The organism is Streptomyces sp. NPDC057002, assembly GCF_042673825.1.
Lineage (GTDB): Bacteria > Actinomycetota > Actinomycetes > Streptomycetales > Streptomycetaceae > Streptomyces.
Genome location: NZ_JBHURZ010000003.1, coordinates 782,101 through 1,105,192 on the forward strand (window position 1 = coordinate 782,101; position 323,092 = coordinate 1,105,192).

Annotated in this window: 297 protein-coding genes, 2 tRNA genes, 3 pseudogenes and 1 riboswitch (1 of these 303 cut by a window edge); of the genes and pseudogenes, 188 read left to right on the forward strand and 114 right to left on the reverse strand. The window is 70.7% G+C overall.

The window, feature by feature from the left end; genetic code table 11:
- Both ACFT32_RS18370 and ACFT32_RS18375 read right to left on the reverse strand, forming a co-directional pair.
- Positions 1–178, reverse strand: the 5' portion of a protein-coding gene (locus tag ACFT32_RS18370) for a hypothetical protein (protein ID WP_382490147.1). Its footprint begins 239 nt before the window's first position; 178 of the gene's 417 nt are visible here — the first part of the coding sequence; it begins with the start codon at positions 176–178; its stop codon lies off the left edge, out of view.
- A 111-nt stretch (positions 179–289) separates the two neighbouring features.
- A complete protein-coding gene (locus ACFT32_RS18375; protein ID WP_382490149.1) occupies positions 290–1,501 on the reverse strand; it encodes a pyridoxal phosphate-dependent aminotransferase in 1,212 nt (403 codons plus the stop codon).
- Between the two features lie 126 nt (positions 1,502–1,627).
- Between ACFT32_RS18375 and ACFT32_RS18380 the strand changes: the two genes are divergently transcribed.
- Together ACFT32_RS18380 and ACFT32_RS18385 are read left to right on the forward strand one after the other, a co-directional pair.
- Positions 1,628–2,302 carry a hypothetical protein gene (locus ACFT32_RS18380; protein WP_382490151.1) on the forward strand — a complete coding sequence of 225 codons (675 nt, stop codon included), beginning with the start codon at positions 1,628–1,630 and terminating at the stop codon, positions 2,300–2,302.
- A gap of 162 nt (positions 2,303–2,464) precedes the next feature.
- Positions 2,465–3,391, forward strand: a complete 927-nt coding sequence (locus tag ACFT32_RS18385) for a serine protease (RefSeq protein ID WP_382490153.1) — start codon at positions 2,465–2,467, stop codon at positions 3,389–3,391.
- Positions 3,392–3,413: 22 nt separating this feature from the next.
- On the opposite strand, the gene ACFT32_RS18390 is transcribed toward ACFT32_RS18385, so the two are convergent.
- Both ACFT32_RS18390 and ACFT32_RS18395 read right to left on the reverse strand, forming a co-directional pair.
- On the reverse strand, positions 3,414–5,027 hold the full coding sequence (locus tag ACFT32_RS18390) for an amidohydrolase family protein (protein ID WP_382490155.1): 1,614 nt from the start codon (positions 5,025–5,027) through the stop codon (positions 3,414–3,416).
- A gap of 12 nt (positions 5,028–5,039) precedes the next feature.
- Positions 5,040–6,317, reverse strand: a complete 1,278-nt coding sequence (locus tag ACFT32_RS18395; RefSeq protein WP_382490157.1) for an amino acid deaminase — start codon at positions 6,315–6,317, stop codon at positions 5,040–5,042.
- Between the two features lie 133 nt (positions 6,318–6,450).
- On the opposite strand from ACFT32_RS18395, the gene ACFT32_RS18400 reads away from it, so the two are divergent.
- The 5 genes from ACFT32_RS18400 (at position 6,451) to ACFT32_RS18420 (ending at position 10,857) form a co-directional block, all read left to right on the forward strand.
- A complete protein-coding gene (locus ACFT32_RS18400) occupies positions 6,451–7,485 on the forward strand; it encodes a sugar kinase (protein ID WP_382490159.1) in 1,035 nt (344 codons plus the stop codon).
- A complete protein-coding gene (locus tag ACFT32_RS18405; RefSeq protein WP_382490161.1) occupies positions 7,482–8,243 on the forward strand; it encodes an IclR family transcriptional regulator in 762 nt (253 codons plus the stop codon). The genes ACFT32_RS18400 and ACFT32_RS18405 overlap by 4 nt, the downstream gene beginning before the upstream one ends.
- On the forward strand, positions 8,240–8,650 hold the full coding sequence (locus ACFT32_RS18410) for a RidA family protein (protein WP_382490163.1): 411 nt from the start codon (positions 8,240–8,242) through the stop codon (positions 8,648–8,650). The genes ACFT32_RS18405 and ACFT32_RS18410 overlap by 4 nt, the downstream gene beginning before the upstream one ends.
- A 102-nt stretch (positions 8,651–8,752) precedes the next feature.
- Positions 8,753–10,231 (forward strand): GntP family permease, encoded by a 1,479-nt coding sequence (locus ACFT32_RS18415; protein ID WP_382490164.1) that lies wholly within the window; start codon positions 8,753–8,755, stop codon positions 10,229–10,231.
- Between the two features lie 86 nt (positions 10,232–10,317).
- Positions 10,318–10,857: a hypothetical protein gene (locus ACFT32_RS18420; RefSeq protein WP_382490166.1), complete on the forward strand. Its 540-nt coding sequence runs from the start codon at positions 10,318–10,320 to the stop codon at positions 10,855–10,857.
- Here ACFT32_RS18420 and ACFT32_RS18425 read toward each other — a convergent pair.
- A complete protein-coding gene (locus ACFT32_RS18425) occupies positions 10,854–12,206 on the reverse strand; it encodes a M14 family metallopeptidase (RefSeq protein ID WP_382490168.1) in 1,353 nt (450 codons plus the stop codon). The genes ACFT32_RS18420 and ACFT32_RS18425 overlap by 4 nt on opposite strands.
- 274 nt (positions 12,207–12,480) lie before the next feature.
- On the opposite strand from ACFT32_RS18425, the gene ACFT32_RS18430 reads away from it, so the two are divergent.
- The 5 genes from ACFT32_RS18430 to ACFT32_RS18450 all read left to right on the forward strand — a co-directional run bounded on the left by ACFT32_RS18430 (position 12,481) and on the right by ACFT32_RS18450 (position 18,914).
- Positions 12,481–15,432 carry a LuxR C-terminal-related transcriptional regulator gene (locus ACFT32_RS18430; RefSeq protein WP_382490170.1) on the forward strand — a complete coding sequence of 984 codons (2,952 nt, stop codon included), beginning with the start codon at positions 12,481–12,483 and terminating at the stop codon, positions 15,430–15,432.
- 43 nt (positions 15,433–15,475) lie between these two features.
- Positions 15,476–16,387, forward strand: a complete 912-nt coding sequence (locus tag ACFT32_RS18435; RefSeq protein ID WP_382490172.1) for an anti-sigma factor RsbA family regulatory protein — start codon at positions 15,476–15,478, stop codon at positions 16,385–16,387.
- Between the two features lie 97 nt (positions 16,388–16,484).
- On the forward strand, positions 16,485–16,967 hold the full coding sequence (locus ACFT32_RS18440) for an ATP-binding protein (RefSeq protein WP_382490174.1): 483 nt from the start codon (positions 16,485–16,487) through the stop codon (positions 16,965–16,967).
- A gap of 157 nt (positions 16,968–17,124) precedes the next feature.
- Positions 17,125–18,441 carry an Nramp family divalent metal transporter gene (locus tag ACFT32_RS18445; protein ID WP_382490176.1) on the forward strand — a complete coding sequence of 439 codons (1,317 nt, stop codon included), beginning with the start codon at positions 17,125–17,127 and terminating at the stop codon, positions 18,439–18,441.
- A gap of 17 nt (positions 18,442–18,458) precedes the next feature.
- On the forward strand, positions 18,459–18,914 hold the full coding sequence (locus ACFT32_RS18450; RefSeq protein ID WP_382490178.1) for a hypothetical protein: 456 nt from the start codon (positions 18,459–18,461) through the stop codon (positions 18,912–18,914).
- A gap of 15 nt (positions 18,915–18,929) precedes the next feature.
- Here ACFT32_RS18450 and ACFT32_RS18455 read toward each other — a convergent pair whose 3' ends face one another.
- Genes ACFT32_RS18455 through ACFT32_RS18475 form a run of 5 tightly spaced genes read right to left on the reverse strand, consistent with a single transcriptional unit; the run spans position 18,930 to position 23,614 of the window.
- Entirely contained in the window at positions 18,930–20,618 is a 1,689-nt protein-coding gene (locus ACFT32_RS18455) for a chitinase (protein ID WP_382490180.1), read from the reverse strand.
- Positions 20,619–20,650: 32 nt separating this feature from the next.
- Positions 20,651–21,040, reverse strand: a complete 390-nt coding sequence (locus tag ACFT32_RS18460) for a hypothetical protein (protein WP_382490182.1) — start codon at positions 21,038–21,040, stop codon at positions 20,651–20,653.
- Positions 21,040–21,471 (reverse strand): DUF3592 domain-containing protein, encoded by a 432-nt coding sequence (locus ACFT32_RS18465; protein WP_382490183.1) that lies wholly within the window; start codon positions 21,469–21,471, stop codon positions 21,040–21,042. The genes ACFT32_RS18460 and ACFT32_RS18465 overlap by 1 nt, the downstream gene beginning before the upstream one ends.
- A gap of 2 nt (positions 21,472–21,473) precedes the next feature.
- On the reverse strand, positions 21,474–22,034 hold the full coding sequence (locus ACFT32_RS18470) for a hypothetical protein (RefSeq protein ID WP_382490185.1): 561 nt from the start codon (positions 22,032–22,034) through the stop codon (positions 21,474–21,476).
- Positions 22,035–22,054: 20 nt separating this feature from the next.
- Positions 22,055–23,614, reverse strand: coding sequence for a Flp family type IVb pilin (locus ACFT32_RS18475; RefSeq protein ID WP_382490187.1), 1,560 nt, complete (start codon positions 23,612–23,614; stop codon positions 22,055–22,057).
- Positions 23,615–23,996: 382 nt separating this feature from the next.
- Here ACFT32_RS18475 and ACFT32_RS18480 point away from each other — a divergent pair, with 382 nt between their 5' ends.
- The 19 genes from ACFT32_RS18480 (at position 23,997) to ACFT32_RS18570 (ending at position 42,659) form a co-directional block, all read left to right on the forward strand.
- Positions 23,997–24,830 carry a hypothetical protein gene (locus ACFT32_RS18480; protein ID WP_382490751.1) on the forward strand — a complete coding sequence of 278 codons (834 nt, stop codon included), beginning with the start codon at positions 23,997–23,999 and terminating at the stop codon, positions 24,828–24,830.
- 70 nt (positions 24,831–24,900) lie between these two features.
- Positions 24,901–25,608 carry a Flp pilus assembly protein CpaB gene (gene cpaB, locus ACFT32_RS18485; RefSeq protein ID WP_193481760.1) on the forward strand — a complete coding sequence of 236 codons (708 nt, stop codon included), beginning with the start codon at positions 24,901–24,903 and terminating at the stop codon, positions 25,606–25,608.
- A gap of 9 nt (positions 25,609–25,617) precedes the next feature.
- The gene (locus tag ACFT32_RS18490; RefSeq protein ID WP_382490189.1) at positions 25,618–26,871 is read left to right on the forward strand and encodes a CpaE family protein; all 1,254 of its coding nucleotides are present in this window, start codon (positions 25,618–25,620) and stop codon (positions 26,869–26,871) included.
- Positions 26,868–27,248 (forward strand): pilus assembly protein, encoded by a 381-nt coding sequence (locus tag ACFT32_RS18495; protein ID WP_382490191.1) that lies wholly within the window; start codon positions 26,868–26,870, stop codon positions 27,246–27,248. The genes ACFT32_RS18490 and ACFT32_RS18495 overlap by 4 nt, the downstream gene beginning before the upstream one ends.
- A gap of 1 nt (position 27,249) precedes the next feature.
- Complete coding sequence (locus tag ACFT32_RS18500; RefSeq protein WP_382490193.1) at positions 27,250–27,606, forward strand: TadE/TadG family type IV pilus assembly protein; 357 nt, start codon at positions 27,250–27,252, stop codon at positions 27,604–27,606.
- A 16-nt stretch (positions 27,607–27,622) separates the two neighbouring features.
- Positions 27,623–28,960 carry a CpaF family protein gene (locus ACFT32_RS18505; RefSeq protein WP_189722970.1) on the forward strand — a complete coding sequence of 446 codons (1,338 nt, stop codon included), beginning with the start codon at positions 27,623–27,625 and terminating at the stop codon, positions 28,958–28,960.
- 9 nt (positions 28,961–28,969) lie between these two features.
- Entirely contained in the window at positions 28,970–29,914 is a 945-nt protein-coding gene (locus tag ACFT32_RS18510) for a type II secretion system F family protein (RefSeq protein ID WP_382490194.1), read from the forward strand.
- A gap of 22 nt (positions 29,915–29,936) precedes the next feature.
- Positions 29,937–30,824: a DUF5936 domain-containing protein gene (locus tag ACFT32_RS18515; protein ID WP_382490196.1), complete on the forward strand. Its 888-nt coding sequence runs from the start codon at positions 29,937–29,939 to the stop codon at positions 30,822–30,824.
- Between the two features lie 11 nt (positions 30,825–30,835).
- Positions 30,836–32,446, forward strand: a complete 1,611-nt coding sequence (locus ACFT32_RS18520) for a histidine kinase (RefSeq protein ID WP_382490197.1) — start codon at positions 30,836–30,838, stop codon at positions 32,444–32,446.
- A gap of 25 nt (positions 32,447–32,471) precedes the next feature.
- A complete protein-coding gene (locus tag ACFT32_RS18525) occupies positions 32,472–33,440 on the forward strand; it encodes a response regulator (protein WP_382490198.1) in 969 nt (322 codons plus the stop codon).
- Between the two features lie 145 nt (positions 33,441–33,585).
- Positions 33,586–33,819, forward strand: a complete 234-nt coding sequence (locus ACFT32_RS18530; protein WP_382490200.1) for a hypothetical protein — start codon at positions 33,586–33,588, stop codon at positions 33,817–33,819.
- Positions 33,816–34,436, forward strand: coding sequence for a pilus assembly protein TadG-related protein (locus ACFT32_RS18535; RefSeq protein WP_382490202.1), 621 nt, complete (start codon positions 33,816–33,818; stop codon positions 34,434–34,436). Before ACFT32_RS18530 ends, ACFT32_RS18535 begins: the two co-directional genes overlap by 4 nt.
- 16 nt (positions 34,437–34,452) lie before the next feature.
- The gene (locus ACFT32_RS18540) at positions 34,453–35,034 is read left to right on the forward strand and encodes a hypothetical protein (RefSeq protein WP_382490204.1); all 582 of its coding nucleotides are present in this window, start codon (positions 34,453–34,455) and stop codon (positions 35,032–35,034) included.
- A 7-nt stretch (positions 35,035–35,041) separates the two neighbouring features.
- Positions 35,042–35,695 (forward strand): OmpA family protein, encoded by a 654-nt coding sequence (locus ACFT32_RS18545; protein ID WP_382490206.1) that lies wholly within the window; start codon positions 35,042–35,044, stop codon positions 35,693–35,695.
- A gap of 254 nt (positions 35,696–35,949) precedes the next feature.
- Positions 35,950–38,478, forward strand: a complete 2,529-nt coding sequence (locus tag ACFT32_RS18550) for a hypothetical protein (RefSeq protein WP_382490208.1) — start codon at positions 35,950–35,952, stop codon at positions 38,476–38,478.
- On the forward strand, positions 38,475–39,542 hold the full coding sequence (locus tag ACFT32_RS18555; protein WP_382490210.1) for a hypothetical protein: 1,068 nt from the start codon (positions 38,475–38,477) through the stop codon (positions 39,540–39,542). Before ACFT32_RS18550 ends, ACFT32_RS18555 begins: the two co-directional genes overlap by 4 nt.
- A 509-nt stretch (positions 39,543–40,051) precedes the next feature.
- Positions 40,052–40,936: a hypothetical protein gene (locus tag ACFT32_RS18560; RefSeq protein WP_382490211.1), complete on the forward strand. Its 885-nt coding sequence runs from the start codon at positions 40,052–40,054 to the stop codon at positions 40,934–40,936.
- Between the two features lie 203 nt (positions 40,937–41,139).
- Entirely contained in the window at positions 41,140–41,982 is an 843-nt protein-coding gene (locus tag ACFT32_RS18565) for a hypothetical protein (RefSeq protein WP_382490213.1), read from the forward strand.
- A complete protein-coding gene (locus ACFT32_RS18570; RefSeq protein ID WP_382490215.1) occupies positions 41,979–42,659 on the forward strand; it encodes a hypothetical protein in 681 nt (226 codons plus the stop codon). The genes ACFT32_RS18565 and ACFT32_RS18570 overlap by 4 nt, the downstream gene beginning before the upstream one ends.
- A 30-nt stretch (positions 42,660–42,689) precedes the next feature.
- Here the strand turns inward: ACFT32_RS18570 and ACFT32_RS18575 are convergent, their stop codons facing one another.
- Positions 42,690–43,067, reverse strand: coding sequence for a DUF192 domain-containing protein (locus ACFT32_RS18575; protein WP_382490216.1), 378 nt, complete (start codon positions 43,065–43,067; stop codon positions 42,690–42,692).
- A gap of 319 nt (positions 43,068–43,386) precedes the next feature.
- Here ACFT32_RS18575 and ACFT32_RS18580 point away from each other — a divergent pair, with 319 nt between their 5' ends.
- From ACFT32_RS18580 to ACFT32_RS18620, 9 genes are all read left to right on the forward strand, one after another.
- Positions 43,387–44,046 carry a hypothetical protein gene (locus tag ACFT32_RS18580; protein WP_382490218.1) on the forward strand — a complete coding sequence of 220 codons (660 nt, stop codon included), beginning with the start codon at positions 43,387–43,389 and terminating at the stop codon, positions 44,044–44,046.
- On the forward strand, positions 44,043–45,071 hold the full coding sequence (locus ACFT32_RS18585) for a hypothetical protein (RefSeq protein WP_382490219.1): 1,029 nt from the start codon (positions 44,043–44,045) through the stop codon (positions 45,069–45,071). Before ACFT32_RS18580 ends, ACFT32_RS18585 begins: the two co-directional genes overlap by 4 nt.
- Positions 45,072–45,200: 129 nt before the next feature.
- Positions 45,201–45,518 carry a hypothetical protein gene (locus tag ACFT32_RS18590; RefSeq protein WP_382490221.1) on the forward strand — a complete coding sequence of 106 codons (318 nt, stop codon included), beginning with the start codon at positions 45,201–45,203 and terminating at the stop codon, positions 45,516–45,518.
- Positions 45,515–46,858 (forward strand): putative T7SS-secreted protein, encoded by a 1,344-nt coding sequence (locus ACFT32_RS18595; RefSeq protein WP_382490223.1) that lies wholly within the window; start codon positions 45,515–45,517, stop codon positions 46,856–46,858. Before ACFT32_RS18590 ends, ACFT32_RS18595 begins: the two co-directional genes overlap by 4 nt.
- A gap of 22 nt (positions 46,859–46,880) precedes the next feature.
- Complete coding sequence (locus ACFT32_RS18600; protein ID WP_382490225.1) at positions 46,881–47,546, forward strand: hypothetical protein; 666 nt, start codon at positions 46,881–46,883, stop codon at positions 47,544–47,546.
- Positions 47,547–47,578: 32 nt separating this feature from the next.
- Positions 47,579–48,238, forward strand: a complete 660-nt coding sequence (locus ACFT32_RS18605; RefSeq protein ID WP_382490227.1) for a hypothetical protein — start codon at positions 47,579–47,581, stop codon at positions 48,236–48,238.
- A gap of 56 nt (positions 48,239–48,294) precedes the next feature.
- A complete protein-coding gene (locus ACFT32_RS18610) occupies positions 48,295–49,173 on the forward strand; it encodes an LLM class flavin-dependent oxidoreductase (RefSeq protein ID WP_382490229.1) in 879 nt (292 codons plus the stop codon).
- A gap of 55 nt (positions 49,174–49,228) precedes the next feature.
- Positions 49,229–49,729: a GNAT family N-acetyltransferase gene (locus ACFT32_RS18615; RefSeq protein WP_382490231.1), complete on the forward strand. Its 501-nt coding sequence runs from the start codon at positions 49,229–49,231 to the stop codon at positions 49,727–49,729.
- Positions 49,726–50,577, forward strand: coding sequence for a methyltransferase domain-containing protein (locus tag ACFT32_RS18620; RefSeq protein WP_382490233.1), 852 nt, complete (start codon positions 49,726–49,728; stop codon positions 50,575–50,577). The genes ACFT32_RS18615 and ACFT32_RS18620 overlap by 4 nt, the downstream gene beginning before the upstream one ends.
- 108 nt (positions 50,578–50,685) lie before the next feature.
- Here the strand turns inward: ACFT32_RS18620 and ACFT32_RS18625 are convergent, their stop codons facing one another.
- Complete coding sequence (locus ACFT32_RS18625) at positions 50,686–51,849, reverse strand: winged helix DNA-binding domain-containing protein (protein ID WP_382490235.1); 1,164 nt, start codon at positions 51,847–51,849, stop codon at positions 50,686–50,688.
- 757 nt (positions 51,850–52,606) lie between these two features.
- Here ACFT32_RS18625 and ACFT32_RS18630 point away from each other — a divergent pair.
- The 4 genes from ACFT32_RS18630 (at position 52,607) to ACFT32_RS18645 (ending at position 57,618) form a co-directional block, all read left to right on the forward strand.
- Positions 52,607–53,380 (forward strand): isoprenyl transferase, encoded by a 774-nt coding sequence (locus ACFT32_RS18630; RefSeq protein WP_189722993.1) that lies wholly within the window; start codon positions 52,607–52,609, stop codon positions 53,378–53,380.
- Between the two features lie 388 nt (positions 53,381–53,768).
- Entirely contained in the window at positions 53,769–55,094 is a 1,326-nt protein-coding gene (locus ACFT32_RS18635; protein WP_382490237.1) for a PhoH family protein, read from the forward strand.
- A 419-nt stretch (positions 55,095–55,513) separates the two neighbouring features.
- Positions 55,514–56,212 carry a transglycosylase SLT domain-containing protein gene (locus tag ACFT32_RS18640; protein WP_382490239.1) on the forward strand — a complete coding sequence of 233 codons (699 nt, stop codon included), beginning with the start codon at positions 55,514–55,516 and terminating at the stop codon, positions 56,210–56,212.
- An 86-nt stretch (positions 56,213–56,298) separates the two neighbouring features.
- A complete protein-coding gene (locus ACFT32_RS18645) occupies positions 56,299–57,618 on the forward strand; it encodes an AI-2E family transporter (RefSeq protein ID WP_382490241.1) in 1,320 nt (439 codons plus the stop codon).
- A gap of 107 nt (positions 57,619–57,725) precedes the next feature.
- Here ACFT32_RS18645 and ACFT32_RS18650 read toward each other — a convergent pair whose 3' ends face one another.
- Positions 57,726–58,259 carry an alkyl hydroperoxide reductase gene (locus tag ACFT32_RS18650; protein WP_193481179.1) on the reverse strand — a complete coding sequence of 178 codons (534 nt, stop codon included), beginning with the start codon at positions 58,257–58,259 and terminating at the stop codon, positions 57,726–57,728.
- 6 nt (positions 58,260–58,265) lie between these two features.
- Positions 58,266–58,820 carry a peroxiredoxin gene (locus ACFT32_RS18655; protein WP_189722998.1) on the reverse strand — a complete coding sequence of 185 codons (555 nt, stop codon included), beginning with the start codon at positions 58,818–58,820 and terminating at the stop codon, positions 58,266–58,268.
- Positions 58,821–58,953: 133 nt separating this feature from the next.
- Between ACFT32_RS18655 and ACFT32_RS18660 the strand changes: the two genes are divergently transcribed.
- Positions 58,954–59,904 (forward strand): LysR substrate-binding domain-containing protein, encoded by a 951-nt coding sequence (locus tag ACFT32_RS18660; RefSeq protein WP_382490243.1) that lies wholly within the window; start codon positions 58,954–58,956, stop codon positions 59,902–59,904.
- Positions 59,905–59,957: 53 nt separating this feature from the next.
- On the opposite strand, the gene ACFT32_RS18665 is transcribed toward ACFT32_RS18660, so the two are convergent.
- From ACFT32_RS18665 to ACFT32_RS18685, 5 genes are all read right to left on the reverse strand, one after another.
- Entirely contained in the window at positions 59,958–62,297 is a 2,340-nt protein-coding gene (locus ACFT32_RS18665) for an ABC transporter permease (RefSeq protein WP_382490245.1), read from the reverse strand.
- Positions 62,294–62,983: an ABC transporter ATP-binding protein gene (locus tag ACFT32_RS18670; RefSeq protein WP_382490247.1), complete on the reverse strand. Its 690-nt coding sequence runs from the start codon at positions 62,981–62,983 to the stop codon at positions 62,294–62,296. The genes ACFT32_RS18665 and ACFT32_RS18670 overlap by 4 nt, the downstream gene beginning before the upstream one ends.
- Positions 62,980–63,504 (reverse strand): PadR family transcriptional regulator, encoded by a 525-nt coding sequence (locus ACFT32_RS18675; protein WP_010045868.1) that lies wholly within the window; start codon positions 63,502–63,504, stop codon positions 62,980–62,982. The genes ACFT32_RS18670 and ACFT32_RS18675 overlap by 4 nt, the downstream gene beginning before the upstream one ends.
- A 113-nt stretch (positions 63,505–63,617) precedes the next feature.
- The gene (locus ACFT32_RS18680) at positions 63,618–63,878 is read right to left on the reverse strand and encodes a hypothetical protein (protein WP_382490249.1); all 261 of its coding nucleotides are present in this window, start codon (positions 63,876–63,878) and stop codon (positions 63,618–63,620) included.
- Positions 63,875–64,810: an SPFH domain-containing protein gene (locus tag ACFT32_RS18685; RefSeq protein ID WP_382490251.1), complete on the reverse strand. Its 936-nt coding sequence runs from the start codon at positions 64,808–64,810 to the stop codon at positions 63,875–63,877. The genes ACFT32_RS18680 and ACFT32_RS18685 overlap by 4 nt, the downstream gene beginning before the upstream one ends.
- 261 nt (positions 64,811–65,071) lie before the next feature.
- Between ACFT32_RS18685 and ACFT32_RS18690 the strand changes: the two genes are divergently transcribed.
- From ACFT32_RS18690 to ACFT32_RS18705, 4 genes are all read left to right on the forward strand, one after another.
- Positions 65,072–67,360 carry a transglycosylase domain-containing protein gene (locus ACFT32_RS18690; RefSeq protein WP_382490253.1) on the forward strand — a complete coding sequence of 763 codons (2,289 nt, stop codon included), beginning with the start codon at positions 65,072–65,074 and terminating at the stop codon, positions 67,358–67,360.
- Positions 67,361–67,980: 620 nt separating this feature from the next.
- Complete coding sequence (locus ACFT32_RS18695) at positions 67,981–70,209, forward strand: glycoside hydrolase domain-containing protein (RefSeq protein WP_382490255.1); 2,229 nt, start codon at positions 67,981–67,983, stop codon at positions 70,207–70,209.
- A gap of 13 nt (positions 70,210–70,222) precedes the next feature.
- Positions 70,223–70,672, forward strand: a complete 450-nt coding sequence (locus ACFT32_RS18700) for a hypothetical protein (RefSeq protein WP_382490257.1) — start codon at positions 70,223–70,225, stop codon at positions 70,670–70,672.
- Positions 70,669–71,412, forward strand: coding sequence for a hypothetical protein (locus tag ACFT32_RS18705; RefSeq protein ID WP_382490259.1), 744 nt, complete (start codon positions 70,669–70,671; stop codon positions 71,410–71,412). Before ACFT32_RS18700 ends, ACFT32_RS18705 begins: the two co-directional genes overlap by 4 nt.
- A gap of 86 nt (positions 71,413–71,498) precedes the next feature.
- Here the strand turns inward: ACFT32_RS18705 and ACFT32_RS18710 are convergent, their stop codons facing one another.
- The 4 genes from ACFT32_RS18710 to ACFT32_RS18725 form a co-directional block, all read right to left on the reverse strand.
- Positions 71,499–73,628: a SpoIIE family protein phosphatase gene (locus tag ACFT32_RS18710; protein ID WP_382490261.1), complete on the reverse strand. Its 2,130-nt coding sequence runs from the start codon at positions 73,626–73,628 to the stop codon at positions 71,499–71,501.
- Positions 73,629–73,965: 337 nt separating this feature from the next.
- Positions 73,966–74,658: a DUF402 domain-containing protein gene (locus tag ACFT32_RS18715; protein WP_382490263.1), complete on the reverse strand. Its 693-nt coding sequence runs from the start codon at positions 74,656–74,658 to the stop codon at positions 73,966–73,968.
- 83 nt (positions 74,659–74,741) lie between these two features.
- On the reverse strand, positions 74,742–76,145 hold the full coding sequence (locus ACFT32_RS18720) for a class II fumarate hydratase (RefSeq protein ID WP_382490265.1): 1,404 nt from the start codon (positions 76,143–76,145) through the stop codon (positions 74,742–74,744).
- Positions 76,146–76,317: 172 nt separating this feature from the next.
- Entirely contained in the window at positions 76,318–77,988 is a 1,671-nt protein-coding gene (locus tag ACFT32_RS18725) for a fumarate hydratase (protein WP_382490267.1), read from the reverse strand.
- Positions 77,989–78,176: 188 nt separating this feature from the next.
- Between ACFT32_RS18725 and ACFT32_RS18730 the strand changes: the two genes are divergently transcribed.
- Positions 78,177–78,878 carry a DUF1707 domain-containing protein gene (locus ACFT32_RS18730; RefSeq protein WP_382490269.1) on the forward strand — a complete coding sequence of 234 codons (702 nt, stop codon included), beginning with the start codon at positions 78,177–78,179 and terminating at the stop codon, positions 78,876–78,878.
- 174 nt (positions 78,879–79,052) lie between these two features.
- Entirely contained in the window at positions 79,053–79,430 is a 378-nt protein-coding gene (locus ACFT32_RS18735) for a WhiB family transcriptional regulator (RefSeq protein WP_184590908.1), read from the forward strand.
- A 91-nt stretch (positions 79,431–79,521) separates the two neighbouring features.
- Here the strand turns inward: ACFT32_RS18735 and glpX are convergent, their stop codons facing one another.
- Entirely contained in the window at positions 79,522–80,556 is a 1,035-nt protein-coding gene (gene glpX, locus ACFT32_RS18740; RefSeq protein WP_382490272.1) for a class II fructose-bisphosphatase, read from the reverse strand.
- 127 nt (positions 80,557–80,683) lie between these two features.
- Here glpX and ACFT32_RS18745 point away from each other — a divergent pair, with 127 nt between their 5' ends.
- Positions 80,684–81,208, forward strand: coding sequence for a DUF4245 domain-containing protein (locus tag ACFT32_RS18745; RefSeq protein WP_382490273.1), 525 nt, complete (start codon positions 80,684–80,686; stop codon positions 81,206–81,208).
- Positions 81,209–81,280: 72 nt separating this feature from the next.
- On the opposite strand, the gene ACFT32_RS18750 is transcribed toward ACFT32_RS18745, so the two are convergent.
- The 4 genes and pseudogenes from ACFT32_RS18750 to ACFT32_RS18765 all read right to left on the reverse strand — a co-directional run.
- Entirely contained in the window at positions 81,281–81,871 is a 591-nt protein-coding gene (locus tag ACFT32_RS18750) for a malonic semialdehyde reductase (protein WP_184590902.1), read from the reverse strand.
- Positions 81,872–82,015: 144 nt separating this feature from the next.
- Positions 82,016–82,261 (reverse strand): exodeoxyribonuclease VII small subunit, encoded by a 246-nt coding sequence (locus tag ACFT32_RS18755; protein WP_382490275.1) that lies wholly within the window; start codon positions 82,259–82,261, stop codon positions 82,016–82,018.
- A gap of 9 nt (positions 82,262–82,270) precedes the next feature.
- On the reverse strand, positions 82,271–83,479 hold the full coding sequence (xseA, locus tag ACFT32_RS18760) for an exodeoxyribonuclease VII large subunit (RefSeq protein WP_382490277.1): 1,209 nt from the start codon (positions 83,477–83,479) through the stop codon (positions 82,271–82,273).
- A 59-nt stretch (positions 83,480–83,538) separates the two neighbouring features.
- Positions 83,539–84,171, reverse strand: a pseudogene (locus ACFT32_RS18765) (amino acid permease); the annotation flags it as partial.
- Positions 84,172–84,321: 150 nt separating this feature from the next.
- Here ACFT32_RS18765 and ACFT32_RS18770 point away from each other — a divergent pair.
- Positions 84,322–85,380 carry a 4-hydroxy-3-methylbut-2-enyl diphosphate reductase gene (locus ACFT32_RS18770; protein WP_382490279.1) on the forward strand — a complete coding sequence of 353 codons (1,059 nt, stop codon included), beginning with the start codon at positions 84,322–84,324 and terminating at the stop codon, positions 85,378–85,380.
- Positions 85,381–85,449: 69 nt separating this feature from the next.
- A complete protein-coding gene (gene ppgK, locus ACFT32_RS18775; protein WP_382490281.1) occupies positions 85,450–86,196 on the forward strand; it encodes a polyphosphate--glucose phosphotransferase in 747 nt (248 codons plus the stop codon).
- Positions 86,197–86,208: 12 nt separating this feature from the next.
- On the opposite strand, the gene ACFT32_RS18780 is transcribed toward ppgK, so the two are convergent.
- The gene (locus ACFT32_RS18780; RefSeq protein WP_382490283.1) at positions 86,209–86,760 is read right to left on the reverse strand and encodes a DUF6542 domain-containing protein; all 552 of its coding nucleotides are present in this window, start codon (positions 86,758–86,760) and stop codon (positions 86,209–86,211) included.
- A 170-nt stretch (positions 86,761–86,930) separates the two neighbouring features.
- Here ACFT32_RS18780 and ychF point away from each other — a divergent pair, with 170 nt between their 5' ends.
- Positions 86,931–88,019, forward strand: a complete 1,089-nt coding sequence (ychF, locus tag ACFT32_RS18785; protein ID WP_382490285.1) for a redox-regulated ATPase YchF — start codon at positions 86,931–86,933, stop codon at positions 88,017–88,019.
- Here ychF and ACFT32_RS18790 read toward each other — a convergent pair.
- Positions 88,009–88,425, reverse strand: a complete 417-nt coding sequence (locus tag ACFT32_RS18790; protein WP_382490286.1) for a cupin domain-containing protein — start codon at positions 88,423–88,425, stop codon at positions 88,009–88,011. The genes ychF and ACFT32_RS18790 overlap by 11 nt on opposite strands.
- A gap of 51 nt (positions 88,426–88,476) precedes the next feature.
- The gene (locus ACFT32_RS18795; protein ID WP_382490287.1) at positions 88,477–88,797 is read right to left on the reverse strand and encodes a carboxymuconolactone decarboxylase family protein; all 321 of its coding nucleotides are present in this window, start codon (positions 88,795–88,797) and stop codon (positions 88,477–88,479) included.
- A 152-nt stretch (positions 88,798–88,949) separates the two neighbouring features.
- Here ACFT32_RS18795 and ACFT32_RS18800 point away from each other — a divergent pair, with 152 nt between their 5' ends.
- A complete protein-coding gene (locus ACFT32_RS18800; RefSeq protein ID WP_382490288.1) occupies positions 88,950–89,849 on the forward strand; it encodes a helix-turn-helix transcriptional regulator in 900 nt (299 codons plus the stop codon).
- Between the two features lie 49 nt (positions 89,850–89,898).
- Here the strand turns inward: ACFT32_RS18800 and arsM are convergent, their stop codons facing one another.
- The gene (gene arsM / locus ACFT32_RS18805; protein ID WP_382490290.1) at positions 89,899–90,672 is read right to left on the reverse strand and encodes an arsenite methyltransferase; all 774 of its coding nucleotides are present in this window, start codon (positions 90,670–90,672) and stop codon (positions 89,899–89,901) included.
- An 81-nt stretch (positions 90,673–90,753) separates the two neighbouring features.
- On the opposite strand from arsM, the gene ACFT32_RS18810 reads away from it, so the two are divergent.
- The 3 genes from ACFT32_RS18810 to ACFT32_RS18820 are packed head-to-tail and all read left to right on the forward strand — an operon-like array spanning position 90,754 to position 92,429.
- Entirely contained in the window at positions 90,754–91,155 is a 402-nt protein-coding gene (locus ACFT32_RS18810) for an ArsR/SmtB family transcription factor (protein ID WP_382490292.1), read from the forward strand.
- Positions 91,152–91,943, forward strand: a complete 792-nt coding sequence (locus ACFT32_RS18815; RefSeq protein ID WP_382490293.1) for an aquaporin — start codon at positions 91,152–91,154, stop codon at positions 91,941–91,943. The genes ACFT32_RS18810 and ACFT32_RS18815 overlap by 4 nt, the downstream gene beginning before the upstream one ends.
- A gap of 57 nt (positions 91,944–92,000) precedes the next feature.
- Positions 92,001–92,429: an arsenate reductase ArsC gene (locus ACFT32_RS18820; RefSeq protein ID WP_382490295.1), complete on the forward strand. Its 429-nt coding sequence runs from the start codon at positions 92,001–92,003 to the stop codon at positions 92,427–92,429.
- A 20-nt stretch (positions 92,430–92,449) separates the two neighbouring features.
- Here ACFT32_RS18820 and ACFT32_RS18825 read toward each other — a convergent pair whose 3' ends face one another.
- The 4 genes from ACFT32_RS18825 to ACFT32_RS18840 form a co-directional block, all read right to left on the reverse strand.
- Positions 92,450–94,030 carry a S8 family peptidase gene (locus ACFT32_RS18825; RefSeq protein ID WP_382490296.1) on the reverse strand — a complete coding sequence of 527 codons (1,581 nt, stop codon included), beginning with the start codon at positions 94,028–94,030 and terminating at the stop codon, positions 92,450–92,452.
- A gap of 182 nt (positions 94,031–94,212) precedes the next feature.
- Positions 94,213–94,359 carry a hypothetical protein gene (locus tag ACFT32_RS18830; protein WP_382490298.1) on the reverse strand — a complete coding sequence of 49 codons (147 nt, stop codon included), beginning with the start codon at positions 94,357–94,359 and terminating at the stop codon, positions 94,213–94,215.
- 7 nt (positions 94,360–94,366) lie between these two features.
- The gene (locus tag ACFT32_RS18835; RefSeq protein ID WP_382490300.1) at positions 94,367–94,591 is read right to left on the reverse strand and encodes a DUF2283 domain-containing protein; all 225 of its coding nucleotides are present in this window, start codon (positions 94,589–94,591) and stop codon (positions 94,367–94,369) included.
- Between the two features lie 22 nt (positions 94,592–94,613).
- Complete coding sequence (locus ACFT32_RS18840) at positions 94,614–95,570, reverse strand: DUF4258 domain-containing protein (protein ID WP_382490302.1); 957 nt, start codon at positions 95,568–95,570, stop codon at positions 94,614–94,616.
- A 254-nt stretch (positions 95,571–95,824) separates the two neighbouring features.
- Between ACFT32_RS18840 and ACFT32_RS18845 the strand changes: the two genes are divergently transcribed.
- The 8 genes from ACFT32_RS18845 to ACFT32_RS18880 all read left to right on the forward strand — a co-directional run bounded on the left by ACFT32_RS18845 (position 95,825) and on the right by ACFT32_RS18880 (position 104,336).
- Positions 95,825–96,478, forward strand: coding sequence for a response regulator (locus tag ACFT32_RS18845; protein ID WP_382490304.1), 654 nt, complete (start codon positions 95,825–95,827; stop codon positions 96,476–96,478).
- 7 nt (positions 96,479–96,485) lie between these two features.
- Positions 96,486–97,685 carry a sensor histidine kinase gene (locus ACFT32_RS18850; protein WP_382490306.1) on the forward strand — a complete coding sequence of 400 codons (1,200 nt, stop codon included), beginning with the start codon at positions 96,486–96,488 and terminating at the stop codon, positions 97,683–97,685.
- 122 nt (positions 97,686–97,807) lie between these two features.
- Positions 97,808–98,926, forward strand: a complete 1,119-nt coding sequence (locus ACFT32_RS18855) for a septum formation family protein (protein WP_382490308.1) — start codon at positions 97,808–97,810, stop codon at positions 98,924–98,926.
- 147 nt (positions 98,927–99,073) lie between these two features.
- On the forward strand, positions 99,074–99,826 hold the full coding sequence (locus ACFT32_RS18860; RefSeq protein WP_382490310.1) for a GntR family transcriptional regulator: 753 nt from the start codon (positions 99,074–99,076) through the stop codon (positions 99,824–99,826).
- 341 nt (positions 99,827–100,167) lie between these two features.
- Positions 100,168–100,362 (forward strand): SPOR domain-containing protein, encoded by a 195-nt coding sequence (locus tag ACFT32_RS18865; RefSeq protein ID WP_382490312.1) that lies wholly within the window; start codon positions 100,168–100,170, stop codon positions 100,360–100,362.
- A gap of 64 nt (positions 100,363–100,426) precedes the next feature.
- Complete coding sequence (locus ACFT32_RS18870; protein WP_382490314.1) at positions 100,427–100,879, forward strand: (deoxy)nucleoside triphosphate pyrophosphohydrolase; 453 nt, start codon at positions 100,427–100,429, stop codon at positions 100,877–100,879.
- A 124-nt stretch (positions 100,880–101,003) separates the two neighbouring features.
- The gene (locus ACFT32_RS18875) at positions 101,004–101,447 is read left to right on the forward strand and encodes an ATP-binding protein (protein ID WP_382490316.1); all 444 of its coding nucleotides are present in this window, start codon (positions 101,004–101,006) and stop codon (positions 101,445–101,447) included.
- 252 nt (positions 101,448–101,699) lie between these two features.
- The gene (locus tag ACFT32_RS18880) at positions 101,700–104,336 is read left to right on the forward strand and encodes a SpoIIE family protein phosphatase (protein WP_382490318.1); all 2,637 of its coding nucleotides are present in this window, start codon (positions 101,700–101,702) and stop codon (positions 104,334–104,336) included.
- Positions 104,337–104,785: 449 nt separating this feature from the next.
- Here ACFT32_RS18880 and ACFT32_RS18885 read toward each other — a convergent pair whose 3' ends face one another.
- The 4 genes from ACFT32_RS18885 to ACFT32_RS18900 are packed head-to-tail and all read right to left on the reverse strand — an operon-like array spanning position 104,786 to position 108,688.
- Positions 104,786–105,562: a succinate dehydrogenase/fumarate reductase iron-sulfur subunit gene (locus ACFT32_RS18885; RefSeq protein ID WP_382490319.1), complete on the reverse strand. Its 777-nt coding sequence runs from the start codon at positions 105,560–105,562 to the stop codon at positions 104,786–104,788.
- A complete protein-coding gene (locus ACFT32_RS18890; protein ID WP_382490321.1) occupies positions 105,559–107,490 on the reverse strand; it encodes a fumarate reductase/succinate dehydrogenase flavoprotein subunit in 1,932 nt (643 codons plus the stop codon). Before ACFT32_RS18890 ends, ACFT32_RS18885 begins: the two co-directional genes overlap by 4 nt.
- 16 nt (positions 107,491–107,506) lie before the next feature.
- On the reverse strand, positions 107,507–108,343 hold the full coding sequence (locus ACFT32_RS18895) for a hypothetical protein (protein WP_382490322.1): 837 nt from the start codon (positions 108,341–108,343) through the stop codon (positions 107,507–107,509).
- A 54-nt stretch (positions 108,344–108,397) separates the two neighbouring features.
- A complete protein-coding gene (locus ACFT32_RS18900; protein ID WP_189723040.1) occupies positions 108,398–108,688 on the reverse strand; it encodes a hypothetical protein in 291 nt (96 codons plus the stop codon).
- 289 nt (positions 108,689–108,977) lie between these two features.
- Between ACFT32_RS18900 and ACFT32_RS18905 the strand changes: the two genes are divergently transcribed.
- The 8 genes from ACFT32_RS18905 to ACFT32_RS18940 all read left to right on the forward strand — a co-directional run bounded on the left by ACFT32_RS18905 (position 108,978) and on the right by ACFT32_RS18940 (position 120,599).
- On the forward strand, positions 108,978–111,110 hold the full coding sequence (locus ACFT32_RS18905) for an ABC transporter family substrate-binding protein (protein WP_382490324.1): 2,133 nt from the start codon (positions 108,978–108,980) through the stop codon (positions 111,108–111,110).
- 590 nt (positions 111,111–111,700) lie between these two features.
- Complete coding sequence (typA, locus tag ACFT32_RS18910) at positions 111,701–113,608, forward strand: translational GTPase TypA (protein WP_382490327.1); 1,908 nt, start codon at positions 111,701–111,703, stop codon at positions 113,606–113,608.
- A gap of 609 nt (positions 113,609–114,217) precedes the next feature.
- A complete protein-coding gene (locus ACFT32_RS18915) occupies positions 114,218–115,858 on the forward strand; it encodes an ABC transporter substrate-binding protein (protein WP_382490328.1) in 1,641 nt (546 codons plus the stop codon).
- A gap of 148 nt (positions 115,859–116,006) precedes the next feature.
- Entirely contained in the window at positions 116,007–116,933 is a 927-nt protein-coding gene (locus ACFT32_RS18920; RefSeq protein WP_382490330.1) for an ABC transporter permease, read from the forward strand.
- Positions 116,926–117,894, forward strand: a complete 969-nt coding sequence (locus ACFT32_RS18925) for an ABC transporter permease (RefSeq protein ID WP_382490331.1) — start codon at positions 116,926–116,928, stop codon at positions 117,892–117,894. The genes ACFT32_RS18920 and ACFT32_RS18925 overlap by 8 nt, the downstream gene beginning before the upstream one ends.
- 11 nt (positions 117,895–117,905) lie before the next feature.
- Positions 117,906–118,964 carry an ABC transporter ATP-binding protein gene (locus tag ACFT32_RS18930; protein ID WP_382490333.1) on the forward strand — a complete coding sequence of 353 codons (1,059 nt, stop codon included), beginning with the start codon at positions 117,906–117,908 and terminating at the stop codon, positions 118,962–118,964.
- Positions 118,957–120,105 (forward strand): ABC transporter ATP-binding protein, encoded by a 1,149-nt coding sequence (locus ACFT32_RS18935; RefSeq protein ID WP_382490334.1) that lies wholly within the window; start codon positions 118,957–118,959, stop codon positions 120,103–120,105. Before ACFT32_RS18930 ends, ACFT32_RS18935 begins: the two co-directional genes overlap by 8 nt.
- 83 nt (positions 120,106–120,188) lie before the next feature.
- Positions 120,189–120,599 carry a VOC family protein gene (locus tag ACFT32_RS18940; protein WP_382490336.1) on the forward strand — a complete coding sequence of 137 codons (411 nt, stop codon included), beginning with the start codon at positions 120,189–120,191 and terminating at the stop codon, positions 120,597–120,599.
- A 124-nt stretch (positions 120,600–120,723) separates the two neighbouring features.
- Here the strand turns inward: ACFT32_RS18940 and ACFT32_RS18945 are convergent, their stop codons facing one another.
- On the reverse strand, positions 120,724–122,847 hold the full coding sequence (locus ACFT32_RS18945; protein ID WP_382490337.1) for a prolyl oligopeptidase family serine peptidase: 2,124 nt from the start codon (positions 122,845–122,847) through the stop codon (positions 120,724–120,726).
- Between the two features lie 177 nt (positions 122,848–123,024).
- On the opposite strand from ACFT32_RS18945, the gene ACFT32_RS18950 reads away from it, so the two are divergent.
- The 8 genes from ACFT32_RS18950 to ACFT32_RS18985 all read left to right on the forward strand — a co-directional run bounded on the left by ACFT32_RS18950 (position 123,025) and on the right by ACFT32_RS18985 (position 130,744).
- Positions 123,025–123,219 carry a hypothetical protein gene (locus tag ACFT32_RS18950; RefSeq protein ID WP_010047829.1) on the forward strand — a complete coding sequence of 65 codons (195 nt, stop codon included), beginning with the start codon at positions 123,025–123,027 and terminating at the stop codon, positions 123,217–123,219.
- Between the two features lie 62 nt (positions 123,220–123,281).
- Complete coding sequence (mshB, locus tag ACFT32_RS18955) at positions 123,282–124,142, forward strand: N-acetyl-1-D-myo-inositol-2-amino-2-deoxy-alpha-D-glucopyranoside deacetylase (protein WP_382490339.1); 861 nt, start codon at positions 123,282–123,284, stop codon at positions 124,140–124,142.
- Positions 124,139–124,549, forward strand: coding sequence for a DUF6113 family protein (locus tag ACFT32_RS18960; protein ID WP_382490340.1), 411 nt, complete (start codon positions 124,139–124,141; stop codon positions 124,547–124,549). The genes mshB and ACFT32_RS18960 overlap by 4 nt, the downstream gene beginning before the upstream one ends.
- A 155-nt stretch (positions 124,550–124,704) precedes the next feature.
- On the forward strand, positions 124,705–127,170 hold the full coding sequence (locus ACFT32_RS18965) for a hypothetical protein (RefSeq protein WP_382490342.1): 2,466 nt from the start codon (positions 124,705–124,707) through the stop codon (positions 127,168–127,170).
- Positions 127,171–127,318: 148 nt separating this feature from the next.
- Positions 127,319–128,230: an ABC transporter ATP-binding protein gene (locus tag ACFT32_RS18970; RefSeq protein WP_382490344.1), complete on the forward strand. Its 912-nt coding sequence runs from the start codon at positions 127,319–127,321 to the stop codon at positions 128,228–128,230.
- Complete coding sequence (locus ACFT32_RS18975; RefSeq protein WP_382490346.1) at positions 128,227–128,967, forward strand: ABC transporter permease; 741 nt, start codon at positions 128,227–128,229, stop codon at positions 128,965–128,967. The genes ACFT32_RS18970 and ACFT32_RS18975 overlap by 4 nt, the downstream gene beginning before the upstream one ends.
- Positions 128,964–130,133 (forward strand): sensor histidine kinase, encoded by a 1,170-nt coding sequence (locus ACFT32_RS18980; RefSeq protein ID WP_382490348.1) that lies wholly within the window; start codon positions 128,964–128,966, stop codon positions 130,131–130,133. Before ACFT32_RS18975 ends, ACFT32_RS18980 begins: the two co-directional genes overlap by 4 nt.
- Positions 130,130–130,744, forward strand: coding sequence for a response regulator (locus tag ACFT32_RS18985; protein WP_382490350.1), 615 nt, complete (start codon positions 130,130–130,132; stop codon positions 130,742–130,744). Before ACFT32_RS18980 ends, ACFT32_RS18985 begins: the two co-directional genes overlap by 4 nt.
- An 86-nt stretch (positions 130,745–130,830) precedes the next feature.
- On the opposite strand, the gene ACFT32_RS18990 is transcribed toward ACFT32_RS18985, so the two are convergent.
- Together ACFT32_RS18990 and ACFT32_RS18995 are read right to left on the reverse strand one after the other, a co-directional pair.
- The gene (locus ACFT32_RS18990) at positions 130,831–131,685 is read right to left on the reverse strand and encodes a tetratricopeptide repeat protein (RefSeq protein ID WP_382490352.1); all 855 of its coding nucleotides are present in this window, start codon (positions 131,683–131,685) and stop codon (positions 130,831–130,833) included.
- A 30-nt stretch (positions 131,686–131,715) separates the two neighbouring features.
- Positions 131,716–132,732 carry a GNAT family N-acetyltransferase gene (locus ACFT32_RS18995; RefSeq protein WP_382490354.1) on the reverse strand — a complete coding sequence of 339 codons (1,017 nt, stop codon included), beginning with the start codon at positions 132,730–132,732 and terminating at the stop codon, positions 131,716–131,718.
- 140 nt (positions 132,733–132,872) lie between these two features.
- Here ACFT32_RS18995 and fdxA point away from each other — a divergent pair, with 140 nt between their 5' ends.
- Both fdxA and ACFT32_RS19005 read left to right on the forward strand, forming a co-directional pair.
- The gene (gene fdxA / locus ACFT32_RS19000; protein ID WP_010047804.1) at positions 132,873–133,190 is read left to right on the forward strand and encodes a ferredoxin; all 318 of its coding nucleotides are present in this window, start codon (positions 132,873–132,875) and stop codon (positions 133,188–133,190) included.
- A gap of 125 nt (positions 133,191–133,315) precedes the next feature.
- On the forward strand, positions 133,316–134,407 hold the full coding sequence (locus tag ACFT32_RS19005) for a bifunctional succinyldiaminopimelate transaminase/glutamate-prephenate aminotransferase (RefSeq protein ID WP_382490356.1): 1,092 nt from the start codon (positions 133,316–133,318) through the stop codon (positions 134,405–134,407).
- Positions 134,408–134,529: 122 nt separating this feature from the next.
- On the opposite strand, the gene ACFT32_RS19010 is transcribed toward ACFT32_RS19005, so the two are convergent.
- Together ACFT32_RS19010 and ACFT32_RS19015 are read right to left on the reverse strand one after the other, a co-directional pair.
- Positions 134,530–134,976: an ATP-binding protein gene (locus ACFT32_RS19010; protein WP_382490358.1), complete on the reverse strand. Its 447-nt coding sequence runs from the start codon at positions 134,974–134,976 to the stop codon at positions 134,530–134,532.
- A 355-nt stretch (positions 134,977–135,331) separates the two neighbouring features.
- Entirely contained in the window at positions 135,332–136,315 is a 984-nt protein-coding gene (locus tag ACFT32_RS19015) for a heavy metal transporter (protein ID WP_382490360.1), read from the reverse strand.
- Between the two features lie 85 nt (positions 136,316–136,400).
- Here ACFT32_RS19015 and dapE point away from each other — a divergent pair, with 85 nt between their 5' ends.
- On the forward strand, positions 136,401–137,480 hold the full coding sequence (gene dapE / locus ACFT32_RS19020; protein WP_382490362.1) for a succinyl-diaminopimelate desuccinylase: 1,080 nt from the start codon (positions 136,401–136,403) through the stop codon (positions 137,478–137,480).
- A 120-nt stretch (positions 137,481–137,600) separates the two neighbouring features.
- Positions 137,601–138,359: a TIGR00730 family Rossman fold protein gene (locus ACFT32_RS19025; protein ID WP_382490364.1), complete on the forward strand. Its 759-nt coding sequence runs from the start codon at positions 137,601–137,603 to the stop codon at positions 138,357–138,359.
- A gap of 137 nt (positions 138,360–138,496) precedes the next feature.
- On the opposite strand, the gene folP is transcribed toward ACFT32_RS19025, so the two are convergent.
- Positions 138,497–139,357 (reverse strand): dihydropteroate synthase, encoded by an 861-nt coding sequence (gene folP / locus ACFT32_RS19030; RefSeq protein WP_382490366.1) that lies wholly within the window; start codon positions 139,355–139,357, stop codon positions 138,497–138,499.
- A gap of 134 nt (positions 139,358–139,491) precedes the next feature.
- On the opposite strand from folP, the gene ACFT32_RS19035 reads away from it, so the two are divergent.
- On the forward strand, positions 139,492–139,893 hold the full coding sequence (locus ACFT32_RS19035) for a DivIVA domain-containing protein (protein WP_382490368.1): 402 nt from the start codon (positions 139,492–139,494) through the stop codon (positions 139,891–139,893).
- Positions 139,890–140,474, forward strand: coding sequence for a DNA-3-methyladenine glycosylase I (locus tag ACFT32_RS19040; protein WP_382490369.1), 585 nt, complete (start codon positions 139,890–139,892; stop codon positions 140,472–140,474). The genes ACFT32_RS19035 and ACFT32_RS19040 overlap by 4 nt, the downstream gene beginning before the upstream one ends.
- A gap of 16 nt (positions 140,475–140,490) precedes the next feature.
- Here the strand turns inward: ACFT32_RS19040 and ACFT32_RS19045 are convergent, their stop codons facing one another.
- Positions 140,491–141,294, reverse strand: coding sequence for an enoyl-CoA hydratase/isomerase family protein (locus ACFT32_RS19045; protein WP_382490371.1), 804 nt, complete (start codon positions 141,292–141,294; stop codon positions 140,491–140,493).
- Between the two features lie 381 nt (positions 141,295–141,675).
- On the opposite strand from ACFT32_RS19045, the gene ACFT32_RS19050 reads away from it, so the two are divergent.
- Positions 141,676–141,843, forward strand: a complete 168-nt coding sequence (locus tag ACFT32_RS19050) for a DUF3117 domain-containing protein (RefSeq protein ID WP_003966491.1) — start codon at positions 141,676–141,678, stop codon at positions 141,841–141,843.
- Between the two features lie 118 nt (positions 141,844–141,961).
- On the opposite strand, the gene ACFT32_RS19055 is transcribed toward ACFT32_RS19050, so the two are convergent.
- Positions 141,962–142,660: an O-methyltransferase gene (locus tag ACFT32_RS19055; RefSeq protein WP_382490754.1), complete on the reverse strand. Its 699-nt coding sequence runs from the start codon at positions 142,658–142,660 to the stop codon at positions 141,962–141,964.
- A gap of 163 nt (positions 142,661–142,823) precedes the next feature.
- Between ACFT32_RS19055 and sigE the strand changes: the two genes are divergently transcribed.
- The 5 genes from sigE to ACFT32_RS19080 all read left to right on the forward strand — a co-directional run bounded on the left by sigE (position 142,824) and on the right by ACFT32_RS19080 (position 148,032).
- Entirely contained in the window at positions 142,824–143,594 is a 771-nt protein-coding gene (gene sigE, locus ACFT32_RS19060; RefSeq protein WP_229872871.1) for an RNA polymerase sigma factor SigE, read from the forward strand.
- Positions 143,595–143,665: 71 nt separating this feature from the next.
- Positions 143,666–144,589: an anti-sigma factor family protein gene (locus ACFT32_RS19065; protein ID WP_382490756.1), complete on the forward strand. Its 924-nt coding sequence runs from the start codon at positions 143,666–143,668 to the stop codon at positions 144,587–144,589.
- A gap of 132 nt (positions 144,590–144,721) precedes the next feature.
- Positions 144,722–146,509 (forward strand): trypsin-like peptidase domain-containing protein, encoded by a 1,788-nt coding sequence (locus tag ACFT32_RS19070; protein ID WP_382490373.1) that lies wholly within the window; start codon positions 144,722–144,724, stop codon positions 146,507–146,509.
- Between the two features lie 208 nt (positions 146,510–146,717).
- Complete coding sequence (locus tag ACFT32_RS19075) at positions 146,718–147,158, forward strand: sec-independent translocase (protein ID WP_382490375.1); 441 nt, start codon at positions 146,718–146,720, stop codon at positions 147,156–147,158.
- Between the two features lie 202 nt (positions 147,159–147,360).
- Entirely contained in the window at positions 147,361–148,032 is a 672-nt protein-coding gene (locus tag ACFT32_RS19080; protein ID WP_382490377.1) for a hypothetical protein, read from the forward strand.
- Between the two features lie 134 nt (positions 148,033–148,166).
- On the opposite strand, the gene ACFT32_RS19085 is transcribed toward ACFT32_RS19080, so the two are convergent.
- Genes ACFT32_RS19085 through ACFT32_RS19095 form a run of 3 tightly spaced genes read right to left on the reverse strand, consistent with a single transcriptional unit; the run spans position 148,167 to position 151,215 of the window.
- Entirely contained in the window at positions 148,167–149,300 is a 1,134-nt protein-coding gene (locus tag ACFT32_RS19085; protein ID WP_184590765.1) for an Mrp/NBP35 family ATP-binding protein, read from the reverse strand.
- 42 nt (positions 149,301–149,342) lie between these two features.
- The gene (locus ACFT32_RS19090; RefSeq protein ID WP_382490379.1) at positions 149,343–149,942 is read right to left on the reverse strand and encodes a DUF1003 domain-containing protein; all 600 of its coding nucleotides are present in this window, start codon (positions 149,940–149,942) and stop codon (positions 149,343–149,345) included.
- Complete coding sequence (locus tag ACFT32_RS19095; RefSeq protein WP_382490381.1) at positions 149,932–151,215, reverse strand: magnesium transporter MgtE N-terminal domain-containing protein; 1,284 nt, start codon at positions 151,213–151,215, stop codon at positions 149,932–149,934. The genes ACFT32_RS19090 and ACFT32_RS19095 overlap by 11 nt, the downstream gene beginning before the upstream one ends.
- A 225-nt stretch (positions 151,216–151,440) precedes the next feature.
- Between ACFT32_RS19095 and ACFT32_RS19100 the strand changes: the two genes are divergently transcribed.
- Complete coding sequence (locus ACFT32_RS19100) at positions 151,441–152,196, forward strand: hypothetical protein (RefSeq protein WP_382490383.1); 756 nt, start codon at positions 151,441–151,443, stop codon at positions 152,194–152,196.
- 23 nt (positions 152,197–152,219) lie between these two features.
- Here the strand turns inward: ACFT32_RS19100 and ACFT32_RS19105 are convergent, their stop codons facing one another.
- Both ACFT32_RS19105 and ACFT32_RS19110 read right to left on the reverse strand, forming a co-directional pair.
- Positions 152,220–152,732 (reverse strand): hypothetical protein, encoded by a 513-nt coding sequence (locus ACFT32_RS19105; RefSeq protein ID WP_382490384.1) that lies wholly within the window; start codon positions 152,730–152,732, stop codon positions 152,220–152,222.
- A gap of 23 nt (positions 152,733–152,755) precedes the next feature.
- Positions 152,756–153,871 carry a magnesium and cobalt transport protein CorA gene (locus tag ACFT32_RS19110; RefSeq protein ID WP_382490386.1) on the reverse strand — a complete coding sequence of 372 codons (1,116 nt, stop codon included), beginning with the start codon at positions 153,869–153,871 and terminating at the stop codon, positions 152,756–152,758.
- Positions 153,872–154,332: 461 nt separating this feature from the next.
- Between ACFT32_RS19110 and ACFT32_RS19115 the strand changes: the two genes are divergently transcribed.
- Positions 154,333–154,917 carry a suppressor of fused domain protein gene (locus ACFT32_RS19115; protein WP_382490388.1) on the forward strand — a complete coding sequence of 195 codons (585 nt, stop codon included), beginning with the start codon at positions 154,333–154,335 and terminating at the stop codon, positions 154,915–154,917.
- Positions 154,918–154,976: 59 nt separating this feature from the next.
- Here ACFT32_RS19115 and ACFT32_RS19120 read toward each other — a convergent pair whose 3' ends face one another.
- Entirely contained in the window at positions 154,977–156,200 is a 1,224-nt protein-coding gene (locus ACFT32_RS19120; RefSeq protein WP_382490390.1) for an MFS transporter, read from the reverse strand.
- A gap of 159 nt (positions 156,201–156,359) precedes the next feature.
- Here ACFT32_RS19120 and ACFT32_RS19125 point away from each other — a divergent pair, with 159 nt between their 5' ends.
- From ACFT32_RS19125 to ACFT32_RS19135, 3 genes are all read left to right on the forward strand, one after another.
- Complete coding sequence (locus tag ACFT32_RS19125; protein ID WP_382490391.1) at positions 156,360–157,001, forward strand: DUF6758 family protein; 642 nt, start codon at positions 156,360–156,362, stop codon at positions 156,999–157,001.
- A gap of 191 nt (positions 157,002–157,192) precedes the next feature.
- Positions 157,193–158,050, forward strand: coding sequence for a PHP domain-containing protein (locus tag ACFT32_RS19130; RefSeq protein WP_382490392.1), 858 nt, complete (start codon positions 157,193–157,195; stop codon positions 158,048–158,050).
- A gap of 86 nt (positions 158,051–158,136) precedes the next feature.
- Complete coding sequence (locus tag ACFT32_RS19135) at positions 158,137–158,742, forward strand: MarC family protein (protein WP_382490393.1); 606 nt, start codon at positions 158,137–158,139, stop codon at positions 158,740–158,742.
- 9 nt (positions 158,743–158,751) lie between these two features.
- On the opposite strand, the gene ACFT32_RS19140 is transcribed toward ACFT32_RS19135, so the two are convergent.
- Both ACFT32_RS19140 and ACFT32_RS19145 read right to left on the reverse strand, forming a co-directional pair.
- Positions 158,752–160,809 (reverse strand): trypsin-like serine peptidase, encoded by a 2,058-nt coding sequence (locus tag ACFT32_RS19140; protein ID WP_382490394.1) that lies wholly within the window; start codon positions 160,807–160,809, stop codon positions 158,752–158,754.
- 133 nt (positions 160,810–160,942) lie between these two features.
- Entirely contained in the window at positions 160,943–161,095 is a 153-nt protein-coding gene (locus ACFT32_RS19145; RefSeq protein ID WP_010047718.1) for a hypothetical protein, read from the reverse strand.
- A gap of 229 nt (positions 161,096–161,324) precedes the next feature.
- Between ACFT32_RS19145 and ACFT32_RS19150 the strand changes: the two genes are divergently transcribed.
- The gene (locus ACFT32_RS19150; RefSeq protein ID WP_382490396.1) at positions 161,325–162,218 is read left to right on the forward strand and encodes an NYN domain-containing protein; all 894 of its coding nucleotides are present in this window, start codon (positions 161,325–161,327) and stop codon (positions 162,216–162,218) included.
- Positions 162,219–162,260: 42 nt separating this feature from the next.
- Here the strand turns inward: ACFT32_RS19150 and ACFT32_RS19155 are convergent, their stop codons facing one another.
- Together ACFT32_RS19155 and ACFT32_RS19160 are read right to left on the reverse strand one after the other, a co-directional pair.
- Complete coding sequence (locus tag ACFT32_RS19155) at positions 162,261–163,133, reverse strand: alpha/beta fold hydrolase (RefSeq protein WP_382490398.1); 873 nt, start codon at positions 163,131–163,133, stop codon at positions 162,261–162,263.
- Between the two features lie 107 nt (positions 163,134–163,240).
- Entirely contained in the window at positions 163,241–166,006 is a 2,766-nt protein-coding gene (locus tag ACFT32_RS19160; RefSeq protein WP_382490399.1) for a DEAD/DEAH box helicase, read from the reverse strand.
- A gap of 481 nt (positions 166,007–166,487) precedes the next feature.
- On the opposite strand from ACFT32_RS19160, the gene ACFT32_RS19165 reads away from it, so the two are divergent.
- On the forward strand, positions 166,488–167,243 hold the full coding sequence (locus ACFT32_RS19165; protein WP_189723085.1) for a ferritin-like fold-containing protein: 756 nt from the start codon (positions 166,488–166,490) through the stop codon (positions 167,241–167,243).
- A gap of 180 nt (positions 167,244–167,423) precedes the next feature.
- On the opposite strand, the gene ACFT32_RS19170 is transcribed toward ACFT32_RS19165, so the two are convergent.
- The 4 genes from ACFT32_RS19170 to ACFT32_RS19185 all read right to left on the reverse strand — a co-directional run bounded on the left by ACFT32_RS19170 (position 167,424) and on the right by ACFT32_RS19185 (position 169,328).
- Positions 167,424–167,696: a hypothetical protein gene (locus ACFT32_RS19170; RefSeq protein WP_382490401.1), complete on the reverse strand. Its 273-nt coding sequence runs from the start codon at positions 167,694–167,696 to the stop codon at positions 167,424–167,426.
- A 196-nt stretch (positions 167,697–167,892) separates the two neighbouring features.
- Positions 167,893–168,120, reverse strand: a complete 228-nt coding sequence (locus tag ACFT32_RS19175) for a DUF3107 domain-containing protein (RefSeq protein WP_189723087.1) — start codon at positions 168,118–168,120, stop codon at positions 167,893–167,895.
- 135 nt (positions 168,121–168,255) lie between these two features.
- Positions 168,256–168,897: a TetR/AcrR family transcriptional regulator gene (locus ACFT32_RS19180; protein WP_382490403.1), complete on the reverse strand. Its 642-nt coding sequence runs from the start codon at positions 168,895–168,897 to the stop codon at positions 168,256–168,258.
- Between the two features lie 206 nt (positions 168,898–169,103).
- A complete protein-coding gene (locus tag ACFT32_RS19185) occupies positions 169,104–169,328 on the reverse strand; it encodes a hypothetical protein (protein ID WP_382490405.1) in 225 nt (74 codons plus the stop codon).
- A 216-nt stretch (positions 169,329–169,544) separates the two neighbouring features.
- Between ACFT32_RS19185 and ACFT32_RS19190 the strand changes: the two genes are divergently transcribed.
- The 12 genes from ACFT32_RS19190 to moeZ all read left to right on the forward strand — a co-directional run bounded on the left by ACFT32_RS19190 (position 169,545) and on the right by moeZ (position 184,102).
- A complete protein-coding gene (locus ACFT32_RS19190) occupies positions 169,545–170,576 on the forward strand; it encodes an alpha/beta fold hydrolase (protein WP_382490406.1) in 1,032 nt (343 codons plus the stop codon).
- 8 nt (positions 170,577–170,584) lie between these two features.
- Complete coding sequence (locus tag ACFT32_RS19195) at positions 170,585–172,081, forward strand: DUF3152 domain-containing protein (protein WP_382490408.1); 1,497 nt, start codon at positions 170,585–170,587, stop codon at positions 172,079–172,081.
- Between the two features lie 68 nt (positions 172,082–172,149).
- Positions 172,150–172,242: an Ms4533A family Cys-rich leader peptide gene (locus ACFT32_RS19200; protein ID WP_310851085.1), complete on the forward strand. Its 93-nt coding sequence runs from the start codon at positions 172,150–172,152 to the stop codon at positions 172,240–172,242.
- 203 nt (positions 172,243–172,445) lie between these two features.
- Positions 172,446–174,164, forward strand: a complete 1,719-nt coding sequence (locus ACFT32_RS19205; RefSeq protein ID WP_382490410.1) for an ABC transporter substrate-binding protein — start codon at positions 172,446–172,448, stop codon at positions 174,162–174,164.
- Positions 174,165–174,168: 4 nt separating this feature from the next.
- Positions 174,169–175,200 carry an ABC transporter permease gene (locus ACFT32_RS19210; RefSeq protein ID WP_382490412.1) on the forward strand — a complete coding sequence of 344 codons (1,032 nt, stop codon included), beginning with the start codon at positions 174,169–174,171 and terminating at the stop codon, positions 175,198–175,200.
- Positions 175,197–176,195, forward strand: a complete 999-nt coding sequence (locus ACFT32_RS19215) for an ABC transporter permease (RefSeq protein WP_382490414.1) — start codon at positions 175,197–175,199, stop codon at positions 176,193–176,195. Before ACFT32_RS19210 ends, ACFT32_RS19215 begins: the two co-directional genes overlap by 4 nt.
- Complete coding sequence (locus ACFT32_RS19220; protein WP_382490416.1) at positions 176,192–177,784, forward strand: dipeptide ABC transporter ATP-binding protein; 1,593 nt, start codon at positions 176,192–176,194, stop codon at positions 177,782–177,784. Before ACFT32_RS19215 ends, ACFT32_RS19220 begins: the two co-directional genes overlap by 4 nt.
- 189 nt (positions 177,785–177,973) lie before the next feature.
- Positions 177,974–179,668, forward strand: coding sequence for a DUF3492 domain-containing protein (locus ACFT32_RS19225; protein WP_382490418.1), 1,695 nt, complete (start codon positions 177,974–177,976; stop codon positions 179,666–179,668).
- Positions 179,665–180,861: a hypothetical protein gene (locus ACFT32_RS19230; RefSeq protein WP_382490420.1), complete on the forward strand. Its 1,197-nt coding sequence runs from the start codon at positions 179,665–179,667 to the stop codon at positions 180,859–180,861. The genes ACFT32_RS19225 and ACFT32_RS19230 overlap by 4 nt, the downstream gene beginning before the upstream one ends.
- Positions 180,862–181,154: 293 nt before the next feature.
- Complete coding sequence (locus tag ACFT32_RS19235; RefSeq protein WP_382490422.1) at positions 181,155–182,114, forward strand: NAD-dependent epimerase/dehydratase family protein; 960 nt, start codon at positions 181,155–181,157, stop codon at positions 182,112–182,114.
- On the forward strand, positions 182,102–182,860 hold the full coding sequence (locus tag ACFT32_RS19240; RefSeq protein ID WP_382490424.1) for a spherulation-specific family 4 protein: 759 nt from the start codon (positions 182,102–182,104) through the stop codon (positions 182,858–182,860). Before ACFT32_RS19235 ends, ACFT32_RS19240 begins: the two co-directional genes overlap by 13 nt.
- Before the next feature lie 63 nt (positions 182,861–182,923).
- Positions 182,924–184,102, forward strand: coding sequence for an adenylyltransferase/sulfurtransferase MoeZ (gene moeZ, locus ACFT32_RS19245; protein WP_184590710.1), 1,179 nt, complete (start codon positions 182,924–182,926; stop codon positions 184,100–184,102).
- Positions 184,103–184,173: 71 nt separating this feature from the next.
- On the opposite strand, the gene ACFT32_RS19250 is transcribed toward moeZ, so the two are convergent.
- From ACFT32_RS19250 to ACFT32_RS19260, 3 genes are all read right to left on the reverse strand, one after another.
- Positions 184,174–185,646 carry an alpha/beta hydrolase gene (locus tag ACFT32_RS19250; protein ID WP_382490426.1) on the reverse strand — a complete coding sequence of 491 codons (1,473 nt, stop codon included), beginning with the start codon at positions 185,644–185,646 and terminating at the stop codon, positions 184,174–184,176.
- A 183-nt stretch (positions 185,647–185,829) separates the two neighbouring features.
- Positions 185,830–187,377, reverse strand: a complete 1,548-nt coding sequence (locus tag ACFT32_RS19255) for an alpha/beta hydrolase (protein WP_382490428.1) — start codon at positions 187,375–187,377, stop codon at positions 185,830–185,832.
- Between the two features lie 115 nt (positions 187,378–187,492).
- On the reverse strand, positions 187,493–190,222 hold the full coding sequence (locus ACFT32_RS19260; protein WP_382490430.1) for a lysylphosphatidylglycerol synthase domain-containing protein: 2,730 nt from the start codon (positions 190,220–190,222) through the stop codon (positions 187,493–187,495).
- Between the two features lie 186 nt (positions 190,223–190,408).
- Here ACFT32_RS19260 and ACFT32_RS19265 point away from each other — a divergent pair, with 186 nt between their 5' ends.
- From ACFT32_RS19265 to nudC, 5 genes are all read left to right on the forward strand, one after another.
- Positions 190,409–190,798 (forward strand): MGMT family protein, encoded by a 390-nt coding sequence (locus tag ACFT32_RS19265; RefSeq protein WP_382490432.1) that lies wholly within the window; start codon positions 190,409–190,411, stop codon positions 190,796–190,798.
- A gap of 266 nt (positions 190,799–191,064) precedes the next feature.
- On the forward strand, positions 191,065–194,433 hold the full coding sequence (locus ACFT32_RS19270; protein ID WP_382490434.1) for an ATP-dependent helicase: 3,369 nt from the start codon (positions 191,065–191,067) through the stop codon (positions 194,431–194,433).
- Between the two features lie 92 nt (positions 194,434–194,525).
- On the forward strand, positions 194,526–198,026 hold the full coding sequence (locus ACFT32_RS19275; RefSeq protein ID WP_382490436.1) for a UvrD-helicase domain-containing protein: 3,501 nt from the start codon (positions 194,526–194,528) through the stop codon (positions 198,024–198,026).
- A gap of 10 nt (positions 198,027–198,036) precedes the next feature.
- Positions 198,037–199,440 (forward strand): dipeptidase, encoded by a 1,404-nt coding sequence (locus tag ACFT32_RS19280; protein WP_382490438.1) that lies wholly within the window; start codon positions 198,037–198,039, stop codon positions 199,438–199,440.
- Positions 199,441–199,595: 155 nt separating this feature from the next.
- Positions 199,596–200,540, forward strand: coding sequence for an NAD(+) diphosphatase (gene nudC, locus ACFT32_RS19285; protein WP_382490439.1), 945 nt, complete (start codon positions 199,596–199,598; stop codon positions 200,538–200,540).
- A 98-nt stretch (positions 200,541–200,638) separates the two neighbouring features.
- Here the strand turns inward: nudC and ACFT32_RS19290 are convergent, their stop codons facing one another.
- Positions 200,639–200,881, reverse strand: a complete 243-nt coding sequence (locus ACFT32_RS19290) for a mycoredoxin (RefSeq protein ID WP_031132359.1) — start codon at positions 200,879–200,881, stop codon at positions 200,639–200,641.
- 184 nt (positions 200,882–201,065) lie between these two features.
- On the opposite strand from ACFT32_RS19290, the gene ACFT32_RS19295 reads away from it, so the two are divergent.
- From ACFT32_RS19295 to ACFT32_RS19315, 5 genes are all read left to right on the forward strand, one after another.
- Positions 201,066–203,261 carry an ATP-dependent DNA helicase UvrD2 gene (locus tag ACFT32_RS19295; protein WP_382490442.1) on the forward strand — a complete coding sequence of 732 codons (2,196 nt, stop codon included), beginning with the start codon at positions 201,066–201,068 and terminating at the stop codon, positions 203,259–203,261.
- Between the two features lie 163 nt (positions 203,262–203,424).
- Positions 203,425–203,751 carry a hypothetical protein gene (locus tag ACFT32_RS19300; RefSeq protein WP_382490444.1) on the forward strand — a complete coding sequence of 109 codons (327 nt, stop codon included), beginning with the start codon at positions 203,425–203,427 and terminating at the stop codon, positions 203,749–203,751.
- A gap of 172 nt (positions 203,752–203,923) precedes the next feature.
- Entirely contained in the window at positions 203,924–204,292 is a 369-nt protein-coding gene (locus tag ACFT32_RS19305; protein ID WP_190049450.1) for a WhiB family transcriptional regulator, read from the forward strand.
- Positions 204,289–204,609, forward strand: coding sequence for a hypothetical protein (locus tag ACFT32_RS19310; protein ID WP_382490446.1), 321 nt, complete (start codon positions 204,289–204,291; stop codon positions 204,607–204,609). Before ACFT32_RS19305 ends, ACFT32_RS19310 begins: the two co-directional genes overlap by 4 nt.
- Before the next feature lie 137 nt (positions 204,610–204,746).
- Positions 204,747–204,956, forward strand: a complete 210-nt coding sequence (locus tag ACFT32_RS19315) for a hypothetical protein (protein WP_382490448.1) — start codon at positions 204,747–204,749, stop codon at positions 204,954–204,956.
- A gap of 39 nt (positions 204,957–204,995) precedes the next feature.
- Here ACFT32_RS19315 and ACFT32_RS19320 read toward each other — a convergent pair whose 3' ends face one another.
- Together ACFT32_RS19320 and ACFT32_RS19325 are read right to left on the reverse strand one after the other, a co-directional pair.
- Positions 204,996–206,366, reverse strand: a complete 1,371-nt coding sequence (locus ACFT32_RS19320) for an ABC1 kinase family protein (RefSeq protein ID WP_382490449.1) — start codon at positions 206,364–206,366, stop codon at positions 204,996–204,998.
- Positions 206,359–207,573 (reverse strand): ThiF family adenylyltransferase, encoded by a 1,215-nt coding sequence (locus ACFT32_RS19325; RefSeq protein ID WP_382490451.1) that lies wholly within the window; start codon positions 207,571–207,573, stop codon positions 206,359–206,361. Before ACFT32_RS19325 ends, ACFT32_RS19320 begins: the two co-directional genes overlap by 8 nt.
- A 269-nt stretch (positions 207,574–207,842) precedes the next feature.
- Between ACFT32_RS19325 and ACFT32_RS19330 the strand changes: the two genes are divergently transcribed.
- The 4 genes from ACFT32_RS19330 to ACFT32_RS19345 all read left to right on the forward strand — a co-directional run bounded on the left by ACFT32_RS19330 (position 207,843) and on the right by ACFT32_RS19345 (position 211,764).
- The gene (locus ACFT32_RS19330; protein ID WP_193481071.1) at positions 207,843–208,451 is read left to right on the forward strand and encodes a M48 family metallopeptidase; all 609 of its coding nucleotides are present in this window, start codon (positions 207,843–207,845) and stop codon (positions 208,449–208,451) included.
- Between the two features lie 142 nt (positions 208,452–208,593).
- The gene (locus ACFT32_RS19335) at positions 208,594–210,306 is read left to right on the forward strand and encodes a TerD family protein (protein WP_382490452.1); all 1,713 of its coding nucleotides are present in this window, start codon (positions 208,594–208,596) and stop codon (positions 210,304–210,306) included.
- 5 nt (positions 210,307–210,311) lie between these two features.
- Positions 210,312–210,992 (forward strand): AIM24 family protein, encoded by a 681-nt coding sequence (locus tag ACFT32_RS19340; protein WP_382490453.1) that lies wholly within the window; start codon positions 210,312–210,314, stop codon positions 210,990–210,992.
- A 16-nt stretch (positions 210,993–211,008) separates the two neighbouring features.
- Positions 211,009–211,764 carry an AIM24 family protein gene (locus ACFT32_RS19345; RefSeq protein WP_382490455.1) on the forward strand — a complete coding sequence of 252 codons (756 nt, stop codon included), beginning with the start codon at positions 211,009–211,011 and terminating at the stop codon, positions 211,762–211,764.
- Between the two features lie 83 nt (positions 211,765–211,847).
- Here ACFT32_RS19345 and ACFT32_RS19350 read toward each other — a convergent pair whose 3' ends face one another.
- Both ACFT32_RS19350 and ACFT32_RS19355 read right to left on the reverse strand, forming a co-directional pair.
- Positions 211,848–212,375, reverse strand: a complete 528-nt coding sequence (locus ACFT32_RS19350; protein ID WP_382490457.1) for an NUDIX hydrolase — start codon at positions 212,373–212,375, stop codon at positions 211,848–211,850.
- Positions 212,372–213,841, reverse strand: a complete 1,470-nt coding sequence (locus ACFT32_RS19355) for a zinc-dependent metalloprotease (RefSeq protein WP_382490458.1) — start codon at positions 213,839–213,841, stop codon at positions 212,372–212,374. The genes ACFT32_RS19350 and ACFT32_RS19355 overlap by 4 nt, the downstream gene beginning before the upstream one ends.
- 193 nt (positions 213,842–214,034) lie before the next feature.
- Between ACFT32_RS19355 and ACFT32_RS19360 the strand changes: the two genes are divergently transcribed.
- The 3 genes from ACFT32_RS19360 to ACFT32_RS19370 all read left to right on the forward strand — a co-directional run bounded on the left by ACFT32_RS19360 (position 214,035) and on the right by ACFT32_RS19370 (position 217,254).
- Complete coding sequence (locus ACFT32_RS19360) at positions 214,035–215,156, forward strand: SDR family oxidoreductase (protein WP_382490460.1); 1,122 nt, start codon at positions 214,035–214,037, stop codon at positions 215,154–215,156.
- Positions 215,157–215,320: 164 nt separating this feature from the next.
- Positions 215,321–215,782, forward strand: a complete 462-nt coding sequence (locus tag ACFT32_RS19365; RefSeq protein ID WP_382490462.1) for a molybdenum cofactor biosynthesis protein MoaE — start codon at positions 215,321–215,323, stop codon at positions 215,780–215,782.
- 380 nt (positions 215,783–216,162) lie between these two features.
- Positions 216,163–217,254: a PDZ domain-containing protein gene (locus ACFT32_RS19370; RefSeq protein WP_382490464.1), complete on the forward strand. Its 1,092-nt coding sequence runs from the start codon at positions 216,163–216,165 to the stop codon at positions 217,252–217,254.
- Between the two features lie 186 nt (positions 217,255–217,440).
- Here the strand turns inward: ACFT32_RS19370 and ACFT32_RS19375 are convergent, their stop codons facing one another.
- Entirely contained in the window at positions 217,441–217,983 is a 543-nt protein-coding gene (locus tag ACFT32_RS19375) for a PPA1309 family protein (protein WP_382490466.1), read from the reverse strand.
- 164 nt (positions 217,984–218,147) lie between these two features.
- Here ACFT32_RS19375 and ACFT32_RS19380 point away from each other — a divergent pair, with 164 nt between their 5' ends.
- From ACFT32_RS19380 to ACFT32_RS19395, 4 genes are all read left to right on the forward strand, one after another.
- On the forward strand, positions 218,148–221,096 hold the full coding sequence (locus tag ACFT32_RS19380) for a UPF0182 family protein (protein ID WP_382490759.1): 2,949 nt from the start codon (positions 218,148–218,150) through the stop codon (positions 221,094–221,096).
- A 56-nt stretch (positions 221,097–221,152) separates the two neighbouring features.
- A tRNA-Met gene (locus tag ACFT32_RS19385) sits at positions 221,153–221,226 on the forward strand.
- Between the two features lie 233 nt (positions 221,227–221,459).
- Entirely contained in the window at positions 221,460–223,280 is a 1,821-nt protein-coding gene (locus ACFT32_RS19390; RefSeq protein ID WP_382490468.1) for a tetratricopeptide repeat protein, read from the forward strand.
- A gap of 103 nt (positions 223,281–223,383) precedes the next feature.
- Positions 223,384–223,457, forward strand: a tRNA-Met gene (locus ACFT32_RS19395).
- An 82-nt stretch (positions 223,458–223,539) separates the two neighbouring features.
- Here ACFT32_RS19395 and ACFT32_RS19400 read toward each other — a convergent pair.
- The 6 genes from ACFT32_RS19400 to hisN all read right to left on the reverse strand — a co-directional run bounded on the left by ACFT32_RS19400 (position 223,540) and on the right by hisN (position 228,351).
- The gene (locus ACFT32_RS19400; RefSeq protein ID WP_382490470.1) at positions 223,540–224,679 is read right to left on the reverse strand and encodes an ABC transporter substrate-binding protein; all 1,140 of its coding nucleotides are present in this window, start codon (positions 224,677–224,679) and stop codon (positions 223,540–223,542) included.
- Entirely contained in the window at positions 224,676–225,539 is an 864-nt protein-coding gene (locus ACFT32_RS19405; protein ID WP_382490472.1) for an ABC transporter permease, read from the reverse strand. Before ACFT32_RS19405 ends, ACFT32_RS19400 begins: the two co-directional genes overlap by 4 nt.
- On the reverse strand, positions 225,536–226,303 hold the full coding sequence (locus ACFT32_RS19410; protein ID WP_382490474.1) for an ABC transporter ATP-binding protein: 768 nt from the start codon (positions 226,301–226,303) through the stop codon (positions 225,536–225,538). The genes ACFT32_RS19405 and ACFT32_RS19410 overlap by 4 nt, the downstream gene beginning before the upstream one ends.
- A 136-nt stretch (positions 226,304–226,439) precedes the next feature.
- Positions 226,440–226,856, reverse strand: a complete 417-nt coding sequence (locus ACFT32_RS19415) for a Fur family transcriptional regulator (RefSeq protein ID WP_382490476.1) — start codon at positions 226,854–226,856, stop codon at positions 226,440–226,442.
- 169 nt (positions 226,857–227,025) lie between these two features.
- Positions 227,026–227,418, reverse strand: coding sequence for a cyclic nucleotide-binding/CBS domain-containing protein (locus tag ACFT32_RS19420; RefSeq protein WP_382490477.1), 393 nt, complete (start codon positions 227,416–227,418; stop codon positions 227,026–227,028).
- 132 nt (positions 227,419–227,550) lie between these two features.
- Positions 227,551–228,351, reverse strand: coding sequence for a histidinol-phosphatase (hisN, locus tag ACFT32_RS19425; protein WP_382490478.1), 801 nt, complete (start codon positions 228,349–228,351; stop codon positions 227,551–227,553).
- Positions 228,352–228,576: 225 nt separating this feature from the next.
- On the opposite strand from hisN, the gene ACFT32_RS19430 reads away from it, so the two are divergent.
- Positions 228,577–229,185: a TetR/AcrR family transcriptional regulator gene (locus ACFT32_RS19430; protein ID WP_382490479.1), complete on the forward strand. Its 609-nt coding sequence runs from the start codon at positions 228,577–228,579 to the stop codon at positions 229,183–229,185.
- 7 nt (positions 229,186–229,192) lie between these two features.
- Here the strand turns inward: ACFT32_RS19430 and ACFT32_RS19435 are convergent, their stop codons facing one another.
- The 4 genes from ACFT32_RS19435 to ACFT32_RS19450 form a co-directional block, all read right to left on the reverse strand.
- The gene (locus tag ACFT32_RS19435; RefSeq protein ID WP_193481056.1) at positions 229,193–229,516 is read right to left on the reverse strand and encodes a multidrug efflux SMR transporter; all 324 of its coding nucleotides are present in this window, start codon (positions 229,514–229,516) and stop codon (positions 229,193–229,195) included.
- 99 nt (positions 229,517–229,615) lie between these two features.
- Complete coding sequence (gene rsgA, locus ACFT32_RS19440) at positions 229,616–230,626, reverse strand: ribosome small subunit-dependent GTPase A (RefSeq protein ID WP_382490482.1); 1,011 nt, start codon at positions 230,624–230,626, stop codon at positions 229,616–229,618.
- A 17-nt stretch (positions 230,627–230,643) separates the two neighbouring features.
- Positions 230,644–231,960 (reverse strand): 3-phosphoshikimate 1-carboxyvinyltransferase, encoded by a 1,317-nt coding sequence (aroA, locus tag ACFT32_RS19445; RefSeq protein ID WP_382490484.1) that lies wholly within the window; start codon positions 231,958–231,960, stop codon positions 230,644–230,646.
- A 110-nt stretch (positions 231,961–232,070) separates the two neighbouring features.
- Entirely contained in the window at positions 232,071–232,793 is a 723-nt protein-coding gene (locus ACFT32_RS19450) for a M50 family metallopeptidase (RefSeq protein WP_382490486.1), read from the reverse strand.
- 50 nt (positions 232,794–232,843) lie between these two features.
- Between ACFT32_RS19450 and ACFT32_RS19455 the strand changes: the two genes are divergently transcribed.
- The 10 genes from ACFT32_RS19455 (at position 232,844) to ACFT32_RS19500 (ending at position 242,922) form a co-directional block, all read left to right on the forward strand.
- Positions 232,844–233,659 carry an SOS response-associated peptidase gene (locus ACFT32_RS19455; protein WP_382490488.1) on the forward strand — a complete coding sequence of 272 codons (816 nt, stop codon included), beginning with the start codon at positions 232,844–232,846 and terminating at the stop codon, positions 233,657–233,659.
- A gap of 1 nt (position 233,660) precedes the next feature.
- The gene (locus ACFT32_RS19460) at positions 233,661–234,299 is read left to right on the forward strand and encodes an alpha/beta family hydrolase (protein ID WP_382490489.1); all 639 of its coding nucleotides are present in this window, start codon (positions 233,661–233,663) and stop codon (positions 234,297–234,299) included.
- 256 nt (positions 234,300–234,555) lie between these two features.
- Positions 234,556–235,242: an RNA polymerase sigma factor SigR gene (gene sigR / locus ACFT32_RS19465; RefSeq protein WP_189723136.1), complete on the forward strand. Its 687-nt coding sequence runs from the start codon at positions 234,556–234,558 to the stop codon at positions 235,240–235,242.
- Positions 235,239–235,550, forward strand: a complete 312-nt coding sequence (gene rsrA / locus ACFT32_RS19470; RefSeq protein WP_031103063.1) for a mycothiol system anti-sigma-R factor — start codon at positions 235,239–235,241, stop codon at positions 235,548–235,550. The genes sigR and rsrA overlap by 4 nt, the downstream gene beginning before the upstream one ends.
- 163 nt (positions 235,551–235,713) lie before the next feature.
- Positions 235,714–237,045, forward strand: a complete 1,332-nt coding sequence (locus ACFT32_RS19475; RefSeq protein WP_382490491.1) for an HD-GYP domain-containing protein — start codon at positions 235,714–235,716, stop codon at positions 237,043–237,045.
- Complete coding sequence (locus tag ACFT32_RS19480) at positions 237,042–238,289, forward strand: HD-GYP domain-containing protein (RefSeq protein WP_382490493.1); 1,248 nt, start codon at positions 237,042–237,044, stop codon at positions 238,287–238,289. Before ACFT32_RS19475 ends, ACFT32_RS19480 begins: the two co-directional genes overlap by 4 nt.
- A gap of 117 nt (positions 238,290–238,406) precedes the next feature.
- A complete protein-coding gene (locus ACFT32_RS19485; RefSeq protein ID WP_382490761.1) occupies positions 238,407–239,387 on the forward strand; it encodes a tetratricopeptide repeat protein in 981 nt (326 codons plus the stop codon).
- 139 nt (positions 239,388–239,526) lie between these two features.
- Positions 239,527–240,177, forward strand: a complete 651-nt coding sequence (def, locus tag ACFT32_RS19490; protein WP_382490495.1) for a peptide deformylase — start codon at positions 239,527–239,529, stop codon at positions 240,175–240,177.
- A gap of 295 nt (positions 240,178–240,472) precedes the next feature.
- The gene (gene cyc1, locus ACFT32_RS19495; RefSeq protein ID WP_382490497.1) at positions 240,473–241,558 is read left to right on the forward strand and encodes an epi-isozizaene synthase; all 1,086 of its coding nucleotides are present in this window, start codon (positions 240,473–240,475) and stop codon (positions 241,556–241,558) included.
- Complete coding sequence (locus ACFT32_RS19500; protein WP_382490499.1) at positions 241,555–242,922, forward strand: cytochrome P450; 1,368 nt, start codon at positions 241,555–241,557, stop codon at positions 242,920–242,922. The genes cyc1 and ACFT32_RS19500 overlap by 4 nt, the downstream gene beginning before the upstream one ends.
- Positions 242,923–242,935: 13 nt before the next feature.
- Here ACFT32_RS19500 and ACFT32_RS19505 read toward each other — a convergent pair whose 3' ends face one another.
- From ACFT32_RS19505 to ACFT32_RS19535, 7 genes are all read right to left on the reverse strand, one after another.
- Complete coding sequence (locus tag ACFT32_RS19505; RefSeq protein WP_382490501.1) at positions 242,936–243,898, reverse strand: GlxA family transcriptional regulator; 963 nt, start codon at positions 243,896–243,898, stop codon at positions 242,936–242,938.
- A gap of 248 nt (positions 243,899–244,146) precedes the next feature.
- A complete protein-coding gene (locus ACFT32_RS19510; RefSeq protein WP_382490503.1) occupies positions 244,147–245,154 on the reverse strand; it encodes a ribonucleotide-diphosphate reductase subunit beta in 1,008 nt (335 codons plus the stop codon).
- Positions 245,154–247,526, reverse strand: coding sequence for a ribonucleoside-diphosphate reductase subunit alpha (locus tag ACFT32_RS19515; protein ID WP_382490505.1), 2,373 nt, complete (start codon positions 247,524–247,526; stop codon positions 245,154–245,156). Before ACFT32_RS19515 ends, ACFT32_RS19510 begins: the two co-directional genes overlap by 1 nt.
- Positions 247,527–247,648: 122 nt before the next feature.
- Positions 247,649–247,805, reverse strand: a riboswitch (cobalamin riboswitch).
- Between the two features lie 35 nt (positions 247,806–247,840).
- Entirely contained in the window at positions 247,841–248,347 is a 507-nt protein-coding gene (locus ACFT32_RS19520; protein ID WP_382490507.1) for a GNAT family N-acetyltransferase, read from the reverse strand.
- 80 nt (positions 248,348–248,427) lie between these two features.
- A complete protein-coding gene (mctP, locus tag ACFT32_RS19525) occupies positions 248,428–250,056 on the reverse strand; it encodes a monocarboxylate uptake permease MctP (protein ID WP_382490509.1) in 1,629 nt (542 codons plus the stop codon).
- Positions 250,053–250,307, reverse strand: a complete 255-nt coding sequence (locus ACFT32_RS19530; protein WP_382490511.1) for a DUF3311 domain-containing protein — start codon at positions 250,305–250,307, stop codon at positions 250,053–250,055. Before ACFT32_RS19530 ends, mctP begins: the two co-directional genes overlap by 4 nt.
- A gap of 137 nt (positions 250,308–250,444) precedes the next feature.
- The gene (locus tag ACFT32_RS19535) at positions 250,445–251,209 is read right to left on the reverse strand and encodes a GntR family transcriptional regulator (RefSeq protein ID WP_215118602.1); all 765 of its coding nucleotides are present in this window, start codon (positions 251,207–251,209) and stop codon (positions 250,445–250,447) included.
- 266 nt (positions 251,210–251,475) lie between these two features.
- Here ACFT32_RS19535 and ACFT32_RS19540 point away from each other — a divergent pair, with 266 nt between their 5' ends.
- The 6 genes from ACFT32_RS19540 to ACFT32_RS19565 all read left to right on the forward strand — a co-directional run bounded on the left by ACFT32_RS19540 (position 251,476) and on the right by ACFT32_RS19565 (position 257,066).
- On the forward strand, positions 251,476–252,756 hold the full coding sequence (locus tag ACFT32_RS19540) for an extracellular solute-binding protein (protein ID WP_382490513.1): 1,281 nt from the start codon (positions 251,476–251,478) through the stop codon (positions 252,754–252,756).
- A 73-nt stretch (positions 252,757–252,829) separates the two neighbouring features.
- Positions 252,830–253,816: a carbohydrate ABC transporter permease gene (locus ACFT32_RS19545; protein ID WP_382490516.1), complete on the forward strand. Its 987-nt coding sequence runs from the start codon at positions 252,830–252,832 to the stop codon at positions 253,814–253,816.
- Positions 253,813–254,655, forward strand: a complete 843-nt coding sequence (locus tag ACFT32_RS19550; RefSeq protein WP_382490519.1) for a carbohydrate ABC transporter permease — start codon at positions 253,813–253,815, stop codon at positions 254,653–254,655. The genes ACFT32_RS19545 and ACFT32_RS19550 overlap by 4 nt, the downstream gene beginning before the upstream one ends.
- Positions 254,656–254,664: 9 nt before the next feature.
- Positions 254,665–256,239 (forward strand): glycoside hydrolase family 3 protein, encoded by a 1,575-nt coding sequence (locus ACFT32_RS19555; RefSeq protein ID WP_382490522.1) that lies wholly within the window; start codon positions 254,665–254,667, stop codon positions 256,237–256,239.
- A 30-nt stretch (positions 256,240–256,269) separates the two neighbouring features.
- Positions 256,270–256,518 carry a helix-turn-helix transcriptional regulator gene (locus ACFT32_RS19560; RefSeq protein WP_184590604.1) on the forward strand — a complete coding sequence of 83 codons (249 nt, stop codon included), beginning with the start codon at positions 256,270–256,272 and terminating at the stop codon, positions 256,516–256,518.
- Positions 256,515–257,066, forward strand: coding sequence for a hypothetical protein (locus ACFT32_RS19565; RefSeq protein ID WP_382490524.1), 552 nt, complete (start codon positions 256,515–256,517; stop codon positions 257,064–257,066). The genes ACFT32_RS19560 and ACFT32_RS19565 overlap by 4 nt, the downstream gene beginning before the upstream one ends.
- 33 nt (positions 257,067–257,099) lie before the next feature.
- Here the strand turns inward: ACFT32_RS19565 and nagB are convergent, their stop codons facing one another.
- A complete protein-coding gene (gene nagB / locus ACFT32_RS19570; RefSeq protein WP_382490527.1) occupies positions 257,100–257,885 on the reverse strand; it encodes a glucosamine-6-phosphate deaminase in 786 nt (261 codons plus the stop codon).
- A 247-nt stretch (positions 257,886–258,132) separates the two neighbouring features.
- On the opposite strand from nagB, the gene ACFT32_RS19575 reads away from it, so the two are divergent.
- Positions 258,133–259,203 (forward strand): SIS domain-containing protein, encoded by a 1,071-nt coding sequence (locus ACFT32_RS19575; protein ID WP_382490530.1) that lies wholly within the window; start codon positions 258,133–258,135, stop codon positions 259,201–259,203.
- Between the two features lie 106 nt (positions 259,204–259,309).
- Here ACFT32_RS19575 and ACFT32_RS19580 read toward each other — a convergent pair whose 3' ends face one another.
- Positions 259,310–260,062 carry an SDR family oxidoreductase gene (locus ACFT32_RS19580; RefSeq protein WP_382490532.1) on the reverse strand — a complete coding sequence of 251 codons (753 nt, stop codon included), beginning with the start codon at positions 260,060–260,062 and terminating at the stop codon, positions 259,310–259,312.
- A 96-nt stretch (positions 260,063–260,158) separates the two neighbouring features.
- Between ACFT32_RS19580 and ACFT32_RS19585 the strand changes: the two genes are divergently transcribed.
- Together ACFT32_RS19585 and ACFT32_RS19590 are read left to right on the forward strand one after the other, a co-directional pair.
- Positions 260,159–260,857, forward strand: coding sequence for a TetR/AcrR family transcriptional regulator (locus tag ACFT32_RS19585; RefSeq protein WP_382490535.1), 699 nt, complete (start codon positions 260,159–260,161; stop codon positions 260,855–260,857).
- A 378-nt stretch (positions 260,858–261,235) separates the two neighbouring features.
- Positions 261,236–262,702 (forward strand): sensor histidine kinase, encoded by a 1,467-nt coding sequence (locus tag ACFT32_RS19590; RefSeq protein WP_382490764.1) that lies wholly within the window; start codon positions 261,236–261,238, stop codon positions 262,700–262,702.
- Between the two features lie 186 nt (positions 262,703–262,888).
- On the opposite strand, the gene ACFT32_RS19595 is transcribed toward ACFT32_RS19590, so the two are convergent.
- Complete coding sequence (locus ACFT32_RS19595; RefSeq protein WP_016639615.1) at positions 262,889–263,146, reverse strand: WhiB family transcriptional regulator; 258 nt, start codon at positions 263,144–263,146, stop codon at positions 262,889–262,891.
- Between the two features lie 322 nt (positions 263,147–263,468).
- On the reverse strand, positions 263,469–264,437 hold the full coding sequence (locus ACFT32_RS19600) for a diacylglycerol kinase family protein (protein WP_215118593.1): 969 nt from the start codon (positions 264,435–264,437) through the stop codon (positions 263,469–263,471).
- A gap of 115 nt (positions 264,438–264,552) precedes the next feature.
- On the opposite strand from ACFT32_RS19600, the gene ACFT32_RS19605 reads away from it, so the two are divergent.
- Positions 264,553–265,002, forward strand: a complete 450-nt coding sequence (locus ACFT32_RS19605; RefSeq protein WP_382490538.1) for a hypothetical protein — start codon at positions 264,553–264,555, stop codon at positions 265,000–265,002.
- A gap of 3 nt (positions 265,003–265,005) precedes the next feature.
- Here the strand turns inward: ACFT32_RS19605 and ACFT32_RS19610 are convergent, their stop codons facing one another.
- The 3 genes from ACFT32_RS19610 to ACFT32_RS19620 all read right to left on the reverse strand — a co-directional run bounded on the left by ACFT32_RS19610 (position 265,006) and on the right by ACFT32_RS19620 (position 267,094).
- Positions 265,006–266,142, reverse strand: a complete 1,137-nt coding sequence (locus tag ACFT32_RS19610; protein WP_382490542.1) for an RNA polymerase sigma factor SigF — start codon at positions 266,140–266,142, stop codon at positions 265,006–265,008.
- 17 nt (positions 266,143–266,159) lie between these two features.
- Positions 266,160–266,573: a hypothetical protein gene (locus tag ACFT32_RS19615; RefSeq protein ID WP_003992877.1), complete on the reverse strand. Its 414-nt coding sequence runs from the start codon at positions 266,571–266,573 to the stop codon at positions 266,160–266,162.
- Positions 266,574–266,833: 260 nt separating this feature from the next.
- Positions 266,834–267,094, reverse strand: coding sequence for a UBP-type zinc finger domain-containing protein (locus ACFT32_RS19620; protein ID WP_107455506.1), 261 nt, complete (start codon positions 267,092–267,094; stop codon positions 266,834–266,836).
- 62 nt (positions 267,095–267,156) lie between these two features.
- Here ACFT32_RS19620 and ACFT32_RS19625 point away from each other — a divergent pair, with 62 nt between their 5' ends.
- A complete protein-coding gene (locus ACFT32_RS19625; protein ID WP_382490545.1) occupies positions 267,157–268,755 on the forward strand; it encodes a Na+/H+ antiporter in 1,599 nt (532 codons plus the stop codon).
- Positions 268,756–268,810: 55 nt separating this feature from the next.
- On the opposite strand, the gene ACFT32_RS19630 is transcribed toward ACFT32_RS19625, so the two are convergent.
- Entirely contained in the window at positions 268,811–269,728 is a 918-nt protein-coding gene (locus ACFT32_RS19630) for a 1-aminocyclopropane-1-carboxylate deaminase/D-cysteine desulfhydrase (RefSeq protein ID WP_382490547.1), read from the reverse strand.
- The gene (locus tag ACFT32_RS19635; protein ID WP_382490550.1) at positions 269,725–270,192 is read right to left on the reverse strand and encodes a DUF6010 family protein; all 468 of its coding nucleotides are present in this window, start codon (positions 270,190–270,192) and stop codon (positions 269,725–269,727) included. Before ACFT32_RS19635 ends, ACFT32_RS19630 begins: the two co-directional genes overlap by 4 nt.
- A gap of 286 nt (positions 270,193–270,478) precedes the next feature.
- Here ACFT32_RS19635 and ACFT32_RS19640 point away from each other — a divergent pair, with 286 nt between their 5' ends.
- From ACFT32_RS19640 to ACFT32_RS19650, 3 genes are all read left to right on the forward strand, one after another.
- Positions 270,479–271,885, forward strand: a complete 1,407-nt coding sequence (locus tag ACFT32_RS19640) for a family 2B encapsulin nanocompartment shell protein (protein WP_382490553.1) — start codon at positions 270,479–270,481, stop codon at positions 271,883–271,885.
- A gap of 111 nt (positions 271,886–271,996) precedes the next feature.
- Positions 271,997–273,187 carry a family 2 encapsulin nanocompartment cargo protein polyprenyl transferase gene (locus tag ACFT32_RS19645; RefSeq protein ID WP_382490555.1) on the forward strand — a complete coding sequence of 397 codons (1,191 nt, stop codon included), beginning with the start codon at positions 271,997–271,999 and terminating at the stop codon, positions 273,185–273,187.
- 486 nt (positions 273,188–273,673) lie between these two features.
- Positions 273,674–274,288, forward strand: a complete 615-nt coding sequence (locus ACFT32_RS19650; RefSeq protein ID WP_382490557.1) for a GNAT family N-acetyltransferase — start codon at positions 273,674–273,676, stop codon at positions 274,286–274,288.
- A gap of 54 nt (positions 274,289–274,342) precedes the next feature.
- Here ACFT32_RS19650 and ACFT32_RS19655 read toward each other — a convergent pair.
- A pseudogene (locus ACFT32_RS19655) lies at positions 274,343–274,738 on the reverse strand (TetR/AcrR family transcriptional regulator); the annotation flags it as partial.
- 121 nt (positions 274,739–274,859) lie between these two features.
- Here ACFT32_RS19655 and ACFT32_RS19660 point away from each other — a divergent pair.
- From ACFT32_RS19660 to ACFT32_RS19685, 6 genes and pseudogenes are all read left to right on the forward strand, one after another.
- Positions 274,860–275,165: pseudogene (locus tag ACFT32_RS19660) on the forward strand (hypothetical protein).
- A gap of 26 nt (positions 275,166–275,191) precedes the next feature.
- Positions 275,192–275,485, forward strand: coding sequence for a hypothetical protein (locus tag ACFT32_RS19665; protein WP_382490560.1), 294 nt, complete (start codon positions 275,192–275,194; stop codon positions 275,483–275,485).
- 84 nt (positions 275,486–275,569) lie between these two features.
- On the forward strand, positions 275,570–275,983 hold the full coding sequence (locus ACFT32_RS19670) for a YciI family protein (protein WP_382490563.1): 414 nt from the start codon (positions 275,570–275,572) through the stop codon (positions 275,981–275,983).
- Between the two features lie 34 nt (positions 275,984–276,017).
- Positions 276,018–277,238, forward strand: a complete 1,221-nt coding sequence (locus ACFT32_RS19675) for an RNA polymerase sigma factor (protein ID WP_382490565.1) — start codon at positions 276,018–276,020, stop codon at positions 277,236–277,238.
- 123 nt (positions 277,239–277,361) lie between these two features.
- Entirely contained in the window at positions 277,362–278,516 is a 1,155-nt protein-coding gene (locus ACFT32_RS19680) for an anion permease (RefSeq protein ID WP_382490568.1), read from the forward strand.
- Positions 278,517–278,532: 16 nt separating this feature from the next.
- Complete coding sequence (locus ACFT32_RS19685) at positions 278,533–278,766, forward strand: hypothetical protein (protein ID WP_382490570.1); 234 nt, start codon at positions 278,533–278,535, stop codon at positions 278,764–278,766.
- Positions 278,767–278,850: 84 nt separating this feature from the next.
- Here ACFT32_RS19685 and sodN read toward each other — a convergent pair whose 3' ends face one another.
- Complete coding sequence (gene sodN / locus ACFT32_RS19690; protein ID WP_030928916.1) at positions 278,851–279,246, reverse strand: superoxide dismutase, Ni; 396 nt, start codon at positions 279,244–279,246, stop codon at positions 278,851–278,853.
- Positions 279,247–279,391: 145 nt separating this feature from the next.
- On the opposite strand from sodN, the gene sodX reads away from it, so the two are divergent.
- Positions 279,392–279,823 (forward strand): nickel-type superoxide dismutase maturation protease, encoded by a 432-nt coding sequence (sodX, locus tag ACFT32_RS19695; protein WP_382490573.1) that lies wholly within the window; start codon positions 279,392–279,394, stop codon positions 279,821–279,823.
- Here sodX and ACFT32_RS19700 read toward each other — a convergent pair.
- Positions 279,709–280,356 carry a CGNR zinc finger domain-containing protein gene (locus ACFT32_RS19700; RefSeq protein WP_382490575.1) on the reverse strand — a complete coding sequence of 216 codons (648 nt, stop codon included), beginning with the start codon at positions 280,354–280,356 and terminating at the stop codon, positions 279,709–279,711. The genes sodX and ACFT32_RS19700 overlap by 115 nt on opposite strands.
- 89 nt (positions 280,357–280,445) lie before the next feature.
- Here ACFT32_RS19700 and ACFT32_RS19705 point away from each other — a divergent pair, with 89 nt between their 5' ends.
- On the forward strand, positions 280,446–281,216 hold the full coding sequence (locus ACFT32_RS19705) for a class I SAM-dependent methyltransferase (RefSeq protein WP_382490578.1): 771 nt from the start codon (positions 280,446–280,448) through the stop codon (positions 281,214–281,216).
- 63 nt (positions 281,217–281,279) lie between these two features.
- Here ACFT32_RS19705 and ACFT32_RS19710 read toward each other — a convergent pair whose 3' ends face one another.
- Genes ACFT32_RS19710 through ACFT32_RS19720 form a run of 3 tightly spaced genes read right to left on the reverse strand, consistent with a single transcriptional unit; the run spans position 281,280 to position 283,962 of the window.
- Positions 281,280–282,041 (reverse strand): amino acid ABC transporter ATP-binding protein, encoded by a 762-nt coding sequence (locus tag ACFT32_RS19710; RefSeq protein ID WP_033313541.1) that lies wholly within the window; start codon positions 282,039–282,041, stop codon positions 281,280–281,282.
- The gene (locus ACFT32_RS19715) at positions 282,038–282,979 is read right to left on the reverse strand and encodes an amino acid ABC transporter permease (protein WP_382490582.1); all 942 of its coding nucleotides are present in this window, start codon (positions 282,977–282,979) and stop codon (positions 282,038–282,040) included. Before ACFT32_RS19715 ends, ACFT32_RS19710 begins: the two co-directional genes overlap by 4 nt.
- A 32-nt stretch (positions 282,980–283,011) precedes the next feature.
- Positions 283,012–283,962, reverse strand: coding sequence for an ABC transporter substrate-binding protein (locus ACFT32_RS19720; protein ID WP_382490584.1), 951 nt, complete (start codon positions 283,960–283,962; stop codon positions 283,012–283,014).
- A 594-nt stretch (positions 283,963–284,556) separates the two neighbouring features.
- Here ACFT32_RS19720 and ACFT32_RS19725 point away from each other — a divergent pair.
- The 4 genes from ACFT32_RS19725 (at position 284,557) to ACFT32_RS19740 (ending at position 288,081) form a co-directional block, all read left to right on the forward strand.
- Positions 284,557–285,789 carry an NADP-dependent malic enzyme gene (locus ACFT32_RS19725; protein WP_382490587.1) on the forward strand — a complete coding sequence of 411 codons (1,233 nt, stop codon included), beginning with the start codon at positions 284,557–284,559 and terminating at the stop codon, positions 285,787–285,789.
- A gap of 430 nt (positions 285,790–286,219) precedes the next feature.
- Positions 286,220–287,185 (forward strand): zinc-binding dehydrogenase, encoded by a 966-nt coding sequence (locus tag ACFT32_RS19730; protein WP_382490590.1) that lies wholly within the window; start codon positions 286,220–286,222, stop codon positions 287,183–287,185.
- Between the two features lie 123 nt (positions 287,186–287,308).
- Positions 287,309–287,518 carry an HTH domain-containing protein gene (locus tag ACFT32_RS19735; RefSeq protein ID WP_004925761.1) on the forward strand — a complete coding sequence of 70 codons (210 nt, stop codon included), beginning with the start codon at positions 287,309–287,311 and terminating at the stop codon, positions 287,516–287,518.
- Positions 287,518–288,081 (forward strand): Clp protease N-terminal domain-containing protein, encoded by a 564-nt coding sequence (locus ACFT32_RS19740; protein ID WP_382490593.1) that lies wholly within the window; start codon positions 287,518–287,520, stop codon positions 288,079–288,081. Before ACFT32_RS19735 ends, ACFT32_RS19740 begins: the two co-directional genes overlap by 1 nt.
- Positions 288,082–288,102: 21 nt before the next feature.
- Here ACFT32_RS19740 and ACFT32_RS19745 read toward each other — a convergent pair whose 3' ends face one another.
- On the reverse strand, positions 288,103–289,212 hold the full coding sequence (locus ACFT32_RS19745; protein WP_382490595.1) for a helix-turn-helix transcriptional regulator: 1,110 nt from the start codon (positions 289,210–289,212) through the stop codon (positions 288,103–288,105).
- Position 289,213: 1 nt separating this feature from the next.
- Positions 289,214–290,182, reverse strand: a complete 969-nt coding sequence (locus ACFT32_RS19750) for a DUF4097 domain-containing protein (protein WP_382490598.1) — start codon at positions 290,180–290,182, stop codon at positions 289,214–289,216.
- Between the two features lie 148 nt (positions 290,183–290,330).
- Between ACFT32_RS19750 and ACFT32_RS19755 the strand changes: the two genes are divergently transcribed.
- Positions 290,331–291,167: a hypothetical protein gene (locus tag ACFT32_RS19755; RefSeq protein WP_382490600.1), complete on the forward strand. Its 837-nt coding sequence runs from the start codon at positions 290,331–290,333 to the stop codon at positions 291,165–291,167.
- A gap of 69 nt (positions 291,168–291,236) precedes the next feature.
- Here ACFT32_RS19755 and ACFT32_RS19760 read toward each other — a convergent pair whose 3' ends face one another.
- Positions 291,237–291,416: a DUF6104 family protein gene (locus ACFT32_RS19760; protein ID WP_003992906.1), complete on the reverse strand. Its 180-nt coding sequence runs from the start codon at positions 291,414–291,416 to the stop codon at positions 291,237–291,239.
- A 191-nt stretch (positions 291,417–291,607) separates the two neighbouring features.
- On the opposite strand from ACFT32_RS19760, the gene ACFT32_RS19765 reads away from it, so the two are divergent.
- The 7 genes from ACFT32_RS19765 (at position 291,608) to fxsT (ending at position 302,824) form a co-directional block, all read left to right on the forward strand.
- Entirely contained in the window at positions 291,608–291,964 is a 357-nt protein-coding gene (locus ACFT32_RS19765; protein WP_382490604.1) for a CU044_2847 family protein, read from the forward strand.
- Positions 291,961–293,919, forward strand: a complete 1,959-nt coding sequence (locus ACFT32_RS19770; protein WP_382490607.1) for a trypsin-like peptidase domain-containing protein — start codon at positions 291,961–291,963, stop codon at positions 293,917–293,919. The genes ACFT32_RS19765 and ACFT32_RS19770 overlap by 4 nt, the downstream gene beginning before the upstream one ends.
- A 157-nt stretch (positions 293,920–294,076) precedes the next feature.
- Entirely contained in the window at positions 294,077–295,075 is a 999-nt protein-coding gene (locus tag ACFT32_RS19775; RefSeq protein WP_382490609.1) for an AAA family ATPase, read from the forward strand.
- Positions 295,076–295,078: 3 nt separating this feature from the next.
- Positions 295,079–298,399: an SAV_2336 N-terminal domain-related protein gene (locus ACFT32_RS19780; protein ID WP_382490611.1), complete on the forward strand. Its 3,321-nt coding sequence runs from the start codon at positions 295,079–295,081 to the stop codon at positions 298,397–298,399.
- Positions 298,396–298,548, forward strand: coding sequence for a hypothetical protein (locus ACFT32_RS19785; RefSeq protein ID WP_382490614.1), 153 nt, complete (start codon positions 298,396–298,398; stop codon positions 298,546–298,548). Before ACFT32_RS19780 ends, ACFT32_RS19785 begins: the two co-directional genes overlap by 4 nt.
- Positions 298,545–299,771, forward strand: a complete 1,227-nt coding sequence (locus tag ACFT32_RS19790; protein ID WP_382490615.1) for an FxsB family cyclophane-forming radical SAM/SPASM peptide maturase — start codon at positions 298,545–298,547, stop codon at positions 299,769–299,771. The genes ACFT32_RS19785 and ACFT32_RS19790 overlap by 4 nt, the downstream gene beginning before the upstream one ends.
- 65 nt (positions 299,772–299,836) lie before the next feature.
- Positions 299,837–302,824, forward strand: a complete 2,988-nt coding sequence (gene fxsT, locus ACFT32_RS19795) for an FxSxx-COOH system tetratricopeptide repeat protein (protein WP_382490617.1) — start codon at positions 299,837–299,839, stop codon at positions 302,822–302,824.
- 96 nt (positions 302,825–302,920) lie between these two features.
- Here fxsT and ACFT32_RS19800 read toward each other — a convergent pair whose 3' ends face one another.
- The 4 genes from ACFT32_RS19800 to ACFT32_RS19815 form a co-directional block, all read right to left on the reverse strand.
- Positions 302,921–306,739, reverse strand: coding sequence for a multifunctional oxoglutarate decarboxylase/oxoglutarate dehydrogenase thiamine pyrophosphate-binding subunit/dihydrolipoyllysine-residue succinyltransferase subunit (locus ACFT32_RS19800; RefSeq protein ID WP_382490619.1), 3,819 nt, complete (start codon positions 306,737–306,739; stop codon positions 302,921–302,923).
- A 281-nt stretch (positions 306,740–307,020) separates the two neighbouring features.
- Positions 307,021–308,133, reverse strand: coding sequence for a cell wall metabolism sensor histidine kinase WalK (locus tag ACFT32_RS19805; protein ID WP_193481006.1), 1,113 nt, complete (start codon positions 308,131–308,133; stop codon positions 307,021–307,023).
- On the reverse strand, positions 308,130–308,870 hold the full coding sequence (locus tag ACFT32_RS19810) for a response regulator transcription factor (RefSeq protein ID WP_184590528.1): 741 nt from the start codon (positions 308,868–308,870) through the stop codon (positions 308,130–308,132). The genes ACFT32_RS19805 and ACFT32_RS19810 overlap by 4 nt, the downstream gene beginning before the upstream one ends.
- 133 nt (positions 308,871–309,003) lie before the next feature.
- Entirely contained in the window at positions 309,004–309,681 is a 678-nt protein-coding gene (locus ACFT32_RS19815; RefSeq protein ID WP_382490623.1) for a spermidine synthase, read from the reverse strand.
- A 172-nt stretch (positions 309,682–309,853) separates the two neighbouring features.
- Between ACFT32_RS19815 and ACFT32_RS19820 the strand changes: the two genes are divergently transcribed.
- The 3 genes from ACFT32_RS19820 (at position 309,854) to ACFT32_RS19830 (ending at position 313,856) form a co-directional block, all read left to right on the forward strand.
- On the forward strand, positions 309,854–310,651 hold the full coding sequence (locus tag ACFT32_RS19820; protein WP_382490626.1) for a rhomboid-like protein: 798 nt from the start codon (positions 309,854–309,856) through the stop codon (positions 310,649–310,651).
- A gap of 93 nt (positions 310,652–310,744) precedes the next feature.
- Positions 310,745–313,168 (forward strand): endopeptidase La, encoded by a 2,424-nt coding sequence (gene lon / locus ACFT32_RS19825; RefSeq protein WP_382490628.1) that lies wholly within the window; start codon positions 310,745–310,747, stop codon positions 313,166–313,168.
- A 193-nt stretch (positions 313,169–313,361) separates the two neighbouring features.
- Positions 313,362–313,856, forward strand: coding sequence for a MarR family winged helix-turn-helix transcriptional regulator (locus ACFT32_RS19830; protein ID WP_382490629.1), 495 nt, complete (start codon positions 313,362–313,364; stop codon positions 313,854–313,856).
- 29 nt (positions 313,857–313,885) lie between these two features.
- Here ACFT32_RS19830 and ACFT32_RS19835 read toward each other — a convergent pair whose 3' ends face one another.
- On the reverse strand, positions 313,886–314,671 hold the full coding sequence (locus ACFT32_RS19835) for a protein phosphatase 2C domain-containing protein (RefSeq protein ID WP_382490630.1): 786 nt from the start codon (positions 314,669–314,671) through the stop codon (positions 313,886–313,888).
- A gap of 368 nt (positions 314,672–315,039) precedes the next feature.
- Between ACFT32_RS19835 and ACFT32_RS19840 the strand changes: the two genes are divergently transcribed.
- From ACFT32_RS19840 to ACFT32_RS19860, 5 genes are read left to right on the forward strand one after another with little or no spacing between them, the layout of a single operon-like run.
- On the forward strand, positions 315,040–317,841 hold the full coding sequence (locus ACFT32_RS19840) for a nitrate- and nitrite sensing domain-containing protein (RefSeq protein WP_382490632.1): 2,802 nt from the start codon (positions 315,040–315,042) through the stop codon (positions 317,839–317,841).
- A complete protein-coding gene (locus ACFT32_RS19845) occupies positions 317,838–318,362 on the forward strand; it encodes a roadblock/LC7 domain-containing protein (RefSeq protein ID WP_382490633.1) in 525 nt (174 codons plus the stop codon). The genes ACFT32_RS19840 and ACFT32_RS19845 overlap by 4 nt, the downstream gene beginning before the upstream one ends.
- The gene (locus tag ACFT32_RS19850) at positions 318,359–318,781 is read left to right on the forward strand and encodes a DUF742 domain-containing protein (RefSeq protein WP_184590510.1); all 423 of its coding nucleotides are present in this window, start codon (positions 318,359–318,361) and stop codon (positions 318,779–318,781) included. Before ACFT32_RS19845 ends, ACFT32_RS19850 begins: the two co-directional genes overlap by 4 nt.
- Positions 318,762–319,409, forward strand: a complete 648-nt coding sequence (locus ACFT32_RS19855) for an ATP/GTP-binding protein (protein ID WP_382490635.1) — start codon at positions 318,762–318,764, stop codon at positions 319,407–319,409. The genes ACFT32_RS19850 and ACFT32_RS19855 overlap by 20 nt, the downstream gene beginning before the upstream one ends.
- A gap of 13 nt (positions 319,410–319,422) precedes the next feature.
- Complete coding sequence (locus ACFT32_RS19860) at positions 319,423–320,685, forward strand: styrene monooxygenase/indole monooxygenase family protein (RefSeq protein ID WP_382490636.1); 1,263 nt, start codon at positions 319,423–319,425, stop codon at positions 320,683–320,685.
- Between the two features lie 12 nt (positions 320,686–320,697).
- Here ACFT32_RS19860 and ACFT32_RS19865 read toward each other — a convergent pair whose 3' ends face one another.
- The 3 genes from ACFT32_RS19865 to ACFT32_RS19875 form a co-directional block, all read right to left on the reverse strand.
- Positions 320,698–321,828, reverse strand: coding sequence for an NlpC/P60 family protein (locus ACFT32_RS19865; RefSeq protein WP_382490638.1), 1,131 nt, complete (start codon positions 321,826–321,828; stop codon positions 320,698–320,700).
- Between the two features lie 106 nt (positions 321,829–321,934).
- Positions 321,935–322,234: a hypothetical protein gene (locus ACFT32_RS19870; RefSeq protein ID WP_382490641.1), complete on the reverse strand. Its 300-nt coding sequence runs from the start codon at positions 322,232–322,234 to the stop codon at positions 321,935–321,937.
- A 10-nt stretch (positions 322,235–322,244) separates the two neighbouring features.
- Positions 322,245–322,898 carry a TetR/AcrR family transcriptional regulator gene (locus ACFT32_RS19875; RefSeq protein WP_382490643.1) on the reverse strand — a complete coding sequence of 218 codons (654 nt, stop codon included), beginning with the start codon at positions 322,896–322,898 and terminating at the stop codon, positions 322,245–322,247.
- Positions 322,899–323,092: the final 194 nt, after the last annotated feature.

Consider the following 323,092-nt stretch of genomic DNA (forward strand, 5'->3'; position numbering starts at 1 on the left):
AGGCGTCCAGGCCGGCCGACGGCGCCGCGGTGCGCAGTTCGTCCGTGACGGCGAGCAGCGCGGCGAGATGGCCCGCGAGCTGGATGTCCAGCTCTTCCTCACGCGATCGGTGGGGGAAATCGGCGGGGGTGCCGGCCATCGTGCTGTGGACCGACTTGGCGCGGATCGGTTCGTACATGGGACGGCCTCCTGAGTGCTTCAGGAAGCCATCCTAGCTTAGATTTCGTCTAAAGTTGAGTTGTTCACAAAACCGGACCGGCTGCACACGCAGTGTGAGCGCGGTCTCCCGTCAGGGCTGGCTGTAGCCGTCCAGGAAGTGCCCGATCCGGCCCATCGCGTCCCGCAGGTCGCCGACCGACGGCAGGGTCACCACCCGGAAGTGATCCGGCTCCGGCCAGTTGAAGCCGGTGCCCTGGACCACCATGATCTTCTCGCGCCGGAGCAGGTCCAGGACCATACGCCGGTCGTCCTTGATCTTGAAGACCTTGGGGTCGAGCCGCGGGAAGAGGTACAGCGCCCCCTTCGGCTTCACGCAGGTCACGCCCGGGATCTGGGTCAGCAGCTCGTACGCCACGTCACGCTGCTCGCGCAGTCGGCCGCCCGGCAGCACCAGGTCGTTGATCGTCTGGCGTCCGCTGAGCGCCGCGACCACGCCGTGCTGGCCCGGCATGTTCGCGCACAGCCGCATGTTCGCGAGGATCGTCAGGCCCTCGATGTAGGAGTCCGCGTGGGCGCGCGGCCCGGAGATCGACATCCAGCCGACGCGGTATCCGGCGACCCGGTACGCCTTCGACATGCCGTTGAAGGTGAGGGTGAGCAGATCGGGGGCGACGGCGGCGGTCGGGGTGTGCGTGGCCTCGTCGTAGAGGATCTTGTCGTAGATCTCGTCCGAGCAGACCAGCAGGTTGTGACGGCGGGCGATGTCGGTGAGCCCCTTGATCATCGCCTCGTCGTAGACGGCCCCGGTCGGGTTGTTCGGGTTGATGATCACGATCGCCTTGGTGCGGTCGGTGACCTTGCGCTCGATGTCGGCCAGGTCCGGCATCCAGTCGGCCTGCTCGTCGCACCGGTAGTGCACGGCGGTGCCGCCGGACAGGGAGACGGCGGCGGTCCACAGCGGGTAGTCGGGCGCGGGGACGAGCACCTCGTCGCCGTCGTCGAGCAGCCCCTGCATCGCCATCACGATCAGCTCGGAGACGCCGTTGCCGATGAAGACGTGCTCGACGTCCGTCTCGATACCGAGGGTCTGGTTGTGCATGACGACCGCGCGGCGTGCGGCCAGCAGTCCCTTGGCGTCCCCGTACCCGTGTGCCGAGGACACGTTCCGGAGGACGTCCTCCAGGATCTCGGGCGGACATTCGAAGCCGAACGCCGCCGGGTTGCCGGTGTTGAGCTTGAGGATGCGGTGACCGGCGGCTTCCAGTCGCATCGCCTCCTCGAGCACCGGGCCCCGGATCTCGTAACAGACGTTGGCGAGCTTGGTCGACTGGATCACCTGCATGTCAGGGAGCTTACGGCCCGGTAATGCCCTGCGGCTCGTGTTTTCCGCCACGTGAGACGTGCCGATGTGGGCAGATATCGCCGCTCGCTGTCCCACCAGCACCTTCGATGCCTAGAATTCGCCGCCATGTCCAGGCCATCCGAATACTCCGAAGGGGCTACGAGCGGCGAGCCCCAGGCGCGGTCGAACGTGTATCTGCCGCGGGCCGCTCCGCCCCCGGCCTACGACGCGTACGCCGATCCGGCGGCGGCGCACGGATGGCAGGACGTCCACGACCCCCGTGACCCGCGGGGCGGCACGGACGACACGCGCGAGCTGCCGCCGGTGCCGGCGCGTGGCCGGTCCGGTGCGGGCCACCGCTCCCGGCGCCGGCCGGGGCCGTGGCGTGCGCGCCGTGTGGCGGTCGCGGCCGGAGCCGTGGGCGCCGTTTCGGTGGCCGCGCTGATCGCCGGTCTCTCCTTCTCGAACGCGCCCTCCGGCGGGGAGCGCGGTGGCGAGGGCGGCCGTACGGGTCCGGCGGCGGGGGAGCCGACGGTGCCACCCGCCGGCACGGGTGCTGCCTCGACTCCCGGGGCTCCGCTCGCCGACCGGCCGGCGGATGGTGACGAGCCGTCCGGTGCCGCGTCCGCGAGCCCCTCCACGGCGGCGAGCCGCACCCCGTCCGAGTCGGGGACGGACGCCGCGAGTCCTTCGGCCGGCAGCACGGCCGGCACCTCCACGCCCTCCGTCTCCACGTCGGCCCCGGGCAGGTCCGGGGAGAATCCCGGACGCGGCCCCGACGGCACCAAGGGCCCCAAGTAACCCGTCTGTCAGAACCGTTGAGTAGGGTCAGGCCGAACGGGCCGGGGCCGTGCGGAGAACAACTCCTTGCCCTGCCCGCCTTGCGACGATCACAATGTGCATGACAACACTGCGGGCGGCCGGAAGTTTTCCGGCCGCCTCCGTCGCAAGAGGGGACCCCCCATGAGAAAACCTCTCGCCGCCGCGTTCTTCGCCCTGGCGATAGCCGGGGCCGGCGCGGCTCCCGCGACCGCTGCCGATGCCGCCCCCCAGGGCGTCGGCAAGGCCGCGGACACGGGCAAGGTCACGTCCGCCGTCACGGACGTGGTCACGTCCGCAACGGAGACCCTGTCCGGGCTCAGGAGCCCGTCGGCCAAGGCTGTGAACTTCGCCGGCACCGTCGCGCTCAGCAACTGCTCCGGCTCCGTCGTCCGCATGCCGGACGCCGAGGACAACGACCCGGCGCTGGTGATGACCAACGGTCACTGTCTGGACGGCGGCATGCCCGAGCCGGGCGAGGTCCGCGTCGACCAGGCCTCCAGCCGTACCTTCGGCCTGCTCAACTCCTCCGGCTCGCGCGTGGCCACCCTGCGCGCCGCCAAGCTCGCGTACGGCACGATGACCGACACGGACGTCGCGTTCTACCAGCTCACCACCACGTACGGGCAGATCAAGAGCTCGTACGGCATCAACGCGCTGACGCTGAACGACTCGCACCCGGTCGCCGGCACCGCCATCAGCATCCCCTCGGGCTACTGGAAGCGGATCTACAGCTGCGACATCGACGGGTTCGCCCACAACCTCAAGGAAGGCGACTGGACCTTCAAGGACTCGGTCCGCTACACCTCCGCCTGCAACACCATCGGCGGCACGTCCGGCTCGCCCGTCGTCGACCAGGCCACCGGCAAGGTCGTCGCGATCAACAACACCGGCAACGAGGACGGCGAGCGCTGCACGGTGAACAACCCCTGTGAGGTCGACGCGAACGGTGAGGTGACCGTCCGCAAGGGCATCAACTACGCCCAGCAGACCTACCAGGTCCCGGCCTGCTTCGGCACCGACAGCAAGCTCGACCTGCACGCGAGCGGCTGCACCCTGCCCAAGCCGTAAGGCAGGGTGCCGGGCCGGGCGGTCACGCCCGAGCGGTTCCGCGCACCGCCCGGCCCGCCAGCACGTCCGTACGCCGGCCGTCCTCGATCACGAGGCGGCCGTCGACCAGGACGTACGGGATGCCCGTCGGGAGCGTGCGGGGTTCGGAGAAGGAGGACCCCGCCGCTACCGTCGCCGGATCGAAGAGGACCAGGTCCGCGACGTACCCCTCGCGCACCAGGCCCCGGTCCGGAAGCCTCAGCCGGGCCGCCGGGCGCGAGGTGAGGTGCGCGACGCACTCCTCGAGCGACAGCACCCCCAACTCCCGCACGTAGTGCCCGAGGTAGTGCGGGAACGTGCCGTAGGCGCGCGGGTGCGGCTTGGCGCCCTGGAGGATGCCGTCCGAGCCGCCGGTGTGCACCCGGTGGCGCATGATCGCCCGGACGTTCTCCTCGTGGCCGACGTGCTGGAGGATCGTCGGGGCCAGCCGGTCGGCCAGCAGCAGTCCGCGCGCGGTCGTCCAGGGGTCCTCGTCCCGCTCGTCCGCCGACTCCCGGACCGTCCGGCCGACGAACCCGGCCAGGGCCGGATCGCCCACGCCCGAGATCTCGATGGTGTCCCACTCGATGGGCACGCCGTGACAGCCGTCCGAGCCCGTGACCTCCAGGTCGTGCCGGATCCGCGCCGCCGTCTCCTCGTCCGCCAGCCGCTTCAGGGCCGCCTCCGGGCCGCCCTCGTTCGCCCAGCTCGGCAGCATGGCCGCCAGCGTCGTACAGCCAGGGGTGTAGGGGTAGGTGTCGAGGCTGATGTCGGCCCCGGCCGCCAGCGCCTCGTCCAGGAGGGACAGCAGTTCCGGCGCCCGGCCCTTGTTCACGCCGAAGTTCATGGTGGCGTGGGCGAGATGCAGGGAGCAGCCCGCCTCCCGGGTCAGGGCGACCATCTCCCGGTACGCCTCCAGGGCGCCCGCGCCGTAGGAGCGGTGGTGCGGGCAGTAGTAGCCGCCGTGCGACGCCACCACCCGGCACAACTCGGTCAGTTCGGCGTCCTGCGCGTACATGCCGGGCGTGTACGTCAGCCCGGACGACATGCCCACGGCGCCTTGCTCCATGCCCTCGGCCACCAACCGCCGCATCCGGTCGAGCTCTTCGGGGGTCGCCTCACGGTCCTCCCAGCCGACGGCGAGCGCGCGGACCGTGCCCTGGGGGATCAGATAGGCCGCGTTGACCGCGATCCCGCGGTCCAGCCGGTCCAGATACTCGCCGACGGAACGCCAGTCGAAGTCGATGTCGTCGCCGGAGCCGTTCCACCCGGCGATCGCCCGGCGCACCTCGCCGAGCGTGCGGTCGTCGACCGGCGCGTACGACAGTCCGTCCTGGCCGATGACCTCCAGGGTGACGCCCTGCGCGGCCTTGGCGCTGTGGTCGGGGTCGCGCAGCAGGGCCAGGTCGCTGTGGGCGTGCATGTCGACGAAGCCGGGGGAGAGGACCAGCCCCTCCGCGTCCAGCTCCCGGCGCGCCTGCGGCCGCTGGCAGCCGGCGGCCGCGGCCTCCTTGACGATCTGGACGATCCGGCCGCCGTCGACCACGACATCGGCCCGGTACGAGGGTCCGCCGGAGCCGTCCACGACCTCCGCGTCCCGGATGACGAGCTCTTCCATCGCGCGGGCCTCCTAGAAGAACGTACGGACGTAGTCGACGACCGTGCCGTCCGCCGCCACGACCGGGATCAGCTGCCACTTGTCGAACGACGTGCACGGATGGGACAGACCCAGACCGACCCAGTCCCCGACCTCCAGATCCGCCTCCGGCGTGGTGCTCAGCCAGGCGTGCTGGTCGGACAGGCCGGTCACCGACACCCCGGTGGCCGGGCGCTCGGCGCCGTCCCGGCGGATCGCCTGGGCGAAGGGCAGATCGAGGTCGTAGGCCGCGTCCCGCTTGCCCGCGTTGACGAAGGCCTGCTCGGCGGAGGGTCGCGACACCACCTGCGTCCACAGCCGGAACGCCGGCTCCAGGGCGCCCTCCTCGGGGACCCGGTTGAACGGGGTCAGCTTGCGGTAGTGGCCGTCGTCGTGCGAGACGTAGGCGCCCGAGCGCAGCAACTTCAGCACGGGACGGGAGAGTTCGGGGATCTCCGCGAAGACCTCGGCGACGGCGTCGAACCAGGCGCTGCCGCCCGCGCTGACGACGATCTCGTCCAGGCCCTCGAAGCGCCCGGCCTCGTCGAAGCCGGCGGCGAGCGCGACCAGCCGCCGCAGCCACGCCGTCACCCGCTCCGAATCGGCCTTCGGCACCTCGCCCTCGTAGCCCGCGACACCGACGAGCCGCAGGGTCCGGCTGCCCGCCACCGCGTCCGCGACCGCCGCGCACTCCGCCTCCGTACGGACCCCGGTCCGGGCGCCCTCCCCGGCGGCGAGTTCGACGACGACGTCCACCGGCCGCACGGAACCGCTCAGGGCCGCGTCCATCAGTTCCACCCCGCGCACGGAGTCGACGTAGCAGACGAAGCGGAAGTCCGGGTCGGCGTCGAGCTCTGCGGAGACCCAGCGCAGGGCCGCCGGGTCGACCAGCTCGTTCGCCAGGAACACCCGCCGGGTCCCGAAGGCACGCGCCACCCGCACCTGGTGGGGCACCGCCAGCGTGATGCCCCACGCCCCGTGCTCGATCTGCCGCTGGAACAGCTGCGGTGCCATGGAGGTCTTGCCGTGCGGCGCGAAGGCCAGGCCGTGCCGGACCGCGTACGTCTCCATGAGCTTCAGGTTGTGCTCCAGGCGCTCGGCGGACAGCGCGAGCACAGGCGTGGCGAAGCCGCCGGTGAAGAGGTTGCGGCGCTGGGCGGCCAGCTCGCCCACGGTCAGGCCGTCGGCGTCCGGCGGAAGGCCCTTGAAGCGGTGGTCGACGCGCTCGGCGGCGAGCCGGGCGAGGGACTCGGCGGCGGTGTCGGCTGTCATGGAGCCTCCTGATCAGCTGTGTTGCATTCTCTGCAATCTGCATTGCGTATGTCGCTGAACGCTGTCTAACATCTCGGCCACCCCCGGTCAATGAAACGACCACGCACCGACCCGACGAGGAGCTACGAGCATCGTGACCCCCACCGGACCCTGCAACGCCCCCGACGTCGTGGACGTCGTCGCGCTCGGCGAGTCCATGGTCACGTTCCTGCCCTCCCGGCCGGGGCGGCTCGCCGACGTGCCCTCCTTCGACCGGGGCATCGGCGGGGCGGAGTCGAACGTGGCGTGCGTGCTGGCCGCCGCCGGGCATTCCGTGCGGTGGGTGAGCCGGGTCGGGGACGACGCCTTCGGTGATCACCTGGTCGAGGCGATCGGCGGGTACGGGGTCGACGTGGCCCACGTCCGGCGCGATCCCGGCCGCCCCACCGGCATCTACTTCCGCACCGCCGGGGACCGGGCCACCGACGCGCACGAGGTGGCGTACTACCGGGCCGGTTCCGCGGCGTCCGCGATGAGCGTGACGGACCCCGATCCGGCGGCGGTACGCGCCGGGCGCGTGCTGCACCTCTCCGGGATCACGCCCGCGCTGTCCGCGAGCTGCCTGGAGCTGATGCGCGAGCTGACCGCACGCCGGCCCGGCCGCCCCCTGGTCTCCTTCGACGTCAACCACCGGCCCGGGCTGTGGGGCGACACGGACGCCCCGAAGGTGCTGCGGGACCTCGCGCGGGGCGCCGACCTCGTCTTCGTCGGACAGGACGAGGCCTGGGGGCTGCACAGCCCCGAGGCCGTCCGCGCCGCCCTCCCCGAACCCGAGGTGCTGGTCGTCAAGCAGGGCGCCGCGGGAGCCACCGTCTTCGAGCAGCGGGACGTCACCTTCGTCCCCGCCCCGCGGGTCGACGTCGTCGCCGAGGTCGGCGCCGGAGACGCCTTCGCCGCCGGGTTCCTCTCCGCCACCCTGCGCGGCCTGCCCGTCCGGGACCGGCTGCGGCACGGGCATCTGATGGCCGCCGCCGCGCTCACCGTCCCCGGCGACCACGCCACACCCCCTTCCCGGGAGCACGCCGACCGGCTCGCCGCCTTGGACGACGCGGCATGGGGGAGACTGCGACTCGGCCCGGGCTGGACCGCGGAGGCACAGCGGGCCGACGAGGAGGTACGTACGCCATGAGCCAGACCGTCGACCGCGCGCTGAGCATCCTGCCGCTGCTCGCCGAGGGCCCCGCCGACCTGGGGCAGGTCGCCGACCGCCTCGGCGTGCACAAGTCCACGGCCCTGCGCCTGCTGCGCACCCTGCACGAGCACGGCCTGGTGTACCGCCAGTCCGACCAGCGCTACCGCCTCGGCGCCCGCCTCTTCGCGCTCGCCCAGGAGGCGATGGAGAACCTCGACGTCCGCGAGATCGCCCATCCCCATCTGGTCCGCCTCAACGAGAGCTGCGGCCACACCGTGCACCTCGCCGTGTACGAGGAGAACGAGGTCCTCTACATCGACAAGGTCGAGAGCCGCTACCCCGTGCGGATGTACTCCCGCATCGGCAAGCCCGTCGCCATCACCGTCGCCGCGGTCGCGAAGCTGCTCCTCGCCGACCTGCCCGAGCACGAGCGGCGGGCCGTCACGGAGAAGCTCGACTACCCCACGTACACGTCCCGTTCGACACCCAACGCCGGCGCGTTCCTGCGCGAGCTGGAGAAGGTGCGCGAACAGGGCTGGGCCACCGATCTCGGCGGCCACGAGGAGTCCATCAACTGCGTCGCGGCGCCCATCCGCGGCGCCGACGGCCGGGTCGTCGCCGCGATGTCGGTCTCCGCGCCGAACGTCGTCGTCACCGCCGACGAACTCCTCACCCTCCTGCCGCTGGTGCGCCGTACGGCGGACGCCATCAGCGGGGAGTACTCCGGCAGAACACCAGTGAAGGGCTCCGTATGACGGACAAGATCGCACTCACCCCCAAGACCCACACCACCCCGCCGGCGAAGTTCTCGCACGGTGTGAAGAAGGGCAACATCCTCCAGGTCGCCGGCCAGGTCGGCTTCCTGCCCGCCGAGGAGGACAAGGCGCCCACGCCCGCCGGGCCGACCCTGCGCGAGCAGACCCTCCAGACCCTGGCCAACGTCAAGGCGATCCTCGAGGAGGGCGGCTCCGGCTGGGACGACGTGATGATGATCCGCGTCTACCTCACCGACGTCGACCACTTCGCCGAGATGAACGCGATCTACAACGGGTACTTCGAGGAGCAGGGCCTGACCCAGCCGCCCGCCGCGCGCACCACGGTCTACGTGGGCCTGCCCGCGGGTCTCCTCATCGAGATCGACGCGCTGGCCGTCCTCGGCTGACCCTCCACACCACCACGCTCTTCCGGGCGCGGCGCCACCCGTGCGCCGCGCCGCGCTCCCCCCTACCCCGAAACCGCATGCATTTACGTAGAGGACCCCCGAATGTCCCTTCCGCTCGCCGCGTCCGCTCCTGCCGAGACCCCACCCCACACCGGAGGCCTGCTCCTCCTCGTGGACGGCACGGCCGGACTGCTGCTCACCGCCGCCCTCGGTATCGGGCTGCTGCTGTTCCTCATCATCAAGATGAGACTCCAGCCGTTCGTCGCGCTGCTCGCGGTCTCCATAGCCGTCGGTCTGGCGGCCGGCCTGTCGGTCACCGAACTCTTCGGCACGGTCCAGAAGTCGGATGCCGTCTCCACGATCGAGTCCGGCATGGGCGGCATCCTCGGCCATGTCGCGATCATCATCGGCCTGGGCACCATGCTCGGCGCGATCCTTGAGGTCAGCGGCGGGGCCGAGGTACTGGCGAGTCGCCTCCTCGGTCTGTTCGGCGAGAAGCGCGCCCCGCTCGCCATGGGCCTCACGGGCCTGATCTTCGGTATCCCGGTCTTCTTCGACGTGGGCATCTTCGTCCTGGCACCGATCGTCTACGCCGCCGCCAAGCGCTCGGGCAAGTCGATCCTGCTCTACTGTCTGCCGCTGCTCGCGGGCCTCTCCGTCACCCACGCGTTCCTGCCCCCGCACCCCGGCCCGGTGGCCGCTGCCGGTCTCCTCCATGTGGACCTCGGCTGGGTCATCCTCATGGGCATCGTCTGCGGTCTGCCCGCCGTGCTGGCCGCCTGGGCGTACTCGGCGTGGATCGGCCGCCGCATCTTCGTCGCCGTGCCGCAGGACATGGTCGAGGCGTCGGAGGAGGCCAAGCAGGCGGTCCTCGACGAGCAGCGGGCGACCGGCACCGAGCCGCGCGAGCAGCCGGTCTCCCTCGGCACGGTCCTCGGCATCATCGGCACGCCCCTGGTCCTCATCCTCGCCGCCACGTTCTCCTCGATCGCCCTGGACCCCTCCACGCTCCGCTCGGTGATCGAATTCTTCGGCAACCCCTTCGTGGCGCTCACGCTCGCCCTGTTCCTCGCGTACTACCTGCTCGGCATCCGGCGCGGCTGGTCCCGCAAGTCCCTGGAGACGGTGTCCACGGCGTCCCTCAAGCCGGTCGGCAACATCCTGCTGGTCGTCGGCGCGGGCGGCATCTTCGGCGCGGTCCTCAAGGCCAGCGGCGTCGCCCAGGCCCTCTCCGACACGTTCAACGACGTGGGCCTGCCGGTGATCGTCCTCTCCTACCTGATCTCCGTGGTCCTGCGCGTCGCCCAGGGCTCGGCGACGGTCGCCATCGTCACGACGGCGGGCATCGTGGCCCCGCTCCTCTCCGAGGGCGACCACTCCCAGGCCTTCGTCGCCCTGGTCATCATGTCCATCTCCGCCGGCTCCATCTTCGCCTCGCACGTCAACGACGGGGGCTTCTGGATGGTGGCCAAGTACTTCGGCATCAGCGAGCGCGACACGCTGAAGTCGTGGACAATGCTGGAGAGTGTGCTGTCGGTGGCGGGGTTCGTGGTGGCCGCGGTGTTGAGCTTGTTCGTCTAAGGAGCCCGTCGGTGCATGTAGGCGTCTGATAACGATGCTGGGGCTGGTTGTGTGCCGCACAGGTTTGTCGACCATACTGCTGCGCTGTGGAGCAGCGCATAGGTTCGAGCAGCCAGCCCCTGGAAGGCGCCGGATTCGACCCGGCCTTCATCCCCGGGCTCACGTCACCCGCGTCCGGACGGACGAAGGACGAGGAGCCGGAGAAGGAGCCCGAGGTCGCGGAAGCCGAAGACGCCGAAGCCGCCGACGACGCGGAGGAGACCGAGGAAGCCGAGGGGGCCGAAGAGGCCGCCCCGGAGCCGGAGGAGGACGCCGCGGAGGACGACGCCGCACCGGAAGGCGGTCCCGTCTTCGAGGCCTCCGACCGCCGCGCGAAACTGGTCGCCGACCACAGAGGCGTACGACTCTTCCTGGACGACCAGGAATGCGAGTTCCGCTGGGACGAGATCGGCGCGGTCGAGACGGAGACCGCCCGCTTCGGCAAGCGCTACACCGTCACCGTCCACACCCCTGACCGGCGCTGGTACCCGATCGAGATCGAAGCACCGGCCAGGAGCCGTTTCACGGAGTGGGACGCCCAGTTGGACGCGGTACTGGACGCCTACTTCGAGGAGGACGCGGGTTAACCGCAGTACTGGCCTTCCTTGCCGATCGACCGGTACATGCAGTCCGCGTTCTCCAGCAGTTGCAGCACCGCATCGCGGTTACGCGAAGTCTCCCGCTCGATGACCTCGTCGGGCGGGTAGAACCCTCCTCCACCGGACCTCGGATACATCTCGAACGTGTACCCGAAGATCTTGTGCGTGCCCCAGAGATAGTCGTCGATCGACCCGTCGGTGATGTACAGATCGCTGGACTGCTCCGCCGTGTACCCGTTGCTCGCGGCCATCTTCTGCCCGACCGCCTTGAACGCCGCGTTGTCGTCCGCGGTCATCCCGGTCGTCGTGTCCGAGTACGTGTAGCCGAACGGCCACAGCACAAGCTCGCTGTACGTGTGGAAGTCGACACCGGCCTTGATCTGCTGCTTCCCGCCGACGACCCGGCTGCGTACGAAGTCGGCGACGACCTTCACCTCGGGCGCCGACTCCGCCGCCGTGCCCCGGTAGGTGTCGGAGGACGCCGAGCCGGAGGAGCCGCCGCAGCAGCCCCAGCGGTAGTTCCAGTTGCGGTTCAGGTCTGTGCCGACGTAAGACGAACCCGAGTTGGGCTGGCGGTTCTTGCGCCACGAGCGGTACGACCCGGTGGCGATGTCGTACTCGCCGCCGTCGGGGTTGATGTCCGGGACGATCCAGATCTCACGGTTGTTCACCATGCTGGTGACGCGTGAGTCGGAACCGTAGTCGGAGGTCAGCTCGCGCAGCAGGTAGAGCGCCATCTCGACGGTCAGGTGCTCGCGGGCGTGCTGGTGGTGCGTGAACAGCACCTCGGGCTCGGCCTCGTCGCTGCCCACGTTGTCGCTGATCTTGACGGCGACGATGTCCCGGCCCTGGTACGACTTGCCGATCACGCGCCGGCTCGCGATCGACGGGTTGGCCGAGACGATCGAGTTGATCTCGGTCGTCATCTCCGCGTAGTTGTGGTAGCGCGAGTCGGCGGACGGGAAGTCGAAGATCCGGACGTCGTCCTCGCCCGCGGACCGGTCGGGCACCGCGCCCAGCGGGGTGACCTCATAGCCCAGTGCGCGCAGCTTCTTGATCTGGTCCGCGCGTCCGGAGACGACGACACCGTGACCGTGGGACTCGTCCACGGTCACGCCCGTGCGCTGAAGTGCCGTGCGGTCCTTGGCCGTCGAGTGCAGATGGACCTCGTACTGCCTGACGTCGTCGGCCGAAGGGGCCGCCTTGGGCACGCTGTCGGCGGTGGCGTCCGGCGCCGTCGCGGACAGGGGCGCCGCGAGGGCGAGTGCGAGAAGGGCGGCGAGGGCGGCGCTGCGTCTGCCGGTGCCGGCCCCGGAGCCTCGTATGCGAAGTCGCATGAAATCTCCTTGTGGGAGGTGGGGTTGTTCCGTGCGACGTACTTGGTGCGGGTGGCGCACATCGTTCTGCTAATGGCATGAGCAGGTCAAGACTGAAAGCGGTCGCGCAGTGTACGCGTGCGGCGCGGTGGTCGAGGTGTCCCGGCTGAAGTGCACCCGCGGGTGTGACTCGCGCGTGCATATATGTAGGCCAGGGGAGAGAGTGAGGATCCGCGCAAGGGGAGCCGGACTGTCCGGATCCTCGGACCACACCCCCCCAGAGGACTGGCTGATCATGGGCGGATCAGCGCCACGACGGGACAACCACCTGCCGGCCGAGACGACCAGCTTCGTCGACCGGCGTGGCGAACTGACCGAGGGCCGCGAACTGCTGGCCCGCGCACGGCTGGTGACACTGACCGGACCGGGCGGCGTCGGCAAGACCCGGCTCGCCGCGCGTATCGCGGCCCGTGTGCAGCGCGCGTTCCCGGACGGCGTGTGCTTCGTGCACCTCTCCGGGCTGCACGATCCGGCGCTCGTCCCGCTCGCCGCCGCCGACGCGCTGGGGCTGCACGACCACTCCGCCCAGCCGCCGCTGGACGCCCTCGTCGAGCAGGTACGGGACCGGCGGCTGCTCCTCGTCGTCGACAACTGCGAGCATCTGGCGGGCGCGTGCGCGCAGCTGGCCGCGGCCCTGCTGCACGGCAGCGAGGGTGTCCGGATCCTCGCCACCAGCCGGCACCGGCTCGGCCTCACCGAGGAGCATCTGCTGGAGGTACGGCCGCTGCCGGTGCCCGACCCGGACGGCGACCTGTCCGCCGCCGAGGGCTATCCGGCCCTCACGCTCTTCGCCGACAGAGCCGCCGCCGTCGTCCCCGGCTTCCGGCTCACGCCCGGCAACCTCGCGTCCGTGGCCCGCCTCTGCCGCCGGCTGGACGGCCTGCCCCTCGCCATCGAACTCGCCGCCGTCCGGATGCGCGTCCTCGACGTCGACCAGCTCCTCGACCGTCTCGACGACCGCTACCGCTTCCTCACCACCGGCAGCCCCGCGGCCCTGCCCCGCCACCAGACCCTGCGGGCGGCGGTCGCCTGGAGCCACGACCTGTGCACCGGCCCCGAGCAGACGGTATGGGCCCGGCTGTCGGTCCTGGCGGGCAGCTTCGACCTGGAGACGGCCGAGGCGGTCTGCGCGGACGACACGGGCGAGGCCAACGCCGGGTGGGGAACGGGCCTGACACCGGCCGGGGTTCTCCTGCCGGAGGGGGCGACGGGGTTCGGCGGCGGGGCCGGGTGGGGAGGTGCGGCGGGTTTCGGCGGTGGGGTCGGGCCGGGATGCGCGGTGGGTTTCGGCGGTGGGGCCGGGTGGGGAGGCGCGGCCGTGGAGGGTCATCACCTCGCGCAGGCGCTCACCCCGACCACCACGCTGCCCCTGCTCGACGCCGGCCACGTCACCCCGGCACCCCCCGCCCCCGGCCCGGCCGACGGCATCGCGCCGCGACCCGTGCTGCCCCATCACCCCCTGACCGCACCCCGCGCCGGTGACGGCCCTGGTGGCGTGATGGCGCCCGCCCTTGCCGGTGAACCTCCGTCCCCGGCCGTTCCCGCCCCCGGCGGGGTGACACCGTCCCCGGCCGTTCCCGGCCTCGACGGTGTGCCGCTGCCCCCGGTCGCGGTCGGGTTGTGTCCGGGCGGTGCGATGCCGTCCCCGGCCGTTCCCGCCCCCGGCGACGTGACGCTTCCCCCGGTCTTGCCCGGCCCCGGCTGCGGCGCCGTGCCCCTGGTCGGGCAGGCCGTAGGCGACTGGCATGCAGGGTCCGGGCCGGTCGGGCTCCGTACCGAGGACGTTCTCGATGCCGTCGCCGGGCTCGTGGACAAGTCCGTGCTGTGCCGGGAGCCGGGGCCCGGCGGGGTGCGGTACCGGATGCTCGACACGCTGCGGCAGTACGGGCTCGAGCGGTTGCGGCGGACGGCGGGGGAGGAGGGGGCCGTGCGTGGGCGGCAGCGGGACCGGATGCTGCGGCGGGTCGAGGACTGCGAGCGCGGCTGGTTCGGGCCGGGGCAGCCGGAGACCGTCGCCCTGCTGCGCGCCGACCGGGACAATCTGCGCGCCGCCCTCGACTTCAGCCTGTCCACCCCGGGCGAGGAACGCGCCGGACTCGGGCTCGCCGGCGCCCTCTGGTTCTACTGGCACGCCTGCGGAGCCCCCCGCGAGGGCCTGTACTGGCTCGACCGGGCCCTGGCCGCAAGCCCCGAACCCACCCGGGAACGGGCCCGCGGCCTCTGGGTCGCCGGGCTGCTGGCCGCCGCCACCCAGGACTTCCCCCGGGGCCGCCGCCAGGCCACGGACGCCCTCGCCCTCGCCCGTGCCCTGGGCGACACCGCCGAGGCCGCCCACGCCGAGTACGTCATCGGCGTCATCCGGCTGTTCGGCGACGACCTGCCCGGCGCGCTCCGGCACTTCGAGACCACCGTCGCCCGCGGCCCCGTACCCGGCCAGCATCTGAGCCTCGTAGGCCTCGACCAGGTCGAACTCGCCTGCGCGCTGGGTTTCCTGGGCGAGGCCGACCGGGCCGTCGAGGTCTGCGAGCAGGCTCTGCGGCTGTGCGAGCGGCACGGCGAGCAGTGGGTACGGTCCTATGTGCTGCGCATCCTCGCCCTCGCGCACTCCGTGCGCCGCGACTGGCCCCGGGCCGAGCGGCACGCCCGCGAGGCACTTCGGCTCAAACACGCCGTCCACGACATCATCGGCATCGCCCTGACCCTCGACCTGCTCGCGTCGATCGCCGCCGAACGCGGCGCCCACCGGCACGCGGCCCTGCTGATGGGCGGCGCCGACCGCGTCTGGGCCGACATCGACACCGGCCGCTGGGGGGCGCACACCCTCAACTCCGTACGCAGGGACAGCGAGGAGCGGGCCAGCCGGGCCCTCGGCCGGGACGCCTTCGAGCGGGCCCACCGGCGCGGCGGCGGCCTCGGCCTCGCGGAACTCGTCGGCCAGGCGCTCCAGGAGCCGGCCCGCCAGCGCCCCGGAGACTCCCCGGCCCCGCACGACGACACCGCGGTCCGCCTGACCCGCCGTGAGTCCGAGGTCGCCCGGCTCGTCGCCGAGGGGCTCGCCAACCAGCAGATCGCCGACCGCCTGGTCATCGCCCGCCGCACCGCCGAAGGCCATGTGGAACGCATCCTCAGCAAGCTCGGCTTCAGCAACCGCAGCCAGATCGCCGCCTGGGTGACGGCCCGGCGCTGACCCTCCCGTACCGGACAACCCACCCATCTTCCGAGGGGAACACATGACCGTCCGACAGCCCTCCACACCCTCCCCGTTCGACCACCGCATGGCCGTCTTCGACTCCGACGAGGACTTCGTGGCCGCCGCCCTGCCCTTCCTCGGCGAAGGCCTCGCCGCCCCCGGCGAACCACCGCCCGTGGCCATCGCCGACCCCCGCAACCTGGACCTGCTCCGGGACGCCCTAGGCGGTGACGCGAAGGACATCACCTGCATCCCGCACACCGACTGGTACACCGGCTCCGCCGCCAACGCCGTCGCCCGGGCCGCCTCCTACCTCGCCGCCCACGCCGGTCCGGGCGGCCGGATCCACCTCCTCATGGAGCCCGTGTGGAGCGGCCGCGCCGGCCGTTCGACCCGCGAGACCACCGAGTGGATCCGCTACGAGGCCCTCGCCAACCCCCTGTTCGGCCCCATGGCCACCACCGCCCTGTGCGCCTACGACACCCGCACCGCCGGGCCCGCCGTCGTCGCCGCGGCCCGCCGCACCCACCCCGACACCGAGGTGTACCAGGACCCGGTACGGCTCGCGGCCGAACTCGACGCCGTACCGCTGCCGCTGCCCCCGATCGGCGCCGAGCGCCTCGCACAGCCGCACGCCGCGGCCGTGCAGTCCTGGGCGGAGAACCGCGGACTGCCCGCCGCGGACGCCGAGCTGTTCGCCACGGCCGTCGCGGAGACCGCGGCGGCCCTGGCCCCCCTCGACGGCACCGCCCTGCTGTGGGGAGAGGCGCCCGCCTGCGTCTGCGAACTGCGCTCGGCCCGCCGGATCGACGACCCGCTCGCCGGCTTCGTCCCGCCGCCGGCCACCGGCCCGGAACCCGGACCGGGCCTGTGGTACGCCCGCCAGGTGTGCGCCTACGTCGACATCCGCGACGACTCCGAGGGAGCAACGGTCCGCCTCCAGTACGCCTGACGCCGCCACCGCACACCGCCCCCACCTGCACAAGCAGGTAGGGGATCGGGTAGTCCTCCCCCTGCGCCGGACCGCCCCCGGGGATCACCCTGGACCCATGCTGCAACTCTCCGGGCGCCACCTCCCGGACCCCGACGCACGGTACGGTCCGTTCCCCCAGCCACCTCTGGGAGCGGGCCACCTGAGCGTCGAGTACGCGCCCCGGCTCTCCGCCGTCCGCGAGGCACGCGCGGAGGTCCGCAGGCAGTTGGAAGGCTGGGGGCTCGCGGAGCACGGTGAGGTGGCGGACGTGGCCGAACTGCTCGTCGGCGAACTCGCCACCAACGCCCTGGTGCACGCCGAGAGCGGCTTCCGGCTGACCCTCTTCGCCGCGCACGGCGTACTGCGCTGCGAGGTCGCCGACGCGGAGCGCCGGGTGCCGCGGGTGCTGGAGGCGGGCACCGGGGAGAACGGCCGTGGGATGTTCCTGGTGGACGCGCTCGCCCAGCGCTGGGGCTGCCACCGGGACGGGCCGGGCAAGACCGTGTGGTTCGAGCTCGGCACGTGTGGGGCGGACGGCTGTGGTCGGCGACAGCCGTAGCGCTCCGCTGGGTGGGCCATGGCGGTTCGTTGTTGCCGCCTTGGCCTGTTCCCGGGCCGCGGGCTGGTTGTGGCTTGTCGCGCAGTTCCCCGCGCCCCTGAGGCGATCGCCTCACGCCCTCTTGTCGGTCCGGCCTCTTTGATGTTTCTTGACCTGCATGGCGGATACCACGGGCAACACCACGGAGAACGAAGCCCAGCAGTCACCTCAGCCCCGTAAGGGCAGTTGGAAGCACATCGGGCCGGGGATCGTCGTCGCGGCGACCGGTGTCGGTGCCGGTGACCTGGTCGCCACGCTCATCGCGGGCAGCAACTTCGGCTACACCCTCCTGTGGGCCGCGATCATCGGCTGCCTGGTGAAAATCTCGCTGGCCGAGGCGGCGGGCCGCTTCCATCTGGCCACGGGGCGCACCCTGTTCGACGGCTGGGCGAGCCTCGGCCGCTGGACCACGTGGTTCTTCGCCGTGTACGTCGTGGTCTGGGGCTTCGTCTACGGCGCGGCGGCGATGTCGTCGAGCGCGCTGCCGCTGCAGGCGCTGTTCCCCGACGTGATGGACCTGAAGTGGTGGGGCATCGCCTGCGGTCTGGTCGGTCTGGTCTTCGTCTGGTTCAACAAGTACGCCGTGTTCGAGAAGGTCATGACGGTCCTGGTGGGCGTCATGTTCGTGGTGACGGTGTATCTGGCGATCCGGGTCACCCCGAACCTCCTCGACGCCTTCGCCGGTCTCCTCCCGGTGCTGCCCGACGAGAAGGACTCGATCCTCAACACCCTGGGCCTGATCGGCGGCGTCGGCGGCACGATCACGCTCGCGGCGTACGGCTACTGGGTCAACGCCAAGGGCTGGACCGACGCCGGCTGGATGAAGGTCATGCGCCTGGACAACCGCGTCGCCTACGCCACGACCGGCATCTTCGTGATCGCCATGCTCTTCGTCGGCGCGGAGCTCCTCCACTCGGCGAACGTCGCCATCGCGAGCGGCGACAAGGGCCTGATCCAGCTGACCGACATCCTGGAGGAGGAGTACGGCGGTGCCACCGCCAAGTTCTTCCTGATCGGCTTCTTCGCCACGTCGTTCACCTCGCTGATCGGCGTCTGGCACGGCGTCAGCCTGATGTTCGCCGACTTCGTGGCACGGCTGTCGGGCAAGGAGGCCGCCAAGGGCGAGGAGGTCGCCTCCGGCAAGCGCGAGCGCTCCTGGCCCTTCCGCGCCTACCTGCTCTGGCTCACCTTCCCGCCCATGGTCCTGCTCTTCCAGGGCCAGCCCTTCCGCCTGATCATCATCTACGGTGTCCTGGGCGCGGCCTTCATGCCCTTCCTGGCCCTGACCCTGATCTGGCTCCTCAACTCGGCCCGCACTCCCCGCGAATGGCGCAACGGCCATCTGAGCAACGCCATGCTCGTCATCGCGGGCCTGCTGTTCCTGGTCCTGTGCTTGAAGCAGATCTGGGACCAGCCGTGGGGGGAGTTCTTCTAGGCAGGGAGAATCGAGGGATGACCGAGCAGCCACCTCCACCCCCCGGCCCCGGCTTCGGCCCGCCCCCGCCGCAGTACGCCCCGGGGCCACCCCCGTACGCGCCCGCGCAGCCCTCCTACGCGCCCCCGCCCGCCCCGTACCCGCCCGCACCACCCCCGTACGCCCAGACCCCGCCCCAGCAACCGGCACCGGCCGGCCCGGACTTCCTCGCCGTCGACAAACGCAACGCGGTCGTCGTCGACGCGACGGGCGTCGCCTTCGAGTCGTCCGGCCAGTCGATCGAGTTCCGCTGGCCCGAGATCCGCGGTGTCCACTACCGGGCGAGCCCCGACGGCAAGGCCCTGATGGTCTCGGTGGTCCATATGGACGGCAGGTTCTACGAGTGCGTGGTGGAGGCCAAGCCCAGGACGCGGCTCCAGGAGTGGTTCCCGCAGCTGGCCTGGGTCCTTGGCCATTACCGGCCGATGGGCTGACGGCGTCCGGCGCTGCTACGGCAGCCCGTGGACGTGCGGCCCGACCGCGTTCGACCAGGCGTTGCCCGCCGTCGCGTCCCAGTTGGTCGACCAGGTCATCGCGCCCCGCAGGTCGGGATACGTCCGCGAGGGTTTGAAGGATCCGCACCCGGTGCCCTTGGTCAGGCAGTCCAGGGCGTTGTTCACGACCGACGGCGACACATAGCCGCTTCCCGCGCCCCGGGTCGAGGCGGGCAGGCCGAGCCCGACCTGGGACGGGGCGAGGCCGCCCTCCAGCTGGATGCAGGCCAGGGCGGTCAGGAAGTCCACCGAGCCCTGGCTGTACACCTTGCCGTCGCAGCCCAGCATGGAACCGCTGTTGTAGTACTGCATGTTGACGACCGTGAGGATGTCCTTGATGTTCAGGGCCGTCTGGAAGTAGGAGTTCGACGTCGACTGCATGTCGATGGTCTGCGGTGCCATCGTGATGATCAGCGACGAGCCCGCCTTCGCCGACAGCGACCGCAGCGCCTGTGTCATATAGGTCGCGTTGAGGCCGTTCTCCAGGTCGATGTCGACGCCGTCGAAGCCGTAGGTCTGCATCAGTGAGTGCACCGAGTTCGCGAAGTTCGCCGCCGAGGCCGCGTCGTTCACCGCCACCGTGCCGCGCTCACCGCCGACCGAGACGATGACCTTCTTGCCGGCGGCCTGCTTGGCCCTGATGTCGGCCTTGAACTGGTCGACGGTGTAGCCGCCGAGACCGGCCGAGTCCAGGTTGAAGGTCACCGCGCCCGGCGTCGAGGTGGCGTCCGCGAAGGCGACGGCGATGATGTCGTACTGGGACTGGACGTCGGCGAGCTTCTGGACCGTGGCCCCGTTGTCGAAGTTCTGCCAGTAGCCGGTCACCGCGTGCTTGGGCAGGGCGGGGCCGGGACCGGTCGGCGCGTTCGTCCGGCCCGTCACCGCCGCCGACTTCGGCGATTCGCCCGCCGCGTTGGTCGCCGCGACCTGGAAGGAGTACGACGTGGAGGCCGCGAGGCCGGTCACCGTCGCCGAGGTGCCGGAGACGGCCGTCACTTTCGTGCCGTCGCGGTAGACGGTGTAACCCGTCGCCCCGGAGACCGTGTTCCACGCCAGGGACACCGACGAGGACGAGGTTCCGGAGATGTTCAGACCGCCCGGCGTGGCCGGGACCGTGGGGCCGGGGTCGGTGCCGCCGCCCCCGTCGGGCCCGAACACGGACACGTCGTCCGCGTAGTACGCGGCCTGCCCGTACCAGCCGTGTGTGTACACCGTCACCGAGGTCGTCGACGAGCCCGTCCGGAAGGTCGTCGAGAGCTGCTTCCAGGAGGAGGAGTCCGGGGTCCAGGTCGACACGTCGGTCGTGCCCGTGCCCGAGACACCGAGGTAGGCGTATCCGCCCCGGACCCAGGCGCCCAGGGTGTAGGTCGAGCCGGGTTTCACCCGCACCGTCTGGGCGCACCGGGCGTTGTCCTGCCCCGCCGGGGTCCCCTTCAGCGCGGCCGTGCCGGCGTGCACCGGTGAGGAGACTGCCGCACCGCTGCCCGCGGAGCAGGTCCAGTCGCTCAGGCCCGACTCGAAGCCGGCGTTCCTGGCGTTGTTGACGTCGGCGGCGGACGCCTGGCCGACGGTCGTGACAGTGAGGGCCAGGGCAGCCGTGACGGCACCCGACCACAGCCGCATGGATCGTCTGTGTCTGGACATGACAAGAAAAATGGTCCAGACCAGATCCACTGTCAAGAGGTCCAGACCAACCTGTCGAGCAGCAGTCCCACCGCACAACCCGCCAGCAGCACCCCGGTGGACATCCAGAACGCCGGGCCCGCCAGATCCAGCACATCGGGCCGCAGCGTCAGCAGCAGCACCTGCGCCGCCGCCGGAACCGCGCACGCCGCCACCAGATGCCGCGCCGGCATCTCCCGCCACGGCTCCGGATGCACCCGAGCCGCCGCCCACGTCGCGAGCACGACACACACCAGGTTCGGCAGATGCACCAGCCCCAGCGCGGCCCCGAACGAACCGACGCCCCGCGGACCGACCAAGGGGCCGTACACCAGCGTCATCTGGACGTACTCGCTGACGACGAGGACGACGATGCCGACGGCCCAGCAGCGGACGAGAGTCATCAACCACTCCCGAAGATCTCGAAGTAGAGAAGAATCGCGAAGCCCAGCGCGGCCATGCCGCAGCCCGCGACCAGGGCCAGCGACTGGAGCACGGGGGACCAGCTGCCCCGGCCCGCCACCGTCGCCGTGCCCCGCGGATCGCGCGGGTCGTAGGTGACGGTCACCGCGGTGCCCTCCGTCGTCGACCAGCCCGCCAGGTCCTCGAACTCGACCCGTGTGCCGTCGGCCGTACGGAAGGCGAAGAAGTGCCGCCTGGCGTCGGAGCGGTTGTACGGCTCCGTCTCCACCCGGACACACTCGCCCTCCGCCCGGACACCGGCGCGCAGCACCCGCGTCACCGTCACCAGCCGGCGCGCGTACTTCCACACCAGCGCGCCGAACAGCGCGACCAGCAGCGCGAGTACGACGTATCCGGCGCCCGGCACCTCCACGGTCAGCGCACCTCGACCGAGTCGATGATCCGGTCCAGGTCCCCGTCCGGCAGGGTGCCCCGCTGGGCGTCGATCCGGATCGCGAAGGTGGTGTCCTTCGAGTCGAGCCCGGCGAGGATCACGCCCTCGACCGGGGTGCCCTTGGACGGGCCGCCGTCCTCGCCGGTCGCCTTGAAGGTGAAGTCGATCCGCCTGGCCTCGTCCGTGCCGGCCAGCTCCACGTCCTTCTGGCCCTTGACGTCCGCGCCCAGCTGGATGCCCGCCTCGGCGGCGATCGCCGCCTGCTCGGCGGAGTTCGCCTCGGTGAAGCCGAGCTGCACGGTGACGACCGAGACCTTCTTCCCGTCCTGTGTGCGCACCGCGGCGGCCGCGTTGTGCTTGCCCCGCTCGGCGGCGCTCTGCTCCTCGTACCCCTTCGGATACGACACGTCGACACCCTTCGTCTTCAGCGTCCCCCAGCCGTCGGGCACGGAGGCCCCGCCGGAACCGGAGCTCCCGCAGCCGGTGAGGGCCACGGCGGTCAGCAGGGCGGCGGCGGCCAGGCAGGCACGGCGGGTCTTCATCGGATCGGGCTCCCGTCTCGTCAGTTCGCACAGTAGCTGTAGGGAAGGTAGGAGCGACCGTCCCCGCGGGGCGCCCCCAGGAACTGGGCATCGGTCAGTGTCTCCGACTTCTTCTCCGTGCTGATCGTCATGCCCAGACTGAGCCCGAGATTCAACTCGAAGCCGTACTCGGCCGCGTTCACCTCGCCCGTGTACGTCATCCGGCTCGACTTTCCCTGGTCGAACATCAGCTGCCCGAAGGGGTCGTCGGCGCCCGGCCGGGCCGTCGGCGCGTGATCGTCGAACATGTACTTGAAAGGCGTGGCGACCTGCTCGTTGTTGCTGTCCAGCCAGCGCTCGCCGACCGCCCGGTCCTTGTCGCCGGCCGGGCCGGGGTCGAAGGTGACGGTGTTGGTGACGATCTCGATACCCGTCCCCGAGTCGGTGCCCTTCACCCCGGCGTTCCCGCCCCGCTTGTCGCCGTCCTTCTTGCCGTTGTCGCCACCGGCCTTGGCCCCGTCCTTCTGACCGCCCTTCTCGACGGTCCGGGTCATGTCGATCCGCACCAGCTTGTTGGTCTTCTTGTCGTAGGTGACCGTGATGGTGCCGGTCTGCGTCGTGTTCGCCGCGTACTCGCCGCTGAGCGGCCCCGCCTCGTAGCCCACCTTGGAGCCGTACTCGATGGACGAGGAGTAGGTGTACGACTTGGTGTTCTTGTAGGCGTTGTCCGTCCAGGTCACGTCGGGGGAGTACTTGAAGGAGCCGCCGAGCGCGGCGCTCAGCTTCTTCTCGTCGCCGGCCGAGATCTTCAGGCCGGCCGACGCCGAGGCCTCCAGGCCCACCTTGCCGTAGGTGATCTTCCGGTTGTCGCCGAGGTTCTCCTTGATGCGGTTCTGGGTGTCCTCCTCGTCCTTGAGGGGTCCCGTCCCGAAGAGATAGGCGATCGAGTCACCGAGGCTCGCCTCCGCGCCGCCGGGCATGGTGCGCCGCATCTCGTACATCTGGAGCTTCTCCACGTCGTCCCGGAACCGCTGGGCCTCCTCCGGGCTCTGGAAGACCCAGGTGTCGCCGTTGGTCACCTTGATGCCGAGCCCCAGCTCCACCTTGTCGGCGCCGAACCGGCCCACCTTCATGCCCGGCTTGAAGTCCTTCTTCGCGGCGACGGACGCGGCGTCGGTGAAGGTCAGATAGACCAACTGGTCCTTGTCGTCGACCTTGCCGTCACCGTTGACGTCCGTCTTGGCCTTCAGATGCTGCTCCTGGAAGCCGTACTCCTTGCCGATCTCCCAGAAGAAGATCTTCGCCTTGGAGCCCGCCTTGTCGGTGACGGAGGAGACCTGGCACAGCGCCGGCTCGAAGTCGGCGTCGGTGAGCGGCTTGCCCGGCCCGGTCGTGCCCGCCCCGCAGTCGCCGCCGCCCGCGACCTTGCAGACCTGCGCGGCGATCCTGTCGTAGATCAGCTGCCCCACGCCGGTGGCCGAGACCGCGAGCACGATCGCGGCACTGACGACGACCATCCCGAGATACTCGGTGCCCGTCGCGCCGCGGTCGTCGAAGACCAGTCTGTCCCTGTACGTCCGTATGCCGCCCCCGCCAGCCATACGGCACCCCTCCTCGCCCGAACCACGTATCCGTGGACGGCGAGCGTAGGGACGCGCCCCCGCACCGGGCGTGGGCCTCAGGGCCCAAACGGAGACCCACCGTCAACGCTGGGCCCTCTGGGCCCACCGCCCGGGACCCCCCGAGCCCGCGCCGGCGACCGGCGAGATGCTCAACCTGCCCCGTTTTGACGCATCTTGTGCAACGACAGTTGCTCTCCAGCTACACAAACGCTGTTCTCCGGTCACAGAGCCGTGGATACAGTGCTGAGGTAGTCACGCAGTGAAGTCACCGAAGTGTGCCGGAGTCACACCGGCGCGCCGACGGGCATGGGGAAACGGGGAGCTGCGCGTGCCAACTGCCATTGCCGTGACGAGTGCCGACATGGCGCTGCCGCCACAGGACGAACGCACCCTGCCCGCCGTCGTGCTGCGGGACATCGACCGGCGCCCCCTGGAACAGGCGCTCGCCGAGATGCAGACCCTGGTCGAGCAGCACGGACACGTGATCGTGGTGTGCTCCCAGGCCGCGCCCACCGCCGTACAGCGCCGGCTGCACACCCTGCGTTCCCTCATGGAGAGCGACCGCATCGCCCTCTTCCGCCCGGACCTGCCCCCGCTCGGACTGGCGGTCCTGGCCCGCCAGTTAAGACAGCTGGCGTCCTGCGACATCAGCCCCGGCGTGCTCGCCTCGGCAGGCCGGCTGCTCGTCCACTACATCCATGCCGGGGCGCTGCTCAACTCCGTCACCCGGCTCGACCGCGTCCCCGTCGGCCTGAAATCGCACGCCAAGTCCTGGGTCCCGGGCAGCCAGTTCGGCGTCCTCGCCCACCCCGAGCCGCAGCTCGTCAGAATCACCCCCGAAGCCGCCCTCCCCGGCCCCGAGTTCGGCACCTGGATGCTGGTCGCCAAGGGACAGCTCCAGTCCGACTGGGTCACCGCCACCCTCGCCCCCTCCTGGAAGGTGCAGGGGCTGCGCGAGATCCCGCTGCCGGCCGAGTCGCCCGGCTGGTGGGGCACCGGCAAGCTGATCGAGTTCTGCAGCTATCTGCCCGACCTGTCGGTCCTCTACCAGCTGGTCACCTCCGTACGGCGCAGCAGTTGCCACTGGTGCGGCATCGACGTCATCGGCGACCGCTGTGTGTTCTGTTCGGCCACACCACCCGACTACGACAGCCCGCCCCTCAAACAGCTCGAGAACCGAACGGCCGTCGGGTGAGCCCTGACACCGCTCGCCGAAACCGCTCCGATCCCGATCGACCGCTATCCCCAACGAGGTTGTACGGTTCATGAATTCCCGTCAGCGCCGCGGCGTGATCCTCCTGCTCCTGTCGGTCGTCTGCGCCCTGGGCGCCTTCACCGGCGTGCTCTCCGTCATAGGCGACGTGAAGTCCAAGGTCGGCCCCGAGGTCACCGCCTACCGGCTGAAATCGGACGTGCCGCCCTACACCACGCTCACCACGGGCCAGTTCGAGAAGATCAAGATGCCCGAACGGTGGCTGTCCAGCAACGCCGTCACCGATCTGCGGGAGATCCAGGGCAAGATCGCCGTCACGACGCTGCGTTCGGGCTCCCTGCTCCAGTCCGACATGATCGTCCGCCAGCCCGCCCTCCAGCCGGGCCAGCAGGAGGTCGCCATCATGATCGACGCGGCGACCGGCGTGGCCGGCAAGATCACGCCCGGCTCCTCGGTCAACGTGTACGCCACGTTCGAGGGCAAGCGCGAGGGCGACCCCGACCAGTCGAAGATCATCGTGACGAACGCCAAGGTCATCGACGTGGGCGACCTGACCGCGCTGAAGCCCGACGAGAACAACCGCACCCAGCAGCCCACCGACGCCGTCCCGATCACCTTCGCGCTGTCCGCCCTCGACGCCCAGCGCATCACCTACGCCGAGTCGTTCGCCCAGCGGGTCCGGCTCGCCCTCGTCGCGCCCGGCAGCGACACCACGGTCCCGGAGCAGGACCGGACGTACGAACTCGCGAAGGACAAGTGAGAGGCCCGCATGCCCACGAGGATCCTCCCGGCAGTCGGTGAAGCGGACGCCGTCCGGTCCATCACGACGCTGCTCAGCCAGCTCCCGGACGCCGAGCCGGTGGCCCCGGTGGGCGACTCCACCCAGCTCATCGACACCCTCGCGCGGCTCGCCGCCGAGTCCGTCGACGAGCTGCCCGAGGTCGTGGTCGTGCATGAGCGGATCGGCCCGGTGCCCGCGCTGGAGCTGATCCGCGAAGTGGCCCTGCGCTTCCCGGCCGTCGGCGTCATCCTCGTCACCTCGGACGCCAGTCCCGGCCTCTTCCAGGCCGCCATGGACTACGGCGCCCGAGGCCTCGTCGCCCTGCCCCTGAGCTACGAGGAACTGGCCAGCCGCGTCCAGGCGGTCGCCCAGTGGTCCGTCGGCGTACGGCGGCACCTGGGCGCCGGCGGCGACGTCTTCACCGGCGTCGGAGGAACCGTCGTCACCGTCAGCGGCGCCAAGGGCGGTGCCGGGGCCACCCTGACCGCCATTCAGCTGGCCCTGGCCGCCCAGGCCTCCGGCCGCAGCACCGCCCTGGTCGACATGGACCTCCAGACCGGCGACATCGCCTCCTACCTGGACGTCCAGTTCCGCCGCTCCGTCGTCGACCTGGCCGCCATCACGGACATCTCCCCGCGCGTCCTGGCCGACGCGGTCTTCCGCCACGACACCGGCCTGGCCCTGCTCCTCGCCCCGGCCGAGGGGGAACGCGGCGAGGACGTCACCGACCGCGCCGCCCGCCAGATCGTCAGCGCGCTGCGCTCCCGCTACGAGATCGTCGTCATCGACTGCGGCGCCCAGCTGAGCGGCGCGGGTGCGGCGGCCGTGGAGATGGCGGACCGGGCCCTGCTGATCACCACGCCCGACGTGATCGCCGTACGGGGCGCCAAACGGGCGGTACGGATGTGGGACCGACTGCAGATCCGCAAGGCCGAGGAGACGACCGTCGTCGTCAACCGGCACAGCCGCGGTACGGAGATCCAGCCGCCCCTGATCCAGAAGATCACCGGCACGGCGGTCGCCGCCACCGTGGTCCCGGCCAACTTCAAGGAACTGCAGAGCGTCGTGGACGCGGGCCGCATCCACGAGCTGGAGAACAAGAGCGCGGTGAAGCAGGCCCTGTGGGGCCTCGCGGGAGAACTGGGCCTGGTCAAGGTCCCCGACGGTGCTCAGAAGGCGGGCCGGGGGTTCCGGGGCGGCGACCGGGGGTCGGTGAACTTTCGACGGCGGAGGGAGGGATGAACATGCCCTTGAGAGAGCGGGACCGGGGCCAGGTCACCATCGAGTTCCTCGGGATGACACCGACGATCATCGTGACGCTGATCGCGCTGTGGCAGATCGTCCTCGTGGGCTACACCTTCACGCTCGCGGGCAACGCCGCGGACGAGGCGGTACGGCAGGCGACGGCGGCGGAGCCGGGCGCGCGGCAGGGCGCGTGCGAGGCGGCCGGGCTCAAGCACCTGTCGGACGCATGGCGCTCCGGCGCCGAGGTGACCTGCGGCGGCTCCGGCTATGTGACGGCCGACGTGAAGCTGGAGGTCCCCATCCTCTTCCCGGGCACGCTCTCCGTGCCGTTCCCGGTCAGGGGCCACGCCGGTGCGGTCGAGGAGGCGGACTGAGATGGCGCGTTCCGGCAAGGACCGTGAGCGGGGCCAGGTCGCGATCGAGTACATCGGCTTCCTGCCGATCCTGCTGCTCGTCGGCCTGGCGGCCGTACAGCTCGGACTGATCGCGTACACGGCCCAGCAGGCGGGGACGGCGGCCCGGACGGGGGCGCGCAGTGCGTCGCTGGACGGTCCGTACCTGGCGGACTGCCAGGCGGCGGTGAGCAGTTGGCTGGCCGATGGGACCGACTGCGGCGCGTCGCCCGGCGCCGACGAGGTCACGGTCACCGTCACCGTGCAGATCCCGTCGCTCGTGCCCGGCTGGGACTTCGACCCGGCGGTCAAGACCGCCACGATGCCGCTCGACCACTGAACGGAGCACCGCACCCATGAGTCTGCGAGCACGCATCAACTCCCCCGAGGAGAACGGCAACCGGGGCGAGGACGGCCATATGGTCGCCTCCTACCGGGCCAAGCTCCTGGAGGAGATCGACCTCGCGGAGATGAGTTCGCTGGCCGCCGCCGAGCGCAGGGCGCGGCTGGAGCGGGTGCTCGGGCACATCATCAGCCGCGAGGGCCCGGTCCTCTCGACCGTGGAACGCTCGCAGCTGATCCGCAGGGTGGTCGACGAGGCGCTGGGCCTGGGCATCCTGGAGCCGCTCCTGGAGGACGCCTCCATCACGGAGATCATGGTGAACGGCCCGGACGCCATCTTCGTGGAGCGCGGCGGCCGGGTGGAGCAACTGCCCCTGCGCTTCGCCTCGAACGACCAGCTCATGCAGACGATCGAGCGGATCGTCTCGACGGTCAACCGCCGTGTCGACGAGTCGAACCCGATGGTCGACGCCCGCCTCCCGTCCGGCGAGCGCGTCAACGTCATCATCCCGCCCCTGTCCCTGACGGGCGCCACGCTCACGATCCGCCGCTTCCCGCGTTCCTTCACGCTCCAGGAGCTGATCGGCCTCGGCTCGCTCGACGAGCACATGCTGTACCTGCTGGCGGGCCTGGTGCAGGCGAAGTTCAACGTCATCGTCTCGGGCGCGACCGGCACCGGAAAGACGACCCTGCTGAACGCGCTGTCCGGGCTGATCCCCGGGGGCGAGCGCATTATCACCATCGAGGACTCGGCCGAACTCCAGCTCCAGCAGGCCCATGTGATCCGACTGGAGTCACGCCCGCCGAACGTCGAGGGCAAGGGCCAGGTGTCGATCCGCGACCTGGTCCGCAACTCCCTGCGCATGCGCCCCGACCGGATCGTCGTGGGTGAGGTCCGAGGCGGCGAGTCCCTGGACATGCTCCAGGCGATGTCGACGGGCCACGACGGCTCCCTGGCCACCGTCCACGCCAACAGCGCCGAGGACGCGCTGATGCGGCTGCAGACCCTGGCGTCCATGTCGGACGTGGAGATCCCCTTCGTGGCGCTGCACGACCAGATCAACAGCGCGGTGGACGTCATCGTGCAGCTGACCCGATTCGCGGACGGTGCCCGCCGCATCACCGAGATCGCCCTGATGGACAGCCACGGCAGCGACCCGTACCGGCTGGTCACGGTCGCCCGCTTCAACGCGCGGCCCATGAGCTCCGACGGCCGTATCCACGGCGCCTTCGAGTACTTCCCCGTCCCACGCCGCACCGCCGACCGCCTCTACATGGCGAGCCAGCCCCTCCCGCAGGCCTTCGGCATCGCCCGGTCCGCGGACCAGCTAGCCACCCGAGAAGCCAGGTAGGACCGACCGATGGATCTGCAAACGCTCATCACGCTCACCACGGGCGTCACCCTGCTGACGTGCGTCCTCGCGGTCGTCGGCCTGCACTCCTACGCCACGGGCAAGGCCCAGCGCCAGGCGCTCGTCGACCGCCTCTCCGCCACCGGCCAGATCCCGGTCGGCGGCCGGCGCCGGCACTTCCGCAACCTGGACCGCCGGCTGCGGCGCACCGGGCTCGGCAAGAAGCTGGAACTCCGTCTGGCGGCGACGGGCCTGGACATCACCCCGGGTGAGTTCTTCGTCTACATGCTCGCCACGGTCGCCGGCCTGTGGCTCATCGGCCAGGCGGCCCTCGCCCCGTTCTTCGGGCCGCTGGCGGGCCTGCTCGGCATCGGGGTCGCGGTGCAGTTCCTGAACTGGCAACGCCAGAAACGCATCGAGAAGTTCATCAACCAGCTCCCCGAGATGGCCCGGATCCTCGCCAACGCGACCCAGGCGGGACTGGCCCTGCGCACGGCGATCGGCATGGCGGCGGAGGAGATGGAGGCCCCGGCGGGCGAGGAACTGGGCAAGGTCTCCGCGCAGCTGGCGGTGGGCGCGTCGCTGGACGACGCACTCGACGAAATGGCGGACCGGCTCCCGTCCCGGGAACTTGTCGTCCTCGTCACCACCCTCGTCCTGTCCAACCGGGCGGGCGGCCAGGTCGTGAGCGCCCTGCGGAACCTCACGGAGACCCTGGAGGAGCGCAAGGAGACCCGACGCGAGGTCCGCACCCAGCTCTCCCAGGTCAGCATGACGTCGTACGCCGTGCCGGTCCTGGGCGTGGGCTCGCTCTTCCTGATGAACGGGGTGAAGGACGGCGCCCTGGACCGCATGACCGGCTCCCCCTTCGGCCAGGGAGCGGTCATCATCGCCTTCGCGCTCTACGCCGTCGGCTTCGTCTTCATCCGCCGCCTGTCCCGCATCGACGTCTGAGAAGCCAGGAGGGAACGGAATCATGGGACTTCTCCTCGCCCTGCTGATGGGCCTCAGCGTCTGGGGCGTCTTCGCCGGCATCCGCATGTACCGTGCCGAGGCCAAACTGCCCGGCGACCTCGCCCTCGCCCTGGAGGTCGGCTCCACGCGTACGGGAGCCGTGGACTCGCTGATCGACCGCATGGGCATGCGCTACGCGCCCGCGGTGCTGCGCCTGATGGGCCCCAAGCAGGTGGCCAAGTACCGCCGCAAGATCGACCTGGCGGGCAACCCGGGCGGCCTGACGATCGACCGCTACGCGGCCCGCCGGGCGGTCTACGGCGTCCTGGGCGGGGTCGGCTTCCTGGTCTTCCTGATGCGGGGCCAGCTCCTGGTCGCCCTCCTCCTGCTCGCCTTCGGCGCGTTCTGGACGGAGGTCGGCATCTGGTCGGCGATCCGCATCCGCAAGGACGTCATCGAACGCACCCTGCCGGACTTCCTGGACGTCCTGGCGGTCGTGGTGAGCGCCGGCCTCGGCTTCCGCCAGGCCCTGGACCGGGTCGCGTCCAAGTACGAGGGCCCCTGGGCGGACGAACTGCGCATCACCCTGCGCCAGATGGACCTCGGCATGAGCCGCCGCCAGGCCTTCGCGGAACTGCGGCGCAGGAACGACTCCGAGCAGGTCGCCATGTTCGTCACGGCGCTGCAGCAGGGCGAGGAACTGGGCGCGCCGATCGTCGACACGCTGGTGGCCCTCGCCAAGGACATGCGGCGCACGGACGCGCAGAACGCCCGCCGCAAGGCGGCCCGGGCCGTTCCCAAGGCCACGATGATGATCACGACCTTCATGGTCCCGGCCACGATGCTCCTCCTCGGCGCCGGCCTGATCCTCGGCTCGGGCACGGACTTCGGCTCGGTCACGGGCAAGTAGGAGGCGACGGCATGTCGATGACAGGGGAACGCACCGGGCTGCTGCGCCGCCGTCCCAAGACACCGGAGATCACCACGCCACCGGCGGGCACGGTCCTCCCGTCCCACGTCCGCACGGGCGCGCCGGACATCCCGGTGACGTCGGCGACGCCGGCGTTGCCGCCGGGGTGGGAGCCGGTGGAGGGGGGTCACGGGGTTCACGGGATTCAAGGCGTCCGGGACGGTCAGGGGCAGGCGGAGGGCGGTCCGGTCCCGCACGCGAACGGCCGGTCAGCCGCCGACGGCGCCGAGCCCCGGCCGGGGCCACCCGCACCCGACAACGAAAGCCGCACGGGCGGTGCGGGTGGTAACCCCATCCCGGCCGAAGGCCGGGACACGGACACCCTCACCAGCCCCGCGATCGACATCCAGGTCAACGCCCTACAGGCATTGTCCCGACAGGTCTTCGGCTTCCGCCTGGCCATGATCGCCCTGGCCACCCCCACCGCACTCCTCAACGCCAACGAGGGCTTCCCCACCCGCCTCGTAGGCGCAGCCGTAGTCGTCACCTTCATGACCTCCTACGCCCTCTTCAGGGACTGGGAACGCTTCGGCCCCCTCCTCCTCCGCCACCCCACCCTCCTCGCCGCGGACACCCTCTTCGGCGCCCTCCTCCTCATCTCCGCAGGCCCCGACAGCACCCTCGCCTACGTCAGCGTCTGCACCCCCCTCCTGGCCGGCCTCGTCTACGGCTGGCGAGGCGCGGCCGTCTTCGCCAGCCTCCAGGCCCTGCTCCTGCTCCTCATCCACGCGGCACAGGAGAACCCACCCCCCGGCCTCGCGGAGGCGACCCTCCTGCCCGGCCTCTGCGTCGTCGCCGGCGCCGTCGGCTCCAGCCTCCGCAACCTCATGCTCCGCTTCGGCGCGGCCACCCAGGCCCTCACCACCGTCCAGGCCCGGCTCGCCGTAACGGAAGCGGTCAGCGCCGAACGCGCCCGGCTGGCCCGCGAGATGCACGACTCGGTGGCCAAGACCCTGCACGGTGTGGCGCTGGCCGCCGACGGCCTCGAAGGCTCCACGGGCGCCGACCGGATGAACCCGATCCTGATCAGACAGCAGGCGGCACTCGTCGCCCGCTCGGCCCGCCGGGCAGCGGCCGAATCCCGCGAACTCCTGGCGGACCTACGCCGCGAATCGGACCCGGCCCAGGCCACGGACGTCCTGGTCGAACTCGCCGCCCGCACTCGCGACTTCAGCACCCGCACCGGCTTTCCCGCCGTCTACCGCCCCACCGGCGAGCACTCAGTACCGCCCGTCCCACCCGCGGTGGCCCGCCAGCTCCTCACCATCGCCTCGGAAGCAATGGAGAACGCCCACCGCCACGCACACCCCAGCCGCGTCGACGTCAGCGCGGGCGTCCACGGCGACCTGCTCCGCATCAGCGTGTACGACGACGGACGCGGCCTCCCGCCCGGCACCACGCTCGAACAACTCCGCCGGGCGGGCCACTTCGGCCTGGTCGGCATGGTCGAACGCGCCGCCTCGGTGGGTGCCCGCATCCGCATCGGCCGCGGCGGCCACCCCCAGGGCACGGAAGTCCGCCTGGAACTCCCTCTGGCCGCCCTGACCACCCCCACCGCATAACCCACGACACGAGAGGAGGCCCCCGATGCCGGACCAGCCGCTCCCACTCCCACCCCCCGGTGCACCACAGCCGCCGCAGAACCCGTTCGCCGACCTCCCGGGGCCCGCACAGCCGAGCCGCACCCTCAGGGTCGTCGTGGCGGACGACAACCCCGTGGTCCGGGCCGGCCTCACCGCGCTCCTCTCCGGCCGCGCGGACATCACGGTCGTAGCGGAAGCGGCCGACGGCCGCCAGGCCTACGAGGCCGCCCACCAGCACCGCCCGGACGTAGTCCTCCTGGACGTCCGTATGCCCGGCGTGGACGGCATCTCGGCACTCCCGTACCTGGTGGGGATCGCCCCGGTCGTGATGCTGACGTACAGCAGGGAGTCGGAGATCGTCCAGGAGGCACTGCGCCGAGGAGCGGGCGGCTACCTGGTCCACGGCGAGTTCACGGCCGACCAGCTGGTCGAGGCCGTACGGGACATCAAGGAGGGCAGGGCCCACTTCACCCCCACGGCGGCGGGCGCCCTGCTGGCCCAACTCCGCCAGGACCAGCCGCCGACGCCACCTCTCCCCGAGGGCCTGGGCCAGTCATCAAATGCGACTGCATACGGAATTTCCCCCTCCGCAAACCCGCATACACAATCTCAACCACCCACTCCACCAGCGGCTTTCAGCCCGCCCCCCGTCCCACCCTCACCCATTTCTCCAGAAAACCTTTCGCAAGTGCAACCGCATGTGGGACAGTCATCGTCTGGATGGACGACGAGTGGCCGTCCGGCCGCTCCGGACAGGTCGCGGTTCCAACTGAGCACGAGGGAGGCGGAGATCATGGACCTCATCGCGTCCGGCATGAACAACCAGCAGATCGCCGCCACGTGCTTCATCAGCGAGAAGACCGTCAAGAACCACATCAACCGCATCTTCGCCAAACTCCACAGCACCAGCCGCTCCGAGGCCGCCGCGAAATGGATCGGCACGGCACCGGACTCACACCGAGGACTGGGGTGACCTCCGGTGACGGTCTGGGCAAAGAGCCGGTCGGGCCCGCGCGATTGGGCCCGGAATTGGGCCCTGGGGCCCTCTCACGGACGGGATGTCCCGCCGTACGTTCCTCCTGTCGAAAGCGACACAGCCGAAACCGGAGGGGAACACCATGAGCGACCTGATGCTGAAGACCGCCGTCGCGACCAAGGTCCGCGTGAACGGCTGGAAGAACACCACGGCCGCGGCGATGCAGCGCCGCGCCGGCGACAAGGGGCAGACGGCGGTCGAGTACCTGGGCATCATCGCGGTGGTGGTGGCGATCGTGCTGGCTATCACGGGTACGGACATCGGGCAGACGATCCTCGACAAGATCAAGGCGCAGGTTGCCAAGGTCGCCCCTTGACGCGACTTCGCAGGTACGGCGATGCAGGGCAGGCATTCCCCATCTACATCACTGTGGTGGGGGGCCTGCTCTTTCTCGCATTCGCCTACTTCGCTGTCGGCCAGGCGGCGGCAAATCGGAACGGCGCCCAGACGGCGGCCGACGCGGCAGTTCTCGCAGCGGCTCAGGACAGGCGGGACCAACTCGCGGGCGCATGGGTGAAGGATCTACTCGACCCGACCAAGTGGCAGGCCATCTTCGACGGCAACGCAGATGGACTCGTCCCCTCGTGCTGGCGTGCACATGAGCTGGCCGCACAAAACGATGCCAGTGTGGACGGCTGTGAGCCGGAAGGCTTCTTGGGTTTCACGGTCGAGATCGAAACGAACAAGTCCGTAGGGGACTCCATTGTTCCCGGTACGGCGGAATACCAGGCCAACGCCACCGCCACCGCCGTGATCGAGCCTCTGTGCACGTTCGAGCCCCCGGGCGAGGGCGGCAATGAGAAACCACTGCCCGCGCTCACCTGTGAGGACGGCAGGGAATGGGACCTCGACGAGGATGAGCCCGAGACCGTCCCGAAACCCGAGGACCTCTTCGATGTCCACTTGGCCGACCGACAAGCGAACGACGAGTGATGAAGGAAGCAGACTGATGAGCATTCGGTTCACTGCGAAGGCCCGCAGGGGGATGGTCGCGCTGACCGTTGCGACTGGCTTGGCCCTCGGTGTGGCCGGCTGCGGCGGCGGTGGAAGTGACGACAAGAAGCCCGACAAGTCGGCGTCCGCCTCCAAAGACGGTGGAACCAGGCCGAGTGCTCAGGAAGGGACGTCTGAGGAGCCGCTGGCCGAGATGAAGGGGCCACAAGGCCTGTTCCTCCAAGTCACCTCCGCCACGCGCGACTCCGGTGGATTCGTCACGGTGAACGGCAACCTCAAGAACGATGGCTCGGAGACGGTGGTTGTCCCTTCCAACCTGAGCGGGAACGAGACGGAGATCATCAAAAACGGCAGCTCGCTGGGTGGCGCCACGTTGGTGGACTCCAAGGGGAAGAAGCGCTACTACGTCCTTCGCGACACGGACGGCCGACCCCTCACCACCACGGGCTTGCCCACTCTCAAGGCAGGCGAATCCGTCCCGGTGTTTATGCAGTTCCCCTCTCCGCCAACCAATGCGACCGACGTCGGCCTGCAGCTTCCGGGCTTCCCCACCGCCACTATCGCGATCTCCGGATGAGGGCCCCATGACTGTCATCCGCACCCCAGCTCAGGCGGGAACACCCCGTCTCGCCCTGACCCTCACGGCAGCCACCGTCCTGGTCGCCACGAACCTCTTCGGCGCCGTGTCGGCCCGGGCTGATGAAGGCCCCAGCGTGCCCCCCGGCACAGAGGCGACGGCCACAGCGCCCGTCGAACTCGATCCGAACGACCCGGACCTGAAGATTCCGGACGGCGCAACCCTCGCCGAACCCAAGGTCCTCGACATCAAACAGGTCGTAGAAGACCAAAGCGGCGACGAACGCCGAGAAGACACCAACGCCGACGTCAAGTTCGCCCTTCAGGCCGAAGTCCTCTTCGGCAAGGACAGCGCGAAGCTCAGCGCCGAGGCGAAGTCCCGTATCTCCGCGATCGCCGAGGAGATCAAGACACAGAACGCGACGAAGATCCGCGTCTTCGGCTTCACGGACAACCTCGGTTCCTCCGCGCACGGCGACGTCCTGTCCAGAGAACGCGCAGACGCCGTACAGAACGTCCTGGACCAGGAACTGACCGACTCCGACGTCACCTACGAGGTACGCGGCTACGGCGAGCAGTACCCGATCGCGGACAACTCCACGGAGGCCGGCCGCAAGAAGAACCGCCGGGTCGAGGTCTCCTTCCCGCGCACGGAGACCTGAGTCATCAGCACCCACTCAACCGGGGCCCGTCTCGCGCCACCACAGGCAGGGACGGGCCCTGCGGTTCAAGTTGGGCCAAGGGTGGGCCCGGGGGCCCATGTGTCAGTGTTCGATCCTCATTAGCCTCAGCCGGGCGCCCGCTTTGAATGCCGCCCGCTGAACCGAGGTCACACATGTCCGGTGCCGGTAACTCGATACCCCCGCACGGGATTTGGGGTGCGCAGAACACCCCCTCCTGGGACCGGCGTTCGCCGTTGCCACGGGAACTGGGCTGGGCGCAGGTACTGCTGTGGGTGCAGTTCGCGCTGACGGTGATGTACGTGATCACCGTGCTGTCGGTGGTGTCGTACTACTCCGGGGAGATCTTCGGGATCCTGGTGTACGACTCGCTGCCCAGTGTGGCGGGGGTCTACCTGGCCCGGCGCCTGTGGCGGGGCGGGGTGTGGACGAGCCGCGCACTGATCGCCGTACAGGCGTGGATCGTGTGGCTGTCGTTCGGCACGCTGATGCACGGTGATCTGCGAGGCATCACGCAGGCGGCGATGCCGGTGGCGGTCATCGTGCTGTTGCGTCGGGCCCGGTCGCGGGAGTGGTTCGAAGCCGCTCCTCAGGACAGGGAGGAGCGACGGGCGTTCAGTCTGGCGAGGATGATCCGCTGGCGCCGGGACGACGGCCAGACCGCAGTGGAGTACGCGGGGCTCGTAGCGGTCGTCGCCGCGATCATCCTTGCGCTGTCGGTGGGCGGCCTCGGCGGGCGCATCGCCGACGGCATCCAGTCGGCGGTCTGCTCGGTGACGGGCACGGCCTGCGCCGCTCCGCAGGGCGATGGTACGGAGACGGGTGCGGCCGGGGACGACGACGATGCCCGCGACGGTGGTCCGGACGCCGGCGCCGACGGCGGCAACGGCGCCGACCCGGACAGCGGCGTGGATGCGGACGGCGGTGCGGGGGCAGACCGTGGTACGGGCGCGAACGGCGAGACGGGTGCCGAAGGCGGCTCGGGCACCCAGGGCGGTTCTGGTGAACAGGGAGGCACGGGCGCCGGTGGTGGCACGGGCGGCAACAACAGCAGCGGCCGTCCGGCGTCGTCGACCCAGATCATCACCAATGAGGGCGCGGAGCCGGGCGACACGGTTCCGCTCGCTCCGGGTCCCTTCGACAACAAGTCGCTCTGGGACGACGTACATGACCAGGAACGCCACGACAGGACGTTCATGGACCACGTCCGGGGCTTCTTCGTGGCCCCGACCAAGAGCTTCCTGGCCAGCACCATGGACTTGGTCAGCGACCCCGTCGGCTCGGTCAAGGACACCTGGAACGGCCTGAAGGGCTACACCACGAATTGGTGGGGCGACAAGACCGACGAGTTGGGCAAGGAGTGGGACAAGGGGAACTACCTCTCCTCCGTATGGGGCTGGGTCAACTCGCCCGAGGACTTCGTGTCCGACCTGGCGATCGACACGTTCGTCGACAAGGAGAACTGGGAGAAGGGCAACTACGGCGCCTCCATCGGCAACACCGTGGTCAACGTCGTCGGCATCTTCAGCCCGAAGACCATCACGAAGTTCACCAAGTTCAAGAAGCTGGCCGAGGTCGGAGAATCCCTCGACAAGGCGGCCGACGCGGCCGAGAAGGCCCGCAAGGCGGCCAAGGCGGGCGACTTCGACGGTGCGACGAAGGCCGCGGACGAGGCCAGGAAGCACGCCGACGAGGCGAAGAAGAAGGCCGAAAAGAACGGTAGCTGCACGATCGCGATCGGGCGCGTCCCGTACGGCGGCGGCCTGCGCGGAGTTTCGGGCTCTGGCACCGGCGTCCTGGCGGCCCCGCAGGGCGGCCGGATCGTCGTCGCCGAAGGAGGCGGAAAGGAGTGCACGGGCGACGACGCCGACGATGCGCGCCAGGCCCAGCAGGAGGCGCTGGACGCGCGGGCCGATGTGCTGCGGGAGCAGATCAGGGCGTACAAGCGGCTCCCGCAGGGCGAGAAAGTCAACCTGCAGGAGGCCCAGCTCGAGAACCTGCTCAAGCGGGCAAAGGACGATGTCGACCCGAACTCCAAGGACATCAGCAAGAAGGAGGCGGCGGACGCCATCGCCGACGTCTCGGAGCTGGTGAACCAGAAGAACATCCACAACACCAGCAGGGAGAAGCTCGCCGCCAAGGTGCTGAACTCCAAGACCAAGGACCAGCTCGCCGAGAACCTCGCCGAGGCGAACGTTACGAAGCGTATGGCGCGGGGCGAGGCGGCGGATGGCAGCACGGTGTACTCGGACATCGGCGACAGTGACGAGCGCAGGAAGAAGCGCGAGTCGCCGCTACGACCAGACGGCTTGGGCGGCGAGATCGACGTCACGGGAATCCCGGACGCCGACGTGGCCTACCGTGGCAAGGACGGCAAGGTGCACGTCGTGGAGGTCAAGAACACGGGGAACGCGACGACCAAGGGCTCCATAGCCACACAGGTGGACAGGCTGGGCGCGTGGCAGAGAGCGGAGCCGGGCCGCGTCGCCCGCTACGAGATCGCCTCCACCAGGGGGTGGCAGAAGATCTTCGACGGGTTCAAGCCGCCGAAGCGAGGCGAGGGTGCTCCTCCAGGAACCCCGGCCTCCAGGATGGCCCAAAATGAAGTCGGCGCCCGCATCGCCGGCCAGGAGGTGACTCCTGCGCAGCTCAAGGCCATGAACGACGCCTGGAATGCCAAGAGCGAGGCGGAGAAGTACGAGGCTCTAAGCTCCGGCAAGATGAAGGATCCGAAGACCGCGATGGGGTACCTGGGGGTCTCATGACGTACGACGAGGAGCACGCGGAGGTTCCCGAGGACCGCGCAACTGCGCTCCTCGGAGAGTTGGAGACTGCGCTCGCCGCTGCCCCGCCGAGAGACAGCGGCTGGCCGGACGAGTTGGAGGACCTCTGGGATCGGGCCCAGGAGGAGCCCGGTCTCCCGCTCACCGACGAGCAGCGTCAACACTTCGCGGCCCGGCGGGAACGCTGGGAGGCTTCGTCCAAGGTCCAGCGGTTGCTGTGGTCGCTGCGGGAGGCCGTGCATCGATGTGAGCTCCGGGCCGCTTCCCGGGCCGCCGCGCTTGCCGAGCTGGGCGTACACGCCGGTCTGGGTGGCTACGACAACATCTGGCTGCTCCGCGATCTCGGCCGCCCGCACGGTGAGGAGGTGCTGGCGCGCCTCGTGATGGACGAGTCGGTGGCCGAAGGCGACCGTCGGGAGGCCCGCGAGTGGCTCGCGAGGCTGAGGAGACCGGACTACGAGGCACGGGCGGCTCGTCCTGCCGACGGCGAGGACTTGCTCCTGCCCAAGGTGGTACGCGATCTGACATGCAGCTGGGCCGGCGGCTGGGAGCTGGAGGACGAACCGACACCGGAGCGCCTCGCCCAAGCGAGGGCCGTTCTCGAAGCGCTGCTGCCCGACGAACGGCTGGCCTCGGAGGAACCTCCCGAATGGGAGGGAAAGTGGCTGGACGATGCGGAGGACCGGCCCGCGTGGCTGGAAGTCGAGATGGTCCTCGTCCCCCTGATGCTCGACGCGCGGTTGGTCACGCGGGAGCGTCTGATCTGGGCCTGGTACGAGTGTGAGCGACTGGGCATCGACTTGGAGGACACGAACCCCGAGGCGTTCGCCGAGCGGTGGGCTGCGCGCATTGCCGCACATCTGGCACGGGGAATGCTCGAATGGCTGTGGCGGGAGGGCTGCTTCGCTCAGTGGGCCCTGGACCTCGCCATGCGCTACATCGACCGGAACGTCGCAGTGGCCGAGGCGACGCGACTGCTCTCCGAGGCGGCGGAGGCAGGCTCCCAGTGGGGGCCTCCAGCAGGTGGTCGGCCTTGCCCGCCTTGATGTGCCCGATGAGCCGTACGCTCGGGATGCTGCCGGGGCGCGGACGGAGAGCGACTTGTGGACACTTACCTGCTGCCCGCTGCCATGCGCGAGCTGCCACCGCCTTGGCACGATCTGACATACCGCAGGTCTCAGACTCTGGAGGCACTTGTCCCCACGGAGGAGAGACGTGAGCAGGCCCGGCACGTGCTGCGCGCGTGCCTGCCCGACCGACGGCAGAGTGTGCACGACTGGGACGAGGAACTACGGGATTTCTACGACGACCGCGATGACCACACCTTGGACGAGGCAGACGCCTGGCTGACCCGAGTCATGCCGACCACGTCTCAGGTCACTCGGGAGCGAGTGGTGCAGGTGGTCGGAGCCTGGGCTGACATGGGGATCCCCACGGTGCCTGAGCCACCGACTGAACAGTGGGTCGACGGAGTGGCGGCGGAGTGGGCCGCCTCGGTGCGGCAGGCCCTGGTGTACGACGCCTTCTCTCTCATCGGTCTGCAATCACCGCCGGATTGCAGACCGATGGGGAGGCTGAAGACGCCGCGCTGCTCGCAGCCGCGTTCGTGCGGGTCGGCGTGGCGGTCGAGGCGGCGGTGCGCGTGCTTGTCTCGCTCGGTCGTCCGCGCGGCGAACAGGTCCTGAGGGAGCTCGTAAACGACGACGAGGTCCGGGACTTCCGCCCGTATGTGTGTTCCCAACTTCTCGGGCTGCGCCGTTCGGTGTACGAGGTCCGGGCCCGAGAAGGCACCCGCGACGAGGAGCCGCTGCTGCCCGAAGGGCTGCAGGGCCTTCCGTATTCCTGGCAGAACGACTTCGGCTGGGGAGCGACCGCGCCGGATTCCCACGGCCTCGCCCAGGCGCGTTCAGCACTGGAGGCGTGTCTGACTGTCGAGCGGGTGCCGGATGACACGCAGATGTGCAGTGACGCTCCGGCGGACTGCAGCGCCATCGCCGAGGTGGTGCGTGCCCTGATGCCCTACCCACGGCTGGTCACTCGCGAGCGAATGAACGAGGCGTGGCGCGAGTGCCAGTCGTTGGGGTTCGAATTTCGCGGCATGGACGCCGCGTGCTTCGCCAAGATCTGGTGCAAAAGGATCGCTGACCGGGTCACCGCAGCCGTCTTCCGCTGGCTCGCCGACCTCCCGCAAGGCGGAGGAGCGGCAGGCGACAAGGAACCGGCTGTTCTGTCGGCAACGGCCCTCTGGGCTGCGGAACTCGCCGAGCGGTGCGCCCGGTGCGGCAGCGCGGTGCAGGAGGCCATCTGGTGCCTCTACCGCATGGATGACGTGCCAGGCAGCCGTGAAGCCCTGGCGCGACTGGCCTTCGACCCGAGCCTGCCGGTCACGACGAGGAATACCGCGCAGGAGTGGGCGCCATGGCCAGATCAACGGCCGTAGCTATGGGGCGGAGGACTCCTGGCGTGTCCACCCGGGCTCAGGGCCAGGGATCGTAGAGATGGCCGCAATGAGTACGCCGCTCTCAAGGAGACCGCCAGGGCCAACGGCGACGTGAACGCCCCCGCCCTGACGAAGAATCCGCGCTTCGCCAACAACCCTCAGGCCGTGGCCAAAGTCAAGAAGGTGTATGACGGGACCTACCGATGATCTATGACCTGCTGCTGGTCGGGCCGCCGGTGTCTCCCACGTCACTCGCCGAGGCTCTGGCGGCGGCCGTGAGAACAGAAGGCGCAGACGTGGACGTGGCCGACCGGGACGGCGACCAGAGCCAACGCGACTGGGCCGCACCTGTCCTGTGCGGCTACATCAGACTGCGCGGCGACCTGTCGCTGTCCCTGGACATCTACGTAGAGGACGCCTTGGTCAACGAGGCGCCACCCGAGCCCGAACTCGCACGACGCCTGGCGGCAGCGCTGGGTGTTTTGGTCCTGTACCCAGCCGAGGAGGGCCTTCCGCCGTCGGCATACTGGCTGGCGACCTCTTCGGGACAGTCGGTCCGCGCCCGTCTGCTGTCGTCGGACGACGAACCACCCGTGCACGTGATCGACGCGGTCGAGGAGGAGGTCCCCGACCTGCCCCGGGCCACCATCGAGATCCTCCCGGAGATCCTCGACAGAGAGCCCATCCCCACCCCCGTCTCCGACACCCTTCTCGCCACACTCCCCCCAGGCACGGCAGCGACCGTCGAAGGCCGGCTGCATCACCACCTCCGCGTGTGGGAAAGACTGACCCGCCGACTCCAGTCCGACTGGGCCCCTTCGGGCCATTACCGAGTGAACCTGTTCCACCGCGACCTGGAAGCCAGGGACGCCCTGGGACGCCTCCTCCCGGAGCTGGGCGAAACACACGCGGACGCCCTACGGGACGCGGTCAACCAACTCGACCGGACATTCAGCGAGCACACTGACACCCGGCCCACACCAGACGACAACGGGGAAACGACACCCTGGTGGCGCAACCGCGTCCCTCGGCAGGTGCCGTGGTGAGTCAATCCACGCCGCTGTCAGGGAATGCCGAGGAGATGGAGGAGACGTGGGATCCGCAGGTCGCGCGGTGGCGCGATCCAGAGGGTGACTACGTCCTGCCCCATGCTCTGCGGTCCTTGCCGCAGCCCTGGGACGAGTGTGACTGGCATCGGGTCGCCGAACTGCCCCGTACCGACGAGCGACTGGCGGAAGCCCGGCGAGTGGCGACCGTACTCCTGGAAGACCCGGAACTGACTCCGCATGTGCCTCAGCCGCCGTCGCCCGGCCTGCTGTGGCACGTGTGGGAGGAGTTCCATCAGGCCGTCGGGAAGCGCATGCCCCACACGAGCCAGGTGACCTGGACCGGCGTTGACGAGCTTGTCAGCGAGTGGCGAGATCGACCGCAGCTGTATCCGCTGCAGCGGCACGTCGTCCGGCATGTCGAAGTGGCGATGCTGGCCATGATTCCGTCGCTGCGGGACGACATCGCCGACTCGGTGTTCCGCTGGCTGCTTCTCGACCTTGATCCGGGCCGCTTCGCCGACTGGGCGGTGGGACTGGCCGAGCGCTGCGTAGCCGAGGACATCGGTGCCGCCCCGGCCATCGAACTGCTGGGCGCGGTGCGCAGCCCAGGGGCCAGGGCAAGACCACCTCGCAGAGTGGGAGCCCCAAGTGCCGGTCAAAGCAGCAGTGGTTGAGCGGCGCCGCGCCCTAGACGGACAGAACGCCTAACCCTCACTCACGAGGACCTCCACCCGGGCACCCTCCCGCACCCCCCACTCACCCATCACTCCCGCCCCCGCCTCCACCACATGCCGCGCCCGCAGCCGAGGCATCCCCAACCGCCCCGGCCGCATGGTGCGCACGGCGATGACGCGAAGGTGCCGATCGAGATAGGCGACATCGATCGCCATGCGCATACGAAAGGTGTGCACGCTGTTGGCGGGGGAGAGCAGAATCGCCCCGTCGATGAAGTCCCGCCCCAACAGCCCTTTCGTGCGGGCCCGGTACGAGGCGGCGATCTCCAACGGAACACGGACAGAAGGCTCTCCACCGCCGCCGCTCACGAGCAACTCCCCACGCCCATCCCGCCAGCGCCGCCCCATACGGGCCCACCTCCGACCGCGTCACCTGCTCCATGCCACCGGCTGTCCGAACCCGAACGTATCCGTAGGGGAGTAGGCCCCACATAGGCCCACGGACCCAAGCCCTTTGCTGGTTCATGACTGAAACGCCCCGTACAGCACCCCAATGGGCCGACAAATCAGTGCGTTATGCAACCGTTACGGCTCATACTGGTCGGCGAATCGCCGATTCCTCCCCATACACCCCGCCAGTTGACAACCTTCACCCTGGTGCGGCTCCACCCCGCTGTATAGCTTTGGTTCGCTCAAGAGAAGCCTCGCCTCTGACCGGGAGCCGACCGTGAACCGCCGCCCCACCTTCCTCGCAGCGCTCACGCTGACCGCCGCTGCGGCCCTGACGCTGTCCGCGTGCGGGAGCGATGACAGCTCCAAGAGCAAGGACAACGACAAGATCGCAGGCGCCGATTCGGGAAGCGAGACGTCGGCCTCCCCGACCGCCTCCGACGCGTCCTCCGCCGAACGCCCGAAGATCGACCTGCCGTCCGACCTGTCCTACACCTTCGACTGGCCCAAGACAGGGGACAAGGACAAGGACGCGATCCTGGCGGACGGCGAGCAGTCCATCAAGGCTGTGGACTTGGCGATCGTCAATCAGGACGCGCTCGACAAGCCGTACCTCCATTACTACGAGGGCGAGGCGGCAGCCTCCACGCAAAAGTTCATCCAGAACTACGTCGACCACAAGGCATCCATCACCGGCGTCTACCGCTTCTACGCCCCCGAAGTGGCAGTCGACAAAGACGGTACGGCCTCCCTCAGCTACTGCGAGGACCAGGGCAAGGCCTATGTGAAGTACCTCAAGACGGACAAGGTCAAGAGGACCGACGTAACCGCCAAGAGCTACGTCATCTACCACACCTCGCTCAAGAAGAACGACAAGGGTGTCTGGGCGGTCCAGAAGATGGTTTCGCAGAGTGGGAGCCCCAAGTGTCAGCCATGACATGTCCGTTGAAGAAGCTCTCTGCGGTGGTCATAGCCGGCGCCTGCTGGTTCCTCCTCGCACTTCCCGGCGTGGCGCGTGCCGACGACACCCTGGGCGGCGACACACAAGGCGCCAACCAAGAGGCCAATGCCGGCAAGGACGGCACCGTCTCCGTAACCGTAGGCGGCGTCGTCTTCGACCGCTCCGAGAACGGCACCGGCAACTCCACCGGCGCCCTGACCTCGACCACGTCCTGGACGCCACCGCCCTGCTGGTACGCCCCCAAGTACACGCCGGAGCAGCTGCAGAAGACCCTGGAGCCGACCTGGGAGGCCGGTTCGACGGGGTACCAGTGGGACGCCGAGCAACGCGACCGCTACGTCAACGGGCACCCGTACAAGGACTTCAACAAGGAAAAGACCGGCAAGGGATACTTCTGGGACTCGTACGTAGACGAGAGCTTCCCTCCCGGATGGGACTCCTGCGAGGAGCCCCCCTTCTGGGTGGACCAGGGCGACCCCCCGCCCGCCGACGTCGAGAACGCCGTCACTCCCAAGATCCTCGCCGACCTCGCGTACGCGGAGATCCGCGTCCCCGGCACCAAGGTCACCCTGGCACCGGCCGCCGCGACCAAGGTCAACCTGCCGACCTGGTCCTGGCTGGACGCCGCCGACTTCAAGCCGGTCTCCGTCACCGCGTCCGTGCCGGTCATCGGCATCACGGCGACCGCGACCGCCGTACCGCAGTCGCTCAGGATCGAACCGGGCACCAAGGACGCCGTGACCTACCCGGCCTCCGGCGTCTGCGAGATCAACAACGGCCGCATCGGCGAGCCCTACGCCAAGGGCAAGGCCGACCAGACCCCACCCTGCGGAGTGAGGTACCTGCGCTCCTCGGGCAACGGCACATACCCGCTCCAGGCCACCGTCACCTGGAAAATCAACTGGACCGGCAGCGGCGGCGCGGGCGGCAACCTCCCCGACGGGACGTTCGGCGCGACGCAGGACGTCGTCGTGCAGGAGATCCAGTCCGTCAACCGCTGACGATCTTGAGGTCCTACGTACGGGCGATCGCTTTCCTCGGGGAGCGATCGCCCGCCTTGCTTCAAGGGTGACGAAGGTAGAGTCGCTGCCTCATGCACGCGGTTCAGAGTGGGGAGAGGGCAGCGGCACATGGCTGACCGACTCGCGGTAGACGGAGGCGAACTCGCACATTTCATGAAGCTTTTGAATAGATCGAGTGATTCGTTGAAGGGTCTGCGCAAGGCCCTGAGTGATGCCACCGTCACCGGTCTGGGTACAGATGATCTGGACTCGGCGTGCGAGGACTTCCAGGAGGACTGGAAGTACGGCACTGAAGAGATTGGCAAGCAGACTGAGGATCTTGCCAAGATTATCGAACAGAGCAAGGACAGCTACGAGGAAGTCGACAAGGCGCTGGAAGAAGCCTTGAAGAAGGCCAGGGGCGGCAAGGCGGTGGACAAGAAGTGACGGTCACGCCTGGTATCGAACGGCCGCCCTACGTCAACTCGCCGGCAGCCCGAAACGGTGATTTGCCTCAGGGGCTCAAGTCCTCCCCGCCTATTCCCAATCCCGATTATCCTCACTTGGGTTTCAACCCGACACCGGGTGACACCGACACGGTCCGCGTCCTGTCCAAGAAATTTACCAACTGCGCCAAGACCCTGCAGGAGACGCATGAGCTTGTCACCAAGCTCATGGACGGCAGCTACTGGAAGGGCGATGCAGCTGTCGCCTTTCGTGAGCAGCTTGACGACGGGCCCCTCCCGCTCAATTTGAAGAACGCCGCGCACTCCGTACGCAAGGCCGCCCGGCAGCTTGACCGCTGGAAGGGTGAACTCGACGACTTTCAGCGCCGGGCAAAGAAGTTGGAGCAGGATGCCAAGGACGCACAGGCTGCTGTAGGCGCGGCCAAGGGGAACGCCGAAAAGGCAAAGAACTCCTCCGATCTCGACGAAAAGGGCGACAAGGGTAACGAAGCTCAAAAGAGCCTGAGTAGTGCGAACACTGCAGTAGAAGAAGCCCAGGCCGAGCTCGACAAGATCATTGGCAGGGCGAAGAAGCTCGCGGAGGAACACGAGACCAAGGCCCGGTACCGCGCCGGAAAGGTCCGCGACGCCACGAAGAAGCTGGCGCCGCATGAGCCGGGGTGGCTCGAGGAATTCGGAGAGTGGTTCGTCGAGAACTTGCCCGACATCCTGAGCTTCACCGCGGGCGTCATCGGCTTGGTGGCGCTGTTCGTGGCCACGGGCGGCATGGCCGCAGCCGTTCTGTTGCTGGCGGCAGCGGCATTGAGCGCCACTGCTCTCACTGTGCGACTGTCCGATCCTAAAGTGCGCGCCTCCCTCGCAGATGGCATTACCAAAGGCGAGTTGGACTCCGACTTCTGGGGAAACGTCGTCAGTATCGGCGGCGACGTCCTGGGAGCCGTTCCGGGCGTGAGTGCCGTCGGCGTGGGCGTCCGTGGGACGATGAGGGCCCTCCAGGCCGGTGAGGAAGCGGTCACCCTCGGGAAGGTTCTGACGACGCTGGGCAGCAAGACCGTCGGTGAAGCCAAGGCCATCTCCAACCTCGGCAATCCGGCCCTGAACCTGGTGGTGCGTGGGGCTCGCGACTCCGCCCGTGCCGGAGAGGTCGTCGAGATCACCTCCGCTTCACTCGGCGTCGTGACCGCCGGGTACGGTCTGGTGTCCAGTGCGGTGGACGAATTGGACAACGACGGAGCGAAGGACACCGGTACCGGTATTGACGGTGCACGGACCATCCTGGATGGCGGAGCCCTGATCGATCTCGCCCAGCACGTGTTCTGACCCGGAGGACAAGAAGGCTCACATGAACCCCACGGATTATTCCCTTGCTTGGGAGCACCCGCCGACCCGGCGCGCCTGGCTGAAACAATTGGCCGTCAACGCGCTCGCTCTACTCGGCTGGATCGCCCTGTGGGTGGCCCTGCTGGCGATTCTGGTGGTGTTCCTCTCTCCCGGGTACACCATCCTCTTCGTACCGTTCTTGCTGTACAGCTTCTACCGCGCGTTCCTCCAGCTCTTCGTTCTTCCTGTCGTCTTTCAGATGAGACGCGTCCTGCAGGAATACCCATGGCGCCTGTACAGCGACGCCCCGCACGGGCTCGCCGATCGGCCCGACGTCGTCGGCAGGCAGCACGGATGGTTCGAGTTTCCGAACCCGGCCCGCCCGGACGATCGACTGACCATGGTGTTTCCCCGGCACTGGGGAGTGGGTTGGTGGCACCGGCGGATGGCTCCTCGTGCGACGCCTGAGTTGAAGGCCCAGATCGCCGTGGTGTGGTTCGCGGGTGACCCTCGCTTCATCGGCGTGATCGCTGCGCCCGCCCCCGACGAGCCGACGCCCCGCCGCTTCCGCTTCCTGAGCCAGCAGACGGGGTCGGACGGAGGCCGCCGTTCTGTCGCGGACTGGGGAGCCACTGCCGAGGATATTGAACGCGGTCGCCGAGCAGGCGTACGCCCGGCCCGCTCCTGATCCCTCCCTCAGCCAAGTCCGGAAATCCCGCTATGACATCTCGCGTCCTCATCGCTGATTCCGTCAAGGACCCCAGCTCCGGCATCTGGTTCGCCGTACCCGGCGGCTTCACCGAGCTGCCGCTCGACATTCTCCTCGCCCCGCCCGCTTCTGCCCAGGCGAACCGGCTCCGGGAAGCACTCGCTCCGCTTGTCGAAGCCGTTCCGGACGGCGTCACCCGTCAGCAGTTCGTTGCCCAGTTGGCATCGAGTCAGCAACTCCTTCGTGCACTGCGTGAGGTGGGTACGGTCCACTGCTCCCTGGGCGTGCACCGCGACGACGTGGAGGGACGGAGTGGGAGAATCCTCCACTCCCTGTTCACGGTGTCCTGGCGAGACATCGCGTGGTCCCCACGGGGCGTCAGCGCGGCGCGTGCAGTGGCCACAGCGGAGCAGCACTCCCACATCCAGTACTTGGACCTGCCCAGTGGTCCCGCGTCAATGGGCGAGACGGTTCGCACGCCGGCTCCCGAATCCGGTCTTCCGCCGACCCCATTGCTCCAAATCTATGCCTACCTTCCGCACCCCGACTGCAAGCGCATGGCGGTCCTGATGATGAGCACGCCGGAGGTGGAGCGACGTGAGCAGTACCGCGAGATCCTGCAACGGATTGCGGAACTCACAAGCTTCGAATCGCCCCTGGCCGATGCGTAGGACTCCTGGACCAGATGGGCAGTTCGTCCCCTCCCGGCCGGGGTAGGAAGAGCAGCATGACCGAACTCGGCGCTGTCTTTCGTCCGCAAATCGCCCCAGAACGACTTCGCTCCGTTGCCCAGCTCGCCGATGAGACAGGCCTCGACCAACTCTGGCTCTGGGAAGACTGCTTTCGTGAAGGTGGTATCTCCACCGCAGCCGCGGCCCTCGCATGGACCGAGCGGGTGCGGGTCGGGGTCGGGCTGTTGCCTGTGCCGTTGCGGAATGTTGCTGTCACGGCCATGGAGGTGGCCTCGCTGCACCGGATGTTCCCGGGGCGGGTGATCGTCGGTGTGGGGCATGGGGTGCAGGACTGGATGGGGCAGGTGGGGGCGCGGGTCGAGTCGCCGGTGACGTTGTTGCGGGAGCATCTTGTTGCGCTCCGGGCCCTGTTGGGAGGGGAGCGGGTGAGTACCGAGGGGCGGTACGTGAAGCTGGACGATGTCGCGCTCGACTGGCCGCCGGAGGGTGGGGGAGGCGGCGTGCTGGCCGGGGCCACCGGGCCGCGGTCGCTGCGGCTCACCGGGGAGGCCGCCGACGGGACGATCCTCACCGCCACCACCAATGCCGAGGGCGTGCGCAAGGCGCGGCAGCTCATCGATGGGGGGCGGGAGGCTGCCGGGCGAGGGGGCGGGCCGCACCAGGTCGTCGTGTATCTGCTGACCGCGACCGGGGCCGGCGCCGCCGAAAGGCTCCGTGCCGAGCTGGCCGACGAGGGGCTCGAGTCCGTTCCGGATCTCGGGGTCGCCGGGGACGCCGGTGCCGTGGCCAAGGCCGTCGAGCGGCTGGCCGAGGCCGGGGCCGACACCGTGGTGCTGCAACCGACCGGGGACGAGCCCGACCCGGAGGGGTTCGTGCGGTTCGTCGCCGAGGAAGTGCGTCCGCTCGTTCCCTGAGGGCCGGACCGCCTCCTTCGGGGCCGTTGTCAGTGGCGGCTGCGAGACTCCGGGCATGAGTACTCCCGGCATGAGCGGTGACGACGTGGACGTGCGGCTGCGAGCTGTGGTGGAAGCCGATCTGGAGTTCTTCCTGGCGTACGAGCATGAACCGGAAGCCGCCCAGCGGTCGAGGTTCACGCCCCGGCCGCGCGACGCGTTCATGCGGCACTGGAAGGCCAACGTCCTCGGGGACGACACCGTCTTCGTGCGGACCGTGACCGTGGACGGAGACGTCGCCGGCAATATCGTCGCCTGGTGGGACGGGGACCGCCGCTTCCTCGGGTACTGGCTCGGACGCCCGTACTGGGGACGCGGCATCGGCAGCCGGGCCCTGGCCCTCTTCCTGGAGCGGGAACAGAACCGGCCTCTGTACGCCGACCCCTTCAGCGGGAACACCGGCTCCGTTCGGCTCCTGGAGAAGCAGGGCTTCCGCCGCGACGGCGTCGTCCGGCACGGAGACGACGAGCATGTCGTGCTCGTCCTCCCCCGAGAGGGAGAAGGGGAGGGCGAGTGAGGCCTGAGCATCCGCGACCGGACCGTACCTTCGAGGACCTCGTCGCCGAAGGGGCCTCCGTCCCCACGGAAGGCTGGGACTTCTCCTGGTTCGAGGGGCGGGCCACCGAGGCACGGCCGTCCTGGGGGTATGCGACGGCGATGGCCGGGAGGCTGGGGCGGGCGCGTGCCGTGCTCGACATCCAGACCGGCGGAGGGGAAGTCCTCGACTTCGCCCTTGCTCGTACGGCCCTGAAGAATCATTCGGCCCCGGATGCTCATACGGCCCCGACCCAGCCCCTGCTCGCCGTCGCCACCGAAGGCTGGCCGCCCAACGTCGCCAAGGCGACCGCGCTGCTCCGGCCGCGTGGAGTCGTGGTCGTCGCCGCCCCCGAGGACGCCCCGCTGTCCTTTGCCGACGGTGCCTTCGACCTGGTCGTGAGCCGGCATCCCGTCCGCCCGCACTGGGAGGAGATCGCCCGGGTCCTCCAGCCCGGAGGGACCTATTTCGCCCAGCACGTCGGGCCGGCCAGCGTCTTCGAACTCGTCGAGCACTTCCTCGGGCCCCAGCCGGACGATGTGCGCGGCGGGCGCCGTCCCGACCGTGAGCGCGCCGATGCCGAGGCCGCCGGGCTGGACGTCGTCGAGCTGCGGGCGGAGCGGCTGCGGATGGAGTTCCACGACATCGCCGCGGTCGTGCACTTCCTGCGCAAGGTCGTCTGGATGGTTCCCGGCTTCACCGTCGAGGCGTACGAGCCGCAGCTCCGCACGCTGCACGAGCGGATCCGGACCGAGGGGCCCTTCGTCGCCCACAGCACCCGCCACCTCTTCGACGCCCGCAAGCGGAATCCAGCGTCACCTCGCCCTTGAGTGTGCAAGCCGGAACGAGCGTCACCTCACCTCTGATCGCCCAAGCCGGCCCCACCGTCACCTCACCCCGGGTCACCCAAGCCACCCCCACCCCCACCCCACCCCGGCTCACGCATGCGGCCCCACCCCCACCTCCCCCACCACCAACTCCGCCGTAGCCTCCAGCACCTCACCCACCCGCTCAGCCTGCTCGCCCAGCTCCCGTTCCTGCCGTGCCGTCAGACGGCCGAGCGGCTCGACCGTGACGGTCGTACGACGGCCCCGCCGCCGCTGGTGCCACACCCCCGCCGCCACACCGTCGACGAGCAGCACCGGATAGTTGCCCGCCTGGCCGCCCGCGAGAGCGCGCCGGTACGCCTCCCCGGGGAACAGCCGCTCGCGGGGCTGCCCGGCGATGACGTACGCGTCGAAGTAGGGGAGCAGCCGCACACCCCGGGCGGGCCCGTCCGGGAAATCGGTGTCGCCCGCCGCCACCCACGCCGGTGTCCCCTCGAAGTCGACCTCCTCGATACGGCCCGCGGCGGCCAGTTCTGAGAACAGGGTCGTGGCCCAGCCGGGCGGTGCCGCGAGCCACTTCGCGAAGTGCTGCGGCGTGGCCGGTCCGTAGGCGTGCAGATAGCGGCGTACGAAGGTGCCCAGCGCGTCGGCCAGCGCATCGGCCACGGACTCCGCGCGCGGCGGGCGCGTGTACGTCGCCTTGCGGCCGCGGTTCGGGCCGAAGCACAGCGTGCCCGCCCAGCCCGCCCGGTGCATCACCTGCCGCCAGCGCGGCCACAGGTCCTGGAACGCCGGCATCACCCGGTCACCGGCCCACGGGCCCGTACGGGCGACGATCTCCTCGGTCAGCTCGTCGAGGGTCAGACATCTGCCGTCGAGCGCGTCGCCGATCGCCGTCACGACCTGGCCGGCCTGCTCCTCGGTGAGCCGCACTTCGGGCGGGAACGGGCTCGGCCCGGTCGGAACCGCCGTCAGGGCGGCCGACCAGAGGGGGAGTTCATCCGCCGGGAGCAGATGCACCGTGCCGCGCGGACCGTACGTCTTGATCAGGGACCGGTCGTCCCAGAGCGCCGTCCGTACGTCCGCCCGCGTCAGTCCGGCCGTCCGCACTCCCACCGAGACCTCGGCCGCGGACAGCACCTGCGCGTGCGCGCCGGCCATCGTGCCGACCACCTCGGCGACCGGTGTGCCGCTCCCGGCCGGTCTGGCCAGGAACTGCCGCTCCGCCCGCCGTGCGCTCGCGGCGTCCCATGTGATCCTCACGGTCGTCGTCATGGGGCGACGTTAGGCGTGAATGAGGACAGAAGCTGTCCTCTTGGGCCCTCGAAGGTGGGTCACTCCTTTCACTCACTCCACTTGCGCAACTTCCGCCGGTGTTTTTCACATCGTTATCGCCCGCGGCTCGCCTTCGATGCCACGGCTCACGTAAGTTCAGACCAAGGTAATTCGCGTCAGCAAAGCTGCGCGGGCGGTACCGCGCCGTGGAGGGGGCTGCGCGGTGCCAGGGCCTCCCTGTTGAGCCGGCGACGAGGCCGCTCCGGGGTCAAGCCGGCGTTCGCAGCCGGGTCACCCGTCGGAGGGACGCCGGGGACAACTCGCCGAGCGGGTCTCAAGGTGCGTCAAATCCCCCGGACCCTGCCCGGGGGTGCCCGATTTCGCTGCGTATCGGCCGTATTTCGGTCAAGAACAAGCCATGAGCGAGGGCTTCCGCAGGCGTCGCCCCGTCGCCGGGTGGCTCCGGAGAGTAGTTGTGGCACGCCGATGCACGCAGCATCACTTACGAAGGGTTATGGTGGAAACCCCCCCTCGGGCCGGTCCGTCTCCCCCCCACGGACCGGCCCGATTTTTTTCTGGGCGGGAGCAGGCCGGGGCACCGGCCGGAATCCCTCGCTCCGCACCCGTTGGCGGCCCGGGGGCACAGCGGGGGTAGGCTTCGCCTCCGGGGACTGCCGCACGGGCAGGGACCGCCCGCGGCCACGACCGGGCCGCACATCGCGGCCTGTCCGATCCTTACGGAGGGGCTGACAATCACGTGAACCTGCGCGACAAGCTGCGTGGCCTGCTGGTCAGGCTGTACGCACGCCGGGTGGAAGGCCACCTGGACCACGCTCAGGTGCCCAAGCACATCGGCGTCATCATGGACGGCAACCGACGCTGGGCGAAGGCCGCCGGTTCCAGCACAGTCGACGGTCACCGGGCCGGTGCCGGAAAGATCGAGGAGTTCCTCGGCTGGTGCAGTGAGACCGACGTCGAGGTCGTGACCCTCTGGCTGCTGTCCACGGACAACTTCGACCGGCCGCAGGACGAGCTCGGCCCGCTGCTCGGCATCATCGAGGACGTCGTGCGCACCCTGGCCGCCGACGGCCGCTGGCGCGTGCACCACGTGGGCACTCCCGACCTGCTGCCCTCCGGGATGCAGACGGTCCTCAAGGAGGCCGAGGAGACCACCGCGCACGTCGACGGGATACTGGTCAACGTCGCCATCGGCTACGGCGGCCGCCAGGAGATCGCCTACGCCGTGCGCTCGATGCTGCTCGACGCCCAGGAGAAGGGCACCTCGATGGAGGAGCTCGCCGAGGCCGTCGACACCGACATGATCGGGCGTCACCTCTACACGAGCGACCAGCCCGACCCCGACCTGGTGATCCGCACCAGCGGCGAGCAGCGGCTGTCCGGATTCATGCTCTGGCAGACCGCGCACTCCGAGTACTACTTCTGCGACGTGTTCTGGCCGGCCTTCCGCAAGGTCGACTTCCTGCGCGCCATGCGCGACTACGCCGCCCGCCACCGGCGCTTCGGCGGCTGAGCCGTACAACGCTGAACTTTTCCGGGAGGCCGTACGCCGCCCGGCGGCTGCCCGGGCACCCTGGTCACCGCACGTCGCAACGCTTCCCGGTACCCCTCCGAAGACGCACGTAACACGGAGTTCACCGGCTCGCCGTCATATGCCGTGGCATGGCGCGGCTCGTTCGAGGGCATAAGCCAGTCAGGTCGACGCCCGAACCACGGGTGTCGGATCTCAGCGGACGGCACGGGGCCGTCCGCCCGGGAGGCCCTTTGCACCAGCCCGATCGTGCGGTCACAGCACGGACGAAGAGGCGGAGGGCCGGTTCTCGGCCCGCGCAGGGCGGCCGACGACCGGTCCAGCTCCACTCCGTCGCTCCCCGACCTCTTCCGAGGGGGTACGTCCTTCCGTGGTGACCAGCGCAAAGCGCCACAAGCCAGACCGGCGCACCTATGTCCTCGACACCAGCGTTCTGCTGGCCGACCCCAACGCCCTGAGCCGCTTCGACGAGCACGAGGTCGTGCTCCCCATCGTCGTGGTGACGGAACTGGAGGCCAAGAGGCACCATCCCGAACTCGGCTACTTCGCCCGGCAGGCCCTCCGTCTGCTCGACGACTACCGGATTCGCCATGGCCGCCTGGATTCCCCGATTCCTACCGGGGACCTCGGCGGGACCGTCCGTGTCGAGCTCAACCACTCGGACCCCAGCGTGCTGCCCAGCGGCTATCGCCTGGGGGACAACGACTCCCGCATCCTCGCGGTCGCCCGCAATCTGCAGGCCGAGGGTTTCGACGTCACCGTCGTGTCCAAGGACCTCCCGCTCAGGATCAAGGCGTCGTCCGTGGGTCTCCTCGCCGAGGAGTACCGCGCGGAACTCGCCATCACGGACTCCTCCGGCTGGACCGGAATGTCCGAACTGACCCTGCCCGGCGAACAGGTGGACATCCTCTTCGAGGAGGGGCACGTCTACGTCCCCGAGGCCGCCGACCTCCCGGTGCACACGGGCCTCACCATCCAGTCGGAGCGCGGCAAGGCGCTCGGCCGGGTCACGCCCGAGGGCAACATCCGTGTCGTACGCGGGGATCGTGAGGCGTTCGGCATCAAGGGCCGCAGCGCCGAGCAGCGCATCGCGCTCGACCTGCTGCTCGACCCGGACGTCGGGATCGTCTCCATGGGCGGCCGGGCCGGCACCGGAAAGTCGGCGCTGGCGCTGTGCGCGGGCCTGGAGGCGGTGCTGGAGCGCCGTCAGCACCAGAAGGTGATGGTCTTCCGTCCGCTGTACGCGGTGGGCGGGCAGGAGCTCGGCTATCTGCCAGGCTCCGAGGCGGAGAAGATGAGCCCCTGGGCGCAGGCCGTGTTCGACACGCTGTCGGCGGTCACCAGCCGGGAGGTCATCGAGGAGGTCACCGCGCGCGGGATGCTGGAGGTCCTGCCCCTCACCCACATCCGGGGCCGCTCGCTGCACGACGCGTTCGTGATCGTGGACGAGGCACAGTCACTGGAAAGGAATGTGCTTCTGACCGTTCTGTCCCGGATCGGGGCCAATTCACGGGTGGTTCTCACTCATGACGTGGCCCAGCGGGACAACCTCAGGGTCGGCCGGTACGACGGTGTCGTCGCCGTCGTCGAGAAGCTGAAGGGGCATCCGCTCTTCGCGCACGTGACCCTGAACCGGTCCGAGAGGTCCCAGATCGCTGCCCTTGTGACCGAAATGCTCGAAGACGGGCAGATCTGACCGCCCTGCCCCAAGCAGTGGTGGTTACGCAGTAGTTGGCGCCGTCCGGAAAGGCGAAGAGCCTAGCCGGGCGGCGCCTTCGCGCGTGACAGTTTCCGTGAAACTCCTGGGTCAAACGGGATGTGAGCTTTCACACCCAACACAGAATTGCCTTGCCCCGTCGTGTTACGGCAGAGTCTCACTCCTGTCAGGCCCCGCATACGACACACCTGTACCCCCAGCGGTACGGCACCACAAAAGCATCAGCATCAACTGCATAGCGATGTCGTATGCCGCCCGCGCACCACGCGGCACTCCCTCCCGAGGGAGTTGCCCACCGGGCCCGTGCCTCCCGTGACCCGTAGTTGGGGAGGCCAGTGCCAGGGGCACGATTGCGTCCGCGAGGGTCACCGAAGCGGGCGATGCTGGAAGGAAACCGTGTGAGCCGGATCTCGGTCCGGGGATTCGCAGTGGCTTCGGCTACGGCGGTCACCGCTGTCGGAAGCGTCGTCGGTGTTGCCTCGGGCAGCACCGCGCAGAACAACGACGCCGAAGCGACGGCAAACGGCACGACGTTGCTCGCGGACATCCCCTCGGGTCAGCAGGCCCAGGTGCAGACCGCGTCGCTGACGCAGCAGGCCGACGTACAGGCCATCGCCGCCGATGTGAGCGCGAAGAAGGACGCCGAGGAGGCCGCCCGCAAGGCCGCCGCCGAGACGGCGATCGCGAAGAAGGAGGCCGCCGAGAAGGCGGCGAAGGCGGCGAAGGAAGCCAAGGAGCGCGAGGAGGCCAACGAGGCCGCCAGCCGTTCCAAGGACATCTCCGACATCCCCGTCTCGAGCTCCTACACGATCGCGCAGATCCAGGCGATGGCCCGGCAGATCGTGCCCTCGGGTCAGTTCCAGTGCTTCAGCAACATCGTGGACCACGAGTCCGACTGGAACTACAAGGCCGTCAACCCCTCCTCCGGGGCCTACGGCATGTTCCAGGCTCTGCCCGGCACCAAGATGTCGTCCGCCGGCGCCGACTGGCGGACCAACCCGGCCACCCAGATCAAGTGGGGCCTCGGCTACATGAACGACCGCTACGGCAGCCCCTGTGATGCCTGGTCGTTCTGGCAGGCCAACAACTGGTACTGAGCGACCCGGCCTTCGGCCGCTGTCATGCTTCGCGCGAGCCCCGCACCGTCGTACGGTGCGGGGCTCGCGCCATGTACGGTCGGATCATGTCGCGAGTGCCAGGGTGGCTCGGCCGGCTCGGCGCCGGACTGACCGAGATGAGCGAGCAGTGGAACGAGCGCCGCGCCGAGGCCGAACGCGAGCGCGGCGACGCCGAGTCCCGGACGGGGTCCGACGAGTACGTGCCGCCGCCCCCGGACTACGCGCCCGACGTTCCCACCCGGCCCGATCCCGCGCTGGCCGTGCCGTGGGGGGTGCGGGTCGCGGCGGAGGCCGCCTGGCGGCTGCTCATCCTCGCGGCCTCGCTGTGGGTGCTGATGCGGGTCATCAGCGCCGTCCAGTTGGTGGTGCTGGCGTTCGTGAGCGCGTTGCTGATCACCGCGCTGCTCCATCCGACCGTGGGCAGGCTGCGGCGGCTCGGCGTGCCGCGCGGGCCTGCCACCGCGCTGACCGCGATCCTCGGCTTCGTCATCATGGGACTGATCGGCTGGTTCGTGACCTGGCAGGTCATGGAGAACATCGACGACCTCTCGGGCCAGATCCAGGACGGCATCGACGAGTTGCGGAACTGGCTGCTGAACAGCCCCTTCCACGTCACGGACAAGCAGATCAACGAGATCGCCAAGAACCTGCGTGAGGCGGTCGGCGCGAACACCGACCAGATCACCTCGGCGGGCCTTGAGGGCGTGACGGTCGTCGTCGAGGCGCTGACCGGGATCCTGCTGGCGGTCTTCTCCACCCTGTTCCTGCTCTACGACGGCAAGCGGATCTGGGAGTGGACGCTGAAGCTGGTTCCGGCGGCCGCGCGGCCGGGAGTGGCCGGGGCCGGGCCGGCGGCGTGGCGGACGCTGACGGCGTATGTGCGGGGCACGGTGATCGTCGCGCTGATCGACGCGATCTTCATCGGGCTGGGGATCTACTTCCTCGATGTGCCGATGGCCGTGCCGCTGGCGGTGTTCATCTTCCTGTTCGCGTTCATCCCGCTGGTGGGCGCGGTGGTGTCCGGGGCGCTCGCGGTGGTGGTCGCGCTGGTCACCCAGGGGGTGTTCACGGCGGTCATGACGCTGGTGGTGGTGCTCGCGGTGCAGCAGATCGAGGGCCACATCCTGCAGCCGTTCATCCTCGGGCGGGCGGTGCGGGTGCATCCGCTGGCGGTGGTGCTGTCCGTCGCGTGCGGGGGGATGGTGGCCGGGATCGGCGGTGCGGTGGTCGCGGTGCCGCTGGTCGCGGTGACGAACACGGTGGCCGGGTATCTGCGGTCGTATTCACGGGAGTCGGCGCTTCGGCATTCGGTACGGCCGCGGGGCGCCACGGCGATGAGTGCCGAGCCGGCTGCCCCGGACCCGCCGTCGGAGAAGCCCAGCTGATCCGGCCAGGACATCAACGAGGACATGAAACAGGGCCCCGTCCACCATGCCCAGGTGACGGGGCCCTGTTGGTTCAATGCCCGCGGTTCATCGCCCGCGGCCGGGAGTTACTCCGCGAGGACCGCCTCGGCGTCCAGCGTCACGCCGACCGCCTGGATCACGGACGCGATCTTGAAGGACTCCTGGATGACGTCGCGGTCGACACCGGCCTTGCGCAGGACCTGCTCGTGGGAGTCGAGGCACATGCCGCAGCCGTTGATGGCGGAGACCGCGAAGGACCAGAGCTCGAAGTCGGCCTTGTCGACGCCCGGGTTGCCGATGACGTTCATCCGCAGGCCCGCGCGCAGGGTGCCGTACTCGTGGTCCGAGAGGAGGTGGCGCGTGCGGTAGAAGACGTTGTTCATCGCCATCACCGCGGCCGCGGCCTTCGCCGCCGTGTAGGCCTCCGGCGACAGGTTCGCCTTCGCCTCCGGCTCCAGCTCGCGCAGCACGATCGGGGAGCGCGAGGCGATGGCCGTGGCCAGCACCGTGCCCCACAGCTGCTGGGCCGGCAGGTCGGAGTTGCCGATGACCGAGCCCAGGTTGAGCTTCAGGTCTTTGGCGTAGTCCGGTATCGCGGACTTCAGATTGTCGAGGGACATCTCAGATCACTCCCCGGACAGCAGCGCGACGGGGTCCAGCGTCTCGTCGCCCTTGCTCCAGTTGCAGGGGCAGAGCTCGTCGGTCTGCAGGGCGTCGAGGACCCGCAGGACCTCCTTCGGGTTACGGCCGACCGAACCCGCGGTCACCATCGAGAACTGGATCTCGTTGTTCTGGTCCACGATGAACACCGCGCGCTTGGCGAAGCCGTCCTCGCCCTCGATGCCGAGGTCGCGCATGAGCTCGTGCTTGGAGTCCGCCATCATCGGGAACGGCAGGTCACGCAGGTCGTCGTGGTCCTTGCGCCAGGCGTGGTGGACGAACTCGGAGTCACCGGAGAAGCCGAGGACCTGCGCGTCGCGGTCGGCGAACTCCTCGTTCAGCTTGCCGAAGGCGGCGATCTCGGTCGGGCACACGAAGGTGAAGTCCTTGGGCCAGGCGAAGACGACCTTCCACTGACCCTCGTAGGTCTTGTGGTTGATCTGCTCGAACTCCGCGCCCTTCTCCAGCGAGACGCAGGCGGTCAGGTCGAACTCGGGGAACTTGTCACCGACGGTGAGCACACACTCTCCTTGCAGCGAAGAAAGACCCGGATTGCGGGTTTTTCTCAGGGGTTGGACTGTGTTGATGTTGGCACAACGTCGATTGATTACAGAAATAGCTACACTCGGTCGGGTTGATCGGAGGTAGTTATTAGTGACTGTGGGTAATAAGCGCAGGCAGCCCAGCCTCGCGCAGCTTCGTGCCTTCGCGGCCGTGGCCGAGCATCTGCACTTCCGGGACGCCGCCGGGGCGATCGGCATGAGCCAGCCCGCCCTCTCGGGTGCCGTCTCGGCGCTGGAGGAGACACTCGGAGTGACGCTCCTGGAGCGTACGACGCGCAAGGTGCTGCTCTCACCCGAGGGCGAGCGGATCGCCGTACGGGCCAAGGCGGTGCTGGGTGAGGTGGGCGCTCTGCTGGAGGAGGCCGAGGCGGTGCGGGCCCCGTTCACCGGGGTGCTGCGGCTCGGGGTGATTCCGACGGTGGCGCCCTATCTGCTGCCCACGGTCCTGCGGCTCGTCCATGACCGGTATCCGCACCTCGACCTCCAGGTGCACGAGGAGCAGACCGCCAGCCTGCTCGACGGTCTCACCAGCGGGCGGCTCGATCTGCTGCTGCTCGCGGTGCCGCTCGGCGTCCCGGGCGTGACCGAACTGCCGCTTTTCGACGAGGACTTCGTGCTCGTCACCCCGCTCGACCACCGGCTCGGCGGGCGCGAGGGCATCCCCCGGGAGGCGCTGCGCGAGCTGAACCTGCTGCTGCTGGACGAGGGGCACTGCCTGCGCGACCAGGCCCTCGACATCTGCCGGGAGGCCGGCCGCGACGACGTGCCGGTCACCACGACCGCCGCCGGGCTGTCCACACTGGTGCAGCTCGTCGCCGGCGGCCTCGGTGTCACCCTGCTGCCGCGCACCGCCCTCACGGTCGAGACCTCGCGCAGCAACCAGCTGCTCACCGGGTACTTCGCCGACCCGGCCCCCACCCGCCGGATCGCGCTGGCGATGCGGACGGGGGCGGCGCGCGGCGGCGAGTACGAGGAACTGGCGGCGGCCCTGCGGCAAGCACTGCGGCCGCTGTCCGTACGGGTCGTCGGCCAGGACGCCTGACGATCCGTACGGGCAGCGGGCAGCGGGCAGTGGGCAGCAGGCAGCAGGGAGTCCTACTCGGTCCGCAGACCGTCCGGCCGCATCAGCTTCCACAGCGGTGGCAGGCTCAGCAGGGTCACCACCAGCACGACCCCCGCGCCGATGCCGGTCATCGACAGCACGCTCGGCCAGTCCACCCGGACGGACGTGTCCGTCATCCGCAGCAGGACCGCGCCCAGGGCCATGCCCACCGTCGCGGCGAGCAGCAGGCCCAGACCGATCGGGATCGCCGTCTGCCACAGCACCGACAGGCTGAGCGTGCGGCGCCGGGTGCCGACGGCGACCAGCGACGACAGCAGCTTGCGGCGTTCGCGCAACTGCTCCAGCTGCGAGACCAGCAGACTCGCCCCGATCAGCGCCAGCACACACGCGGCGCCGACGGACAGGCCGGTGCGGATGGTGGCGTAGCGCTCGTTGCTCTCGACGCTCTGCCAGGTCATGGGCTGGGCGACCGGGTCGAGACGCGCGGCCGTGTTGAGCACGTACTCCTGAGCGTCCGGCACGGAGCGGTCGAGACTCAGATAGAGCTGCCCCGAGGCGATCGACGTGAGGTTCCCGGGCAGTGCGCTGGGCGTGATGAGGATGCCGCCGCGCCTGTTTCCGGTGGGGTCCTCGCGGGACTGGGCTTGCCGGATGTCCTGCGGCACGGTCCAGGCGGTCCAGCGATCGTCGGACGTGGTGGTGTCCCCGGGGTCTGCCCACAGGGTCCTGCCGGGCTTGGCCAGCTTGGCCGTGTCGGCGTCGTACTCCCCGCCCTCGACGGCGAAGACGTCACCGTCGCGGCAGGACGGCAGCGTGGCCACCTCGCGCAGCGAGGCGCAGTCGGCGACGGTGATCTGGGCGTAGGAGTCCCCGTCGTCGCCACGCTGACCGCTGAGATAGCCCTCGTTCAGCGCGGTGACCTTCCGTACCCCCTCGGTGTCGCGGAACTTGCCGGCCGCCGAGGCGAGTTCGACTCCCGGCGGCGCCTGCACCTGCATCTGGGCCCGGGAGACGTCGTACCGGGATGCCTTGGTGTACTGGCCCTCCACCCCGGCGAACAGCATCTGAAGGGCGATCGCCCCGGCCACCGCCACCGCGATGCCATTGACCATGCGGGCCGCCGTGCCGCTGCTCAACTGGAGCCTGCGGACCGCCAGTTGCCAGGCGACCCCGCCGGAGCCGAGCCGGGCGACGACCGTCTCCACGATCCAGGGCAGCAGGGCCGTGACGCCGACGAGCAGCAGCATGACGCCGCCGACGACCAGGTACTGGTTGAAGGACCCGTCGTCGCGGCCCTGCCCCACCATGGGGAAGAGCATCGCGAGCCCGCCCACCGGCAGCAGCAGCCGCCACCACAGCCGGCGGCGCGACGGCTTGGCCGTACGCACCACGCCCAGCGGCTCGATGACCACCCCGCGCAGGGCGAAGAGGGTCACCAGCACGGCGGCCGTCGGCACCGCGACCGCGACCAGTGCGGCCAGCAGGGGAGAGGGGTTCAGATAGCTCGGGAACACGCTGACGCGGAACACCTCCAGCGTGGCCGCCAGTTCACGCCCGAGCAGGAAGAACCCGGTGCCGAGGACGAGTCCCAGCACCGATCCGGCCAGCGCCTCGCCGGCCGCGATCCGCCGTGTCATCCGGCTGTCGGAGCCGACCAGCCGCAGTGCCGCGAGCCTGCGGTCGCGCCGCTCGCCGCCGAACCGCACGGCCGCGGCGATGAACACGGCGACCGGCATGAGCAGCACCACGAAGACGACCAGGACCAGCAGGAGCAGCACCGGGTCCCAGGGGTCGGACGACGCCAGGTCCGGGTTGCCGAAGTGGTCGATCCGGGCCCCGGTGACGCCCTCGAGCCGGTCCGCCAGTCCCTTGCCGCCCGCGAAATAGGCGAGTTCCCGGGAGCCGACGAGACCCTGCTCGCCGATGGTGCCCGTGACCTTGTAGTCCAGCCGCTCGCGCAGCAGCTTCCCCTCACCGGAGGCGAGCAGTTCCTTCAGCGCGGGGGAGACGACCATCTCGCCCGCCGCGGGAAACTTCGAGACGCCCGGCGGCAGCGGGGCCTTCGGACCGTCCGGCTCCAGCAGACGCCCGCGGACGTCCAGGTCGCGGAAGGTGGTGTCCGCGTCCAGGACGACCAGGGTGTTGTCGGCCTTCGGTATGTTCCCCTGGCTGAAGGTGTGGTCGCTGCGCGCCTCCTCGCGCCGGTCCCGCTCCGCCAGCGCGTTCGGGATGGCGGTGGTGAGCAGCAGCAGCGCCACGCCGAGCCCGACGCCGACGGCCGTGAGCAGCGCCCGGGTCCAGCCCTCGCGTCCTCCGGCGAAGGCGTACCGGGTTCCCATCGCCAGGTCCCGGCTCCACTGCCGTGCGCTCATACGACGCGCTCCATGTCCCGGGACTTCCCGTCGCGTACGACGATCTCGCGGTCGGAGTAGGCCGCCACCCGCGCCTCGTGCGTCACCAGCACCACGGCCGCGTTGGTGGACCGGGCGGCCTCGGTGAGCAGTTCCATCACGCGCTCGCCGTTGAGCGAGTCCAGCGCGCCGGTCGGCTCGTCGGCGAAGATCATGCGCGGGTTCGTCACCAGCGAGCGGGCGACGGCGACGCGCTGCCCCTGACCGCCGGACACCTCGCCGGGCCGCTTCTTGCGCAGCTCGTCGACCTCCAGACGCTCCATCCACGCCAGCGCGGTCCGCTCGGCCTCCTTGCGGGACGACCCGTTCAGCCGCAGCGGGAGCGCGACGTTCTCCACACAGGTGAGCTCCGGCACGAGCTGGCCGAACTGGAAGACGAACCCGAACTCGGAGCGCCGGAGCGCACTGCGCTCGGCGTCGCTCATCGAGGTCACCTCGCGCCCGTTGTACGTGATCGAGCCCGAGTCGGGCATGACGATCCCGGCGAGGCAGTGCAGCAGCGTCGACTTGCCCGAGCCGGACGGGCCCATCACGGCGACGACCTCGCCCGGGTGGATGGAGAACTCGGCGCCGTCGAGGGCGGTGGTCGGGCCGTACGTCTTGCGCAGGTCCCGGGCGGCGAGCAGCGAACCAGGAGGAATGGTCATCGGGTCACCGCCTCACGGAGCTTGTCCAGACGGGCCGCGGTCAGTTCCAGCCAGCGCAGGTCGGCCTCCAGATGGAAGAGGGCGTGGTCGCAGATGAGCTGGTCGGCCAGGTCGCCCTTGCGCTTGCGGTCGGTGAGGATCCGCATGCTGCGCAGGTGCTCGGAGCGCTGGGTGTCGAGGATGTCGGCGGCGTCGCGGTGGGTGAGCAGCGCGAGGACGACCTTGGTGTAGAGGGTCGACTGGAGGTACGGCTCCGGCTTCTCCGGCGTCGCGAGCCAGCGCTCGACGTCGGTGATACCGGCCTCGGTGATCGCGTACCGCTTGCGCTCGGGCCCGCCGCCCGCCTCGATGCCGTCGACCTCGACGAGCCCGTTCTTCAGCAGGCGGGACATCGTCGAGTAGACCTGGCCGTAGTGGAGCGGCCGGTCGTGACCGAACTTCTCGTCGAAGGCACGCTTCAGGTCGTAACCGTGCCGCGGGCCGGACTCCAGGAGCCCCAGAAGAGTGTGACCGATGGACATGCGGAGCACTCTACACACCGTGTATACGCCGCATGTATACGCCGGGTGTGCAGTCCATGGCGGGCGGTGCGGGTGTGCAGGTCGGGAGCTGTTGTCACGGTTCCGCAACAGCCTCAGGACGACGGGGATTCGGGGGCGGAGCCCCCGGGCGGACGACCGCGCCGGGGGATGGGCCCGGTCTCCCGCGGCAGGCGCCCCGCGTCGGCCAGCGCCTTCCGCAGCAGGAACTCGATCTGCGCGTTGGCCGACCGCAGTTCGTCACCGGCCCACCGCGCGAGCGCCTCGTACACCGCCGGGTCCAGCCGCAGCAGCACCTGCTTGCGCTGCTGCTGCGGCCGGCGCTGAGGGCCCGGACCCTCGGAAGGTGCGGTCACTGGTAGAGGGACCCGGTGTTGAGGACCGGCTGCGCGGCCCGGTCTCCGCACAGCACCACCATCAGGTTGGAGACCATGGCCGCCTTCCGTTCGGAGTCCAGCTCCACGATGTCCCGCTCGGTGATCCGGGCGATCGCGGCCTCGACCATGCCCACCGCTCCGTCCACGATCTGCCGCCGGGCCGCGACGACCGCGCCGGCCTGCTGCCGCTGGAGCATCGCCGAGGCGATCTCGGGGGCGTACGCGAGGTGCGTGAAGCGCGACTCGATGATCTGCACCCCGGCCGCCTCCACGCGCGCGTGCAGTTCGACGGCGAGCTTCTCGGTGATCTCCTCGGCGTTGCCGCGCAGCGAGAGGCCGTCCTCCTCGTGTGCGTCGTAGGGGTACTCGATGGCGATGTGCCGCACGGCCGCCTCGGTCTGGGTGGAGACGAACTCGATGTAGTCGTCCACCTCGAAGGTGGCCTGGGCGGTGTCCTCGACCCGCCACACCACGACCGCGGCGAGCTCGATCGGGTTGCCGTAGGCGTCGTTGACCTTCAGGACGGCGGTCTCGTGGTTGCGGACCCGTGTCGAGATCTTCGTGCGCGAGGTGAGCGGGTTCACCCAGCGCAGGCCGTCCTGCCGGATGGTCCCCCGGTAGCGGCCGAAGAGCTGCACGACGCGGGCCTCGCCGGGCGCCACCATGTTCAGCCCGCACATGGCCAGGAACGCCGCGATCGCGACCAGGATGCCGCCGATGATCAGGCCGGCCTTGGCGCCGGTCCCGTCCACCGCCGTGGCGGCGGCGATCAGCCCGGCGCCGGCCAGCAGTCCGAGCAGGCCGAGGAGCAGGGCGAGCCCGCCGCCGATGCTCTGCGCGGTGAACTCCCGTACGCGTGGGGCCGGCATCTCGGGCACGTCTGCGGTGACCTGTGTGTCGTGTGTGGACATGGGTGAATCCCCCGTTCTTCGCGCGGAGCCATCCTGCATAGCGTCCGTCTATCTAAGTGATATCACTTTATCGCGTCCTGGCAACCCTTCGGGTGTCTCGAACGTCGGTTCCGTTGGGATGGGTGCTGATTGTCACGTCCGCAAAGGGCCGGATCGGCAGCCCTATCTCTTATCTCCCGGTGTTAGCTTTCTGAGCTGACCTGAGCGGCGAACCTGTGTGACGCGAGTGCACACATGAACGAAGCGGAGCGGATCGGACCCATGGGACGAGCGGAAGAGAGACGCGCCCGACAGCGCGGTGGGCGCCGGGCGGCACCCAAGAGCCACCGTTCGTCGGCCGCGGCCGGGAAGAGCGGCATACGCAGGCTCTTCACCTGGAAGAAGCTCCTCGGCACCTTCCTCGGCCTGTGCCTGCTCGGCATGGGGGCCTTCATCGTGCTGTACATGGTGATCGACATCCCCGAGGGGAACGCCGACGCCAAGCGGCAGAGCAACATCTACAAGTACAGCGACGGCTCGATCATGGCCCGCGACGGCAAGGTCAACCGCGAGGTCGTCGACCTGTCCAGGGTCCCCAAGCAGGTCCGGCAGACCTTCGTCGCGGCCGAGAACAAGACCTTCTACAAGGACGCCGGCGTCGACCTCAAGGGCACCGCCCGCGGCGTCGTCAACACGCTCTCCGGCCGCGGCGCGCAGGGCGGTTCGACGATCACCCAGCAGTACGTCAAGAACTACTACCTGTCGCAGGAACAGACCGTCACGCGCAAGCTGAAGGAACTGGTCATCTCGCTGAAGCTGGACCGGGAGAAGTCCAAGGACTACATCCTCGCCGGCTACATCAACACCAGTTACTACGGCCGCAACGCCTACGGCATCCAGGCCGCCGCACAGGCCTACTACCGCACCGACGCCGAGAACCTCACCGTCGCGCAGGGCGCCTACCTCGCCGCGCTGCTCCAGGCCCCGAGCGAGTACGACTGGGCGGTCGCCTCCGAGGGCGGCAAGAAGCTGGTCAAGGCGCGCTGGAACTACGTCCTGAACAACATGGTCGGGGAGGGCTGGCTGAGCCGGTCCGAGCGTGACGCCATGAAGTTCCCGGTGCCGAAGGAGCCCAAGCCCGCCCCCGGCATGGAGGGCCAGAAGGGTTACCTGGTCAACGCGGCCAACGCGACCCTGAAGAAGCAACTCGTCGCCGACGGCACCGCGAGCAACCGCAAGGAAGCCGAAGGGATGATCAACGCCGGCGGCTGGACCATCACGCTCAACATCGACAAGAAGAAGCAGGCGGCGCTGGAGAAGTCCGTCCAGCAGCAGTTGACCAGCAAGCTCGACCCGAAGAAGCGCAAGGTCGACGCGGACGTCCAGGCCGGTGCCGCGTCCGTGAACCCGAAGACGGGCGCCGTGGTCGCGATGTACGGCGGCCAGGACTACTTCAAGCACTGGACCAACAACGCCACTCGCACCGACTACCAGCCCGCCTCCACCTTCAAGCCGGTCATCCTGGCCGCCGCCCTGGAGGAGCAGGCGAAGACGCAGGACGGCGAGCCGATCAACGCGCGCACGGTCTACGACGGCACGAGCAAGCGCCCGGTCATGGAGGACGGCAGCAAGGTCGGCTTCGCCCCCGAGAACGAGGACGACCAGGACTACGGGCCGATCTCCGTCCAGACGGCGATGAACAAGTCCGTCAACTCCGTCTTCGCGCAGATGGGCGTCGACGTCGGCATGTCCGAGGTGGTGAAGGTCGCCGGCAAACTCGGCATGGACACCGAGAACATGGAGGCCGTGCCCGCCCAGACCCTGGGCAGCATGGGCGCGAGCCCCCTGCAGATGGCCGGGGTCTACGCCACCCTCGACAACCACGGCAAGAAGGTCACCCCGGCCGTCGTGAAGTCGGTGGAGCACCGGAACCAGACGGTCGCCATGCCGGACCCGGTCGGCGACCAGGTCATCAGCAGGGAAGCCGCCGACTCGGTGACCTCGGTGCTGACCGGCGTGGTCGACGACGGCACCGCGCAGGCCTCCGTGCGCAACAACCCGGGGCGCGACGGCCAGCAGGTCGCGGGCAAGACGGGTACGTCCGACAACAACAAGTCGGCCTGGTTCACCGGCTACACGCCCGACGTGGTCACCTCCGTCGGGCTGTTCGGAGAGGACGACAAGCCCCCGTACAAGCACGTCCCGATGTACAAGGCGGTCGGCGAGCCCCGCATCGACGGCGGTGGCTTCCCGGCACGGATCTGGGCGGCGTACACCTTCGGCGTCATGGGTGACGTCACCAAGTTCGACCTGGACACCCAGCAGGGCGCGGCCGTCCAGCCGACGTGGACGCCCACGCCCACGCGGTCGGAGACCGAGGAGCCCACGCCGGAGCCGACGACCGAGGAGCCGTCGTCGTCCCCGCCGCCGACGACGGAGGAGCCGAGCAGCTCGCCGCCGCCGACTCCGTCGACGTCACCGCCGACCTTCACGCCACCGACGGCCCCGGGGACGTCACCGCCGACCGACGGCGACCCGTTCGACCCGGTCAAGCCGGGCGACGAGGAGTAGACGAGGAGCAGAAGACGCGAAGGGGCGCCCGGCATCATGCCGGGCGCCCCTCCTGCCGACTACGAGCTGGGCGTCTCTCTCGATGATGCCGATTGCCGAATGCCCGTCCTTTCGCAGGTCGGTGATGTAAAGGTGATCACCGTTTGCCACGAACTCTTGATTGAACGCCGGGCTGCCCGATCCTCCGGTTTCGGACAGTTTTCCGGCCTGAAGTAGCCTCCTCCCCGCCCTTCCGCTTCACGGTTCCTTCACCGCTGTGGAGTGGGCGAGCCGACTCGGCCACCTGTTCCGGAACCGTGTGCGGGGGCAGGTCGGATTCACGCCACGGCACCAACTGGCCCGGAAGTAAAGCCCTTGCTCCCCCCGCTCACGCTGTGGCTATGGTGATCACCAAATCCGGTGCACTGACCACGCCGCCGGAACGGGGGAGGTTCCTGATGTCGCCGTGCCGTCTGTCATGCGCACATCTTCTTCACAGTCGTGCCGCCGTGCCGCGCCTCTGAGTCGTCTCGCCTCCTGGTGAGGCCGTCCCTCGTCAACTCCTCCCGGTCCCACGCCGGATGGGGGTGCCGTCACGCTCCGGTACTCGGACACGACCCTTGTGAAGGAGACCCACGCCCATGGCCGATGAGATGGTGCGCAGAGCCCAGACGTTCCTCAACGCCACCTATGACGACGGTGCGAAGCTGGGCATATCGCGGCTCGTCGAGAACGGCGAGACCGGCTGGACCGTCATGTTCGCCCTCACCCGGGCGCTCCAGTACGAGCTGGGCATCTCCGGACTGTCGGACAACTTCGGTCCCGGCACGCTCTCCACGCTCCAGTCGAAGTACCCGCGCATCGGCGCTTCCGGGGTCCCGGCGAACATCATCCGGATCGTCCAGGCCGGCCTGTACTGCAAGGGGTACGACGGCGGCGAGATCGACGGCAAGTACAACGACCGTGTCCGCGACTCGGTGATCAAGCTCAAGAAGGACATGGGCGTCGACTTCGCCTTCCCCGGCGGTGAAGTGGTCCCGAAGGTGCTCAAGGGCCTTTTGAACATGGACCCGTACGTCACCGTCAACAACGGCTCCGCCCAGATCCGCGCCGTGCAGCAGTGGATGAACGGCGCATTCATCAACCGCCGGGACTTCTTCATCATCGCGTGCGACGGTCATCACTCCCGTACCGTCGCCCAGGCGATGCTCTACGCGGTCCAGTACACCATCGGGATGGCCGACGGAGTCGCCAACGGCGTGTTCGGCCCCGGCACCCAGGCGGGTCTGAAGGAGCACACCCTGTCGGTGGGCTCGTCCGGCACCTGGGTGCAGTTGTTCACCGGCGGCATGCTGCTCAACCAGCGGTCCGTCTCCTTCGGCGGCACCTTCACCGCCGCCCACGCCGACGCGGTCCGCTCGTTCCAGTCGTTCGTCAAGCTGCCCGTGACGGGGAAGGGCGACTTCTCCACCTGGGCCTCCCTCCTCGTGTCCTACGGAGACCAGACCCGCAAGGGCACGGCGTCCGACGGCGTCACCCGCATCACCCCCGACCGGGCCAAGGCGCTCAAGGCGGAAGGCATCACCGTCGTCGGGCGTTACCTGACCAACCCGATCCCCGGCGGCGGCAAGGTCCCCGAGAAGGAGATCCAGACCGGCGAGCTGCAGACCATCGCCGACCAGGGGATGCGCTGTTTCCCGATCTACCAGACCTTCGGGCGGGGCGCGGAGGACTTCAGCTATCCCCTGGGCCGAGCGGCCGGACAGGCCGCGATCAACGCGGCACTCGACCACGGCTTCAAGCCGGGAGCGAGGATATTCTTCGCGGTCGACTTCGACGCCTACGACTACGAGGTCACCGACAACGTCCTGCCCCACTTCAAGGGCATCGAGGACGCGATGCGCGACGACGGCAACCGCTACGGCGTCGGTGTCTACGGGCCTCGCAACGTGTGCACCCGTGTGTCGGAGGCGGGCCACGCCTCCGCGTCCTTCGTGTCCGACATGTCCTCCGGATTCTCGGGGAACTTCGGCTATCCGCTCCCCGAGAACTGGGCCTACGACCAGATCGTCACCAAGACGGTCGGCTCCGGAAGCGGTTCGATCAACATCGATGTGAACATCGCCTCCGGGCGTGACACCGGTCAGGGGTCGTTCAACCCGCCGAGAGGTGTCAAGCAGGACACCCTGCTGCACCCCGACGTCACCACGGCCATGCAGACGGACGTCGGCAAGTACATGGAATCGCTCGGTTTCCCCCTCGACGGCGGCACGCGCAGCTGGCAGCACTGGAAGTGCTTCGAACGGACCGTCACCGCGCACGACGAGCTGATCACCAACCTCTCCCGCAGATACAACATGCGCAAGGCGCTCATCCAGACGACCGCCTACTGGGAGATGCGGCACATCACCCCTCAGGACGAGGCGGCCTGGCTCGCGGTCATCACCGCCTTCAACACGACGCGCCAGTACATCCGTGAGACGTCCACGGGCATCGCCAAGCAGCGGGCCGGCACTCTGATCGGCGCCTGGAACCACGCCCTCGACAAGGGATACTCCTCGGACCAGCCGCGCCGGGACGCCTCGAAGGACGAGGACAAGTACAACGCCTGGAAGCAGGCCTACGACAGCGAGACGTTCGCCCTCACCAGCGTCGCCATCATCCACATGTGGGACATCGACGGTAAGCCCGGCGGCGACGACGACTCCCCGGCCCTGCGCAAGCCGACCCTCGGCTACACGGACACCGAGATCTACGAGGTCCTCCGCCGGTACCAGGGCCCCGGCGAGCCCGCGATGACGGAGGCCAAGAAGCGGATGGGGCTGTACTACGTGATGGAGAAGTACAACTCCATCTCCCGCAACTACTAGCAGGGGAGCACACATGTCGGGAGACGAGCCCTACGCCGCCCACGACGGCGCGCTGTTGCTGGTGCTGCTCCTGGCCTGCCTCATCACGGTGCTGCCCCTCACCGTCCACGGGATCAAACGCCTGATACGAGCCGCGCGGAGGAAGGAGACGTTCACGGCCCGGTCCGCCGCCGTGCTGGCCTGGGACGCGACGATCGCCATGTACACATGGGGACTCCTCCATCTGTTCCTCCTCGACGACTACGCCCGGTCCCAGGCCTGCCGCGACTCGGTCGGGGACAAGCTCAGTGGCTACGCGCCGAGTTTCGTCCCGTTGCACTTCGGTTGCCGAACCAGCGACGGGCGTGTCGTCGAGGCCCTCATCCCCTCGTACATCAACCCGGCAGTCGCCGTACTCGGGGTCTGCTCCCTTGTCTTCACCGGACTCGCCATCGCCCACCACAAGAAGGACACCGACACGTGACAACCGACCTGTCCCGCCGAAGTGCGCTGCGCCGTGCCGCCTTCATCGCCGCGGGCGCGGCCCTCGGCTCCTCACTGCTCTCCTCTCCCGCCCGGGCCGCGTCCCCGGGCCCGGATCCGGACAAGGTCCGGGAGGCGGTACGCAAGGCGCAGGAACGCAACAAGCGACTCCTGACCGGTGTCCCGTCGACGAACGGCTGGGAGATGGAGAGGACCGCGGACGACCGCGGGCACATCTACACCAGACCCGTCCCCGGCACTCCCGTCGACGGCGTCCAGACCCGCATGGGCGATGTCGAGACCGTCCTCGTCCATGTGATCCGCCGCTTCCACTACGAGATCGACGAACTCCGCCGGGGCGACGTCACCGGCTGGCGCCGGCCCTCGGCGGTACGCAAGGGCCTGGCCGAGTCGAACCAGGCCTCCGGCACGGCCGTGCAGATCCGGCCGGGTTACTACCCCTCCGGGGTGCGGGGCGGCTTCTTCCCGCAGCAGACGGTGGTGATCCGGGACATCCTCGCCGAGTGCGACGGCGTGGTCCGGTGGGGCGGGGACGACAAGCACCCGGACGAGGCGCTGTTCTACCTCGACGTCGAGCCCGGTGACGCCCGGCTGGCGGCGACCGCGGCGAAGATCCAAGGCTGGGAATGGGCTCCCGGCAAGGGCGCCGGTTCCGGCGCCGACCCGCTCCAGCCCTCGCGGAAGCGTTCCGCCGAACGCCTCGCCCGGCAGCAGTCCTGAACCGAACGGTGGCCCGCACGGTGTGACGGGCTACGACGACGGGCCGGTCCCCGCGGTGCGGGGACCGGCCCGTGCCGTGTGCGCGCTCAGCCCCGGTTCAGCTCGAACCAGACCACCTTGCCCGTGCTCAGCCGCGTGGCACCCCAGCGCCGGGCCAGCCGGTTCACCAGATACAGCCCGCGTCCGCCCTCGTCGGTGGCGCGGGCCTGCCGCAGGCGCGGCAGCTGCGGGACGTCGTCCCCCACCTCACAGCGCAGGACATCCGTCCGCAGCAGCCGCACCGTGACCGGCCGGGAGGCGTACCGCACGGCGTTGGTGACGACCTCGCTGACCAGCAGCTCGACGGAGTCGCTGAGTTCCTCGAGGCCCCAGCGCTGCAGCGCGCGCCGGGCCAGCCGGCGGGCCCGGCCGGGGGCGGCGTCCTCCGGCTCCAGGAACCAGTACGCCACGTCGCTGGGCGCGATCCCGTCGAAGCGGGCGGCGAGCAGCGCGATGTCGTCGTCCCGGTCGCCCGGGCCGAGCATGTCGAGCACCTCGTCGCAGAGCGCCTCCAGGGGCGGCGGATGGTCGGGACCGGTGAGCTGCGCGGTCGCGGCGAGCTTCTCGCGCAGCTGCTCGATGCCGGTCCACACGTCCCTGAGGCGCGACTCCACCAGGCCGTCGGTGTACAGCACCAGGGTCGCGCCGGCGGGCGCGTCCAGTTCCACCGCCTCGAAGTCGACGCCGCCGACCCCGATGGGGGCGCCGGCCGGCACCCGCAGCACCTCCGCGCGGCCGCCCAGATGGAGCAGGACGGGCGGCGGGTGGCCGGCGTTGGCGATGGTGATGCGGTGCGATACCGGGTCGTAGACCGCGTAGAGGCAGGTCGCCATGCGGTCCACGCCGAGGCGCTGGGCCTGTTCGTCGAGGTGGTGCAGGACCTCCTGCGGCGGCAGGTCGAGGCCCGCGAGGGTCTGGGCGGTGGTGCGCAGCTGGCCCATGATGGCGGCCGAGGTCATGGAGTGGCCCATGACGTCACCGACGACCAGGGCGACCCGGCTGCCGGGCAGCGGGATCGCGTCGTACCAGTCACCGCCGACGCGTGCCGTCTCCGCCGCCGGCAGATAGCGGGAGGCGAGCCGCACACCGGTGGGGCGGGGCAGCGTCTCGGGCAGCATGGTGCGCTGCAGCTCGTCCGCGATGTACGCCTCGCGGCCGTACAGCACGGCCTTGTCGATGCCCAGGGCGCTGTGCGTGGCCAGCTGGGCGGCCACCAGCAGGTCGTCCGGTTCGAAGGCGATGCGTTCGGGGCGGCGCAGGAACAGGGCGGCGCCGATGACCCGGCGCCGGCCGCGCAGCGGGGCGAGGATCGCCCGCTGTCCGTCCGGCACGGCGAATTCGCCGCCCTCCCCGAGCAGTTCGGGCAGCGCGGCGCGGGCCGCGGGAGCGTCGGTGAAAACCGGGCGCACGCCCCGCAGGACCTCGGCGAGCGCGCTGCCGGGCCGCACTTCGCACAGCTCCGCGCCGACCGTGTCCAGCTCGTCCGGTTCGGGCTGGGTGGCCGGCTGGAAGCCGTTCTCGGTGTCGCGCTCCGCCGGTATCCGGTCGGTGCGGCGCAGCCGCAGCACCAGCGGGCCGGTGGGCCGCTCGTCGCCGACGGGCAGCGGGTCGCGCAGATAGACCAGGATCGCGTCGGAGAAGGTGGGCACGGTGGCCCGGCACAGCCCCATCACGATCTCGTCGAGATCGATGCCGCGGGCGATCCGCCGGGTGGCGGCGCCGACGAACCGGAGCCGGTCGCCGTCCCGCCGCATCGGCGTGGGCCGGCCCGGCGGCAGGCTCTGGCCGCTGCGGCGCTCCTGCCCCTCGGCATTCGGCGCCGGCCGGTCCTGCTCGTCGGCCGGCTGGACCGGAATGCCCTCGGGGGAGGGGCGCGGCCGCGGGGTCTCGCGCTCGGCGGTCTGCTCGGCACCCGGCTGGGAGTGCTCGGAGGCGGGGTCGCTCACGGTGTCCTTGCCCTTGCCGAACGGCGTGGAGGTGCCCGGCTCCGAGGTGCCCGGCGTGGTGTGCGCCGTCGTGACCGGAACGGTGACGTCGCCGCCTGAGCGGCCCTGTACCGGTAAGGCGCCCGAGCCGGGCGTGCGCGCCGGTGTCGAGGTATGCGCGAGCGCCCCGCGGGGATCCGCGGGGTCGATGCCCGTCTGCGGGCGTTCGAAGGAGGTCGGCTGCTCCGTCACGCGTGTCGAATCCGTCCGTCCGGGGCTGCACGCCAGAGGTGCAGGTGGTCCCGCCGAAACTCCGATACCCGGAATACGTGCCCCAGGAACGGAATTCCCGCGTGGTCAGAGGTTGTTTCTGTGCCACCGGCGGACCGTCTGCGGCCCTCAGGGGCCCGCTGATGGCCCCCAGGGCCCGTGGAGCAGGCCCTGCCGGTGTTGCCCTCGTACCCCTCGCTCACGTCCTGCCGCCCCTCGGTGACGATCGGTCAAGCCCAGCGCGTGCTCCGGTAGTTGCCGCCGCGCGCCCTTGCGGAGGACGATCCTACGTTTCTTGCCCGGGGGCGCATCAAGGGTCTCATGAGGACACATGCGCGGGCGTACGATCCCAGTCCTCCGGCAGTGACGGTACCGCCCAGGACGGATCCGGGCGCCAGTGCTGCCAGCCTTCCGAGAACGGAGGCCCCCACGCGCGGATCACCTCCACCGCGGCCTGCCCCGCCGTTCGTACCTTTTCCGCCTGTTGGTCGTCCATCAACCCGTCCCGCCGGGCCTGGGCGAACTCGTCCTCGTCCCGCCAGTGCCAACTTCGGTCCGGATGCACGGAAATATCCAGGAAATGGTCCACGGAGTCCACGCCGCCCTCCCAACGGGCCAGCGGCTCCTCCAGGTTCACGTACCAGTTCTTGAACTGCCAGCCCGGATCCCAGAACAGCCACACCGACCAGGGCTCGCCGGGCCGGGCCAGCTTCAGGACACCCGTACCGAACCACCGGTCGCGCTGCACGGTGCGCGGCTTGGTGTAGCGCGACTCCAGCGGCTCCAGGTGCACGGGGGTGCCGTCGGCGAGCACGGGCTTCACGCATTCGGTGCCGGGCGCCAGCCACACGGCGAGCAGATCCGCGTCGTCCCGTACGACGGTGACGGGACGCACGATGTGCAGATGCGCGCCGCCGTTCTCCCGGTACCGCCACAGGATCCGGCTCCCTGGAGCCCAGAAGCCTGCCGCACCACCCGTTTCCACGCGTCTCACCGCTCCACCCTCTGCCATGCACAGATATTAGGTGCCATAGGCATACGACGCTGCGGCGCGTGTCATGGTTCACGCGCCGGGCGTACTCGCTCCTCGAATCGTCACGGGTGTGTCATCCGCAGGACATCCAGTGCCTCGTCGAGCTGCTCCCCGGTCAGATCGCCGCGCTCCACGTACCCGCCGTCCAGGACGACCTGACGGATGGTCTTGCGCTCGGCCAGTGCCTTCTTGGCGACCTTCGCGGCCTCCTCGTACCCGATGTACTTGTTGAGCGGTGTGACGACGGAGGGGGAGGACTCGGCGTACTCCCGCGCCCGCTCACGGTTCGCCGTGACGCCGTCCACGGTCCGGTCGGCGAGCAGCCGCGAGACGTTGGTGAGCAGCCGGATCGACTCCAGGACGTTCTTCGCGATGACCGGCAGCATGACATTGAGCTCGAAGTTGCCGGCGGCGCCCGCCGTGGCCACGGTCGCGTCGTTCCCGACGACCTGGGCGGCGACCATCAGCACGGCCTCCGGAATGACCGGATTCACCTTGCCGGGCATGATCGAGGAGCCGGGCTGGAGGTCGGGCAGGGCGATCTCGGCGAGGCCGGTGCGCGGTCCCGAGGACATCCACCGCAGATCGTTGGCGATCTTCGTCAGCCCGACCGCGATGGTCCGCAGCTGCCCGCTGGTCTCGACGATGCCGTCCCGGGCGCCCTGCGCCTCGAAGTGGTCACGGGCCTCGGTGACCGGCAGCCCGGTCGTCCGGCCGATCTCCTCGATCACGGCGGCGGAGAAACCGGGCGGGGTGTTGATGCCGGTGCCGACGGCCGTGCCGCCGAGGGGCAGTTCGGCGAGCCGGGGGAGGGACGCCTCGAGCCGCTCGATGCCGTACCGCACCTGGGCGGCGTATCCGCCGAACTCCTGGCCCAGCGTCACGGGGGTGGCGTCCATCAGATGGGTCCGCCCCGACTTCACGACATCGGCGAACTCCTCGGCCTTGCGCGCGAGAGAGGCCGAAAGGTGCTCCAGGGCGGGGACGAGATCGCGGATGACGGCGGCGGTGGCGGCGATATGGATCGACGAGGGGAAGACGTCGTTCGACGACTGGGAGGCGTTGACGTGGTCGTTGGGATGCACGCTCCTGCCCAGCCGCTCGGTGGCCAGGGTGGCGATGACCTCGTTGGTGTTCATGTTGGACGAGGTCCCGGACCCGGTCTGGAACACATCGACCGGGAAGTGCTCGTCCCACTTCCCCTCGGCCACCTCGGCGGCGGCCGCCTGGATCGCCTCGGCGATCTCCTTGTCCAGGACCCCGAGCTCGGCGTTGACCTTGGCCGCGGCCCCCTTGATCCGGGCCAGCGCCTCGATGTGCGCCCGCTCGATGCGCTGCCCGGAGACGGGGAAGTTCTCCACGGCCCGCTGGGTCTGGGCCCGCCACTTGGCGTGGGCGGGCACCCGCACCTCGCCCATGGAGTCGTGCTCGATGCGGTACTCGGTCCTGTCCTGCTCGTCGGTCATCGACGATCACCTCCACGTGGCACAGCGTCCGCGACGCGACCACTGTTCCCCGTGGGGGCGAACCGTCACCCTTGTTCTCAGGCGAGTCCGGGGTCCCGTACCGGAATGGCGGTGACCGCCGGCGCCGGAGCCCCGGGCGGGGGCGAGACGGATCCGCGCCGCCCCCGATGCACTACGCCAGCCCTGGGCCCCGCACCGGAATGCTGGTGAAGGTCGGCGCCGGGGCCGGGTCCTGGAAGAAGTCGTTGCCCTTGTCGTCGACGACGATGAACGCCGGGAAGTCCTCGACCTCGATCTTCCAGACCGCCTCCATGCCGAGCTCCTCGTACTCGACGACCTCGACCTTCTTGATGCAGTCCTGGGCGAGGCGGGCGGCCGGGCCGCCGATGGAGCCGAGGTAGAAGCCGCCGTGGCTGCCGCAGGCGTCCGTGACCTGCTTGCTGCGGTTGCCCTTCGCCAGCATCACCTTGGAGCCGCCCGCCGCCTGGAACTGCTCCACGTAGGAGTCCATACGGCCGGCCGTCGTCGGGCCGAAGGAGCCCGACGCGTACCCCTCCGGCGTCTTCGCGGGACCCGCGTAGTACACCGGGTGGTCCTTCAGGTACTGCGGCATCTCCTCGCCCGCGTCAAGGCGCTCCTTGATCTTGGCGTGCGCGATGTCACGGGCCACGACCAGCGGGCCGGTCAGCGAGAGCCGGGTCTTGACCGGGTACTTCGTGAGCTCGGCCAGGATCTCGTCCATCGGCTGGTTCAGGTCGATCTTGACGACGTCGGAGGACTCGTCGAGCTGCTCGTCCGTCGTCTCCGGCAGGAACCGCGCCGGGTCCTTCTCCAGCTGCTCCAGGAAGACGCCCTCGGCCGTGATCTGCGCGACGGCCTGGCGGTCGGCGGAGCAGGACACCGCGATGGCGACCGGGCAGGACGCCCCGTGCCGCGGCAGCCGCACCACGCGCACGTCGTGGCAGAAGTACTTGCCGCCGAACTGCGCCCCGATCCCGATCTTCTGCGTCAGCTCGAAGACCTTCTGCTCCAGGTCCTCGTCCCGGAAGCCGTGCCCGAGCTCCGAGCCCTCCGAGGGGATCTCGTCCAGGTAGTGCGCGGAGGCGTACTTCGCCGTCTTCAGCGCGTACTCGGCGGACGTACCGCCGACCACGATCGCCAGGTGGTACGGCGGGCAGGCGGCCGTCCCCAGCGAGCGGATCTTCTCCTCCAGGAACTTCATCATGGAGGCCTCGTTCAGAACGGCCTTCGTCTCCTGGTACAGGAACGACTTGTTGGCCGAGCCGCCGCCCTTGGCCATGAAGAGGAACTTGTAGGCGCCCCCGTCGGTCGCGTACAGCTCGATCTGCGCCGGGAGGTTGGAGCCCGTGTTCTTCTCGTCCCACATGGTCAGCGGGGCCATCTGCGAGTACCGCAGGTTGAGGTTCTGGTACGCGTCGTAGATGCCGCGCGACAGGGCCGCCTCGTCGCCGCCCTCCGTGAGCACGTTCTGCCCGCGCTTGCCCATGACGATCGCCGTGCCGGTGTCCTGGCACATGGGGAGGACGCCCGCGGCCGCGATGTTCGCGTTCTTCAGCAGGTCCAGCGCCACGAACTTGTCGTTGCCGGACGCCTCCGGGTCGTCGATGATGCGGCGCAGCTGCGTGAGGTGGGCCGGGCGCAGGTAGTGCTGGATGTCGTGGATCGCCTCCTCGGCGAGCTTGCGCAGCGCCTGAGGCTCCACCTTGAGGAAGGTCCGCCCGTCCGGCCCCTCGACCGTGGAGACACCCTCGGAGGTCACCAGCCGGTACGGCGTGGTGTCCTCCCCTTGGGGGAGCAGATCGGTGTACGCGAACTCAGGCATCTCGCCCATTCCTCACTCGACAGACGCGACCCGCCTCCTTTGGCGAGCGCCCACCAGCGTAGAACCTGCCTCCGACAGCGAGCTTGTGAGGTAAGGCTCAGTTCGTCACGGTCGGGTCGTGGTCAGGGGCTCGCAAAGGACAGGGGCGAGGGGTGTCGCGATCTATCGCGTTTCGGTATGCTGCTGCCGTGGACCTTCAGAAGCAGGACCTTCAGAAGCAGGCCGCGCCCGCCGGCTCCGAGTTCCGTGCCTCCGACGCGGAGCGCGACCGCATCGCCGACATCCTGCACGACGCCCTCGCCGAGGGCCGTCTCACCGCGGACGAGCACGCCGAGCGTGTCGACGGGGTGCTGCGCGCCAAGACGGTCGGCGAGCTGGAGGTGTTCATACGGGACCTGCCCGCCGCCCACCGCCGGGGCCCGGCAGCGTCCCCCGCCCCCGCCCCGTACCGCCCCACCGCCGGCGCCATCCCGATGGACCCCGACGACAACGTGGTCGCGGTCTTCAGCGGCGCCGTCCGCAAGGGCCGCTGGCGCGCGGGCCGCCGTATCCACGCGTACGCGATCTTCGGCAGTGTCGAGATAGACCTCAGCGAGGCCCTCTTCGACCACCAGCAGGTCGTGATCAAGTCGTTCGCGGTCTTCGGCAGCGTCGACATCCGTGTCCCGGAGAATGTGTCGCTGCGCGGCATGGGCGGCGGCGTGCTCGGCAGCTTCGAGGTGGACACCCTCGACTCGGACGACCCGGAGGCCCCCGTCGTCTACGTGGACGGCTGGGCCGTCCTGGGCAGCGTCGAGGCGCGACCCAAGCGCGGCAAGTTCGTCGCGGACATCCTGGACCGGGTGCAGCGCAAGGTCGACAAGAGTTTGCGCAAGCACCTGGATCATTGACAGTCGCGAATCCGCCCCGGGTTCGGAGCAAATCGGGGCACCCCTGGCACGGCCCCACGGACCCTGCGAACGGGGCGAAACCAGCGGTTCGGAACTCAGTGCATAGGCGCGCGTACAGCGGGTAGGCCTTGCTGCATCGTCTCTCGCTCGCGAAGCCGTCGTCAGGAGTAGACCGTGCTGCAACCGCCGCATTCGTCCCTGCAGGTAGCTGCCGTTCCGGCCCCGCGGGTGCCAGCGCGAGACAGGGATCAAGACGCCCCGTGGCACACCGAGGCAGTGTGCCGGCGGGATGAAGCGGGCCTGTTCTTCGCTCCCTCCAAGGAGCCCACCGCGGCCCGGCTCTCCCGCGAGGAGGCGGCGAAGCGGGTCTGCGCCCGCTGTCCGGTGATGGTCGAATGCCGCGAACACGCCCTGCTCCAGCCCGAGCCGTACGGCGTCTGGGGCGGCCTCACCGCCGCGGAACGCCGCGTGGTCCTGGCCCGGCGGCGCCGTCGCGACCTTGAGCTGAAGAAGGCGGCCCGCTCGTCGGACCGCATAGCCGCGGCAGGCTGAGCGACAGCGGAAGAGGGCGCCCCCACCGCACCGGGGGCGCCCTCTTTTTCAGCGGATCCCTCGAGGTAGGCGGATCCTTCGGGGCGTGGGGCTACTTCCCCTTGTCGAAGTCGATCGCGCTGTACGCCCGCAGCTTGCTCAGCCGGTGCTCGGAATCGATTCTGCGGACCGTGCCGGACCGCGACCGCATCACGATCGAGTCGGTCGTGGCGGTCTCCGCCCGGTAGCGAACCCCCCGCAGCAGCTCCCCGTCCGTGATCCCGGTCGCCACGAAGAACACGTTCTCGCCGGTGACCAGATCCTCGGTGGTCAGCACCCGGTCCAGATCGTGCCCGGCGTCGAGCGCCCGCTGCCGCTCCTCGTCGTCCTTGGGCCACAGCTTGCCCTGGATCGTGCCGCCCAGGCACTTCACCGCGCAGGCCGAGATGATGCCCTCCGGCGTACCGCCGATGCCGAGCAGCAGGTCGACGCCCGTGCCCTCGCGCAGGGCCAGGATCGAGCCGGCCACGTCGCCGTCGGAGATCAGCCTGATCCGCGCACCGGCCTCACGGATCTCCTTGATGATGCCCTCGTGCCGCGGCCGGTCCAGGATCACCACCGTCACGTCCTCGGGCGCGGACCGCTTGGCCTTGGCGACGCGGCGGATGTTCACCGATACCGGCGCGTTGATGTCGACGAAGTCGGCCGCCTCGGGGCCGGTGACGAGCTTGTCCATGTAGAAGACCGCCGACGGGTCGAACATGGAGCCGCGCTCGGCAGCGGCCAGCACCGCGATCGCGTTCGTCATGCCCTTCGCGGTAAGCGTGGTGCCGTCGATCGGGTCCACGGCGATGTCGCACTCGGGCCCGGTCCCGTCCCCGACGCGCTCCCCGTTGAACAGCATGGGGGCTTCGTCCTTCTCGCCCTCGCCGATGACGACGACGCCGTTCATCGAGACGGTGGAGACGAGGGTCCGCATGGCGCGCACCGCGGCACCGTCGGCGCCGTTCTTGTCACCGCGCCCCACCCAACGGCCCGCGGCCATCGCCGCCGCCTCGGTCACCCGGACCAGTTCCAGGGCGAGGTTGCGGTCGGGGGCCTCGGAGGGCACATCAAGTTCGGACGGCAAGTGATGATGCTCGGTCATCGGAGCGCACCTTTCTGTACGACGACGGCCGGATGAGGGCTTTGTCGCCCGACTCTATCTCCGAGTGCGCAAAATGAGCAGGGGCCCCCACGGATGAGCGCTCCGGAGACCTGCGACGATAGGGGGCGTGGCAGGCACGAACGGCAAGCAGAAAACGGCGCGGGACATGATCCTCTCGATGGGCGTCATCGTCCTCGTGGCGGGCTTCGTGTACCTCTTCATCCCGCACGACGACACCCCGCCCGACACCAAGGTGGTCGACTACCGGGTCGAACTGCTGACGGCACGCCGCGCCGCTCCGTACCCCGTGGCCGCGCCCGAGGGCCTGGCCGATGCATGGAAGGCCACCTCCGTCCGCTACCGGGGTGACGACTTCGACACCTGGCACCTCGGTTTCCATGATCCCGAGGGGGAGTACGTGGCGGTCGAGCAGTCCACTCAGCGGCGCCCGGTCTTCCTCGACGAGGCGACCCAGGGCGCACGGGAGACCGAGCAGACCGAGAAGATCGCCGGCCGGACGTGGACCCGCTACGAGGGCGGCCGGTACGACGCGCTGGTCCTCGAGGGCGCCAAGGGCTCCACGACCGTCGTGACGGGCACCGCGTCGTTCGCGCAGCTGTCGAAGATGGCGGAGTCGCTGCGGACCAAGTGAGCCGCGTACCCGCGTAGGCACGGCGAAGGCCCCCGGCGGAGTGCCGGGGGCCTTGTCCGTGGTCGGGAGGGCTCAGACCGTGGTGACGACCTGGTCGAACTCCAGGCGCGGGGAGCGCGGGTACCAGGCGTCCGGGCCCGGACGGCCGATGTTGACGATCATCAGCGGGGTGTGGTCGTCGTCCAGGAACTCCTTGCGCACGCCCTCGAAGTCGAAGCCGGTCATCGGGCCGGCGGCGAGACCGGCGGCGCGGACGCCGACGATGAAGTACGCGGCCTGGAGGGCGGCGTTCAGCCCGGCGGCGTTCTCGCGGACCGGGCGCTCGGTGAAGAAGACGTCCTTGATCTGCGGCGCGGCGGGGAAGAGGTGCGGCAGCTCCTCGTGGAACTCGTTGTCCGCGGAGAGGATCGCGACCAGCGGGGCGCCCGCCGTCTTGGCGCGGTTGCCCTCGGCCAGGTGCGGCACGAGGCGCTCACGGGCCTCGGGGGAGCGGACCAGCGTGATGCGCAGCGGGGTCTGGTTGAAGGCCGTCGGACCGTACTTGACCAGGTCGTAGATCGCCTGCACCTGCTCATCGGTCACCGGCTCGTCGGTGAAGGCGTTGGCGGTGCGGGCCTCACGGAACAGCAGGTCCTGGGCGGCGGGGTCAAGAACGAGGGACATGGATGCACTTTCTCGCGACGGTCGGTCCGGAAGATCGGCTGACGTCTTCGACCGTACGCCAGTGAAGTTCAACGTTCAACTAACCTGAGGGTGTCGTGTGTCACCCCGCACCCCGCACCCCGCATCCAGCGGCCGAGGCCCGGTCTACTCGGTGTCCTCGTCCTCCGTGGCCTCCTCGGCCAGCGCCGCGTCCAGCCGCGCCCGCGCCCCGTCCAGCCAGCGCCGGCAGACCTTGGCCAGCTCCTCGCCGCGCTCCCAGAGCGCGAGGGACTCCTCCAGCGTCGTACCGCCCGCCTCCAGGCGCCGGACGACCTCGATCAGTTCGTCCCGTGCCTGCTCGTACCCGAGCGCCTCGGTCATGTCCGGCGCCTCATCAACCTCGCTGGTCATCCACCCACCCTATGTGTCCACTCGTACGGAGAACTCGCCCTCGGAGACCCGGGCGCGCAGCGTCTCGCCGGCCTCCACCTCGCCGGGGTCGCGGACGGCGTGCCCGTCCGCCTTCTGCAGCACGGCGTACCCGCGCTTCAGGGTCGCGGCGGGGGAGAGGGCCACCACGCGCGCGTGCGTGTGCGTCAGCTCCGAGTCGGCCCGGTCGAGCTGGTGCCGCAGACAGCGCCGGCCCCGGTCGAGCAGGTCCGCGACATGGTCGGCGCGCTCGTCGATCATCCGGTGCGGGTCCTCTATCGACGGCCGCGCGAGGGCGTGGGCCAGGCCACGCTCCTCCCGTTCGACCAGCGCCGCCACGCACCGCCGCGCCCGGTCCCGCAGCAGCCGCACCCGCTCGTACTCCTCGCCGACGTCCGGTACGACCTTCTTGGCCGCGTCGGTCGGGGTGGAGGCGCGCAGGTCGGCGACATGGTCGAGAAGCGGGTTGTCGGGCTCGTGCCCGATCGCGGACACCACGGGCGTACGGCACTGGGAGACCGTCCGGATCAGCTGCTCGTCGGAGAACGGCAGCAGGTCCTCCACACTGCCGCCGCCCCGCGCGACGATGATCACGTCCACGTCCTCGATCGCGTCGAGCTCCTTCACGGCCTGCACGACCTGCGGAACGGCGTGCACGCCCTGCACGGCGACGTTGCGCACCTCGAAGCGGACGGCGGGCCAGCGGTGCCGGGCGTTCTCCAGGACGTCACGCTCGGCGGCCGAGGCCCGTCCGCAGACCAGCCCCACGAGCTGCGGCAGGAACGGCAGCGGCTTCTTCCGCTCCGGCGCGAACAGCCCCTCGCGCGCGAGGGCCTTCTTCAGCTGCTCCAGACGCGCGAGCAGCTCACCGACGCCGACGGGCCTTATCTCGGCGGCCCGCAGCGACAGCTGCCCCCGCGGGGCGTACCACTCCGGCTTGGCGAGGACGACGACCCGGGCGCCCTCACTCACCACATCCGCGACGGCGTCGAACACCTGCCGGTAGCAGGTGACGCCGACGGAGATGTCGTACGACGGGTCACGCAGCGTCAGGAACACCACACCGGCGCCCGGCCGCCGCGACAACTGAGTGATCTGCCCCTCGACCCACACGGCCCCGAGCCGGTCGATCCATCCCCCGATGAGCCGCGACACCTCACCGACGGGGAGCGGGGATTCCGCGGACGTGTTCACAGCCATGCCCGCGAGAGTAGTGGGCGCCGCTGACAACGCCGCTCAACCGCTCGGTGAGGTGTTCTTCACGCACCCGGCGAGGACGGCGCGTCCCGCCGGCCGCCCTGCACCGCCGGCACCACCAGCCCGAGCGCCAGCCACACCGCCCCGACGACCTGCGCGGTCTCCGACGCCTCCACGATCACGGCGACGGTGATCGCCGCTCCCGCCACCGGCACCAGGACGTGCCGCCACCAGCTCACGGGCCCTCCCCGGCGCCGTACCGCGAACCAGCCCACCACGCTCGCGTGCAGCAGCGTGAAAGCGGTCAGCGCGCCGACATCGACCACCCACACCAGGTGGTCCATGCCGTCGTCCCGCCGTGCCGCCCACACCGCCGCCACCAGCGTGACCACGGCCGCGCACAGCAAGGCCACCCGGGGCACCCCGGCGTCCGTCCGCGACAGGACCCGCGGCAGCCGCCGGTCGCGCCCCATCGCGAACAGCAGCCGCCCCGCCGCGGCCTGCCCGGCCAGCGCGGCGAACGCGGCACCGATCGCCTTGCTCACCGCGACCAGGTCGTGCAGCCAGGTGCCGACCGAGGCGTCCACGGCGTCGTAGAACGCCGACCCCTGCCGTCCCGGCTCCGCAGCCAGCCGCGCCGACGACACCGGCTCCAGCAGCGCCACCAGGTACGTCTGCGCCGCAGCGTGTGTTCCCCGCCGGCCGCGGGGGCCGCCGCCGTCCCGGTCTCCGGCATCGTGTCCCCTCCGCTGCCCCTCCGCCCGCGTCACTCAGCTCGCGCCCTGTCAGTCTTCCCGGGGACTCCGCGCGGACGCGATCTTTGACCCGCCGAACGCGGCCTTACGATGGGAGGCATGTCTGCTTCGCCTGGCCGCCGTGTCCTGCTCGCCGCCCCCCGTGGCTACTGCGCGGGTGTGGACCGCGCCGTCATCGCCGTCGAGAAAGCGCTGGAGCAGTACGGGGCTCCGGTCTACGTCCGGCATGAGATCGTCCACAACAAGTACGTCGTGCAGACCCTGGAGAAGAAGGGCGCGATCTTCGTCGAGCAGACGGAGGAAGTGCCCCCGGGGAACATCGTCATGTTCTCCGCCCACGGCGTTGCCCCTGTCGTCCACGAGGAGGCCGAGCGCGGCCGCCTCGCCACCATCGACGCCACCTGCCCCCTGGTCACCAAGGTCCACAAGGAAGCCGTCCGCTTCGCCAACGACGACTACGACATCCTCCTGATCGGCCACGAGGGCCACGAGGAGGTCATCGGCACCTCCGGCGAGGCCCCCGACCACATCCAGCTCGTCGACGGGCCGAGCGATGTCGCGAAGGTCGAGGTCCGCGACCCGTCCAAGGTCGTCTGGCTCTCCCAGACCACGCTGTCCGTCGACGAGACCATGGAGACCGTCGACGCGCTGCAGGAGAAGTTCCCGCAGCTCATCTCCCCGCCCAGCGACGACATCTGCTACGCCACGCAGAACCGTCAGCTGGCCGTGAAGCAGATGGGCGCCGAGTCGGAGCTGGTGATCGTCGTCGGCTCCCGCAACTCCTCCAACTCCGTGCGGCTCGTGGAGGTCGCCAAGAACGCCGGTGCGCGCGAGGCGTACCTCGTGGACTTCGCCGACGAGATCGACGAGTCCTGGCTGGAGGGCGTCTCCACGGTCGGTGTCACCTCGGGTGCCTCCGTCCCGGAGGTCCTGGTCGAGCAGGTCCTGGAGTGGCTCTCGCAGCGCGGCTTCGAGGACGTCGAGCTCGTCAAGGCGGCCGAGGAGTCCATCACGTTCTCCCTGCCGAAGGAGCTGCGCCGCGACCTGCGCGAGGAGGCGGCGACGCTGGCCGCCGAGCGCGGCGGGGCGGGTGCGGGCGAGGCCGGAAGCGAGACCGGGGCCGGGACCGGTGAAAATTCCGGGGAGTGATCGCGAACGGGCCGGGCAGCGACCGCCGTCCGGCCTGTGACTGTCAGTCGTTCGTCGTAACGTAGGGCCATGCAGATCTTCGGTGTGGACATCGGCGGTTCCGGGATCAAGGGCGCCCCGGTGGACCTGGACAAGGGTGACCTGGCGCAGGAGCGCCACAAGGTCCTCACCCCGCACCCGGCCACGCCCGACGGGGTGGCCGACGGCGTCAAGGAGGTCGTCGACCACTTCGGCTGGACGGGGCCGATCGGGGTCACCTTCCCCGGCGTGGTCACCGACGGGGCCGTGATCCGTACGGCGGCCAACGTCGACGACAGCTGGATCGACACCGACGCCCGCGCGCTGCTCGGCCAGCGGCTGGGCGGCCTGCCGGTGACGGTGGTGAACGACGCGGACGCGGCGGGCATCGCCGAGATGCACTTCGGCGCCGGCCGCGGCCGCCACGGCACGGTGATCGTGCTCACTCTCGGCACGGGCATCGGCAGCGCGCTCTTCGTCGACGGCGTCCTCGTCCCCAACACCGAGCTCGGCCATCTGGAGCTGGACGGGCACGACGCGGAGAAGCGGGCCTCCAGCAAGGCCCGGGAGGACCACGACATGACGTGGGAGCACTGGGCGTCGCACCGCGTGCGCAAGTACCTCGCCCACGTCGAGATGCTGTTCTCGCCGGAGCTGTTCATCATCGGCGGCGGCGTCAGCCGCAAGTCCCACAAGTTCCTGCCCCACATCGAGGGCATCAAGGCGGAGATCGTCCCGGCACAGCTGCAGAACAACGCGGGGATCGTGGGGGCTGCGATGAGGGCGGCCGGGCACTAGGCCCGGCAGGTGTCACACCGGCGGACGGGGCCCTGTAGCCGCCGTCCGTCGCCGGTGCACCAGCCGGATCCGCCGGACGATGACGATGAGCCCGGCGACGAGCGTCCCCCCGTACAGCCACCCGGCCTGCGTGGCGAGCGCTGTCACCAGTCCCATCAGCCTGCCGCCGGTCCCTCCGTCGCCGCCGGCCATCGGCAGCAGCCCGACGGCGAACGCGATCGGCACCACGACGGGCGCGATCATCAGATCCCCCCGCCGCACCCAGACGGCGGTCAGCACGCACACCGGCACGAACAGCACGCCGTACGCCGTCAGCGACGCCCCGAACAGCAGTGAGCACAGCCCGCCGAGCAGGAACATCACCACTCCGCAGAACAATCCGCTGCCCAGCCCGGTCAGCCGGGGATTCGGCAGCCGTCCCGCACTGGGCGCCGCCGAAGCGGGCGCGGTCCGCCGTACCGCCGCCTCACTCTCCGCCCCCCGTTTCGCCTGGGGCGGCAGGGACGACCTCGGCCGGTCGCGTCGCGGTCCGTACCGGGCAGGTCGCGTCCTGTATTGCTCCACTGCACCAACGTAGGTCGTTTAATGTGCCGAATCGCCCCTCAGACACGCCGTGGGCCGGGGCTTGGCCAAGCGTTCGACAGGTCGCCGGGCCGGTTGCGGGTACGCCGTAGACTGGTGGATCGGCCGGTCCCCTGGCCCCCTGGCCCTCTCCACTCACGGGAAGTCGCAACGTGTCGCTCACGATCGGAATCGTCGGTCTGCCGAATGTCGGCAAGTCGACCCTGTTCAACGCCCTGACCAAGAACGACGTGCTGGCGGCCAACTACCCGTTCGCCACCATCGAGCCGAACGTGGGCGTCGTCGGCGTCCCCGACCCGCGGCTCGGCAAGCTGGCCGAGATCTTCAAGTCGGAGAAGGTCCTCCCGGCCACGGTCGACTTCGTCGACATCGCGGGCATCGTGCGCGGCGCGTCCGAGGGTGAGGGCCTGGGCAACAAGTTCCTGGCGAACATCCGCGAGTCGGACGCGATCTGCCAGGTCATCCGTGCCTTCGCGGACGAGAACGTCGTGCACGTGGACGGCAAGGTCTCGCCCAAGGACGACATCGAGACGATCAACACCGAGCTGATCCTCGCGGACCTCCAGACCATCGAGAAGGTCCTCCCGCGCCTCCAGAAGGAGTCGCGCATCAAGAAGGACATCGCCCCGAAGGTCAAGGCCGTCGAGGAGGCCAAGGAGATCCTGGAGAAGGGCGACACGCTCTTCGCGCACGGGATCGTCCAGGGCAGCGAGCGCAACGAGCTGCTCCACGACCTGCACCTGCTGACCACCAAGCCGTTCCTCTACGTCTTCAACGTCGACGAGGACGAACTGGTCGACGAGGAGTTCAAGAACGAGCAGCGGGCCCTGGTCGCCCCCGCCGAGGCGATCTTCCTCAACGCCAAGCTGGAGGCGGACCTCGCCGAGCTCGACGAGGACGAGGCCCTCGAACTCCTCCAGTCCGTCGGCCAGGACGAGCCCGGCCTCGCCACCCTCGCCCACGTCGGCTTCAACACCCTCGGCCTCCAGACCTACCTCACGGCCGGCCCCAAGGAATCCCGCGCCTGGACCATCAAGAAGGGCGCCACGGCCCCCGAGGCGGCCGGCGTCATCCACACCGACTTCCAGAAGGGCTTCATCAAGGCGGAGGTCATCTCCTTCGACGACCTGGTGGAGACGGGCTCGGTGGCGGAGGCCCGCGCGAAGGGCAAGGCGCGCATGGAGGGCAAGGAGTATGTGATGCAGGACGGGGATGTGGTGGAGTTCCGCTTCAACGTGTGAGCCCGGCGGCGAGGGCCGCCGCGTACTGCTCGTTCGTCACCGGCTCCAGCCAGGTCGTGCCGTCGCCCGAGGGGGTGCCGACGACCAGGGCGATGTGAGCCAGGAGGTTGGTGTCGGTGGCGCCGTGCCAGTGCTCTTCGTTCGGAGGGCACTTGACGGTTTCGCCGGCGGTGACGCGGATGACGTTGCCGTCTCGGGTGCCGACCAGGCCGACGCCGTCGGTGATGTGCAGGACCTGACCCAGGGCATGGGAGTGCCAGTTGGTGCGGGCGCCCGGGGTGAAGCGGACCAGGGCGGCGGCCAGGCGGGCCGGTTCGGCGGGGGTCTCGATCATGTTGAGGTAGACGTCGCCGGTGAAGCGCTCGGCCGGGGCCTTGAGGGTGGGGGTGTCGGTGATGTGTTCCATGGTTCGCTCCTGTCGTCAGGCGTCTCGTCAGGCGTCTCGTCAGGCGTCTCGTCAGACGTCTCGCTCGTCGGTGATCTGCTTGAGCCGGGTGATCGCGGTCATGGCGTTGGGCCAGCCCGCGTAGAAGGCCAGGTGCGTGATCGCCTCGGACAACTCCTCCGTACTCAGGCCGTTGTCCAGGGCCACACCGAGGTGGTAGCCGAGCTGCTCGCCGCGGTACAGGGCGGCCAGCACGCTCACGGTCACCAGGCTGCGGTCGCGCGGGGAGAGCCCGGGCCGCTCCCAGACGTCACCGAACAACACCTCGTCGGTGACCTCGACGAGCTTGGGCGCGATCCCGGCCAGCTCCTGGGGTGCGGACTGCTTCGGCATCAGAACTGCTCCTTGATCAAGACGGACTGTGCGGGTTTCGATCCGCCGCCGATATCGAGGAAAACGCAGTCCGGGGTGGTGGAGAAGGGGCTGCCGTTACAGGTACTGGCAGGGCCCCCCAGCCGTGGGACGTCCGGCCTAGCCTGGAATGTGTGAGTACCGAGAGCGACGTCCGCGAGTTTCTGAGATCCCGCCGGGCCAAGATCACACCGCGACAGGCGGGGCTGCCCGCCTACGGGGGCAATCGGCGGGTGCCGGGACTGCGCCGGGAAGAGGTCGCGCTGCTCGCCGGCGTCAGCATCGACTACTACGTCCGCCTCGAACGCGGTCACCTCGGCGGTGCCTCCGAAGAGGTCCTGGACGCCGTGGCGAAGGCTCTCCAGCTCGACGACGCCGAGCGCGCCCATCTGTTCGACCTGGCCCGCGCCGCCGCCAAGCGCCCTGCCCGCCGCCAGGGACGTGCCCGCGGCCCTCTGCCGGACAGTGTCCTGCGCGTCCTGGCGTCGATGACCGACTCCCCGGCCTTCATCCGCAACGGCCGCCTGGACATCCTCGCGACCAACCACCTCGGCCGGGCCCTGTACTCCCCGCTGTTCCCCGACCGCACCGCCCGGACGGTCAACATCGCCCGGTTCCAGTTCCTCGACGCCCGTGGCCGCGACTTCTTTCCCGACTGGGAGGAGTCCTTGCACACCACCGTCTCCCTGCTGCGGACCGAGGCCGGACGCGCCCCTCACGACACCGAGCTGACCGGCCTGATCGGCGAGCTCGTCACCCGCAGCGAGGAGTTCCGCACCGCCTGGGCCAGGCACAACGTGCGCCTGCACCACACCGGCCGCAAGTCCTTCCGGCACCCCGAGGTCGGTGTCCTCACCCTCGACTTCGACGCCATGGAACTGCCCGCCCAGCCCGGCCTCACCCTCACCGCCTACAGCGCGGCACCCGGCTCCGCCGACCACGACGCCCTCCAGCTGCTCGCCGCGTGGGCCGCCACCGAGGAGGCGCCGGTCACAGGCGACCCCGCTGCCGCCCCCGATCGGCGACAGGACTGAGCACGCCGGACCGCGTGCGGCACCGGCCGGTCAGCGCCGCACCGGCCCGTCAGCGCGGCTTGGTCGCGCGGACGATCGCCGAGTGCATGCCGTCGGCCACCGCGTGGGTCGGGGTGATCTCCACGTCGGTGAATCCGGCGGCCTCCAGGCCCCGCCGGTACTCGGCGAAGGACAGCGCGCCGGCGATGCAGCCGGCGTAGTCACCGCGCTCGGCACGCTGGGCGGGGGCGAGGGCGTCGTCGGCGATGACGTCGGAGACGCCGATCCGGCCGCCGGGCCTCAGTACGCGGAACGTCTCGGCGAACACGGCCGGCTTGTCGGTGGACAGGTTGATCACGCAGTTGGAGATGACCACGTCGATCGTGTTCGCGGGCAGCGGGACGGCCTCGATGGTGCCCTTGAGGAACTCGACGTTCGTCGCGCCCGCCTTCTCGGCGTTGGCCAGGGCGAGTTCGAGCATCTCGTCGGTCATGTCCAGTCCGTACGCCTTGCCGGCCGGGCCGACGCGACGTGCGGAGAGCAGGACGTCGATGCCGCCGCCGGAGCCGAGGTCGAGCACGCGCTCACCGGTGCGGAGGTCGGCGACGGCGGTGGGGTTGCCGCAGCCGAGGGAGGCGGCGACCGCTTCGGCGGGCAGGGCGTCGCGCTCGTCGGCGGCGTAGAGGGTGGAACCGAAGTTCTCGTCGACCTCGACCGGCTCGGGGCCGCAGCAGCCGGTGCCGCCCATGGTGACCGACACGGCTGCCTCCGCGTATCGGCGGCGGACGGTTTCGCGCAGGTCGGTGGAGTACTCGCTGGAGTACTCGATGGAGTGTTCGCTCATGACAGGCGCCTCCGGACAGGCTGTATTGATGTCTATTGATTCAACCTTGCGCCTTGAATCGAAAAACGTCAACATAGAGGCATGTCGAAACAAGAGCTCGAGGTGATCGGCCAGGACGCCGCCTGCTGCGAGGGCCTGGCCGCCGCGCCCCTGGACGAGGAACGGGCCCGGGAGCTGGCGAAGGTGTTCAAGGCGCTGGGTGACCCGGTGCGGCTGCGGCTGCTGTCGATGATCGCCTCGCGCGGGGAGGGCGGCGAGGTCTGCGTCTGCGAGCTGACCCCGGCCTTCGATCTGTCGCAGCCGACGATCTCCCACCACCTCAAGCTGCTCCGCCAGGCCGGTCTCATCGACTGCGAGCGCCGCGGAACGTGGGTGTACTACTGGGTGCTGCCCGGCGTCCTGGACCGGATCGCCGCGTTCCTGAGCGCGCCGGAGTCCGCCGCCGGGACAGCCGCCATGACGGCCACCGGAGCCACCCCATGACCCCGCCCCTCGGCCGCCGCGTCGCCGCCGAAGCGCTCGGGACCGGGCTCCTGGTCGCCGTGGTCGTCGGGTCGGGGATCCAGGCCGCCCAGCTGTCGCACGACGCCGGCGTGCAACTGCTCGCCAACTCCCTCGCCACCGTCTTCGGCCTGGCCGTGCTGATCACGCTGCTCGGGCCGGTCTCCGGCGCGCACTTCAACCCCGCCGTCACCCTCGCCGTCTGGTTCACCGGCCGCCGCGACGGCACCGGCCCGACCTGGCGGGAGGCCGCCGCGTACATGCCCGCGCAGGTCGCCGGGGCGATCGGGGGCGCGGTCCTGGCCGACGCCATGTTCGGGAAGCCGCTGGTGCGGTTCTCCACCCATGACCGCTTCGCCGGGCACCTGTGGCTGGGCGAGGTCGTCGCCACCGCCGGGCTGATCCTGCTCGTTCTCGGCCTGGGCCGCATCGGCCGCGCCGCCCTTGCCCCCGCCGCCGTGGCCTCGTACATCGGGGCCGCCTACTGGTTCACGTCCTCGACCAGCTTCGCCAACCCCGCGGTGACCGTCGGCCGGGCCTTCACCGACACCTTCGCCGGTATCGCCCCCGCCTCCGTCACACCGTTCATCGGGGCCCAGTTGCTCGGTGCCGCGCTCGGCCTGGGCGTCGTCGCGGTCGTCTACGGACGTCCCGCTCGTGCGGCGCACGGCGTCGAATCGCACAGTGTGGTCTCGCCCGGCGTCGTCCCGCCCGGCGTCGTCCCGCCCGGCGTCGTCCCGCAGGGCGAGCCCGAAGTCGCCCCCTCCTGACCATCCCCGTCCGTCCCCGCCCGTCCCCGTCCGTCCCTGCTCTCCAAGGACACCACCATGAGCGCTGCCGCCCCGCGTCCCTCCGTCCTGTTCGTCTGCGTCCACAACGCCGGCCGCTCCCAGATGGCCGCCGCCTTCCTCACCCGCCTCGCCGAGGGCCGGGTCGAGGTGCGCTCGGCGGGATCCGCGCCTGCCGAGACGGTGAACCCGGCCGTCGTGGAGGCCATGAACGAGACCGGGATCGACATCTCCGCCGAGACCCCGAAGATCCTCACCCCCGAGGCCGTCCAGGCGTCCGACGTGGTCATCACCATGGGCTGCGGGGACACCTGCCCCGTCTTCCCCGGCAAGCGGTACCTGGACTGGCGGCTCGACGACCCGGCGGGACAGGGCGTCGACGCCGTCCGCCCGATCCGGGACGCCATCGAGCAGCGCGTACGCGGCCTGCTCGCCGAGCTCGGCGTCCCGGACGGGTCAACGAACTGACGGACCTTCACGCATGGGGCTCAGAACTGGAGCGCCCACGCGTCGATCCGCCCGGTGTCCAGGCGGGCGTTGTCGCTCACCCGGAGGGTCCACGTGCCGTTCGCGGTCTCGGCCGAGGCGTTCACGGAGTACGTGGTGTCGATGTTGTCCGCACTGCCGCCGGTGCCGTACCCCTTCAGCGTGTACGCCGTGCCGTCGGGGGCGATCAGCTGGACCTGGAGATCGCCGATGTACGTGTGGACGATGTGGACCTCGACGGCCAGGGCCGAGGGCGCGTTGCCGGAGACGCCGGAGACCGTCACCGGGGACTCGGCGGTGGCGTTGTCGGCGATGGCCTGGTCGGCGGTGTTCTCGAAGCGCGGGCCGGGCGGAGTGGTCGTACCGCCGCCGACGTTCAGGAGCCGGTTGGGGGAGCCGCTGCCGGGGCTGGTGACGACACCGGTGGTGGCGGCGGCCGTCAGCGCGGCGGAGACCTGCGCGGGGGTGGCCGTGGGGTTGTCGGCCAGGTGCAGGGCGGCGGCTCCGGCGACGTGCGGGCTCGCCATCGACGTACCGGAGATGGTGTTGGTCGCCGAGTCGCTCGAGTTCCAGGCCGAGGTGATGGACGAGCCGGGCGCGAACAGGTCCAGCACCGTGCCGTAGTTGGAGTAGCTCGCCTTCGCGTCGCTCGACGTGGTGGCGCCGACCGTGACGGCCTCGGTGACGCGGGCAGGGGACCGGGTGGAGGCGTTGGTGGACTCGTTGCCGGCCGCGACCACGAAGGTGACGCCGGAGGTGACGGCGTTGCGTACGGCGGTGTCGATGGCCGTGTCGGCGGGGCCGCCGAGGGACATGTTGGCGACGGCCGGCTTGACCGCGTTGCGCGCGACCCAGTCGATGCCTGCGACGACCTGGGCGGTGGTGCCCTGGCCGGAGTTGTTCAGCACCCGGACACCGACGACCTTGGCCTGCTTGGCGACGCCGTAGGCGCTCCCGGCGACGGTGCCGGCGACGTGCGTACCGTGACCGTGGCCGTCCTGGGCGGTGTTGTCGTTGTCGACGGCGTCGTAGCCGTAGGACGCGCGCCCGCCGAAGTCGCTGTGGGTGATGCGGACGCCGGTGTCGATGACGTACGCCGTGACGCCCTGGCCCGCCGAGTCCGGGTAGGTGTACGAGCTGTTCAGCGGCAGGTTCTTCTGGTCGATGCGGTCCAGGCCCCAGGAGGGCGGGCTGGGCTGCGTCCCGGTGATGCGGTAGGTCCTGTCCTGGACGACGGAGGCGATGGCCGGGTCGGCGGCGAGACGTTTCGCCTCGGACTCGGACGCCTCGACGGCATAGCCGTTCAGGGCCTTGGTGTACGTCCGCTCGATCTCGGCGCCGTACTTGTACGCCAGGGCGCGGCCCTCGGCGGAACCGGCCTTCTCGGTCTTCAGGGTGACGATGTAGCTGTCGGCGACGGCGTTCGCGGCGCCCTCGTACTGGACGTGTCCCTCGGCGGCGACCGGGGCCGCGCCTGCGGGGAGAGCGGAGACGAGGCTCGCGACGAGCGCCGCGGTGGCCGTCGCGCCGAGCGCGGCCAGTCTTCGCCGGGTGGATCCGTGGGGAGTACGCATCACTGCCATCTGAGGGGTCCTCCTCGATCGGTGGTGCGCTGTGGGGTGTGGTGCACGCCCGTCGAAGCCACCCTGGAGTCATGGTCATGTCAACCCGAGGACGACTCCTGTGCGTCAGCCGAAAGATTGAGGCCTCCACAGGAATTGCACAAGGGCCCTGCACGCATGTACAGGGCCCTCGTGATGCGCCGTCAGTCGTCGAACGCCGTGTTCCGGCTGCGCTTCTCCCACGCCACGACCTCGTCCCGCACCTGGTCGAGATGGCCGAGGACCGCGCTGGCGCCGGCCCGCCCGGTCTCGAACAGGCTGGAGCGGAAGGCGCCCGGCTCGACATGCACCGGCCGGTCAGTCCGACGAGGAGGACTGCTCCAGTACTTCGGCCGGCAAGGCATCGCCCGCCCCGATGACCTCGATGCCGAGGAGCCGGCCCGACGCGTCCACGTCGAGGAAGACCTCGGCGTCCGCTCCGACCCCGGTGACGGGGATCTGCCGGACGGCGGCGCCGTCGGCGATGTGCGCGACCAGCGACACATAGGCGGTGTCGTTCTCGCGGTCGTACTCGATGTGCATGGTTCGCCTCTCGGGAACGGGCTCAGTTGCGGCCGACGGACACGACGTTCCCGGCCTTGTTGACGACGACCCAGACCTTGCCGGTGGTGTACTTCCACGTGCCGGGCGACTTGCCCTTGGTCTTCTTGCCGGTCTTCACCGTACGCGCGACCATCTCCTGGCTGATGCCGCGCTGCGCCATGCGCTGGGCGGCGTGCCGGGAGATGCTCTTGACGCCCTGGGTGAGCAGCAGCCGCCCGGCGACGATGGCGATCGGGATGAACCACGCCGGGTCCGCCACCACCGGGAAGGCCGTGCCAGGGCCGGGCCGCACGGTCTGGATCAGGGCGCCGTCCTCGACGCGGTACTCGGTGGGCACGGCCTCGCCGCGCGCGTCCTTCGCCCAGGGCGCGTCGAACGTACCGAGGTACTCCTCGCCGCGGCTGACCAGGATGGAGCCGTCCTCGAGGACCTCGGTGGTCGCGTCCGCGGGCAGGCCCAGCGGGAAGCGGTACTCGGTCGGGGCGTCCGCGTCCTTGAGCGTGACGAGCGTGCGCACGCCGTCGCGGTTGGGCTGCACGGCCAGGTCGATGTCCTCGCCCGCGCCGGGGTAGACGACGGTGCCGTTGGCGCCGGCGGCGGCCCGGGAGTCGGCGCTGCCGGGCAGCGTGAGGCGCAGCACGTCGGTGCCGTAGGCGAACTCCACGGCTCCGTCGGCGGTGCCGGGCGCGGTGATGCGGGCCGGGGAGGTCTCGGTGGTCACCTCCGCGCGGGTGGCGCCGCCGTCGAGCGGCGTTCCGGGAACGAGGTCGGAGGTCCCCGTGACCCGCTCGACCGTCTCGGCCGCCTGTACGGCCAGGGACGACCGGGCCTCGGCGCCGCCGGTCTCCGCGTGCGCGCCCGCGGCGGTCAGCAGCACCGCTCCGGCGGTGGCGCCCGCCACCAGGATGCGGGCGTGCAGGCGTCGGCGTCGGGCGGGGCGGTCCTGGGTGTGGTGCATGTGCGTCCTTGCTGAAGGCCCGTTCGACGGGCGGGTGGTGATCGGCGACCTGACGGATCGTGACAGCGGGAGACCCACCGGGGACATCCGCCCGAGGGCGGGAACCGACCCCGCCGACCGGCGGGGGCCGGGCCGTCCGCCGTGTGTCGGGTGGCACACGGGGCCCGTGCAACGTCTCGCGGGGGAGGACCGTCGTAACGAGCGGTGACGCGTCGGTCGGGGGGCCGGCGGAGCGACGGGCGGGGGAAGCGCAAGTGATACGGGTCGCGGTGGTGGACGACGAGCCTCTGGTGCGTGCCGGGCTGCGGGTGATCCTCGGTTCGGCGGAGGACATCACCGTGGTCGCCGACTGCGGGGGAGCGAGCGCCGTGGAGGCCGTGCGGAGCGGGCGGGTGGACGTCCTGCTGCTCGACATCCGGATGCCGGTCCTGGACGGACCGGCCGTGCTCCGCCAGGTCGTCGGCCTGCCGAAGGCTCCGGCGGTGGCGATGCTGACCACCTTCGACGCCCGTGAGCACGTGGACGAGGCGTTGCGGCTGGGAGCGGCGGGGTTTCTGATGAAGAACACCGCTCCGGACCAACTGATCGAAGCGGTACGGGCGCTGGCCGCTGGCCGCAGGGTGCTGGCGCCCGAGGCGGTGGGGCAGGTGATCGACGGCTACCTGCTGGCCGGCCGTGACGAGGAGGCCGTACGGCAGGTGCGGGCGCTCACCGGCCGGGAGCGCGAGGTGCTCGCCCTGGTGGGAGCGGGGCTCAGCAACCGTGCCATCGCGGGCCGGCTGCACCTGGCGCACTCCACCGTCAAGGACCATGTGAGCGCGGTGCTGGCGAAACTGGGCGGCCTCAACCGGGTGCAGGCGGCGGTGGTCGCCGACCGGGCGGACCTGGTCGAGGCGGGGTGGGGGTGAGGCGCCGATGCCTTCTCAGATGCTGTCGGGCAACGCTCCCCTGGCCGGTGGCGTACGACGGATCGCTTCCCGCGCCCTTCCGGTCCTGGTCGCTCTCGTCGACGGGCTGGTGGTCAACGGCCTGACCGCCGGTCACGGGACGTGGCTGGCCCTCGTCGCCGCCGGCGCGCTGCTGCTGCGGCGACGGGCCCCGGAGGTGGCCGTGCTCGCCGGACTGCCGGGGCTGTACCTCGGGCACATCGCCTTCGCCCCGCTGATCGCGCTGTACTGCGTGGCCGTACGGCGCGGTCGTCTCCTGGTCGCCGTGACGGGCGCGGCGGCGGTCGCGGTGGCGTGGTTCCTGCCCCACCCGGCGCTTGGCGTCTCCTCCCTCGTGCCCGACCGGGAGACCGCGCTGCTGGCACTGGACTGCTGCGGACTGGCGGCGGGCGTCGTCGTACTCGGCCGGTCGGTACGGTCACGGCAGGAGCGCCTGCGTGCGGCGACGGCCCGGCGCGCCTGGGAGAACCAGGTCCTCACCGAGCGGGTGCTGGCCACCGAACGCAACCGGCTGGCCCGGGAGATGCACGACGTGGTCGCGCACAAGGTGAGCCTGATCAGTCTGCAGGCCGGCGCGCTCCAGGTGGGCCGGCCCGGGGACGCCGACGTGCGGACGACGGCCCGGTCCATCCACGAACTCTCCGCGCAGACCCTCACCGAACTGCGGCATCTGGTCGGGGTGTTGCGCACGGCCGGAGGCACGGACACGCACGCCGTCCCCCGGGCCGGACTGGCCGGCATCACCGGCATGGTCCGCGACAGCGGCCTCCCGGCGGACCTCGACGTACCGACTCCCCCCGGCGCGGTGCCCGAAGCGGTCGAACGCGCCGCGTACCGCACGGTCCAGGAGGCACTGACCAACATCCGCAAGCACGCTCCGGGCGCCCGTGCGCGCATACGCGTCCACTTCGCGGCCGGCCTGCACATCGAGGTGCACAACACGCCCCCCGCCCGGACCACCCCCCATCCGGCTCTCCCCGGAGGCGGCCACGGCCTGGTGGGCCTGCGAGAGCGCGCGCACCTCCTGTCCGGCGCGTTCCACGCGGGCCCGACCCCGGACGGCGGCTTCACCGTACGGGCGGTGTTCCCCGTGGGATGGGCGACGTCCGACGACCCGGAGAAGCCCGGGCCACTGACAGGCGCAGCACAGGCCGGCCCGACGACCTGAACACCACCGCCTTGAAGCCTCAGCGCTGAACACGGCGGTCATACCCCGCCGCGCCCGCTTACGATGCGCGCAGCCGTACGACAGACCCCCGACCCACCGCCTCAGCCAGGAGCGCCGTACCCGTGTCGATACCCCCGCCCCCTGGGAACCCGCAGCCCCAGGACCCGTACGGCCGGCCTCCTGCCAACTGGCCTCCGGCGCACCGTCCGTACGGCACCCCGGTCTCCGTCAACGCGCTCGCCGTGGCCGCTCTCGTGCTCGGTGTGCTCTGCTTCCTGCCCGCGGCGGGGCTCGTCCTGGGACTGGTCGCGCTGTGGCAGATCCGGCGGTCCGGGCAGAGCGGGCGGGGCATGGCGATCGCCGGGGTGGTGCTGTCGTCCGTCGGAGCCGTGCTGTGGGGGGTGGTGCTGGCCACGGGCACCGCGTCCGAGGTCTGGGCGAAGTTCGAGGACGGCGCACAGGGCAACGAGAGCCTGTCGCTGCGCACCGGCGACTGCTTCGACGCGCCCGACGGCCTGGAGGGCGACACCTACGACGTCGACCCGGTCTCCTGCGAAGCCGGGCACGACGGTGAGGTGTTCGGGGTCGTCACGCTGCCGGGCGGCGCCTTCCCGGGCGACGGCAAGGTCACCGGCATCGCCGACGAGAGGTGCTACGCGCTCCAGAGCCAGTACGCCATGGACTCCTGGGCGATGCCGGCCGACGTCGACGTGTACTACCTCATGCCGTCCCGGGAGACATGGCGCTACGGCGACCGCGCGATCATCTGCGTCTTCGGCAGCACCGACGCGAAGGCCCGGCTGACCGGCTCCCTGCGCGGCGACCCCACCACGCTCGACACCGACCAGGTCGTCTTCCTGTCCACGGCCAACGCCGTCGACACGGCGCTGTACGAGGAGCCGGAGAAGTCCCCCGAGGACGATCTCGCCGGAACCCGGGCCTGGGCCGCGCAGGTGCACGACGTGCTCGGCGAACAGATCGAGGCCCTGCGCGGCCACTCCTGGCCGGCGGCCGCCCACAAGCCCGTCGCCGACCTGGTCAAGGAGATGGAGGACGCCCGCGAGGAGTGGTCGAAGGCGAGCGAGGCAGGTGACGTGGACACCTACTTCGCGCACTACGAGAAGGCGTACGCGTACGTCGACGGCCCGGAGACCGTCACCGCGCGCAAGGCCCTCGGGCTGGCCACCACCCCGCCGTCGTTCGACGACAGTGAGAGCGGGAACTCCGAAGCCGAGGTGTGACGGCGGCTATAGCGGGGAGAAAGTGCCTGCGTAAAGCCCCCAGGGCCACCTTGTCATCACATCGAGTGATTCTCTGGCCTTTGCTTGCACCGCACAACCTACGGTTGCCACGCTGTTGCTGTCTGTACAACCTGATGGGAGCGGCCAGTGACATTCGGTGAGCAGCCGGCGTATCTGCGCGTCGCGGGTGATCTCCGCCAGAAGATCGTCGAGGGTCAGCTGCCGCCGCACACCCGCCTCCCCTCCCAGGCCAGAATCCGCCAGGAGTACGGCGTCTCGGACACCGTCGCCCTGGAGGCCCGCAAGGTGCTCATGGCGGAGGGGCTGGTCGAGGGCCGCTCAGGCTCGGGGACGTATGTGCGCGAGCGGCCCGTGCCCCGGCGCGTCTCCCGCTCCGGATACCGCCCGCCCGGCGGGGCCACACCGTTCCGCCAGGAGCAGGCCGACGGGGAGGGGCGCGGCACCTGGGAGTCGAGCAGCGAGCAGTCCGAGGCGAGTGTCGCGGTCGCCGAGCGACTGGACATCGAGCCGGGCGACCGGGTGATGTGCACGAAGTACCTCTTCCGCGAGGGCGGCGAGGCGATGATGCTCTCCACGTCCTGGGAGCCGCTCGCCGTGACGGGCCGTACGCCCGTGATGCTGCCGGAGGAGGGGCCGCTCGGCGGCATGGGCGTCGTCGAGCGCATGCGCGCGATCGAGGTGATCGTGGACAACGTCACCGAGGAGGTCGGCGCCCGTCCGGGGCTCGCCGAGGAACTGCTCGTCCTGGGCGGCGTCCCCGGTCATGTGGTCGTGGTCGTCCAGCGCACGTTCTACGCCTCCGGCCGCCCGGTCGAGACGGCCGATGTGGTGATTCCGGCCGATCGGTACCGGGTCGCCTACCACCTTCCGGTCAAGTAGCGAACGCTCACATCCGTCCCGGGGCGCGCTCCTTGCGCGCCCCGCTCACACGATCACCGAGGCGGCCGTCGTCGAACGGGGCGGTCCGCATTCCCTGACCGGTCGTCGTCTTCGCAGGTCGACAGCGGTGTATGCGGTATGCCCGCGCTCGGGTGCCACGAGGCACTCAGACGGCGCGTTCATTGGCGCGCGCCCCCTGCGTTCTGGCTGGTTGCGTACCTCTTTGTGAAAACCCGTATTCGCTCCGTGAAGGTTAGGCGTAGGCTCGGGCATATGCGCATTGCGGTTTCCTTAGCGGGTGGGGCGCGGCACAGGCCGCGGGTGGGAAGTGGAGGGGCGCGATGAACGACAGCACGGTCACTCTTCCCTGGCTCGTGATACGAGAGGACGACAACGGCAACCGCTACCGGGTGGGCCGGTACGCGACCCGTTCCGAGGCTCAGAAGATCGCGGACAGCCTCGACGGCCGCGGTCACAAACAGCTGTACTGGGTCGAGCGGCTGGGGCAGAACGGGGCGGGCGTGACGCACGACTGACCCGCCCGATGCCTGCGCCCGGAGCCGGAGCCGTTGTCCGGCCGCGCTCCCGTAGGCTCCCGGCATGAGTGAGCGGATCGTCGTCGTAGGTGCCGCGCTGGTCGACGACGGGCGGTTGTTGGCGGCCCGGCGCAGCGCGCCCGTCGAGCTGGCCGGACGCTGGGAGTTGCCCGGCGGCAAGGTCGAGCCCGGGGAGACGGCCGACGCGGCGCTGGTGCGGGAACTGCGCGAGGAACTCGGCGTCGACGCCGAGGCCGGCGCCCGCGTCCCGGGGGAGTGGCCCCTGAAGTCGCCCTACGTCCTGCATGTGTGGACCGCGCGGCTGCGACCCGGATCCGCCGCGCCCGAGCCCCTCGAGGACCACGACGCACTGCGCTGGCTCGGCCCGGGCGAGATCTGGGACGTGCACTGGCTCGACCAGGACGTCCCGGCCGTACGGCAGACCCTCGCGCATCTCGGAGCCGCCGAAGGCCTCAGCCCTTCAGGCCCCGGCACGGAGGAAGTGCCCGGCGCCTGAGGCCATCCGGGGGCGTGTGGTGTCGGGCGATTGTCGTACGGGCTCCCCCTGAGCCTTTCGTGCCACTGTGCGCTGCCCCGCACGGTACTCCGCCCCCGTAATCGGGTATGTGCCCATTAACCCCATGAAACCGGACATGGGCGGGCCTCCTGTCTGGGAAGTGATCGGCGTGATCGACACCGAAGGTGACTGCGCCGAATGGACCTTTCCCGCCGAACCCGGCGCCGTGCGCACCGCCCGCCAGGTCGTCCGCCGCCAACTCCGCGGCTGGAACCTCGACAGCCTGGCCGACCTCGCGGCGTTGCTGGTCAGCGAGTTGGTCACCAACGCCCTGCGACACGCCACAGGGCCCATCGGGGTCCGCCTGGTCCGCCCGTCCGACCTGGACGGCGTCCTGCGGGTCGAGGTCTCCGACCCGCTCCCGGACCCGCCCCGCGAACGAGCCGCCCGGCCCGAGGACGAGAGCGGCCGCGGACTGCAACTGGTGGCCTCCTCCTGCCGTCGCTGGGGCACCCGGCCCGGCGCGGCGGGCAAGACGGTGTGGTTCGAACTCACCGTGCCGGGGTGAAAAATCGGTGTACGTACACCCTGTCACTGTCGAGCGATTGGTTCAGGCCAGTGGCGGTTGTAGGCAGACGTGATTCGACGACGTGTCCGCTGGTTAGAAGACTGGAAGTGTTCTCACGGTCCGGACCGAAAACCATCGGGACCGTGCTGTGATCGTGAACACCGTGTTGTGCGGCACCGTAGTGCTGGATACTGCGGGCAGCCGCCCCCGGTGACCGGTGCCGGACGCGGTGAGCTGGAGGGGACGGTTCGCGTGAGCGAGATACCAGCGAAGGCCACGGAGTCCGAGGACCCGTCGGAGGGCGCGAGGGCCAGGGCCGCGGACGGCCTGGCTTCCGCGGTGGGAGGTGCGCTCGCGGCCGACGGGGTACAGCCCGGGGACGCCATGTGGCAGAGCAGTCCCCCGGGATCCATCTACGACTACATCAAGGTCGCGTCCTTCTCGATCGGCCCCGACGGGCTGGTCGACCAGTGGAGCCTGCGCGCCGAGCACCTCTTCGGCATCTCCGCCGGGCGCGCCGTCGGCATGGACCCCATCGAGGCGTTCATCGATCCGCGCCATCGCGAGCGGGGCATGCGCAAGATGGCCGAGATCCTCGACGGCCGCGAGTGGACCGGCGTGGTGCCCTTCCGGATGCCCAAGGACACCGAGGGCGAATGCGGTCATGAGGGGCTCGCCGAGGTGTACGTCATGCCGACGCGCACCGAGGAGGGCGAGAAGGCCGCCGTCTGCATCGTCGTCGACGTCCGCACCCTGCGCAGCATCGAGACCGACCTCGCCGCCTCGCAGGCCATTTTCAGTCAATCCCCGTTCGGGTTCCTGCTGATCGATTCCGACCTGCGGGTCCGCCGCGTCAACCAGCGGTTCGCCTCCATCTTCGGCGGCGAGCCCGACGAGCACCGCGGCAAGGGCGTCCACGACTACCTCCAGCGCGGGGAGGCCGAACGGGTCGCCGCCACGCTGAGCCGGGTGCTGGAGACCGGCAGTTCCATCACCGACATGCACGTCACGGGTTTCGTGCCGGGCTCCGACGAGCGCCGCCACTGGTCCGTCAACCTCTATCGCGTGCACAGCGGTTCGGGCCGGCCCATCGGGGTCGCCTGGCTCGGGATCGACATCACCGCCCGCCGCGAGGCCGCCCGCGAGGCCGCCGCCGCCCGGCGCAACCTGGCTCTGCTGAACGAGGCCGGCGCCCGCATCGGCAACTCCCTCGACCTGGAGACCACGGCCAGGCAGCTCCTCGACGTCGTCGTGCCCGGCTTCTGCGACCTGGCCACCGTCGACCTCTACCAGGGGCTGCTGGCCGGCGACGAGACCCCGCCCGGGCTCGCCGACGGCAGCGCCGAGCTGCGCCGGGTGGCCTTCGCCAGTGCCGTCTCCGACGAGCCCTTCGCCGGCACCGGCGTGCCCGTCTCGGTCGGCGCGGTCCACCACTACCCGTTCAACTCGCCCTGCGCGGACGCCCTGCGCACGGCCCGCCCCCAGTTCGTCCCCGGCGAGGACGGGGGGCTCGTGCAGTCCACGCTCGCCGTGCCGATGGTCGCCCACGACACCGTCGTCGGGCTCGTGCAGTTCGCCCGTACGAAGGGCAGCGAGCCGTTCGGCGACCGGGACCGCGATCTCGCGGTGGAGCTGGCGGCGCGCGCGGCCGTCTGCATCGACAACGCCCGCCTCTACCGGCGCGAGCACGAGCGCGCGTTGATACTGCAACGGTCCCTGCTCCCGCCCGGCGACCCGGAGGCCTCCGGCCTCGACATCGCCTGCCGCTATCTGCCCGGCAACGCCAACACCGGCCGGCCCAGCGAGGTCGGCGGCGACTGGTTCGACGTCATCGAACTCCCCGGGCACCGCACGGCGCTCGTCGTCGGCGACGTGATGGGCCGCGGCCTGCGCGCCGCCGTCGCCATGGGCGAACTCCGTACGGCCGTCCGGACCCTGGCGCAGCTCGACCTCGAACCGGCCGAGGTGCTCTCCCAGCTGGACGAGATCGCCCGCGGCCTCGGCGCCCCCGGGGGTGTCCAGCAGGCGACGAGGGCGGCCCGCCGTCCCCGCGAGGCGGACCTCTCGGAGGTGTACCTCGCCACCTGCGTCTACGCCGTCTACGACTCCGTCACCCGGCGCTGCACCTTCGCCAACGCGGGCCATCTGCCGCCCGTCCTGGTCGAACCGGGCGAGTCCGCGCTGATGCTCGACGTGCCGCCGGGCATGCCGCTCGGGGTCGGCGGCGAGCCCTTCGAGGAGGTCGAGGTCGACCTGCCCGAGGGCGCCCTGCTCGCGCTCTACACGGATGGACTGGTCGAAAGCCGCGACCATCCCCTGGACGAGGGCCTCCAGGCCTTCGTCAGCGCCCTGTCCGACCCCGCCCAGCCGCTGGAGGACGTCTGCGACCACGTCCTCAACACCCTCGACACCCACCACGGCGAGGACGACATCGCGTTGCTGATGGCACGTGTACAGGGCCTGCCGAACGAGTCCGTGGGCGACTGGACCCTGCCGCGCGAGCCGCGCAGCGTGGGCCGGGCCCGTGAGTACGCGCGTGCCCAGCTGATCAGCTGGGACATGGAAGCCCTCGTCGACACCACGGAGCTCCTGGTCAGCGAGCTGGTCACCAACGCCCTGCGCTACGGCGAGGGCGAGATCCGCCTCCGGCTGCTGCTCGACCGGACCCTGGTCTGCGAGGTCTGGGACTCCGGCCTGGTCCAGCCCCGGCGCCGCCGGGCCCGCGACACCGACGAGGGCGGCCGCGGCCTGCAGCTCGTCGGCCTGCTCAGCGCCGCTTGGGGCTCCCGGCGCACGCCCCGAGGCAAGACGGTCTGGTTCGAACTCCCTCTGCCAGGCGGCGAAACGCGCCTGACGGACCCGGCGGAGGCGCTGCTGAGCCTGTTCTGAGAACGGCCCGCCGCCACCGTACGCTCACCCCATGCCGATACCCACCGCACGGCTCCGAGCGACGGCCACCCCGACGGCCCCCGCCCTGATCCTGCGCCCCTGGACCCCCGGGGACGCAGCGGGCCTGACCGCGCTGGGCCGGGACGACGTCCTGCGGCGCTGGACGTCCTTCGCCGTCGAGGAAGTTCACCCCTCCGGCGAGGACGGGCCGCCGGCGGGCCACGTCGTCCTCAAGGACGTGGAGTTCCAGGCGGGTCAGGCCGGTGGGGGCGAAGGTGGTGAAGGCCCAGTCGGTCCCCGGTGCCGCGTCCGCCGAGGTCGGCTACTGGACAGCGGCACACGCGCGAGGCCGGGGCATCGCCCCCGCGCCCCGGCCGGCACAGCCCCCCGACCATCCGTCGGAGGGCCATGTGCACGTCCGGCACCTGGCGGAGGACGCCGGCCGGTCCTCAGCCCGCTGAAGAGCGTCTCCTGATCTTCGAGCCCAGCCATACCAGTGGGTCGTACTTGCGGTCGGCCGCTCGTTCCTTCAGGGGGATCAGGGCGTTGTCCGTGATCTTGATGCCCTCGGGGCAGACCTCCGTGCAGCACTTGGTGATGTTGCAGTAGCCCAGGCCGTGTTCGTCCTGGGCGGTGGTCTTGCGGTCCAGGCCCGATTCCGCTGCCGCGTCCAGCGGGTGCATGTCCAGTTCCGCCACGCGCATCAGGAAGCGGGGACCCGCGAACGCCTGCTTGTTCTCCTCGTGGTCGCGGACCACATGGCAGGTGTCCTGGCACAGGAAGCACTCGATGCACTTGCGGAACTCCTGCGAGCGGTCGACGTCCTCCTGCATCATGCGGTACTCGCCGGGCGCGACCCCGGCCGGCGGTACGAAGGACGGGACCTCCCTGGCCTTCGTGTAGTTGAAGCCGACGTCGGTGACCAGGTCGCGGACGACCGGGAACGCCCGCAGCGGCGTCACCGTGATCGTCTCCTCCTGGTCGAAGACCGACATGCGGGTCATGCACATCAGCCGTGGCCGGCCGTTGATCTCCGCCGAGCAGGAACCGCACTTGCCCGCCTTGCAGTTCCAGCGCACGGCGAGATCGGGGGCCTGTGTGGCCTGGAGACGGTGGATGATGTCGAGGACCACCTCGCCCTCGTTCACCTCGACCTTGAAGTCCTCCAGGCCGCCGCCCCCGGTATCGCCCCGCCACACCTTGAAGCGGGCCTCGTAGCCGCTCACTCGTACAGCTCCTCTTCGGCCAGGTACTTCACCAGCTCCTCCTTGTCGAACAGGGCGAGCAGGTCCGCACGGACGGGTTCGGTGGTCTCGCTGGTGAGGGTGATCTGGCTGCGGACCGGGTCCGCCGCCAGCCCGCCCGTCGGGTCGGTGAGCGCGCACATCAGGTTGATCCGGCGCCATTTGCGGTCCATCCCCGGATGGTCCTCACGCGTGTGCCCGCCGCGCGACTCGGTGCGCTCCAGCGCGGCCCGCGCCACGCACTCGCTGACCAGCAGCATGTTCCTGAGGTCCAGGGCGAGGTGCCAGCCCGGGTTGAACTGCCGGTGTCCCTCGACCCCGGCCCGGCGCGCCCGCACCCGCAGCTCGGCCAGCTTCTCCAGGGCCTGCCTCATCTCCGGCTCGCGGCGGATGATGCCGACCAGGTCGTTCATCGTCTGCTGGAGTTCCTGGTGCAGGGTGTACGGGTTCTCCGGCGGACCCCCGGCGGGCTCCTCGGTCTCGGCCGAGAAGGGCCGCAGGGCCTCGGCGGCGGCGGCATCGATCTGGACGTCGTCCACCACGGGCCGCGCTCCGGCCGGCCCGGCCGCGTACTCGGCCGCGTGCCAGCCCGCCCGTCGCCCGAACACCAGCAGGTCGGAGAGGGAGTTGCCGCCGAGCCGGTTGGAGCCGTGCATGCCGCCGGCCACCTCACCGGCCGCGAACAGACCCGGCACCCCGCGGGCCGCCGCCGTGTCGGACTCGACCGCGACCCCGCCCATCACGTAGTGACAGGTGGGCCCGACCTCCATCGCCTCCGCCGTGATGTCGACGTCCGCCAGCTCCTTGAACTGGTGGTACATCGACGGCAGCCGGCGCTTGATGACCTCGGCGGGCATACGCGTCGACACATCGAGGAACACGCCCCCGTGCGGCGAGCCGCGCCCCTCCTTCACCTCGGCGTTGATCGCCCGCGCGACCTCGTCGCGGGGGAGCAGCTCGGGGGGACGCCGGTTGTTGTCCGGGTCCTCGTACCAGCGGTCGCCCTCGTCCTCCGACTCGGCGTACTTGTCCTTGAAGACGTCGGGGATGTAGTCGAACATGAACCGCTTGCCGTCGGAGTTGCGCAGCACACCGCCGTCGCCGCGCACCGACTCGGTGACCAGGATGCCCTTCACCGACGGCGGCCAGACCATGCCGGTCGGATGGAACTGCACGAACTCCATGTTCAGCAGGGGAGCACCCGCGAGCAGGGCCAGCGCGTGACCGTCGCCCGTGTACTCCCACGAGTTCGACGTCACCTTGAAGGACTTGCCGATACCGCCCGTCGCGATCACGACGGCGGGCGCCTCGAGGACGAAGAAACGGCCCGACTCGCGCTCGTAGGCGAAGACCCCCGAGACGCGAGCGTCCTCCTTCAGCACGCGTGTGACCGTGCACTCCTGGAAGACCTTCAGCCGCGACTCGTAGTCACCGGTCTCCGCGAAGTCCTCCTGCTGGAGCGCGACGATCTTCTGCTGGAGCGTGCGGATCAGCTCCAGGCCCGTACGGTCGCCGACGTGGGCGAGGCGCGGGTACTCGTGGCCGCCGAAGTTGCGCTGGGAGATCCGGCCGTCCTTGGTGCGGTCGAACAGCGCGCCCCAGGTCTCCAGCTCCCACACCCGCTGCGGCGCCTCCTGCGCGTGCAGCTCGGCCATCCGCCACTGGTTGAGGAACTTGCCGCCGCGCATGGTGTCGCGGAAGTGGACCTGCCAGTTGTCGCCGGTGTTGACGTTGGCCATCGCCGCGGCGATGCCGCCCTCGGCCATCACGGTGTGCGCCTTGCCGAACAGCGACTTGCAGATCACGGCCGTACGGGCGCCCCGCTCGCGGGCCTCGATGGCGGCGCGCAGCCCGGCACCGCCCGCGCCCACCACGACGACGTCCCATTCCTGCCGGTCGACCACGGACATCAGTACGCACCCCTCATCAGAAGAACCGCGGATCGTCGAAGGCGCCGGACGCGACCAGATAGACGTAGAAGTCGGCGAGCGCCACGCTCACCAGCGACGCCCAGGCGAGCTGCATGTGCCGGGCGTTGAGTTTCCCGGCCCACTGCCACATCCGGTAGCGCACGGGATGCCTGGAGAAGTGCTTGAGCTTGCCGCCGACGATGTGCCGGCACGAGTGACAGGAGATCGTGTACGCCCAGATCAGCACGATGTTGACCAGGAACACCAGGGTGCCGAGGCCCATGTGGCCCCACGCGTAGTTCTCGTCGCGGAAGGCGAGCACGGTGTCGTACGTGAGGATCCCGGCGACGCCGAGCGCGGCGTAGAAGAAGTACCGGTGGATGTTCTGCAGGACCAGCGGGAAGCGGGTCTCACCGGTGTACTTCTTGTGCGGCTCGGCCACCGCGCAGGCCGGCGGGGACGCCCAGAAGCCCCGGTAGTAGGCCTTGCGGTAGTAGTAGCAGGTCAGCCGGAAGCCGAGCGGGAAGATCAGGATGATGATGGCGGGCGAGATGCCCCACCAGCTGCCGAAGATCTCCCAGTTCGGGCCGGCCTTCATCGGCTCGCACCGCTCCGCCAGGCACGGGGAGTAGAAGGGCGAGACGTACGGCGCCGCGTAGTAGTGCGCGTCGGCGAAGGCCCGCCAGGTCGAGTAGACGATGAAGGCCAGCAGGCCGGCGGCCGTGCCGGCCGGCGCCAGCCACCAGCGGTCGGTGCGCAGGTGCGGGGCGGTGATCGCGGCGCGTGTACCCGCCCGTACACCGCCGCTTCTGGGTTGGGGTTCGGTGGCGGGGGGTTCCGTACCAGTGGCCACGTGACGACTCCGGTCGGGTTCGGGGGAGGTGCCGGTCGTACCACTCCTGACCGGTCAGGGAGCGCGCCGGTCCCGGGCGCCGAGCCCCTCGTCGTCCGAGTCGCGCCACAGGGCGGAGTCGTACGGCGCGTCCGAGATGGTGACGAGCTCGGGGCGCTTCGGTGCGGCCGGCGAGGCGGCGGCGTCGCGCAGCAGGGCGACGCTCTCGCGCAGATGGTTGGCGTCGGCACGGACGCGGCGCATCTCCAGGCCGCCGGTGCCGAGCTGCTTCTCCAGGCGCCCCACCGACCGGAGCAGGTCGTCGAGGCTGCGCTGGACTGACGTCAGTTCGTCGTGAACGGACATGACTTGCCCTCACTTCCACGGGTCCTTCGAGGCCCAAGGCGGCAACGTTCATGCGCCTGCGAGTGTTGCGCGTCACACCTTGTGCTGTGAAGGGATGTGCATCGATTGGCCGAGGCGCATGGGTGCGCCGTGCCGTTTATTGCTCCGCACGGGTGACTCTCCGCCGGTGACCGCCGTGTCGCCCTGTGTTGCCGAACCCTTTCCTCTTCAGTGGGCCGCATACATCAGATGAAATCCAAATACCGCCAAAAGTGATCATAACGCCCGCGGCTTTCCGGAGGTAGCACAGATGTCCCAGCACGGCGTCGGCCCGCGTGCGGTCTCGCGCTCGGTCGCCTTCCTCCTCACCGCGGGAGTGCTCGCGGTGCCCGCGCTCGCCGGATGCGGCTCCGAGGACCCGGCGGGCAAGCCGCTCGCCGGGCAGGACATCCAGCCCGCCGCCCGCGACCGGATCACCGACGGCGGCACCCTGCGCTGGGCCGTCGACTCCGTGCCCGACACCCTGAACACCTTCCAGTCGGACGCCGACGCCACCACCACCCGTGTGGCCCAGGCCGTCCTGCCGTCGATGTTCCGGATGAACGCCGAGGGCCGCCCGGAGCGCAATCCCGCCTACCTGGAGTCCGCCAAGGTCGTCGAGACGGAGCCCAAGCAGGTCGTCCTGTACAAGCTCGACCAGCAGGCCGTCTGGAGCGACGGCCGGGAGATCGGCGCCGCCGACTTCGCCGCCCAGTGGCGCGCCCTGTCCGGCAAGGACACCGCCTACTGGACCGCCCGCAACGCCGGCTACGACCGCATCCAGAAGATCGAGCGCGGGGACAACGCCCTGGAGGTCCGGGTCACCTTCAGCCGCCCCTACGCCGACTGGCGCTCACTGTTCTCGCCGCTGTACCCGAAGGACGTCATGGGCACGCCGGACTCCTTCAACGACGGGGCACGCAAGAAGCTCAAGGTCACGGCGGGCCCCTTCCTGGTGAAGAAGCTCAGCCGCAAGGACGAGGAGATCACCCTCACCCGCAATCCGCGCTGGTGGGGCCGGCCGGCCAAGCTCTCCGAGATCGTGCTGCGCACGGTGCCGCGCGACAAGCGGGCCAAAGAGCTGGCCGCCGGCACCGTCGACCTGGCCGAGATCGCCCCCTCCGAGGCCCGCCGCATCACCGTCGCCGCCCGCCCCCGGGGCTCCAGCAGCCCGGTCATGGGCTCCGAGGCCGACCAGAAGCCGCGCACGCCCAAGGCGGCCGCCAAGTACGCCCGGCAGCAGCAGGCCCTGCGCGGCTTCGAGGTGCGCAAGTCCCTGGAGCCGGCCTTCACACAGCTCGCTCTGAACGGGGCCGAGGGGCCGCTTGCCGACGAGCGCGTCCGCAGGGCCGTCGCCCGCGCCCTGGACCGCAAGGAACTGGCCAAGGCGGTGCTGAAGCCCCTCGGACTGCCCGCCGTACCGGTCGGCAGCCACCTCGCGCTGTCCGGCCAGGCCGCCTACGCCGACAACAGCGGCGCCCTCGGCGGCCAGGACACCAAGGAGGCCCAGGCACTGCTCGCGGACGCCGGGTGGGTACGGGGCGGCCCGATCAAGGAACAGAAGAAGAAGGGGGAGAAGGCGGCCGGAGCCGAGGGCAAGAAGGCCGGCAAGTCCTCCGAGGCCGAGTCCCGCGACGACGACGGCGAATACATCGTCGGCTCGGACGACAAGGACAAGCAGGACGGCAAGGCGCACCGCGAGAAGGACCCGAACCACCTCGCCCAGGACGGCAAGCAGTACAAGCAGCCGCACCAGGGCGGCGCACCCGGCGCGTACGCGCCCATGGGCACCGCCGCCCCGGCCGGCCGCGAGGCCGCCCCGCTCGCCAAGAACGGCAAGCCGCTCACCCTCCGCTTCGTGCTCCCCTCCGGGCCCGGCTCACAGACGCTGCGCACGGTGGCCGACCGCATCGCCCGCATGCTGGAGCGCGTCGGCATCGGCACGGAGATCTCCAAGGTCTCCGACGAGTCCTACTTCAAGGACCACATCGCGTCCGGCCAGTACGACCTCGCCCTGTACTCCTGGCCCGCCTCCGCCTTCCCCGCCACCGACGCCCGGCCCGTCTACGCCAAGCCGGTCCCGGCCGCCGACGGTTCGCTGAACGTCGAGCAGAACTACACCCGCGTCGGCACCGACCAGGTCGACCAGCTCTTCGACCAGGCCGTGGCCACCCTCGACGAGGGCGAGTCCCGCTCCCTGATCCGCAAGGCGGACTCCCGCATCTGGGCGGCGGCCGGCTCGATCCCCCTCTTCCAGCGCCCCCAGCTCGTCGCCGCCCGCAAGAACCTGGTCAACATCGGCGCCTTCGGCCTCGGCACGCCGGTCTACGAGGACATGGGCTTCCTGAAGAAGGGCGCGAAGCCGGCCTCCGGCCCGTCGGCGAAGGGCTCCGCCACTCCGTAGCTCCCTTGCCGCTCGCGCCGGGCGCCCGCATCATGAACCGTCAGTGATCATGATGCGGGCGCCCGGGCGTCCGCACACGGGGGACGGGGGCCGGCGTATGCGCGGCACAGTTGGGAGCAGCGGCTGACCGCGCTGGCCGACCCGATCAGGTTCAAGAAACCGCTCGCGGGTCCGTCCGACACGGAGCGGCCGGCGCAGGGCCACTTCTTCGAGTCGGCGACCGGTGCCCACGAGGGCGACTACTACGCGTGGGCGGCGATCGACCTGGTCGAGGCCGACTTCACCCGCACCTGCGGGGACGGCGAGCCGGCCAGGGGGCATGTCCGAACCTGGGAAGGGACCGGCGCCGGCTTCCTGCCCTGTTCCATGGCCTCGGACGAAACGGCCGGCCAGATCGCCGCACAGCGGACCTGCCCCTCCGGATCCGAGGCCGCAGAGGAGGTCTGACCAGCACTGACGTATCCCGGCTAAGCCCAGCGGCCGCGCACCCGTACCATGGGGTGAGGCCGTGGCATGTTGAGCCCGGCAGGGTCCGCGCACCGCAGACGTCCGCGCAGGGCCTTCCTCACACTCCGGGAGTACGCCTTCTTATGGCCACGCGCCACGACATCCGCAACGTCGCCATCGTCGCCCACGTCGACCACGGCAAGACCACCATCGTCGACGGCATGCTGAAGCAGGCCGGCGCCTTCGCCGCGCACCAGCTCGAAGGCGTCGACGACCGCATGATGGACTCGAACGACCTGGAGCGTGAGAAGGGCATCACGATCCTGGCCAAGAACACGGCGGTGAAGTACCACCCGAAGGCCGGGGGGGACGTCATCACCATCAACATCATCGACACCCCCGGTCACGCCGACTTCGGCGGTGAGGTCGAGCGCGGTCTGTCGATGGTCGACGGTGTCGTCCTGCTCGTGGACGCCTCCGAGGGCCCGCTCCCGCAGACCCGCTTCGTGCTGCGCAAGGCGCTGCAGCAGCGCCTGCCCGTCATCCTGTGCATCAACAAGACGGACCGCCCGGACTCCCGGATCGACGAGGTCGTCAACGAGACCTACGACCTCTTCCTCGACCTGGACGCCGACGAGGAGCAGATCGAGTTCCCGATCGTCTACGCCTGCGGCCGCGACGGCATCGCTTCGCTGACCAAGCCGGACAACGGCACGGTCCCGGCCGACTCCACCAGCCTGGAGCCGTTCTTCTCCACGATCCTGGAGCACATCCCGGCGCCGACCTACGACGAGGCCGCCCCGCTCCAGGCTCACGTCACCAACCTGGACGCCGACAACTTCCTCGGCCGTATCGCGCTGCTCCGTGTCGAGCAGGGCGAGCTGCGCAAGGGCCAGACGGTCGCGTGGATGAAGCGCGACGGGTCCGTCAGCAACGTCCGCATCACCGAGCTGATGATGACCGAGGCGCTCACCCGCAAGCCGGCCGAGATGGCCGGCCCCGGTGACATCTGCGCGGTCGCCGGTATCCCGGACATCATGATCGGCGAGACCCTGGCCGACCCGGAGAACCCGGTCGCACTGCCGCTGATCACGGTCGACCAGCCCGCGATCTCCATGGTCATCGGCACCAACACCTCCCCGCTGGTCGGCCGTGGTGCCACCGGCAAGGGCGCCGACAACAAGGGCGCCGTCAAGGACCGCAAGGTCACCGCCCGCCAGGTGAAGGACCGCCTCGACCGCGAGCTGATCGGTAACGTCAGCCTCCGCGTGCTGGACACCGAGCGCCCCGACGCCTGGGAGGTCCAGGGCCGTGGTGAGCTGGCCCTCGCGATCCTCGTCGAGACCATGCGCCGGGAAGGCTTCGAGCTGACCATCGGCAAGCCGCAGGTCGTCACCAAGGAGGTCGACGGCAAGACGCACGAGCCCGTCGAGCGCATGACGATCGACGTGCCCGAGGAGCACATGGGCGCGGTCACGCAGCTCATGGGCGTGCGCAAGGGCCGCATGGACAACATGTCCAACCACGGCTCCGGCTGGGTCCGCATGGAGTTCGTCGTCCCCTCCCGCGGTCTGATCGGTTTCCGTACGGAGTTCCTGACCCAGACCCGCGGCACGGGCATCGGCCACTCCATCCACGAGGGCTTCGAGCCCTGGTTCGGCGCGCTCCAGACCCGTAACAACGGCTCCCTGGTCGCCGACCGCTCCGGTGCGGTCACCGCGTTCGCGATGACCAACCTCCAGGAGCGCGGCGTGCTGTTCACCGACCCGGGCACCGAGGTGTACGAGGGCATGATCGTCGGCGAGAACTCCCGCGCCGACGACATGGACGTCAACATCACCAAGGAGAAGAAGCTCACCAACATGCGGTCCTCCTCGGCCGACTCGTTCGAGGCGATCGTCCCGCCGCGCAAGCTGTCGCTGGAGCAGTCCCTCGAGTTCTGCCGCGACGACGAGTGCGTCGAGGTCACCCCGGAGGCCGTGCGCATCCGCAAGGTGAACCTGGACGCCCGCGAGCGCGCCCGCGCCGCGAGCCGCGCCAAGCACGGCTGACGCCTCCCGCCGCACGACGACGCCGGGCACCCCGCAATGCGGGGTGCCCGGCGTCGTCGTAAAGAAGGGGGAACGCAGAGGAAAGGGTTAGGGAAAACCCTCGATTTGGCTGGGACAGCCGTTCGGAACGTCCCGCTCCCACTACCCTGTCGCGGAAGCGCTGCGCCCTGCCCTGATCCGGGGGCCGTCCAACGGCCTTGCGGCGGAGGCCTTCTGAGAGGGCGACAGCCACCGCTGGCACCCTGCACGGCAGCCACGGGACTCGCAACCCGTTTATCTCATTCGCGCGTCCGGAATACGGACACCTGCCACCGATAGATGTGTAACAAGTCCGTTTCGCAGGGATCTTTCACCAAACCCTTTGTCCGGATTTTGGAAGATGTAGGCCTGAGCTGTGATCGAACCGAGACCTCGAGAGTGTGGTTCGGTCTGGGCGCATGGCAGATAGTTAGGCGCGTAGAGCTCGGATGAACGGGTCACTCGCCGGCAGCGGCGCCGACTCACGAGCGCGGGGGCACTCGACAAATTTCCGGCACCGGCGACGGGCGGGCGCCGTGATCTGTCCTGTGCTCCCTTTGCGGTGAACCAATGACTTCCTAGGAGGAACCCATGCGCGGTGCCAAGAGCGCCAAGTGGGTCGCGGGGGCGATAGTCGTCGCCCTGGCCGCCACCGCCTGTGGCGGCGGCGACGACAGTGCCGGCGACGACATGAACAAGGGCAAGGCCGACCCGAACGGCATCGTCACTGCGCAGCTGAGCGAGCCTCAGAACCCGCTGCAGCCGGCCAACGCCAAGGAGAGCCAGGGCAGCCGTGTCCTGCGCACGATCTTCGCGGGTCTGGTCGACTACGAGCCCGGCACCGGCAAGCTCGAGTACGTCAACGCCGAGTCGGTCACGCCGAACGACGACTCGTCGGAGTGGACCGTCAAGCTCAAGCCGGGCTGGAAGTTCCACGACGGCACCCCGGTCACCGCCAAGTCCTACGTGGACTCCTGGAACTGGTCGGCCAACATCAAGAACAACCAGACCAACTCCAGCTGGTTCGCCGACATCGTGGGCTTCGACCAGGTGCACCCGGAGAAGGGTGAGCCCAAGGCCGACGCCATGTCCGGCCTGAAGGTCGTCGACGACAACACCTTCACGGTCAAGCTGACGCAGCCGGTGTCGTACTTCGCGTACAAGCTGGGCTACGACGTGTGGGCGCCCCTTCCGGAGGCCTTCTTCAAGGACCCGAAGGGCTTCGGCGAGAAGCCGGTCGGCAACGGCCCGTACAAGTTCGTCTCCTGGGAGCACAACAAGCTCATCAAGGTCCGCAAGTTCGCGGACTACCAGGGCCCGAACAAGGCCAAGAACGGCGGCATCGACTTCAAGAACTACACGACCGCCGACGCCGCCTACTCGGACCTGCGCTCCAACAACGTGGACTGGATCGAGCAGGTCCCGACCACCGCGCTGACGAACTACAAGACGGACCTCGGCGACCGCGCCATCGACGAGCCGTACTCGGCCGTCCAGTCGATCGTCCCGGCGTTCTACACCAAGCAGTTCAAGGACATCGACCCCAAGGTCATCCAGGGTCTGTCCATGGCGATCGACCGCCAGACGATCACCAAGACCGTGCTGCAGAGCACCCGTACCCCGGCCGACTCCTACGTCGCCCCCGGCGTCCTCGGCTACAAGAAGGGCGCGCTCGGCGACATCGTCAAGTTCGACCCGGCCCAGGCGAAGAAGCTCGTCCAGGAGGGCGGCGGCGTCCCGGGCAACAAGATCCAGATCCAGTACAACGCCGACCAGGACCACAAGCCGTGGGTCGACGCGGTCTGCAACTCGATCCGCAAGTCCACCGGCGTGGAGTGCACCGGCGACCCGAAGCCGACCTTCCAGGCCGACCTCGACGCCCGTGACAAGGACCAGGTCAAGTCCATGTACCGCGGTGGCTGGGTGCTCGACTACCCGGTCAACTCGAACTTCATGCGCGACCTCTACGGCTCCACGGCCGCCGGTAACACCAGCGGTTACTCCAACAAGGAGTTCGACAAGCTGAGCTCCGAGGCGGACAAGGCGGGCTCGATCGACGAGACCGTGAAGCTGTACCAGGACGCGGAGCAGCTCCTCGCCAAGGACATGCCGGCGATTCCGCTCTGGTTCTACAAGGTCAACAGCGGTCAGTCCACCAACATCCTGGGCAAGATCCAGTACGGCCAGGACGGTGACCCGATCTTCGACACGATCCAGGTCAAGCAGAAGTAAACAGACGACCGCAGACCGGTGCCGCCTCTCCCGTCAGGGGAGCGGCGGCGCCGGTCCGTAGGCAAAGGCCTCCACCTCACCCCCCTCAACCTGCGGTAGAGATGAGTGCGCAGGCCCTCGCCGACCCCTCACGGCATGGAGGCGCAAGATGGGGCGCTACGCCGCCAGGCGACTGCTCCAGATGATCCCGATCTTCATCGGGACAACTCTGTTGATCTTTCTGATGGTCCACATCCTGCCGGGCGACCCGGTCCGGGCCATCTACGGGGACAAGGCTCCCGATCCCGCACAGATCGCGCAGATCAAGCGCGAGTACGGCTTCGACAAGCCCGTCCTCGAACAGTACGTCCACTACATGTGGAACCTCATCCAGGGAGACTTCGGAAAGAACCTCGCAGGCCGTCCGGTCGTCGAGCTCATGTCCGAGGCCTTCCCGGTGACACTGCGGCTGACGCTGCTGGCCATCACCATCGAGATCATCATCGGTGTGGGCCTCGGCGCGTGGGCCGGTCTGAGGGCCGGAAAGGCCGCCGACACCGGTGTCCTGGTCTTCACACTGACCGTGATCTCGATCCCGGTCTTCGTCCTCGGCTTCATCGCCCGGTTCGTCTTCGCGGACGAACTCGGCTGGCTACCGCCCAACGTCCAGGACTCCACGGACTTCTCCCAGTTGTTCCTGCCGGCCTTCGTCCTCGCCATGCTGTCCATGGCGTACGTGGCGCGGCTGACCCGGACGACCTTCGCGGAGAACCTGCGGGCCGACTACATGCGCACCGCGCTCGCCAAGGGCCTGCCCCGGCGCCGCATCATCGGTGTCCATCTGCTGCGCAACTCGCTGATCCCGGTGGTCACCTTCATCGGCACCGACGTCGGCGGCTTCATCGGCGGCGCGGTCATCACCGAGGGCATCTTCAACATCCAGGGTGTCGGCAACCTCCTCTACAGGGCGATCCAGACGAGCGAGGGCTCGACGGTCACGGGTGTGGTGACGGTGCTCGTCCTCGTCATCCTCCTGATCAACCTGCTCATCGACCTGCTGTACGCGGTCCTGGACCCGAGGATCCGGTATGCCTGACGTGACCAAGGCCGAGACCACCGACTCCGCCCGGGTGGACGCGGTGGCCCCGCCGGCCGTCGACGCGCCTGCCAAGGAGAGCGGCAAGAAGAGCGAGAAGACCCGTTCCCTGTGGGGCGACGCCTGGTACGACCTCAGGCACCGCCCCATGTTCTGGGTCTCCTCGGTGCTGCTGGTCCTGCTCGTGGTGATCGCCGTCTTCCCCGGCTGGTTCACCAGCGCCGACCCGCGTGACGGCGACCTCGTCAACCACTACCTGGGCAAGCCCGAGCTGGGGCACTTCTTCCAGCCCGACTGGTTCGGCTACGACCAGCAGGGCCGCTCCATCTACTCGCGCGTCATCCACGGCACCCGCGCCTCGATCCTCGTAGGCGTCTTCGTGACCGCCGCGGTCACGCTGCTCGGCGGTCTGCTGGGCATGCTGGCGGGCTACTTCGGCGGCTGGGTCGACTCGGTGATCTCCCGGATCGTCGACATCTTCTTCGGTCTGCCGTTCCTGCTCGGCACGATGGTCGTCCTGAACGCCTTCGCCGAGCGCAAGGTGTACGTGGTCATCCTGGCCCTGGCCTGCCTGGGCTGGACCTCGATCGCCCGTGTCACGCGCAGCTCCGTCATCACCGCCAAGCAGGCCGACTATGTGACGGCGGCCCGGGCGCTCGGCGCCGGCACCACGCGGATCCTGTTCCGCCACGTGATGCCGAACGCCATCGCCCCGACCATCGTCGTGGCCACGATCGCCCTCGGCGGTTACATCTCGGCGGAGGCGACCCTGTCGTTCCTCGGCCTCGGCCTCAGCGACCCGACGATCTCGTGGGGCATCGACATCTCCGAGGGCAGCAAGGTGATCCGGGACAACCCGCACGCGCTGCTGTTCCCGGCGGGCATGCTCAGCCTCACGGTCTTCGCGTTCATCATGCTCGGCGACGCGGTCCGCGACGCCCTTGACCCGAAGCTGCGCTGAGGAGGGCGTACGTGACCACCATCGACAAGACCAGGAACGTGCCCGAGCCGCGAGGCGCGGCCGAGGGTGACACCCCCCTGCTCGAAGTGCGCGATCTGCACGTCGAGTTCCACACCCGTGACGGCGTGGCCAAGGCCGTCAACGGCGTCAACTACACCGTGTCGTCCGGCGAGACGCTCGCCGTGCTCGGCGAGTCCGGCTCCGGCAAGTCCGTGACCGCGCAGGCGATCATGGGCATCCTCGACATGCCGCCCGGGCGGATCCCCCAGGGCCAGATCCTGTACCGGGGCGAGGACATGCTCACCATGTCCGGCGACGCCCGGCGCAAGATCCGGGGCAGGAAGATCGCGATGATCTTCCAGGACGCGCTCTCCGCGCTGAACCCGGTGCTGTCCGTCGGCTACCAGCTCGGCGAGATGTTCCGCGTCCACCAGGGTCTGAGCAAGAAGGACGCCAAGGCCAAGGCCATCGAGCTGATGGACCGCGTGAAGATCCCGGCCGCGAAGGAGCGCGTCGGCGACTACCCGCACCAGTTCTCCGGCGGTATGCGCCAGCGCATCATGATCGCGATGGCGCTCGCCCTGGAGCCGGACCTGATCATCGCCGACGAGCCGACCACGGCCCTCGACGTGACGGTCCAGGCCCAGGTCATGGACCTGCTCGCGGAGCTCCAGCGCGAGTACAACATGGGCCTCATCCTGATCACCCACGACCTCGGCGTCGTCGCCGACGTCGCGGACAAGATCGCGGTGATGTACGCGGGCCGGATCGTGGAGACCGCCCCGGTGCACGAGCTGTACAAGCGGCCCGCGCACCCCTACACCAAGGGTCTGCTCGAGTCGATCCCGCGCCTGGACCAGAAGGGCCAGGACCTGTACGCGATCAAGGGCCTGCCGCCCAACCTGACGCGTATCCCGTCCGGTTGTGCCTTCAACCCGCGGTGCCCGCAGGCGCAGGACATCTGCCGTACGGACGTCCCGCTGCTGCACCCGGTCACCGAGCGGGACGGCGGCGAGCTGGCCGGCCGCGGCAGCGCGTGCCACTTCTGGAAGGAGACGATCCATGGCTGACCTGGAGAAGACGGACGAGTCCATGGACGCCACCCCCAACGTCACCGAGGTCGAGACGGTCGAGGCCGCCACCGACGCGGAGGCCGTGGCCGCCATCGAGGCACCGGTCGAGCGCGGTGAGCCGATCCTGCAGGTGCGCAACCTGGTCAAACACTTCCCGTTGACCCAGGGCATCCTGTTCAAACGCCAGATCGGCGCGGTCAAAGCCGTGGACGGGGTCTCCTTCGACCTCTACCAGGGCGAGACGCTCGGCATCGTGGGCGAGTCCGGCTGTGGCAAGTCCACGGTCGCCAAGCTGCTGATGATGCTGGAGAAGGCGACCGCGGGCGAGATCTTCTACAAGGGCCAGGACATCACCAAGCTGTCCGGGCGTGCGCTGAAGGCGGTGCGCCGGAACATCCAGATGGTGTTCCAGGACCCGTACACCTCGCTCAACCCCCGTATGACGGTGGGCGACATCATCGGCGAGACCTTCGAGATCCACCCCGAGGTGGCCCCGAAGGGCGACCGTCGCCGCAAGGTCCAGGACCTGCTGGACGTCGTGGGTCTCAACCCCGAGTACATCAACCGCTATCCGCACCAGTTCTCGGGCGGTCAGCGCCAGCGCATCGGCATCGCCCGCGGCCTCGCGCTCAACCCCGAGATCATCATCTGCGACGAGCCGGTCTCCGCGCTGGACGTGTCCGTCCAGGCGCAGGTCATCAACCTGATGGAGAAGCTCCAGGACGAGTTCAACCTCTCCTACCTCTTCATCGCGCACGACCTGTCGATCGTCCGGCACATCTCGGACCGGGTGGGTGTGATGTACCTCGGCAAGATGGCCGAGATCGGCTCGGACACGGAGATCTACGACCACCCGACCCACCCGTACACCCAGGCACTGCTCTCGGCCGTCCCGGTACCCGACCCGGAGTCCCGCGAGGGCCGCGAGCGGATCATCCTCACCGGCGACGTCCCGTCCCCGGCCAACCCGCCCTCGGGCTGCCGCTTCCGCACCCGCTGCTGGAAGGCCCAGGACAAGTGCGCCCAGGAGACCCCGCTCCTCGCGGTCCCCGAGCGCTTCAAGGGCGAGGACACCCCGGCGGCCCACGAGTCGGCCTGCCACTTCGCAGAGGAGAAGGACGTGGTCCACGCGGCCTGACGGCCGATCGGTCATGTCCCTCACGGTTCCCGGTGCCTTCTGAAGAGGGCGCCGGGAACCGGCCTTTCCGGCTAGGTCAGGAAATGCTGCATCACATCGAGCTGTGGGTCCCCGATCTGCCCCGCGCGGCCCGCGAATGGGGCTGGCTCCTGGCCCGTCTCGACTACGCCCCGTACCAGGAGTGGGAGCACGGCCGCAGCTGGCGCCTGGGCGCGACATACCTCGTCGTCGAGCAGTCCCCGGATCTGCGCGGGGCCGAGCACGACCGCATGAGGCCCGGCCTCAATCACCTGGCGTTCCACGCCGGGACAGCCGCGGAGGTCGACGAGCTGGCCCGCGAGGCGCCCGCACACGGTTGGGCGCTCCTCTTCGCCGACCGCTACCCCCATGCCGGGGGCCCGGAGCACCACGCCGCCTACCTCGTCAATACGGACGGGTTCGAGGTCGAGCTCGTGGCCGCCGAAGCACCCGCAAACCCCCGCCAACTGCGTTAACACGCAAGCAACTTCGCCGACCCGGTTCCGATATACGGACGCGTCAGGCTGAACGCTGTACGGCCGTGCGGGTGCCGTAAGCGGGCCGGGGCGCGCCATGTCGTCCCGGCCCGTTGCCGTGCGGTCAGGCGGTGGTGATGCCCAGGGAGCGCTTCAGGAAGTCGACCTGGAGGAGGAGCAGGTTCTCCGCGACCTGTTCCTGCGGGGTGATGTGAGTGACCCCGGACAGCGGCAGGACCTCGTGCGGGCGGCCGGCGGCCAGGAGGGCCGAGGAGAGGCGCAGGGCGTGGGCGACGACCACGTTGTCGTCGGCGAGGCCGTGCACGACCATCAGGGGGCGGTGCGGCTCGGCGGGGGAGGACAGCCCGTCGGCGGTGACCAGAGAGCTCCCCGCGTACGACTCCGGGTGCTCGGCGGGGGCGCCCAGGTACCGCTCCGTGTAGTGCGTGTCGTAGAGGTGCCAGTCCGTCACCGGCGCCCCCGCGATGCCCGCGTGGAAGACGTCGGGGCGGCGCAGCACCGCGAGGCCGGCCAGCCAGCCGCCGAAGGACCAGCCGCGGATCGCCACCCGGGACAGATCCAGGGGGTGCCGCTGGGCGAGATCCTGGAGCGCCTCCACCTGGTCGTCGAGCGACAGCGTGAAGTCGTGGTGGATCCCCTTCTCCCACGCGGGGGACCGGCCCGGGGTGCCGCGGCCGTCCGCGACGATCACCGCGAAACCCTGGTCCGCGAACCACTGCGAGGTGAGGTGCGGGTTGTGCGCGGCGACCACCCGCTGCCCGTGCGGCCCGCCGTACGGGTCCATGAGCACCGGCAGGGGGGTGTCACCGGCGTAGTCCCGAGGCATAAGCACGGCGCACGGGATGCGGCGTGCGCCCCCCTCGGTGAGCGTCACGCGGGGGGACATACCGGGGTCTTCGGCGTAGGAGGGGACAGTCGCCGTCGGTTTTCCGTCGCGCAGCACCTGCACCCGCACACCTGGCCGATTCAGCGTCGCCGAGACCAGAACCGTGACGTCCCCGGCTCGCGCCGCCGAGTGCACGCCCGGCTCCTGGGACACCCGCTCCACGCCCAGCTCGTTCACCCGGTACACATGCGTCTGGCCCGTCTCCGCCTCGCCGGCCTCCTCACCCGCCGACGCCGAGACCAGCACGTCGTCGTCGGAGACATCCAGTACGGCCCGGAGATGCAACTGCGCTCCCGTGAGCGGCCGTTCCCCGACCGCCAGCACCCGCGCACCGCCCTCGTCCGCGATCCGGACCAGCTGCCCGGACGGGCTCCAGCACGGCACCCCGGGGAAAAGATCAAGCCATGTTCGATCTTCGTCGGCGTGCACCATCCGCGTCGCGCCCGACTCCGGATCCACGGCCAGGATCAACTGGCTGCGTTGATCGCGCGCCTGTACGAGCAACAGCGGCGCACCCGCAGCTGACCAGTGGACATGCGCCAGATACGGATACCGCGCCCGGTCCCAGGCGACCTCCGTGCGCAGCCCGTCCAGACCGATCACGAACAGCCGCACCTCCGCGTTGCCGGTGCCCGCCGCCGGATACGCCACCCGCTGCGGCTCCCGCCCGGGATGCGCCGGATCGGAGATCCACCACCGCTGCACCGGCGTGTCGTCCACCCGCGCCACGAGCAGCCGGTCCGACTCCGGAGCCCACCAGAAGCCGCGCGAACGCCCCATCTCCTCGGCCGCGATGAACTCGGCGAGCCCGAATGAGACATTCTCCGAATCCGGCTCGGCGAGCGCCCGGTCGCCGTCCCCCTCGGCGCCCACCACCCGCAGGGCGCCCTGCGCGACGTAGGCGATGTGCCGCCCGTCGGGCGACGGACGCGGGTCGATCACCGGCCCCGGCGTGGCCAGTCCACGCGCTGTCCCGGCCCGCAGCTCGGCCGCGAAAAGCCGCCCTGACAAGGCGAAAGAGGCCAATTCGACGGCCGAGTCGGTGGCGTACCCGACGATGCCCGCCCCGCCCTCGCGGCTGCGCTCACGCCGTGCCCGCTCCTCGGGCGAAAGGTCCTCCGAGGCACCGCCCAGCAGGGCGCGCGGGTCGGCGGCCACGCGCTCTTGGCCCTCCTCCATGTCGAGGACCCACAGTGAACTCGCCCGGTCCGTACCGGAACCGGAGCGCAGGAACACAACACGTGAACCGTCGGGCGCCACGCTGAACGCACGCGGCGCGCCGAGCGTGAAGCGCTGGGTGCGGGCGTGCCGTCGGGGGAAGGAGTCAGGCTCGGTCGTCATGCCCTGACCATATTGGCCATGCGCCCCCTTGTGCGGCAGTGCGCCGATCGATGCGCACGGACGGATAGTTATGATCAATGTCGCATAGTGGGTATGAACCTGCTGGCTGACGTACGGATTTAATGCCCCCATAGTCCGACCCCCCGCGCCCTTGTGGATCTTTGGAGGTGAGCCGCCGTGGCACTCTCGATTTCGGCGGTGGTGCTGCTGGCGATCATCGTCTTCTTGCTGATCAAGAAGTCAGGACTGAAGGCGGGGCATGCGGTCGTCTGCATGCTGCTCGGCTTCTACCTCGCCTCCTCGACCGTCGCTCCCACGATCAACGAGCTGACGACGAACATCGCGGGCATGATCGGCAGCATCAAGTTCTGACCGCCCGGGTCCCGCCCGCGGCCTCGTGAGCCGGGGTCGTGGGACCTCGTAGGGTGGGTTCCATGACGGAACTGCCCGACCGGCGTCTGCTGCTGGTGCACGCGCACCCGGACGACGAGTCGATCAACAACGGCGCCACCATGGCCAGGTACGCGGCCGAGGGTGTCCACGTCACCCTGGTCACCTGCACCCTCGGCGAACGCGGCGAGGTCATCCCGCCCGAGCTCGCGCACCTGACCGGCGCCGCCCTGGGCGAGCACCGCCGCCGCGAGCTCGCCGCCGCCATGGCCGAGCTCGGCGTCAAGGACGTCCGCCTGCTCGGCGGCGCCGGACGCTACAGCGACTCCGGGATGATGGGCCTGCCCGACAACGACGACCCCGGCTGCTTCTGGCAGGCCGACGTCGACGAGGCCGCCGCACACCTCGTCGAGGTGATCCGCGAGGTACGGCCCCAGGTCCTCGTCACCTACGACGAAGACGGCGGCTACGGCCATCCCGACCACATCCAGGCCCACCGCGTCGCCATGCGCGCGGCCGAACTCTCCGCCGAGGCCGGCTGTCCCGTCCAGAAGGTCTACTGGAACCGGGTCCCCCGGCCCGTTGTGGAGGAGTCCTTCGCCCGGCTCCGGGACGACCTGCCCGGCCTGCCCTTCACCAAGGCGGCCGAGGTCGACGACGTACCCGGTGTGGTGGCCGAGGAGCGCGTCACCACGGTGATCGACGGCACCGCCCACGCCGCCGCCAAGGCCGCCGCGATGCGCGCCCACGCCACCCAGATCACCGTGGCCGAGCCGTATTTCGTGCTGTCCAACGAACTCGCCCAGCCGATCCTCACCACCGAGTACTACGAGCTGGTGCGGGGCGAGCAGGGTCCCGGTGAGCGGGAGAAGGACCTGTTCGCCGGTGTCGAGGAGGCCTCATGAGCGACCGGAGTCCGATGCTCGCCCAGCCGATGCGGCCGCCGTCCGCCGCACGGATCACCGCCTGTCTGGGGTTCTTCCTGCTCGGGGCCGTGGTCGGCGTGGCCGGGGCGCTGGTGCAGCCCGCGTGGTTCCCGGGCGGACTGCTGCTCGCCCTCGCCGGGGAGGCCGGAGCCGTCCTGGGCGCGGCACGCGTCACCCGCGGCCGGATCGGCGGCGTCGCGGCCGCCGCCGGCTGGATGCTCGCCGTCATCCTGCTCACGGCCAGCCGTCCCGAGGGCGACTTCCTCTTCGCCGCGGGAAGCGGCTCCTACCTCTATCTGCTCGGGGGCATCGGTGTGGCTGTGATGTGCGCCACCCTTGCCCCGGGGCGGCAACCGGACAGCGGTCCCGTCCGACTTGCCAAGTGACGTACCACTTCGCCAGGACGTGGCCGTGGGGGTCCGGTGTGGGATTCCCGGCGGTCATGGGATACGGGCGAGAAGTGGCCAGTATGGTGGTGCGCGCCGCCGAGCTGCCCGCGTGAGGTTGTGTCGGGCGGCGGAGCCAACCGGGAGAACCTGCCTTGAGTCGTGAAACTGACACTCCGTCCTCCGGGCCCAACGGGCGCGGTGGAGCCGCCTACCCGTCGGGTACACCGCCGTACGGGACCCCCGCGGTCTCCGACGCCGGTACGGACGCGGGCCGTTCGGCCGCCCGGCCGGAGGACCGCAAGACCGAGACCACGCTGACGACCCGGATCCGGATCAACATCCCCGGGTCACGGCCCATTCCGCCCGTCGTGGTGCGCAAGCCCGTCGGGGACACGGAGGGCTCGGGCGACACCGGGACCGCTGCGGGCCCCGGCAACGAGGCGACCGCTCCGGGGGCCGCCACCTCCAGGGGCACCGGCACGGTCGAGCCTCCCGCCGAGTCCGCGCAGCCCGCCGACGACAAGCCGACCAGCGACTGGTTCGCGCCCCGCAAGTCCGGCACGGGCCCGGGCGGTCAGGGCGGCGGCTCCACCAACGGGGCCGGTATGCCGGGCGGTTCGAACCCGGCGGCGGGCGGTTCCGGCGCGGGCGCCCCTGGTGCGGGCGCTCCCGGTGCGCCCGGTGCCGGTGCGTCCGGTGGGCCCCGGCCGGGTGCCGGGCGGCCCGGAGGCGTGGTCGGCTCCATGGGCGCGCCGGGCGGCTCCCGGTCCGGCGGTACGAACGGTGCCGGGCTCCCCGGCGGCGCGACCGGCGGACCCGTCGCGCCCGGGCACGGCGGCGGCACCGGCTCCTTCGACGTCACCGAGGCGCTGGCGGCGGGCCCGCTGGGCAACGGCTCGCGTCCCGCCCCGGGCGGTGGCAGCGGTGGTGGCGAACCGCGCCGCGACGATCTGCCGTACTTCTCGGAGAACGACCGTGTAGGCCAGGGCGGCTCCGGCTCCCAGGGCCCGGCCGGCCCGACGGGCGGCCCGGTCACCGGGGACGGCCCGATGGTGCCGCCGGCCGGCGGGCCCGGTGCCCCGGGCGGCTTCACCGAGCAGAGCGGTCCCGACGCCTTCGCCGGACCGGGTGGACGGGGTGCCCCGGGCCGACCGGGTGGCCCCGGTGGTCCCGGCGGTCCTGGTGGTCCCGGCGGCTTCGGCGAGCCGGGCAGGCCCGGCGGCCCCGGCGCCCCCAGCGCCTTCAACGACCCGGGCCGGCCGGGAGGCCCCGGCGGCCCCGGAGCCATAGGCGGGCCCGGTGGACCCGGTCGCCCGGGCGCACCCGGCGGTCCCGCGGGCAAGGGCGGCCCCGGAGGCCCCGGCGGCCCGGGTACGGCCAATCCTGCCGGCGGCCCCGGCCCCTTGGGCGGTGCCCCCGGCGGCGGTATGAGCGACGACACCGCGATCCTCACCCCGCAGAAGCCGGCCCCCGAACCGGACGGCCAGGGCTACGGCCCCCGCCACGACAACGTCTCCGGGCACACCGTCACCAGCGGCATCCCGGTCGTACCGTCCGGCGCGGCCTCCCCGTTCGGTCCGGGCGCGCCCGGCGAGGGCCCGGTGCCGCACGGGGCCCCGAAGCTGCCCGAGCCGGTCTCCCCGCCCCCGGCGAGCTCCTCGAAGGCGCCGAAGAAGAAGGGGCGCAACAAGCTCGTGCTGCTCGCGGCCGGCGTGGTCGTCGCCGCCGGTGGCCTCTACGGCGCCGGTCTGCTGATGAACCGCACCGACGTCCCCAAGGGCACATCCGTCCTCGGCGTCGACATCGGCGGCACCACCCGCGACGGTGCGGTCAAGAAGCTCGACGAGGCCTTCGACGGCAATGCGGGCAAGCCGCTGAAGCTGTCGGTGGGCGGCAAGGCCGTGTCCCTCGACCCGGACAACTCGGGCCTCCAGTTCGACATGGACGCCACGGCCGACGCGGCGGCGAAGAGCGACTACAACCCCATCTCCGTGATCGGCTCGCTCTTCGGCAACCACCGCGTCGTCACGCCCGTCATGCCGATCGACGAGGAGAAGCTGCACGCGTCCCTGGAGACCGCCGCGGGCGGCTCCGGCTCGTCGTCCGACGGCACCATCAAGTTCCAGGGCGGCAAGGCCGTCGCCGTGTACGGCAAGGCGGGCCAGGGCATCGACGTCGACAAGTCGACCGCCGCGATCGAGGAGGCCTACCGCACCCAGGTGGAGAGCGGCACGGCCGGCGCGGTGACGCTCCCGACCACCAGCCGGAAGCCGACGGTGTCGAACGCCGAGGTCGACCGGATGATGAAGGAGTTCGCGGAGCCCGCGATGTCCGACCTCGTCACCGTTCGCACCGACGCGGCGCACAGCATCGACTTCGGCCCCGTGTCCCTGCCGAAGATCCTCGGCTTCAAGGCCGTCGACGGCAAGCTGGTGGACACGTACAACCTCAAGGCGCTCCAGGAGGCGTACGGCACGACCTTCAAGGGCGTGCAGATCGAGGGCGCGAGCGGCAAGCGCGAGGTGCTGCCGCAGGACGTCGTCTCAGCGCTGCGCAAGGCCCTGCGCGGCAAGACACCGGCGGAGCGCGTCGGAGTCATCGAGACCAAGCCGAACTGACCTCGTAGCGTCCGGACGGACGAGCAGCCCCTGCCTCACCGGGCAGGGGCTGTTCGGCGTCGTCACCCGCGCGGCATGACATCTGTCATCCGGCACTCCGGACGCCCGGCACTGCCCCCGCCCACAGCCCCGAAGCCACCATGGCCGTATGACAACGACAGCCTCGGTGGTCGCGTTCGACCAGGTGAGCAAGGCATACGACACCGTCCGGGCCGTGGACGGACTGACTCTGGACCTGCGCCCGGGGGAGACCGTGGCGCTGCTCGGCCCCAACGGCGCCGGCAAGTCCACCACCCTCGATCTGCTCCTCGGACTCAAGAAGCCCGACAGCGGCACAGTCCGCCTCTTCGGCGCCGGCCCCCGGGAGGCCATCGTCGCCGGGCGCGTGGGCGCCATGCTGCAGAGCGGCGGGCTGATGGACGAGGTCACGGTCGCCGAACTGGTGCGGCTCGCCTGCGCTCTGCACCCGAAGCCGTACCAGCCCTCCGAGGTGCTGTCCCGCGCGGGCATCGCGCAGATCGCCGGCCGCAAGGTCAACAAGCTCTCCGGCGGCCAGGCCCAGCGCGTCCGCTTCGCCCTCGCCACCGCCGGCGACAGCGACCTCATCGTCCTGGACGAGCCCACCACCGGCATGGACGTCACCACCCGTCAGGCCTTCTGGGCCACCATGCGCGAACAGGCCGACCAGGGCCGGACCGTCCTCTTCGCCACCCACTACCTCGAAGAGGCCGACGCCATCGCCGACCGGGTCCTCGTGCTGCACCGCGGCCGGCTCCTCGCCGACGGCACGGCCGCCGAGATCAAGGCCAGGGCGGGCGCCCGCCGCGTCTCCTTCGACCTGGCGGACACCGTCGACGAGGCGGCCCTGCGTGGCCTGCCCTTCCTGACCTCCCTGGCCGTCTCCGGCCGGACCGTCCGCATCCAGTCCACCGATGCCGACGCGACCGTCCACGCTCTGTACGGCCTCGGCGTCTACCCCCGCAATCTCGAAGTCGCCGGGCTCGGTCTGGAGCAGGCCTTCGTCGCGATCACCGCCGCCGAGGAGGCGAAGTCGAAGTGAACAGCCTGATCAAGCTGGAACTCACCCGCGCCCTGCGCAACCGCAAGTTCCTGTTCTTCTCCGTGATCTACCCGTCGGTCCTGTTCCTGATCATCGCGGGCAACGCCGACAGCACCACCAAGGTCCCCGGCACCGGCCTGACCCTGCCGACCTACATGATGGTCTCCATGGCCTCCTTCGGCGCTCTCACGGCCGTCCTCATGGGCAACAGCGAGCGCATCGCCAAGGAGCGCGAGGGCGGCTGGGTGCGGCAACTGCGCCTGACCACCCTGCCGGGCCGCGGCTATGTCCTCGCCAAGACCGCGAGCGCCGCCGTCGTCAGCCTGCCGTCCATCGTCATCGTCTTCGCCGTCGCGGCCACCGTGAAGGACGTACGCCTGGACGCCTGGCAGTGGCTCGCCCTCACCGGCGCGATCTGGGCCGGCAGCCTCGTCTTCGCCGCGCTGGGCGTCGCCCTCGGCTACCTCGCCAGCGGCGACGCGGTCCGCCCGATCACGATGATCACCTACTTCGGCCTGTCGATGCTCGGCGGTCTGTGGATGCCCACGACGACGTTCCCGGACTGGCTCCAGGACATCGCGAAGTGGCTTCCCACCCACGCGTACGCTGCCCTGGGGCAGGCCATCGAGCAGAGCCGCGCCCCGCACGTCCAGGACCTCGTCGTCCTCGTGGTGTCGTTCGCCCTGTTCGCGGGCGGCGCTGCCTGGCTGTACCGGAAGGACACCCTGAAGGCGTGAGCGGCGTCGGGTTCGGCATCGGGCAGCGCCCGGTGAACCGCCGGCAGCGGGCGGTGAAGTCGCTGTGGACCGGCATCTGGCTGGTCTACCTGAGCGCACCCGTCACCGACCTGCTGCACGGCGGCCACAGCACGGGCGTGAGGATCCTCGGCTGGATCGGCCTGGCCGCGTTCGTCGCCTGGTACATGGAGCTGGTCTTCCGCACCGGCCGCGGCGAGCGCAACGCCCTGGTGCTCGGCTCGCTCGGGGTCCTCGCGGCCCAGTCCACGCTTCTCGCCCTCACCCTGGGCCGCGAGTGGCTGGTGCTGTTCGTGTACGTCTCGATCGCGTCCGGGGCCGCACTGCCCATGCGCCTGGCCCGCTGGACGATCCCGGCCGCGTGCGCGCTGCTGACCGCCGTGGCGCTCGCGACGCACGACGGCCTGGCCTACCTGTCCGGGCTCCTCATCCCGGCCCTGCTCGGCGGCTTCGCCATGACCGGCGTACGCGAACTCGTCCGGACGACCATCGCCCTGCGCGAGGCCCGCGCCACCGTCGCCCAGCTCGCCGCCAACGAGGAACGCCTGCGCCTGGCCAGGGACCTGCACGACCTGCTCGGCCACTCCCTGTCCCTGATCACCCTCAAGAGCGAGCTGGCCGGCCGGATGCTCCCCGCCGAGCCCGGCAAGGCGGCCCAGCAGGTCTCCGACATCGAGCAGGTCAGCCGCCAGGCCCTCGTGGACGTACGCGAGGCCGTCACCGGCTACCGGCGCCCCCGCCTGAGCGCCGAACTCGCCGGTGCCCGGGTCGCCCTGACCGCGGCCGGGGTCACCACCGACCTGCCCGCCGAGCCGCCCGGCCTCGCCGGCGTCTCCGAGGAGAGCGAGTCCGCCCTGGCCTGGGCCCTGCGCGAGGCGGTCACCAACGTCGTACGGCACAGCGGCGCGCGCCGCTGCACGGTCGAGCTGCTGCGCCACCAGACCCTCGACGGCCCGGTGCTCGAACTCACCGTCGAGGACAACGGCTCCGGCGGTCCGGGCGACGGCCACGGCAACGGCCTCACGGGCCTCACCGAACGCCTGGCCAAGGCGGGCGGCACCCTGGAGGCGGCCCCGCTCAGGCACGGCTTCCGCCTGGTCGCCCGCGTGCCGACCGCCGACCCGGCGGACGTAGGATCCCCCGCATGAGCCGCACGATCAAGGTCCTCCTGGCCGAGGACCAGTCGATGGTCCGCGAGGCCCTGGCCGCCCTGCTCGGACTGGAAGCGGACATCGAGGTCGTCGCCCAGGTGGCCTGCGGCGACGAGGTCCTGGAAGCGGCCCGCGAACACGCCGTCGACGTGGCCCTCCTGGACATCGAGATGCCCGGCGCGACGGGCATAGAGGCGGCGGCCCGCCTCCACGAGGAGCTCCCGGCCGTGAAGCTGGTCATCCTCACCACCTTCGGCCGCCCCGGCTACCTCCGCAGCGCCATGGAGTCCGGCGCCGACGCCTTCCTGGTCAAGGACGCCCCCGCGGCCCAGCTCGCCGAGGCGATCCGCAAGGTCCTCACCGGCGAACGCGTCATCGACCCCACCCTCGCGGCAGCGGCCCTGGCGGACGGCGCCAACCCCCTCACGGACCGGGAACGAGAGGTCCTCAGAGCAGCGGCGGACGGCTCCACCAACGCCGAACTGGCAACCACCCTGCACCTCTCCCAGGGCACGGTCCGCAACTACCTCAGCACAGCCATCCAGAAGCTAGCGGTGAGAAACCGAGCGGAGGCGGTCCGAACAGCACGAGAAAAAGGCTGGTTGTAGAGGTGTTGGGGGCGCGGGGGACTGTGCGAAGAACCCCCACGCACCGGCACACGCAACACAACACGGGCCCCTACGGCGAGACGGCATCAGTTGAGCATCGCCCGAGCCGCAAAAGCCTCCCCCCGCACCCGCTCGGCCGCGGCCTCATCCACGGCCTCCACCACCTCCGCGTAGACCTCCAGCTCCGAGGCCCCGCCCAGGAACTCCCCCCGCTGCACCAGCAACCGCGCCCGCTCGTACCGCAACCGAGCCGAATGCGAAGGCAACAGCAGCGACAACTCCACCGCCCACAGCGCGACATCCGACCGCTCCGGCCGCGCCGCCGCCCACGCCCGCACGTTGTTCAGGATCCGCAGCACCACCTCCAGCGGATCCGCCGGCCGCAGCATCTCCGGATCGAGCCGCCCCGTCCCCGTCGCCCCGGCGACCAGCACCTCCGCGTCCGCCCCGGTCAGCACCCGCCCTCCGTCGAACGGGTCGGCGAGCACTTGCCCCTCGTCAGGCCCGAACCCGACCACGAAATGCCCCGGCAGAGCCACCCCGTACACCGGCGCCCCGGCCCGCCGGGCCACCTCCATCCACACCACGGACAGCAGGATCGGCAACCCCCTGCGCCGCATCAGCACCTCGTGCAGCAGTGAGGACTCCAGCCGCTGGTAGTCGGCCGGGCTGCCGCCGAAACCCATCCGCTCACCGAGCAGCTCCCGCAGGGCGACCGCCCAGTCCCGCGGCCCGCCGGGCCGGTACGGCAGCAGCCCGGCCAGCCGGTCCAGCTCGACCTGCGCGGTGTCCAGACCCGCCTCGTCCAGCTCCCGGTCCGCCTCCGCGCCCACCAGCAGGCACAGCGTCGACAGATCGGGCCGCTCGGACCGGGCCTCTTCGGCGAACCGCCGCCGCAGCTCGGCGGAGCGCTCCGGGGACGGGGGATAGGGGGGACGCATACCTGGCTCGTGCCCTCTCACGACGATCGGTTACCGGCCGGTGCCGCCGGATTCCGGCGCCCGGTAGTGGTGGTAGGCATGGTGCGCGGCGAAGCCCATCCGGGCGTACAGCTCCCGCGCTCCCGTGTTCTCGGCCTCGACCTGGAGCCACGCGGCTGACGCGCCCTCGTCGAGGGCCCGCCGGGCCAGCGCCGCCATCACGACCGTGCCCAGCCCCTGCCGCCGCAGCTCCGGATCGACCTCGACGGCGGCGAACCCGGCCCACCGCCCGTCGACGACACACCGCCCGATGGCGTCCGGAGCAGCGTCCTCTGTGGCACCGGGCACGGTCGCGAACCACACCGAAGGCCCGCTCCCCAGCACCCGCAGCGCCACCTCGCTCACGCCCTTGCGCTGGTACCGGGCCAGCCACGCCTCGTCCGCCTCCCGGGACAGCACGGCGCCCTCCGGATCGGCACGGTCGGCGACCGGCGCCAGCGGCCCGATCCACAGCTCGGCGGTCACCTCCCGCACCCAGCCCCGCGCCTCCAGCTCGGCACACAACAGCTCCTGCGTGCCCTCGGCGCCGGTCGCGGTCTGGACGTAGGCGGGCAGCCCGCGGTCGCCGTACCAGCGCCGGACGGCGTCGAGTGCCTCGTCGAGCGGCATGCCCGGCTCGCCGAGCGGCAGCACCGAATTGGCCCGCCGCGTGAACCCGGACGCGGCCCGCAGCTCCCAGTCGCCGAGCCGCTCGCTCTCCACGGGCCGCCAGGCCCGCGCGGCGGCCCGGGCCAGTTCCTCGTACGAGGCGGCCGGACCACGGCGACGCGCCCGGGCGGCGGGCACCACCTTGCCCGCGACCAGCGCGGATTCCGCGATGCGGACGCTCTCGCCGCCCCGGCGTGTGATCAGCAGCACACCCTCGTCCCATGATGTGAGAACGCCGACCGTGTCGGTGAACTTCTCACCCGGAGCAGCATGTTCGATCAAGCTCCGTACGGAGACCCGTTTGCCCACGTCAGCAGCGGTGATGGCCACCTCGAGACGTCCGGCGGCAGAGATTTCCACAGGTCGGTACACCCCTCCTGTTCGGATCATGCCCAAGAACGGAGATACTAGGGGCGGGCATCGACGACGCCGCGCTCCCGCGCGCCAGGCGGCGGAGCCTGAGGAGGCCCGCCAGCGCCCTATCGAGGAGGAACGACAGCGTGACCTACGTCATCGCGCAGCCTTGTGTCGACGTCAAGGACAAGGCGTGCATCGAGGAGTGCCCGGTCGACTGCATCTACGAGGGCTCCCGGTCCTTGTACATCCACCCGGACGAATGCGTCGACTGTGGTGCCTGTGAGCCGGTCTGCCCGGTCGAGGCGATCTTCTACGAGGACGACACCCCGGAGGAGTGGAAGGACTACTACAAGGCGAACGTCGAGTTCTTCGACGAGCTCGGCTCGCCCGGCGGAGCCAGCAAGCTGGGGCTGATCGAGCGCGACCACCCCTTCATCGCCGCGCTGCCGCCGCAGGCCTAGCCACCGCAAGCGGCCGCACACCGTGCCGCCTCGGTCCCGTACGGCCTGATCACGACTGATCGCCGTACGGGGCCGAGGCGTTTGCCTACGACGGCTCGTACGTGCCAGAAAGTGAGCCAGAAACCGTGTCCGCAGTCTCCGACCGTCTCCCCGCCTTCCCCTGGGACAAGCTGACGCCGTTCAAGGCCACGGCCGCCGCCCACCCGGACGGCATCGTGGACCTGTCCGTCGGCACCCCGGTCGACCCGGTCCCCGAGCTGATCCAGAAAGCGCTGGTCGACGCGGCGGACTCGCCGGGCTACCCGACCGTCTGGGGCACGCCCGAGCTGCGCGACGCGATCACGGGCTGGGTCGAGCGCCGCCTCGGCGCCCGCGACGTCACCCACCGCCACGTTCTGCCGATCGTCGGTTCCAAGGAACTCGTCGCCTGGCTCCCGACCCAGCTGGGCCTCGGCCCCGGCGACCGGGTGGCCTACCCGCGCCTGGCCTACCCGACGTACGAGGTGGGCGCCCGCTTGGCCCGCGCCGAGTACGAGGTCTACGACGACCCGACGGAGCTGGACCCCGAGGGCCTGAAGCTCCTCTGGCTGAACTCCCCGTCGAACCCCACGGGCAAGGTCCTGTCGAAGGCGGACCTCACCCGGATCGTGGCCTGGGCCCGCGAGCACGGCATCCTGCTCTTCTCCGACGAGTGTTACCTGGAGCTGGGCTGGGAGGCCGACCCGGTCTCGGTGCTGCACCCCGACGTCAACGGCGGCTCGTACGGCGGCATCGTGTCCGTCCACTCCCTCTCCAAGCGCTCGAACCTCGCGGGCTACCGCGCGGCCTTCCTGGCCGGCGACCCGGCCGTCCTGAGCACTCTCCTGGAGATCCGCAAGCACGGCGGCATGATGACGTCCGCGCCGACGCAGGCGGCCGTCGTTGCGGCCCTGGGCGACGACGACCACGTCCGCGTCCAGCGCGAGCGCTACGCGGCCCGCCGTGCCCTTCTGCGCGAGGCCCTGCTGTCCCACGGCTTCCGCATCGAGCACAGCGAGGCCAGCCTCTACCTGTGGGCCACCAGGGGCGAATCCTGCTGGGACACGGTCGCCCACCTCGCGGAGCGGGGCATCCTCGTGGCCCCCGGCGACTTCTATGGCTCGGCGGGCGCGGAGTTCGTCCGCGTGGCCCTGACGGCGACGGACGAGCGGATCGCGGCGGCCGTACGACGTCTGTAGCGGCCGGGGGCGTCGGCGTCCGGCGGGCACGGAACACGGCGAACACGGAGCACAGCGAAACGGAACACAGCGAAGGGGTCCAGGGACATTCCCTGGACCCCTTCAGCGGTCTGCGCCCGGCATCAGCCGACCGGCAGGCCCTTCGCAGGCAGCGTGTTCGCGGACGGCACGCCGCCCTTCGTCAGAGAGTCCGTCGGCAGGCCCCCCTGCGCCGAACCCGCGGCTTCGCCGACGAGCTGTCCGGCGGAGCCGGCCGCTTCACCGGCCGCCTTCTGAGCGACGGGCGTGGCCTTCTTGACCGTCTTGCCGCCGAGCTTGCCCGCGGCCGGCACCGCCTTCTTGACGGTCTTGCTGCCGGTGTCACCGGCGGACTTGCTGACGTCCGTCGCCGCGCCGTCGACGGTGTTGCCGACGTTCGCCCCGTCCAGGGCGGTCAGTCCGCCGAGGTTCGGGTTGGCCGGCAGCTCGGGGGCCGCACTGGCGGAGCCGGCCGCACCGACCCCGGCAGCCGCTCCCGCAGCGACAATGAGCGCGGCACGGGCGATCCGGCGGGTCAGGGGGAGGGACATGGTGCTCCTTCGACGGAGAGAACAGTGAGGTTCGTGAAGTGTCCGACCGGCTCCGGGAGTTGATCGACTGGCTGTTGACCGCCCCGGCTCGGACGCAGTGACTACCGCTCGAAGCCCGGGAAGGTTGCGGCGTCGCAACGTAAAGAGTTGGTAATGCGTCGCATAATCGGCTGCGGACAAACGGGCAAAAAGGTCCACGCCGGAAAGTTCGCCGAATCCTTCCAGCCCTGTACGCCCAAGGGATTTCACGGATTCCCGGGTGAGGGTGCGAAAACCTGCGCACACCGTCGCGGCGGAGCCGCGCGGGTAACCCCCAGGGGTGAGTTCCCGTACCCCTGCGCGATCGGGGCGCGATCTAGCGCATCGTGACAATACGGACGTCGTCCGCGTCCCGCTGCGCGCCCGCCGTGCCCTTCGCCGTCGGAGCACGCCACTCGCTGGCGGTGTTCCCGGCGACCCACTCACGCCCGGCGTACGTCACCCGCGCGATGTGCAGCTCGGAGGCGTTGGCCACGGCCCAGTGCGCCAGCTGCCAGCCGCGCTGCTCCAGGTTCCGCCCGGTCGTGGAACCCGCCTCGGCGGTCACCGGCAGCGTCACGGTCCGCCCGCCGGAACCGTCCGTACCGTCGCTCGGCGACGGCGTCGGAGTGGCCGCCGAAGAGCCGCCCACCTGGGCGCCGGCAGGCTCCAGCACATCGCGCCCGAAGTCCCGCACGAGCGCGGTACGCACCCCGTCCGGGCCCGTCGCCCGGGTCGCGCCCGGACGGCCCTCGCAGGTCAGGGTGGCCGCGGACTGGCCGGTGAGCGCGGCGGCGAGCAGCGCGGCGTCCGGCTCGTGCTTGGCGTAGGCCTGCGGGAAGCCGCTGCGCTGCACGCGCTGCGCGGCGACGGTGAGGGGCAGCCGTGTGTAGCCGGGCACCTTGACCAGGTGGTCGTAGAACTCGCCGGCCGAGTACGTCGGGTCCAGGATCTCCTCGCGCGTGCCCCAGCCCTGCGAGGGCCGCTGCTGGAACAGGCCGAGCGAGTCCCGGTCGCCGTGGTTGATGTTGCGCAGGCTCGACTCCTGCAGCGCGGTCGCCAGCGCGATGGTCACCGCGCGCTCCGGCAGACCGCGCCCGGTGCCCACGGCGGTGATCGTCGCCGCGTTCACGGCCTGCTCGGGCGAGAACGCGTAAGACGCTCCGTCGCCCTTGCCGGAGACGACTTTGCAGCCCGGTTCGCCCGTGCCTCCGGTGACGTACTGCACGACGAGGTAACCGGCGACCGCGAGCAGGATCACGAAGGCGGATCCGCATCGGAAGAGGCGGCCACGGCGTTTGGGGGAGGACGGCTCTGGCACGCCGTACAAGGTACTGGAGAGTATGGATTCCCATGTGCCAGGTGGGGAGAGTGGGCACAGGGACTGGCGCGTTAGGGTCGACGGCATGGCCGACACCTCGCTTGACCTCACGCTGGACGCCGCGGAGCTCACCGCCCGGCTCGTCGACTTCCGCTCCGAGAGCGGCACCGAGAAGCCGCTCGCGGACGCGATCGAGACCGCGCTGCGCGCGCTGCCCCACCTGACGGTCGACCGGTACGGCAACAACGTCGTGGCCCGTACGAACCTGGGCCGCTCCGAGCGGGTGATCCTGGCCGGCCACATCGACACCGTCCCGATCGCGGACAACGTCCCCTCCCGGCTCGACGAGGACGGCGTCCTGTGGGGCTGTGGCACCTGCGACATGAAGTCGGGTGTCGCGGTGCAGCTGCGCATCGCGGCCACGGTCCCGGCCCCCAATCGCGACCTGACCTTCGTCTTCTACGACAACGAGGAGGTCGCCGCGGAGCTCAACGGCCTCAAGCACGTCTCCGAGACGCACCCCGAGTGGCTCGAGGGCGACTTCGCGGTGCTCCTGGAGCCGTCGGACGGCCAGGTCGAGGGCGGCTGCCAGGGCACCCTGCGGGTGCTGCTGAAGACCACGGGCGAGCGGGCCCACTCGGCACGCGGCTGGATGGGCTCCAACGCGATCCACGGCGCCGCCCGGATCCTCGCCCGCCTGGCCTCCTACGAACCCCGCTGGCCGGTCATCGACGGCCTGGAGTACCGCGAGGGCCTGAACGCGGTGGGCATCGGCGGGGGAGTGGCCGGCAACGTGATCCCCGACGAGTGCGTCGTCACCGTCAATTTCCGCTACGCGCCCGACCGCACGCCCGAGGAGGCCGTCGCCCACGTCCGGGAGGTCTTCGCGGACTGCGGCGTGGCGGAGTTCGAGGTCGTCGACCACAGCGGCGCGGCGATGCCGGGTCTGTCCCACCCGGCGGCGAAGGCGTTCATCGAGGCGGTGGGCGGCACTCCGATGCCGAAGTACGGATGGACGGACGTCTCCCGTTTCTCGGCGCTCGGCGTCCCCGCGGTCAACTACGGCCCGGGCAACCCCCACCTGGCCCACAAGCGGGACGAGCGCGTGGAGACCGCGAAGATCCTCGCGGGCGAGGAGCGACTGAGGAGCTGGCTGACGGCCTGAGTCCGGCCGGGGTGCCCTCGTGTTTACGGCGCTTCATCGCGGACATGCTCACGTCCCTCGTTCGTAACCCGCGTAGATCTACGCTGAGGTGGAACGACAGGCACGACGGAGGGAGCGCACATGGCGACCGGCAACCCCGAGGGGAAGAAGCAGCCGCCGGAGGAGAAGCGCCTGGGCCCGGTCCTCCGGAGGCGGGACCAGGTGCAGGCCAGCACGACCGACCAGCGGCTGCTGGACGCGGGCGGCCCCTCCGACTGGGTGCACACCGACCCGTGGCGTGTCCTGCGCATCCAGTCGGAGTTCATCGAGGGCTTCGGGACGCTCGCCGAACTCCCGCCCGCGATCAGCGTGTTCGGCTCGGCCCGGACAGCGGCGGAGTCGCCCGAGTACGACGCGGGTGTCCGGCTGGGCCAGGGCCTGGTCGAAGCGGGCTTCGCGGTCATCACGGGCGGCGGCCCGGGCGCGATGGAGGCGGCCAACAAGGGCGCCCTGGAGGCCAAGGGCATCTCGGTCGGCCTGGGCATCGAACTGCCCTTCGAGCAGGGGCTGAACCCGTACGTCGACATCGGCCTCAACTTCCGCTACTTCTTCGTGCGGAAGATGATGTTCGTCAAGTACGCCCAGGGCTTCGTGGTCCTGCCCGGCGGCCTCGGCACCCTCGACGAACTCTTCGAAGCCCTCACCCTCGTCCAGACCCAGAAGGTCACCCGCTTCCCGATCGTCCTCTTCGGCAGCGAGTACTGGGGCGGTCTGGTCGACTGGCTCCGCGGCACGGTCATCGCCCAGGGCAAGGCAGCGGAGAAGGACCTCCTCCTGTTCCACGTCACGGACGACGTGGACGAGGCGGTGGCCCTGGTGTCGAAGGAAGCGGGCCGCTAGCGCGGGGCCGGGGCCGGGCTTTGTCCGACGGAGTCGGCGGGCGAGCCGGGGTTCTTGTCCGACCGAGTCGGGCGGCGGGTGGGCACAGGTTCGGGGGTCCAGGGGGCGGAGCCCCCTGGTGCCTCGGGCCAGACGGCTCAGGCCAGCCCGCGCCGGGCAACGGCAGGCTCCCGGTGCCCGGCGATGGACGCCACCATGTCCAGCACCTGCCGCGTCTCGGCGACCTCATGCACCCGGTACACCTGCGCCCCCAGCCACGCGGACACCGCGGTCGTCGCCAACGTCCCCACGACCCGCTCCTTGACCGGCCGGTCCAACGTCTCGCCCACGAAGTCCTTGTTGGACAGCGACACCAGCACCGGCCACCCCGTCGCGACCATCTCGCCCAGCCGCCGGGTCGCCTCCAGACTGTGTCGCGTGTTCTTCCCGAAGTCGTGCCCGGGATCGATCAGCACCGACTCCCTCGGCACCCCCAGCGCCACCGCCCGCTCCGCCAGCCCGACCGTCACATCCAGAATGTCGGCCACGACATCGTCGTACTCGATCCGATGCGGCCGCGTCCGCGGCTCCGCACCGCCGGCGTGCGTGCACACCAACCCCACCCCGTACCGCGCGGCGACCTCGGCGAGCCCCGGATCGACCCCACCCCACGCGTCGTTCAGCAGATCGGCCCCGGCCTCGCACACGGCCTCCCCGACCTCGGCCCGCCAGGTGTCCACGCTGATGATCACGTCCGGGAACCGCCGCCGCACCTCGGCCACGAACCCGACCGTCCGCCGGGCCTCCTCCTCGGCCGTGACCTCCTCGCCCGGCCCGGCCTTGACCCCGCCGATGTCGATGATCGCGGCTCCCTCGGCCACCGCCTGCTCCACGCGCGCGAGGGCCGGCTCGTCGCGGAAGGTCGCGCCCCGGTCGTAGAAGGAGTCCGGGGTCCGGTTCACGATCGCCATGATCACCGGCTCACGCGGCTCGAATTCCCGCCTGCCCAGCCTGAGCATCCCCTGTGACCTTTCCTGGTACGTCCCGTCTTCCGCCGCCTGCGACCCTAACTGTCAGACTCGCATGGCACGATCGGAGCCTGACAACATCCGTCTCCGAAGACTCCGAGACACCTGACCGTGGGGGCCCCGCGATGGTTATGTTCTTGTTCCTGGTCGTCGCGCTGGTCCTCGTGGTCGGCGCGGTCACCCTGGCCGTGCTGGGCGGCGGCGAGAACGGCCCGCTGCCCGAGGCCGCCCCCGAGCAGCTGCGGGACCCGCTGCCCCCGGACCGCCCGGTCGACCGCGCGGATGTGGAGAGCCTCCGCTTCCCGCTCGCCGCCCGCGGCTACCGCATGGGGGACGTGGACGATGCCCTCAGCCGTCTCGGCGCCGAGCTCGCCGAGCGCGACGCCCGCATCGCGGACCTGGAATCGGCCCTGGCGGGCGCCCGGGCGGCTGCCCCCCACGGCCCGGTGTCCCCGGAGCACCACGCGTCCGCGGAGAACCATGTGTCCGTGGACAAGCCCGCTCCGCGACAGGAGGACCGGCCGTGAGCGACGGTGCCGCCCTCGCCGGCCCGGACGGCGCGCTGCGCTGCCCCTGGGCCCTGTCCGCGCCGGAGTACGTGACGTACCACGACGAGGAGTGGGGCCGCCCGGTCCACGGCGACGACGCCCTCTACGAACGTCTCAGCCTGGAGGCCTTCCAGTCCGGCCTGTCCTGGATCACGATCCTGCGCCGCCGCCCCGGCTTCCGTGCCGCCTTCGCCGACTTCAAGATCGCCTCGGTGGCCGGCTTCACCGACGAGGACCGCGAGCGCCTGCTGGCCGACGCCGGCATCATCCGCAACCGGGCCAAGATCGACGCGACGCTCGCCAACGCGCGCGTGCTGACCGAGTGGGCCCCGGGCGACCTGGACGAGCTGATCTGGTCCCACGCCCCTGAGCCGGGCACCCGCTCCGTCCCGAAGGCGCTCTCCGACGTCCCGGCCGTCACTCCTGAGTCGACGGCCCTGTCCAAGGCGCTGAAGAAGCGGGGCCTGCGCTTCGTCGGCCCGACGACGGCGTATGCGCTGATGCAGGCCTGCGGACTGGTCGACGACCATCTGCAGGCCTGCGTCGCGCGTCAGTCCTGAGGCTTTGGGCCGCAGGTCAGCGGCCCAGGTACTTCGGCTTCTCCTTGTTGACGAAGGCCTGCACCGCGATCGCGTGGTCCTCGGAGGACCCCGCCCGCGTCTGCAGCTCGTCCTCCTTCTCCAGGGTCTCCTCCAGGGAGTGCGTCAGCCCGTAGGCCACCGCCTCCTTGAGCGCCGCGTAGGCCACCGTCGGACCCTCGGCCAGCGCCCGTGCCACCTTCTCGGCCTCCGCGCGCAGCTCACCGGCCGGCACCAGCCGGTTGGCGATGCCGAGCTCGTACGCCTCCTGCGCGCTGATGCTCCTCGGGAAGAGCAGCAGGTCGGCCGCCCGGCCGGGGCCGATCACCCGCGGCAGCGTCCAGGAGATCCCCGAGTCGGCGGTCAGCGCCACCCCGGCGAACGAGGTGTTGAACGCGGCCGTGTCCGCGACGATCCGGTAGTCCGCGGCCAGCGCGAAGCCGAAGCCCGCCCCGGCCGCCACCCCGTTCACGGCGGCGACGACGGGCTTCGCCGCCTCGGCCAGTGTCCGCACGATCGGGTTGTAGTGCTCCCGCACGGTGTTCATGGTCTGCCTCGAGCCGGTCTCCCGGTCCTCGACCAGCAGCCCGATGTGCTCCTTGAGGTCCTGCCCGACGCAGAACGCCCGGTCACCGGCGGCGGTCAGCAGCACCGCCCGCACGGCGGCGTCGTCCGCCGCGGACCGGACCGCCTCCCGCAGGGCGACCTTGGCCTCCACGTTCAGCGCGTTCATCGCCTCGGGGCGGTTCAGCGTGATGGTCGCGAGCCCGTCGCTCACCTCGTAGAGCACGGTGTCGGCCATGGCGTATCCCCTCCGTGTCGCTGCTCGGTACCTACCGGCCGGTAGGTACCGGTTCTGCAGGACAGCATGACGGAGATCGCCGACAGGTGATCGCACCGGACGTGTGACCTGCGTCAAAGAATTCTCGCCTGTTTCCGTTCGGCGGATGTGTGTGCGGTGGCGGAGTATCGCAGTCACATCGCCGAATTGAGTGGTTTTGCTCGCGTGCGTTGCCCAAGCGATGCCTACTGATGTTGGTCATCGGGTCCTGCGATGCGGGATAATGGCTTGGAAGCAATGTGTTCGATGCCGGTGTCGCGAGTCCTGCTCAGGGCCGCACGTGTGCCCTTCTCGGGGCCGACGGCTTTGACGATGAGCTGGGTTTCAGGAAGGGGAACGAGCATGGCGGCCATGAAGCCGCGGACGGGCGATGGCCCGCTCGAGGTGACCAAGGAGGGGCGGGGCATCGTCATGCGCGTTCCGCTCGAAGGCGGCGGTCGGCTCGTCGTCGAGCTGACCCCGGACGAGGCCGACGCGCTGGGCGATGCCCTCAAGAAGGTCGTCGGCTGAGGCGCAAGCGACCATACCCTTTCAGCTGCCCCGGCATCATGTGTGATGCCGGGGCGGTTGTTTTCTCATCAATGACTTTCGCCTGCCCCGGCATCCGCTCCGCTAACGTGCGATCCGGCTAGCGTTTCACCGCGCACAGCAGGCCGTCGCCCACCGGCAGCAGTGACGGCACCAGCTCCTGGCTCTCGCGCACCGTGCGCAGCAGCTCCCGCAGTCGCAGGACCTCCGTGGGCTGCGGTCCGGAGTCCACCGTCCGGCCGTTCGCGAAGGCGCCCTCGAAGACGACGAGCCCACCGGGGCGCAGCAGCCGCAACGATTCAGCGAGGTAGTCCATGACCTCGAGGCGGTCACCGTCGCAGAAGACGAGGTCGTAGCCGGAGTCCGCGAGGCGGGGCAGCACGTCCAGGGCGCGGCCCGGGATGAAGCGGGCCCGGTTGCTGGCGAAGCCGGCGGCGCGGAAGGCCTGGCGGGCGAACTGCTGGTGCTCCGGTTCGGGATCCACGGTCGTCAGCACACCGTCGGGCCGCATACCGTGCAGGAGGTGGATCCCGGAGACACCGCAGCCGGTCCCGATCTCCGCGACGGCCTTCGCGTCGGCGGAGGCGGCCAGCAAACGCAGCGCGGAGCCCGTACCGGGCGTCACCGAGCGCAGCCCCGCGTCACGGGCCCGGTCACGAGCCCAGCGCAGCGCGTCGTCCTCGGCGACATAGGCGTCGGCGAACGCCCAGCTCGTCTGCCGGTTGCCGGTAATGACCCTCTCCTGTCCCCGTGAATGCCTCGGCGTGACTGTATCCGTTGGGTGCGGGAACCCGCAGATGGGACCGGTCGTTTAAAGGGATGAGCGAGCGGCGCGGGCCGGGACGGGGGGACAGACGGTGGACGAGGACGCCGAGCAAGTGCCGCCGCAGCAGTACGAGGCGTATCAGCCCAGATCAAATTCTCGTAAAACCGCTTATCCGGTCCTAACGGGCGAGGTGGCTATGGTAGGGGCTCCACTGGACACCACCAGAGCTGACAGGGGAGGTGCGGCTGCGCCTGTGGATCGCGGAGGAGTGTTCCGGCGCTTCCTCGGATCAGCGGGCAGGCCGACATCCGTGAACGACACTGCTGACCACAGCCACGCCGCTGACTTCGCCCAGACCGCGACCTTCTCCACCGACGCGGACGGGCAGGCGTGGACTCCGCCCACCTGGGAGGAGATCGTCAGCACGCACAGCGGCCGGGTCTACCGGCTCGCCTACCGCCTCACCGGCAACCAGCACGACGCCGAGGACCTCACGCAGGAGGTCTTCGTCCGTGTCTTCCGCTCCCTGTCCACCTACACGCCGGGCACCTTCGAGGGCTGGCTGCACCGCATCACCACGAACCTGTTCCTGGACATGGTCCGCCGCAAGCAGCGCATCCGCTTCGACGCCCTCGGCGAGGACGCGGCCGAGCGGCTGCCCAGCAAGGAGCCCACGCCGCAGCAGGTCTTCAACGACGCGCACTTCGACGCGGACGTCCAGCAGGCCCTCGACACCCTGGCCCCCGAGTTCCGTGCCGCGGTCGTCCTGTGCGACATCGAAGGACTGTCGTACGAGGAGATCGCCGCGACGCTCGGCGTCAAGCTCGGCACGGTCCGCTCGCGGATCCACCGTGGCCGCTCCCAGCTGCGCAAGGCCCTCGCGCACCGCTCCCCGGAGGCGCGTGCCGAGCGCCGCTCCTTCGTGCCCCGTGTTCCCGCACTGGGAGGAGGGGGCGCGAGCGCGTGAGCGGATCACGTCCTGAGTCCTCCGAGGGACACCTCGCAGAGCAGCACCTGGGAGACCGACTCTCCGCCCTGGTGGACGGAGAGCTCGGTCATGACGCGCGGGAGCGCGTACTGGCGCATGTGGCCACCTGCCCGAAATGCAAGGCGGAGGTGGACGCCCAGCGCCGGCTGAAGAATGTGTTCGCCGAGGCGGCTCCACCGCCTCCCTCGGAGAGTTTCCTGGCCCGCCTGCAGGGACTACCCGCAGGGGGCGACCCGGACGGTGACGGTATGCCCCCGGGTGGCGGAGGGCTGCCCGGCGGACTGTCCGGACGGTTCGGATCGTCCGGTGCCTTCGGCGCGAAGCGCGGCGAGCGGTTCGAGTTCGGGTACGCGCCGTCCCGGCCGCACATCCCCGTGCTGCCTTCCGACGGCCGAGGCCTTCCTTCGGGGGGCCGGGGCTTCCGTATCCATGACGTCGGCCGGCCCGAGACCGACAGGTCCTCCTCGCGGCTGCGGTTCGCGTTCGCGGCCGCCGGGGCCGTGTCCCTGGCCGCGATCGCCCTGGGCGGCGTCACCACCGGCACCCCTGGCGACACTGAGGCCCGCAGCGGCTCCGGCACGGGAAGCAATGTGACGCCGACGCGCACGCAGGGAGCGGGCGCGACGACGACACCGGAATCCCAGCGGCGCCGGGGTGCTGCGCCCCTGCTCGGGCAGGTGCACAACCAGAGCATGCTCGGCCAGACCCCGGTCGCCCCGACCGAGGTGTCCGCACCGTTGCTGCCCGGAATGCCGCCAGCCGCCCGGCACCACGCCGTGCACGCGCTGACCGCCCCGGTGGTGGCCGGTGCCGTGGCCATGTCCCCGCTGATACATCCGCTCCAGGTGGCCGCGCCGGCCGCCCTGACTTCGTGGTCCGCGGTCCCCGAGATCGCGGCGCCCCTGCTCGCCGTGCCCCTCCCGGATCCGGCCTCGTCCCCCTCTCCTTCCGCCTCCTCGCGGACGGCCCGCTGACCGGCCTCTGCGCACCGGGCGGCGAACCTGATTGAATCCGGGGGTTGTCGCCCGCTGCCGAGGTGTGGCCGGGCGCCGATTCGACGAACCGCGGTCACCGCATTCGAGCCGTGCCGCGGCTGTGGGGAGAGCATGAACGAGGGGAAGCCCACGAAAGCGAAGTGGTGGAGCCGTCCACGGCCGCAGGACGCTCCGGGGGAGCCAGGGGAGCCAGGGGAGCCGGAGGGGCAGGGGGCGGCCCCGGCGGAATCCGTCGACAACGACAACGACACCGACACCGACGTCGCCACAGACGTCGGCAGCGATGGCGACTTCGAGCTGGCGCGGCCCGCCGTGCGGCAGGACGAGGACGCGGGTGACTACGAGTTGAGGCGCCCCGAGGAGCCCGCCGGCACCGCCGTGGAGCCTGCCGTGCCGGTCGGCGGTGCGCCCAGGCCGCTGCACGATCCCGACCCGTACAGCACCCCGCCCTACGGTGAACCGGGCCCCTGGGCGCCCGCGCCGCCCGTCCAGCATCCGGCGGCGGCGACGCCGACGCACGGCACGGCGATACCGAGCCAGCCGTCCATACCGGCCCTACCCGTCCCGCCGGCGGCCGTCGTACCGGAGGCGCCGGCAACGGCTCCCGGTATCCCGGCACCGGCATCTCCAGCTGCGGCACCCGCACCCGCACCCGCACCTGCGGCACCGGTCCCGGCACCTGCCCCCGCCCCCGACCCCTGGCAGCGCTATGACCCCTGGGCGGCTCCCGCGGCCCCCGGGCCTCTCCAGCAGACCGGGGCCGGTGTCCCCAGTACGGAACAACGGCGTAAGCGCGGCAGGAAGGCCCTGGCGGGCGGTGCCGTGCTGCTGGCGCTCCTGTCCGGAGGGATCGGCGGCGTGGCAGGGACGTATCTGGAGCGGAACGGGGGCATCGGGACCGTCGAGCTGCCTCAGGCCGGGAAGGAGTCCACGGGCCGGGACTCCGACAGCGTGGCCGGGATCGCCCAACGGGCCCTGCCCAGCGTGGTCACCCTGCATGTGAGCGGCTCCGGCGAACAGGGCACCGGCACCGGCTTCGTGCTCGACGCCCGCGGTCACATCCTCACCAACAACCACGTCGTGCGGCCCGCCGGATCCGCCGGCGAGATCACCGTGACCTTCAACAGCGGGGAGACCGCCCAGGCCGAGCTCGTCGGCCGGGACAGCGGCTACGACCTAGCCGTCGTGAAGGTGAAGGGCGTACGCGGCCTCACCCCGCTGCCCCTCGGCAACTCGGACAACATGCAGGTCGGCGATCCGGTCGTGGCCATCGGCGCGCCCTTCGACCTGGCCGGCACCGTCACCTCCGGCATCATCAGCGCCAAGCAGCGGCCCATCACGGCGGGCGGCGAGAAGGGCGACGGCAGCGACGTGTCGTACGTCGACGCGCTCCAGACCGACGCGCCCATCAACCCCGGCAACTCCGGCGGGCCCCTGCTCGACTCCCGGGGCCGGGTCATCGGCATCAACTCGGCCATCCGCTCGGCGGGCAGCGGCTCCGAGCCGGAGAGCGGCCAGTCCGGCTCCATAGGCCTCGGCTTCGCCATACCCGTCAACCAGGGCAAACGCGTGGCCGAGGAGCTGATCAACACCGGCAGGGCGACCCATCCGGTGATCGGCGTCACCCTGGACATGGACTACACGGGCGACGGCGCCCGGGTCGCCGCGGAGGGCAGCGAGGGCGGACCGCCGGTCACCGTGGGCGGGCCGGGCGCCAAGGCCGGGATCAAGGCGGGCGACGTCATCACCACGGTCGACGGGCAGCGGGTCCACTCGGGCGAGGAACTGATCGTCAAGACCCGGGCCCACCGTCCCGGCGACCGGCTGGAACTGACGCTGGAGCGCGGTGGCAAGGAACGGACGGTCTCACTCGTCCTCGGCTCCTCCGGCGGCAGCTGAGCCGTGATGTCCGGGACGCACAGGGACCAACAAGGCAAACAATTCGGAAAGCGCTCCCACTCCTCGCACTCGGAGGTCTCGGGACAGTACCGGTCGGACAGGATCGCCGGGTACCGTGGATCCGGCCCGGACCACGGCAAGACCCGCACCGACCACCGAGGGCCGACCACCGAGGGCCGAGGACCGAGGACATCGCAAGGAGCTTCAGGTGTTCAATGACATAGGACCACTCGAGCTGGTGACGCTCATCGTCCTTGCCGTGCTCGTCTTCGGTCCGGACAAGCTCCCCAAGGTCATCCAGGACGTGACACGGACGATCCGGAAGATCCGTGAGTTCTCGGAGAGCGCCAAGCATGACATCCGGGAGGAACTCGGCCCGGAGTTCAAGGACTTCGAGTTCGAGGATCTCAACCCCAAGGCGTTCATCCGCAAGCAGCTGGACAACGAGGACCTGGGGCTCAAGGAGATCCGCAACGGCTTCGACCTGAAGAAGGAGATGGCCGAGGTCACCGACGCCGTCCACAGCCGTGACTCCGGCACGTCGTCCTCCGGCTCCGCCGGTTCGTCCGGTGGCCGTATCGACATGACGAAGAAGCCCGAGACGCCCGACCGGGACGACCGTCCGCCCTTCGACGCGGACGCCACCTGAGCGACTCGCGTGACGCGTTTCATACTCCGGTCGGGCTGTGTACGGCCTGAACCAGGCCCCCGTGCGGCGCACGCGCCGGGCGCTTTCCCTGCTGCTCGCAGCGGTGTGGCTATGCTGCCGAGTTGTTGTGCGGACCGGAAGAGTACGCCCGAAGGGGGGCGGGCCGTTCCGGTCCGACTAGAGCGAGGAGGCGTCCGGGCACATGGAGACGACGAGTCCAGGAGTCGCGCAGGCGCCGGCCACGGAGGACGGACAACAGGTCCCCTCCGCCCGGCGTAACGTCGACGGCTACCTGCGCGCGCCCTTCCCGTGGTACGGCCTCGACGAGGCCTTCACAGGGCCGCGCTGGCTGATGCAGGTCGGTACGACGGCCGACGGGGCCGTGGAACACGGGTCGATCGGGCACGGAGACGAACCCAGGGTGCGCAACGAGTTCGTCGCCGGGGGTGATCAGGAGGCCAAGGAGAAGTTCACGGTCGTGGTCACCGTCGCGGCGCATCCCTCACGGCGCAGTGCGGACGGGACGGGGCTGCTGGAGGCCACGTCGGTGTCCTCCGCGGCGTGGCTCGCGGGTGTGGGGCTGCTGTCCGCCACGTGGCCCGGGCAGATGGACCACTCCCTGCGGGACGACTGGCTGGAGCAGCAGACGGAGACGGCGTGGGTGCTGGCGGACGACCTCGACGGGGCCGACTGGTCGACGTTGTCGTTGCCGGTTGACGGTGTGCCGACGGCGTTCCACTACCGGGAGTCCGAGTTCGGGTGGGTGCTGGCCGGGTCGACGTCGGCCGGGGTTCATGTCGGGGCGTACGGCAGGGGTATGAGTGCGTACGGCTTGGGGTTCGCCGTGGTGAAGGACATCGCCGCCTACGCGTGATCAAAGGGGCGCCGATTGTTTTCGGCGCCCCCTCGCCGTAGGGCCTCAGGTCTTGTGGAGGCCGCGGGTGCGATGTGGTTGCTCGGGCGGTTCCCCGCGCCCCTTCGGGGCGCTGCCCTCAGCGGCGCCTCGATCTAGAACTTGTTCCTCGGAGTGATCCCCAGGGACAGGCCCGACAGGCCCCGCTGCCGGCCTCCCAGCTTCCCGGCGATGGCGCGCAGCGCGGAGCCCGCCGGGGAGTCCGGGTCGGTCAGGACGACCGGCCTGCCGTCGTCGCCGCCCTCGCGGAGGCGGACGTCGATGGGGATGTTGCCGAGGACCGGGACGTTGGCGCCGGTCGTGCGGGTCAGGCCGTCGGCCACGACCTGGCCGCCGCCCGTGCCGAAGACGTCGACCATCTCGTCGCAGTGCGGGCAGGGCAGGCCGGACATGTTCTCGACCACGCCGACGATCTTCTGGTGGGTCTGTACGGCGATGGAGCCCGCGCGCTCGGCGACCTCGGCCGCCGCCTGCTGCGGGGTCGTGACGACCAGGATCTCGGCGTTCGGGACCAGCTGGGCGACGGAGATCGCGATGTCGCCGGTGCCGGGCGGCAGGTCCAGGAGGAGGACGTCCAGGTCGCCCCAGTAGACGTCCGCGAGGAACTGCTGCAGGGCGCGGTGGAGCATCGGGCCGCGCCAGACGACCGGGGCGTTGCCCGGGGTGAACATGCCGATGGAGATGACCTTCACGCCGTTCGCCGACGGCGGCATGATCATGTTCTCGACCTGGGTGGGACGGCCGTCTGCGCCGAGCATGCGCGGCACGGAGTGGCCGTAGATGTCGGCGTCCACGACACCGACCTTGAGGCCGTCGGCCGCCATGGCCGCCGCCAGGTTCACCGTCACCGAGGACTTGCCCACGCCGCCCTTGCCGGAGGCGACCGCGTAGACGCGGGTGAGGCTGCCGGGCTTGGCGAAGGGGACCTCGCGCTCGGTCTGGCCGCCGCGCAGGGCGTTCGCCAGCTCCTTGCGCTGCTCGTCGCTCATCACGTCGAGTGTGACGTCGACGCGGGTGACTCCCTCGACGCCGGAGACCGCATCGGTCACGCGCTGCGTGATCGTCTCCCGCATCGGGCAGCCCGAGACCGTGAGGTACACGGTGACCGCGACCGCCCCGTCCGCGCCGATCTCCACCGACTTGACCATCCCGAGTTCGGTGATGGGCTTGTGGATCTCGGGGTCGTTCACCGTCGCCAGTGCCTCGCGCACCGCGTCTTCCGTAGCCATAGGACGATGGTACGGCGCTGTACCGGTGCGTAGGAAAGCCTGTCAGCGGTCGTCTGCGTCACGTCCGCGTGGCCGTTCCGCCGGGAATACGACGGGGTCGTGACGGTGGCCGTTCTGCCGCTCCTCCATCTCCTTGATCGTGTCCTGGAGCTCCGAGCGGATCCAGTCGCGGGTGGCGACCTCGCCCAGGCCGATCCGCAGGGCGGCGATCTCGCGGGTCAGGTACTCGGTGTCCGCGATCGACCGCTCGTTCTGCTTGCGGTCCTGCTCCAGATTGACCCGGTCACGGTCGTCCTGCCGGTTCTGCGCGAGCAGGATCAGCGGAGCGGCGTAGGAGGCCTGGAGCGACAGCATCAGGGTCAGGAAGATGAACGGGTACTCGTCGAAGCGCAGGTCACGTGGGGCGAGGCTGTTCCAGGCCACCCACAGGATGATGGCGGCCGTCATCCAGACCAGGAACCGGCCCGTGCCGAGGAAGCGCGCGATGCGTTCCGAAAAGCGCCCGAAGGCCTCCGGGTCGTACTCGGGCAGGAACCGGCGCCTGGGCACGCCGGGCTGGTCGAGCCGGGTCGCGCGCGGCCGGCTCGCGGCCGTGGCGCCGGCCGGTGTGCGCTCGCGCGGGGTCTCGCGCTCAGGAACCATCGGTCGGCACCTCCTCGTCCAGATGGAACTCCGTCTCCCGCCAGTCCTCGGGCAGCATGTGGTCGAGGACGTCGTCCACGGTCACCGCGCCCAGCAGCGCCCCCGCCTCGTCGACCACGGGCGCCGCGACCATGTCGTACGTGGCGAAGAACCCGGCGATGGCCGGCAGATCCGCCTCGGGGTCCAGCGGTTGCAGGTCGCTGTCCAGGATCGAGCTGACCAGCGAGGGCGGTGGCTCGCGCAGCAGCCGCTGGAAGTGGACCGTGCCCAGGTACTTGCCGGTCGGTGTCTCGTCCGGTGGTCGGCAGACGTAGACCTGGGCCGCGAGGGCGGGGGAGAGGTCGGGCTCGCGGATGCGGGCGAGGGCGTCGGCGACGGAGGCGTCCGGGCGCAGCACGATCGGCTCGGTGGTCATCAGACCGCCCGCCGTGCGTTCCTCGTACGACATCAGGCGCCGCATGTCGGCCGCGTCGCCGGGCTGCATCAGGTTCAGCAGCCGCTCCTGCTCGTCCGTCGGCAGCTCGCCCAGCAGGTCGGCCGCGTCGTCCGGGTCCATGGCCTCCAGGACGTCGGCGGCGCGCTCCTCCTTCAGCTTGCCGAGGATCTCGATCTGGTCGTCCTCCGGGAGTTCCTCCAGCACGTCGGCCAGCCGGTCGTCGTCGAGGGCGGCGGCGACCTCGGCCCGGCGCTTGGGGGAGAGGTGGTGCAGGACGTTGGCCAGGTCGGCGGCGCGCAGCTGCTCGAACGTGGCGAGCAGGTTCTCGGCGCCCTGCCCCTGCTCCTCCAGGGAGAAGCCGGTGACGGCGGTCCACTCGACGGTCAGCGCCTCGCCCTTGGCCCGCCGGAAGGCGCTGCCCTTTCTGCCCTTGCGGACGAAGACCCGGTCGATCTCCCACTCCCGGCGGGCCGGCAGCTGATGCACCGACAGGTCGAGGACGGTGACGTCCTCGCCGGTCTCGGTGAGCGTCACGCGCCGGTCCAGCAGCTCCCCGAAGACCAGCCGCTCGGTGGGCCGCTGCTCGAAGCGCCGGACGTTGAGCACGCCGGTGGTGATGATCTGGCCCGACTGGATGGCGGTGACCCGGGTCATGGGCAGGAAGATGCGGCGGCGGGTGGCGAGTTCGACGACGAGGCCGAGCAGCCTCGGCGGCCGCTGCCCCATCCGCAGCATGACGACCAGATCGCGCACCCGCCCCACCTGGTCGCCCGCGGGGTCGAAGACGGCGACACCGGAGAGGTGCGATACGAAGATCCGGGGGGCGCCCGCTGCCATGGCCGCGGCTCCTTTTCGTGCGGGGTGGTTCCTGGTGCCTGTCGCTGTGCCTGCCTGTGTATCCGTCTGTTCCGAATTGCCCGCTCGGGTGGGCTTCAGGCTAGCCCGTCCCGATCGGCGGTGCGTCGGCGGGCGGTCCGGACGGACTGGCTCCGACCTGCCCGCACGTGCCCGGTACCCTGCGGTACGCCGTTCAGGTCTCCCCGCAGAGAGGCAGCTCCACCTGTGACTCCGATTCGCCACGGCCGAAGCCGTAGTGCCGTACTCACGAGCGCGATGTGCGCACTGCTCGTGACGGGGACGGTGCTCACCGGCTGCGCGGAGGATCCCAATGAGGGCACCAACGGGGTCGGCAGACTGCCCGCCGGGAAGATCCAGGGCAAGACCCGCACGGCCGCCGAGTCCGCCGGGGCGGTCCGGGTGCACGGCAGCGTCGTCAGCGGCGAGAAGACGTACGCGCTCGACATGCGGCTGAAGGACGACGGCGGCGAGGGTTCGGTCACCACCGAGGGGACGACCTTCCAGGTGCTGCGCATCGGCGAGCAGCTCTTCGTCAAGGCCGACGCCGAGTTCTGGAGTCACGGTGACGGCCAGGGCGGAAAGGGCGAGGGGGACGCGGCAGCGGCCTCCAAGCTCGGCGGCAAGTTCGTGAAGGTGCCGCAGGGCGACCCCGCGTACAAGAAGTTCAGCGGTTTCACGGACAAGGGAGTCCTCCTCGACGGTCTGCTGACCCTGCACGGCACACTCGCGACGGACGGCCACGAGGAGCAGGCGGGCGTCCGCACCATCCGCATCACCGGCGACAAGGGCTCCGGCGGCGCCCTGGAGGTCTCCCTCGAGGGCAAGCCGTATCCGCTGCGCCTGGAGCGGGCCGGCGGCGCGGGCACCCTCACGTTCTCCGCCTGGGGAGAGGACTTCTCCCTCAGGGAGCCGGAGAGGAACGAGACGGTGGACTACGGCCGGCAGCTGCCGACGTCGTAGCGACCGCTACGCGCGTCCGGCCGCTACGGGCGTTTGCGTTTCTTCAGCAGCAGGCGGGGCAGCCCCGCCGGAACCGGCCGGCGGGTGATCGCCGGGGACGGCAGGGGCGGCTCGGACAGGGAGCCGTCGGGCAGCGGCGCCGTCGTCCCGGTCGGTTCCAGGCGCAGCACCCGGCACTCGCGGGCCCAGCGGCCGGTCATGGCCTCGCCGTCGGGCGCGTTCAGCCGCTTGCCCCTGAGCTCGGCGACCGTCGCGTCCCAGGCCTCGGAGCCCGGCGCGAGCTCGGTGACCCGGGCCGTCCAGGAGACCAGCCGGCCGCCCTTGTCCTTGCTGCGGACCGTCACCCGGGCCTCGCCCCCGTCGGCGAGCCCCGGCAGCGGCTGCTCCCCGGGCCCGTCGCCGATCAGGCACGCGGCACCCTCGTGCCACACGTGCCAGAGGGCACGCGCCGGGCCGTCGGGGCCCTGGACCCAGACGAGGCCGGACTTCTTGGTGGCCTCCTCGACGAGGGCCTGGCCGAGCAGCTCGCTTGTCATGGGTCCCAGCCTATCCAGGCTGCTCACAGCCACCCGTTCCGCTTCAGCGTGCGGTGGATGCCCAGGCAGATGGTCACGGTGATGCTCATGATCACCGGGTAGCCGTACTTCCAGTGCGTCTCCGGCATGTAGTCGAAGTTCATGCCGTACACCCCGCACACCATCGTCGGTACGGCGACGATCGCGGCCCATGAGGTGATCTTCCGCATGTCCTCGTTCTGCGCCACGGACGCCTGTGCGAGGTTGGCCTGGAGGATGGAGTTGAGCAGCTCGTCGAAGCCGAGGACCTGCTCCTGGACCCGGGCCAGGTGGTCGGCGACGTCCCGGAAGTACTTCTGGATGTCCGGGTCGATCAGCCGCATCGGCCGCTCGCTCAGCAGCTGCATGGGCCGCAGCAGCGGCGACACGGCCCGCTTGAACTCCAGCACCTCGCGCTTGAGTTGGTAGATCCGGCCGGCGTCCGAGCCGCGCGGCGAGCCCTTGCGCCCCGGGGAGAACACCTCGGTCTCCACCTCGTCGATGTCGTCCTGCACCGCGTCGGCGACCGCGATGTAACCGTCGACGACGTGGTCGGCGATGGCGTGCAGCACGGCCGAGGGGCCCTTGGCCAGCAGCTCGGGGTCGTCCTGGAGGCGGTGCCTGAGGGCCCGCAGGGAACCCTGCCCGCCGTGCCGGACGGTGATGAAGAAGTCCCGTCCGGTGAAGCACATGACCTCGCCGGACTCGACGACCTCGCTGTTGGCGTCGAGCTGGTCGTGCTCGACGTAGTGGATGGTCTTGAAGACCGTGAAGAGCGAGTCGTCGTACCGCTCCAGCTTGGGCCGCTGGTGGGCCTGTACGGCGTCCTCCACGGCCAGCGGGTGCAGCCCGAACTCACCGGCGATGCCGGAGAATTCGGCCTCGGTCGGCTCGTGCAGGCCGATCCACACGAAGCCCCCGTCGCGGCGCACCAGGCGCACCGCCTCGTGCGGGGTCAGCGGGGTCTCGGTCTCGACGCGGCGGCCGTCGCGGTAGATGGCGCAGTCGACGACGGCGGTGGCCGTCGCCGGGCTGCGGGTGGTGTCGTACGTGCCACTGTCCTTGCGCAGCGAGACGCGGGACGGACGGACCACGGCGCGCAGGTCGCGAATCATCGACATGGCGGGCTCCTTCGCGGGAGGGCAACGAAAGCGCCGGTGACGACGGGTGGAACTACCCGGAATGAGGACGTAGTGACTGCGGATGTTTGGCACGTCCACAAAGCGGGGAGCACCGCACCGTCGCGGTGGCGGGCTTCGCTACTGATTCAGCTACTGAGGCAGATCAGGAAAAACGAAACGAAGCGCTCTTCCGCGGTGAAGCGAGTGCGAGAGGTGGCGGCCGGCCAGAGAGACAGAGCAGCTACATCAGCGGCGGGAGAGCGTGGTGCTACTGCACGGTCGACTTCGGTCCATTGCAGCCCCACCTCCTCCGGCCGGTCCCTCGTAAGGGAGTTCCATCGGCGTCGGGGCTTGATCGCGACGCTTCTGCGTGCTGCCCCGAACCACCGGGCAAGAGTAGCAGCCGACAAAACTGTCAAGGTGCTCCTTTGCCCGCTACTGACGAGTTCTATGCTCACCGCATGGCTGAAGTTCTTCCTCTGGTCGAGGCCCGGTTGCGTACGGCGCTGGGCGAACCGGACGCGCGCGCGGCAGTGACGTTCCTCGGTACGGACCGCATCGAGGTGCTGCGCTTCCAGGAGGGCGACATCGCCCGCTACGCCACGCTCGGCATGTCCGCGCAGCCCATGACGGAGCCCACGGCGGCGGTCGCCGACCCGGTCAAGGGGCCGCGCGCGGAGCTGGTCCTGTCGGTGCGGGCCGGGCTCGCCGAGACGGACAAGGTGCTCCGCCCGCTAGCCGTTCTCGCCGCGTCTCCGCAGGTGGAGGGCCTGATCGTGGCCCCCGGTGCCTCCCTGGACGTCGGCGAGCCGCTGTGGCCCGGCGCCCCCTTCACCTCGGTCCTGGTCGCAGAACCGGGCGGTCTGGTCGAGGACCTGGAGCTCGACGAACCCCTCGACCCCGTACGGTTCCTGCCGCTGCTGCCGATGACCCCGAACGAGGCCGCGTGGAAGCGCGTGCACGGCGCCCAGGCGCTCCAGGAGCGGTGGCTGAACCAGGGAACGGACCTCCGGGATCCGTCCCGGAAGTCCGTCCCGCTGGAGTGAGGTATGAGTGAGGAACCTCACCAACCCATGGCCGAAAAGCATCAGTTGGCTCAGTCGGCTCAGTTGGCGAAGACGGCGACGCCGTCCTCGGTCGCGTGCCTCGGCTCCAGCTCCTCGGCTTCGCGGGTGAGGGCCTTCCGGCGCACGACCACGACGACCGCGCCCAGCACGGCCGTGACGGCCGCCACCACGAACGGGATGTGGAGATCGGTCCACTCCTCGATCTTCGGTGCGAAGAACGGGGCGGCCGCCGCCGCGAACCAGCGCACGAAGTTGTAGCCCGCGCTCGCCACCGGCCGGGGCGCGTCCGAGACGCCGAGGGCCAGCTCGGTGTAGACGGTGTTGTTCACGCCGATGAAGGCACCGGACAGGATCGTGCAGACGACGGCCGTGGTGTGGCCGCCGTAGCCGAGCACGAGCACGTCGGCCGCGAGCAGCACCAGGGAGCCGCCGAGCACCTTCAGCGAGCCGAACCGCTTCTGCAGGCGCGGCGCCACGATCACCGAGAACACGGCGAGCAGCACACCCCAGGCGAAGAACACCGCGCCCGACCGGTACGGACTCATGTTCAGCACGAACGGGGTGAAGGCCAGCACGGTGAAGAACGTGTAGTTGTAGAAGAACGCCGAGACCGCCGCCGAGGCGAGGCCACCGTGCCCGAGTGCCTTGACCGGGTCCAGGAGCGAGGTCTTGCGGGCCGGCTTCGGCTGCTCCCTCAGGAACACCGCGATGCACAGGAAGCCGACGGCCATCAGGAAGGCCGTACCGAAGAACGGGTAGCGCCAGCTGGCGTCACCGAGCAGAGCGCCCAGCAGCGGACCGCAGGCCATGCCGAGGCCGAGGGCCGACTCGTACAGCAGGATCGCCGCCGCGCTGCCGCCCGCCGCCGCTCCGACGATGACCGCGAGGGCCGTCGAGACGAACAGCGCGTTGCCGAGCCCCCAGCCGGCCCGGAATCCGACCAGTTCGCCGACGGATCCGGAGGTGCCCGACAGTCCCGCGAAGACCACGACCAGGGCGAGGCCGAGCAGCAGGGTCTTCCTGCCGCCGATGCGGCTGGAGACGAAGCCGGTGACCAGCATCGCGATCGCGGTGATGAGGAAGTACGAGGTGAACAGCAGGGAGACCTGGCTGGCCGAGGCGTTCAGGCCCGAGGCGATGGACGGCAGGATCGGGTCGACGAGTCCGATGCCCATGAAGGCGACGACCGACGCTCCGGCGGTCGCCCACACGGACTTGGGCTGCTTGAGGAGGCCGCCCGCTCCGGCGTCGAAGGGGTCCATTGCGTGCTCCCTTTCCCGAGACGAGATAGTTGGTATATGCACATACTAAGTTAGCCATGCTAACTAATGCAAGCTACATCTAGTGTGGGGGTGAAGGGTTCCGTCCGGTTGGGTGATCGTCCTTGACGCGGCGGGGCGGGGGTAGGACCGTGGGGCCCTATGAGGGGCGAACCCAGTTGCCCGAAGTGTGGTGGCCGGGTCAGGGCTCCCGGCCTCTTCTCCGACTCCTGGCAGTGCGATGTGCACGGCACCGTCCATCCGGTGCAGCCCGTGATACCGCCGAGCGTCGACGCCCTCAACGTCGTGGTGCACCGGACCCAGGTGCCGGTGTGGATGCCCTGGCCGCTGCCGGTCGGCTGGCTGTTCACGGGTGTGGCCTGCGCGGGGGACGACCGCACGGGCGGCCGCGCCACGGCCGTGGCCTGTACGGGACCCGGGCCGCTCGGCGGGATGGGCGAGCTGATCCTGGTGGCCGAGGAGCTGGGTGTCGGTCTCGGCGCGCGGTACGCGGGCCTGGACGGTCCGGACCCGGGGCCGTACATGAACGTCGGGAAACCGGCCCAGGCGAAGGTGCTCGCCGCGGGGCGGCCGACTCCGCTGTGGCACGTGACCGGTGCGCCGGACGATCGTGCGGTGTTCGCCGGCGAGGCGCTCGGGATGTGGCTGTGGGCGGTCGTGTGGCCGGAGCAGTCGGGGTTGCTGATGTACGACGAGCTGGTGCTGGCGGATGTGCGGGACGCGGGGGCGGAGGTGGAGTTGGTGCCGTGCGGGGCCCTCTCGCCGCGCTTGCTTCAGCCGTAGCGCCTGTGGGGGTGGGGGCTTGGTTGGCGGGCGGCTGCGGGTCGGTCGGGGCTGGTCGCGCAGTTCCCCGCGCCCCTTGGGGAGCCTTGGTGTAGGGGGTGCTTACCGGATTCGGGTGTGACAGCGGTCGTTGAAAATCCGGTTATCCTTGAGCAGCCCTGTTCGTCCCGTCAGAGTCTGGAGTCCGTGTCGTGCGTATCGATCTGCACACCCACTCCACCGCTTCCGACGGCACGGACACCCCGGCCGAGCTGGTGCGCAAGGCTGCCGCGGCCGGGCTGGACGCCGTCGCGCTCACCGATCACGACACCACCCGCGGGCACGCCGAGGCGATCGCCGCGCTGCCCGAGGGACTGACGCTGGTCACCGGGGCCGAGCTCTCCTGCCGGCTCGACGGCATCAGCATGCACATGCTGGCCTACCTCTTCGACGCCGAGGAACCGGCGCTGCTCGCCGAGCGCGAGCTGGTCCGGGACGACCGGGTGCCCCGGGCGCAGGGCATGATCGCCAAGCTTCAAGGGCTGGGCGTGCCCGTGACCTGGGAGCAGGTGCGGCGGATCGCCGGTGACGGATCCGTCGGGCGTCCGCATGTGGCGAGCGCGCTCGTCGAGCTGGGTGTCGTGCCGACCGTGAACGACGCCTTCAGCGAGGACTGGCTGGCCGACGGCGGCCGGGCCTACGTCGAGAAGCACGAGACGGACCCCTTCGAGGCGATCCGGCTGGTCAAGGGCGCGGGCGGGGTCGCGGTGTTCGCGCATCCCGGGGCGAGCAAGCGGGGGCGTACGGTGCCGGAGGCCGCGATCGCCGAGATGGCCGCGGCCGGGCTGGACGGCATCGAGGTCGACCACATGGACCACGACGCGGATACCCGGGCGCGGTTGCGGGGGCTGGCGAAGGAGCTGGGGCTCCTGGTGACCGGGTCCAGTGACTATCACGGCAGCCGGAAGACGTGTGTGCTCGGGGAGTACACGACGGATCCCGAGGTGTACGGGGAGATCACTCGGCGGGCCTTCGGGGCGTTTCCCGTGCCGGGGGCCGGCGGGGTCTGAGGTTTCTCTTCTGTAGTTCCGTTTCAAGGCACCCGGCGTTGTCGGCTGTGCCGAGTTTCCCTCAACCTCGCAAGGCCATCACACCCATGTTCGAACTCGCCGTCTTCGGCTCCCTCTTCCTCACCCTCTTCGTCATCATGGATCCCCCCGGGATCACCCCGATCTTCCTCGCGCTCACCGCCGGCCGGCCCGGCAAGGTGCAGAAGCGGATGGCCTTTCAGGCCGTCTGTGTCGCCGGTGGTGTGATCACCGTGTTCGGGCTGCTGGGGCATCAGATCCTCGACTACCTGCATGTCTCCGTGCCCGCGTTGATGATCGCGGGTGGGCTGCTGCTTCTGCTGATCGCGCTCGATCTGCTCACCGGGAAGACCGACGAGCCGAAGCAGACCAAGGACGTCAACGTCGCCCTCGTGCCGCTGGGCATGCCGCTGCTGGCCGGGCCGGGGGCGATCGTGTCGGTCATCCTCGCCGTACAGAAGGCGCACAGCGTTGCCGCGCAGGTTTCCGTGTGGGCGGCGATCCTCGCCATCCATGTCGTGCTGTGGCTGGTGATGCGCTACTCGCTGGTGATCATCCGGATCATCAAGGACGGCGGTGTGGTCCTGGTGACACGGCTCGCGGGCATGATGCTCTCCGCGATCGCCGTGCAGCAGATCATCAACGGCGTCACACAGGTGATCCAGGGGAGCTGACGGGGCGCGTCAGGTCCGGCCGAGCACCGAGCCGATCGCACCGGCCGCGCCAGGGTGGGCGAGATACTCGTCGATGTTGTGCGCACGGTCGCGGCCGTTGGAGACGGCGAGCTGGGTGAGCTTGCCCCAGCGCTCGTCCTCCAGGGGGCAGCCGATGGCCACCCCGTCGGTGGGGCACCAGACGTTGACCCAGTCACGTACCCGGGGCGGCCGGTGCGGGCCGTGGGCGAGGAGCCGTTCGTTGACGCCGTCCAGGCCGAGCGGGCTGCCCGCGGTGACGAGCAGGACCGGGTCGAGGCCGTCCGGGAGGCGGGTCAGCAGGTCCAGGCCGACGACCGTGCCCAGGCTGTGCGTGACCAGCACCAGTTCGCCGGTGGCGGGCATGGTCTCCAGGACGCTGTCCAGCACGGACTGCCGGACGGCGCTGTCGCCCAGGTACAGGTCGACGTCCCGCAGGAACGTGGCGATGGTCCACTCGTCCAGGTCGGACCGTGCGGCCAGCCAGCTGAGCGGCCGGTGCAGGGCCCCGACCAAGCCCGCCCCGAAGCCCTCGGTGGTCGCCGGGCCGTTCTGGGGCATGCCGGCCCGGGCGGCCGCCTCGTAGATCAGCCGCTCGTAGGAGCCGGTGGGCGACTCCGCCGCGAAGACCTCGGCGGCAGCGGCGGCGCTCATCTCGTCCAGGCCGATGGCCTCGGCCGTGCTCTCCCTGCCGCTCACGAGGTTGTGCAGTCTCGTGCCGTAGAAGGGGAACCACACGTCCTGCGGGTCGATCGGGGGCAGGGACGCGAGGGTGAGGCCCCGGTTCAGGCCGGATGTCCAGGTCCGGCGGAGTTCGTCCGGCTGCTTCTTGTGCTGGTCCCTGCCGTGCAGGAAGACCAGGTGCCTGCGGCCGCCGAAGGCGGTGTTCCGGGCCGGGCGTCCGGCCTTGGGTTTGCCGGCGTCCGTCCCGCTCTCCGTGACCGGAGCGACCGAGAGCGGCGGGGGCGTGAAGCCGGGCACCGCCGGCGAAGGGAGCGGGGCCGTGCTCTGGTCCAGGCCCGAGTCCGGGCCCATCTCGGTCAGCAGGGCGCGGGGCCCGGGGCCGAGGTCCAGCCGGGACAGGTGCTTCAGGATCGAGCTGATGCGGACGCCCTCGTTGGCGACCCACTCGATCGCGTCGTCGCCGTCCCCCTGGCGCCAGGGCTGTCCGTCCTTCCGCAGGACGCGGCCCTGGTCGTCCTTCTTCGGCACGCCGCTGTGGTGCAGGGCCACGACCTCCCACTGGTCGTTGAAGACGGGGGAGCCGGAGTTGCCGGGGCGGGTGTCGGTTCGGTAGTGGACGAAGTCGTCGAGCCGTACGAGCACCGCATTGTCGCGCAGAACGATTTCCTTGAGGCGGCCGTCCGGGTGACCGATGATGTTCACCTTCTCGCCGAGCACCAGCTTGCCGAGCTGCACGCTGAGCCGGTTCCAGCCGAAGATCTCGCCCGGCGGGCGGCCGTCCGGGGCGGGCGTGACCGCGACCAGGGCGAAGTCCAGCCGGCTGTCCGCGGCGAAGAAGGCCCCCGGGTCGAGCTCCATGCGGACGGTGGCGTCGGGCACGTTGTCGACCGTGACCTGGGCGTTGAACTCGGCGAAGCACCGGCGGGCGAAGCTCTCGTCGGGCAGCACGTGGTGGTTGGTCATCATCAGCCGCGGCGACACCAGGAAACCGGTGCCGTGCGGAAGCTCACGTCCGTCGCGGCGCAGGGTGATCCGGGCGACCGAGGCCCCGGCCCTGACCCCCCGGGGCAGAAAGCTCCAGGCCTGGAGCTCGTTGGACAGGTCGATGATGCGTTCGTTGGCGTCGGGCAGGTCCATGGCCTCGCCGTGGATGTCCGCCACGACCGCCGAGGGCGAAAGGCCGCCCCGCTCCATGATCCGGTCGGCGCGCACAGCGAGGGCGTCCGGCGCGTCCGGGAACCGCACGCCCGCCGCCAGCCGTCCCTCGACCCGCTCACGCTCCGCGGTGGAGTCCTCGTACCGCCGCGCGGCCTCGGCCGCCGCCTGTTCCCGCAGCTCCCCGTTCGACCGGCCCGTCACGGACATACGTCCCACCGTCCTGTTCGCTCTCGCTGGGCCCCCCAGCCAGTACGCCCCCGGCTGCAGCGGTCCGCAACAGCGGAGCCCCCGCACGGCCGATGCCGGGCGGGGGCTCCGAAGTGTGGGAGAGCTGCGCGCGTTATGAGGCCGTGGTCCCGGCCGGGCGGATCCAGAGGCGCTGCCCGGTGGCGGCGGCCTGCTGAACGATCCGGTTGACGGAGGCGGCGTCCACGACGGTCGTGTCCACGGGCGTGCCGTCGACATCGTCGAGGTGCATGATTTCGAAGCGCAAGGGCTTCTCCCTTCGTCTGGTCATCCTCCTGAGGAGAACTACTCGGTGTGGCGGCCCACGAGGCTTCGGTGCCCGGTGTTCCGTATGAGTCAACAGGACTGCATGGTTGAAACATTCCCTACGCTAAGGAAATTTTTCGAACGGCTAATTACTGAGCCGTAAGAGTGTCGTTACGGGACCGACCGGGACCAGTTGTGTTCGCAGCGTGACCGCCGGGACAATGGAAGTGATGAACGACGACCTCGCGGCCCTGAGCGCCCGCATCGACCGCACCAACGAGCTGCTCCAGCGCATGCTCGCCGAGGTGGCGAAGACACCCTCGACCCATGCGATCTTCGTCGATGCCGGGTATCTCTACGCGGCCGCGGGACGCCTCGTCGCCGGTACGGAGGACCGCCGCGCCTTCGATCTGGACGCCGAGGGCCTGATCGACGCGCTCATCGACAAGGCCCGCACGATCTTCGCGGACAGCAGGCTGCTGCGGGTCTACTGGTACGACGGCGCCCGCCGCCGCATCCACACGGCGGAGCAGCAGACCATCGCGGAGCTGCCGGACGTGAAGGTGCGACTGGGCAATCTGAACGCCAACAACCAGCAGAAGGGCGTCGACTCGCTCATCCGCTCCGACCTGGAGTCACTGGCCCGGCACCGTGCCATCAGCGACGCGGCCCTGCTCGGCGGTGACGAGGACCTGGTGTCGGCGGTGGAGGCGGCGCAGGGCTACGGCGCCCGGGTCCACCTGTGGGGCATCGAGGCGCCGGAGGGCCGCAACCAGGCGGAGCCCTTGCTGTGGGAGGTCGACAGCCAGCGCACCCTCGACCTCGACTTCTTCAAGCCGTACGTCTCCCGCCGCACGGCCGCAGCCTACGAGGCGACCACGGGCCGGCCGACCCGCGAGGACGTGCGGTTCGTGGGGGCCCAGATCGCGGCGAAATGGCTGGCGGCACGCGGCCGGGAGACGCTGGGGGAGCTGCTGCACGGGCACCCCTATCTGCCCGGTTCGGTCGACCAGGACCTGCTCGTGGAGGCGGAGGGCCTGTTGCAGTACTCGCTGCGCGGGCAGGCCGACCTGCGGCGTGCCCTGCGGGACGGCTTCTGGGAGCATCTGCGGGCGCAGTTCTAGACCGTCCGGGGTGCCGATTCCGGGCCGTCCGGGTGCGTCGTACTACACCGTCCGGACGCCGTCCCAGAAGTCGGCGAGGGCGCGGGCCATCGGCAGGGGCCGGTCGGCGTTGGGGGAGTGCTCGGCTCCCGTGATGACCGTGCGGTGCGCGTTCAGCCGCAGGGCCATGTCGTCGAGGATCGCCACCGGCCAGGTGTCGTCGTGTGCCCCCGACAGGACGTGGAACGGCAGCGGTACGGCGGCGAGTTCGGTGACGCGGTCCGGTTCGGTGCACAACTGGCGTCCGGTCGCCCGCAGTTGGGCGGGCTTGTGGCCCAGCCAGCGCCGGCGCAACTGGTCCTGGTCGCCGATGCCGCGCGCGGGCCCGCCGACCTCCTCCGGCGGCCCCATGGCCTGGATCGCCTCCCAGACCTCCTCCATCGACATGACGGCGAGCGCGTCCCGCAGCAGTTTCACGCGCTGCTGCTGGGAGACGGAGATCTCCGCCGGGCCGGACGAGACCAGGGTGACGGAGAGGAAGGGTGCGTGGTCGAGCAGTACGGCCGCACGGGCGATCTGCCCGCCGAACGAGTGCCCGACGAGGTGCAGGGGAACGCCGACCGCCTTGGCCTGTGCGAGCACGTCCCGGGCCAGTTCCCGCTGGGCGTAGGCGGATTCGTCGGACACCGGCCCGTCCGACTCGTGCTGCCCCCGTCCGTCCACGGCGACGACCCGGTACCCGCGCTCTCCGAGCGGCTCGTGGAGCAGGCTGAAGTCCTCCTTGCTCCCCGTGAATCCGGGCAGCATCAGGACGACTCCCCTGACCCGCGCACCCGCCTTCGGCGACGAGTCGACGACGGCGAACTCACCGCGGGCCGTGCGCAGGGGATATGCGCGGGCGCCCGGGGGCGGGGTGAAGGTCGCTTGCCTGCTCACGGGGTGAGGGTAGCGGGTGAGGTGCGCTCTCCGGCGGGTGGCTTGCGCCCGCGGGAACGCCGACGGCCCGGCCCCACCTGAGTGGGACCGGGCCGTCGGGCGGAGTGTCAGCCCTCCGTGGGCTCCGCGGTGGCCGTGGCCTTGCGGGTGCGGCGGGCCTTGGGCTTCGCCTCGGCCGTGCCATCGGCGGAAGCCGTGCCCCCGGCGGAGGCCGTGGCGGCAGCAGCGGCCGTCTTCCGCGTGCGGCGCGGCTTGGCCTCGGCGGCTTCGGGCTCCTGGGCCGTCTGTGCCGGGATCCCGGCGGCGACGGTCTCCACTGCCCCGGCGGCCTCGGTGGCCTTGCGGGTGCGGCGGCGCGGCTTGGCCTCCGCGCCCTCGGCCGTGTCGACGGCTGCCTCGGCCGCCGCGGCGGTCTTCCGCGTGCGGCGCGGCTTTGCCTCGGCGGCTTCGCCATCCGCAGCCGCGGCAGCGGTCTTCCGCGTCCGGCGCGGCTTCGCCTCCGTCGCCTCGGCCGTGTCGACGCTCGCCTCGGCCTTGGGCGCGGCCTTGCGGGCACGGCGCGGCTTGGCCTCGACCGCCTCGGGCTCCTGAGCCGTCTGGGCCGGGATCCCGGCGGCGACGGTCTCCACTGCCCCGGCGTCCCCGGCGGCCTCGGTGGCCTTGCGGGTGCGGCGGCGCGGCTTGGCCTCCGCGCCCTCCGCGGTGTCGACGGCTGCCTCGGCCGCTGCCGCGGTCTTGCGGGTACGGCGCGGCTTGGTCTCCGCGGCTTCGGCCGTGTCGACGGGGGCTTCGGCCGCGGCTGCGGCCTTGCGGGTACGGCGCGGCTTTGCCTCCACGGCCTCGGCCGTGTCGACGGCGGCTTCCGCCGCAGCCGTCGCCTTGCGCGTCCGCTTCGGCTTCGCCTCGGCGGCCTCGGCCGTGTCCACGGCGGCTTCGGCCGCGGCTGCGGTCTTGCGCGTGCGGCGCGGCTTGGGCTCCGTGGCCTCGGCCTGCTCGGCGGGGGCCTCGGCCTTCGCGGCCGTCTTACGGGTGCGCCGGGGCTTTGTCTCCGCCGGCTCCGCGATGGACTCGGTGGTCCCCTCGGCCGTGTCGACCGCCGACTCGGCCGCTGCCGCCGCCGTGCTCTTGCGGGTGCGGCGGCGCGGCTTGGTGGCGGCAGCCTCGGGCTGTGCGGTCACCGGGGCATCGTCCGCGACGGCCGCGGACTCCGTGGCCGACGGCGTCACCGCGACCTCGGTCTCCGCCACCGGCGTCTCCACCGGCGTCTCCACCGGCGTCTCCGACCGGCGTGTACGGCGCCGGCGCGGCTTCGCCGCCTCGGGCGTCTCCGCGCTCGTGCCCTCCGCCGTCGCCACGGCGTTCTCCGCCTGCTCGGACGGTACGGACTCGACGGCCGTGACCGGCGCCGCCTCGGCCGGGGCGCCACCGCGGGTGCGGCGGCGACGACGCGGGGTGCGCGGAGCCGTGACGGCGTCCGCCTCGGCGGTGCCGCCGGCGGCAGTGGTCTCCGGTGCGGTGGTGCCGGCGGACTCCGGCGCCCCGGCCGGCGCCGCTCCGCCGCGCGTACGGCGGCGGCGTCGCGGAGTGCGCTCGGAACGCTCGCGCTCGCGCTCGGCCGGCCGGGACTCGTCCCGCCCGCCGCGGCCGTTCCGGCCGCCGCGCCCGCGCGGCGCCCGGCCGCCCGGCTCGCCCAGGTCCTCCAGCTCCTCCGCGTCCAGCCCGGCGCGCGTGCGCTCCGAGCGCGGCAGGACGCCCTTCGTGCCCTCGGGGATGCCGAGGTCGGAGAAGAGGTGCGGGGACGTGGAGTACGTCTCCGGCGGGTCGTTGAAGCCCAGCTCCAGCGCCTTGTTGATCAGCTGCCAGCGCGGGATGTCGTCCCAGTCGACGAGGGTGATCGCCGTACCCTTCGCGCCCGCGCGGCCCGTACGGCCGATGCGGTGCAGATACGTCTTTTCCTCTTCCGGCGACTGGTAGTTGATGACGTGGGTCACACCCTCGACGTCGATACCGCGGGCGGCGACGTCGGTGCAGACGAGCACGTCCACCTTGCCGTTGCGGAAGGCGCGCAGGGCCTGCTCGCGGGCGCCCTGGCCGAGGTCGCCGTGGACCGCGCCGGAGGCGAAGCCGCGCTGCTTCAGCTGGTCGGCGAGATCCGCCGCCGTCCGCTTCGTCCGGCAGAAGACCATCGCCAGCCCGCGGCCGTCGGCCTGCAGGATGCGCGAGACCATCTCGGGCTTGTCCATGTTGTGCGCGCGATAGATGAACTGCTTGGTGTTCGCGACCGTCGCGCCCGCGTCGTCCGGCGTCGTGGCGCGGATGTGCGTGGGCTGCGACATATAGCGGCGGGCCAGGCCGATGACCGCGCCCGGCATGGTGGCCGAGAACAGCATCGTCTGGCGCCGGACCGGAAGCATGTTGATGATCTTCTCGACGTCGGGCAGGAAGCCCAGGTCGAGCATCTCGTCGGCCTCGTCGAGGACCAGGCACTTGACGTGCTTCAGGTTCAGCTTCTTCTGCCCGGCGAGGTCGAGCAGCCGGCCCGGGGTGCCGATGACCACATCGACGCCCTTCTTCAGGGCCTCGACCTGGGGCTCGTAGGCCCGGCCGCCGTAGATCGCCGTCACGCGGACGTTACGGGCCTTGCCGGCCGTCAGGAGGTCGTTGGTCACCTGCTGGCACAGCTCGCGCGTGGGGACGACGACGAGCGCCTGCGGGGTGTCGGTGAGGTCCTCGGGCTTGGCGCGTCCGGCCTCGACATCGGCGGGGACGGTGACGCGCTCGAGGAGCGGGAGGCCGAAGCCCAGCGTCTTGCCGGTGCCGGTCTTGGCCTGGCCGATGACGTCCGTGCCCGAAAGGGCCACGGGCAGCGTCATCTCCTGGATGGGGAAGGGGGTGGTGATGCCGACGGCCTCAAGGGCCTCGGCGGTCTCGGGGAGGATTCCGAGCTCTCGGAACGTCGTAGTCAGGGTGCTGCCTCTTCTGTGTGGGGCGGTGCGAGGCGAGCGCGGGGGTCGTGTACGGACCGTGCCGGGGACGTCGGCGGCCTTGCGGCGGTGCCGTTGGGCACGGGACCACTGTCGACGCTCTAGCGCTCGTACCGCTGAGGGTGTCCCTCCGGGCTCCGTACGCACAGTGCCGTACGGACGCGGAGGTCTGTCGGGTCGGAGCCGATCGGGCCACCGACCGGGCATCCTCATACGTGCGGCCTGTCGAGGTACGTCGAAGTACCAGCAGGCGCATTACCACCATACCCCGGAATCCCGCACATGCGATGGCCGATTTGGTCACGTAGTCGTTGTCACAGTGATTGACCAGGCCCTTACGCCTCCCGGCGGGCGGGCTATTGTGCGCTTCATGACGAGCTCTGACAAGCCTGAGAACGCCTCGGACACCACCGCCACCCCGGCCGAACACACCGGAGTCGCCGCCCGGGACTGGGCGACGGCCTCCGCCGATCCGCAGTACCGCGCCGCTGTCGTGGATCTGCTCGGCGCGCTCGCGTACGGGGAGCTGGCGGCGTTCGAGCGACTCGCGGAGGACGCCAAACTGGCACCGACGCTGGCGGACAAGGCGGAGCTGGCGAAGATGGCGTCGGCCGAGTTCCACCACTTCGAGAGGCTGCGCGACCGGCTCGCCGAGATCGGGGAGGAGCCGACGCGGGCGATGGAGCCGTTCGTCGGCGCCTATGACGGGTTCCACAAGCAGACGGCCCCTTCGGACTGGCTGGAGGGACTCGTCAAGGCGTACGTCGGCGACTCCATCGCCAGCGACTTCTACCGGGAGGTCGCCGCCCGCCTGGACTCCGACTCCCGCGACCTGGTGCTGGCCGTGCTCGACGACACCGGCCACGGCGGCTTCGCCGTGGAGAAGGTGCGTGCCGCCATCGACGCCGATCCGCGCGTGGGCGGACGGCTCGCGCTGTGGGCGCGGCGGCTGATGGGCGAGGCCCTGTCGCAGTCCCAGCGGGTGGTCGCCGACCGGGACGCGCTGTCGACCATGCTGGTGGGCGGCGTCGCGGACGGCTTCGACCTGGCCGAGGTCGGCAAGATGTTCTCCCGGATCACCGAGGCCCACACCAAGCGGATGGCCGCGCTGGGGCTGGCCGCGTAGCGCGTTCCGCCAGGGGTGGTTTCGGCTGCGTCGCGGCTGTCCGCGTGAGCGCGGTGCGCGCTTCATGAGCGCGGTGTGCGCTTCCGCGGGCTGTGGGGAGGCGGTGGGCCGCCGGTGGCCGGCCGCGCGGTTCCCCGCGGCCCCTTCAGGGGCGTTGTCCGCCGCCCCTGACGGCTCCGGCTACGCCGTGGCTGATCGTCGGCGCAGGTGGCGTCCCGTCGGGCGCAGCAGCAGCGACAGCGAGGCGACCGAGACGATCACCGCGCCGAGCAGGACCAGCAGCAGATGCCCGGCCTCCAGCGCGCTGTGCATGACGAACGCCCCGAAGAGGGCTCCGGCGACACCGGTCGACAGGACCAGGGGGCGGGCCGGGAGCCGGTGCGACAGGCGTTGGGTGGCCGCCCAGGCCAGAGCCAGGCCGAGGATCGCGGAGCTCAACGCTTCCAGGAGCATGTCGGGGTCCCTCCCACATGGCCGGCCTGCCCAAATCGTTCGTAGCCCGTCTTACCCCTGACCTGCGGAATCCAATCCCATTCTGTGGGCGCTCTGTGCTCCATCCGTGGAGGAACCCAGATGCCGCACCGGGACCCGGAGAACGCGAGCGGGGCGGGACGGCCGATGGCCCTCCCGCCCCGCTCCACGCACGTGCCTACAGCGCGCCGAAGCCCACCTTGCGCGGGGCCGGCTCGCCGATCTCGACGTACGCGAGACGGTCGGCCGGGACCAGGATCTTGCGGCCGTGTTCGTCCACGAGGCTCAGCAGCTGCGACTTTCCGGCCAGTGCCTCGGCCACAACGCGCTCGACCTCCTCGGGACTCTGACCGCTCTCCAGAACGATCTCGCGGGGCGCGTGCTGCACGCCGATCTTGACCTCCACGGCTATGTCCCTCCGACGGTCAGTGATGTGCGCGACCTTCCGCGCCGTACGCAGCACACATTAGCCCGGCGAGGGGACCTTCAGTCCCCGCCCGAGAACGCCACGAGCGAACATCGGGCGGGAACAAAGCGCCCGTCAGTGGTGATCGGTTCCGTGCAGCGGGAAGCCCGCGATGCCGCGCCACGCCAGCGAGGTGAGCAGCTGCACCGCCTGGTCGCGGGGCACGCTGCGGTCGCTGTGCAGCCAGGACCGCGCGACGACCTGGGCCAGGCCGCCCAGGCCCGAGGCGAGCAGCATCGACTCCGCGCGCGACAGGCCGGTGTCCTCGGCGATGACGTCGCAGATCGCTTCCGCGCACTCGTTGGTGACCTTGTCGACGCGCTCGCGCACGGCGGGCTCGTTCGTCAGGTCCGACTCGAAGACCAGGCGGAACGCGCCGCCGTCGTCCTCGACGTACGCGAAGTACGCGTCCATCGTCGCCCGGACGCGCTGCTTGTTGTCCGTCGTCGAGGCGAGCGCGTGGCGCACGGCCTGGATGAGCGACTCGCAGTGCTGGTCGAGCAGTGCGAGATAGAGGTCGAGCTTGCCCGGGAAATGCTGGTAGAGCACCGGCTTGCTGACGCCCGCGCGCTCGGCGATGTCGTCCATCGCCGCCGAGTGATAGCCCTGGGCCACGAAGACCTCCTGGGCGGCTCCCAGGAGCTGGTTCCGTCGGGCACGGCGTGGCAGGCGTGTACCCCGCGGGCGAACCGCCTCTGTCTGCTCGATGGCTGTCACGCCGCCTCCCATAGTCGTCCACGTGCGGATCTGGCCGCGTCGCCATCGTACTTTTCGGTAACCGTGGTGTGCGCGGTGAGAGCGCAGAATTTCACGGACCGGACGGTCGCGAAAGCGGTTGCGAAGGTTTCAAACAGGGGCAGAGCGGGCAAAATGCAGCCTCTTTCCCGTTCAACAGCGCTACTTGCCGCTCCCGGTGGGGAGCGTCACCGGTAGTCGTCCTCGTCGAGTGAGACGACCCGTGCCTGCTCCGCCAGGTCGGCCTCGTTGGCGCGGTCCGGCTCGACGCCGGTCAGCGGGTCGTCGCGGTCCGGTGCGAGGTCCGCGTGCTGCTCGGCCGCGTCGACCTCGGGGGCCTCGACGTCGTACTCCTGCGCCTGTGGCGCGTCCTCGGCCTCGAATGTCTCGGGGTCGGTCGGGTCTACGGCCATGCTGGGCTCCCTTCCTACGAACGTCCCTGAGGATGCAGGGGCCACACGCGGGTGCCCTCTGTACGAGCCTAGGAGACACCCGATCCGGACGCTATGCGATCCGCGTCCGGAGCGTGACGCAGTGCGCACCCCCTGAACTGCTCCTGTCCGATTCTTGTGATGGCGAACACAGGCGAACGTATGAGCCACTACGTGATCGTCTCGTAACATTGCCGCATGTCTTCGACCGAGCTGCCGTTCGTGCCGCCCGCCAATGTGCTGCCGAAGGTGGGGGGCGTCAGGGTCGCGGAGGGCGAGCGGCTGAGGTCGGTCGAGCTGCCCGGGGTCACGCTGACGGTGCGCTCCCGACCACCCGCGCGCGAGGGGCTGCCTCCCGCGCTCTATGTGCACGGGCTCGGCGGTTCCTCGCAGAACTGGTCGGCGCTGATGCCGCTGCTGGAGGGGGTCGTCGACAGCGAGGCCGTCGACCTGCCGGGCTTCGGCGACTCCCCGCCGCCGGACGACGGCGACTACTCCGTCACGGGGCACGCGCGCGCGGTCATCCGTTACCTCGACGCCTCCGGTCGTGGTCCCGTGCACCTGTTCGGGAACTCGCTCGGTGGCGCCATCACCACCCGTGTCGCCGCGGTACGGCCCGATCTCGTCCGTACGCTCACGCTCGTGTCGCCTGCCCTGCCGGAAATCCGCGTGCAGCGCGCCGCCGTGCCCACGGGGCTGCTGGCGGTGCCCGGTGTCGCCCTGCTCTTCACCCGTCTCACCCGCGCCTGGACGGCGGAGCAGCGGGTACGCGGCGTGATGGCGCTGTGTTACGGGGATCCGGGGCGGGTGACGCCGGAAGGTTTCCGCAACGCCGTGCAGGAGATGGAGCGGCGGCTGCGGCTGCCGTACTTCTGGGACGCGATGGCGCGGTCCGCGCGCGGGATCGTCAACGCGTACACGCTGGGCGGCCAGCAGGGGCTGTGGCGCCAGGCCGAGCGGGTTCTCGCGCCGACCCTCCTCGTCTACGGTGGCCGTGACCAACTGGTCGGCTTCCGCATGGCCCAGAAGGCGGCCCGGGCCTTTCGCGACTCGCGGCTGGTGACGTTGCCGGACGCGGGGCACGTGGCCATGATGGAGTACCCGGAGACGGTGGCCCTGGCGTTTCGTGAACTCCTCGCCGATGCAGGAGAGTTGGGCACGCGGCGTGCGGAGCGGGCCCGGGGCGACGCCGTCGACAGAGAAAGCACCGACGAGAGCATGGGGGGCTGAGGCGCGACGTGGGACGCCACAGCCGCCGCGGGGCGGTCGCCAAGGGCGACACCGCGGACGCGACCGCAGTACGGGACGACCGGGCCGGATCGGCGCAGGGAGAGAGACCAGGGCAGGGCCAGGTGCCCGACCCGGGCCGGGGAGGCCGGACGGCACCGCCCGGCGCCGGACAGGGCGGCTGGCCGCCGCAGGGCGCCGGCCCGCGCCGTACGCCGGGGCCGCGGCCCGCACCGGGTTCCGGGCCTGTGCCGGGTTCCGGCACGCCGCCTTACGGGATGCCGCGCCTGCCGGACGGATGGCGTCCGGACGGTGTCCCGGGGCGCGGTGTTCCGCGGCTGCCCGACGGCACCCCCGCACACGGCTTCCCCCATGCCCGGGGCGGCCACCCCGAGCAGCGGGAACCCGGCGGCGGCTGGGGTGAGTTGAGGGAGAACGGCAGGGGCACCGCTCCCATACCGCGGCAGCGGCGGGCGTCCGTGCCCGGGCCTCGGCAGGAGTACCTCGAGGCCTTCGGCGAAGGGGACGACGTCTTCGCGCCCCGTACGGCCGCCTCCGCGCACGCGGCGGACGCCTACGCCTCCGTCACGGACTGGACCGCGGGCACTCCGGCAGACACCCCCTTCGGCGACCAAGGCCGCGACTACGACCGCGACTACGACCACGACGACGCGGAGCCCACCGGCGCGCCCGCGCCGGTCAAGGGCGGCAAGGGCCGTACCTTCACCGGCATCGCGGCCGCCGCCGTCACCACCGTGCTGGCCGTCGTCGTCGCCGGCCAGGTCGCCGACGACCAGGGCGGTGCCGGCGTGCAGTCGCAGTCCGCCACCGACCAGGCCCGCGACGCCCGGGACCCCGCGCCCCACGGGGGCGGGCAGACCCCCGCCCCGGAATCCGACGGGAAGCCGCTCACGTACGACGAGAAGATGGCCAGGACGTACCCGCTCGGCGCCAAGCTCAAGGGCTCGGGCAGGTTCGACGCCGTCCCCGGAATCGCGAAGGCGCCCGGTGCGGGGCAGAAGCACACCTACCGCGTGGACGTGGAGCAGGGGCTCGGGCTGGACGGCGAGCTCTTCGCCGAGGCCGTGCAGAAGACGCTCAACGACCAGCGCAGCTGGGCCCACAACGGAGCGCACACCTTCGAGCGCGTCTACTCCGGCAATCCCGACTTCGTGATCACTCTCGCCAGCCCCGGCACTACCGCCGACTGGTGTGCCAAGTCCGGCCTCGACACCACCGTGGACAACGTCTCCTGCGACTCGGCCGCGACCGAACGCGTGATGATCAACGCCTACCGGTGGGCGCAGGGTTCGCCGACGTACGGTGACAAGATCCACGCCTACCGGCAGATGCTGATCAACCACGAGGTCGGACACCGCCTCGGCTACAACCACGTCACCTGCGACAAGGACGGCGACCTCGCCCCGGTCATGCAGCAGCAGACCAAGTTCCTCGACCATGACGGCATTCACTGCCGTCCCAACCCCTGGGCCTACCCCGGGAATTGACGGGCATCACAGGGACCGGCTCGCATCGCGCGTTGACATGCGCAGAAAAGTCGTACATATTTCTGCGCATGTCGCCCCGTCCCGCCTCCGTTCGCGCCGCCATCGAGCTGGCGCTCATCGGCGTGACCCCGCTCTGCGTGGCCGACATTCACTGTTGCTGACGCCCGCCCGAGGCGCGCGTCGCGAAAACCCATGCTCTCCGTGAGCCGGTCACGGCTCCTTCGGTCATGGCTGTTTCGACCACGGTTTCTTGGACCGCGGCTTCTTCGACGACCCGGCGCCGGGCAGACGTCTGTTCCCTTTCGTCTCACCCTTCGTCATCTCGTCTCGCGATCCGAGACATCATCGAGAGGTCGTCATTCCGATGCGCCAACCGTCCGTCACAGCGCGCCGCGTGGCCGCGGCATCCGTCAGCCTGGTCCTGGCAGCGGGCGCCGCCGCCTGCGGCCCTAAGGACAACGATGCCAAGGGCGCCGGCGGCGACTCCACGCCCCACAAGGGCGGCACCCTCACGGTCCTGAACGCCACCCCGCAGGAGGACTTCGACCCGGCCCGCCTGTACACCTCCGGCGGCGGCAACGTCCCGTCCCTGGTCTTCCGCACGCTCACCACCCGCAACCGCGAGGACGGCGCCGCCGGCACCGAGGTCGTCCCCGACCTCGCCACCGACACCGGGCGCCCCAGCAAGGACGCGACGGTGTGGACGTACACGCTGAAGAAGGGCCTCAAGTACGAGGACGGCACCCCGATCACCTCGGCCGACATCAAGTACGGCATCGAGCGCTCCTTCGCCCCCGAGCTGTCGGGCGGCGCCCCCTACCTGCGGGACTGGCTGGTCGGGGCCGCCGACTACCAGGGTCCGTACAAGGACAAGAAGGGCCTCGACGCGATCGAGACGCCCGACGAGCGGACCATCGTCTTCCGTCTGAACAAGCCCGAGGGCGAGTTCCCGTACCTGGCCACGCAGACGCAGTTCACGCCCGTCCCGAAGAGCAAGGACAAGGGCACCAAGTACGAGGAGCACCCGGTCTCGTCCGGGCCGTACAAGGTCGTGAAGAACGAGAACGACGGTGAGCGGCTGACGCTGGAGCGCAATACGCACTGGTCCGCCGCGACCGACGCCGAGCGCAAGGCCTACCCGGACAAGATCGACGTGCGGTCCGGGCTCGACTCGTCCGTGATCAACCAGCGGCTGTCCGCGTCCCAGGGAGCGGACGCCGCCGCGGTCACCACGGACACCAACCTCGGCCCGGCCGAGCTGGCCAAGGTCACCGGCGACAAGGAGCTCGCAGCCCGCGTCGGCACCGGGCACTTCGGCTACACCAACTACATCGCGTTCAACCCGACCATCAAGCCGTTCGACGACGTCAGGGTGCGGCAGGCGATCTCGTACGCCCTCGACCGGTCGTCCGTGGTCAACGCCGCCGGCGGTTCGGCGCTCGCCGAGCCCGCGACCACCTTCCTGCCCGACCAGAAGTCCTTCGGGTACACGCCGTACGACCTGTTCCCGGCGGGGAAGAGCGGTGACCCGCAGAAGGCCGAGGAGCTGCTGAAGGAGGCCGGTCATCCGAACGGGCTCACCGTCACGCTGACGCACTCCAACGCCAAGGACTTCGAGACCAGCCCGGAGATCGCGACGGCGATCCAGGACGCGCTCAAGAAGGCCGGTATCACGGTCAAGCTGCAGGGGCTGGAGGACAACGACTACAAGGACAAGATCCACAGTGTGAAGACCGAGCCGGGCTTCTTCCTCGCCCACTGGGGTGCCGACTGGCCCTCCGGCGGTCCGTTCCTCGCCCCGATCTTCGACGGCCGGCAGATCGTCAAGGACGGCGCGAACTTCAACACGGGCCTGCTGAACGACAAGTCGGTCAATGCCGAGATTGACGCGATCAACAAGTTGACGGACCTTGACCAGGCCGCCAAGAGGTGGGGCGCGCTGGACAAGAAGATCGGGGAGAAGGCCCTGACCGTCCCGCTGTTCCACCCCGTCTACAAGCGCCTGTACGGCGAGGACGTCAAGAACATCGTGATCAGTGACTGGACCGGTGTGCTGGACATCTCCCAGGTCGCGGTGAAGTAGCGCCGTGAGTGAGGCAGTTCTCGCCGTCGGGGCTCCCGGAGCGTCCGCTCCGGGGGCCTCGGGGGCCCGTCAGTTCTGGCGGCGGCTGCGCACGCAGCGCGCCGCCCTCGTCGCGGCGGTCGTCGTCGCGCTGCTCGTCCTGATCGCGCTGGCCGCGCCCCTGCTCACGGCGATCGAGGGGCAGGATCCGACCACCTACCACCCGTCGCTCGTCGACTCCGCGCGCGGAGGCGTGCCCATCGGGTCGTTCGGGGGAGTGAGCGCCGACCACTGGCTCGGCGTCGAACCGCAGACCGGACGCGACCTGTTCGCCCGCCTGACGTACGGCGCGCGTGTGTCGCTGGGCGTGGCGCTGGCCGCGACGGTGGTGCAGGTGCTGCTGGGTGTCGTGCTGGGCGTGATCGCGGGGCTCGGCAACCGCTGGGTGGACCTCGCCGTCACCCGGATCGCCGACATCTTCGTGTCCATGCCGCTGATGGTCATCGCGCTGGCCCTGCTCGCCATCGTGCCCACGAGCTTCCCGCGTCCCGTCCTGGTCGCCCTCGTCGTGGGGCTGGTCTCCGGCTGGGGCACGCTGGCCAAGATGGTGCGCGCGCAGACACTCACCCTCAAACAGCTCGACTACGTCTCCGCGGCACGGCTCAGCGGCTGGGGCACCGCGCGGATCGCACGCCGCGAACTGCTGCCCGGCCTCGCGGCGCCCGTCATCACGTACTCGGCGCTGCTCATCCCACAGAACATCACCGTCGAGGCGGCGCTGTCCTTCCTCGGCGTGGGCGTGAAGCCGCCGACGCCGTCCTGGGGGCAGATGCTCACCGCGGCCGACGTCTGGTACCAGGCGGCCCCGCAGTACCTGCTGCTGCCCGCGGGCGCGCTGTTCGTGACCGTGCTGGCCCTGACCGTCCTCGGCGACGGTGTGCGCACCGCCCTCGACCCGCGCGCGGCCTCACGGCTGCGCATCGGGACGGGACGGAAGCGGGAAGCGAAGGCTGCCGAGGGAGAGGCCGAGGCGGCCAAGGGAGGGGGTGCGGCATGAGCGGCTTCGGCGGTTTCGTGCTGCGCCGCCTGCTCGGCGCCCTGGTCACCCTCTTCGCCATCTCCGTGATCATCTACGTCGTCTTCTACGCCACGCCCGGCAACGTCGCCCAGATCACCTGCGGCCCGCGCTGCTCACCGGAACAGGTCCACCAGGTCGCCCAGCAACTGAGGCTCGACGACCCGCTGTACGTGCGGTACTGGCACTTCCTGTCGGGCCTGGTCGCCGGCCAGGACTTCTCGACCGGTACGTCCGTGCAGCACTGCCCGGCGCCCTGCCTCGGACTGTCGTACCAGAGCGACCAGCCGGTCACGGACCTGATCCTGGCGAAGCTGCCGGTCACCGGCTCGCTCGCGCTCGGTGCCATGGTGCTGTGGCTGATCATCGGCATCGGCACCGGCGTGCTGTCGGTGTGGCGGCGCGGCCGGCTCACGGAGCGGCTGCTGACCGGCCTCACGCTGGTCGGCACGGCCACGCCCGTCTTCGTCATCGGACTGGTCCTGATGATCGTCGTCTGCGGACAGCTGCAACTGCTGCCGTTCCCGCAGTACGTCGCCTTCACCGACGACCCCGAGCAGTGGGCCTGGAACCTGCTGCTGCCCTGGCTGTCGCTCGCGCTGATCGAGTCGGCCACCTACGCCCGGCTGACCCGGGCCGCGATGCTGGAGACCCTCGCCGAGGACCATGTGCGGACCTTCCGGGCGTACGGCATCGGGGAGCGGGCCATCATCGGGCGGCACGCGCTGCGCGGCGCGGTGGCACCGCTCATCGCCGTGAACGCCAACAACCTCGGGGTCCTCTTCGGCGGTGCCGTCCTCACCGAGACGCTCTTCGGGCTGCCCGGCATCGGACAGGCGCTGGTGGGGGCGGTGAAGGTCGTCGACCTGCCGGTGGTCGTCGGCATGGTCCTGGTGACCGGTTTCTTCGTGGTCCTCGCCAACGCCGTCGCCGACGTGCTGTACGCGGTGGCCGACCGACGGGTGGTGCTGACATGAGCCTGGTCGACGTGACCGACCTCAGCGTGGACTTCGGCGAACTTCGTGCCGTCGACGGACTCTCCTTCCGCCTGGAACAGGGCGCCGCGCTGGCCCTGGTCGGCGAGTCCGGCTCCGGCAAGTCGACCGTGGCGTCCGCCCTGCTCGGCCTGCACCGCGGCACGGGAGCGCGGGTCGGGGGCTCGGTCGAGGTGGCCGGCACCGACGTACAGCGGGCCTCCGACGAGGAACTGCGGCGGCTGCGCGGCGGTCAGGCCGCGATGGTGTTCCAGGATCCGCTGTCCTCCCTCGACCCGTACTACGCGATCGGTGACCAGATCGCCGAGGTGTACCGCGCCCACGCACGCGCTTCCCGGCGGGCGGCACGCGCGCGTGCCGTCGACGTCCTGGACCGGGTGGGGATCCCGGACGCGGCACGGCGGTCGCGGTCCCGGCCGCACGAGTTCAGCGGCGGGATGCGCCAGCGCGCCCTGATCGCCATGGCGCTCGCGTGCGAGCCCCGACTGCTGATCGCCGACGAGCCGACGACCGCCCTCGACGTCACCGTCCAGGCCCAGGTCCTCGACCTGCTGCACACGCTGCGCGAGGAGACCGGCATGGGCCTGCTGCTCGTCACCCACGACGTGGGCGTCGCCGCCGAGAGCGTCGACGAGGTGCTGGTGATGCGGCACGGGCGGGCGGTCGAGCACGGCCCGGTGTCGGGGGTACTGGGCGCTCCGGCCCAGCCGTACACCCGGGAACTGCTGGCCGCGGTGCCACGGCTGGACGCGCCCTGGAAGGCCTCCTCGGCGCCCGAGGAGATCGTCCTGGAGGCGACCGGCCTCAGGCGCGTGTTCGGGCGCGGGAAGCGGGCGTTCACGGCCGTGGACGATGTGTCGCTGACCCTGCGGCGCGGTGAGACGCTCGGCATCGTGGGCGAGAGCGGCAGTGGGAAGACGACCCTGGGGCGCATGCTCGTCGGGCTGCTGGAGCCGACGGCCGGAGCGCTGAGGTTCGGGGGCCGCGCGCACACCGGGGTGAACCCGGCCGTGCAGATGGTCTTCCAGGACCCGGTCTCCTCCCTCAACCCCCGCCGCAGCGTGGGCGAGTCCATCGCCGATCCGCTCCGCGCGCGCGGCGAGTCCGAGGAGGGGCGCATCCGTCAGCGCGTGGCGGAACTGCTGGAGCGCGTGGGGCTCGAAGCGGCGCACCACGACCGCTACCCGCACGAGTTCAGCGGCGGCCAGCGCCAGCGCATCGGAATCGCGCGGGCGCTCGCGGCCGACCCGCGCGTCATCGTCTGCGACGAGCCGGTCTCGGCCCTCGACGTCACCACCCAGGCGCATGTGGTCGACCTGCTGGGGGAGTTGCAGCACGAACTCGGGCTCGCGCTGGTCTTCATCGCGCACGACCTGGCCGTCGTACGCCAGGTCAGCGACCGGGTCGCGGTGATGCGGGAGGGCCGGATCGTCGAGGAAGGGCCCGTCGCCGAGGTGTACGGGTCGCCGCGAGAGCCCTACACCAGGCAGCTGCTGGCCGCGGTCCCGGCGCTCGACCCGGAGGCCGCCGCGCGACGCCGGGCGGAGCGACGGGAGTTGGCCGCGGCATGACGATCCGTGTCCGCTTGATCTCCTAGCGCGACAGAACGCGACCCGCACGCGAAAGTTACGACCGTTCACCCCTTTTGGTGGTGCGACGGACAACCGTCCGTCGTACCACCGCCTTGACCGCATACGTTCGTCCCGCTGCGAGCCGCCGGGCAACGGCGGCTCCCCATACGGGAGATCGGGGGTGCACACGTGCGCATCGGACTGCTTACCGAGGGTGGCTATCCGTATGTGAGCGGTGACGCCAGGCTCTGGTGCGACCGGCTGGTGCGCGGGCTCGCACAGCACGAGTTCGACGTCTACGCGCTCAGCCGCAGTGAACACCAGGAGGACGAGGGCTGGACCCCGCTGTCGCCGAACGTCCGCAGGGTGCGCACCGCATCGCTGTGGATGGCCGAGGACGACGGGGTGATCCTGGGCCGCCGCGCACGCCGGCGGTTCACCGAATACTTCGGCGAACTGGCTGCCGTGCTGTGCGGCGCGGCGTCCGAGGGCGGGACGTCGACCCCCGAGGCGGACCGTTTCGCCAACGCTCTGTACGGCCTCGCCGGACTCGCCCGCGAGGAGGGCGGCCTCGCCGGAGCTCTCCGCTCCGAGGCCGCCGTACGCGCGCTGGAACGCGCCTGTCGTGCGCCGGGCGCCCACCGCGCCGCGCGTGAGGCCCGGGTCCCGGATCTGCTCGCCGTGGCCGCGCACCTCGAACGGGCGCTGCGCCCCCTCTCCCTCGACTGGTACGAGGACGACGGACTGGGTGCGGTCGACCTCTGCCACGCCGCATCCGGCGGCCCGGCCGCCCTGCCGGGCCTGCTGGCCCGCCACTTCACCGGCGTCCCCCTGCTGGTGACCGAGTACGGCGTGCGCCTGCGGACGCACTACCTCACCGCCCCCGACGCCCCGCCCGCCGTACGGTCCCTGCTGGCCGCCTTCCACGGCAGACTCGCCGCCGAGGCCTACGGCCAGGCCGAGGTCGTCACCGCCGGCAACACGCACGCCCGCCGCTGGCAGGAGCGCTGCGGTGCCGACCGCGAGAAGCTCCGCACGGTCTACCCCGGCATGGACGCCCGGCCCTACGCGGAGGTGGGCGAGTCCGCAGAGTGCGCCGACCCGGACGCGCTCGTCTGGGTCGGCCGCGTCGAGCCCGCCAAGGACCTGGTCTCGCTGCTGCACGCCTTCGCCGAGATCCGCAAGCAGGAGCCGAAGACGCGACTGCGGATCGTCGGCGCCCCCGCCGGCACCGAGGGCGCGGCCTATCTCGCCCACTGCAGGGCGCTGGCCGCCCATCTCTTCCCCGACGAGGCCGAGGGTCCGCACGCCGCCGGTCACAACCCGGTGTCGTTCGAGGAGGTAGGCGGGCCGGAACTCCCGGCCCTCGCCGACGCCTACGCCTCGGGAGCCGTGACCGTGCTGTCCAGCGTCGTCGAGGGCTTCCCGGTCGGCCTTGCCGAGGCCATGCTCTGCGGGCGCGCGACGGTGTCGACGGATGTCGGCGCGGTCGTGGAGGTCATCGGCGGCACGGGGCTGGTCGTACCCCCGCGCAATCCGCGGGCGCTCGCCGAGGCGTGCGTCGCGCTGCTGCGCGACCCGGAGCGCCGTGAGCGCCTGGGCGCCGCCGCCCGGGCCCGTGCCCTCGAACTGTTCACGGTCGAGCAGAACATCGAGGCATTTCACAGCATTTACCTGGAGATCGTCTCGCGCGCTCCCGTCCGCCGTGACGTCTTCGACGCGGCGGGGGAACCGCTGCCCTTCGCGGTGCCCGCCGAGGCCCGTGTCCCGGTCCGCTGGGCCGCCCCGACACCCGGCCTCGCCGCCCGCGGCGTCCCCGGCTGGGCCGGAGACAGTCCCGTACGAGCCACCACTCCCGTCCCCGCCCCGGAGAGAGCGCGATGAACGACTTGGGCGAACTGGACCGTCCTGGAACACCGGCCCCGGAACCGGCCGCCGACCGCGAACACCCCGGGAAACAGGAGTCGGCCGCAGACCGCAAGCCGCCCTCCCCGCGCCGTGGCGCCGACCCCGTGAAGGCGCTGATGCACCGTCACCGGGAACTCTGCGAACGCGCGGTGGACCCCCTCGAGATCGCGGCGGGACTGGAAGCGCACGGCATCACCGAGCGGACCGCGGCCCGCTTCCGCCACCGGGACGTCTTCTCCCTCGCCGAGGAGATGTACGCCCGAGTCACCCGGGACGGGGACGTACCCGCGCCCCCGGCGCCCGCCGCCCCCCGGGCGCGTGCGGACTGGGTCCTCCTGACACTCCTGCCGGGCACGCTGTGCGCCGCCACCGTGGCCGCCGCGCACCTCACCCATGGCCGCTCGCGCCTGTTCGCCACGGCAGCGGGCATCCTCGCCGTGGGCCTGGCCCTCCGCGCCGCCCTCCGCCGAGGCCCCCTGAGCAGGACCGACCGCACCGCCCCCGGCAGAGGCACCCTCGGGTTCTCCTGGCTCATCGGCTACTCCCTCCTGGGCAACGGCCTGCTCCAGAGCGCCGTCACCGGCGGCCCCGACGGTCTGCCCACGGGCACGGCCGACAGTCCCTGGCCCCTCACCGCCGCCCCGGTCCTGGCCCTCGCCCTGGCGTGCGCGCCCGCTGCCTGGACCGCCCACCTCTTCACCGCGCGCGGCCGCCGCAGGCTCGCGGCAAGCCGCGGCCTCGAGGACTTCGCCGCCGCCGTACGACCGCTCCTGCTCGGCACAGTCGTCCTCTTCCTGGGCGCGCTGGCGGCCCTGCTCGCCCTCTGCGCGGCAGTCCTCGACGAGCCCGCGGGCTACGCGGAGGCCCTCGCCCTGGGCGCCCTCCTCTTCATCGCCCGCCTCCTCGCCACCCACGGGTTCGCCTACGCCCCGGCCGTGGTCCTCACCGCGACGGCCACGGTCCAGGCAGCCGCCCTCGCCACGGTCTTCATCGCCCGCCTCCCCGGTCTCGGCTTCCTGGGCACCCCCGTGGAGACCCTCGTCACCCTCTGGGGCGCCGGCAGCGTCCCCACCCTCGCCTGCGGAGCGGCGGCCCTCGCCCTCCTCGTCCACGCGACGCGCAAGCTGACCAGGGCCTCGGCCCACGCACCGCCGGCCCCCTCGCCCTGACCACCGCGGGAGCCCGGACCGCCCGAACCGGCCTCGAGCCACCGGCGGTCCCGGCCCTCGAAGCCGTCGGCGCGTGATTCCCGGGCGAGCGACTCCCCAAAGAGCCGCTACCGCCCGAAGAGAGCCATCGCCCGAAGAGAGCCATCGCCCGAAGAGCCGTCACCGCGTCGCCGCAGACACCGGCCCACCGCCGGAGGCACCCGCCCCGTCCCGTCCGCCCCGCACCAACCCGCACCAAGGAGAACCCCGATGACCACCCACCCAGGAGTCCCAGCCGCCCCGGGAGTCGCGCGATGAGAGTCCTGCTGATCGGAGCCAACGGCTACATCGGGCGCTTCGTCGCCGACCGCCTGCTCGCCGACCCGGCCGTGCAGCTCACCGCCCTCGGCCGCGGCGACGACGCCGACGTCCGCTTCGATCTCGCTTCCGGCAGCCCCGGCGCGCTCACCCGCTTCCTCGACGCGGTCCACCCGGGCGTCGTCGTCAACTGCGCCGGCGCCACCAGGGGCGGTGCCCGCGAACTCACCCGCCACAACACCGTCGCCGTGGCCACCGTCTGCGAGGCCCTGCGCCGCAGCGGCTGCGGGGCCCGTCTGGTGCAGATCGGGTGCAGCGCGGAGTACGGCCCCAGCCAGCCCGGCTCCTCCACGGCCGAGGACGCCGTCCCACGGCCCGGAGGCCCGTACGGCGTCAGCAAACTCGCCGCCACCGAACTGGTCCTCGGCTCCGGCCTGGACGCCGTCGTCCTGCGCGTCTTCTCCCCGGCCGGACCCGGCACCCCCGCCGGTTCCCCGCTCGGGCGTCTCGCCGAGGCCATGCGCCGCGCCATGCAGTCCGGCGACGGCGAGCTGAAACTCGGCGGCCTGGGCGCGCAGCGCGATTTCGTCGACGTCCGCGACGTGGCCCGCGCCGTCCACGCGGCCTCGCTCTCCGCCGCGCAGGGCGTCATCAACATCGGCTCCGGCCGCGCCGTGCGCCTGCGCGACGCCGCCGCGGTCCTCGCCCGCGTGGCCGGATACGGCGGCGCCCTCCATGAACTCGACGGGCCTCCCGGCGCGCTTCGCCCGGCCATCGGCCACCCCCGTCCGGACTCGGACCACGGCCCCCAGGTCGCGTACCCGTACCCCGACGGCTGCGGCAGCTGGCAGCAGGCCGACGTGCGCACCGCCCGTGACCGGCTCGGCTGGCGCCCCCGGATCGGCCTCGAGGAGTCCCTCGCGGACATCTGGATGGAGGCGGCATGCCGCATCTGACCAGCACACGACCACGCAACTCCGGCACGGAACTCCGCCCCGGCGTCGCCGTCCCCGGCTACGCCCACCCCCTCCTCGCCCCCACCGAGTGGGGCGAACTCACCCGCCCCGGCACCCCGCTGCACTGGGTCGTCCTCAACGTCGCCGACGGCCCCGGCGCCCGCCCCGACCCGCACTGTCTGGAGGCGGCCGGCCGCCTGCGCAACGCGGGCATCCGGGTCCTGGGCCATCTCGACACCCGGTACGGCACCCGGAACTTCGGCGAGCTGATCTCGGACGCCCACCGGTTCGTCGACTGGTACCAGGTCGACGGCTTCCTCCTGGAGCGCTGCCCGGCGGACCACGTCGCGCTGCCCGAGGTGCGCCGTACGGTCGCCACGCTCCGTGTGATCCGTGCCGAGGCCCACATCGTCCTCGGCCACGGCATCCATCCGCACCCGGGGTACGTCGAACTCGCCGACCAGCTGGTCACCTTCTCCGGCCCGTGGAGCGACTACCGCTGGTCGCAGGTGGCCGAGTGGACCGCCGACCACTCGCCCGAGCGCTTCTGCCACTTCGTCCACGGAGTGCCCCGCCCCCAGCTGGGGGAGGCGCTGGGCATCGCCCGCTGGCAGGGTGCCGCGACGATCTACTTCACCGATCGCACGGACCGCACGGACCGCGGCGGACCTACCGATCCCTGGGAGGCCATGCCCGGCTACTGGGACGAAATCGTCTCGCGTGTCGGAACGGGTGTCTCGGAATGAAAAAGCACATGGCACTGTTACGGGGAGAACAACCGTAGTGATTGACCGACCAACGGAGTCCCCGTGTCGCTGCCACCCCTGGTCGAGCCGGCTTCCGAGCTCACCGTAGACGAGGTCCGCAGGTACTCCCGCCACCTGATCATCCCCGACGTCGGGATGGACGGGCAGAAGCGGCTGAAGAACGCCAAGGTGCTGTGTGTGGGCGCCGGCGGCCTGGGCTCGCCGGCGCTGATGTACCTGGCCGCCGCGGGCGTCGGCACCCTCGGCATCGTGGAGTTCGACGAGGTCGACGAGTCGAATCTGCAGCGCCAGATCATCCACAGCCAGGCCGACATCGGCCGCCCCAAGGCCGAGTCCGCCCGTGACTCCGTCCTCGGCATCAACCCGTACGTGAACGTGATCCTTCACGAGGAGCGGCTCGAGGCCGACAACGTGATGGACATCTTCAGCCAGTACGACCTGATCGTCGACGGCACGGACAACTTCGCGACCCGCTACCTGGTCAACGACGCCTGCGTGCTGCTGAACAAGCCGTACGTCTGGGGCTCGATCTACCGCTTCGACGGCCAGGCCTCCGTCTTCTGGTCCGAGCACGGCCCCTGCTACCGCTGCCTCTACCCGGAGCCCCCGCCCCCCGGCATGGTCCCCTCCTGCGCCGAAGGCGGCGTCCTGGGCGTGCTGTGCGCGTCCATCGGCTCCATCCAGGTCAACGAGGCCATCAAGCTGCTCGCCGGCATCGGCGACCCGCTGGTCGGCCGACTGATGATCTACGACGCCCTGGAGATGCAGTACCGCCAGGTCAAGGTCCGCAAGGACCCGGACTGCGCGGTCTGCGGCGAGAACCCGACCGTCACCGAGCTCATCGACTACGAGGCCTTCTGCGGCGTCGTCTCCGAGGAGGCCCAGGCGGCGGCCGCCGACTCCACGATCACTCCCAAGCAGCTCAAGGAGTGGATCGACGACGGCGAGGGCATCGACATCATCGACGTCCGCGAGCCGAACGAGTACGAGATCGTCTCCATCCCGGGCGCCCGGCTGATCCCGAAGAACGAGTTCCTCATGGGCACCGCCCTGGAGAGCCTCCCGCAGGACAAGAAGATCGTCCTGCACTGCAAGACGGGTGTCCGCAGTGCGGAAGTCCTCGCGGTCCTGAAGTCCGCGGGCTTCTCGGACGCGGTCCACGTCGGCGGCGGCGTGATCGGCTGGGTCAACCAGATCGAGCCGGACAAGCCGGTGTACTGAGCCGTATCCGGCCTCCCTTTCCGAGCGGCGGGGGCCTCGGGCACCACGGGTGCGCGAAGCCCCCGCCGTCGTCATGAGCAGACCTTGCCGTCCTTCGGGACCGACCCGTCCAGCAGATACGCGTTCACCGTGGAGTCCACGCAGTCGCTCCCGCTGCCGTACGCGCCATGGCCCTGGCCCCGCCAGGTGAGCATCACACCGACGCCCTTGCCGAGCTCGTCGGCCATCTTCCGGGCGCCCTCGTAGGGGGTTGCCGGGTCGCCGGTGTTGCCGATCACCAGGACCGGCGCCGAGCCGGGGGCGCTCACCTCCGGGGTGTCGTGCTGTCCGGGCACCGGCCAGTCGTGGCACCAGCCGGCCGTGTCCCAGCCCAGGAAGGTGCCGAAGACCGGGGAGATCTTCTCGAAGTCCGGCAGCAGCTCCTTCGTCCGCTCCGCGGTCGGCCGCTGCCGGTCGTCCAGGCACGATATGACCCGTTGCGAGTGGGTCGTCGTGCCGTAGTGTCCCGACGGGGCGCGGTCGTTGTAGCCGTCGGCGAGGGTCAGCAGCTCCGAGCCGTCACCCCGCTCGGCCGCGTCGAGGGCGCTGGTCAGCGTCGGCCAGCTCTCCTTGTTGTACAGCGGCAGGGTGAGGCCGGTGACCGCGAGCGTCTGGGTCAGCTTCCGCCCGGGCGTGGCCGTCGGCAGGGGCCGGGTGTCGATCCGTCGCAGCAGGGCCGCGATCTTCCGCGTGCCCTTCTGAGGGTCCTGGCCCGTGGACTCGAGATAGCCGTTCAGTGCGCGCTGGAAGCCCCTGGCCTGGTTCCGGGCATGGCCCACGGTGTCGGCGCCGGGGTCGACGACCGCGTCCAGTGTCATCCGCCCGACGTTCTTCGGGAACAAGTGGGCATAGGTGCCGCCCAGTTCGGTGCCGTAGGAGATGCCGAAGTAATGCATCTTGTCGTCGCCGAGGACCTCCCGGATGCGGTCCATGTCGCGGGCCGAGTCGGCGGTCGAGACATGCGCCATGAGCTTCCCGGCGTCCTTGCGGCAGCCCTCGCCGAAGTCGGCGGCGTCCTGGAAGTACGCCTTCTCCTCGGCCGGTGTGTCGGGGGTGACGTCCACCGACTCGGCGGCCTGGATCTCCTTGTCGCCGCGGCAGCGAACGCCCTCGCTGGCGCCCACCCCGCGCGGGTCCCAGCTGACCAGGTCGTACCGCTCGCGGAGCCCGGAGACCGCCGGGGCGTACGACGGCATCGTGGACAGGCCCGAGGCGCCGGGGCCGCCGAAGTTGAACAGGAGCGAGCCGACGCGGTCCTCGCCGCGGGCCTTGGCGCGGATCAGTCCCAGTCCGATCGTCTCGCCCTCCGGCTTCGACCAGTCCAGCGGCACCTTCAGCGTCGCGCACTGCCAGTCGCTGCTCGGCGCGGGGGCGTCGGCGGTGGCCTTGCAGCGGCCCCAGGAGAGCCCGCCGCCCTTGTCGTCGTCGGACGAGCCGCCGCTGCAGCCCGCCGCAAGCAGTGCCGAGGCGACCGCCACAGCGGTCCACCGTACGAAGCGCGACATGCGCCCAGTCCCCCCTCGCAGGCCGTCCGCACCGTGCTGCGGATGGCGGTCAGGCCATGGTAGGCAGATCCCGCGTCGGCCGCTCCGGCCTGTGGATAACCTTCTGACCTGCGCCTTTGCTGAGGCTGAGGCTGTGGCTGTTCTCAGGTTCCCTGGTTCCCTGGTTCTCAGGGGCTCAGGGGCTCAGGTGCAGACCGTCCCCGCCGGCGGCACCTTTCCGTCCAGCAGATAGCCGTTCACCGCGCTCTGCACACACTTGTTCTTGCTGTTGTAGGCGCCGTGCCCCTGTCCCCGGTACGTCAGCTCGACACCGACACCCTTGCCCAGCGCTTCCGCCATCTGCCGGGCGCCCTCGTAGGGGGTGGCCGGGTCGCCGGTGTTTCCGACGACCAGGATCGGCGCCGAGCCCGGCGCGCTCACGTCCGGGTGGTCGGCGGCGCCCGCCACGGCCCAGTCGGTGCAGCCGATCATGCCCCACGCCATGGAGTCGCCGAACAGGGCGGACGCGGAGCGGAACTCGGGCAGCTTCCGCTCCACATAGGCGGTGTCGTAGCGCGCCTTGGAGTCGGAGCAGCTGATGGCGGTGTGGGCGGCGGTCGAGTTGTCGTACTCGCCGTTCTCGCTGCGCCCGTTGCTCGAGTCGGACAGCAGCAACAGGATGCTGCCGTCGCCGTCGTACGCCTGCTCGAGGCCCTGCGTGAGGTACTCCCAGAAGTCCTGCGAGTACAGCGCCTGCAGGATGCCGTTGGTCGCCGCGGTCTGGGTCAGCTCACGGGGGAAGACGCCCGGAATCGGCTTGCGGTCGAGGTCCTTCAGCAGTGTGGCGATACGGTCCTTCACATTCTGCGCGCTGTCGCCGATGGGGCATTCCTCGGTCTTGGACACGCAGTCCTCGGCGAAGTTGTCGAGCGCGAGCTGGAAGCCCTTTGCCTGTCCGAGCGAGCCCTGCTCGGAGTTCTGCGTGGGATCGACGACGGCGTCGAACACGGCACGACCGACCCGCTTGGGGAACAGGTGCGCGTAGACGCCGCCGAGTTCGGTGCCGTAGGAGATGCCGAAGTAGTGCAGCTTGTCGTCGCCGAGGACCTGGCGCATCAGGTCCAGGTCGCGGGCCGCGTCGGTAGTGCGCACATGTGGCAGGACCGTCTCGGAGTTCTGCTCGCAGGCGTCGTTGAACTCCTTGGTGCTGTCCAGGAGCTCGGTGCGTTCGGCCGTGTCGTCGGGCGTGCCGTCCTGCTGGAAGTACGCGTCGAGCTGCTGGTCGTTCTCGCAGATCACGGGGTCGCTGCGGCCCACTCCGCGCGGGTCGAAGCTGACCAGGTCGTAGCGGGTGCGCAGGGTCTCGTAGTCCTCGGCGAAGCCGGGCAGTGCGGTGACGCCCGAGCCGCCGGGTCCGCCGAAGTTGAAGATGAGCGAGCCGATGCGTTCGCTCGCGTCGCCGGTGGTCCTGACCCGGATCAGCTCGATGCCGATCGTGTCGCCCTTAGGGTCGCCCCAGTCGAGAGGGGCCTTCATGGTGGCGCACTGCCACTCGCCGTTGTCCGGCAGGGGAGAGGGGGCGGGGCCTTCGCCCTGGGCCTCGTCGGGAGCCGGGCAGGCCTTCCAGCTCAGTTCCTGCCGAGTGAGGTCCTCGTCCTTGGCGTCGTCGTCACCGCAGCCCGCCAGCACGGTGGACAGCAGCACGGCGATGGCGGTCAGGACGACGGCGCGCAGCCGGAGGAGCGATGGCATGGTTCCATCCTGCGGCGGCACGCAGGCGTACGCGCGGGACGCGTGTCGTACGAGGTAGGAGGGGCCGGTGTTGCCAAGAGGTGTGCCGAAATCCCCGCCCGCAAGGCCACCGGCGTCAGAGGGCCTGCTTGCGGGTGAGGTGGTTGAAGGCCAGCCAGCCCGGCAGCACGGGCAGCCACAGCGTCAGCAGGCGGAACAGCAGCACGGCCGGTGCAGCGACCTCCTTCGGGAGGCCGACGGCGATGAGACCGACCGTCAGGGTCGCCTCGACCGCGCCCACACCGCCCGGTGTCGGAGCCGCGGACCCCAGGGCGTTGCCCGCGAGGAAGACGACGGCGACGCTGGCGAGGCTGATCGAGGTGGACTCGTCGCCGAACGCGCGGATCGACGCGTCCAGGCACATCACGAAGCAGGCGGTCAGCAGCAGCATGCCGCCGATGCCGGTGACCAGCTTCTGCGGCCGCTGCAGCACGTCCAGCATGCGCGGCACGACACCCGCGAACAGCGACCGCACGCGCGTGACGACGAACTTCCGCAGGAACGGCACCGAGGTCACCACGAGCACGAGCACCGCCACCGTCAGCAGACCGGCGATGACCGTCCGGGACGGCGACAGCGACGGCGTCTTCTCCGTACCGGTCAGATAGCCGAAGGCCAGCAGCATCAGGATGTGGCAGCCGAGCCCGAACAACTGCGACGCGCCCACGCTCGCCACCGCGAGCCCCGGCCGCACTCCCGCGCGCTGCAGGAAGCGCGTGTTCAGGGCGACACCGCCCACCGCCGCCGGGGCGACGATCTTCACGAACGATCCGGCGACCTGTGCCGCCACCGTCCGCAAGAACGGCACCCGCTCGGGCACGAACCCCAGCAGAGCCATCGCCGCCGCGAGGTAGCTGCACATGGAGAACAGCACCGCCGCGGCGACCCAGCCCCACTCGGCGTTCGCGATGAGCGGTCCGAACTCGATGTGCGTGAGCTGCGTCAGCAGGAAGTACGCGCCGATCGCTCCGGCCATGAAACTGATCAGTGTGCGCGGCCGTACCCGCTCCAGCCGGGCCGGCTCGACCGGTGCCTGCGGCCTGATCAGCAGCACTTCGTGGCGGATCTGCGTGAGCAGGTCCTCCTCGCGCGCCTCCTCGACGGCCTCGTCGATGGCCCGCTTCTCGGCCCGCTGCTCCGCCCGTACGGCCTTCTTGTCGGCCTTCTCAGAGACCGGAACGGCCTCGTCCGAGGACTCCTCCAGGCGCGCCTGCTTGGCCAGCCGGGACGCCTCCAGCACCGCCTCGCGCTCGCGCTGTGCCCGCTCCCGGGCCAGCTTGCGCAGCGTCGCGCGCGTGGAGCGGCTGAGCGCGATGGGCTGGAGCATCGGCAGACAGTCCGCCACCGCGTCCGGGCCGAGCACGCCCACCGCCGAGGCCACCGCCCGCTCGGCGCCCACCCGGAGGCCGAGGGTCACCAGCAGCTGGGAGATGTCCATGCGCAGCAGCAGGTCGCCGGCCGCGATCTCGCCGACGCGCAGGTCGGTGAGGATCACCGTGCCGGAACGATCCACCAGGATCGCGTCGCCCACCAGCCTGCGGTGCGCGATACGCCGGGACTGCAGGGCCTTCACCTGGTGCCAGGTGTCGCGCAGCAGATTGTCGGTGATCTCCTCGTCCGGCAGCGAGTCGAGGGTGTGTGCGCCGCTGTGCTCGTAGACGAGCATGACCGCGTCGGGGCCGAGCTCGGAGGTGGCGATCAGCTTGGGCGCGTTGGCACCGGCCGCGATGGCCGCGTACGCCAGCAGCGCCTCCTGCTCCAGGGCCTGGCGCAGCGACTGGAGGCTGCTGCGGGTGGCGAAGCCGCGCAGGGTCAGATTGCGCCACGCACGGTAGAAGAAGCCCTGGGCCTGCTGCTCCCGGTCGACCACCGTGACGTCCAGCGGCGGGCCGTCCTCGAGCGTGACGAAGTAGCGCCGGCCCCGGTCGCCGGTGTCCGGGTTGTCCGAGGTGTCCTCGCGTGACGCGCTGACCGGGCTGAAGCCGACGGTCCGCAGGCCGGCCATCAGGGTCTGTCCAGTGGGCCGGACATTGGGCGAGCCGACCGCGTAGAGCGTGCCGTAGGCCACGGTCCAGCCGATCAGCACGGTCAGGATGATCGAGAACGGGGTCGTGTACCCGGTGACGAGCATCGAGAAGGCGTCGAGCAGCAGCACGACCCACAGCACCGTGCGCCACCTGGGTCTGCGTGACATGCCGACGGCCGTCATATAGGCGATGACCGGCGCCAGATAGCCGTGCACGGGATCGGTCAGTGCGTGGATGTCCCCGGGGGAGGGCTGGGTGAGCGCCTCCTGGATCGAGCCGGGGGCGGCCCGGGCGACCCAGAGGTCGGTGGCGAGTGTCACACCGTGCGCGAGGACCGCCGCGAGCACGCCGTCGGCGATGCGCAGCCCGTCCCGTTTGATCAGCCGCTCGATGGCGAAGGCGACCGGCACCAGCAGGATCGCGATGCTGGAGGCCAGCCCCGCGATCTTGATGAGCAGATCGGGTGCCTGCCCGGTGCCCTTGTTGATGTCCTGTTCGAGCCCGGAGGTGGTGCCGTGCGCGAACGCGGCGATGCCGATCAGCACCGCGACGGCGAGCACGCCCACCAGGAGCCGCATCAGATCGGACGGACGGTGCACGCGTGCGGGGAGCAGCGGTTCGTCGCCCTCCACCTCGTCGATGTGCGTGATGTCCGGTTCCTCGGCGACCGGCCGGGCCTGCTTCCTGCCCGCCTTCGGGCCGTCGTCCGGCGTGTCCGGGCGCGACGCAGCGTCAGAGGTGCCCTCCGTGTCGTCCGGGTGCGCACCCTGTTGCTTCATCGTCTCTTCTTGGTCTCGTATCACCGGTCACCGCCCGCACGATGGTGGCATGCCGCACCGATACGCGGGGGCATCAGGGTGCACATGCGGGGGCGGACAGTCTGCCCGACGAGGTCCTGCCGGGCGAAGGAATCGCTCGGGAGTACGCGCGTCCCGTTGTCGGTGGGGTGGGGCAGGATGGGGCGGATGAGTGAGCAGAGCCTTGAGGGGGGCCGGCACGGGGACGAGCCTGCGGAAGCCCTGCCCGCGTATGCCGAGCGGGTCCTCGACGTCGCCGAACTGATCCCGCCGGGCCGTGTCATGACATACGGCGACGTCGCCGAGTGGCTCGAGGAGGGCGGTCCGCGGCAGGTCGGCCGTGTGATGGCTCTCTACGGGGGAGCCGTTCCGTGGTGGCGGGTCGTCCGCGCGGACGGTGTCCTGCTCCCGGGGCACGAGCAGCGGGCGCTCGGCCACTACCACGCGGAGGGCACGCCCCTGAAGGAGGCGAGCCGGGCCGCCGAGGGCCACCTGCCGCGGATCGACATGCGACGGGCGCGGTGGGACGGCGGCGAACGCGCGGAAGGTCACACCTGACAGCTTCCGCCATCGGGCGGCCTCCCGTGTGGCCCGTGATCCGGACGGGGGAATCGGGGCACGTCGGTGCCATGACGTACGTTCGTGAGGCGAGGGGCATGAGTGGCACGCGTGCCGCGAGTGGCCGGCGGGAAGAAGGGGAAGCCCTGCTTCCGCCTCACCCGTCGGCGTAGCGTCGGCTGCGCGTGCCCCCGTCACCCCGCGGTCACCGCCCGCCACGCGCGGTGGCCCGCCAACCAGTACTTCCACCAGGACCGGCGAACCACGTGAGCTCCTCTTCCTCCACCAGCGGCCTGTCGCACCCCTGGGTGCGGCGGGGGAGCCGTGGCGCTTACCGACTGGTACGTACCCCTCCCGCCCGGGTGGACCCCCCTCTTCTGGACGCCTCGCAGCGCTCCGTGGTTGACCACGAGGCCGGCCCGCTGCTCGTCCTCGCAGGTCCGGGCACCGGCAAGACCACCACGCTCGTCGAGTCCGTGGCCGAGCGCATCGCCCGGGGCGGGGACCCCGAGCGGGTCCTGGTCCTCACGTTCAGCCGCAAGGCGGCCGTCGAACTGCGTGACCGCATGGCCACCCGGGCCGGGGCGGCCCGTGCTCCCCGGGCGACCACCTTCCACTCGTTCTGCTACGCCCTGGTCCGTGCCCACCAGGACAGCGACCTGTTCGTGGAGCCGATGCGGCTGCTGTCCGGCCCCGAGCAGGACGTCTCCGTACGGGAGCTGCTCGCGGGCCAGGTGGACCTGGAGCGCCTCGGCCTCGCGCACGTGCGCTGGCCGGACGAACTGCGCGCCTGCCTGACCACGCGCGGTTTCGCCGACGAGGTCCGCGCGGTCCTCGCCCGCAGCCGTGAACTGGGCCTGGGGCCCGACGCCCTGGACGCGTTCGCCCGCCGTACGGGACGCCCCGACTGGCGCGCGGCTGCCGCTTTCCTGGCCGAGTACCTCGACGTGCTCGACCTCCAGGGCGTGATCGACTACGCGGAGCTCGTCCACCGCGCGGTGCTCCTCGCCTATAGGCCCGAGGTCGCGGCGTGGCTCGGCGCCCGCTACGACGCCGTCTACGTCGACGAGTACCAGGACACGGATCCCGCTCAGGTACGACTTCTGCACGCCCTGGCGGGCGGTGGCCGCACCCTTGTCGCCTTCGGTGACCCCGACCAGTCGATCTACACGTTCCGCGGGGCGGACGTGAACGGCATCCTGGACTTCCCGCACGCCTTCCCGCGCGCGGACGGCCGCCCGGCCCCCGTCGCGGTGCTGCGCACGTCCCGCCGCTCCGGCGCCGGCCTGCTGGCAGCCACCCGGCTGCTGACCCAGCGCATGCCGCTGACCCGTCTGCCCGCCGAGAAAGTGCGCGCCCACCGCGAACTCGCTCCCGTGAGGGACGGCGGCCGCGTCGAGGCGTACACGTACCCGACCTCGGGGACGGAACTGGACAACATCGCCGACATCCTCCGCAGGGCCCACCTGGAGGACGGCGTCCCCTGGAGCGAGATGGCCGTACTGGTGCGCGCCGGCTCCCGCACCGTCCCCACGGTCCGCCGCGCCCTCACGGCGGCCGGCGTCCCGGTGGACGTCGACGGCGACGACGTACCCCTGCGCCACGAACCGGCGGTGGCGCCGCTGCTGACGGCGCTTCGGGCGGTGGCCGCGGCGGAGGCGTCGAGGGCTCCCGAGGGGGAGGCGTCGAGGGCTCCCGAGGGAGAGGCCAATTCCAAGGACGTCCCTTCCGCCGAGCCGGACACCTCCTGGCCGGACATCTCCTGGCTGAACACGGAAACCGCTCTCACCCTGCTCACCTCCCCGCTCGCCAGCATGGACGCCGCCGACCTGCGCCGCCTGGGGAGGGCCCTGCGGGACGAGGAGCGGGCCGCGGGCAACGCGCTGCCGCCGCCCTCCGACGTGCTCCTGGCGCGGGCGCTCGCCGAGCCGGAGCGGCTGGCCGTGCACGACCCCGCGTACGCGCGCGGTGCCCAGCGCCTCGGTGCGCTGCTCCGCAAGGCCCGCGAGCGCCTGGCCGGCGGCGGTACGGCCGAGGAGGCGCTGTGGGACCTGTGGAACGGCACACCGTGGCCCGCGCGTCTGGAGCGGGCCGCCCGCCGGGGCGGCGCGGCCGGGCGCAACGCGGACCGCGACCTGGACGCGGTCTGCGCGCTGTTCGCGACGGCGGCCCGCGCCGAGGAGCGCACCGGAGGCCGGGGCACGCTGAACTTCCTGGAGGAGATCGAGGCCGAGGACATCGCCGCCGACACCCTCACGCGGCGTGCCGTACGCCCCGACGCCGTCCGCCTGATGACCGCACACCGCTCCAAGGGCCTTCAGTGGCGCCTCGTGGTCGTCGCCGGCGTCCAGGAGGGGCTCTGGCCCGACCTGCGCCGCCGCGGCTCCCTCCTGGAGGCCGACCGCATCGGGCGCGACGGACTCGCCGAACCCCTCACCCCCGGCGCACTGCTCGCCGAGGAACGCCGCCTGTTCTACGTGGCCGCCACACGCGCGCGTGAACGCCTGGTCGTCACCGCCGTCAAGGCCCCGGCGGACGACGGTGACCAGCCCTCCCGCTTCCTCACCGAACTCGGCGTCGAACCCAAGGACGTCACCGGACGCCCGCGCCGCCCGCTGTCCGTCGCGGCACTCGTCGCCGAGCTGCGCGCCACCACGGTCGACCCGCGCGTCTCCGACGCCCTCCGGGAAGCGGCCGCACGCCGCCTGGCCCGGCTCGCCGCCCTCGCCGACGAGGACGGCCGCCCCCTGGTGCCGTCCGCACACCCCTACCGCTGGTGGGGCATGTTCGAGCCGACTCACTCCAAGGTGCCGCTGCGCAACCGCGACCAGCCCGTCGTGCTCTCCGGCAGCGCCCTCGACCAACTGGCCAACACCTGCGCCCTGCAGTGGTTCCTGGGCCGCGAGGTGAAGGCAGACGCGCCCGCGACCGCCGCGCAGGGCTTCGGCAACGTGGTGCACGTCCTCGCCGACGAGGTCGCCTCCGGACACACCCCGGCAGACCTGTCCGTCCTCATGGAACGCCTCGACTCCGTGTGGAACGCCCTCGCCTTCGACGCGCCCTGGAAGTCGGACCAGGAGAAGGACAACGCGCGCGTGGCGCTCGAACGATTCCTTCAGTGGCACGTCATGGACCGCACCGGGCGGACCCCGGTAGCCAGCGAGCACGACTTCGACGTCACCCTCGAAGCGGGCGACTACCAGGTGCGCATCCGGGGCCAGATGGACCGCGTGGAGGCGGACGGTGACGGCCGCGCCTACGTGGTCGACTTCAAGACCGGCAAGCAGGCGCCCACCGGCAAAGAGGTCGAGCGCCATCCGCAGCTCGCCGTCTACCAGCTGGCCGTCGGTGAGGGCGCCGTCGACGACGCCTTCGACGGCGTGCGTCCCGAGCCGGGCGGCGCCGAACTCGTCCATCTCCGCCAGGGCGCCGCCCAGCGCGACGGTGGCGAGACCCTGCCCAAGGTGCAGGCCCAGGAGCCGCTGGAGGGGGAGTGGGTCGGTGATCTGCTGGCCACCGCCGCCGGCAAGGTCCTCGACGAGCGGTTCACACCGACCGCCGGGCAGCACTGCACGCACTGCGCGTTCCGGGCCTCGTGCAGCGCCCGGCAGGAGGGCCGTCATGTTGTCGAGTGATCTATCGCACCACATGCGCTGACCTGGGCTTCCTCCGCCCCGGAGGCCGATCCGGCCGCCACTGTCAGTGGCCGCCACTAGCCTCTCTCGATGTGCCCGCCCGTATCACCGATCCCGAACAGCTCAAGGAGCTCCTCGGCATCCCGTTCACCCCGGAGCAGACGGCCTGCATCACCGCGCCGCCCGCCCCGCAGGTGATCGTGGCCGGTGCCGGCTCGGGCAAGACGACCGTCATGGCCGCCCGAGTGGTGTGGCTGGTCGGCACCGGCCAGGTCGCCCCCGAGCAGGTGCTCGGCCTCACCTTCACCAACAAGGCCGCCGCCGAACTCGCCGAGCGCGTCCGCAAGGCACTGGTCAAGGCCGGCGTCACCGACCCGGACGCCATCGACCCGGACAACCCGCCGGGCGAGCCGGTGATCTCCACGTACCACTCCTTCGCGGGCCGCCTGCTGACCGACCACGGTCTGCGCCTCGGCCTTGAGCCCACGTCCCGGCTGCTCGCCGACGCGACCCGCTTCCAGCTCGCCGCGCGCGTCCTGCGTGAGGCCCCCGGGTCCTATCCGGCCCTGACCCGTTCCTTCCCGGACCTGGTCGGCGACCTCCTCGCCCTCGACGCCGAGCTCGCCGAGCACCTCGTACGCCCCGAGGCGCTGCGCGCGTACGACGCCGAACTGCTGCTGACCCTGCGCGGCGTCAAGCTCGGCAACGCCGACCTGCGCAAGGTTCCCGAAGCCGCTGCCGCGCGCCGTGAACTGGCCGAGCTGGTGAACCGCTACCGGGCCGCCAAGCGCGATCGGGACCTGCTCGACTTCGGCGACCAGATCGCCCTGTCGGCCCGGCTCGCCGGGATCCCCGAAGTGGGGAGCCTCCTGCGCGACGAGTTCCGGGTGGTCCTGCTCGACGAGTACCAGGACACATCGGTCGCCCAACGGGTCCTCCTGGCGGGCCTGTTCGGCGAGGGCACCGGCCACCCGGTCACCGCCGTGGGCGACCCCTGCCAGGCGATCTACGGCTGGCGCGGCGCCTCCGTCGCCAACCTCGACGACTTCCCCGAGCACTTCGCCCGCGCCGACGGCCGCCCCGCGACCCGCCAGGCCCTCAGCGAGAACCGCCGCAGCGGCGGCCGCCTCCTCGACCTCGCCAACGGCCTCGCGGAGCCCCTGCGCGCCCTGCACGCGGGTGTGGAGGCACTTCGCCCCGCCCCCGGGGCCGAACGCGACGGCATCGTGCGCTGCGCCCTGCTGCGCACCCATGCCGAGGAGATCGACTGGGCCGCCGACTCCGTCGCCCACCTCGTCCGCACCGGGACGGCACCCGGCGAGATCGCGGTCCTGTGCCGCACGGCGACCGACTTCTCCGAGATCCAGGGCGCACTGGTGGCCCGGGACATCCCGGTCGAGGTCGTCGGCCTGTCCGGTCTGCTGCACCTGCCCGAGATCGCCGACCTCGTCGCCGTGTGTGAGGTCCTCCAGGACCCCGGCGCCAACGCCTCCCTGGTCCGCCTGCTGACCGGCCCGCGCTGGCGCATCGGCCCGCGTGACCTCGCCCTGCTGGGGCGGCGGGCCCGGCTTCTCGTCACCCACGCGCGCGTGGAGGGCGACGACGACCCGGACCGCCGCCTCGCCGAGGCCGTCGAGGGCGTCGACCCGGCCGAGGTGATCTCCCTCGCGGACGCCCTCGACACCTTCCTGGAGACGCCGCTGGACGGCCACGGGGACGACGACGGGCTGCCCTTCTCGCCCGACGCGCGCGTGCGCTTCGCCCGCCTCGCCACCGAACTGCGTGACCTGCGCCGCTCCCTGTCCGACCCGCTGATGGACGTCCTGCACCGCGTCCTCGCCGTCACCGGCCTGGAGGTGGAGCTGTCGGCCTCCCCGCACGCCCTGGCGGCACGGCGCCGCGAGACCCTCTCCAACTTTCTGGACGTCGCCGCCTCCTTCGCCGCCGGCGACAACGAGGCCAGCCTGCTCGCCTTCCTCGGCTTCCTGCGTACCGCCGCCCAGTACGAGAAGGGCCTCGACAACGCCCTCCCCGGCGGCGAGAACACCGTCAAGGTGCTCACCGCCCACAAGTCCAAGGGTCTGGAGTGGGACGTCGTGGTCGTCCCGGGCCTGGTCACCGGCACCTTCCCCAGCAGCCAGGGCCGCGAGAAGTGGACCTCCCAGGGCAAGGTCCTGCCGCACGAGCTGCGCGGCGACGCCGACACCCTCCCCGACATCGCCTCCTGGGACGCCAAGGGCCTCAAGGCCTTCCACGAGGCCATGAAGGACCACCAGCACACCGAGGAACTCCGCCTCGGCTATGTCACCTTCACCCGCCCCCGCTCCCTGCTCCTGGGCTCCGGCCACTGGTGGGGACCCACCCAGAAGAAGCGCCGCGGACCCTCCGCGTTCCTCCAGGACCTCTACGAGCACTGCGCGGCCGGGTACGGCGAGATCGAGGCCTGGGCGGACGAACCCGCCGAGGACGAGGAGAACCCTGCCCTGCACCGGGCCACCGCCGACCAGGTGTGGCCCCTGCCCCTGGACGAGGCGGCCCTGGCCCGCCGCCGCGCCGCCGCCGAGACCGTCCTGGCCCACCTGGAGGACCTCGCGTCCCACGAGGACGGGCGCCCGGCGGCCGTGCACGACCCGGACGCGTTCGACGACCCGGAGTGGCCCCCGCCTCCCGAGGACGACGAGCCTCCGTACGACGAGCCGGACCCGTTCGACTTCGACGCAGGCCCCTTGGATGAAGCCCCCTTCGACGAAGACGCCTTCGCAGAGGCAGAGGAGGCGGCGGACGGGGACGGACGGCCGGCGGACCGCCCCACGGTCCCCCACCAAGCGGGGCCGCCGGAACCTCAGGCCCCACACCCACGCCTCACCCCGGAGGAAGCCCGCACCATCGCCTCCTGGGACCGTGACCTCGACGCCCTCACCGGCGAGCTCCTGCGCGCCCGCGACAGTGTCACCGAGGTCCCCCTGCCCGCTTCCCTGACGGCCTCCCAGCTGCTGCTCCTGGCCGCCGACCCGGACGGCCTCGCCCAGGAGCTGGCCCGGCCCATGCCGCGCCCGCCCCAGCCCGCAGCCCGGCGCGGCACCCGCTTCCACGCCTGGGTCGAGGCCCGCTTCGAAGAGCTGACGCTGCCCCTGCTGGAGCCGGAGGAGCTGCCAGGCGGCGAAGCGGAGATCGCCGACGAACGGGACCTGGAGGCACTCAAGGACGCCTTCGAGCAGACCGAGTACGCGCACCGCACGCCCTACCGGGTGGAGGCCCCCTTCCAGCTCGCGCTCGCCGGCCGCGTCGTGCGAGGCCGTATCGACGCCGTCTACAAGAAGGGTGACGGTGAGGGCACGACGTACGAGATCGTCGACTGGAAGACCAACCGCTCACGCACCGCGGACCCCCTCCAGCTCGCCGTCTACCGCCTGGCCTGGGCCGAGCAGCTGGGGGTTACCCCGGAATCCGTCACGGCCGCGTTCCTGTATGTGCGCAGCGGCGAGATCGTCCGCCCCGACGACCTGCCGGACCGCGAGGCGCTGGAGCGGCTGCTGAGCGAGGATCCGCCCGGTGAGGAACCGCACTCCGAGGACGTCAGTGCGGGCCGATAGGCTCGTGACCATGAGCCAGACCCCGGACAGCGTCGTCCGTACGTACATCCAGCAGCATCGCGACGCCTTCCTCGACGACCTCGCCCAGTGGCTGCGCATCCCGTCGGTGTCCGCCCAGCCGGACCACGCGCCCGACGTGCGACGCAGCGCCGACTGGCTCGCCGCCGAGCTGAAGGAGACCGGGTTCCCGACGGCCGAGGTCTGGCAGACCCCCGGCGCGCCCGCCGTCTTCGCCGAGTGGCCCTCCGACGACCCGAAGGCGCCCACGGTGCTGGTCTACGGCCACCACGACGTGCAGCCCGCCGCCCGGGAGGACGGCTGGGACAGCGACCCGTTCGAGCCCGTCGTCCGCGAGAACCGTCTCTACGCGCGCGGGGCGGCCGACGACAAGGGCCAGGTGTTCTTCCACACCCTGGGCGTCCGCGCCCACCTCGCCGCCACCGGCCGCACCACCCCGGCGGTGCATCTGAAGCTGCTGATCGAGGGCGAGGAGGAGTCCGGCTCGCCCCACTTCCGTGCCCTCGTCGAGCAGCACGCCGAGCGGCTCACCGCCGACGCCGTGATCGTCTCCGACACCGGTATGTGGTCCGAGGACACCCCCACGGTGTGCACCGGCATGCGCGGCCTCGCCGAATGCGAGATACGGCTGCACGGCCCCGACCAGGACATCCACTCCGGCTCCTTCGGCGGCGCGGTGCCCAACCCGGCGACCGCCGCCGCCCGCCTGGTCGCCGCCCTGCACGACGAGCACGCGCGCGTGGCGGTCCCGGGCTTCTACGACGGCGTGGTCGAGCTCACCGACCGTGAGCGCGAACTCCTCGCCGAACTGCCCTTCGACGAGTCGCAGTGGCTGCGCGCGGCCAAGTCGTACGCCACCCAGGGGGAGGCCGGGTACACCACCCTGGAGCGCGTCTGGGCCCGCCCCACCGCGGAGGTCAACGGCATCGGGGGCGGCTACCAGGGCCCCGGCAGCAAGACGATCGTCCCGTCCTCCGCCCTGGTGAAGCTGTCCTTCCGGCTGGTCGCGGGCCAGGACCCCGACCACGTGGAGAAGGCCGTCCGCACCTGGGCCGAACAGCAGGTGCCCGCAGGTATCCGCTGCGAGATCACGTTCAGCGGGGCCACGCGCCCGTGCCTGACCCCGCTGGACCACCCGGCCCTCCAGTCGGTGGCCCGCGCGATGGGCCGGGCCTTCGAGAAACCCGTCCGCTTCACCCGCGAGGGCGGCTCCGGACCGGCGGCGGACCTTCAGGACGTCCTCGGTGCTCCGGTGCTGTTCCTCGGCATCTCCGTGCCCTCCGACGGCTGGCACGCGCCGAACGAGAAGGTCGAACTCGACCTGCTGCTCAAGGGCGTCGAGACCACCGCGTACCTGTGGGGCGACCTCGCCGAGAACTGGCGCGATGCGCCCTGAGCGTCCCGGGCCGCCCGGACCGGCCGCGCGCGAGGGGCACACTGGAGGAGCCGCCCCGCACCGCCCGAGCCCCGCCCGACCCGGTCGCCCCCCGCCGTACGTCCCCTGATCAGCCCGCCGAACCCGACCGTTCCACCGGGGAGTTGGAAGCACCAGTGACCACCTGGACCGACCAGAACGCCGACCGACCCATCTCGCTCACCGCCCCGAACGGCATCGACAGGGCCGCGCACCACCGGCTCGACGAGGCCTGGCTCGCGGCGGCGTGGAGCCACCCCTCGACGCGCTGTTTCGTGGTCTCCGGCGGCCAGGTCCTCATCGACGAGACGGCGGACGGGCACACCGAACTCGTCATGACCCCCTCCTTCGAGGCCCCCCTCACCGAGGCGCACCGGTACTTCCTCGGCACCGACGAGGACGGCGTCAGCTACTTCGCCCTCCAGAAGGACTCCCTGCCCGGGCGTATGGACCAGTCCGCGCGCGCGGCGGGCCTGCGCGAGGCGGGCCTGCTTCTGTCGGCCCGTGACGTGGGCCTGATGGTGCACGCGGTGGGGCTGGAGAACTGGCAGCGCACGCACCGTTTCTGCTCGCGCTGCGGCGAGCGCACCGTCATCGCCGCAGCCGGCCACATCCGCCGCTGCCAGGCCTGCGGCGCCGAGCACTACCCGCGCACGGATCCCGCCGTGATCATGGCCGTGACCGACGAGGACGACCGGCTCCTGCTCGGCCGCCAGGTCCACTGGCCCGAGGGCCGCTTCTCGACGCTCGCCGGCTTCGTCGAGCCCGGTGAGTCCATCGAGCAGTCGGTGCGCCGCGAGGTCCACGAGGAGGTCGGCATCACCGTCGGCCCGGTCGAGTACGTCGCCAGCCAGCCCTGGCCCTTCCCGTCCAGCCTCATGCTGGGCTTCATGGCCCGCGCCACCTCGACCGAGATCGAGGTCGACGGCGACGAGATCCAGGAGGCCCGCTGGTTCTCCCGCGACGAACTGCGGGCCGCCTTCGAGTCCGGCGAGGTGCTCCCGCCCTACGGCATCTCCATCGCGGCCCGCCTGATCGAGCTCTGGTACGGCAAGCCGCTCCCGATGAGGAGCGTGGCCTGACGCCCGTGCGAGCCGCCTACTCGCTCTGACCGCACAAACGGAGAAGGCGGTTCCTGAGCCGCCTCAGGAACCGCCTTCCCCGCACAACCGCGCGGCGCCTACGCGCCGACCTTCTGCTTCACCTGAGCCAGCGACGGGTTGGTGAGGGTGGAGCCGTCCGGGAACAGAACGGTGGGCACCGTCTGGTTTCCGCCATTCGCCTTCTCCACGAACGCGGCGGATTCCGGGTCCTGCTCGATGTTGATCTCGGTGTACGCGATGCCCTCGCGGTCCATCTGGCTCTTCAGCCGGCGGCAGTAGCCGCACCACGTGGTGCTGTACATCGTCACAGTGCCCAGCATGTCTCTCGTGCTCCTTCGGTGGCTCGGGGGTGGATGGTCGCAGAGATGGAACGTACGTGAAGGGGCCGCCATTCCCGGGGCCCGGGCCCCGGGGGACGTGACGCCTGCCGCATTAGTACGACTATCAGGGCCCGCCTGTGGACAACCGGCACTGCCGTCTCCCACGACCTGGCAGCATGGCCGTGTGACAGCAGCAACGCACTCCACCCTGTTCCCGCAGGTACCGGACACGGCCGACGCGGTGCTCGACGGGCTCGACCCCGAGCAGCGCGAGGTGGCCACCGCCCTGCACGGTCCGGTGTGCGTCCTGGCGGGCGCGGGCACGGGCAAGACCCGGGCGATCACCCACCGCATCGCCTACGGGGTGCGCGCAGGCGTCCTCCACCCCTCCAGCGTGCTCGCCGTCACCTTCACCAACCGCGCTGCCGGAGAGATGCGCGGCCGCCTGCGCCAGCTCGGAGCCGCGGGCGTCCAGGCGCGCACCTTCCATTCGGCGGCCCTGCGTCAGCTCCAGTACTTCTGGCCGAAAGCGATCGGTGGCTCCATGCCCCGGCTCGTCGACCGCAAGATCCAGCTCGTCGCCGACGCGGCCGCGGCCTGCCGCATCCGGCTCGACCGGGGCGAGCTGCGGGACGTCACCGCCGAGATCGAATGGTCCAAGGTCACCCAGACCGTCCCCGCGGACTACGCGCCCGCCGTCGCCAAGTCCGGCCGGGAGGCCCCGCGCGACCCCGCGGAGATCGCCCAGCTCTACGCCGCCTACGAGGACGTCAAGCGCGAGCGCTCCTTCATCGACTTCGAGGACGTGCTGCTGCTGACCGTGGCCGTTCTCCAGGACCGGCACGACATCGCCGAACAGGTCCGCGCCCAGTACCAGCACTTCGTGGTCGACGAGTACCAGGACGTCAGCCCCCTCCAGCAGCGCCTGCTGGAGCTGTGGCTCGGCGAGCGGGACAGCCTGTGCGTGGTCGGAGACGCCAGCCAGACGATCTATTCGTTCACGGGTGCAACGCCGGACCATCTGCTCGATTTTCGCACCCGTCACCCCGGCGCCACCGTCGTCAAGCTGGTCCGCGACTACCGTTCCACGCCCCAGGTCGTCCACCTCGCCAACGGCCTGCTCGCCCAGGCCAGCGGCCGCGCGGCCGACCACCGCCTGGAGCTCGTCTCGCAACGTGCGCCGGGGCCCGAGCCGGCCTACACGGAATACACCGACGAGCCCGCCGAGGCGGAGGGCGCGGCCCGCCGCATCCGTGAACTCATCGACTCGGGGGTCCCGGCCGCCGAGATCGCCATCCTGTTCCGGACGAACGCGCAGTCCGAGACCTACGAACAGGCCCTCGCCGACGCCGGGGTGCCCTACCAGCTGCGCGGCGCCGAGCGGTTCTTCGACCGCCCGGAGGTGCGCAAGGCGGGCGTCGCCCTGCGCGGCGCGGCCCGCTTCGGCGGCAACGACTCCCTCCTGGACGACGTCGTCGACCTGCCCTCGCAGGTGCGCGCCGTCCTGTCGGGCGAGGGCTGGACACCGCGGCCACCGGCCGGCTCCGGCGCCGTGAGAGAGCGCTGGGAGTCCCTGGCCGCCCTGGTGAACCTCGCCCAGGACTTCGCCGCCGCCAAACCCGGCGCCACCCTGGCGGACCTCGTCGCCGAGCTCGACGAACGGGCGAACGCCCAGCACGCCCCGACCGTGCAGGGCGTCACCCTCGCCTCCCTGCACTCGGCCAAGGGCCTGGAGTGGGACGTCGTCTTCCTGGTCGGCGTCGCCGAGGGCATGATGCCGATCACCTACGCAAAGACCGACGAGCAGATCGAGGAGGAGCGCCGTCTGCTGTATGTCGGCGTCACTCGCGCGCGGGAACACCTCCATGTCTCCTGGTCTCTCTCCCGCTCACCCGGCGGCCGCCCCAACCGCCGCCCCAGCCGTTTCCTCGACGGACTGCGCCCCGGCTCGACCGCCACCAAGGGCCGTACGGCCGGCGGTGCCGCGGGCGGTATCGAGCGCGGAATCCCCGGAACCAGGGGCTCCGCCCCGCGACGAGCGCAGCGAACGCCCGCCCGTTGCCGTGTCTGCGGCCGCACGCTGACCGACGCGGGCGAGATGAAGCTGATGCGCTGCGACGACTGCCCCTCCGACATGAACGAGGGCCTCTACGAGCAGCTCCGCGAATGGCGCGCCGACCAGGCACGGAGCAGTGGCCAGCCCGCCTTCTGCGTCTTCACCGACAGGACACTGGTGGCGATCGCCGAGACCGCGCCCGACGACGAGCACGAGCTGGCGCGCATCCCGGGCGTCGGGATGCGCAAGCTCACCCGCTACGGAGCCGATGTCCTGGCCATCTGCGCAGGCCAGTACGACGGGGGCGACACAGATCAGGACTGACACCAACTCGTCGAAAAAATAGTTTGCGCATGCCCCAGCAATCCCCATAGGTTCTTAGGCACGAGAGCAGCGGCCTTCTCGAGGGCCCTGATTCGTGTTGTACTTGCATATCCGTCGGACTGGTTCATCCAGTCCCCCGAGACGCCGAGAGGAGGCGAGTCCAGTGATCAGCATCAACACCAGCTCCATCAGCACCGTGAAAATGACCGATCGCTCGGCCGTCTCCACGTGCATGCTCGGCGTTTCGAACCTGGGCACCGGTCTGTCCGGCATTCGTGCCGTCCGTCCGGCGTCCTCCTCCCTTGCTCCCGCGGGCCTTCCCGTCCGTGAGCGCAATGAGCGACCGACCAAGGCACTGGAAGCAGCAGTAAAGGCGCAGGCGCGGGCCTATGCCTTTGCGGCGACCGGTGCCGGATTCCGGAAGCAGACGACGCAGCACCACCAGATGTGGGCCTTCCGTGGGCCAGAACCCTGGAGTGATCCAGCCTGATCAGATCAGGCCGGCGCCTTCAGGGCCGCGGAACCCCATCCGGGATCCGCGGCCCTTCTGTTTGTCCCTGACCAGGGACGACGGACCGAAGGAGCCTCGGGACAACAAGAGAACCGGGTACCAGCCGCCCCCCGGCCAACAGGCCGGAACGACCAGACGAGGAAGACGAATCGTGCAACTCGAAGCGCACGCCCCGTCCGTACCGCCTTCCGACACGATCCCCAAGCCCGGCCCCACGGAGGACTCCGCCTTGACCCCGCTCACCGCGCTCACCGCGCTCGACGACGCCATCGAGAACCTCGGCGTACCCGTCCCGTGCCGCTCCTACGACCCGGAGGTCTTCTTCGCCGAGTCGCCGGCGGACGTGGAGTACGCCAAGTCCCTCTGCCGCACCTGCCCGCTGGTCGAGGCCTGCCTCGCCGGCGCCAAGGAGCGGCGTGAGCCCTGGGGCGTCTGGGGTGGCGAACTGTTCGTGCAGGGTGTCGTCGTCGCCCGGAAGCGGCCGCGTGGCCGCCCGCGCAAGAACCCGGTCACGGCATGAACACCGCAGGAACGATCGACCGTCCTCTCACGCACGACCCCCAGAAGCAGGCCCCGATGAAGCCGTCCACCGAGCCCGTCGGCTCCGCGACTCAAGACTGCACCCCGCACGGCGCGAAGGACTCGCGCCAGAACAGGACCCGAGAGATGCAACTCATCCCAGAAGCCATGGCTCGTGCACATATGCACGAGCGACTGCAGGAGGCGGAGCGAGACCGCCGGGCCGCGCGCCTGGTGGCAGCCCGCCGGATGCAGCGCAAGGCGGAGCGCGCCTCACGGCGTGCCCGCCGGGCGCTCGCCATGGCGGTCATGCAGTAACCGACCCCACCTGAAGCGGTGGCCTCCCGCACCGGGAGGCCGAGCTCACCCCGCGGGGGCCGGTCCGTGCCGAACGGACCGGCCCCCGCGGTGCGTTGTGCCAGCGAAGCCGCAGGGCACGGCGATATCGTCGGCGCGTGACGAGTCCTCGCGGAGGAAACGACGACGGCGGCTCCGCCGCGCAGCCCGAACGCCTCGTGTGCGCCCGCTGCGGCACCTCGGCCGAAGCCCCGCAGCTCACCTGGACCTGCTCCGTGGAGCACGGCGCCCGCCGGGACTTCTGCGAGACCTGCTCCCGGGAGAACCTCAGGGCGATCGAGGGACGGCTGGACTCGGACTGGTGGTAGAGCGCGGGCAGCGGGTCACCCGTGGTACCCGCCCGGGGCTCACGCCTCCGCGGCCGGCTCCTCGCCGTCCGCCGGGTCCTCCGTGACGAACCCCGGCAGCCACTCCTCCAGCTCCTCGCGCAGACGCACCGCCGCCCCCAGCTGGCACAGCACCCCGATCGTGCTCAGGGTCACCCGGTGGATCAGCAGATACGACGGGGGCAGGTTGAGCTGCTTGCCGAGCTGGTAGGCGGGGGAGCGGGGGTCGGCGACACGGGCCGCCTGGCTGCGCATCCAGCCGCGGGTGAAAGTGAACTCCTCGACCTGGGCCGGCTCGATGATCGGCAGCAGATAGTCCAGGACCGCTTCGGGATCGAGCTCTATGGTCTCCTTGACGAACCCCTCCGCGCACAGAAGCTCGTAGACCGCCTCGGCCTCCCCGTCGAGGGTCATCCGCAGGGACTCGCCGATGGTGGCCGGCAGACCACCCGGAAGACGGTCGACCGTGCCGAAGTCCAGGACGCCCAGGCGCCAGTCGTCCTCGCCCTCCGGGCCGCCGGGCAGCAGCCGGAAGTTGCCGGGGTGCGGATCGGCGTGCAGCAGGCCGGTGCGGGCGGGGCCGGAGAACAGGAAACGGGCCAAGAGCTGGCCCGCGCGGTCACGCTGTTCCTGGGTGCCGTCCGAAATGATCTCCGAGAGCGGGATGCCGTCGATCCACTCGGTGACCAGGACCTGGTCGGACTGGTGCACCACCTGCGGCACGACCACGTCCGGGTCGTCCGTGAACTCCTCCGCGTGGGCCTGCTGGGCCTGGGCCTCCAGGCCGTAGTCCAGCTCCTCCGAGACACGGTCCTTCAACTCCGCGATCAGAGGCTTGATGTCCATCCCGGGGATGAGCGGACCGAGCAGGCGGGAGAAGCGGCTCAGCTGGTTCAGATCGGACAGCAGGGCCTCGCCGGCGCCCGGGTACTGCACCTTGACCGCCACCTCACGGCCGTCGTGCCACACCGCCCGGTGCACCTGGCCGATCGAGGCCGCCGCGGCGGGCTTGTCCTCGAACTCCAGGAACAACTTCTGCCAGCCCTCGCCGAGCCGTTCCTCGAGCACCGCGTGCACGGTGCGCGTCGGCATCGGCGGCGCCGCCTCCTGGAGCTTCGTCAGTGCCGCCCGGTACGGGCCGGCGACCTCCTCGGGCAGTGCCGACTCGAAGACGGACAGGGCCTGGCCGAACTTCATCGCGCCGCCCTTGAGCTCGCCGAGCACCTTGAAAAGCTGCTCCGCCGTGCGCTGTTGGAGCTCGCGGCCGACCAGCTCCGCGGACTCGCCGACGATCCGCTTGCCGAATCCCCAGGTCGCCCGCCCGGCGATACCGAGCGGGAGTGCGGCGAGCTTGGCGGTCCGGGTGACCGCCTTCCGGGGAAGATCAGACATGCGCCCTCCAAGTCCCAGCCGGCCGCTCCGCCTCTGCCTCACGGCACTGCTCCGACGGCCGTTGCACCGCCATTGTCTCGTGTGACTGCCCTTCCTCCGAGAGGCGCTCCCCCTTTCCTCTCTCCGCCGCAGCGCACGGGCATGCAGGATGCGCCCAGATCGGCCGCGCATGCCAGTGGAGACCGGGGACTGACACCTCCCAGCGTGACCCGGCGCTCGACGGAACCCGGCCGTCGAGGAAGGCCAGCGCGTGGGCCGCGGCCAGTCCGGCGACGGTCGTGGCGAGTGTCAGGTCGCAGGGCCGCACCTGCCGCTGTCTGCCGGAGCGCCACTGGGCGACCAGGCGGGGCCACGTCGGATCCCGGTCGGTGCGGCTGTGGTGCAGACAACCCGCGCAGCCCGTCTCCCCGGGCAGGACGAGAGGGCCGACCATGCCGGTCCCCTCCACGACTCCGGCGTACAGATGGGGTGTCCCGGCGGCCATCAGCGACTCGGCGGCGGACGGGTCCGGCGCGTACATGGCCACATCGTCCCGCGGGGCGACGATCACCAGCGAGAAACCCGGATCGCCTTCCTCCGGGTGCGCCTGCGCTGTCGCGGGGCGCGGCGGCCGGTCCGGGGCCGCCCGGCGCACGGCACGTCGGGCCGCCTCGTCGCGGCGGTCGCCGACGGCATCGGCCGGCAGCCCGCCCGGCGCGACGTCCCACGGTTCCACCCGTCCGAGGTCGCGCACGTCGACCTCGCCGACTCCGGCCCCCGCCAGCAACGAGGCCAGCACGGCGCCGACCCGGCCCGCACCCCGCACCTGAACGCGTTGCGCGCGCCGGGCGGCCAGCCGTCCGATCGCGTCGCCGGGAGCGGAGGTGGTCAAAGACAGGGAAGCCAGATCGGGGCGGAGCCGGTCGAGGACCTCCTTCTTCCGGCGCAGAGCGTCGGCGGCCGGTCCGCCGCCCCGCGCGTCGTCCAGGAGCCCGGCCCGCGCGAGCCGCCGCACCAGCCCGTCGACATGACCGTCGGGCAGATCCATCCGGCGACCCTCCTCACGCAGCAGCTCCAGTCCCCGTGTGCCGTTCAGCAGGTCGAGGAAACTGCCCGTCGCCTGGTCCATCGGGCCGAGCGTCATCGCGTGCGCCGGTGTCATCCCGAACTGCACCGTGTTGAGGTCGCGCCAGCCGCGCCTGAGCGCGGGTTTCACCACTGGATGCATGACAGGCCCCCGTATGTCATAGATCGTCCCCGTGTGCCGGTCGAGAGTGGGGGCAGCCCGAGACTTGTCGCGGATCTGGTCCTGGTCCTGGACCGAAGCCACCCATCGCTTCGCCGACAAGAGCCAGCATGCCCAAACCAGCCGCAGAGCGCCGAAAGTTGTCCACAGGCACGGGCATTCGTCGTACAAATCCGGCTGCCGGTGGGGGCATCGGCACCGAACCGTCCCGGAGCCGGGACTTCCCCGTGTGCAGCGGGTAACGTCGGGGCGTGCCCGCCGACCCACTGCACCGCGCCGGAAAACCACAGCGCAGCACGACGAGCCAGCCGCCGAGCGGCTCGAGGGCGAGCGCGATCGAGGTCCGCAGAAGCACCCGCCGACGCCGAACGGTCTCCGCGTACCGCGAGGGCGATCGCACCGTCGTGCTCATCCCCGCCCGGATGTCCGAGGCGGAGGAGCAGCGCTGGGTGACCGTCATGCTCGACAAGCTGGCCGCCCAGGAGAGCAAGCGGACCCTCGGCGACACCGAGCTGGCCGAGCGGGCCCGGCGTCTTTCGGACCAGTACTTCGGCGGGCGGGCCCGGCCCGCATCGGTGCGCTGGGTGACCAACCAGAACACGCGCTGGGGATCCTGCACCCCGTCCGAGGGCAGCATCCGCCTGTCGCACCGTCTGCAGGGCATGCCCGAGTACGTGGTCGACTACGTCCTCGTCCACGAACTCGCTCATCTGCTCGTCCCCGGACACGGACCCCGCTTCTGGGAGCTGCTGGAGGCCTATCCGCGGACGGAGCGGGCCCGGGGCTATCTCGAAGGCGTGGTCGCCGCCGAGCGGTTGCCGCATGTGCCCGGTGCGCGTGGCGAACGCCCCACAGGGTGAGTGACCGCTTTGCGTGAGCGAGCAGCCGATACGGCCGCGCGCGGGTTCTGTACCGGGTCTGTACCGACTTCGTCCGGTGTCGGAGTTTGCCGTTAGCCTGGCGCGACGCAATCACGTTCTGGATGGGGGACGGTCGTTACGCATGGCCAGGGAATTCCAACGCGGCCACAAGGCCAGGATCAGTGACCTCACCGCGGGCACGGATCTGTACGTAGGCGTGCAGATCTCGGGCCCCGGACTGAGCTTCGACATCAGCTGCTTCGGCCTCGACGCCGACGAACGGCTCTCGGACGACCGCTACTTCGTCTTCTTCAACCAGCCGAAGTCTCCCGAGGAGTCCCTTCAGCTCCTGGGCGCCCAGGCGGGCGACACGGAGTCCTTCCGGGTGACGCTCGACCGGATCCCGCCCCAGATCCAGAAGCTGTCCTTCACGGCGACGATCGACGGCGCCGGCCAGATGTCGCAGATCGCCCCCGGGTACATCCGCATCGTCGCGGGCGGCGAGGAAGTGGCCCGCTACTCCTTCAGCGGCTCGGAGTTCTCCACCGAGCGTGCCGTGATGCTGGGCGACTTCTACCTCAAGGACGTCTGGCGGTTCGCCGCGGTCGGGCAGGGCTTCGACGGGGGTCTCGACGCGCTGCTGAAGAACTTCGGCGGCGAGGTGGCCGAGGAGGAAGCGCCCGAGCCCGCCCCGCAGCAGCCGCAGGCCGGCGCGGCCCCGGGCTTCGCCCCGCCCGCGTTCGGCGTCCCCGGCACTCCGGAACCGGCCCCGGCCCCTGCCCCCGCACCGGCAGCGCCTCCGGCCCCCGCTCCCGCCCCGCCGCCCGCTCCCCAGCCCGCCGCGCAGGGCTTCGCGCCGCCTCCGGCGCCCGCGCCTGGAGTGCATGGCGCCCCGACCATCGCCGCGCCCATGACCACCCAACCGGGCGGCTCCCCGGTGCCACCCCCGGCCCCGGCGCCCGCGCCCTACGGCCAGCCGGGCCAGCAACAGCCGCCACACGGCCAGGTCCCGGGCCAGACGGCCCCGCTGCCTCCCGGCTACGGCCAGCCCCAGGCACCCCAGGCCCCGGCGCCGCCCCCCGGCTACGGCCAGCCCACCCCGCCCCCGGGCTACGGCCAGCAGCCGCCCTTCGGACAGGCTCCCTACGGCGCCCCGCAGCAGGGTGCCGCCCCGCAGGCCGCCGCTCCCCATGGCGCCGGTGTGTCCGCCGCGCTCCAGCAGTTCAAGGAGACGCCCACCGGCCAGCGCTGGACGCAGCAGAACAAGAAGCTCGTCCGCGTCGACCTCGGCATCGGCGGACAGCCCGTGCTCGCCCGGCAGGGCAGCATGGTGCTCTACCAGGGCAAGGTCGACTTCAGCTACAAGGGCGCCGGCTTCGCCGGCCGGATCGTGGGCAACGCGACCGGCCAGGAGATGCAGCTGATGCGCTGTACGGGCCAGGGACAGGTGTTCCTCGCCGAGAACTCGACCATGCTGCACCCCATCGAGCTCCAGGGCGACGCCGTCTGCGTCTCCGCCGAGAACGTCCTCGCGTTCGACGAGAGCCTCACCTACGAGGTCCGCCGCGTCGAGGGACACGGCATCCCCGGAGGCGCGCTGTTCACGATGCAGTTCCAGGGGAGCGGCACCATCGTCGTGAAGACGCACGGCACGCCCGTGGTGCTGCCCGTCACGCCCACCACGTTCGCCGACTGCAACGCCGTGGTCGCCTGGTCCGCCGCCGCCCAGGTCGTCGTCTCCAGCCAGGTGCGGATGCGCCGCAACGCCTACCCCGGTGACACCGGCGAGAGCGTGAACCTCCAGTTCCGGGGTGCGCCCGGCAACTTCATCGTCGTCCAGCCGTACGAGGTCTGAGGGTCATGACACAGCAGCTCGCGGGCCACGCCCCCGCACCCGTCACCGCCCGCATGGAGAACCACGGCAATCACATGCTGAAGGTCGCCATGCAGACCGGGAACGACCTCCTCGCGCGCGTGGGGTCGATGGTCGCCTACGAAGGGTTCGTCCAGTACGAGCCCAACCCGCCGGCCGTGCGCCAGATCGCCAAGGACTGGATGACCGGCGAGGGCGCGCCCCTGATGAAGTGCTCCGGCGACGGCCTGCTCTACCTCTCCGACTACGGAGCGAACGTCGTCGTCATCAACCTCAACGGTGACGGCATCTCCGTCAACGCCACCAACCTGCTTGCCTTCGACGCCCACCTCAGCTGGGGCGTCGAGCGGGTCAAGGGCCTGGCGAAGTTCGCCGGGCAGGGCCTGTGGAACACCAAGATCTCCGGGCAGGGCTGGGTCGCGCTGACCTCCCGGGGCAAACCGATCGTCGTCGACTGCGGAGGCGGTGAGGACGAGACGTACGTCGACCCCGACGCGCTCGTCGCCTGGTCCCCGAACCTCAAGGTCAAGGGCAAGCGCAGCTTCAGGGCACAGTCGCTGATCGGCCGCGGCAGCGGCGAGGCCTACCAGATGGCCTTCTCCGGTCAGGGCATCGTCGTCGTCCAGCCCAGCGAAGACAGCACCGACCGTCTCCGGGTCCGGGGCTGAGGGGGAGCAACACGCCATGCAGAGCCCGATTTTCGCCTACAACGAGCAGCAGACCCAGGACCGCTGGAGCCTGCAGAACAAGCAGATGCTGCGCGTCGCCCTGGAGGGCCACGACGACATCCTGGCCCGCAAGGGCACCATGGTCGCCTACCAGGGCCTCGTCGAGTTCGACGCCGAGTACCAGAGCAACGACCAGTCACGCGCGCGTGCGCACACCGGTGAGGGACTCGACCTGATGCGCTGCCACGGGCAGGGCACGGTCTACCTCGCCAACCTCAAGCAGCACGTCCACGTCATGGAGGTGGAGCAGGACGGCCTCACCGTCGACAGCAGCTACGTGCTGGCGATGGACTCCTCCCTGCACCACGAGGTCATCGCCGTCGACAGCCTCTACGGCATCTCCGGCTCCGGGAAGTACCAGCTCAACATCACCGGCCGGGGCAAGATCGCCCTGATGACCTCGGGCATGCCGCTGCTGATGCAGGTGACCCCCGACAAGTACGTCAACTGCGACGCCGACGCGATCGTCGCCTGGTCGACGAGCCTGCGGGTGCAGATGCAGGCCCAGACGCACTCCTCGGGGGTGTGGCGGCGCCGCGGCAACACCGGCGAGGGCTGGGAGCTGAGCTTCATGGGCAACGGCTACGCGCTCGTCCAGCCCAGCGAGCTGCTGCCGCCGCAGAACGCCCAGGTCGGCTCGGGCCTCTCCGCGCAGTACGGCATGGGCCAGCAGGGAGCGCGCGGGCAGAACCAGGGCAACGTCTGGAGTTGACCGGCCACGAAGCCGCAAGGTGTAAGGGGCGACCGCCAATGGCGATCGCCCCTTACACACGCTTCAGGCCCGTGACGCACGCTTCAGGCCGCGAGCCTCGCGCGCGTGGCCTCCAGCAGACGTACGACCGACTCGTCGGCCATCTCCGCGACCTCGTCGTATCCGAACCAGCGCACGTCGAGCGACTCGTCGCTGACCGCGTGCGCGGCGTCCGGTGGTGCCACGACCGCGTACTGGACGTCGAAGTGCCAGTGGCACGGTGGCGGAATCGGGTGCCGGTCGAGGCGGACCGGGCCGCCGGGCAGCAGCGAGAGCCCCGAGACGCCGGACTCCTCCGTCGCCTCACGCAGGGCCGCGGCGGCCAGAGAGGAATCGCCCGGCTCGCAGTGGCCGCCCATCTGAAGCCACATCTGCAGCTTCCTGTGCAGGGTCAGCAGCACCCGGCCGCCCTCGGGGTCGATCACCAGGGCGCTGGCCGTGATGTGACCCGCCTGGCACGGCTTCCACAGGCCGTCCGGGTGCTCCGCCAGATGGTCCAGATAGGCCTGGCGCAGGTCCGTCTGCTCCTCGTACCCCTTCAGCACGAGGACCGCGTCGTCGTACAGGCTCACCCGGCGTCGTCGCCCTTGTTCTCGTCCTCGCCCTCGGTCTCGTCCTTCTTGAGATCGGGCTTCTTCGGATCGGGCTTGTCCGCCGCCTCGCCGAGCATCTTGTCGAGCTCGGAGAAGTCGATCTGCTCGCGGTGCACGAAGCCGTCCGGGTCGTCCAGGTCGGTCGCCGTCGGCAGCATGTCCGGGTGGGCCCACAGGGCGTCCCGGCCGTCGACACCGCGCGCGTCCGTGAGCGAGGCCCACAGGCGGGAGGCGTCGCGCAGGCGGCGCGGGCGCAGCTCCAGACCGATCAGCGTGGCGAACGTCTGCTCGGCCGGGCCGCCCGAGGCGCGGCGGCGGCGCAGCGTCTCGCGCAGGGCGTCGGCGGACGACAGGCGGGGCTTCGCGGCGGCGTGGACCACCGCGTCCACCCAGCCCTCCACGAGCGCCAGAGCCGTCTCCAGACGCGCCAGGGCGGCCTTCTGCTCCGGCGTGTCCTCCGGCTGGAACATGCCCTGCTGGAGAGCCTCCTGGAGCTGCTCGGGGTTCTGCGGGTCGAACTGGCCGACCACGTCCTCGAGCTTGGCCGTGTCGACCTTGATCCCGCGGGCGTAGCCGTCGACCGCGCCGAACAGATGCGAGCGCAGCCACGGCACATGCGCGAAGAGGCGCTGGTGGGCGGCCTCGCGCAGGGCGAGATACAGCCGCACCTCCTCCTGCGGGACGCTCAGGTCCTTGCCGAAGGTCTCGATGTTCACCGGCAGCAGCGCAGCCTTGCCGGCCGGGCCGAGCGGCAGGCCGATGTCGGACGAGCCGACGACCTCGCCCGCGAGCACGCCGACGGCCTGCCCGATCTGCGTGCCGAACATGGCGCCGCCCATCGAGCGCATCATGCCGATCAGCGGGCCGGCCATGGCCTGCATCTCCTCCGGCAGGACGTCGCCCATGGCGGTGCCCACGCGCTCGGCGACCGGGTCGACGAGCTCCTTCCAGGCGGGCAGGGTCGCCTCGACCCACTCCGCGCGGCTCCAGGCCACCGCGGAGGCGGCGCCGGACGGCAGGGACGTGGCGTCGTCGAGCCAGAGGTCGGCCAGGCGAACGGCCTCCTCGACGCCCTTGCGGTCGGCGGGCCCGACGCTCGCGTCCTTGGTGCCGTCAGGACTGCCCTGGGAGACCGTCTGGCGGGCGATCTGCTTGGCCATGTCCCAGTTCACCGGGCCGCCCTCGTAGGAGAGCATCTGGCCCAGCTGCTGGAATGCGGCGCCCAGGTCGTTGGGGTTCAGGGAACCGAACATGGCAGCGAACGGATTGTCCGCACCGGGGCCACCAGGGCCGCCGCCAAAGCCTCCGGCTCCTGGCAGGCCGCCGAAACCGAACGGATTGGCCGGTCCCTGACCACCACCGCTCTGCTGGTCCTTCTTCTTGCCCTCGTCGCCGTCGTCCGGCTCCTCCGGCGGAAGGCCGAATCCGAATGGGGTGTCACTCACGGGATTCCTCGGCTTGTAGGGCCGCCGGTTCTTTCCGGCGGCACGGCTGCCCGACTTCACCACCCAGCGTAGACACCTCGGAGCGGATCGGGCCTCGGTGCTTCGCCGACTGACGGCCTGCGGCAGGATGGATGCCACCTGGTACGCACGCTTCACTCGTGCTCGTACTGAAGACAACCGCTGGAGACGCCCGGTGAGTTCCCCAGATCCGCAGGTTCGCGCAGCGCGAAACCAGTCAACCAGTTCCGCGAGTCCCGCGGCGCGCGGGCCCGTCGTCGCGGTCACCGGTGCCGCGTACGGCATCGGGGCGCTGCTCACCGAGCAGCTCGCCGCGTCCGACGAGGTCAAGCAGGTCGTCGCCATCGATGAGCGGCGTGGCGAGTGCGCGGATGCGCAGTGGCACATCCTGGACGTACGGGATCCGGCCATCGCGGAGAAGCTGCGCGGCGCCGACGTGGTGGTGCACCTGGCGTTGGATCTCGATCTGGAGACCGACGCGGCCGCCCGGACGGCCTACAACGTACGGGGGACACAGACCGTACTGACGGCGGCCGCGGCGGCCGGAGTGCACCGAGTCGTGCTGTGCACCTCGGCGATGGTCTACGGGGCGCTGCCGGACAACGAGCTGCCGTTGTCCGAGGACGCCGAGCTGCGGGCCACGGCCGAGGCGACGGGTGTCGGCGACCTGCTGGAGATCGAGCGGCTTGCGCGGCGGGCCCCGCGGGCGCACCCGGGGCTGAACGTCACCGTGGTCCGGCCCGCCGTTCTGGTGGGAGGCACGGACACGGCGCTGACCAGGTACTTCGAGTCCCCTCGGCTGCTCGTCGTCGCCGGATCGCGGCCCGCGTGGCAGTTCTGCCATGTCGAGGACCTGTGCAGCGCGCTCGAGTACGCCGTCCTGGAGAAGGTCGACGGGGAACTGGCCGTCGGCTGTGACGGGTGGCTCGAGCAGGAGGAGGTCGAGGAGCTCAGCGGCATCCGGCGGATGGAGTTGCCCTCGGCGGTCGCGCTGGGCGCGGCGGCACGGCTGCACCGGATCGGACTCACGCCGTCCCCGGCCGGGGACCTGGCGTACACGATGTACCCCTGGGTGGTGAGCGGGAGCCGACTGCACGACTCGGGGTGGCGGCCGCAGTACACCAACGAGGAGGTGCTGGCGGAGCTCCTGGAGGAGGTCTCCGGCCGGCACACGGTGGCCGGGCGGCGACTGGGCCGCAAGGACGCGACGGCCGCGGGCGCCGCGGGCGCGACGGTGGCGCTGCTGGGCGCGGCCGCGGTGGTACGACGGGCACGCAAGGCCCGGCGGCGGATCTGAGAGCCACCCGGGCCACACCCAGCCACACCTGTGGAGAGAGCCACCTGCAGGAGGCGCTACCCACCTGTAGAGAGACCCACCTGTAGGAGGCTCCAACGCGCACGCGCGCGTGCCGGTCGATAGGTCCATTCCGCGTTGTCGGTCGCGTGCGGCACGATGGAGGCATGGCATCCACGAGCGATCACCCGGGTGAGCGGGGAGCACAGGATCCGATCAAGCTGATCGCGATCCGGGACACGGCCCTCTCCCTGGACGAGGTGTTCCGGGCCGTCGGGGACGACGCGGCCGGAGGCACCGCGCTCTTCGTGGGGACCGTGCGCGACCACGACGGGGGTGTCGATGTCGCGGAGCTGGGGTACTCCTGCCACCCCAGTGCCGAGGCCGAGATGCGGCGGATCGCCGAGAAGGTCGTCGCGGAGTTCCCCGTGCGCGCGCTGGCGGCCGTGCACCGCGTGGGGGACCTCCGGGTCGGAGACCTCGCCGTCGTCGTCGCCGTCTCCTGTCCGCATCGGGGAGAGGCCTTCGAGGCCTGCCGGAAGCTGATCGACGACCTGAAGCACGAAGTGCCCATCTGGAAGCACCAGAAGTTCTCCGACGGGACCGAGGAGTGGGTCGGCGCCTGCTGATCCCGGAATCGCCTCCGGTTGCGTAACCGCACCCCTGGCGTGAGCGTTGTCACTGCGGATGGTTAATCTGCTGATCAGTCAGTTGCGGACGCTCAATGGGGTTGGAGGTCGGCATGGCGGCTCTCGCCTGGTTGCTGATTCCGCTTGTGGCTGCCATCGGCGCGGGACTCTGGGGCAGTTGGGCCAACCGGACTCGTAAGGCCCGCGGCGACGGCCCGGAGCTCACCGGATACGCCCGCTTTCGCGAGGCCATGGAGAAGCCCGGGCCGGGTAGCTGAAGGCCAAGGAAACAGCAGGTCACAGACGGTATAGCCCACAGGGCCGCCCCGGACGGGCGGCCCTGACGGTGCGCTGACAGGCCCGTCCCGTAATGTCGAGTCATGCCACGCCGCACCGCGACGATGCTCGCCTCCACCCTGATGCTGATCGCGCTCCTGTGCGCGGGAGTGTTCATCCCCGTGCCGTACGCGGAGATGTCCCCGGGGCCGACGGTGAACACACTCGGCGATCATGACGGCGAGCCGGTGCTGCAGATCTCGGGGCGCAAGACCTATGCGGCCAGTGGCCACCTGAACATGACCACGGTCCGGGTCACGAGCGCCGACTACCGGATGAACCTGGTCGAAGCCGTCTACGGCTGGCTCGCGCACGACAACAAGGTCGTGCCGCGCGAGACGCTCTACCCGGACGGCAAGACCGAGGAGCAGTCGACCCAGGAGAACGCCGAGGAGTTCAGCCAGTCTCAGGAAAGCGCCAAGGTCGCCGCCCTGAAGGAACTCGACGTTCCGGTGAAGTCGTGGGTGATCGTCTCGACGGTCGTCAAGGGATCCCCGGCCGAGGGCAAGCTGCACGCCGGCGATGTGATCAAGGCCGTCGACGGTACGACGGTCAAGGAGCCTGCCGACGTCGCGAAGCTCGTCACCCAGCGCAAGCCGGGCCAGGACGTCCGCTTCACGATCGTGCCGGCCAAGGAGCAGGCCGCCGCGGAGAAGGAGAAGCGGACGCCGACGAAGACGCAGGACATCACCATCACCACGACGACCTCGGACGACAACGGCGACAAGCGCGCCATCGTGGGGATCTCCGCGGGAACCGACCACACGTTCCCGTTCACCGTCGACATCAAGCTGGCCGACGTCGGCGGGCCGAGCGCCGGGCTGATGTTCGCGCTCGGCATCTACGACAAGCTCACGCCGGGCAATCTGACCGGGGGCAAGTTCGTGGCCGGCACCGGCACGATCGACGACACCGGCAAGGTCGGTCCGATCGGCGGCATCGAGATGAAGACCGTGGGTGCCCGGGCCAAGGGCGCGCAGTACTTCCTGACGCCCGCCGACAACTGCGCCGCCGCTGTCAAGGACACCCCCGAGGGCCTCACCCTCATCAAGGTGGACACCATCCAGGACGCCCTCGGCGCCATGAAGGACCTCCGCAGCGGCGACACCGCGGATCTGCCGACGTGCGGCAAGTAGTCCCCGGGGACGAGGACGAGTCGGGGCAAGGCGGCCGGCGCGGCTGAGGGGGCCTGCGAGGCTGGTGGGACCTGCGGGACCTGCGGGACCTGCGGGACCTGCGGGACCTGCGGGACCTGCGGGACCGGGCCCCATGGGACCGGCGAGCCCCCTCGCCACGCCACGCCACGCCACGCCACTCCCGCCCTACTCGGCGAACGTCGCCGCCAACGCCTCCGCCAGGCCCGGGACCAGGTCCGAGCCGGTGAGGACCTCCGTGGCGGAGTCCTTCTCGCGCAGGCGCAGGGCCGACTCACGGGCGCCGTCACGCAGGACCCCGACCGTCATCCGCACCTCCTGACGGTCCGGGTGGTCGGCCACCCACTTCGTCAGCGCGGCCCCGCCCAGGCCCTGCGGAACCTGGGTCTCCGCGGACGGCGGCAGCATCAGACGCTCCACGGCGAGGGCGCAGCCGACCACCGCGTCGGGCCAGGCGATGGTGGCGAGGAACTCGTCGAGCGGCTTGCCCGTTGGAACCTCGTCCTGCTCGATCGGGGTGAGGCCGGAGTTCTCCGACTCGTCCCCGAGACCGAGCCGGTCGGCGAGCGAGGGTTGTTCGGCCCGCAGCCGTGCGGTGTCGACGAGGGCGAAAAGGCGGGCGGGCTGGTCCCAGCCGAGGCCGGAGACGTACTCGTCGATCTCGAGAACGGCCCGGGTGAGCGGGTTCGCAGCCATGGGAGTGTTGGACATGGTCACAATCCTGCCTCGTTCCTGGGCGGAATCGGGAACCGAGTAAACGGTGAGTAAGTTGCATAGGTGGGGGCCCACGATCACCGGGGGCCACGCACGGTCCGTGAAGACGCGGGCCTGACGGATCAACAGCGAACTTCGAGGTGCGCACCTTGGCTTTCCAGATGCCGGACCGCGGCGGAGGCCCGACAGGGCCGCGGATGAGAGTGGGCCGCCCGTCCCGGCGTGTCCGCACCCTGCTCATGACGCTGGGCGTCCTGGCCGTTCTCGGCATGGCGTTCACCATGTTCGCGGGCTTTTGGACGGACTGGCTCTGGTACCGGTCGGTGAACTACTCGTCGGTCTTCACGACGACCCTGTGGACCAAGATCGGGCTCTTCTTCGTCTTCGGCCTGCTCATGGCCGTCGCCGTCGGCCTCAACATCTGGCTGGCGCACCGGCTGCGGCCACCGCTGAGCGCCATGTCGATGGAGCAGCAGAACCTCGACCGCTACCGGATGGGCATCGCGCCCTACAAGAAGTGGCTGCTGTTCGGGATCACCGCCTTGGTGGGCCTGATCGCCGGCGCCTCCGCGTCCGGCCAGTGGCGGACCTGGCTGATGTGGGTCAACGGGGTTCCGTTCGGCGAGAAGGACCCGCAGTTCAAGCTGGACGTCTCGTTCTACGCCTTCGACCTGCCCTGGTACCGGTTCCTGCTCGGCTTCGGCTTCGCCGCCGCGATCCTGTCCGTGATCGCCGCCGCGCTCACGCACTACCTGTACGGCGGGCTGCGCGTCACCAGCCCCGGCGCGCGCGCCACGGCGGCGGCCACCGGGCACCTGTCGGTGCTCATCGGCGTCTTCGTGGCCCTGAAGGCGGTCGCGTACTGGCTCGACCGGTACGGACTCGCGGTCAAGTCCAGCGACTTCAGGGCGACCGACAACTGGACGGGCCTGAGGTACGTCGACGCCAACGCCTATCTGCCGGCCAAGACGATCCTGTTCTGCATCGCCGTCATCTGCGCGCTGCTGTTCTTCGCCACCCTGTGGCGGCGCACCTGGCAGCTGCCCGTGATCGGTTTCGGCCTGATGGTGCTCTCCGCGATCCTCATCGGCGGCCTCTACCCGGCGATCGTGCAGAAGTTCCAGGTCCAGCCGAACGAGCAGGCCAAGGAAGCGCCGTACGTCGAGAAGAACCTCGAGGCGACGCGCAAGGCCTACGGTATCGACGGCACCAAGGTCACCGACTACACGGGCACCAGCAAGACCGAGGACAAGACCAAGCTCCGCGATGACGTCGACTCCACGGCGAGCATCCGGATCATGGACCCGAACGTCGTCTCGCCGACGTTCCAGCAGCTCCAGCAGATCAGGAACTACTACGCGTTCCCGAACAACCTGGACGTGGACCGTTACTCCAAGGGCGGCAAGGACCAGGACACGGTCATCGGCCTGCGTGAGCTGAACCTCGCGGGCATTCCCAAGAAGAACTGGATCAACAACCACTTCCGTTACACCCACGGGTACGGAGCGGTCGCCGCCGAGGGCACCAGCGCGGACGCCCAGGGCCGTCCGAACTTCACGGAGTCCGACCTGCCCTCCGAGGGCGACCTCGGCACGTACGAGCAGCGGGTCTACTACGGCGAGAAGACCACCACGTACTCGATCGTCGGCGGTCCCCAGAAGGAGATCGACTACTCCGACGACAACGGCGAGAAGACCACCAGCTACAAGGGCGACAGCGGGGTCAACCTCTCCAACCCGGTCAACCGGGCCGCGTACGCGGTGGCGTTCGGCGAACCGCAGATCCTCTACTCCGGCGCCATCGGCGAGGGTTCGCGGGTCCTGTACAACCGCACGCCCAAGGAGCGCGTCGAGGCGGTCGCCCCCTGGCTGACCATCGACGGTGACGCCTATCCGGCGGTCGTCGACGGCCGTATCCAGTGGATCGTCGACGCGTACACGACGACGAACGGATACCCGTACTCCTCGCGTACGACCCTCGGTGACACCACGGCCGACTCGCTGACCGCCACCAACGACAACCGTGCGGTGGTGGCCCAGCAGAACCAGGTCAACTACATCCGCAACTCGGTGAAGGCGACCGTCGACGCGTACACCGGCGAGGTCAAGCTCTTCCAGTGGGACACCAAGGACCCGGTCCTGAAGACCTGGATGAAGGCCTTCCCGGACACGGTGAAGCCCAAGAGCGAGATCTCCAAGCCGCTGATGGACCATCTGCGCTACCCCCAGGACCTGTTCAAGGTCCAGCGGGAACTGCTCACGCGCTACCACGTGAAGGACGCGACGACGTTCCTCAGCGGCAGCGAGGTGTGGCAGGTGCCGGACGACCCGACGAACCGGTCGGGCAACGCGGTGCCGCCGTACTACCTGAGCATGAAGATGCCCGACCAGCAGGCGCAGGCGTTCTCGCTGACGACGACCTTCACGCCCAACGGCCGGGACAACCTCAGCGCGTTCATGGCCGTCGACGCCGAGGCGGGCGCCAGCGACTACGGCAAGATCAGAATCCTGAAACTGCCGACCAACACCACGGTCAACGGACCCAAGCAGGTTCAGAGCCAGTTCAACTCGCAAGAGGACATCGCCGAGTCCATCAGGCTCCTGAGAGGCGGCGACTCCGAGGTCGAGTACGGCAACCTGCTGACGGTGCCCCTCGACGGAGGACTGCTGTACGTGGAGCCGGTCTACGTACGCGGTGGTGGACTGAAGTACCCGCTGCTGCGCAAGGTGCTGGTCACCTACGGAGGCCAGACGGCCTTCGAGAACACGCTCGGGGATGCCCTCAACAAGATCTTCGGCGCGGAGGGTGCGACGCCTGAGCCACCGGACGACGGCGATACGACGCCACCGCCGACGTCCGAGGACCCGACGGTCAAGCAGGCGCTGGAAGACGCCCAGAAGGCGTTCACCGAGGGCCAGGACGCCCTGAAGGAGAACGACTGGGAGGCGTACGGCCGGGCGCAGAAGGACCTGGAGGACGCCCTGCAGCGCGCCGAGGAGGCGCAGGCGGCGGCGGACAAGGCCGGCGGTGCCGGGGGCAGCGAGAGCAAGCCCAGCGCCGGCCCGAGCGGGAGCCCGAGCGGCAGTCCGAGTCCGAAGCCGAGCAGTTAGGGCTCCGGCCTGGTCAAATGCCCACCCGCGCCGTGCTAGGGTTGTGAACACAACGGCGCGGGGTGGAGCAGCTCGGTAGCTCGCTGGGCTCATAACCCAGAGGTCGCAGGTTCAAATCCTGTCCCCGCTACTGAATCGCGAAGTCCGAGTGACGGAGCGACATCGAAGGCCCGGATTCCACAAAGGAATCCGGGCCTTCGTGATGTGTGAACGCATGTGCTGGTGCGGGCTGCGGCCGTGCCGCCGGGGGGAGTTGGGAAATCTGTGTTTGACTTGTCTCTCTGTGGGCATGTCGACAAAACGCTGTAGTGACCTCACTGGCTGCGGTATACCAGGTGTACCCAGGTTGCAGGTGGTGCGACGATGGACGTTATGGGGGACAAGGCAACTCTGTTCGAGACAGGGCGTTTTGTGCAGCCTTCCAGCCGGGAGGACACCGACACCCCGGACGAGACCGGGGAAATCGCCGATGAGGCAGCCGAGGAGCTGCGTCAGCGGCTCGCCGCCGAGGCCGGCGACGTCGAGGCGATGAGTGTCCTCGGGGCCATGCTGCTGCGCCGTGGTGACCTCGACGGTGCCGAACCTCATCTGCGTGCCGCCACCGCCGCGGGCGACCGGGCCGCAGCCAACAACCTGGGAGTCCTTCTCCACCAGCGGGGATACGCCGACGAGGCCGCCGGATGGTGGCGGATCGCCGCCGTCGCCGGATCCACGGCCGCCGCGCACGCCCTCGGCCGGCACCACCGCGAGCGCGGCGACGAACCCGCCGCCGAGTACTGGCTGCGCCAGTCCGCGGAACAGGGCCACACCCTGGGCGCGTACGCCCTCGCCGACCTGCTGGAGCACCGCGGCGACGCCGGGGCCGAGCACTGGATGCGGGCCGCGGCCGAGCGCGGGCACCGGGAGGCGGCGTACCGGCTGGCGCGGGCACTGGACCGCAAGGCGGCGCGGGAGGCCGACGACGACGGCGCACCCGTGCCGGACGAGGCCGAGCAGTGGTACCGGCAGGCCGCCGCGCGCGGGCACCGGAGGGCCGCGCTGCACCTCGGGACGATCCTGGAGAAGCGCGGCCGGCTCAAGGAGGCCGGACGCTGGTACCTGACGTCCGCCAAGGACGGCGAGGCGCGGGCCGCCTGCGCGCTCGGATTCCTGCTGCGGGACGCGGGCGACACCGAGAACGCCGCCGTGTGGTGGCTGCGGGCCGCCCAGGACGGCGACGGCAACGCGGCGAACGCGCTGGGCGCGCTGCACGCCGAGCGGGGCGAGACCCAGACCGCCGAGCGGTGGTACCGGGCCGCGATGGACGCGGGCGACGTGAACGGCGCGTACAACCTCGGGCTGCTCTGCGTCGAGCAGGGGCGCACCCCGCACGCCGAGCAGTGGTACCGGCGCGCGGCCTACGCCGGGCACCAGGAGGCCGCGAACGCGCTGGCGATCCTGCTGCTGCGGGCCGGGGACGAGACGGGCGCGGAGCCGTGGTTCTCCAAGGCCGCGGAGGCCGGGAGCGTGGACGCCGCCTTCAACCTGGGCATCCTCCACGCCGGACGGGGCGAGGAGCAGGCCGCGCTGCGCTGGTACGAGCGGGCCGCCGCCGCCGGGCACACGGAGGCCGCGCTGCAGGTCGGCATGGCGCGTCTGCGGGACGGCGACGACCAGGAGGCCGAGCGGCACCTGCGGTGCGCGGCCGGGGGCGGGAGCGCCGAGGCGGCGTACCGGCTGGCGACGGTGCTCGACGCGCGCCGGCCGCCGGAGCCCGCGCACGAGCTCGGGGAGCCGGTGCACCGGCGGAGCGAGTGCGAGGAGTGGTACGAGCGGGCGGCCTCGCAGGGGCACCGGCGGGCGCAGGTGCGGGTCGGGATGCACGCCGCGGCCCGGGGAGACGTCGTCGAGGCGGCCCGGTGGTACCGGGAGGCGGCCGAGGCCGGGTCCCGCAACGGCGCGTTCAATCTGGGGCTGCTGCTGGCCCGGGAGGGCAGTGAGCCCGAGGCGGCCGTGTGGTGGACGCGGGCGGCCGATGCGGGGCACGGGCGGGCGGCGTTGCGGCTGGCCCTGGTCTACGCGCGTCGGGGGGAGCTGGCGGAGGGGCAGCGGTGGGCCGACCGTGCGGTGTCTCTCGGGCCCGCGTCCGTGGCGGAGCGGGCGGCCCGGTTGCGGGACGCGCTTCGGCAGGAGCTGTCGGCGTAGAGCGGGGCCGGGCCGCGAGGTGCTCGGCCCGGCCCGCCGCCAGGCCTCGTCGTTAAGCGATTTGCATCCGGCCTCCGCGTTCACGTAACGTTGCATTCAACGACGCGGGGTGGAGCAGCTCGGTAGCTCGCTGGGCTCATAACCCAGAGGTCGCAGGTTCAAATCCTGTCCCCGCTACTGAAGGCCGAGGGCCGGAATCCGAAAGGGTTCCGGCCCTCGGTCTGTGTTCTGAGGCATATGTGTTCAGGGGCATGTGTGCTCAGGGGCGATGCCCCACCGCCTCCTCGTAGAGGGAACGGTTCACCGTCCGGGACTCGGGGAGTGCGTCGTCCTTCGCCACGCCCTGTGCCCGGTAGGCCGCCTGGAGGCGGGCCGTGGTGCCGTTGCGGATCTCCCAGTCCATGCGGAGGGACGGCGTGGAGCGGAGGATCGCCGCGTCCGTCTTCAGGAGATCCGCCAGATAGGTGACGTACCTCTCGTTCTGTTTGTAGTCGGCCGCGAAGTACGTGTTCACCGTGCGGATGTGCGCCCGCAGCAGGGCCACCCCCGCGTCCACGTCGTCGTCCAGCAGGCTCGGGCCGTAGAGCATGCCGCCCAGGGGCTCGCCGGGCGGCTGGCCGCCCAGGAAGGCGTAGCCCGGCTCGCCGTCGACCCGGCGCCACACCGGGTCCAGCAGCCACGCGGAGTCGACGCCGCCGTTTTGCAGGGCCGTGAGGACGTCGGCCGAGCCCAGCTGCTGGTAGCGGATCCGGTCGAGGCCGCCGCCGTGCTGCTCCAGCGCCTGCTCCATGGGGTAGGCGATCACCGAGCCCTTGCCGATCATCGTGCCGAGTGTCCGGTCGGCCATCCGGACCGCGGCCGGCGTCTCGCCGTCCTTCAGCCGGACCCACAGGCCGCTCTTGGACTTAGGGCCGGGAGAGAAGTTCCCCGCGACCCAGCGGATGACGAAGCCGCCGCGGATGCCGTTCATGACCGCCGCCTCCGGGGCCGCCCAGAGCGCGTCGACCTCGCCCTTGGCCAGCAGCGGGAGGGCCTCGGGCGTCGGCAGTACCTTCAGCGTGACGTCCAGGCCCTCCTTGTCGAACTCGCCCTTGTCGAGGGCGACCCGCAGGGGTGCCACGTACTCCGCGCTCAGCGTGCCCGTGGCGATCGTCAGCTTCCGGGGCTCGGTGAGCGGTCGGGGGGCCGGGGAGCCCGGGCGGCAGCGGGCCGGGGTGCGGTCGGGGGCGCGGTCGGCGGGGTCCGTCCAGGACGCGGCGCCGCAGCCCTGGACCGGGCGGATCGCGCGCGTCGCCGTGTCGGCCTTCGGCTGCGACGGTCCGGAGGACGGCGACGAGCAGGCCGCCGAGGCCAGCAGCGCCCCCGCGAGCAGGGCGATGCCGTACGTACGTGCCCTCATGCCTGCCCCCGTCCCCGGTCGCGCGGTGCCCACGGGGTGAGCAACCGGCCGGCGAACCGGACCAGTTCGGAGAAGAGCACGCCCAGGACGGCGACGCAGACGATGCCGACGAACATCACGTCGTTCTGGAAGAGGGCGCGGGAGTCGAAGATCAGATGGCCCAGGCCGTCGGTCGCGGCGATCTGCTCGGAGGCGACGATCACCAGGACCGCCACGCCCGCCGCGATCCGCGCGCCGACCAGGACGGCGGGCAAGGAGGCCGGCAGCAGGACGTGGCGGAACATCTGCCACGGGGAGGCCCCGAAGACGCGGCCGGCGTCGCGGTGGCCGTCGGGGACGGCCATGACCGCGGACATCGTGGAGATCCAGACGAAGAAGAAGACCGTGGCCGCCACCAGGGCCACCTGAGGGCCCTCGCCCAGGCCGAACATGTTGAGGAAGACGGGCAGCAGGGCCAGCTTGGGTACGACGTACAGGGCGTCCAGGAGGGGTTCCAGGGCGGCCCGTACCAGCGGCAGCGAACCCATCAGCAGGCCCAGGAGGTATCCCGCCGCCGTGCCGACGGCGTAGCCGGCCAGGACGCGCTTGAGCGTCGCCCACGCGTCGGGCCACAGGTCACCGGCCGCGGCCCGGTCCCAGCCGTCGGCGAGGATCGTGGACGGTGCCGGGTAGACGCGCTCGTCGATCCAGCCCCGGACGGCCGCCAGCTGCCAGAGCAGCACCAGGAGGAGGGGCACGGCCGCCGCGAGGGACAGTTCCAGGGCGCGGCGGCGGCGATGGGTGCGTACGGGGTGCAACTCGCGCGGGCCCGGGCGGCGGACCAGGGCCGGGCCTGGTGTCCCGGGGGCGATGGTGGTCATGCGGGCACCGCCTCCTTCCGCAGCAGGTCCCACAGCTCGCTCTTCAGCGCGGTGAACTCGGGGGTGGTGCGGACGTCGCCGGTGCGCGGGCGCGGGAAGGGCGGGCGGTGTTCGGCGATGATCCGGCCGGGGCGGGCGGACATCACGAACACACGGTCACCGAGGACGATCGCCTCCTCCAGGCTGTGGGTGATGAAGAGGGTCGTCGTGCGCAGTGCCTGGGTGATCTCCAGCAGTTCGTCCTGGAGGATCGTGCGGAGCTGTGCGTCCAGGGCGGCGAACGGTTCGTCCATCAGCAGCAGTTCGGGCTCGACGGCGAGCGCGCGGGCGATGGCGACCCGCTGGCGCATACCGCCCGAGAGGGTCGCCGGATAGGCCTGCGCGAAGTCGGCGAGGCCCATGCGGGCCAGCCACTCGGCGGCGCGGGCATTCGCCTCCCGGCGCGGGACGCGCCCCACGTCGAGGCCGAAACGGACATTGGCCTGGACGGTCTTCCAGTCGTAGATGCCGTAGTCCTGGAAGATCATGGCTGCCGGGCGGGCGCTGGAGGTGCGGATCTCCAGCGTGCCGGTGCTGGGCCTGAGCAGGCCGGCGGCGATGCGCAGCAAGGTGGATTTGCCGCAGCCGGAGGGGCCTACGAGGCAGACGAACTCGCCGGGAGTGACGGTCAGGTCGAGGGGGCCGAGGGCGTCGACCGCGCGGGGGCCTCGGCCGAAGGTGCGTGTCAGGTCATGGGTGGTGAGTTTTGGATACGGCTCTCCCACTTCGGTCTCCTCGCGGAGTGCGGAACGGACTGGTGGGTGCCGTTGACCATATGACGACCCGTCAGATACGGGAAGTGCGCAGACACGGACAAGCCCCGGCATCCATCGATGCCGGGGCTGTCGGGAAGGAGAGGGGCTAGGCGGCCGCGCAGTTGGGGCAGACGCCGCGGTACGTCACCTCGACGTCCGAGACCGTGAAGCCGAAGCGCTCCGAGTCGGGGAGGTCCGCCAGCGGGTTGCCGATCGGGTGGACGTCCCGGATCGCGCCGCACCGGGCGCAGACCAGGTGGTGGTGCGGCTGATGCGCGTTCGGGTCGTACCGCTTGGCGCGCTGGTCGGTGGAGACCTCGAGCACCTCGCCGAGGGTCACGAGCTCGCCGAGCGTGTTGTAGACGGTCGCCCGGGAGATCTCGGGCAGCTTGGCGACGGCCCGGGCGTGGACCTCGTCGGCCGTCAGGTGGACGTGTTCGCCGTCGAGGACCTCGGCCACGACACGCCGCTGCGCGGTCATCCGCCATCCGCGTCCGCGCAGCCGTTCCAGAAGGTCACTCATGACCACCAGCCTAACAGCAAAACGGACCAGGTCCCGAACAGGTGTGAGTTTAGAATCTCAACTGTTTTAGACGCTGTCTAGTGCGAGCCGGGCGAGGCAGGGCGAGGGGTGGCGCGGGGTGTGGCGCCCGGGCCGGCCCCCTGGACAGGGTGCCGGCCCGGTCGTGCTGTCAGGCGGGCACCTGCTGGCGGGCCGGTACCCAGCAGCGGATGATGTCGCGGACCGAGACGATGCCGGCGGGTTCGTCGTCGTCCAGCACGATGAGATGGCGGAAGCCGCCGTGCGTCATGGCTCGTGCCGCCTCCTCCAGGGTCCAGGCCGGAGCCGCGAACACGACGTCGGTGGTGGTGTGGGCGTGGGCGCGTTCCGTGTCCGGGTCCTGACCCTTGCCCACGGAGTTGAGGATGTCGCGTTCGGTGAGGATGCCGATGCCGCCGGCGTCGGGGTCGTGGACCACGGCCGCCCCGACCCGCCGCGCGGACATCAGCGTGGCGGCCTGTCGAAGGGTGTGGGTCGGGCCGATGGTGAGGACGACGGTGCTCATGGCGTCACGGACGAGCATGGATCGAGCCACCTCCTGGGAGTGTCCCCTCCGTTTGTTCAGCGTTTCACAAATTCACAAGTTGGGGGGACTCCCAGGGTGGCAGGCAAAGGGAGGGTCAACAAGGGGGCGCTCGGTAACAGCGGGGCGCACTCAGTAGCGCTGGTTGAGATATCCGAGCAACTCGTCGTGCAGCAGACCGTTCGACGCGGCGGCGTCGCCGCTGTGCGGGCCCGGGCGGGCGTCGAGTCCGGTGAAGGTGCCGCCGGCCTCGGTGACGATGATCGCGGTGGCGGCCATGTCCCACAGCGACAGCTCCGGCTCGGCGCACATGTCGATGGAGCCTTCGGCGACCATCATGTACGGCCAGAAGTCGCCGTACGCGCGCGTGCGCCACACCTCTCGGGTGAGGTCCAGGAAGCCGTCCAGACGGCCCTGCGCCTCCCAGCCGCTGAGCGACGAGTACGCGAAGGAGGCGTCGGCGAGCTTGTTGACGCGGGAGACGTTCAGGCGGGAGGCCTTGGTGAGGCTGCGGCCGGTGAAGGCGCCGTGGCCCTTCGCGGCCCACCAGCGGCGGCCGAGGGCCGGGGCGGAGACGACGCCGACGACGGGCTGGAAACCGCCCTCGCCGGCCTCCATCAGGGAGATGAGGGTGGCCCAGACGGGGACGCCGCGTACGTAGTTCTTGGTGCCGTCGATCGGGTCGATGACCCAGCGGCGGGGGCCGGTGCCCTCGACGCCGTACTCCTCCCCGAGGATCGCGTCCCTCGGGCGGGCGCGCTGGAGTTGACCGCGGATGAGTTCTTCCGCGGCCTTGTCCGCTTCGCTCACCGGCGTCATGTCCGGTTTGGTCTCGACCTTGAGGTCGAGGGCCTTGAACCGGTCCGTCGTCGCGGCGTCGGCGGCGTCGGCGAGGACGTGGGAGAGACGCAGATCGTCGAGGTAGTCGGGCATGTAACGAACCTATCTGCCGAGGTGGGGGTGGGGCTACAGGGGGTTTGTGCCGGGGTGTGGGGGCGTTGTGGTCGCCTGACGCGCAGGGAGGCGGTCCCGGCTCGACCTCCGGAGGCACCCGCGCAGGTCGGCTCAAAGGCGCCCCCGCATGCCTTCGTGAACCCTTGACAGTGGTTGCACGCGCGTCAAACCTGGGCGCAGAGCCGCCGGCCCCAAGGGGAGGCAATGATGCCTGCAGCGCGGGAATCTCTGTTGGACGCCGCCTACGCGGCGCTGGCGCGCCGATCGTGGTCCGCCGTGCGGATGGTGGACGTGGCCCTGGCGGCCGGAGTGTCCCGGCAGACGCTGTACAACGAGTTCGGCAGCAAGGACGGCCTCGCCCGGGCGCTCGTGAGGAGAGAGGCCGACGGATATCTCGCCGGTGTGGACCGTGCGCTCGCCGGGCACAGCGACCTCCGCGACCGGCTCACCGCCACCGCCGAGTGGACCACGTCGGTGGCCCGCGAGAACGCCCTGGTCCGCGCCATGCTCACCGGCTGCTGGAGCGAACGGCTGCCCTCGCCGACCCTCTCGGCCGTGCCCTCCACCTCCGCCGTGCCGGCCCAGCGCCGCGCCGACGGCCCGCTGCCCTCACCCGGCGACCTCGTCACCCTCATCCGCGACCGGGCCGTCACCGTCCTGTCCGGGCCCGGCACACCCAAGTCGGACTCCGCCGATCTGGCCCGCTCCTGCGAACTCGCCGTCCGGCTCGCCCTGTCGTGCGTGGCCGCGCCACCCGGCGAGGGCGGCGTCACCGACCTGGTTCGCGGCGCCCTGCACCGGCAGCCCGGGTGACAGGGCGTCAGTGCGCCGAGCCCGACAACTGCAGCCCGATCACGCCGACGATGACGAGACTGATCGACACCAGCTTCAGCGTCGACACCAGGTCGCCCAGGAACACCATGCCGTAGATCGCCGTCCCCGCCGCCCCGATGCCGGTCCACACCGCGTACGCGGGACCCACGTCGAGTCTCCTCAGTGCCAGGGTCAGCAGCCCGAAGCTGCCGAGGGCGAAGACGCAGAACGCGACCGTCGGCCAGAGCCGTGTGAAGCCGTGTGACAGCTTCAGGCACACGGCGAAGCCGGTCTCCAGCAACCCGGCCACGATGACCAGCAGCCACGCCATGAGCCGTTCCTCCCGTATCCCACGTTCAGTGACCGCTTGCCGCCCGCTTGGTGCGATTATGCCCTTACCGTCCGCACGGCATGACAAACAACGCTGAGGTCAGTCGCCTTCCTTCCGCTCCCGCGTGGCCAGCAGCCGTCGCAATGAGTACAGCCGCGCCGGGTCCCCGTGCCCCTCGGCCACCCACGCGTCCAGCGCGCAGTCCTGCTCGTCGTGGCTGCACGCGCGCGGGCAGCCCTCCGTGCCCGGCTCCAGGTCGGGGAAGGCGTGGATGACCCGTGACGGGTCCACGTGGTGCAGCCCGAAGGACCGCAGGCCCGGGGTGTCGATCACCCAGCCGTCGTTGTCCGACAGCGGCAGCGCCAGAGCGGAGGTGGTGGTGTGCCGGCCGCGTCCCGTCACCGCGTTCACATGCCCGGTCGTACGCCGGCGCTCCTCCGGCACGAGGGCGTTGACCAGGGTCGTCTTGCCGACCCCGGAGTGCCCGACGAACGCCGTGATCTTGCCGTCGAGCTGCTCCCGCACCCGGGCGAGGGCGACACCGCTGTCCAGTTCCGCGCGGCTCGTGACGACGTAGGGGATGTCGAGGTCGCCGTACAGCTCCAGCAGCTTGTCGGGCGGGGCGAGGTCCGACTTGGTCAGCACCAGCAGCGGCTCCAGGCCACCGTCGTAGGCCGCGACCAGGCAGCGGTCGATCAGGCGTGGGCGGGGCTCCGGGTCGGCCAGGGCGGTGACGATGGCCAGCTGGTCCGCGTTGGCGACGACCACGCGCTCGAACGGATCGTCGTCGTCCGCCGTACGGCGCAGCACGGACGTGCGCTCCGCGATGCGGACGATCCGGGCGAGCGTGTCCTTCTTGCCGGACAGGTCGCCCACGAGGGCCACGCGGTCGCCGACCACGGCGGCCTTGCGGCCCAGCTCGCGGGCCTTCATCGCCATCACCACATGGTCATCGACGAGGCAGGTGAGCCGGCCCCGGTCGACGGTGAGGACGAGACCCTCGGCGGCGTCCTCGTGCTTGGGCCTGATGTTCGTCCGGGGCCGGGTGTTCCGACGGCCGGGACGGGTGCGGATGTCGTCCTCGTCGGTGTGCTTGCCGTAGCGGCGCATGACGTGATCCCTGCGTCCTACGCCCCGAGCATCCCGGTCCACAGATCGGGGAAGTCGGGCAGGGTCTTGGCCGTCGTCGCCACGTTCTCGATCTGTACTCCCTCCACCGCGAGACCGATGATCGCGCCGGCCGTGGCCATGCGGTGGTCGTCGTACGTGTGGAAGATCCCGCCGTGCAGCCGGCGCGGGCGGATGTGGAGGCCGTCGGCGGTCTCCGTCACGTCGCCGCCGAGCTCGTTGATCTCCTTCGTCAGCGCGGCCAGCCGGTCCGTCTCGTGCAGCCGCAGATGGGCCACGCCACGCAGGGTCGAGGGGGAGTCGGCGAGGGCCGCGACCGCCGCGATACCCGGTGTCAGCTCGCCGACCTCGCTCAGGTCGACATCGATGCCGTGGACCGATCCGGAGCCGGTGAACGCCAGGCCGTACTCGGTCAGTTCGCAGGAGCCGCCCATCTCGGTGAAGATCTCGCGCAGCCGGTCACCGGGCTGGGTGGTGCGGGCCGGCCAGGCCGGGACGACGACCTTGCCGCCGGTCACCAGCGCGGCCGCCAGGAACGGCTGGGCGTTGGACAGGTCCGGCTCGATGACCAGGTCCCGGCCGAGCAGGGCGCCCGGCGTGACCCGCCAGACGTTCGGCTCGCCGCCCGACTCGGGCGTGTCCACCTGGGCGCCGACCGCACGCAGCATGTCGACGGTCATGCGGATGTGCGGCATGGAGGGCAGCGTGCTGCCGGTGTGGCGGACCTCGACGCCCTGGTTGAAGCGCGGCCCGGACAGCAGCAGCGCGCTCACGAACTGCGACGAGGAGGACGCGTCGATCGCGACCTGCCCGCCCTCCAGGGCACCGCTGCCGTGCACGGTCATCGGCAGCGCGCCGCGGCCGTCGTCGTCGATCCGGGCGCCGAGGTGACGCAGCGCGTCGATGACTCCGTTCAGGGGACGCTCGTAGGAGCGGGGGTCGCCGTCGAACCGGACGGGACCGTCGGCGAGCGTGGCGACCGGCGGCAGGAACCGCATCACCGTGCCGGCGTTGCCGACGTCGACCGTGGCCGGTCCGCGCAGGCCCGTGGGGAGCACACGCCAGGCCTCGCCGGTGCCGTCCGGGCCCACGCCCTCCTCGATCTCGATGCCCATCGCGCGCAGGGCGCCGGCCATCAGCAGGGTGTCGCGGGAGCGCAGGGGGCGGCGCAGCCAGCCGGGCTCGGAGGCGAGGGAGGCGAGGACGAGGGCGCGGTTGGTGACTGACTTGGACCCGGGCACGTGGACCGTCGCGTCGACGGCTCCGCTCGCGTGCGGGGCGGGCCAGAGGGCGGTTTCTGCGGTGTTCGGGGCCATGCCTTTACTTTATAAGCAGGCAGGGAGGCGAGTAGTTCTTCGGGTGCGGCACCGTTGTGGTTGCGCGCGCCGTTCCCCGCGCCCCTGGTGATGCCCCCCTTCGGGGCGCATCACATGTCCAGCAGCCAGCGACCCCCACCGATCAGCGAGCACAGCGACACCGCGTGGAACAGGAAGAACCACAGCGCCGCCGGTACGTGGGTCAGCCGCGACAGCTGGTCCGCGTCCGAGTCGCCCGCCCCGCCCCGCGACCGCTTCGCCTGGAGTTCGAACGCCGGGCGCACCCCGCCCAGCAGCAGGAACCACACCACCACATAGGCGAACGCCGCCTGTACCTGAGGGCCGGCCAGCCAGGACACCAGGACGAACAGGCCGCCGGTGACGATCATGGTCAGGGCGCCGTACGCGTTGCGGATCATCACGAGCATGATCAGGAGCAGGGCCGTGGCCAGCCAGAGCAGGAGCGTGATGCGGCCGGCGCCCAGCAGGGCCGCTCCGCCCAGGCCCAGCAGGGGCGGGGCGGTGTAGCCGGCGGCGGCCGTGAGGATCATGCCGATGCCGTGCGGCTTGCCGCGGCTGACGGTCAGGCCGCTGGTGTCCGAGTGCAGCCGTATGCCGGTGAGCGTGCGGCCGGTCAGCAGGGCCACGAGCCCGTGGCCGCCCTCGTGGGCGATGGTGATGGCGTTGCGGGAGATGCGCCACAGGCCGTGCGGGATCACCACGGCGAGCGCGACGGCCAGAGTCGCGAGCACCACCCACAGGTCGGGGTCGGGCTGCGTGCCGGAGACCTCGTCCCAGAGGGAGGCGAGCGAGGCGGTAGCGGTGCTGTCCATGTAAGGCGTTGGCTCCCTGTGGTCGGATGGAATCTGGCAGTGTGGCACGTATGTGCGGACGGTATTCAGCGAGTCGCAGGCCAGAGGATCTCGCAGGAATCTTTGAGATCGAGAAGTGGGAGCCCGAGGAGACCCTCGAGCCGGACTACAACGTGGCGCCCACCAAAGAGGTCTACGCCGTCCTCGACCGCCCTCTGAAAGACGTGGACGACCCGCGGCCGGTTCGGCAGCTGCGCAAGCTGAAGTGGGGGCTCGTCCCGTCCTGGTCGAAGACGCCCGAGGGCGGCGCCCGGATGATCAACGCCCGCGCGGAGACCGTCCACGAGAAGCCGTCCTTCCGTCGCGCCTTCACCTCCCGGCGCTGCGTCCTGCCGGCCGACGGCTACTACGAGTGGGTCACCGGCACCCAGGAGCGCGAGCTGGAGGTCGAGGGGAAGAAGAAGCGGCCCCGCAAGCAGCCGTACTTCGTGACACCGGCCGACGGGTCGGTCTTCGCCATGGCCGGGCTGTACGAGTTCTGGAAGGACAGGACGCTGCCCGACGACCACCCGCAGTCCTGGTGGGTGACGTGCTCCGTCATCACCACCGAGGCCGAGACGAGCCCGCTGGCGGTGTCCCCGGCGGACGGTCCCCGGGCCCTGGCCGAGATCCACCCCCGGATGCCGCTGATGCTCACGCCCGACCGCTGGGACGCCTGGCTGGACCCGTCCCGCACGGACGCAGACGACCTGCGCGGGCTGCTCGCCCCGCCGCCCGCCGGGCTGATGCGCGCCTACCCGGTCACCACGGCCGTCAGCAACGTCCGGAACAACGGGCCGGAGCTGCTGAAGGAGCTGGAAGGCCCCGAAGAGGGCACACTCTTCTGACGTGAGTTCCGACACGACCGAGATCATCGAGACCGAGGCGGGCCCCGCCCGGATCACCTGGCACCGGGCGAAGAAGGCGCGGCTGGTGCTCGCCGTCAGCCATGGCGCCGGCGGCGGTATCGAGGCCCGCGATCTGACGGCACTGGCCGCCGTCCTCCCCGCCCACGGGGTGACCGTGGCCCGTGTGGAGCAGCCCTGGCGGGTGGCCGGGAAGAAGCTGGCGCCCGCGCCCAAGACCCTGGACGTCGGCTGGCGCGGCATCTGGCCCGCGCTGGCCGGGCCCGGACTGCCGGTCGTGTCCGGCGGCCGCAGCGCCGGGGCCCGGGTGGCCTGCCGTACCGCAGTCGAACTGGGCGCCCACGCGGTCCTCGCCCTCAGCTTCCCGCTCCACCCGCCGGGCAAGCCGGAGAAGTCCCGGGCGGACGAACTGCTCGGTTCCGGGGTGCCCACCCTGGTTGTCCAGGGCGGGAACGACCCGTTCGGGAAGCCGGAGGAATTCCCGGCGGGTTCGTACGAATTCGTCGAGGTGCCGTACGGCGATCACGGCTTCGCCGTCCCCAAGCGTGCGGAGATCTCGCAGGAGGAGGCCGTGGCGCTCATCACGGACGCGGTCCTGGAGTGGACCGGGTCACTCGGGTAAAGCTCCGGGAATGCCGGGGCGGCGAGCACTGTTGTGCGGGACGTACGTGCTGGAGACCAGCACAGACGCCGTAGGAGAGGAAGTCCGCCGCATGGGTTCGACCATCTGCCCGAGCCGCAGCAGCCGTGCCGACCTGGAGTGGACGGTGCTGCACGCGGCCAGGACCGCCCCTGTTCGGGCGGCGGGCGGACCGGATCGTCGTCTATCCTCCGATTCGGGTGAGACCGGTCTCGGTCTCACGAGAACACTCGAGGAGGTGGGTCCGGTCACTGGGACCGACGCAGGGACCGAACACGGCCAGGCGGAGCAGCCCGAGGGCCAGGGCGGCACGGGCGCGGAGACGGCCGCGGAGCGCAGTGCGCGCTTCGAGCGGGACGCGCTCGAGTTCCTCGACCAGATGTACTCGGCCGCGCTGCGCATGACGCGCAACCCGGCCGACGCCGAGGACCTGGTGCAGGAGACGTACGCCAAGGCGTACGCGTCCTTCCACCAGTTCCGCGAGGGCACCAACCTCAAGGCGTGGCTGTACCGGATCCTCACCAACACCTTCATCAACTCGTACCGCAAGAAGCAGCGCGAACCTCAGCGCTCCGCGGCCGAGGAGATCGAGGACTGGCAGCTCGCCCGCGCCGAGTCGCACATGTCGACCGGTCTGCGCTCCGCGGAGTCGCAGGCGCTCGACCACCTGCCCGACTCGGACGTGAAGGAAGCGCTCCAGGCGATCCCCGAGGAGTTCCGTATCGCCGTGTATCTCGCGGACGTCGAGGGGTTTGCCTACAAGGAGATCGCCGACATCATGGGGACACCCATCGGTACGGTGATGTCCCGGCTGCACCGGGGCCGCCGTCAGCTGCGCGGCATGCTGGAGGACTACGCCCGTGACCGTGGGATGGTCCCGGCCGGCGCCGGAGAGTCGAACGAAGCGAAAGGCTCGGGGTCATGAGCTGCGGAGAGCCGCACGAGACGGATTGCAGCGAAATCCTCGATCATCTCTACGAGTTCCTCGACCGTGAGATGCCGGACTCGGACTGCGTGAAGTTCGAGCACCACTTCGAGGAATGCTCGCCCTGCCTCGAGAAGTACGGGCTCGAGCAGGCCGTGAAGAAGCTGGTCAAGCGCTGCTGCGGGCATGACGACGTGCCGGGCGACCTGCGGGCCAAGGTCATGGGGCGGATCGACCTGATCCGTTCCGGCCAGGCGGTCCCCGACCAGGACGTCACGGCCTCGCCTGCCACGCCCCAGGAGTCCTGACACTCCTGCGCTTTTCAACTACCCCGCCTCTCCAGGGGTAGTCATCCTCAAGTCACCCTCGAACGCGTCACTCGAACGTGCTAATCCACGGGCTATCGGCCCGTGGAGCCCCCCAGTGCCGTCCTAGGCTCCCGGCCTGACGGACATGGCCGGGGAGGGGCTCATGGAAGCGGTATCGGCTCGGGCACGTGTGTATGTCGCCTCTGTCGCCGTCGCCGCCCTGTGCTGTCTGCTCCCGCTGCCGGGCGTCCGTACGCCCTGGTGGGCGGTCGCCCTGCTCGCCGCGCTGTACGCCGGGTGCGAGCGCGTCGCCCGGTCCCGGTTCGTCGGCATCTCGCACCCGGCCGGGACCTTCTACCCCGTGCTCCTCGCCGGCGCCTTCCTGCTGCCGGCGCCCGCCGCCGCCCTGGTCGCCGTGCCCGCCGCGCTGCTCTCGCCCGTCGGGCAGCGGCCCGTGGCGCTGCGGCGGATCTGGCGGGCCGCCCAGCTCGTCCTCGGAGTGTGGGCCGCGGCCCGGGTGCACTGGGTGCTCGGCGGGCGGGACGCGGTCGTCGCGGGCGACGTCCCCTACGCGCTCGGGCCGGCCGGGGCCGCCGTGCTGGCGTTCTGCCTGGTGCTCGCGCTGCTGGACGGCGGGATCCTCGCCGCCGCCGAGCGGGTACCGGTGCGGCGTGCCTGGCGGGGGCTGGTGGCGCGTTCGCTCGCGCCGATCGCCGTGCACGGGCTCGCCGGGCTGATGATGGCCGTCCTGTGGCGCAGCCCGTACGGTCCCGTGGCCGCGCTGCTCGTGCTGCTGCCGATGTGCGTCTCGTGGTGGGCGTTCGCGCAGTACCACCGGGAACGGGCCGCCCACCAGGCGACCATCCGGGCGCTGGTCCAGGCTGTGGACATCAAGGACGGGTACACGCGCGGGCACAGCGAGCGCGTCGGGCAGGCGTCCATGATGATCGCGCGTGAGCTGGGCATGGACGACGAGCGCGTCGAGGTGCTCCGCTTCGCCGGGATCCTGCACGACGTCGGCAAGCTGGGCGTGCCCACCCGGCTGCTCAGGAAGAACGGGCCGCTGACCCCCGAGGAACGGCGCGTGATCGAGCTGCACCCCGAGTACGGGCACGAGATGGTGCGCGGCATCGGCTTCCTCGGGGAGGCCCGTGCCGCCGTACTGCACCACCACGAGCGGCTGGACGGCAGCGGGTACCCGTACGGGCTGGTGGGCCGTCAGATCCCGGAGTCCGCACGGGTCGTGGCGGTCGCCGACGCCTTCGACGCCATGACCTCCACCCGGAGCTACAGCAGGGCCTGCCCCGTCCCGGTGGCCCTGGAGGAACTGGAGCGGTGCGCGGGCAGCCACTTCGACCCCGTGATGGTCGCGGCCCTGGTCGAGGCCGTACGGCGGGCGGGCTGGCACCCCGCGGTGACCGCCGACGACGCCCGCACACCCCGGGTGCCCGCGCCCGGCGCGCCCGTCTCCAGCCGGCCGGGAGCACACCGGTGAGCGCGTGCGGGGCGCCGCTCCTGCGCACCCTCGTCCACGCCTCCGCCGCCCTCCTCGCCACGAGCTCCCTCGCCGTCACCCTCTACAACGGACTCGAGGAACGCCGCGTCGCCCTCGCCTTCGGGGTCCTCGTCACCGTCGGGGAGCTCACCCGGCGCAACGGCGCGCGGATCCGGGAACCGGCACCGCTCGGGGCCGCGGCGGCCCTGTCGTACGCCCTGCTCGGGGAGGCCGGCGGGCGGGCCACGCACCACGGCCTGGCCCAGGTCGTCGCCGTCGTACTGGCCGCCTCACTGCTCGGCAGCGTGCCGCATGTCGCGCGCGGGCAGGGGCCCACGCTCGACCATCTCGCGCGCCGCATGCTCACCGTCGGATTCGTCGCCGTGTGCTTCCAGCCCCCGTACAACCGGGGGATGTTCGACGACTGGGGCGGACCCGCCTACGCGCTGCTGCTGCTCGCGCTGCTGTCCCTGACCGCCCTGTGCGACGCGGTGCTCGCCGCCGCCCTGGCCCACTCCCGCACCGGCTGGCCCTTCGGCCCGGTGCTGCGGGACGAGCTGCGGGCCGTGTGCGGCATCGGGTCCGCCGTCATCGCGACCGGGGCCGTGATGGCGCTCGCGGTCGCCGTCGTCGGGCTGTGGGCGCTGCCCGTCTTCTCCGTGCCGCTGCTGCTCGCCCAGATGTCGTTCCGGCGGTACGCCGCCGTCCGGGCCACCTACCGGCAGACCATCGCCTCCCTCGCGCGGGCCACCGAGGTCGCCGGCTACACCCCCTGCGGGCACGCCCGGCGCGTCGCCGCGCTCGGCCAGGCGGTGGGGCGGGACCTGGGCCTGACCGAGCCCGAACTGGCCGTGCTGGAGTACGCCGCGCTCATGCACGACATCGGCCAGCTGAGCCTCGTCGACCCGGTGCCGGCGGGCGCCACCGCCGACCTGCCCGCGGCGGAACAGCGGCGGATCGCGCTGCTCGGCGGTGCCGTCGTACGTCATACGGGGGTCGACGAGACGGTCGCCGTGGTCGTGGAGCGGCAGGCCGACCCCTACGCCGAGCAGCCGCTCGCCGCGCGAATCGTCCGGGCCGTGAACGCGTACGAGGAGAAGTCCAGGGAAGGCGGGCCCGGCGGGCCGCTGACGGCGCTGGAGGAACTCCGGCTCGCCACCGCCGGGAAGTACGCGCCGGAGGTGGTGGAATCACTGGCCCGGGTACTGGCAAGGAGCAGTCTGACTCTGCCCGTGGCTGGGTAACCCATGGGTAATGAGCGCCTCGGAGGCCGTACGTGGTTGGATGCGAAGGAGAAGGTGTCCGGGGGCTCGAAACACAGCTACGGCCAGCCCACCGCACGGAACTGGCAGGCGGGAATCGTGAGGATCTTCGGCAAGGGACGGCACCGGCCCTCCGCCTCCTGGCGGCAGGCCACAGACCGGGCGTTCACACTTATCGGCGACGGCCGGTACGAGGACGCGGGCGCACTGTTGACACGTGCCGCCGACCTGGAGCCCTGGTTGTCCGAGTCGTGGTTCAACCTGGCCCTGCTGCACAAGTTCCGGCACGATTGGGAGCAGGCGCGGGCGGCGGGCCTCAGGGCCGTGGCCCTGCTCGACCGGGACACCGGCGCGCCCGACTGGTGGAACGTCGGCATCGCCGCGACCGCCCTCCAGGACTGGCCGCTGGCCCGGCGCGCCTGGCAGGCCTACGGGCTGCGGATGCCGGGTTCCGCCACGGCCGCCGGCGAGCCCGTCGGCATGGACCTCGGCAGCGCGGCCGTACGGCTGTCCCCGGAGGGGGAGGCCGAGGTCGTGTGGGGGCGGCGGCTGGATCCCGCGCGGATCGAGGTGCTGTCCATTCCGCTGCCGTCGTCGGGGCGGCGCTGGGGCGAGGTCGTGCTGCACGACGGGGTGCCGCACGGGGAGCGGACCACGGCCGCCGGGCACACGTACCCGGTGTTCGACGAGATCGAGCTGTGGGCGCCGTCGCCGGTGCCGACGTGGGTGGTGCTGCTGGAGGCGGCGACCGAGGCGGACCGGGACGCGCTGGAGCAGCTGGCGGGGGATGCCGGGTTCGCCGCGGAGGACTGGTCCTCTTCGGTGCGCTTGCTGTGCCGGATGTGTTCCGAGTCCCGGATGCCGTCGGACGAGGGTGACGGGGAGCATCTCGATCCGCATGATCACAGTGAGCCGGGGCATCCCGGGCCGCTGGGGCATCGGACGGACGGGCAGCTGTGGGTGCCGGAGCGGGAGTGTGGGCTGGCTGCGCCGGCGTCTCTTGTGCGGGGGTTGCTGGACGGGTGGGTGGCCGACAGTCCTGATTCCCGTGACTGGCGGGATCTGGAAGAGGTCTGTTAGCGCCGTTGTCGGGTGCCGCTGCGTCGTGGTTGCTCGCGCAGTTCCCCGCGCCCCCAAGACAAAGAAGGGCGTCCGAACAGCGGCGTAGTCTGTATCCGCATCTCAGCCCGGTTTGGTTCAGGAAGGCGTACGTAACGTCATGGCTCAGCAGGACACCGATCAGCAGCACGCGGGCGTGCTCCCCGTCGATGACGAGGGGTACGTGATCGACACGGAGGACTGCGAGGAGCGCGAGGCGGCCTGGCGGGAGCGGGGGACCTCGCGGCCGATCACGGTGGTCGGGAACCCGGTGCTGCACAAGGAGTGCAAGGACGTCACCGAGTTCGGCGAGGAGTTCCAGCAGCTCGTCGCGGACATGTTCGCCAGCCAGCGCACCGCCGAGGGCGTGGGCCTGGCCGCCAACCAGATCGGTGTCGACCTGAAGGTCTTCATCTACGACTGCCCCGACGACGACGGCGCCCGGCACACCGGCGTGGTCTGCAACCCCAGGCTCGTCGAACTGCCCGCCGAGAAGCGCCGGCTGGACGACAGCAACGAGGGCTGCCTGTCGGTGCCCACCGCGTACGCGCCGCTCGCCCGGCCCGACTACGCCGAGGTGACCGGGCAGGACGAGAAGGGCAACCCGATCAAGGTGCGCGGCACCGGTTACTTCGCTCGGTGTTTGCAGCACGAGACCGACCACCTCTACGGCTACCTGTACATCGACCGGCTCTCCAAGCGGGAGCGCAAGGACGCGCTGCGGCAGATGGCCGAGAACGAGCCTCGCTACCCCGTGGTCGCGAACGACTGAGACCTCACGAGCACCAGGCGAACGGCGTCTGTTCGGGAATCCCGTCCCGAACAGACGCCGTTCGCCTGTGCCGTTCGTCTGTCCGTCGCACGTTCGATCGCTTCTGCTCTCCTGGTGATCCGTTACCAGTCACACACCGGGAGGATCCCGGCACTGTGGGGTAGTGAATGAAGCAAATGCGTTCCCAGAACGGTCAGTTGTAGTGCTGAATGGGATGAGCGGGGTATGCAACGGCGCACGCCCGGCACGAAGGGAGGGGCGCCCGCGCCAACTGGCGGCTGAGAGGGGTTAGTTCGTGCATGCTTTGCCAGACGGCACCACATCGACACCGACCACCATGGCAGTTCCACCGTCGCTCTCTCTACCGGTGATCGAGGCGGCGTTTCCCCGGCAACTCCACCCGTATTGGCCGAAGTGCCAGGAGAAGACCCGGGCCTGGCTGCTCGAAAAGCGGCTCATGCCCGCGGACAAGGTGGAGGAATATGCCGACGGCCTTTGCTACACCGACCTCATGGCCGGGTACTACATCGGTGCCCCCGACGAGGTCCTCCAGGCGATCGCGGACTACAGCGCCTGGTTCTTCGTCTGGGACGACCGGCACGACCGCGACATCGTGCACGGCCGTCCGGTCGCCTGGCGGCGGCTGCGGGACCGGCTGCACACGGCCCTCGACTTCCCCGGGGCTCATCTGCACCACGAGGACCCACTGGTCGCCGGGTTCGCGGACAGCGTGCTGCGGCTGTACGCGTTCCTGCCGAGGACCTGGAACCTCCGGTTCGCCCGGCACTTCCACGCGGTGGTCGACGCGTACGACCGGGAGTTCCACAACCGTACCCACGGAATCGTGCCCACGGTCGACGAATATCTCCGGTTGCGCCGGCTCACCTTCGCCCACTGGATATGGACGGACCTCCTGGAGCCAGCCGCGGGATGTGAAATACCCGACCCCGTCAGGAAACACCCGGCATACCGACGGGCAGCGCTGCTGAGTCAGGAATTCGCCGCATGGTACAACGACCTCTGCTCCCTTCCCAAGGAAATAGCGGGCGACGAGGTGCACAATCTCGGAATCAGTCTCATCACTCATGAGAAGCTGACTCTGGAGCAGGCGGTCGTGGACCTGAGGTGCCGTGTCGAGAATTGCATCAATGAGTTCCTTGACGTCGAACAGGAAGCATTACTGTTCGCTGACGACCTCGCCGACGGCACCGTGCGGGGAAAGGAACTGAGCGCCGCCGTGCGGGCCTGTCTGGGCAATATGCGCAACTGGTTCAGTTCCGTCTACTGGTTCCACCACGAGTCCGGCCGGTACATGGTCGACAGCTGGGACGACCGGTCCACGCCCCCGTACGTCAACAACGAAGCGGCAGGTGAGAAATGACCGTCGAGTCTGTGCAACCCGAAGCCCTGGCACCGGATCTGCGTGAGCCGCCCCGGGCGGGCGGCGGAGTCCCCGGCCTCGGTCACGGCTTGAAGCTCGTGCGCGACCCGCTGGCGTTCATGTCCCGGCTGCGCGACCACGGTGACGTGGTCCGCCTGAAGCTCGGGCCGAAGACCGTGTACGCCGTCACCACCCCGGACCTCACCGGCGCACTGGCGCTGAGCAACGACTTCATCATCGCCGGGCCGCTCTGGGAGTCCCTGGAGGGCCTGCTCGGCAAGGAGGGGGTGGCCACGGCGAACGGGCCGCGGCACCGGCGCCAGCGGCGCACCATCCAGCCCGCCTTCCGGCTCGACGCCATCCCCGCCTACGGGCCGATCATGGAGGAGGAGGCGCACGCGCTGGCCGAGCGCTGGAGGCCCGGCGACACCGTCGACTGCACCTCCGAGTCCTTCCGGGTGGCCGTGCGCGTCGCGGCCCGCTGTCTGCTGCGCGGCGACTACATGGACGAGCGGGCGGAGCGGCTGTGCGTCGCGCTCGCCACCGTCTTCCGCGGCATGTACCGGCGGATGGTGGTCCCGCTCGGGCCGCTCTACAAGCTGCCGCTCCCGGCCAACCGTGAATTCAACCGGGCATTGGCCGATTTGCATCTCCTGGTCGACGAGATCGTCGCCGAGCGCCGGGCATCCGGTCAAAAGCCGGACGATTTGCTGACGGCATTGCTGGAGGCGAAGGACGAGAATGGCGACCCCATCGGGGAACAGGAGATCCACGATCAGGTCGTCGCGATCCTCACCCCCGGCAGCGAAACCATCGCCTCCACGATCATGTGGCTGTTGCATATGCTCGCGGAACACCCGGAACAGGCGGACCGGGTGCGTGACGAAGTAGAAGCCGTCACCGGTGGGAGGCCGGTGGCATTCAAGGACGTCCGGGGACTCAGGCACACCAACAATGTCGTCGTCGAGGCCATGCGTTTGCGCCCCGCCGTCTGGATTCTGACGCGCCGGGCGGTACGGGACACGGAACTCGGCGGATACCGGATTCCGGCCGGGGCGGACATCGTCTACAGCCCGTTCGCGATCCAGCGCGACGCGAAGTCGTACGAGCGGAACCTGGAGTTCGACCCCGATCGCTGGCTGCCGGACCGCGTCAAGGACATCCCGAAGCACGCCATGAGCCCGTTCAGCGTCGGCAACCGCAAGTGCCCGAGCGACCACTTCTCGATGGCCCAGCTGACGCTGATCACGGCGGCGCTGGCCACGAAGTACCGCTTCGAGCAGGTGGCCGGTTCGAACGACGGCACGCGCGTCGGCATCACGCTCCGGCCGCACGACCTGCTGCTGCGGCCGGTGCCGAGGTGAGGGCCGGTGACCGTCAGGCCGCTTCGGGGCCCCTGAACGTGCGCCGGTAGGCGTTCGGGGTGGTGCCCACCGCCCGGACGAAGTGATGGCGCAGCGTGGCCGCGTTGCCGAACCCCGTTCGGCCGGCGATCGCGTCCATCGTCTCGTCCGTCGCCTCCAGCAGCCGCTGGGCCTCCAGCAGCCGCTGGCGCAGGACCCAGCGGTAGGGAGTCGTCCCGGTCTCCTGCTGGAAGCGGCGGGCGAAGGTGCGCGGGGACATATGGGCGTGGGCGGCCAGCTGCTCGACGGTGACCTCCTCGTCGAGGTGGCGTTCCATCCACGACAGCACGTCGCCGATCGTGTCCCCCTCGGAGTGCGGCAGCGGGCGCTCGATGTACTGGGCCTGGCCGCCGTCACGGTGCGGCGGCACCACCATCCGCCGGGCGATCTTGTTGGCGACCTCGGTGCCCTGCTCCTTGCGCACCAGGTGAAGGCAGGCGTCGATCCCGGCGGCCGTGCCGGCGGAGGTGATCACCGGGTCCTCGTCGACGTAGAGCACGTCCGGCTCCACGACCGCCCGGGGGTACTGCCGGGCGAGGTCCCGCGCGTGCTTCCAGTGCACGGCGCAGCGGCGGTCGTCCAGCAGCCCGGCCGCGGCCAGCACGAAGGCGCCGGAGCAGACGCTGAGCACCCGGGAGCCGCGGGCGACCCCGCGCCGCAGGGCGTCCAGCAGCTCCGGCGGGAACTCACGGGAGGCGTAGCTGTGCCCGGCCGGCACCGCGATCAGATCGGCCGTCTCCAGCCGCTCCAAGCCGTGCTCGACCTGTAGGGAGACGCCCGAGTTCATGCGCAGCGCCGGGCCCTCGGCCGAGGCGACCGCGAAATCGTAGACCGGCAGGCCGTCGTCGCTGCGGTCGGTGCCGAAGACCTCGCACACCACACCCAGTTCGAAAGGGTTCACGCCGTCGAGCAGGACGGCGGCCACGTTCTGGAGCATGTATCCAGTGTGCCTCGTCTATGGCAGTAATTCGAGGGTCTACGGCAGTACTGCCACTGACGGTAAGGAGTCATCGGCGCGACAGTGGTGTCCATGGAAACGAACCAGGCACAGACATTCATCGCAATGATCTTCGTACTCGGGACGCTGGTCCTCCTGGTCCTCCCGTCAGTGATCGGCATCGTGCGCGACAGGCGCGTCGACCGTCAGATCAGGGAGGCCCAGGAGGCCCGGGAGAGCGAGCGGGCTCAGAAGTCCTCGTCCAGGTCGACGGTGCCCTCCACCGCCACCTGGTACGCCGAGGGGCGCCGCTCGAAGAAGTTGGTCAGCTCCTGAACCCCCTGGAGCTCCATGAAGGAGAAGGGGTTCTCGGAGCCGTACACCGGAGCGAAGCCGAGCCGGGTGAGCCGCTGGTCGGCGACGCACTCCAGGTACTGCCGCATCGACTCGGTGTTCATGCCCGGGAGGCCGTCACCGCACAGGTCGCGCGCGAACTGCAGCTCGGCCTCGACGGCCTCCCGCAGCATGTCCGTGACCTGCTGCTCGAGCTGGTCGTCGAACAGCTCCGGCTCCTCCTTGCGGACGGTGTCGACCACGTCGAAGGCGAAGGACATGTGCATCGTCTCGTCCCGGAACACCCAGTTGGTGCCGGTGGCCAGGCCGTGCAGCAGGCCGCGGCTGCGGAACCAGTAGACGTAGGCGAAGGCGCCGTAGAAGAACAGGCCCTCGATGCACGCGGCGAAGCAGATCAGGTTCAGCAGGAAGCGGCGGCGGTCGGCCTGGGTCTCCAGCCGGTCCAGCTTCTCCACCGAGTCCATCCACTTGAAGCAGAACCCGGCCTTCTCGCGGATGGAGGGGATGTTCTCCACCGCGTCGAACGCGGCGGCACGGTCCTCCGGGTCGGGGAGATAGGTGTCCAGCAGCGTCAGATAGAACTGGACGTGCACGGCCTCCTCGAAGAGCTGCCGGCTCAGATACAGCCGCGCCTCGGGGGAGTTGATGTGCTTGTACAGCGTCAGCACCAGGTTGTTCGCGACGATCGAGTCGCCCGTGGCGAAGAAGGCGACCAGCCGGCCGATCAGGTGCTGCTCCATCGGGGACAGCTTGGCGAGGTCGGTCACGTCCGAGTGGAGGTCGACCTCCTCCACGGTCCAGGTGTTCTTGATGGCGTCCCGGTAGCGCTCGTAGAAGTCCGGGTAGCGCATGGGGCGCAGGGTGAGCTCGAAGCCGGGGTCGAGAAGATTCCGGGTGGTCATTACTGGCAGGCCTCGCAGGACTCGGGGTTTTCCAGGGAGCAGGCGACCGCTTCGGGGTCCGGGGTGGCGGCCTGCACGGGGACAGTGGCCTGGGCCGCGCGGGCGATGCGGGTCGCCGGACGCGAACGCAGGTAGTACGTCGTCTTCAGCCCGGCCTTCCAGGCGTACGCGTACATCGAGGAGAGCTTGCCGATGGTCGGCGTCTCCATGAAGAGGTTCAGGGACTGGGACTGGTCCAGGAACGGTGTCCTGGCCGCCGCCATGTCGATCAGACCGCGCTGCGGGACCTCCCACGCCGTCCGGTAGAGCGCCCGTACGTCCTCGGGGATCCAGGCGAACTCCTGCACCGAGCCGTTCGCTTCGCGCAGCGCCTCCCGGCTGCGGGCGTCCCACACGCCGAGCCGCTTGAGCTCGTCCACCAGGTAGGAGTTGACCTGGAGGAACTCACCCGACAGCGTCTCGCGCTTGAACAGGTTGGACACCTGCGGCTCGATGCACTCGTACACGCCCGCGATGGAGGCGATGGTGGCCGTGGGCGCGATGGCGAGGAGCAGGGAGTTGCGCATGCCGGTCGTGGCGATGCGCTCGCGCAGGGCCGCCCAGCGCTCGGGCCAGGTCAGCTCCACGTCGTAGTGGTCGGGGTGCAGCACGCCCCTGGCCGTACGGGTCTTCTCCCAGGCCGGCAGCGGGCCGCTGCGCTCGGCGAGGTCGGCGGAGGCCTCGTACGCGGCGAGCATGACGCGCTCGGCGATACGGGTGGAGAGCGCCTTGGCCTCGGGCGAGTCGAAGGGCAGGCGCAGCTTGAAGAAGACGTCCTGCAGGCCCATGGCCCCGAGGCCGACCGGACGCCACCGGGCGTTGGAGCGGCCCGCCTGCTCGGTCGGGTAGAAGTTGATGTCCACGACCCGGTCGAGGAACGTGACGGCCGTACGGACGGTCTCGTCCAGCCGTTCCCAGTCGAGATCGCCGGTCGATGTGTCGACAAAGGAACCCAGGTTGACCGAGCCCAGGTTGCAGACCGCCGTCTCCCCGTCGCTGGTGACCTCCAGGATCTCCGTGCAGAGGTTGGAGGAGTGGACGACGTGGCCCGGCTCGGCCGTCTGGTTGGCGGTGCGGTTGGCGGCGTCCTTGAAGGTCATCCAGCCGTTGCCGGTCTGCGCGAGGGCGCGCATCATTCGGCCGTACAGCTCACGGGCGGGCAGGGTCTTCCTCGCCAGGCCCTTCGCCTCGGCCGCCCGGTACGCGGCGTCGAACTCCTCGCCGTACAGGTCGACCAGCTCGGGAACGTCAGAGGGGGAGAACAGCGACCACTGCCCGTCGGCGTTCACCCGCCGCATGAACTCGTCCGGCACCCAGTGCGCCAGGTTCAGATTGTGCGTACGGCGGGCGTCCTCGCCGGTGTTGTCGCGCAGCTCCAGGAACTCCTCGATGTCGGAGTGCCAGGTCTCCAGATAGACCGCGGCCGCGCCCTTGCGGCGACCGCCCTGGTTCACGGCGGCGACCGAGGCGTCGAGCGTCTTCAGGAACGGGACGATGCCGTTGGAGTGGCCGTTGGTGCCGCGGATCAGCGAACCGCGCGCACGGATACGGGAGTAGGACAGCCCGATGCCGCCCGCGTGCTTCGACAGCCGCGCCACCTGGTGGTACCGGTCGTAGATCGAGTCCAGCTCGTCCTTGGGGGAGTCGAGGAGGTAGCAGGACGACATCTGGGGGTGCCGGGTGCCGGAGTTGAAGAGGGTGGGGGAGGACGGGAGGTAGTCGAGGCGGCTCATGAGCCCGTAGAGCGCGGCGACCTCGTCGACGGCCTGTGCCGTGTCGTCCTCGGCGAGGCCGGCGGCGACGCGCAGCATGAAGTGCTGGGGCGTCTCGACGACCTTGCGGGTGATCGGGTGGCGGAGCAGGTAGCGGCTGTGCAGCGTCCGCAGGCCGAAGTAGCCGAAGCGGTCGTCGGCGGCCCGGTCGATGAGCGCGTCGAGCCGGGCGGCGTGCAGGCGCACGAACTCGGCGGTCCGGTCGGCGATCAGCCCCTCCCGGTGGCCGACCGCGACGGACTCGGTGAAGCACGTGACGCCCTGGGAGGCGGCCTCTTCGCGGATGCCGATCGTCAGCAGGCGCGCGGCCAGCCGGGAGTAGGCGGGGTCCTCGGAGATGAGGCCGGCGGCCGACTCCGTCGCGAGCTCGCGCAGTTCCACGATGACATCCGGCACGGCCCCCCGCGCGGACCGGCCGCGCAGCGCGGCGGCGGCGACCCGGCCGGGGTCGGCGTCGGGGAGATCGGCGGTCAGCTCGGTCAGGGTCCGCAGCAGCGCGGCACCGGGACCGTCGTGCTCTTCTTCGGAAGCTGAGACCGGTTCGGCTGGCGCGATGGTCACGTGGGGCTCTCCCTCGCTCGGCAAGGGGCCTCGCACAGGGCAGGGGGCAGCACACGAGCGCACACGGCGTCGCGTCCACCGGCCCATTCCACGAGGCCCGGACGTCAGGGCACCCCGGCCGGACGGCCGGGTGCGCTGTCGGCAGGTCCTCGGACTGACTCCTGTGCGTGGCGTTCTGGGAACAGACATGCACAAGTACACCGTTGCGGGACAGTTCCGGATTCGCACCGGATTCCCCTGCGGCGACAGCGAGCACGAGCATACATCTTGTGCCGGGTTCGGGCGGCACCCCCAGATGTTGTGTCGTGCTGGTTTCAGAGCGTCAACTGGTAGGTGAGGAGAGTGATGTCCGCCAGCTGCGGGAGCGGGTTCCAGTCGCGCTCGGGAGTGCGGGTGAAACCCAGGCGTTCGTAGATGCGGTGGGCTGTGCGCATGGTGCGCTGGGTCGACAGCACGATGCGGACGCAGCCGGGCGTGGCCCGTGCGCGGTCGATGCAGGCGGCTACGAGGGCCTCGCCGGTGCCGCGGCCGCGGGCGGTGTGCGAGACCGCGAGCATCCGTATCTCGGCCTCTCCCGGGCCGGCTATGTCGGCCATGGGGCCGCCGGACGGTACGAAGGTGACGCCGCCGAGGAGGGTGTCGTTCTCGACGGCGACCAGGACGTCGGCTGCGGCTGCCCGTCTGGCGACGTCTCGCAGTTCGTGGAGGTACTCGTCGCTCTCGCCGAAGTCGAGAAGGCCGTCGGCGAGATAGGCGTGGGCCGTCATCTCGCCGAGGGGGCCGTACTCGGTGGGCTTCACTCGCCGGATCAAGGTGTCCATGGCGTGAGTGTGTACGACAGCGGGCCGCCGGTGTGGTTGATTACCGGCGGCCCGCTGCGGGCGTACGTGCCCGGTCGGTTCTAGTGGGCGGAGCCCGCGGTGGCCGGCGGAAGCTCCACCTGGACCCCCGGGTCGCCCGCGTCCGCCGTGTAGTCCTCCGGCTTGGTCTCGTCGATGCCGTCGGGGGCCTTGAGGGCCTTCAGGGCGAAGGTGAGGACCACCGTCACCACCACGTTCAGGACGAACGCCGTGAGGCCGATGTAGCCGATCTCGCCGATGCCGGGGATCTCCTTCGACGAGCCGCCGAAGTGCTTCTGGGTCGGCGAGGCGACCCCGTACGCGGCGGCAGTGCCGTAGATCATGCCGACCGCCCAGCCCGCGAGCAGCGCCCAGCGGTGGAACCAGCGGGTGAACAGGCCGCCGACCAGGGCCGGGAAGGTCTGCAGGATCCAGATGCCGCCGAGCAGCTGGAAGTTGATGGCGACGGTCTTGTCCATGGTGAGGACGAAGGCCAGCGCGCCCACCTTCACCAGCAGGGAGACCAGCTTGGAGACCTTGGTCTCCTGCGCCGGCGTGGCGTCCGGCTTGAGGAAGTCCTTGTAGATGTTGCGGGTGAAGAGGTTCGCGGCCGCGATGGACATGATGGCCGCCGGCACGAGCGCCCCGATGCCGATCGCCGCGAAGGCCACACCGGCGAACCAGTCCGGGAACATCGTCTCGAACAGCTGCGGGATCGCCAGCTGCCCGTTCTGCACCTTGATCCCGGCCGCGATCGCCATGAAACCGAGCAGCGCGAGCAGGCCCAGCATCAGCGAGTACAGCGGCAGGATCGTGGTGTTGCGGCGGATCACCTCACGGCTGCGCGAGGACAGCGTCGCAGTGATCGAGTGCGGGTACATGAACAGCGCGAGCGCCGAGCCGAGCGCCAGCGTGGCGTACGTCCACTGGCCAGCCTCCGGCGGCACCAGCGCACCGCGTGCCGCACCCGTCGCCGGGTTGGTCTGGCTGTACGCGTCGCCCGCCCTGGCGAAGATCTCGTCGAAGCCGCCCAGCTTGATCGGGATGTAGATGATCGCCACCGCGATGACGATGTAGATCAGGGTGTCCTTGACGAAGGCGATCAGCGCCGGGGCACGCAGGCCCGAGGAGTACGTGTAGGCCGCCAGCACACCGAACGCGATCAGCAGCGGCAGGTCCTTGATGAACCAGTTGGTGTCCTCGCCGCCGCCGACGCCCATCACGTCCAGCACGGCCTGGATGCCGACGAGCTGGAGCGCGATGTACGGCATGGTCGCGAGGATGCCGGTGACGGCCACGGCCAGCGACAGGCCCTTGGAGCCGAAGCGGCCCCGCACGAAGTCGGACGTCGTCACGTACCCGTGCTTGTGGGACACCGACCACAGGCGGGGGAGGAAGGTGAAGATCAGCGGGTAGACCAGGATCGTGTACGGCACCGCGAAGAAGCCCGCCGCGCCCGCCGCGTAGATCGCCGCCGGTACGGCCACGAAGGTGTACGCCGTGTACAGGTCGCCACCGAGCAGGAACCAGGTGACCCAGGTGCCGAACGACCGGCCGCCCAGGCCCCACTCGTCCAGGCTGTTCTCGTTCTCGGCCTTGCGCCACCGTGAGGCCAGGAAGCCCATGACCGTGACGAGCAGGAAGAAGAAGATGAAGACGGCGAGTGCGACGCCGTTCACGCCGTCCTTCACCGCGCACCTTCCTTACGGGCGCGCTGGTCACGCTGCCACAGCTTGTAGGCGGTCATCGTCAGCGCGGTGGAGATGAGCACCCACGCCATCTGATACCAGTAGAAGAACGGTATGCCGATGAAGGCCGGGTCGGTCTTGGCGTACGAGCCGACCCACAGCATGGCCACGAAGGGCGCTAGGAGGCAGACGCCGATGACGACGCGCATCGGCGTCACCACCGGACCTCTACCGGCTTCTGGGGCTTGCGACATCAGGCGGCTCCGTCCCCTCAGTGATCACCTGTGTAATGCGCAGGCAATCTAGGTCAGCATGCGGCGGGAACGGAACCCCTCGTCCGCAATGCGACACCCAATAGAAACCGGGGCTCACCAGCGGTCCGCGTCGGGCGCTACTCGACAGGCCGCTTCAGCCGGGCCACGAACTTGTACCGGTCCCCCCGGTACACCGACCGCACCCACTCCACCGGCTGCCCCTCCCGGTCCAGCGAGTGCCGGGACAGCATCAGCATCGGCAGGCCGACGTCCGTGCCGAGCAGGCCGGCCTCGCGCGGGGTGGCCAGCGACGTCTCGATGGTCTCCTCGGCCTCCGCGAGATGGACGTCGTAGACCTCCGCCAGCGCGGTGTACAGGGACGTGTACTTCACCAGCGACCGCCGCAGCGCGGGGAAGCGCTTGGCGGACAGATGGGTGGTCTCGATGGCCATCGGCTCGCCGTTGGCCATGCGCAGCCGCTCGATGCGCAGCACGCGTCCGCCGGGCGCGATGTCGAGCAGGCCGGCGAGGCGGTCGTCAGCGGTGATGTAGCCGATGTCCAGCAGCTGCGAGGTGGGTTCCAGGCCCTGGGCGCGCATGTCCTCGGTGTACGAGGTCAGTTGCAGCGCCTGGGAGACTTTCGGCTTGGCGACGAACGTGCCCTTGCCCTGGATGCGCTCCAGGCGCCCCTCGACGACCAGCTCCTGAAGTGCCTGGCGCACGGTCGTGCGCGAGGTGTCGAACTCCGCGGCCAGCGTGCGCTCGGGCGGGACCGGTGTGCCGGGCGCCTGTGTGTCCGTCATGTCGAGCAGGTGCTTCTTCAGGCGGTAGTACTTGGGCACGCGTGCGGTACGGACGGGCGCCCCGTTCTCGTTCTCCGCACTGCTGACGTCGGTGCTCATGCTCCGCCTTCCCGGCTCGGTCTGCCGACACGATCCCACTTGTATACCGTCGGCGCCGCTTTTGGTCTAGTCCACAACATCCAGTGGTCTACCTGAAGTATGGCGTGTACAGCCGGTATTTCGCTGGCTTATTACTTAAAGGTTCCTGCATATGTAGGTCGCATAACGGCTGGTCAGAGCCTTATCGGACCTCTTGACAGGTCTCGTGGTCCAGGCCAAGCTCCTCCCTACTGGTCTACACCAATGGTCCAGCTGAGGAGGGTGGCGTGAAGCGCAAGCTGATATCCGCGATCGGTATCGCGGGCATGATGGTCTCCATCGCGGCGTGCGGGGGCGAGGGCGGGAATTCGGACAAGGGCGGCGCGGACGCCAAGGAGCTGACCGTCTGGCTCACCGTCGATGCCCAGAACAACTGGCCGCAGCTGGTGAAGGCCGCCGACGCGGCGGTGCAGAAGAAGCACCCCGGTCTCAAGATCAACCACGAGTACTACGGCTGGCCCGACAAGAACGCCAAGCTCGACGCCGTCCTCGCCACCGACAAGGCGCCCGACGTGGTCGAGATGGGCAACACCGAGATGCTCGGCTACATGGTCAAGGGCGCCTTCGCTCCCCTGGACCCGGCGAAGTTCGACAACTCCGACGCCTGGCTGGACGGCCTCAAGGCCTCGGTCACCTACGAGGACAAGACCTACGGCGTCCCGTACTACGCCGGCGGCCGCGTCGCCAACTGGCGCAAGGACATCGCGGCTTCGGTCGGTGTGAAGACGCCCCCGAAGACCTACAAGGAGCTGACCGCCGCCCTGGACAAGATCCAGAAGAAGGAGGGCGGCAAGTACAACGCCTGGTACCAGCCCACCCGCGACTGGTACGCGGCCATGTCCTTCGTCTACGACGCCGGCGGCGCCATCGCCACCGAGTCGGGCGGCCAGTGGAAGGCCTCTCTCTCCTCGCCCGAGTCCCTCAAGGGCCTGACGGAGTTCAAGAACGTCGTCGACTCCTACATGCACGGCGACAAGACCAAGGACGAGTCCGACCGCTATATCGTCTACGGCCAGGGCAAGTCCGCCATGATCTTCGCCGCCGCCTGGGAGGGCGCGACCGCCGAGGACCCGAAGAACGACAAGACCGGCAAGCTCAAGGGCAACCTCGAGAACTTCGTGATGCCCGGCCCGTCCGGCAAGAACATGCCCGTCTTCCTGGGCGGCTCCGACCTCGCCGTGCCGGTGAAGTCCGGCGCGCAGGACCTGGCCGCCGAGTGGATCAACGCCTACACCGGCTCCTCCGGGCAGAAGGGCCTGATGGCCAAGGGCAATCTGCCCAACAACAAGACCGACCTCGCGACGCTGAAGAACGACCCGGCGACGGCGGTCCCCGCCACCGCGGCCGAGTCCAACTGGTTCGTCCCGATGGCCCCCGGCTGGGGCCAGGTCGAGAAGGCGCAGATCCTGCAGACCATGCTGCAGAGCATCGGCACCGGCAAGAAGTCGGTCGAGGCCGCCGCCAAGGACGCGGACGCCGCGATCGACAAGGTCATCAACACGAAGTGACCTACGGGCGGGGCTCCCTCACCGGGCGGAGCCCCGCCGTCGTCAGACCTGAGGGAGCGCCGAGGAGCACGCGATGAGTGCCGCAGACACCACCACCCCCGCCAAGGTGCCGCCACCGCGACAGGCACCGCCACCCCTTGCCGACGCGCCGCCACGGGTGAAGCGGCCGTCGGGCGGGGCCACGGCCCCCTGGCTGCTGCTCGCGCCCTGCCTGCTGATCCTCGCCCTGGTCATGGGCTATCCGCTGGCCCGGCTGGTCACCCTCTCCTTCCAGAAGTTCGGGCAGTCCCAGCTGTGGGGCTTCCAGCCGGCCGAGTCGGTCGGGTTCGACAACTTCGCCAAGGTGCTCGGGGACGGCGAGTTCTGGGCCGTCGTCCTGCGCACCATCGTCTTCGCTGCCGGGGCCGTCGTCTTCACGATGGTGATCGGCATGGCGCTCGCCCTGCTGCTCCAGCGGGTCTCCGGCTGGCTGAAGGTGCTCATCAACATCGTGCTGGTGGCGAGCTGGGGCATGCCGGTGATCGTGGCGACCACCGTCTTCAAGTGGCTCTTCGACTCGGACTACGGCGTCTTCAACGCGCTGCTCAGCAAGCTGCCCGGCGTCGAGATGATCGGCCACAACTGGTTCGCGAGCGGGCCGGAGGGCCTGGCCGTGATCATGCTGCTGGTGGTGTGGGGAGCGGTGCCCTTCGTGGTCATCACGCTCAGCGCGGGACTCACCCAGGTCCCGAAGGAACTGGAGGAGGCGGCCCGCCTGGACGGCGCCGGCTCCTGGGGCGTCTTCCGCTACGTCACCCTGCCCGTCCTCAAGCCGATCATCGTGATGCTCACGACCCTGTCGGTCATCTGGGACATGGGCGTCTTCCCCCAGGTGTTCGTCATGCGCAACGGCCACCCCGAGCCGGAGTTCCAGGTCCTCAACACCTACTCCTACGACCGGGCGTTCGTGGTCAACGACTACGCGCAGGGTTCCGCCATCGCGCTGATCACCGTCCTGCTGCTGCTCGGCGTGGTCGCCGTCTACATGCGGCAGATGCTGAAGATCGGAGAGGTCGAATGAGCACGCTCGCCGGAGCCGGCCGCCGCAAGTCGCGGCTCGGCTGGAACCTCCTCGGCCTCCTGGTCTTCGTCGTCGCCGGCTTCCCGCTCTACTGGATGCTCAACACGGCGTTCAAGCCCGCCAAGGACGCCATCGACCCGGACCCGAGCCTGCTGCCGACCGGCATCACCTTCGCCAACTTCGGCCGGGCGCTGGACATCGCCGACTTCTGGGGCCCGGTGGGCCGCAGCCTGGTGGTGTCGCTGGCGGTCGTCGTCATCGGCATGGCCGTCGGGCTGCTGGCCGCGCTCGCCATCTCCCGGTTCGCCTTCCGCGGCCGGAAGATCGTGATCGTGGGCATCCTGGCGGTCCAGATGGTGCCGCTGGTCGCCATGATCATCCCGGTGTTCCTGCTGCTCAACGACCTGGGCCAGTACGACCGGCTGACCGGCCTCATCATCACCTATCTGACCTTCGTCCTCCCGTTCACGGTGTGGACGCTGCGCGGCTTCATCGTCAACATCCCGAAGGAACTGGAGGAGGCGGCCATGGTCGACGGCTGCTCCCGCACGGGCGCCTTCCTCCGGGTCGTCTTCCCGCTCCTGGCCCCCGGCATGGTCGCCACCTCGGTCTACGGCTTCATCCAGGCCTGGAACGAGTACCTCTACGCCCTGATGCTGCTCAGCCAGAAGAACCAGACCGCGACCGTCTGGCTCGGCAACTTCACCACCAAGCACGGCACCGAATACGCCCCGATGATGGCCGGCGCCACGATGATGGCCGTGCCCATCGTCGCCCTCTTCCTCCTCGTCCAGCGCAAGATGGCCGCGGGCCTGACCGCGGGCGCCGTGAAGGGATGACCCCACCCGATGACGACACTCGCCAGCGGTGCCGACACGCTCACGCGTGACGCCCTGACGGTTCTCCAGCCCGGCTTCACCGGCACCACCGCCCCCGACTGGCTGCTGCGCCGGCTCGGCGAGGGCCTCGCCTCCGTCGGCCTGTTCGGCCGCAACATCGCCTCGCCCGGCCAACTGGCCGCGCTCACCGCGCAGCTGCGGGCCGAGCGCGACGACGTGCTGGTCGCGATCGACGAGGAAGGCGGCGACGTGACCCGCCTCGAGGTGCGGTCCGGCTCCTCCTTCCCGGGCAACCATGCGCTCGGCGCGGTCGACGACGTCGAGCTGACGCGAGCCGTCGCCCACGAACTGGGCCGCCGCCTCGCGGCCTGCGGCGTGAACCTCAACTGGGCCCCCTCCGCCGACGTGAACTCCAACCCGTCCAACCCGGTGATCGGCGTCCGCTCCTTCGGCGCCGACACGGCCCTGGCCGCCCGGCACACCGCTGCCTACGTCGAAGGCATCCAGTCCGCCGGGGTCGCCGCCTGCACCAAGCACTTCCCCGGCCACGGCGACACGGCCGTCGACTCCCACCACTCCCTCCCGCGCATCGACATCCCCGCGGACGTGCTCACCGACCGCGAACTCACCCCGTTCCGCGCGGCCATCGCCGCCGGCACCCGGGCCGTGATGAGCGCCCACATCCTGGTCCCGGCCCTGGACCCCGACCACCCGGCCACGCTCTCCCGGCGCATCCTGACCGGCCTGCTGCGCGGCGAACTCGGCTATGACGGCCTCATCGTCACCGACGGCATGGAGATGCGGGCCATCGCCGGCACCTACGGCATCGAACGCGGCAGCGTCCTCGCCGTCGCCGCCGGAGCCGACGCGATCTGCGTGGGCGGCGGCCTGGCCGACGACGCGACCGTACTGCGGCTGCGCGACGCCCTGGTCACGGCGGTACGCACGGGCGAACTCCCGGAGGAACGCCTCGCCGACGCCGCCGACCGGGTACGGGCACTGGCCCGCTGGACGGGCACGGCAGCCCCCTCACCCGAGGACCCACACACCGGCGAAATCGGCCTGCGTGCCGCCCGCCGCGCCCTCACGGTCACGGTCGCCCCGGGCCCGGAGAGCTTCAAGCCCCTCACCGAACCGCCCTACGTCGCCGCCCTCACCCCCGTCGCCAACATCGCGGTCGGCGACGAGACCCCGTGGGGCGTCGCCGCGGAACTCATCCACCTCCTGCCGGGCACCGTGACCGGCAGCTTCTCCGCCGGGGACGGCAAGGACGGCAGGGATGACACGGACGGCAGGGATGACACGGACGGGAAGAGCGGGGCGAGCGCCGGACGCGCGGCCCTCCAGGCGGCCGGTCCGCGCCGCATCGTCGCCGTCGTCCGTGACGAACACCGCCACCCCTGGATGGCCTCGGCCCTCGACACCCTCCTGGCCGCCCGCCCGGACACCATCGTGGTCGAGATGGGCGTCCCCCAGGCCGCCCCGCGCGGCGCCCTGCACATCGCCACCCACGGCGCGGCCCGCGTCTGCGGCCGGGCGGCAGCCGAGGTGATCACCGGACTTGCCGAAGCCAGCGGGTTGTAAGGCTGCATCCGAATGTAGTACTTCTTATACATGAGCGAGCAGGTGCACAACAGGTTGGCCATGGTGCGCGCCGAACGGAAGGTGTCGCGCCAGAGCCTGGCCGAGGCAGTGGGAGCCCACTATCAGACCATCGGCTACATCGAGCGAGGGCAGTACAACCCGAGCCTCGACCTGGCGCTGAAGATCTCGAAGTTCTTCGGTCTGCCGGTCGAGGCCGTGTTCTCCCTCGAACCGTTCCGGCCGCTCACGGACGAGGTCTACGGGAGGAACCAGCCATGACGACGACACGCCTGACCCGCTACGACCGGAGCATGCTGCGCCTGATGAACGACGGCCGGGGCCGGGCCTGGTACGCCACGGCGGCCCGCCGACATCTGGCCGTCGCGGCGCACATCACCCTCACCGCGGCCCTCGGCGGACTGATGACCCACTTCTTCCTCGCCGAGGGCGAACCGCTGTGGCCCGTCGCCGTGATGGCCGTACTGCTGTTTCCCTGGATGGTCGCGACCGGCGTCATCAACGGCGCCACCAGGGGCCTGCTGGAGCTGCGCGAACACGTCCTGGACGAGAGGCAGTCGGCGGAACGCAGCCGCGTCCTGGCCCGCGCCCACCGCATGACGACCCTGCTCCTCGCGGCGGCCGTACTCGCCCTGCTCGCGGCGGGCCTCTTCGACGGCGATGCCCCGAAGGCCTACGCTGCGCCCCTGCTCATCGCCGTCCTCGTCGTCCACTGGGTGATGCCGCTCTGGGTCGCCGGCCTGCGCGCCCAGGACGAGCCGGCCGAGGACGACGTGCTGGAACGCGAGGCCCCCGCGCCCCTGGCATGATCCGAACGAAAAGGGAGACTTCGCCAATAGGCCCTAGATCCCCTGCCACTCCGGCTTGTTGACGTACGTGTGCCGGAAGTAGTCCGCCAGCTTCAGCTTCGACGCGGCGGCCTCGTCGACGACGACGGTCGCGTGCGGGTGGAGCTGGAGCGCGGACGCGGGGCACACCGCGGCCACCGGGCCTTCCACCGTCGCGGCGACCGCGTCCGCCTTGCCCTCGCCGGTGGCGAGCAGCACCAGGTGCCGGGCCTCCAGGATGGTCCCGATGCCCTGCGTGATCACGTGATGCGGCACCTGGTCGATGTCGCCGTCGAAGAACCGGGCGTTGTCGATCCGGGTCTGCTCGGTCAGCGTCTTGATCCGGGTCCGCGACGCCAGTGACGAGCACGGCTCGTTGAACCCTATGTGTCCGTCGGTCCCGATCCCGAGCAGCTGAAGGTCCACGCCTCCGGCGTCCGAGAGCGCCTTGTCGTACGCCTCGCACGCGGCCTGCACATCCTCGGCGGTGCCGTCCGGGCCCGTGAACCGGCCCATCCCGATCCCGAGCGGCTCCAGCACCTCACGCCGCAGCACGGAGCGGTACGACTCCGGATGGTCGGCGGGCAGCCCCACATACTCGTCGAGCTGCGCGATCCGCGCCCCCGTGACCTCCACGGCGCCGGAGAGCACCTTGGCCGCCAGCGCCTCGTACACGGGCAGTGGCGTCGAGCCCGTCGCCACACCGAGCAGCGCGTCGGGCTTGCGCCTGAGCAGCCGGGCCATGGCCTCGGCTATGAGCTCGCCGCCCGCCTTGGCGTCCGGAACGATGACAACTTCCACGCTGGGCCTGCCGATCTGAGAGGAATGCCCGACTGGGACTGGACCCTCGAAGGGGCATGTGGTTTAGACCAATCTAACAGAGCGGGGCCGCCGCTCCCAGGGTGTACGCACTCGTTCCCGGGAGGGCGGCAGGACTGTGCCGACCAGGCCTCGGCCAGGTGAACAGTGCCGGTCGCGCGGGGGCGTTCTCCGGCCTGGGGGAGTGGAATGGGAACTGCTGACGCCCGCGCCACGGAAGGAACCCGCCATGACCGCCGCCACACCGGACCCCTTCAGCGGCATCCCGGGCCGGACCATGGCCCGGGAGATGGCCGAGCAGCCCGCCGTCCTGCGCCGGATCCTGGCCGACGGCGCCCCCGCCGTCCGGGACGTGGCACGGCGGATCGCCGCCCGCGCACCCCGCTTCGTCCTGCTGACCGCCCGCGGCACCTCCGACAACGCCGCCCTATACGCCAAGTACCTTCTGGAGATCCGCCTCGGCCTGCCCTGCGGACTCACCTCGATGTCCACCACCACGGCCTACGGCGCCCGCCCCGACCTCACAGACGTCCTCGTCGTCACCATCAGCCAGTCCGGCGGCTCCCCGGACCTGGTCGCCTCGACCCGGGCCGCCCGCGAGGCCGGCGCGATCACCCTGGCCGTGACCAACAACCCCGGCTCGCCGCTCGCCGACGTCTCCGAGTACCACATCGACATCATGGCCGGACCGGAGAAGGCGCTCCCCGCGACCAAGACCTACACCGCCTCCCTCCTCGCTCTCTACCTGTTCGTCGAGGGCCTGCGCGGCGGCGACGGCGCCCCCGCGCACGTCCTGCCGGACCTCGCCGGGCAACTGCTCGCCCGGCAGGACGAGGTGCGCACCCTCGCCGCCCGCTACCGCTTCGCCGAGCGCATGGTGATCACCTCGCGCGGCTACGGCTACCCCACGGCCAAGGAGGCCGCCCTCAAGCTGATGGAGACCAGCTACATCCCCGCCCTCTCCTACTCCGGCGCCGATCTGCTGCACGGCCCGCTCGCCATGGTGGACAACGTCTCCCCGGTCATCGCCGTGGTCACCGACGGCAAGGGCGGCGAAGCGCTCCAGCCCGTCCTCGACCGGCTGCGCGGTCGCGGCGCCGACCTGGTCGTCATCGGGCCCCGGCACCAGGTCGAGCAGGCATCGGCCGGCTTCGCCCTGCCGACGGAGGGCGTGGCCGAAGAGGTCCAGCCCGTCCTGGAGATCATCCCCCTCCAACTCCTCGCCTATGAGGTCACCATCGCCCGCGGCCAGGACCCGGACGCGCCGCGCGCCCTGGCGAAGGTGACGGAGACGCGCTGAACCACGGAGGCTCAAGGGCGCCGGGGAAGTGCCCTTGGCCCTGACCGCCGTCGCGCGAGGCCGGCTTGGGTGCGCGCGAGCGTGCCCCGAGGTCGCTCGCGCCCGTCTACGTCAGCGAACCCCCCGTCACATCCACCCAGCTCCCCGTCACCCACCGGCCCTCGTCCGACGCCAGGAACGCCACCACGTCGGCGACCTCGGCGGGCTCGCCCACTCCGCCCAGCGCCGATATCGCGGCGGCCTTCGCCCAGCCGTCGGCACTTCCGTGGAGCAGCTCGGCCGTGTTGTCCGTGTCGATGATCCCGGGCGCCACCGAGTTCACCGTGATGCCCCGAGGGCCCAGCACCTTGGACAGGTCCCGTGAGAGGACGTCCAGTGCGCCCTTCGTCATCGCGTAGGCCATGTTGTCCGGCATCACCGCCGTCCGGGCCAGCCCCGACGAGATGTTGACGACCCGGCCGCCGTCCCGCAGTCGCGTCATGCCGTGCTTGAGGATGAAGAACGGCGCCTTCACATTGACCGCGAAGACCTCGTCGTACCCCCGCTCGTCCAGTTCCCCGATCGGTCGCGTGTTCCCGATCCCCGCGTTGTTCACCAGGATGTCGAGCCCGTCCGCGTGCCGGTCGAACTCCTCCCACAGCGCCTCGGCGTCGCCCGGTACTCCGAGCTCGACGCCCACCGTGAACGCCGAGCCGCCCGCCGCCTCGATCGCCGCGACCGTCTCCTTCGCCGCCGCCTCGCTCCTGCCGTAGTGCACCGCGACCCGCGCGCCGTCGCGCCCCAGTCGCTCGGCGATCCCTCGCCCGATGCCCCTGCTCGCGCCTGTGACGAGTGCCGTCCGGCCCGTGAGCACGCCCATGGCCGCGCCCCCTTCGCATTTTCCTAGTGGTCGCTACAGAAAAACCGTACAGCAGCCCGCCGACATTTCTCTAGTGCCCGCTATAAAATGCACCCCATGGTGAACGGCGACGACACGACCGCGAAGACCGAGAGGCATGCCGCCGCGGACACCCGGAGGGTGGAGACCGCCGGCGAGGGCAAGAAGAAGGGCCGGCCTCGCGGCCGCCCCCGCTCCTTCGATCGCGAGACCGCGCTGGAGAAGGCCCTGCTGGCCTTCTGGGAGCACGGCTACGAGGCCACGTCCGTCTCCGATCTCACCCGCGTCATGGAGATCGGCGCCCCCAGCCTCTACGCGGCCTTCGGCGACAAGCGCTCCCTCTTCGAGGAGGTCGTCCGCGTCTACGGCGCGGGGCACGGCTCCCTCACCGAACGTGCCCTCGCCGAGGAGTCCACCGCCCTGGCCGCCGTCGAGCGCACGCTGCGCGAGGCCGCCACCGCGTACACGGAACCCGGCCACCCGCACGGCTGTCTTGTCGTCCACGCCGCCACGAACTGCTCGGACGCCGAGGTCGAGCAGTCGCTGCGGGACCGCCGCAACGCCAACATCGCCGCGTTCGAGAGCCGCATCAGGGCCGATGTCGCCGCCGGCGTGCTGCCGTCGGCCACCGACGCCGCCGCCCTGGCCCGCCACGTCGGGGCGATGATCCAGGGCATGTCACAACAGGCGCGGGACGGGGCGAGCCGGGAGGAACTGGAGGCGGTCGCGAAAATTGCCATGACCATCTGGCCCCGCACAGGAACCCACAAGGGTTAGGCTGCGTGGTGGACGTCAGTACGTCCGATTCGCGGAAGACAGCACAACAACGAACAGCCTCCAACGCATGGACACCCCCTAGTGGTCTAGTCCACAATGCGTACGAGGGCGCTTGCGAAGCGCGTACAAGCCTCCGTCTTCCCCGCACAGGAGGACGGACCGAGGAACCGAGGCTCTCTGCCCTGACTGCCCCGGGTCCTCATCCTTCGGCCGACCGGGACCGCACACCCCACGGCCGATGCTGCTCCGGGCTGCGGTGCCGGGAGGGTTGAGGGTCCCTCTCAGGCGCCGCGGCCCGCGGGTGTTTCCGGGCCCGTACGGGATCCGAACACTTCAGAGCCGTACAAACCCCCGGGTACGCTCGCACACGTGCCCTCCATGAACGAACTCGTACGCCAGCACACCGCACTCGACGACACCGATCTCGAGTGGCTGCACCTGCTGGTCTCGGAGTGGCAGCTGCTCTCCGACCTCTCCTTCGCCGACCTGGTCCTGTGGGTCCCCACCAGCGACGGCACCCGGTACGTCTCGGTCGCCCAGATGAGGCCCAACACCGGCCCGACCTCGTACCAGGACGACATGGTGGGCCACCTGGTCCCGCGAGGCCGCCGACCCATGCTGGACGCCGCCCTCGACGAGGGCCGCATCGTGCGCGAGGGCGACCCCGAGTGGCGCGAAGAGGTCCCCGTCCGGGTCGAGTCGATCCCCGTGCGGCGCGAGGGACGCGTCCTCGGCGTCATCGCGCGCAACACCAACCTCCTCACCGTGCGTACCCCTAGCCGCCTGGAGCTCACCTACCTGCAGAGCGCCTCCGACCTCGCACAGATGATCGCGGCCGGCTCCTTCCCGTTCGCGAACCAGCAGCTCGACATGGACGCCTCGCCACGTGTGGGCGACGGCCTGATCCGGCTCGACGCCGATGCCCTCGTCCAGTACGCCTCACCGAACGCCCTCTCCGCCTACCACCGTCTCGGCCTCGCCTCCGACCTCGTCGGCCAGCATCTGGGCAGGACCACCGCGGAACTCGCCCCGACCCGGGGCCCGGTGGACGAGGCGCTCGCCAAGGTGGCCAGCGGCTGGGCGCCGCGCGAGTTCGAGATCGAGGCCAGTGACGGGGTGATCCAGTTCCGCGCGATCCCCCTCAGCCCCAAGGGCACCCGCATCGGCTCGCTGGTCCTGCTCCGCGACGTCACCGAACTCCGCCGCCGCGAACGCGAGTTGATCACCAAGGACGCGACGATCCGGGAGATCCACCACCGGGTCAAGAACAACCTCCAGACGGTGGCGGCCCTGCTCCGTCTCCAGGCCCGGCGCATCGAGTCCGACCGCGGCCGCGAGGCCCTGGAAGAAGCGGTTCGACGGGTCGGCTCGATTGCGATCGTGCACGAGACGCTCTCTCAGAACCTGGACGAGCGCGTCGAGTTCGACGACATCGCCGACCGGGTCCTGGCCATGGTCGCGGAAATCTCCCCGGGCAAGGTCACGGGCCGGCGCACCGGCCGCTTCGGCATCCTCGACGCCGAGGTCGCCACACCGTTGTCGATGGTCCTGACCGAGATTCTGCAGAACGCCCTGGAGCACGGATTCCGCGAGGGCGACACCGGCACGGTCGAGGTGTCGGCGATCCGCGGCGGCACGTCCAAAGAGGCCCGACTGCTGGTCACCGTCCAGGACGACGGTGTCGGACTGCCGGAGGGCTTCGATCCGCACACCGCGGGCAACCTCGGCCTGCAGATCGTGCGGACCCTGGTGGAGGGCGAGTTGGGCGGCACCTTCGACATGGTCCCGGCCCCGGAGCGCGGGACCCGCGTGATTCTCGACATCCCGGTGCGCTCACAGAAGTAGGAAACGGCCGGTGTGCCGAAGCCTTCTGAACAGCATTGAGCCCCGGGCCACTTGGTGGACCGGGGCTCAAAGCTCGTTGCTGCTTTGCTAAGCGCATCGGGGGAACTGCGCGCTGCGGCTCGGGGGCGGGAGATGCGTACTCGCTGTACGCGCCGCCAAGCTCAGGCTGTCAGCAGGGGTGGGTTGTCAGGCGGAGGCCTGACGGGCCCGGTTGCGGGCGGCGCGGCGCTTCATGGCACGGCGCTCGTCCTCGCTGAGACCACCCCAGACGCCGGAGTCCTGGCCGGACTCGAGCGCCCACTGCAGACACTGCTCCATCACCGGGCAGCGACGGCAGACGGCCTTGGCTTCCTCGATCTGCAGCAGCGCAGGACCGGTGTTGCCGATGGGGAAGAAGAGCTCGGGGTCTTCCTCGCGGCAAACGGCGTTGTGACGCCAGTCCATGGCTGCTACCTCTCCTTGGTATTACGTGCAGGGCTTGCTTGTGAATGTGAACGCTTTCACGAATCCCTCAACAAGTGAAGGGCCGACTGCCAGGTTCCCTGGCGTGGGTCCTGTGTTTTGAAGGGGGATTCTGGTGATCAGTGGAGGCCGGTGTTGCGGGCCGTCTCGATCGCCACGTAGAGACTCGCAAACCTCAGCGGCGGATACAACCCCTTCTGGAAAGTTTTTTTTGATTCTTCGGTGTCGACTAGGTCACAGCCGTACTTCCATGGGGTGGATCCTGGCCTAAACGTTCGAGTGAAAGGACTTTAGCCAGTTCTGCTCACACAATCACACGCAGTGCACGGCGTACGCCTGTGAACGTCACGCTCGTTCGCAGGCCCAGGTGGTCACCGTCCATCTGGAGGGGGAGCGGCACCTTGGAATGCAAGGTGAACTCGGTCAAGTCGTGCAGGGAAGTGGCGTGTTTGCCATGGGGTCCGCGCTCGGGGGACGAAGTGAGCAACTGGGTCCCATACCGGGCAACAGCGGCGGTGGACAGACGGCTGAGACCGAAGAGATCGAGGCCGGTATCGAACGAGGCCTTAGGCGCCGCGTAGATCGGGCGATTCCCCAGAAACGTCCACGGGGAGGTGTTCGAGACTATGGACAGCACCAGATCGGTGACCGGATCCTCGCCGGCCCGCTCCAGCGTGATCATGCCGTGGCGGCGGTTGGTCTCGCCGAGGAGCTGACGCACGACCTGGCGTACGTAGAGAGCGTGTGTGGATTTCCGGCCGCGCTCGCGGTGCTGTTCCACACGACCCACCACACCGGCGTCGAAGCCGAGGCCCGCGTTGAAGGTGAACCAGCGGGCCGGCACCGTCTCGTCCTCCGTGCCGGGCGTACCCGAGGCCAGACCCAGGCCGACGGTGCGCTCGCTGCCGTCGCGCAGGGCGTCCAGCAGCGCGCCGGTGGCCTCCACGGCGTCATTGGGCAGGCCGAGGGCGCGGGCGAAGACATTGGTGGAGCCGCCCGGGACCACGGCGAGGCCGGGGAGGTGCCCCGGGGCGGGGCCGGCGTGCAGGAGGCCGTTGACCACTTCGTTGACCGTGCCGTCGCCGCCGAGGGCCACCACCAGGTCGATGTCCTCGCTGTCCGCCGCCTGCCGGCCCAGGTCGCGCGCGTGGCCGCGGTACTCGGTGGTGACCGCCTCCAGCTTCATCTCGCTGGCGAGCGCGTGGATCAGTACGTCGCGCGTGCGCGCACTGGTGGTGGTTGCCGCCGGATTGACCACGAGAAGTGCACGCATGACTGGCAGCGTACCTACTGGGGGGTACCGGGCCCAGACCGAGGTAGGGATCAGGTAAGAGACCAGGGGTAAACCTCGGCACGGGGGCGCGAACGACGAGGGCTACCCTTCAGGGGTGAGCAGCGAGCAGACCCCCACCACCGAGGAAACCGCCGGCCCCCGCCCCCGGCGTCTGACGTACGCCGCGCTGCTGGCCGCACTGGAGGGGCTCGCGCTGGTCGTCGGCGGCGTCTGGATCCTCGTCCTCGGCCTCACGGGGCATCCGGACGACCGGCAGCAGGCGGTGACCGGAGGCATCACGCTGGTCGTGCTCGCACTGCTGCCGCTGCTCGCGGCGCGTGGTCTGCTCGCCCTGCGCAGCTGGAGCCGCGGCCCGGCCGTCATCACCCAGCTCGTGGCGCTGCCGGTGGCCTACAACCTGCTCCAGGCCGACAGCATGGCCATTCCGGCCGGGATCGCCCTCGCGGTCGTGGCCGTCACGGCGCTCGTCCTGCTGGTGAACCCCGAGACGACCCGGGCCCTGGGGATCCGCGGGCCCGGCAATCCCGGCAACGTGGAGAAGTAGCCGTCACTCCTCGACGAGGAGCTTCTCCCGCAGCTGCGCGAGCGTGCGCGCCAGCAGCCGTGAGACGTGCATCTGTGAGATGCCGACTTCCTGCGCGATCTGCGACTGGGTCATGTTGCCGAAGAACCGCAGCAGCAGGATCCGCTTCTCCCGCGGCGGCAGGTCCTCCAGCAGCGGCTTGAGGGACTCCCGGTACTCCACGCCCTCCAGCGCCTCGTCCTCCGCGCCGAGGGTGTCGGCGACCGCCGGGGACTCGTCGTCGGTGTCGGGGACGTCCAGGGACAGCGTGGAGTACGCGTTGGCGGACTCCAGGCCCTCCAGGACCTCCTCCTCGGAGATCGCCAGTTTCTCGGCGAGCTCGTGGACCGTGGGGGAGCGGCCGTGCAGCTGCGAGAGCTCGGCCGTGGCCGTGGTCAGCGCCAGGCGCAGCTCCTGCAGCCGGCGCGGGACGCGCACCGCCCAGCCCTTGTCGCGGAAGTGCCGCTTGATCTCGCCGACGACCGTCGGGGTTGCGTACGTCGAGAACTCCACGCCGCGATCGGGGTCGAAGCGGTCGACCGACTTGATCAGTCCGATGGTGGCGACCTGGGTGAGGTCGTCCAGCGGCTCGCCGCGGTTGCGGAAGCGGCGCGCGAGATGCTCGACGAGTGGCAGGTGCATGCGGACCAGCTGGTTGCGCAGTTCCGCGTACTCCGGACTGCCGTCTCCCAGGGTGCGCAGCTTGAGGAACATCTCGCGCGCCCCGCTGCGGTCCGGAGAGCCGTGGTGCGCACCCTGTGCGTGGTGCACCTTCGGCGCCTGATGCTCGGAGTCTCGCTCGTGCTCGCTCATCGTCCCGCCCGTCGCCCTTCCCCGAGCCCTCGCCTCCTCCGCCACTCTTGACTTCGCGTGAGTGGGAGGACCCCCTGGGACAGGGGATGCGGTGATCCCCCCGCCCGGAGGCGCGCTCCGCACGGCACCGCCTTGGTCCAGCGGCCCGCCGCCCGGGAGGACGGCCCCCGTGGAGTCGTCCTCAGGGTGCGGGCGGGCCTGCTCGGGGATGCCGTCGATGCCGTCCGCCATGCGCCGGGCCCCGCTCGGACCGCTCGTGCCCGTGCCCTCGGCCGGCAGCTCTCGTGTGCTGCGCTCTTCGTCCCGCACCGGCCCGTCCTCGCTCCTCACGCCGGCCCGGGTCCCGCGCCGCGCTGTTTGTAGAGGCTGATCGAAACGGTTTTGTCCTTGTCCACGGCAGAGGAGACCTTGCCCGCGAGGGCGGACAGGACGGTCCAGGCAAAGGTGTCCCGCGAGGGGGCATGGCCATCCGTGGTCGGTGCCGAGACAGTGACCTCGAGTGAGTCGTCGACGAGGCGGAATACACAACTGAGCACCGAGCCGGGCACGGCCTGCTGAAGCAGGATCGCGCAGGCCTCGTCCACCGCGATGCGCAGGTCCTCGATCTCGTCGAGGGTGAAGTCCAAACGGGCCGCGAGACCGGCCGTGGCCGTACGCAGCACCGACAGGTAGGCACCCGCGGCCGGCAGCCGGACTTCCACGAAGTCCTGGGTCGCGGGCTCGCCTGCGATCTGGGACACCCTCACCTCCATGGTGGTACAAGCGTTTCAGGGCCGAGGGTCGCCCCCCGGGGTAACGCGATACGTGGTTCAGCGGTGACGCTATCGCGCTCTTGACGGTCCTGTCCCCGGGACCCCAACCCCTTGTCGTCACTCACAGTAAACCTGTGGATACGCTCCGTGTCTAGGGGTTGGGCGAGCCCAAATGGGAAGAGCGCGCGCCGGGTTGACGTACCCAGACGTCAGACGGTCGAACCGTCCGCCGCCGGGGCCTTGCCGAGTCACACCAGGACATGGTCGACGAAGCACCATCGCCAGGTCTCCCCGGGCTCGTGTGTCCGCATCACGGGATGGCCGGACTCCTTGTGATGCCCCGCCGCGTGCCGCCCCGGCGAGGAGTCGCAGCAGCCGACGTGACCGCAGCTGAGGCACAGCCGTAGTTGTACCGGATCCATGCCTTCCGCCAGGCACTCCGGACACGTCTCGCTGAGCGGGCCGGGTTCGGGGTGCGGCAGCGCGTCGGCGTGCGTGCACTGTTTCATGATTGCCAGGTTACGACGGTCGAGTGGAAGACCGCGCGGAAAAAAGAGGGCGGGCGAGAACGATGGACGTGATGCCACTGCTGTTGCTGGTGGCGGGCAGTGCCGCGATCGCCGCGGCCGCGCGGCACACCCCGGTGCCGGCGCCGCTGCTGCTGGTGGCGATCGGGCTGGCGGTCAGCTACGTCCCCGGGGTGCCCGAGTACACGCTCGACCCGCACATCGTCCTGCCGCTCATCCTGCCCCCGCTGCTGCACACGGCCGCCACCGACAGCTCCTACCTCGACCTGAGGGCCCAGCTCAGGCCGGTCGCGATGCTGTCCGTCGGGTACGTGCTGTTCGCGACCTTCGTTGTCGGCTGGGCCCTGTACCTGATCGTGCCCGACCTGCCGCTGACCGCGGCCCTGGTCTTTGGCGCGGTGGTGGCCCCGCCGGACGCCGTCGCGGCGACGGCGGTGGCACGCCGGGTCGGGCTGCCGTCCCGGATCACCACGATCCTCCAGGGCGAGTCCCTGCTGAACGATGCCACCGCGATCACCGCCTACCGGGTGGCCCTCGCGGCCGCCGTCGGCGAGGGCGCGACCTGGGCCGGGGGCATCGGCGAGTTCCTGCTCGCGGCGGTCGGCGGTGTCGTGGTCGGGCTGGTGCTGATGGCGCCGATCCACTGGCTGCGCACGCACGTGAAGGAGGCGCTGCTGCAGAACACGCTCTCCCTGCTGATCCCGTTCGTCGCCTACGCCGTCGCCGAGCAGGTGCACGCCTCCGGTGTCCTCGCGGTCGTGGTCGTCGCGCTGTACCTGGGACACCGCGCGTGGGAGGTCGACTTCGCCACGCGTCTCCAGGAGGAGGCGGTGTGGAAGATGGTCGCCTTCGTCCTGGAGTCGGCCGTGTTCGCGCTGATCGGACTGCAGCTGCCGGTGGTCCTGCGGGGCCTCGGACAGTACGAGGGCGCCGAAGCCGCCTGGTACGCGCTCGCCGTCTTCCTGGTGGTCGTCGCGGCCCGGTTCGTCTGGGTGTATCCGGCGACCTTCCTGCCCCGGCTGCTGTCGGCGCGGATCAGGAAGCGGGAGGAGAACCCGACCTGGAAGGGGCCGTTCATCATCGCGTGGGCCGGCATGCGGGGCGTGGTCTCGCTGGCCATCGCCTTCTCCATCCCGCTGACCATGCACGACGGCGAGGAGCCCTTCCCGCACCGCAACCTGATCCTCTTCCTGACCTTCACGACGGTCATCGGCACCCTGGTCGTGCAGGGCCTGACCCTGCCCCCGCTGATCCGTCTGCTGAAGGTCCCCGGGCGGGACACCCAGGCCGAGACGCTCGCCGAGGCGAACGCCCAGGCGCAGGCCTCCCGGGCCGCCGAGCGGCGCCTGGACGAACTCCTCATCGACGAGCGCAACGCCCTGCCCGCCCCGCTCGCCGACCGGCTGCGCATCGTCCTGGAGCGCCGCCGCAACGCCGTATGGGAACGGCTCGGGCAGGCCAACCCGGTCACCGGGGAGTCCGTCGACGACACCTACCGGCGGCTGTCGCGGGAGATGATCAGCGCCGAGCGCGAGGTGTTCGTCAGGCTCCGGGACGCCCGGTACATCGACGACGAGATGCTGCGGACCCTGCTGCGCAGGCTGGACCTGGAGGAGGCGGCGGCCTTCCGGGAGGCGGCGTAGCGGCGGGACGGCACGGAGGCGATGCCGGGCGGCAGTGTCAGGAGGCGCTGCCGGGTCACGGGAAGGGGCGGCCGGTGATGACGGCGGCCACCGTCGTCCCGCGCGGGAAGGCGTCTTCCTCGGCCAGGGCGACGAGGCCGTACAGCAGCTTGGCCACATACAGGCGTTCGACGGGCAGGCTGTGGCGGTCTTCGAAGTCCGCGGCGAAGGCGTCGAGCTCGTCGGGCACGCGCGCGTAGCCGCCGAAGTGGAAGCGGTCGTCGAGGCTCCAGGTGCCGCGCGGGCCGCCGAAGGCCTGCCGCTGCAAGGCCTCGGTCTCGGCGGTCAGAAAGCCGCCCTTGAGGACCGGCACGCCCAGGGCGCGCTGCCCGGGAGCGAGCCCGGCGGCCAGTCCCGCCAGCGTGCCGCCGGTGCCGCAGGCCACGGCCACGACATCGGCCCGGTCGCGCAACTCGGCACCCAGTGCCCGGCAGCCGCGCACGGCCTCGGCGTTGCTGCCGCCCTCGGGGACGACATGGGCCCCCTCGGCGCCGGCCGCGCGCAGGAGCCCGGCCAGGGCCCGCGGCTCCGACTTGCGGCGGTACGTCGCCCTGTCGGCGAAGTGCAGCCGCATGCCGTCGGCCGCACACCGCGCGAGGGAGGGGTTGAGGGGGCGGCCGGCCAGCTCGTCGCCGCGCACGACACCGACCGTGGGAATGCCGAGCAGCCGGCCGGCCGCGGCCGTGGCGCGCAGATGGTTGGAGTAGGCACCGCCGAAGGTGACGACGGGCCGGCCGGCCGCCGCCGCGAGATTCGGCGCCAGCTTGCGCCACTTGTTGCCGATCAGCTCCGGGTGGATCAGGTCGTCCCGCTTCAGCAGCAGCCGGACGCCCCGGCGCTCGAACCGGCCGTCGACGACTTCCCGCACCGGCGAGGGCAGCCGGGGGCGCAGGGCCGCGAGGCCGGGCGGGTCGGGGGTGTCGGGGCTGGTCACCTCGTCATTGTCGCCCGGGGTGGGTGCGACCCGGCTTCCGGCCCGATCCGGCGGCTGCGGCTGCTGTTGCGGCGGCTTCGGCTGTTTCGCACGAACTCGATGAGCGACGGTCCGCCCCGCAGACACCAGAGCGCGATCACGGGGTCGCAGATCGCGCAGCCCAGGGACGAGGTGTGGAGGAACGGGATGATCGGGTTGCCCTTGATGTGGTGGACGATGTCCCACGCCGTGTGCAGCAGCCATCCGATGCCGATCCATGTCCACGACTCCAGACCGCGGAAGGCGACATAGGTGACCAGCGCGGTGAAGGGGAACTCCCAGCCGCCCATGCCGCCGCCGCTGAGATACGCGGCACCGGCACCGGCGACCATCACCGCGTTCAGGCGCCGCCGGTGCGGTTCGCGGACCAGGGACATCACCAGGGCGTAGAGGATGCCGATGCCGATCGGCGCGACGTACTGCATCGATGGGGGGCCGTTTCTGGAGCCGGGAAGGGAACGGCTCATCACGCTAGATCCGGCCCCGCCCGCTCCCCAGTGGCGCGAGCGACAGGTTCCCACGGGTTGTCGCCAACCGGTCCGGCCACGGAACCCTCGAACGCCGAAACAGGCCTCCTCTGCCCAGTGATACGAAGATCCATTCCCGCTCTTTCGGGTAATAGCACCGCGACGTTGAGTGAGGAAGGCTTGCCCGTGGACATCGATGCCCAAGTCATATGGGCGTTGGGCATAACCGGGAGGGCAGTTCTCTATGTCGGTAGGCGAAGAGGTCCGCACGGAGGAGACCAAGCCGCAGCAGAGTCTCGGCACGGCGGCCGCGCGGAACCTGGCCACCACGACCAAGTCCGTGCCGCAGATGCAGGAGATCAGCTCCCGCTGGCTGCTGCGGACGCTGCCCTGGGTGGACATCCAGGGTGGTACGTACCGGGTGAACCGGCGGCTGACCTTCGCCGTCGGCGACGGCCGGATGACGTTCGTGAAGACCGGCGACCGCGTCGAGATCATCCCCGCGGAGCTGGGCGAACTGCCGGCGCTGCGGTCCTACGAGGACGAGGAGGTGCTCTCCGAGATCGCCCGCCGCTGTGAGCAGCGGGAGATCCGGGCGGGCGAGGTGATCGCGTCGTTCGGCGGCCAGTCCGACGAGGTGTATCTGCTGGCGCACGGCAGGGTGGAGAAGATCGGCACGGGTCCGTACGGGGACGACGAGTCCCTCGGAGTCCTCGCCGACGGCGCCTACTTCGGCGACGAGTCCCTGCTGAACGAGGACGCGATCTGGGAGTACACGGCCCGCGCGCTCACCGCCTGTACCGTCCTCGTGCTGCCCCGCCAGGAGTTCGAACAGATCGCGGAGCGCTCGGACTCGCTGCGCGAACACGTGCAGCAGTGCCGCGCGATCCCCGAGCAGCGCTCCAACAAGTACGGCGAGAAGGAGATCGACCTCTCCTCCGGCCACTCCGGCGAGCCGGACATCCCGCACACGTTCGTCGACTACGAGGCCAGGCCCCGTGAGTACGAACTGAGCGTCGCCCAGACCGTGCTGCGTATGCACACGCGCGTGGCCGACCTCTACAACCAGCCCATGAACCAGACCGAGCAGCAGATCCGGCTGACGGTCGAGGCGCTGAAGGAGCGCCAGGAGCACGAGCTCGTCAACAACCGCGACTTCGGGCTCCTGCACAACTGCGAGTACGAGCAGCGGATCCAGCCGCACGACGGTGTGCCCGGCCCGGACGACATGGACGAGCTGCTCAGCCGGCGGCGCGGCACCAAGCTGCTCCTCGCCCACCCGCGTGCCATCGCCGCGTTCGGCCGTGAGCTCAACAAGCGCGGGCTGGTGCCCGAGACCATCGACGTCGGCGGCAACCGCATCCCCACCTGGCGTGGTGTGCCGATCTACCCGTGCAACAAGATCCCGGTGACCGAGGCCCGTACGACGTCGATCATCGCGATGCGTACCGGCGAGGCCGACCAGGGTGTCATCGGTCTGCGGGCCTCCGGCATCCCGGACGAGATCGAGCCGAGTCTGTCGGTGCGCTTCATGGGCATCAACGAACAGGCCATCATCAAGTACCTGGTCACGGCCTACTACTCGGCCGCGGTCCTGGTACCGGACGCGCTCGGAGTCCTGGAGAACGTCGAGATCGGCCGCTGGCGGTGACGCTTCCGGTACGTCGGCCGTGTTCCCGCCCGCCAGGGCGGGTACACCCTCGGGGTACGCGCCCAGCGGCAGCGGAAGCGCCACCGTCCGCACACACTCCGAGGCGGTCCCATGGGTGAGTCCCTTACGGAGTTCAGGACGGAGACGCCGCTGCCCGCCCCTGGTGAGCAGCGAGCCGCCCTCAGAGAGCAGCGAGGTGCCGAGCCCGGGCGTGCGGCCGGGGTGCCGGAAAGGCGGGGGTCCATCGGGACACAGCGGGACGGCCGGCCCGGACCGGCCGAGGGGCACGAGGCGGTCATGCTCCTGGACCGGGCCCGGGCCGAGGTCGACCCGGTGCTGCGGACCGCGCTCGACTCGCTGCCCGGGCCGATGCGCAGAATCGCGCTCTACCACTTCGGCTGGGAGGAGGCGGACGGCACCCCGGCCGAGGGCGGCTCGGGCAAGGCGATCCGCCCCGCGCTCGTCCTCGCCGCGGCGTCCGCTCTCGGGGGGCCCGAAGCGCGGGCGGGGGCGGTCCGGGCGGCCGCGGCGGTGGAGCTGGTCCACAACTTCACGTTGCTGCACGACGACGTGATGGACCGGGACACCACCCGCCGGCACCGGCCCACCGCCTGGACGGTGTTCGGAGACGCCGACGCGATCCTCGGCGGGGACGCCCTGCAGGCGCTGGCCCTGCGGCTGCTCGCGACGGATCCGCACCCGGCGGCCCGGTCCGCCGCGGTCCGGCTCGCGGACTGCGTGGTCGAACTGTGCGCGGGCCAGCACGCGGACACGGCCATGGAACGCTGCGACCCCGGCGACGTCACTCTCGAGGAGGTGCTCGCCATGGCGGAGGCCAAGACGGGCGCACTGCTGGGAAGTGCCTGCGCGATCGGGGGGCTGTACGCGGGCGCCGGGGACGGGGACGTGGCGGCGCTGGACGCGTTCGGCCGGGAGGCCGGGCTGGCCTTCCAGCTCATCGACGACGTCATCGGCATATGGGGCGACCCGCACCGCACCGGCAAACCCGTCGGCGCGGACCTGGCCGCCCGCAAGAAGTCCCTGCCGGTCGTCGCGGCCTTCACGTCCGGCACGCCGGCGGCCGCCGAGCTCGCCGACCTGTACGCACGGCCTCGCGAGAAGGAGGACCTGGACCACATCGCCCTGACCGTGGAGCGCGCGGGTGGCCGTGACTGGGCGCAGGGCCAGGCGGCCGACCGGATGGCGCGGGCGATGCGGCAACTGGCGCGCGCGGTGCCGGATCCGGAGGCGGCGGGCGGTCTGCTGGCCCTCGCCGAGTTCGTGACACGGCGCAGCAGTTGATGTTCGGCAGCAGTTGACGTTCGGCCGTGGTCGACGGCCGGCAGCGGTCGGCCATGGGCAGGGCTGGCGGTACCGGCAGGGATGGGCGGCATCGGCAGGGCCGGCGGTACCGGCAGGGACCGGCGGCCCTCGGCAAGGGATGACGGCCCGGCAGCCGTCGGCGAGGCATGCAGGCCGGCGGCGATCGGCGGCAGCCGACGGCAGGGTCGTCGACGGCCAGCAGTACAGCATGATCCTTCGGGCGACCGAAGGCAGGACCCCGGAGCGTCGGGGCCGTGTGGCTCCTGACCCCGCGCGGCTTCCGGACTCCGGTCGGCGGGTCCCGCACTGCCCCACGGTGTGCGGGGCCCGCCCCTTTCACGCATCGCGCGATCGAGTTTGGACAGTTGTTCGACTCAATTCCGCCAAGCTCCCGCCCCACTTGCTCCGGACGACCCTCAACCCCTCTACGATCAACGCCCGTCGGGACGAGCGAAGGGGCGGGGCATGGGTGTGGCGATCCGTACGGCCGGCGAGGCGGACCGGGAGTCGGTCGTCCGGCTGCTGGACGAGGCGTTCCAGGACGACCCGGTGAGCGGCTGGGTCTTCCCCGGTGCGGAGGACCGTCGTGAACATCACCCCGGGCTCATGGCCGCCTTCACCGACATCGTGCTCGCGGCCGGGCGTATCGACGTCACAGAGGACGGCTCGGCCTGTGCGCTGTGGCTGTCCATGCCGGCCGACGACCATGACGGTGACTCCGCGGACGACGACGGTCCGGCCCAGGTGCGGGAGGCCGTCGACCCGGACAACGAGCGCATCGAGCTGATCGGCCGGCTGACGGCCGCCGTCCACCCCTCGGGGCGGGCCCACGAGTACCTGTGGATGATCGGCGTCGCCCCCGGCCGACAGGGCGAGGGGCTCGGCACCGCGCTCATCGAGTCGGTCCTCGACCGTTGCGACCGCGAGGGGCTGTCCGCCTATCTGGAGGCCAGCAACGCCCGCAGCCGCGAGCTGTACGAGCGTCTCGGCTTCGAGGTCACCGGTCCCGCCCTCGACCTCCCGGACGGCCCGGCCATGTGGCCGATGTGGCGCGAGCCGCGTACGCGCACGGGTTCATAGATCCTGCCTTACTGCCCCTGCCCCTGCCCCTGCCCCTGCCCCTGACACCCAGCCTTAGCCCTGGCCTTCCTCCGGCAGCACCGCCGCCACGATCCGTTCCACCAGTCCGTCCGGCACGCCTACCCGGGGCAGTACGCCCTCCAGGACGCCCGGCAGGGTCAGCTGCTCCAGGAGCAGCCCGAGCATGGCCAGATACAGCACGGCGTCGGACTCGTCGCCGCCGGGCAGCCCGGCCGTCCGGTGGAACTCCATGGCCTCGTCCAGGTCGCCGCGCACCGACCTGGTGTAGGAGGCGAGCAGTTCGGGGCGCCGGGTGGCCTCCCGTCGTAGCTCCATGAGGGCCAGATAGCCCGTGCGGTCGCGGGTCGCGCGGGCCATGAGGTCGTGCATGAAGGCCATGACCAGTGAGCGGTCCTTCGGCCGGGTCATCAGCTCGGCGACCACAGCGGGTCGACGAGCGCGGCCCGGCGCTCGGGATTGCTGACCATGCGGAGTCCCTCTTCCCACTTACGGAGGCCCCGTTATTCTCTTGAAACTACTACAGTCGAAGTACTATAACTGAAGTCATTGCATCGACTGCGACGCGGCGTCGATGTTCCCCTTCGTCGACGAGGAGTCCTTCGCCTTCCTGAAGGAGGAGTATCCGGAGACCCTGCCGACCCTGGGCCGCCGGGCCCTCGGCCTCGACGACCTGCCGAACAAGCGGTTCTGCACTGCGAGTACGTCGCCTCGGGCTCGCTGAAGGAGTCCCCCGACCCGAACGTCGAGTTCGGCATCTATCTGTGCGGCGGCTCGAAGATCGCGGGCGAACTGCTCGGAGTCCGTGCGTACGTTCGGCAACGGCGTGCTGGTGCGCTCGTACAGCAGGAAGCGCTGAGCCCCCGACCGTCCTACTCTGAGGACATGGGCAGTGACGAACACGTCTGTCCGTCCTGCGGACAGCCAGTGGAAACAGTCGTCCGGCGCCACAAGACGCTGGGCACGTGGGTCCCCCTGTGGGTGGCGGGCCCCTGCCACAACCCCGAGTGCGGGGCCTACGACGCGGAGGGCGCTGACAGCGGCCCCGCCGTCGAGGACACGCGGCCTGCCGGGAAGACCCGGCCCGACGCGGACCCCCGGCCGGCCGATGGCACCGCCCCACCTGCGACGACCCCGGCCGAAACGGCCCCCGGAGGAACAGTCTCGGAAAACTCCTGAGCCCGTGTCGAGAATCCCGGCCCGGCTCCGACGTTCCCTGTGAGAGCCGCCCGGCAGGGTGGTGAGAGCCGAAGGAGCGGACTGATGAAGTACCTGGTCATGGTGCAGGGCACACAGGCGGACTACGAGGCCATGCGCGGCAAGGCGTCAGCGGACTCGCCCGCTTGGAACGAGGACGAGCTGCAGGCCATGTTCGCCTACATGGGAGCAATCAACGACGATCTCTCCGAGACCGGTGAGTTCGTCGACGGGCAGGGCCTGGCCGAGCCGTCGCAGACACGGCATGTCACCCTCGGTGACGACGGCAAGGCGGTGATCACCGACGGCCCGTACAGCGAGACCAAGGAGCTGCTGGCCGGCTACTGGGTCCTGGAGTGCGAGAGCCTGGAGCGGGTCACGGAGATCGCCGACCGCATCTCCCGCTGCCCCCAGCCGGCCGGTGCCCCCGACTACCCGGTCGTGATCCGCCCGATCATGGACGGCAGCGGGGACATCTGACGAGCCGGCCCGTGCGACGCCGACGGACCCGCCGGTGAGGAACACACCCGAGGTCGAGGACCTGCTGCGCCGGAACGCGCCGCAGGTCCTCGGCGCGCTGGTCAGACGGTACGGGCACTTCGACGCCGCCGAGGACGCCGTGCAGGAGGCGCTGCTCGCCGCGGCCGGGCAGTGGCCCTCTGAGGGTGTGCCCGGCAATCCGCGCGGCTGGCTGATCAAGGTGGCCTCGCGGCGGCTGACCGACGCCCTGCGCAGCGAGGAGGCCCGGCGCCAGCGCGAGCAGCGGGCGGCGGCGCTCACGCCCCGCGACGCCTTCACCGCGCCGCCGCCGGGGGAGCGGGCTCCCCGCGAGGACGACACCCTCTCGCTGCTCTTCCTCTGCTGCCATCCGGACCTCACTCCGCCCGCACAGATCGCGCTCACGCTGCGCGCCGTCGGCGGGCTGACCACGGCGGAGATCGCCCGCGCGTATCTGGTCCCGGAGGCGACGATGGCGCAGCGCATCAGCCGGGCCAAGCAGAAGGTGCGGGGCGTGCGCTTCGGCCGCCCGGACCGCTGGGAGCAGCGGCTGCCGTCCGTGCTGCAGATCCTCTACCTGATCTTCAACGAGGGCTACACCGCCACCTCCGGCACCGCCCTCCAGCGCCCCGACCTGGCGGGCGAGGCCGTACGGCTGACCCGTACGGTCCACCGGCTGCTCCCCGACGACGGCGAGGTGGCCGGGCTGCTCGCGCTGATGCTGCTCACCGACGCCCGCCGTGACGCGCGCAGCGGACCGCGCGGGGAGCTGATCCCCCTCGACGAGCAGGACCGTGACCGCTGGGACAAGGCCGCCATCGAGGAGGGCGTCGCGCTGGTGACCCGGGCCCTGTCCCGGGGCAGGCCCGGGCCGTACCCCCTGCGTGCCGCGATCGCAGCCGTACACGACGAGGCGCCTTCGCCCGAGGCGACGGACTGGGCCGAGATCCTGGGCCTGTACGACGTCCTCGTCGGTCTCGTCCCCGGCCCGGTCGAACGCCTCAACCGCGCGGTCGCCGTCGCCATGGTCCACGGCCCACGCGCCGGCCTGACCGAACTGGACGCCCTGTCGGGCGAGTTGAAAGGCCACCGTCTGGACGCGGTACGGGGACACCTCCTCGAACGCGCGGGCGAGCCCGAAGCCGCCCGGACCGCCTACGAGTCGGCGGCCGCCCAGACCCTCAGCCTGCCCGAGCAGCGCTATCTCCAGGCGCGGGCGGCGCGGTTGAGGGACTAGTTCACCCGGCCGATCCTCATGGGCGCGAACGCAGCGCGCTCGCCACGGCCACCTGCGTGAACCTTGACCAGCCTTTGCCTCGCCGTTCCCCGCGTATTGGTCTGCGCTTGTTTGCATTCAGGAATGGACCACATCACGTTCCTCGTGGCGGTCGTCATCGTCACGGCGCTCGCCTTCGACTTCACCAACGGATTCCACGACACGGCGAACGCGATGGCCACGTCCATCGCCACCGGCGCGCTGGCTCCCCGTACGGCGGTCCTGATCAGCGGTGTCCTCAACGTCGTCGGTGCCTTTCTCTCCACCGAGGTGGCCAAGACCATCTCCGGCGGCATCGTGGACGACACTCTCGTCAGCCCGGGGATGATCTTCGCGGGGCTGGTCGGGGCCATCCTGTGGAACCTGCTGACCTGGCTCGTCGGACTGCCCTCGAGTTCCTCGCACGCCCTGTTCGGCGGACTGATCGGGGCCGTGTGGGTCGGGGCGGGCAGCCACGGCGTCAACTTCGACAAGGTCGTCGAGAAGGTACTCGTCCCGGCGGTGGCCTCGCCGATCGTGGCCGGTGTCGCCGCGCTGATCGCCACCTACCTCGCCTACCGGCTCACCGACCGCGCCCGCAAGGACTCCGTCACCAAGGGCTTCCGGATCGGCCAGATCGCCTCCGCCTCCCTGGTCTCCCTCGCACACGGCACGAACGACGCGCAGAAGACCATGGGCGTCATCACCCTCACCCTGATCTCCGCCGGCGCGCTCGGCCACGACGCAGGCCCGCCCCTGTGGGTCATCGCCTCCGCGGGCCTCGCCATCGGCCTGGGCACCTATCTCGGCGGATGGCGCATCATCCGCACGATGGGCAAGGGCCTCACCGAGATCCAGTCTCCGCAGGGCTTCGCGGCCGAGACCGCCTCCACCACCGTCATCCTCACCTCCGCCCACCTCGGCTTCGCCCTGTCCACCACCCAGGTCGCCTCGGGCAGCATCCTCGGCGCGGGGCTCGGCCGCAGGCTCGCGGAGGTCCGCTGGGGCGTCGCGGGCCGGATGGCGCTCGCCTGGATGATCACCCTGCCCGCCGCCGCGCTGGTCGGCGGGCTGGCCGCGAGCGTCGTCCAGAACGGCGGCGATCTCGGTACGGCGGTCGTCGCGCTGGTCGGCGCGGCCCTGGCCGCGGGCATCGTGGCCGTCTCGCGCCGCAACCCGGTGCACGCGCACAACGTCAACGACGCGCACGAGGTCAGCATCCGCACCGAGCCGCCCGCCAAGGTCGGCACGGCAGCCTGAACGACGGGGAGTCGACATGCATCTGGACTGGACCGCACTCGGCCAGGTCGGCGCGGTGAGCGTCGGCGTCACCGTCGCCGTGGTCGTCGTGTTCGCCTTCGGCGTCCTCGGCCTCGCCCGGCTGGAGGGCGCCCGCGAACAGCCCGGCGCCACCTCCGCCTTCGGCCTCACCCAGGCCGCCCTGTGCTTCCTGGCCTGCGCGGCCGTGGTGGCGTACGGGATCTACCTGATCGTGCCTCAGTTCCACTGACCGTCAGCCACGACCGACCACCGCAGACGACGAAAGGGCCCGGCCGGTACTCCCGGCCGGGCCCCTTCGGTCGGCCCATGGACTTCAGGCCTTCTTGGTCTCCCAGAAGATCTTGTCGATCTGGGCGATGTAGTCCAGAGCCTTCTGACCGGTCGCCGGGTCGGTCGAGCCCTTGGCGGCCGAGAGGGCCTTGAGGGCGTCGTTGACCAGCTGGTGCAGCTCCGGGTACTTCTCGAAGTGCGGCGGCTTGAAGTAGTCGCTCCAGAGCACCGAGACGTGGTGCTTCGCGAGCTCGGCGCGCTGCTCCTTGATGACGGTGGCGCGCGCCTGGAAGTGCGGGTCGTCGTTGCCGGCCATCTTCTCCTGGACAGCCTTGACCGACTCCGCCTCGATGCGGGCCTGGGCAGGGTCGTACACACCGCAGGGCAGGTCGCAGTGCGCACTGACCTTGACCTTGGGGGCAAACAGGCGGGAAAGCATGGAGCATTCCTTCCTCGTGATCGTCTTCTCACAGGGGACATTACTCCGTGGGGGACTGGTTTTCGCGGGTGCCCCCATGGGCTTAGGACAAAAGTCCGGGGTGAGACTGAGACTGGTGGAGGAAGAACCGGGGAGGTGCCGGGTGATGCCGGAGCTGTCGCAGGAGTCCGAGCGGGGGAGGTCGGCCGCGCCCTTCGGCGTCGCCGAGGTGACCGGGCCGTCCATGGTGCCCACGCTGCACCACGGGGACCGGCTCCTGGTGCACTACGGGACCCGGGTCAAGCCCGGTGACGTCGTCGTACTGCGGCATCCCTTCCAGCAGGACCTGCTCGTCGTGAAGCGGGTCGCCCAGCGGCGCGAGAGCGGCTGGTGGGTGCTCGGGGACAACGCGTACGCCGGTGGTGACAGCACGGACTACGGCGTCGTGCCGGACGACCTGGTGCTGGGGCGGGTCAGGTTCCGTTACCGGCCGCGCGGGGCCGGGCGTTCGCCGTGGGCGATGCTGGGCTGGGTGCTGTCGGCCGCCAGGCCGGTGTTCTCCGACAGATCGGCCTCGCGGCGCTTGCGGGCCCGGTAGGCCGCCACGTTGGCGCGGGTCGCGCAGCGGTCGGAGCAGTAGCGCCGGGAGCGGTTCGTGGAGGTGTCCAGGTAGGCGTTGCGGCAGGGCGCGGCCTCGCACAGGCCGAGCCGGTCCACGCCGTACTCGGTCAGGTGGAACGCCAGGCCCATCGCCGCGATCGCCGCGTAGCCCGCGGTGGCGTTGGACGGGTGGTCCGCCAGGTGCATGTGCCACAGGGGACGGCCGTCGTCGTCGCGGAAGTCGTGCCCGGAGATCTGCGGGCTCACCGGGAACTCCAGCAGCAGTGAGTTCAGCAGGTCGACGGCCAGGGTCTCGTCGCCCGCGTCGGCCGCCTCGAAGACCGCGCGCAGCCGGGCCCGGATCGAGCGGAACCGCGTCACGTCCGAGTCGGTGGCGCGGCGGGCCGCCGACTGGCTGGCGCCGAACAGGTCGCGGACGGCCTCGACCGACGTCAGCGCGTCCTTGCCCCGGACCGGTTCCTCGGTGTTGACGAGGCGCACGGCATAGTCCGAGTAATAGGCCAGTTCCACTTGTAGTCCTTACGGAGGGGCTTTATTGTCGTGAGCGCGGACTTGTAACAGCTGATGGTGCTTCCAGGGTATTACGAGGGAGGGGCTCGATGACGGACGCCGACACCACTACGGCCACCGCCGACTGGCGTGCCTGGCAGGAGAGCTGGGACCGGCAGCAGGAGTGGTACCTGCCCGACCGCGAGGAGCGGTTCGGGATCATGCTCGACATGGTCGAGGCCCTGGTGGGCAGCGCGCCGCGCGTGCTCGACCTCGCCTGCGGCACGGGCAGCATCACGGCCCGGCTGCTCGCCCGGTTCCCCGAGGCCACCAGCACCGGCGTCGACCTCGACCCGGCACTGCTCGCCATCGCCGAGGGCACCTTCGCGGGCGACGACCGGGTCGGCCTCGTCACCGCCGACCTCAAGGACCCCGACTGGCCGGCGCGGCTGCCGTACGACTCGTACGACGCCGTCCTGACCGCGACGGCCCTGCACTGGCTGCACCGGGAACCCCTCGCGGACCTCTACGGCCAGGTCGCGGGACTCGTCCGCGACGGCGGTGTCTTCATGAACGCGGATCACATGATCGACGAGTCGACGCCCCGGATCAACGCGGCGGAGCGGGCACAGCGGCACGCCCGTATGGATCAGGCCAAGCGGGACGGCATCCTCGACTGGTCCGAATGGTGGCAGCTCGCCGCCAAGGACCCGGTCCTCGCGGGGCCCACCGCCCGGCGCTACGAGATCTACGGCGAACACGCCGACGGCGACGCGCCCTCGGGGGCGTGGCACGCGCGCGTGCTGCGCGAGAAGGGATTCGGGGAGGCCAGGCCGGTGTGGTGCTCGCCCTCGGACACCCTGCTGCTGGCCCTGAAGTGACCGGGCGCGGACGAGCGAAGGGGGCGGTACGGAGATCCGTACCGCCCCTCGGTGTTCGTACCGTCAGAGCACCTTGGACAGGAACGACTTCGTCCGCTCGTGCTGCGGGTTCGTCAGCACCTCGCGCGGGTGACCGGATTCGACTACCACACCGCCGTCCATGAAGACCAGGCTGTCGCCCACCTCGCGGGCGAAGCCCATCTCGTGGGTGACGACGATCATCGTCATGCCGGACTCGGCGAGGTCGCGCATGACGTCCAGGACGTCACCGACCAGCTCCGGGTCGAGCGCCGAAGTGGGCTCGTCGAACAGCATCAGCTTCGGGTCCATGGCGAGGGCCCGGGCGATGGCGACGCGCTGCTGCTGGCCGCCGGAGAGCTGCGAGGGGTAGTTGCCCGCCTTGTCGGCCAGGCCCACCCGGTCCAGGAGCTCCTGGGCGCGCGTGCGGGCCTGGCTCCTGCTCACGCCCTTGACCTGGACCGGTGCCTCCATGACGTTCTCGACGGCCGTCATGTGCGGGAACAGGTTGAAGCGCTGGAAGACCATGCCGATGTCCCGGCGCTTGACCGCGACCTCGCTGTCCTTCAGCTCGTAGAGCTTGTCGCCCTTCTGCCGGTAGCCGACCAGCTCACCGTCGACGTACAGACGGCCGGCGTTGATCTTCTCCAGGTGGTTGATGCACCTGAGGAAGGTCGATTTGCCGGAGCCGGAGGGGCCGATGAGGCAGAACACCTCGCCGGACTTCACCTCCAGGTCGATGCCCTTGAGGACCTCTACGGGGCCGAAGGACTTGTGGACGCCCTCGGCCTTGACCATGGCGGTCATGCGTTGCCTCCCGTCGGCTTGGAGCGGCTGGAGAGGGACAGCACGTTCGCCTTGATCTTCTGGAACGGGGTGGCCGGGAGGGACCGGCTCGAACCACGCGCGTAGTACCGCTCCAGGTAGTACTGGCCCGCGCTGAAGACCGAGGTCAGCAGGAGGTACCAGGCCGCCGCCAGGAACAGCATCTCGGCCGGGGCACCGGAGGTCTGTCCGATGTCCTGGGCGGCGCGCAGCAGCTCGGGATACTGGACGACCGAGACCAGCGAGGTCGTCTTCAGCATGTTGATGACCTCGTTGCCCGTCGGCGGCACGATCACGCGCATCGCCTGCGGGATGACGATCCGGCGCAGCGTCTTCGTGTGGCTCATGCCCAGGGCGTGCGACGCCTCCGTCTGGCCCTCGTCGACCGAGAGCAGACCGGCACGGCAGATCTCCGCCATGTAGGCGGCCTCGTTGAGGCCGAGGCCCAGCAGTGCCGTCAGGAACGGGGTCATGAAGTCCGACCACTCGTCCTTGTAGAACGGCCCGAGGTTGATGTACTCGAAGACCAGGCCCAGGTTGAACCAGACGATCAGCTGGACCAGGACCGGGGTGCCGCGGAAGAACCAGATGTAGAACCACGCGATCGACGAGGTCACCGGGTTCTTCGACAGGCGCATCACGGCCAGCAGGACGCCGCCGACGATGCCGATCGCCATGGACAGGACGGTCAGCAGGAGCGTTTTGCCCACGCCGTCCAGGATGCGGTCGTCGAAGAAGTAGTCCGGGATCGCACCCCAGTTGATCTTGCCCTGGGAGAACGCGTAGACGATGCCGCCCAGCAGGGCGAGAGCGACGACGGCGGAGACGTACCGCCCGTAGTGCCGGACCGGTACGGCCTTGATGGCCTCCGGTCCGGCCGGGGGCGTGTCGGCCGGCGTCTTGTCGATGTCAACAGTCACGGGTGTTGCCTTTCAGTGCCGCTGCGTCGCGGTCACTTGCCGCCGTTGATCGTGGCTTCGTCGATGGTGCCGTCGGTGACGCCCCACTTCTTCATGATCTTCTCGTACTCGCCGTTCTTGATGACGGCGTCCAGCGCGGCCTTGAGGGCGTCGCGCAGCTGCGTCTGGTTCTTGGCGACCGCGATGCCGTACGGAGCGGCCTCGACCTGCTCGCCGACCAGCTGGAAGTCCTTGCCGCCGCCGGAGGTCTTCACCGCGTACGCGGCGACCGGGAAGTCGGACGAGCCGGCGGCCGCGCCGCCCGCGCGCAGACGGGTCTGGGCCTGCTGGTCGTTGTCGAAGGGCTCGATGGCGATCTTCTTGCCGGCCGGGCACTTCTTCGACTCCGCCTTGGCGAGGTCCTCGGAGACCGTGCCGCGCTGCAGCACGATCTTCTTGCCGCACAGGTCGGACCAGGTCTTGATGCCCTGGTCGTCGCCCTTCTTGGTGTAGATCGAGACACCGGCGGTGAAGTAGTCCACGAAGTCGACGCCCTCGCCGACCTTCTTGCCGGTGTCGGAGTCGATGCCCTCCTGGCGGTCCTTGGTGTCGGTCATCGCGGACATGGCGATGTCGTACCGCTTGGAGCGCAGACCGGTGATCAGCGTGTCGAAGGTGCCGTTCTCGAACTGGAAGTCGACCCCGAGCTGCTTGCCCATGGCGGCGGCGAGGTCCGGGTCGATGCCGACCGTCTTGCCCGCGTCGTCCTTGAACTCGACCGGGGCGTAGGCGATGTCGGAGCCGACCTTGATGACGCCCTTGTCACGGATGGACTTCGGCAGCTTGTCGGCGAGCGGGGCCGAGGCCGCCGTGTCGCTCGAGCCGTTGTCCTTGGTCTGGTCACCGCATCCGGTGAGTATCAGCGCGCCTGCGACCGCGATCGCACCGACCGCTGCTAGCCGGGAGTGCGCGGCGGTCGTACGACGGGTGGAGCTTGCGGTCATGGTGGGTTCCTCCGGCGGATGGGTGGAGTTGCCGATGGGGCCGGCGACTGCCGGTGCGGCAGCGCCACGGGGTCGACGAGAGCACACGCCTTCGAGTGTCGCGACCTCGTGTGATTACGGCATCTTGCCATTCGGACTGCGCGATTCTGGGGGCCAGCCATGTCAAAATCGGATAACGGGCGATCCCCGAACCGCATCACCCAGGTACATCACGGCTGGACCTTCTATGGGAATCGGCGCTTCCGGTCGGAAGATCTTCGGCGTAACCAGGGATTTCAGCATGGGGCCCGCGAACTTCGCGGATGCTTGAGTGGTTGTCGCTGCTTTGTCCAGGGGTTGTCCCGAAATTGGACGAAGCGTCGGGGTGCCCTCATGTGACCTTCGCGTTATGGACTCGTCGTCGGCGTCGTCCGTCCGGTAAGAAGGGTGTTTACACCCCTCATCCGGGGCTCAGGGCGCGTGTGCGGCGCGCCCGTCGCGTACGCGCCCGTACGTATCACGTACAGAGCACGACCACGGCGGTACGCGGTCCCGCCCACCCCTCACCAGGAGTGGCCACCCTCAGACCAATGAAGATTTAAGGGGTAAAACGAAGTGGCAGCGGAGATCGTCAATCCTCGCAGCGAGAGCAAGACCGGCGATACGGGTCACGAGGGCGGTGCGGAGCCCCTCGACTCCTTCGACCCGGCGTTCGCATTGCATCGCGGCGGCAAAATGGCCGTGCAGGCCACGGTGCCGGTCCGTGACAAGGACGACCTGTCCCTGGCGTACACGCCCGGCGTCGCGAAGGTGTGCAGCGCGATCGCGGAGCAGCCGGATCTCGTCCACGATTACACGTGGAAGTCGTCGGTCGTCGCCGTCGTGACGGACGGTACGGCCGTGCTAGGGCTCGGTGACATCGGGCCCGAGGCCTCCCTCCCGGTGATGGAGGGCAAGGCGATTCTGTTCAAGCAGTTCGGGGGCGTGGACGCGGTTCCGATCGCGCTGAACTGCACGGACGTCGACGAGATCGTCGAGACCGTGGTGCGGCTCGCGCCGTCGTTCGGCGGGGTCAATCTGGAGGACATCTCGGCGCCCCGGTGCTTCGAGATCGAGCGGAAGCTGCAGGAGCGGCTGGACATCCCGGTCTTCCACGACGACCAGCACGGCACGGCGGTGGTGACGCTCGCGGCCCTGCGGAACGCCGCGCGGCTGAGCGGGCGGTCGCTGGGAGAGCTGCGGGCTGTCATCTCCGGGGCGGGGGCGGCCGGCGTCGCCATCGCGCGAATGCTGGTCGAGGCCGGGATCGGGGATGTCGCGGTCGCCGACCGCAAGGGTGTCGTGTCGGCGGACCGGGACGACCTCACGGCGGTGAAGCAGGACCTGGCCGGGTTCACGAACAAGGCGGGGATCAGCGGGCCGCTGGAGGCCGCGCTGGCCGGGGCCGATGTGTTCATCGGGGTGTCCGGTGGGACGGTGCCGGAGGCCGCTGTTTCCTCCATGGCCGAGGGCGCGTTCGTGTTCGCCATGGCGAATCCGAATCCTGAGGTGCACCCGGAGATCGCGCACAAGTACGCGTCCGTCGTGGCGACCGGGCGGTCGGACTTCCCGAACCAGATCAACAACGTGCTGGCGTTTCCGGGGATCTTCGCGGGGGCGCTGCAGGTGCGGGCCTCCCGGATCACCGAGGGGATGAAGCTGGCGGCGGCCGAGGCGCTGGCGTCCGTGGTCGGGGACGATCTCGCGGCCGACTACGTCATTCCGTCGCCGTTCGACGAGCGGGTCGCTCCGGCGGTGACGGCGGCTGTGGCTGCGGCCGCGCGAGCCGAGGGTGTGGCTCGACGGTGACGTTGCCGTGATGTGACCCCGTCCTGGTGTGGGCGGGGTCATTTCTTTTGCCGGGGGCGGCGGCGGGTGCGGCTGTTTGGGTGGTCGGGTGCCTGCGGCGGCCTGTGCGGGTGTGGTGGGGGTGCGCGTAGCGCCTAGCGCCGGGTGGTGGGTCGGGGCCGCGCCGGGGGGTGTCCGTCCTCGGAACGTCGCGATGGGGTGCCACGCCGACTGGCTGTCCGTTGACGCGACAACCGCTGCGGGCGGACACCCCCCGACACGGCCCCTTCCGTGAGTCGGCGGGTGCGGGCGCGTCGTGGCTCCCGCCATCCGCGACGCCGGGTTGCGGACCCACCCCGCCCCAGCACCGACGCCGTGCGCCTGGCAAGAGGGTGTGTCTCACACGAGGCGGTGGTTCCAACGGTTGGGCGGGGAACCTATGGTCAAGGTCATGTTCGCTGTCTATGCCGCCCGAATCGACCGCGACCAGCCGCTGACCGGCCTGGAGTTGGGAGAGCGTCCGGCTCCCGAGGCCCGCCCCGGCTGGAGTACCGTCACGGTCAAGGCCGCCTCCCTCAACCACCACGACCTGTGGTCCCTGCGCGGCGTCGGCCTCGCAGAGGACAAGCTGCCGATGATCCTCGGCTGTGATGCCGCCGGTGTCGACGAGGACGGCAACGAGGTCGTCCTGCATTCCGTGATCGGACAGACCGGGCATGGGGTGGGGCCCAAGGAGCCCCGTTCCATCCTCACCGAGCGGTATCAGGGCACATTCGCGGAGCAGGTCGCCGTGCCGACCTGGAACCTCCTGCCCAAGCCCAAGGAGCTCTCCTTCGCGGAGGCCGCCTGTCTGCCGACCGCGTGGCTGACCGCGTACCGGATGCTGTTCACCAACGCGGGTGTCCGGCCCGGCGACTCCGTGCTGGTGCAGGGGGCCGGCGGTGGTGTCGCCACGGCCGCCATCGTGCTGGGGAAGGCTGCCGGGCTGCGGGTCTTCGCGACCAGCCGGGACGAGGCCAAGCGGAAGCGGGCCGTGGAGCTGGGGGCCGTGGAGGCCGTGGAATCCGGGGCGCGGCTGCCGCAGCGGGTCGACGCCGTGATCGAGACCGTGGGTGCGGCGACGTGGTCGCACTCCGTGAAGTCGCTGAAGCCCGGAGGCACGCTGGTGATCTCCGGAGCGACGAGCGGTGACCGGCCCTCGCACGCCGAGCTGACCCGGATCTTCTTCCTCGAGCTCAAGGTCGTCGGCTCCACGATGGGGACCAAGGACGAGCTGGAGGATCTGCTCGCGTTCTGCGCCGCCACCGGTGTGCGGCCCGTGATCGACGAGGTGCTGCCCATGGACCGTGCGCGTGAGGGCTTCGAGCGGCTGGCTTCGGGTGAGCAGTTCGGGAAGATCGTGCTGTCGAATTCCTGAGGTGCTCCGGGGGTGTGTGTGAGGTGCCTCCTGCGTGACGTGGCGGTCGGTCCGGGATGGGCCGGCCGCTTTCGTGTGTCAACTAGGGTTGACGAATGGCTGATGTCAACTTAGGTTGACTGTATGACCGAAGCAACGGATCTGGCCGAGCGCGCGGGTGACCGTGATCCACGGGTCGGCCTGCGGGCCGTCGCCGCGCTGCGCAGGCTGCTGGAGCAGTTGGAAGCCGTACAGGTGCGCAATGCGCGCAATCAGGGCTGGTCGTGGCAGGAGATCGCCGCCGAACTCGGTGTGAGCAGGCAGGCCGTGCACAAGAAGTACGGGAGGCATTGATGTTCGAGCGGTTCACGAAAGACGCCCGGGGTGTGGTGAAGAGCGCGTTCGAGTACGTGGAGGGGGGAGACGGGCAGAGTGTGGAGCCGGAGCATCTGCTGCTGGCGCTGCTCGACCGTGAGGGCAGTCGTGGGTCGTTCGCGCTGACCTCTCTCGGGCTCGGGGAGCGGCGGGAGTCCGTGCGTCAGGCGCTGCGTCAGGCGCGGCGGCGGGCCGGGCTGTCGCAGGCCGATACCGATGCGCTCGCCGGGTTGGGGATTGATGTGGCCGAGATCGTCGCCCGGGTGGAGGAGATGCATGGGGTCGGCGCCATGTCCGGCGCCCGGAAGGAAAAGGGGTGGTGGTCCGGGCGGCCCTCGTTCGGGCGGGGTGCCAAGGGGGTTCTGGAGCACTCCTTGCGTGTCGCTCTCGCCCAGCGGGACCGGCACATCGGTGATGAGCACATCCTGCTGGCCCTGACCATGCGCCCCGGCGTGCCGGCCGAGGTCCTCGCCGACCACGGGGTGACGTACGAGTCCCTGGTGCGGGTGCTGTACGGGGGTGGCGAGGCCAAGGCCGGGTGACGGGGCTTCCCCTCCGGCCGGCTACTTCTTCGGCGTGCGCAGCAGTGCTCCCAGGTGGGCTGCCGCCGTCGACAGATGGCGCCGGGCGTCACGCAGTTGGTCGGAGGTGACGCCGTGGTCGCGGGCCGCGTCGCGGATGTCGTCCCGGAAGCGGTCGAGCAGACGGTCCAGGTCGCGGGCGGGGTCGCCGGTGGAGTCCGCGGAGTCCTCGTGGGCCCAGGCCGGTTCGTAGGCGGCCGGGAAGTCCGCGGAGGGCCCTGAGGGGGCCTGCGGGTCGGGGGAGGCCGGCCCGTGGGTGTCGGATCCCGTGGCGGATTTCGTGTCGGATCCTGTGCGTGTGCCCGTGCCTGTCCAGTCGAAGCCGAAGTCCTTGCCGTAGTCCTTTCCGAACTCGCCCACCTCCTTGACCAGTTCGCTCAGGCCCTCGCGCAGGCCCGTCGGCCAGTCGCCGCGTGTGAAGTGGTCCTGTACCTGCTCCTGGACCCGGCGGGCGATGTGCTGCACCTGCTCCTGTGCCTGGGCCCTGGCCTGGTCCTGGGCCTCCTTGGCCTGGCGGCGGGCGCGCTGGGCGTCCTCGCGGGCGCGGCGGCTCTCGTCCTTGGCGCGGCGGGCCTGTTCCTTCCACTCCTGCCGGGCACGCCGCATCTCCTCCTTGGCGACGCGCCACGCCTCCTTGTCGCCGTAGGACGTGAAGTCCCCGAAGGGGGCGTCCTGTGTGCCGGAGGTCTTGCCGCCGTTGCCGCGGCGGGCCTCGGTCGCCGCCGCGCGCATCTCGCGGCGCAGATCGCCCGCGGCCCCGCGCACATCGGCCTGGATCTCGGCGGCCAGCTCCGCGACCGACTCCCGGATCTCCAGTTCCAGATCGGCCAGCTCGCCGCTGCGGTCGGCCAGTTCGGCCCGGCCGGCGTCCGTGATCGAGTAGACCTTGCGGCCGCCCTCGGTGGTGTGGGTGACCAGGCCCTCGGTCTCCAGCTTGGCCAGGCGCGGGTAGACCGTGCCCGCCGACGGTGCGTACAGCCCCTGGAAGCGCTCCTCGAGGAGGCGGATCACCTCGTAGCCGTGGCGGGGGGCCTCGTCCAGCAGCTTCAGCAGGTAGAGGCGGAGGCGGCCGTGGGCGAAGACGGGGGGCATGTCAGAGCACCTTCTTGTCGGTCGTGCCGTCGGCCGGGACGCCGGCGACGCCCTCGTCCCGGCCGGAGACGGAATTGTCTCCCGAGTCGCCCCGCGGGCCGGCCGGCGGGTCCGTCGGCGCGCTGCCCGCGCCGGGGCGCCTCTCCCGCGGTTCGTCCTCGTCCTCTCCGGCCGGGCGGCGCAGCAGGGCGATCGAGCCGGAGACGGTGGTGGCCCGTAGCGTGCCGTTGCCCGCGCCGAGACGGCCCGTGATCTTGTGGGCGCCCCACTGGCCGTGTACCCGTAGTCCGTCGAAGGCGTTCGAGATGGCGCCGCTCGCCGTGTTGGCCTCGACCTCCGCGTCCGCCGGGTACGGCAGGCGGATCGCGATCTCGCCCGAGACGCTGGTCAGCCGCACGTCCGTGGGGCCGTCCGGGTCGAGGTCGATGATCATGGAGCCGCTGACCGATTCGGCCCGCACGGAGGGGCCGGAGCCCTCGACCACCGTGAGATCGCCGGAGACGGAATTGAACCGGAGGTCGCCGGTCACGTCCTGGGCCTCCAGACTGCCGGAGACTGTGTCGGCGCGGACCGGGCCGGAGAGTCCCACCAGAGTGGTGTCGCCCGTGACGCCCTTCACCACCGACGGTCCCTGGATCCCGGAGATCACGGCGGCCGCGCCGACCACCCCCACTTCCACCCGGGTGCCGGCCGGGACGGCCAGGGAGACCACCGCGCTGCGGCGCCAGCCCTTGCGGTCCAGCCATTTGAGGAAGCCCTTCCAGGGCAGGTCCTCGTAGGCCACCGTGAGCGTGCCGTCCTGCTGGGTCACCACCAGGGGCGGGCCCTCGATCTCGGAGATCTCCAGGCGGGCGGAACCTTCGTCCGTGCCCACCACGTTCACCGTTCCGTTGACGAGTCGCACGTGCAGATCGCTCACGGGCTCGTCGAACGTGAGCTTCCTCGGTTCCGTGACGGACCACTCGGACATGGTGCAGACCTCCCCGAATCAACGCGCCATATCGCGTCTTCTCGTATTCACGATATATCGTGGCGTCGGAAAGTCAAGGCACTCGTTCTGGGGACGGCGGGGTGGGCAAAAGTGTCCAAAGAGGGGTGAGTCGCCCTAGCGTGTGACCATGCCGACGGAAGCTGGCCGCACCGGTCCCGCAGGTCCCGCCTCTGGGGCGCTGCTGCTGTGCCGGGCGGTGCCCGGGGCCGTCGCCCCCGTCGCCCACCTGCTGCGCGAACCCGTGCGGCTCCTTCGCGCAGGCGACGAATGGAGCGTGCTCGTCCCCGAGGGCGGGCCCTGGCGGGACGGCGGCGAGCCCGTCGACCGGGTGGTCACCGGCTGGGCCACGGCCCTCGCCGTCGGCGCGCCCTGGCCCGTGCTCGCCCTGTGGTGGGACGCCGACCACGCGGGTTTCCTGCTGGCGTCCGGCTTCCGCCGCCCGGTCGGTTTCGTCTGGCTCGCGAGCGGCGTCCCGGTGGGGGAGGACGAGGCGATGCGCACCTTCGCCGCGCGCGTGGGCCTCGATCCCGTACTGGATGTGCAGGCCCTCGACCAGCTGGCGAAACCCGACTCCGCGGCCGATGCCCCAACCCGGCTGCGCGGCCTGCTGGCGGTCCTCGCGCGCGTGGGCGCCTCGCTGCCTCCCGAACTCGCCCCCGGCGAGCCCGCCGACCGCCTCCGGGAAGCCGCCGCGCTCCGGCCGGACAGCCTCCCGGTCGCATGGCCGGGCGGGCGTGAGGCCGAGGAACGCCGTACGGCCGGTCACAGCCGCCTCGGCCCCTGGATGCCCTGGACCGGCGACCCCAGGGCTCGTGCCCTGGCTCTCGCTCAGGTGGCGGCGGGCGTATCGCTCCTGGCCTGGGGGCTACGGCGGCGCAGCGGGGGCTGGGTCGCGGCCGGAGGGCTGCTGCTGGCCAACGGCACGCTGGGCCTGGCGTACGGCCTCACGCATCCACGCGACTGACGCCTCGGGAAGCGGCCGGGACCGGAACAGGCGAAGGCCGCCGGCCACTCGGGCCCTGGCGGGAGATTCCTACTCGTCGTCCTCGTCGTCCAGCCGTGCCAGCCACGTCGCCAGGCGCTCCACCGGTACCTCGAAGTCGGGGTTGAGGTCGACGAACGTCCGCAGCTGCTCGGCGAGCCACTCGAAGGTGACCTCCTCCTCGCCGCGCCGCTTCTCCAGTTCCTCGATGCCACGGTCCGTGAAGTACAACTCTCGCTCCTGATCAGGACGGGGCAAGCCTTCTTGCCCTACGTCTCCAGGGTAGGACGTGGGCCGCCGCGGCACGCGTGCCCACGTCGGGTGGGGTCGCGTGCGGCCAACCTGGGTATGACCTCCGTCTGGTGCATGTGGGCGCCGGCCGTCACGGACCGGTTCGGCGGGGGAAGCAACGGGGGAGCGGGATGAGTCACATCCAGGACGTCAAACTGCCGAACGGCTCTGTGATCACCGCGCGGATCGGTGCGGGCGACGCCTACGGCGACCAGGAGGACGTCGGCTTCACCGAGGCGGCCCTCGCCAAGGTGGAGCAGCTCCACGACCTGATCCAGGGCGTCGGCACCTCCGTCCTCGACGCCGCCAAGGCGGTCCGGCCCGACGAGGCCTCGATCACCTTCGGGGTGGAGCTGACGGCCAAGGAGGGCGTGGCATTCGCCGTGCTCGCCCGAGGCGAGGCCAAGGCGTCCCTGGAGGTCACGCTGACCTGGCAATTCGACCGAGGGGCGGCGGAGGAGGGCGCCGGGGAGCCTGGCCCGGCATGAGCGAACGCGGCGAACGACTCTGCGATCTCGCCCGTGCGGCCACCGTGCACCTGCTGTCCGCCGAGGACGACGGCAGACCCCTGTGGGGCAGCGGCTTCTTCGTCGCACCCGGCTGGGTGCTGACCGCCGCCCACGTCCTGCGTCAGCACCTCGCGGCGGACCCGTCGGTCCCCTTCCGTGTCCGCGCTCCCGGCATCGACGCCGAGGCGTGTCTGGAGCAGTGGCTGCTCACCGACCCGAGCCGCCCCACCGTCCCGCCGGAGGAGGACCTGGCCCTGGTGCGGCTGGCGGATGATCCCGGCCGGCACCCGCACGAGTGCGTCTGGCTCGCCGACCGGGCCGCGCGCCACTCCGGCCCGCTCAAGGCGTGTGGGTACCATCCGGGTCCGCCCGAGACGCACTTCCGGATCGTGGACGCCGAGATCAACGGTCACGAGGACACCTACGGGTTGATCATCAAGCCCGACATCGACCTGCCCAGCGGCGTCTCCGGCGGCCCGCTGGTCGACCCCGACAGCGGAGCCGTCGTCGGACTGATCAAGTCGCGCCGCAGACAGCAGGACGGCGGCAAGGCGGTGGCGATCTCCGCGCTGCGCCGCTTCGGAAAGACCTACCGTGAGGTGATGGCCGCTCACGACCGGTGGCACGGCGACGAACCCGTGTCCCCGGCCGGGGACAACTGGATCGACCTGCAGGGCAAGCCGGTGGCCGACAGCGGCGAGTGCTGGACGCCGGCCGACCGCCGCGAGGCCCTGCGCCTCCTCGCGGAACTGCCCCCGCCGCCCGACGCGCCCACCGTCGAACTCCTGGCCAAGAAGGCACGCAGCAGCAACCTGTGGCCGGACGGCACGCCCGACCTGCTGACCTGGCGCGACGGAACCGGACTGCTCTACGAGGGCGGCCGGCCGCTCGAGGCACTCACCTTCCTGCGCTACCTGAAGGGCGTGGAGAAATACACCCGTGCCCGGGGCGACGACTGCGAGGCACTCGCCCGGTGGATCGACAAACGGCTGCGCAAGGAGCCCCGCAGGCCCATGCACGACTTCGTCCGGGAAGTCGCTCTGCCCGACGCGCTGCGCCCGGTGCCCGGCGAGAGGGCCCGGCGGAGGGCGATCTCCTACCCCGGCCCCGGCGAGGGCCCCACCGTGGCGGTCCTGCTCGACCCGGTGATCGGCGCGCAGTCCCCGCGGTTCTTCTGGCAGGTCTGGTACGACGACGGCGAGGGCGAACCGACGCTCTACGAGGCCGACGGCTCCGTCCACGGCTTCCTGCCCGAGGGCCTCGTGCAGGCCCTGCGGGAGCCGCTGGGCAGGCTGTTGCGGGCGAAGGACCACGACGGCCGGCCCGTCCCGCTCGAAGTCGCCCTGCCCTCCGTGTACTTCGACACCGCCGTGCACCGCTGGCGCTTCGACGACATAGCGCAGCTCAACGACACCGGGCACCTCGGTGCGCGCCGCCGCGTGGTCCTGCGTGCCCTCGAGCGCCGGGGAGAACCGGACAAACTCTGGTCGGACCGTTGGCAGGCGATGGCCGGCCTGCGGCGACTCGGCAGCTGGCGGCCCCTCGCGGAGCAAGCAGTGCCCGGCTCCCGCGACCACCGCAACGCCGAGGGGCACCGCATCCCCGTCATGTGCCGCCCCGCGGGACGCGACCCGGGGCGCACGGCCATGCGGCGCGCCCTGGACAACGGCCACGGGGTCGCGTTCTGGCACATCGAGGGGCACTCCTCGCGCGCCTGCCCCGAGTCGTGCGACACGCTGTACGCCAAAGTCGAGGAACTGGTCGGCAGCGTCACCTCACTCGCCGAGATCCCCGACCGCCTGCGGCACGAACGCCAGGACGTCAGCGATCACGAAGCCGACGCCGCCTGGGCCGAACCCGTCGCACTGTTGTACGACGACCCGCGTCGCCCGCTGCCTCCTGAGGAGGCGGAACCGCTGGACGCGCCGCTGTGAACGGCGTGCCCCACCCGTGTGACAGGCGCACCGAGTGGCCGGAATCGCCGGTGCCGAGGCCCCGTTGTGGGTACATTTTCAGGGGCTCGTTGTGGGTGTACGACGCCCCCGTCGGCCATGACGTGGACAACCACCGACCGTCGACGAGGAGCACACCATGAGCGAGTGGTTCGTCTACCGAGGTACCGGGCAACCTGATCCGACCGCCCTGGACCGGCTCCCGGACCCGCCCGCCTGGCGGACGTTCGACGCTCCCGTCGTGCCGTACGACGTACCGGAACTCGACTCCTCCACCCGCCGCCGGCTCGGCGCGGACACCTCCCCGCTGCCCATCCAGGACCCGGAGACCCTCGAAGTCGTCAACGCCGCCCTGTACCTGCGGCGACCTCTCCTCGTCACGGGCGAACCAGGCGTCGGAAAGTCGACCCTCGCACACGCCATCGCCTACGAACTCGGCCTCGGGCGGGTCCTGGAGTGGCCGATCGTCAGTCGCAGCGAACTGCGCGACGGGCTCTACACCTACGACGCCATCGGCCGGCTGCAGGACTCCCAACTGTCCGCCGAGGACCGGTCCGATGACATCGGCCGGTACATCAAGCTCGGCGCGCTCGGCACCGCGCTGCTCGCCGCCGACCGGCCTCGCGTGCTGCTCATCGACGAGCTGGACAAGAGCGACATCGACCTGCCCAACGACCTGCTCAACGTCCTGGAGGAGGGCCGGTTTGCCATCCCCGAGCTGGAGCGGATCGCCGACCGCACCCCGGTCGTCCAGGTCCTCACCGACGACGGCCGCCGTGTCGAGGTGACGGACGGCCGGGTGCGCTGCCGCGCCTTCCCCGTCGTCCTCATGACCAGCAACCGGGAGCGCGAGTTCCCCGCACCGCTGCTGCGACGCTGCATCACGCTCGACCTGAGAGCCCCACGCGACGAACGCCTCGCCGCCCTGGTCCAGGCGCACTTCGGGCAGGGCTCCTACGACGCCAACCGCGATCTGGTCGACCGGTTCACGCGGGCCGAGACGGACGGCGCGCTGCGCCCCACCGACCAGCTGCTCAACGCGATCTTCCTCGCCCAGCACGCCGCCCGGGACGAGTCCGGCCGACGCGAGGAGATCTCGGACCTGCTGATGCGGCCCCTGGACCGGGGACCGCGCTAGCCGATGACCGACGCGGCCCCCCACCCCTCGCCCCGCGACGTGAACCTCGCGCTCACGGCGCTGGTCGCCCGTATGCGGGACGCGGGCATCGGGCCGGGCGTGGAGGAACTCGCGGACGCGCTGTGGCTGGCCCGCTGGCTCCCGGCCCGGGCGGAGCCGGCCGTCCCGGCCGCGGCGGAGGAAGCCGGCGCCGGACATCCACCGGCCGACGGCACCGACACCCCGCCCGTGCCCACCCACCAGCCCCCCGCCGAGGACGCCGAGGCCCACCCGCCCGACGGGGCCCGGCTGTTCGACCCCGGTACCGACGGCGCCGACGGTACCGCCCGTATGCAGTCCGTCGGGGTCCCCGCAGCTCCCGTGCTTCCCGAACCCCTCTCCCTGCAACGGGGCTTACGGCCTCTCCAGAGGTACCGGGCGCCCTCGCGGCCCGTACCGCGCGTCCTGGACGAACAGGCCACCGCACACCGGGCCGCCGAGTCCCGGCTTCTCCTGCCGGTCCTGCGCACCGACCGGCGCCGCGAGGCCCGCCTGCTGCTCCTGATGGACGTCTCCACCTCGACCGTGGTGTGGCGTCAGGCCCTCGACGAACTGCGCCAGGTCTGTGCACGCGCCGGCGCCTTTCGCGAGGTGCGGGTGCGGTACCTGCACGAGACAGCGGGCGGGGTGCCCGGCTGCGCCACCACCCCGGAGCCCGCGGGCCCGCTGCAGACCCCGGAGCAGCTGAGCGACCCGACGGGACGGCGCGTCACCCTGATGCTCAGCGACTGCGCCGGGCCCATGTGGCGCTCCGGCCACATGCAGCGGCTGCTGTACCGATGGGCCGCAGCGGCGCCCGTGGCCGTCGTACAGCCGCTTCCGCAGCGCATGTGGTTGCGCACTCATCTGCCTGCCCGGCGAGGCCTGCTGCGCCGGCGGGAAGGACCGGCCGGGGCGCTGGAGTTCCGGCCCGACCGGGGCCATACCGACCGGACCGCTCTGCCCTTGCCCTTGCTGGCGCTGCGCCGCGACTCCGTGGAGGGCTGGGCACGCCTGGTGTCCGGCGCGACCGGGCAGTCGCTGGCCGCCGCGGCCGGGTGGGTGCGCCCCGATCACCCCGCGTCCGGGGCGGCGGTACGGGCCGCGCAGGAGCTGACCGGACCGGACCGCGTCGACGCGTTCTGGAGGCACGCCTCGTCGGAGGCCTGCCGGCTCGCCGTGTACCTGTCGGCGGTGCCCCTCTACCTGCCCGTGATGCAGCTGGTCCAGCACGCCATGCTCGCCGGAAGCGGGCCCGACGTGCTGTCCGAGGCGCTGCTCAGCGGCCTGCTCAAACGCCGGGAGGACCCGGACGACCCGCGAGCCGTGCGCTACGAGTTCCTGCCCGGCGTCGCGCCTGAGCTGCGGTCACGGCTGGCTGTCGACGACGCCGAGCTGCTGTTCAAGCACTGCTCCGAGTATGTGGAACGCAAGTTCGGGCGCAGCGTGCGAAATTTCCCCGCGCTTGCGGGGGCGTTCCTGCGGGGTGCGGTGACTCCGGGCGCGGAGCTGTCGCCGATGATCGCCCCGGAAGCGGAGGAACCGGTCGGGCTGCGGGCCTTCGCCGAGGTGTCGGCGGAGGTGCTGCGGGACCTCGGGCGGCGCATGCCGGCCGTCCCGCTGCGGCCCGAGCTGAGCGTGGGCGAACTGCTGAGCCGAGGGCGGCGGTCGCTCGCCCGCTTCCGCGAGGAAGGCCTCACCAGGGAGCTCGACGCCGCGGTGGGGTTCCTGCGGCAGGCGCTGGAGGTCGCCCGCACGGATCCGGAGCGGGCCTCGGCCTCGGTCTCGCTGGCCGACGCGCTGTGGTCCCGATGGCAGGTCCGCGGCGTGGGAGAGGACCTCAGGGAGGCTTGGCAAGCCGTCGGGGACGCGCAGGACCTCACCGTCTGGGGCCGGGTGGTACGAGGACGCGTCTGTCTGGCTCAGGCAGGGGAACTGCTCAAGCAGGGCATCGGGTTCCAGGGCATCCCCGACGACCTCAGGCACTGGTCGGCGACCGCGGCGCACGAGGGCCATCCGGCCGAGGAGTTCGCCCGCGCCGTGCTGTTCTACCTCGCCGACCAGGACCTCGGCTCCGTCCTCCAGGACCCGGACGCGGCGGTGGAGCACCTGTACGGCACCTCGCTCGCGCTGGTCTTCCTGCGCCGGGTCGTGGCGATGTCGGGTGCGCAGGCGACCGGTACGGACGGCCCCTACCCCGCGTCCGACCCCGAGCAGTGGTACGTCGCGCACCTGCTCCGGGCCGTCGAGGCCGCCGACGTGGCACTCGCGTCCTCGGACGACGAACAGGCCCGCGCCGTCCGCGGGCGGCTCTGGCTCGACCTGGCGCGACAGTTCGCGGGCCACGGGCCGATCCCCCCGGCCGCCGCGGACCCGCGGCGTGCGGCCGAGGCGGCGATGCACGCCACCGGCGACTTCCTGGCGGCGGTCCGCGACGAGAGCACCCTCCCGGACGGCGAACGCTGCGGGATCTGGCTCGACATGGCCAGTGCCCTCGAGATCCACCAGCCGCCGCGCGAGGACGGCAGGGAACGCCGCTCGCTGGTGTACGCGGTCGAGGCGGCCCTCGAAGCGGCGGGTGACGACGCGGCTCTGCGATTCACATGCCATGAGCGGGCCGCGAACATCCACCGCGCCCGCTACGACCGGACCGGCGACCGGCTGCAACTGGACCATGCCGTCGCCGCCTGGGGGGACGCCGCGTCGCTGCTGGACGCGGACGACCCCCGGCGGCCCGACCTGCTGTCCGACCTCGGCCTCGCCGTGCTCGAGCGAGCCCGCACGGCGGCCACCTCCGACGAAGCCACGCGGGCCGTCGACCTGTTGCGCCAGGCGGTCGACGAGTCGCTCCCGGACGATCCCCGCCTGCCCCGGCGCCGGCAGAACCTGGGCGCCGCGCACCTCCTGCGCTTCGGAGTGCAGGAGGTGCTCTCCGATCTGTACGAGGCGGAGTGGCTGTTCGGCGAGGCCACCCGGGGCTCCGACGACGCGGGGTTCCTCGGGCGGTGCCGGCTCGCCCGAGGACGTGCCCAGGAGCTCCTGCACTCGCGCACGGGCGATATCGCCCGGCTGCACCAGGCAGCCGACTGCTTCTCCCGGGCCGCAGACCACGCGCGGGACGCGGGGGACGAGGAACTCCACGCCACCGCCCTGCTCTCGCGTGGGCAGGTCCGAGAACTCCTCGGCCGGACCGCCGAGGCGCTGGCCGACTACCGCCGAGCGCTGCCCCTCACCCAGGACTCCGGCCGGGGTGAGCGGCTCCGCTCCCGCATCGACCGCCTGGAATCCGAAACGGCCGACGAGTGACCGCGCCTACCGACGAACACTGCATACCCCTGCCCGGCCTCTCCCGGCCGGACCACACCGACCACCCGGTTCTGGCCGAGATCCTCGCCGAGCTGCGTGTCCGGGAGAGGGAGCCCAGCGTCACAGCCCAGTACGAAGACGCACCATGACGATTCACCCCCAGCCGTCGCCGCACCCGTCATGGCCGCACCGATGGCTCGACACCACGGCTCACCGTGCCACGCCCTTCCAGCAGTTCGTGCTGAAGGTCCACAGCCGCTGCAATCTCGACTGCGCCTACTGCTACCTGTACCGGGGCCAGGACAGCGGCTGGCGGGACCGCCCGGCGCGCACGCCCGAGGACACCATGCGGCACGCCGCCGCTCGTATCGCCGAGCACGTCCGCGCCCACGGTCTCGAAGGCATCCGTATCGAGCTGCACGGCGGCGAACCCCTGCTGGGCGGCCCGGGTCCCGTCCTGGCCTACGCCCAGGCGGTCCACGAGGCCGTGCCGGCCGGATGCCGGGTCACCGCCACCGTGCAGACCAACGGCACCCGCCTCACTGAGGCGGCACTCGACCTGCTCACCGGCGCGGGGCTCCGGGTCGGCCTCAGCCTCGATGGAGGGCGCGCAGCCCACAACGCCCGCAGGGTCGACCACGCCGGACGCCCCGCCTGGCCCGCGGCCCGGGCCGCCGCCCGCGCACTGGCCGCGCGCCCGGCGGCCTACGCGGGCATCCTGTGCACCATCGACCTCGACGCCGACCCGCTCGACGTCTACCGGTCCCTGCTGGAGCTGAACCCGCCCGGGGTGGACTTCCTGCTGCCTCACGCCAGCTGGGGCCACCCGCCCGCCGGCATCGCCCCGCAGCTCCCCGGGCGCCACCGCCCGTGTCCCACTCCCTACGGCGACTGGCTGGCCGCCGTCTTCGACGTCTGGTGGGACGAGCAGCGGCTGCGCACCCGCGTACGCCTGTTCCAGGAGATCGCCGCCCTGCTGCTCGGCGCCCCCAGCAGGGCCGAGGCCGTGGGGCTCTCGCCGATGGCAGCCGTCGTGGTCGAGACGGACGGTGCGATCGAGCAGGTCGACTCCTTGAGGTCGGCCTACGCGGGTGCGGCGGAGACAGGGCTGGACGTCTTCCGGAACTCGTTCGACGAGGCTCTGCGCCACCCCGGCATCGCCGCTCGCCAGCTCGGGGAGCGGGCCCTGGCCGCCGAATGCCGCGGCTGCCCGGTCGGGAAGGTGTGCGGGGGTGGCAACTACGTGCACCGGTACGCGCCCGGCAGCGGCTTCCGTCATCCCAGCGTCTACTGCGCCGATCTGGAACGGCTCGTCCGGCATATCGCCCGCCGACTCGAACGGACCGTACGGGACTCGGCGCGGGCGCATTGATTGGTTGCTCAACTTGCCACCAATGGAGACCTTTTGACGCACAATTGAATAACCTGTGCACAGTCGTGACCAGGCTGAGCGGAGGGGACTGCGAGATGGCGTCGGAACTCGGACACGTCACGGTGCTGTTCGCCGGACAGAGCGAGTCCTGGGCCAAGTGGATCGACCACCAGGTCCGGTCCGCGGGCCGGGCCACGACACTGGTGCGCTGGAACCCGCTACGGCGACCGGCCACCGACGAGGCCCTGCGCGTCCTGCTGAGCGCCCCGGGGAAGATCCTGCTGGTCATCGACGACTGGCACGAACAACTGGACCAGGACCGTTTCGACGCCTGGGCCGGTGTGCTCGCCCGCCTGCTGACGGAGCACGGGGACCGGGTCGCCGCCGTGAACGTCACCGCCCAGCCGATGCCCCCGGCCGTCATCGCCCTCGCCCCCGTCGAGCTGCGCGGCCTCATGCCCGAAGCCGCCCGCGAACGCGTTCTGGAACTCGCGGGCATCCCTGCCCCCGACACCCTCGACCTGCGCCGCGGCCCGCGCTTCCCGGACGATCCGCCGGCGGTGTGGGGTGGTGTACCGCGCCGAAACCGCCGCTTCGTCGGCCGCTCCGAGCTGTTGGAGCAGGTGTACCGGGCGCTCTCCACGTCCGGACGCAACGGTGCTGCCGTGGCGCTGCTCGGGCCGAGCGGCCACGGCAAGACGCAGCTCGCGATGGAGTACGTCCACCGGTTCGCAGGCGAGTACGACATCGTCTGGTGGATCAGCGCCGCCCAGCGCGTCACAGCGCGTCAGCAGTTTGCCGAGCTCGCCCCCGCCCTGAACGTTCCCGGCACCGGCGACCTCCCGGCCGCCATCAAGGCCGTGCAGCGCGAACTCGACAGCACAGCCCGCCCCTGGCTGCTCGTCCTGGACGGGGCCGGGGAGCCCGAGCGGCTGAACGGACTCGTCCCCGACGGGCGCGGCCACGTCCTGGTCACCACACACCGCGGTGAGTGGTCGGCCCAAGCGGAGGTCGTCGACGTCCCGGCCTTCGCGCGCCGGGAGAGCATCGCCTTCGCCCGGCGGCGCGCAGACCGGCTCACCGACCACGAGGCGGAACGGCTCGCCCAGGCCGTGGAGGACATGCCCCTGCTGCTCGACCAGACGGCCGCCTGGCTCCAGCTCAACCCCGGTGTGTCCGTCAACGACTACATACGTGACATCCGGGACGGTAAACCGGCCCGTTTCGGCGTCATGGCCTCCGGCCACCACCCCAAGTACGAGGTTGCCTGGTCCAAGCTGATCAACCTGCTTCGGCAGAGCCACGAACCCGCGTGGCAACTGCTCAACCTGCTGGTCTGCTTCGCACACGACGTGGTCCCCGTACGCATGCTGCAGACGACCCGGCCCGCCGACCTGCCCCCCGAACTGGCCGAACTGATCTCCGAGCCCAGCAGCTGGAACGCCGCGCTGCGCCGGCTCTCCGAGATCACCTCCATGCGTATCGAGTACGAGCAGGGCCCTCGCATGGACACGCAGACCGTGGGCACGGTCCGTATGCACCGCCTCTTCCACCGGTTCGTACGGTCTGTGCAGTCGCCCGGGGACGCCGAGCGCTACTCCGACGCCGCCCGCAGGGTCCTCGTCTCCGCGGACCCACGAGACTCGGCGTCGGCGGGCAGCTGGGCCCGCTACTCCGCGATCATCCCGCACCTGGAGCCGTCCGGTGCCCTGGAGTCCTCCGAGGAGGAGGTCCGTGACCTCGTGCTCAACTGCGTCGAGTACCTCCGGATGCGCGGTGAGTACCGCGACGGCTGGTGGCTGAGCCGGCTCGCGGTGGACACGTGGCGGCCCAAGTTCGGCGACACCGACCGGTCGGTGCTCGTCGCCGTCCACCAGCTCGGCAACATGCTGCGCCGGCTCGGCCGGTACACCGACGCCGAGGAGGTGGGCCGGGAGAACCTGCGGAGGCTGAACGACTCCGACGGAGTCCGTCCCATCGAACTGATCCGGGCCGAGGACAACCTCGGCGGCACACTGATGGCGCTCGGCCGCTACGGGGAAGCCCGCACTTTGTTCGAGGAGGCTGCCGCGAGCGCCGCCCGGGAGCTCGGGGGCGAGAACGTACCGCGCACGCTCAGCATCCGCAGCAACCTCGCCGTCGCCATCGGTCTCGAGGGGCACTACATCGAGGCGCTCGCCCTGCATCGTGGCGTCTTCGAGGCCCGGGTCCGGCTGCTCGGCGAGAAGGACGTCGCCACCCTCAACTCGGCGCTGCGCATCGCCTGGATGCTGAGGCTCCTCGGCCGCTACCGGGAGGCCATGACGATCCAGGGCCACAACTCCCGTGTCCACAGCCAGGTTCTCGACCGCAGCCATGGCCAGACCGTGCAGGCCGAGCACAACCTCGCGCTGTGCGCCCGCCGGGACGGCGACCTCAAGTTCGCGCTCGCCATGATGCGGGGCGTGCGGGAGAAGCTGCTGCGCCGCCGCGGCCCCGTGCACCCCGAGACGCTGATGGTCTCCTGCGACTACGCGATGCTGCTACGGCACGTGGAGCGCACGGCCGAGGCCAGGGAACTCGCCGAGTTCACCGCCGGGCAGTACGCGGACCAGCTCGGTGAGCAGCACCCCTACGCCGTCGGCGCCCGGGACAACGTGGCCACGGTCATGCGGGACATGGGGGAGCGGCGTGCCGCCCTGGAACTGTCCCGCACCACGGTCAGGGAGATGGAGCAGAGCGTCGGGCGGGACCACCCCTGGGCCATCGGCTGCGCCAAGAACGAGGTTGCCGCCCTCGCTGCCAACGGCGACACGGATGCCGCGGCCGCTCTCGGCCGGGACGCCGCCGAACGTTCCGCGCGTGCGCTGGGCGACGACCACGTCCTCACGATCAGTCTGCGGGCAGGCCTTGCCCTTGACCTGGCCGAACTGGGCATGCGGGCTGAAGCCGAGACCCTCCAGCGGGATGTCGCCACCCGGCTCACCGCCCTGCTGGGCCCCGATCATCCCCACACGCGGTACATCCTCGAGCGCCACCGCCCGTACTGGGACTTCGAACCCCAGCCGATCTGAAACGGCGGCTGGGGTTCGAAATCGGGACGGAGAAAAGGGCCGGCCCCGAGTGCGCACACTCGGGGCCGGCCCCTTCTGCAGCCGATGCTCAGACGGTCACGCCTCGAACACCTCACGCACCAGCTGCTCCTGCTCGGCCTGGTGCCGCTTCGCGGAACCGACCGCCGGGGACGAGCCGTGCGGGCGCGAGATGCGGCGCAGGCGCTCGCCGTGCGGGACGTCCGCGCCGACCGCCAGGTCGAGGTGGTCGATCAGGTTGAGCGCGATGAACGGCCAGGCACCCTGGTTCGCCGGCTCCTCCTGGGCCCACAGGTACTTCTCGGCGTTCGGGTACTTCTTGATCTCCGCCTGGAGCTCGGCACCCGGCAGCGGGTACAGGCGCTCGATGCGGATGATCGCCGTGTCCGTGACGCCGCGCTTCTGACGCTCGGCCTCCAGGTCGTAGTAGACCTTGCCGGCGCAGAAGACGACCTTCTTGACCGCGGCCGGGTCGACCGACGCGTCGCCGATGACCGGCTGGAACTGGCCCGTCGTGAACTCGTCCGCCTGCGCCGCCGCCGCCTTCAGGCGCAGCATCGACTTCGGCGTGAAGACCACCAGCGGCTTGTGGTGCGGGTTGTGCACCTGCCACCGCAGGAGGTGGAAGTAGTTCGACGGCGACGTCGGCGTGGCGACCGTCATGTTGTTCTGGGCGCAGAGCTGCAGGAAGCGCTCCGGGCGGGCCGAGGAGTGGTCCGGGCCCTGGCCCTCGTAGCCGTGCGGCAGGAGCAGGACGACGCCGGACGTCTGGGCCCACTTCTGCTCGGCCGACGAGATGAACTCGTCCACGACCGTCTGGGCGCCGTTGACGAAGTCGCCGAACTGCGCCTCCCACATCACGAGCGCGTTCGGGCGGGCCAGCGAGTAGCCGTACTCGAAGCCCATCGCCGCGTACTCGGAGAGGAGGGAGTTGTAGACGTTCAGCCGCGCCTGGTCCTCGGAGAGGTACTGCAGCGGCGTGTACTCGTCGCCCGTGGTGCGGTCGATGATGACCGCGTGGCGCTGGCCGAACGTACCGCGCTGCGAGTCCTGGCCCGCGAGGCGGACCGGGACGCCCTCCAGCAGGAGGGAGCCGATGGCGAGGGTCTCGCCCATGCCCCAGTCGATGGTGCCGTCCTCGACCATCGCCGCCCGGCGCTGCAGCTGCGGCAGCAGACGCGGGTGGACGGTGATGTGGTCGGGGATGTTGACCTGGGACTCGGCGATCCGCTTGACGACCTCCGAGGTCACCGCGGTGTTCACGGCGACCGGGAACTCGGCCTGCGGGTCGGTGGGCTCCGCGGCGGCCGGCTGCGAGGTGGCCTCGCGGACCTCCGTGAAGACCTTCTCCAGCTGGCCCTGGTAGTCCTGCAGCGCCTGCTCGGCCTCTTCCAGGGTGATGTCGCCGCGACCGATGAGGGACTCGGTGTACAGCTTGCGCACCGAGCGCTTCTTGTCGATCAGGTCGTACATCAGCGGCTGAGTGAAGGCCGGGTTGTCCGACTCGTTGTGACCGCGGCGGCGGTAGCAGATGAGGTCGATCACCACGTCCTTGTTGAACGCCTGGCGGAACTCGAAGGCGAGCCGCGCGACGCGGACCACGGCCTCCGGGTCGTCGCCGTTCACGTGGAAAATCGGGGCCTCGATCATGCGGGCCACGTCCGTGGCGTACATCGAGGAGCGCGAGGACTCCGGGGCGGCCGTGAAGCCGACCTGGTTGTTGATGACGATGTGGACCGTGCCGCCGGTGCGGTAGCCGCGCAGCTGCGACATGTTCAGGGTCTCGGCCACCACGCCCTGGCCCGCGAAGGCCGCGTCGCCGTGGATCGCCACCGGCAGGACCGTGAAGTCAGTGCCGCCCTTGTTGATGATGTCCTGCTTGGCGCGCGAGACGCCCTCCAGGACCGGGTCCACCGCCTCCAGGTGCGAGGGGTTGGCGGTGAGCGAGACCTTGATCTGCTCGCCGTCCAGGCCGGTGAAGGTGCCCTCGGCGCCCAGGTGGTACTTCACGTCGCCGGAGCCGTGCATCGACTTCGGGTCGAGGTTGCCCTCGAACTCGCGGAAGATCTGCGCGTACGACTTGCCGACGATGTTCGCCAGGACGTTCAGCCGGCCGCGGTGGGCCATGCCGACGACGACCTCGTCGAGACGGGACTCCGCAGCGCTGTCCAGAACCGCGTCCAGCAGCGGGATGACGGACTCGCCGCCCTCCAGGGAGAAGCGCTTCTGGCCGACGTACTTCGTCTGCAGGAAGGTCTCGAAGGCCTCCGCTGCGTTCAGCCGGCGCAGGATGCGCAGCTGCTCCTCGCGCTCCGGCTTGGTGTGCGGGCGCTCGATGCGGTCCTGGATCCACTTGCGCTGCTTGGGGTCCTGGATGTGCATGAACTCGATGCCGGTGGTGCGGCAGTACGAGTCGCGCAGCACACCGAGGATGTCGCGCAGCTTCATCAGGGACTTGCCGGAGAAGCCGCCGACGGCGAACTCGCGCTCCAGGTCCCACAGGGTGAGCCCGTGCTCGGTGATGTCCAGGTCGGGGTGCTTGCGCTGCTGGTACTCCAGCGGGTCGGTGTCGGCCATGACGTGGCCGCGGACCCGGTAGGAGTGGATCAGCTCGAAGACGCGGGCGGCCTTCGTGACGTCGTCGTCGTGCGAGGCGTCGATGTCCTTGAGCCAGCGGACCGGCTCGTAGGGGATGCGCAGGGCCTCGAAGATGTCGTCGTAGAAGCCGTTCTCACCGAGGAGAAGGTTCGCGACGATCCGCAGGAACTCGCCGGAGGCGGCGCCCTGGATCACCCGGTGGTCGTAGGTCGACGTGAGCGTCATGACCTTCGAGATGCCGAGCTTGTTCAGGGTGTCCTGGGAGGTGCCCTGGAACTCCGCCGGGTAGTCCATGGAGCCGACGCCCATGATCACCGACTGGCCGGGCATCAGACGCGGCACGGAGTGGACGGTGCCGAGGCCGCCGGGGTTGGTCAGGGAGACCGTCACGCCGGTGAAGTCGTCCATGCCGAGCTTGCCGTCGCGGGCACGGCGGACGATGTCCTCGTAGGCCTGCCAGAACTCGAAGAAGTTCAGCGTCTCGGCCTTCTTGATGCCCGCGACCACGAGCTGGCGGTCGCCGTTGGGCTTGACCAGGTCGATGGCGAGGCCGAAGTTGACGTGCTCCGGCTTGACCAGGGTCGGCTTGCCGTCCTTCTCCACGAAGGAGTAGTTCATCGACGGCATGGCCTTGATGGCCTGCACCATCGCGTAGCCGATCAGGTGCGTGAAGGAGATCTTCCCGCCCCGGGCGCGCTTCAGGTGGTTGTTGATGACGATGCGGTTATCGAAGAGCAGCTTCACCGGGACCGCGCGCACGGACGTGGCCGTGGGCACCTCCAGCGAGGCGTTCATGTTCTTCGCGACCGCGGCGGCGGGGCCGCGCAGCACGACCTGCTCGGGGCCCGAGGGGGCCTCGCCGGCGGGCTCGGCCTTCGGCTTCGCGGCGGCGGCCGGCTTGGCGGGGGCCGGAGCGGCCTTCGCCGGAGCGGCGGCCTGAGCCGGGGCCTGCGCGGCGGGCTTCGCCTGGGCGGGAGCCGGGGCGGCGGCGGGCTTCTCGGCCGCCGGGGCGGGGGCCGCGGCCTGGGCGGGGGCGGCCTGGGCCGCCGGCTGAGCGGTGGTGGTCCCCGCGGCCCCCGCGGCCGCGGTACCCGCCGGAGCCGAGGCGGCAGCCGCCCCTGGCTTGTAGTCGGCGAAGAAGTCCCACCAGGCTCGGTCTACCGAATTCGGGTCCTGGAGGTACTGCTGATAGATCTCGTCGACGAGCCACTCGTTGGCACCGAACGACGCGGCGGGGTTCTTCCCCGCTTGGTCGGTGTCGGTAGAGATGCTCGAGTTACTGGGGGACTGTGGCGACACGGCGGTAACCGCCCTCTTCCGCTTCACAAGATGATGGACAGCGGGAATCAAGGCTACGCCTCCCGGACCGCGAAGGTCAGGCCGGGCCCGTTCAACGTCACGCAAGTCACACTTCAAAGAGTGTTTCGGGGCTTGAAATGGCGGGAAACAAGCGTGGTTCCGCTTAAGGAGGGAAGGCGAGAGCGGCACCCGGGGCGCCGACGGCGCGGGTCTGTGCCTGATCACACGTGTCCGTCAGCACGGACGCCCGTGGATCTTGAGGCTCCGCTTCGAACTTTACGTCAACTTGGCACAGATGGAAGTCCCGGAAGAGTGACAAGAATCCGGCAACCTCGCTCGGATTCGGCCACTCCGATCCGCCCACCGTGCAGATCCACCGCCCAGCGGGCGATGGCGAGGCCGAGACCTGTCCCGCCGTCGCTGCCCGACCCCGGCGGCCGCTTGGCGCTGCCGCGGTTGAACCGCTCGAACACGCGGTGCCACTCGGACTTCGGAATGCCGGGGCCCTCGTCCAGGACCTCCAGCTCCAGCGACTCCGGCAGTGTGCCGCGCCGCGCCTTGACCGTCACCCGGCCGTGCGGCGGGCTGTGCTTGACCGCGTTGTCGATGAGGTTGGCCACGACCTGGTGGATGCGCTCCGGGTCGGCGTGCGCGGTCAACTCCGGCGGCGAGACGTCGAGGTGCAGATGGACGTCCGTCCTTGTGTGACTGCCCGAGCCGGTGGCGATGCCCGCGCGCACGGAGGCGACCATGTTGGCCTCCTTCAGTACGCCCGACAGATACGGCCACACCTCGAAGCGCCGCTGTTTCAGCGGTACGACGCCGTTGTCCAGGCGGGACAGGTCCAGCAGCGTCTCCACCAGCCGGCCGAGCCGCTCGGTCTGCTTCAGGGCCGTGCGCATCGTCTCCGGGTCGGCCTGGGTGACGCCGTCGACGATGTTCTCCAGCACCGCGCGCAGCCCCGCGATGGGCGTGCGCAGCTCGTGCGAGACGTTCGCCACCAGCTCCTTGCGCTGGCGGTCCTGGGCCTCCAGCTCGTCGGCCATGGCGTTGATCGTCACCGCCAGGTCGCCCAGCTCGTCACGGCGGTTGTCCCGCACCCGGCGGGTGTAGTCGCCCTGTGAGATGGAGCGGGCCACGGCGGTCATCTCGTCCAGCGGCGCGGTGAGCGAATGGGCGACGAACTGCGTGATGAGAAGTGTGGCGATCATCGAGAAGACCGTGATGAAGCGCAGCTCCGTCTTCGTGTGCACCGCGATCACCGACAGACCTGTGGTGATCAGCACCGAGATGACGACCAGCGCGCCCAGCTTGGTCTTGATCGAGAACGGGCTCACCCCGCCCCAGGGTTCCGGCTCCCCGGGGTTTCTCCGTGCGGCAGGCCCGCCGCTCATGGCGTCGGGGTCTCCAGGGCGTAGCCCACGCCGTGCACCGTGCGGATCCGCTCGGCGCCGATCTTCCGGCGCAGCGCCTTGATGTGGCTGTCGACGGTCCGGGTGCCGGAGGCGTCCGCCCAGTCCCAGACCTCGGCGAGCAGCTGCTCGCGCGAGAGCACCGCGCGCGGGGTGTTCGCCAGACAGACCAGCAGATCGAACTCGGTCGGCGTGAGGTGAACATCCTCACTGCGCACCCGCACGCGTCGCTGTGCGTGGTCGATCTCCAGCTCGCCGAGGCGCAGGATGCCGCTGCGCGGCGTCGCGGCGGCCAGCGCGGCCCGCTCCACACGGCGCAGCAGCACGTGCACACGCGCCGCCAGCTCCCGCATCGAGAACGGCTTCGTCATGTAGTCGTCGGCGCCGACGCCCAGCCCGACCAGCATGTCGGTCTCGTCGTCGCGCGCGGTGAGCATCATCACCGGCACCGGCCGGGCGGCCTGCACACGCCGGCAGACCTCCAGACCGTCGAAGCCGGGCAGCATGATGTCGAGGATCAGCAGGTCGGGCTGCCAGGCCTCGGCCGTGTCGACCGCCGCCGGACCGTCGCCCGCCGTTTGCACGAGGAATCCCTCGGCTCGCAGGCGGGTCGCGATGGCGTCCACGATCGTGGCGTCGTCCTCGACGACGAGAACCCGGCGCTGCGCGCCCGGGGTAGCCGTCGCCGAACCGTTGTGGGAGGTCTGTGTCTGCTCCATCGCCCGCCCCTGGGGTGTGCTTTCCGGAATCAGTGGGGTGATTCCTCACTGGCTGTGCCTGCGCATGGTGTGCGATTGACGCTTGAATGATCGGCGTCAGAGGAGCAGCGTACGGGGAGTCAGCACACCTTTGCTATCCAGGGCGGATGCCGAGGTGTACGACGTCGGGAACGCCCCGGGCAACCGGGATCTCTTCGGTACGCACCCGTTGGAACCCGGCATTCCGCAAGGTTTCTTCGAATTCCGGCGAGGGCTGGGCGGACCAGACGGCCAGTACCCCGCCGGGTCTCAACACCCGTGCGCAGCTTGCCAGTCCGGCCTCCGAGTAGAGATTTCCGTTGCCCTCTGTGACGGTCCAGCCGGGGCCGTTGTCGATGTCGAGACACAGGGCGTCGAACGTGTCGGATGTCTCATTGACGTATGTCACGAGATCGGCTTCCACGATTTTCGCGCGGGGGTCGGCAAGGGCCTCGGCGGAGAACGCGGAGAGCGGGCCGCCGAGGTGCCATTCGACAATCGCGTGCTCGCGTTCCACGACCGTGATCCCACTCCAGCGGGCGTCCGCCGCCGCGTGGGCGAGGGAGAAACCGACGCCGAGTCCGCCGATCAGGACGTCCGGGCGGTCCCGGCCGGCCAGGGCGTCCAGGGCCGCGTCGACCAGCCGCCGCTCCGAGCGGCCGTCGGAGGTGTCCATCAGGAAGCAGCCGTTCGCGATGATCTCCAGCCGGTCTCCGTGCCGCCGCAGCACGACCTCACCGTGCGGGCCCTCGCGACGGTCCAGTACATCGGGTGTGTCGTTCGAGGTGGGCATCGAAGCATCCTGGCAGGTGCGGGGTGCCCGGCGCCAAGAATTAGGGAGCGGTCCGTGGCGGACGCGGTGCGCGGCTTTCGGGTTGCTGTGAATCGGCTCTCGCGTGGCGCCGGTCACAGACAGTGGGGCAGAGGTACGCGAAGGCTGGGGCATGACGGAAGGAGCGCCCGTTGTGGAACGCATCGCGCCGCCCGACGAGACGGCCGTGACGACGCGGACGGACGCGCCCGTGTCCGGTGTGCCGGGGCTCCTGGACGGGGTTCCGAGGCAGCGGGGTCCGCGAGAGGGCGTACGGGAGTCCGTCCCGGTGCGGGAGCCCCGGCTCCGGGTGCCGCCGCCCTGGAGACTGCTGCCCACGCCGACGGGCACGCCGTTCACGTTCGGGTACGCGGTCGTGCTCTGTGTCACCTCGCTGATCTCCGCGTACGCGGACCCCGCGCTGGTCCACGCCCTGCTCCAGGCCTCCAGCACCGATGTGGCGCACCTGGTGCGGACGCCGGGGCTGGTGCTGGTCGGCAGCGCGCTGTGGGTCGCGGGCGGGATGGCCTCGCCGTTCACGATCGGGTTCGTGCTGGTGCTGACCGCGCTGGAACGGCGGATCGGGGGCCTGCGCACGGCCGGTGTCTTCCTGCTCGGGCATGTCCTGGCCACCCTGGCGACCGAGGTCCCGGTGGGGCTCGCGGTGCTGGCCGGGCACCTCCCCGACAGTTCGCTGCACCGCCTCGACTACGGCGTCAGCTTCGGCGTCGCGGCCGGCACCGGCGCCCTGGCCGGGCTGCTGTCCCCCTGGCTGCGCGTGCCGCTGCTGGCCGTCTTCGGCGGGATGCTGCTCCAGGACCTCCTCGCCTTCACCGACCCCATGACGAACTGGGGTCATCCGATCGCCCTGGCCATCGGTGTCGCGACCTGGCCGGTGCTCCGACGGTGGCGCGCGAAGCGCGCTGCGACCTCCCGGACCAGCGCTTCGTAAGTGATCGCTGACAGCGAACGGCGGTAGGGGAACATCCGGCAGCTCCCGTGCATTGAGTCGGCATAGCTCAACTTGACTGCCGAAGGGGAGATCATGGCTGCTGAGTCCAAGGCGTTCACATCGCTCACCCTGCCCGTGCTGCCGCTCGACGGCGAGGTCGTGCTGCCCGGGATGGTGGTCCCGCTGGATCTGAGCGACTCCGAGGTCCGTGCCGCGGTGGAGGCCGCTCAGGCCGCTGCGAGGTCAACACCGGGAAAGCCCCGGGTACTCCTGGTGCCGCGGATCGACGGGACATACGCGAACACCGGTGTCCTCGGCACCGTCGAGCAGGTCGGCAGGCTCGCCGACGGCGACCCGGGCGCCCTGATCCGCGGCCGGGGCCGGGTGCGCATCGGGGCGGGGACCACGGGTCCCGGCGCCGCCCTCTGGGTCGAGGGCACACGCCTCGAAGAGACCGTGCCGGAGCCCCTGCCCGGCCAGGTCGCCGAACTGGTCAAGGAATACAAGGCCCTCGCCACCGCGTGGCTGCGGGGTCGCGGCGCGTGGCAGGTCGTCGACCGGGTCCAGGCCATCGACGACGTCTCGGCGCTCGCCGACAACTCCGGCTACTCGCCGTTCCTGACCACCGACCAGAAGATCGAGCTGCTGGAGACCACCGACCCGGTGGCCCGGCTGAAGCTCGCCGCCCAGCAGCTGCGCGACCACCTCGCCGAGCAGGACGTGGCCGAGTCCATCGCCAAGGACGTCCAGGAGGGCGTCGACAAGCAGCAGCGCGAGTTCCTGCTGCGGCGTCAGCTGGAAGCCGTCCGCAAGGAGCTGCGCGAGCTGAACGGCGAGCAGGACGGTGAGGAGTCCGACGACTACCGCACCCGTGTGGAGGCCGCCGACCTGCCCGAGAACGTCCGCGAGGCCGCGCTCAAGGAGGTCGACAAGCTGGAGCGGTCCTCCGACCAGTCGCCCGAGGGCTCGTGGATCCGCACCTGGCTCGACACGGTTCTGGAGATGCCGTGGAACGAGCGCACCGAGGACGCGTACGACATCCAGGGCGCCCAGGGCGTCCTCGACGCCGAGCACGCGGGCCTTGAGGACGTGAAGGAGCGGATCACCGAGTACCTCGCGGTGCGCAAGCGGCGTACCGACCGGGGACTGGGCGTGGTCGGCGGGCGGCGCGGCGGTGCGGTGCTCGCGCTCGTGGGGCCGCCCGGCGTCGGCAAGACCAGCCTCGGTGAGTCCGTCGCCCACGCGATGGGCCGCAAGTTCGTGCGCGTCGCCCTCGGCGGTGTGCGCGACGAGGCCGAGATCCGCGGTCACCGGCGTACCTACGTCGGCGCCCTGCCCGGCCGTGTCGTCCGAGCCATCAAGGAGGCCGGGTCGATGAACCCGGTCGTGCTGCTCGACGAGATCGACAAGGTGGGCTCGGACTTCCGCGGCGACCCGGCCGCCGCCCTCCTCGAAGTCCTCGACCCGGCGCAGAACCACACCTTCCGGGACCACTACCTGGAGGTCGAGCTGGATCTGTCGGACGTCGTGTTCCTGGCCACCGCCAATGTGCTGGAGGCCATCCCGGAGGCGCTGGCCGACCGGATGGAGATCGTCCGTCTGGACGGCTACACCGAGGACGAGAAGGTCGTCATCGCCCGCGATCACCTGCTGCCGCGCCAGCTGGAGCGGGCCGGGCTCGCCGAGGACGAGGTGACCGTCGACGAGAGCGCGCTGCGCAAGCTCGCAGGTGAGTACACCCGCGAGGCGGGCGTCCGGAATCTGGAGCGGTCCGTCGCGCGGCTGCTGCGCAAGGTCGCGGCCCAGCACGAACTGGGCGAGCGGGAGCTGCCGTACACCGTCACGGACGGGGATCTGCGCGCGCTGATCGGCCGGCCGCATCATGTGCCCGAGTCCGCGCAGGAGCCGGCGGAGCGCCGGACGTCGGTGCCGGGCGTGGCGACCGGGCTCGCGGTGACGGGAGCGGGCGGTGACGTGCTGTACGTGGAGGCGTCGCTGGCCGACCCGGAGACGGGCGCGGCCGGGCTGACCCTGACCGGCCAACTTGGCGACGTGATGAAGGAGTCCGCGCAGATCGCGCTGAGCTTCCTGCGCTCCCGCGGTGCCGAGCTCGAGCTGCCGGTGGGTGATCTCAAGGACCGGGGCGTGCACATCCACTTCCCGGCGGGCGCGGTCCCCAAGGACGGTCCCAGCGCCGGCATCACCATGACCACGGCCCTCGCGTCCCTGCTGTCCGGCCGGCTGGTCCGCACGGATGTGGCGATGACCGGCGAGGTCTCGCTCACCGGGCGGGTCCTGCCGATCGGCGGCGTGAAGCAGAAGCTGCTGGCCGCCCATCGTGCCGGTGTAACCACCGTGATCATCCCCAAGCGCAACGAACCCGACCTGGACGACGTCCCGGCCGAGGTGCTGGACAGGCTCGACGTCCACGCCGTGACCGACGTCCGCCAGGTCCTGGAGCTGGCGCTCGCGCCCGCGACGAACGGGGCGGCGCCGGAGGTTCCGGTCGCGGCGTGACGGGCGTGACCGGACAGGGGAAGGCCCGGGTTCTCGTGAGGGAGGCCCGGGCCTTCGCCGTGCGGTGGGCCTTCACCGTGTGGTGGCCCTGTGTACAGGCGTGCCGTGACCTGCGGAATACTTGCCGAACTGCGGTGATGACGGCAGGTGACGGAAAATCTCAGTACGGGGCGATACCGAGGCAGGGGCTGACGTGCAGGACAACGGGAACGGCGACGGACCGGGAGGCGAATCCGCCCTGGCCGCGAGCGGTGTGGACCAGCCCGCCTTCCTCGCGCTGGAGCGTGAGCTGACCGTGCTGCTGCGGCGTGCTCGGGCCAACCAGGGCGAGATGGCCCGCGAGGTCCATCCCGACCTGGAGTCGTCCGCGTACGGGCTCCTCGTCCGGCTCGACGAGTGCGGCAGCCAGCGGGCCACCGAGCTCGCCGCCTACATCGGCGTCGGCAAGGCCACGATGTCCCGCCAGCTGCGTGCCCTGGAGGAACTCGGGCTGCTCGCGCGCGAGCCCGACCCCGCCGACGGCCGCGCCTGGCTCGTCGCCCTCACCCAGGAGGGCCGCGACCGTGTCCGCAGGGTGCGGGAGGCCCGCCGCGCCCGCTACGCCGGCCGCCTGGCCGACTGGGACACCCACGAGGTCACGGAACTGGCCCGGCTGCTGCACCAGCTCAACCGCGGCATGGAGAAGTAGCGCCCGGCGCCCGAGCCCCGGCCCCGCGTCTAGAACTCGACGAAGACCACCGTCGCGTCGTCATGGGTCTTGCTCCGGCCCAGGAACGTCCTGGCGGTGTCCCCCCGCTCCAGCGCCCGTACGCGGTCCACCAGTGCCTGGGGTCCCTCCTTGCGCACCAGGTGGAAGCAGTCCGTCCAGTCGCCCTCCTCGAACCTGTCCACCCAGCGGGTGGCGCCGTCCGTCAGGGCGGTCAGGGCGCGTACCTCACGGCGGGGCACGGTTCCCGTCACCGCCCGCCGGGCCACCGAGGGGTCGGCGGCCGCGGTGAAGAAGCCGCCCTCCTTGTTGCGGACCGTGGAGTCCACCAGCGCGTCCGTGGCCAGGGCCGAGCGGGGGAGGAGAGAGAGGCGGTCGTCGAGGACGGGCGTCACCACGCCGTCGGGGGACTCCAGGAGGAGGGCGGAGTCCGAGAGCACCAGGTACTCCACCGTGGCCGGCGTCCAGCGGGCCACGACCACGGTGGCCTGTGGTGTCCGGGGGTGAGAAAGGTCACAGGTTGCGGCGTGCGCCTCAGAGGTACGCGCGATGGCGCGGGACAAGGCGTCGACCAGGGGAGCATCCGGGAGTGAAACGGTCAGTTCGGTCAGAGCTCCGCCGAGGCGTGCGGTGAACCAGGGGACGGAATGCAGACAGCCCGTCCCGTCCTTCGGTGGCGTGACGCCGTCCAGGACGACGACCGAACCACCCTGTCCGGAGGCCGGTAGTCCGACACTGGCGAAGTCCTCGTTGGGGCGGTCGGCGTCTCCCGGCTCCGAGGCGAGTTCAGTGCGCATCCAGCCAGTCTGCACGAGCCCTTCACAAGGGTCGCAAAAGGCTGGCAATAGTTGCGAGACCGGTGCGGCAGCGCAGGTCAGACGCCTGTTTTGGGATGGAATGCTTTGTTCCGGGAAGGCGTGGTGGCGAATATTGCCACCGCCCGCCGCCGACGTCCAACCGGCGTGCCGCGCAAGGCCGCTGCAAGGGTCAGCGGAACTTGCCCCTCAACTCTCGTCCGGGGTTCACTCCTTCGGGTGGCGGGTCAGGTGATGCGCGTGCGCTGGCCACCGGCGCTGGGAGGGTCGGGAAGTGTACCGGGAGTACGCGCCAGTTGACGGAACGTCACCCGGGCCCATGGGTTCACGAGTCAGGAATGCGAGCACCGGTGCAGAAGACGCGGCCTCGTCGTACAGGCAAGCAGACGGCCCCCGCTCAGGGCACTGAGCCGACGCCCTCCACCGGCAAGGGCCGTCCCACGCACGTACGCAACCGGCTCATCGTCGCCGTGGCCGTGGTCGCCGCGGCCATCGCCGGTGCCGGCACCCCGTCCGTGCTGGCCGCCTCCGGGCAACTCCACGACTCGCAGGAGCTGGTGACGCTCGCGGAGCAGACGCAGGACGCCCTCGGGCTCGCGCACTCCCTCGCGGACGAGCGGGACGACGTCACCTCCTACATAGCCGCCGGCCGCCCCAAGGCCAAGGCGCCCTCCGAGCAGCGCAGCGCCCGCGTGGACCGGCAGGTCGAGGAGTTGCGGGCCGACACCGACACGCCCGCCTCGCTCCGCTCGGACCTCGACGACATCGCGACAGTCCGCCGGGCGGCGCTCACCGGCAAGAGCAACGCGCTCGAAGCGCACCAGGCGTACTCCACCGCCATCACCCAACTCCACCGGCTCGCCGAGCGGCTCGCGCAGCAGACGCCGCCCCGCGCGGGCTCCGGCGCCTACGCCCGGGCCGAGCTGGACTCCGCCGTCCAGCAGGCCGCAGCTGCCCGCGGGCTGCTGCTCGCCGCCCTCAGCGTGCCGCGCGGCACCGAGACGATCGACCCGGTCACCGGGCTGCCGACCGAGACCTCCTCCGACGCCGACGCCCGGCAGCGCGACGCCCTGAGCGCCGCCGCCCAGCAGGCCCGGCTGCGCTCCGACGCTGCCCTGGCCGACTTCCGCGACACCGCGCCCAAGACGGCCCGCACCTCGTTCGACTCCACGGTCACCGGCACCGAGGTCAACTCCGCCGAGAAGTACCTCGCCGCCCTCACCGACCAGCCGACGCTGTCGGGAGACGAGCTCTCCGTCAACACGAAGCGGCTGGACGCGGCCCTCTCGGCCCGGGTCGACCTGATGCGCGGCGTGGAGTCCGCCCTCTACGACCGGAGCACCAAGGACCTCGAGGCGCTGCGCGACGACGACGTCACCGCGCTGGAGATCCGCATCGCCGTCCTCGGCGCCCTCATGCTGCTCGCCGTCGGCGTCGCCACGGGAATGGCCCGCAGCCTCACCCGGCCCCTGGCTGTCCTGCGGCTGGGGTCGAAGCGCCTCGCCGAGGCCGAGGACCCGGCAGCCGAGGAGCCGGTCAAGTTCACCGGCCGCAACGACGAGTTCGCCCAGGTCGTCCGCTCCGTCAACGCCCTGCACGGGCACGCGGCCGCCCTGACCGAGCGGATCACCACGCTGGAGTCCGACCGCAAGCACCTCGTCGGCCAGCGCCAGAAGATGGCCGACGCCCGCGAGGAACTGCGCGGCGAACTCGCCGAGTCCGTCGCACAGCTGGAGCGGGTGCGCACGGCCATCGGCGGTACGTTCGTCAACCTCGCGCTGCGCACCCTCGGACTGGTCGAGCGGCAACTGGCCGTCATCGAGAACCTGGAGGAGCGCGAGCAGGACCCGGACCGGCTCGCCACCCTGTTCAAGCTCGACCACTTCGCGACGGTCATGCGCCGGCACAGCGAGAACCTCCTGGTCCTCGCCGGCACCGAGCACGTCCAGCACGCCGCCGGGCCCGTGCCGCTCGTGGACATCGTCCGTGCCGCGGTGAGCGAGATCGAGCGGTACGAGCGGGTCCGTATCGCCGCCCTGCCGCCGCACGCGCACATCGCCGGGTTCGCCGCGGACGACCTCTCCCACCTGCTGGCCGAACTCATGGAGAACGCCACGTCGTTCTCCCCGCCCGACCAGCCCGTCGAGGTCTCCGGCTGGCTGCTGGAGAACGGCGAGGTCATGCTCTCCGTCCAGGACGAGGGCATCGGCATGACCGGGGACCGGCTGGAGCGCCTGAACTCCCGCCTCGCCGACTTCGACCCGGAGGCGCCCTACGACCAGGAGGGTGAGGACGGTCTCGGGCTCGGCCTGTACGTCGTGGCCCGCCTCGCCCACCGGCACGGGGTGCGTGCGCAGTTGCGCGAGCAGAAGCAGGGCGGTGTCGCGGCGGTCGTCGTCCTGCCCCGCGCCCTCCTCGCGGCCGCCCCGCACGCGGCCGTCCCGGCCTCCGGCCCGCTCTCCGCCACGACCCACACCGTCTCCTTCCCGGGCGCCGACGCCGAGGCCAACTCCAACGTCCTGCACGGCCGCGCCGGCGGTGGGGACCCCTTGGTGGCACTGGCGGAGAAGGCGGTACGGCGGGACGAGGCAGCGGAGGCCGCCGGGCACCCGGAGCCGCTTGAAGCCGAGGCACCGGCGGAGCCCGAGATACCGGCGGAGCCCGAGGTTCCCTCGGCACCGGCGGAAACCCCTGCCGAGACCACGATGGAGCTGTTGGCCCCGGTGCCACAGGGCGAACCGGAACCGACGCGGCACGATCCGGTGGCCGCCGACGGTGACTCCGCCCCGCAGGGGCCGCCCGCACTCGGCCACGAAACCCGCACGGGGGGTGCGGGCGAGAACGACTACGCCGAAGGCGAGGCCGAGGTCGACGCGGAACACGAACGCGTCACCGACAAGGGCCTCCCCAAGCGCACACCGAAGATCACCGCGCAGACCACCGCCCCGCGCCAGCGCAGCGGCTCCGTGGACGCCGCGGCCCTCCGCCGCCGCCTCGGTGGCTTCCGCCAGGGCGCCCAGGCCGGCTACCGCGAGGTGGAGGCGGAGATCGCCGAGCAGACGGCCTCGCACAAGCGGCCGGTCACCGGCACATCAGGACCAGCTGAATCCGAAGAAGCCACGGGGGGCACAGCCGAGGAGGCAAGCAGTTGACCGCTCCCAGTACCTTCGGACTGATCGGGCTGAGCAGTGAGGCCCGCAACCTGCACTGGCTGCTGACCAACCTCGTCGAGGAGGTACCCGGCATCCTCTCGGTCGCGGTCGTCTCCTCCGACGGACTGCTCCTGCTCTCCTCCGACGACCACCGCAACCGGCAGGCCAGGGAAGCCCTGCAGGCCCGCGGTACCAAGCGGACCGGCCCGCGCGGCTCAGCCGCCGACCTGGCCACCATCGTCTCCGGCATCGGCAGCCTCACCGTCGGCGCCGCCAAGCTGATGGCCTTCGGCGGGGTCAGGCACACGATGGTCGCGATGGACGAGGGCAGCCTGTTCGTCATGTCGATCAGCGACGGCTCGCTGCTCGGCGTCCACGGCTCCGCGGAATGCGACATGAGCGTGGTGGCGTACCACATGGCCCTGTTCGTCGGCCGCGCCGGACATGTCCTGACGCCCGAACTCCGCAGCGAGCTCCGTAGTTCCCTGGAGCGGTCCCAGACGACGGGGAGTGCCCGATGAGCAGTACGCCCAAGCATCACCTCCCGGTTCGCGGCGGTGACCGCAAACCCGCCCGGGTCCGCCCCTACTCGCTCACCGGCGGCCGCACCCGGTTCGGCCACGTCCTCCTGGTGGAGACGTTCGTGGCGAGCACGGCCGCGCTGGAGGCCCCGGAGGAGCGCCGGGAACTGACCAACGGCTCCCTCTCCACCCGCGTGATGCCGGAGCTCCAGGCCATCGTCGAACTGTGCCGCCGGATGCGTACGGTGGCCGAGATCGCCGCGCTGCTGAAGATGCCGCTCGGCGTGGTCCGCGTGCTCCTCAGCGACCTCGCGGACCAGGGAAAGATTCGTGTGTACGGAACGGGAACCGGCCACGGCACGGGCCGCCCGGACCGAGCTCTGCTGGAAAGGGTGCTGAGTGGACTCCGTCGTCTCTGACGCCGCTCACGGCGTCTCCGCAACATCCCCGTTCGTTCAGCCCGACGCGAGCATGCACGCCTGGGAGACGGACCGTACCCGCGCACCCATCGCCACGAAGATCGTGGTGGCGGGCGGCTTCGGCGTGGGCAAGACCACCCTGGTCACCGCCGTCTCGGAGATCACGCCCCTGCAGACCGAGGCGCTGATGACCGAGGCGAGCGAGGCCACCGACGACCTCACCGACACACCGGGCAAGACCACCACCACCGTGGCCATGGACTTCGGGCGCCTCACGCTCGACGACGACCTGGTGCTCTACCTGTTCGGCACGCCGGGCCAGCAGCGGTTCTGGTTCATGTGGGACGACATCGTGCGCGGCGCCATCGGCGCGGTCGTCATGGCCGACACACGGCGGCTGAAGGACTGCTTCCCGGTCCTGGACTACTTCGAGAGCTCCGGGCTGCCGTACGTGGTCGCGGTCAACCACTTCGACGACAGCGAGCTGTTCGAGCCGGAGGATGTGCGGGAGGCCTTGACCATCCCGCGGCACATACCTGTCATGATCATGGACGCGCGTCGCCGGATCTCCGTGATCGAGACCCTCCTGGCCCTGGTGGGCCACGCGCTCGACGAAACCCCCGAGTAAGAGGAAAGCCCGCATGCGGAAGATACTCGTCGTCGGAGCCGGTCAGTCCGGACTCCAGATCGCTCTCGGCCTCCAGTCGCAGGGGTACGAGGTCACCCTGATGTCCAACCGGACGGCGGACGAGATCCGTACCGGCCGGGTCATGTCGACGCAGTGCATGTTCCACACGGCACTGCAGCACGAGCGCGATCTCCAGCTGAACTTCTGGGAGTCCCAGGCCCCGAAGATCGAAGGACTCGGCGTCTCGGTCGCCGCCCCCGGCTCCTGGGCCGAGGGCCCCGCGGCGCGTGCGATCGACTGGCTGGGCAGGCTCGACGGGTTCGCGCAGTCGATCGACCAGCGCGTGAAGATGGCCGGCTGGATGGAGACGTTCGCGCAGCGCGGCGGCCAGCTCGTCATCCACGGCGCGGCCGTCGGCGACCTCGACTACTTCTCCCGCACGTACGACCTGGTGCTGGTCGCGGCCGGCAAGGGCGAGCTGGTCCAGATGTTCGGCCGGGACGCGGAGCGGTCCCCCTACAGCGAGCCGCAGCGCGCGCTGGCCGTGTCGTACGTCCACGGTCTGGGCCCGCGCCCCGAGCACCCGGACACCGAAGGGGTCCGCTGCAACCTCGTGCCGGGCGTCGGCGAACTGTTCGTCATGCCCACCCTGACCACCTCCGGCCGCGCCGACATCCTGTTCTGGGAAGGCATACCCGGCGGCCCGCTCGACGCCTTCGGCGGCGTCAAGGACCCGGCGGAGCACCTCTCCCTGACCCTGGAACTCATGGAGCGGTACGTCCCCTGGGAGTACGCGCGGGCCACCAAGGTCGAGCTGACCGACGCGGGCGGCACGCTGGCCGGCCGCTACGCCCCCACCGTCCGCAACCCCATCGGCCGCCTCCCCAGTGGCGGTCTGGTGCTGGGTGTGGCGGACGTCGTCGTCGCGAACGACCCGATCACCGGGCAGGGCTCCAACTCGGCGTCCAAGTGCGCCGCCGCGTACCTCTCCGCGATCGTCGAGCACGGTGACAAGCCGTTCGACGAGGAGTGGATGCGGTCCGCCTTCGACCGCTACTGGGACACCGCCCAGCACGTCACCAAGTGGACCAACGCGATGCTCGCGCCGCCGCCGGAGCACATCCTGAACCTGATCGGCGCCGCCGGCGAGCTCCAGCCGGCCGCCGACCGCTTCGCCAACGGCTTCAACGACCCGGCCGACTTCGAGAACTTCTTCTACGAGCCGGAGAAGACGCAGGCCTACCTGGCCGAGCTGTCCGGCGCGGGCGCGGCCTAGGGCCGGCAGGGCCTAACGGTCGTATCCCTCGTCCGACCCGTCCGTGGCGCCCTCGGGGAGCTTCGGCGGCGCGTACCGCCGCAGGGGCTTCCCGGCCGGGTCCGGGCGTACGGCGCCCAGGAGCGGGTTGGCCGCGATCGGTGACACCTTCACCTTCGCGCCCGGGCGGGGTGCCTGTACGACCATGCCGTCGCCGAGGTACAGCGCCACATGCGTGGCGTCGGGGAAGTACACGACCAGGTCTCCCGGGCGCAGCTCGGCGAGCGGGATCCGCTTCAGCCGCTTCCACTGCTCCTGGCTGGTCCGGGGGATGGGCGCCCCGGCCTCAGCCCAGGCCTGCGAGGTCAGGCCCGAGCAGTCGTACGACTTCGGGCCCTCCGCGCCCCACTCGTACGGCTTGCCGAGCTGCCGGACGACGTAGCGCAGGGCTCGGTCGCCCTCCGCCGATGGTCTGCGGGTGCTGCTGAGTGCGCCGGACGCCATGAACTTCTTCTGGGCCTTCGTGATCCCGTTCCTCTCGAACTCGGAGAGGGCGGCGAGCTGGTCGCGGCCGAGGGTGGCGAGCAGTTCCTCGACGTCGTGCAGCCTCTTGACGACCTGGTCCTTTTCCTTCTTCCGCCGCTCGGTGAGGGTGAGCTGCGCGTCGAGGGCCTTGCGGGCCTTGCGGGCCAGTTCGTCGGCCTTGCGCTCGCTGCCGGTCAGCCGGTCGATCGTGTCGGCCCGGTCCCGTGCGATCCGGCCGATCACATGGCCCTGGTCGATCGCGTGCTGGGGGTCGCGGGCCAGGAGCAGCTGTACGTACGGAGAGATGTCGGTGCTGCTCTGGTACTGCTGCCGGGCCAGGCGGCCGACCTCGCCCCGGCTGTCGTGGAGGGAGAGCCGGGTGCGGGCGAGGGCGCGGTTCAGGCGGTCGGTCTCGGTGCGCTGCTTCTTCAGCTTCTCCTCGGTGGCGTTGTAGGCCTCGGTGGCCTGTTCGGCCTTGCGGTACAGGTGCTGAAGGTCCGTCAGGAGGTAGGCGAGGGAGGCGGGGGGTGGTCCGGGGTCGGGCTTCGGGGCGGCTGTGGCGGGGGCGGGAACGGGTGCGAGGACGGTCGCCGCTGCCATCGCCGCCGTACAGGCCAGACGCAGAAGGGTTCCTGACATGCCATCACCTCCGATGCGGGGGCGGCCCTTCGGCCACCGGACATCGTGAGGATGAGGGGTGCGGAGTGGTGTGTGCGGTAAGCCTGCGCGGTTCGGCGCAACAGGGTCACCCGTCGGCGTCGTCCCGCTTGCCGGGCGGCGTGGCGTGTGGCTTCGACCAGGGCCATGTGAGCCGCCGGGGCGGGACGCCCTCGGGGGCGTACTCGTACTTCCAGCGGTTGGTCAGGCCGACCCTGCCCGGTCCGCGGGGTACGCGGCGGTAGATGAACACGGTGGGCGGGCCGCCGGCCGGGTCCGGGACGGGGATGCGGTACGTCTTGGGCGGGTGGCCGGTGATGCCGAGTAGGACGGGCAGGACCCTGCCGTCCATGGGGCCGCCCTCGAAGGGGGTGTCTTCGCTCTTCACCGGATCAGTGTCAGACATCCTCGGCGAGGGCCTGGACCAGGGCGTCGGTCTGCGGGTCCCGGCGGGCGGTCACCGACAGCATGGCCACGAACTGCTCGACGAGCCAGTCGCGGAGGTCCTCGGCGGGGGGCTGCTTGTCCTCGTCGAGCCAGATCAGCGACGAGGCCTCCACGGCCGTGATCCACATGCGGATGGTCATGCGCAGGCGGGGGCCCGGGGTGGTGACCTCCAGGTGCCTGACGATGTGCTCGGCGGCGGCGCGGCGTACGCCGTCGACGATGGCGGTGGTCCGTGAGGTCTCTACGACGCTGCCACCCTGGAGGAGGGCGCTGAAGCCGGCGTCGTGCTGGTCGACGAAGGCGAGGTAGCGGTCGAGGGCGCGGGACAGGCGGGGGAGGAGGGGGCCCTCGCGGGGTTCGTCGAAGCAGGTCCGGAGCTCGTCGGCGGCGGAGCGGAGGGCGGCCTCGTAGAGCTGCTGCTTGCCGCCGGGGAAGTACCGGTACACCAGGGGGCGCGACACCCCCGCCGCCTCCGCCACGTCGTCCAGGGAGACGTCCTCCGGGGCGCGGTGCGCGAAGAGCGACAGCGCGGAGGTGAGCAGCTGGCTGCGGCGTTCCTCGACGCTGAGTCGCCGGTAGGCGGGGGTGGGGGCGGCTGGTGTCATGACTCGCAGCGTAGCCGGGGGGCCGGGTGCGGGGTGCCTGCGGCGGCCTGTGCGGGTGTGGTGGGGGTGGGCGTAGCGCCATCTCGCCGGGGGTGGGTCGGGGGCGCGCCCGGGGGGGGGGGGGGGGGGCGCGGGGGGGGGGGGGGGGGGGCCCCCCGGGCGGGGGGGTGGGCGACACACCCCCGCGGGGGGCC

What these genes read in the sequence shown, in the direction of transcription:
- ACFT32_RS19560 (WP_184590604.1), top strand. Translation starts at nt 256,270, where the DNA reads ATGAGCGAGCAGGTGCACAACAGGTTGGCCATGGTGCGCGCCGAACGG.
- ACFT32_RS18990 (WP_382490352.1), bottom strand. Translation starts at nt 131,685, where the DNA reads ATGCGTCCCCCCTATCCCCCGTCCCCGGAGCGCTCCGCCGAGCTGCGG.
- ACFT32_RS18820 (WP_382490295.1), top strand. Translation starts at nt 92,001, where the DNA reads ATGAGCGCTGCCGCCCCGCGTCCCTCCGTCCTGTTCGTCTGCGTCCAC.
- ACFT32_RS19230 (WP_382490420.1), top strand. Translation starts at nt 179,665, where the DNA reads ATGAACGACTTGGGCGAACTGGACCGTCCTGGAACACCGGCCCCGGAA.
- ACFT32_RS18410 (WP_382490163.1), top strand. Translation starts at nt 8,240, where the DNA reads ATGACGGACAAGATCGCACTCACCCCCAAGACCCACACCACCCCGCCG.
- ACFT32_RS18865 (WP_382490312.1), top strand. Translation starts at nt 100,168, where the DNA reads ATGAACGACAGCACGGTCACTCTTCCCTGGCTCGTGATACGAGAGGAC.
- ACFT32_RS18695 (WP_382490255.1), top strand. Translation starts at nt 67,981, where the DNA reads ATGGCCGATGAGATGGTGCGCAGAGCCCAGACGTTCCTCAACGCCACC.
- ACFT32_RS19115 (WP_382490388.1), top strand. Translation starts at nt 154,333, where the DNA reads ATGGCTGAAGTTCTTCCTCTGGTCGAGGCCCGGTTGCGTACGGCGCTG.
- ACFT32_RS18375 (WP_382490149.1), bottom strand. Translation starts at nt 1,501, where the DNA reads ATGCAGGTGATCCAGTCGACCAAGCTCGCCAACGTCTGTTACGAGATC.
- ACFT32_RS19805 (WP_193481006.1), bottom strand. Translation starts at nt 308,133, where the DNA reads ATGAGCGGCGGGCCTGCCGCACGGAGAAACCCCGGGGAGCCGGAACCC.
- ACFT32_RS19745 (WP_382490595.1), bottom strand. Translation starts at nt 289,212, where the DNA reads ATGCCCCCCGTCTTCGCCCACGGCCGCCTCCGCCTCTACCTGCTGAAG.
- ACFT32_RS19720 (WP_382490584.1), bottom strand. Translation starts at nt 283,962, where the DNA reads ATGACCGCAAGCTCCACCCGTCGTACGACCGCCGCGCACTCCCGGCTA.
- ACFT32_RS19580 (WP_382490532.1), bottom strand. Translation starts at nt 260,062, where the DNA reads ATGGGCGTGCTCACGGGCCGGACGGCACTCGTCACAGGCGCGAGCAGG.
- ACFT32_RS19375 (WP_382490466.1), bottom strand. Translation starts at nt 217,983, where the DNA reads ATGTCCAACACTCCCATGGCTGCGAACCCGCTCACCCGGGCCGTTCTC.
- ACFT32_RS19850 (WP_184590510.1), top strand. Translation starts at nt 318,359, where the DNA reads ATGAGCAGTACGCCCAAGCATCACCTCCCGGTTCGCGGCGGTGACCGC.
- ACFT32_RS18605 (WP_382490227.1), top strand. Translation starts at nt 47,579, where the DNA reads ATGACATCTCGCGTCCTCATCGCTGATTCCGTCAAGGACCCCAGCTCC.
- ACFT32_RS19235 (WP_382490422.1), top strand. Translation starts at nt 181,155, where the DNA reads ATGAGAGTCCTGCTGATCGGAGCCAACGGCTACATCGGGCGCTTCGTC.
- ACFT32_RS18455 (WP_382490180.1), bottom strand. Translation starts at nt 20,618, where the DNA reads ATGTCCAGACACAGACGATCCATGCGGCTGTGGTCGGGTGCCGTCACG.
- ACFT32_RS19380 (WP_382490759.1), top strand. Translation starts at nt 218,148, where the DNA reads ATGCCGGACCGCGGCGGAGGCCCGACAGGGCCGCGGATGAGAGTGGGC.
- ACFT32_RS18770 (WP_382490279.1), top strand. Translation starts at nt 84,322, where the DNA reads ATGGGAGGCATGTCTGCTTCGCCTGGCCGCCGTGTCCTGCTCGCCGCC.
- ACFT32_RS19025 (WP_382490364.1), top strand. Translation starts at nt 137,601, where the DNA reads ATGGCGACCGGCAACCCCGAGGGGAAGAAGCAGCCGCCGGAGGAGAAG.
- ACFT32_RS18935 (WP_382490334.1), top strand. Translation starts at nt 118,957, where the DNA reads ATGGCTGACCTGGAGAAGACGGACGAGTCCATGGACGCCACCCCCAAC.
- sodX (WP_382490573.1), top strand. Translation starts at nt 279,392, where the DNA reads ATGCCGGAGCTGTCGCAGGAGTCCGAGCGGGGGAGGTCGGCCGCGCCC.
- ACFT32_RS18405 (WP_382490161.1), top strand. Translation starts at nt 7,482, where the DNA reads ATGAGCCAGACCGTCGACCGCGCGCTGAGCATCCTGCCGCTGCTCGCC.
- ACFT32_RS18875 (WP_382490316.1), top strand. Translation starts at nt 101,004, where the DNA reads ATGAAACCGGACATGGGCGGGCCTCCTGTCTGGGAAGTGATCGGCGTG.
- ACFT32_RS18585 (WP_382490219.1), top strand. Translation starts at nt 44,043, where the DNA reads ATGACATGTCCGTTGAAGAAGCTCTCTGCGGTGGTCATAGCCGGCGCC.
- sodN (WP_030928916.1), bottom strand. Translation starts at nt 279,246, where the DNA reads ATGCTTTCCCGCCTGTTTGCCCCCAAGGTCAAGGTCAGTGCGCACTGC.
- ACFT32_RS19770 (WP_382490607.1), top strand. Translation starts at nt 291,961, where the DNA reads ATGAGCGAACGCGGCGAACGACTCTGCGATCTCGCCCGTGCGGCCACC.
- ACFT32_RS18985 (WP_382490350.1), top strand. Translation starts at nt 130,130, where the DNA reads ATGAGCCGCACGATCAAGGTCCTCCTGGCCGAGGACCAGTCGATGGTC.
- ACFT32_RS19150 (WP_382490396.1), top strand. Translation starts at nt 161,325, where the DNA reads ATGAACGACGACCTCGCGGCCCTGAGCGCCCGCATCGACCGCACCAAC.
- ACFT32_RS19810 (WP_184590528.1), bottom strand. Translation starts at nt 308,870, where the DNA reads ATGGAGCAGACACAGACCTCCCACAACGGTTCGGCGACGGCTACCCCG.
- ACFT32_RS19335 (WP_382490452.1), top strand. Translation starts at nt 208,594, where the DNA reads ATGGCCAGGGAATTCCAACGCGGCCACAAGGCCAGGATCAGTGACCTC.
- ACFT32_RS19575 (WP_382490530.1), top strand. Translation starts at nt 258,133, where the DNA reads ATGACCGCCGCCACACCGGACCCCTTCAGCGGCATCCCGGGCCGGACC.
- ACFT32_RS18940 (WP_382490336.1), top strand. Translation starts at nt 120,189, where the DNA reads ATGCTGCATCACATCGAGCTGTGGGTCCCCGATCTGCCCCGCGCGGCC.
- ACFT32_RS19680 (WP_382490568.1), top strand. Translation starts at nt 277,362, where the DNA reads ATGGACCACATCACGTTCCTCGTGGCGGTCGTCATCGTCACGGCGCTC.
- ACFT32_RS18920 (WP_382490330.1), top strand. Translation starts at nt 116,007, where the DNA reads ATGGGGCGCTACGCCGCCAGGCGACTGCTCCAGATGATCCCGATCTTC.
- ACFT32_RS18755 (WP_382490275.1), bottom strand. Translation starts at nt 82,261, where the DNA reads ATGACCAGCGAGGTTGATGAGGCGCCGGACATGACCGAGGCGCTCGGG.
- ACFT32_RS19740 (WP_382490593.1), top strand. Translation starts at nt 287,518, where the DNA reads ATGTTCGAGCGGTTCACGAAAGACGCCCGGGGTGTGGTGAAGAGCGCG.
- typA (WP_382490327.1), top strand. Translation starts at nt 111,701, where the DNA reads ATGGCCACGCGCCACGACATCCGCAACGTCGCCATCGTCGCCCACGTC.
- ACFT32_RS19200 (WP_310851085.1), top strand. Translation starts at nt 172,150, where the DNA reads ATGTCGCCCCGTCCCGCCTCCGTTCGCGCCGCCATCGAGCTGGCGCTC.
- ACFT32_RS19400 (WP_382490470.1), bottom strand. Translation starts at nt 224,679, where the DNA reads ATGAGGGCACGTACGTACGGCATCGCCCTGCTCGCGGGGGCGCTGCTG.
- ACFT32_RS18470 (WP_382490185.1), bottom strand. Translation starts at nt 22,034, where the DNA reads ATGAAGACCCGCCGTGCCTGCCTGGCCGCCGCCGCCCTGCTGACCGCC.
- ACFT32_RS18825 (WP_382490296.1), bottom strand. Translation starts at nt 94,030, where the DNA reads ATGGCAGTGATGCGTACTCCCCACGGATCCACCCGGCGAAGACTGGCC.
- ACFT32_RS18645 (WP_382490241.1), top strand. Translation starts at nt 56,299, where the DNA reads ATGTCGCGAGTGCCAGGGTGGCTCGGCCGGCTCGGCGCCGGACTGACC.
- ACFT32_RS19780 (WP_382490611.1), top strand. Translation starts at nt 295,079, where the DNA reads ATGACCGACGCGGCCCCCCACCCCTCGCCCCGCGACGTGAACCTCGCG.
- ACFT32_RS19875 (WP_382490643.1), bottom strand. Translation starts at nt 322,898, where the DNA reads ATGACACCAGCCGCCCCCACCCCCGCCTACCGGCGACTCAGCGTCGAG.
- ACFT32_RS18575 (WP_382490216.1), bottom strand. Translation starts at nt 43,067, where the DNA reads ATGGGGCGGCGCTGGCGGGATGGGCGTGGGGAGTTGCTCGTGAGCGGC.
- ACFT32_RS18415 (WP_382490164.1), top strand. Translation starts at nt 8,753, where the DNA reads ATGTCCCTTCCGCTCGCCGCGTCCGCTCCTGCCGAGACCCCACCCCAC.
- ACFT32_RS19545 (WP_382490516.1), top strand. Translation starts at nt 252,830, where the DNA reads ATGAGTGCCGCAGACACCACCACCCCCGCCAAGGTGCCGCCACCGCGA.
- ACFT32_RS18835 (WP_382490300.1), bottom strand. Translation starts at nt 94,591, where the DNA reads ATGCACATCGAGTACGACCGCGAGAACGACACCGCCTATGTGTCGCTG.
- ACFT32_RS19095 (WP_382490381.1), bottom strand. Translation starts at nt 151,215, where the DNA reads ATGGCAGCGGGCGCCCCCCGGATCTTCGTATCGCACCTCTCCGGTGTC.
- ACFT32_RS19265 (WP_382490432.1), top strand. Translation starts at nt 190,409, where the DNA reads ATGAGTGAGCAGAGCCTTGAGGGGGGCCGGCACGGGGACGAGCCTGCG.
- ACFT32_RS18925 (WP_382490331.1), top strand. Translation starts at nt 116,926, where the DNA reads ATGCCTGACGTGACCAAGGCCGAGACCACCGACTCCGCCCGGGTGGAC.
- ACFT32_RS19645 (WP_382490555.1), top strand. Translation starts at nt 271,997, where the DNA reads ATGGGTGAGTCCCTTACGGAGTTCAGGACGGAGACGCCGCTGCCCGCC.
- ACFT32_RS18590 (WP_382490221.1), top strand. Translation starts at nt 45,201, where the DNA reads ATGGCTGACCGACTCGCGGTAGACGGAGGCGAACTCGCACATTTCATG.
- ACFT32_RS18750 (WP_184590902.1), bottom strand. Translation starts at nt 81,871, where the DNA reads ATGTCCCTCGTTCTTGACCCCGCCGCCCAGGACCTGCTGTTCCGTGAG.
- ACFT32_RS18610 (WP_382490229.1), top strand. Translation starts at nt 48,295, where the DNA reads ATGACCGAACTCGGCGCTGTCTTTCGTCCGCAAATCGCCCCAGAACGA.
- ACFT32_RS19865 (WP_382490638.1), bottom strand. Translation starts at nt 321,828, where the DNA reads ATGTCAGGAACCCTTCTGCGTCTGGCCTGTACGGCGGCGATGGCAGCG.
- ACFT32_RS19535 (WP_215118602.1), bottom strand. Translation starts at nt 251,209, where the DNA reads ATGAGCACCGACGTCAGCAGTGCGGAGAACGAGAACGGGGCGCCCGTC.
- ACFT32_RS18505 (WP_189722970.1), top strand. Translation starts at nt 27,623, where the DNA reads ATGAGTCTGCGAGCACGCATCAACTCCCCCGAGGAGAACGGCAACCGG.
- ACFT32_RS18385 (WP_382490153.1), top strand. Translation starts at nt 2,465, where the DNA reads ATGAGAAAACCTCTCGCCGCCGCGTTCTTCGCCCTGGCGATAGCCGGG.
- ACFT32_RS19555 (WP_382490522.1), top strand. Translation starts at nt 254,665, where the DNA reads ATGACGACACTCGCCAGCGGTGCCGACACGCTCACGCGTGACGCCCTG.
- ACFT32_RS18685 (WP_382490251.1), bottom strand. Translation starts at nt 64,810, where the DNA reads ATGTCCACACACGACACACAGGTCACCGCAGACGTGCCCGAGATGCCG.
- ACFT32_RS19205 (WP_382490410.1), top strand. Translation starts at nt 172,446, where the DNA reads ATGCGCCAACCGTCCGTCACAGCGCGCCGCGTGGCCGCGGCATCCGTC.
- ACFT32_RS19685 (WP_382490570.1), top strand. Translation starts at nt 278,533, where the DNA reads ATGCATCTGGACTGGACCGCACTCGGCCAGGTCGGCGCGGTGAGCGTC.
- ACFT32_RS19620 (WP_107455506.1), bottom strand. Translation starts at nt 267,094, where the DNA reads ATGAAACAGTGCACGCACGCCGACGCGCTGCCGCACCCCGAACCCGGC.
- ACFT32_RS18495 (WP_382490191.1), top strand. Translation starts at nt 26,868, where the DNA reads ATGAACATGCCCTTGAGAGAGCGGGACCGGGGCCAGGTCACCATCGAG.
- ACFT32_RS18425 (WP_382490168.1), bottom strand. Translation starts at nt 12,206, where the DNA reads ATGCGACTTCGCATACGAGGCTCCGGGGCCGGCACCGGCAGACGCAGC.
- ACFT32_RS19160 (WP_382490399.1), bottom strand. Translation starts at nt 166,006, where the DNA reads ATGACGCTGCCCGTGGCCCTTTCGGGCACGGACGTCATCGGCCAGGCC.
- rsrA (WP_031103063.1), top strand. Translation starts at nt 235,239, where the DNA reads ATGAGCTGCGGAGAGCCGCACGAGACGGATTGCAGCGAAATCCTCGAT.
- ACFT32_RS19750 (WP_382490598.1), bottom strand. Translation starts at nt 290,182, where the DNA reads ATGTCCGAGTGGTCCGTCACGGAACCGAGGAAGCTCACGTTCGACGAG.
- ACFT32_RS19730 (WP_382490590.1), top strand. Translation starts at nt 286,220, where the DNA reads ATGTTCGCTGTCTATGCCGCCCGAATCGACCGCGACCAGCCGCTGACC.
- ACFT32_RS19345 (WP_382490455.1), top strand. Translation starts at nt 211,009, where the DNA reads ATGCAGAGCCCGATTTTCGCCTACAACGAGCAGCAGACCCAGGACCGC.
- ACFT32_RS19035 (WP_382490368.1), top strand. Translation starts at nt 139,492, where the DNA reads ATGGTTATGTTCTTGTTCCTGGTCGTCGCGCTGGTCCTCGTGGTCGGC.
- ACFT32_RS19190 (WP_382490406.1), top strand. Translation starts at nt 169,545, where the DNA reads ATGTCTTCGACCGAGCTGCCGTTCGTGCCGCCCGCCAATGTGCTGCCG.
- sigE (WP_229872871.1), top strand. Translation starts at nt 142,824, where the DNA reads ATGGTAGGGGCTCCACTGGACACCACCAGAGCTGACAGGGGAGGTGCG.
- ACFT32_RS18525 (WP_382490198.1), top strand. Translation starts at nt 32,472, where the DNA reads ATGCCGGACCAGCCGCTCCCACTCCCACCCCCCGGTGCACCACAGCCG.
- ACFT32_RS19390 (WP_382490468.1), top strand. Translation starts at nt 221,460, where the DNA reads ATGGACGTTATGGGGGACAAGGCAACTCTGTTCGAGACAGGGCGTTTT.
- ACFT32_RS19220 (WP_382490416.1), top strand. Translation starts at nt 176,192, where the DNA reads ATGAGCCTGGTCGACGTGACCGACCTCAGCGTGGACTTCGGCGAACTT.
- ACFT32_RS19125 (WP_382490391.1), top strand. Translation starts at nt 156,360, where the DNA reads ATGAGGGGCGAACCCAGTTGCCCGAAGTGTGGTGGCCGGGTCAGGGCT.
- ACFT32_RS19435 (WP_193481056.1), bottom strand. Translation starts at nt 229,516, where the DNA reads ATGGCGTGGCTGCTGGTCATCGTGGCCGGGTTGCTGGAGACCGGCTTC.
- ACFT32_RS19045 (WP_382490371.1), bottom strand. Translation starts at nt 141,294, where the DNA reads ATGGCCGACACCGTGCTCTACGAGGTGAGCGACGGGCTCGCGACCATC.
- ACFT32_RS18490 (WP_382490189.1), top strand. Translation starts at nt 25,618, where the DNA reads ATGCCCACGAGGATCCTCCCGGCAGTCGGTGAAGCGGACGCCGTCCGG.
- ACFT32_RS19710 (WP_033313541.1), bottom strand. Translation starts at nt 282,041, where the DNA reads ATGACCGCCATGGTCAAGGCCGAGGGCGTCCACAAGTCCTTCGGCCCC.
- ACFT32_RS19755 (WP_382490600.1), top strand. Translation starts at nt 290,331, where the DNA reads ATGCCGACGGAAGCTGGCCGCACCGGTCCCGCAGGTCCCGCCTCTGGG.
- ACFT32_RS19260 (WP_382490430.1), bottom strand. Translation starts at nt 190,222, where the DNA reads ATGAAGCAACAGGGTGCGCACCCGGACGACACGGAGGGCACCTCTGAC.
- ACFT32_RS18430 (WP_382490170.1), top strand. Translation starts at nt 12,481, where the DNA reads ATGGGCGGATCAGCGCCACGACGGGACAACCACCTGCCGGCCGAGACG.
- ACFT32_RS18555 (WP_382490210.1), top strand. Translation starts at nt 38,475, where the DNA reads ATGACGTACGACGAGGAGCACGCGGAGGTTCCCGAGGACCGCGCAACT.
- ACFT32_RS19240 (WP_382490424.1), top strand. Translation starts at nt 182,102, where the DNA reads ATGCCGCATCTGACCAGCACACGACCACGCAACTCCGGCACGGAACTC.
- ACFT32_RS19215 (WP_382490414.1), top strand. Translation starts at nt 175,197, where the DNA reads ATGAGCGGCTTCGGCGGTTTCGTGCTGCGCCGCCTGCTCGGCGCCCTG.
- ACFT32_RS18380 (WP_382490151.1), top strand. Translation starts at nt 1,628, where the DNA reads ATGTCCAGGCCATCCGAATACTCCGAAGGGGCTACGAGCGGCGAGCCC.
- hisN (WP_382490478.1), bottom strand. Translation starts at nt 228,351, where the DNA reads ATGCCCGACTACCTCGACGATCTGCGTCTCTCCCACGTCCTCGCCGAC.
- ACFT32_RS18815 (WP_382490293.1), top strand. Translation starts at nt 91,152, where the DNA reads ATGACCCCGCCCCTCGGCCGCCGCGTCGCCGCCGAAGCGCTCGGGACC.
- ACFT32_RS19105 (WP_382490384.1), bottom strand. Translation starts at nt 152,732, where the DNA reads ATGACAAGCGAGCTGCTCGGCCAGGCCCTCGTCGAGGAGGCCACCAAG.
- ACFT32_RS19670 (WP_382490563.1), top strand. Translation starts at nt 275,570, where the DNA reads ATGAAGTACCTGGTCATGGTGCAGGGCACACAGGCGGACTACGAGGCC.
- ACFT32_RS18510 (WP_382490194.1), top strand. Translation starts at nt 28,970, where the DNA reads ATGGATCTGCAAACGCTCATCACGCTCACCACGGGCGTCACCCTGCTG.
- ACFT32_RS19475 (WP_382490491.1), top strand. Translation starts at nt 235,714, where the DNA reads ATGGAAGCGGTATCGGCTCGGGCACGTGTGTATGTCGCCTCTGTCGCC.
- ACFT32_RS18650 (WP_193481179.1), bottom strand. Translation starts at nt 58,259, where the DNA reads ATGTCCCTCGACAATCTGAAGTCCGCGATACCGGACTACGCCAAAGAC.
- ACFT32_RS19765 (WP_382490604.1), top strand. Translation starts at nt 291,608, where the DNA reads ATGAGTCACATCCAGGACGTCAAACTGCCGAACGGCTCTGTGATCACC.
- ACFT32_RS18675 (WP_010045868.1), bottom strand. Translation starts at nt 63,504, where the DNA reads ATGTCCATCGGTCACACTCTTCTGGGGCTCCTGGAGTCCGGCCCGCGG.
- ACFT32_RS19705 (WP_382490578.1), top strand. Translation starts at nt 280,446, where the DNA reads ATGACGGACGCCGACACCACTACGGCCACCGCCGACTGGCGTGCCTGG.
- ACFT32_RS19650 (WP_382490557.1), top strand. Translation starts at nt 273,674, where the DNA reads ATGGGTGTGGCGATCCGTACGGCCGGCGAGGCGGACCGGGAGTCGGTC.
- ACFT32_RS18840 (WP_382490302.1), bottom strand. Translation starts at nt 95,570, where the DNA reads ATGCACCACACCCAGGACCGCCCCGCCCGACGCCGACGCCTGCACGCC.
- ACFT32_RS18475 (WP_382490187.1), bottom strand. Translation starts at nt 23,614, where the DNA reads ATGGCTGGCGGGGGCGGCATACGGACGTACAGGGACAGACTGGTCTTC.
- def (WP_382490495.1), top strand. Translation starts at nt 239,527, where the DNA reads ATGGCTCAGCAGGACACCGATCAGCAGCACGCGGGCGTGCTCCCCGTC.
- ACFT32_RS18445 (WP_382490176.1), top strand. Translation starts at nt 17,125, where the DNA reads ATGGCGGATACCACGGGCAACACCACGGAGAACGAAGCCCAGCAGTCA.
- lon (WP_382490628.1), top strand. Translation starts at nt 310,745, where the DNA reads ATGGCTGCTGAGTCCAAGGCGTTCACATCGCTCACCCTGCCCGTGCTG.
- ACFT32_RS18970 (WP_382490344.1), top strand. Translation starts at nt 127,319, where the DNA reads ATGACAACGACAGCCTCGGTGGTCGCGTTCGACCAGGTGAGCAAGGCA.
- ACFT32_RS18670 (WP_382490247.1), bottom strand. Translation starts at nt 62,983, where the DNA reads ATGACCATTCCTCCTGGTTCGCTGCTCGCCGCCCGGGACCTGCGCAAG.
- ACFT32_RS19090 (WP_382490379.1), bottom strand. Translation starts at nt 149,942, where the DNA reads ATGGTTCCTGAGCGCGAGACCCCGCGCGAGCGCACACCGGCCGGCGCC.
- ACFT32_RS18725 (WP_382490267.1), bottom strand. Translation starts at nt 77,988, where the DNA reads ATGCCTGAGTTCGCGTACACCGATCTGCTCCCCCAAGGGGAGGACACC.
- ACFT32_RS19280 (WP_382490438.1), top strand. Translation starts at nt 198,037, where the DNA reads ATGAGCCAGACCCCGGACAGCGTCGTCCGTACGTACATCCAGCAGCAT.
- ACFT32_RS19520 (WP_382490507.1), bottom strand. Translation starts at nt 248,347, where the DNA reads ATGGACACCTTGATCCGGCGAGTGAAGCCCACCGAGTACGGCCCCCTC.
- ACFT32_RS19140 (WP_382490394.1), bottom strand. Translation starts at nt 160,809, where the DNA reads ATGTCCGTGACGGGCCGGTCGAACGGGGAGCTGCGGGAACAGGCGGCG.
- ACFT32_RS18960 (WP_382490340.1), top strand. Translation starts at nt 124,139, where the DNA reads ATGAGCGACCGGAGTCCGATGCTCGCCCAGCCGATGCGGCCGCCGTCC.
- ACFT32_RS19405 (WP_382490472.1), bottom strand. Translation starts at nt 225,539, where the DNA reads ATGACCACCATCGCCCCCGGGACACCAGGCCCGGCCCTGGTCCGCCGC.
- ACFT32_RS18720 (WP_382490265.1), bottom strand. Translation starts at nt 76,145, where the DNA reads ATGACCGACGAGCAGGACAGGACCGAGTACCGCATCGAGCACGACTCC.
- ACFT32_RS19665 (WP_382490560.1), top strand. Translation starts at nt 275,192, where the DNA reads ATGGGCAGTGACGAACACGTCTGTCCGTCCTGCGGACAGCCAGTGGAA.
- aroA (WP_382490484.1), bottom strand. Translation starts at nt 231,960, where the DNA reads ATGGCCCCGAACACCGCAGAAACCGCCCTCTGGCCCGCCCCGCACGCG.
- arsM (WP_382490290.1), bottom strand. Translation starts at nt 90,672, where the DNA reads ATGAGCGAACACTCCATCGAGTACTCCAGCGAGTACTCCACCGACCTG.
- ACFT32_RS18665 (WP_382490245.1), bottom strand. Translation starts at nt 62,297, where the DNA reads ATGAGCGCACGGCAGTGGAGCCGGGACCTGGCGATGGGAACCCGGTAC.
- ACFT32_RS18700 (WP_382490257.1), top strand. Translation starts at nt 70,223, where the DNA reads ATGTCGGGAGACGAGCCCTACGCCGCCCACGACGGCGCGCTGTTGCTG.
- ACFT32_RS19505 (WP_382490501.1), bottom strand. Translation starts at nt 243,898, where the DNA reads ATGCTCCAGAACGTGGCCGCCGTCCTGCTCGACGGCGTGAACCCTTTC.
- ACFT32_RS19290 (WP_031132359.1), bottom strand. Translation starts at nt 200,881, where the DNA reads ATGCTGGGCACTGTGACGATGTACAGCACCACGTGGTGCGGCTACTGC.
- ACFT32_RS18900 (WP_189723040.1), bottom strand. Translation starts at nt 108,688, where the DNA reads ATGTCCGTTCACGACGAACTGACGTCAGTCCAGCGCAGCCTCGACGAC.
- ACFT32_RS19430 (WP_382490479.1), top strand. Translation starts at nt 228,577, where the DNA reads ATGATGCCTGCAGCGCGGGAATCTCTGTTGGACGCCGCCTACGCGGCG.
- ACFT32_RS18715 (WP_382490263.1), bottom strand. Translation starts at nt 74,658, where the DNA reads ATGGCAGAGGGTGGAGCGGTGAGACGCGTGGAAACGGGTGGTGCGGCA.
- ACFT32_RS18515 (WP_382490196.1), top strand. Translation starts at nt 29,937, where the DNA reads ATGGGACTTCTCCTCGCCCTGCTGATGGGCCTCAGCGTCTGGGGCGTC.
- ACFT32_RS19455 (WP_382490488.1), top strand. Translation starts at nt 232,844, where the DNA reads ATGTGCGGACGGTATTCAGCGAGTCGCAGGCCAGAGGATCTCGCAGGA.
- ACFT32_RS18795 (WP_382490287.1), bottom strand. Translation starts at nt 88,797, where the DNA reads ATGCCGAAGCAGTCCGCACCCCAGGAGCTGGCCGGGATCGCGCCCAAG.
- ACFT32_RS19050 (WP_003966491.1), top strand. Translation starts at nt 141,676, where the DNA reads ATGGCGGCCATGAAGCCGCGGACGGGCGATGGCCCGCTCGAGGTGACC.
- ACFT32_RS18565 (WP_382490213.1), top strand. Translation starts at nt 41,140, where the DNA reads ATGATCTATGACCTGCTGCTGGTCGGGCCGCCGGTGTCTCCCACGTCA.
- ACFT32_RS19835 (WP_382490630.1), bottom strand. Translation starts at nt 314,671, where the DNA reads ATGCGCACTGAACTCGCCTCGGAGCCGGGAGACGCCGACCGCCCCAAC.
- ACFT32_RS18905 (WP_382490324.1), top strand. Translation starts at nt 108,978, where the DNA reads ATGTCCCAGCACGGCGTCGGCCCGCGTGCGGTCTCGCGCTCGGTCGCC.
- ACFT32_RS18435 (WP_382490172.1), top strand. Translation starts at nt 15,476, where the DNA reads ATGACCGTCCGACAGCCCTCCACACCCTCCCCGTTCGACCACCGCATG.
- ACFT32_RS18600 (WP_382490225.1), top strand. Translation starts at nt 46,881, where the DNA reads ATGAACCCCACGGATTATTCCCTTGCTTGGGAGCACCCGCCGACCCGG.
- ACFT32_RS19110 (WP_382490386.1), bottom strand. Translation starts at nt 153,871, where the DNA reads ATGTCGATGATTCGCGACCTGCGCGCCGTGGTCCGTCCGTCCCGCGTC.
- ACFT32_RS19550 (WP_382490519.1), top strand. Translation starts at nt 253,813, where the DNA reads ATGAGCACGCTCGCCGGAGCCGGCCGCCGCAAGTCGCGGCTCGGCTGG.
- ACFT32_RS18395 (WP_382490157.1), bottom strand. Translation starts at nt 6,317, where the DNA reads ATGACAGCCGACACCGCCGCCGAGTCCCTCGCCCGGCTCGCCGCCGAG.
- ACFT32_RS18890 (WP_382490321.1), bottom strand. Translation starts at nt 107,490, where the DNA reads ATGTCCGTGGTCGACCGGCAGGAATGGGACGTCGTCGTGGTGGGCGCG.
- ACFT32_RS19070 (WP_382490373.1), top strand. Translation starts at nt 144,722, where the DNA reads ATGAACGAGGGGAAGCCCACGAAAGCGAAGTGGTGGAGCCGTCCACGG.
- ACFT32_RS19165 (WP_189723085.1), top strand. Translation starts at nt 166,488, where the DNA reads ATGACGAGCTCTGACAAGCCTGAGAACGCCTCGGACACCACCGCCACC.
- ACFT32_RS19325 (WP_382490451.1), bottom strand. Translation starts at nt 207,573, where the DNA reads ATGCATCCAGTGGTGAAACCCGCGCTCAGGCGCGGCTGGCGCGACCTC.
- ACFT32_RS18915 (WP_382490328.1), top strand. Translation starts at nt 114,218, where the DNA reads ATGCGCGGTGCCAAGAGCGCCAAGTGGGTCGCGGGGGCGATAGTCGTC.
- ACFT32_RS19500 (WP_382490499.1), top strand. Translation starts at nt 241,555, where the DNA reads ATGACCGTCGAGTCTGTGCAACCCGAAGCCCTGGCACCGGATCTGCGT.
- ACFT32_RS19635 (WP_382490550.1), bottom strand. Translation starts at nt 270,192, where the DNA reads ATGCAGTACGTCGCGCCGATCGGCATCGGCATCCTCTACGCCCTGGTG.
- ACFT32_RS18945 (WP_382490337.1), bottom strand. Translation starts at nt 122,847, where the DNA reads ATGACGACCGAGCCTGACTCCTTCCCCCGACGGCACGCCCGCACCCAG.
- ACFT32_RS19815 (WP_382490623.1), bottom strand. Translation starts at nt 309,681, where the DNA reads ATGCCCACCTCGAACGACACACCCGATGTACTGGACCGTCGCGAGGGC.
- cpaB (WP_193481760.1), top strand. Translation starts at nt 24,901, where the DNA reads ATGAATTCCCGTCAGCGCCGCGGCGTGATCCTCCTGCTCCTGTCGGTC.
- ACFT32_RS19625 (WP_382490545.1), top strand. Translation starts at nt 267,157, where the DNA reads ATGGACGTGATGCCACTGCTGTTGCTGGTGGCGGGCAGTGCCGCGATC.
- folP (WP_382490366.1), bottom strand. Translation starts at nt 139,357, where the DNA reads ATGCTCAGGCTGGGCAGGCGGGAATTCGAGCCGCGTGAGCCGGTGATC.
- ACFT32_RS19135 (WP_382490393.1), top strand. Translation starts at nt 158,137, where the DNA reads ATGTTCGAACTCGCCGTCTTCGGCTCCCTCTTCCTCACCCTCTTCGTC.
- ACFT32_RS19595 (WP_016639615.1), bottom strand. Translation starts at nt 263,146, where the DNA reads ATGGACTGGCGTCACAACGCCGTTTGCCGCGAGGAAGACCCCGAGCTC.
- ACFT32_RS19585 (WP_382490535.1), top strand. Translation starts at nt 260,159, where the DNA reads ATGGTGAACGGCGACGACACGACCGCGAAGACCGAGAGGCATGCCGCC.
- ACFT32_RS19365 (WP_382490462.1), top strand. Translation starts at nt 215,321, where the DNA reads ATGGCATCCACGAGCGATCACCCGGGTGAGCGGGGAGCACAGGATCCG.
- ACFT32_RS18480 (WP_382490751.1), top strand. Translation starts at nt 23,997, where the DNA reads ATGGCGCTGCCGCCACAGGACGAACGCACCCTGCCCGCCGTCGTGCTG.
- ACFT32_RS18520 (WP_382490197.1), top strand. Translation starts at nt 30,836, where the DNA reads ATGTCGATGACAGGGGAACGCACCGGGCTGCTGCGCCGCCGTCCCAAG.
- ACFT32_RS18460 (WP_382490182.1), bottom strand. Translation starts at nt 21,040, where the DNA reads ATGACTCTCGTCCGCTGCTGGGCCGTCGGCATCGTCGTCCTCGTCGTC.
- ACFT32_RS18530 (WP_382490200.1), top strand. Translation starts at nt 33,586, where the DNA reads ATGAGCGACCTGATGCTGAAGACCGCCGTCGCGACCAAGGTCCGCGTG.
- ACFT32_RS19255 (WP_382490428.1), bottom strand. Translation starts at nt 187,377, where the DNA reads ATGCCATCGCTCCTCCGGCTGCGCGCCGTCGTCCTGACCGCCATCGCC.
- ACFT32_RS19320 (WP_382490449.1), bottom strand. Translation starts at nt 206,366, where the DNA reads ATGTCTGATCTTCCCCGGAAGGCGGTCACCCGGACCGCCAAGCTCGCC.
- ACFT32_RS18390 (WP_382490155.1), bottom strand. Translation starts at nt 5,027, where the DNA reads ATGGAAGAGCTCGTCATCCGGGACGCGGAGGTCGTGGACGGCTCCGGC.
- ACFT32_RS19170 (WP_382490401.1), bottom strand. Translation starts at nt 167,696, where the DNA reads ATGCTCCTGGAAGCGTTGAGCTCCGCGATCCTCGGCCTGGCTCTGGCC.
- ACFT32_RS19415 (WP_382490476.1), bottom strand. Translation starts at nt 226,856, where the DNA reads ATGAGTGACCTTCTGGAACGGCTGCGCGGACGCGGATGGCGGATGACC.
- ACFT32_RS19420 (WP_382490477.1), bottom strand. Translation starts at nt 227,418, where the DNA reads ATGCTCGTCCGTGACGCCATGAGCACCGTCGTCCTCACCATCGGCCCG.
- ACFT32_RS18615 (WP_382490231.1), top strand. Translation starts at nt 49,229, where the DNA reads ATGAGTACTCCCGGCATGAGCGGTGACGACGTGGACGTGCGGCTGCGA.
- rsgA (WP_382490482.1), bottom strand. Translation starts at nt 230,626, where the DNA reads ATGCGCCGCTACGGCAAGCACACCGACGAGGACGACATCCGCACCCGT.
- ACFT32_RS19085 (WP_184590765.1), bottom strand. Translation starts at nt 149,300, where the DNA reads ATGGCTACGGAAGACGCGGTGCGCGAGGCACTGGCGACGGTGAACGAC.
- ACFT32_RS19530 (WP_382490511.1), bottom strand. Translation starts at nt 250,307, where the DNA reads ATGTCGCAAGCCCCAGAAGCCGGTAGAGGTCCGGTGGTGACGCCGATG.
- ACFT32_RS19370 (WP_382490464.1), top strand. Translation starts at nt 216,163, where the DNA reads ATGCCACGCCGCACCGCGACGATGCTCGCCTCCACCCTGATGCTGATC.
- ACFT32_RS18540 (WP_382490204.1), top strand. Translation starts at nt 34,453, where the DNA reads ATGAGCATTCGGTTCACTGCGAAGGCCCGCAGGGGGATGGTCGCGCTG.
- ACFT32_RS19450 (WP_382490486.1), bottom strand. Translation starts at nt 232,793, where the DNA reads ATGGACAGCACCGCTACCGCCTCGCTCGCCTCCCTCTGGGACGAGGTC.
- ACFT32_RS19010 (WP_382490358.1), bottom strand. Translation starts at nt 134,976, where the DNA reads ATGTCCCTCCCCCTGACCCGCCGGATCGCCCGTGCCGCGCTCATTGTC.
- mshB (WP_382490339.1), top strand. Translation starts at nt 123,282, where the DNA reads ATGACGGAACTGCCCGACCGGCGTCTGCTGCTGGTGCACGCGCACCCG.
- ACFT32_RS19860 (WP_382490636.1), top strand. Translation starts at nt 319,423, where the DNA reads ATGCGGAAGATACTCGTCGTCGGAGCCGGTCAGTCCGGACTCCAGATC.
- ppgK (WP_382490281.1), top strand. Translation starts at nt 85,450, where the DNA reads ATGCAGATCTTCGGTGTGGACATCGGCGGTTCCGGGATCAAGGGCGCC.
- ACFT32_RS18450 (WP_382490178.1), top strand. Translation starts at nt 18,459, where the DNA reads ATGACCGAGCAGCCACCTCCACCCCCCGGCCCCGGCTTCGGCCCGCCC.
- ACFT32_RS18440 (WP_382490174.1), top strand. Translation starts at nt 16,485, where the DNA reads ATGCTGCAACTCTCCGGGCGCCACCTCCCGGACCCCGACGCACGGTAC.
- ACFT32_RS19565 (WP_382490524.1), top strand. Translation starts at nt 256,515, where the DNA reads ATGACGACGACACGCCTGACCCGCTACGACCGGAGCATGCTGCGCCTG.
- ACFT32_RS19080 (WP_382490377.1), top strand. Translation starts at nt 147,361, where the DNA reads ATGGAGACGACGAGTCCAGGAGTCGCGCAGGCGCCGGCCACGGAGGAC.
- ACFT32_RS19510 (WP_382490503.1), bottom strand. Translation starts at nt 245,154, where the DNA reads ATGACCACCCGGAATCTTCTCGACCCCGGCTTCGAGCTCACCCTGCGC.
- dapE (WP_382490362.1), top strand. Translation starts at nt 136,401, where the DNA reads ATGGCCGACACCTCGCTTGACCTCACGCTGGACGCCGCGGAGCTCACC.
- ACFT32_RS18500 (WP_382490193.1), top strand. Translation starts at nt 27,250, where the DNA reads ATGGCGCGTTCCGGCAAGGACCGTGAGCGGGGCCAGGTCGCGATCGAG.
- ACFT32_RS18545 (WP_382490206.1), top strand. Translation starts at nt 35,042, where the DNA reads ATGACTGTCATCCGCACCCCAGCTCAGGCGGGAACACCCCGTCTCGCC.
- ACFT32_RS19735 (WP_004925761.1), top strand. Translation starts at nt 287,309, where the DNA reads ATGACCGAAGCAACGGATCTGGCCGAGCGCGCGGGTGACCGTGATCCA.
- ACFT32_RS18625 (WP_382490235.1), bottom strand. Translation starts at nt 51,849, where the DNA reads ATGACGACGACCGTGAGGATCACATGGGACGCCGCGAGCGCACGGCGG.
- ACFT32_RS19640 (WP_382490553.1), top strand. Translation starts at nt 270,479, where the DNA reads ATGTCGGTAGGCGAAGAGGTCCGCACGGAGGAGACCAAGCCGCAGCAG.
- ACFT32_RS19120 (WP_382490390.1), bottom strand. Translation starts at nt 156,200, where the DNA reads ATGGACCCCTTCGACGCCGGAGCGGGCGGCCTCCTCAAGCAGCCCAAG.
- ACFT32_RS18850 (WP_382490306.1), top strand. Translation starts at nt 96,486, where the DNA reads ATGCCTTCTCAGATGCTGTCGGGCAACGCTCCCCTGGCCGGTGGCGTA.
- ACFT32_RS18690 (WP_382490253.1), top strand. Translation starts at nt 65,072, where the DNA reads ATGGGACGAGCGGAAGAGAGACGCGCCCGACAGCGCGGTGGGCGCCGG.
- ACFT32_RS18870 (WP_382490314.1), top strand. Translation starts at nt 100,427, where the DNA reads ATGAGTGAGCGGATCGTCGTCGTAGGTGCCGCGCTGGTCGACGACGGG.
- glpX (WP_382490272.1), bottom strand. Translation starts at nt 80,556, where the DNA reads ATGACCGAGCATCATCACTTGCCGTCCGAACTTGATGTGCCCTCCGAG.
- ACFT32_RS19340 (WP_382490453.1), top strand. Translation starts at nt 210,312, where the DNA reads ATGACACAGCAGCTCGCGGGCCACGCCCCCGCACCCGTCACCGCCCGC.
- ACFT32_RS19310 (WP_382490446.1), top strand. Translation starts at nt 204,289, where the DNA reads ATGAACACCGCAGGAACGATCGACCGTCCTCTCACGCACGACCCCCAG.
- ACFT32_RS19185 (WP_382490405.1), bottom strand. Translation starts at nt 169,328, where the DNA reads ATGGCCGTAGACCCGACCGACCCCGAGACATTCGAGGCCGAGGACGCG.
- ACFT32_RS18810 (WP_382490292.1), top strand. Translation starts at nt 90,754, where the DNA reads ATGTCGAAACAAGAGCTCGAGGTGATCGGCCAGGACGCCGCCTGCTGC.
- ACFT32_RS19590 (WP_382490764.1), top strand. Translation starts at nt 261,236, where the DNA reads ATGAACGAACTCGTACGCCAGCACACCGCACTCGACGACACCGATCTC.
- ACFT32_RS19600 (WP_215118593.1), bottom strand. Translation starts at nt 264,437, where the DNA reads ATGCGTGCACTTCTCGTGGTCAATCCGGCGGCAACCACCACCAGTGCG.
- ACFT32_RS19775 (WP_382490609.1), top strand. Translation starts at nt 294,077, where the DNA reads ATGAGCGAGTGGTTCGTCTACCGAGGTACCGGGCAACCTGATCCGACC.
- ACFT32_RS18790 (WP_382490286.1), bottom strand. Translation starts at nt 88,425, where the DNA reads ATGGAACACATCACCGACACCCCCACCCTCAAGGCCCCGGCCGAGCGC.
- ACFT32_RS19790 (WP_382490615.1), top strand. Translation starts at nt 298,545, where the DNA reads ATGACGATTCACCCCCAGCCGTCGCCGCACCCGTCATGGCCGCACCGA.
- ACFT32_RS19250 (WP_382490426.1), bottom strand. Translation starts at nt 185,646, where the DNA reads ATGTCGCGCTTCGTACGGTGGACCGCTGTGGCGGTCGCCTCGGCACTG.
- xseA (WP_382490277.1), bottom strand. Translation starts at nt 83,479, where the DNA reads ATGGCTGTGAACACGTCCGCGGAATCCCCGCTCCCCGTCGGTGAGGTG.